This is a genomic window from Kitasatospora sp. HPM-01-4 (assembly GCF_051374625.1).
In the GTDB taxonomy this organism is placed as follows: domain Bacteria; phylum Actinomycetota; class Actinomycetes; order Streptomycetales; family Streptomycetaceae; genus Kitasatospora.
The window spans coordinates 1,265,931-1,723,546 of the sequence record NZ_JBPQGP010000005.1; the positions used below are offsets into that span (position 1 = coordinate 1,265,931).

Here is a 457,616-nt window from a genome sequence, read left to right on the forward strand (position 1 = left end):
TCGCGTCAGGCGGTTGGAACAACCTCTCGCTCCAGGACGTACTGCCCACCTACCGCTGGCTGGTGGCCTCGAACGGCAGCAGACTCAGCCCGTCGATCGACTTCACCGACGCCTACGAGGGCGGCTCCTCGCTGCGCCTGACCGGGCGGCTGGACGCGGTCAACACCATCCGCCTGTACGAGTCCCGCTTGCCGGTGACCGCCGCCACCAGGCTCTCCGTCGTCCTCAGGACCCCCGCTGCCGGGGACTCCCACCTCAGTGCGGCCGTCTCCTTCACCGACGACCCGACCAGGTTCACCACCATCCCCCTGGGCGCGACCCACGGCAGCGGCTGGGAGCGGCGGACCCTGGACCTTTCGGGGTACAAGGGGCGGACCATCGCCCAGATCGGCCTCCGGGTCGCCGCACCGAGCCCCGTCGCCTCCTACGATGTGCGGATCGGCCAGCTCGCGGTGTACGACGGACCGGTGAGCGCCACCGCCGCGCCCACCGCTCTCACCGTGCTCGGCGCCACCGACGTCTCGGCGACCCGCAAGTCGCTGCGGCTGTCCTGGAGCGCGCCGAAGGCCGGCGCCGTGCACCACTACGAGGTGTACCGCTGCGACCCGGACGGCAGCCGCACCTTCCTCGGCGGCACGCCCGATGACGCCTACTTCGTCCCCCGGCTGGACCGGTTCGGCACGGAGAGCACCACCACCATCGAGGTCCAGGCGGTCTCGACGACGTACGGACGCTCCACAGTGGCCACGGCCAGGATCAGTTGGGCGGGCGCCCCGCCAGTCGGGAGCGCTCCGGCGCCGGACCGGCCGGCCCCCGCCGCCCGCGATCTCGACGCCCGAGGCTCGTAGCAGCAGGAGCACCACCGTACGACACCCTCACCCCAGGAAGGACCACCCGTGCCGGTCGCCATCACCGCCGTGGAGAACACCGACCTGTTCGTCGGCACCGAGGAAGCCCCCCGCCAGGTACTACGCGTGACCCTGGACACGGCCGCTGACGGCCCGCCGGTCCGGGTCACCGTCACCGGTCCCGGTGTCAGCGGCGAGGCCGCCGGCACGGGCGTGCTCGAAGTCCCGCTCACCATCGCCGATCCGGTGGCCGGCGCCCGGATCCCGGTCACGGTGACGGTGACGGCCGAGGGCGCCACCGAGAACACGGCCGCCACGGCCGAGGCGACCGTCGAGGTCGCCGAGGCGGGCTGGACCATGTACCTGGTCTCGCACTTCCACTACGACCCGGTCTGGTGGAACACCCAGGCCGCCTACACCTCGCCGTGGGAGCTGCTCTCCGGCGACGCCACCACCCGGCCGCTGTGGGAGCGCAACGGCTTCGCGCTCGTCGACGCCCATCTGGACCTGGCGCTGCGCGACCCGGTGTACCGGTTCGTCCTCGCCGAAGTCGACTATCTGAAGCCGTACTTCGACCAGCACCCCGAACGCCGCGCCGATCTGCGTCGGCTGCTGGAGCGAGGCCAGGTGGAACTGGTCGGCGGCACCTACAACGAGCCGAACACCAACCTGACCGGCGCGGAGACCACCATCCGCAACATCCTCTACGGCATCGGCTACCAGCGCGAGATCCTCGGCGGTGACCCGCAGACCGCCTGGCAGCTGGACGTCTTCGGGCACGACCCGCAGTTCCCGGGATACCTGGACGCGGCGGGGCTGACCGGCAGCGCCTGGGCGCGCGGGCCGTTCCACCAGTGGGGGCCGATCCAGAAGAACTTCCGCACGGCCAAGGACGACGCCAGGGTGATGCAGTTCCCGAGCGAGTTCGAGTGGATCTCGCCCTCGGGGCGCGGGGTGCTCACCCACTTCATGCCGCACCACTACTCCGCCGGCTGGTGGATGGACTCCTCCCCCGACCTGGCCTCCGCCGAACAGGCCGTCTACGAGCTGTACCGCAAACTCAAGCCGGTCGGCGCGACGAGGAACCTGCTGCTGCCCGTCGGCACCGACTACACCCCGCCGAACAAGTGGGTCACCGAGATCCACCGCTCCTGGGCCGCCAAGTACGTCTGGCCGCGCTTCATCTGCGGCACACCGCGCGACTTCCTCACCGCCGTCCGCGCCGAACTCGCCGCCACCGGCCGGCGGCCCAGCCCGCAGACCCGCGACATGAACCCGGTCTACACCGGCAAGGACGTCTCCTACATCGACACCAAGCAGGCCCAGCGGGCCGCCGAGGTGGCCGCCGTGGACGCCGAGAAGCTCGCCACCCTGGCCGCCCTCCAGCACCTGGGCAGCTACCCGCAGGCCGCTCTCGACAAGGTCTGGCGCCAACTCGCCTACGGCGCACACCATGACGCGATCACCGGCTCCGAGTCCGACCAGGTGTACATCGACCTGCTCTCGGGCTGGCGCGAGGCGTACGACCTGGCCGCCGCGGTCCGCGACACCGCGCTGGACGCACTGCTCGGCCGGATCGACACCACGGGCGAGGGGACGGCCGTGGTCGTCACCAACACGCTGTCCTTCGACCGCTCGGCGCCGGTGGAGGTCCCGCTGCCGGAGGGCACCGACGGCGGCCGGGTACTGGACGACACCGGCGCCGAGGTGCCCTGCGCGGTGGACCGGGGCACCTTGCGCTTCCTGGCCGCGGACGTCCCCGCGCTCGGCTGGCGGACCTGGCGGCTGGTGGACGGTACGCCGGACGCCGCCTGGCAGCACGCCGAGGGCCGGACCATCGGCAACGAACGCTACCGGGTCACCGCTGACCCGTCCCGGGGCGGCGGGCTGTCCAGCGTCCACGACCTGCGCCACGGACGGGAGCTGATCCAGGAGGGCCGGGTCGGCAACGAGCTGCGGGTGTACGAGGAGTACCCGCAGCACCCGGACTTCGGCGAGGGCCCCTGGCACCTGGTCCCCAAGGGCCCGGTGGTCGGTGCCGCCGACGGGAGTGCCACCGTCCGCCGGGAGACCGGCCCGCTCGGCGAACGACTGGTGATCGGCGGCACCGTCGACGGCATCGGGTACGAGCAGACGGTGACGCTCTGGCACGGTGTCGAACGGGTCGACTGCCGGACCCGGGTACTGGACTACGCGGGTGCGGACCGGCTGCTGCGACTGCGCTTCCCGGTCGACCTGCCCGGCGCGCTGCCGGTCAGCGAGGTGGCCGACGCCGTGGTCGGGCGCGGTTTCGCGCTGCCGGACGTCGACGCGGCCGAGTCGCCGTGGACCCTGGACAACCCGGCCAACACCTGGTTCGGACTGAGCGCCACGGCCCGGGTCCAGCTCTGTGACCTGACCGGCGCGACGATCGGCGAGCGGGCACTCGGCGTCGCCGAGGTGGTGGTCCCGACCCTGGAGGCCGCCGCCTCGGCGCGCGAACTGGTCGTCGCACTGGCCCGCGTGGGCGTCACCGCGACCACCGCGAGCGCCGACTGGTCCCGCTACGGCTGGCTGGACGTCGACTCCAACCTGCCGGACTTCCGCATCGTCCTCGGCGGCCCCGAAGTCAACGACGCCACCCGCGAGTTGCTGGAGCGGGCCGGTGCCGAGTACGCCGCCGCACTCAGGACGCACGGGCGGGTGTGGGTACCGGCCGACAAGCCGCTGCACGAGATGTGGCAGCCGGGTGCCGACCTGCGCGACCTGCGCGCACTGCCCGCCCTGGTGGTGACGGATTCCGCCGCGCTCGCCGAGGACCTCGCCGACGCCCGGGTCGCTGCCGTCTGCCCCGGCACGGTGGCAGCGGGCGAGCTGCTCACCGACCACACCGTCGCCCTGCTCACCTTCGGCCTGCCCGGCTTCGCCGTGGACCCGACCGGCGCGCTGCACCTCTCGCTGATGCGCAGCTGCACCGGCTGGCCGTCCGGGGTCTGGATCGATCCGCCGCAGCGCACCCTGCCCGACGGTGCCTCCTTCCAACTCCAGCACTGGACCCATGAGTTCAGCTACTCACTGGTGTCCGGTGACGGCGACTGGCGGGCCCTGGCCCTGCCCGCGCAGGGCCAGGAGTTCAACCACCCGCTGTACGCGAGGCTCGTCCCCGACCACCCGGGCCCGCTCCCGGCCCACCGGGCCAACCTGCGGGTCCGGCCGGAGCGCGAGGTGCTGCTCGGCACCCTCAAGCCGACCGGCAACCCGATCGCCCAGGGCTCGGCGGCCGCCGCCGACCCGGCCGCCGGCGTCACGCTTCGCCTGGTGGAGTCCACCGGTCTCGGCCGCGGTGTGCGGCTGGAGGGCGCGCTGCGGTTCGCCGAGCTGCGTACGGCCGACCTGCTGGAGCGCGCCGGTGAGCCGCTCACGGGCGCCCCTGAGCTGCACGGCTCGGAGGTCGCGACCCTGGTGGGCGTACCGGAGGCCGCCGAGGCCGGACCTTGGGATGCCGTAGCGGCGGGTGCGCTCGGCCCGGTCGCCGAGGTCGCGCAGCCCGTGCACGCGCGCTACTGGCTGCACAACCGGGGTCCGGCTCCGATGGGCTACCTCCCGGTCTCCGTCGGGGTCTCGCCCGGTCTGCTGCGCACGGACGGTGAACCGGTGGAGATCTCCGTGGTACTCGCCTCGCACCTGCGCGACGCGGCGGTCGAGGGCACGGCGAGCCTGCTGGCTCCCCAGGGGTGGGAGGTGGCCCCCGGACGGCGGCCCTACCGCCTGGAGGCCGGCGGGCATCTCCGCTTCCCGGTGACGCTCCGGCCACCGGCCGGTACCGCACCCGGTCTGTACTTCGTGGCGGCCCGGGTGGAGTACGCCGGGCAGTCCGTCGAGGACGTCGCCACGATCGCAGTGGGTGATCTGCCTCAGGTGCTGCCGGTGGCGGGCGGGATCCCCGAGGACTGGGCGGCGGCTCAGGGGACCAAGGCCGCCACCGGCCGGGACACCGGGCTTTCGGTGGATGTCACCTCCTCCTCGCTGCGCCTGGTGCCCGGCGGCCGGGCCGAGTTGGGCGTGGTGCTCGCCAACCGCACGCGGGGGGAGATCCGGGGCGAGCTGCAGCTGGTCTCCCCGTGGGGCACCTGGGGAGCGATCGCCGATCCCGTGCGCGGCTTCAGCCTTCCGGCAGGTGCCGAGCGGACGGTCACCTGCGAGGTGGCCGTCCCGCGCGATGCCGAGGCCGGGGCGTACTGGGCACTGGCGAAGGTGATGTGGTTCGGCCGCTGCCAGTACGCCCCGACCGTCGAGCTGGTGATCGCCCCGTGAGCACCGCACACCGGCAGCACGACCGGGCGCACGTGGCCGACGGCGATCGCTCCGGGCACCCGGCCGAGGACGGGCTCCCGACCGGGGGCGAGCGGACGGACGGCGGCGAGCGGACGGACGGGCACGGGAACGGGCGGACGCAGGAGCAGATGCGCGAGCGCGTGCACGAACCCGCGCACGGGCATGCGCACGGGCAAGCGCAGCACGGGCACCCCGCCCCCGGGATCCTCGGCCTGCTGGACGGCCGGCCGCTGCCCCGGGGTGAGCTCGACCGCCGGCTCACCGCCCTGCGCACCGGGCCCCGGTCCTCCGCACTGCCGGTCCCCGGGAGCGCCGAGGACCGGCAACTGACCCGTTGGGTCGCCCAGGTGCTGCTCACCGAGCAGCTCTGTGCCGCCGAGGCGGCGGCGCGCGGACTGACCGCCGGGATCGAGCACTCCGGGGATACCGAGGCACCGCCGGTCCGGCTGGACCAGCGTGCCGCCGTCGAGCTGGGCTCGATCGCCGCCGCCGCGTTCGAGGGCAGCGCCGCCGTACGGGCGGTGTACCGGGCCGTGACCGCCGGTGTCACGGTCCCACCCGCCGAGGTCGCCGCGTACCGCTCCGCCGTCGAGGAGCGGCGGGACGGGTCCGACGGGGACGGGCCGCTCTGGCGGATCGCCACTCCGGACGGCGAGTTCGAGGCCCGGCCGCGGTCGCTGCCGCGCGCGCTGGCCGCCGCGCTGCGCGCGGCCGGCCCGGGGAGGACGGTCAGCGTGGACGGCTGGACGGCCGCCCTGCTCACCGAACGCGATGCTCCGGACGCTCCGGACGACCCCGCCCCCGAGCTGCTCGAAGCCGCCCGCCGGATCGCCTTCGTCCGCTGGCTGGACCACGCCCGCGCGCACCGGCTGCGCCTGGTGCCGGGTCTGGAGCACCCCGGTGATCCGGCCCAGCCGGACAACCACCACCGGCACTGACCTCCGCTCGGCGGTCCCACCCTCCGTACGATGGACGGTGGGGCCCGCTGAGGAGGCCGGTCATGGGTCGAGTACGACGGTACGCACTGACGTTCCCCGGCGAACCGGGCAGCCACCGGCCACAGGACGTGGTCGTCGTCAAGGACACGGGCGTGGACGGCCCCGGCGGCCATCCCGTCTATGCGGACGACTCCGGGATCGTCAGAGCCGAGATCAGTGATCGCGGCGAGGTCCGGATGCTGGCCAGCGGCGGACACCAGACACCACGCACCCCGATGCACGCGGAGGCGCTTCCCTGAGCCGCAGCCGGTCGGCTGCCTCGGGGGCGCCACCCGGCCGGTCCCGGTGGGGACGTCCAGAAGAGCCGGCCACCGGGCCGGTGACCGGTGGAACGGTTGACCGGGAAATTCCTTTGCGGGGTGCGCCGGACGTACCGACAATCGGCCCATGAGCGACCACTCCCGGACCGACTTCTCCGTCAAACCCACCCTCGTCGGAGAGAAGGTGGTGCTGCGCCCGTTCCGGGTGGACGAGGACATCGCCACCATCCGCGAGTTCCTCCAGGACCCGGAGATCGGCAGGCTCACCGGCAGCGGCCACGGACCGCAGGATACCGAGCCGTGGGACGACAAGACCGAGGAGCGGATCCGCAGTTGGTACGGCACCCGGCACGAGCAGACCGACCGGCTCGACCTGGCCGTGGTCGAGCGGGCGACCGGCCTCTGCGTGGGCGAGACGGTGCTGAACCGCTGGGACAGCGGCAACCGCAGCTGTAACTTCCGCATCCTGCTGGCCTCGTCGGGGCAGAACCGGGGGCTCGGCACCGAGGCGCTGCGGCTGATCGTCGGCTACGGCTTCGAGCAGCTCGGGCTGCACCGGATCTCGCTGGGGGTGCTCGCGTTCAACCCGCGTGCCCGGCGCAGCTATGAGAAGGCCGGATTCGTGCTGGAGGGCGTCCAGCGTGACGCGCTGTACTACGACGGGGAGTGGGTGGACGACATCGTGATGTCGATCCTGGCCCCCGAGTGGGAGCGCCACCGCGGGTTCCCGGAGAGCGTCTGAGCGTTCAGTCGCCCGCGGGCAGCAGGGACGGCCACACCTCGTGCTCGGCGGTGGCGGCCCAGACGACGTCACCGTGCCCGTAGCCCGGGAGCACGGAGAAGCCGACCGGGCCGCCACCGCCTTCGCGGATCAGCCGGGCCGCCAGATCGTGGTCGCCCCGCCCGAGTTCGGTGTTGATCCAGACCACCTCGGCCCGGATCGCGGCCCAGTCGATCCGGTAGACGTCGTCCCGGCCGGCCCACACCGCCGCGAGGTCACGGAGCAGCGCGGTCGGCTGCAGGCCGCTGCCGAGCCGGCCGACCGCCGCCGCCCAGACGGCGAACGGGGTGCGGTCGAGGGCGAACCGGTCCTGCCGCGGGGTGGCGCCGAAGTGGAACTCGCCGCTGCTGTGCCCTCGTTGGTAGATCCAGTTGGCCGGTCCCGGCAGCTCGCGGGTGTGCGTCAGGGCGTAGTGGGCGAGTGCCAGATTGCCGAAGCGGGTGGACGCGTCGACCGGGCGCGGTACCCCGCTGTCGCCGTCGGGGTCCTCGGCCGCGCGGGCGAACAGCGTCTTCAGGCCGGGGTCGACGGTCCGGATGCCCTGGTCCAGCAGCTGCTGGAGTGCGGCGGTCAGGTCGGCGGCGCGGGCGGTGAGTCCGGGCTCGGCGACGGGGTCGAACGGGCCGGTGGTGTCCAGCGCGATCACCCGCTGCGGCCCGCGGCCACCGCCGTGGGCCGCGGTGTCCAGCGCCAGTAGGGCTCCGGCCGAGTGGCCCAGCAGGTCGTACGGCAGGTCCACCGCCTCCCGCACCGCCGCGACGACCCGCTCGACGTCCGCGCGGTGGTGGGCCAGGCCCCAGTCGGCGCAGTCGGCGTCGGCCGTGGTGAGGGCGTCCTCGCGGGGCGAGATCCCGACCACCAGGAAGCCGTGGTCGCACAGGAACTGGGCGAGGCTGCGGCCCGGTGCGGTGAAGTAGCCGGCCCGGGCGTTGAGTCCACCGCCGGGCAGCAGGTGGACCACCCGACGTGGTGTGGCGCCGGTGGCGGCGAGTACGTCGAGGGTCAGCGGTACGGGCCGGTCCCGCAGGACCAGGCGGTGGTGCTCCCGGCCGTCACCGCTCGCCACCGGGGAGGCCGCCACGATGTCGCGGCCGAGTGTCCCGGTGAGCCGTTCCACCACTCGCATGTCGGTTCCCCCGTTCCTGTTCAGATCACCAGGATGCCCGAGGTGCTGTGCTCGGGACCGCCGGGGGGTGCCTCGGTGACTTGGGGGACTTCCCGGAAACGAAGGACCGACCGTCGGGCCCGTGGGCCCGGCGGTCGGTCGCGGTCGACGGCGGTGGTCAGGACTTCACGGTGGCCTTGTCGTCCAGCTCGGCGAAGAACGCGTCGGCGACGGCCCGCGTGTTCGGCAGGTCGGCCAGCGACTCGCCGACGACCCGGCTGGCCAGCTCGGTGGCGACGGCGATGACGTCCTCGCGCAGCTCGGCCTCGGCGATGACCCGGTCGGCGGCCAGCTGCACCGTGGCCTCCGCCACCAGCTGGTCGCGCTGCTGCTGGCCCTCGGCACGGATCGCCGCGAGCATCGCGGCACCCTCCTCGGCCGCCTCCTGGCGGAGCCGGGACGCCTCGTGGCGGGCCGCCTTCAGCTCCGCCTGGTACTCCTCGTAGATGCGCTGTGCCTCGGCGCGGGCGGTCTCCGCGCGTTCCATGCCGCCGCCGATGGCGTCCTCGCGCTCCGCGAGCGTCCTCTCGATCCGCGGCAGCAAGGCCTTGCCGAGTATGCCGAAGATGAGGAAGAACACCACGAGGCCGAGGACGAGTTCAGCCGGATCCGGTTGCAAAGGTCCCATGAGCGCATGATAGACGCGGAGTTCTCAGCCCCTGCACCCAGGGTCTCCTGACCGGTCGTCACACCGGCGCCCGAGGCCCTGTACCCAAAAACCGGGTGCCGCAGGGACGATGAGCCGCCACACCGGCCCGGTGCCGCAACTCCTCGCTCCGGATGCCCGGTTCCAGACCTCCTTCCTGGAGCTGACACGGCGGAGCTGATACGGCGGAGCGCCCCGCCCCGGCGGGGAAGCCGGGGCAGGGCGCTCTCGGGTACCGGGCGGTCAGGCCGCCTTGGTCGCGGTCGTGACCGGCTTGGCCGCCGGGCCCGAGCCGGGGGTGGAGCTTCGGCGCAGGAACAGCACCAGCGTCGGGGCCAGGTAGACCGTCCAGACCGCCACCTGAAGCACCGTCGGGTCGGGCTGGAAGTTGAATACGCCCTTGAGCAGGGTGCCGTACCAGCTGTCCTTGGGGATGGTGCCGCTGATGTCGAAGAGCTGGTCGTGCAGACCGGGGAGCCAGCCCGCCTCCTGCAGGTCGTGCACACCGTAGGCGAGCACGCCGGCCGCGACCACGACCAGCATCGCACCGGTCCAGGTGAAGAACCTGGCCAGGTTGATCTTCAGTGCGCCCCGGTAGAACAGCCAGCCGAGCACCACCGAGGTGGCAAGCCCGAGCAGCGCGCCGACCAGCGGCCTGACCCCGTCACTGGTGGCCTGCACGGCGGTCCAGATGAACAGCGCCGTCTCCAGGCCCTCGCGCCCGACCGCGAGGAAGGCGGTCACCACCAGCGCGAAGGTGCCCATGGCGAGCGCGGCGTCCAGCTTGCCGTGCAGCTCTGCCTTGAGGTGCCGGGCGGTGCGCCGCATCCAGAACACCATCCAGGTGACCAGTCCGACCGCGACGATCGAGAGCGAGCCGCCGAGCGCTTCCTGCGCCTCGAAGGTCAGCTGGGTGGAGCCGTACTGGAGGACGGCGCCGAAGGCCAGGCTGAGCAGCACGGCGGCGGCGATGCCGGCCCAGACGGGGGCGAGCCGGTCGCGGCGGCCGGTCTTCACCAGGTAGGCGATCAGGATGCAGACCACGAGGCTGGCTTCGAGGCCCTCGCGCAGGCCGATCAGGTAGTTTCCGAACACGGGAGGCTCCTGGGGTCGGTGGTGGTGGGAGTCGTCAGCCGAACAGGGCCTGGCCCCACCACTCGCCGGGCTTGCGGATCCCGGGCGGGCAGGCGAAGTGGGCGGAGCCGACGTGCTGGATGTACTCGTTGAGCGCGTCGTGGGACGCCAGTCTCCGCTGGAGCGGTATGAAGGCCTTCCGGGTGTCGCGCTGGTAGGCGAGGAAGAACAGACCGGCGTCCAGGCGGCCGAGGCCGTCCGTGCCGTCGGTGAAGGAGAAGCCGCGGCGCAGGATCATCAGACCGTCGTTGCTGTCCGGGTGGGCGAGCCGGACGTGCGAGTCCGCCGGCATGGCGTCCAGGTCCGGGGTGTCCCGTTCGTGCTGCCTGCCGTAGGGCGCGCCTTCGGCCTTGGTCCGGCCGAAGGTGTCCTCCTGGTCCTTGAGCGAGGCGCGGTCCCAGGTCTCGATGTGCATCCGGATCCGGCGGGCGACCAGGTAGGAGCCTCCGGTCATCCACTCCGGCCCCTCACCGGGGGCGACCCAGACGTGCTCGTCCAGCGCGGCCCGGTCGGTACCCGCGATGTTGTGGGTGCCGTCCTTGAACCCCAGCATGTTGCGCGGGGTCTGCGCCTCGGGGGTGGTGGAGGAGGTCTTGCCGAAGCCCAGCTGGGACCAGCGGATGCTCGCGGTGCCCATGGCGATCCGGGCCAGGTTGCGGATGGCGTGCACGGCGACCTGCGGGTCGTCGGCGCAGGCCTGGACGCAGATGTCCCCGCCACTGCGGGCCGGATCCAGGTTGTCGCCGGGGAACCTGGGCAGCTCGACCAGGGCCTCGGGCCGCCTGGCCTTCAGCCCGAAGCGGTCCACGCCGTCCTTCTCGAACAGGGTGGGCCCGAAACCGATGGTGAGGGTGAGCCGGGAGGCGGGCAGGCCGAGCGCCTCGCCGGTGTCGTCCGGCGGGGCCTCGGGCAGTGCGCCCGCGGTGCCCGTGCCGACCTCGCGGCCCCCGGTCATCGCGGCGGCCGCCTTGGTCCACTCCTTGAGCATCCGCACCAGCGCGTCGCGGTTGGCGGTGGTGACGTCGAAGGCCGCGAAGTGCAGCCGGTCCTGGACGGGGGTGGCGATCCCGGCCTGGTGATCGCCGTGGAAGGGGATGTCCACGGTGGAGTCGACCAGTTGGACCGCCTTGCTCTCGCCGCGCATCGCCGCCGCCACCGAGCCGGTGACCGCGGCGCCCAGCGCCACCCCGGCACCCGCCCAGCCGATGACGGACCTCCGGCTGGGGGCGGTGCTGTTCTTCTCGGCCTGCTGGGGCTCGTCCACTGCGTTCGGGATCCTTCCGCTACCGGTGCCGGTGCTCTCGGGGAGGCTGGGGGTCACTTGACGACGACTGCGGCGGCCAGCTTGGACAGCGGCTCGGCCAGTGCGTTCACCGCGTCCGAGAAGACCTTCCGCTCCGGCTGGCCGACCTGGTCGTACGGGGTGTAACTGCCGTCCGCCTGCCGGTACTTGGCCAGCAGCGCCTCGATCGCCGCGAACTCCTCGTCCAGCGTCTTCGCCAGCTGCGCGTCCTTCTCGGCGGCGACCGGCTTCAGCAGCTCGTACGCCTTCTTCGCGCCTTCGACGTTGCCGGCGAAGTCGGAGAGGTCGGTGTGGCTGTAACGGTCCTCCTCGCCGGTGACCTTGTTCCTGGCGACCTCGTCGAGGAGTTCCTTGGCGCCGTTGGCCATGCCGGTCGGGGTGATCTCGGCGCTGCCGACCCGCTGCCGCCAGTCCTTCAGGTCGGCGACCAGCCGGTCGGCCAGCTGCTTCTCGTCGTCACCGATCCGGTCGTCCGCCCACAGGGACTTCTCCAGGCGGTGCCAGCCGGTCCACTCCTGGCCCTGCTCCACTCCGTCCTCGCGGGCGTCGGTCTTCGGGTCGATGTCACCGAAGCTCTCGGCGACCGGCTCGGTGCGCTCCCAGCCGACCCGGGACGGGGCGAACAGCGACTTGGCCCTGTCCAGCTCGCCTGCCTTGATCGCGGCGGCGAACTGCTCGACCACCGGAATGGTCTGGTCGGCCTGCTCCTGCACGTACGCGCGGTAGGCGGCGACGGCGGCGTCCAGACGCGGGTCGCTCTTGACCGGGGTGCCGTCACCGGTCACGGTGATCTTCTGCCGGATGCCGTCCCCGACCATGCCGGGCTTGCAGGCGACCTCGTAGGAACCGGCCTTGATCTCGGCATTGATGGTCACCTTGGTGCCGGGGCCGATGTTCTCGCGCTCGGTGACGATCCGGTCGCCGGGGGCGTAGACGTACACCTCGGTGGTCTTGGAGCCCTTGTTGTGGACCGCCAGCTGCACATGGCCGCTCGGGAACGAGGTCTTCGAGAGCTCACAGGCGTCGTCGGAGGCGTTCACCTGGATCGCGTCGGCCGAGTCCGCGCCGCCCTTCTTCTCCGTGCAGCCGGTCAGTACGGCGGTGGCCGCGACGAGGCTGAACAGCGCGGCTGCGGTGGAACGGCGGGCAGGCATGAGGGCTCCACGGTGGACGGGGACGGTTCGGGGCATGACGGAGAACCGGGCCCGTGGTTCTGTGGTCCAAATCCCGGCGAGCCCAGTTAGCTAAGGCATACCTTAGCTAAACCTTTTCTTTAACGTCCACACGCCCCGTCCCCCACCCGTCAACCGCGGATTACCGGGACTTCTGAGTATTCGTCACTTATCGCCCCTGAATTGCGGTCCCGCCTCGACGGCCCGGCACCACGACCGGAATCCCGGGCGGACCGCGCTGCCCTGCCCCACATCGGGAGCACCGCCCCCGCCAGACCCCCGCTGATCACCAGCAGCGCGGCACCACCGCGCCCGACCTCACGGCGGCCTCCCCGTCCGGGCCGACGAGCCGCCTCAAGGGCAGCCGGTCGACGCCGGTCGGTCCATGAGTCGGACCGGCGGGGAGGCCACCACATATCCTCACCGTCAGTTCACGACGATGGTGGCTTTCCAGGGGATCACGACCCGTGGGCAGACGTGGCCCGGGTCGGGAACACAGCGCCGGTAGGCGGTGATGTCGCTCGTGCCCCGGCTGATCGCCTGGAATTCGGCGGAGGCGTCCCCGTCCGGCGAGGTACCGCCACCGTGTGGCCGGAGGACCTTGGGCGCACCGGCCTTCGGCACGCTCCACACCCAGGTCTCCCCCTGGTCGCGGATGTGGGTCAGCCTGACCGTGACCACGTCGTGGCGGGCCACGGTCACCGTGCGGCCGTCGTCGGCGTTGGTGAGCACGACGGCGCGGGAGAGCCTGTGGGACGGGCGGGCGGCGGCGGACGCGGTGGTGGCGGCCGAGGCCGCCGTCGCGGTCAGCGCCAGCCCCAGGGACAGCGGAACGGCCAGGTACTTGGTGGCATTCACCGGTTACCTCCAGTGTCGGACGGACTCGTTGGTGAACGTCCTACACCGCCACAATGGCCCAGCGCCGTCTCTCCTCTCCCAGTTCACCTCATTTCGCGAATCATTGGGATGTCCCGCCCGCGGCGCCGTCCCGCCCCGGGTTCCGGTCGGCCGGCGGCGGCTACTCGCCGCCCTCCCGGATGAGCATCGCCAGCTCCCGCGCGGCCTCCGCGCTCTTGCCGGTGCCGGACTCGGCGACGGTGGTGAACCACCGCTTGGCCTCCGCCAGGTCACCGTTGCCGACGTGGAACGAGGCCAGATTGAACGCCGACTCCATGTGCCCGCCCTCGGCCGCCTGCCGCAGCCAGGCGAGCGCCTCCTCCGGCTCCCCGAACTGCAGGCAGTAGCCGGCCAGCCAGGCCGCGGACTCCACGTCGCCGCCCTCGGCGGACCTCTCCCACCACTCCGCCGCCCCGTGCGGGTCGCCACTGCCGTTCAGCAGCGCGGCGAGATAGCGCATGGCCTTGGGGTCGCCGGCCTCTCCGGCCGCCTGGAACTGCCGCCGCATGTCCTCGAACAACGGCCCGGAGGACGGGACCTGGACCCGCATGTTGCCGGCCAGGACCACCTCGATCATCCCCGGCGACGGCTGCTGCTGCTCGGGGGCCTGCCGCTTCTTCCTGCGCCCGAAAATCCCCACCCGCCGCACCGTCCCCTCCGACGAACCGATCCATTCGACAACGTACTTGTGCCACGGCCACGGCGGAAGTGGTGTTCGACCGTCCGGTCCGGGGATCCGGGCGGACGCGTTTCGGCCGGATCGCGATTCCACCGGTCAGCGCGCCGGCGCGACAGGGCATGCATCTGACAGTGTGTCAGCGATCACACGGATCTCCGCCACCCCTGACCAGCGGCCCGAGCGCGATCTGCCGGTGGCACCGGCCGGCCTGGCCGACGGCGCCACACCCGTGACGCCGGGGCCGACGGCTCGCGAGCCGGTGGACCACCCCTTCGCGGGGAGCTTTCGCCATGACCGCCGACACTCGTTTGGGCAGTGTTTGAACAGCACTTGAGCAGTGCTTGGGAGGCGGTCGAACGCCAGTCGGACCCGATCTTGAGCGTTCGGTTCGGGTGTGGGAAGGTGTCCCGCCGGTCGCTTCCGACGCGGCTGGGTCCGGGCTCACGGCCAGGTCCTCTGGCCCTCTTCCGCGGTGCGGGTGAACAGTGCGAATCAAGGGTGCGGTGCGGCGGTCCGACCGGGCTGCGCGTACGGGGGAAGTGCGGTGGTTCTGATCACCGGCCGGCAGCAGCGCCGGGCCGTCGGAGGGGAGGCGCACCGGGCCAGGGCGCCGGTGAGCACCTCGGAGGCACGGGCCCACCTCAGGGACCGCCTCCGGAGGAGGGCCGGTTACTATCCCGCAGCAGGGGCTTCCATCGGCATCGCGCTGATCGGCCTGGACGTCAACGGCCCTGGCGTCAAAGGCCCGAGTGCCGACGGTCCGATCCGCGAGGGCGGCCCGGAGCCGGACGACGGGCCGAGTCGGGACGACGGGCCGAGTCGGGACGGCGGGGCAGCCGCCCGGCTGAGGGGCCACGGGCAACCGGACACGGACCTCCGGCGGCCTCTTCGAACGAAGTACGCGCCGGGCAGACGGCCCGGTCGGCACAGGAGTTGGATACAAGAACGCGATGAATCTGACCGGTACTCCCTTCTACATCCTCACGATCGTCCTCTTCCTGGCCTCCATCGGACTGGCCATGGTGCAGTGGGGAAGGGGAGGAGGCGGTAGCCGCAACAGCCGACGGGGTCGGCGGGGCGGCTCCCGGGGCCGGGCTGCGGAGGGCAGGACCGGGCCGCTGCGGTTCACCGGCTACCTGGCGACGATCCTGCTCTGCCAGGCCACCGCCGTGCTGATGGTGTTCGTGATGGTCAACAACGCGAACCTGATCTACGACAGCTGGGGAGACCTGCTGGGCACCAGCAACCACGTCCGGGCGGTTCCGGTCCCGCCGAAGGACAACGGTCTCTCGGCCGACTCCGCCGCGGGCAAGGACCGGAAGAAGGTGATCCAGTCCTTCACCGGGGTGGACGACAGCGCGGTCCCCAAGGACGTCAAGGAGACCGACCTCAAGGGCCAGCTCTCCGGGGTGGACGGCGAGGTGCTGGTGTGGACACCGCCGCAGTACGACGACCCCGCGTTCAAGGACAAGACCTTCCCCGTGGTCGAGCTGCTGGCCGGGTTCCCCGGCTCCTCCAGCACCTGGTTCGGCACCATGGACGTCTCCAAGCAGCTCTCGCCGCTGATGAAGTCCGGTCAGGTGACGCCGTTCATCCTGGTCTCGCCCCGGGTCACGCTGCTCGGCAAGAACACCGACACGGGCTGCGCGGACGTGCCCGGCAAGGTCAACGCCGAGACCTGGCTGTCGCGTGACGTACCGCAGATGGTGCTGGACAACTTCCGGGTGGACCCCTCGTCCGACCGCTGGGCGGTGGCCGGTTACTCGGCGGGCGCGCACTGCGCCACCCGGCTCGCGTTGGCGCACCCCAACCGCTACCGGGCCGCGATCAGCATGTCCGGCTACAACGACCCGATCGGAGAGGCCGATTCGCTGACCGCGAAGGACCCGCACCTGCGGGAGACGTCCAACCCGCTGTACCTGCTGACCCACGCTCCCACCCCGCCGAACGTCGCGCTCTACGAGACCGGCAACAGGGGCGACGGCCTGGAGGACGCGGTGGCGCTGCAGAAGGCGGCGAAGGCCCCGACCACGGTGACCACGTTCGAGACCCACGGGCCGCACCTGAGCGCGACCTGGAAACCGCTGGTCGACCCCGTCTTCAAGTGGCTCAGCGGGATCATCCCGGCCCAGCACTGATCCCCGGCAGGCTCCTCAGGTCTCCCCCAGGTCCCCGTCCGGTTCCTCGCCGAGCTCGCCCTCGGCCAGCTGGGCGAGCGCCTGGTCGAGCCAGTCGAGCCAGAACGTCTCCAGGCCGATGCCCGCCTGCAGCACCAGGTGCTGCAGGCGGGCTCTCTCGTCCGTCACCGGGGCGAAGTCGCGCTGCTCGATCTCCCGGTACTCGGCGAGCTGACGCCGGTGCAGCTCACGGTGGCGGCACAGCTCGTCACCGAGGCCGCTGCCGACTCCCGCCGTACCGACCACCGCGGCCGCCCGCAGCCGCAGCACCAGCGCGTCCCGGACCGGCTTGGGGTCCTGGCTCTCGCCGATCCAGGCGATCAGCGCGGCCCGCCCCTCGGGCAGGACCTCGTACTCCTTGCGCCCGCCGCGGGCCGGCTGCTGCTGGGGGAGTTCGCGGATCAGTCCGGCCTCCTCCAGCCTGCTCAGCTCCCGGTAGATCTGCTGGTGGGTGGCGGGCCAGAAGAAGCCGATCGACTTGTCGAACCGGCGCGTCAGCTCCAGCCCCGAGGACGGCTTCTCCAGCAGGGCGGTGAGGATGGCGTGCGGCAGCGACATGGTCGGTGGAGCCTCCGGCGGGTACCAACGGGTATCAGAAGGCATCCTACGGACGCGCGGGCCGGAGCACGGACCGCACCAGCCGGAGCGTGACCGCCCGGACCGGAGCACCGGCCCGCACGTCGGCACGCGACCGCGCCGCCCCGGGCACCGACCCGCCGTCGGCGCCCGACCGCGCCGACCGGAACACCGTCCCACCGGTTCGGCAGGCGACCGTGCCGGTCAGAGCGCGGCCGCGAGCCGGGTGCCCTGGTCGATGGCCCGCTTGGCGTCCAGTTCGGCGGCCACGTCCGCGCCACCGATCAGATGCGGGCGCACACCGTGGGTGAGCAGCGCGTCGTACAGCTCGCGCCGCGGTTCCTGTCCGGTGCAGACCACCACCGTGTCGACGGGGATGGTCTCCTCGCGACCGTCCACGGTGATGTGCAGTCCGGCGTCGTCGATCCTCCGGTACCCGACGCCGGAGAGCATGGTGACGCCGCGGTGACGGAGTTCGGTGCGGTGGATCCAGCCCGTGGTCTTGCCGAGTCCGGCGCCGACCTTGCCGGTGCTGCGCTGGAGCAGGTGGACGCCGCGCGGCGCGGCGGTCCGCTCCGGTCGTCCGAGGCCGCCGGGGGCCCGGTACTCGGTGTCGATGCCCCACTGCCGGTGGAAGGCCGCGCGGTCGAGTGCGGCACCGTCGCCGGGATCGGTGAGGAAGGCCGCGACGTCGAACCCGATGCCGCCGGCGCCGATGATCGCCACGCGTTCGCCGACCTCCGCCTTGTCCCGCAGCACGTCCAGGTAGCCCAGCACGCTGGGGTGGTCGATGCCGGGGATCTCCGGGGTGCGCGGAGTGACCCCGGTGGCGAGCACGATCTCGTCGTAGCCCTCGGCGGCGAGCGCTTCGGCGGTGGCCGCCGCGCCGAGCCGCAGTTCGACCTGCTCGGCCGCCAGCCGGTGGCGGAAGTAGCGCAGCGTCTCGTCGAACTCCTCCTTGCCGGGCACCTCGCGGGCGACGTTGAGCTGCCCGCCGATCTCGTCCGCCGCCTCGTACAGGGTGACGGCGTGGCCGCGCTCGGCGGCGGAGACCGCGAACGCGAGACCGGCGGGTCCCGCGCCGACCACCGCGATCCGCTTGCGGAGCCGGGTCGGGCCGAGCACCAGCTCGGTCTCGTGGCAGGCGCGGGGGTTGACCAGGCAGGAGGTGATCCTGCCGCTGAAGGTGTGGTCCAGGCAGGCCTGGTTGCAGCCGATGCAGGTGTTGATGGTCTCGGCCCGGCCGCGTCCGGCCTTGGCGACGAAGTCCGGATCGGCCAGCAGCGGACGGGCCAGCGCGACCATGTCGGCGTGGCCCTCGGCGAGCAACCGCTCGGCTGTCTCGGGGGTGTTGATGCGATTGCTGGTGACCAGCGGGATCCGGACGGCGCCCATCACCTTCTTGGTGACCCAGGCGAACGAGCCGCGCGGGACGGAGGTGGCGATGGTGGGGATGCGCGCCTCGTGCCAGCCGATGCCGGTGTTGATGATGGTCGCGCCGGCCGCCTCGACCGCCCTGGCCAGGGTGATCACCTCGTCGAGGGTGGATCCGCCGGGCACCAGGTCGAGCATGGAGAGCCGGTAGATGACGATGAAGTCGGGCCCGAGCCGCTCGCGGACACGGCGGACGATCTCGACCGGGAAGCGCATCCGGTTCTCGTACGAGCCGCCCCAGCGGTCCTCGCGCCGGTTGGTGGCGGCGGCGATGAACTCGTTGATCAGATAGCCCTCGGAGCCCATGATCTCCACGCCGTCGTACCCGGCCCGGCGGGCGAGTTCGGCGGCGCGGACGAAGTCCTCGACGGTCCGCTCGACCTCCTCGTCGGTGAGCGCTCGCGGGGTGAACGGGCTGATCGGCGCCTGCAGTGCGCTGGGCGCGACCAGATCGGGGTGGTGTGCGTAGCGGCCGAAGTGCAGGATCTGCATGGCGATCCTGCCGCCTTCGCGGTGCACGGCGGCGGTGACCACGGCGTGCTGCGCCACCTCCTGCTCACAGGTCAGCTTGGCGCCGCCGCTCCAGGGCCGGCCCTCCTCGTTCGGAGCGATCCCGCCGGTGACGATCAGCCCGACCCCGCCGCGGACCCGGGCGGCGTAGAACTCGCCCATCCGCTCGAAACCGCCGGGCGCCTCCTCCAGGCCGACGTGCATCGAACCCATCAGCACCCGGTTGGGCAGCGTGGTGAACCCGAGGTCGAGCGGGCTCATCAGGTGGGGGTACGCGGTCATCCAGCGCCTCCTCGCGTGAAGTCGTCGCCTCACGGTAGGGCGGGCGAGTCCGATTATGCAACTAGTTGCACATGCCCATTGGTTACCGTTGATCGCAGGCGCTGCCGTCGGTCGCACCTCACGCCGGTCGCGCATCGCCCCGTCCGCCTTCCGCCCCCGGCGCACACTTCTCCTTACGCGCCACCTGCGCTCCCCCGCGCTCCCCGCCGATCGGCGGGAGACTTTCCCTTCCACGGTTGGTCCGTACTGGGCGGTACATGCCGAAGACTGGAGCCATGTCCACCGACACTCTCATCAACCACCGCGCCGGGTCGACGAGTTCGGCCACCACGGGACGCCTGGTCGGCCTCGACCTGGCACGCGGCCTGGCCGTGCTCGGTATGTTCGCCGCCCACGTCGGGCCGGTGCAGGGCGAGAACGGGCCGATCGGCCTGGCCGCACAGTTCGCCCACGGGCGCGCCTCGGCACTCTTCGCACTGCTGGCAGGTGTCGCGCTGACCCTGATCTCCGGGCGCAGCCCGCGAGTCGGACGCGAGGGCCGGCAGGCCGCGGCGAGGATCGCGGTGCGGGCCCTGATCCTGCTGGCCGTCGGCAGTGTGCTGACGGCGATGAAGGCCCCGGTCGACGTGATCCTCGCCTACTACGGCCTCTACTTCCTGCTGGCCCTGCCGCTGCGGCGGCTGGCAGCCGGACCGCTGGCCGTCGCCGCGCTGATCTGGGCCCTGGTCGGCCCGCAGCTCTCCTTCGTGCTCCGGTCCGGACTCGACGCCCGCGACTGGACCGGGCAGCTCACCGCGCTCGACCCGATCGCCCACTTCACCGGTGGCGAGGGGCTGCTGGCGCTGCTGCTCACCGGCAGCTACCCGGCGCTGACCTGGATGCCGTTCGTCCTCGCGGGGATGGCCCTCGGGCGGCTCGGCCTGACCGACGCCCGGGTGCACTCCCGGCTGGCCGCCACGGGAGCCGTACTGATCTGCCTCGGGTACGGCGGCTCCTGGCTGGCCTGCCGGTTCGTGTCCGCGCCCGTGGGCACGGACTGGCTGAACGGCCCCGAGGACGGCACCGTGGACATCGCCGACCCCGCCGGGCTGTTCACCGCCGCCCCGCACAGCGGCACCACCTTCGAGATCTTCGGCGCCCTCGGCGTCGCACTGATCATCGTCGTCGGCTGCACCGCGCTGCTGGCGTGGCGCCCCTCGGCCGGTACCCGTCTGCCGGTCGCGCCGGTGGCCGCCGTGGGCGCGCTCTCACTCTCCGCGTACGTCGGGCACATCGTGCTGATGGAGGCGCTCGGCGGGGACGACCTCCCGGGCTCACCGGCGCTGCTGCTGGCGGCCTTCAGCGCACTGGCCATGGCACTCGCCTGGCTCTGGACCCGCCGCTTCCGCCGCGGCCCGCTGGAGGCGGTCCTCCACCGGGCCACCCTCCTGGCCCGCTTCGTCCGCTGAGCGACCGGTCAGGGCTCGGGGAACCGCACCTCCCGAACACCGCGCCCCGGGGCACCGCCCCGGGGCGCGGTGTTCGGGCCCGCGGCGCCTTAGAGGGTGTTCGATAGGGGATTCCCCCCAACTGTCCGGCTTTGGTTCTTGCGGCGCGGACTCGGTTCCAGGATCTCGTGGCGGCCGGGTCCGTGTCCGCGATATTGATCAACTGTGACGGAACGACGCCGGTATCCCTCGGACCTGAAGGACGATCAGTGGGAGCTCATCGAGCCCATGCTGCTGGAGTGGCGACGCACCCGCGCCGAAGGACGTGAGCCCACGACCGGGCTGCGCGAGGTGGTCAACGCGATCCTCTACGTCGCGCGGACCGGCATCGCATGGCGCTACCTTCCGCACGACTTCCCACCCCACACCACCGTCTACGGCTACTTCAAGGAATGGGAACGAGACGGCACCACCGAGCGGATCCACGACACACTCCGTGACCAGCTCCGGGCGAAGAAGGGCCGCCGCATCCTGCCCAGCGCCGCGATCATCGACGCCCAGTCCGTGAAAGCCTCACCGAACGCCCCGGCCGACAGCCAGGGCTACGACGGCGGCAAGCGGGTCAAGGGCCGCAAGCGCCACATAGCCACCGACACCCTCGGCCTGCTCCTGGTTTTGATCGTCACCGCCGCCGGCGTCCAGGACTCCGCCGGCGGCAAGCAGGTCCTGGACACCCTCGCCGCCCAGTGGCCCACCGTGACCAAAGCGTGGGTGGACGCCGGCTACAACAACGCCGTCGTCAAGCACGGCGCCGCACTCGACATCGACGTCGAGGTCGTGGCCCGGGACAAGGAGCAGAAAGGCTTCGTCGTCCAGCCGATCCGCTGGCGCGTGGAGCAGACCTTCGGGATCATGTCCCGGTACCGGCGGCTCCACCGTGACTACGAGGAACTGCCGGACCGGTCACGCTCGATGATCCAGTGGGCCATGGTGAACTCCATGACCGACCGCCTGACCGCCAGCCCGGACAGAACCGGGCAATACCTCCGTCCGAAACCGCCTGCGGCAGCCTAAATCGGTATCGAACACCCTCTTAGACCGACCGGCAATAGGGCCCGCGGCGTCGCGTGCCGATAGCTCTCTCCCTCCTTGCCCGCCATCGGGCAGGAGGGGCCCTCGAACGCACATCCCTCGTCGCGCGCAGCGCCGCTGCGCTCTCCTCACGATGCACGCCCAGACTCGGCTCTCGCCCCGCTCCTTGATCCACGCTCCCTATTGCCGGTCGGTCTTACTCGGGCCGGGGTCCGGCCACGCTCTCGGCGACCTTGACGAACTCCGGGAGCCAGTTCTCGAAGCCGCCCGCCCGCTCGGCGGCGTCGATCGCGGCCCGGGTGTCCTCGCCCACCAGCGCGTGCAGCGGCGTACCGGGGTTCTCGACGGCGTCGACGATGGCCTCCGCGACCACGCCCGGCTCGCCGCCGCCTTCGCCGATCCGGTCCAGGAACCGGGCCATCCAGGCCTCGTCCGCCGCGTACGGGTCGTCGGCGGGCGCCGGCCTCACGGCCGAGTTGGCGTGGACCTCGGTGGCGAAGCTGCCCGGCTCGATGGAGACCACCCGGATCCCGAACCGCGCCACCTCGCCGGCGAGGGCTTCGCTGATGGATCCGAGCCCGGTCTTGCTGGCCGCGTAGAACCCGCCGTAGGGCACCGCCCAGATCCGGCCCGCCAGTGAGCTGACGTTGACGACGACCCCGGCGCCACGGGCCCGCATGGCGGGGAGAGCCGCGCGGATGGTGCGCAGCGGCCCCCAGAAGTTGGTCTCCATGACCGCCCTGGCCTGCTCGATGGGTGTGGCCTCGACCGCCCCGGCGTAGCCGATGCCGGCGTTGTTCACCAGGACGTCGATCGCCCCGTGCCGCTCCTCGACGGTGCGCACCGCCGCCGCGACCGAGGCGTCGTCGGTGACGTCCAGGGCCAGTACCTCGATGTCGAGCCCCTCCGCCCGGGCCCGCTCGCGGAGCCGGTCCGCCTTGGCGAGGTTGCGCATCGAGGCGTAGGCGCGGTCCCCGCGCCTGGCGAACGCGAGCGCCGTCTCCAGACCGATGCCGCTGCTGCAACCGGTGACGAGTACCGCTGCCACACGGACCTCCCTGTCCCTGGATCCTGTGAGTGGGACCCGGCCGCGCCGGGCCGCTCGCAGGGTACGTCACGGTGCGGGCCGGTTCCATCCCCCTGACTCCCCCTACCGGAGGGCCGGCCTGGCCGGTCAGCGGCCGAAGGTGTCGATGCCGGAGATCTTCCAGGTGCCGTTCTGGTGGACCGCGTCCACCGCGAACATCGCGGGCGAGTAGGCGGTGTCGGCGCCGTTGCCGGAACCGGACTTGGCCGGGTCGGCGGTGCCGGTGTTGCGCTGGTCCGCATAGATCAGCAGGCGGGCCCGGTCGCCGTCGATCATCGACACGCCCGCGTTGGTGACGGTCGTGGTCAGCACGAGCTTCTGCTGCGGTCCCTGTCTGCGGACCTCGGCGAGCATGCTCGCGTACTGCTGCACGGCCTGGCCGGTCAGCAGCCGCTTGGCCGCGTCGTCGGTGCGCGCCGTGTCGGCGTAGTCGTACGAGAACAGGGTGTCGACCGCCTGCGACACGGTGCCCTTGACCTCGCTGGTCCCGGCCGCGTCGGCCAGCGCCGTGTTCCCGGCCGCCGAGCCGTCGCGCAGACCGGCCGCACGGGCGGCCGACCAGGCGGCGAAGGAGCCCAGCACCAGGGTGAGGCCGGCGAACACCACCGGCCAGCGCAACCGGATGCCGCGCGCCGCCGCCCTGCCCCGCACCCCGGACTCGGCCTCCGCCCCGGACTCGGCCTCCGCCCCGGGCAGGACCTCGGGCTCCGCCTCGGCCGGCGGCCGGCCGGCCGCCACCGGCTCGGCGACGGCACGGCGCCCGGGCGGCGCGGGACTGCGGGCGGGGCGTGCGGACACCGTCGCGGCGGCGGCGAGACGACGCTGACGGTTGATCAGATGGCGGGTGGTGGACATCTGCGCTGGGTTCCTCTCACATACGGCGGCGGGCGGCGCACACCGGAGCCGCCGGTCGGGCACTACTGGTCAGCAGAGCTGCCGCCCATCGGCGCCTGGCCGAGGGCGCTGAGCTTCCAGCCGTCGCCGGTGCGGGTGAGCTCGGCGAGCATCCTGGCCTCCTTGGTGGCCGGGGTGTTCTTCGGTGCCGCGACGGTGATCCGCAGCGCCACCATCACACTCGCCCTCCCCGCCCGGTCGTCCAGCTCGGTCACCGCACCGGAGAGCACCTTGGCGGTGGTCACCGTCTGCGCCTGCTGCACCTGCTTGGTGAACTCGGCCCGCCCTTGCACCAGTTGGCTGTGCAGATCACCGGTGGTCGAGCTCTCCCAGATGTCCAGACCGTGGGCGAGGTCGGCGTGGTCGAGGGTGTTCATGTTCTGGACCGCCTGCTCGCCCACCGCGAGCACCCGGTCCCGGTCGAGCGCGTAGGCGGCACTCTCGTCGTGCGCCGCCGCGTACCAGGACCACCCGGACCAGGCGGCCAGGACCGCCGCCAGCGCGGCCAGCGCGGCGGCCACCAGCGAGAGCGGACTCCTCGGCGCTCCCGGCCTGCGTACTGCCATCATTCGTCTCCCCTGCCGGAGTCAACGGGACTTGAGATCGGTGATCCGCCAGTGGCCGTCCCTGAGCCGGGCCGTCACCGCCAGTTCGGCGGCCACCACGGTGGCCTGCCGCTCCTTCCGCTGTGCGGTCTGGTCCAGGAACACCAGCAACTGCGCCTGGTCGCCGGAGAGTTGCTCCACTCCGACCCGTACCACCCGGGTGCTGAGGATCAGCTGCTGCTCGGGTGCGCGCTGCCGCACCTGTGCGAACAGCTGCTGGTACTGGGTGGCGGCCGCGCCGTCCAGCAGTGTCCGGGCCGCCTGTGCCGTGGCGTCCACGTCCCCGGTGGTGTAGGAGAAGACCTTGGCGAGCGCGCTGCTCACCGCGCTGGCCACGGCGTCGGTGGCGGCCGGGTCGGTGACCGCCCGGTTGGCGGCCGCCGGGGTGTGCCGGACCCTGAACCCCTCGTAGAGGAAGCCCGTTCCGCCCAGCAGCAGGGCGCCGACCACCACCCAGACCAGCCGGTGGTGCCTGCGTTTCGGCGGTTCCTCGCCGTCCGCCAGGGGCTCGGGGAGCAGTACTTCGGTGGTCATCTGCCGCGTCCTCCCTGGGTCAGCTCGCGCCGATGGGCACGGCGGTGAGCGAGGTGACCTTCCAGCCGTCACGGGTGCGGGCGAGGCCCGCCTCGAAGCGCTTGCGCTGGGTACCGGTGGTACCGGTCGCCGTGCCACCCGCCGGAGGAGTCAGCTCGACCTGCACCGTGGCGATCAGGCGCGCCGTCCCGGCGCGGGTGTCGAGTTCGGTGAGAGCGGCGTCCGTGACGGTGCCCCGGGCCGAGGTGCCGGCCTTGGCCACGGCGGCGGAGTCGGTGCCGCTGCCGCTGCGCAGCTGGTCGTGCAGCGCTCCGGTGGTGGCGTCCAGCCACTGCCGCAGTCCGGCGGCCGAGTCCCCGGCGTCGATGCTGTTCAGCCGGGCCAGCTCGGTGCGGCCGTCGGCCAGTGCGGCGTCCCTGGCCTCGGCCGCCAGGAGCCGGGGGTCCTGTGTGCTCTGCGCGTACCACCAGCCGGCGGCGGCGCAGAACAGTACGGCGGCGATCACGGCCGCCCACCGGATGCGCCGGCTCATCGGGCGCCGTCCTTCGGTCCGGGCACTCCGGCCTCCAGTCCGAGCAGTCCGGCGAGTCCGTTCGGCGCCCCGCCCGGCAGCCCGGGCAGGGCCAGGGCGCCGGGCAGGGCCGCGGACGGCCCGGCCGTACCGGGCTTCGCCGGTGTCGGCACGCCGCCGCGCGGGGCGTTCGCGGAGCCCCGGACGTCGATCCCGCTGTCGGGTGGACTGGCGCAGCGGGCCGCGGTGTTGAAGGCCGGAGCGGTGCCGGTGTCGAGGCCGTTGCGGTAGGTGGTGCCCTCGTACCCGGCGGTGCAGGGCAGCGGGGCGAAGAAGGTCAGCGCCATGCCGACATGGGCGCCCTGGTCGTCGACGGCGGTCGCCCCGGCGGCGGCCACCTGCGGCAGCCGGACCAGGAGTTCCTCGATGCCGTGCTGCCGGGTGACGGCGAGGTCGGAGGTGGTGAGCAGGTTGGCGAGCACCACGCTGAGGCTCGGGTCGAGGTCCTTGACCAGGGCGGTGACCTGTCCGGCGGCGAGCGGCGCCTCGGCGATGATGCGGCGCAGGTCGGTGTCGGACCTGCCGAGCTGGGCGGCGAGCTGGCTGGCCCCGTCGGCGAAGGAGCGGATCGCGTCGGCCTCGTCGGCCTGGGTGGTAAGCACGGTCCGGCCGTCGTTGATCAGGGTGGTGTTGCCGGGCAGCGCCCGGTCGGCGGCAGCCAGGAAGCTGCTGCTGTTGTCGAGCAGTGCCTGGAGGTTGGTCCCCTGCCCGGCGAAGGTCCGGCCGAGTTCGTCGACCACCGTGCGCAGCGCCTGCTGCGGGACCGAGGTGGTGAGGGCGTCCACGCTGGTCAGCAGGTTGGTGACGGGAGCGGGGGTGCTGGTGTCCCGCCGTGCCACGACCGAGCCCTCCTTCAGGTAGGGCCCGCCGTCGGTGCTCGGCCGCAGGTCGAGGTACTGCTCGCCGACGGCGGAGAGGTCGGCCACCACCGCCTGGAGCCGGTCGGGGATGCGCGGCGCGGAGTCGGAGATGCGCAGTTCGGCCTCGACGCCGTCGGCGGTGAGCCGGATCGGCCCGACCCGGCCGACCGAGACACCCCGGTAGGTGACGTTGGCGTGCTCGAACAGGCCGCCGGTCTGGGCCAGTTCGACCTTGACGGAGTAGTAGCCGCGCAGGCCGACATAGCCCCCGAGGTCGGCGTAGCGGACGGCGATGAAGCCCAGTACCAGTAGCGCGACGAGCAGGAAGGCCAGGTTCTTCAGCCGGGTGGCGAGGGTGAGCATCACTGGCCCTTTCCGACGGGTGTGCTGCCCGGGGCGAGCGGGGGCAGCGGCATGGGCAGCAGGGCCGCCTTGCCGGCCGCGGGCGGGTCGGCGTTGTCGTCGGGGTCGAGGGCGGGGATGATCTGCGTCCCGGGCGGGGCGGTCATCGAGAGGTAGACGTTGAGGTAGTCGCCCTTGACGCCGCGCAGCACCTCGTCGGTGAACGGGTAGGTGGCCAGTACCTGCAGTGAGTCGGGCAGCGCCTTTCCGGCGTCGGCGAGCCGTTGCAGGGTCGGCGCGAGCGCCTTGAGGTCGGCCACCATGTCGTCCTTGCCGCGGTTGACGGTGTCGACGGCGACACCGGAGAGGGTGTCCAGCGAGCGGAGCATGGTGACCAGCGAACCGCGCTGCTGCTCCAGCACCTTGAGGCCGGGGCTCAGGCCGGTGAGCACGGTGCCGATCTGCTGGTCGCGGCCGGCCAGGGTGGCGGAGAGCCGGTCGATGCCGTCGAGGGCGTCGGTGATGTCCTTGCGGTGGGCGTCCAGGGTGCGGGTGAGGGTGTCGAGTTGGCCGAGCATCGAGCGCAGCTGGGGTTCGTTGCCGGTCAGCGCCTTGTTCAACTCAACGTTGATGGTGTGGAGTTGCTGGACTCCGCCGCCGTTGAGGAGCATCGACAGCGCCCCGAAGACCTCCTCCACCTCGGCGTTGCGGTTGGTCCGCTCCAGCGGGATCACCGCTCCGTTCGCCAACCGCCCCTGGGCGGCCTGGCCGCTCGGTGGGGCGGAGAGCTGGATGTACTTCTCCCCCAGCAGGCTGGACTGCTCCAGCTGGGCGTAGGCGTCGGCGGGCAGCCGGACCGAGCCGTTGATCCGCATGGTGACCACGGCGCTCCAGTCGTCGGGGGAGAGTGCGATGCCGGTGACCCGGCCGACCGCGACGTCGTTGACCTTGACCGAGGCCTGCGGCACCAGACTGAGGACGTCGGCGAAGTGCGCCTTGACCTCGTACGGGTGGCTGCCGAGGCCTGCTCCGCCCGGCAGCGGCAGGTCCTGGATGCCGGCGCTGAAGCCGGTGGAGCAGCCGGTGAGGGCCGCGCCCAGGACGAGCGCGGCGGCGGTGGCGACTGCCGGTCTCATCGGCCCGCCTCCTGCGTAGTGGTCCCGGTGGCCGGGAACGGCAGCGGCGGCCCCATGCTGAGCTCGTTGAGGTCGGCCCGGCCGTCGAGGGTGCCGTGTGCCGCGTCGAAGGCGTTCATCACGTTGTCGGCGGCCAGCGGTGCGGTGTCCAGGAGTTCGGCGAGGGAGGCGCGTTGGTCGACCAGGGTCTGGGTGATCGGTGCGAGCCTGTCCACGCTCTCCTTCAGCCGGCCGCGGTTGTCCTGGATGAAGGTCTTCACCTGGCCCAGTGCGGTGGCGAGTTGTTGCAGCGCGGCACCGAGGTTCTGCTTGTCGTCGGCCAGGAAGCCGGTGACGGTGGCGAGTTGCTCGGTGGCGGAGCGGACCTTGTCGTCGTTGTTCTTCAGCATGGTGGTGAAGGACTGGAGTTCGCTGAGCATGGCGAACAGGTCGTCGCGGTGGTCGGACAGGGTCCGGGTGGCCTCGCCGAGCCGGCTGATGGCCTGCCCTATCGCCTGTCCGTTCCCGTCGAGGTTCTGTGCGCCGACGTCGAGCAGCCGCGACAGCGCGCCGTCGGCGTTGGCGCCGGTGGGGCCGAGGGCGTCGGAGAGGCTGGTGATGCTCTGGTAGAGCTGGTCGATCTCGACCGGGCTGCCGGTGCGGTCGACCGGGATCTCGGCGTGGTCGGCGATCTGCGGTCCGCTGGTCCAGGGGGGGCTGAGCTGGATGTAGCGGTCGGCGACCACGCTGGGCGCGACCACCAGTGCGTGGGCGTCGGCGGGCACGGGTACGCCCCCGTCCAGCGTCATGCTGACCCTGACCTTCGTGCCCTGCGGCTGGACGGCGTCCACCGTGCCGACCTTCACTCCGAGGATCCGCAGGTCCGATCCGGCGTAGACGCCGACGGTGTGGTCGAAGTACGCGGTGAGGTGCTTGCCGTCGCCGCCGGGCAGGGCGAGGGTCACCGCACCGACGACGAGCACGGCCGCGAAGGCGGAGACGGCGAGGCGTTGCCGTACGGTGATCACTGACTGCCCCCTTGCGGCTTGGGCGGCATGCAGCCGGTGGCGGGCTGGGATCCGGCGGGCAGGTAGTTCCTGGGGACGACGCCGCAGAGGTAGCTGTCGAACCAGTGGCCGTTGCCGACCGTGTTGCCGACCAGCCGGTAGTACGGGCCGACCAGGGCGAGCGCCTGGTCGAGGCTGGTCCGGTTGGCGAGCAGCACGGTGGTGACCCGGTCCAGCGCGTCCAGGGTGGGTGCCAGCTGCCGCTCGTTGTCGGCGACCAGTCCGCTCAGCTGGGTGCTCAGCGACTGGGTGCCGAGCAGGAGTTGGTGGATGGCGTCGCGGCGGCGCTGGAGTTCGCCGAGCAGCTGGTCCCCGTCGGCGAGGAGTTTCTCGAAGCGGCCGTTCTGGTCGGCCAGTGTGGTGGTCAGTTTCCGGCTGCCGGAGAGCAGTTCGGCGAGCCGGCTGTCCCGGCTCGCGATGGTTTCGGAGAGCGCGGAGAGTCCGTCGGCGGCGCTGCGCACCGAGGCCGGGGTGTCCTTGAAGGTGTCGGCGATGGCCTGGAAGCTCTGTGCGAGCTGCTTGGTGTCCAGGGCGCCGAGGGTCTGGCCCAGGCCGTCGAAGGCCTTGTTGACGTCGTAGGGCGAGGTGGTGCGGCTGACCGGGATCGGGGTGGCGGGGTTCTGCCTGCCGCTGCCGAGCGGGTCCACGGCCAGGTACTTGTCGCCCAGCAGGGTCTTGATGCCGATCGCGGCGGTGCTGGCGTCGCCGATCCAGGCGTCCTCCACCCGGAAGCTGACCTTGACCTTGGCGCCGTCCAGGGCGACGCCGGTGACCTTGCCGACCTTGACTCCGGCGATCCGTACCTCGTTGCCCGGGCGCAGCCCGGCGGCCTCGGTGAAGTCGGCGCTGTAGCCGGTGCCGCCGCCGATCAGCGGCAGGTCGTCGGCGTAGGTGACGCCGGCGCCGAGGAGGGCGATCAGCAGCAGGCCGGCCGCTCCGACGGTGACGGGGTTGCGGTGGCGCAGCGGGGTGAACAGCGGGCTCCTCATCCTCGGCACCTCGCCTCGGTGATGGCGATGCCGGTGGGCGGGGTACTGCCGTCCGAGGTGGTCACCCCGGAGACCTCGGCCTCGCAGAGGTAGAGGTTGAGCCAGGAGCCGTAGGAGGCGATCCGGCCGACGGTGCGCAGCTTCTCGGGGGTGTTCTTGAGGAAGGCCTCCAGCTGCGGTGTGCCGTCGGCGAGGTTGCCGGAGAGGGCGCCGAGCTGGGCGATGGAGTCCTTGAGCGGTGCGCGGCCGTCCTGGAGGAGGTCCGCGGTGCTGGTGGTGAGCTGGGCGATGGCGCTGATGGACTGGCCGATCGGCCGGCGGTCGGCGCTGAAGCCGGTGACCAGTTGCTGCAGGGTGGTCACCAGGTCGGTCAGCCCCGACTCGTGCGAGTTGACGGTCCGCAGCACGGAGTTGAGGTTGTCGATGACCTGTCCGATCACCTGGTCCTTGTCTGCCAGGGTGCCGGTCAGCTCGCCGACGCTGTGCAGCAGGCTCTGCACGGTGCCGCCCTCGCCCTGGAGCACCTGGATGATCTCTCCGGCCAGCTGGTTGACCTCGTTCGGCGACAGGCCCTGGAACAGCGGCTGGAAGCCGTTGAACAGCTGGGTGAGGTCGAGTGCCGGGGTGGTCCGCGCCAGCGGGATGGTGGCACCTGGCTTCAGCGTCCGGCCGAGCGGTCCGGCGCCCTGTTCGAGGTCGATGTAGCGCTGGCCGACCAGGTTGAGGTACTTGACCGAGGCGGTGACCGAAGCGGGCAGCGGCCGGTCGCGGCGGACCGAGAAGTGCACCTGGGCGATGCGGCGGTCGACCACTCTGACGCTGTCCACCTGGCCGACCTTGACTCCGGCGATGCGGATGCTGTCGCCGGCGAGGAGTCCGGTGGTGTCGGTGAACCTGGCGTCGTAGCCGACGGTGTCGCCGATCGCGGTGTTGGCGATGCCGAGGGCGAGCACGGTGGTGGAGAGGGCGGTGACCAGGACGAAGGCCAGTGATTTGGCGAGCGGTCCGGCCAGGCTGCGGCGCTTCACCTTAGGGTCACCTCCGCCCCGCGCAGGACCGGTCCGAGCAGCAGGCTGCTCCAGTCGGGCAGGTCCTGCGCCCGTGTGTTCATCCCGGGGGCCAGGAGTTCGTTCACCAGCTGGTTCTCCTGCGGGGAGTTGGGCAGTCCGAGGCTGTGGTCGGCCGCCTGGGTGGGGGCGACGGTGCGCCCGGTGTACGGGAGGGCGTAGCAGTGCGGTCCGCCGCCGGCCTGGTACGTGGGGGTGTCCTGGCCGGCCTGGTAGGCGCCGCGCGCGGCGACGGTGCTGACGTCGATGTGCAGTCCCGGCTGGTCGGTGCCCTTGCCGAGGGCCTTGTCCATGACGGGGACGAAGTCGGCGAGGGTCTGCAGGGTGCACGGGAAGGACGGCGCGTACTTCGCCAGCAGCTGCAGGGTGCCCTTGCTGTCGGCGGAGAGGTGGATCAGGTTGTCCTTGTTGCGCTGCAGGAAGGAGGTCAGCTCCTGGGCGGCGCCGGTGGCCTGGCCGTACAGGGTGTCGAGCTGGGCCTGCTGCTCGGCGATGGTGCCGCTGGTGCGGGTGAGGTCGGTGAGCGCCTGGACGATGTCGGGTGCGGCGTCGCCGTAGACCCGGCTGACCTTGACCAGCTGCTGGACGTCGTCGGTGAGCGCGGGCAGTTCGGGGTTGAGCTTCTTCAGGTAGGAGTCCAACTGGACGAGTGTGCTTCCCAGTTCGGCTCCCCGCCCGTCGAGTGCGGTGGAGATGGCGTTCAGCGTGGCGGCGAGTTTCTGCGGCTGGACGGCGGTGAGCACCGGCAGCAGGTGGTCGAGGACCTGCTGGAGCTCGACGGCGCTGGAGGAGCGGTCCTGCCCGATCGTGGTGCCCGCCGCCAGGGTGCCGCCGGCGCCGCCGTTCGGGACCAGGGCGACGAAGCGTTCACCGAACAGGGTGGTGGGCAGCAGCTGGGCGCTGACGCCGGCGGGGATCTGCTTCATCCTGGCGGGGTCGATGGCCAGGGTGAGCCGTGCTCCGTCGCCGTCCGTGCTGATCTTCCGGACCTGCCCGACCACCACGCCGCGCAGTTTCACGTCGGCGCCCAGGTGCATCTCGTTGCCGGTGCTGCCGGCCTCCACCACGACGGTGTCGCTGTCGGTGAAGTCCTTGTCGTAGACGGCGACGGCCAGCCAGGCCAGCAGTACGGGCGCCAGCAGGAACGCCACCCCCGCCGTCCTGCGGCGCACCACGCCCTTGCGCTCGGCGCTCATCCGGCCACCCGCACGGTGGTGGTGGCGCCCCAGATGGCCAGGCTGAGCAGGAAGTCCGTGATGCTGATGATCACGATCGCGTTCCGCACCGACCGTCCGACCGCGATGCCCACCCCGGCGGGCCCGCCCTTGGCGTGGTAGCCGTAGTAGCAGTGCGCCAGGATCACGATCACGCTGAAGATCAGCACCTTGAGGGTGGACAGCAGCACGTCGGACGGGGAGAGGAAGAGGTTGAAGTAGTGGTCGTAGGTGCCCTTCGACTGGCCGTTGACGAAGACGGTGACGAACCGCGAGGCGACGTACGAGCTGAGCAGTCCGACCCCGTACAGCGGGACGATGGCGACCACGCCGGCGATGATCCTGGTGCTGACCAGGTACGGCAGGCTGCGGATGCCCATGCCCTCCAGGGCGTCCACCTCCTCGTTGATCCGCATCGCGCCGAGCTGGGCGGTGAAGCCGGCGCCGACGGTGGCGGAGAGCGCGAGTCCGGCGACCAGCGGGGCGATCTCGCGGGTGTTGAAGTACGCGGAGATGAATCCGGTGAAGGCGGTGGTGCCGAGCTGGTTCATCGCCGCGTAGCCCTGGAGGCCGACCACGGTGCCGGTGGCGGCGGTCATCCCGATCATCACGCCCACGGTGCCGCCGATCACCCCGAGACCGCCGCTGCCGAACGCCACCTCGGCGAGCAGGCGCTGCACCTCCCGCAGGTAGCGGCGCAGGGTGCGCGGGATCCACAGCAGCGCGGCGAGGTGGAAGAGCAGGTGGTCACCGGTCTCGTCCAGCCAGGCCAGTGGCCGGCGCGCCGCAGCCGGCGCCTTCGCACGGTCGAGCAGGCTCATCAGGCCCCCTTCTGCGGGACGAGCTGCAGGTAGACGGCGGTGATGACGGTGTTCACCAGGAAGAGCAGCAGGAAGGTGATCACGACCGACTGGTTGACCGCGTCCCCGACGCCCTTCGGCCCGCCCCTGGGGTTGAGGCCGCGGTAGGCGGCGACCACGCCCGCGATGAACCCGAAGACCAGCGCCTTGAACTCGCTGACGTACAGGTCGGGCAGCTGGGCGAGGGCGGAGAAGCTGGACAGGTAGGCGCCCGGGGTGCCGTGCTGCAGGATGACGTTGAAGAAGTAGCCGCCGAGCGTGCCGACCACCGAGACCAGGCCGTTCAGCAGGACGGCGACCAGCATGGTCGCCAGCACCCTCGGTACGACCAGCCGCTGCACCGGGGAGACGCCCATCACCTCCATCGCGTCCAGCTCCTCGCGGATCTTCCGGGAGCCGAGGTCGGCGCAGATCGCCGAGCCGCCCGCGCCCGCGATCAGCAGCGCCACGATCAGCGGACTGGCCTGCTGGATCACCGCCAGTACGCTGGCGCCGCCGGTGAACGACTGGGCGCCCAACTGCTGGGCCAGCGAACCGACCTGCAGGGCGATCACGGCACCGAACGGGATCGAGACCAGCGCGGCGGGAAGGATGGTGACACTCGCGACGAACCAGAACTGCTCGATCAGCTCGCGCACCTGGAACGGGCGGCGGAAGGTGTCCCGGACGGTGGTGGCGCAGAGCGCGAACAGCCGGCCGCTCTCGCGCAGCGCCCCCGTCAGCGGGATGCCCGGGGTGCTCATACCGGCTCCCCCTGCGCCTGGACCGCGCGGCGGGCGGCCGGAGTGAGCTGGTCCCACATCGCCAGCACCCGCTCACGCCGCTGCCGCACGGCACGGCGCTCGGGAAGCCCGGGCGACGGCTGCAACTGGGCTGCCAGCGGCCGGACTTCGACCCGGTGCTCGCCACTGAGCTGCTCCAGTTCCAGGGTCGCCTGGTCCTTCTCCTCCGACATGCCGATCGGCCCGGCCCGGCGTCCGCTGAGGAACTGCCGCACCACCGGCTCCTCACTGGTCAGCAGCACCTCCCTGGGCCCGAAGGTGACCAGGTTGCGCCGGAACAGCATGCCCAGGTTGTCGGGCACGGTCGCGGCGATGTCCAGGTTGTGGGTGACGATCAGCATGGTGGCGTCGGTCTGCGCGTTCAGGTCGATCAGCAGCTGCGACAGATAGGAGGTGCGGACCGGGTCGAGACCCGAGTCCGGCTCGTCGCACAGGATGATCTGCGGGTCGAGCACCAACGCCCGGGCCAGACCGGCGCGTTTGCGCATACCGCCGGAGATCTCCCCGGGCAGTTTGCCCTCCGCGCCGACGAGACCGACCATCTCCATCCGCTCCATCACGATCCGGCGGATCTCGGACTCCTTCTTGCGGGTGTGCTCCCGCAGCGGGAAGGCGACGTTGTCGAAGAGGCTCATCGACCCGAACAGCGCACCGTCCTGGAACATCAGCCCGAACAGCTTGCGTGCCTCGTAGATGTCCCGTTCCGGGCTGCGCACCATGTCCACGCCGTTCACCAGCACCCGGCCCCGCTCGGGTTTGAGCAGGCCGATCACCGATTTCAGGAACACGGTCTTGCCGGTGCCCGAGGGGCCGAGCATCACACTGACCTCACCGGGCGGCAGGGTGAGCGTCACGTCCTGCCAGACGGTCTGTCCGCCGAAGGACTTCGTCAGGCCCTCGACGACGACTTCGATTCCCATGGCACCTCCCTGGTCACCGGTGATGGGGCAGCGACGGCATCACGACCGGCGCGCATTTGGGGTTCGCGGGATCATCGGTCAGCGGGAAGCAGAGCGGTCCCTGTTCCAGGTTGAGCGAGTTGTCGGGCCCCGAGACCGCGGCCGTGAAGAGCGGGTCGAGATCGTCGCCATGGGTGCCGCAGCCGGTGAACGGCGGGATGTACAGGTCCTTCTGGGCGAGCGGACCGCCGCCCTGGAGGGAGTAGTCGGGCTTGCCGTCACCGCCGCCGGGCAGGAAGCTGTCCTGGCGGCCGCGCAGGGTCAGCTTGACCGGTTCGGTCGTGGTGCAGTCCGGCCCCACGTCCAGCGGCGTCCCGTTGATCTTCACGTCCGAGATCCGCAGCGACTGGTAGCCGTAGATGGTGAAGTTGATCGCCTCGTTCCAGAACGCGTTCCCGACCGCCACGATGGTCAGCGGACCGCGTGGTGTGAACTCCAGCCTGGCGGTGGTCGGCATGAAGCCGTAGGTCAGGAACGTCGCCTGGGCGGGCGGGAGTTGCAGGGTGCCGACCGAGTCGACCTCCATGTAGTGCGGGTAGTCGTTCCGGTTCTGGAAGGCCATCCGGCGGCTCGCGTTGACCCGGACCATGGCCGGGGAGGCCGAGGGGTCGTTGACGATCGAGGCCTGCCCGAGCTTGGTGATGTTGGCGTACCCGACGGCATAGCCGCAGGCCGCGTTGTCGGGCATCGGCGGCATGCCCGGCTTGGGGATCACGATGTCGTGGACGGGATCGGGCAGCGGGGGGAGGAAGTCCGCGTCCAGCGGCTCCGACGGCACCGGCAGGCAGTCCTCCTTCGAAGCCAGCGGCTCCCGGCGGGCTCCGCCGGCCGGAGACTGCGTCGGGGCCGGGGTCGGCGTCACCCCCGGGCTCGGACTCGAACTCGGGCCCGGATCCGGGCTCAGACCCGGGCTCGGGACGCCCGACCCGCTCGCCGACGGCGCGGCCGGGTCGACCGGTACCGTTCCGAGCACGGCCGGCGCACCCGGCGAAGGCGTGCAGCCGACCGAAGCCCCCTCCCCGGCGGCGCCGTCGGCCAGCAGCCTCAACTGGAGGGCGCCTGCGGCGAATCCGACCGATCCCGTACCCTCCCCCGCCGTCACCGACGGCACCGCGCCGGTCAGGGTGAGCACCAGCGGCCCCTCACCGGACACCGGAACCCCGGCCGCCGTCAGCTCGCCCCAGGGCACCTCCCGGACCGAACTCCCCTGTGTGATCTGCGCGGTGAGCACTCCGGCGGCCGAAACCTCAGCCGCCCCGGCGGGCAGCATCCCCGTCACCGCCGCCCGGGGAAGGCTCACCGTGACGGTCAACTTCCCCGGCTGGAGCTGCTGTTGGCCGAATGCGGTCGCCGGGTACGCCTGGCTGAACCCGACCGTCACCTGCTGCGCCCCCGAGGGCAGTGCGCAGCTGTAAGCGGCGGACACCTGCGCGTCCTGCTCCCCCGCCGCGACCTGCGCCAGCACAAGTCCCGTCGCCAGCAGGGCCGCTGCGACCACCACGGGCCGCACGGCGCGGTGCCGGCCGGCTGGATGCCTCATTTGCCGTACTCCTCGGACAGGTTCGACGTACCGGAGCGGGAAATCGCCGCACCGCACGGCCGGGGATAAGGAATCGGGAGCGCATTCGTTCGGGAGGCCGGACACTACGTCCGGGTAACAAGCGGCGGCAAGTGATCTCACACCGGAATGTGCGGCGGATCGCCGAGCCCGCTGTTTCTTTGTCAACCGATGACAAATGCGCTGCGGAGGACTGTCCTCCGGTGAGCATTCCGACAGGACCCCGCGGCCCGGAGATCCGGACCACAGGGTCCTGCGGGTGAAGTCTCAGCCCGCGGCGGGTCGCATGCCCGGGCCTTCGGCTTCGGTCACGGCGAGCTGATGGTCTGCGCCGAGTTGAGGACGTAGTCCGCCTGGTAGGTGGCCGAGTCGCCGGTGTTCAGCAGGCCGAGGCAGCTGCCGGAGACGTTGTAGGCGGTCAGATCTCCGCCGTTGATGGACAGCGTGTTGGTGGAGTTGGTGTAGGTGGCGGTGAGGGTCGCCGGGGTGCCGGCGCCCGCCGCTCCGCCGAAGTCCGCGGTGCAGCCGGCACCGCTGATGTGGGCCAGCACACCGGTGATCGTGCCGGTGGTGACGCCGGTCGAGGCGTTGTAGCTGGCGGCGTTCAGGGACCACGGCAGGCCCTGCGCGCTCACGCTGAAGGTGATGCCGATCGGGCCGGTGCATCCCTTCCAGGAGACCGAGGTGATGGAGGATATCCCGGTACCGGAGAGGCCCGAGCCGCTCTGCAGCGTGCCGGCGGCACTGGAGGAGGAACAGTTCAGCTGAGTGCCGGTGTAGTTGTCGGTCAGCAGCGGCGAGCTCGCCGTCGCCGTCCACGCCCCGCCGGGGGAGGAGCTCCACGTCCCGGCCGCCGCGGCCGGGCCCGCCGAGAACCCGACCACCGCGACGAGCGCTCCCGCAGCCGCCAGGGTGGTCTTACCGATCTTGTGCACGGGCCGATCCTTTCTCGGGGTTGACATGTTTGAGCCGACGGCCGCGGGCCGGCGCGCCCGAGTGGATGCGCGCTCCTGCCCCGGTGATCCCGGCACCGGATTCCCTCCGGAACACCGTCCGTGGTTTATCCGGTGGATTCCGGCAGCGACCCACGGCCCGTTCTTCCGGGAACGCGGTGGCGAATCCGCCGGCCGCGTTCACTGATCCGGACGCTACGCACGGGTATCCCGACCTGCAACAGTCCCGGCGTAGATTCTCGGCCAGTTCTTACCGACCGGTATTTTCTTGTCTCCGCGGCAACAAAGAACCGGAGCGCCGTTGTCCGCAAGTGAGTACCCGTCATCCGGATGCGAACCGCCGGCACGCTAACGTCCGACTCCCCTCGGGCGCCAGCTTTCCGCGTCACGGGTACTGCGCTTCCGAGCCTTTGTGGTCTATGTTTCAACGAACCACCCCACGTCGCCGGCACGCGCCCGATCAGGTCCGCGCTCCCCACCCCGGACCGGCCGGCGCCCCGCACGTGGACCCGAGACAGTCAGGGGGACATCCATGGCCGGAGTGCGGCAGACCTCTCGGCTCACCGAGCCGCTGGGAGCGGTGCCGCGCGAGCTGGCCGCGATCATGCGCCCCGAACTCCCCAGCCTGCTCACGGAGATGTCCTCGGAGATCGTCGCCGCCATCCCGGAGTACGCGGAACTCCTCGAAGGCCCGAGCGGCAAGGTGATCCGGGTCGGCATCGAGCAGAACATCGCCACCTTCGTCGACCAGATCGCCGCCCCCACCGCCACCACCTCGCTGCGCGACGAGATATGCCGCCGCTTCGGCCGCTACGAGGCCTACGAGGGGCGCAGCCTGGACATGCTCCAGGACGCCTACCGGATCGGCTGCCAGGTCGCGCTGCGCCGGGTACGCAGCGTCGGCAGACGCTACAACCTCTCCGCCACCGTACTGATGGCCTTCGCCGACGCGCTCTTCGCCTACATGGGCGACATCGCCGAACTCTCCCGCGAGGGCTACCTGCAGGCGATGGCCGAACTCGGCGAGGAGCCGGACAACCGGCGGCGCCGGCTGCTGCGCCGGATCCTCACCGGCTCCTCGGTGGCCCGCAGCGCGCTCGCCGAACTGGCCGAGCACGCGGCCTGGCCCTTACCCGAGGACGTGACCATGGTCGCCCTCAGCCCGGGTGCCAAACCCGCCCGCGCGGCGCTCGACCGGGACATCCTGGTCGATCTCGCCGACCCCGAACCGCACCTGCTGGTCCCCGGCCCGCTGGACCAGGCGCGCCACGCCTCGCTGACCGCGGCCCTGGCCGGCTGCCGCGCGGCGGTCGGGCTGACCACCCCGCTCAGCGACGCCGCCGACTCACTGCGCTGGGCCCGCCAGACCCTCGTACTGGCCGAGACCGGTGTCATCCCGCCCCAGCCGCTCGCCCGCGGCGAGGACCATCTGCTGCCGCTCTGGCTGCTGGGTGACGCCGGCCTGGTCCGCCAGTTGGCGAAGAAGTACCTCAGCCCGCTCGCCGGGCTCACCCCCACGCAGCGCACCCGTCTGATCGACACCCTGCGCACCTGGCTCACCACCCGGGGCACCGCCGGCCAGGTGGCCGAGATCCTCGGCGTCCATCCGCAGACCGTCCGCTACCGCATGCGCCTGATCGACCGCGCCTTCGGCGACCAACTCGCCGACCCGGACGACCGCTTCGCCACCGAGGTCGCCCTCCGAGCCCTCCACCTCCACAACGGCGGGACGGCCTGACGGTCCGACCCGCCAAGGCAGGGTCCATTGGTGACCAACCGTCAGGTCCGCTGACCCGGAGGCTAGTTACCCACGCTCGTCACGCTTCCACGCGGACGGCGCGCCCCGCCCGGTCCGGCTTCCTCAGCCGGCGAGGTCCGCCAGGTCGACCATCCGGGGCTCCTTGGGGCTCACCACGGCCGCCGTGGCCTGGTGCCTCTCGTCGTCCCAGTCGAGCAGGTGCAGATCCTCGAAGCGGCTGCGCAGCGGCTCGCCGTCGGCGGCCGCGAGCGGCAGATCGGAGAGGTCGACCGTACCCATGCTGTCCAGGGTGATCCGCCCGATCTTGATCAGCGCCTCCTTGCGCACCCACTGCCGCAGGAACGCCCGCTGCGGGTCCGCGTGCTTCTCGACCCGCCGCAACTCGCCTTCGGTGAGCACCCGTTCCAGTACATCGGGGTGGGTCCCGGTGCGCTCCGCCCGCTCCACGTCCACACCGACCGCCTGATATCCGGCGGCCGCCGCGATCACGCCCTTGGTGTGCGAAAGGCTGACGTGCACCCCGGGGTGGTCCGGCAGATACGGCTTGCCGTGGTCGGTCCTCCCGCACCCGGGGCAGGTCTGGGCCAGCGTCACACTGGCGACGGTGGTGCCGATCAGCCGTGCGGCGCACAGCCGCACCAGGAGGTGCGCGGCCACGAAGTCCTGGCGGGTGGCCTCCTGCCTGAAGCGCGCCGCCCGTTCGCGTTCGCCGTCGGTGAGCAGACGCTCGTCCGCCCGGGGGTGCCGCAGCACCTCCGCGCTGGCTGCGACCACGGCCAGCGGGCCGCCTTCCCTGCGGTCCGGATCCGTGCCGTTCTGCATCCCGATGCCTCTCCCTGTCCGCTCTGCTTCCCACCAAGGGATCAAGGGACAACCTATGAGGCAGTGGAGGCACGGATCAATCCGGCCCCGCCTCAATCCTTCGGCCACTAATTCCCGGTCACCCGTCGGCGCATTAGTGGCCACCTCGGCAGAACCCGCTCGACACACCACCGCCACCCGCCCCCGACCATCAGGGGGCCGCCGGCACGGCAAATCCGCTCAGTACGACTGGAGTTCGATCAGGTTTCCGTCCGGATCGCGCAGGTGCGCGGTCCGCATGGCGGGACCCCACTCGGGCCGGTCGGCCGGCGCGGCCGCCGCCAGCCCGCCGTGCCGCAGGCAGAGTTCGAACCCGGCGTCCACGTCGGCGACGCGGCTGACCAGCATCGTCCGATCCTGGGCCGCCGCCTCGGCGGGCAGTCCGGCGGTACCGACGACCGCCGCCATCGCACCCCGGTCGAAGATGCTCAGCACACCCTCCTCCCCGACATCCCAACTCGCGTACGGGCCCTGCTCAGAGCCGCCCGTCCGCCGCGCACCGGTCAGCGGCGGCAGCACGGCGTCGTAGAAGCGGAAGCAGTCCGCGAAGCGGTTCACCAGCAGGCGTGCGTGGAGGGCGTCCATCCCGTCTCCAAACTAGTAGGTGAAGACCCATCATTGGCTTCAACCTACAATATGGTCATGAGCGACCACGAGACCCCGCCGACCCTGACCGCGCTGACCACCTACCTGCTCTCCAAGGTCGGCAAGTCCGCCCGCACCCGTCTCGCCGAGCGCCTGGCCGACCGCGACATGCGCCTGTGGCACATGGCGGTACTCGCCGCCCTCGCCGACTTCGGCCCGCACGCGCAGCGCGACCTGGCCGCCCGGCTGGGCATCGACCCGAGCGACATGGTCAAGGTCATCGACGAACTGGCCGCCGCCGGACAGGTCGAGCGCAACCGCGACCAGGCCGACCGCCGGCGCGTCCGTGTCACGCTCACCCCGGCCGGGCACACCGCGCTGGCCTCCCTCACCGCCGAGGCCACCGCGGTTCAGGACGCCGTCCTGGCCCCGCTCACCGAGCAGGAGCGTACGCAGCTGCACGCCCTGCTGACCCGCCTCTACCGGGCCCGCTGACCCCGGCGAGGTTCCGTCACCGGCGCGTCCTCGGACACCGGCGGATCCCGTCAACGACCGCGGCGCTGCCGGGCGAACTCCGTCACCAGCGCGTCCTCGAAGACCGGCAGGTCGGCCGGCCTGCGGCTGGTGATCAGGGTGTTCGGGCCGTCGGCGCAGATCCGCACCTCCTCGTCGACCCAGGTGGCCCCCGCGTTGACCAGGTCGGTCCGCAGGCTCGGCCAGGAGGTGAGGGTGCGGCCCCGGACCACGTCCGCCTCCACCAGCAGCCACGGGGCATGGCAGATCGCCGCGACCGGCTTCCCCCGGGTGAAGAAGTCCCGCACCAGGCCGACCGCCGCGGGGTCCAGGCGCAGGAAGTCCGGGTTGGCGACACCGCCCGGCAGTACCAGTCCGGCGTAGGCCTCCGCGCCGACCTCCCCGACGACGGCGTCCACCGCGAAGGTGTCGGCCTTGTCGAGGTGCCTGAACGCCTGGATCCGCCCCGGCCGGGTCGAGATGAGCCTCGGTGTGCCGCCGGCCTCCAGGACGGCCTGCCACGGACCGGTCAGCTCAAGCTGCTCCGCCCCCTGCCGGGCGACCAGGAAGGCCACGGTGAGCCCCTGCAGCGTGACCATGGCGACCCACACTCCTCTCCTGCCCCCTCTGCCTGCCGAGGGGCGTCTGTATCAAGCGTGCGCACGGACGCGCGCGGCCGGCAGCGCCAGCGCCTGCGGGCCGCCGTCCGGTTTCGAAGGCTTTCTCCCGGACATACCTTCTGCCGTGACCTCGGCGGCCACCGCCGGACCGGCCGCGCGACGCACCTCCCAGCACCCGACCGCCAGAGGAAGGACGCCCATGACCCACAGCCTGGCCCTGGACGTGGACCGGATCCGCCGAGAGGCCCAACGGACCATCGACGCCGGACCCGTGCGGAGCGCCTACGGGCCGGACATCGAGCGGGTGATCTGCGTCCTCAACAACGTGGTGGCCGCGGAGGTGGTCGGCTGGCTCCGCTGCACCCGGCAGGCGATCCTGGCGCACCGTTCCACCCCCACCCCCGCCGGCGAGTCGTTCAAGACCCAGGCCGACCGGAGGATGCGGCACGCGGTCGCACTGGCCGACCGGATCGTCCGGCTCGGCGGCCGGCCCGACTTCGACCCGGCGACCCTCGCCCAGCGCTCCAGGACCGACTACTCCACCGCCGACGACACCGAGCTGCGGGCGATACTGGAGCAGAACCTGCTGGCCTCCCGGATCGCCGTCGCCACCTACCGGCAGGTCGCCGACTGGCTCGGCGACCACGACCCCCTCAGCCGACGGCTGATCGAGTCCGTCCTCGCCGACGAGCGGCGGACCGCCGCCGAGCTCACCGCCCTGCTCGGCTCCCCGGCCGCCCCCGCGCCCCGCACCAGCCCCGAGTGACCCAGGGCCCGGGTGATCCAGGGCCCGGGTGATCCAGGGCCCGGGTGAAACGGGTGAGGGCCCGCCGGGCACGGCAGGCCCTCACACCGGCGCAGCGCTCAGTGGTGTCCGGTGAGCTCGCGATGCTCCTCCGCGGTCGGCTTGGAGATCTGGCTGTAGCCGCCGAAGTAGTACTTCGACAGCCTGGCCCGCAGCCGGGTCATCCGGCTCACCTTGAGGGCGACCCCGTTCTCGTCCACCTCGGGGGGCAGCTCGATCGGGGCGTACTGCTCGTGCGCGGTGTACGTGTACTTCTGCTCGGGCGTCAGCGGCTGGTGCACCTCGATGAACTCACCGTGCGGCTTCCGGACGATGATGCCGCTCTCCCGGCCGTGCAGGACCTTCTCCCGGTCCCGGCGCTGCAGGCCGAGGCACCAGCGCTTGGTGATGTAGAAGAGCACCACCGGAACCACGAAGAAGCCGATCCGGCAGGCCCAGGAGATCGCGTTCAGCGACATGTGGAAGTGCGTGGCGAACAGGTCGTTGCCACCACCGACCAGCAGCACCACGTACAGGCCCATCCAGGCGGCGCCGAACGCGGTCCGCACCGGTGCGTTGCGCGGCTTGTCCAGGAGGTGGTGCTCGCGCTTGTCGCCGATCACCCAGCTCTCGAAGAACGGGTACAGCCAGATGGACAGCAGCACCAGTGGGAAGACCACCAGCGGGATGAACACCCCGAGGTTCAGCGTGTGCCCCCAGGCCCTGATCTCCCACCCCGGCATCAGCCGGATCAGCCCCTCGGAGTAGCCCATGTACCAGTCGGGCTGGGCGTCGGTCGACACCTGGTCGGGCCGGTACGGCCCGTACCGCCAGATGGGGTTGACCGTGGCGATCGCGGAGATCGCCGCGACGATGCCGAACACCAGGAAGAAGAACCCGCCGGCCTTGGCCATGTAGACCGGCATCAGCGGCATGCCGACCACGTTCTTCTCGGTCCTGCCCGGGCCCGCCCACTGGGTGTGCTTGTGGTAGAAGACCAGGATCAGATGGGCCACCAGCAGCCCCAGCATGATGCCGGGGATCAGCAGCACGTGGACGGTGAACAGCCGGGGGATGATCGCGGTCCCCGGGAACTGGTTGCCGTAGATGAAGAACATCAGGTACGTGCCGACGATCGGCACCGCCAGGATCGCGCCCTCCATGAACCGCAGACCGGTACCGGAGAGCAGGTCGTCGGGCAGCGAGTAGCCCATGAAGCCGTCGAACATCCCGAGGATCAGCAGCCCCGCACCGATCAGCCAGTTGAGCTCGCGCGGCTTGCGGAACGCCCCGGTGAAGAAGATCCGCAGCATGTGGACGTACATCGACGCGACGAAGAGGATCGCCGCCCAGTGGTGGATCTGACGGATCAGCAGGCCGCCGCGGATGTCGAAGCTGATGTCCAGCGTGGAGGAGTACGCCTCCGACACCCGGATGCCGTTCAGCGGCGCGTACTTTCCGTGGTAGACCGTCTCGCCCATGCTCGGGACGAAGAACAGCGTCAGCCATACGCCCGTCAGGATGATGATGACGAAGGTGTAGAGCGCGATCTCGCCCAGCATGAAGGACCAGTGGTCCGGAAAGATCTTGCGCAGATTGGACTTGGCGAGGGAGTAGATGCCGAGCCGGCCGTCGGTCCAGTCGGCGACCGCCTCCGCCTTGTTGGCGGGACGCGCCCTCGAACCCGGCGTGTCCGCACCCGTACTCGCGGGTGAACGAGCGCCGGCCGTCGTACGCGCGCTCGTCGGGGGATCGGTGTCGGCGCTCATCCGCTGCACCCCCGAGCGGCCGGGGTTCGGGGAACGAGGCACGGGACTGGCGGAGGGATCATCGGGGCTCTCTCGGTGTTGGGCTGTCAGGTGCGCAAGGCCGACGAGAGTGAACCGACTGGCTCGGCGGCCGGATCGTGGTGGAAGGCGGCCGGCGACCACCGGACGGGGCGGGTTCGGGGTCGTCGGCGGTGCCCTCGATTTCGCATTCTCGTGGTGGACCGCGCTGCCCGCCCGTCCACCGACGCGGTCCGGGCCTCCACCTCGGAGACGGTCCGTCACGGCGACGGGCCTCCCGGACCGGCTTCGGGCACGGCACCGCTGGACCATGCTGCCGGGCGGCCGACCGGCTTGCACGTCCATCCGGCCCACGGTGACGTGTCGTTAGGCCGTTGGAGGCACCCCGGCCCCTACCCGGGCCGGCCGGGCCGCCACCCGCTCGGCGGTGCCGTCCGCGCCGCAGGCCGCCGTACGGGCGCGGGTGCGGACACCGTCGCGCGGTGGGGCCGGCCCCCTTTTGCAGCGGGTGCGGATGCCGTGCGGCCGCGGGTGCGGATGCCGTGGGACCTGCCTAGCTTGGGTCCCGTGACCAAGACCGACCGGCAAGAGGGCCCGCGGCGTCGCGTGCCGGTCGGTCCAAGCGGCGGCCCGGCGGGTCCCGGCCGGCAGCCGTCCGGCCCTGGCACCATCGAGGAGATTCGGGATCGGGGGGCTGATTCGTTCGGGGGCCGGTTCGGGACTGGGAGGTCCGGATGCCCATTGCTCGCCGACGGCTGCTCGCCGCCGTGACCTGCGGAGTGCTGGCGGGCTGCGCCCCCGCGCCGCGTACCGCCGGCCCGAGGGCGAGCCCCGGAGCACCGGTCGGGGCCGCGGTGCCCGGCCCGAGCACCCGGGCGTCCCGACCGCCCGAGCCGGTGACCCGGGCCGAGGTGGTCGCGCGGTACGCCACGGCCACCCCGACCAGCTGGGGCTTCGAGGCGCCCGGTGTGGTCGGCCGGCTGCCGACCACCGACCGCGTGGTGGCACTGACCTTCGACGCCTGCGGCGGGCCCGGCGGCAGCGGCTACGACCAGGCGCTGATCGGGTTCCTCCGGGGGCGCGCGGTACCCGCGACCCTGTTCCTCAACTCGCGCTGGATCGACGCGAACCTCGCCGCCTTCCGTGAGCTGGCCGCGGACCCGCTGTTCGAGATCGCCAACCACGGGACCAGACACCGGCCGCTGTCGGTCTCCGGACGCTCCGCCTACGGCATCCCGGGCACCCGGAACGCCGGCGAGGTCTTCGACGAGGTCGCGGGCAACCGGGACAAGCTCACCGGGCTGCTCGGCCGCCCGCCCCGCTTCTTCCGGCCCGGCACCGCCTACTGCGACGACGTCGCCGCGCGGATCGTGGCCGACCTGGGCGAACGGATCGCCGGTTTCACCGTCAACGGCGACGCCGGGGCCACGTACTCCCCGGCCCAGGTCCGCAAGGAGGTCGCCGCCGCCCCGCCGGGGTCGATCGTCATCTGCCACATGAACCACCCCGGTGGCGGTACGGCGGCCGGTGTCGCGGCCGCCGTACCCCGACTGCTGGACTCCGGGTACCGCTTCGTCCGGCTCTCCGACGTGGTGAGGTGAGTTGCCGATGACCAGCCGAGCCGCCGATCCGACGATCCGTCATACCGGCCCGTGCCCGGCCTGCCGCCGTGCCGCGGTGCAGGGGCTCGGCAGGGCCGTACCGCGGACCGGGCCGGGGCACGGCCCGGGTGCCGGCCGTCCGCCCCGCGGCCCCGCACGATGAGTCCGGACGACAGCGGCTCGCCCGGCCGGCCGCCGGACCGCCGCCGGGAGGCCGCGGCAGGGCGCGTACGGTCGCGCACGGTGCCCGGCGGCGGCGGGGGACGGCGGGCCGGGCCCGGCCGCACCCGCCCCACCCCGTACGACCATGGAGAAGGGGCCGTCTCCCCCGGGCTGCGCCGGGCCGCCGGGTACGCATGGCGGCTGCTGGTCCTCGCGGCGGCCGGCTACGCCGCGTTCACCGTGCTGGAGCGGCTGCAGCTGCCGGCCATCGCGATCTTCCTGGCCCTGGTGGTGGCCTCCGTGCTGCGGCCGGTGGCCGATCTGCTGGACCGGGTGATGCCCCGGCCACTGGCGGTCCTGGTCACGCTGCTGAGCGCCGTGCTGCTGCTGGCCGGCCTGTTCACCCTGGTCGGCGAGGTGGTGGCGAGCCAGTCGGCACACCTGGCCCAGGAGTTCCACGGCGGTATCGGGAGGATCGAGCGCTGGCTGGAGGGGTCGCCGTTCCACATCGACCCCGCGACGGTCAACGGCCTGCAGGGAAAGATCACCCACTTCATCTCCAGCCACCGGTCCACGCTGATCAGCACGGCGGTCACCGGGGCCGGCCGGCTGGTGGAGGCCGCCACGGTCGCCGCGCTCGCGCTGTTCCTCTCGGTCTTCTTCATCCATTCGGGCGACCGGATGTGGCGCTGGTGTCTGCGGCAGCTGCCCGCCGCCAGCCGCTCGACCTGCGCCCGGGCCGGACGGGTGGCCTGGCGGACCTTCGCCGGCTACACCCGGGGGATCGTCATCGTGGCGGCCAGCAACGCGGTCCTGGTCGGGCTGGCGCTGTGGGCGCTCCGGGTGCCGCTGGCCCTGCCGCTGACCCTGCTGGAGTTCTTCGCCACCCTGGTCCCGCTGGTCGGGTCCCCGATCGCGATGGCGATCGCCTCGGTGGTGGCCCTGGCCACCCGGGGACCGGTCACCGCGCTGATCGTGCTCGGCCTGATCGTGGTGATCGGTCAGATCGAGGGGCATCTGCTGCACCCGCTGGTGCTGAGCTGGGCGGTCCGGATCCACCCGGTCGCGGTGGCACTGTCGGTGACCGCGGGTGCGGTGCTCGCGGGTGTGGTCGGCGCTGTGGTGGTGGTTCCCCTGGTCTCGGTCGCCTGGGCGGTGATCGGCGAACTCCGCAACCGCGGCTGACTCCTGTCACCGGCCGGACGGAACCTGTGGGCCCCGCCCGGTCGACCGCGCGACCGGCCGGCAGGTCGCGCACGCGTCTCCCCGCGCCCCTTCGGCCCCCGGCCGTCGGTCCACGGCCGTCGGTCCGCGGCGGGCGGTCCGCGAAATCCGGTCGCGGGAGGCTCCGGACAACAGGATGATCAGCGGATGACCTGGACAGCTCCTGAAGTGACCCGCACCGGCGGCTCTCTCGTCGCCGGTGAGCGCGAGATGCTCGAAGGCTTCCTCGCCTGGCAGCGCAGCACCCTGCTGCACAAGTGCGCCGGCCTGACCGGCGAGCAGCTCGCCGGCCGCACCGTCCCCCCGTCGGACCTCTCCCTGCTGGGCCTGCTGCGTCATCTCGCCAAGGTCGAACGGATCTGGTTCCGGGAGCGGTTCGCCGGCGAGCGGGTGGAGCGGCTGTACGACACCGCCGGCTCCAAGGCCGCCGACTTCGCCGAGCCGGACCCGGACCACGCCGCCGAGGACTACGCCCGGCTGGTCGAGGAGTGCCGCCTGGCGGACGCCGCCGTCGCGGGCGCGTCCCTGGACGACACCTGTACGCACGACGGCGAGGTCCACTCGCTCCGCCTGATCTACTTTCACATGATCACCGAGTACGCCCGCCACCTCGGGCACGCCGATCTGCTGCGGGAGCGGCTCGACGGTGTCACCGGCGGCTGACCGCAGGCCGGTTGAACGGGGGACGACCGTGGATCGCTCTCCGCCGACCGGCCCCGTTCACCCTGCCCGATCGGACATATCCTCTCGACCATGAGAGTCGCCGAGACCTACCGCACCCACCGGACCGCCCGATCCACCCAGCCGCCGTGTCGCCCGTTCGCGGTGGTGCTGCCGTGAACGCCGCCCAGAAGCGGGTGTTGGCGGTCTGCCTGGCCGGCGGGCTCACCACCATGCTGGACAACTCGGTGCTCAACATCGCGGTACCGGCCCTGCGGAGCTCGCTGCACGCCGGCGCGACCCAGGTGCAGTGGCTGGTCGCCGGATACTCGCTGGCCTTCGGGCTCGCGCTGATACCCGGCGGCCGGCTGGGTGACGAGCGCGGCCGCAAGCCGTTCTTCGTCGCGGGTATCGCGGTGTTCTTCACGGCCGGCCTGCTGGCGAGCACCGTGCGAATACCCGAACTGCTGGTGCTGCTCCGGCTGTTGCAGGGCGCCGGGGCCGGACTGGTCAACTCGCAGATGATCGGGACCATCCAGGACGTCTTCACCGGCCCGGAACGCACCCGGGCACTCGGCCTCTACCAGGTGGTCTGCGCGGTGGGGATCGCTCTCGGACCGCCGATCGGCGGTGCCCTGATCGCCGTGGCCGGCCCCGACTGGGGGTGGCGGCTGGCGTTCCTGGTGAGTACGCCCTCGGGCCTGGCCACACTGGTCCTGGCGGTGCGCCACCTGCCGCCGCCGAGGCGCTCGGCGGGCCGGGCCGATCTCGACCCGGTCGGCCTGCTGCTGGTCGGCGCGATGACCCTGGCGGTGATGCTGCCCTTCATCCAACCATCCAGCGGCACCGGCAAGTTGCTGTGGGCACTGGCGGCCGTCGCACTCGCCGGGGCCTTCCTGCTCTGGCAGCGCCGGTACGCGGCGGCCGGCCACCGCCCGCTGCTGCACCCGGCGTTGGCCCGCTCGGCACCGTACGCGCTGGGGACGGTGGTGGCGATGGGCCAGTTCGGCTCCTCGCTGGCCGCTTCGCTGGTGCTGGTGATGTTCCTTCAGGACGGGCTCGGCCTCTCGCCGCTCGCGGCCGCCGCCGTCACCCTGCCCTCGGCCCTGGCGATGGCCGGGGCGTCGGCGGTGGCCTGGCGGGTGGTGCAGCGGATCGGACGGCATGTGGTGGCGGTCGGTCTCGCACTCGCCGCCCTCGCCCTGCTGCTGAGCGGACTGGCCGGGCGGTACGCCCCGGTGGGCTGGCTGCCGCTGCTGCTGGCGGCCGGTCAGCTCTGCTCGGGCGCGGCCTCCGGGCTGTCCGTGTCGCCCAACCAGGCGGCGGTGCTGCGGCACGCGCCGGCCGAGGCGGCGGGGGTCGCGGGCGGGATCCTGCAGATGTCGCAGCGGATCGCGGGCGCGGTGGCGGTCTCCGCGGTCTCCGGTGTCTACCTGCACGGCGCGGCCGGTCCGGGTGCCGACCCCCGGACCGCGTACTGGCATGCCGCGCTCGTCTGTACCGCCCTGGTCTCGCTCTCGCTCGGCCTCACCGTCCTCACCGGCCGCCGCACCCCGCCGCCGACCGGATCCGGCCTCCCGTCCGCCCGCTCCACTCCGGAGTCCGCCGTGCCCGCCGCTCCGGGGCACACCGAGGCCGCGGAGACCGGGAACCGGCCGACCCGGCTCGGGCGCGGACGGCCCGGCCTCGGCCCCACCCGGTAGCGGTCCGCCCGGGACGGCGCACGACGGAGCTTCGTCCCCCGCTCGACCGGGCCGTCCTACGGGCCGGTCGAGCGGGGTGGTCGTGTTCAGGCGGTGGAGAGCACGGCCCGCAGCGCCTCGCTCACCGTCTCGCCGCCCGAGGTGAGTTCGAGGGTGCGCCCGGCGGAGGCCGGGGTGTCCAGGAGGGCGAGCAGGACCTGGGCGACGTCGTCGCGCGGTACGGAGCCCGCGGGCAGCGGCGGTGCGGCCAGGTGGACCAGGCCGCTGCCCTGCTCGTCCGTCAGGCGGCCGGGCCGCAGGATCGTCCAGGACAGGTCACGGCGGCGCAGCTCCTCCTCGGCGAGCGCCTTGGCCCGCAGGTAGGCGGCGAACTCCGGGTGCATGCCCGGGTCGTCGGCGCGGTCCAGGCCCATGCTGCTGATCATCAGGTAGCGGCCGACCCCGGCCAGCCCCGCCGCGTCGGCCAGCAGCACCGCGGCGGCCCGGTCGACGCTCTCCTTGCGGGCGCTGCCGCTGGCGGGGCCCGCTCCCGCGGCGAAGAGCACGGCGTCGGCGCCGTGCAGGTGTCCGGCGAGCTCGGCCGCCGGGGCCCACTCCAGGTCGCAGACCACCGCCCGGGCGCCCAACGACTCCAGGTCGTGGGCCTGTTCGGGCTTCCGGATCAGCCCGATCGCGGTGTCGCCGCGCTCGGCGAGCAGGCGTTCCAGGCGACGGGCGATCTGACCGTGTCCACCGGCGATGACGACATGCATAGCGGCGACGGTACCGCCGCCCCGGGGCCGCTCCGCTGACCGACACCGGTGCCTTCGCCGACACCGGCCCACCGGGCACCGCGGGTCGCGGCGCGCGAGGCCGCACGGCGCTCCCCTCCTCAGGGAGCATCCGCCGGAGTACGCCGGGCGCCGGAGCATACGCGGCCGACCCGCGACGGCGGTGCACGGCCGGTCCCCGGCGCCCCCGGCCGCTACCGTCCGTCAGTCGACCGGCGCCTTGTCACGGAGGACCTCGACGAAGGCCCGCATCCAGCCGGGGTGGTCCGGCCAGGCCCGGGCGGAGACCACGACGCCGTCCACGACCGCGTCGCTGTCCCGGAAGTCGGCACCGCCGGCCTGCACGTCCGGCTCCAGCGCGGGGTAGGCCGCGGTGCGGCGGCCCGCCATCACACCGGTGGCGAGGGTGATCAGCGGCCCGTGGCAGATCTGCGCGACCGGCTTGTCGGTCTCGAAGAAGTGCGCCACGATCCGCTTCACCTGGGCGTCGTTGCGCAGGTACTCGGGGGCCCGGCCGCCGGGCAGCACCAGGGCGGCGTACTGCGCCGGGACGACGTCGGCGAACGCGATGTCGGCCTGCCAGGTGTAGCCGGGCTTCTCGGTGTAGGTGTCGAAGCCCTCGACGAAGTCGTGCACCACGAACTGCAGGTTCTTCCGCGTCGGCGCCGCCAGGTGGACCTCGTAGCCCTCCTCCAGCAGCCGCTGGTAGGGGTAGAGGACCTCCAGCGACTCCGCCGCGTCGCCGGTGATGATCAGGATCTTGGGTGCCATAACGGGTCGTTTCCCCTCCGTCCGCCCACCTGCTGTGGGGCCATCCAAACCCTGCCGCCTGACCGGCCGTCCGGGCAATCCGCCACCGACGTCACCACGGTCGTGCGCCCCCAGGGTGCTGCAGTGCGCCGGCGTGCCCCCCGCCCGCCTGCCGGGGGCGCCTGAGCAGACCGACCGGCCGTACTCCGCGAGCGTCCGCGTCACCGTCGGCCTACGGTGCTGAAGAGGCCGATCAGCGCCCCTCCCGGTGGCCGGCTCGATCCGCCGCCCCGCATCGCCCGGCGTCCGCGCCGGGCGGCATCCGCGTCGCGCCGACCCGAACGTCGTCCGGCGCCCAGCGTCGCCCCCATCAGATCCGTCGCGTGCCGCGAGGCCGTCGCGCACAGGAGGTTGCCATGTCGAACTCCCAGGTCGTCGAGTCCACCACCGTCGCCAACCTCCGGGATCTCGGCGGCATATCCCTGCCCGGCGGCGGCCGGGTACGCCCGGGTACCGCCTTCCGCTCCGGCCAGCTCCACCGGCTGGACCTGCGGGCGGACCATGCGGTCTCGGCGCTCGGAATCCGTACCGTGGTGGACCTCCGGACGGCTTTCGAACGCGCCTCCCGCCCCGACCGGGTCCCGGCCGGGGCGAATCTGCTGGTGGCGGACGTGATGGCGGACACCTCCGGCGCGGGCGCCGCCAACCGGCTGGGCGCCGCCATGGCCGACCCCGCCAAGGCCAACCGCACCCTCGGCGGCGGCCGGGCCAGGCAGGCCCTGGAGAAGGACTACCGCTCCTTCGTCACCAGCGCCTCCGCCCGGGCGGCGTACAAGCAGCTGCTGACCGCGCTGGCCCGGCCCGAGGGCGGTCCGGTGCTCTTCCACTGCACGGCGGGCAAGGACCGCACCGGGTGGGGCGCCAGCCTGATCCTGCTGCTGCTCGGCGCCGACGAGCCGACCGTGCGGGCGGAGTACCTGGCCGTCGGCCCGGCGGTGCGGGCGGCCTTCGCCGCGCAGGTCGCGACCTTCACCGGTGCCGGCGGCGATCCGGAGATCGCGGATGCGGTGATCGGCGTCCACCCGTCCTACCTGGCCGCGGCGATCGGGACCATGACCGAGATGTGGGGCGACGTCGAGAGCTACGCCCGCGCCGGCCTGGGGCTCAAGGACGAGACCGTGGACGCGCTGCGCACCCGGCTCACGGCCTGACGGGACTGGGCGCCCGCCGGTGTCCCGGCTCGCGCCCCGGGCCGGGAGTCGGACGGTGCCCATGGACGTTCGACCAGCGAATCTCCTTGCGAGCAAGACGGTTTGACCGGATCGGCATCCCGGGGATACCTGTCCATGACAAGCAACGCGAGGCTACCGACGGTCGTCCACCCCACTGGAGGTCCCGTGCCCCCCGGCCCGCACGCACCCCGGCTCCCCGCACAGGAGGGGCACCCGGCGGCCTCCGCGCACGCCAGATTCGGCGACCGGCTGCGCCACTGGCGCCGCCTGCGCGGACTGAGCCAGGCCGAGCTCGGCCGCCGGCTCGGTTACCACGACTCGCACATCAGCCGGGTCGAGACCACCCGTCGCTGGCCGCCCGCCGGAATGGCCGAGCGCACCGACCGACTCCTGGACACCGGCGGCGAGTTGAGCATCCTCTGGCCCGCCGTGGAGTACGAGCGGCGCGCGCAGCGCAGACGGCGGAGCGCCGGTCGCATCCCGCCGCAGGCGCTGGCGGAACTGCTCGGTACCGCCCGGCTGGCGGGCTGGGCCCCGCTCGGCGCCAACGAGGCCGCATACGAGCAAGTGATCGGCACCGTACTGGAGTTGCTGGGCGACGGCGCCCGGCCCAGGCCGAACGGGTAGATCCGGGAGTCCGGCTCACGGCCGGGCCCCGGGGCTTGGCGCCGACCACCGGGTCCCACCGGGAGGCCCGGCACCGGGCCGCGCCCCTGCCGCCCGGCCGGGGCGGCGCCCTGGGGGCCGGCGCGCTGCCGCCGGAGACCGGGGAGAGCGCACGAAGCCGGGAAAGCGCACGACGAGGGGGTGCGCCGGCCCCGGCGCGGGCGGAGGATCGGGACGTGACCACGGATGACACCGCCGGCACCCTGCGCCTGGGCACCGCGCACGGCCGGTGGGTACTGCTCGCAACGGCGCTCGGCTCCGGCATGGCGATGCTCGACGGCACGGTGGTGAACGTCGCCCTCCCCCGGATCGGCGCCGACCTCGGTGCCTCGATGGCGGCTCTCCAGTGGACGGTCAACGCCTACCTGCTCACCCTGGCCGGCCTGATCCTGCTGGGCGGCTCGCTCGGCGACCGCTACGGCCGGCGCAAGGTCTTCCTGATCGGCGTCTGCTGGTTCGCCACCGCCTCGGCCGCCTGCGCGGTCGCACCCGGCATCGAGCTACTGATCATCGCCCGCGCCCTGCAGGGCATCGGCGGCGCCCTGCTGACCCCCGGATCGCTCGCGATGCTCCAGGCCTCCTTCCGCCCGGACGACCGGTCGGGGGCGGTGGGCGTCTGGTCGGGCCTCGGCGGGGTGTCGGCCGCCGTCGGACCGTTCCTCGGCGGCTGGCTGGTGGACGGGCCGGGTTGGCGCTGGATCTTCCTGCTGAACGTGCCGCTGGCCGCGATGGTCACCTGGGTGACGGTCCGCCATGTCCCGGAGAGCCGCGACGAGCGTGCCACCGGCCGCTTCGACGTCCGGGGCGCGGTGCTCGCCGCGCTCGCCCTCGGCGGGGTGACCTACGCGCTGACCGAGGGCCTCCGGGGACTGTCCGGCCTCGCCGGTGTGGCGGGCCTGCTGTTCGCTGTGCTGTTCGTACGGACGGAGCGGCGCAATCCGCAGCCGATGCTGCCGCTGGAACTGTTCTCCTCCCGCCTGTTCACTTCGGTCAACCTGGTGACGCTCTGCGTGTACGGGGCGTTCAGCGGGATCTTCCTGCTGCTGATGGTCCAGCTGCAGACGGTGGCCGGGTTCGAACCGCTGGTGGCGGGGATCGCACTGCTGCCGACCACCCTGCTGATGCTGGCGTTCTCCGGTCGGGCCGGGAAGCTGGGCCGCCGGATCGGGCCCCGGATCCCGCTCTTCGTCGGACCGCTGCTCTGCGCGGCCGGCGTCCTGCTGATGCTGCGGATCGGCCCGCACGCCTCGTACTGGGGCGATGTGCTGCCCGCCGTGGTGGTCCTGGGCATCGGGATGACCCTGTTGGTGGCGCCGCTGACGGCGACCGTCCTGGCGGCCGTGGAGGTGCGGCGGGCCGGCATCGCCAGCGGGGTGAACAACGCGGCCGCCCGAGCCGCCGGACTGCTCGCGGTCGCCGCCCTGCCCGCCCTCTCCGGCCTGAGCGGCGAGGCGTACCGGGTGCCGAGCGAGGTGAACGGCGCGTTCCGCACCGCGATGCTGATCTGCGCCGGGCTGCTCACCGCGGGCGGCCTGCTGGCCCTGGCCACCGTGCGCGGTGACGCGCTCGCACCGGACCGCCCGACCGCCGAACCCGACTGCGAGTGGTACTGCGCCCCGACCACTCCGCCGCTCGACCCGGGCCACGAAACGCCCTGACCGGGGGTGCGGGACCCTCGTACGGCCCGGCTGTCCGACCCCGGGAGGGGTCAGCCCACGACCGCCTTCAGCTGCACCATGCCCAGCCGGGCGAAGAGCACCGACACCGGCAGCTCCTTCGCCCCGCTCGGGACGTTCAGGTGCCGCAGCACGACGTGGTACCCGTCCTGCGTCCCGAAGGTGACCGGGCTGCTCGGCACCAGGTTGACCCCCACCGGCGGCACGGTCGCGGTGCCGCCCGGCGCCTTGAGCACCGCGCTCTCCATCGCACTGGAGGAGACCATCACCAGGTGCTCGTCGATGGTGCTGTCATTGCGCACCACCATCGCCAGCTCGCCCTCCCCGTCCGCCCCCGGGTGGACGGTGGCACCGGTGATCGTGACCGCGGGCATGTCCTGGGTGCTGCCGGTCTTGACGGTCAGCTGCCCGGGGGCCGAGGACTCGCTCACCGCGCGCGCGGGCACCGGCGCGGACTTGTCGCCGTCGGAACAGCCGGTGGTGACCAGTGCGGCGACCGCCAGCAGCGCACCCGCCCGTACGACGCGCACCGGCCCTCGCCCGCTCGGCCGTGCCGTCGGCCCGTGCCACAAACGCGCTCGCTGCGCCCGCATGAAACTCTCCCTCGGTCCGGTCATGTGCATCGTAGGCGCCCTTATCCGCGGACACGGAGAGGGCCCCGCCGAAGCGGGGCCCTCTCACCGCGGGTCCGTGAGCGGACCCGTCACAGAATGTCGCCCGGCGCGTACTTCGCCGCCGCGGGGTGGGCGGCCGCGACGGCCTCCACCCGGCGGACGACCTCGGCGACCTGCGCCCCGGCCGCACCGGTGAAGGAGAGGCGGTCGGCGAGCAGCGCGTCCAGCCCGGAGCGGTCCAGCGGGATCCGGCTGTCGGCGGCGAGCCGGTCCAGCAGCGCGTTCTCGCGGGCGCCCTCGCGCATCGCCAGCGCGGAGGCGACCGCGTGCTCCTTGATGACCTCGTGCGCGGTCTCCCGGCCGACACCGGCCCGCACCGCGCCCATCAGCACCTTGGTGGTGGCCAGGAACGGCAGGTAGCGGTCCAGCTCGGCCTCGACCACGGCCGGGAAGGCACCGAACTCGTCGAGGACGGTCAGGAAGGTCTCCAGCAGGCCGTCGAAGGCGAAGAAGGCGTCCGGCAGCGCGACCCGGCGCACCACCGAGCAGGAGACGTCGCCCTCGTTCCACTGGTCGCCGCCGAGCTCGGCGGTCATCGAGGCGTAGCCGCGCAGGATCACGGCCAGACCGTTGACGCGCTCGCAGGAGCGGGTGTTCATCTTGTGCGGCATGGCCGAGGAGCCGACCTGGCCGGCCTTGAAGCCCTCGGTCACCAGCTCGTGACCGGCCATCAGGCGGATGGTCTTGGCCAGGCTGGAGGGCGCCGCGGCGAGCTGGACCAGGGCGGTGACCACCTCGAAGTCCAGCGAGCGCGGGTAGACCTGGCCGACGCTGGTGAGCACGTTGTCGAAACCGAGGTGGCCGGCGACCCGGCGCTCCAGCTCGGCGAGCTTGTCGGCGTCGCCGCCGAGCAGGTCCAGCATGTCCTGCGCGGTGCCGACCGGGCCCTTGATCCCGCGCAGCGGGTAGCGGGCGATCAGCTCCTCCAGGCGGGCGAAGGCGACCAGCAGCTCGTCCGCGACGGTCGCGAAGCGCTTGCCGAGGGTGGTGGCCTGCGCGGCGACGTTGTGCGAGCGGCCGGCCATGACCAGCTCGGCGTGCTGGGCGGCCAGGCTGCCGAGGCGGACCAGGACGGCCACGGTGCGGTCCCGCACGTGCTCCAGGGACTGCCGGATCTGCAGCTGCTCGACGTTCTCGGTGAGGTCCCGGGAGGTCATGCCCTTGTGGATCTGCTCGTGCCCGGCGAGCTCGCTGAACTCCTCGATCCGCGCCTTGACGTCGTGCCGGGTGACCCGCTCACGAGCGGCGATGGAGCCGAGGTCGACCTGGTCGATCACCCGCTCGTAGTCGGCGACGGCGTCGGCCGGCACCTCGATGCCCAGGTCCTGCTGGGCCTTCAGAACGGCGAGCCACAGGTGGCGCTCAAGGACCACCTTGTGCTCGGGGGACCACAGCTGGGCCAGGGTCGCCGAGGCGTACCGAGAGGCCAGGACATTGGGAATCTGGGGCTTCGCGCTCACGCTTCGCTAGCCTAACAGCCGAGGCCGGCCGGGTCGGCGGCGCGTGGGGCCCGGTGCCCGCCGGACAGGCCGTCCAGCACGGCGGGCAGCCGGCCGCTGTGGACCACGCCCAGCCGCTGGGTGGCCCGGGTCAGTGCGACGTAGAGGTCGCCCAGCCCCCGCGGCGCCCCGGCGACGATCTGGGCCGGCTCCACGACGAGTACGCGGTCGTACTCCAGCCCCTTGGCCTGCCTGGGGCCGAGCACCACCACCGCGCTCGCCGCCTGCGGGTCCTCGCCGATCGCCGCGGCGGGGACGGCGGCGGTCACCGCGCCGCCCAGCTCGGCCAGCCGTGCCTCGGGCACGATCACGGCCAGCCGCCGCCCATCCAGCCCGGCGGCCTCCCGGGCCGCGATCTCGCCCAGCCGCAGCGGGAGTTCGGCGTCCCGGACCTCGTACCGGCTCGGGTGGGCGCCGGTGGCGCGGACGGAGCGCGGCACCTCCAGCGCGGGGTCCAGTACGGCCAGTACGTCAGCGGCGACCGCCATGATCTCGGCTGGCGTGCGGTAGTTGAGCGAGAGCCGTTCAAGTCGCCAGCGCCCGGCGGCATACGGGTCGAGCACCCGGTGCCAGGAGGTGGTGCCGGCCGGGTCCCCGGTCTGTGCGATGTCACCGACCACCGTCATCGAGCGGGTGGGGCAGCGGCGCATGAGCAGCCGCCAGGCCATCTCGGAGAGCTCCTGCGCCTCGTCCACGATGACGTGCCCGAAGGTCCAGGTCCGGTCGGCCGCCGCACGTTCCGCCGCCGTCCGCCGGTCAACCTCCTCGTGCCGCTCGGCCAGCCGCCCGGCGTCCAGCAGGTCGAAGGCGGACAGCGTCTCCGACTCCTGGCCGTCCTCCTGGTCGGTCGAGCGGGAGCCGAGGGCGACGTCCAGCACGCCCTGGGCGTACTCGAGGCGTTCGTGCCGCCCCCGTTCGGCGAGCGCTACGGCCGCGCGGTCGTCCTCGCCGAGGAGTTCGGCGGCCTCGTCCAGCAGCGGGGCGTCCGAGGGCGCCCAGCCGCCGGCCTCCTCGCGCAGGAGCAGGCGCTGCTCGCGCGGGGTGAGTCCCGGCGCTGCGGCGGCGATGCGGTCGGCGGAGCGGAACAGGTCGGCGAGCAGCCGCTGCGGGGTCAGGACCGGCCACAGCTCGTCGATCGCGGCCCGCACCCCGGGGCTCTCCCGCAGCTCCCGGCGGAGGTCCTCGACGTCCTGCTCGTCCAGCAGGCCGGGGCCGCCGAGCACATCGGCGCCGATGCGGTCGGCCCACTGCGTGGCGAGGGCGTCGACGATTCCCCGGACCACCAGCGGACGCGCCCGGTTGTGCGGCAGGCCCGAGTCACGGGCCTGCCGCCGGACCCGGGCGCAGGTGTGCCGGTCCAGCCGCAGCACCTCGCCCTCGTGGTCGATCTCCAGCGCGTCGTCGGGAACCCACTGCCGGTCGCGTACCGCCGCCGCCACCACCTCGGCCATCGCCGACCGTCCCTTGACCTCCGCGACCCGGGGATGCTCGGTCCGCTCCGGCATCACCCCGGGGTACAGCTCGCCGACGGTGGACAGCAGCACGCTCGTCTCGCCGAGGGAGGGCAGCACCCGGCCGATGTAGCGGAGGAAGGTGGCGTTCGGGCCGACGACCAGGACGACGCGCCTCGCCAGCTGCTCGCGGTGCGCGTACAGCAGATAGGCCGCGCGGTGCAGGGCGACCGCGGTCTTCCCGGTGCCAGGACCGCCCTGGACCACGAGGACGCCCCGGTGGTCGGCGCGGATGATCCGGTCCTGCTCGCTCTGGATGGTCGCGACGATGTCCGTCATCCGGCCGGTCCGGCCGGCGTTCAGTGCGGCCAGCAGCGCCGCCTCGCCGGTCACTCCCCCGTCCCCGGCGGGCTCGGCCTGGTCCAGGTCGAGCACCTCGTCGTGGAGGCCGACCACCGTCCGGCCCGCGCTCCGGAGGTGGCGTCGGCGCCTGACACCGCACGGGGACACCGCGGTCGCCAGGTAGAACGGCCGCGCGGCGGGCGCGCGCCAGTCGATCAGCAGCGGCTCGCGGGAGTCGGCGCCGTCGAGGAGGCCGAGCCTGCCGATGTACCGGCGGTCGCCGTCCGAGAGGTCGAGTCTGCCGAAGCACAGTCCCTGCTCGGCCGCGTCCAGCTGGGCGAGCCGCTCCGCCCAGTGGCCGTGGGCCACCTCGCGCTCGACCCGCGCCTGCGCGGTTCCGCCGGCGGATGCCGCCGGTAACCCGGCCAGTCGGCTCGACGTCTCCTCCCGGAGTGCGTCGAGCCGCCGGTAGAGCCTGGTGACGTGTTCCTGCTCCCGGGCGATCTCCTTGCTTGACAAGCTGTCCTCCACTGATAGAATGTCACCGCAGGGTTTTCTGCGAGCATTTAGCCTTTCGCAGACTTTCGAGCATAGCGCCCTCCGCTTGCGCATGCCGCACTCCCCCTGCCCCTTCTCCGGCCTGACGCCGACCCAGGTACACCCGCGCCGCCGACGGGCGCTTTCTTCAGCCTGGTTCGCGAGCGATGGGCACCCGACGCCACACCCAAGGGACTTGACAACGCGTCGGCTTCTATCGCTAATGGTTTTCATCTTCGATAAGACAGGCCCGATGCTCCGAAGGGACCCGGCACAATGTCACTCAACGTCTCCCCCGCACTCCTCGCCCAGGCCGAGAACGGCACGGTCGACGAGGCCGACTTCATCGACACCGTCCGCACCTCGCTCCCCTACGCCTACCGGGTGGTCTCCGGGCTCAGCACCGAACTCGGCTCCACCACACGCGAGTTCGCCGACGACAACACCACGCCGACCGACGAGGAGCGCGCCCAGCTGCTGCGCGCCCTGGCCAGCAACGCCATCCGCGGCAGTCTGGAGCGGCACTTCGGCGTACGCCTCGCCTTCATGAACTGCCACCGCGTCGCCGCCTTCCGACCCGGCACCGAACAGGGCGACGCCTACCGCGAGTTCACCTCGCTGCGTGCCCAACTCCTCAACCAGACACCGGAGCTGCGCAGCTGCTGAACCCCGATCCACGCGCCTGACCGGCGGGTCAACCGAGCCGCGCGAGCGCCAGGTTGAGGGCGAGGACGTTCACCCGGGGCTGGCCGAGGAAGCCCAGGACCCGCCCTTGGACGTGCTCCCCGACCAGCCGGCGGACCACCGCCGGATCCAGGCCGCGCGCCCCGGCGACCCGGTCGACCTGCTGGTAGGCGTAGGCCGGGGAGATCTGCGGATCGAGCCCCGAGCCGCTCGCCGTGACCGCGTCCGGGGGGACCCGCTCGGCCGCGATGCCGTCGAAGGCGGCGACGGCCGTGCGGCGGTCCCCGATGGTCGCGGTCAGACCGGCGTCATCGGGACCGAGGTTGGAGGCGCCCGAGGCGGTCGGGTCGTACCCGCCGCTGCCCGCCGCCGAGGGCCGCGGCTGGAACCACCTGGGATCGGGCCTGGCCCGCTCCTTCGGGTCGGCGGGGTTGAGCTTGGGCAGCTCGAAGTTCTGGCCCAGCAGACCGGAGCCGACCACCCGTCCGTCCCGCCTCAGCAGCGAGCCGTTGGCCTGCCGGTCCAGGGCCAGCTGGGCGAACCCGGTGATCAGCAGCGGGTAGGCCAGCCCGCAGACGACGGTGAAGACGAGCAGCAGCCGCAGTGCGGCCAGGTGCAGCCGGATCAGCACCAGCAGCGGCGTCGGCACGGGCACTCTCCTTCCGCCCTCAGCGCAGCCCGGGGACGAACTGCACCAGCAGGTCGATCAGCTTGATCCCGACGAACGGCAGGATCAGGCCGCCCACCCCGTAGACACCGAGGTTGCGGCGCAGCAGCGCGGAGGCCGAGGAGGGCCGGTAGCGCACGCCGCGCAGGGCGAGCGGGATCAGCGCGACGATGATCAGCGCGTTGAAGACGATCGCCGAGGTGATCGCCGAGGTCGGGCTGTGCAGGGCCATGATGTTGAGGTGGTGCAGCCCCGGGTAGACCCCGGCGAACATCGCCGGGATGATCGCGAAGTACTTGGCGACGTCGTTGGCGATCGAGAAGGTGGTCAACGCCCCTCGGGTGATGAGCAGTTGCTTGCCGATCTCGACGATCTCGATCAGCTTGGTCGGGTTGGAGTCCAGGTCGACCATGTTCCCGGCCTCCTTGGCAGCCGAGGTGCCGGTGTTCATCGCGACGCCCACGTCGGCCTGGGCCAGCGCGGGCGCGTCGTTGGTGCCGTCACCGGTCATCGCCACCAGCTTCCCGCCGCCCTGCTCCTGCCGGATCAGGGCCATCTTGTGCTCCGGGGTGGCCTCGGCGAGGAAGTCGTCCACCCCGGCCTCGTCCGCGATGGCCTTGGCGGTCAGCGGGTTGTCACCCGTGATCATGACCGTGCGGATGCCCATCCGGCGCAGGTCCTCGAACCGCTCCCGGATGCCCTGCTTGACCACGTCCTTCAGGTGGATGACCCCCAGGATCCGGGCCGGTTCACCGCCCTGCCGGACGGCCACCACCAGCGGTGTGCCGCCCACCGCCGAGATGCCGTCGACGAGCGGGCCGATCTCGGTGCCGGGCCGTCCGCCGTTCTCCTCCACCCAGCGGACCACCGCGCCGGACGCCCCTTTGCGGACCTTGCGGGTGCTCCCGTTCTCGTGCAGGTCCGCGCCGCTCATCCGGGTCTGCGCGGAGAACCCGATCCAGTCGGCCTGCCCGATCTCGGCCTGGGTGCGGGCGCGCAGTCCGTACCGTTCCTTCGCCAGGACGACGATGGAGCGTCCTTCCGGCGTCTCGTCGGCGAGGCTGGAGAGCTGTGCGGCGTCGGCCAGCTGCCGCAGGTCCGTGCCGCCGACCGGGGTGAACTCGGCGGCCTGCCGGTTGCCGAAGGTGATGGTGCCGGTCTTGTCCAGCAGCAGCGTCGAGACGTCTCCGGCCGCCTCCACCGCCCGGCCCGACATGGCCAGCACATTGCGCTGCACCAGCCGGTCCATGCCGGCGATGCCGATCGCGGAGAGCAGTGCGCCGATCGTGGTCGGGATCAGCGCCACCAGCAGGGCGACCAGGACCACGATCGGCTGCTCGGCGCCCGCGTAGGTGGCCATCGGCTGCAGGGTGACGACGGCCAGCAGGAAGATGATGGTCAGCGAGGCCAGCAGGATGTCGAGGGCGATCTCGTTGGGCGTCTTCTGCCGGGCCGCGCCCTCGACCAGCGCGATCATGCGGTCGATGAAGGTCTCCCCCGGCCTGGAGGTGATCTTCACGACGATCCGGTCGGAGAGCACCGTGGTGCCGCCGGTGACGGCCGAGCGGTCCCCGCCGGACTCCCGGATGACCGGGGCCGACTCGCCGGTGATCGCCGACTCGTCCACCGAGGCCGCGCCCTCGACCACATCGCCGTCGCCCGGGATGAGCTGCCCGGCCTCGACGATCACATGGTCGCCGAGCCGCAGTTCCGCCGCGCGCACGGTCTCCTCCGGCACCGGGGCCAGCCCGGGCTGCCACGCCACGGTGATCCGCCGGGCGACCGCCTCGGTCCTGGTTCGGCGCAGGGTGTCCGCCTGGGCCTTGCCACGGCCCTCCGCCACGGCCTCGGCCAGATTGGCGAAGAGCACCGTGAGCCAGAGCCACACCGTGATCACCCAGGCGAACACGCTGGGGTGCCGGAGGGCCGAGTACGTGGTGAGCAGCGCGCCGATCTCCACCACGAACACGACCGGGTGGCGGACCATCACCCGGGGGTCGAGCTTGCGGACCGCTTCGGGGACGGAACGCACCAGCTGCTTGGGGTCCAGCACCCCCGCCGACACCCGGGGCACCTGGTGCGCGGGCGGTGTCGTCAGCATCAGCGCAGCCCTTCGGCCAGCGGCCCGAGCGCCAGGGCGGGGAAGTAGGTGAGCCCGACGACGATCAGCACCACGCCCAGGAGCATCCCCACGAAGAGGGGCCGGTGGGTCGGCAGCGTCCCGGCGGTCACGGGCACCGGGCTCTGCCCGGCCAGGGATCCGGCGAGCGCCATGACGAAGATGATCGGCAGCAGCCGGCCGAACAGCATGGCCAGGCCGAGCGCGGTGTTCCACCAGGTGCTGGTGGCGGTGAGGCCGGCGAAGGCGGAGCCGTTGTTGTTGGCCGCCGAGGTGAAGGCGTACAGCACCTCGGAGAATCCGTGCGGACCGGAGTTCAGGATGCCGGCCCGCGCCGACCCGAGGGACATCGCCGTGCCGGTGCCGATCAGCACCACCGCGGGGGTGCTCAGGATGTAGAGGGAGGAGAACTTGATCTCCCGGCCGCCCAGCTTCTTGCCCAGGTACTCGGGTGTCCGGCCGACCATCAGCCCGGCCACGAACACCGTCACGACGGCCAGGATCAGCATGCCGTAGAGCCCCGACCCCGCACCGCCGGGCGCGATCTCACCGAGCATCATGTCGAACAGCAGCACTCCGCCGCCCAGCGGTGAGTACGAGTCGTGCGCGGAGCCGGTCGCGCCGGTCGAGGTGAGCGTGGTCGCGGCGCCGAACAGCGTGGAGCCGGCGATGCCGAAGCGCACCTCCTTGCCCTCCATCGCCGCACCGGCCGCCCGCAGGGCACTCCCCTGGTGCTGCCACTCGAAGAGCGTCAGCAGACCGGAGGATCCGATCCAGATCAGCGCCATCACGGCGACGATCGCGTTGCCCTGGCGCCGGTCGCCGACCATGGTGCCGAAGGTGCGGGGCAGCGCGAAGCCGATCACCAGCAGCAGGTAGACCTCGAGCCAGTTGGTCAGCGGGTTCGGGTTCTCGAAGGGGTGCGCGGAGTTGGCGTTGTAGAAGCCGCCGCCGTTGGTACCCAGCAGCTTGATGACCTCCTGGGTGGCGACCGGGCCGCCGGTGATGGTCTGCGCGCCGCCGTTCAGTGTCCCGACGGATACCGGAGCGTGCAGGTTCTCGACCATTCCGGCCGCCACGAAGACCACGGCGAAGACCACCGACACCGGGAGCAGCAGCCGGACCGTCACCCGGACCATGTCCACCCAGAAGTTGCCCACCCGGTCGGTCCGGCTGCCGGCGAAGCCCCGGATCAGCGCCGCCGCCACGGAGACGCCCACGGCGGCGGAGAGGAAGTTCTGCACCGCGAGGCCGGCCATCTGCACCAGATGGCCCATGGTCGACTCGCCCGAGTACGACTGCCAGTTGGTGTTGGTGACGAAGGAGACCGCGGTGTTCCAGGCCGTCGCGGCGGGTACGGCGGGGAAGCCGAGCGACAGCCAGAGGCGGTTCTGCAGCCGCTGGAAGGCGTAGAGGAAGAGCACCGAGACGGCCGAGAAGGCGAGCACGCCCCGCAGATAGGCCCGCCACGTCTGCTCGAAGTCGGCGTTGACACCGATCAGCCGGTAGAGGCCGCGTTCGATCCGCAGATGCCTCCGGCTGGTGAGCAGACGGGCCATGTAGTCGCCCAGCGGCCGGTACGACAGCGCGAGCGCGCCCGCCAGTGCCAGCGCCTGCAGCAGACCCGCGAGGCCGGCGGCCACCTCAGAACCTCTCCGGGCGGATCAGCGCCAGGACCAGGTAGACCACGAGGGCGCCCGCGACGACCAGCCCCACGATGTTGTCGGCACTCATCCGGGCCTCCTCACCGGGCGGGGCCGGCGGGCGCGGCCGCCGGCGGTCCGCCCGCTCACAGCCGCTCCACGCCCTTGGCGATCAGGGCGAGGACGGCGAACGCCGCGACCGTCGCACCGACATAGGCCAGGTCCATCATGCCGACCACGCTCCGCGACTGTTCGGTCCACACTCGGTCACGCCGATTCTCCGGCTGGCGGTCCTGGCGTGGTGACCTTTCCTAGGCCGTCAGGGGTTCACCGCGCCCCGGCCGCCGCGGGTCCACCGCCGCCCCGAGCGCCGCGGGTCCACCGCGTCCCGGCCGCCGCCCGCAAAGGCCGCGTTAACGGTTCGGCTCGCCCCTTGCGCCGCGGCCACGGGCTGATACACCGGAAGCCAGGAGGTGCGTCATGCGCCGGTATGTCACCAGGGGGACGGTCTCGCTGCTGGCCGCGGTGCTCGGCCCGCTCGCGCTGTGTGCGGTGCTGTTGCCGTTCCGCGACGGGCTGGCGAACACCGACGTCGCGCTGCTGCTGGTCGTGGTGGTGGTCGCGGTGGCCGCACTGGGCCGTCGGCTGGCCGGGGCCGTCGCCGCGGTGTCCGCCGCGGTGTGGTTCGGCTTCTTCTTCACCCCGCCGTACGAGCGCTTCACGATCAGCAAGTCGTCCGACCTCACCACCGCCGTGCTGCTGCTGGCTGTCGGCCTGGCGGTCTCCCAACTGGCCGCCCATGCCCGGCGGATGCGGGTCATTGCCATCACCGACGCCGACTACCTGGCCCGGATCCACGACACGGCCGTGCTCGCCCGCTCGACCAACTCCGCGATCGCCGTGGTCGACCAGGTCAGGGAGCAGCTGATCGACCTGCTCCGGCTGCGCAACTGCCGCTTCGAGTACGGCTCGCTGATCGGCCACCCGCCGCGCCTGGAGCACGACGGCTCGGTCGTGGTCGGACGCCGGCCCTGGGACGCGGACCGGCTCGGCTTCCCCGAGCAGGACGTGGAGCTGCGGATGTTCGGCAACGGCAAGTACATCGGTCGCTTCATGCTCGAACCGACGCCCGGCGCCGTGCCCTCCCGCCAGGCCCGCCTGGTCGCGGTGACCCTGGCGGACCAGGCCGGTGCCGTCCTCGACTCGCTGCAGCACCCGGCGAACACCGCCTGAGCCGACGGGCACCGCCGTAGCCGCGGCGGGCCGCGCCGGACCGGGACTCCCGGAGGGCGTCGGCCCGCCGCGGCAGGGCCGTGCGTCCTTCGGCACGTCCGCGTCCGAGGCGAGGATCGGCCGGCCCGCCGCGGCAGGGCCGTGCTCACCCGGTCGGCAGGTAGGCGACGTTGAGGAGCCGCCTGGTCATGCCGAGGCGCTCATAGGCGGCGATGGCGGGCGCGTTGTCGGCGTGCACCATGAGTGCGGCACGCCCGTACCGGCGGACGAGATCGTGCAGGACGAAACCGCAGACCGCCCTGGCAGGGTCGCCGGGCAGGGCGACGCCCGCCCTGGCAGGGTCGCCGGGCAGGGCGACGCCCGCCCCGGCCCGAACCGGCTGCGGAGCGGGTCGGGGCGGGAGTGCCGGCGGTGCGAAGGCGCTCGTCAGGCGCGCGTCGAGGGGCACTGCTTCCAGGCGAGGTGGTAGGTGGTGTTGATGCTGCCGTCGGTCGAGTCCATGGTCATGAAGCTGGTCGTCTTGGTCGGGTCGGAGCTTCCGGCGCTCACCCGCAGTTCGGTGTTGATGTTGAAGTTGCGCTCCTCGCCGCAGGGCGCGAAGACCAGGGAGGCGATGTCCACCGAGTCGGTCGCCTGCCAGTTGTCGTCGAACGCGCCGTTGAACCGGTGGCTGTGCGAGGTGGTCCCGGGCTGTCCCTGGAAGTAGTAGCTCGCCTGCTCGATGCCGTACGCGCCCGGTTCCAGGTGGGCGTAGCCGCGGTAGTCGGTGGAGGCGATCGCGTAGGTGAAGCCCTGGGGGACATGGACGTCGAGGTTGAGCTGACAGTTCTTCCGGAAGTCGGTCGGCTTGGCCCCGACGCCCACCTGGGCGAGGTAGTCGCTGTACGTCACGGTGAAGGCGGTGTTGTCCGACGAGACCGCGACGGCGGCCGTACCGGCCGGGCAGCCGGAGCCGTTGACCGTCGCCACATCGATGACGATCTTGTCCGGCGGCGGGGTCGTCGACCAGGTGAAGCCCGACGAGGCGAGCAGCGACACGGCGACACCGCCGACGGCGAGCATGCGTGACAGCATGGCGTTCCCTTCCGATCGCCCACGGATCCCGTGGGATGCGTAAGTGTTGTGAGCGGTGGTGGCCCGGGAGGAGACTTGGCGCAATGCTTGGCGCGTCCATGTCACCAGAGCCATGTCACCACAGCCGCACGCCCGCGTACAGAGGCGCGACAGCACTCTACTGACGAACAGTCAGATCACTTGGCAGCAGCGAGAGTTGCGCGTTGGGATCACTCGTTCGGCAGCTCGGCCCGGGATGCCGCCGACAACGGCTGCCATCCTCGAACCGGTGCGGCGAGCGGGAGTTGGCGGAGCGAGGAGGGCACGTCGGCTCCCGGGTACACCCGGTCGTCGGCGACGGGCGAGGAGCTCGTGTCATGCCGAGGGGGGCGCCGTGATTCCCACGGCGCCCCCTCGCCCCTGACCGCGACGGCGGTCGCGCGGCTTACCCGAAGGCTTCCTCGATACGGGACTTGTCGACGCGGTAGGGCGTGGGGTCGTTCTCGCCCGCCATCACGCCCTGCATGTACTTGTTCTCCCGCAGGTGGTCGCCGATGACGGGAGCGTTGGCCGCGCTGTCGACGTAGTGCTGCGTCCCGCTGTGCTGCAGGTACTGGCCGGCCTCGCCTTCCAGGGAGCCCTCGATGAGGGACCCGGTGGTCTGGTCCTTCATGTCGCCCTTGACCACACCGAAGCTCGACTTCCCCATCGCACCGGCGATCTTGCCGGCGCTCAGGAGGCTGTTCACGGCGGCGCCGTGCTTGTCGTCCTTGCCGAACGTGAGGTCGTGCGGATTGACGGTGGAGACCGGGTCGTCCTTGCTGTCGCCGAGGACGTCCTGCTTGAACTCGCCCTGGGCCCAGTTGGTCACCTTGGAGTCGACGTAGTGCGCGGCCTGACGGGCTCCGTAGTCCGCGACCTTGCCGCCGACACCCTCGAGCGACTTGGCCTCCTTGGCGTCCTTGGCAATCTTCAGCAGCGAGTCACCGCCGCTCTCCATCTCACGGAGGCCCTTGAACGCCTTCCGGACCTCCTGGACCGACTTGAGGGCGGTCCGCGCGTCCTTGAGGCTCTTGACCGCCTTCATGGCGGTCCGCATCTCCTTGAGGGCCTCCAGCAGCTTCTCGAGGTTGGTGGCCAGTTCCTCGGACACCTTGGCGACACGGGCGATGAAGACCGAGACCTCGGCCGCGTCGACCATGGCGCCGACGATGGCACCGATACCGAACGTCAGAACCGCGACCACGACCTCCATGGCGAGCGAGGCGATCAGCGCCTCGATCGCCTCGCTGATGATCTGGATGACCATGGTCTCGGCCAGGGCACACATCTGAGCGGCCTGGTTGACGATCTGCGCGGTCTGGTACAGGCCCGCGGCGGTGCCGTCGAGGGACTCGACCACCTCGCCCATGTGCCGCCCGAAGGCGTCGGAGGCGGTTCCCTGCCACTGCTGCGGCAGGGAGCTGCACTCGGCCCGCAGCTGGTCGGCCACGTTCTGGACCGCGACCGCCTGGGCGTGCCACTCATCGGCGGCCTCGTTGAGCTCCTGGAGGTTGCCGGTGACCTTCTCCAGGCCGTGCATGATGCCGCAGTGGTCGAGAGCGGCCTTGACGTTGTGGTCGAGCCAGCCGCTCAGGCCGCTCCGGTCCGGGATCTGGGCCGGGGTCAGCGCGGGCATGCTCTGGCACGTGGCCCGGGTCCAGCCGTAGGCGTCGCTCGGCGGCCCCAGGACGGGCCCCCGAGGCACCATGACGGGTGCCGGAGCGCTGCCCGTGGGCTTGGCGGAGCCGCCCAGCCCGGTGACCTTGTCGATCTGGCCGTCCAGGAGGGACTGTTCCTTCTGCCTCCCCTTCTTGCGCCCCCACTCAGCCGCCGATTCCTTGACGCTCACTGACCGCCCCCGAGGCCCGCGCCGAGCTCCTGCTCGTGCTGGAGGTAGTTCTGTGCAGTGCCGTTGAGCGCATCGGAGGTCTGGTTCAGGGCCTCGATGAGGTCGGCAACGTTCTTCCGGCTGGCGTCCGCATGCTCGTTGTACTGCTGCAGCAGGTGGCCGGCGTTGGGCAGCTTCCCGAAGGCGTCGCCCGAGATGGTGATGCCCGAGATCCTCGACTGGACCTGCGAGAGCTGGCCGTCCTGCTCGGCGACCACCGACGCATATCTGCTGATCGCTTCAGGTTGTACCTGAAAACCCGTGTCCCCCATGGCACATGCCCTTCGCTAACCCGATGTTGAGCAGCTCATCCTACTGACGTGCCATCGGTCGAAACGGACGGGAGACGAGTTCGAGATGTGGTGACTGTGTGGGGAACCACCATGGATGCTTCTGGGGTCGGAGAGTGGCAGTCATGCCACAGAAGACTTTCCCACCGATACCGGAACCGTGCGGACGGGCACGGAGAGCGACAGGTAGGATGCCGGGCTGACCGGCGATCAGTTTCGAACAACGGGGTACGGGCATGTCACACGGCCATCCGCAGGGACAGGTATCCGATCCACACGGGCAACAGGCCATGTACGGGCAGCAGAATCCGTACGCCCAGCCACAGCCGGCTCCGGCTCCGGCGGGCCGGACGCTCCCGGAGGAGGCGGAGAGCCCGTTCCGCGCCATCGGTGGGTTCCTCGACTTCGTGTTCGCGGTCGTGGTCGGCTTCCTGCTGGCCCGGTCGGCGTTCCACACCCACCTGCACGCCGGAGCCAAGCTTGGGATCGCCGTCCTGGCCATTCCGCTCATCTCCTTCGCCAACCAGGCACTGCTGAGCAGGCTGACCGGCTGCAGCATCGGAAAGTTCCTGATGGCCACCCGGGTGATCGACATCCGCACCAGCCGCCGGCCGACCCTCTGGCGGCTGACGGTGCGCTGGTTCATGGGGGGCCTGATCGCCGGGGTGGTCTTCATCATCACCGTGTGGACCAACGAGGACGTCCCGACGAGCTCCCGTGACTGGCAGTCACCGGTGACCGGCGCTGAGTCGCGCGGCGGAATCCTGATCGTCCGTCGCAAGCACCTGCGGGAGTGGCTCGGCCAGGCCACGTCTCTCCGCTGATCTCGGCCGAACCCGCACTGGGCCGGGACGGTGACCGCAGTCTCCAAGGCAGGCGTGAGCATCGGGCTGTCGGCGCCGCCCCAGCGGTGACGCCCTGGGCGGGAACCGCCGGAGCGGGCCGACTGGCCGGCAGTGCTCGACCTGATCCGCGACACCCGGCGGATCGCCTTGGCCGGGCCGTGAGCGGTGGCCGCCCACCGTCAACCGGGCCGCGTCCGACTGACAGTCGGACGAGCAGCTCGTATGTGCCGTCTCCGGTGATCGGGTGATGGGTGCAGCTGGGCCGATACGCCCGGGGTGACGGCTCGTTGCACAGGACATGGCCAGTGCAGCGGGCGAGCGAAGAGGACCGACGCCGGTACTGTGGGCGTTCGTCATCCGCGAGTCCTCGCTGGGAGGGCCGCCGACCGCCGAGGCGGTCGTGGAGATCGGTTCGTCGCAGTACGGGCAGCTCCTGGAGGACGCGATGGCCAGCGGCTTCACCATCGCCATCGACGAGCCGCCGCCGACCACCACCGAGGTCCACGTACGCGACGGGTTCCTGACCGAGCTCAGCATGGTGGGCGGCCACCGCCTGTGGGAGCCGGCGCCGCCCGCCCCGGTCTCACCCGAGTGGCTGTCGGCCGCCGAGGCCCGCGACAGCGTGGTGATCATCCTCGTTCCGCCCGGCACCTGGCCCGAGACCACCCCGGGTCTCGCGCCCGACGAACTCGCCGAGGCGTTCACCGCCAATCTGCGCGACGCACGGGCGGACGGCATGGTCCAGCACGGGCTCGCCCGGCTGATCGTCCGGTGAGCCGGCGGTCCCGCTCGGCCCCGCGCACCCGTCCGACCGGTGGTCACCGCCCGCCCGCACACCCGACGGCCTCCGCCGCGCGCGGATCACGGGCGGAGGTTCAGGGGCGGAGGTTCAGGGGCGGAGCGGGGCGGCCGCACCGGTCTCCGGCTGTGTGCTGCTCACCGGCCGGCCGGTGACCGCCTCGGGCAGATCGGGCTCGTGGAGTGGCCGCAGCAGGAGCCAGCCGAGGGCGGGCAGCACGATCAGCGGCGCGAGGGCGGTCTGCAGCGAGGTCGCGTCGGCCATGGCGCCGATGAGGGGGCTCGCGACACCGCCGATGCTGACGGCCAGGCCCAGGGTGACACCGCTGGCAGTGCCCACGCGCCGGGGCAGGTAGTCCTGGCCGAGGGTGACGTGCAGGGAGAAGGGCACGTACAGCCCGGCCGAGGTGAGCACCACGAAGAGGTAGAGCAGCGGACCGGGGACGAGGACCAGGCCGGCGACGGCGGGGACGGTCAGGGCGTAGGCCCAGCGGACGACGGTGACGCGGCTGTAGCGGCTCGCGAGCCTGCCTCCGGCCACCGTGCCCACCGCGCCGCCGAGGTAGAGCACGAACAGGGCGACCGTGCCGGAGACCTCTCCACCGCCGGTGCGCTGGCGCACGTAGAGGGAGATGAACGTGCTCAGGCCGATGAAGACGATCGAGCGGCACACGATGGCCCCGGACAGCCTGCCGAAGGACGCCCAGTCGTCCCGCCCTCCGGCCCGGCCCGCGCGAGTGGCCGCCGTGGCGGCGGCCGGGGCCCTGACCGCCCGCAGCGCGGCCACGCACAGGGCCGCGCCGACCAGGGCGGGGACGGCCAGCAGCGGGGAGGCGTGCAGGCCGCCGGTGGCGATCACGGCGGAGACCACCAGGGGGGCGGCGGCGAAGCCGAGATTGCCGCCGAGGGAGAACCAGCCCATCGCGATGTGGCTGCCGCGGCTCGCACCGCGGGCCACCCGGGCGGACTCGGGGTGGTAGGCGGCGACGCCGATCCCGGACAGGGCGGCCACGGCCAGGGTGAGGGGGTAGGAGCCCATGACGCCGCTCAGGGCGACGCCGCCGCCGGCCAGGAGTGTGCTCACCGGCAGCAGCCAGGGCATCGCCCAGCGGTCGGTGAGCGCCCCGAGCAGCGGCTGCACCAGTGAGGACAGCAGAGAGGCGGCCAGGACGATGCCGGAGGCCGCGGCGTAGCCATAGGCCCGCTCGGAGACGAAGAACGGCACCAGCGCGGCCACCGCTCCCTGGTACACGTCCACGCAGGCATGTCCCAGCGACATCAGTGCGATCGGGCGGCGGTGCGAGCTGGTTCTGTTGTTCGGCATCCTCCGATCGTTGCGGTGGCACCGCATGTCGCGCTTCCGATAAATTGCCAATACATGCCGGATATCCGCCATCTTCCGAAAGCCCCGACCCGCTCCCGGTCGCTGGCCGCCGGGGAGCGCATCGACGCGCACCACCACGACGACCACCAGATCGTCTACGCGGGCTCCGGCCTCGTGGCCGTCACCACCGATGCCGGCACCTGGTTCGCGCCCGGCACCCGCGCCATCTGGGTCCCCGCCGGGACCGTGCACGCCCATCGCGCGTACGGCCACCTCGACCTGCACCTGGTCGGCCTGCCGGCCGACGACAACCCGCTCGGCCTCGACGCCCCCACCGTCCTCACCGTCAGCCCGCTGCTGCGCGAGCTGATCCTCGCCTACACCGGTGCCCCCGACGACACCAGCGCCGAACGCCGCCGCCTGCGCGCGGTCCTCCGTGACCAGCTGCGTGCCTCTCCGCAGCAGCCCGTACAGCTGCCCGCCCCGACGGACCCCCGCCTGGCGGCCGTCTGCGCGATCGTCCACGACGATCCCGCCGACGCCCGTACCCTCGCCGACCTCGCGGCCGAGACCGGCACAGGCGAACGCACCCTCAGCCGCCTGTTCCGCACCGAACTCGGTATGACCTTCCCCCAGTGGCGCACCCAGTCCCGCCTCTACCACGCCCTGCGGATGCTGGCCGACGACACCCCCGTCACCACGGTCGCCCACCGGTGCGGCTGGTCCTCCAGCAGTGCCTTCATCGACGTCTTCCGCCGCTCCTTCGGGTACACCCCCGGCGCCCACCGCCGCCGCCCCTGACCCGTCCGGCCTCCCTGGCACCACCGGGCGGCCCGGCGGGCGCGCCGCCCGGCCACACCGGTCTGGAACTGCCGATGATGCGTCAACTCACTTACTAATCAGGGAACTCAGGCGTTCCAGCCGATGAGGGTCGAGGTCAGGGCGGGCGCGTGGCGCTCGGGAAAGTCCATGACCAGGACGCCGAGCGGCGGACGCCCGTGGCTCGCGGCAAAGGAACCGAGATAGCCCTGTACGTGCGGGTTGACATAGGCGGCGCAGTCGGTCGGGAAGCAGCCCGCGCTCGAACCGCTCAGGAAGTTGACGAACAGCGGGCCGCCGGAGCCGGTGGCGGCCGCCGCCCGGTCGATCTGGCGGACGACGTCCTGGTACTTGCGCGGGCGGTCGAAGAGCGTCGGGACGGTCCAGTTGTCCTGGAGGTCCAACTGGGAGCTCCACCAGCCGACGGCCGGCAGGGTCGGGACGTCGGAGATCAGCACCACCCGGCCCCGGGCCTCGCCGAGCGAGGGCAGGGTGCCGCCCAGGTGGAACAGGCCGCGCCAACCCCGGTTGTCCAGGTAGTCGTTGAAGACCGCGAGGAAGTCCGCATCGCTCACCTGCGAGTACTCCTGCTTCACCCGCATCAGGACGGTCTCCCTGGGATGGGCGGCCAGGAAGTCGGCGCAGGCGACGAGGACGTCGCCGAACATCAGCTGCTGGTACACCGGGCCGTGGTGGATCGCGAAGGAACCGCCGATGGACCGGCACCGGATGTCGAGGAAGCGGATTCCGTACTCCAACTGCTGGGATATGGAGAGAGTCTGACACTCGGTCAGCGCTCCGCCATGGCGGGCGCCGGAGTCGTGGGTGCCGGGGATGGTCAGCCGGGACAGCGGCGTGGCGTCGCCGAGGGCGGACATCCAGTCGCCCGGCGCGAGCCCACTCGCGGCCGACGCCGGTGCGGCGGCCGGCCAGGCTACGGCGCCGGCGGCCGCCGCGAGCGATGCCCTCAGAAAACCCCTACGGCCGATCCCCATGTGCCCTCCCACCAGTCTGCGGTCAACAACCAGGGGCAGTTCTACCGGAGTTCGGTGCTCCCGCCCAGACCTGTCGCCCGCCGGATCGGTCACACGGCCCGGCGGCGGGGCCCCGGGGGAACCGGGGCGGTGTTCAAGCCGACCGCCGGGAGCCACTCCTGGACCCCTGACGTGGTCGTCCGGCCACCGGATCGCCGCGACCATCGCGCCGCCGACGTTCCGCCAGGCGATCCCGGCCTCAGTGAAGCCGGACTCCCACGGGATCGAGGTCGACGCCGACGCTCCCGGCACCCGGGAGGCGGGCGGGCAGCCGTTCGCTGATGCCACCGGCGCCGCAGGTGAGATCGAGGACGCGCGGCTCGGGTCCGCCGACGGCCTCGACCAGGTCCGGCATCACCCGGAAACGCTCCCCACTATCGGTAATAGGCATACCGCATCCGGCCAATTACAGCTCCAGCCGGAGCGAGGTAAGTATCGTTATAGCATTCTGCCCATTACATCTTGGCCGCTTTTCGCCCCTGTGCCGCGCTCTCACGTAGAGTTCGCCGGACGGCCGATACGGGCAGGACTAGCGGGAAGCAGTAAGCGGGCATGACGGGCGCGGCCAAGCAGGCGGAGCAGCGGGCGGACGAGCGGACGGCAGGGGCAGCGGGCGAGCAGGAGGAGATCGACTTCGGCCCCGGCATCGACCCCGAGCGCCTGGAGCTCTGTCTGAGCGTGCTCGCCGAGCTGGATGAGCTACACGTGGACCATCCGGATGCGATCACCGTCCGGAAGGCCGTGGGTGGCATCTTCCGCACCCTCAAGCAGCGCCGTCGCCAGGAGACGCGGGCCCGCAAGACGGCCAACGACCGGGCGGTCACCTCGCTGACCGCGACCGGTGCGCCCGGCCGGATCGACGACGAGACCCGGGGCGTGTTCGGCCTGAGCACGGCCACCACGACCGAGATCGCCGGGATACTCGAGCGTCCGCGCAGCTGCTACATCTGCAAGGGCCGCTACACCGAGGTCGACGCCTTCTACCACCAGCTCTGCCGCAAGTGCGCCGAGTTCAACCACTCCCGCCGCAACGCCCGGACCGACCTGACCGGGCGCCGGGCCCTGCTCACCGGCGGCCGGGCCAAGATCGGTATGTACATCGCGCTGATGCTGCTCCGCGACGGCGCGCACACCACCATCACCACCCGCTTCCCCAATGACGCGATCCGCCGCTTCACCGCGATGCCGGACAGCGGGGACTGGCTGCACCGGCTCAAGATCGTCGGAATCGACCTGCGCGACCCGGCCCAGGTGGTGGCGCTGGCCGACGAGGTCGCGGCCGACGGCCCGCTGGACATCCTGATCAACAACGCGGCGCAGACCGTCCGCCGCTCCCCCGACGCCTACCGCGAGCTGGTGGCGGCCGAGTCCGCGCCGCTCCCGGCCGGAGAGCTGCCGGCGTCCACGGTGATCGGCCGCTTCGGCAGCGGTGGCGTAGAGCTGCGCGCCCTGCCGGGCCAGGCCACCTCGGGCAGCGAACGGCTCACCCCGGAGGACGTCACCGGCCTGGCGCTGGTCAGCGGCTCCGCCTCGCCCGCCCGGATCGAGGCCGGTACCGCGATCGACGCGGGCGGCCTGGTGCCCGACCTCGCCCCGGTCAACAGCTGGATCCAGACGGTCAACGAGGTCGATCCGGTGGAGCTGCTGGAGGTGCAGCTCTGCAACTCCACCGCGCCGTTCATCCTGATCAGCCGGCTTCGCCCGACGATGGCCGCCGCCGAGGCCCGCCGCAAGTACGTGGTGAACGTCTCCGCCATGGAGGGCGTCTTCAGCCGCGGCTACAAGGGCGCCGGCCACCCGCACACCAACATGGCCAAGGCCGCGCTGAACATGCTCACCCGCACCAGCGCGCAGGAGATGCTGGAGGCCGACGGCATCCTGATGACCGCCGTCGACACCGGCTGGATCACCGACGAGCGCCCGCACCCCGACAAGATGCGGCTCGCCGATGCCGGCTTCCACGCCCCGCTCGACCTGGTGGACGGCGCGGCCCGGGTCTACGACCCGATCGTCCGCGGCGAACTCGGCGAGGACCTCTACGGCTGCTTCCTCAAGGACTACGTCAAGGCCGCCTGGTAGGCCGCGGGCTCAGGGCGGCTCACGACACCGGACGACCCACCACACCGGACCACTCACGGGTCAGGACGACTCCCGGGTCGGCACCACTCACGGGTCGGCACGACTCCCGGGTCGGCACCACTCACGGAACAGGGGCGGGAACGATGACAGCACCCATGCTCGGGGCCGGCGTGATCGTGCCCACCACCGACGGACGGGTGCTGCTGGGGCGGCGGATCACCGCGGGCGAGTCGCCGACCTGGAGCCTGCCCGGCGGCAAGGTGGACCAGGCCGGGGAGTCCTTCGAACAGGCCGCCGCCCGGGAGCTCGCCGAGGAGACCGGGATCGTCCTGCCGGCGGAGCAACTCCGGGTGCTGGCCGTGCTGTTGGACCACCAGCTGGGCCGCCCCCGGCTGACGGCCGCCGTCCTGGCGCCACCGACCGGCACCCCGGCGTACGTCACCGAGCCGCACACCTGCGCGGGCTGGGAGCGCTTCCCGCTGGACGCTCTGCCCGGCCCCATGTTCTACCCGTCGGCGCTGGTCCTCGGCAGTTGGCTGCCCGGATTCGCCACGCCACCCGGCGCGTTCGGCTACCCGGTCATCGGCGGCTGAACCCGACGACTGTCTGACGGGTCGTCAACTTTCCCGCCCGGCACGGCTTTTGCTGATCCCCCAAAGCCGTCGGCGGAACGCCGGGTCGTCTCGACCGCGGCGCTTCTCACCCAATCCCTGCTCCCGGACCCGCGAGTAACAGCCGAAGCGGCCCTCGCGGGGCCGTCGCGGTGTCGTTCCAAGGCCTGGTTCCGGGCTTGTATCCCGGATGGGTGCATGGAGTAGTCACCGGCGTTGCCGCGCACCGGGCCGAATGCTCAACTGGGTTCTGGCAGGGCGGATCGGACCGATCCGATCCCATCACCCCTCTTCTGGAGATCGAGGCGACTGCGACACACGCACTGTGCGCAGCAGTCACGGCAGTATCAGTAGGAGAACCTGTCACGTGAGTTCCCCGTCGGCCGAAGTGCCCTGAAAGGGCGGCCACTTGGGGGACTCACGATAAGTGCCCGCCTTCGATGGGCACGACGCCCGACGTGTGCCACACCCGTGGCGTCGAGTATCTCGGACCGGGCACCGGAACCCTCAACGCCTTCCGTATCCGAGTGCTGCCGGATCCTCCACCTGGCCTTCGGGCTTGTGCGGGACACGGCGGCATGCCGATACGCGGAAAGGAAGTCATCATGAGCATTTTCAGTAGCTTCGGCGGCCGCGGAGGCCGCGGTGGTCGAGGAGGTCGCGGCGGCCGCGGCGAGGGCGGTCGCGGCGGCCGCGGTGGGCGCGGCGGACGCCGCCGTCACCACCGTCACCACCGGCACCACCACCACCGTCGGTGAACCCGGTCTGCGGACAACGACGTTGAACAACAGCTGAGTCGCACCAGGAGGTAGTCATGAGCATTTTCAGTAGCTTCGGCGGGCGCGGAGGCCGCGGCGGACGAGGCGAGGGCGGTCGCGGCGGACGCGGCGAGGGCGGACGCGGCGGACGCGGTGGGCGCGGCGGACGCCGTCGCCACCACCGGCACCACCGGCACCACCACCGCCGGTAGTCCGCGGTACTCGTAGCCCGGGGGTCGGCGGGATTCCCGCCGACCCCCGCATCATCTTTGAAGGGTAGCCACTGCGCATGGAGACTGCGACGTTTTCGGATCCGGCGTACTCGGACCCGGCGGGTCAGGGTCCGGCGGCCGAGCCGGACCCGTTGGACGAGGAGTCCGATCCGGAGGGACCGGTCGCGGCCGCGCCCTCCGTCCGGGCACGGGAGGCGTTCCGGCGTTTCTGGCCGTGGGTCCGCCAGGACCGGCTGTGGCTGCCCGCCGTGGTCCTGCTGCTGCTCACCGGCTCGTTCGGCGAGGTGGTGTCGGTCTGGCTGTTCAAGGACCTGATCGACCAGGTGCTGGTGCCCCGGCGGTTCTCCGCCTTCTGGCTGCCGGCCGGAGTCATGGCCGCGACCACCGTGGTCTCGGCGCTGCTCATCTACGCGGGCAACTACACCCTCACCTGGGTGGCCGAGCGTTTCATCCAGCGGCTGCGCACCTCGGCCGTGGCCCATCTGCACACCCTCCCGCCGGACACCCTGGACCGCCGGCAGCGCGGCGATCTGATGGCCCGGCTCACCGGGGACGTCGCCGCCATCGAGCAACTGGTGGCCACCGGGGTGGTCGAGGCCGGCTCGGCGCTGCTGAGCCTGCTGCTGTTCGGAGCCGCCGCGCTGTATCTGAGCTGGCCGCTCGCACTGGCCGCGCTGGCCGTGGCCCCGGTCTTCTGGCTGTCCGGACGCTTCTTCGGCCGCCGCATCCTGCTCTGGGAGCGGGTGGCCAGACGCCGTGGCGGCGCGGTCACCGCGGTGTTGGAGGAGAGCCTGCGCAACGCCGCCATCGCCCGGACCTGCAACCAGGAGCAGCGCGAGGTCGAGAAGGTCCGGCAGGCGGGCCAGGCCCTGCTGGAGGCCGAGCTCTCCATCGCCCGGTACGCCGATCTCTACCCGCCGCTGCTCAACGTCCTCGAAGTGCTCGGCGGCCTGGTAGTGGTCGGGATCGGCGCGTTCGAACTCGACCGGGGTGCGCTGAGCCTCGGCGGGCTGCTCGCCTTCGCCGCCTTCCTTGCGCAGCTGTTCGAGCCGGCCCAGCGGATCTCGGAGCTGTTCCCGGTCGTCGGTGCGGCCGGTGCCGCGGGCGAGCGGGTCCTGGAGCTCATGGACACCCCGTCCCCGGTGGCCCAGCGCCCCGACGCCCATGACACCGGGCCGGTGACCGGCTGGGTGAGCTGCGAGAACGTCCGGGTCGGCTACTCGGGCCAGGATGGTCGGCCGGTCCTGGAGAACCTCAGCTTCGACATCGGCCCGGGAACGATCCTCGCGGTCATGGGCCCCAGCGGCTGCGGCAAGTCGACCCTGGCCAAGCTCCTGGTGCGGTTCCTGGACCCGGACTCGGGGACGGTGCGCCTCGACCGGCACGACCTCAGGGACCTCACCCTGGCCTCGCTGCGCCAGGCCGTCACCCTGCTCCCCCAGCAGGCGCCGCTCTTCCACGCCACGATCCGCGACAACATCGCCTACGGCAGACCCTCGGCCTCGCTGGAGGAGGTGGTGCAGGCGGCGAAGGACGCGGACGCCCACGACTTCATCATGGCCCTGCCCCGGGGCTACCGGACCGAGATCGGACGGGACGGCTTCCAGCTCTCCGGCGGCCAGACCCAGCGGATCGCCATCGCCCGGGCCTTCCTGCGGGCCACGCCGGTGCTGATCCTCGACGAGCCGACGACCGGTCTGGACCAGACGTCCGCGGCGAACGTCATCACCCCGCTGCGCCGCCTGATGGCCGGGCGGACCACCATCCTGATCACCCACGACCGGAAGCTCGCCCGGACCGCCGACACCGTCCTCAGGCTCGGCACCGCAGGAGAGCCGCAGCTGCTCAGCGTCCAGCCGGCCGGCTGAGCGTCCGCCGCGGGGAGGCCGCCGCGCCGGGTCCGGTCCTCCCCGGCGGGGCGGGGGCCCGGCCGCCGCGTCGACTCCGGACTCCCCCGGAGTCGGTGCGGCTGCCGGCGGGGCGCGGCGGTGTCCACGATGGCGCCTGCCCGGTGTTCGCTACACGCCGAGGCCCGAGGTCCTGTCCGTGCCGGAGCTCGGTGTGGCACTCGGAGCGTCACCCGAGCCGTCGCCCTGAGCCGGTCCGACCCACTCGGCCTTGTCGTACTGCACACCGCGGTAGAGCGTCAGCCGCAGCTTCTCGGACGGGGAGACCGAGTACGTGAGCCGACCCTCCGCCTGCTTGCCCGGCGCCAGCGTGCCGAGGAGCTGCTCCGGCCGGTGCTTGCTGTCGTACATGGTCTCGATCGGTTCGCCGTCGGCGTCCTCCATGAACGGCAGCATGGAGGAGATCGGGAGCGGCTTGTCACTGCCGTTGACGATCGTGATCTTGACCTCGATCGCCAGGTCACCGTCCTTGTGGCCGATGGCGTAGGGGCCGGGCTCGAACGACTCGGGCTTGGAGACGGTGATCTTGACGCCGTCCTTGTACCCCCAGGTCTCACCGAACGCTGCCGGCTCAGCGGGCTTGGGCAGCGAGGGAGCATGGGAGGCGGTGGGAGCGGCGGGCAGGACGCTGTCCCGCCGCTTCTCCTCCTCCTGGACCTTCTGCACCAGCACCACGGTGATGATCAGTCCCGCCAGCGCCATCGCCATCGCGATGCCGCCCAGGATGGTCCCGGCGAGCGCCATCCCCTTGTTGGTCGCCAGCCCCTTGCGGGCCCGGCTGTGCCCGACCAGACCGAGGATCAGGGCGAGCAGGCCCAGCACACCCGATATCCAGAACAGGAACGGGATCAGCCCGAGGAACGCGCCGAGGATACCGATGACCAACGCCGCGACGCCCAGGCCGTTCTGAGCCTGCGGCACCGGAGCGAACGGCCCCGGGAAGCCGGGCGCCGGGCCCCACTGGGGCGGGGCGGGGTACTGCCCGAGCGGCGGGGCCCACTGGGGTGCTTCCGGGGCGTTCGCGGGCGGCGGAGCCCACGGGGACGCGGCAGGGGGCTGCTCGGGCGGCGGGGCCCACGGGGACGGTTCCGGAGCTCCCTCGGGCGAGGGCGAGGCTCCCGGGGACGGGGCAGCAGGCTGCTCAGGCAGCGGCGCCGACTGGGGCGCTTCCGGGGCGTGCTCGGGCGACGACGAGGCCCCCGGGGACGGGACGGGAGGCTGCTCGGGCGGCGGTGCCGACCGGGGTGGTTCCGGAGCTCTCTCGGGCGACGACGAGGCCCCCGGGGACGAGGCGGGGGTCTGCTCAGGCGTGGTCATGCGCAGTCCTTCGAGTCGAGTGACGGCTCACCCTAGCAAGCCTTTTACCCTGCCTTTACTTCCAGGGTGGCGTACGGATCCGCCCGCCCCACGGCGGATCTGACGCAGGCCCACCACCCCACACCCCGAGGCCGCGGCGCACGTCACACGCACTGCCGGCCGGGGCGTCGATCGGACGTGAGCACCATAGTGGGCGTCACTGACAACGCAGGGAACTCCGGTGCTCCGCGCCTGCGGGCCGAGGATGCGTTTCCCTCCCCCCGACTGAAGCCGGGAATACCCACATAAGATCAACGGATGGAACCCATGGACGATGTGACGCTCGCGCAGCGGCTGCTCGCGGTCGAGTCGAAACTCGACACGATCATGACCTATCTCAACCTCACCCACCCCCTGCCGGAGACCGACCCACGCCGGATGCCCGAGGTGATGAAGCTCGTCCAGGCGGGCAAGAAGATCCAGGCCATCAAGGTCTACCGCGAGCGGACCGGCCTCGGCCTGAAGCGGGCCAAGGAGGCCATCGACAGCGCGGCCGAGCACTTCTGAGCGGCCGTGGGCCCCGGTCGGTTCCGGTGCGGACGATGCGGTGGCTCGCCGACCCGCCCGTCACCGGCCGGCCGTCGGCTGCGCCCGGTCAGACCGGGGCGGCGGCGAGGCCGAGCAGCAGCATCGCGTCGTGGTCGGGGGTGCCCGGCTCGGCCTGGTAGACGATCAGCCGCTGCCCGTCGGAGCGGGCGATGTCGTACGCCTCGTAGCTGAGACTGATCCGGCCCACGGCGGGGTGGTGCAGCAGTTTGCGGCCGAAGGAGCGCGCACGGACGTCGTAGCGCTGCCAGAGTGCGGCGAACTCCTGGCTCTTGACGGTGAGTTCACCGACCACGGCGGTGAGGTCGGCGGCGTCCGGGTAGGTACCGGCGGCCGCGCGCAGATGGGCCACCACTCCGGCGGCGACCTGCTCCCAGTTGCCGTACACCTCGCGGGCCCGGGGGTGGAGGAAGGCGTACCGGGCGGTGTTGCGCCGGGGCGCCGGCCAGTCCTCGATGCCCGGGAACAGCCGCAGGCCCGCCGGGTTGGCGGCCAGCAGGTCGCTGGAGCGGCTGAGCACGCAGGCCGGGTAGGGGCCGACGATGTCGAGCATCCGGCGGACGTCGGGGCGGAGCGCCCGTACGGGCCGGGCTTCGGGCGCCGGCATCCGGGCCGGTGGTCCGCCGAGCTCGAACAGGTGCCGGCGTTCGTCCTCGTCCAGCCGCAGGACCTGCGCGATCCGCTCCAGCACCGCCTGCCCGGGGCGGTGCTGCTTGCCCTGTTCCAGCCGCCGGTAGTACTCGCTGCTCACTCCCGCCAGCACCGCGACCTCCTCGCGGCGCAGCCCGGCCGTCCGGCGACGCCCCGCGTCGGCCGACAGTCCGGCTTCGGCCGGTGTCACCCGGGCGCGCCGGGTACGCAGGAACTCGCCCAGTTCCGTCCTGTTGCCCACCGGTCGAGTATGCCTGCCTGCCGTCCGGGTGCGGCAGGCCCTGCCAGGGCCCCCTTCGACCGGGTCTCCCTCTCCCGCGCTCCGAGTCACACGATGGTCGCCCCACCGCTTCCGACTGCGGTTCCAGCGACGATGGAACGGAGCACCGCCATGTCAGCACCGACCGAACTCCCGCCAGGCAAACGCAGGTTGGTGCTGGCGATCTGTTGCGTGAGCGTGTTCGTCGGCAATCTCGGCAACACCGTGCTCACGGTGGCGCTCCCGGCCGTGCAGCGCGACCTGCGCGTCTCGCTCGCCGACCTGCAGTGGACCGTGGACGCCTATCTCGTCGTACTGGCGGCCCTGTTGCTGCTCTCCGGTTCCGTGGCGGACCGGTTCGGCCGCCGCCGGACCTTCGTGGCCGGGCTGGCGCTGTTCACCCTCGGCTCACTGCTGTGCTCCCTCGCCCCGGGACTCGGCTGGCTGGTCGCGTTCCGCGCGCTGCAGGCGGTGGGCGGCTCGATGCTCAACCCGGTGGCGATGTCCATCATCACCAACACCTTCCCCGAACCGCGCGCCCGGGCCCGCGCCATCGGCGTGTGGGGAGCGGTGCTGGGGGTCAGCATGGCGGTCGGGCCGCCGCTGGGCGGGGTGCTGGTCCAGACGGCGGGCTGGCGCTCGGTCTTCTGGCTGAACCCGCCGATCGGCCTGGCGGCGATCTGGCTCACCGTGCGCCACGTCCCCGAGTCGCGCGCGGCCCGCCCCCGCCGGCTGGACGCCGCCGGCCAGCTGCTCGTGATGGTGCTGCTGGGCTGCCTGACGTACGCCATCATCGAGGCCCCCGGCGCTACTTGGCCGGCGCCTTCCGTCCTCGGCTGCGCGGCGGCGGTCCCGCTCGCCCTTCTCGCGCTGGTCGTGCACGGGCGCCGCCGACCCGATCCGCTGATCGAGCCGGCGATGTTCAGGAACGCCTCGTTCAGCGGAGCGAGCGTCATGGCGCTCTGCTCGTTCTTCGTCCTGGGCGGGTTCCTCTTCCTCAACACGCTCTATCTGCAGGGCGCACGCGGGATGTCGGCCCTCGCCACCGGGCTGTACCTGCTACCGCTGGCGCTCATGAACATCGCCGCCTCTCCGCTCTCCGGCCGGCTGACGGCGACCCGCGGCCCGCGCACCCCGCTGCTGCTGGCCGGTGCGGCCACCACCGCCGGTGCGCTGCTGCCGGCCGCCGGTGACGCCCTGCTCCTCCCCTCCTACCTGCTGCTCGGCCTCGGCGCCGGCCTGGCCGCCACCCCCATCACCAACGCCGCGATGGCCGGACTGCCCAGGGAACGGGCAGGCGTGGCCGCGGGGATCGTCGCCACCGGCCGCCAGCTCGGCCAGGCCCTCGGCGTCGCGGTACTCGGCGCCGTCCTCACCACCGGCCTGCGCCACCCGGGCGTGACCTACCAGCAGGCCATGCGCCCCGCGTACGGGATCATGGCGGCCTGCGGCCTGGCCATCGTGCTGCTCGCCCTGCTGACCACTCGTCCCGGGGCCACCCCTCGGCCCGCGGACCGGGCATCCGAAGCGGCCGCGGGCCGGCAGGCCGCCCGGTCCTGACCGCCCGTCGATCCGTCGCGCGCCCGGCGGGAACCGTTCGGATACGCGCTAGCCTGGCCGGATGGCACTCCACGGCTTCGCGACCACCGAGTTCCAGCTCGTGCTGCTGCGTCGGATGGCCGACTTCCACCCCGAGCTGGTCGAGGAGGCACTGCACCGGCTCGGCTCGTCGCGGGCGGCGATGCGGGAGGCCAACAAACGCTGGCAGGCGATGGTCCGCTCGCCCCGCTTCCCGCGCGGAGCGCGCCGCTACAGCGCGGTACTGGGCCCGCCGCAGGCGGTCCTCCCCCGGCGGATCGGCGACCTCGACTGCACCGCGCAGCAGTGGGCTCTCCCGCTCTGGCCCGAGCTGCGCTTCGAGATCCTGGTCGGCCCGGCCGACAGCGGCGGTGCGGTGTGGAACGAGTGGCTGGTGCGCGCGCCCGGCTCGCCGGTGCCCGGGCTGCGTACGCTCGCCGACCTGCGACCGTGGGGCTGCGTCGTCTCGGATGTCGCGGCGGCCTTCCCACCCGCCGTGCCTCGCGAGGGCAGCGCCCCGACCCGGTGGCGACTGGACTTCACCGCCCCCGACGCGGGCGGCGTACCGCGCTCCTGTACCGCCGACTTCACCTGGGGTCTGCTGCAGGAGGTACGGATCGACGCGCACGGCTGAGCGGACCTCCCCGGGCCTCGTGGAGCCCGTACGGCCGGCCGGGCTATGAGCAGCGGTGTGCCCGCCCGGCCACGGTGGCCGGACGGGCACCCGGTGCCGCATCAGCGGCGGCGTCGTACCGGAGGGTTAGAAGAAGTCGCCGTCGCCCTCGTAGTAGTTGTTGACGACCACCTCGGGCTCGTCGTCGTCCAGCGCCTCGGCGAGCAGCGCACCGCCGATGAGGCCGGCCGCGCCGGCGCCGATCATCGCGCCCGTGCCGAAACGCCGCTGCTGGTCCGGCTGGCCCTGGCCGTAGTGGGTCGGCTGGGGGTAACCCTGCTGCACCGGCTGCGGGTAACCCTGCTGTACGGGCTGGGGGTAGCCCTGCTGCACCGGCTGCGGGTAGCCGGCCTGCGGCGTGTAGAACGGCGGCGGCGTGGTCTGCACTCGCTGGGCGCAGGCGCCGCACGCCTGGATCTGGCGCGGCACGCCCCACTGGGGGGACCACAGCACGGGGGTCATGCCGGGCCCGTGGCCGGGGTCGAAGAAACACGTCACGGTGGAACTCCCTGTGGGTTGTTGCGATGCGATAGTGGCACCCGCGCCGGGCGCCGGGGCACCGGCGGCGGCGTCGGGTACCGGTGGAACGGACTGGACGGGCAGATCGGACCGGGCGGGTGGAGCGGACTGCGCGGGCACCGCGACCGGCCCCGCCCCGCTCCCCTCGGCCGGCTCGGCCTCCTGCAGCACGGACACCCCGAAGTCCCGGGCGATGCCCGCGAGTCCGGAGGCGTAGCCCTGGCCGACGGCGCGGAACTTCCAGTCCGCGCCGTTGCGGTACAGCTCGCCGAAGACCATCGCGGCCTCGGTCGAGGCGTCCTGGCCCAGGTCGTAGCGGACCAGCTCGGTACCGCTGTCCCGGTCGGCCAGGCGGATGTAGGCGTTGCGGACCTGGCCGAAGCTCTGGGCGCGTTCCCTGGCCTCGTAGATGGCGACCGGGAAGACGATCCGCTCCACCTCGGCGGGGACCGCCGCGAGGTCGACCTGGATCTGCTCCTTGTCGCCGGAGCCGTCGCCGGACGGGCTGCCGGAGTGCCGGACCGAACCGTCCGGGCTGCTCAGGTTGTTGAAGAAGACGAAGTGCCGCTCGGAGACGACCTTCCCGGACCGGTCGCAGAGCAGCGCGCTGGCGTCGAGGTCGTACTCGGCGCCCGTGGTGGCGGCCGCCTGCCAGCCGATCCCCACCAGGATGCCGGTGACCGAAGGTGCTTGCCTGCCCAGCGAGACGTTCCCGCCCTTGACCAGGGTCGCGCCCATCGAGCTTCCTCCGCTTTCGTGCTGATTCACCGTCTTCTCCGGCCTCAACGAGGTGCCGTGTCCGACGGTTCCCGTATCGCGCCACCGATCCGGACCCCGCCTGCCCGGGCGCGGGCGAGCCGGGGAAGCGGGCCACCGCGGGGCACTCGTCGGCCTGCCCGGGCGTCGTCCCCCAAGGAGGGCCCGCCCTCCGGCCACGCTCGGTACGGCGACCCGTGGGACCCCCGACGCGGACGGTCCACTCGGTCCCGCCGTCGGGCCCCGTCCGCGCGTAGCGTGCAGACAGGGCCGACGAAACAGCGGCAGCGGTCACAGCACCCGGCGGAGGAGCCCCGACATCCTCCTCCGGCTGAAGCGACGGGTCTCCCCGGAGGTACCAGATGACAGCCACCAGCGAACGCCGTCCGATCGTGCTGGGCGTCGACGCCCTGGACCGGGGCCCGCTCACGGCGGCCTGGGCGGCCGACGAGGCCGCCCGCCGGAACCTGCCGCTGCGGCTGGTCCACGTCATCGCGCCGCGGTTCCGGGACCCGCGCGGCTACGACGAGTCGTTCCACGCGGAGCTCTGGCGCAGCGGCTACCGGCTGGTCGAGAAGGCGGCCTTCCTGGCCCTGGAACGGCACCCGGACCTGGCGGTCGACACCGACGTCGTGGACGGGAACGCGGGCCATGTACTGCTCCAGGAGTCCGTCCACGCCGAGCTCGTCGTCCTCGGGTCGCGGCGGCTCTCCCGCCTGGAGGAGGTGCTCAGCGCCCACTCGGTGACCGTGCCGGTCAGCGCCCGGGCCAAGTGCCCGGTGGCCGTGGTCCGCGAACCGGAGCACACCACCCACGAGCCCCCGTACGTGGTGGTCGGGGTGGACGGCAGCCAGGCGTCCGCGGCCGCCGTGGACTGGGCCTTCGGCCTCGCCGCACGGCGCGGAGCCGGCCTGCGGGCCCTGTGGGTGTGGCACCCGCTGCCGTTCCTCCCCGTCGACGAGGAGGCCACGCTCCAGCGGCTGCACGGGATGCTCCAGGAGAGCACGGCCGAGTGGGCCGGCCGGTATCCGGACGTCGAGCTGACCCACGAGGTGGTCCGCGGACACCCCGTGGAGGAGCTGGCCAAGGCCTCCGCCCACGCCCTGGCCCTCGTGGTGGGGCGGCGCGGCCACGGCGGCTTCACCGGTATGTGGCTCGGCTCGGTCCCGCACGGGCTGCTGCACCGCGCCCACTGCCCGGTGATCACCGTGCCGGTGGCACCGCGGTGACCACGGCCGGCCCGCGCCGCCCTGCCGCACCACCGGCAGGGCGGTGGAGCCGGTCTCAGTCCCGGCGGCCGTAGCCGCCGCCACCGGGGGTCTCGACCACCAGGACGTCGTCGGCCGCCACCTCGGCCGAGTCGCAGCCGGCCAGCGGGAGCACGGTGCCGTCCGCCCGCTCCACCCGATTGGCACCCAGCGCGCCGGGAGCCCCGCCGGCCAGCCCGTAGGGCGGGATCCGGCGGTGGCCGGACACCACGCTCACCGTCATCGGCTCGCGGAACCGCAGTCTTCGCACCGCCCCGTCGCCGCCCCGCCAGCGGCCTTCGCCGCCGGTGCCCGGCCGGACGGCGAACTCCTCCAGCAGCACCGGCAGCCGCCACTCCAGCACCTCGGGGTCGGTCAGCCGGGAGTTGGTCATGTGGGTCTGCACCACCGAGGCCCCGTCGAAGCCCTTGCCCGCGCCGGAGCCGGACCCGACGGTCTCGTAGTACTGGTAGCGCTCGTTGCCGAAGCTGACGTTGTTCATCGTGCCCGAGCCCTCGGCCTGCGCGCCGAGTGCCGCGTACAGGGCGCCGACCACGGCCTGGGAGGTCTCGACGTTGCCGGCCGCCACCGCGGCCGGGGGCCTGGGGGCCAGCATCGAACCGGGCGGGACGATGATGCGCAGCGGCCGCAGACAGCCGTCGTTGAGCGGGATGTCGTCGGCCACCAGGGTGCGGAAGACGTACAGCACGGCGGCGGTGGCGACGGACGAGGGCGCGTTCAGGTTGCCGCCGAGCTGCGGCGAGCTGCCGGTGAAGTCCACGGTGGCGCGGCGTCGTCGGCGGTCCACGGTGAGCCGGACGCGGATGACCGCGCCCGAGTCGGTCTCGTAGTGGCAGGAACCGTCGTGGAGCCGGTCGATCACCCGCCGGACGGCCTCCTCGGCGTTGTCCTGGACGTGCCGCATGTACGCCTGCACCACGTCCAGGCCGAAGTGCTCGATCATCGCGCCCAGTTCCTCGACCCCCTTGCGGTTGGCGGCGATCTGGGCGCGCAGGTCGGCGAGGTTGGCGGCGGGGTTGCGCGAGGGGTACTCCGCCCCGGCCAGCAGGCTCAGTGTCTCGGCCTCGCGCAGCCGGCCGGCCTCGACCAGCGGCCAGTTGTCGAAGAGCACGCCCTCCTCCTCGATCCGGTGGCTGGCGGCGGGCATCGAGCCGGGGGTGAGTCCGCCGATCTCCGCGTGGTGGCCGCGTGAGGCGACGAAGAACAGGATGTCCGTACCCGCGGCGTCGAAGACGGGTGTCACCACGGTGATGTCGGGCAGGTGGGTGCCGCCGTGGTAGGGGTCGTTGACGGCGTAGGCGTCACCGGGCCGCATCGAGGGCCCGCGCCGACGGATGACCTCCTTGACGGTGGTGCCCATCGAACCCAGGTGGACCGGGATGTGCGGGGCGTTGGCGACCAGGTTGCCGTCCGGGTCGAACAGGGCGCAGGAGAAGTCCAGCCGTTCCTTGATGTTGACCGACTGCGCGGTGGCCTCCAGTCGCACGCCCATCTGCTGGGCGACGGACATGAAGAGGTTGTTGAAGATCTCCAGCAGCACCGGGTCGGCCTCGGCGCCGGCGGCGGGCTCCGGTGGGGCGGTGATCCGTTCCAGCAGCAGGTGGCCGAGTCCGCCCACCGTCGCCCGCCAGCCCTGGTCCACCACCGTGGTGGCCCCGTCCTCGGTGACGACGGCCGGTCCGGTCACCGCCTCGCCCGGCCGCAGCGCCTGCCTGCGGTACAGCCCGGCGTCGCGCCACGCGCCGTCCCGGTAGAGCCGTACCCTGCCCGGTGGTCCGGCCGTACCGGGGTCCTTGGCCGGCTCACCGCTGCCGTCCGCCGCGGCCTTCGGGCCGGCCGCTCCCAGCGGGGCCAGGTCGGGCTGCCGGGTGAGCCCGGTGGCCTCCACCGACAGTGCCTCGACGGTGATCTGGCGTTCCATCAGGAACGAGTACAGCTGACGGTGGCTCTCTTCGAAGGCCGCGGTCATGGTGTCCGGTTCCGCCAGGTCCACCGGTACCACGGTGTCGGTGCCGTCGTAGCGCAGCTGCGCCCTGCACACGGTCCGGATGCGGTCCGCGGGTACCGCCTCGGCCAGCAGCTCGGCGCGCGCCGCGGCCGCCAACTCCTCGGCGACCCGGTGGATCCGGTCCATCGAGGCGTCCTCCAGCGGGGCCTCCACCGACTGTTCGCGCATCACCGTGGTGTCGGCCAGCCCCATGCCGAGCGCGGAGAGCAGACCGGCCATCGGCGGCACCAGGACGGTGCGGATGCCCAGTGCGTCGGCCACCGCGCAGGCGTGCTGTCCGCCGGCGCCGCCGAAGGTGGTCAGCGCGTAGCGGGTGACGTCGTGGCCCTGCTGCACCGAGACGCGTTTCACCGCGTTGGCGATGTTGTCCACGGCGATCCGCAGGAAGCCCTCGGCCACCTGCTCTGGCGAACGGTCGTCGCCGGTTTGGTCCCTGATCTCCGCGCCCAGTGCGGCGAAGGCCCGCCGGACGGTGTCGAGGTCGAGCGGCTGGTCGCCGCTCGGCCCGAACACCTGTGGGAAGTGCGCGGGTTGGATCCGGCCGAGCATCAGGTTGGCGTCGGTCACGGTGAGCGGGCCGCCGCTCCGGTAGCAGGCCGGGCCCGGGTCCGCCCCGGCGGAGTCCGGGCCCACCCGGTAGCGACTGCCGTCGAAGCGCAGCACCGAACCGCCGCCCGCCGCCACGGTGTGGATCGCCAGCATCGGTGCCCGCAGGCGCACTCCGGCCACCTGGGTGGTGAACACCCGCTCGTAGCGGCCCGCGTAGTGGGAGACGTCGGTGGAGGTGCCGCCCATGTCGAAGCCGATCACCCGGTCGTGGCCGGCCAGCCGGGACAGCCGGGCCATGCCGACGATGCCCCCGGCCGGTCCGGACAGGATCGCGTCCTTGCCCCGGAAGTGCCCGGCCTCGGCCAGCCCGCCGTTGGACTGCATGAACATCAGCCGTACGCCCCGGAGTTCACCGGCCACCTGCTCGACGTAGCGGCGCAGCACCGGCGAGAGGTACGCGTCGACGACGGTGGTGTCCCCGCGCGGCACCAGCCGCATCAGCGGGCTGACCTCGCTGGACAGCGAGACCTGCGGGAACCCGGTGGCGCGGGCGAGTTCGCCGATCGCCCGTTCGTGTGCCGGGTGGAGGTGGCTGTGCAGGCAGGCCACCGCGATCGCCCGTACGCCCTGCCGGTACGCCTCGCGCAGGGGGCCGGCGAGCGCGTCGAGGTCGGGGGCGCGCACCACCGTGCCGTCGGCGGTGATCCGCTCGTCCACCTCGATCACCCGCTCGTACAGCAGCGAGGGGAGGACGATCTCGCGGGCGAAGATCTGCGGGCGGTTCTGGTAGCCGATCCGCAGCGCGTCCCCGAACCCGCGGGTGATCACCAGGGCCGTGCGCTCGCCGGTGCGCTCCAGCAGGGCGTTGGTGGCGACCGTGGTCCCCATCCGCACCGCCTCGATGTCCGCTCCGCTGAGCGGCTGGTCCGCCGTGAGGCCGAGCAGCGCCCGGATGCCCGCCACGGCGGGGTCGCGGTAGCGGCGGTCCTGGGAGAGCAGTTTGTGCGTCACGAGCCGGCCGTCCGGGCGCAGCGCGACGATGTCGGTGAACGTTCCGCCGCGGTCCACCCAGAACTGCCAGCCCGGTCCTGCCACAGCCGCCTCCGAGGTCGGAACCCGCGGATACCGCGGCTTCGAGTGTCCGGCCCGGCGGACCGGGGCCGCAGAAGGACGTACCCGGCGCGGGCCCGCGCGCACCCGTGGCCGGGCCGGGACGCATGGTCATGGCCCGTGGGGTCCGCGCCGGCGCCTACGGCCGCGCGGAGAACAGCGAGGCGTGCCTGGCCAGGGCGAGCGCGTGGCTCGCGCAGCGTTCGAAGTAGCCGCTCAGCAGCACGGCGTCCACCACGTCCGCCCGTTCGAGCGGGGGGTCGGCCGCGAGCAGCTGTCCGTAGAGCAGGCGCTGGCGCTGGCCGATCTCGTTGACTCCGCTGTGCAGATCGGCGACGGTCTCGGGGTCCGCCTTCTCCAGCACGTCGGCGGCCTTGGCGACCATCTGCAGGGCGAGGGCGCTCATCCCGTCGAGGGGCAGCCGCGCGAGTTCCGGCAGCGGCCCCTTGCCGCGGCGGACCCAGGCGATCTCGCCCATCCGGCGGGTGGCCTCGGCCAGTTGCTGCACCTCGCCGCCGACATGGGTGTCCGCCACGACCGACCGCACGTCCCCCGGCGCGGTCCCGTGCCCCGTCAGCAGCAGGGCGGCATCGTCCTCGATCAGCTCGTCGAGCGGCTGCAGCGCCGCCTCGGCGGCCGCCAGCTCCCGCTCGGCCTCGGCGGTTCCGGTTTCGAGCGCCACGTGCGACGCCCGGCTCAGGGCCGTCTCCGCCAGCCGGACCATCGCGGCCAGCCGCTCGACCAGTGCCTCGTAGCTGTGTGCCATCCCTACGGCTCTCCCTCCGCGGACCCTGCCGGCCGCTCCCTGGTGAACACGTCCTGGCCCACCGCGGTCGCCTCCCACACGTCGGCCGCGCTCGACGGCCGGGTCAGCAGCCAGGTGGCGAAGATCCGCTCCCGGTCCTCGAAGTACTGGCCGCTCCAGCTGGTCACGGAGTCGGGGTCCTGCTGCTGGTTGTGCCAGGCGACCGTCCAGCCGACCGCCGCTCCGCGCCCCGGCTGCCCGGACGGGTGGCAGCGCCCGGCGACCTCGTACTGCCCGGCCACATGGCCGGTGCCCGAGGTGTAGGTGCCGCTGATGCCACCTGACGGGTCCGCCGTGAGGTGCATATGAGATCCGAACTCGTTGAACCAGTCTCCGGCGATGCTCATCGGTCGCCTCCCTCGACAGGGCGCAGCTTCCCCACCCATCGTCGGTCTCTCCAGCCGGCTTCGCACTGCAGAGGCCTGGGCGCGGCGGCGGACACGGCCCGGTGGCCGCCACCACGGGCCACGGACCCGGTGCTCCGCCGGGCCGCCCACCGGTGACGTCCGCCGGGCCGCCCACCGGTGACGGACGGACCGGCGCGCTGCGGACCGGCGCGCTGCGGACGGGCCGGGCGGTGGCGGGTGTCGCGCCGCTCAGTCCCAGCCGGGAGCCGGCGGCAGCGGCCAGCCGGGCGGATCCGGCAGGGGCCGGCCGGCGGTGAGCGGGGCCTGGGTCGTGCGGCCGCTGAGCCAGCCGAGGACGGCATGGCCGGGGCCGGTGACCACGGGGCCGCTCGGGGCCAGGGTCCAGGACCGGCCGAGGTCGACGGCCTCGACCCGGGACAGCGGGAAGCCGCGGGCGGCCAGCGCGGCGAGGGTGTCGTCGAGGGCCCAGGTCACGTACGGGCCGGGCCAGTCGGCCGTCCGGTAGCCGATGTCCAGGTCGACATGGTGAGTTTCCAGTTCACGCAGGCAGCGGCGCAGGGTGTACCAGGCCGGGTGCCGCCAGCCGGCCAGTGCCGTGACCTGGGTCTCCCACCGCTCGGCGGGCATCGCCTCGGCGGCTTCGGCCAGCAGCCCGAGACGGCTGCGCACATCGGCCGCGAGCTCGGCGGCGGAGCGGCCCGCGCCCTCCCGCACCGCGCGGGCGAGTTCCTCGGCACCGGTCCGGGGCGCGGGCTCGGCACCGGTGGCGGCCACCGCGAGCAGCCACAGGTAGGCGTCGATGCTCCGGGCGACATGGGTGATGACGTGGCCCCGGGTCCAGCCGGGCAGCGCCGAGGGCGCGGTCACCTCCTCGTCGGTCAGTTCCGCGAGGCCGGCGGTGAACCGCGCTCCGGAGTGGGCGACTTCCTCGATGATGCTGCGCACGCCCGTACCGTAACACCCTTGGGTGGTACCGGGGTTGGCCACCTGACCGTCGGCGTCACCGGTCGCGCCGGACGGGGGCCGGCCGCTGCCTGCGGTAGAACGCCGCTGCCGCGATCGCCACCGCGGCGGCGACGGCGGCGGCGATGACGGGTCGGCTGCCGTCGGTCTTCGGGTGCGCGGGCGCCTGGGCGGCCTGCGACGGGGCCGGCCGGCTCGGCGCCGAGCCGCCGGGGCCCAAAGTGGGAGCGCTCACCGGTCCTGCGGTCGCCTGCCCCGTCGCCGCCGCCGTGGTGGCCGGGGCCGTGGTGGCCGGGGCCGTGGTGGCCGGGGCCGTGGTGGCCGGGGCCGCTCCCTCCGGTACGGCGGTCACGTCGACCTCCGCCTCCCCGTGGCCGATGTCGGGGAAGGCGGACTCCACGGTGACCTTCCAGTGGCCCGGGGGCAGCGCCTGGGCGGTGGTGTAGGTGGCCGGGGCCCCGGCGACCGCGACCAGCTGCCACGGGCCGACCGTGCGGCCGTCCGAGGCGACGGCGCTGAGGGTTCCCGTGACCGGCTCGTCGACCGGGTCTCCGTCGTTGTCGTAACCGGCCGTGGCGCGGGAGTGGCCGTCCACCTGGGCGGTGATCTGGAAGTGGATGCTGTCGCCGTGCGCGGCGGCCGGCAGGGCCGACCCGAGCACGGCGAGCCCGGCGAGCGCCAGGGCCGCGGGCGGAGTGGAACGGCGCATCGATGGACTCCTGACAAGAGGGGCGAGGTGGGGCGGGAGAAGACTCCCGCCCCACCTGCGAGGGGATTTCGGCCGGGACTCAGGAGGCCGGCTGGATGGTCCAGTTCTGGTAGGCCTGCCCGTTCGGCTGCTGGAGCTCCAGCAGCCAACCGCCGTAGTACCAGCGCTTGCCGACCCCCAGCACCAGGGAGGAACCCTTGGCGGTGAGGGTGTAGCCGCTGCCGCCGGCGGTCAGCTTCCAGTCCTGCGAGTCCTTGCTCCCGCACGGCTGCTGGAACACGAACTGGCCCTGCACCGGGTCGCCGCCCACCTGGAGGCACTTGCCGGACAGCACGTTCTTCACCCGGACAGTGCCGTCACCCGCGTCGTCGAACAGCCACTGCTGGTTCTGGTAGCCGGTGCGCTGGTAGGCGATCAGCACATCACCGTCGTTGCTCGAACCGCCCCACATGTCGGCCACCTGGCCGGTGAGGCTGTTGGTCATCAGGTACGGCGTGCCGGGCTTGGTCGGGCCGGTCGGGTTCGGCTTGGCCGGCGTGTGGAACGAGGCCGGGCGGCCGGGCGCGGAGGTGTGCCCGCTCTGATCCCGGACCGCGACGGCGACCTGGTAGTCCGTGTCCGGCTGCAGTGAGACCAGTCGCACCACGGTCGAGGTCACCGTGCCGATCGCGCGCCCGTTCAGCCGGATCTCGTACCCGGCGGCGGAGTCGGCCTTCGGCCAGCTGAGCACGGCGGAGTTCTGGGTTATCTGACTGACCGTCACATTAGGCGCCTTGCCGGGCGCCCTGCTCGCGGTCGGACTGGGCGTCGGGGTCGGTGACGGGTTGGGGCCCGGGTTGGGGCCGGTGCCGTTGTCGGCGATCAGGAACCGGTTGTTCGCCACGTTCCAGTGCGAGGAGAGGTAACTACCCTGCTTGGGAGAGGTGTTGAAGTAGTTGTCCTTGGTGCAGTCAAGCCGGTCCTGCTGGTTCTGGTCCGGGCAGACCGTCCGCATCTTCGGGTAGTACGGGGCGTCCGAGTAGCACATCAGGTCCCAGTCGACCGTGCAGTGCCCGGCCTTGCTGGAGTCCGGCGCGCTGTTGTTCACCGCACCGAGGTTGTGGCCCAGTTCGTGTGCGGCGACATGACCGCTCCAGCAGCCCGAGTCGCTCCGCCCGTACGAGGGGCCGAAGTTGCTCAGGTTGTCCTGCCCGGGCCGCTCGTCGCCGGCGAACGTGCCGATGCCGCAGTACACCTGGGCATCGGCGAACATCATGTACTTGCGGTCCTTGTGGTTGTAACCCTTGGCCGCCAGTGCGTCGTTGGTGGCGCCGAAAGCGGTCAGCGCCGAGTCCGGCAGCTCGACGTCGAGCACATTGGCGGTGCAGTCGGCGTCGGTGACGAAGCGGACGTGGCGGATGCCGCCGGTCTGCTGCGCACTGGCGTTGTAGATGACGTCGACGTCCGCCGCCCACTTCTTGAACGAGGCCAGGTACTGGGCGTACCGGTCCTGCCCAGGCCCGTGGACGTACAGCACCTGGACCCGGTTGCCGCTGCTGCCGTCACCGTCGCAGACCACCGGGGAGGCGCCGCCGGCCGCGGCCTGGGCGGGGCTCGCCGAGGCCGGTGCGGAGGAGGCCAGCGCGGCACCGGTCTGGGCGTTCAGGACCGGCGGCGCGTCCTTCAGCAGATCGCCCGCCGAGGGCGCCTGGGAGTCGCCGTGCAGCTCGGGGTCGGGTGCGACCGCCGCCACGGCGGGCGCCACCGTCTTGTGGATGTCCACGTCCTTGGGGGCCACGTCCGGGCCGTGGGTGCACAGCCCGGCGGCGGAGGTGCGGAACACGCCCGCGCACGGGTCGTCCTTGGCGGCGACGGTCAGCCCCGCGTACACCATGCCGCGGGCCGGGTCGCTCTTGGGCACCGAGCGCAGCGGGTTCGGCGCCTCCTTGTGCTGGGGCGCCGCCGCGGGCGAGGGCGGCGCCGCCTCGTCCCCGGAGGTCTGTGCCGCCTGCACCATGGCGGCCGTGTACGGATCCTGAGTCCCCGTCACCACGTTGATCCCGACGGCGGTGGCGATCACGCCCGCGGTCACCGCCACTGCCGTGACCACCAGCGGGCGGCGGTTCCGGCGCCGGTGTGCCGCTGTCTTCCGAGCCATGTATCCCTCCCTGTCGGCAGGAGCGGTTCGCTGCCGACACATGGGAGAGCGGGCGCGGCGACCCGGATAACGGAAAACCGGCTCGGCTTTTTCCAGGCGGCCGAATCCGCCTCGCACCCGCGGCCTGCCGCACCGGCCCACTGGACCAGCTGACCCGCCGCACCGTGCTCCGAAGGCCCGTCGGGGCCGGGCCGCCCGGGGCCGGCGGCGTCTCCCCTGCCGCCGACGGCTCATGGGCGGCCCCGCTGGCCCGTCCTACTCGGCCGTGCCGAACTCCCGGATCTCCTGGGCCTCCTGGGCGGTGAGTTCACGCGGCACGTCGCCGCGGGCGAGCTTCTCGCTCTGCACGCGGTGGCGGATGTCCTCGACGATCTCGGGATTGGCCAGGGTGCTGACGTCGCCCACGTCGGTGAAGTTGGAGATCCCGGCGATGACCCGGCGCATGATCTTGCCGGAGCGGGTCTTGGGCATGTCGGGCACGATCCACACATGGGCGGGCCGGGCGATCTTGCCGATCTCCCGCTCGATGGCCGCGGTGACCCGCTGCCCGGTCTCCGGGCCCGGGCTCAGCCCCGGCTTGAGTGCGACGTACATCTCGACCGCGCGGCCGCGCACCTCGTCGACCGCGGGGACCGCCGCCGCCTCGGCCACCTCCTCGACCGTGAGCGCGGCCGACTCCAGCTCCTTGGTGCCGAGCCGGTGGCCGGCCACGTTGATCACGTCGTCGATCCGTCCGAGGATCCTGAAGTAGCCGTCGCTCGCCTCCACGGCTCCGTCGCCGCACAGGAACGGCCAGTCGTGCCAGTCCTTGCTCCCCGGATCGCGGCAGTACCTGCCGTAGTAGATGTCCACGAAGCGCTCGGGCTGGCCCCAGATCGTCTGCAGCACACCGGGCCAGGGGTTGCGGATGCAGATGTTGCCGGCCCGCCCGCTGCCGGCCGCCACCACGGCGCCGTCCTCGTCGTAGATCACCGGGAGGATGCCCAGCGCCCCGGGACCGCAGCTGCCCGGCTTCATCGGCTGCAGGGCGGGCAGGGTGGTGCCCAGGAAGCCGCCGGTCTCGGTCATCCACCAGGTGTCCACGACGACCGCCTGCCCCTTGCCCACCTCGTCGTGGTACCAGTGCCAGACCTCGGGCTCGATCGGCTCGCCCACGGTGGTCATCAGCTTGAACCGGTAGTCGTACCCGCGCGGTTCCTCGGGCCCGACCTTACGCAGCATCCGGATGGTGGTGGGAGCGGTGTGGAAGATGTTCACCCCCAGCCGCTCCGCGATCCGCCAGCAGCGGCCCGCGTCGGGGTAGGTCGGCACGCCCTCGTACAGCACGCTGGTCGTACCGAGCGCCAACGGGCCGTAGACGATGTACGAGTGGCCGGTGATCCAGCCGATGTCGGCGGCGCACCAGTAGGTGTCCTCGGGGTGGATGTCCAGGTGGTACCTGGCGGTGCCCGCGACGTAGCTAAGGTAGCCGCCGGTGGAGTGCTGGCAGCCCTTGGGGCGGCCGGTTGTCCCGCTGGTGTACATCAGGAACAGCGGTGCCTCGGCGGGCATGGACACCGGTGGGACGCTCCGGCCGTGGTAGCCGCCCAGGAGCTCGTCCACGAAGAAGTCACGGCCCAGCACCATGGGGGTACGCGACGAGTACCGCCCCGGATGCCGCCGCCACACCAGGACCTTCTCGATCTCCCGGCCGTACCTGCGGGCGGCCTCCACCGCCTCGTCCGCCTTGGCCTTGTGGTCGACCAGCGAGCCGCCCCGGTAGTAGCCGTCCATGGTCACCAGCACCCGGCTGGCCGAGTCGGCGATCCGGTCCCCGCACGCGGCGCCGCTGAACCCCCCGAACACCTCGGAGTGGATCACGCCCAGCCTGGCGCAGGCCAGCATCGCCACCGGCAGCTCGGGGACCATCGGCAGATGGAAGGTGACCCGGTCGCCGCTCTCCAGCCCGCAGAACTCGCGCAGCAGCGCGGCGAACTCGTTGACCCGCCGGTAGAGCTCCTGGTAGGTGACCGTCTCGGTGGCCTGGTCCTCCGGCTCCGGCACCCAGATGAGGGCGGCCCTGTTGCGGCCGGTGGGCAGATGCCGGTCGACGCAGTTGTAGCAGGCGTTCAGCATGCCGCCGGTGAACCACTTCCAGAACGGCGGGTCGCCGGTGTCCAGGACCGTGTGCCAGGGGGCGTCCCAACTGAGCAGCTCCGCGTACTCGGTGAAGCAGTCGGGGAAGTTCGCCTCGCCGAACCGCTCGATGATCCCGGGGTCGGCGGCGTTCGCCTGGGCGACGAACCCGGCCGGCGGCGGATAGGTGCGCTCCTCACGCCAGTGGACCGCGATCTGCGCCTCGGAGAGCCGGGGCCCCGTCTCCCGCGCCATGGCAATCGACCTCCCGCCGCGGCTCCCCCACCGCACCAACCGGGGCGGCGGGCGGGAGGGAACGGCCGCTGTTCCAAGGGCGGCCGGGCGCCGACACAGGCGCGGCCGCGCCGTGTTCGCGAGTTTCAGGATATCGCCGGGAGGCGTCTCACCATCGACGACGAGGGTGCCGTCCCGCTCCAGCGCCGCCGCGACACCGGCCGGTGGGCCCTGCCCGGCGGAGCCCGGGACATCGGCGAGACCGCCGCCGAATGCGCCGTGCACGAGTGCCAGGAGGAGACCGGCGTCCGCGCCGAGATCACCGGCTTCGGCGTCTACACCACCCCCGACCGCATGGTCGCCTACACCGACGGCGAGATCCGCCCGCAGTACGGGAACACCTGTACCGGCCGCCCCGGCGGCGGCGAGCCCACCGTCAACGACGAGGCCGACGGCGTCCGCTTCGTCCAGCCCGCCGACCTCGACGAGTACGACATCCACCCCGACATGCGCCGGCAGATCGGCGCCCACCCCGCCGGTGCCCACCCCCATCTCGGTTGATCAACAACCTGACGCGATGTCGGTGACGCCAACTACCCTGGTGGCCATGGACTGGCTCGATCGGGTGGCGAAGCTGAGACGGTGGACGAACAACGACGTCCGTGCTCCGCACAAGCCGTTGCTCCTGCTCTACGCACTCGGCGGCTACCAGCAGGACGCCGACGGCGAACTGCGCTACAGCGTGGTCGAGGAGGAGCTCAAGCGGCTGCTCGCCGAGTACGGACCGGCGCACCCGACGACCCCCGCCTACCCCTTCCACCACCTGGTCAGTGACGGCGTGTGGGAGGTCAGGACCGACCGGGGGCAGGGGAGTCCTGGAAGCGGCGTCCGGATCCTGCGCTCCAGCGGAGCCACCGGCAGGCTCGCCCCTGGCCTGCGGGCGGCGCTCGCCAACGAGCCGTCGCTGCTGGGCCGGCTGGTCAGGGTGCTGCTCGACACCCACTTCCCGCCGTCCTTGCACGTCGACCTGTGCGAAGCCGTCGGGCTCGACCTGGAACTCGCCGGGACCGGGACCGTGAACGGCGCCGATGTCACGGCCCGTCGGCAACGTGACCGGCGGATGCGTGAACTCATACTCACGGCCTACGAGTTCCAGTGCGCCTTCTGCGGCTACGACGGGATGATCGGCGCGAGTACGGTCGGACTGGAGGCCGCGCATGTGCGCTGGTGGTCGCACGACGGCCCCGACGAGGTCGACAACGGCCTGTGCCTGTGCTCACTGCACCACAAGCTCTTCGACAAGGGCGTCCTGGGTCTTGGCGACGACCACCGCATCCTGGTCTCCCAACGATTCGTCGGCCGCAGCGAGGCCAGCCGGCAGCACGTACTCGCTCTCACCGGCCGGCCGGTCATCGGCCCCCAGGCGGGCGCCCCACCGGTCGCGCGGCAGCATCGGCAGTGGCACGCTCGACAGGTCTTCCACGGCGAACCTCGCGTACCCGCCGGCCTTCGCGTGCAAGGTTCTTGATTCCCGGCAAGCCGCACCCCGGTCACGCGCGTCATGCACGGCTCCGGTTGCGCGCTACCGCTCGTAGACCACCTCGGGGAAGCGCGGCGACGGGCCGTCCAGGAGGTGGTCGTCGTGGCCGCGCAGCCAGCGGTCGAAGAACGACGCGACGTACGACCGGGTGGCCAGCACCGCGCGGTCCGGGCGGACGTCGCCGACGCTGTCGGTCAGCTTCTCCCCGCTGATCGCGCCCTGGCGGGCGAGCTGGGGCAGCAGGGACTGCGCGTCGGTGTAGGAGCTGTGGCGGGAGCCGGTGAGGGTCACGTCGGCGTGCCAGCCGGCGCTGTGCTGCCACAGGGCGTCCCAGCCGGGCTGCCGGTGGTAGCTGCCGGAGGCGGGGTCCTGGGTGCCCATGAGCAGGAAGGGCCGGGTCAGGCCGTCCTCGGCGACGGTGGACAGGTGGACTCCGGTGCCGTCCGGGCCGGGGAAGTGCAGCTGGCCGTCGAGGTTGACGCCGGCCTTGAGGCGCGGATCGTCGTGCATGGTCTGGAGGGCCGTGGAGCCGCCCCCGGAGTGGCCGACCATACCGATCCGGTCGAGGTCGAGGGAGGCGGCGAGGCCGGCCGGCAGCTGCTTGTCGTGGCGCAGCCCGGCGAGCTGGTCCAGGACGAAGCGGGTGTCGTCGACCCGGCTCTGCAGCATCTTGCGCAGGAGGGCGCCGGGGTCGAGGCCGGGCTGGGCCCACAGCGCGGGGAGGACGGAGGTGGCGAGGTCCCCGTCGGGGAAGGCGACCTCGGAGGCGTCGTAGGTGTGGTCGACGGTGACGACGACGTAGCCGCGCGAGGCGAGGTCCTCCACCAGGCCGGTGCCCCAGGTGCGCGGGTCGCCGAAGCCCGCCGAGTACAGCACGACGGGCCGCTTGCCGCCGGGGAGGGCGGGCGCGTCGGCGCGGGCGTGGGTGCGGATGCCTGCCCAGTCGGTGCGGCCGGGCTCGAAGACGTAGTCGCTCTGGCCGGCGCTCCCGGCACTGCCGAAGTGGTCGGCGGCGGCGGGGACCATGTACGGCGCGCGGTCGCCGCCGGTGGCGGGCCGGGTGGTCGGGTACCAGAAGCTGACCATCAGCTTGCGGTGCTGCCCGGGCTTCCAGGGGTCGTCCCGGCGGTCGTCCGTGAGCTGCAGGGACGTCGTGCCGACCGGGTACGGCCCGGTGGGCTGCGGCAGCCAGGCCCTGGCCTGCTGCTCGGTGCCCCGCCCCGGCGCCGCCACCGCGCCCGGTGCGCCGACCACGCCCAACGTCGCCGTCGCCGCCAGCAGCACCGCCGCCACGGCCCGTCCTCGCCTGCTCATCGCCGTTCCCCCTCGTCCGGTTCCGTCTTCGCCTTCAACACGGGCGACGGTACGGGCGAGGAGAAGCGGAAACCGTCAAACCGGGGTGCCAAGTCCTCTGTAGTACCCCGGTATGACGGCGTTCGGCGCTACAGGTACTTCTTCAGCTTCCGCCGCGCCGGCGAGCGCTTGTGCACCTCGTCCGGCCCGGCGGCCAGGCGCGGCGTGCGTGCGGTTGCCGGCCCACAGCTGGGCGAGCGGGGTGTCCTGGCTGACGCCGGCCGCGCCGTGGACCTGGACGGCCTTGTCGAGGATCCACTCGACGCTGATCGGGGTGGCGGTCTCGATGGCCCGGATCTCGGTGTGCGCGCCGCGGTTGCCGACGGTGTCCATCAGTGGGCGCTCTTGAGCACGAGCAGCCGCAACCGCTCGATTCGGACCCGGGATTCGGCGATCCAGTCCCGCACCACGCCCTGCCCGGTGAGCGGCCGACCGAACGCCGAGCGCTCGGCGGACCGGCGGTACATCAGCTCCAGCGCGTGTCATCGGGCAGGCCGAGACCGAGCCGTACCGCTCGTTCGACCGGCGAGTAGGCTCCGTCGGCGCGGTCGAGGTCGAGGAGGCCGGCCGGTTCCAGCGGAGGCTGGGCGATGAACCTGGCCTGGGTGCCGCGGTTGGGCTGGGCGGCGTGGATCAGGAACGGGTGGCAGAGGTAGACGTCGCCGGCCCGGCCGGTGGCCAGGGCGAGCGGCCGGTCGGGGGCGTCCAGGCGGCCTTCGGCGTCCATCGCCCCGCAGAGGGCGAAGAGGTCGGCCCCGGGCTCGCCCGAGGGCTCCAGGAACCGCGGTACGTCCAGGTGCGAGCCGACCTTGATCCGGGTCGGCCCGTGGTCGGCGTCGACGTCGGAGAACAGGAACAGCATCAGCAGCGCCCGTCCGCGGGAACGCAGGTTGAGCCGGAATCCGCTCTCCCCCTCGGGAATGTAGCCCGCGTCCATGTGCCATCCGGTGTCGCCGGGGTCGGCGGGGTGCGGGAAGCGGATGGGGAAAGTGCCCAGGCCCGCACGCGGCACCCACCGTCCCGCACCGACCAGTTGGTCGAAGGCGGCGTGCAGGCGCTCCGTCGTGGCTGCCCGCCGGAACGGCTCGTCCGCGTAGCCGTCGAGCCTGACCACCGGCTCGGTCCAGGTGTCCGGGTCGTCCGGGTCGAGTCCCGTCTCGCGCCAGAGGAACGCCCGGCACTCCTCGGCCACCGAGCGGGGGAACGCCTCCGGGAGGTGGACGAAGCCGTCCGTGACGAACCGCTCGATCTGATCCGATGTCAGCACTTCCTGCATGGCGGCGATTCTCGACCGAACCCCGGGAATGGGCAACCGAATTACGGCGGCCGCTTCCGCCGTCGGTCGGGAGCGGCGAGCGGTGTCGAAAGGCTCGTGCCTCGATTCGGCGCCGGAGAACGCAGACTGGCGTCAATTACCGTGTCGAACAACGATGTTACGGTTCGGCGGCTCGCTCACCCCCGCCGAAGGAGCGTTGTCCGGCGCGCGCTGACCGTGTTACGGTTCCACCGAGCCCCGTATGGGCCTACGCATGGAGGTAGCGGCTACTCAGCCACCACAGAGACCGGCACGGTCCGTCTCTCGCAGCTCTGTCAACCCCTGACCTGGGGATTGCTGCGCCTCCTCTCAACTCATCGCGTAGGTATGCGGGGTGTTTCCGTGTCGTTTTCCTGTGGCGTCCTCGGTGCCGCCCTCCCATCCATGGAATCGACACCGAAAGGCAGCACATGGACAGGGAACAGGCCGAGACCTGGGCCGGCTTCGACGTCAACGATTTCCAGCGCCGGATCATCGCCGAATTCCGGGCGAACGACGGGAAGTTGAGCGGCATGTTCGAGGGCTGGTCGTTGGCCGTACTGACGACCACCGGCGCCAGGAGCGGACTGCGCCGGGAGAGCATCCTGGGCTATCTCGAATTCGACGGGAACGGTGTCGTCGTCGCATCCGCGAACGGTTCGGACCGGCATCCCGGGTGGTTCCACAACATCCGGAAGAACCCGGTCGTGACGGTCGAGACCGGCACCGAGACCTATCAGGCGATCGCCGCCATTCCACCGGGCCAGGAGCGGGACCGGCTCTTCGAGCGCGTGCTCGCCGAAGCCCCGGGGTACGCCGAGCACCAGGCGAGGACGGTCCGGGAGATCCCGGTCGTGGTGCTGCACCGGATCGACCCCAGGGCCGGCGAGGAGCGGGTCAAGGGTATGGGCGACTGGATCGTCGAGGTGCACGACTGGCTGCGCGGGGAGCTCCGGTCACTGCTCGCCCAGGTGGATCGGGTGATCGAGGGGAACGCCGGCACCGTCGAGCGGACGCCGCCGGATCTCGGCCGGCAACTGCGCACCCACTGCCTCGAGTTCTGCGGGGCACTGAAGAAGCACCACGGCGGGGAGGACATGGCCGTGTTCCCGATGCTGGCCGCGCGGTTCCCCGCGCTCGCCCCGGCGCTGTCGCGGCTCGGCGAGGAGCACAAGGTGGTGGCCCGGCTGCAGGAGGAGATCCGGGAACTCGTCGACGGCTTCGTCCCGGGCGAGAGCGACCCCGTCCGGCTGCGCGCCGAGCTGGAACTGCTGGTGACCCGGCTGGAGTCCCACTTCCGGTACGAGGAGCAGACGGTCGTGACCGCGCTCAACGCGACCGCCCCGGCTCCGGCGTTCGGCTGATCCCACGTGGCGGAGGGGGGCTTCCGGCACAGGAAGTCCCCTCCGTCGCCCGGTGGTTCCCGGAGCCTTCGCCGCGACGGGACGGCCGCCGGCGGCGGCTCACACCTCCGCGGGCAGCTTGCCGATCAGCCAGCGCACACTGTTGTCGCCGCCGAGGTTCGGGAAGTGCACCATCGCCTTGTCGCACAGCTCGATGAGGTGGTCCTTCTTCCCGGTGTCCGGCAGGTCGTAGTACTCGAACGTGGGGCCCGCGTTGTGCTCGCCCTTGTACGGCCCCGCCGTGATCTGAGTGGCGACCATCAGCTCCGCGATCGACACCAGGATGCCCTGCATGACCGACATGAAGGTGCGCTCGTAGTGGTAACGCGGGCTCCGCTGACCGGGCCGCACGTCCTTCCACGAGGTCAGGTAGATCACGTCCAGCATGTGCAGCACATAGCAGTACACCGCGCAGAAGAGGTCGTTGATCGCGCTGACCGCCCGGTCGGCCTCGTACTGTCCGGACCAAGGGTCGGTGGGCAGCGTCCAGACGGCGCCCAGGGGTTCGATGCCGTCGGCGATCCGCTTGAACTTGGTGTAGTGCGGCAGCTCGTCCAGGCCCGGGATGGGCTTGAGCGGGTCGATCGGCACCGAGGGCTTGTCGGGGTCGATGCCCTCGCCCTGCTCCACGATGATCTTCAGTGCGTCCTGGGCGCTCTTCAGGTCGTGGATCAGGACCGGCTCGCCGCCGCCGTCCTTGTTCCAGTACGCGGCGACGTACTGGAGCTCCGGCTTGTTCTTCGCCCACAGGCCCGGCTTCGGCGCCTCCTGGTCGAGCTTGACGAGTCCCTTGCCCACGGCCCGGTAGAACTCGCCGATGGTGGCGTACTGCCCCTTGGGCGGCTTGCCCTCGCCCTTCCCCGGCCTGGGCCGCTCGAACTCCATGAAGACGTTCCGCACCAGGTCCCGGTCGCACGGGCCGAGGTGCAGTTCGAGCTTGGGGTACCGGTGCAGCATGTCCGAGGGGTAGAAGGGCACGAAGTCCGGTTCACAGAAGGTGATCTCGTCGCCGCGCCCGAGTGCCACCAGGAGGTTGCGGACCAGGCACAGGTGGAGCATCTCCTCCACCACGACGCTGCGGATCAGCCGGAACGCGCCCATGCCCGGGTTCCACTGGGAGTAGCCGCGCGTACCGATCGAGAAGGCCGCGTAGAGGTACATGGGGATGGTGGACATCTCCAGGTACGCGGCCTGCTTGAGGTGGTTGACCAGCTCGTCCAGCGTGCCGATCTCGATCTCGGCGTTGATCGGCGCCTTGGTGAGGATGAGGGGTTGGGTCGTCTGCCGTGGGGCGGTGGTGATGGTCACACGGTCTCCTCGGGTCCGGGGTGGTGGGGAGCTTGGCAGGGCAGGAGCCAGCCGACGGCGGCCCAGGTCTTCAGCAGGCGCTCGGCCTCGGTCCGGGCCAGGTCGGCCGCCGCGGCGGCCGTCGGGACGGGGACGCCTTCGAGCAGCGCGGACAGGAAGCGGTGGGCCCCGGAGGCGAGTTCGGTGGTGGTGACGACGAAGTCCCGGCGCGACACCGCGAGCCGTACCGTTCCCGGCCGGGGGGCTTCGGCCGGCCGTCCCCTGCGGACGGAGGCGACGTAGGAGTGCACCGGTGCGCACAGTGTCAGCACCCGCAGACACGGCGCCGGCCGGACCGTCCCGTCGGCGAACGTCCTTGCCCCTTGGCCGGGTTGCAGGTGCTCGATGCCCGGGCCGTCGTACACCTCGGCGAACACCCGCTCGTAGTGGGCGAGGTCGATGAGCACGTCGATCCACGCCTCGCGCAGCCGAGGCGGCCGGTCCCGGTCGGGGCGGTGGGCGGCGAGATGGGCGGTGAACCGCCGGTTGAGCTCGGACAGTGTGTGCGAACGGGAGGGGCAGGCGTCCAGGTAGTCCAGGGCGAACTCGTCGAACAGCTCCTGGCCCAGCAGCGCCCGCAGGCCCGGGTGGAGCCCGCGCATCGCCTCCAGCAGCCGCAGCCGGTAGCCGCGGCGGTAGACCTCCAGACGCTGCGCGGCACTCAACCGGGCTGAGGCGGTGAGCAGTTCACCGGCCTCGGCCCCGGGCCCGTGCGGGGCGAGGATGGCGTGCTGGAAGCGGCGCTGCGCCTCGGCCAGGCCGGTCGCGCTAGCCACGGCCCACCGGCACGGCGGCCTCGGCGACATGGTCGCGGGCCTTGTGCAGCTCGGCGAGCAGCTCGGGGAAGGGCGGGATGCGCTCGTCCCATTCCAGGAGGGTGGGCACCGGACCGGTCAGGGCGGTGGCCAGCCGGTAGAGCTCCCAGACCGGTTCGGCCACCGGTCGGTCGTGGGTGTCCACGATGTGGGTGCCCAGGTGGGTGTGGCCGGCCAGGTGCATCTGCACGACCCGTTCGGCGGGCAGTGCCCGCAGGTACTCCTCGGGGTCGAAGTCGTGGTTCACGGCGGAGACGTAGACGTTGTTGACGTCCAGCAGCAGTCCGCAGCCGGAGTCCTCGGCCAGGCGGGAGACGAACTCCCACTCGGGCATGGCCGCGCCCGTGAACGTCGCGTAGGTGCTGGGGTTCTCCAGGACCAACTGCCGTTCCAGTACGTCCTGGACGGTGCGGACCCGGCGCACCAGGTGGGCCAGCGACTCCTCGGTGAACGGCACCGGCAGCAGGTCGTGGGTGTTGATCCCGGCCGTCCCGGTCCAGCAGACGTGGTCGGAGACCCAGCGCGCCCCGGTGGCGTCGGCCAGGCGGCGCAGCCGGTCGAGGTAGCCGAGGTCCAGCGGATCGGTGCTGCCGATCGACAGGGAGACGCCGTGCATCACGATCGGGTACCGCTCGGCGATCCGGTCGAGGGCGTGGCGCGGGTAGCCGGCGGAGTCCGTGAAGTTCTCGGAGATGATCTCGAACCACTCCACCTCCGGCCAGGACTCCAGGATGTGGGCCAGGTGCTGGAAGCGCAGTCCGAGGCCGAGGCCGAGCCCGGAGGTTCTCGGGAGCGTGCCGCGAGGTGCCGCGCCCGCGGTACGGCTCACGGTCACGAGCCGGTGCCGGGTTCGATACCGCGCGGCTTCTCGTAGGCCGGGACGAGGTCGTCGGGGTAGCCCTCGCCCGGTGCGGGGCCGAAGGGGACGCCCGCCTCGTACATGCGGTGTTCGAAGATCTTGCGGGCGCGCTTCCAGACGCTGGTGCCCCGGTAGGGGCCGGCCGCGTGCACCCGGCTCTCGTTGATCGGGCTGGCGCAGCTGCCGTTCCACCGGCAGTCCTGGTCGCCCGGCTTGGCCTGCTCCGCGTCGGATCCGGAGTAGCCGCAACCTCCCTGCGCACGGCACTCGTTGGCGCCGTGGCAGATGTGCTGGACGGTCGCGCACTCCCCCATGCCCGCCATCAGCCCCGAGCCGTCGCGGCCGTGGCCCACACAGGAGTTGAGCCCCATGCAGACATGGAGCTCGACGGCGGCCTGCAGCTCCTTCGGCTCGGTCCGGGCGGGTCCGGCCTCCTCGACCCTGTCGTGCCGCCGCCTGCCGAGGTCGCCGCCGAGGATCAGCGGCCTGAGCTCCTCCCGGTTGGCCAGTCTTCCTTCGAAGTAGCCGTCGACCTGGCCGTCTCCGTGCGGTTTGGGACTCATGGCCCGTTCTCCTCTCCGTGTTCTGCCAAAAGACTGTGCGTAGACGATCTGGTCAGGCGGGCCACGCCCCCTTGCGCCTGCCGTCCGACCGGGCGGCAGTACCCGGCCGGCGGCAGCGCGGTACAGCGCGGGTGAGCGGAATCCGCCGGGTCGAAGCGGTGCCGGCGGCGTCCGGCCGGAGGCACCGGCGGTGCGGCACTCAGCCGTTGGGGGTGCTCGCGCCCTCGGTGCACAGGACCCGGAGGGTGAGGTTCGCGGGCCTGTGCGCGCCCTTGGCACCCTCGGGCGGGCAGTCGTACTTACGCACGGAGACGATCCAGCCGGTGGCGGCGTCGTTGGGACGGCTCTCCAGCACGTCGGTCGACTGCCAGTCAAGTCTGCGGTTCTCACCGGGAGTCACGCTGAATCCGCCGCCGTAGACGTTCTCCTCGGGCGGGCACAGCAGCTCGTGGGGCTTACCGTCCGCACCACCCTGGATGACCTCACCGGTCACTACGCGTGGCGGTTGTGTGAGCTGGCGCGGAGTGGCCGCCGCGCCGCCGCTCGTGGCGGCGAGGACCACGGCGCTCGCCGCGACGGCCATGGCAATCCTGATCTTGCTGAACACGCGTCACTCCTGTCGTCGGGTGGGGGTTGCGGCCATTTCAGCACGGCGCTGATGACCCGCCAGAGCGACACGCGAAGCGGCACGCCCCGTCAACCGATCGTTCGGTTCCTGGGGTGTCTTCACACGAACGACTACGGAGAGTGCTCTACTGACTGCGAACTGCTGTCCCCCGTGCGGCCTCCTGGCCGACGGGAGCGGACGCATCGGCTCATGAGGAGTTCCATGTCACGCAGAAGACTGATGGGTACGTTGGCGGCCGGCGCCATCGCGATCACCCTGTCCACGACCACCGTCCTGACCTCACCGGCCTGCGCCAGCATGGACCGCTCTGCCGGCTTCCATTCGCCGCAGATCACCGACGAACAGGTGAGGGCCGAGGTGCGGCCCGAGGAGGCGGCCGCGTTCGGTCAGAGGACCGCCGAGACGATGGCCAGGAACCGGATCGGCCTGCGCGCCGTCGAGACCGGCTATCCGCAGACCACCCGCACGAACAGCTTCAACGCGCTGACGGCCTCACAGGCGGACGCGAACAAGAACTTCGATCCCGCGCTGTTCGGGAAGTTCACGGACTACTTCTCCTCCCCCGACTACGGGGACCACATCGCACTGCTGCCCACCGGAAAGGTCCTCGTCTTCTCCTTCGAGAGCGTCGAGGACAACCCGAACAAGGAGCCGGCGCCGACCCAGGTGATCGGCAAGCAGAACGCCGGTCGCGCCTATCTCTGGGACCCCTCCAAGGGGACCGGCCTGAACTCCTTCACGGCCGTCCCGCCGCCGGTCATCGACATGCCGGACGGCCTGGACGAGCCTCGCCCCGCGCCGTTCTTCTGCGCCGGCCACTCCTACCTGCCCAACGGCATGGTCGGCATCTTCGGCGGCAACCTCGGCGGCAACCACGGGACCGGCGCCAAGCTGGCCCTGGTCTTCGACCCGTGGACCGAGACCTGGCACCAGGAACAGGACATGTCGGTCGGCCGCTGGTACCCGTCCGTGGTCACCGGCGCCGACGGCCGGCAGACCATCATGTCCGGCCAGTCCGAGCTGGGCTGGTCCAAGACCGCGACCCCGATCGTCGAACGCTTCCCGGCCAAGGGCACCGGCGTGTTCTTCGACAAGAACAAGGCCCCCGACGGCGTCGCGCTGGACCGGTGGAAGGTGGACGCCCCGTTCCGTCCCGACTATCCGCACCTGTTCTCGCTGAACGACGGCAGGATCTACGGTCTGGGCCGGGACGCCGACCAGCAGTTCGTCTTCGATCCCGTCGCGGAGACCCGCACCTCGCTGGCGAACCGCCCCGACGAGGTCATGCGCAACTACGGCTCCGCCGTCGCCCTCCCCAACGGCACCAGCGGCCCGGATTCGGTGCTGGTGCTCGGCGGCGACCGCAACAACGAGAAGACCTACCGCTTCTCCTCCACCGACGGCACATGGCGCGAGGACACCCCGCGGCACTTCGGCCGCACCCAGGACGACACGCTCATCTTCCCCAACGGCAACCTGTTCACCGTCAACGGCGCCTACGACATCCGGGACTACGGCAACGGCGAGCTCAACCCCAACGCCGACCCGAAGTACCGCCAGACCGAACTGCGGGACGCCAACGGCAACTGGACCCTCGGCCCGGTCCAGCGGCTGCCGCGCGGATACCACTCCAACGCCGTCATCCTGCCCGACGGCCGCGTCATGGTCACCGGTGACGAGCTCCAGCAGATCGCCAACAACCCGAACATCAAGTCCGGCCTCAACGGCACCATCGAGATCTACGAGCCTCCGTACCTGCACCAGGGCAACCGCCCCAGCCTTCGCACCGCGCCGACCTCGCCGCTGAACTACGGCACGTCCTTCCGGGTCAACACCGACACCCCCGCCGACGTCACCCGCGCCGTCCTGGTCGCGCCCATCACCTCCACGCACTCGGTGGACACCAGCCAGCGCCGCCTGGAACTGAAGGTCACCAGCCGGGCGGGCAGCCAGCTGGTGCTCCAGACCCCGGCCTCGGCCAAGGACGCCCCTCCCGGCTACTACATGCTCTTCCTGCTCAACGACGCAGGTGTGCCCAGTGTGGCCAAGTGGGTCCAGCTGAACCCGAACGCCTGACCCGACCCCCAGACCCCCCGGGTGGCCGGACCGCGGGCCGACGGCCGCGCGGTTCCCACCCGGGGTTTTCCCATTCACCGGAGACGACGAACGGATCGACCGATGGCAGTTGACCTGACTCTGCGTCAGGACACCGAAATCCAGGGCGACATCATCGCCGGATTCAAGAAAGACCATGTGACCCTGCTGCTCCTCCAGTTCGGTGAAGCCCAGGCGGCCCGGACCTGGCTGGAGAAGATCACCCCCAGGATCGCCACCACCCAGCAGGTCGCCACCTTCAACGGGGCCTTCAGCGACGCCCGCAAGTCCTCGGGCGGCGACGACCCGGCGACGCTCAAGGCCACCTGGCTGAGCCTCAGCTTCACCTACCAGGGCCTGCAGTTCATCACCGGGCAGAGCGACCTGCTGAAGGCCGAGATGAAGCCGGGCGACACGCTGGAGGCGTTCGTCCAGGGGCCCTCCGACTCGGGGCGGGCGATCGCCCTCGGCGACACCGATGAGAACGACCCCAAGCACTGGGTGTTCGGCTGCAGCACCAAGCCCGTCGTCCACGCGGTGCTGACCGTCGCCTCCGACACCGCGGACGGCCTCAGGGGCGCGGTGGACGAGCAGAAGCTGGCCGCCAACCAGGCCGGCGGGGTCATCGTCTTCGAGCAGGAGGGCGCGGCCCTGCCGGGCGACAAGAAGGGCAAGGAGCACTTCGGCTTCAAGGACGGGGTCAGCGAGCCGGGCGTCGAGGGCTTCGACGAGCCGGACCCCGGCAGGACCGAGAACGCCGCGGGCCGCACGGTGCACTTCTCCAAGGACCACCCCGGCACCCGCCTCATCCCGGCCGGCGAGTTCGTCGTCGGCAAGCCGCTCGTCCCCGAGCACTCGCCCCAGACCGCCGCCAGCGACACCGTGCCCGCCTGGATGCACAACGGCTCGTTCCACGTGGTGCGCCGTCTGGAGCAGGACGTCGCCGGCTGGTGGGCCCAGGTGGACACCCAGCTGCGGCGGCTGAAGGACCTCAAGGCCGTGCCGGAGGACACCAGGCGGGACTGGTTCGCCGCCCGGCTGGTGGGCCGCTGGCGCAACGGTGCCCCGGTGTGCAAGTTCCCCGACCAGCAGCCCAGCACCCCGGGCGCCGGCTCGGACAACGACTTCAGGTACAAGGGGGACCCGGACGACCCGGACGGCCTGATCACCCCGCTCTTCTCCCACCTGCGCAAGACCAACCCCCGCGCCGGTCTCGACGCCGAGGGCGAGGTCGAGGAGCGGTTCATCGACGCCCGCCGGATCATGCGCCGCGGCGCCCCCTACGGACAGCCCTTCGACCCCACGAGCGAGGACCCCAAGAACGGCCCCGACGGCGATCGGGGTCTGCTCTTCGTCTGCTACCAGTCCGACCTGGTCGCCCAGTTCGAGTTCATCCAGGTCAACTGGATCAACGACCCCGACTTCCCGCCCGGCCGGGCCAACCACCCCGGTCCCGACCCGCTGGTCAGCGGCCAGCTCGCCACCGTCAACGACGGCCGGGTCAGCTGGGAGGGCAGGAACCCGGCCGGTGAGCGGCAGACCAGCACCCTGGACTTCAGGCCGTTCGTCCACACCCGTGGCGCGCTCTACTGCTTCACCCCCTCCATCACCACCCTGCGCAGGCTGGCCCAGAACCGCCTCACCGGCGAGTTCACGGAGACCACGCAGCCGGTCGTCACGCCGCAGCCGGTGGTGACGCAGAACCTTCCGGTGGACGCCGTCCTGCCGCTGCCCGACGTCGAGGGCGGCTACTGGACCTTCCAGCAGGGCACCATCCGCCTGATCAGCACCGGCTCCCAGCTCGGCCCGCTCACCACCGGTGAGGTGACCGACCGCACCGGGGTCGTGGTCAAGACCGTCGGGCCGTACTCCAGCTGGCCCGCGCTGAAGGGCGTCACCCAGATCGACACCATCCTGCCCGTGCCCTTCGAGCAGCGGACCGGCGGGAAGAGCAGCTACTGGGTCTTCCACACCGTGGGCGGGCAGCAGGTCTACCGCTTCATCACGCTCGCCGCCGCCGAACCGTACACCTCCCAGGTGGTCACCGAGGACCGGCCGGTGAGCAAGTGGAACTCCCTCGCCGCGGCTCCCCCGGTCACCCGGGTGGACGCCTTCCTGCCGGTCCCCGACATGCGGCCGTCCGGCGACGGCACGTACTGGTACTGGGTGTTCCACACCACCGAGGTGGGCCAGCGCTACCGCCTGATGTCCATCGGCCGCTCCGGTCAGGCCTACCCCGACCGGCTGCAGCGGGACGACCGGCAGCTCAGTCAGTGGCAGTCGCTCAAGGGCGTCACCCGGGTCGACGCCTTCCTGCCCGTCACCGGCATGGACGACCCGAGCGGCGGCATGCACTGGTACTGGGTGTTCAACCAGGACAAGTACCGGGTCATCATGGTCGACCACGGCGGCAACCACCCGGACTACCTGGTGCGGCAGGACCGCCCGACCGCCGTCTGGTGCCGCCAGCCGTAACCCGCTCCGCCCGCCCGGCCCCGCTCGGGCACCCAGCCCCGAGCGGGGCCGGGCGGGCCCTCGGCACCACCCACGCCCGGGCGGCCGCGACCGGAGGGCGTCAACGCGCGCTCCTGCGGCCCCGGTTGCCGATCACCCGATCAGGTCGGACGGGGATATCCTCTGCCCCAGGTCGGCTCGGGCAAGGGGCCCGGCCGTAGTTTGGGGGTTGGCGTGGTCGCCGGTCGTGTGGTGCGGTTCGACAGTGCGCGAGGTTACGGGTTCATCGCTCCGGGCCATGGCGGGGAGGACGTGTTCCTGCATGTGAACGACCTGCTGATCCCCGAGTCCCAGGTGCGCCCCGGGCTGGCCGTCGAGTTCGAGATCGAGGACGGTGACCGCGGGCTCAAGGCCTCGTCCGTCCGCCTCGCCGCGGGGGCCGCCCACAAGCCGTCGTCCCTCCCGGCACCCGACAGCCGGGTTCCCACGGCCCGTGCCGCCGGGCAGGCGGACGACGACTGTCTGTGCGACGTGCTCAGCGCCGACGAGTTCCACCGCGAGATCACCGAGGTCCTGCTGGAGGCGGCCGGGACGCTGACCGGGGAGCAGATCCTCCAGGTCCGCCGGGCGCTGCTGCGGTTCGCCGGGGACCACGGCTGGATCGAGAGCTGACCGAGAGCGGCGCCGGCGCGGCCGACCGGGCCGCGCCGGACTCACAGACAGCGCACCCGGTGACGGACGCTGCCCACCAGGCGACCGGCCCGCCAGGCTGCACCGTGCCACCAACTCCCGGACCGCTCCGGCGAGATGGCCTCGGGAAGGCGCCGTGCGATCCGGTACCAGGCACGAAGTGCCGACCGGGTGCTCGCGGGCGGCAGGCCGTGGGCACGGAAGTCGCGCATCAGCCGGGGGTCGGCCCTGCCGTAGCCGTAGGCCTGGCGGGCGGCCTGCCAGAGCTGTTCGCGCACGCGGTAGCGCATCACCGCGTCCGGTGCGAACACCAGGGCGTACGAGGCGAGTTGGGCCCGCCAGCAGAACTCGACGTCGTCACCGCCGCCCGCGTACCCCTCGTTGAAGCCGCCGAGGGCGCGCAGCACCTCGGTCCGCACACCGAGGGTGGCGCCCACCGCGTACGGCAGGTAGCCCATCATCTCGGGGAGCCGGTCGCGGGGCTGCGGCCTGCGCCAGGAGCAGGCCTGCCGGTTGTGGACGGCGAAGTACTCCGGGTACCCGCCGACCAGGTCGGCGGTGCGGGAGGCCTGGGCCATCGCCCGCAGCCAGCCGGGGGTCGCGGCGTCGTCCGCGTCGCAGAAGACCAGGAAGTCACCCCGGGCGGCGGCCGCTCCGACATTGCGGGCATGGTTGATGCCCTTGCGCGCGAAGGCGTCCACCACCCTCAGTTCCGGCAGCTCGGGCCTCCACTCCCGGGCCGCGTCGGCCGTACCGTCGGCGGAGCCGTTGTCCGCCACGACGACCTCCCACGCCCCCGGGTACTCCTGCCGGCTCAGCGCCTCCAGCTGGCCGGGCAGCACCAGCGCGGCATCACGGGCCGGGATCACGACGCTGACCAGCTCCGGCATGGGCCGAAGCGTCCCCTGGGCGGCGGTGCTCACCCGTTCCTCCTCAGCTGCGGCGGCGACCGCGGTCCGCGAGCGGTCCGGGCTTCCCGGAGTACCCGTCGATGCGTGGGCGCGAGCCGGGCGACCTACCGGCGGCTCTCGTGCCCCAAGTCGCCCAGTGACCGCGCACCTTGCCGTTCCGGTCGTCGACGGCGACGCGCGGCGGTCCGAGGAGCGGGCACGGCGGACGGGGGCGGGCACGGCGGACGGGCGCGGGCACGGCGGACGGGCGCGGGCACGGCGGACGGGCGCGGAGCCGGTCGGTGACCGCCGGCCGTTCGCAGACCGCCGGGTGTGCTCCGGTCTGCGTCAGCCGGCCGGGAAGTCGAAGGTGTAACCCTGCTCGACCAGCCACGGGAGCAGCTGGGACAGCGCGGCCACCGTCTCGCTGCGGTCGCCGCCGCCGTCGTGCATCAGGATGATGCCGCCCGGGTGCAGCTCGCGCTGCGCGGTGGCGACGATCTCCGCGACCCCGGGCTTCGCCCAGTCGCGGGTGTCGACCGTCCATCCGAGCGGGCGCAGACCGGCCTGCACGGCGATCTGGCGGTTCTGGGCGGTGAAGTCACCGCCGGGGGCGCGGAACCACGAGACCTCGGCGCCCGGGCCGCCGGCCTTGAGGATCATGTCCTTGGCCGCGTCGATCTCGTAGACCTGCTGGTCCTGCGGGAGGGTGTGCATCGGCTGCGGGTGGTGCACGGTGTGGTCGCACAGGCGGTGGCCCTCGGCCAGGATGCGCTGGACCGCCTTCGGGTTCGCGGTGGCCTGGGGGCCGATCTCGCAGAACGTCGCCTTGGCGTGGTAGCGCTGCAGCAGGTCGAGGATCGCGTCGGTGGCCGGGCCGGGGCCGTCGTCGAAGGTGAGCGCGACCGTCTTGCCCCCGCCGCCGGCGGTGGCGGTGTGGTAGACGATCGACGAGCCCGGGGCGTCCGGTACGGGCTGCGGCGCTGCGGGGGCGGGCGCGGCGGGTTTGGCGGCGGCCGGCGCGGGCGCGGCGGGCTTGCCGGGGGCGGCTGGCGCGGGCACGGCGGGGGCCGGCGCAGGCACGGCGGTCCCTGTGGTGGGGGCCGTGGTGGGGGCGGCGTGCTTGGTGGAGAGGGCGACGGGTGCGGCACCCGTCACAGCGGCCGGCGCGCCGTGGCCGGGTGTCTGCCCGGTGGTGGCGCCGGGGGCGGCGGGGCTCGCAGGCGCGGCTGCGGAGGCGGCGGCGCCGGGCGGCGCCGTACCGGGGGTACCGGCGCCGGGCGGTACTGCTCCGGGGGACGGCTGCGCGGGCGCCGGCGTGGTGGCGCTGACCCGCACGCTCGGGCTCCCGGCCGCGGCGGCGGCGCTACCGCTCGTAGCGGCGCCGTACGAGGTCGCGCCGCACGCGCAGGCGAGCGCGAGCGGAAGGACGGCGGCGCATCCTGCTGCGGCCCGGCGAAGAATCGTGCGGGTGGTGGCCTGCTCCGGCATGGCTGTTGCTCCTGGGGTCGTACAGAGGCCCGGCATGCCACCGGGCTTCCTTTCGACAATGGCCGCCGGTCGCACGCTTCCAAAGCGTTCGCGGCTTCTTGAGACCGTTCTCACGTCCGACGGACAGGCGGGGTGAGGGGCCAGGACAGCGCTCTCAGCGGCGGTGCCGGGCGGCTGCCGGGCGCCAGTCGCGATCCGACGCCGACGACCCGCGAGACCCGTGCGCCGCACCACCCCCGCCCCCGCGGAACGGCGGTCGTCCCGCTTCCCGCGATCACACCCATGGACACCCGATCGGCCCGAGGCCGGCTCCCGCCTCAGCGGGAGCGGATCCGCCATTCGATGATCCCGGCCGGCCGGAAGGGCTTCCGATCAACCGTCAACCGTGCTCCACCGCGGCGGAGTCGGACCTGCGTCGCCCGCGGTCGACCATGCGTCGTGGGCGACCGGAGCAGTTCATCCACCGCGGCCACGGCCGGTGCGCCTCCCGGCCGAGAACGCCTCGTACCGTGGGCTCCCTCCCCTCGAACCGGCTTGCGCGGCCCGCTTTTCGGTTTATAGTGGCTGAGGTTTTCATTGGGCACCTCGTTCGGTGAGGCGTCTTCACGGACACAGGCCACTGATCCCACCCGTCGAGAGACGCTCCGGATCAGGACAGGTCTCCCCGACCTAAGGGGTGACCCCAAGTGGCTTCCGGCCCGCGGGCCGGATTACGCCGTGGAGTGCCAAAGCTCTGACGAGTTGGGGTGAGCCGGCGGCTTCCGTGCGCGTCGGTGAGCTCCTTGCCGTGTCGTTCAGGCGCCGTCGTGCGCCTCGGCCGGGAGGAGGCGAGAGACATGGAATGCAGTAGTACGGGCCGTATCCGGCCCCGCGCCCGCCTGTCCTCGCTTCGTACCGGCACGCGCTGACACTCCTCACGGCTGACTCCGACGCCAGCGATCCGCCCGCACCCGGGTGCGGTCGCCCGGCCTGCCGTGGGTCCGCCCCCGCGTGCCCTCCAGCCTTTGCCCCTGGAGGTTGCCATGACCACCCTGATGATCGGCCGCACCGTGCACGGCCCCGCCGCCACGTCCCGGCCCACCGGTATCCACCTCGGCCGCCGGGCCGCACACCTGCTGCGAGGCCTTCGCCTCCGGAGGACCGGCGCCGCGGCCCACACCGCCCCGCTCGTGCCGATGGCTCCGGCCGACTGCCGTGCCCGCGGATACCTGCGGCTGACCCTGCAGGACGGCACGCCGCGGCTGTACCTCCTCGACCACCGCGACTTCGCGGCCACCACCTCGCCCGAGGTGGCCTATGACGCCCGGGTGCACACCGCCTACCAGCTACTCCTCCAGGGCCACCGCCCCGAGGAGATCGCCGAGCGGCTCGCTCTGCCCGCGGCGGCCGCCCAGCGGATCGCCGAGCACGCCGAGCGTTCCGGACCGAACGGCCCGGGGAACCGGCCGCCGCTCAGCTGACGGCCCGCCCCGAGATCGACCACACGTACGCCCCTCGCCCGACCGATGTCGCCCGGGATTCACCAGGCCCGGGTTGACTCGGCTCGCCGCCCCGTTCCGAAGGAGGTGCCCCGTGCACGCCCTGACCACCCTCGACTTCCTCGTCCGCCTCGCCGCCGGTGTCAGCTGCGGGGCCCTGATCGGCGTCGAACGCCAGTGGCGTGCGCGGATGGCCGGCCTGCGCACCAACGCGCTGGTCGCCGCGGGAGCCACCCTGTTCGTGCTCTACAGCGAGGCCGTCGGCGACACCGGCAGCCCGACCAGGGTCGCCTCCTACGTCGTCTCCGGCATCGGCTTCCTCGGCGGTGGCGTCATCCTCCGCGACGGCGCCGGGGTGCGCGGCCTCAACACCGCGGCCACCCTGTGGTGCTCCGCCGCCGTCGGTGTCCTCGCCGCCTCCGGCAAGCTCGACCTGGCCGTCCTCGGCGCCCTCGCGGTGCTCACCGTCCACCTCGTCCTGCGCCCGGCCGGCCGGCTGCTCGACCGCGCGCCCTCGGCCGGCACCGACCCCGACTCGACCACCCGGGCCACCGTCCACCTGGAGTGCGAACGCCAGGCGGAGACCCAGATCCGCGCGCTCCTGCTGCAGGCGCTGGCCGCCTCCGGCCTCGCGCCGACCGGCCTGCGCGCCCGCCGCGAGCAGGGCGAGACCACCAGCCTGCGCGCCACGGTCGCGGTCACCGGCGACGTCACCGCCGCCCTGGAGCAGGTGGTCACCCGGCTCTCCCTCGAACCGGGCGTCCGCGACCTGCACTGGCACCTGGAGGACGAACACGACCGCGCCGAGCACGAGGTGCTCGCCTGAGCCGACATGCTGGCCATCGGCGCGCTCGGTTGGTAGGACAGCCTCATGCAGCCTGTGCAGGGGACTCCCGGTCACTCCCGCTACGACGTCGTGATCGTCGGCGGCGGCCACAACGGGCTGGTCGCTGCGGCGTACCTGGCACGGGCCGGGCGCAGCGTCCTGGTGCTCGAACGGCTGGACCGCACCGGCGGGGCGGCGGTCTCGGCCCAGGCGTTCCCGGGCGTGCCGGCGCGGCTGTCGCGGTACTCCTACCTGGTGAGCCTGCTGCCACGGAAGATCGTCGACGAGCTGGGCCTGCGCTTCACGGTCCGCCGGCGCCGGATCTCCTCGTACACCCCTACCGTGCGCTCCGGGCGGCCGACCGGGCTGCTGGTGGACGCCGGCGATCCGGCGCGTACCGCCGCCTACTTCCGTGAACTGACCGGCTCGGAAATGGAGTTCACCGCCTGGCAGGAGTTCTGGGCGATGACCTCCCGGGTGGCAGGGCGGGTCTTCCCCTCGCTCACCGAGCCGCTGCCCACCCGCGCGGAGCTGCGCCGCCGGGTGGACGACCCGGCCGCCTGGACCGCCCTGTTCGAGCGGCCCCTCGGCGAGACCCTGGAGCGGACGTTCACCGACGACCTGGTACGCGGCGTGGTCCTGACGGATGCGCTGATCGGCACCTTCAGCCACGCCCATGATCCGTCGCTGCGCCAGAACCGCTGCTTCCTCTACCACGTGATCGGCGGCGGCACCGGACAGTGGCACGTCCCGGTGGGCGGAATGGGCTCGCTCACCGACGCGCTGGCCGACGCGGCCGGGTCCGCCGGCGCGGAACTGCGGACCGGCTGCGAGGTCACCGCCGTGGCCACCGACGGCGCGACCGCCGAAGTGACCTACCGCAGCGGCGACTTCGAGCACCGGGTCGGCGCCCGCCAGGTGCTGTGCGGCGCGGCGCCCGCCGTACTGGACCGGCTGCTCGGCCGGCCCGCCGACCGGCCGGGGCCGGAGGGCGCGCAGCTGAAGGTGAACATGCTGCTGCGCGGGCTCCCCCGGCTGCGGGACACCACCGTCGACCCTCGGGAGGCCTTCGCCGGGACCTTCCACATCGCCGAGTCGTACACCGAGCTGGACGCGGCCTACCGGGTGGCCGCGACCGGGCGTGTGCCGGCCGCCGCCCCCTCCGAGATCTACTGCCACTCGCTGACCGACCCGTCGGTCCTGGGCCCCGGGCTCGCGGCCCAGGGCTACCAGACGCTCACCCTGTTCGGCCTCCAACTGCCCGCCCGGCTCTTCACCCATGACGCCGACTCGGCCCGCGAGGCCGCGCTCAGGGCCGTCCTCGGACCGCTGGACGCCTGCCTGGCCGAGCCGCTCGCGGACTGCCTGGCCGTGGACCGGGACGGCCGTCCCTGCCTGGAGGTGAAGACCCCGGCCGACCTGGAGCGCGATCTCGGCCTGCCCGGCGGCAACATCTTCCACCGGGAGCTCGCCTTCCCGTACGGCGATCCGGCCGGGGACCGGTGGGGCGTGGCCACCGGGCATCCCAACATCCTGCTCTGCGGGGCCGGTGCGATCCGCGGCGGTGGCGTCAGTGGCATCCCCGGCCACAACGCCGCCATGGCGGCCCTCGGGCGCTGAGGGCCGCCACCCCACCGCCGCCCCGCCTTCACCCCTTCTCCCGCGGCCACACCTCCCGCCCACCACACATCGATGTCGCTGGACCATAGTGTGCGACACACACTAAGGTGTCGGTCGTGGACGACTCCGAACTCCTCGACGCCCACCGGCAGGAGCTGCGCCGCGGCTCGGTGGTACTCGCGAGCCTGCTCGCGCTGCGGACACCGGGATACGGCTACGGCCTGCTGGAGGACCTTGAGCACGCCGGCGTGCCGGTCACGGGCAACACGCTCTACCCGCTGCTGCGCCGCCTGGAGAGCCAAGGGCTGCTGACCAGCGAGTGGGACACCAGCCAGGCGCGCCCGCGCAAGGTCTACCGCACCAGCCGTGACGGTATCCGCCTCGCCCAGGCGCTGCTGCGCGAGTGGCGAGTGATCGATACCGCGCTCACCCGTCTGGACCCCGCCTCCACCCAGGAAGGACAGAACCCGTGACCGCCGCATTAACCGACCGGTACATCGCCGCCACCGTGCGCCGGGTGCCCGACAAGCAGCGACGTGAGATCGAACAGGAGCTGCGCGCCGCGATCGCCGACGATGTCGAGGCCCGCATCCGGCGCGGCGAGGCGCCGGCCGACGCCGAGTACGCCGCGCTCTGCGAGCTCGGCGACCCCGACCGCCTGGCCGCCCGCTACGCCCACCCCGCCGTCGCGCTCATCGGCCCCGACACCTACCCCGAGTACCTGCACGCGCTACGGGGCGCCTGCAAGAACGTGCTGCCGTTCGTCTACATCGTGCTCGCCCTCATCCACCGCGCCCACGGGGAGAACGCCTGGGCCGCGCTGCTGCGCCCGATCGGCTCCACCATGACCGTCGCCGTGTACCTCGCCGTCTGCGTGACCGTCGTGTTCGTGATCGCCGACCGCGCACGCGGCACCCGTCCGGAGGCCGGCCTGGCCACCGCCCTCCGGACCCCCGACTGGACCCCCGACCGGCTGCCCGCCGCCGAGCAGCCGCGCCCGGCCACCCGGAACCGCCTGGTCACAGGGATCCTCAAGGCCGCGGCCCTGGTCGCGGCGCTGTTCGCGCAGCGGGTCCTCTCTCCGGTCACCACCCCCGCGGGTGTACACGTGCCGCTCATCAACCCCTCGCTCTGGGGCTTCTGGATCCCCTATCTCATCACCGTGCTCACCCTCACCGCCCTGCTCAACGCCGCAGGTCTGCGCATGCGCCGCAGCAGTCCCGCCACCGCCGTCGCCGGCGCGGCACTCACCCTCGCGGCTACCGCCCCGCTCGCCTGGCTGTTCTGGCAGGCGCGGGTGCTCAACCCCGCGCTCGCCGACAGCGCCGGTGCGCTGGCCAGGCTGACCGCACCGGGCAACTGGATCGCCTGGCTCGCCGTCCTCACCCTCACCCTGGCCACCGCCGGCGCCCTCGCCGAGGCCTGGCGCACTCTCCACCGCGACCGGGTCGCCGTCTGAGCACCGCGATCGCCCCGGTGCCCCGTTCCGCGGTGCCGGGGAGCGTCACTGGGCGGTCGCGGACACGACGGGCAGGTGCGGGACGTACCCCGCTGAATCCCGGCCGGGGGCGCGGACGAAGATAGGTGGATGTAAAACGCAAGCGTCTGCGGCAAGAGGTCCTTCATGCCCCACATCACCATCGACTACTCGCCCTGGCTGGCCGACGGCTTCGACCGGCGGGCGTTCGTGAGGGAGCTGCACCCGGCGGTGCTCGAAGGGACCGGCTCCACCGGTGTGTGCAAGACCTTCTTCCGCCCGGCCGCCGAGACGTACGTGGGCGACCTCGACGACGTGGACGGAGGCGGGCCGGCCTTCGTCCACGTCGAGGTGGGGCTGCTGCCGGGACGTCCCGACGGTCTGAAAGCCCGGCTGTCGGAGGAGATACTGGCCCTGCTCGGTAGGCACCTGCCCCGGGGGGACGCCGACCGGGTGGTCTCCTCGGTGGAGGTCCGGGACCTCACCGACACCTACCGTCTGCGCCACCCTGACGCGTAGCCGGCGGCGGTCCGGCTCCGCGTGCCGCCGCCGGCGGTCAGCGGTCGGTGCCGAGGGCCTTGCGCAGAACCGTCACGGCCTGGTCGACGGCGGCGGTCGCGGCCTGGGTGCCGCGGACCGGGTTGAGCATCATGAAGTCGTGCAGGATCCCGTCGTAGCGCACGGTGATGACGGGGACGCCGGCCTGACGCAGCTTGGCCGCGTAGGCCTCCCCCTCGTCCCTGAGCACATCGGCCTCGTCGACGCACAGGTACGCCGGGGGAAGCCCCCTGAGCTGGTCGAGTGTGGCCCGCAGGGGTGATGCGGTGATCTCGGCGCGGCGGGCGTGGTCGGGGAGGTAGGCGTCCCAGAACCAGGCCATCGCCTTGGCGGTCAGATACGGGCCGCCTGCGAACTCCCGGTAGGAGTCGGTGTCCTGGGCCGCGTCGGTGACGGGGTAGTACAGCGACTGGTGGACGAAGGTGACGTCCCCGCGTTCCTTGGCCATCAGGGTGAGCGCCGCGGTCATGTTGCCGCCCACGGAGTCGCCCGCGACGGCCAGCCGGGAGGCGTCGAGCCCTTCGGCGGCCCCTTCACGGGTGATCCACCGGGCTGTGGCGTACGCCTGCTCGATGGCGACCGGGTACCGCGCCTCGGGCGAGCGGTCGTACTCGACGAACACCACGGCGGCGTTGACGCCGACCGCGAGTTCGCGCACCAGCCGGTCGTGGGTGCCGGCGTTGCCGAGGATCCAGCCGCCGCCGTGGACGTAGAGGACCACGGGAAGGACCCCCTGGGCGTCCACGGGTCTGACGATGCGGACCTTCACGTCACCGACGTCGGCCGGGACGACGGTCCACTTCTCCTGCACGTCGGGCTTCGCGATCGGCGCGGCCTGGATGTCGTCCAGGACCTTCCGCGCCCCCTCGGGGCCGAGCTCGTACAGGAAGGGCGGCTTGGCCGTGGCGTCCGCGATGGCCTGGGCCTCGGGCTCCAGGACGGGGCTGACGGTCATGGGGCGTCCCTCTCGTTCTCGTACCGGAATCCTGGTACCCGCAACGCTTGCCCCTTTCCCCGTTGATCGCATATCGGTGAGCGCCCCGGCCGCACCGGCCCGGGGCCGTGAGTGCCCGGAGCGGCCGCACTCGGAACGCGCGGATGCGGGCTGGACCGCGGGTACCTAGCGTGGCCCCCATGGAGCTGTTTCCTCCGATCCCGCTGTCGCGGTGGCAGGACTCCAAGGCGACGCTGCACCGGTTCGCCCAGGTCGTCGGCAAGATCCGGCTGGCGAGCAGCGTGCGGCGTAACCACTGGTGGAACGTCCCCTACCACCTCACCGGACGGGGCATCACGACCCGCCCGATGACCACGGCCGACGGGAGCGAGATCTTCACGATCGACTTCGACTTCGTCGACCACCGGCTGACCGTCTGCTCGTCGGACGGCCGCAGGGTCTCCTTCCCGCTCGCCGGGCAGTGCGTGGCGTCGTTCTACCGCCGGACGCTCGACGCTCTCGGCGCGATCGGCGTGGCGGTGACCATCCCGCACCCGCACCCGTTCGACCTGCCCGACGCCGGGCGGCCGTTCGCCGACGACACCGAGCACGCCGACTACGACCCGTTCTGGGTCAACCGCTACTGGCAGGTGCTCAGCCAGGTCAACCTGGTGCTGGAGGAGTTCGCCGCGCGCTTCTGCGGGAAGGTCAGCCCGGTGCACCACTTCTGGCACACCTTCGACATCGCGGTCACCCGCTTCTCCGACCGCGAGGTGGACCAGTCCTCGGCCGTCGACCCGGTGACCCGGGAGGCCTACTCACGTGAGGTCATCAGCTCGGGGTTCTGGTTCGGTGACGAGGCCTTCCCCCGGCCGACCTTCTACTCCTACGCGGCGCCGGAGCCCGACGGCCTGGCCGACCACCCACTGCGCCCCGCCGCCGCCCGCTGGGTCGAGCGGCAGGGCAGCCATCTGGCCGTCCTGGACTACGACGACGTCCGCGGCGGCGAGGACCCGCGCGGTGCGGTCCTCGACTTCTACGAGTCCGTCTACCAGGCCGCGGCCCACCTCGCCGGCTGGGACGTCGACCGCGAGGCCTCCCCCGGCGGTGTCACCGACCCGGTCGCCGCCAAAGCCGCCGGAGCCGCCGGAGCCGCCGGGGCCGCCGGGTGACCGCACGCTGTCCCGCCCCTCGACCGGGGTGTGGGGCAAGGAGTTCAGGACAGCTGTCTGCGTGCCATCGCCAGCGGAACGACGGTCAGGGCCATCAGTACCGCTCCCGTCCACGTGGTGCAGGCGGCGCCGAAGCGGTCCATGACGTGACCGCCGATCAGCGCTCCGAGGGAGATCGACAGATTGAACGCCATGACGAACACGGCGCCGACCGCCTCCGCCGACTTGGACGATGCCTTGAACACCCACATCTGCAGACTGACGCCCACACCGCCGTAGGCGAACCCCCAGACGGCCAGCAGCCCGACGGCGACGGCCTTGGTGCCGCCGATGACCGGCAGCAGCGCCAGCACGGCCGTCAGTGCGGCCGTGATGAGGCAGAGCACGCGAAGGACGTTGCGCGAAGCCGCCGCTCCCGCCGCGAAGTTGCCGATCACGCCGGCGATGCCGTAGGCCAGCAGAAGTGTTCCGGTGGAGTGCGGTCCGATCCGGGACACCTCCCCGAGGACCGGGCCGATGAACGTGAACACCGCGAAGTGGCCGGTCACCAGCAGGAGAGCGGCCAGAACCCCTGCCCGCACCCCGGCGTTCCCCAGAAGCCGCACCAGCCTGCCGGCGCTGACTCCGTCGTCGGCGGGAAGCGGCGGCAGGACGGTGGCCAGCGCGGCCAGGACGAGCAGTCCGAGCCCTCCGACGACGATGAACGCGGCACGCCAGCTGACGAGTTGACCGAAGTAGGTGAGGCTGGGAACTCCGATGACGGAGGCGACCGAGACCCCTCCGTAGACGAGGGCCGTGGCACGGCCTGCGGACTCCTCGGGCACCAGCCGCACCGCGCTGTTCGCGGCCACCACCCAGAAGCCGCCGATGCTCACCCCGGCGAGCAGCCGGGCGGCCAGCAGGACGGGGAAGTTCGGCGCCGCCGCGGCCAGCAGGTCGGCGGCCGACATGAGGCCGATCAGGGCGCAGAGGGTCCACCGCCGGTCCAGCCGGCCGCCGGCCACCGCCACCACGGGTGCGGCCACCGCGGCGATGACTCCCGGTAGGGAGACCGCCATTCCCGCGGTGCCGTCCGAGATGCCCAACGAACCGCCGATCGGGGTGATCAGACCGACCGGGAGCAGTTCGGTGGTGACCAGGGAGAAGATGCCGACCGCCACGGCGAGCACCGCGCACCAGGCCTTCACCTGCGACCGCTTCGACCGTCCGTCGGTAACCGGGGAGGTGGACAGGGAGGTTCGAGTCACGGAGACAGAAGGTACCCGGCCCGTCATCCCGGCCCCGCTCCGGGGTGATACCGCGTCAGTGCGGTTGACGTCCGGTGCAGTTGTGGCACGTAGACTTCGGACGTGAAGAAGGTAACGCGCGACGACGTGGCCAAACTTGCCGGAACCTCCACCGCTGTTGTCAGCTACGTCATCAATGACGGACCCCGCCCCGTAGCCGCCGAGACCCGTGAGCGTGTGCTCTCGGCCATCGACCGACTCGGCTATCGACCCGACCGGGTGGCCCAGGCGATGGCCAGCCGCCGCACCGATCTGCTCGGTCTGATAGTCCCCGATGCCCGCCAGCCCTTCTTCGGAGAGCTGGCACACGCGGTCGAGCAAGCCGCGGCCGACCGGGGGAAGATGGTCCTGGTCGGCAACTCCGACTATCACGACGCGCGGGAGGTCCACTACCTGCGTGCCTTTCTCGGCATGCGTGCGGCCGGCCTGATACTCGTCAGCCTCGGTCCCAGCGAGTCGGCGGCGGCCGAACTGGCCGCGTGGGACGCCCGCGTGGTCCTCATGCACGAACACCCCGAGACGATGGACGAGTTCGCCGTGGTGACCGACGACCTCGGCGGTGCGCGGCTCGCCACGAAGCATCTGCTCGACCACGGCCACGCCTATGTGGCGTGCCTGGGCGGCGCGGAGTACACACCGGTCATCGGTGACCCGGTCACCGACCACGTCGCGGGCTGGCGCCAGGCCATGACGGAGGCCGGGCTTTCCACGGAGGGCCGGCTGTTCCATGCCCTGTACAGCAGGTACGACGCGTACCTGCTGGCTCTGGACCTGCTCTCCCGGCCGGACAGGCCGACCGCCCTCTTCTGCTCCACCGACGACCAGGCGATCGGAGTGCTGCGCGCCGCCCGCGAACTGCGGATCGACGTCCCGCGTGAGCTCGCCGTCGCCGGCTTCGACGACATCAAGGAGGCGGCCCTGACCGACCCGCCGCTGACCACCGTCGCCTCCGACCGCGAGGCGATGGCGCACGCCGCGGTCGACCTGGCGCTCGGCGGCGGTCCGCAGGAAGCCGGCTGGCAGGGCGACCGGCTGCAGTGCTTTCCGTCCCGCCTGGTGGTGCGCGGCTCGTGCGGCTGCGCCCACACCCCCGGGGCCTGGTCCGGCTGAACGGCGGCCGCTCCTTGGACCGTTACGGGCGTGCGAGGCGGTCCCTGGCCAGGAGCAGGAGCAGGACGGTCTTCGCGTCGGTCAGCGGCTGCCGCAGGACGAGCTCCAGGGCGTCCTCCAGCGGGAGCTCCAGAAGGGCGATGTCCTCGCCCTCCTCCGCGATGCCGCCCCCGCGGCCGGTCCGGTCTCCCGGCGCGTACTCGCCGATGAACAGGTGGGTCCGGTCCGGGCCCAGCTGCGGACTCAGACAGACGGTCAGCAGGTGTTCGAGGCGGCCGACCCGGTATCCGGTCTCCTCCTCCACCTCCCGGCGTGCCGCTTCGCGGGCCGACTCGCCGCCCAGCAGCCCGCCCGGTGCCTCCACCGACGATCCCCGGGCATCGCCCGCGAGCAGCGCCGAGATCCGGAACTGCTCGGTCAGCAGCACGGTGCCTTCGGCCGGGTTGTGGAGGAGCACCGCGGCCCGGTCACCGGACTCGACACAGAGCCGATCCAGCCGTTGGAGCCGTCCGTCGCTTCTTCGGAGGTCCACCGCGTAGCGGCGCAGCCTGAACCAGTCGTCCGAGACGGTGGTCACGCCGCGCACCACGGCGCGCATCTCCTCGGCGTGTTCGGGTGGCATCAGCGGACGGTCTCCTTCCCGCCCTGCCGCTGCCCGGGATCCGTTCCGACGGCCGACACCACCTCCACGTGGTCGATGGTCGCGATCCCGGTGTCGAGGCAGCTGCCGAGTGTCGCCACCAGCTCGCGCAGGCGCTCCTCCTGGTCGATCAGGACGATGAGGAGCGGGGTGTGGTCCGCGAGGCTGAGAATGCGGTTGGTGTGGATGGGGCCCTGGCCGCTGTAGCCGGCGGAGCCCTGGAACACGCTCGCGCCGGCGATGCCGATCCTGCGGGCCGCCCGGACGATGTGGTGGTGCAGGGGCGTCAGTCCCCACATGTCATCGCTGCTGACGATGATGCTCAGTCTGCAGGCCTTCTGCGGGCTCAATCGGTGACCTTCCCTCAGGACGTTCTCAGGTCGACGGGCAGGTGGTCCTGGAGGCTGAGGTGCGCCAGCCGCCATCTGCCGTCCCGCCACTCCAGTTCGGTGACGCTCGAGTTGTAGATCTTGAAACAGACGGAGTCGGTGCCCGTCACGACCCGGAGCAGTGTCTTGATGAGGCCGCCGTGGGTGACGGCCAGAGCCGGGCCACCGCTCTGCTCCGCCTGCCGCACCAGGCCGCGGAGTGCGGTCTCGGCCTGCTTCCGGAAGAGCAGGTAGCGCTCGGACACGGCCTGCCCGGCGGGCGGCTGAAGCGGTCCCGGCGACCGGGGCAGCTCACTCGCCACGTGGAAGTCCGCCTCGGCCAGTGGCACTTGGACCTCGGCGGGCAGGCCGAGCACCTCGGACAGGTAGCCCGCGGTCTGCCTCGCCCGCAGCAGCGGGCTCGTCCCCAGGGTCGGGACGTGGAGGGCGTCCGCCTCCGCCTCCCACGGCCCCTGGAGCCGGCGCCCCAGCCATTCGCCGAGGAGCCGCGCCTGCCGGTGGCCCAGCGAACTGAGCGGGCTGTCCCAGTCCTCGCCGCGCTCCACCTGCCACTGGGACTGGCCGTGGCGTACCAGGAGGATCCTCACCGCGTACCGGGAAGGCCCAGGGCCTTCGCGGCGCGCTGGTACTTGATCTCCTTCGTCACCCTGGTGCCGAACCTCTCGCACAGGGACCGGGTCAGCTCGGTGATGAGGTCGATCACCCTGGGGTCCGCGGCCACTTCGGGGCTGATGTGCGGGTAGATGGCGAGCTCGATCTCGCTGATCCTCTTGCCCTCGCGGTCGCCCTCGGGGCGGCGCAGGTCGTAGACCGTGTAGCGGTCCCAGGGGCAGCGCAGCGCGTCCTTGCCGTCGAGCCACACGAAGAAGTTGGTCCGGTAGTCGTCGAGCAGGACCGCCGGCGTGAGCTGTTCGGGGTCGATTCCCTGTTCCCGCCGCAGCAGGGTCCCGGGGTGCTCCAGGTCCTTGCGGGCCAGCAGCCGGCGGACGATGGACACTGACTCCTCGGACGCGGGAGCGTCCTGGAGGGTGCGCTTCTCCTCGCCGTCGAAGATGTGGCGGTGGTCCCGCCGGATCCCGTGCCCGTCCTCGACCGCCTTGTACGCGCAGAAGGCGTGCGTCGTCTTGCCGCAGGAGGTCCGCAGCAGCGCGCCCGTCGGCAGGATCCGGTAGTCCTCGGTGTCGTAGTAGACCGCCGTGTTCAGCGGCGGATCGGTGCGCATGTTCTCCTTCTCGGCGATCTGCGCACCGGGCACGGCCCGATGGATGCGCTCGGTGGTCTCGTCGAGCCAGGCGAAGTACTCCTGCTCCGAGACCCCGTCCATCTCGACCTTGACGGCCAGCTGATGGAAGAGGGCGGAATTCTGCCCCTTGGTGTAGACGGCCCCCTCGGGAACCCTCAGATCGCTCTTCCCGGCCGTCATCGCGCCGCCTCCATCGCCTTGAGTACCAGATCGAGCCGGTCCACCAGCTGCTCCTCGGTGAACATGGTGTTCCGTTTCACCTTCCTTTCGTCTCGCGGATGCGTGATGTTGAAGACATTGGCGAAGGCGCGCTGCCGCGGACTGCGCAGCACCAGCGTCGCCACGGTCTCGGTCCGCGGCAGCAGTACCCGGTGGACGCTCTCGTAGGTGAGGAAGTAGGAATTCCCGGCCGGCGTGTGTGACGCCTCGGTTCCGGTGAGTCCGGTCTCGCCCACGAAATCGTAGAAGTTCGAGGTGGTGGCGAGCCCGTTCTTGTCCGGGAAGTAGCGCCATTCCTGGAACGCCGGTCCGTCGGCGGACCGCACGAAGTTCTCGGACACCAGGTTTCCGGCCAGGACGGCGGACCAGAAGCTGAACCGGTGGTCGTGGATCGTCTCGTCCTCCAGCTCGTCCTCCGTGTACGGAGGGTTCCACAGATGGAGGGTCAACCGGTATCCGAGGCTGTGGCCGGTGTCGGCGAGCACGATCTTGTCGAAGTGATTCGTGTGCCGGTAGGAGCGCGCGGCGATCTCGCCGCGCAGCGCGTCCGTCGCGCAGATCTCCCGTACCAACCGCGCGAAGTTGTCCGGATCCGCGAGATGGCCGACCAGCCCGCGGTTGTCCAGGACCACAGGACCGGCGAGGTCCGTGGGCAGTATCTCCAGCGTCCCATGAATTTCCGCGTACGAGATACGCGGCAGAGCCAGTGGCGCATGCGTGCTGTGCATCGAATCCCCCATCGAGCACGACCGGATAGAAATTGATGACTGTAGCGAAGCCACCACGGAAGCACAGCGGGATTTCTACCGAACCCGGATGATCCGATATCAGTTCTGCGGTCGTCTCGCTTTCTCCGACGAGAGGGCCGCAGTTCGAGGTCCATATCCCCAGTGATCAACATACATTCAAGGCCGCGGCCAACAGGACTTCAAGCCTGCCCGGCAGGTTCGGCTTGATCGGGGCCCACGCCGGAGCGGGACGCCGGGCCGGGGCGGGCGCCTCGCGGCCGCCGGCCGCCGGCACCGACGGATTCGCGATGTTCGTCCGGACTTCATCCCCGGAGGCGAACCATTGAACGTACGATCGAATCAGCCAAATCCCCGTGGCGTGTTGACAAGCCGCGGGATCCGCACGTGCCGAGCCCCCGCCGGATCACGGTCGGAGCCCGGGGCCGGCCGCCAACTCCCCCGCCCGCCAGGCCGCGTGGCCGGCCTCACCCCGGATCGAAGAGGCGGCCCGAGCGAGGGCGCGATGGCCGTCCTCCAGGTCGCACCGCGCCGGCCCCGGTACGCGGGCTCCGTGAGGCCGGGCCCGGCCCGTTCAGGCCGGTACCACCGTCCCCGCGTCCCGCAGTTCGCCCAGCAGTCCCGCGACCTTGACGACGGTGCGGTCGCCCAGGCGGGGGCCGATGAGCTGGACGCCGATCGGCAGCCCCTCCCGGGTGCGACCCCACGGCACGGTGGCAGACGGGAGTTGGGCGAGGCCGGCAAGGTTCAGCCAGGTGGTCTGCTCGAAGTAGCCGCGGCGCCGGCCGTCGACGGTGATGTACCGCTCGGGCATCGGCACGTCCGTCTGGTCCGGCACCGCCGCCGTCGGTGCGGCAGGGGTGACGAGGACGTCGACGCCGTCGAAGTAGGCGGCCCACCGCTCCTGGAGCCGTCGGCGTTCCTCGTTGGCGAGCAGCCAGTCGCGGTGACTCATCGTGCGGTCACGGAGGTAGCGGGCCCCGGGCGACTCGTCGCCGGGAGACAGCCTCCCGGCCGCCTCCACCTCGGCGGCGTACGCCTGCGGCGCCGCGCTCGCGGCGCTGCCGGCGAACATCAGGGAGGTGAACAGCCGGTCGGAGGAGGCCATGTCGACCGGGGGCGCCGTGTCGCTGACGCGGACCCCCGTGTCGCGCAGGGTCCGGTACAGTTCCTCCAGCAGCGCCCGGGTGGACGCGTCCACCGGGCAGAACGGGTCGTCGGCCCAGATGCCGATCCGGTAGCCGGTCAGCGCCTCGTGCGGGGCCGGCGGCAGTTCCAGCCGCCACCCGGCGGCCTCCTGCGGCGACGGCCCGGCCAGCACACCGAGCGCGAGGTCGAGATCGGCGGCGCTGCGCCCGAGCGGGCCCAGGCTGAGCATGTCCGAGGTCGTCAACCAGCCCGGCGGGCGCGGGATGTGGCCACGGCTGGACACGATGCCGTGGGTGGGGCGCAGGCTGTAGACCCCGCAGTAGTGGCCGGGCAGCCGGAGCGAGCCCGCGAGGTCGCTGCCGATGTCCAACGGGCTGAGGTGGGCGGCGACGGCCGCGGCCGCACCGCCGGAGGAGCCCCCGGCGGTGCGGTGCGGGTCGTACGGATTGGGCGTGGTGCCGAACAGCTCGTTGCTGGTCTGGATGCCCTGGCACAGCGGTGGTGTGTTGGTCTTGCCGAGGACGACCGCACCGGCCGCGCGCATCCGGGCCACGGCGTCCGCGTCCTGCCGCGGTATGTGCCCGGACAACTCCGCCGTACCGCACGTGGTGCGCAGGCCTTCGGTCTCCAGGGAGTCCTTGAGGGTGATCGGAAGCCCCAGCAGTGCTGCCGCCCGGCCGCGGGAGCGCTGCTCGTCGGCTGCCGCGGCGGCGGCCAGGGCGGCCTCGGCGTCGAGGGTGACCACCGCGTTGTACTCGGGGTGGGCGGTGATGCGCTCCAGGTGCGCGGTCGTCAGTTCGCGGCTGGAGACCTCTCCGCGGTTCAGGGCGTCCAGCTGTTCGCTCGCGGAGCGGCGGATCAGGTCCATGAAGTGGCATCCTCGCGTTCGGGTACGGCCTCGAAGTGGGCGGCGATGCGCAGCAGCGCGCGGACGTCGTCGTCCGGTGTGCGTACCTCGTCGCGGATGCCCTCATCAGCGTATGCGGTCGGGGTTCTCGGTGGTTCGTTGCGCAGGTAGGCGGTCAGCGCCCTGCGGAGCTGGTCGGCGGTGACCGCGGCGGCCAGCTCGGCGCCCTGCAGCCCGGCGGCCGTGTACCGCGCCTCGGCCGCGCGGCGCACCGATTCGTCCAGGTGGTGGCGGAGCGCCCACTGGCCGTCCCGGATCTCGACGGCGCGCCGGTACAGGTGCCAGGTGGCACCCCAGGCGGGTGGGCGGTCCGCTGCGGCGGTCCGCTGGGTCCGGAGCGCGACGGCGGGCAGGGTCTCGTGCATCATCTGCCAGAGCGGCGCCAGGCGTTGGTGGTTGCGGTAGGCGCTCGCCCAGGCCGAGGTCCTCGGGACGGTGTGGACGGCCAGCATGGGCACGAGGAACCCGGTGAGGACGAGCATGTTGCCGCCGTCGGCGCAGACCCATGCGAAGCTCTCCACGGGCGCCGGCGCACGCGCGGAGCCGAGGACCGCGGCCGCGACGCCAACCAGTCGGATCGTGCTGTAGCCGACGGTCATCAGCGCGCCGACGCCCACGACGCGCAGCCCCCGGGCGATCCACGCCGCGTGGGTGCCCCCGGCCCTTCTCCAGCAGACCACGGCGAGGACGCCCTGCCCGACGGTGTACGCACCGATGTAGACGGTCAGGTACGCCTGGTAGACGCCGTTGTGGATGTTCCTGGCCGTGAACTCCTGGGGGGAGCTCGGGCCGGAGGCGGGCAGCAGGAGGAACAGGGTCACCAGAACGGCGATCACCGCCGCCCCGGCCGCGAGGCAGAGCCGGGCCCTCCTGCGGGCTCTCTCCTGTGGCAGCACCCAGGTGGCCAGGACGACGAACTGCAGCGCCACCTGGGCCGTGACGCTGCCGAAGGCGGCCAGGATGCCGATGGACGGGTTGCCGGTCGCGGCGCCCAGCACCCTCCAGACCGGCTCGATGGAGACGAGGAAGGAGAGGGCGCACAGGCCGTACACACCGACCAGGGCGGTCAACGCCCTGTCCTGGCCCAGGTACCGCGGTGGCCAGAGCAGCACCAGGAAACCGGCGATGGCCAGGGTCAGACAGACCGGGTGGAGCAACTGCTGCATGGATCCGGGTCACCGCCTTCCGCGCAGTGACGCGTCCGCCACCGGGTCGTGGCCCTGGACGCGCGGACCGGGGCGGTGCGGTCGGCGCTGCGGGTGGCTGCCGATCACGCTGGTGAATCGCGACAGGTTCAGACCGCGTACGAAGCGCCGGCGGCCGTACTGCGTGCTGTCCCTCACGGGTGCCCGTCCGTTCCTTCGTCAGCCGGGGAGGCCGGGAGCCCTTCCTGTACGCGCAGTTGCTCGACGGTGGCGAGTACCCGCTCCATGCTCTGCGGTGACAGTCCTGCCGCCCGCATGGCGAAGCGCTGCACTCCGCTCTCGCGCAACCGCCGGACGAAGGCCAGTTCGGCCACGACCCCGTCGGCGGTGCCGTCGTCGAAGAAGTAGGCCACGGGGACGCCGAAGAACGTCGCCAGTGCCTCAAGGTGCCGCCTGGTGGGGTTGTCCCGCCGTCCGGTGCGCAGCTGCCACAGATAGACCTGGGAGACGGGGACGCCGACGCGTTCGCGCAGCATGTCGGCCACTTCGTGGTTGCTGTACGGGCCGCGGTCGGGCGGGTGGACCGTCTCGAACAGTGCGTTCAGCCGTTCCTCGAACGTCCCTCCCAGCAGAACCACCTCCCGGCCATCACGACTGACGTTGGCTGACGCACGGTGCGGACCTTGCAACTCTCGGTATGTTAACTGAGATTAATCCGTGTGCCAGCAGTCTCGCCCCATGACGCACGGTCGGCCCGCGCGGCACATCACGCGTCAGGCCGGGCAGTTGCGAGAGCGGAGGCGACCGGCGCGGAACCGGGCACAGCGCCACCCGAAACCTCATCGGGGCACCGATCATCCGGACGAGGGAATCCACAGCCGGATACGCGCTGCGTGGGGAGTTCACGAACTCGGCCTGCTCACCTCCGCCGGGCTCCACCCCCGACCGGTGCGCTGACGGCGGGCGCGCTTGGTGCCGGCCGCCTTCCCACCGCGGCCCGAGAACGACTTGAGAGTGCTCCCACCCCCGCCGCCCGTGTGCTCGAAAACGCCCTGTTCGGCCGAGGCACGCCCGGAATCGGCCCACTTGAACCTGTGATTCGAACGGCAGCATGCTCGTGGCCGACCCCCGCCGGCCAGGCCGCCAACTCGGCCTGACCGCTGAGCACTTCCGAGCTCACCCGCATCTCTCGTCCGCACCTCTCTTCTGCTCACGCGGAGGTCTCACATGCCGCATTCCAGATCGGACCGATCCTTCGTCGAGGCCGTCGACGCCCGGACAACCTGTCTGCAGGAAGCACGAGTTGAGGAGAGCCGTGAACGAAACCGCCCGCCCCGACCCCGAACTGGCACGCTATCTGGCCGAGCACGCCGCGCCGGCCGCGTGCTCCGACGCGCTGATCCGCGATCACCACGGCAACGTTCTGGTGGTCGACCCCGTCTACAAGCAGGGCTGGGACCTGCCCGGCGGCATGCTGGAGGACGAGGAACCGGCCGCCGGGCTGGTACGGGAGCTGGCGGAGGAGCTCGGACTGCACGCCGAGGTGGGCCGCCTGCTGGCCGTCGACACCGCCCCCGCCACCCGGTGGGGGCGCACCGTCGTCTCCTACCTCTACGCCGCCCACCTCGAGCGACCGGTCGACGCCGCCGACCTGGTGCTGCAGGCCGACGAGATCCGTGAGGCCCGCTTCGTCACCGAGCAGCGGGCACTCGAGCTCCTCGCTCCGGCGGTGGCCCGGCGCCTGGATGCGGCGATCGCCGCCGAGCGCGGCGCGCACACCGCCGTACTGCGCGACGGCCACCGACGGCCGATGCCGCCGCGCGACTACTACCGACAGCTGCCCGCCCCGATGATGGCGGCCACGGTGCTGCTGCGCGACACCGCCGGCCACCTCCTCGTCCTCGAACCCGCCTACAAGGACCACCTCGAACTTCCGGGTGGAATGGTGGAGGCCCACGAGACGCCGGCGCAGGCGGCGGCCCGCGAACTCGACGAGGAACTCGGCCTCGACGTGCCGGTCGGCCGGCTCCTGGTCGTGGACAGCACCCCGGCGGCCCTCTCCAAGCACGGCCGCGCCCTGACCTGCCACATCTACGACGCGGTGCCGCTGACCGCCGACCAGGCACGGGGCCTGCGCTTCGTCGACGGGGAGATCCGCGCCGCCCACTGGATGGATCCGAAGGAGGCCGAGGAGCGGCTCCCGTGGTACCTGTCCTCCCGCGTGGCCGCCGCCCGCGAAGCCCTCGCCGACGGCACCCTCGTGCACATCGAACGCTCCCCCGCCGAGGACTCTCCGCAGGCATCCGGCCGTACCTCGCCAGAGGCGCTCTCCGACCGCCGCTGACCGACCATCACCCTCACTATTCCTGACCACTCCTGACCGCCCGGTGTCACATGGCGCCGGGCGAGGAAGAAGGGACCGCATCGATGGCCGATCGTCCTGGCCGGGCCGTGTTCTCCGCCGCGGCGGCGGCGTTCATCCCCCGAGGCCGCCACGAGGTGCTCCTTGTCCACCACCGCAAGTCGGGCCACTGGGTCCTGCCCGGCGGCAAGACCGAGTGGGACGAACCGCCGCGCGACACCTGCGACCGCGAGGCGACGGAGGAGCTCGGCGGCGTACCGCTGCGGATCGGCCGGCTGCTGGTCTTCAACTGGCTCACCAAGGCCGCCGAGCTCTTCCCGGGCGCGGGGGCGGGCGAATTCGCCTACCCCTGCCACATGTTCACCTTCCACACCGTGCTCACCCCCCGGGCCGAGCAGCGCATCCGGGTGCCCGAGCGGGAGCTGCTCGGGTGGCGCTGGTGGGACGTCGACGAAGCCTGCCGACCGGGCGTGATGGAGCCCTACAACGCCCGGAACCTCCGCACCGCCGCCTCGGTCCACCACGACCGACGGTCCACCGCCTACCTCGAATCCTGACCCCCGGATGACTACTGCCTCAGCTCCCGGGTGAGGCCAGGGCCTGCACCTCGGCATAGCCCGGGATCGAGGAGGTCTGCGGGAACACACCGTTCGCGCGCAGACCGACGGCGGTGTCCACGGCCGCACCGAGGGCGAGCCGGAACAGCAGCGAGCCGAGACTGACCCGGCGCACACCGAGTTCGGTGAGGCGGGCGAGCGAAGGACCGGCCGGGGTGGCAAGGGCGTTGAGCGGCAGCGCGGTCGCGCCCACCACCGCCGCGATGGACGCCGGATCGGTCAGGCCCGGTACGAAGACGCCATCCGCGCCCGCGTCCTGGTAGACCGCCAGCCGCGACACCGTCTCCGCCTCGCGTCCCCCGCCCAGCCAGTGGGTGTCGGTGCGGGCGTTGACGAAGAGCCAGGGAACGGCCGCCTTGACCGCGGTGATCTTCGCCGCGTGCAGGCGCGGCGGGGTGAGGCCGCCGTCGGCGCGGCCGTCCTCCAGGTTGACGCCGACCGCGCCCGCCTCGGCGAGTTCCGCCGCGAGGTCGGCGACCTCGGCCGGGTCGTCACTGAAGCCGCCCTCGACGTCGACGGAGAGCAGGAAGGGCCCACCGCCGATCCGGCGCACGAGCCGCAGCGTCTCGGCACGGGTCCGGCCGGCCCCGTCCGGCAGCCCGGCCGCGGCGGCGACACCCATGCTGGTGGTGCCGACGGCGGCGAAGCCGGCCGCCGCCAGCGCGGCCGCGGAGGCGTGGTCCCAGGCGTTCGGCAGCAACAACGGCGTGCCGGGGCGGTGGTGCAGTTCGCGGAAGGCGGTGGCGGCACAGGCGCCGGCGGTGCTCATACCTGCTCCTCGGTGTCAGCAGCGGGCTCGAGGACCAGCAGCGGCTGGCCGAGCACTGCGCGGGCGTCGGCGTACACGGTGCCGCGGGACGAGCGGACGGACGGGTCGGAGATCGTCATACGGCCCACGCTAGATGCGGAACACTTCGACGCACACCGAACCGTGGCCGGGGCAGGACGGCCTCACGGCCGCGCTGGCCGGATGCCCGGAAGGCGGCGCCGCCTTCGGCCTCGGCGTGCCCGGCTTCCCCGACATCGCCGCACGCCAGGGCGCCGCCGAGTCGCAATCCCCTACCCGGACACCTCCCCGGGCCGATAGTGTCGGGGAAGATCCCGGATCACGGAGGACTTCATGAGCGTCATGGACGCCTACCTGAGCGCAGCGAGCCAGACGGCGGAACTTCTGGGACACCCGGAAGTTGACGCCGCGTGGGAGAGGCCCAGCGCACTGGCCGGGATGACGGTCGGCGGCCTGGCCGGCCACCTCGCGCATCAGATCTTCAGTGTCAGCTCGGCGCTGGAAGAGCCCGAGTCGCGGCAGGCACCGATCCCGCTGCTGGAACACTTCGCGCGAGCTGCCTGGATCGACGCCCCACTCGACGGGGAGGCCAACGCCGGCATTCGAGCGAAAGGCGAGGCCATCGCCTCCGAAGGCGCGCTGTCGTTGGCCGGGCGCGTCCGCACCGCGCTCGCCGGGCAGCGGACCGAGTCCGCCTCGCGGTCGGCCGACCAGGTCGTGTTCCTGCCGCAGACGGGATGGGCGCTGCGTCTCGACGATTTCCTGGTCACACGGATGCTGGAACTCGCCGTCCACATGGACGATCTCACCGTCAGCGTGGGAATCGCCGCACAGGAGCTCCCGGACGCCGTCTTCGACCCGGTGCTCGCGCTGCTGTCCCGGCTCGCCGCCCGACGTCACGGCCAGGCCGCGTTGCTGAGGGCGTTGACCCGCACGGAGCGAGCACCTGCGGCGGTCAACGCCATCTGACCGGCCCCGGCACACGACACTGATCACTTCGCGGTTCGGAGGGGCGATCCACGATCGGGGTCGCCTCAGGCGGCGAACCGGCTTTTCCGGTAACGGAGTTCGGTTGCGCCCTCTCCCGTAGGATCGGCGGTTATGGTTGATCTCTATCCTCCGACCGATCCCTACGACCATGGATTCCTCGACACCGGAGACGGCAACCGCATCTACTACGAACAGCTCGGCAACCCTGAAGGCAAGCCTGCCCTGAACGTCCACGGCGGCCCGGGATCGGGCGCGATGCGGCGGCCGACCAGGGCCTGGGACCCCGAGTGCTACCGCGTCATCCGCTTCGACCAGCGCAACTGCGGTCGCAGCACCCCGCACGCCAGCGACCCGGCGGCGGACATGAGCCTGAACACCACGCAGCACCTGATCGACGACATGGAGCGGCTGCGTGAACACCTCGGCATCGAACGGTGGTTGCTGAACGGCGCCTCCTGGGGCTCGACCCTCGTCCTGGCCTATGCGCAGCAACACCCCGAGCGGGTCAGCGAGATGGTCATCCCCGCGGTGACGATGACCCGCCGCTCCGAGACCGAATGGCTCTACCGGGGCGCCGGGCGGTTCCACCCCGAAGCCTGGGACCGGTTCCGTGACGGCGTCCCCGAGGACGAGCGGGACGGTGACCTGCTCGCGGCCTACGCGCGGCTGATGGAGAACCCCGACCGCGCGGTCCGGGAGAAGGCCGCTGCCGACTGGCTCGCCTGGGAGGACGCGGTCATCTCGAACGAGCCCAACGGTGTGCCCGGCATGTACAGCGATCGCGAGGTCGACGCGCAGATCGCCTTCGTACGGATCTGCGCCCACTTCTTCAGCAACGGCGCGTGGCTGGAGGAGGACCAACTGCTGCGCAACGCCCACAAGCTGGCCGGGATCCCGGCGGTGCTGGTCCACGGCCGGCACGACATGGGCAGCCCGGTCCAGACGGCGTGGGAGCTGGCGAAGGCCTGGCCGGACGCGCGGCTCCACATCATCGAGGACTCCGGGCACGCCGGAAGCGACGCGTTGGGGCAGGTGGTCCGGGACGCCATCGAGGAGTTCAAGAACCGGTAGCACTCGGCTGGAGACGTGACGGACCTCGAACCCGGTCTTCGGGCCTCCGCTCCGCGTAGTCGGCGAGCCCGGCCGCCCGCGCCCCGCCCCGGGAGTCCGACTCGGGCCGGGGCGCGGGCGGTGCGTCGTCGGAAGGGCGTCCTTGAGCCCGGCCAGGCGTTCGCCCGGACCGGCGGTCCCGGCGTCCGCCGCGGCCTGCTGTCCGACAACGGACTGCAGTGCCGGGCTAGTACCGGACGACCCAGTACCGGCCGTTCCCGAAGACGTCCTCGCACTCGTAGTCGTGATCGGGATCCTGCCCGTTGTAGCGGTCGGCGGCCGTCTGACACGGGTCCTCACTGGCGAAGCCGGACCCGGTATTGCCACCGTCCCAGAGGCATTTGCCGATCGGGCCCCCCGGGATGCAGTCCCGAGCGATGGCGGAGGCGGGCTGAGTGGTCACACCGAACAGGCCTGCGGCCAGACCGGCAGCGGCCACCGCAAGAACGAATCGCTTCATGGACAGCTCCTCTCGACTGGGGGAAGTCACTCCTCGTATCGGCGTCGGCCGAAGTCGACTTGAGCGACCGGTCCGGGAGTTGCACGGCCGTACTGCGCCAGGGAGCAGGCGGCGCCCCCGGCCACCCGCTCGCCCCGGGCTGCGCTCAGCCGCGTCGCCCTAGCCGGGACAATCACCGGACCGGACAGCCGAGTTGGACTCCGTCCGCACCCGCACGGGGGACCGCGACACCAGGGCCTCCTGGTCGCTCGATCCGGCGTGGACACCCACCGAGCTACCAAGAGGCCCTGACTTCACGCACCGTCCACTCGGCCGGCTCCCCGATCGGCGGTAAAGCGGCTTCCGGATCCGACCGCGCGGGAGACGGTCATGAGCGGTTCACCGTCAGGCGCGGGCGGTGAACACCGAAAGGTAGCCACCGGACTGGCCTGCGGCGGTGGGGTGGTAGGACTCGTAGGTCGGCAGGGTGGTGCTGTGCAGCCACTGGGAACCGCCCGAGCAGATCTCGTGTCCGGCGAAGACGCTGCGCACATCGCCGAAGCTGAAGCCGTACCGTGCGGCCTCACGGGAGATCACCGAGTCCAGGACGTCCGCGGCGCCGTCGATCGCACTGCGGCTGGTGTCGCTGATCCCGAGCAGGCAGGAGCCCGGGACCTGGTAGAGGTGGGGGTAGTCCAGGACCACGACGTGCGCGTTGGGCGCGTGCGAGCGGATCGCCGAGTAGACCGCGTCCAGCTTTGCGGCCAGCTGGGTGTTGGCGACGTTCTCCGCCGCGGAGACGGCGCTGAGGCAGTCGCTGGTACCGCTGAGCACGCAGGTCTGCATGGTCGAGGCGAATGCCACGTCGTTGCCGCCGACGGTGATGCTCACCTCGGCGGTGGAGCTGTTCAGCGCACTGATCTGGCTGCTCAGTACGGTCGAGGTGGTCGCGCCGGAGCAGGCGACGAAGCTGAAGCTGGAGGGGGCGTGGGCCTGCTGCCACAGGTAGGGGTAGGCAAGGGTGCTGCGGTAACAGGAGCCGCTGGAGGAGATGTAGCTGCCGCTGCCCACTCCGGCGGAGTAGGAGTCGCCCAGGGCGACGTAACCGCCGGTCGCGGCCTGGGCACCGGGGGCGCCGACCATTCCGCCGGTGACCAGGGCGGCTGCGGCGAGTGCGACGGAGGCGGCTCTTCTGGCGATGGATCGGCCGGCGGCAAGATTTCTGAAAACAGGCATGCTGATGAACCTCACTACAAGGTCGGTGGGGGGGACGCGATGTGATGGGGCACAGCTCTACGCGCGTCGGCATTTTCTACCAGGGAGTAATCCACCGGGGGAAGGTCTCTGTCATCGATCCGGGGGGAACAAGTTGAAAATTTCCTGTGACGGTCTGCACCTCCGAGGCGGCCGACGAGGCCTTGCGGTACGCCAGCCTGCCTTTGAGCGACGTCAGTTGGCGTCGCGATGGGCGTGGGACTGGCGGCGATGGCTCATGGGGCGGAGCGGGAGCCGCTTCGGGACGGCGTCGAACTGCGACCCGTAATGACGCCAGGGGAAAGCGGATTGGCAGACCGTCAAGCAATACTCATGTGGCGTTGACACTGTGGCACGGGCAGCTGCCATCGGACCCGCCGGCCTCGTTTCGCTGCGTGGCCCACCGGGACTGAGGTGAATCTGCCGACCCATCAGAAGCGGTCGGCACCCACATCGATCGTTGAGGCCACCGGAGGCCGAATGGGACCCGACCATCGGTATCGTGGCTTTGCCCGAGAAACAGGCGGTCTTGACCTGCCGACGCCCGTGGCGGAGAACGGCCGGGCGGCAGGTGCGGTCGGCCAGGGTCCATGACCGGCACAACGAAACAGGCCGGCTCAGGAGACGATGAGCGCTGCTGACTACTGGTCAGTTCGGTGCGGAGAGATGGTCGACTTCGTGCGGCGGGCGGTGGAGCTGCCGGAGGGCGTGGTGGCCGGCTACAGCGCCGGGAAGACGGCGAAGAACCACCGGGCGCCGGCGCGGCAGCGGGTGGGGGTGTGTACGACGCCGGGCAGGCCCGCAAGGTGGCCGAGGAGGCGATCCGGGCGGAGGCCGCGTCGAAGAACAACCCGGCCGACCTGATCAACGTCGCGCTGGAACAGCTGGTGCAGAGGGGCCTGGAGCTCCGGCGGTCTCGACCCTGGACCGGATGGCGATGCGCATCCGCGCGTCTTGCCGGCGCCGTAGTGATGCGTCACCCGGTGGGCAGCGCGGCCTTCATGACGGCCTTGGCGATCGGCGCCGCAAGGCTGCTGCCGGAGATCTCGTTGCGGTTGGCAGCGCCGTCCTCGACGATGGCGGCGACCGCGACCGTGTTGTCGGAGCCGTCCTTGGCGTACGAGGTGAACCAGGCGTAGGGCAGGCCGCTGTTGTCCACGCCATGTTGGGCGGTGCCGGTCTTGCCACCGACGGTCAGGCCCGGGATCGAGGCGTTCTTGGCGGTGCCGGAGGTGACCACGGTGCGCATGGCGTTCTGCAGGGCGCGGGCGGTGTCGGGGCTGACCACCTGCACAGGGGCGGCGGGGGCGACCTTGGCACCGGCCTCGGCGACCATGGTGGGTCGCACCAGCTTGCCGTCGTTGGCGATGGCGGCACTGACCATGGCCATCTGCAGCGGGGTAGCGGTGACGCTGAACTGGCCGATGCCGGTCAGGGCGACCTGTGATGCCTCCATCTCGGTGGGGTAGACGCTGGCCGCGGCGCGGACCGGGATGGTCAGGTCGTCGGTGTCGAAGCCGAACTTGTGGGCTTGTTCCTTCATCTTCTGCTCGCCGAGGTCGGCGGCCATCTTGGCGAACACGGTGTTGCACGAGTACTGCAGGGCGACGCGGATGGAGGCGTTGCGGCAGGGGGCGCTGGGGATGTCGTTCGGCAGCACGGTGCGAGTTCCGGGCAGCGTGTACGGGTAGGGGCTGTCGGTGGCCTGGTCGATGGAGGTGTAAAGGCCGTTCTCCAGGGCGGCGGCGGCCGTGACCAGTTTGAAGGTGGAGCCGGGCGGATACGTGGCGCGCAGCACCCGGTTGAGCAGGGGCTCGCGCGGATCGTCCAGCAACTTCTGCCACGCGGTGCGGTCGGCGGCGCCGCTCCCGGCGAAGGAGGCCGGATCGTAGGAGGGGGTGCTGACCATCGCGAGGACCCGGCCCGTTGCCGGATCGAGGGCGACAGCGGCGCCCGTGCGGCCCTGGAGCGCGTCGTAGGCGGCCTGCTGGACCTGCGGGTCGATGGTGGTGGCCACATTGCCGGGGCGGCGCGCGCCGACCATGGCCTCCAACGGGTTCAGTCGGCTCGCGTCGGTGCCGGCCAGCAGGTCACTGTAGATTCCCTCCAACTGTGTGCTGCCGTAGGCCTGGGAGGCGTAGCCGGTGACGGCGGCGTAGAGCGGGCCGTCGGTGTAGGTGCGGCGGTAGGCCAGGCGCCCGCCGGTCTCCTGGGAGCCGGTGACGGCCCGTCCGGCCACGGAGATGTCGCCCCCGGGCTGCGAGAACCGGGTGATGGCGGTGCGCGCGTTGTGCGAACTGTCGCGATGGGCGGAGGCGTTGAGGACCTGCAACCAGCTGCCCTGGGCCAGGAGGGCAAGGGTCAGGCCGGCGTAGAACACGCCGGTACGGCCGACCGCGCGGGTCATGGTGCGTTCGCGGTGCGGGGTGCTGGCGTCACGGCGTCGACGGGCGGTGGCGGGAATGCGGTGCCGGACCATCATCGGGCCCTTCCGGTTGACACGGGCGGTGGGCGGTAGGCGCGGTCGCTCAAGCGCACGAGCAGGGCCACGAGGGCCCAGTTCCCGACGAGCGCCGAACCGCCGAGGGCGAGGAAGGGCAGTGCCTTGCCGGTGAGCGGCAGCAGCCCCATGACGCCGGCGCAGATGACGAAGACCTGGAGGGCGAGTGTGCTGCCCAGGCCCACCGCCAGCAGGCGACCGAACGGGTCGGGCAGGGCGTTGGCGGTGCGCAGCGCCCTGCTGACCAGCAGCAGGTAGAGCACGAGGACGACGCTCAGACCGGCCAGGCCGAGTTCCTCGCCGATGGTGGTGAGGATGAAGTCGCTGCGGCCCGCGAAGCCGATGAGCTCGGGGTGCCCGCGGCCCAGCCCGCTGCCGGTCATCCCGCCGCTGGCGAAGCTCATCAGGGCCTGGACGGGCTGCTCGGAGATGACGCCGGCCGGGCGCTGCTCGGGCGGCAGGTAGATGGCGGTGGGGTGCAGCCAGGCCGCGACGCGGGCCTTGACGTGGGGTTCGAGGGAGCCGACGGTCACGGCGCCGGCACTGCCGAGCAGGAGGCTGGTGAGCAGCCAGCTCGTCTGCTGGGTGGCGACGTAGAGCATGGTGACGAAGACGCCGAAGAGGATCAGCGAGGTGCCCAGATCTCGCTCGAAGACCAGGACGACCAGACTGACCGCCCACACTGCCAGCAGCGGGCCCAGGTCGCGTCCTCGGGGCAGCGGCATACCGCAGAAGCGCCGTCCGGCCAGGGAGAGCACCTCACGGCGGCTGGCGAGGTAGCCGGCGAAGAAGACCACGATGACGCTCTTGGCGATCTCGCCGGGCTGGACGGACAGCCCGGCGAAGACGATCCAGCGCTTGGCGCCGTAGGTGTCACCGGGGAAGAACGCCGGGGCCATCAGCAGCACGAGCGCGCAGAGCGCCGCCAGGTGGGGGTAGCGGTGCAGGACCCGGTGGTCGCGCAGGGCGGCCAGGAGGGCCAGGAAGACCGCGAGGGCGATCACCGCCCACATGAGTTGGCTGGGCGCGGTGGCGGGGCTGCCGTAGGCCTGGGTGTAGACGATGTCGAGGCGTTGGATGAGCACCACGCCCAGCAGGGTGAAGAACCCCGCCAGCGGTAGCAGCAGCGGGTCGGCGTAAGGCGCCAGGCGCCGGATGAACAGGTGGGCCACGAGGGCGAGGGCGGCGCAACCACCGGCGAGAGCGGCGCTGTCGTGCGGTGGACTCCCGTCCCGGTTGAGACCGACGCACACGTGGGCCGCCATCGGGACGGCCACCGCCGGCACGAGCAGCCAGGCCTCGGCCCTGCGCAGGCGCCGGCGGTCGGGGTACCCGCTGTCGGCGTCCGGTCTGCGGGTGTGGGCGGACAGTGTGTCAGTCAAGGGCCGGCCCTGTCGCCGTCCCGCGAGCGCCGCGTCTCCCGTGCCCCTCAGCGCGGGCCGTCGCCCGCGGCCCGCACGGGCTTGCCCCCGTGAGCTGCTTCTGCTCTGCTTCGCCAGCGGGTGGGCACTTCACTGATGTCTCCTTCGTGTATCCCGTGTTCCGCGTCTTGTGCGGCTCTCGGCGGTGGGTGCCTTCCGGGCAACGGCTTCAACGCTCTGTAGTCGCCCGCGATGGTGGAGGCCTGCGAGAGCGGGGGCGTGGTGAAGTCGTCGGGCAGGCTGTTGAAGTCGCCGACGGCGTTCTTCGCTCCCGGGCCGAGTCCGCCGACCGCGGGCAGGACCAGCCCGGCGGACAGGACGCCGGCGCCGGCTACCGCGCTGGCACCGAGGAACCTCCCGGCCAGTCCTGCCTTACGGGCGAACGTGTTCGCGTGTGTTGAGTCCATGGATCAGAACCGATGCCCTCTCGCAGCACGGTGTCTGCCGTGGATGCGTCCACAGCAGACACCCATTTCGGGGCATCTGAGCCCATTCGTCTCTTATCGGGACGCCTCTTCGCGTGAATCCGTTCCCAACCGCCACAAGTCCGCCCGACCGCGCCGCCGATCCATCCCCATCCTCGCCGCCATCACTTTCCGTAGTCACTGGCCCGGCAGACGGCCCCACCATCAACAGTTCGCCCCTGTTCGCCTACCGGGCCGGAGTGGTCAGCACATCAACCTCACGGTCATCCCGGTGCTCTGCCGCAAGGTTGGTGTCCCGACCAGCGACGTGGTCGGCCAGATCACCGGTCACCGGGCTCGTTCGACGATCGCGACGCAGCTCTACAACGCCAAGGAGACATGGCGGCGATGCCGTTGCCGGCTGGTGGAACAGGACCCGGCGTCACAGCCTTGGCCGGGTGACCGCCCGCGACGGCGACGGAGTCCTTCTCGGCTTCGCGAACGTCGCTTGGGACGGTGGAGACCACGCCTTCCTGATCGACACGAAGACGCGGGCCTCGCATCAGCATCGCGGCATCGGCACCGCGGTCGTCCGCCTGGCGGCAACTCATGCGCGTGCGGCGGGCTATGAGTGGCTGCACGTCGATTTCAGGCCCGAGCTGCGACGCTTCTACTACGATGCCTGCGGCTTCCGCCCGACGGAGGCAGGCCTGATCCATCTGCCGTCCACGAGCAGCCCCGGGTGACCTGAGCCAGGAGTCACCGCCTGGCCCCGGCTGGGAACTACCGCTCGGCGGACGTGAATCGGTCGTAGAGGAGCGACCGCAGGCGCGCGTTCTCCTGCTCCAGCTCGGCGAGGCGACTGCGCAGCGGCTCGGTGGCCTGCTCGATCTCCTCGACGGTGTAGCGCGGGGTGATGTGCCGGGGGCAGTTCCAGCTGATGCCCTCCACCCGGATCTCCATCAGGCGCTCCACGTGCCCCTGTGCACGCACGTCATCGAGCTGCTCGGCCAGCCCGGGGTACTGCTCGAGGGACTTGACCTCCGCCTGACCGAAGATCTTCAACCGCGCCTGGCGGGCGTAGTCCATGAAGAACAGTGCGACGCGCTTGTTCGCCCGCACGTTTCCGGTGCTGATGTACTGCCGGTTCCCGCGGACGTCCGCGAAGGCCAGCGTGCGCTCGTCGAGGACGTGCACGAAGCCCCGGGGGCCGCCCCGGTACTGGATGTAGGGCCAGCCGGTCTCGCTCACGGTGCCCAGGTAGAACCCGTCCTGGGCGGCGATGAAGGCCTGCTCCATCTCCCCCAGCAGGTCGGGCGCATCGGCGGGCCCGACGAGAGCGCGGCCCGCCGCAAGCGCACTGCCCTGTTCCTCCTGCACGCGGCGCACGCTGTCGGTGTAGGCCACGTGTGCATAGCGACTCATCGGGTCCCCTCCCCTGCGGCGCCGACCCCGGCAGAAACGGTACCGATCGGTACCGTTTAGGTCGAGAGTAACGGTACCGATCGGTACCGAATGGCGTCAAGGCCAACTACACTGACCGCATGCCGACACACGCACGGGAGCGCCTCCTTCAAGGCGCAGAAGAGCTCTTCTACAAGGAAGGCATCCAGGCCGTCGGCGTCGAGCGACTGCTGGCCGTCACCGGAGTCGGGCGCGCCTCCTTCTACCGGCACTTCGCCGGCAAGGACGAACTGGTGCAGGCCGTCCTGAAGCGACGCGACGCACGCTGGCACACCTGGCTGGAGGAGACGGTGGCCGCCCACGGCGGCGGCCCGCTCGCCGTCTTCGACGCGATCGCGGAGTTCGCCGAGTCCGAGAACTTCCGCGGCTGCGCCTTCATCAACGCCATGGCCGAAGCCCCCGACCCGCACAGCGAGATCTTCCACCTGGCGAACGAGCACAAGGGCAAGGTGACGGACCTCTTCGACCGCCTGCTCGAAGAGGAAGGCCATCCCGACCACCGCGCGCTGGCCGAGCAGTTCATCCTGCTGATGGACGGCGCCACCGTCACCGCCATGCGCCAGCGCGGCGGCGGCGCGGCTCGACGAGCCCGGGCGATCGCCGAACGACTGCTGTCCCCACCGCCCCGACCCGACTCCGCGTCCCCGTCCGCGAAGTCTTCGACAGCGGCTGCGTGACCGGCGGTCTCGACACCCCCGCAGTCTCCGTCCATCGAGCCCCGGCGAAGCCGTTCGCCGGGGCTCGATCCGGGCTCGGCGCCCTGGAACCGGACGATCACCCCGGTCCGACGCCAGCATCCCGCGCCCACGCGTACTGTCCCGCCAGGGCGTAGCCCAGCGCCGAACGCCGAATGCGGCATCCGAACAGAGTGGTTGACCTATGGTCAGCTCTGTTCTCCGACGGACCGTCACTTCTGCCAATCCGGCGACCACTTCGTCCCCTCGGGTCGCCTCGAAGTCCCGTCGGCCCTATGGACGGGCAGCTCAGCGGACATCCGGGAGACCGAGGGGCACAGAAGGCTTGGCGGAACGGCGGTTGCACCGATCCGTCATGCTCCGTTCAAGCTCCCATTACCCCGCCATGGCACGGTATCCTGCGCGCCTACGCGCGTAGCACCATCCTCTGTTACCCCACAGCACGAGGAGTCTGACGCATGATCAGATCAAGGCACGCCATCCGCCCGCTCGCACTGACCGCCGCCGCCCTGGCAGCGCTCGCCGGTGCGACCGCCGCGCCCCACCGGGCCTCGGCAGCGACGACGAGGGCAGCCGCGACCACGCAGCACCGGATCCTGTTCGACAACACCAAGGCGGAGACCGCCGGCAACGCGGACTGGATCATCAGCACCAGCCAGCCGGACCCGCTCGGGCAGAACGCCAACCCGCAGTCCGAGAGCGACTGGACGGGCGCCATCTCCAGCTGGGGCGTCGCTCTCCAGAAGACCGGCCAGTACAGCCTGAAGACCCTGCCGAGCGGTTCCACCATCACGTACGGCACCGGTGGGGCGCTGGACCTCGCCAACTTCGACGAGTTCGTCCTGCCCGAGCCGAACATCCGGCTCAGCGACGCGGAGAAGACCGCGGTGATGACGTTCGTCCAGAACGGCGGCGGACTCTTCCTGATCTCCGACCACACCGGCAGCGACCGCAACAACGACGGCTGGGACTCCCCGGCGATCATCAACGACCTGATGACCACCAACTCGGTCAACAGCAACGACCCGTTCGGGCTCTCGGTCGACCTGCTCAACATCCAGACCGACAACCCGACCGCGATCAGCGACGCCACCGACCCCGTCCTGCACGGGCCCTTCGGCACCGTCACCGGCAGCATCATCCGCAACGGCACCACCTTCACCCTCAAGCCCGCCGACAACCCCTCGGTCAAGGGCATCGTCTACCGCACCGGCTACTCCGGGACCACCGGCGCCTTCTTCGCGACCAGCAGCTTCGGCAAGGGCCGGGTCGCCCTCTGGGGAGACAGCTCGGCCATCGACGACGGCACGGGCGAGGCCGGGAAGACCCTCTACAACGGCTGGAACGACCCGGCCGGCACCGATGCCGCGCTCGGCCTGAACGCCACCGCCTGGCTCGCCTCGGGCAGCGGCGGGACCACGACCGGCGGCGTCAGCCTGAGCAACCCCGGCACCCGGACGGCCACCGCCGGGACCGCCACCAGTCTCCAGCTCTCCGCCACCGACACGGCCGGGGGCAGCCTGAGCTACGCCGCGTCCGGCCTCCCCGCCGGCCTGAGCGTCAACGCCTCGACCGGGCTGATCAGCGGTACCCCGACCACCGCCGGGACCTACTCCGTGACGGCCACCGCGACCGACTCCACCGGTCCGTCGTCCTCCGCCGCCTTCACCTGGACCGTTCAGCCCTCCGGCGGCAGCGGCTGCACCGCGGCCCAGCTGCTCGCCAACCCCGGTTTCGAGGCCGGTTCGACGGCCGGCTGGACGGAGACCAGCACCAGCGGCACCAGCGCCATCAACAGCGGTTCCAGCGAGCCGCCGCACTCCGGCACGTACGACGCCTGGCTGGACGGATACGGCAGCACCAACACCGACACCCTCGCCCAGACGGTGACCCTGCCGACCGGCTGCAGCAGCTACAACTTCAGCTTCTGGCTGCACGTCGACACCGCCGAGCCCGCCACCACCGCCTACGACAAGCTGACGGTGACCGCGAACGGGACCACCCTGGCCACCTACTCCAACGTCGACGCGGCCACCGGCTACCAGCAGCACAGCTTCAACCTGGCCGCCTACGCCGGCCAGTCGGTGACCCTCAAGTTCACCGGCGCCGAGGACTACACCAAGCAGACCTCCTTCGTCCTCGACGACACCGCGGTCAACGTGTCCTGACCGAAGGCCGGTTGCCCTCCGCACAGGAGGGCAACCGGCCCGCTCTCCTCCGCCGTCCGAAGAATGGCCGGATCCTGCAGAGCCCCGTCATTGCGGCCACGGCGGCCGTCCGCGAGGGTGGAGGCATGAGCGATCTTCCCGGCCTGCCGCACCTGGTGGTGATCCCGGTCTTCCCCGGCGTCAACGCGCTGGACGTGTCCGGCCCGGCCGAGGTACTCGCCCTCGCCGGCCGGTTGCTGCCGCGGGGGCGGGCCGGGTACGAGGTGCGGCTCCGCGCGGAGCGGAGCGGCCCGGTGGCGACGTTCTCCGGGGTGCCGCTGTGCGTCGACGAGACCTTCGACGGACCGCGGATGCGGCCGGACACCGTCCTGGTGCCGGGCCGGGTGGATCTGGGGCCGCACGGTCCGACACCGTGCGTGGACGAGGCCGTGGTGGCCTGGCTGCGCGAGGTGGGGCCGCACGCGGGGCGGATCGCCTCGGTCTGCGCGGGCGCGCACGTGACCGCCGCGGCCGGTCTGCTGGACGGCCATCGCGCAACCACCCACTGGGCCACCGCCGACCGCCTCGCGGACGAGTATCCCGCCGTCACGGTCGATCCCGACCCGATCTTCATCCGCTCGGGGCGGATGTGGACCAGCGCGGGCCTCACCGCCTCGATGGACCTGACCCTCGCCCTGGTCGCCGAGGACCACGGCGACGACCTCGCGCTGGAGCTCGCGCGGATCATGGTGATGTACCTCCAACGACCGGGCGGGCAGAGCCAGTTCAGCGTCCCGCTGGCCCATCCCGTCAGCGGCCGGCAGGACCTGCGCAGCCTGCGCCGCTGGATCGGCGAGAACCTGGCCTCCGATCTCTCCGTCCCCGCCCTGGCCGCCCGGCTGGCTCTCAGCGAGCGGCACTTCGCGCGGATCTTCCGTACCGAGACCGGCACCACACCCGGCGCCTTCGTCGAGGAACTGCGCCTGGAGGCCGCCCGCCGGCTCCTGGAACGAACGGACCACCCGCTGCCCGCCGTCGCCCGCGCCTGCGGCCTCGGCTCGGTCGAGACCGTGCACCGCGTCTTCCGGGACCGTCTGCGGACCACCCCCGGCGAGTACCGGCGCCGCTTCCGTGTCACCGGCTCCTGACCACACCCGCAATCCGCCCGTATCCCTTGTCCCCTGTGGAGAAACCCATCGTGAAGCTCACCGTCACGCACATCGGCACCGCGACCGTCCTGCTGGAGATGGCCGGCCTGCGGCTGCTGACCGACCCGGTCTTCGACCCCGCACCCGCCGAGTACCGGCACGGTCCGGTCGTCCTGCGCAGCCACGGCACTCCGGCGCTCGGTGTGGAGCAACTGCCCCAGGTGGACGCGGTCCTGCTCAGCCATGACGAGCACCCCGACAACCTCGACGCGACCGGCCGCACCCTGCTCGCCGGACGCCCCGTGCTGACCACCGTCAGCGGCGCCGCCCGCCTCGGCGGCGGTGCCGTCGGCCTGGCACCCTGGGCGACGCACACCCTGACCGTCGGTGACCGGACGCTGCGCGTCACCGGCACGCCCGGCGTGCACGGCCCCGTCGGGGACGTGACCGGGTTCGTCATCGAGGTCCCTGGCGAGGACGAGGCCGTCTACATCTCGGGCGACACCGTCCACTTCCCCGAACTCGACGAGATCGGACGGCGCTTCAGGATCGGTACCGCCCTGCTCCACCTCGGGGCCGCCCGCCTCTCGGCCTTCGGCGGCGGCGAGCTGATCACCATGGACGCGGCCCAGGCCGCCGCGCTCACCCGCTCGCTCGACGCCCGGCGGGTGATCCCGGTCCACTACACGTCGTGGGAGCACTTCACCGAGGGCCGCGAGGAGACCAGCGCCCACTTCGCGGCCTCCGGCCTGGCCGACCGCCTGCACTGGCTCATCCCGGGGGTCACCGAACCCCTCGACTGACAGTGAGGGGTGTAGCCGCACCGCCCGGGCGTGCCCGGCCCCGGGTGGTGGTCACCGCCCGGGTGAGTCTGCGCCGCGATGGTGCCTGGACCAGCGCGGCGTTGCCCGGGGCCGGGCACGCCGCGCTGGTCCGCCTCAGGCGGGCGGGGGAGTTACGGCAGGGCCCACTGCTGGTTGGCGCCGCCGTTGCAGTCCCAGATCTCCAGCCGGGTGCCGTTGGCGGTGGCGGCGGCCGGGTCGTCGAGGCAGCGGCCGGACTGGGTGCTCTTCAGGGTCCCGTCGGTCTGGGGCGTCCACTGCTGGTTGGTGCCGCCGTTGCAGTCCCACAGTTCGACCGGGGTTCCGCTGACGGTGGAGGCGCCGGTGACGTCGAGGCACTTGCCGTTGTGCGTGAGGGTGCCGTTGGACCAGGTCCACACCTGTGAGCTGCCGCCGTCGCAGTCCCACAGCTGGACGGCGGTGCCGCTGGTGGCGGAGTCGCCGTTGTCGTCGAGGCACTTGCCCGGCAGGGCGGAGGTGACCGGGCCGGTGTGGGTGACGGTGACGGGGTTGCCGGGGGTGAGGCTGAAGTCGTCGAACTGGTCGGTCTGGTAGCCGGTCACGCCGAGGCCGGCCTGGCCGTTGGTGAAGCCGGCGTCGGTCGCGCTGCCCACGGTGACACCGTCGATGGTGGCGGTGAGAGTGGTGTCCTGCATGGACAGGCTGACGGTGTGCCAGCTTCCGGTGCCCAGGGTGGTGGTGGCGCCACTGGCGAGGGTGGTGAAGTTCCACTTGGTGTCGCTCTTGTCGATGGACCAGGCGCCGGTGTCGCTGACCCGCAGGTGGTAGGCGTTCAGGCCGTTGTTGTTGCGGCCCTGCTGGTTGACCCGGCCAAGGAGTTCGACGGTGCTCGCCTGTTCGAAGAGCGTGTCCGCGGTGACGGTGTAGTTGGACCAGCTGCCGTCGCCCATGATGGTGTACGGGGCGTTGTACCGCTCGTCGGTCCAGCGGATCGGTGTGGTCGGGGCCATCTGGCGCAGGCAGGTGCCGGTGCGGCCACCGCCGCAGCGGACGGTCTGGAAGGCGCCGTTCATGTCGGTGAAGTACTTCGGCGAGGTGGTGGTGGCCGGCGTCTCGAAGTCGTCCGTGTAGGGCAGCTTGAGCGGGGCGGCGGCCGGCGGGGTCGCGGTGCCCTTGCCCTGGCCGGTGGTGGTGGTCACGGTGTAGACGCGGCCGGGCTGGAGGGTCAGCGTGAAGCTTCCGTGGGCCGGGGTGATGTCCTGGGTGTGGACGAACCAGTCGTCTGGGTCGGTGGAGTTGAGGTCGGTGGACCAGACGTGGACCCTGCCGGTGGACAGGCCGCCGGTGACGGTGAACGCGGCGCTCTGCGCGGCGGTGGCGTCCATGGTCTCGATGACGGTGCTGTAGTCGCGGTTGTTCGTCGACTTCAGCGTGACGTAGCTGCCGTTGGTGCGCGCTCCGCCGAGGTAGCCGCCGGCGGAGTCGATGTAGTGCCAGCCGGGCTTGGCGAACTGGGCGGTGTGCGCGGTGACCCAGGTGGTCTTGCCGATGGTGTAGTGGCCCGACCAGGGCTGGTCGGCGATCGACATGCCGTCGGTGGAGAAGTAGAGGTTGGGGTAGAGCGCGGCGATGACCGGCCAGTTGATGAACGAGGTCATCTTCCCGTCGAGGTAGTCGCGGTTGATGGCGCGCGCCACCGCCGGGGCGCCGTCGTTGGCGTCCTCGGAGCCGTTCTCGCTCGCCCACAGCGGCTTGCCGAGTGCCTGGGCGTTCGCGGTGCTGGGGCAGTTGGTGAAGGAACCGAGGTAGCCGCAGGGGTAGTGGACGCCGACGATGTCGACGGCGTTCCTGAACGCCGGGTCCTCGGCCATGGCGTCGGCCACGTCCCAGGTGTCGTCCGCGGCGACGACCTTGGTGGCGGCGTAACCGTGCGAGACGAGCGCGGCCTTGAGGTTCTCGTACCAGGTCCTGTCGTAGCCGCGCTCGTTCCAGCCGCCGAGGTAGGAGACGGTCAGGTGGTGCCGGGCGGCGCAGCCCATCCAGTCCATCAGGTAGTCGATGGTGTCCTGGGACCAGAAGGTGCCGCCGATCCAGCCGGGTGCGCCCCAGGACAGGCCGTAGAACCTGATGTCGGGGTTGCGGGCCTTGGCCTGCTCGGCCAGCCACCACTCGTAGCCCTGGTCGCAGTCGACGGTGCCCTTGGTGTGCTCGATGCTGGGCTCGGCGCCGTCGGTGGAGTTGGTGTCGCCGCCGATCTCCAGCTTCAGCACCTGCAGTGAGGCGCCGTAGCCGGGCTTGAACAGGTAGTCCAGCAGCCGGCTGCGCTGCGGCTCCGGATAGTCGGTCAGCAGGCGGGAGTTGCCGCCGCCACCGGAGATGGCGCCGACACCGTCGAAGGCCAGGCCCGGCTTGGTGCCGTCGACGGTGATGGCCGTGGCGGCGGTGGCGGCCCGGGCGGCCGGTGGCGTGGCCAGGGTGGTCAGCGCACCGAGGAGCAGGAGGAGGACCGCACCGAGCGCGGTGCGGCAGGTCGAGGACGGGTGTTTACGGCCCATGGGCTTCTCCGGGGGGCGGGAAGGTGAGGACTGTGTTGGATCGCGCCGAGTGGTCCGGGTCGGCGGTCGGTGCGTCGAGGGAGGGTGGGTCCGGTTCGGTGTGGGGCGGGGCTCGGGTCGCGGACGGCCGGCCGACCCTCGCATGTGGCATTCCGCTGGCACAACACCCCATTAACGGCCGCCCGGCCGAAACATGACAGGACCGCCACGCTGAGGCGGCGCCCTGCTCGGCCGCCGGCTGAGCCCGCGTCGCCGGTCAGGCCACCCGCCGGGCCCCCGCCGAGGGCACGGCGGTGAAGACGACCGGCGAGGCGAAGCCCGCCGAGCGGAAGGCCGTCCGCACCGCCTCCGAGACCGTCGCCAGGCTCGCGGTTTCGACCAGGGCGATGACGGACCCGCCGAAGCCGCCGCCGGTCATCCGGGCACCCAGCGCCCCGGCGGCGACGGCCGCCTCGACCGCGGCATCCGTTTCGGGGCAGGAGACCCGGTAGTCCTCGCGCAGCGAGGCGTGTCCGGCCGTCAGGATCGGCCCCAGCGCGGTGATCTCACCGCGAGCCAGGTGGTCGACGGTCTCGATGACGCGCCGGTTCTCGGTCACCACGTGCCGCACCAGCGGCCCGAGTTCGCCGGGCAGCCGGTCCAGGGCCGCGGCGAGCTCGGTGGGCGCGAGATCGCGCAGCGCGGGCAGGCCGAGCAGGCGGGCGGCGCGCTCGCAGCCGGCCCGCAGGGCGGCGTAGGCGCCGTCGCCGAGGTCGTGCTTGACCCGGGTGTCGATCACCAGCAGCCGCAGCCCCACCGCCTCCAGGTCGAGCGGCACGTGCCGCTGCGCCATGGTCCGGGTGTCGAGGAACAGGGCGGCACCGCTGGTACAGCAGGCGGAGGCCATCTGGTCCATCGCACCGCACGGCACGCCGACGAAGGCGTTCTCGGCCCGCTGGGCGGTCAGGGCGAGTTCCGGCGCGGAAAGCCCCAGTCCGTACAGGTCGTTGAGGGCGGCGGCCGTCGCGCACTCCAGCGCGGCCGAGGAGGAGAGTCCGGCTCCGGCCGGTACGTCACTGTCGATGTACAGGTCGGCCCCGCCGACCGCGTGTCCCGCCTCGGCGAGCGCCCAGAAGACGCCGGCCGGGTAGCCGGCCCAGCTCGCGACGGCGCCGGGTGCCAGAGCGTCCAGCGGGAGATCGGTGATCGTGCCCTCGCCCTGGGCGCTGTACAGCCGCAGCCGTCCGTCCTCCCTGCGGCGGGCGGTCACCCGGGTGGTGTGCGGGAGGGCCACGGGCAGGACGAAGCCGTCGTTGTAGTCGGTGTGCTCGCCGATCAGGTTCACGCGCCCGGGTGCGGCCCATACACCGGTCGGCCTTCCACCGTGGACGGCCTCGAAGTCGGTGACGGCCTCGTCGATCATCTGCTCAGCTCCAATGCATCGGAAGGAAGGGCCGGCACACTCTCCCGGACGGCGTTCGCATCACACCACTGCGGACCGCCCCTCCGTCGGCGACTCGTCGTGCGGCATCCGCGTACTGGTTCCCGCCGAGGGGATGTCCGCCGGGAGGCCAGAGCCGATTCCGACATAATCAAACATTATCACCCTCACGGTCAACACCTGTAAGACACACGCCAGGTCGGGCCGTAGAGCCGGTGCCGGGAGTCCGGCGGCGATCGGCACACCCGTTGACAAACGGCAGTATCTGTTTGCTTATGTTGACACACCGCTTCCGCACACCGGGTTTCCTGGACAGCGCCAACCTGACCGGCTCCCGGCTTCTGACGGTCGTTCGGCAACACGCCTCACCGCCGACAGGAACTCCGGTACCGCATGGCCAGCCACCCATGGGGGCAGCCACGGGAGACGTCCCGCTGCGCCGGATCACCATCGATCAGCGGCCGATGGAACACCGTCAGCCGATCGCGCGCGCCGGACAGGCGTCGTGGGTGTTCGGCCTGTCCCGTCACCGGCACGACCGGTGCTCCGGCCACCTGGTAGCCGACCGGGAGAGCCGACGGCAGGACCGCAAGCCCGCCACCGGCCCGACGTCCGGTTCCGGTACCGACGACCGGCCGACCGGGGCAAGCGGCTCTCCGAAGTCGCGGCCCGCCGGGGAGCCTGGGAGAATCGTGACGACTTGATCACCGAGAGTCACTGAGCGCGTATCGCGCGACGATACCCGACGGAGGAATGGGGCCGCGTGTCCGGTACACCGTCATATGACGTCATCATCGTCGGCTCCGGGGCCGCCGGCGGCATGGCGGCGCACGAGCTCTGTGCGGCCGGCGCCCGTGTCCTGATGCTGGAGGCCGGCCGGGAGTACGACCCCGGCACCGAGACGCCCATGTTCAGCACCCAGGAGGCCGCCCCGTTGCGCGCGGCCTCGACACCGGACAAGCCCAACGGCTACTACGACGCCACCGTCGACGGCGGCGCCAGGATCGACGGCGAGCCCTACACCCAGGCGGATCCGAACCAGCCGTTCAGCTGGTGGCGGCCACGGATGCTGGGCGGCCGCACCAACCACTGGGGCCGAGTGGCCCTGCGCTTCGGCCCTTACGACTTCAAGCCGAAGACGCGTGACGGACTGGGCTTCGACTGGCCGATCACGTATGCCGATCTGGCGCCGTGGTACGACACGGCCGAACGACTCGTCGGAGTCACCGGCCTTCCGCACGGGATCGAGAACGCGCCCGACTCCCCGCCCGGCGTCCAGCTCCCGCCGCCTCCCCCGCGTGCCCACGAGATCGCCCTCAGCCGGGCGTTCGAGCACCTGGGCATGAAGGTGGCGGCGATCCGGGCGGCCGTACTCACCCGCCCGCTGAACGGGCGTGCGGCATGCCTGTTCGCGACGCCGTGCACCAGCGGCTGCTCCAGCCGCTCCAACTTCCAGAGCACCACCGTCCTCATCCCCCCTGCCCGCGCCACCGGCAACCTCACCATCGGCTGCAACGCCATGGTGTCCCGAATCGACGTCGACGCGACCGGGCGCGCCACCGGTGTCACCTACAACGACCGGGTGACCGGCTCCGAATGCTCGGTCACGGGGAGGGTGGTGGTGCTGGCGGCGGGAACCTGCTCGTCGGTGCGCATCCTGCTCAACTCGCGAAGCGACGCGTTCCCCAACGGAATCGGGAACGGCCACGGGCTGGTCGGCAAGTACCTGATGGACTCGGTCGAGTTCTCGCGCTCGTCACGGATCCCGATGCTCGAGAAACTCCCGGTGCTGAACGACGACGGCATCTTCACCCCGCACATCTACGTGCCGTGGTGGCTGCTGCCCGAACAGGCCGCCGGGCGGCTCGACTTCCCGCGCGGGTACCACATCGAGCCGCGCGGGGGACGCAGGATGCCGACCACCGGCATCGGAAGCCTGATCGACGAGGGCAGTGCGACCTACGGCGACGCGCTGCGGGCACAGGTGCGGCGCAGGTACGGCTCGGCCGTCACCCTCATCGGCGAAGGCGAGATGATCCCGAACGAGGACTCCTTCTGCGAACTCGACCCGACGACCAAGGACAAGTGGGGCGTTCCGGTCCTGCGCTTCCACTGGAAGTGGGGAGATCCGGAAGTCCGGCAGGTCACGCACATGCACGACACCTTCAACAAGGTCTTCAGCCTGCTCGGCGGCGCGCCGGACACCAGTCCCGTCGTCATGCCGACGGGCGGCGGAGCGGTCCACGAGGTCGGCGGCGCGCGGATGGGGACCTCGCCGCAGAACTCCGTGCTCGACCCCCACAACCGGTGCTGGGACGTGAGGAACCTGTTCGTCATCGACGGCGCCTCGTTCGCCTCGAGCCCGGACAAGAACCCCACGCTCACCATCCTGGCCCTGGCCGCACGGAGTTCGGCCCACATCCTCGAACTGCTGCGGAGCGGTGGTCCGTGACCGCACGCCGATGCCCAACCGGAAAGCAGCTCCTCCTAGGTGACTGAGCATCAGCAGCGAGAGGGAGAGATGGACCAGCACAGTGCCGCCGATACCGGTACCGCAGCGCAGGGCTACGGCACCGACCCCAACCTCGTGACGCCGCACACGTCTTGGCCGCGCACGCTCTCCGAGCCCGAGCGCGCGCTCATCGCGGCCCTCGCCGACATCGTTCTGCCGGGCGCCGCCGAGCACCCGGCGCCGAGCGCGATGGGGATCGCCGACTTCTTCGACGACTGGGTGAGCGCCCCCTACACCACGCAGCAGAACCACCGGACCGTCATCACGAACGGCCTCGCCATGGTCGACGCGGAGGCACGGCGCCGGTTCGGGGCCGGGTTCGTCGACCTGGACGGCGCCCGGCAGCGCACGATCGTCGACCAGATCGCATCGACCACCGCAACGGACCGGAGCTTCTTCCTCAGGTTCCGCTCCCTGCTGCTCGCCGGCTACTTCACCTCCGACACCGGCTTCAAGGCGATCGGCTATGTCGGGAACGTACCGCTGCTCGCCTTTCCGGGCGTCCCGCCCGAGGCGCGGCGCATCCTCGACGACGAACTCAGAAAGCTGGGGCTGTAGCGTGAACGCCACCGGTGACCACGGGCATCCCGCGATGAAGACGATCAGGGAGTACGTCGAGGCCGAAGTTCTGCCGCTGGACGACCTCAAAGGCGCACTGCAGCTCGCGATGCGACTGGAATTCGCCACGATTCCGCCCTACCTGTGCGCGCAGTGGTCGGTCAAGGACGACCCGGACCGCGCCGAGGGCGTGCTGCACAGGATCGTCAGCCAGGAGATGAACCACTTCGCGCTGGCCGGGAACCTGCTGACCGCGATCGGCGGACGGCCGTCGATCGCACACGCCGACTTCCTGCCGACCTATCCGACCGGCGAGCTGCCCGGCGGCATCCCGCAGAAGCTTCCGATCGATCTGAAGCCACTGACCGAGGAACAACTCGCGGTGTTCATGCAGATCGAGCTCCCGGAGTTCCCGCCCATCGCGCGCCTGGCGGTGCCGCCCGCGACGATCGGCGCCTTCTACGACACGATCAGCACGACCTTCCAGAAGCTCAACCCCGGGATCGACCAGGACGCGCACGCCGTGGAGCTGCCCGCGACGAAGCCGGTCAGAACCGTCACCGACGCGGTCGAGACGATCGACCGGATCAAGAGCGAGGGTGAGGGGACCCAGGGGTCACCCGATCAGCCGTCCGGCGAGCGGGCCGGTTTCGCGCACTACTACCTGTTCAAGGAGCTCTTCCTCCAGCGGAGGCTCGTGGAAACCGACGGAAAGTGGAGTTTCAGCGGCGATCCCGTCACCCTGCCCGAGGTGTACGACTTCGCGCCCTGCGACGCCCGGCCGAATCCCTCGGCCGAGTTCAACCGGACCTTGTCGCAGCTGCTGACCGACCTGGAGAGATGCTGGACCTCGGGCGCGCCGCCGAACGTGGCGGCGATGTTCCGACTTCAGAGCCTCGGACGGGACCTGATCAGACGGGGGATCCGCCCGGAGTTCCGGTGGGACGGCGGAACGGCCTGACCGGACCCCGGCGCACCGAGACCGCCCGGCGCCCCTGGCGCGCCCGGTGCCCCCGGTCTGCCCGTGCTACCGGGCGAGCCCGAACGAGGTGACGAGCAGACGGCCGACGTAGGGGGTCTCCGCGCCGACGAAGCCGGTCGGGTTCACCGAGTACCACCTTGCGGCCCAGGTCGCGGGTGGCGAACACCCCGCTGGCGCAGCCGGGCCGGGAACCGGTCTTGCCCCAGGCGACCACGCCGCCCTGCTCGACCCGCTGCAGGCCCATGCTCCGGCTCCGCACCTCGTGCGCGTAGCTGTGCCCGGTCACCCGCTCGATGATCATCCCGGCGAGGAAGGTGTTCATCCCGTTGTACTGCTGCGCGGTACCGGGCTGGAAGTTCATCGGCTGCCGCTGCAGCGTGGCGACGACCTGCTCCGGGGTCCAACCGTCCAGGACTGAGCCGACCGGCGGCTCGGCCGAGCAGACCGAGCTTGTCGTCGGGGTAGTGCAGCCCGTGCCCACAGGTGATCAGGTCATACGGCTGCCGGGCGCCCAGTCAGCGAGCGAGGCCACGATCAGCTGGACATCGGGCGCAACATGTCGCGGGCCGAGTGGGCCCTCCAGGGCGCCCGGTGAGAACCGTGACGACCGGCACCCGCACCCCGCCGGGATTCCCTCCCCCAGCCCCCGCAACCGGGCGGCGCCGGCTGCGAGGGCTCGGTGTGTCAGGGCGTGCAGACGGCGTAGGGGGTGACGGTGGTGGAGTTGGTGCTCTGGTTGTCGGCGAGGATTTGCCAGGTGTTGCCGACGGGCCGGCTGGTGACCTCGACGGGTGGGACGGCGCCGCCGCTCTGCTGGTACCCGCCGCCGGTGATCGCGCTGCCGGTGGGGCAACTGGCCGTGGACGTGACCACGACCGGGACCCTGGCCGTGGCCACGCCGAAGGGGCGGGGGCCGACGGTGACGGTGGCGGTGACGGTGGAGGTGGCGGTGGTGATCACCGACACCGTGCCGTCGAGCTCGTTGGCGACGTAGGCGCGGGTGCCGCCCGGGCTGAACGCCACCCCGTAGGGGTGGTTGCCGACGGGGATGGTCGTGGTGACGGTGTTGGTGGCCGTGCTGATCACCGACACGCTGTTCGAGTTGCGGTTGGTGACGTAGACGCTGGTGCCGTCGGGGCTGACCGCCAACGTCTGCGGGGTGGTGCCGACGGGGATGGTCGTGGTGACGGTGTTGGTGGCCGTGCTGATCACCGACACGTTGTTGGTGCTCTGGTTGGCGACGTAGACGGTGGAGCCGTCGGGGCTGACCGCCACCGCGATCGGCTGGGTGCCGACGGGGATGGTCGTGGTGACGGTGTCGGTGGCCGTGTTGATCACCGACACCGTGTTGTCGACGAGGTTGTTGACGTAGGCGGCGGTGCCGTCCGGGGTGAATGCCACGTCGAACGGCCCGGTGCCGGTGGTGATGGTGGCGGTGACGGTGTTGGTGGCCGTACTGATCACCGACACGTTCTGCGAGTTGGAGTTGGTGACGTAGACGGAGGTGCCGTCCGGACTGACCGCCGCCCCGGCCGGGTTGGTGCCGACGGTGACGGTGGCGGTGACGGTGTCGGTGGTCGTGTCGATCACCGACACGTTGTTCGAGCCGTTGTTGGTGACGTAGGCGGTGGTGCCGTCCGGGCTGACCGCCACCCAGAAGGGGCTGGTGCCTACGGGGATGGTGGCGGCGACGGTGTTGGTCACCGCGTTGATCACCGACACGTTGTTCGTGGTGAAGTTGGCGACGTACACGAAGGTCCCCGACGTCGCGGCGTGGGCCGGGACGGCCGCCGTCACCGGCAACGCGAGGCTCCCCAGCGCAACCAGCCCCGTCACCAGGGCGCGCAGCCACGCCCAGCACCAGGCCCGACCCTGGCCCGTGTCACGCGGGGCCGGGCCCCGCAGCCGTCGCTTCCCACAACTGATCATCGCCGCACCTCTCACTCGAAGAACCGGAAAGGTGGCGACGTAGCCCCAGGGCCGGAACCGCCCGCACGATGACGACAGGCACAGCCGCCACGACCACCACCCGGACACGCGGCCGAAACCGCGGGCGGGACCCGGATCGTGTGCTCTCACACCTCGTCACCGACACGCCGACGCCCTGCCGGCCGAGGCGCTTACGCCACCCCGTTGGCAGGACCTCACCGGGCCACAGGCCACCGCGCGCCAGAATAGGTGCTAATACACCAAAGATGACGATTCGACACTTTTCGTTCGCGTGATCCGAGCCCCGGGCGAACGAGTGCGGCTGCCGGCGGCGTAAGCAGGACACCCGGGAAATCATCCTTCTGGAGCGCCTGGGCACCGACCTCACCGAGGCCCTGCGCCGGATCTGACCGCGCGCACCGGCCAGACGTGGTCCAACTGCCACTGCGAGGCATCGCCCGCTCGGGCGCTGCGAAAACCCGTCGTCAGCGGGGACCGGCGGCTCCTAGGGTGGACAGATGACCGTCTTCCTCTGCCGCGCGTGCGGCCGTCCCCTCACCGGGCCGCTGCGGAGTCTCGACGAACTGCCCGAGCAGCGCTACGCGGACGAGGACGAGGGCGACCAGCCGGGTGTCACCATGGCCCGTGGCACCTACGCCGTCGATCCCGAGCCCTTCGGTGCCCCGTACGTCGTTCCAAGCGCACCCGCCCCCGACGCGCCTGCGAACATCCGCGTCCCCGGCGGCCCTTGCGGCACGTTCGTACTCCACCCCGAAGACACCACAGGCCTGCTCCCCCACCCCGACCCACGCCGCCACGTCGGCTGCTGCGGACCCGACGGCATGAGCGGCGGCAACCGCGTCTGCCCGTGTGGCGCGGAGGTCGCCACGCTGGTCGCCGACTGCTGGACCTACCAGGAGCTTCGACTCGACCCCGAGCGCGTCCGGGCCGAGCCGTGAGCCCCCGTTCCGGCGCGCGACGGCGGCTACGCGGGCCGGGTCACTGCCGCACACCCCGGGCCGTGGGCAGCCAGGCGCGGTAGCGGCGCAGTGCCTGCCGCTGCCGGCGCTGCTCGGAAAGCAGAGCGAAGGCCGGGTGGGTTCCCGGCCTCGGGTCGCTGCCGCGGGCGAGGCGGCGCAGCTGGTGGCGGACCTGGGCCATGGTGGCGGCGGAGGCGAGGGCCTTGTCGGACCAGGTGACCGGCCGCAGCCCTCGGTCGGCTTCGCGGCCGGTGCGCCAGCGGTGGGGCAGGTCGGGGGTGACGGCGAGGGCGGTGCCGATCCCGACGAGTTCCACGCCGTCGGCGAGGACCTGTTCGGCGGTGGCGCGTCGGGTGATGCCGCCGGTGAGCATGAGCGGCAGGGGGCTGGTGGTGACCAGGTCCTTGGCCAGGTCCAGGAAGTAGGCCTCGCGGGAGCGGGTGCGCGCGTCGGCGGGGCGGCCGGTCATGGCCGGGCTTTCGTAGCTGCCGCCGGAGAGTTCGACCAGGTCGACACCGAGCGGTTCGAGCATCGAGATCACCTGCCTGGCGTCGTCCGCGTCGAAGCCGCCACGCTGGAAATCGGCGGAGTTGACGACCGCCGCCATCCGGCAGTACGTCCACGACATCGTCCACGGCGTCTTCCCCGACGCCGACGCGGAGGCACTGTCGATCTCGGTGTGGGCCCTGGTCCACGGCCTGGCCTTCCTCCACCTGGACGGCAAGCTCGACACCACCACCCCCGAGGTGATCGCGAACCAGGTCCGGGCGTCCGTCCACGCCGCGCTCACCATCCGCCCGACCGCGGCGCCGACGACCACCGCACCCCACTCGGTCCAGTGAGGGCATAGCGGGCCGGGCACACCGGCACAGTCTGACGAACAGGCCGGACGGGACGGCCCGGCGACAGCACGAGCGGGTCGCGGAAGGCTCGGAGCTGACGCCGGGCCACTTCCGCGCGGAGCAGACATCCAGCGCCAGCAGAGGGGCCCGGCACGGACTGCGGAAGACCCCGCACTGGATGTCCCACCGGCCCCGCACGCGTCGGCTTTGAGCGAGACCGGGTACCTGGCTTCCAATAGACGTGCTACCCGGCATAGTTGAGGCAGGTTCTGTCCGGCGGAACATGGCCCCGTAGGCTCCAGATCATGCACAGCACCCTGACGGACCACGCCCGATGCCTATACGGAGACGAGTACCGACCCACGCCGGAATGATCCAGGCCAACCTAGCTGACCAACCGTCAGGAAAGTCAGCAAAAGGTCAGCATCGATCCGACTGGACCCTGTCACACATGCCCGAACGTGAGACCTGAGTCACTCCCACGGAGCGCCTTCAAACTGATCAACAAGACCGCCTGGCAGGCCCGCCCGCCGGGCCGCGGCGGGGTGTCCAGCCCCGACCGGCCGGCAACGCCCCGACACGCCCATCAGTCGTCGCAGGTCAGCGCGCCCGTCCGCGCGGCTTCAGCGGCACCGAGGGCAGCGTAGGAGCGGACAGCCGAGCACCCGCGTAGCCGTGCACCTCCCCGAACCGGGACCCCTTCTCCCAGTCCTCGCGGGCCTGTGCGATCTCCTCCGTCGAGCGTCCGATGAAGTTCCACCACATACCACGGGATTGGCGTTTCTTCCCAGGTCAGGAACCTGATCGACCATCCAGAGTCAGCAAAAGGTCAGCATGACTCCCGGGGGTCCGATCAGCCATGGCAACCACGAGCCTCATCCGCGGCATGGGCACCGTCTTCAAGGAGTGCGAGCACCCCGAATCACGGTGGCCCAGGTGCCCGCACGAGTACAAGATCAGGTACCGCAACGCCGCCAGAAGGCAGACCGAGGAGTCCGGGTTCACCACCCAGGACAAGGCCAAGGCCCGGCTCGCCGAGGTCTACCAGGCCAGGAAGAACGCCCCACAGAGCCAGCGCAAGGCAGAGCGCATCCAGAAGTACGGCGCGATGCAATTCGGGCAGTACGTCGCCGAGTGGAAAGCCGGCCAACGAGACCTCGGCGCGGCCTCAATGCGACACCTCGACTCCATCCTGGAACACCACCTCTGCCCCGCCTTTCACAGCCGCCGGATGGGCACGTTCGACCACAAGGTCGTAGAGGCGTTCATTCAGACGATGGAACGAAACAGCGTCGGCCTGGCCACGCAGTCCAACACCTTCGACAAGCTGAAGTCGATCCTCCTCGACGCGCACCGGCTCGGCCTCTACGACGAGAACCCGCTCGACGGGGTCAAGCCGCCCCAGTACGACCCGAAACGCGCCGTCATCCCCTCACCCGCCCAACTCCAGGAAATACGCACCGCTGGCGACGACACGTTCCTGCTCATCGCCGACCTCATGAGCGGCTGCGGCATGCGCAACGGCGAAGCAGCGGCCGTCAACATCAACAACATCGTCGCCGACGACACCTACCGCATCACCGAACAGGTCAACCAGACCACCAAGACCTACGCACCCCTCAAGCACCGCAAGGCAGATGACTACCGAGACGTCCCGCTCCCAGGGCGCGTCAAGCTCACCATCGAGTGGTACGCGGACAAGTACGGCACCGTGGACGGCTACCTGCTCCGGCACCCACTGGACCTCAGCAAGCCCTTCCCGTACCACTACCTCCAGAATCAGTGGCAGCGCATCAAGAAGGCTGGCGAAGTCGACATCCCCGAAGGGATGGTCGTCTACGGCCTCCGCCACTACTTTGCCTCGAACTGCCTCAGCCACGGCATCCCGATCACCGACGTAGCCGAGTGGATGGGCCACAAGAGCCTCGACATCACCTTCAAGATCTACCGCCACCTCATGCCCGGCTCCATCGGCCGCGCCGCCCAGGTCCTCGACCTCGGTTTGGCCGCCTGAACACGCATGGAGGGCCTGTCCCACCCGGAACAGGCCCTCCACCCCGCTTGCCACCAGCTCAGCCGGCAGGCAACCGCTGCTGCTTCACCCATGCCTGAACCTCAGACACCTTGAACTGCAGCTTCGCGTTCCGCCCGTGCCCAAACCGGTACGGAGCAAGGCCCACGCGAGGCGCCTCGCGATACACCCACGGAACGGACATGTTCAGATACTCCGCAGTCTCCTTGACGCTCATGAACAGCTGAGGCACCGGCTCTCCTCCACAACAGTTGAAGACAAGCCCAGAGGCTCACACGCGAACAGCCGCTTGGCCGAGCCGGATTCCTGTAGTAGGGCGGATGCGGTGAACGCCTTGTCATCGGGATACAGTTCGCCCAAGGTCTGAACTCCTCGGTGTCGAGGTGGAGAGCGTCGAGCAGCAGCGGCCACAGCCTTGACTGGCGGTGCTGGGCGTGGAGTCGATCCCGGAGACCAGCGGGAGCAGGGTCAACACCGCCTCGCTCGTCCGGGAAGACCATCCGCCCAGGGGGCAACGGTACGGACAGGCTGCGGCCAGCAGCCGCACTGGCCGGACGGATCCCGCTCCGAGGCCGGTGCCTGCCGTCATCCGCATCCCCGTCCCAACCGGCGGCACCGCCTCGATCGGGGCTTCACCCCGGGTGGTGGACACGGGTTTGTGTGGTCATGCGGCGAGTGTCAGGGTAGCCGACTGGCGCTGCTCGTAGGCGACGGGGCTGAGCTGGCCGTTGGCCGAGTGCCTACGCCAGGTGTTGTACCTGTTCAGCCAGCGAAAGACGGCCGCTCGGCAGGCCCGGGCTCCGGGCCAGCGGCGCGCGCCCTTGAGGAGCTCCCGTTTCAGCGAGGCGTGGAAGCTCTCGCAGGCGGCATTGTCGGCGCTGGTGCCAACCGCTCCCATCGACTGGGTCACACCCAACTTGTAGCAAAGATCGGCGAATTGACGACTCGTGTACTGGGTGGATTCAACTGGTCGTCGCAACACCTCGATTGTGGAGGTGTCGGATGGGGCGGCCTGCGGGGTGGATGACGAAGGTGACGGGGCGTCCGGCGATGCGGTCGCCGGGCCGGCCGCCGGTGCGTCGGGACGTGGAGCGCGCGTTCTGGTTGAAGATCGCCGAGGGACTCACGAGCGAGGATGCCGCGCTGGCGTGCGGCGTGTCCGGGCCGGTTGGTTCGCGGTGGTTCCGCGATCGTGGCGGGATGCCTTCGATCCAGCTCAGTCCGCTGTCAGGTCGGTATCTGTCGTTCGCCGAGCGCGAGGAGATCGCCCTGCTGAGGGCCCAGGACACCGGCGTGAGAGAGATCGCCCGCAGGCTGGGGCGCTCGCCGTCGACGATCTCTCGGGAGCTGCGGCGCAACGTGGCCACGAGGTGCGGGCGGCTCGACTACCGGGCCTCGATCGCGCAGTGGAAGGCCGAGCTGGCGGCAAGTCGGCCGAAGACTGCGAAGCTCGCGGCCGACGAGCGGCTGCGCGAGTACGTGCAGGACCGGTTGGCCGGCTTGATCCAGGCTCCCGACGGGCGGCTGGTGCCGGGTCCGGCGACGCAGGAGTGGAAGGGGCGGAACAAGCCCCGCCGTCAGGACCGGCGTTGGGCGACGGCGTGGAGTCCGGAGCAGATAGCGAAGAGGTTGCTGGTCGACTATCCGGACGACGAGTCCATGCGGATCTCGCACGAGGCGATCTACCAGGCCCTCTACGTCCAGGGCCGCGGCGCGCTCGAGCGTGAGCTGGTCACGTGTCTGCGGACCGGGCGTGCCCTTCGGGTTCCGCGCTCGCGCGCCCGCCAGAAGGCGGCCGGTCACGTCACGCCCGACGTGATGATCAGCGAGCGTCCCGCCGAGGCCGAGGACCGGGCCGTCGCGGGCCACTGGGAAGGCGATCTGATCATCGGGACGAACCGGTCCGCCATCGGCACTCTCGTGGAGCGCACGACCAGGTTCACGATCCTGGTCCACCTTCCGCGGATGGAAGGCTACGGCGTCGAGCCAAGGGGGAAGAACGGCCCCGCGCTCGCCGGCTACGGAGCCGAGGCGATGCGCAAGGCCCTCACGGCCCAAATGGCCAATATTCCACAGCAGTTGCGCAGGTCGCTGACCTGGGATCGAGGTAAGGAGCTCGCCCAGCACGCCCAGCTGAGGGCCGACACCGGCATCGCCGTCTACTTCGCCGACCCGCACAGCCCCTGGCAGCGGGGCACGAACGAGAACACGAACGGGCTGCTGCGGCAGTACTTCCCGAAGGGCACGGACCTGGCCCGCTGGACCGCCCGCGACCTCGAAGCCGTCGCCGGCGCGCTCAATACCCGGCCGCGGAAAACACTCGGCTGGAGAACTCCTGCGGAGGCCCTCGGCGATCAGCTACTCTCGCTCCAAACCAGCGGTGTTGCAACGACCCCTTGAACCCGGTCTGCGCCCCGTGGTCGGAGTGGAAGATCGTGCCGTCCAGGGTGCCGCGGGTGGCGGCGGCCATCATGAGGGCGTCGGCGACCAGGTCGGCGCGCATGTGGTCGGCGATCGACCAGCCGACGATGCGCTTGCTGAAGCAGTCCAGCACGGTCGCCAGATACAGGAACTCCCCGTCCCCGACCGGGAGATAGGTAATGTCGCCCATGTACTTGAGGTTCGGCGCGGCAGCGGAGAAGTCGCGGCCGAACAGGTCCGGCACCGGGGTCGCCGAGGGCTCGGGGACGGTGGTGCGGACCTTCTTGCGCAGGTGGGTGCCGGTGATGCCGAACTTCCGCATCACCCGGGCGACCCTCTTCTCGTTCACCGCGTGTCCGTCCTCGCGCAGGTCGGCGGTGATGCGCGGGGAGCCGTACGCCTCGTCGGACTCGGCGTGCACCCGCCTGATCTGCGCTGCCAGGGCGGCGTCGGCCCGTTCGCGCTCCGCGCGGGCCCCGGCGCCGGCGTGCCACTTGTAATAGCTGGAGCGCTGGACCTCCATCACCTGGCACAGCCGCTTGACCTCGTAGGTCTCCCTGTGGTCGTCAACGAACTTGAAGCGGCTCACCAGTTCGTCTCTGCGGCGAAATACTTCGTGGCCTTCCGCAGGATGTCACGCTCGACCGCGAGGGTCTCCCGGTCCTTGCGAAGGCCGGTGTTCTCCGTCCGCAGGGCCGCATTCTCCGCTTCCAGGCGCGCGATGCGCTCCTCGGGCGTCATCGGCGTAGCAGCCGCCCCGCGCCCGGTGCCACCCGGGAGGAGGCCGTCCGGCCCGGGCGCGGCCCCAGCGGCCCGCACCCACTGCCGCAGCGACTCCGCGTGCATGCCCAGATCCCGCGCGACCTGCGCATACGTCAACGACGGATCGGAGCAGTACAGCGCCACAGCGTCAGCACGGAACTCCGCTGAGTAGTGCTTGTGCACCATCGGTTCCATCTCTTCCTCTGAATCCACGAGATCCAGTGTCCGTGATATCCACCAATTGGGGGGAATGCCCATCTGCACCGCCACCTGTGGGACGCGCGCAGGACCAGCGAGCTGCGGATCCGGTCCGGGCCGATCGGCCGCCTACCGAAGGTGTCCCGGCGATTGCGGTGGGTCAGGCTGTGCACGGCGAAGGCAGCCCACTCGGTCTCCATAACTCCTGCTTGTGCTGATGGGATTGCTGAAGCTCCTGCACGACCTCGTAGGAGTGACGGATCCGATCGAGTTGCTCCGAACTTGGTCGTCATCGCGGGCCTCGTGCTGGCCGTCCAAGTCGGAATCTGGTCACGAAACGACTGCTGGCGACCCACAGAGCCCCTGCCGGACTCTTCGCGCCAGAATGGGACCATGCCCGTTCTGGAGACCACTTCGAAGATCCGCGCCCGGATGAGCAACCAGCGCAGCCGTGACACGGACATCGAGATCACCCTCCGCAGAACCCTGCACGCCGCCGGACTCCGCTACCGGGTTCACCGCAGACCGCTCAAGGGCGTGCGTCGCGAGGCCGACATCCTCTTCGGCCCGGCGCGCGTCGCGGTCTTCGTCGACGGTTGCTTCTGGCACGGCTGCCCCCAGCACGCGACATGGCCCAAGAACAACGCCGTGTTCTGGCGGGACAAGATCGAGAAGAACCGCGCCCGGGACAGCGACACAGATGCCCGCCTCGCCGAGGCAGGTTGGGTATCGGTCCGTGTCTGGGAGCATGAGAACGCCGTTGAGGCCGCCGAACGGATCGCTACCTTGGTTCGCGGACGACGGGCGGCGTGAGCCGGATGGAGGCCGGCCGCCGGTCTTCGACAACAGCTCGTCTCGACTGTGCCGCGGCAAGGGTGCGCATGAGAAGGGGTCTCGGGCATCATCAGTGGGGCCGAGGACCTGACCCCAGTCGTTCCCGTCGGAACGGCGAATGCGGAACGTCAACGGTCGATTGACCATGCCTTCCCGTCGCCGGTGGGCGAGGCGCTGGGCGGAACATGGCGGAAACACAGGCTGACTAGGTCACACCGACCACCGCCGGCTAAACTCTCGCCACATGACCAGCTCGGACGCAGTCGCTCCATTCCTTGAGAATCCCTATATTCTGGACCTTTTCGCCGGGCCGGGCGGTCTTGACGTAGCCGCGCACATGCTTGACGTGATCTCGCTCGGGATCGAGTGGGACAAGGACGCCTGTGAAACGCGTTACAAGGCCGGGCTTCAGACGTGGCACGCGGACGTCAGTGACGTTCGACGGAAGCGGTTCCACGAGCTGCCCGAGGAACTGAACGTGTTGGCTGGCGGCCCGCCGTGCCAGACGTACTCAGTGGCTGGCAACGGCGCGGGGCGCAAGGCCCTGGACAAGGTCGAGAAGCTCATTCACCGGCTGGTGGCCGGTGCCAGCGAGCAGGAGATCGACGAGCAGCTGGAGAAACTGGGCGGCGATCCCAGAACCGCTCTGGTCCTGGAACCGCTCCGGTACGCGATCAAGGCCCTCAGCTGCCCGAACCGGAACAGGCGACCGTTCGACGTGATCGTCTTGGAGCAGGTGCCTGCGGTCAAGGCGCTGTGGAAGGTCTACAAGAACGCCTTGGAGACAGGCCTGCCCCGCGAGGACGGGACGAGGGTGCGGTACAAGGTTGCCGAGGTCAAGACTCTGCACACCGAGGCCTACGGTGTTCCGCAGACCCGTCGCCGTACGATCCTGATCGCACGGCTCGACGAGCACGGCACTCCTCCGCTTCCCGCCCCCACCCACCACACCTACAACCCGCACAAGCCGAAGCAGGGCGGTCCCGAAGACGAGCAGGCAGTGGCGCAGGCCACTCAGACCACACTGCTGATGGGAGGAGCCGTGGCACCTCCCAGGCCGTGGGTCTCGATGGGGGAGGTGCTCGCGCCGACGACGCAGAGGCCCGAGGGCAGGGAGACCCCGTTCGAGGTCGTGTCGAACTACGGCAGTGGCGGCGATCCGAAGAAGCGCGGCGTCCGCACAGACGTACAGCCGTCGTTCACCGTTACCGGAAAGGTCTCGCGCAACGCCGTTCGGTACCAGGACGGCACCCCGCACTACCCGGACCGTCTGACCATCCCCGAGGCTGGCATTCTCCAGACCTTCCCGCCCAACTACCCGTGGTCCGGGGGCGATCGCTCGCAGCAGGTGGGCAATGCCGTGCCCCCGCTGTTCGGCGTGCACGTGCTGGCGGCGGCGCTGTCTCTGCCACTCCCGCCGGAGGAGAAGCTGCGGGAGAACTGGCCCGAGGCCGGCGACGAGGACCGCGCCACTCTCCGCAAGGTGGGTTGCGGGGCTCCGGACGATTGTGGTCCCAACTGCCCGAAGCCCGAGGATCAGTCCTCCCCCTCGGCATCCTCCGACTCATCCCGCCCCCGGACCGGCGCGTCCGCGAAGAGGTCAGTGAAGTAGTCCACCAGCGTGCTCACGGACAGCTCCGGTGCGGGCTCCTCGTCGGGGCCGGTCGGGAGTACGTTCCGTGACACCTGGCGGGCGGTCTCGGCCTCGTCGATCCAGTCGAGTAGGGGACGGGACTCGCGTTCGGTGTCCGGGGCGATCACGTCGTACATCAGCGTCGCGGCAGAGGCGTTGACGGCTCCGACCAGGGCGTTGACCTCACGGCCGGTGGTGACTGCCCCTTTCGCGACCAGCCGGACGATCGCCTGGGCAGTGGGCCGGTGGTTGATCACGGACGCGCGCAGGGCGGAGTTGAGGATGTCCTGGTTGCCACAGGCTGTGACCACGGGGTCATAGTCCGAGCCGTCGCGGAAGAGCTCGGCCGCCCACCAGAGGCGGGCGAAGGCCTGCTTGTGGTACTGCCCTCGGAAGCGGTCGGCCGCCACTTTGGCGACCTTGCCGTCCTTGGGTTCCGACAGGTGCCGCCAGACCACGTAGTCCGGGGCGACTCCGAGCGCGAGGTAGTTCCAGAAGCCGGGGTCGGCCGCCTCGCGGCGGGTGAGCCGAAGAGCCGAGTGAAGACGGGGAGCGAGCCAGGCGTCGGCCTGGGTGGCCTTGAGACCGCTGTTCCGGCAGTAGGCCATGGCGTCCTCGGCCAGGTCCCGCACGGGCAGCAGATCGCCGCGCCGGTCGATGTACGGCAGCGGTTCGGTGACCTGGTTGAGTTTTATGCTCGGCACGTCCTCGCGGCCGGTGAGCAGTCCTTCGGTGAGGAATTCCGCCGCCTCGGCGTTGGGGAGCAGCGCGAGGCGCTCCGGGAAGTAGCTGGGCCGGTCGGTCATGCGTCGTCCCCCTGCGTGAGGCGTTCCAGGTCGCGGATGGTGGTGGAAAGCGTCCGGGGGACGCCGGCGCGCCGGGAGGCGGCGAAGTGGATTCGGGGCTGGAGTTCTCCCCAGCCGGTGGCTCCGGTGCGAGCCGCGTGGACCTCTTGCAGGGCGTGCTCCGGCTCGCGCTCGGGGTACATGTCGGGGAGCATCTCCCGGAGCACTTCGCCCTGCCAGCCGTGAGGGAACACCGGGGTGCCATCCTCCTCGACCTCGAGGTCGCCGACGGCGGAGTGGAAGACGGCGGTCCAGACCTCGGAGCACATCTGGGCGAGGAGGAGTTCCCGGACGGTCTTCTCCGCGCCGGTACCGCCGTCGGCGCCGATCAGGTCGCCGAGCCCGTCGAAGTCGGTGTTGACGCGTACGACGGGGATCCGTCCGGTGGTGTCGACCAGCCAGGGGGAGTCCTTGAAGCGGTGGAGCCGGCTCGCGCCGGAGGCGAAGCCGACCATTTTGACGTCGAGTTCGCGGGCGAGCGAGGGTGCGGCCTCGATGACGTCGACGAACCACTCCACGTCGGATGTGGCGATCACCCGGCCAGGTACGCCGTCCACGGTGGCGACGACGTGCACGGCGAGGGAGGCACGGTCGAGGAGGTCGCAGCGGTGGAGGTCCAGCTTGGCGGTCCGTTCACGGCCGTCGGCGGAGACCGGGGAGAACTCCACGGTCGTGCGGGTGTTGGTGGCACGCTCCGTGAGGACGGCGACGACCTTGACGTCCTGCCAGGGCCCTGTAGGGTCCACCGCTTTGGCCGGGAGGCCGGCGGAGAGGCAAAGTCGGGCCTGGGTCCAGTCGGGACGGTCCTCGTCGGGCCCGAGGGCCACGACGCGTTCGACGGTGGAGAGGTACTTGCTCTCCACGTCCTCCCAGGGCTCGCCCTCGGCCTTGAGCTGGGCGCTTTCGACGCGCCAGGACACGTTGCCGGTGAGCCGTCGGTAGGGGTAGACCTTCACGCCTGCTCCCCCTTTCCGATGCGGAGTTCGACGACGAGTCCGGTGAGTTGAGCGCGGACCGGATGGCGGGACACGTCGGTGACGCCCCGGAAGACGGCCTTACGGTTGCCCGGCAACAGCTGCAGGGCTCCGTCGACCACCTCACAACCGCTGACGGCGACGAGGTCCTTCCAGGGTGCGGCGGGACGGGGGCCGGAGCGCACGTCAAACTTGGCCACCGGCGTGACCGGACGGTCCGTGTCCACGCCTGCCGATACCCGCAGGTCGACGGTGACGGACCAAGCTCCCGTCTCGTCGATCAGCGCGTCCACGTTGTCCAGTTCAGGCAGGGCTGTGGCCGCTGCGGGGCGCGCCTTCTTCGTACCACCGCCCACCTTGAGTCGGCCGGCGATCTTGGCCTCTCCACCACTGCGGCGCTTGGCCCGGGGCACGGCTACCAGGTCGCGCACGGCGGTATTCGCCGCGGTGGTCAGGGCGGCGATGCGCCGGTAGGCGGAGGGCGAGTAGGAAAGGCGGAGTTCTTCCGTCTGACCCCACTTGTTGTGCTCCGGCGGCTCGGAGGCGCGGAGGAACTCCTCGGCGGCCTCGGCGCCGGGGGCGTCCCGGCCCGCCGCGCGGCCGGTGAGGAGGATGGCCTGGAAGGGGTTGGTGCCGATGGGGACGTTGGTGACCGCACTGTCCTTGACGGTCATGCGGTTGCCCCGCATGGAGACCAGCCGGTTGGGGCGGCTGTCGGCGTCCTCGGCGTGGGTGACCAGGAGCACCGCCTCGTGCGGCACGCCACCGCGCGACTGACCGCCGTGGAGGGGCACGTTGAGCGGCACGATGGCTCGGGCTACCTGGCCCGGGGCGGCGAGACGGTCGACGGTGTCCCCCTCCAGGAAGGCGCGCAGGGCGCGGGTGCGGGAGGGCTGGGTGACGGCCGGATCCACGTGCTCGTCTCGGATGAGGACACCGTCGCGGTAGGTGCGGACGGACACTTCCAGGTGCGGCTTGTGGTCGCCGCCGCCGGTCATCGCGGCCCAGAAGTTGCGGCCGAGCGCGTCGACGAGTCGGGCGTGCATGCGGTGGACGGTGTCGTCGTCCTCGCTGATCTCTTCCTCATCCACGGTGCCGTTGAACGGCACCAGACTGGCGACGTCGTGGGCACCGACGATGAGGAAGGAGGTGCCGGGAGCGGCGCTCTCGCGAGTGAGGTGGAGCTTCTCGACGGTTTCCTCGTCGGCCCACCAGGAACGGACTATGTCGGCAGACTTGGTGGCCGGGTCAGGACGTCCGAACCAGGCCGGGCCGGCCAATTCCCGGCCGTCGACCTCGCGCCAGGGGAGGTCCAGCCGGCCGATGAGACGGCGCTCGGTGCGACCCTCGTGAGGTTCGGAGAGGGTGGAATTGATCAGCACGAGGCCGAGTCGGCTGGTGGCCCACAGGGTGGCCTTGCCCAGGCCGTATGAGCCTCCTGCCCCGGCATCCTTCTTGTGGCTGTCGAGCTGGCGACGGACGACGGCGGCGAAGAGCCCGTCGTCGTAGTCGCCACCGGTCAGGCCAGTGGCGTTGTAGTCGTCGACGCGGAGCAGCACCAGGCGGTCGTGCTGATACATGTCACGCAGTCCGGCCGCGATCGTGCGCGAGACCTTGCCCTGTTTGCCGTTGCCAGCGGTGAGCGCCTCGTAGTGCGGGAGCAGGTGCTCCCAGTCGATGGCCTCGCGGAACCGGGCAAGGGCCTCGCCGGTGAGTTCATGCAGCGTGTAGCGGACCCGGACGGGCTCAGCGGGGTCGAGGCGTGCGTCGAGGCTGTTCTGCGTGGCCTCGCGGGCGAGGACCTCGACATCGGCCTCGAAGGCGAACGCGGCCGCGTTGCCGTACTCACGGCCGCCGTCAGCGTGGGCTGGCCGGTGGTACCAGGAGACGGGCAGCCCCAGTTGGGCGTCGGCGCTGCGGGTGTGGATGGTCTCCAGGTCGGTCTTGAGCACCTCGGCGATAGCCCGAATGGTCTCGTCACGCGGTACGGAGCGGCCGACGATCCATGCCGAGACGGCGGCCCGGGTCATGCCCAGCTCCTCCGCCAGGTCGGTCTGACTCTTTCCTGCGTTCTTGAGCTGGCGTGCCAGCCAGGGGCCGAAGTCCTCAGCCGCCTTCACGTCCCACCTGCTTCCGCATGGCTTGTTTCACGAGGTGGGAGCCACGGTACCGCACTGCTGTTGACGAAGGAATCCACTTGTCAAAAGTTCTTTGACAAGTGGCATGTCAGACGGCGGCGGGCGTCGAACACGACCAAAAATGAAGCCTGGAAATCCTCCCGCTTTGCCCGAGTTTCCTCAAAAATCCCGACGGGATCGCATACGCGATCGGCGCCAGGGCGCCACTTGCACGCCTGCAGCAACTCATGCTTGACTGAGCGTCAGCTGCCCCGGCAACCGCCAGGGAAACCGCCCTTCACAGGGCCCAGTGCGCCTTCTTCCTTGCTCATGACACGCCACCGGGGGCAGGAAGAATCGGGCCGACCACGACCCGGGGCAATCTGCACGAAGCACCACCTTACACGTCGGGGGAATCCCTCTCGGCCCGCCTTCCGAAATCCCCATGGATTTCGTGGATTCTCGCGCGGCCTATTCCCCCTGCACCACCTCGCATCATTCCATCGTGAACGTCTCCACGAAAGCGAAAGCGAAGGTATCCCGGTGTCCCCGCAGAATTCCCCGCTCGACCGCATGCGCACCATCGTCGTGGCGTACGACCGGCTCGCCGACGACCCACAGGCCCGGGAGACCCTCCTCGGCCTGTTGGGCGGCATCGACGACGGCATGGTCGCCTCTACCGGAACGCCCTCCACGACGCCGACGTTCCGTCCCCTCGCCCGTTCCGGAACCTGGGCGGTCGCCAGCGCGTCACCGACGTCACCGTCACATTCACCGTGCAGCTCGCCTGTTGACGGCACCGGTCGTCACCCCTCGCCATCCGTTCCTTACTCCCGAACCCGAAGTGGAACCATTCGTGGCCGATCCGCAGTCCCCTGTGATCCGCACCGTCGTCGACCAGTCCCGCCGCGTCCTGGAGACCTACGGTGTCGACCCGGGCCTGATCCCCGAGCACGCCAACGGCGAGCGCCGTATCACTCAGGGCGGGTACGGCGACCGGCAGCTCTTCGAGCTGATCCAGAACGCTTCCGACGAGATGCGTGACGAGCCCGGCAGTCGCATCCACGTCGTCCTCACCGGCGCCCACCTGTACTGCGCCAACCAGGGAAACCCGGTGGAGCCCGAGGGCGCGGAGACCATCCTGCGCATGAGCATGTCCCGCAAGCGCGGCGGGCAGATCGGTCGGTTCGGCGTGGGCGTGAAATCGGTCCTGGTGGTGACCGACACACCTGAGTTCTTCAGCCGCACTGGCAGCTTCGGCTTCGATCGAGCCTGGTCGTACGAGCTGATCCGGAACGTGCCCGGCGTGCGCGAGCGACTCGGCGAGCACTTCGAGGCGCCCGTGCTGCGCATGGCCCGCGAGCTGGACATGGCGGCCGAGCGCCTCCGGGATCGGGTGCTGGACGAACTGCTGGAGTGGGCCACCACGGTGGTCCGCCTGCCGCTGCTGCCCGGCGCGGCCGACCGGCTGGGCAAGGACATGCACGGACACCAGGGCACAGCCAGCCACGAGACCCGTGAGGAGTTCCCGTCCGGTTTCCACTTGTTCTCCTCGCACGTGGGCCAGGTGGTATTGGAGGACCGGCGGCCCCGCCCGATCGCACGCCGGGCTCTTCGCGCCGATCGGGACGGCAGCCTGCGCACGATCCACGAGGAGCGCGTCGGCAAGCCGCCGGCCACCTCGCAGTGGAGGGTCTTCACCCACACCCACGAGCCGACCCAGGCCGCCCGCCGCGACGCCGGGGAGTTGCACGACCGGGTGTCCATCGACGTGGCCTGGGCGGTTCCGGCCTACCGCGCGGACGAGCGGACCGGTCTGCTCAGCGCTGCCGACGCCCGAGGGCGCGGAAAGTTCTGGTCGTTCTTCCCGACCAAGTACGAGATGACCCTCAGTGGCATCCTGAACGGGACCTGGAAGACCAACGAGGACCGGCAGAACCTGCTGGACTCCTCGCCCTTCAACGTCGAGATGATCCAGGTCGCGGCCCGCTTGGTGGTCAAGTCGCTGCCCGAGCTCGCCCCCGCCGAGGACCCCGGCGCGTACCTCCCGCTACTGCCCGGCCGCACCAAGGGCGTGGAGGTCATCAGTTGGGCTGACCGCCTGCTCACCGAGCAGATCTGGGCTGCCACCGCGGTGTGTCCGTCCCTGCCGGATCAGGACGGAGTCCTGCGTACGCCCAGCGAGCTGAACATCCACCCGGACCTGGGGCGGGACAGCACCTCGCTCAACCGTTGGCTGCGGACCTGGCACTCGTACGCCGGGCGGCCCCGCGACTGGCTGCACCCTTCGGTCGAGGCCACGGACCTGCGGGCGGGCAAGGTCCAGCACATTCTGGGCGCGGCCGGACGGCAGCGGGCCTCGGTCGTCGAGTGGCTGGAGGCGCTGGTCTCCGACGGCTCAGCGAACGCCTCGGCGACCGCGATCCGGATCGTCGCGGACATGATCGAGTCCAAGGCCTCCTGCGCCGCCGAGGCCCGGAAGGCCAAGATCGTGCTCACCGAGGAGCACGGCCTGGTCGCCCCGGTGGGCAGTGTGGTGTACCGGCGAGCCGAGGAGGACGGCCTACGGGAGTCGCTGGTCTACGTGGACCGCGCTCTGTCCGACGACCCGTCACTCTCTTTCGCCCTCACCACCCTGGGTATCCAGGAGGCCGACGTCCGAGGGCGCTTCATGAGCGTCCTCGACCAGGGCTTCGCCTCGTACGGCCCGCAGGAATGGAACCGATTCTGGGAGCTGTTCCACCGGGCTGGTGCCTCCGTGGTGGGCCACGAGGTGACCAAGCGGGTACCCGCACCGATGGATGCCCTGATGGTGCGGACGACGGACGGCAGTTTCCACACCATGCGCGAATGCATGCTGCCCGGTGTCGTCGTCACCGCGGAGAGCGACCCCGAGATCGCGGTGGACATGCGGTTCCACTCCGACGATGTGGGTTTCTTCCGCGAGTTGGGCCTGCAGGACCGTCCGACCTCCGGCCACAGGCCCGAGACGGAGCCCTGGTTCGAGGAATACAGGGCGGCCGTGCATGCGGCGTACTGCCGCACGCTCGACGACCGGGCGAGCCGGCCGGCCCTGGCCAGGACCAGGATCGAGGGTGCTCCCGTCGGTGGGCCGTTGCACCTGCTGCTCCGACTCTCGGAGCAGGCCCGCGCAAACTTCCTCCAGGCGCTGCCTGAGGACGCGCTGATCGAGAACTGGACGCTGCAGATCGGGACGCAGGCCGGCACACGTCGGACGGCACAATCCCCGATCCGATGGATGTTCACCCGACATGGTCGAATCAAGACTTCGCAGGGCCTCAAGTCCCTCAAGGAGGCCGTGGGGCCCCAGCTCGACGCGTACCGTGACGTGCTCCCGGTGGCTTCGCTCAGTGAGGAGAAGGCCCGGAAGCTGGGGCTCGCGGACAGCGTCGAGAAGGTCCGCCCGCAGCAGTGGGAACAACTCCTGGAGAAGCTGCAGGAGAGCGAGGACGACGCGTTCGTCGGGTCCACCTACGCCCTGCTGACCCGACTTGGGATCGAATTTCCCGAGGATTCGCTGACCCGCTGCCGGATCGGCAACGTCTGGGACACCCGGGAGGATGGCGAGATCGCCGTCGCCGCAAGCCCGGAGGAGTACCGCTCGCTGCAGGCCGAGCGAGTGCCGGCGCTGCTGATGCCGGACCAGGAGTCCGCCGACCTCATGGTCGAGCAGTGGGGCATGCTGCGCCACGACGATGTGGTCAGCCGCGAGACGCGGCATGAGTCGACCGTGGAGCCGGTTCCGCTGGCCGAGGAGTTTCCGACGCTACGCCAGAAGATGGGAACCTCGGTCAGCACGTACTCGCTGCTGCGCTGCTCCACGCTGGAGGAGGTCGTCCGCACCCCGCACGGTGCACGCGCGAAGTCCCTGGAGAGCGCCCGCCAGGGCAACGTGATCAAGGTTCTTGACTCGCTGGACAGGCTCAGCACGCTCCGGGCCGTGGACCGCGAGCTCGGTCTGCGGATGGGCGAGACCGGTTGCCGCGCCGTGCTGGACGCCCAGGCTCGCCAGGAACAGGACGAGAAGGTGCGGTCCGCACTGAAGGCGATCCGCGAAGCCGAGGACGTAACGGCCAAGCTGGAGCTGCTGATCGGCGCGCAGGCCCTGCGCGACCGGCTGCCCGCCGGCCTGATGGAGGCCGAGTGTCAGGAGCTGGGAGGGCAGGAGCCCACCGGGCGTCGGATCGCGCAGATGGCGTTCAACGCGCACGGCGATACCGTGCTCAAGACCCACGCCCGAGACATCCAGGAGCGCTTCCCGAGCGCCCCGTCGTCCTACACCGGCGGCTCGGCGGCGGTCTCCTTCGTCGCCGATCTCGGCCTGCCCGCGCCCTTCGCTGGCTACCGGGCCCCGACTCTCGAACAGAGCCTGACGGTGGAAGGCCCCCGCGACTTCCCGCGCCTGCACGACTACCAGGAACGACTCGCCCTCAACATCTTCGAGATGCTGGACCGACTCGCTCCCCAACGCGCCATGCTGTCGCTGCCCACCGGCGCGGGCAAGACGCGAGTCACCGCCGAGGCCGTCATCCGTTGGGTCAAGCAGACCGGCACGCTCAAGGGTCCGATCCTGTGGATCGCCCAGACCGAGGAGCTGTGTGAACAGGCCGTGCAGAGCTGGCAGTTCGTCTGGAGCAAGGCAGGCGCGCAGACCCGACTGACGATCAACCGGCTCTGGACCTCCAACGAGGCGGCCCAAGTCACCGACGGGCCACAGCTCGTCGTGGCCACCGATGCCAAACTCCACGTGTGCCTGGACACCGATCGGTACGCCTGGCTGAGGGATGCCGCATTGGTCGTGGTGGACGAAGCGCACGTGGCGACCAGCCCGCGCTACACCGAGATCCTCAGCCTGCTCGGCCTGACCCAGCACCTGACCGAACGGCACCTGCTCGGCCTCACCGCCACCCCGTTCCGCGGCCACAACGAGGAGGAGACCACGCGCCTGGTCAACCGGTTCGGCGCACGCCGGCTGGACGAGGGGGTGTTCCCCTCCGACGACGCGTACGGCCACCTCCAGGACCTGGGGGTGCTGGCGCAGGTCGAGCACCGCGAACTGACCGGCGGAACCATCGAGTTGTCTCGCCAGGAGCGGGAGAGCGCCGAGCAGTTCAGCCTGCTGTCCAAGGCCGCCGAGCAGCGGCTGGCGGACGACCACGACCGCAGCCGTCGCATCGTGTCGGAGATCGTGGCGATGCCCGAGGACTGGCCGGTGCTCGTGTTCGCCACCTCTGTGGAGCATGCCAAGTACCTGGCGGCCAGGCTCAAGGACCACGGGATCTCCGCGTCCTCGATCGACTCCACCACCCCCGACAACGATCGCCGGGCCCGAGTCCGAGAGTTCCGCAATGGCACAGTGCGGGTGCTCACCAACTACGGCGTCCTCACCCAGGGGTTCGACGCTCCCGCCACCCGCGCGGTGGTCGTCGCCCGACCCGTCTACAGCCCGAACGTGTACCAGCAGATGATCGGACGCGGTCTGCGTGGCCCCCGCAACGGCGGCAAGGACACCTGCCTCATCCTCAACGTCCGCGACAACATCCGAAACTTCGACACCGCCCTCGCCTTCACCAACTTCGAGCACCTGTGGAACAAGAAGTGATCTTCTCCTCCGAGGACGGCCCCGCCCTCACCGCCGAGCAGCAGGCCGTCGTGGACCAGCCCTGGGACACTCGCCTGCTGGTTACCGCCGGGGCGGGCACGGGCAAGACCCATACCTTGGTGCGCCGCATGGACACGCTCGTCGGCCACATCGACCCGGACGAGGCACTGGAAGCCTCCGAACTGCTGGTCCTCAGCTTCTCCCGCGCCGCCGTCCGCGAGCTGCGGGACCGGATCGCCCGGCACGGTGAACACGCCCGGCGGGTACGGGTGCAGACCTTCGACTCCTGGGCGTACTCCCTGCTGGTGCAGGCGTACCCGGACGGCGAGTGGTCGGAGCTCTCCTTCGACGAGCGCATTCGGGCAGCCACCGACGCGATCGAGAAGGGCGCGTTGGATTCCCTGGAGGCTGGCCCGCCCGCACATGTGATCGTCGACGAGGTGCAGGACCTGGTCGGCGCGCGCCGGGAGATGGTGGAGTCACTGCTCGACCGGCTCCAGGACTCCTGCGGGTTCACCCTGGTCGGTGACCCCGCCCAAGCGATCTACGACTTCCAAATCGAGGACCCGGAGGAGTACGCCGACCGTACCGACCTCTTCCTCCGCTGGGTGCGAGTCTCCTACGCCGACGACCTGATGGAGCTGCGACTGACGCGGAACTTCCGGTCCGTCACCCTCGAGGCGCGCACCGCACTCCCGCTCGGCCCCGCCGTTCAGGGCATCGGCAGCGCGCCCGAGGGCGCGGACGCGGCGGCCGAACGGCTCCACGGGGAACTGCGCGAGCTGCTGCTCGACCTCCCCGGCCTGGGCGCGCTCACCGACGCCTTCACCCAGGACTCGCTGCGGTCCTTCCCCGGTACCTGCGCGATCCTGACCCGCGACAACCGGCAGGCCCTGCTCGTCTCTGAGCTGCTGCACACCCATGGGGTACCGCACGCCGTGCGACGCTCGCTCCAGGCCCGACCTGTGCCGTACTGGGTCGCCGAAGTGCTGCGTCGCACCGAAGCCGCCACGCTCACTGAGGAACGGCTGCGCGAGCTGCTCGGCGGGATCCCGCTGCCCGAGGGCACCGACCTGGACCGAGTGTGGCGGGCCCTGCGTGTGGTGGCGCGCGGCACCGGTCGGGGCACGCTCGACGTGACGCGGCTGCGCAGACTGGTGGCGGAGCGCCGGCTCCCGGACGAGCTCGCCGACCCGGAACCGGCCCAGCTGATCGTGTCCACGGTGCACCGCGCCAAAGGCCTGGAGTTCGACCGGGTGGTCCTGCTCGCCCCCCCGACCATAGCTGAGCTGCGTCGTCGCAACGACGAACTCGACGTGCCTGCCGAGGCGCGCGCACTCTACGTGGCGATGACCCGGGTCCGGGAGGATCTGTACCGCGTCGCCGCGCCGGAGACGGTGACGCTGCTCAGGCACAAGCCGACCGGCCGCTGGTACCGGGGAGTCCCGAACCAGCGCCAGAAGTGGCGGCGCGACGGCGTCGAGGTGCGTGCCGGCGACGTGTGCGCCCTGGAACCGGCCGACGCCGTGAATGACGCCCTCGGCGCCCAGTCATACCTGCTCGAGCACGTGCGGCCGGGCGACGCGGTGACGTTCCGGCTGCGCGAGGCCCTCCCCATGGGCCCCGAGCAGAGCCCCCGGTACGCGCTGCTGCACGAGGGGCGGGAGATCGGCGACGCCTCCGAGGTCTTCAGGAGCCAGTTGTACTCCGTGCTGAAGGTCGGCACGACCTGGGACATCCGGTGGCCCGAGGAGATCTCCGGCCTGCGGATCGACTGCCTGGAGTCGGTCGCAGGCAGCCCGGCCGCCGGAGCCAACGCAGGCCTGGGCAACCACGGGGTGTGGATCGCCCCGCGTATCAGCGGAATCGGACGGTTCCGGCGTCCCGCCGGGACGGAGGAGGAGCAGGGATGACCATCCATGCAGGGCGGCACGCCGCGCACTACGAGGTCCGTGAGGACTTGGTGGCCCGGCTGCGCCGCGAGCTTCTGGGTCCCGATGTCGATGCCTCCGCCGAGGACCGCGCCGAGGTCCTGGATCAGGACGCCCCGATCACCCGCTATCCCATCGGCGTGCTCTTCCCCCGCCCGGCAGACGCCAAGGCCCGCGATTGTCTCCAGGACGACGCCGCCGAGCAAGAAGGCCTGGACGAGGAGCCCGTGACCGGGGCGGACAGCCTCGAGGAGTCCGGGCTGGCCACCGATCGCCCCAACGCCGGTGACCGGCGTCCGTCCTCCGTCGGCCTGACTTTCGCGGTCGACCTCGCCGTGTGCCGGGGGATCGTGGTCTCGGCGAGCGCCGCCGTGTACGAGCCGGAGGACGCCGAGGGCCGCAAGGTCTCGGCCCGCCGGAGCGAGGCCCGCACCACCTCCGATCAGCGGGAGCGCTGGCGTCGGGTGGAGCTGGACCTGCCGGACACCACAATCGACGTTACGTACCCGGGCCGCGGTGCCTCACGCAACCTGATTGACGGCACGGCCCGACTGGACGTGCACGTGCGCCGCCCGTCGCCGGAAACCGGTACGGTCACCGTCACGGTCACCCTGGTCAACATCCAGAAGGTGGGCGAGCGGGAACTCCAGGACGCCTTCGCCCTGTTCCAGACCGGGCTGACGGTCCGTGCTGCCAACGGGTCGAGCGCGTTCGTGGAGCGCCCCGCCGCCTTGTCCGCCGTGGACCCCGAGCTGGAGACCAGCCAGCTGCTGCACAGGCACGCCCCCACCTTCGCCGCCGGCCACGGCTGCGCGGCGGTGTGGGACTGGGCCCCACCCCCGATCGGCCTCACCGACGTGGTGCGGGCGGGCGTGGCCGAGGTGCGCACCGAGTTCCTGCCCACGCACGAGGTGCTGCTCACCGACTCCAATCCGGCGATCGACGCCAGTGCCCTCACCATGCTGGGCCTCGCCGAGGCTGGCGACACCGAGGTGATCGCCGCCCTGGAAGGGCTGGCCGCCGGCTACGAGCGGTGGATCGAACGGAAGCAGGACGAAGCCGCCGCGCTCGCCGGTACCTCGTACGAGAAGGCCGCGTCCGACCAGATCCGGTCCTGCGGTGAGGCGCTGGATCGGATCCGGACGGGCATCGCGCTGCTGCGCGATAAGCCTGACCTGATGCGGGCGTTCCGCCTGGCCAACCGGGCGATGGCGACCCAGCGGGCCCGGAGTGCCTGGGTCAAGGACGGCCGGGTCGGCGAGCCAGACCTGGCCTCGGCGAGCTGGCGTCCCTTCCAGATCGCCTTCATGCTCCTCTGCCTGGCCGGGGTGGACAACCCGGAGCACCCTGACCGGGGGGTGTCGGACCTGCTGTGGTTTCCCACCGGTGGCGGCAAGACCGAGGCGTACCTGGGCCTGATCGCGCTGACCGCCTTCCTGCGCCGGATGCGGCTCGGTACGACGGGTGGCGGTGTCACCGTCCTGATGCGGTACACGCTGCGCCTGCTCACCCTCCAGCAGTTCGAGCGTGCCGCGATCCTGATCTGTGCCATGGAACAGATGCGCCGTGAGAACCCTGCCGAGCTGGGCCACGAGGAGATCTCCCTCGGCATGTGGGTGGGGCGTTCCGCCACGCCGAACACCCTGGAGGTGGCCTCCAAGCAGCTCCGTGCGGCCCGCTCCGGCAAGGTGCTCCAGAAGGAGAACCCCGTCCAGCTGCACGCCTGCCCATGGTGCGGGACCGCCCTCGACGCCCACCACTACTCGGTCGACGAGGAGGCCGTCCGGATGGATGTGCGCTGCCCCGGAGCGGGCTGCGCGTTCTCCGGCGGACTGCCCGTGCACCTAGTCGACGAAGCCGTGTACCGGGCCCGGCCCACCCTGGTGATCGCCACCGTCGACAAGTTCGCCTCGATGCCGTGGCGTGCACAGACCGCGGCCCTCTTCAACCGGGACCGCCAGGACCCCACTCCACCCCCGGAACTGATCGTGCAGGACGAGCTGCACCTGATCTCCGGCCCACTGGGTACCTTGACCGGCCTGTACGAGACAGCCGTCGACGTGCTCGCCGACCGTCCCAAGGTGATCGCCTCGACCGCGACCATCCGCCGCGCCGCCGACCAGGGCAAGGCCCTGTTCTCCCGCGAGGTGCGACAATTCCCGCCCGCTGGCCTGGACGCCCGCGATTCCTGGTTCGCCGTGGAGACCCCCGCGAGCGAGAAGGCGTCCCGCCGCTATGTGGGCCTGCTCGCCCCCGGCACTAGCCAGTCCACTCTGCTGATCCGCACCTACGCCACCCTGCTCCACCAGGCGATGCGAGCCGACACCACCCAGAAGGTGCGCGACGCGTACTGGACGCTGGTCGGTTACTTCAACAGCCTGCGTCTGCTGTCCGCCGCCGAACTCCAAGTCCACGACGACGTCGTGGCCTATCTGGAGCACCTGGCCGACCGCGACGGCTGCGAGCCCCGCTCCGTCGGCAACTACTCCGAGCTGACCAGCCGGGTCGACGCCAGCGACATCCCGGCCCGCCTGAAGCAGATCGAGCGGAGGCTGACGGACGGCGACACGGTGGACGTACTCCTGGCCACGAACATGATCGCCGTCGGCGTCGACATCGACCGGCTCGGCCTGATGGCCGTCATGGGCCAGCCGCAGACCACCGCCGAGTACATCCAGGCCACCAGCCGCGTGGGCCGTGCCCACCCTGGTCTGGTCGCGGTGATGCTCAACGCGGGCCGCTCCCGCGACCGTTCCCACTACGAGAACTTCCAGCACTTCCACTCCGCGCTCTACCGCGAGGTCGAGTCCACCTCGGTGACCCCGTTCTCGGCCCGCGCCCGAGACCGTGGTCTGCACGCAGTGATCGTCGCCCTGGCTCGCATTCTGGTCCCCGCCGCCCGCGCCGACGACGCCGCGGGGAACATCGACCTCTTCCTGGACGAGCTGAGGGAGAAGATCCGTCCGAGGATCCTCGAACGGGTCGAGAAGGTCTCCCCGAAGGAGACCGCCGCCAAGGAGGTCTCCCACGTGGCCGCAGCCTTCGACGAGTTCGTCGACTGGTGGTACGAGGAGGCCGAAGCGCATGGCGGCCTGTATTACGAGCCGAAGCGCGGACGCCACGTCCCCTCGCTGCTCAAGCCCTACAACGACGCCCTGGAGGACATCGAGGCGTGGGAGACCCTGTGGTCCCTCCGCGACGTCGACGCCGAGTCCGCCCTGTTCATGGAGGCATCCCGATGACCCCGCCCCCTCCCCGCCGCCGGCGCGGCACCGACGGCTCCGCCACACCGGCCCGCACCCTGCCCCGCCGCGGTGCGGTCCGTCGGGCCCAGGCCATCACCACCTACGGTGTAGGGGCACTGATCGCTGTGGACCAGGAGTCCTTCATCGTCGCGGGCATCGACGCCGCGGAGGAGCAGTGGCCCCGCGACGAAGCCCCGGTGATCCACGAGCCGCGCCTCGCCCGCGTGCTGGGCGTGAGCCATTTCCGCCTCCCGCCCGCCTCCGGCGACGACAGCCGCGACGGCATCCGGGTACGCCGATTCCCGCTGTGGCACCACTGCCCCGAGTGCCACGCGCTGGACCACGTACGGAAGTTCAACTCACCGCCCGGACGCAACGAGTGCGCCGAGTGCGCCGAGGCCCTGGTGCCCTCCCGTTTCGTGGTGGCTTGCGAGGACGGGCACATCGCCGACTTCCCGTACTGGAAGTGGCTGCATCGGGGTCGACGCGGCGACGGCGAGGCCGGCTTCTGCGGCGGCCGAATGAGCCTGCACTCCTCGGGTCGCACCTCCTCCCTCCGTTCGGTGGTGCTCTCCTGCTCCTGCGGAGTGCCAGAGGTGTCCATGGAGGGCTCCTTCCGGCGTAGCGCCCTCAAGGACCTGAACATCCGTTGTGAGGGCAAACGCCCCTGGCTGAAGGACGCCCCCGACCGCCCCTGCTCCCAGCCGCCCCGGACCCTCCAGCGTGGCTCCTCGTCCGTGTGGCAGCCTGTGCTCCGCTCGGCCCTGTCCATCCCGCCGTGGAGCGACACCCGGGTGCACGCCCTGGACAAGCACTGGGACAAGCTCCGTGCCTGCTCCACCCTCGCCGAGATCGAGATCCATCTGAAGTACATCTTCGACGGGGCCCCTTCCCCAGTGAGTCCCCAGCAGGTCCTGGACATGCTCACCGCGATGGAGGCCGAGGACCACACCGGGGAAGACGGTCCCGACCTCGACCAGGAGCAGCGCTACCGGGCCCTGCGCGACCTGGAGTACGAACGACTGTGCGCAGGCAATCCGGAGGACTCCGGGCACCACACCGAGCAGTTCGTCTGCGAGCCCCCGGTTGGCGACGAGAAGCCGCTGACCGGCCTGGGCCTGATCACCCCGATGCAGGTGAAGAAGCTCCGCGAGGTTCGCGCCCTCAAGGCCTTCACACGGGTCATCGATCCTGAAACCTCTTCCGAGGGTCATGAGGCCGAGCTTTCCCTCACCCCCACCGACTGGTTGCCCGCCATGGAGGTCCACGGCGAAGGAGTATTCCTCCGGTTCGACGAGGAGAGGGTCGACGCCTGGGCCGAACTGCCCGCCGTCGCCGCCCGCGTGGCACGCATCCGACACCACCATCAGCGGATCCTCACTGAGCGGGCCTCCGACCCGACCCGAGTCCCGTCCTCTCCTGCCACCCCGCGCATGGCCCTGCTGCACACCTTCGCGCACGTGATGATCAACGAGTGGAGCCTGGACTCCGGGTACCCGGCCGCCTCGCTCCGTGAGCGGATCTACTCGGGTGACGAGATGGCCGGTGTGCTGATCTACACGGCCACCAGCGACTCGGCTGGCAGCCTCGGTGGCCTGGTCGCCCAGGGCGAAATCGACCGCCTCGCCCAGGCCGTACGTTCGGCCGTCCACCGAGCCGAGTGGTGCTCCGCCGACCCGCTCTGCGTCGAGACCGAGACCTCCGGCGCAGGCGGTACCAATCTGGCCGCCTGTCACGCCTGCGTGATGCTCCCGGAGACCAGTTGCGAGCACAACAACGGCCTGCTTGACCGGGCCCTCCTCGTCGGCACCCCGGAAGACCCGTCGATCGGCTTCTTCTCCCGCCTGCTCACCCAGTGAGCATCGGGCAGTGACACTGGGGCGGTATGGCACAACTGCCATACCGCCCCAGTGTCTCGGGATCGGAGCGGCTCAGGATCCCGGCCTGCGCTTCCGGACGGCGGATGGGATCAGGGCATTCCGTAGAGCTCTCACCAGCATGTTCATCCACCAGCGGTCCCACGGATTACCCGCTCGGCAATCAGCGCGGGATCAGTTCACCGATGGTCCTGCCTTGCGGGCGCGCAGCGCCTCAACGCGGTCCGGATCGCGAGCCCGAGGGCCCGGCCCACCGGAGGCGGCGAGGCGTGGCCGACCTGGCGGTAGCGGGCCGTCTTGCGGCCGGCGAAGGACCAGTCCTCAGGAAAGCCCTGCAGTCGTGCCACCTGCTCGACGGTCAACGCCACCATGCCCGTGACGCCGAGTGAGAGGTCCCAAGGGAACTCAGGCCCGGGGACCTCGTCGGCGACAGTGCCGCCGTTTACTCGCATACGGGCCCAGGAACGCTTCGACCCGGTCGGCCCCAGATCGGCCCCACCACGGTTCCAGGAACCCCCGACCAGGGTCGGGGCGACCCGGTCGGCCTGCGCAGCCCAGGCGGCCGCGTAGGGCCAGCCGCGTGTGGCCATGGAGGCACCCAGCGCCTTGCCCACGGTGATCGGCGGCGTGGTATCGGGCATCGGGGTGACGAAGTCGTCGATGGAGTCCCCTTTCAGAGCCACCAGGATCCCTTGCTTGCGATCCTGGGGCACGCCGTGGTCCATCGCGTTGAGAACGAACCAATGGTGCCGATAACCGAGGTGTTCGAGCTCGGTGGCAACGTACGCGCGGATCGGCTCGTATGCGGGCTTGGAGACCAGATCGGGGACGTTCTCGATGAGCAGGGCGCGTGGCTGTACGCCGTGCATGAGCATGATCGTCGCTTCGAGCGTTCGAAGCTCCTCGGTGCTGTCCTCGCGTGCCACCGCGGCACTCGCCTTCACCCGGGGCAGGCCGGCAGCCAGAAGATCCACGTCATAAGTCGCCTGGTGGTCCACCGGATCGTAGTCCAGGAGGTCGGTCTCGAGGACCTCCCAGTCGGGACGATTCCGACGCAGCGTCTCGCAGGCCACGGCGCGGTTGTCCAAGAGCAATACGGGATCGAAACCAGCCTGCTCAAGGCCGAGCGCGAGGCCGCCTGCACCGGCGCACACAGCAAGGCAGCTAAGGCGTTCGAGGCGGGACTCTTCCATAATCACCGTTCGTGCTTGTCGGGAAACGAGAACCGGCTGGGTTGGAGAGGCTACCCCGCCCACCCCCTGTGCCACTCAGTTGCCGAGGCCTCAGCGGCGGTCGGAGCCCTGAGCGTCGATGATCGCATCTCCTTCAGGGAGAAGTCGATGGCCACGAAGCGCACGGCGCCGTCCCGGGAGCTATGGGCGTCACCGGGCGCGACGTAGTCGAACGCCATCACCAGCCTCCCTGCGTGGCCCGCCCGTACTCGTCGGTCTCGCTGCCATTTTCCTTCTCGGTGATCCAGTACAGGACGAACGCCCCTCGCTGCGGCCGACGAACGATTCCGTGATGGGCCGTGCGGCGGCGCGTGGAGTTCACTTTGCTGATCGCGCCGAAACTTGGACCTCGGCGCCAGTCTGTGGCGAATCAGGAGGAGGACCTACTCGTCGGCCTGGGTGGGGCGCTCTCGGTGATCTGGCGGAGGTAGGCGAGGTCGAGGAAGTCGGAAGCCGACAGTTGGCCGATGAAGGGGGCGATCCGAGGGGTCGCCCATGTCTCGGGGAACTGGTGGGAGAGCGAGCGGGTAGACCGAAAACCCGGTCGGCGCCCGGCAGCTCAATGCTCAGGGCGAACCGGCTGATTCACGGGCAGATCACTTGCCCTGCATACGCGGGGGGATGGCAGGATCACCGACATCGCCCGCGGCGCCACGATCACCAGTGCAATCGATGTGACGGGCGCCCTGAAAGGGCGCTCCGGTGACGGAGCATCGGCTCAATCACGGCTTGATGACGGATAATCAGAGATCGCCAAGCCCGAGGAGTCGACCGATGGCGTCGGCCTCACGCTGTAGCACGATTCGGCCGTCGCCGTCGCTGTAGGCAAGCAGGCGGGCGCCGATGTCGAGGCCAGCCTCCACAAGCAGCCCCATGGGCAGGGTCACTCGGCCTTCGGAGTCGACAGTGACTTCAGCAGGTTCTCGGATCACACCCACGAGTCTTTCATCCGTGGGAGAGATGAGCGACTCGCCTCGTGTGTTGGAGGAAGCGCTGGCGCACCGATTCCGAATCAGCTGGCCGTCCAGCTCGATACGCCGCAGGCTGCCCGAGCAACTGACCAGATCGCGACGGGGCCCACGATCATCGGGATCGTGCCGCACGACGGTCCGGCTGACCGGGTGGACGGCCACGATGCGGTGACAGACCCGACAACATATCTTGGGGTACTCACGTCTCCAGAATGCTTCTCACCTCTGACAGTTGAGAACACGGCGGAGCGAGCGCGCGCCCTCGACAACACTGGCCGACGTGGCGCCGGACGCCTCATGGTCGAGGACGGAGTCCGTATAGCGGCTGACTTCTCTTACCCCAACCGGGTGAACGCTGCAGGAGGTGGGCAAACGGATCGACCTCGTGCGGTACCGGCTCTTTGACGGCGGGCTGTCGAGCCTACAGTTGGTCGAGTCCGCACCTGGTCTCCAGCGCCGACCCGGTGAGACGCTGGCCTCCCTCGCGAGACCCGGAGCCCGAGGCGGGTGGCGAGACACCCGTAGCAGGCAGGCCGAACATGATCGAGATGCCCGAAGGTCTGCGGGTGCTGTTCGACGGGCTGGGCGAGATGCCCACCGCCTCGGAAAGGGTCGAGGTCTCCGTCCTCAAGCGCTACATACCGGCGACGGGTAAATGTGGCCAGTGTCCTCTGTCGCCCGGGGAACGGGGAGATCCTGCTCTGTCTCTAAATCAACCTCAGCACCATCGAGCCGAAGGAGGGCTTTACCCGCGATGTACGCGGCATCGGCCATCGCGGCGCCGGGGACCTTGAGGTCTGGATCGCGACGGCGGCTGACTTGGCGAAAGCTGGCCCACTGATTCAGCGGGCAATCGGCGCAGCCTGACTGGACGGCGAAGGGTGGCTGGTGCATCGGCATTTGATGCGCCAGCCACCCTTTCGCGCCTGTGGTACCCAAACCCCGGGTGAGGCACTCTCGTGCTCATTCCTCCGGTCGGCCAGGACGAAGTCGTCCTGTGCCAGCCCTGCCCGCAGCCTTGCCCTTTCCCATCGCTCGCTTCGACGTGCGCCGAATCGATCGACTCGGCGGACTCCTCCACGATTGTCAACATCCAGCCTGAGCAGGGCGGATGAGGCTTTCGGCGTGGGCAACGTCATCAGGGCGCAGGGGGCAGCTCATGGCGGGCCTCTTCACAGTATGGCGGTGCTCAGTCCGCCCGAGCGCAGCGTGTGGTCGTCCGCCCGGGGCGGCATGCGGCGAACGTTATCTGCAACTTCCGGTCGCACCAAATGAACGGCCAGCCCGATCAATGATCAATTTACCGCCGTTTGGTGCGACCGGAATCCCCGCCTATTGTCTGGCCATGTCGTCAACGAGGAGCTCACGCTCCACCGATAGCGACCTGGCTCTTTCTGTGTTGTCGCGTCCAAATTTGCGCCTTCACATCCGAGTTCACCTTCTGTTTTCCGAACTACCGTGGGGATCTCCGTGTATCGCCTGAGATTACGAGTGCGGCTGGCTGCCGCGCGGAATCTGAGAGCGGGGTTCAGGAGCTACCAACTCCTCTAACCCGGGCCGCCTTCGAGGGCGGGTTCGCAACGGCGCGGTGCCGGTGGCTTTTCGACGAGGAGCTGGCACCGCGCCTCCTACGACCAGCGAGGAGCCGCTGCGATGCAGCTTTCCCTGATACACCTGCCGCCGGGTTCAACCCCTCCCACTCGCAGCGCCGTTCGCCGCGGTGTACGGCAACTGCGATGAAGAAGACCGTGGGAGCCGTCGTTGGGCTCGCCACCACGCCGCTGCTGCTCGCCGTTCCGATGGTCTTGGTGGCGGCTGGTAACGCCTCGGCTGCCTGCTCTTCCGGTGGTGTGCAGGCGGTGGATGCCGCAGCGGTCGCTACCCAAGTGAAGGCGATCCTGGATGGCGGCGACAAGACCACCACGGCCTCCGTCCCGGGTCTGGAGAACCCGGCGGAGCAGATACCGAGTGCCAAGACGATTCAGGCGACCGGTGTCGCGATGCACATCTCCGTGCGCGGGCAGATCGTGGCACTGGCGACCGCTCTGCAGGAGAGCGGTCTGCGGAACCTCACCTACGGCGATCGTGATTCGCTGGGGCTGTTCCAGCAACGCCCGTCGCAGGGCTGGGGAACTGCGGCACAGATCCTCGACCCGGTCCACGCCTCCACCGAGTTCTACTCGGCGCTTCAGCAGGTGTCAGGCTGGGAGTCTATGACGGTCACTCAGGCCGCGCAGGCGGTGCAGCGCTCGGGGTATCCGGACGCCTATGCGAAGTGGGAGCCGTTGGCGACCGCGTTGCAGAAGGCCATCGAACCGCTGCTGGCGAAAACCGGCGCTCCGCCGTCGACCGGCTCGGCCGGGGGCGACAGTCCTGGGCCGACCACGTTGGGCGGCGGATGCACGACCAGCGGCGGTGACGGCAGCGGCTTCGGGACCATCCCGGCCGGGTCGCTGCCGACCGGATACACGATCCCGGCCGATGCGCCACCGCAGGTGCGGACCGCGATCCGGTGGGCACTCGGCCAGCTGGGGACGCCGTACCAGTGGGGCGGCGCCTGCGACAACCCGCACGGCAGCGATCCGACGGGCAGGTGCGATTGCAGCAGTCTGATGCAGGCGTCCTACCGGGCGGCCGGAATGACGTTGTCGCGGACCACGTACACACAGGTCAAGGAGGGCCAGCCAGTCTCGGTGGATGCCCTCAGGCCCGGTGATCTGTTGTTCATCGAGGGTACGGCCGAAGTCCCGGAGCACGTCGGGATGTTCATCGGTTCCGGGCTGATCGTGCAGGCCCCGCACACGGGCGACGTGGTCAAGATCTCGACCCTCGCCAGTTGGAAGCCGCAGATTCTCGCGGCCCGCCGCGTCGTCTGACCGGCGTCGCCCTCTCTCTTCCTCTGGCTCACTTCAGGTCCGCTTTGCGTGCCCAAAATCGAATTGGAGTTCTCAGTGATTCTGGCCGACAAGGTTGCACAGCTCGCCTACGACCCGGGGATCTCCCCCAACGAGGGCGGCCTGCCGGGACTTGCCGTGCTCAAGCAGGTGATGGGCAGCCTCAACTTGTTCGGGATCATCGCGGTGGTCGGCGCGCTCGCGGTGAGCGCGGGCGTGTGGGCGTGGGGCCACCACTCGGGTGGTCACCAGGCCGAGGCCAACGGCAAGAAGGGCGTCCTGGTCAGCGCGGGCGCCGCCCTGCTGTTGGGCGCGGCGAACGGTGTGGTGGCGTTCTTCAGCACGCTGGGTACGCAGGTCCACTGATGTCTGTCCGTTCCGTGAACCCCGGCGGCGCACCGCGTATGCGTCGCCGGGCGCTGCTCGGCACTGCCGTTCTGGCGGTGCTCGTTGCCGTCGCCGGTCTGTTCGCCCACCTCACCCGAGATAACCGGAGCTCCGCCAAGGAGTTGGCCCGGCTTGGGGGTTCGGTATCCTCGCCCGTCTCCGTCTTGTCCTCTCCGCCGGCGTCGCCAGCCGCTGCCGGCGGCCAAGGTGTCCTGCCGGTTGTGCCAGCGACGCACGATCCGATCGCCTTCGGCAAGGCGGCGGCTGTCGCGCTGTGGTCGTACGACACCCGCGCCTACTCCCAGCCGGAGCTGCTGGCCGCGCTGCACGGGTGGCTGACCGGTGAGGAGAAGTACGCCGATGCCGCGTCGGTCGACGGCCAGGTTCCCTCGCCCGTGTTGTGGGGGCGGATGGCCGACAACGGGCAGTTCGCGACCGCTGTGGTGAATGAGGCGCACTTTCCGATCTCGTTCACCAAGGCGCTGCAGGCGGATCCCGGGGCGATCGCCGAGGCGTATATCTACGCCGTCACGGTTTCCGGGAAGCAATCGATGGCCTGGAACGGTTCGCCTGCCGGAGGTGCCGAGGATCGCTCGGCGACGCTCGCGGTCCAGTGCCGCCCCTCCCGGAACTGTGCTCTGGTCGGTGTCCTGCCGGCCGTCGCGCCGTGATCACGACTCCCTGAAAGAAGGTTGTGCCGTGGGAGTCTGTGACTACCCCCTGATGAGCAGCGTCTGTGATGCTGTCAACTTCGTGAACAATCCCGCCGGGGCCGTGACGGACGGCATCGGCGCGTGGATCGCCAAGTCGATGGGCGAGCTGGCGGCCAGCGCCGCGAACCTCGCCTCGAAAGCGGTCGACGCGACGACCGGTATTGACCTGAACGCCGGATGGTTCAGGGACAACTACCAGTTGCTGCTACCGATCGGCCTGGCGCTCACCGTCGGGACGTTCTGCCTGCAGCTGATGCTCGCCGCCTGGCGCCGGGACGAGAGGGCACTCGCCCAAGCGGCGTGGGGCACGATGACCGGCGTACTGTTCAGCTTCAGCGCGCTCAGCTTCACCGCCGTGGCGATCACCGTGGTGGACGCGCTGTCTGCAGGTCTCTTCCAAGCCGCCAACACGAGCGTGGACGACGCTATTCGGCGGATCGTGAAGGTCAGCGAGTTCGGCGCGATGTACCAGCTCGGCTGGGCCATCCCGGCTCTGGTCGCCGTCGGCTGCGCGATCGGCGCGTTCATGTACTGGGGTGTGATGGTCGCCCGCAAGGTCGGCGTCCTGGTCCTGGTCACCCTCGCGGTGTTCGCGGGGGCCGGCGGGGGCTGGGAGGTCGCCAAGCGCTGGAGGCGGGGCTGGATCGAAGCCACGGCCACCCTGGTCGTCAGCAAGCTGTTGATGACGGTGGTGTTCCTTATCGGCGTCAGCGCGATGGGCAAGTCGGACGCCAAGGACGGCATGGGAGCCCTGTCGGATGCGCTGGCGGGCATCGTGGTGATGGTCCTGGTGCTGCTGTGCCCGTACGCCACCTACAAGTTCGTTCACTGGGCGAGTGAGGGCGGCGGCCACGATGACCTGCACCGCAGCGGTGTGGCCGGCATGGCGGTCGCCGCAGGTGCCGCGAAGACCGCGGGCAGCCTGGCGATGCAGATGGGCGCTGGCGGTCCGGCGCCGCAGGGTCCGGGCCAGGTCCCGGGCATGGGCAATGACGGCGTCGCCTCCGGCATCGACCCCTCTGGTGGTGGCCGGTTCAGCAGGGAGGGCATCGACGCCGGGCCACCGCAGCCGCAGACCAGGTTCCGGTTCGGCGAGAACCCGACCGCCACCGGCGACAAGGGCCGAGCGCTGATCCAGCGCCCCGGCATCCCGCCGCTGATCACCCGGCCCGCCAAGGCCGACGCCGAGGGCGCCTCCACGCCTAGCGACGCGCCCGCCGACAGCGCCCCCGCCAGCCAATCCGCCCACGCCGCGCCAACCCTGACGACCTCGACCGCCCCCTCCGGCCACGAGGCACTCGCCTCCGCAGGCGCAGTCTCGCCCACCGGACCCGCACCCGGCGGGTCTCCGGGCAGCGGAGTGAGGCCGACATCGGCGACCAGCCATCCGACCGCCCCGACGCCTGCGGTCAACAGGCTGTCCGCGACCGGCTCGCCGACACCGGCGCGATGGGTCTTCCCGGACAAGCCACCCACCTCTGGTGCCTGACCACTCATCCCTGGGGCGGGCTGCGAACCGCACACCCGCAGCCCGCCCCCAACCCTCCGCCCCCAGAAAGGAGATGCGCCATGACGTCCAGAAGAGCGCCGCGTCGTCCGCCCCTCCTTGCCCGCTCGCACCACCTGGATCCCCGATGTCTGACACCACCGAGGCCACGGCCACGCCCACCGTCAAGTTCCCGCACCGAAGCCGACGCGGCATCCTCCTCGGCCTGACCGCCCCGCAGCTGATCACCGCTGCCCTCGCCGGGCTGCTTCTGCTCGGAGTCATCCTCGCCCGCGGCGTGGTCAGCGCCCTCGAACTCGCCCCCGCCTGGGCAGCCATCGCCCTGGTCGTCTTCGCCCGCTACCGGGGCCGCTCCCTGGCCGACTGGGCGCCAATCGTCACCCGATACGCGCTGCGCCGCCTGCGCGGCCAGCTGATCTGGCTCGCCCGCCCCTCCCGCCGGCCCGTCCGCGAGGGCCTGCTGCACCTGCCCGGCACCGCTGCCAGCCTGCGCGTGGTCACCGCGCCCGACCGCCGATACGGAGCCGTCCATGACCCACACGCCGGCACCTTGACCGCGATCGTCAAGGTCTCCAGCCGCGCCTACGCCCTGCTGGACCCCGCCAACCAAAACGCCAACGTCGCCGGTTGGGGACGCGCCCTCGCCGCACTCGCCCGCACCGGCCACATCGCCCGAATCCAGGTGGTCGAACGCACGGTGCCCGACTCCGGTGACGCGCTGCGCCGCTACTGGGCCGAGCACGGCCACCCGCAGGCGCCGCTCGCGGGCGAGATCTACAGCGAACTGATCCAGAGCGCAGGCCCCGCCGCCGCACCGCACGAGACGTACGTCGCCGTCTCACTGGACACCAGGGCCGCCAAGCGGCTGATCAACCAGGCCGGGGGTAGCCTGATGGGCAGTTTCAGCGTCCTCGTCCAGCTGACCGCGGCCTTCGACCAGGCCGCCCGGACCGCCGGGCTCAACCCGGCCAGCTGGCTGTCCGCCACCGAGATCGCCGCCGTGATCCGAACCGCCTACGACCCCAAAGCCCTTGCGGCGCTCGACCAGTGGTCGGCCACTGGCCGGCCCGAGGCCGACCCTGCCGCCGCCGGGCCGGTGGTCGTGGTCGAGAAGGCCGACCACATCGCCACCGACTCCGCGTTCCACGCCACCTACTGGGTCGAGAACTGGCCCAGGACCGAAACCTCAGCAGGCTTCCTACACCCGCTCCTGTTCACGGCCGGGGTCCGACGCACGCTCAGCCTGTCGTACGAGCCGAAGGGCCTGGACGCAGCGCTGCGCGACGTCCAGCGCAAGAAGGCGTCCGTGATCGCGGACGCGGCCGAGCGCGCCCGCCGGGGCCAGGTCGACTCCGAGGCCGACTCGATCGAGTACCAGGACATCAAGACCCGCGAACGCCAGCTGATCGCCGGGCACGCCGACGTCGCACTCACTGGCCTGCTGACCGTCTCGGCCGACTCCGAGGACGAACTGCGCACCGCCACCGCGGCCGTGGAAACCGCCGCCGTCGCCGCCCAACTCGATCTGCGCCCACTCACCTGGCAGCAGGCCCAAGCCTTCACCACCGCCGCCCTGCCTCTCGCCCTCGCCGCCTGAACCAGCCTCCAGCCCCCCTTCTCGAAAGAGCACCACCATGCCCGTCCCCTCGCAGGACTTCGTCCCGTACGCGACCGCCGCGATCGACTTCCACCGGGCGCTGAACGTCCCCGGCGGCGAACTCGTCACCAGCCGAGCCGAGTTGGACTCTCTGCACGCCCATCTCGTCACGCTGCACGGGCTGTTCGACGCCCACACGGCCCGGACCGCGCCGCTGATCGAGATCGAGGGCGACCACCTTAGGGCCGCCCGCACCCGTCTGTGGCAGGCCGCCGACCACGTCCACGCCGCCTACCACGCAGCACCCCGCCCCGGCACCGGCGACGTGCCCAGCCGGGAGGCGTGCCAGGCCGGCCTTCCCGAGGGTGCCCCGGAGCTGACGATCTGCCGACGCCACCAGCGCACAGCCCGCCTCGTGCGCCGCCGAACCACGCCGACCGACCTGCACCACCCGTTCACCGGCCTCATCCGCCACTAACACCCCTGATCGGAGAACCGTTCATGCCCACAACCCGCGCCAGCGCGACCCCGCTGTTCGTCCCCCGTAAGATCAGCCGTGCCCAGCAGCGCGCGGCCCGTGCCGAGTTCGCCGAGGCCCGCCACAAGGCACGCCTCGCCGAGACCGCGCCCAAGCACGGCAGGCAGGAGGGCTTCGATCCTCAGCTGCGTGCAACTTACCCGAGCTCCGGGCGTCCCGGTGCCGCATCCGGGCGCGGCGGCAGGCTCAGCCTGCCCAAGCACCGGATGACCACCGCCACCGCGTCCGGCGCCTACCCCTTCCTCGCGGAAGGCGGACTCGGCGCCGAGGGGATCTTCATCGGCCGGGACGTCCACGCGGAGGCCGCGTTCTGCTTCGACCCGTTCAGCCTCTACGCCAGCGGGAAGGTCGAGGGCTTCACGAACCCGAACGTGCTGCTCGCCGGGATCATCGGCATGGGCAAGTCGGCACTCGCCAAGTCCCTTGCCACCAGGGCGATCGCGCACGGGTACCGGACATACGTCCCGTGCGATCCCAAGGGAGAGTGGACGGCCGTCGCGCAGGCCCTTGGTGGCTACACGATCGCTCTCGGCCCAGGGCTCCCGGGCAGGCTTAACCCACTGGACACCCCGGCCCGGCCCGCCGCGGTGAGCGAGGACGACTGGGCAACCGAGGTCCGCAAGCGCCGCCTTCTTCTCCTGGCCGGCCTGGCGCGCACGGTGCTGAAGCGAGACCTGCAGCCGATGGAGCACACCGCGCTCGACCTCGCCCTGGACCTGGTCGTCGCCGACGCACAGGCACACGGGACGGTTCCGCTGCTCGGCGACATCGCCCACCTCCTGGGCTCTCCGGAACGTCTCGATTCCGCCCTTGGCGACCAAGGCGGCCGCATGGGGCCGGCCGCCGAGGACCTCGCTCATGCCCTGCGCCGCCTGGTGCACGGCGACCTGTCGGGAATGTTCGACGCCCCCTCCACGGTCGCCTTCGATCCCACGGCGCCGATGCTGTCGATCGACCTCTCCCGGCTCGGCGGCACGGGCGACGACACCGCACTCGTGCTGGCGATGACCTGTGCGAGCGCCTGGATGGAGTCCTCACTCGCCGACCCGGACGGCGGCAGGCGATGGGTGATCTACGACGAGGCGTGGCGGGTGATGCGCCACGTCGGCCTGCTGGAACGCATGCAGAGCCAGTGGAAGCTATCCCGAGGGCTCGGCATCGCGAACCTGATGGTGATCCACCGCCTCAGCGACCTGCTGTCCGCAGGCGACGCTGGCTCACGCGGGCGTGTCCTCGCCGAGGGCCTCCTCGCGGACTGCAGCACCCGCATCATCTACCGCCAGGAACCCGACCAACTCGCCACCGCCGCCTCCCTCCTCGGCCTGACCGGCGTCGAGACCCAGGCCGTGGCCGCCCTCACCAAGGGCAGGGGTCTGTGGAAGGTCGCCGGCCGCTCCTTCATCACCCAGCACATCCTCCACCCCACCGAACGCACGCTCTTCGACACCGACGCCCGGATGGTGCTGAAACCTCATGGGTTCACGAAAACTGAAGTTCTGTCACTTCCGGTGCAGCGTCCTGAGGTGCGGAAATGAGTCTACGTGGGGTTCTGGGTTCGCGGGGTCTGGTCGCTGGACTCGGCGTTGAGGTCGGGATGGCCGAGAGCTGCGGTGTAGCGGGTGGCGGCATCGATGCCCATGCCGAAGAAGTCGCAGATCCTGCGAACGTCACCGCCTGTAGCGAAGATCTCCTGAAGGATTCGGTCGTCTCGCAGGGCCTGGGGCTTGACGTCGAGGTTGCGCCAGGCGAAGAGCTTGCTGGTCGGGGTGGCCCTCGGTGCGGTCTTCCGGTTGATGATCAGGTGTGGGTTGAGGGTGTTGGGCCAGGTCCGCGCCCGGTGGTCGAGGTAGGCCGACAGTCGGCTGCAGACAGGCCGGGCCAGCGGAATGACCTTGTCTCCGAGCGTGAGTTGGCCGTCCACGATATCGGTGAGCTTGATCGCGCCGAGCTGCGGGCTGGTCAGGCCGTGGAAGGCGACCAGTGCGACGGCCAGCGCCGCGGTGACGTCGGGCGAGTTCAGTGCCTCCCGGACCTTCGCCGTGTCCAGTGGAACGGGGATGGTGGCCTTGGTCGACGTCACCGGCACGCCCCGGGTCGGGTTGGCGAAGACTCGCTTGCGCGATTTGAGGATGTCGAACACCGAGCGCATGCCTTGGTCGGCGAACACCCGGTTGCTTCCCGTCCCGGGCAGGGAGTCGACGAACTGCTGGCGGGTGATCTCCGCGAGGGAGTTGTGGCCGCGGTCGGCCCAGTCGCGCCAGATGGGTGCCATGCCCTGGATGTGAAGGTGGATGGTCTCCTCCTTGCGGGCGCGTCGGCGTGGGGCGGTGGTGCTTCCGTTCAGCATGACGTCGAACCAGAGCTGAAGTTGGCCGAGCATGGGCTCGGGCAGGCCGGCTGTCTGTTTGGCGAAGTACCGCTCGACGGCGGTGGTGCGGTCGTCGGTGAACAGCCCTGCGGCGTCGAGGACTTCGACGGTGGAGAGCAGTGTGCCGCCGTAGCGGATGCTGGCAGCGATGTCGCTGGCGAGGATCTTCTGCCCGTGCCACTCCTGGGCTGCTTCGAGGAGCTTGAGGGTGTGCACGACGCTGTTGGTCTGCCGGGGGCTCCACGAGTTGCGGTCGGCGTGCTCGCGCAGGACAGGCTCGCAGTGCCGCAGCAGCGGCGAGTCCTGGGTCAGGGCCCGCTGTTTGAGCGCTCCGTGTCCCGGTTGCATGCGGAAGAGCAGGAGCTGGCGCGCTTCGGTGGCCTCCACCGCTCGGTGTGCCGGCTGCTGCTCTCGCAGTTCACGTTCGCGCGCCATGCGGCGGCGGGCGGCGCCGGTCTGGTCGTACTGGAGGTTGGCCAGGAACAACTGCTGCCCGAACCGCAGAGCGGCCTCAAGGTCCGGGGCCCGGCCGACCTGCTGGTGGAAGCGGGCGTTCTCCCAGCACAGGCGGCATGCGCCTTGGCCGTTGATGCGGCTCTCCCGGCCGCAGAACTGGCACGTGGATATGTCGTAGTGCCCGCGCCACCAGCGGCAGCTCCAGCACAGCCAGCTGTGCTGGCGGTAGACGCCCCAGGCGAGGCAGCCGCGGCAGGCGCCCACGTGGAGCGGGGCGCCGGGGTGGCAGCGGGTGCACTGGCCCTGGCTGAAGTAGTCGGGCGAGCCGCAGGATCGGCAGGGCGGCGGTGCGACCGGTCCGCCGGGCAGGCAGCTGTAGCAGAAGTCCATGCGCGGGTTGGTCCAGGCGACGCGGTTGACCTGGCAGACCTGGCACTTCTTGGGCGGCTGGATGCTCATACCGGCGGCTCCGAGCGGTTGCGGCCGAAGCGCGGGGCGATGGCCGCTCCAGCTTCGGAGGCTGTTGCGGTCTTGGGCTGGGCGGGCCGCCGGGCCGCGACCTTCTCCGGTTCCCGGATCAGCAGAGCGGTCGGGTCGCAGTCGAGCACCGAGCAGATCACGTCCAAGTCGTCCAGACGGATGCTGGTCGGTGTTCCGGTCCACAGTGCGGACATCTTCCCGGCGCTGATCTCCAGGCCGGCGTCAGCGAGACGGCGGCGCATGTCGGTCGACTTCCAGATGCCGCGCTCGGCGGCCTTGAGTCGCAGGTTCCACTGCACTGGTTCACACCTCTCCGAAGCGGGCTTCGAGTCGCTGGTTGGCCGCCGTCCAGGCGCGCTCGACGTGGTCGCTGCGTACGTGGATGTAGCGGGTCGTGGTGGACAGCCATTCGTGTCCGAGGAGTTCCTGAAGTGCCTTGAGATCCATGCCACTTGCGTACAGAGAGGAGGCACAGAAGTGCCGCAGGACATGCGGGGTCAGTCGGCCTTCCCAGGCTGGCAGCCACAGCTTCGTCGCGTTCTTCAGGCCGTCCCGCAGGGGATTGGTGCCGATGCGGGTGCAGCACCCGGTCAGCTCGTCGTGCCGTTCGCTGGGCAGCAGCGGGGCGTCGGGGTTGGCCCAGTCCTCGCCGAACTGGTGACGCACATCGGTCAGCCACCAGTTGATGAGCCGGTCGGCACCGTCGATGGCGGGCACCATGCGGGGCTTCGATCCCCGGCCTCGGCTTCCCTTGCCGAAGCGGACGTGAAGCTTGCCGAACTGGCCCAGGTCGGGCCGCCAGTCGCGGATGTCGAGCATGCGCGACTCGTTGATCCGCAGTCCCAGGCGGCGCCACAGGGATGCGGCGAAGTAGTCGCGGGCGGCGGGGAGGTACTTGCGTGCCTCGGGGATCGACGCCCGCCACTGGTTGAACAGTTGGTCCACTTCGGTCTCGGACGGCGGTATGCGCACGTTGGCGAAGACCGGGCTGCTGGGGCGGTTGTACTCGTCGATGGGCTGCTGAACGACGTGGCCGGTCAGAGCATGGATGTCGCCCTGGTATCGGCTGATCATGAAGTCGTAGAACTGTGCTACCAGGCCGGCCTTGCCGGCGCGGGTGCTGTGGGCCTGCCCGTCCACCCGCAGTCCGGCGAGGAAGGTGTCGGCGTCGTTGCAGGACGCCGTCCACAGCGGCCCACTCAGACTGCCCGCGAACTCGAAGATCGCCGCACGGGAGTTACCGATGTGGCTGTCGGTGAGGTTCGCCGCGGCCATGGCCAGCGCGAACTGATCGACGATCTCCTGCTCGAAGTCCTCAACGTCACGCTGCGTAGGCAGCGCTCGGGCCGAGGTGATGTTTCGAACGACTGCCAGCGTCATGGGATGCCCAGTTCAGCGAGACAACGACTTCGTCGAGGATACCGGCAAACCTTCAGGATTCCCGACGGATCGTCAAAGTCCTATGCCCGAGGCCCATTGGCTGAACTACCTGGCCTGCTGCTCGGAAGCCACGACGCGAGCCGCAACGAACTCAGAACACTAGGGACAGCCGCCTGATCCCAGCATGCCGCGCAGTCCACCTACTTCCCCGGGAGTACAACATAACCACCACTCCTCGTCGGCCACAGATACCGGATCCCGCCGCCTCCACGGCCGCATCTCCAGATCCCGGCCCGGCAGCGACCGTTGCAGGTGCGCCCCCAGCTCCGTGCCACAGCTGGCGAACTACCACCGATTCCCGGCACCGCCGAACAGCGTTTCGTGCCGATCCTCGTCATCGCCGACCCGCTCGGCAAGCCACTGCCTGCCCATGACCGAAGGACTCCCGCCATGCCACCGTCTCCCGCTCTGCGCATCGTCAACGAACCCGGTGCCGGGGTGATCGCCGAAGGCAGTTGGGACGAGCTGTCCGGCGCGCTCCTTTCCCGGGCCGGATTCCTGCCCGTCTCCACGGTCCGGTCGTCCTGGTGGCGCGTCCCGTACGACCTCGAACCCGCGGAGCAGAACGAGATCGCCACCCACGCCTACGACATGCTCACCGCCGCCCGCTACGAAGTCTCCATCGCACCCGAGCTGCGGCACCGACTGAGCGCGGCGGCACGCGAGATCAACTCCCTGGCCACCGAGATCAGGCGCTCGGATAGCCCAGAGGCCGTCACCGACCTGCTGGCCGTGCTCTCCAACCCGGACCACGGCGTTCTGCCCGCCCTGTCTAACCTGCTCGCCGACGCCGACACCTGGGCCGGCCGCCAGTCGCCCGACGAGGTCCTGTCGTCCGCCGTCGCTCCGCTGTCCAAGGCGGCCGGTGCACTCGACCTCGCCCAAAGTGATCTCGCCAAAGCCGAACGGGACCGCTCCCTTCCCCCCGCCGCCACCCGGAAGAGTACGCCGACGGCAACCGCGAACCAGCCGTTGACCGCGGCGGCACGATCCCGCTCGACGGCCCTCGAAGGATTTACGACCGGCACCCCCGAGCCGCCGTCAGCCGCCATTCCCGTCGCCGACCGACCGACCAGCCGGTCCCGGTGACCACCATGCTCGCCGCCCGCAGAACCAGCCCGTCCGGCCCTCCTTGTCCTCCGCGCACGCACCAGGAACTCCGCCATAAACACCACCGACATCGCCGTAGGCCGCCACCCCGAGCACGGAATCGTCGCCGCCAACACCCGTGACCTGCCCGCTGGCCGCTGGATGCTCGAACGCCTCGGCTTCCAGCCCGCCCCCGGTCACCCACACCTGTACGCGCTCGCCGACCACACCGCTTTCGGTCGGGACCGAGCCGCCCAGGCCGTACGCATGCTGCGCTCCGCCGGGTACTCGGTTGCCACCGACGCCGAGTTCGAACCCGATTCACCGATACGGCCACGGCCTCTGCACTACCGTGTCGAGCCGGACGTCGCCTTCCCCGACCATCGCGCTCCCACTTCGGCGGCAACGGCACGTCACGAGGTCAGCCAGGGCTTGAACGCCCGCAGGTTCCCGATCAGCGCCGCCGCGCTCGCCGCCGGCCCGGCCACCTCCGGCCTGCCCGGCAAGGCGTCCGCCCCGCTGCCCGCTGCGCTCGGCACCGCCCCCCGGCTCGTCGCTCCCCGCATCGCGACGGTCCGCAACCGCTGACACCCAACTCGACTGAGGAGCAAGGCCCATGGCCGTGAAAAAGATCTGGACGATCGATCACTCGTGCGGGCACGAGGTCCAGCGTGACTTGTCCGAGCGCCCCGCAGATCGCCGCGCCGGATTCGCCGCGTGGCTCGCCAAACGGGACTGCACGGACTGCTGGAAGGCCGACCGGGACGGCACCGCCGAGGACAAGGCTGTCTGGCTCGCGGCCAAGCGCGCCGAGGAGCAGGCCGAATCCGACGCCTGGTCACAGCAGTACCGGATGCCACCGCTGGAGGGCACCGCCCGCGCCGTCACCTGGGGCGTGCGCTGCCGCCACCAGATCCTGTCCACCGCCTACACCGCGCTCGTCCTCGAAGGCGACATGGACGAGACCACCTGGGAGCAGGTCGAGGACGTCGCCCGGACGATCACCCGGGCCGGGTGGTGGCTCGACCAGCGCGCCTCCGAGCCCGACGACCTCGCCGAACTGCTGGAAGCCGCAACGGAGCGCGACCGGCCCACCGAGAACCCGTTCGTCTGAGACCAACCTGATTGGCGGTGGCGGCGCCCCGGCCCACAGGGCACCGCCACCGCGCACCGATCGAAGGAGCCCTGCGCCATGACCACGAGAAGAACTCCCCGCGCCTCGCCCCACCCTTCCGCTGCTTCTTTCTGGACTCTTCATGCCCGTCCCTCGCACGAGCGCGCCCTCGACCACCACCGGGAGCGACGCCCTCCTTTACCTGCTCTTCGGTGCCGTCGGCGCCGCCCTCGGCTTCGGCACGCTCGCCTGGCTGATCGGCAATACCACCAACCGCCTTGTCGGTTCCGACCGTTGGGCCTCGTTTAATCCTGTCGACGCTCTCCTCCACCCCGGCGCACTCTGGCCGCACCTGGCGCCGCTCGCCATACTTATCGGCGCGCGCATCGTCCCCGGCCTCCTCACACTCGCCACCACCACCGCCGGCCTCGCCCTCTGGCTGCGGATACGCGGCGGTTCCAAGGCCGGGCTCGCCCGCAAGCAGGACCTCGCCACTCTCCTGGAGCCGGAGATCACTACCAAGGCGAAGAGCCTGCGTCCGAGCCTGGCCGATCTCAAGCCCAAGGAGATCGCCCCTGCCGACCGGGGCATCCTCGTCGGCACGCTCCCGCCAGGCCGCACCGAGGTGCGCGGCTCCTGGGAGGACGTCTTCGTCGCGATCATGGCCCCTCGCAGCGGCAAGACCTCTGGGCTCGCCATCCCCGCGATCCTCGCGGCACCCGGCCCGGTGCTGTTGACCTCGAACAAGGCAGCAAACGACGCCTACACCGCGACGGTCGACGCCCGCGCGAAAATCGGGACAATCTGGACTCTCGACCCGCAGCAGATCGCCCACCATCCCCGCGAGATGTGGTGGGACATCCTGGCCGACGCCCGCGATCTCGCCGGCGCCAAGCGCCTGGCCGGGCACTTCGTCGCCGCCAGCGTGGACGAGTCCAACGGCTCGGACTTCTGGAGCACCGCGGCCAGCAACACACTCGGCGCGCTGTTCCTGGCCGCCGCCAGCTCCAACCGTCCGATCACGGACGTGCTGGCCTGGCTCTCCTCCCCGGCTGACCGCACCCCTGTCGATCTGCTCACCGACGCCGGCCACCACGCGGTCGCCGCCCAGCTCCAGGGCACCGTCTCCGGCGCGACCGAGACCCGGGACGGCATCTTCGAGACCGCCCGCCAGTACGCCAGCTGCCTGCTCGACCCCGAGATCGCCGCCTGGGTCACCCCGACCGACGACATCCCTCAGTTCAAGCCCGCCGACTTCGCCACCTCCCGCGACACCTTGTACCTGCTCAGCAAGGATGGCGGCGGCTCGGCTTCGGCGATCATCGCCGCCGCGGCCGACGCGGTGATGCGCGCGGCCGTCATCGTCGCCGAGCGCTCCGGCGGCCGACTCGACCCGCCGCTGCTCGCGATCCTGGACGAGGCTGCCAACGTGTGCCGCATCAGCGACCTCCCGGACCTCTACAGCCACCTCGGCAGCCGGGGCGTCATCCCCATGACGATCCTTCAGAGCTACCGGCAGGGGCAGCGTTGCTGGGGCGAGGCCGGCATGGACGCCCTCTGGTCCGCCGCCACTACCAAGATCATCGGATCGGGCATCGACGACGCCGACTTCGCCGACCGGCTCTCCCGCATGATCGGCGACCACGACGTGCAGACCACCTCCGTCTCCACCAGCGACGGCGGCAAGTCCACCTCCGTGAGCATGCGCACCGAGCGGATCCTGCCCCCGGATGCCATCCGCGCCCTGCCCAAGGGCCGAGCTCTGCTGTTCGCCACCGGACTGCGCGCAGCGATGCTCGACCTCCGCCCCTGGTACAAGGAACCCTCCGCCAAGGAGATCGGAGCGGCCTCCGCCCGAGAGACGAAGGCCATCACCGAACGCGCCATCGCCAAGTCCGCCTCCCACGACGACTTCGGACTGTCGGCGTGAGCGATCCGCGCATTGCCCAGAGCCCGGCTACGGACCGGTCAAGCGCCGGTACCACCACGTGTTACGCGTCCCCGGCGACGCATACGGATTCGGCAAGGTCCGCCGCTCAAACTCCTCATCGAGCCTGGCCACGATCTGTCGCAGCTCTCCACGCGCACCCGACGGCAGTACGTCAAGCATGGTCTGCAGATTGTCCCGACCGCCCAACACGTCGTGGCACGGGCAATCCGCCAACGGTACGTAGAGCCATCGACCGGGCTGCCGCAGGAACCGCTCGTACTGACCGAGCGCCTCACTCAGGTAGCCGGGCCAGAACCTACGAGCTTCCAGGAGCCTCACGGCAGCCTGGCCGCTCCGCCGCAAGCCTCGGATCTGACTGAACTGTCGGGACTGACCCCGACTCAACCGCGTCTGGGCACGCACGGCGCCGGGAGATCTACGCGGCATCTCCCCTTCGGATCAACGTCATGCCGTCATCGTGCCACGCCCCGAGCAGATCGGCGGCCACATTTCTCCAGAACGGACACCGCTACCAGATGAGCACTCCGCCTCCGACGCCCGCGCGCGCTCGCAAGCATCCTCGATGTTCCGCAAGCGCTCCGAGATCTGCCAGACGTACTGCGCATGCGACTTCGCAGAATCGGCGCTGGGAGCCACGAGTTCGAGGTTGATCCGGATCAGGGAACATTCCCCCAGGAGGTCCGCCACCTCGCCCGGGGCCACCTTGAGCCAGTCACCACTGGCCAGGACCGGGAAGAACCTCGCACCCAACGACCGAACGGCCTCGGAACCCCACACAGCAGTACGCCAGCGCTCGAAGCCCGCGAGATCGGAACTGTCCGCCGGGACATCCAGCACATCCATCTGGCCGTCCTCACCAGCAACGAACACATCCACAGACAAGCTCATGGCCTCAGTCGATCACGGCCGGAAGCACCGGTCCACAAGGTTTCGCGCCAGCCGCGCAACGGTCTCCGCAGGTGCCACGCACCCGCGCAGGTGAAGTGCAGAGCACCTGGCTCTGCACCGCTCAGGACCGACCACTCAAAACGAGGCACCGGCCGCCCTGGTGACCGCTCACGCGTGCTCGGGTCGCCAGGGCGACGTCCTGGACGCCGCTGCGGATGCCGAGTTGGGGCGAACCGGACGCCTGCTCGCCTGGCCCTGCCGCTCCGGCACGCCCGTCGCCGCCTGAACTCCCTTTCCTATTCATCTCTTTCAGGAGCTTCCCGATGTCTCCTCTTTCTCCACTCCCTGCTTCTGACTGCGGCCCTCTGGCCGGTTCCCCGGTCGTCCGGCGAGACGGCCAGTGGTGGCTGGTCACCGGCAGCGGGGCGATCCTGGCCACCGATCCGACGTTCACCGACGAACTGGACCGGTTCGCAGCGGCGATGGTCGCCGCGAACCAGACGGTCGCCGACCTTCGTGCCAACCGGTGCGACGCCGACCGCAAGGGGCGGGGATGAACCCGCTCCTGCAGGCCGAGCGGGCGGTGCTCGGCGGTGTCCTACTTGACCCCGGCCAGCTCGATCGCCTGTCCTGGCTCACTCCGGACGACTTCTACCGCCCCGCCCACCGAGCGCTGTTCGCGGCGATGCGCAAACTCCAGGCCGACCAGCACCCCGCGTTCGCAGCGGACGGGTGGGAGGTGCCGCTCACCTGGGTGACCGACACCGTCGCCGAGGCCGGCCGGAACATCCGGGGCCTGACCACCTCCTACGCCCATACCCTGATCGCGGCCTGCCCCCGCCCCGGCAATGCCCCGGTGTACGGGCGCATGGTGCTGGAGGGCGCGATCCACCGCACCGTGACCCAGCACACCATCCGCCTCCACCAGGCCGCCCGCGCGGACGCACTCCAAGGCGAGGTCGAGGGCGCTCTGCACCAAGCCGACGTCCTGGCCGATGTCCTCGCCGACCTCGCCCGGCGCTGGGGTACCGAACCCAGGCCAACCGCCTCCGCCACCACTCCACCACCGGTACCAACACCAGGGCCGGCCGGCGCACGCGCACCGATCGGTGCCGACCAGGTGGCGGACGAGGAGTTCCTGCTGTGCGTACTGGTGAACCAACCCGGCGCCGTCGACGAGGTCGTCGACTGGCTCCGGCCTGCCGACTTCGCCAACCACGGGCATGGCCAGCTCTACCGCTGCCTGGGCGCGCTGCACCACCGGGGTGAGCCGATCGACCAGCTGACCGCGCTCTGGGAAGCCCAGCGACGCGGGCTGCTGACGGACGGCACGCTGACCAGCGAGCGGCTTCAGCAGATCTGCGGCGGGCTCGGCGCCGGATCCGCCGAGTACCTCGGCGAACGGGTCATGCGTTCCTCGATCGCCCGCACCGCCGCCATCTCGGCCCGGGCGATCGGGGAGCTGGCCGACAACCAGTCGCTGGCACCCGGCCGCCTCATCAACCACGCGCTGCACGCCCTCGGCCCGCTCGACGAAGTCAGGGCCCGCTGGCAAAGCCTCACCGCACCACCGATCCCGGAGCCGGCCCCGGATCCACCGGCCAGGACGAAGCGCGCCGACGCCGCGCTCGCCCGCAGCCAGCCCCGGCCGCCGACTTTGTTCTCCCCTGCCTTCCCCGCCTCCACCTGGACACCCACCGCCCGACCACCGCTGAGGAGCCACTCGTGAGCACCACCACCGCACTCCGCCACAGACCATGACGGCGCCCACAGCCCTACCCACCACACCCGAGGAGCCCCCGTGACCACCCGTTGGCCCTGCATACGCTGGCCATCGACCACGACACCTACCCGCGCCAAGCACACCGTCACGATCGGACTTCTACGCCCACCTGCCGGGCCGCCAGGTCACCGATGAAGGGCGGGCGTCCAGCGACGCCGTGTTCCTGACCCACCTCAAGGCCCAACCGGTCCGCCTGCGCCAGGGCGCCGCCCGAGTCCTGACGCAGCTGCGCGAGGCTGGCCACACCCAGTCGCTGCTGTCGCTGTGCCCGCACGCGACGCTGCTGCGCGAGGTCGACGAGGCGGGCATCGGACACTCCTTCGAGCGGATCGCCGGGCGCACCGGCCCCTCTGGCGACACCAAGGTCGTCGGAGGGGCCGCTCACCTCGACGCCCTTGGTCCGGGCGCGACCCCACGGCGTGTTCTGCTGATCGGTGGCGCGATCGACGACGCAGACGCCGCGCACGCGAACGGCATTCGAACGGTCCTGCACACCGACGGCCTGCACCACCCCGACAAGCTCGCCGCCGCCGGCTACCCGCTCGCCGACAGCCCCCGACCAGGCCGTGAATCTCGGCCTGCACCTGGCCCGCGAATCGGCCCCTGCCCGATGAGAAGCGCCGCCCCGGCACCCAACACCCCTGCGCCAGAGGCCGTCTCGCCCCTGCCAGCGCCTGCGGCGAGCCGACCCCGCCGACCAATCCGCCACCTCGTGAAAGAGGCCATCCTCATGTCCGAAGCTGTCCAGGGCCCCTCCGAGAATCCGATCCGCATACCCGATGAGGACCTCAACGACCTCGCCTCCGCGCTCGCTCGGACCATCGCCGAAGTCCGCCGGCACGGTGTTGTCCTCGACCACCTCACCTCCGAGGAGGCCACCACCGCCACGATCCCGATGGCCGACGAGGCCCCGCCCACCGCCCAGCAGACCACCACCGAACCGGAGAAGCCGACCTCGGTGTTCATCCTTGCCCTGACCGGCGAGGCGTACGACGCCGAACTCGCCGCTCTGCGCTTCTGGGTCAACCACCTCCTCCTACCTGTCTACGGCCGTGAGATCAGCACCACCCGTCCCTGGTGCTACGAGTGGGAAAAGCACCTCGAAGCCGTCGCCCGCCTACACGGCCTGTGGCTGGCGTGGCAGCAGATGACCGACGCCGAGGCCGGACTCGCCGGCCCCTCCGCCTGGCATCGCGACCACCTCGCCCCGGCACTGCTCGAACTCCGCGCCCCCGATGGCCCGTTCGCCGCCTGCACCACCAACCCGGCCCGACCCAACCACCGTCTCCTGGCCTCCCCGGTATCCACCGAGTTCGGACTCGTCACGTGACGGTGCACCACGGCCCCGTCGTGCGCAGCCTCGCAGACCCGACAAACCGGCTCTCCTGTCGCTTCCGTGGGTCGCTAACCAGGGCTGATACGCAGAACACGCCGTATCCCGGCTACGTTTCGACTTGCGACAGAACGAAACGGAAGAACCTGGATACGGCGTGCGATCTGTAAGCATATGGACTCGGCTGCTCGGAGTCGAACACACGGTGATCGACTCGGTCGAGGCCGAGGAGGACGACAGCGCGCAGGCCTGTGCCGAGGACACGGTCATCGTGGCCTATGCCCGCCCGGCGAAGCGGCGGCGGCAACGCTGCGGGGTCTGCGAGCGCCGGTGCGCCAGGTTCGACAACGGCGAGGGCCGCCAGCGCTGGCGTGCCCTGGACCTGGGGGTGGTCTGGGGGTTCATCGAGGCCGACGCGCCGCTGGTGTCCTGCCCTGAGCACGGCGTGGTCGTCGCCCACGTGCCCTGGGCCCGCCACGGCACCGGGCACACCCTGGCCTTCGACGACACCGTGGCCTGGCTGGCCACGCACTGCTCGAAGACCACGGTGGTCCAGCTGCTGCGGATCGGCTGGCGCACGGTCGGCGGGATATGCGCCCGCGTGTGGGCGGATGTCGAACAGCGCGTGGACCTGCTCGTGGGGCTGACCCGGATCGGCATCGACGAGATCTCCTACAAGCGGCACCACAAGTACCTGACCGTGGTGGTCGACCACGACAGCGGCCAGCTCGTATGGGCCGCGGCCGGACGGGACAAGGAGACACTGCGGTCCTTCTTCGAGTTGCTCGGCCCTGAACGCTCCGCGAGGATCACCCACGTCAGCGCGGACGCCGCCGACTGGATCGCCACCGTCGTCGCCGAGCGCTGCCCGCAGGCGGTGCGGGTGATGGACCCGTTCCACACCGTGCAGTGGGCAACCGACGCGCTCGATGCCGTACGCCGCGAGATCTGGAACGCCGAGCGCGGCGGCAAGGGACGCGCCACCCCGGGCTCCAAGTCACTGAAGAAGGCCCGCTGGGCCCTGTGGAAGAACCCCGGTGCGCCACGAGGCGTCCTGTCGTATCCCCGGTTCAGCCGGGAGAGATTGGAGGAGGTATCTCTGGGCCTGATGACTTAGAAGGCGTTGTCTTTCCGAGAGTGACGGGTGCGTTTCTGCTGGTCAGGCATGGTGCAGGTGTCTCGGTGGCAGAGACGGGGTGTCGTTTCGTCTCTTCGGTGGAGGTGCCGGATGCCGTCGGTGATTGGGCTGTTGGAGGAGCGCGAGCGTGCTGCCCGGCAGCGGGTGGAGATCCTGCAGGCCGAACTGCGGGAAGCCGAGGCTGTGTGCGAGCGGTTGGTGATCGCACGTCAGACGGTGGCCGAAGTCCTGGCGGAACCTCGCACGAGCGAGGAGGCGCCGTCGGCCGTGGTGGTCGGCGCGGGACCGGTGCGGGTCGCCTCGGCGGTGTCCGGATCGGTGGTGCCCGCCTGGAGGGAAGGTCTCGGTCCCGACTCGCTGGCGCCGGACTACCAGCGGCTCATGGAGGCCCTGGCCGATCGGGGCGGGGAAGTGATGGACTGTCGCCAGCTCGCGGCGGCCTTGGGCCTGGAAGTGGTCGCGGCGAAGGTCGAGGGTGTGCGCTCGAAGGTGAAGCGCCTGGCCGCGCGGGGCTGGCTGGCCGAGGAACGCCCGGGGATGTTCAGTCTGCCCGCCGGGCGAGCCGGCGGCTCATGACCATGCTCATCGACCACCGGATCATCGCCTCCGAGGTGTCGGTGCGGGTCTCGTAGTCGCGGGCCAGGCGGCGTGAGTGCATCAGCCACGCGAACGTCCGTTCCACCAGCCACCTTTTCGGCAGCACCACGAAGCCTGTGGCGTCGTCGGTCCGCTTGACCACGATCAGCGCGATCCGCAGCACGTCGCGGACGAGGTCGACCAGGCGCCCGGTGTAGCCGCCGTCGCCCCACACCAGCGAGATGCGCCAGTGCCGCGTCCGCAGCCGCTCCAGCAGGGTGCGACCGGCCTCGCGGCGGTGACGCGGGCTGCGGTGACCATCACGGTCAGCAGCAGTCCGAGGGTGTCCACGACGATGTGCCTCTTGCGGCCGTTCACCTTCTTCCCGCCGTCGAACCCCCGGCTCGCCGCCGGCACGGACGCGGCCCCCTTCACCGACTGGGAGTCGATGATCCCGGCGGTCGGCTCCGCGTCGCGGCCCGCCTGCCTTCTGACCTGGTCGCGCAGCCGGTCGTGGAACTCGGCGACCAGCCCCGTGTCGCGCCAGCGCCTGAAGAAGGCGTAGACGCGGTCCCACGCAGGGAAGTCCGAGGGCACCGCTCTCCAGGCGATGCCGCCCGCGACCAGGTAGCGCACGGCGTCGACCAGCTGCCGGTGGCAGTAGCCCTCCGGCTGCCCACCGCGGCCTTCCAGCCAGGCGGGCACGGGCATCGCGTCGCGCACGACGGCCCACTCCGCGTCGCTCATGTCCGAGGGGTACCTCGGACGCCTGTACGGCCGACCCCCGGCGTTCCCGAACCGGTGAGCGAGGCAATCACACGACAGGGGAGCCGAGTTGGACGGCAACGACACGGACACGGAAGACTGCGGCACCAGGGGCCTCCTGTTGCTCGGCTGGATTCGACACCCACGAGCTGTGCGGGAGGCCCCACTTTCATGCCCTGCCGACCCGAAGATCACCCGACCGAGTCGGCAGACTCGAACTCACGCCCACGAAGTTCGATAGAGCAACGGCTACTTACCCGGATGCTGAAAGGCGAAGGGGACAAGAGCATGTCCGGCTTCCAGGCCGTCATCGAGCGTCCCGGCAGGAAATCACTGGTCGCACGGTTCGGTGGAATCCCACTGAAGAGACAGAAGGCGGCGGTCATCACCGACCGCCAACCGGCCTCGGCACCGGTCTATCCGCGCAAGGAACTGGTCACCCGGCTCCTGCGCGGTCAGTGCGAGTTGTGCGGGTGCACGGAGAACATCTCCGTGCACCACATCCGCAAGCTCGCCGACCTCGCCGAAACCGGCAGCCCACCCGCGTGGGCGGCTCTCATGGCCGACAAACGGCGCAAGGCCCTCGTAGTCTGCGCAGACTGCCACGAAGCCATCCACCCGGGAAAGCCGACTGCACCGCACGCGCGGTAGTCACCGGAGAGCCCGTTGCCGGGAAACCGGCACGGCGGGTTCGGAGGGAGGCAGCGCGGAAAAGGACCTGCTCAACAGGCACCTCGCCGCGCTGCCGACCCTACAGGACCTCACCGAACGCCAGCGCGCGCAACTGGAGTTCGTCGCGAAGGCCCACCCGGTCCTGCACCGCGCCTACCTGCTCAAGGAAGGCCTTCGCCTGGCACTGAAGTCCGGCCCCGACACCCCCGAGGCCCTGCGCGACTGGGTGTCCTGGGCCCGCCGCTCGCGACTGGAGCCCTTCGTCAAGCTGCAACGGGCCATCGTCAAGCACTGGGACGCCATCACGGCGGCGGCCGAGCACTCCATGAGCAACGGGCTCGTGGAGAGCATGAACACCAAGATTCGGCTGATCGCCCGCATGGCCTTCGGCTTCAAGGACCCCGCAGCGCTCATCGCACTCGCCATGCTCAGCCTCGGCGGCCACCGACCCCACCTACCAGGCCGTCAAGCTGCATGAACCCACCCACGGAAGCAACAGAAGAGCCCTATTTGAAGGCGGCAATGGCCACGCCAGCGGCCGCGATGAGAAGGGTCAAGGTGCCGCCCAGTGCCTTGGCCCCGTTGACCACTGCGGTCGACCAGTTGGCGCCGCCTCGGTGGGACAGGACGGCGGCGGCAACTGCGGTCAGGACGGCGATCAGGACCGTTACGGTCACGAGCAGGGTGAGTAGTACGAAGCCGACCTGCGTGGAGTTCATGCGAGGCTCCCCTCGTTTAGTCTCTTTTGCCGAGGCGACCAGCATCGTCGGTGCCGCGTTCGGCGGCGTTCGGGGTGAACGTGGTCGTGACCGCGTCGGACAGGGGAGTGGCATGGAAGCGGAGCATCAGGCCGAGGCGGCCTTAGCCGAGCTGAAGGAGCGGCTGCGGCGGCTTAGGATCGAGCGCAGGTACTCAATGGCCGGGCTTGAGCAGCGCAGCGGGTTGAAGCACACGACCGCCAGCCAGGCTCTCAACGGGCCTTCGGTGCCGAGCGAGGCCGCGGTAATCGCTCTGGCCCGTGGCCTCGGCGTCGAAGCGGGTCCGCTCCTGGCGCTTCGACGGCAGGCTGCGGCACACAAAGCGGTACACGGCCTGCGTATTCAGGCAGAACTCCAGTTCGGCGCCGGCGCCGATGAGCGCGGCGGCGAACCCCTGGGCACGCCCGTACACGTCCGACGGGGACGCGATGTGCAACTGGAGTCGGTAGCCCTTCAGATCGTGGTGGTGAACGAGAGCAGGCAGCCTGTACAGGTCACGGCGGTCGTCTTCGAAGACCTGGTGAAGGACGTGCTCAACATCCACCACATCATGCCCGAACCCCTGCCAGCCGTCGTGGAACCGCGCAGCAGTCTGGAATTGATACTTGAGAAGGAGCCCATAGACGCCGTCGATGCGATCACGTTCATCGGCGTCGTCGACGGCCTCGGCAACCGACACGCGCTGCCCGCTGAAGCCGTCCGGACCCTTGCCGCCAAGTGCTGGGATCTGCCAACGAGGGTTGCCCTGTACCGGAGACGGGACGATCCAACGCAGAAAGTGAAAGCGTATTTTGTACACTCACCACAGGCCTTCCGCCAGCGGAGGGTCCCTGCCGGGGCGGACCAGCCGCAGGTGCTCGCGACCCGATCTATGTTCGGCATTCCCACACCGGGCTTCCTTCGGCTTGAGTCCCTGTCACCATCGGTGGTTCAGGGCGCGAATGACACCCCCAGGGCGGATCTGTGACCGATTTGGTCTATCGGCAGGAAGCGAGAGCGGAGGTCGCTCTCGCGGCCGTGGTTCAGAGCTCACCGCGCCGGGCTTCGAGGTAGCCGATCCAGTCTCGTTTGGCGAGCTTCGACCAGCGCTCGGCGGTGTTGATGTGGAGGCTGAGGAGTTCAGCGAGCACTGGGGCTGGCGGGTCGTCAGCAAGCGTCGACGGGGCGGTGTTCCTGGCCGAGCGGACGTCGATGCCGTACTCGACCAGCCGCATGGAAAGCCGGTGGGCGTTGACCGGTTGACCAGGGAGGTTGCTGGGGAAGAGCCAGCGTTCGGTGCTGCTGCCGGGCTGAGTGGCCGGGTAGCGGCGAGCGGCCTCGGCCTGGGTCGTCACGAGCCGTTCAACAGCTGGAGGCATGAGTACGGGGCTGGCGCCGAGTTCGATACAGCTTCCCTCGGCGGCCTGGTGGATGTGCTCGGCCTTGAGCAGGGCGATCCGGGTAACTCGGGCGCCGTAGAGGAGCACGGCAGATGCAATTCGGCTCGTTACAGGAGGTAGGTGCCGGCGAACGAGCCGTCGAATCCCAGGGCGGTGAGGCCCTCGTCGGTGGTGGTGTAGTTGGTCCAGTGCGGGTTGTCGAGCATGGCGTCGAAGTCGACTCGGGTGATTTCGGGCTCGGGCCACTGGTTGCCGCACCGGCACCGGACGTACACGTGGCGGCCTTTGTTGATGAGAAGCCAGTCGCGGCGGGCGCGGCAGGTCGAGCAGGTGACGGGGATGCCGCCGAGGGCCAGTTCGTGGGGGTGGTTGAGGCAGCGGGCAGCGCCTGAGCTCGTTGGGGGTCGGGTCTGGAGTTCCAGTTGCAGGAGGAGGTTGCTGCCGGTGGTGGCGGCCGGTACGGGGGCCGACGACTGCGGCCGGTGGTCGGTGGTTCTGAGCACGAGCGTCATCTCCGGGGCGGGTTCTGGCTGTTCAGCTGTAGCAGTTGGTGGGACGGGCTGTCCAGGGCATCGGGTACGGGCTGGCAGGCCGGTGGTCGGCCTGCCAGGCGCTTGGTCAGCGTCGCGGAGCACCACGCTGTTCGGGGGCTGCGGGGCGGACTGCGACCGGCGGGGCGGGCCTGGTGGCGGGGTGTCCCGGCGTGGGCTTGGCTCGGACGGTGGCGATCTGCGTGGGACGGGGTGTATCGGGGTGGGTGGGGAGGTTGGCGAGGCGGCGCAGGCGCCAGACGAGGACGTCGCTGATGTCCTGGGCGGTTTCCAGTTCGCGCATGGCGATGGCTTCCTTGAGCAAGGTTTGGGGGTCGTGGCCAGCTTGCTCGGCCTGGGCGAGGGTGGCTGCGAGGGCGTCCCAGGTCGGCTCGTGGTCGGCTCGCTGGGTGGTGGTGGGCAGTGTGGCGCGGATGGTGGCGTCGTACCGTTGCCAGTCGGCTTCGGGTAGCGCGCGGCCTTGCTCACGCATGGCTTGAAGGGGTGTGGTTGCGGCTTGGCGATATGCGGTGCGCAGGTGTTCGGCGGTTTGGCGGGAGGCGGCGGCCTGCTGGGCGTGGCCTCGGGCGGAGTGCCAGCGCGCGGCGGCCAGGGTGACGAGGACGAGGGTGGACAGGAGCATGGCGGTGGCGCCGCTGTCTTCGCCTCGGCCGAGTGCTCCGCCGGCCTGGATGATGCCTCGGGCTGCCGAGCGTAGGGCTCGGTTGTCGGCTTGTTCGGCGCGGATGTGGGAGCGGGTGGCGCGTTCGAAAGTGCGGGCGGCGGCTGCCAGTTCGGCGCGGGTGGCGGCCGGTGAGGTCTGGGCGACGGCGTCGAGCAGACCTCCGACGCCGACGAGCTGCGCGGCGCCTTCGTCGCCATCCGTGGTGAGACGGATGGCGGCGTGTTCGGCGGTCTGGGCGGCGTGGCGGCGGGCCTTCGCGGGCGGCGACCAGCGTCCTGGTGTTTCGAGGGGTGCGTTCGGTTCTGTGGTGGCGGGTCCGGCGGCCAGGCGTTGGCGGATCTTGGGCAGGGAGAGGTCGGGGGCGAGGGTGGAGCCCGCGAACCAGATCGGTGCGGCGTCGCGGTTGCGGTCGCCGGGCAGTGCGACGGTGTAGCCGAGGACGTCGCCGGAGGGGGCGTGGCGCAGTTTGACGCGTAGGCCGGCTGCGCGTAGGCGGGTGAAGAACTCGGCTTCGGTGGCGGCTCCGGCGAGGGCTTGGCGGACGGTGGTGTGGAGGGTTTCGCGTGGGGTTTGGGTGCGGCCGGTGCGTTCGGCTTTGAAGCGTTCGGCGCTGGTGGGTTTCTTGGCGGCGGTGCCGTCGCCGGGGGTGAGCTGGCGCAGGCCCATCTCCTTTTCGATGCGGCGGCATTCGGCCTGGGCCTTCTTCTTGTCGTAGTTCAGGCGGGGGCGGCGTAGGTCGCCTCGGACCATGGTGGCGAGGATGTGGATGTGGTCGTCGGCGTGGCGGACGGCGACCCAGCGGCAGCCGTCCGGGTCGCCGTTGGGTGCGAGGTTGACGGCTTGAACCAGGCGGCGGGCGATGGTGGCCCAATCGGTGTCGGTGAGGAGGCGGTCGCCGGGGTCGGTGCGGACCGAGCAGTGCCAGACGTGTTCGGCCGGTGCTTGGGTGCCGGCCTGGTTGACTCGCAGGTCGAGGGCGGCGGCGAGGCGAGAGAGGGTGGCTTCGGGGTCGCGGCCGGGGTCGGGGGCGAAGCCGTCCCAGGATCCGACGAGGTGAGGGTCGGTGTGTTCGTCGCGTTTGCCGGGGCCGTAGAGGTAGGCGAGCAGTCCGCGGGTGTTGGAGCCTCGTCGGATCTTGGGGACCATCAGGTGCGTTTCTTCACGAGGGCGTCGGCCGCGTCGTCGACGCGGGCCAGGGCGTGGGTCAGGGCGGTCAGGGTGTGTTCGAGTTCGCCGCGGCGTACCTGTCCGCCGGAGTTGTGGATGTAGGCGATCTGGTTGACGTTGTTGCCGACGCGGGAGATCTGGGTGCGCAGGGCGGCCAGTTCGTCGATGGCGGCGTCGAGTTGTTCGTTGGGCTTGAGGCTGGTGGCTCCGCGGGCGGCGGCAAGGCCGGCGGCGGCGAGGTAGCCGGAGGGGTACATGCCGGCGCGTTTGGCGGCGGCGGTGATCTCGGCTTTCTCGGCAGCGGTCAGGCGGGAGGCGATGACGTCTTCGCGGTGGGTCGGCTGGTAGGTGCGGCGGCGGGGACGGCGGTTGGGGAAGGCGGGCTCGCTGGCGGGTGGCGTGTCGCGGTCGCCTGCTGCTTCTCCCCTTCGCGGCGCCCCCTGGTGCCCATGGCTGTGCTGGTCTCCGGGTGCCCTCACCCGAAGCCCAACACAGCCGTCCTCGCCGCCCTCGGTGAGGACGCTCGCATTGGATAGCCCGTTGGGATATCCAATGCGACAACTTGCTGTGCGGCGTGAGGTCGCTTGTTCGAAGTGAGGTTGATCGTGTGAAGAGGTAGTCATAGCGAGATGCCTCCGGATTTGTGTCCGAATCTGTCCCCGCGCTCACATGCGTCGCTGGCAACGGCGGGGTGTGAAGCTGAGCGTTCAAGCCCAAGGGCGCCTTGGCCATCGAGGAGCAACAGGCGAGGGGAAGGCTGGACGGGCGAACGAGAGTGAACCCTTGAGGAATCCTCGTCATGTCGGACCCGCGCTGATGGTCAGTAGTCGGCGGGCAGGACCCGGACGCTGTAAGGCGTCAGGTGGCCCCTGGATCGAGCAAGTCCAGGGAGCCGGACACCGCTGGTCCCGGGGAGAAAGGGCGCCCACCCCAGCCGCATCTTCGACATGCGGAACACGAAAACCCTGATGAGGTCCAGGAGTTCGCTCCTGGTAGGCCGACCGTAAGGAGAGCGGAATCCCTCAGCAGGAACAGGATGGCCCAAGAAGCGAACGCCGGTTGGTCGAAAGACCGGGGGAAACCGGGCAGCGGACTCTTCACCCGCTGTCCGCCATAACCCGTCGGATACGGGCTCGTGCCCGGCCTGAAAGGGAGCTGACGTGGGCCAGGTGAGCCTTTGAAGCACCGACGCGAGGAAGCCGGAACCGAAGGACAAGTTATGCAACGGAGGCACTGATGAGCGAACAGGCCATCGAGCCTGCCGCCCTCGCCGCCCCGGTGAACGGACCGGAGGGCGAGGGCCTCGACTGGCACAGCATCGACTGGGCCAAGCACGAGGCGCACGTACGGCGGCTGAGGCAGAGGATCTTCAAGGCTTCGCGGGAAGGGGACCTGAAGAAGGTCCGCAATCTCCAGAAGCTCGTGCTGCGGAGCTACAGCAACACGCTGGTGAGCGTGCGGCGGGTAACCCAGCAGAGCACCGGACGTGCAACCGCGGGCATGGACAAGGAGGTGGCCCTGACGCCACAGGCGCGGGGCCGACTGGCGACCGAGCTTCATCGGTCCCAAGTCCCTTGGCAGGCCCGGCCGGTCAAGCGCGTGTACATCCCGAAGTCGAACGGTCAGCAGCGCCCGCTCGGTATCCCGGTCATCCGTGACCGGGTGATGCAAAGCCGCGTGAAGAACGCGCTGGAGCCCGAGTGGGAGGCCAGGTTCGAGCCCAGGTCGTATGGGTTCCGGCCCGGCCGCAGCTGCCAGGACGCGATCCGGGCGGTCTTCCTCACCTCGAAGGGGAAGGGAGCCAAGCGCCTGTGGGCGCTGGACGCGGACCTGAAGGCGGCGTTCGACCGCATCAGCCACGACCACCTGACCGCCACCATCGGGCAGTTCCCCGCGAGGGACCTGATCCGGGGCTGGCTGAAGGCGGGCGTGCTGGAGCGTGGACGCTGGGCACCCACGGAAGAGGGCACCCCGCAAGGCGGGGTGATCAGCCCGCTGCTGCTGAACATCGCCCTGCACGGGATGGAAGAGGCGGCGGGCTGCCGCTACCGACGCGGAAAGGGTGACCTGATGCGCGCGGTGGCCGGCACACCCGTGCTGGTGCGGTACGCCGACGACTTCGTTGTGCTCGGTCACGACGAAGCTCAAGTACACCGCGTCAAGGAGGAACTGGCCAGATGGCTGGAGCCGAGGGGTCTGCGCTTCAACGAGGACAAGACCCAAGTGGTCCACCTCACTGAGGGGTTCGACTTCCTCGGGTTCTCCGTGCGCAGGCACGGAGACAAGCTGCTGGTCAAGCCGAGCAAGACGGCTTGCGCGAGACTCCGGAAGCGCATGCGCGACGAGGTGCGCGCCCTTCAGGGCAGCAACATCGGCGCGCTGCTGAAGAAGATGGTGCCCATCGTCCGTGGATGGAGCGCCTACTACCGGAGTGTGGTGTCCAGCGACGCGTTCCAGGCGATGGACAACCACATGTTCAAGCTCGTCTACCGGTGGGCGAGACGCGGGCACCCGAACAAGTCGGGCCTGTGGATCAAGCACCGGTACTTTGGCCGCTTCAACAGGACCAGGCAGGACATGTGGGTGCTGGGTGATCACGAAAGTGGGGCCTATCTCCCGAAGTTCTCCTGGACCAGCATCGTTCGACACGAGATCGTGTTCGGGACGGCGTCGCCAGACGATCCGTCCCTGGCCGCTTACTGGCACAAGCGCCGCCGCCGGAAGGAGCCGCCGCCGATGGACAAGACGAGTCTTGCCCTCGCCGCGACCCAGAAGGGACGGTGCCCACTGTGCAAGCAGGCGCTCATCGCCGGAGCCGAGTATGAGCCCGACAGCCCACGCGAGTGGATCGAGTGGTTCACGGCGTCGAAGAAGATGCTGAACAAGCATCACTTCGTCTACCGGCGACACGGCGGGTCGAACGAGCGAAGCAACCTCCGCCTCGTCCACGCCGACTGCCACCGTCAGCACCACGCTGGGGACGGCAGCCGGTCCAGCGGAGAAACCTGACGAAGCCCATGCGGCTTGCTTGAGCCGGATGCGGTGAAAGTCGCAAGTCCGGTTCTGAGGGGGGCGGGGCGCAGCGATGCGCTCCGTCTACCCGACCCGCCGGAGGCCGTGGGAGGTTCACACTCCGGTCCAGGGGTGGTGGCCGCGCGGTCGTTGGCGGTCACCGGCCCGTCTCCGCGTCCCGGTGGTGGATGTCGCGCAGGATCTCCTCGATCCAGTCCACGGCCAGGACCGGGTGATGCAGGGTCCAGGGGCGGCTATGGCGGTGTCGTTGAACAGTCCACGTGCCGTCCGGGACGGGTTCGGCGTGATGAAGGTGGCCGTGCTGGTGCAGGACGGCGAGCCAGGTGTCCACCTCGGCCGCGGTGGCGGGGGTCGTGCGCATGGCGGGGCCTCCCGTTTGTTGGTGAAGGTCTTGGGACGAGGTGTCCGGGGCGGGTGACCGGTCGGAAGTGTCCGGCCGGTCACCCGCCCTGATGAGGTGTCCGGTCAGCCCAGGAAGTTCTCGGATGGTTGCCGGAACTCCTCGCGCAGCTGGACCATCAGGTCGGTCAGCCGGTCGTTGGACAGCGGGATCTCCTGACCGCGGATGGCCTGGGCGACAACCTTCCGGGTCGGCTTGGTGTCCTTGGCCTTGACCGCTGTCCTGGCGATCTCCAGCAGTTCCTCGGTGCCCGGGTCACTCCGTCGATCAGCCGTCGCGCCGATGGCCTGGTTGCTGTCCGGCCGACCGGTGTCCGACCGGCTACCGGTGTCCACCGAGCGGGCATCCGGCTGTCCGCCCAGGTCAGAGCGTTCTGGCACCTGGTCCTTACGACCGCTGGCGGTGGTGTCCGAGCTGGCGGTGTCCGCCGATGTACTGTCCCGGGACGCTCTTGCGGTCACCGGAAGCGGCTTGTCCAGGGACAGCCGTGGCCGCCGAGTGTCCTGGCCCGATGCGACGGCGGGCGCAGTGTCCGGCTGTCCGGCGCTGGCCTGTCCGGCTCGTGGCGGATGTCCGGCGCGGACTGTCCGGGTGACCGCGGTCGGTTTCGGCTGACCGGACCGGCCGACCTGGTGTGGCTGTCCGGTGCGGCTTCGGTCACTGTCCCCGGCCGCCCCTCGGGCGATCAGGATGTAAAGGTGGACAGCTCCGGCCAGCGCGAGCGGGGCGAGGGTGGACAGTACGGCGACCACGGTGTCCCCAAGACGCAGGCCGGTGACCGACCTCTGCTGATTGAGCCTCACTGCGTGCAGCGCGTTGGCCCAGATGCTGGCGGTGGTGGCCGTGCCGAACAGCAGCCAGACGTACGCGCGCGCTCGCAGTGGCGCATTGTGCAAGACGAGCAGCGCACGGACTCCGTAGGCGATGAAGCCGTCAATGACCAGGGGGAAAAGGTAGGTCAGGAATCCGCGGACGTGGATAGCGACCGCCATCTGCTGGAGGGCGTCGTAGGAGAGGGCGCAGCCGGCTGCGCCGAGGGTGATGACGACGGCGCGGTCCCAGCCGGTGACGGGCGTCCTGGTCGGCGCTGCGGTGGTCATGCCGCTGTCCCGAAGTCGTTGCGGCCGAGGGTGCGCTCGTCAGCTGTCCTGGGCTCTCGGGAGGTGCTCGCGGACTGTTCCAGATGGCGGTTGCGGATTGCCCGGCGGGTCTCGCGGTAGAGGCGTTGGGCGTGCTCGTCTGTGATCTTGAGGAGCCAGGCCAGGCGTTCGACCGGGACGTCGTGGCGGTATCCGGCCTGGATGACCGCACGGCGCTCTGCCTTGGTGAGCTGGATGTCGCGTCCGGCCAGGGTGGCGTTGACCCGCGAGTAGTCGAGGCGGGAGGCGATCTCTTCGTGGAGCGGTTCGCGTTCCTCCTCGGTCATGCCGCCCCGGATGCCGTGGGTGTCGTTCTGCTCCAGGGCGGCATCCAGGCACGCCTGCCGGACTGGGCACTGGCCGCACAGGCGCTTGGCCTCAGTGATCTTGGCAGTCTCGTCGGGGTACGGGAAGAAGATGTCGGGGTCGACCGGGTTGTGCACGGTCGACTGGCAGACGGCCTTGTCTTGCCAGGTGTGGTCGCCGAGCGAGCGGTGGCGGGCAGGGCTGATCGTCGTGGTGCTCATACGGGGTAGCTCCGATCGCTCTCCGCGCGCAGGGCGGCGTCGGCGGAGAGGTGTGCAGGTTCAGAGGTATCGGGCGGCGCTCTGTGGGCGCGGCCTGTTGTGGGTCAGGCGGCGCGGAGGCGTCTGCGGTCGACGTCGTCGAACTGGACCCGGGTGGTCATCTGCGCGAGGCGGGAGGCGACGCGGTCGCCGAGGTAGTCCCGGAGGTCCTTGATCCGCAGGTTGGTGGTGATCATCGTCGGGAGCATCTGGTTGTACCGGCGATTGATCAGCCGGTACGTGATCTCCTCGACCCACTCGCTCGACTTCGCCGCGCCGAGGTCGTCCAGGATCAGCAGCGGGCACCGGCTGACAGCCGCCAGCTCCCGCTCGCTGTCCACTCCGACCCTCGGCCGCAGGTGGGCGTACAGGTCGGCGGCGGTCGTGGCGCGCCAGCGCACGCCGAGGCCGGCCTCCACCAGGTACCGGACCGCGCCGTACGCCTCGTGCGTCTTGCCGGTGCCGACCACGCCGGCCAGCAGCAGCGACGGACCGGTAGTGACCTGCGGGCGAGCGCCCAGGCTCGGGGCGACCGCCTGCTCGGCGACCTCGCGGGTCCAGGCCAGGACCTGCGGATGGGTGGCCGTCGCGTCCTGGTAGCGGGGCGGAATCGCGTTCGCCAGAGCGCTCAGGGGCGAGTACGGCTCGGGCTCGTCGGCGGAGGCGGCCACGGCGGCCGGGTCGATGTTCCGGGCGGCGAGGATCCGGGCCATCCGCTCGAGCGTGCCCTCGCCGAGGGCCTGCGGCTCGCGGGTGCGCATCACAGCTCCTCGGCGTAGGCGGTGGCAGCGTCGACCGGGTTGGTCCACGCCTGGTGAGCAGGCACGGTAGGCCGGAATCCCGGCCGCACCAAACCGGCGGAGCGTGCGTTCATGGCGTCGTTCACCAAGCTCGGCAGACGGCTCGGATGGCCCTGGATCTCCGCAAAGCGCTGGAGTCCGGCGCGGACGTGCACCGGGGCGATGCCCTCGGCCAGGAGCTGCTTGGCGACGCGACCGAGGTGGCCAAGCACGGCGCCAGGCGGGCGCTCATCGCATGCGGCGACGTACTCACCGATGAGGTCGTTCGCGGAGACGGTGGCGGCGGGCGCGGTGCGCCCCGTAGGAGAAGAAGATCCAGGATCCAAGATCCTAGATCCAGGCGCCGAACCCTCACCGAGGCTTCGGGGAACCTTCGGAGAGACCTCGGCGAATGCCGTCTGACCTGCGAATTCCTCCACGCTTCGCCCAACGGCGACAGCGGCAGAGCCCGGGACGTCCAGCTGGTCGCTCACGGCCTCGGTACGCGCGGCAGGAAGGCCCACAACCAGTTGCTCGGCCAGATCGAGGCTCCGTGGAAGGCTCGGCGAAGCCTCCACGAACCCTCGGCGAGAACTCGGCGAGGCCTCGGCGAGGTGAGTGCAGGGGCCCTTGCAAGCGCCGCACCGGTCCGCCGCGTGGTGCTGGCGGCACGAAGGCAGCCGGGACTGGCTCGGCTTGTCGATCTTCTGGTGATCGAACCACGTGACCACGTGCAGGTAGCGGCGGCCGTCGCAGCCGGTGTACCGGCAGATGAGCCCCGCGTTGGCGAGCTGCTGAAGGTCGTCCTCAACGTGCACTGCGGTGTGCTCCGAGCGCAGCGGCCACAGGAGACCCGCGATGATCGCCGCGTTGTCCCGGTGACGTCCCTGGTCGTCGGCCTGGGTGAGCAGACCGAAGAACGTTCGCTCGGCCTCGACCGTCACTTCAGCAAGCGACTCGGAGACGAAAGCCTCCGGCTTTATGCTCCTGATCCGTGCCATGTCAGCGGCCCCAGCCAGAGGCGGCAAGGTCGATCAGAGCGGGCGCGGCCGCGCGGGCGAGCCCGGCCGCGCGGCGGCGGTGATCGTCTTCCGGGCAGGCCAAGGTTCCGCTCGGCGTTGCGAGCATGCGATACTCCGTTATTCGTAGGACCGCGGTGCGATGGTTCTCGTCGAAAGCCCCACCGTCCGCGAGCTGTGAATCGGCCCCTTCGGGGTGCCAGCCCGGCGTCCAGGAGTTGGTAGCTCCAGGGCGCCGGTCGCGTTTTCACCCCGTGCCGGGCTCACGGTGGCTTCTTCACCATCTGCTCCCCCTCTTGAGTCGCGTTGCTTCGGCGGGAAGCAGCACCGCATGGGCGCCATCCCGACTTCTTTCCGTACACCAGCTAGCGCAGAACACTTTGGTGGACGTCGAACGCGATCAACGTACACCGAAGTATCGCGCCTGCGTCAACTACAGTGGGCGAGGTTGTGCTCACATGCACCCCTGCCTCACACTGAAGTGGACAAGCTGAATCGTCGAGGACATCAAGGAGGTGCGCCAGGTGACCGCAAGCCGATTCGCGGAACGTCTCGACCACCTGTTCCGCACCGTGCACCCCGCAGGCCGCGGACCGTACACCTATGCCGAGGTCGCACAAGGGATCCAGCAGGCCGCAGGCGAGGGCAAGGGCGTCTCCGCCAGCGCGATCCAGCAGCTCCGCACGGGCCTGAAGTCCAATCCGACGATGAGCACGATCGAGGCACTGGCCAAGTTCTTCGGCGTCAAGCCGTCGTACTTCTTCGACGACGACAATGCCAAGCAGACCGCGGCCGAGTTGAGCCTGCTGGCGTCGATGCGGGACAACAACGTGCGGGCCATCGCAACCCGGGCCTCAGGACTGTCCCCCGAGACGCTCAGCGTCCTCCAGGGCTTCATCGAGCGAGCGCGGGCACTCGAAGGCCTGTCGGAGACGAACCCCGCACCAGACACCGCGAACAATTGATCCATCCAGCAGGCGCCGGTGACCGACAGATCAAGATCACAACTGTCATCCGACCTCGACATCCCGCCGGAATACCCACCAATCTAATCGGCAGTCAGATAACAGTTCAATAACTACGCGCTTAAGGCGCGGCCGCCGTTCGCCTTCCAAGAACTACAGTGCGTGGCCAAAATGCCCATTTTCGGGCGCCCTCGGCAGGCGCGCTCACGTTGGGTGAACGCGACCTCGCGCGCACTCCCCTCGAGTCGATGGTCCTTGAATCTTTCTGGCATAGGGTGTGCCAGCGCCTCTCGCCCAGGCAGCGAGAAGCCGCATAACACCCTCAGCACCGTCGGGGCACCATGAGATTGCGACGCATCATTAGGGGAAAAGAGAACAATCGTGATGCGGACCGCAAGCTCCGCGAGATCGCTGCCGGCCTCGATCTGCCGAACCCGTTCTCGATAGAGCGCCTGTGTGACGCGATCTCGAAAAAGCGCGGCCGCCCTCTCTATCTGCACGCAGTCGACCGGGGCACAGCCGAGCAGGTTCCCTGCGGGGTCTGGCTCGCAACTGACATTGGCGATCACGTATTCGTCGAAGAGTCCACAAGCGAGCTCCATCGGTCGCACATCATCCTCCACGAGCTGTGCCACATGCTCCTTAAGCACAGTTTCGTTCCCGACCCCAATTCGCCGGATTCGAGGGCGATAACAGCAAACTCGTCGTTCTCCAACATTTCGATGGAGACGATCTCCAGCATGTTGGGGCGCACAAGCTACACGACACGGGACGAACAGGAGGCCGAAGCGCTGGCTGGCCTCATCGCCGGCCGGGTCCAGGCGGCCAAGGAAGACCCGGCTGCCTCGGATGATCGGCTTGTCGCCCACCTGCTTCACGCGCTGCGCGAGGCCTGACACGTGGTCAATGCATTCAACCTCGCGGCGACGGCCCTGCTCTGGCTCGTCAGCGCATGGCGTGCTCCGGCCGCCCTGCGCACACCGGGCAAGCGCCCGCTGTGGGCGGCATTCACGATCCTTGCAGCCGAGATGATCCTTTCCCACGACGCTGTGGCGCGTAGGTTCGACCTCGCCGTCGGCATAAACAGCCTCTCGGCTCTCCTCAAGCACCTCGCTGCCGTGACCGCCGCCGCTTGCGTTGTCGCGTTCCTGGCCGACGCCTCCGCCGCGGACGGCACGAAAATCCCGCACTGGGACCGCCTCCGCCTGGCGATACCGGGCGCGACCGTAGCCGCCATGGTCGCGTGTTTTGCGTTGGCCAACCGCCCAAGCGAAGCTCTCGACATTTTCACAGCCGACCCTCACGATCCCTGGGTCGTGCTGTACGGAATTACCTGGTTGAGTTACTTCGGCTGGGCGATATACGCCACCACGCGCCTGTCCTGGCAGTGGTCGAAGCATCCAGGACCTCGTCCACTGCGCATGGGTCTCACCATCATCAGCGCGGGCGCTGGAATCGGTATTCTCTACACGCTCCACAAAGCCGCGATGCTCGCTCTGAGCTTCTTCAAGATCGAGATCGTGAGTCCGAGTACGGACGAGACACTGAACGTGCTTCTCGCGATCATTCCGCTGATCATGGTGACCATCGGGAGCACCCTGCCCGCGTACGACAAGGCGCACCGGAACCTCCGAGACCAGCGCGACCTCGTCGTGCTCTACCGCCTGTGGCGCGAGCTCACTGATGCTGTACCCAGCGTTCGCCTCGGCTCCGTTCGAGGACTGGCCAGCGAGGCCTTCGACTTCCGCAACAGCCGAAACCGCCTGTACCGGCGCACCATCGAAATACGTGACGCCATTCTTACGCTGTCAGATCATGCCCCACTCCACCTTCGGGAACAGGCCGTGTTCCACGCCTCGTCGGCTGGGTTGCTCGGGGACGATCTCGACCAGGCTGCGGAGGCCTGCTGGATCCGCGCCGCGCTGCAGGCCCGCCTGGAAGACAGAGCGCCCACCGGATCGTCCGCGCCACCAGCCGCAGGCGGTGCAGACCTACGCACAGAAATCAGCGCCCTGCGAGGGATAGCCAGGTTCTACTTCTCCTCACTCGCCTCAACCTTTTCCACATCGCCCTCGAAGATCAGCGCTCAGGAGTACGCAGAATGAGCACCTTCACACCCCCTGAGCCGCCGAGCTTCAAGGTGGCCTCGCCCCAGGAGAAGACGGCGAGGATAATCACCGACGTTCTGGCACCCGCAAACCTGGTCATCGCACTGCTGCTAATAATCGGCTGGCACAGCACCGCCAGCTGGCGCGGAGTTGGCTGGGGACTCTTTGCCGCCATCTTCTGCGGCGTGATCCCCCTCGGCATCATCCTGCTGGGCGTGCGCCGGGGTGGGCTGACCGACAAGCACATCCGGATCCGCCGGCAGCGGATTGTCCCGATGGCGGCGAGCCTGCTGTCCGTCGTCACCGGAGTCACGCTCCTGCACGTGCTACACGCACCGAGCGAGATGTCTGCGCTGGTGGTCGCCATGCTCGTGGGCCTCGTAACGTCCATGGCGGTGACGGTGTGGTGGCAGATATCCATCCACAACTCGGTGGCCGGCGGCACCGTCATGATCCTCGCCCTGGCCTTCGGGCCAGTCTTGATCCTCTCGGCAGCGGTGGCCGCCGCAATCGGCTGGTCGAGGCTGATCCTCAAGGCGCACACTCTCCCCCAGGTCCTGGCGGGCACCGCTCTTGGAGGCGTGGCAGCTCTGGCCTTCGCCGCCCTGCGGTAGAAGGCTGCTGGGTATTGGCCTCATAGAGCCTCGATTGCTCACCCAACGAACGGTGGCCCGCTTCCTGTCTCTAATGAGGACTCAGCGCAATCAGCCCGGCCTCGATGAGACTGACCGCCGTGAGTGCAACCGCCTCGGGGAGCCAGTTACCTCCCGCTTCTCGCAGCGTGGTTGGGAACATGGAGTGGATGGCCGCAAGCAGAGTTACGGCCTCCGTGTTCGCGGCGAACACCCCTCCGTTGGCGGCGAAGATGATCTCGCCGCTGGCCGACGCGCTCAGGAGCTCGATGCCGCCAGGTACGAGTGAACGCAGGTGGCTGCCACCGGTCAGCTCCGGCTGCTGTGCGGCCGGGCGGATCCGGGAGCGGAGCAGCCGTCGGTATGCGGCGTCGCTCGGCGGGTGTTCGGCAACGCCGAGGTGGCTGGGGATCTGGTTGCGGGAGATCCAGTTGTGGCGGCGTAGCAGGGCGATCGACAGCAGGCCGCTGTCGTCGCCGAGCGGGATGGCCTGGTGCGGGTGCCCTTCCGGGAAGAGCAGGGAGTCGCCCTGGTGGAGGACTTCGTCGAGGACCACCTTGTTGGGTGGGCCGCCTTCCGGGGTTCCCCAGTCTCCGAGTTGGAAGCGCTTGTTGCCCCAGAGCATCAGGGCGATGACGTCTTGCCGGTCGGAGTGCCAGCCGGTGACGCTGGTGGTGCCGGCGGAGATGAAGAGCTTGGTGAAGACGTCGGCGCCGGAGACGGCGACGATGTCGTCCACGAGCTCGGCCAGCTGCGTGGACCAGCGGTCGAACTGGCGGATGCCGAGCGTTATGCCGTCGGCGAGGGCCTGCCGGACTCGGTGGATGTCCATCTGGAAGGTGTCGGAGTCCGGTTCGAGGCGGTTGCCGAATCGCTCGCCGAGGAGTTTGCCGTGGGCGTCGCGCAGTTCCATGTCGGCGTTGGCTCCGGTGCCTGTTGCGGCGATCAGTCGGGGTTCGGCGGTCAGCCACTGCTCGTAGTGCTGGCGGCCGCAGTTCAGCGAGCTCGGGCCGTCCTTGGATGTGCCAAGGGCCGGTTCGGTACAGCGCTCGGCCAGAGCGGCTGTCACACGGTCTCCCAGCTGCGCGCGCAGCCGGCCGGCGGCGTTGCTGCGGGCGCGGTTGTTGGCTTCCTCGACGGCGGAGTTGAGGGCGGTCGATACATCTCCGTGTCGGAGGGTGAGGCGGTCCAGCTCGTCCAGGCGGCGGATGCCGTGCGGTGTCATCAGGCGTGCTCCAGGGTTTTGAGCAGCGGGGCGAGGGCGGTTGCGAAGTCAGCCGTGAGCTGGGGCCAGGGTGAGGTGCCGAGGCGGCGGACGGGAATCCGCGATGCGAGGGCGTGCAGGGCACGGTGCGTGGAGGCGGGGTCGGCGCCGGCATACCGCAGGTGCTCGGTGAGCCACGCCATCGCTTCGTGCTCGCTCCTGGCTGTCTGGACCGAGCCCGGTTCAGCCGCTGGGGCGGGGGTGAGGATGACCGCCTCGGCGGGCAGCGCGGCACCAAGGTGCGTGGAGGGCCCGTGCTGCAGTGGGACGGTCTTTCGCTGTTGACCTGTGCGGACCGCCTGCGGTAGTGGGACGCCGAAGGCGACGCCCGAGTTGGTGTCCAGGAGGACCACCTCGTCGGTAGCGACTGCGGCAAGCCCGGCGTCCTGTGCCCAGCGGGCCGCGGTGGTCTTGCCCGCCTTCTGGTCCCCGCAGACGATGATGCCGCGGCCGGACGGCAGCACCAGCAGAGCCGCGTGCAGCGCGCAGAACCGGCCCAGGAACGGTGGGGAGAACAGCGGCGGGAGCGCGGGCAGCATGCCTTCGGTCGCGTTCCATGCCAGGTCTCCGGGCATGCGGTAGTGGACGCCGTGCCGCACTCCCGCGACGGAGCGGTGCAGCAGCTCGACCTGTGCCTGCTGGTCGAGGCGCACGAGGACGTCCGCGCTGCGCCGGTAGCGGAGGCAGGCGACCGTCAGGTTGTGTCGGAGGGTGTCCAGTACCGGGGCTGCCGCCTGGTAGCGCACGGTGATGCCGGCCAGTTCGAGATCGAGGAACGGTGGCAGCTCATCGGTTGTCGGGTCGGCGAGCGCGGCGGTGTCGAAGGCCTGCTGCCGATGGCGAGCCCACAGCCGGTCGTCCTGCCACAGCCGGGTGCCGAGCCGGGCGTCGACCACGTACATCGTGCTCGTCTCGTTGTCGACCACCTCCCAGGAGCCGTCGGTGCGTTCCGTCACCGTCCACAGCACGGTGGGCTGGCCGGTCACGGGTTTCCTCCTTCGTCCTGGCCCGGCTGCCTGCTCGAAGTGCCGGCTCCGCTGGCGCGGGTGGCTCCGATGCCGACCAGGTAGGCGCCGTCCAGCAAGGTGCCGCCTGTCGTAAGAGGACCGAGCAAGTCGTCGACGAGTGCCGGGCTCTGGAAGACGCCGACCGTCCCGTCCGTCGCCAGTGCCAGGGCGATGCGCTGCGCGGTACGGCCGCAGCGGATCAGCGATTCCTCCCACGCCCCAGGGCCCTCGCTGTCCTGCCGGGGTATCAGCCACGCCACCATGGAGATACCGGACGTCCAGGGCTGGCCGATGGCCGCCCGTTGGATGTCCTCAGGGCTCGGGGCATCGCCGACGCGCAACAGGGACCCGTTCTCATCCTGCCGGTAGGTTCCGGCGTCGAGGCCCCTGCACGGCAGCAGCAGGCTCAGCCGCACGTCGCAGTGTGCTTCGCGCAGGATCGGCAGCAGCCTGGCCAGGACGGTGGCCGCGACCGGCTGACAAACGAAGGCGCGGGTGGTGCGCCGCGCGGCCAGAGCGACGGGCAGGATCTGCGGTGGCAACGGCGGCGCTGTGACGGTGGTGCAGGCCGTGCGCGGCAGTGTCCGGGCGCTGGTGGCCGCGTCCGCGTGCACGAGCAGGGAGGGCAGCCAACTCGACTCGATCCACGGCCCAGCTGCCTCCCACAGTGCTTTCGCCTGTGCGGCGGGGACGAGTGCCTTCGCCCAAACCAGAGCGGCGACCTCGTCCGAAGAGGCCCCGCTGCGCTCGCTGATCTGTGAGAGGGCGGACGGCCGGTCGCCTCGCGTACTCGGGTTGGCGTAGGCGAGCGCGGTCACCGAGGCCGGCCTGAGCGGCACGAGCTCAGCCGACTCTGAATGGACCTGGGCGAACAGCCCGTTCTCGCCAGGGAGTAGAGAGAGGAACGGGTTGGTTCGGTACTCGCCGCCTGTTTCCGCAGAGCCCGTCACCTGGATGTGGCAAGCGGACACCTCGGCTGGTGCCGGTGTGGCAACGAGTAGCCCGAGGATCGGATCGGGTCCGGTGAACGACGGAAGCGGCATCCACGCCGTGTGCCATCCGGCGGCCTGCACGGCAAGGTCGAGGGTCTCGACGACGTGGCCCGCGTCGATGAGGACGGGGCGGAACGCGCGCACATCCCGGTAGCGCCACATGGCCCGCTCGACATGGCTGGAAACGACGAACGCGATTCCGGGAGAAGGGAGTTCCACTTCGATGGGGATGCCGGACTCCGCAGCGGAGAGCGCGTGCCGGTCTCCGTCGTACCACCAGGCCCCGCGCAGCTCCTGCGGCCACCCGTCCCCGATGATCACGCCAAGATCGGTGGGGTGCCGGGCGCCGCCGGACGGGCTGGTCTTGAGAACGATCGGACCGTGACGACCTTCGCGGCGGCCCGTGATCCGCGCGGCGGCCGCCAGCCAGGCCGTCAGCAGACCGATGCCCGGCGCAGCAGCCGCCTGGGCGATCACCAGCTCCGCCTCCGGAAGGCCGATCCTCCTGCCCTGGCGCGGAGTTGAGACGGGTGGTGGCCCGCTGTGCGTCGCGTAGCCGTCCATCAGTGCCCGGTCGGCCTCATGGCTGGATTCCGTGCTGTAGTCCAGGAACGGGTAGCCCAGGTTGAGGAGTCGGTAGAAGCCGAGGAAGTCCGGGGTGATGCGCTCCTGCCCGGCCTGCCACATGCCCAGGCTTCGGGCGGCAGCTGTGAACTCCTCGCTCGGTTCGCGGGAACCACCGCGGGCGATCCAGGAGAGCAGCGTGCACTCCCTGTCTTTCCCGGAGAGCGTGTACGCCTTTCGGGTCGCCGCGTCGATGGAGATCCAACGTGAATCGGCCTGGATCTGTGGCGCCATCGCCCGTGCTGGAAACACTCGTACCCTGTCCATTTCCGCCCTTCGTGACGTTGCGGTGCACCAGCGGGGACGGCCCGCGGCCGGCACTGCCGACTGCGGGCCGTCCGCCTGTTTCAGGAGCTGTTCTGGACCAGGGCGCGGCGGAAGAGCGGCACGGCCGTGTAGATGCCGGCGCTCGCGTCCGGCATCGAGAACCACACGGCGTTGTCGCCGGCGCTCTCCGCCGGGGCCTCGAACCGCTCCAGGTCGGAGCGGGTCAGCAGCCACCGGCGGTCACCGTCGGGGTCGGAGATGAGGATCGTTCCGTCGGCCGTACCACCCGGCACGACCGGGACCTGCTCGCACAGCGTCTTGGACGGCAGCACGAACACGATGTCGGCTCCCTCGCCGAGCTGCGCGTCCGACACCTCGAAGTCGGCCATCACGGCCGGATCGAGGAGGTAGGTGACGGACCTTCCGGGGTCTTGCACTGCGATCTGCACAGACACCTCCCACGGGTGGCCGCATGCCCGGCAGGTCCGGGCACTGCGGTGTGGATCTCGTGACGTGCCAGCAGCGGGCGGCGAGCCGTCCATTGCTGCTCTGGTGAAGGCGTGACGGGGAGCGAGGTGTTTCGGTGGCGCAGTCGGGAGGTCATCCCGGTGGCTGACCGAGCCGTGGTCACGGAAGGACCATGCAGCCCCACCGTTTACCTACACAGAGGTGTTCGCTCGTCACTCTGGGGTGAGACTCTAGTACGACTGGACCTACCGGGCGCAACCCCTTCGATGCCGCTTCCTTTGGCTGAACTCATGTTCCGAGAAAGTCAGTTGAGCTATCCAGCCTGGTCGACTCGGGGCCCGGATAGAACGGTGGCGCCCGCCTCGAGAATCGAGGCGGGCGCCACCGGTTGGACCGTGTCGACTACAGGGCGATCTCGTACGTGATGCCGTCGGCTTCGGCCGTCTCGAACACCACGTCCAGGATGTGTCCGGCCGACTGGACGTCAGGCAGGACCTGCCGCAGTTCCTCCAGCGCCTCGGCGGGCCCGCGGGCGATCACCTTGCCGACCTCGGCCCGCATCGACAGCTGGGCGGAGGTCTTCGCCTTGCGGACGGCCGCGATGGCGTCGGCGGCGACCTCCAGCAGTTGCTGATCGCCCTGCGGAGCCAGCACCCGCAGGGCCTCGGCTTCCGGCCACCGGGCCTGGTGCACGGAGCCGGACTGCCACCAGCTCCATGCTTCCTCGGTGGCGAAGGGCAGGAACGGCGCCAGCAGCCGCAGCAGCACCGACAGCGCGTGCGCGAGGGCCGCCCGGGCCGAGGCCGCCGCTGCCTCACCGCGCTCTCCGTAGGCCCGGTTCTTGACCAGCTCCACGTAGTTGTCGCAGAACGCCCAGAAGGAGCGCTCGACCGTCTCCAACGCGCGAGCGTAGTCGTACCCCTCCAACTGCTCAGTGGCACTCTCCACCACCTCGGCCAGCTGCGCGAGGAGAGCCCGGTCGAGCGGCTGCGTGACCGGCGAGTCGGGTTGCACCGCGCCGAGGTCCAGGCCGAGGACGAACTTCGAGGCGTTGAGGATCTTGACGGCCAGTCGGCGGCCGATCTTCATCTGGCCGACCTCGAACGCGGTGTCCGTGCCGGGCCGCGCACAGGCCGCCCAGTATCGCACCGCGTCCGAGCCGTGCTGGTCCAGAAGGTCGAGCGGGGTGACGACGTTCCCCTTCGACTTGGACATCTTCTTGCGGTCCGGGTCGAGGATCCATCCGCTGATCGCCGCGTGCCGCCACGGCAGTTCACCGTGCTCCAGGTCGGCGCGCACCACGGTGGAGAACAGCCAGGTGCGGATGATCTCGTGGGCCTGGGGGCGCAGGTCCATCGGGAACACCCTGGCGAACAGGTCGTCGTCGTAAGACCAGCCGCCGGCGATCTGCGGGGTCAGAGACGAGGTGGCCCACGTGTCCATCACGTCCGGGTCACCGGTGTAGCCGCCCGGGATGTCGCGCTGGTCCTCGGTGAAGCCGGGCGCGCTCTCGCTGCTCGGGTCCACCGGCAGCATGTCCTCGGTCGGCAGGATCAGCTCGTCGGTCGGGTTGCCGGCATCGTCCAGGCGGTACCAGACCGGCACCGGGACGCCGAAGTACCGCTGGCGGCTGATCAGCCAGTCCCCGTTGAGGCCCTCCACCCAGGACTGGTACCGGCTGCGCATGTGCTCGGGGTGCCAGCCTAGTTCCCGGCCGCGGCCGAGCAGTTGCTCCCGCAGGGCCTCGTCCCGGCCGCCGTTGCGCAGGTACCACTGGCGGCTGGTCACGATCTCCAGGGGCTTGTCGCCCTTCTCGTAGAACTTGACCATGTGGTTGAAGTGGCGCGGCTCCCCGACCACGGCGCGGGCGGCCTTGAGCAGTTCGAGCATCCGCTCGCGGGCGGTGTGCGGGGTCGCACCGGCCAGCTGCGCGTACGCCTCCTTCGCCCGCGCCGACTCCAGCGCGGCCGGCGCCTCCGCAAGGAACCGCCCGTCGCGGCCGAGCACGCAGCGGGTGGGAAGGTCGAGCTCGCGCCACCAGACCACGTCCGTGGTGTCGCCGAAGGTGCAGACCATCACCAGACCGGTGCCCTTCTCCGGATCGGCGAGCCGGTGGGCCAGGACCGGCACCTCGACGTCGAAGACCGGCGTGCGGACCGTGGACCCGAACAGCTTCTGGTACCGCTCGTCCTCGGGGTGGGCGACCAGCGCCACACAGGCCAGCAGCAGCTCCGGCCGGGTGGTCGCGATCTCCACACTCTGCCCGTCGGAGACCTGAAAGAGCAGGTGGTGGTAGGCGCTCGGCCGCTCACGATCCTCAAGTTCCGCCTGGGCGACGGCGGTCCGGAACGTGACATCCCACAGCGTGGGCGCCTCGGCCTGGTACGCCTCTCCTCGCGCGAGGTTGCGCAGGAACGCCAGCTGGGAGACGGCGCGGGAGCGACGGTCGATCGTCTGGTAGGTGTGCCTCCAGTCCACCGAGAGACCCAGGCGCCGCCACAGGCTCTCGAAGACCTTCTCGTCCTCCACCGTCAGCCGCTCGCACAGCTCGATGAAGTTCCGCCGGGACACGGGAATCTGCTGCTTGCCCGGGTTCTCTGGCGGCGTGAAATCGGGGTCGTACGCAAGCGCCGGCTCACACCGGACACCGAAGTAGTTCTGCACACGGCGCTCGGTCGGCAGACCGTTGTCGTCCCACCCCATCGGGTAGAACACCTTCTTGCCGCACATGCGCTGGAACCGGGCGATCGTGTCGGTCTGGGTGTACGAGAACACGTGCCCCACGTGCAGACTTCCGCTCACCGTCGGCGGCGGCGTGTCGATCGAATACACCTGACCGCGGGAAGCGGTGCGGTCGAACTCGTATACGCCCTGCTCGTCCCAGCTCTCGGCCCACTTGACCTCGAGGCCATCGAGGGTGGGCTTGTCCGGTGCGCCAGGGCGAGGGGATGCGGTCGTCATAGCGCTCAATGGTATCGGGCGACGGAAGTTGGAATTGCCGTCCAGGGATGGGGACTTCACGCTTCAGGGCACTACGTGCAGTGATCTAATAAGATCAGAATTGACGCTCTGTGAGCAGACGGAAGCGGAAGCCGCGACCTCTCAATCATCAGTGGGTCGTGGTACCGCGTTCTTGGCCTCCGGCAGGCCGAACAACGGAAGGCAGGGCAGGAGTCCTTCAATCCGAACCTCCGCTGCCCGGTGGCTCTCCCACTGTCGCCGGCTCAGACGGAGGCGGTGGGTGACGACGATCTGCCCTCTGACCACGCGCCGCTCAATGCCGTCGGGCAGGTAGCCCAGCTTCCTCGAAACGGCCAGCGACGCCTTGTTGTCCGCGAACGCACTGGTGGTGGCCTCCACTGCTCCAAGCCCTGCGAAGGCGAGGTGTAGTACCGCGGCTCGCATCTCGGTACCGATTCCCCGACCATGGTGCGGAAGCCCGAGCCACGACCAGGTGTTCACCTCTCGCAACACCGCGAAAGACCTGGCGGCGAGAGCCTGGACGCCAACCGGCCGGCCGTTCTCGAAGACGGCGAGGTTGAGCGACCAGTTGTCCGGACTCCAGTTGCCCATCCTCAACCAGTGGTGCTGGAGTGCCGCCCGGGCCCGGTCTGTCGGCGGCAGGGCCGTCCACTCGCTACTGAACGGCATCACGTCGGGACGGTGAATGCCCTCGGCCGCGAGGTCAGCCAGCCACGCCAGCTCTTCCGAGTGCGGCAGCCGGAGCTCCAGCCGGGGCGTTATCAGCCGCAGGCCGACCAGCGGCCAGTGGTTGACCAACACGACCCAGTGTGGGCACGGGAATCGCGCGACCGCTCGCTGGGCGAGGCCGTTCGGGTGCAACCCATGCTGGATCGAGAGATCCCCTCAACCACCTGGCCACTCATATTCCCCAAGGAATACGCCGCGAGGCGGGGTGTGTCCCACGATGGCCTGCCACGGATCCCGGCGCTTCGGCGGACACGTCCCGTGTCTGCAAGGGCAAGCGGACGGGTTCTCCGGGCTCCACATATCCCGGCCCGGCTCTTTGCAGCCTTGGTCGGAGGGAGTCCTGCACACAGGAAATTGATCGAGCTCACTCAAGCCGTCCCGCCGGGCCCCGGTGGGACAACAGAGGAAATAAGGAGCACGAGGTGGCACAGAACACGACGTCGCAACCCGTCCAGAGCGGTCTCCTGGTGGCAGTGGAGGAGCTGACCGCCGTCCAGGACCGGTACGACAGCCTCCGGTCCGACAACGCGGGAAGCTCCGGCGACGCCCCGTGGCCGGGCGGAGACGGCAACCTGCACGACAGCGAGTAGTGGCAGACGGCGAGGGCCCGCGCAGCCCGTCGCACGGGCCCTCGCCGGTCACTCGGATCACGCGATCGACTCACAAGGAGGAAGTGTTGGACCACCGACTGGTCAGCGCCATCGAGACGGCGCTCGGATGGAGCGGTGTGCAGGACCTCGGCAAGGGCTTCGTGCGCGGAAGCATGGAGGACATGGAGCTGGTCTCCCGCATCCTGAGCCCGAACCGCATGCTCGACATCGCGATGCGCAGGAGCCTGAATCGCCCGCAGTTCCGGCTCTTCCGCGAGAGCGAAGAGGTACACCCGGCCGTCTACTTCACCGACAGCATCAGCCCTCGGGGCCAGAGCATCCCGATGGTCAACATGCACAGCCTGGGTCGGCTCTTGCGCGAGGGAGCGACAGTCATCCTCGACCAGGCGAACGTCTTCGACCCGACGATGGAGGTCGCCTGCCGCGCATTGCAGTGGTGGTCACGCGAGCGAGTGCAGGTCAATGCGTACCTGACGACGAACGAAGCCTCCGGCTTTCCGCTGCACTGGGACGACCACGATGTCGTGATCGTCCAGCTCGCCGGCGAGAAGGAGTGGGAAGTACGAGGAACCTCCCGCAAGGTCCCCATGTACCGGGATGCCGACCCCAACAGCACTCCGAGCGAAGAGATCATCTGGTCCGGGGTCATGAAGACCGGCGACGTCATGCACATCCCCCGAGGGCACTGGCACCAGGCCACCCGCAACGGCCAGGGATCGGGCAAGAGCCTCCACGTCACCTTCGGGATCACCAAGCGCACAGGGGCAAGCTGGCTCGCATGGCTGGGCGACTGGTGCCGCGAAAGCGAGATCTTCCGACACGACCTGGACAGGGCCAACGGAGTGGGAGACAACGGCCTCGTGAAGGCCGCTGCCCTGCTGGCTCAGGAGCGGCCACCGGTCGACTTCCTGGACGCCTACGAGCAGGAGATGCCGTTGCCCCGGCACGTACCGTTTCTGGAGACCTTCGGGCCGCTCGACGCCGTGGTGTGCACCACCCACTTCCGTCCCCAGATCCGGGAGAACGGGGAGACGGTCGAGGTTATGGCCTCGGGGAAGAAGCTCACGTTCACGGCCAAAGCCCTGCCCGCGCTACGCCCGCTCCTGAGCGGCAAGCCCGTCCACCTGGAACAGGCCGCCGGTGTGGTTGGGACAGAGGTGGCCGAGGTGGCCAGGATTCTGGTGGAGGAAGAGGTATGCGCGCCGTTCACCCCCGAGTTGTCCTCGGGTTACACCGGTCTCGTTACGAGCGCCATCTCCTGACCAGCGCACTGGATCTCGGCATCAGCGCGATCGACACCAGCTTCAACTACCGCGGCTTCACCGCTCATTCGACCCTGGCTGACATCGGCGGCGATCTTCTACCGCACTTCACCGTGTCCACCAAGGTCGGCTACTTCCCCGGGCCCGGCCGAGCCGAGCACTCCCTCGATCCCGCCCGGCTGCGAGGTGCGCTGGAGCAGACGAACCGCGACCTCGGGCGGCCACCGGATCTCGTGTTCCTGCACAACCCGGAGCACTCCGTCCGGCATGCCTCCCGGCAGTCCAGGGATGCCCTGACGCGAGCGTGTGTGGCCCTGGCAGACGCAACGGTGAAGGGCTTGTGCGGAGCCTGGGGCATCGCGTCCTGGAGCCCACGCTCCCTGGTCGGCCTGGCAGACGGCACGACGCCAAAGCCGTCCGTCCTCATGGTCCGTGCCGGCCTACTGGTCGGGATCGACACGCTGGATGCGGCAGAGTCCTTCGCCGCGCAGTGGGACCTGGAGACAGGCTCGCTCTGGGGCATGAGCCCGTTCGGCGGCAACGCGAGCGACCCGGTGTGGAACACCTTCGACGCACGGCACTTCCTCCAGGGATCCGATGCCGCCGTATCCCGCACCCAGGCGGCGTTCAGGGCCGCGTACCACCTGCCACGGGTCGGCACCGTGGCTGTCGGCTCCGACGCCCCGGACCACCTACGCGATCTGCTCGCCGCCCTGGACGCCAAGGTCGACGAGCAGATCGTCCTGCAGTACCGGAGGCTGCTCCAGGACCGCGCGCGCCGTCAACTCGCCTGAAGCTCCTCAACGATGCGCGCTGCCTCGTACCTTGCCGGCCCCACCCGCGGGTCTTCGGGATGGGCGTCCGGACCGGCGAACTTCGAGCAGACGAACAGCGTCATCAGCTTGCCGTCCCGGCTCTCCAGATCGTGGAGCCGTTCGCGGCGTACGCGGTCGGCCAGGACCGGGACGGCAAGGGAACTACCCCACAGTGACGCCGAGTCCAGACCCCGGGGTGCGTTGCCCCAGTCCTCCCAATCGAACAGGCAGAACTTCGGGCTGGTCATGTTCGCCCAGTTCAGGTCCGCGTGAGCGGGAACCCACTGGGTGATGGTCGTGTCGAAGGTACCGGGGAAGACGGCCTGGATGGCCTCGGTGACGCCGGCCTGGGTGATGGTCTCGGTGTCCGGGGTGGCGACGCGCGTCGTTCGCTGGATGGCGAGGGCATCCAGCGACGCGTTCAGCGCCAACCACCATGCCTCGGGCAGGTTGGGGTCGATGGCAAGAACGCTCGTGCCGACCGGCGCCCCCGGGAGGCGGCTGGTCTCGTCGGCCCGCCACATCGCCGTTCCGGACTCATCCCGCCATGCCACACCCGCACACCACGAGGGCTTGCCGATCCCGACCAGGCGCGCGGCGCACTCGGTACCGTTCCACCCCTGGGTGCTGATCTTTTCGAGCGCTCGACGCTCGATCCGCACCCAGGTATCGCGATCCGTATTCGCCCCGAGGGAGCGACGTTTGCGCACCACGGTCTCCCGATCCAAACAGACCTGAAGAGACCGCTCGACGCGATCAAGGACCTCATCAACTGGTGTGACCCGCAAGTCCACGGGACGGCCGGCGGACACCGAGAGCGTCATAGCGGCGACCGTAGCAGGGAGGGGGCACTCACAAGGCCATTCCCGCCACATGCGGACGTGCACTCCGGCGCCTCCAGGACTCCGTCGGGCGTCACGAGGAGGTCAACTCGGCGATAGCTTGCAGGACGGCGCTCGGGTCCTGAAGGTCGGGCAGGACCCGGTCCGCTCCGGCATCGACAAGCGACTGGGCGGGCGTCGTGCCTGAGGCCACCGCGATCACCGAGGCGCCCCCTTCGAGCCCGGTTCGCACGTCCTCCAGCGAGTCGCCGATGATCACGGTGGTATCCCGGTGGAAGGCCCCGCCGTGCTTGGAGGCGGCGCGCTGCTGCGCCACGGCCACGAGTGCGGGCCGGTGAGAGTCGTCGGAGGCATAGCCGCCGATACTAAGGTCCACGAAGTCGGCCAACCCGAAAGCCCGGAGCTTGATCTCCGCGCTGCCCTGCAAGTTCCCGGTAACCACCGTGGGCACCAAGTCCTCCGCGCTGTGGACGGCGGCAAGAGCCTCCCGCGCACCAGGCATCATCTGGCCGGTAATCCTCAGCTCCTCGGTGCGCTCGGCGAGCAACTCCGGGAGCAGCGCGACCAGTTCCTCGGCCAAGACGTCCACCTCTTCCTGCGGGACGTCGTTCGCGCGTAGCAGCTCCCGCACAGCGAGCGGCATCGTCCGGCCCGTGCCGCGCTCAGGAAGCCGTACGGCCGGCCTGCCGACTACTCTCGCGAAGGCCATCCGGTAGACGGCCCGATCCGTCTCGCCTACGTACAGCAGCGTGCGGTCGACGTCCCACAGAACCAGCGTTGGGCTCATACTCAGTGCTCCTTCGTGATCACGAGCCTTGATCGTTCCAGCAATTCAGCCGCTCGCGCACCTGGCACGCTTCGCAACTCCCGGGCCACGGTCTCAAGATGTTCGTTCAGCCGGGTGGAGTGCACCTGCTCCGCGAGGGACAGCGCAGAGTCGGCCGCGGCGTAGCCTGCTTCCCGCTCACCAGTCATCAAGTGCGCGGAGGCCGCTCGGGAAGCGAACAGGGCTCGGGTGCGGAGATCCGCGGGATTCAGCGCCTCGTGCGCCTGCTCGAAGTAGGCTGCCGCCTCTCGGTGTTCACCGAGATCCAGATGGCAGCTGGCGGTTTGGCCCAGGATCTCGCCACGGTTGATCCAGTAGAGCCAGCCGGGGTCCTCCTCCGTCGTTCCCTGCGCCTCAAGTTCCGCAGCCCTGCCGATCGCACGAAGGCATGCGGATTTCTCGCCGAGCCTGGCGTGCCCGCGAGCTTGGCGGGTCAGCAGCATGGCCTGCAGATACGGGGAGTTGACGACCTTGACCTTCTCACGAGCAGCTTGCATGGCGGTAACCGCGTCCCGCGGGTTGCCCACCGAATAGCTGAGGATCGCGAGGTAGGACAGCGCCCCGACACCGAGTCGCGCGTCGCCTGAGGCATGAGCCGCCCTCAGCGCCGCGAGCAGTGTCCGTTGGGCCTGTCCGTGTCGTCCAGCGTCGAAGTGCATCCAGCCGAGCTGGGTTGCGGTATCCGCCGCGATGCCGGCCAGCCATCGCCCCAACCGCTCGTCGTAGCGGCCCTTCTGCAGGGTGGTGGTGACCATCGACAGGTGAACTCGGGTGATGTCGGCGAGGCCGCCGCTGCCGCCGTTAGCGTCCATGTGCCGCAGGTCGTCGATCGTGCCTTGGTAGTGCTCTACCAGCGACGGAATTACCTTTCCGCCGCTTTGGGCGCGCTCCATGGGCTCGGCTTCGGCGATACCCCAGTGGTGCATGTAGGCGGTGAGTGCTGATCCGGAGAGTACGAGAAATCGTCGGCGTTCCATGGATTCCCCTAAGACCGCGTCTTGCAGTGCAACCACCATACGACTCGCGGTCCATGGCTCGGTGACGTCCTCCAAGCCGGCTGGCGGGGACACTGGGAGAGGTAGGGGAGTAGGAACTCCGAGACCAAGACGTCGAGGCAGTCGCATCAGCTCAGAGGGCACACCGAGGCCGGTGAGGAACTCCAAGATGCGATCGACGTGCGTCAACTGAGCACGGCCGGACTCCAGTTTGGACAGGTGCCCCTGAGACAACCCGGTCAGCTCGGACATGTCCTCCTGTCGTAGCGGGACGATCTCTCGAAGGCGACGGCTCAGCGAGCCCAGATCCCAGCAGGCGAGGGCATCCCTGACCGTCGGATCGCTCCACGCCCGGGCGGGGATCGAGATCGTGGTGACGGCGTTCTTCACCCTGTCGCACGGGCCGCAGTGATCGGAGCCGTTGTACCTGCTGAGCGCGCAGCCACACCGACTGCACTGACGTACGTCCATGCCGCCCCCTTCATCGCGAACAGCAATTACCTCGAGCAAAGTTGACGGCTTCCCATGGGGTATTCCCCCCGGAATATTTCCCCTGGAATGCGCAAGTGTGCCGCCGTGCAGGCACTCTACTTCGGCTGGAAGCAGCCGGGGCGTGGACTGATCAATCGATCGGCACGAACACGTCACGGTCAGCGGCTCCGTCTGACCTGACCGACGGTTGCAACGCCCAGGCAGGGTGGCCTCGTATGTGCCGCCCCCGCCTGGACGCCAGTCCTGACGAAGCCAGCGATCATCCGTCGAACTGACAACGCACGAGGAGGAGTTCCTCACCATGGACCTGAGCTTGATCGGCGTCACGAGCGCCGACAAGACTACGGGCGGTCGGCGCCCGGCGAACTCCGAGATGCTCCGTTTCGACGTTGCCCACCCGTCCCGCCTGCAGAACTACCTCCTTGGCGGGAAGGACCACCTCCCAGCCGACCGCAGCACGGCCGAGCAGCTTCTGGTCGCCGCGCCGGGCCTCCCTACGGCCGCCCGAGCCAACCGCCGCTTCCTGGAGCGGGCAGTCGAACACCTGGCCAGTGTCGGCATAGGGCAGTTCGTGGACATCGGCTCGGGCCTTCCTGCTGCCATCAATACCCACCAGGTCGCGCGCAGGGCCAACCCGAGTGCCAGCGTGATCTACGTCGACAGCTGCCCCATGGTGGTGTCCCACGCCCGTGCCCTGAATGCAGGGCCCCACCGCGGGTTCGTCACGGCCCACCGAGCTGACCTTCCTGCATCCACCGGCCTGTTGAGCGACCTGGCCCAGCACTGCGGTCTCGACCTCGACCGGCCAGTGGCCGTCTTGTTGGTCGGCGTTCTGCACCTCATCGAGGACACCGAGGACGCAACCGCCGTGGTCAGAGGTCTCATCGATGCGCTTCCGTCCGGCAGCTACCTCGCACTGACGCACGCAACAGCCGACTTCGCTCCGGAGCAAGCGGCAAGGACCGCCGCTGCCTTCCGGCGCGTCGGTGTCTCCCTTCGGCTCCGATCCCAGACCCAAGTAGCGGCCTTGATGGACGGCTTGGAGCGCGTGGAACCCGGATTGCAGGCGATCTCTGGCTGGTGTCCTGGGAAGCCACACCAGGCGAGGCCGAACGACGCCGTTGTCTCCTGCTACGGCGCGATGGGCCGTAGGCCATGACCAGGCCTGTCCCGACGAGCCTGTCTCTTCTGTTGATCACGGTGGTCCACCTTGCCGTCGATGAGGAGGTGGATGGCCGGTGACTACCGATCTCGTCTATCACCCTGCGGGGTCGGACACCGCGCTCCGAGGCGTGCTGGAGGATCTCCAGGCCGGGCGCTGGAAGTCGATGCGGGACCTGCTTGAGGAAACTGGGACCAGTTGGCCGTTGCGCACGGCTCGAACTCAGGTCCTGGCCGCGGTTGCCGCCTCCTCGGACGTGCTCCGGGACTGGGCGCGGGAGGAGCCGGGCAGTGCGGACCTGGCGGTGATGCAGGCTCGGGTTGCCGTCCATCGGGCGCTGAAGGCGCACCGCGCCCGTCGAGCCGAGGCCGGTCTGCTTGAGGACGACGCGAGGCGGGCGTGCTCGCGAGCTGCGCAGTTCGCTCCGGCAGACCCGGTGCCGTGGATCTGCCGGCTGGCTCTGGCCGAGATGGACGAGCACCGGGTGTGGCCGGAGCACTGGGAGCCCTCCCCGGTTGATGAGTTGCTGTCCGCCGGTCCGTGGCGGTTCCTGATCGAGGCGCATCGGCGTGATTTCGGTAGTCGCGAGGCGTACCACAGGATGCTTCGTTTCTTCTTGTCCCGTCCGAGTGGTCTTCTTGCTCCGGCGTCGACGTTCGCCAGCTGGGTCGCGTCGTGGGCCCCGGCTGGTTCGCCGCTTGTGGTGTTGCCGTTGTACTGCCATGTCGAGCGGTACCGCCGTTCGGAGCGGAAGGGCAGTCAGCTGCAGAAGCAGTGGGCGCACGAACCTGTCTCTACCGACGCGGCGCGTGCCCTCGCGGGATGGTTCGACGTCGAGGCGTCGGAGCCACGGTCGGTGCCGGACCTGAGCTATCTGGCGCACGCTCTGTGGGCAGGCGGCTTCATGGAACAGGCGAGTCAGGTCTTCGACGCCCTGGTGCCTTTCGCGTCGCGGACGCCGTGGTCCTACGTGGCGCCACAGCCCGAACTCGCCGAACGGACCCTGATCTCAGCCCGGCAGCAAGCGTCGATCCGGGCGTCCGCCACCCAATGGCGTTAGCGACAACCCTCTTTCTTACTTCCCTTTCCTGACGACCTCATTGGAGGTTTCACCGATGCCGCGTACCCACCGCGCCGCGTCCGCGACCTATACGGATGACGACGCCCTCTTGAAGAGGCTCGGCTATCAGCCTGAACTTGTGCGGAGGATGGGAGAGTTCGGGAACTTCGCCGTCAGCTTCTCGGTGATCTCCGTCCTCTCCGGGTGCATGACCTTGTACGGCTTCGGCCTGGTCACCGGCGGCCCCGCCGTGATGCTGTGGGGCTGGCTGCTGGTCGGCCTGATGGTAATGACGGTTGGCTTGTCGCTGGCCGAGGTCACCTCGGCGTACCCGACCTCCGGTGCCTTGTATTTCATGGCGCACAGGCTCGGCGGGCCCCGGTGGGCCTGGTACACCGGCTGGCTCAACCTGCTGGGCCTGCTCGGCGGGATCGCTGGAATCGACTACGGCGCAAGTCAGTTCATCGGCGCCGCGGCGAACCTCCAGTGGGGCTTCACCCCGACCCCTGGCTCCACCTTCGTCATCTTCGCCGTGATCCTGGTGCTCCACGCGGCGCTGAACCTTCAGGGTGTGCGGGTAGTCAGCGTCCTGAACAGCATCTCCGTGTGGTGGCACCTGGCCGGAGTCGCGGTCATCGTCGGGGCCCTCGCTCTGATCCCTTCCCACCACCGGTCCGCCGCGTTCGTGTTCACCCACTTCGCCAACGGCACCGGATGGCACAACCCGCTGTACGTCAGCTTGATCGGCCTGCTGCTCGCGCAGTACACCTTCTCCGGCTACGACGCCTCCGCCCATCTGTCCGAGGAGACCACCAACGCCTCTGTGGCCGCGCCGCGGGGTATCGTCCGCGCCATCTGGGTCTCCTGGGCCGCCGGCCTCGCCCTGCTGGCCGGGCTCACCTTCGCCATCAAGGACTACGCCGGAACCACCGCGACGGCCACGGGAGTTCCCCCGGCGCAGATCTTCCTGGACGCCCTGGGCACGACAGGTGCCAAGCTCCTCCTGCTGATTGTCATCGCCGCGCAGTTGTTCTGCGGCAACGCCGAGGTCGCCGCCGCGTCCAGGATGGTCTTCGCCTTCAGCAGGGACGGTGCCTTGCCGGGTTCGGCTTGGTGGCGCCGGGTGTCGCGCAACGGTACGCCGCACTTCGCGGTGTGGCTGTCCGTCGCGGCCGCACTGGTGCTCGCCCTGCCGTCGCTGTGGTCTGCCGTGGCTTACGGGGCGGTCACCGCGATCAACATCGTCGGCATGACGCCGGCCTACGCGATCCCCGTCTACTTGCGCCTGCGAAGGGGCGACCGGTTCCCCCGGGGGCCATGGGCCCTGGGCCGGTGGAGCCGCCCCGTGGGCGTGATCGCGGTGGCGTGGGTGGCGCTGGTCACGGTCCTGGTGTGCCTGCCGCAGACCAGCCCCGTCACCGTCGACACCTTCAACTACGCGCCGATCGCCCTCCTCGCGGTCCTGCTGCTGGCGACCGCCTGGTGGTGGGCCGGCGGCCGCTCCTACAACGCCCCGATCACCACCAGCCCCGAGATGGCCGCCTACGCCGAGGAGGTCCTGTGACTACCCGGCCCCAGAGGCCGCTTCGGCCCGAGCACGCCTGGCTCCCGCGAGAGGAACTGATCACCGCGGTGAGCAGCGGGAGGATCGATACCGTGTGGTTGGCCGTGGTGGATGGCCTTGGCAGGCTCAAGGGCAAGCAGTACGAGGCCAGTGTCCTGCTGGACCGGCTCGCCTCGGGCGCTCTGAGGCCGGAGGTGTGTGCCTACGTGTTCGCCACGGATCTCGCGATGACCCCGGCCGACGGGTTCGCTCTGGCCTCCTGGAGTGACGGCTACGGCGATGTCCGCCTGCAGCCGGCTGCGGATGCCCGGTTGCTGCCGTGGTTGCCCCGCAACGCCGTGGTGTTCGCCGATCCGGTCGCGGCGGATGGCCGGGTGCTTCCGGTGGCCCCGGCGGCGGTTCTTCAGCAGCAGATCAACGCGCTCGGGGTGCACGACCTGGAGGCGAGGGTCGGGCTTGAGACGGAGTTCGTCCTGTACCGCGGGACGCTGGATGAGGTGGCCGCGGATGGTTTCCGTGATCTTGTGCCGGTGACGTTCGACAACCGGGACTACTCGCTCGACCAGCCGCAGAAGGTGCGGGCGTTCGCCCAGCGGCTGCAGTCGATGCTCGCTTTGGCCGAGATGCCCGTCGAGGCGGTCAAGTTGGAGGGGGCGCCCGGCCAGATCGAGGTCACCTTCCCCTACGGGTACTCCGAGGCCGCCTGCGAGCAGCACGTGCTGTTCAAGCACGCGGTGCGGGTGATCGCCGAGGACGCCGGGCTGGCGGCCACGTTCATGGCCGCGCCCTCCGATGATGTCGGTTCCGGGCTGCACCTGCACGTGTCGTTGTGGCGGGGCAACGAACCGCTGCTCGGCCACCCGGAGGATACCGATCAGCTGTCGAAGCCGGGCCGGCACGCGGTTGCCGGGCTGCTGGAGGTCCTGCCGGACCTGGCCCCGCTGTACGCGCCGTATGTGAACTCCTACAAGCGCTACCGGGAGCACTCGTTCGCGCCGACCCGCTTCTCCTGGGGCTGGGACAACCGCAGCTGCGCGGTACGGGTGGTCGGCCACGGGCCCGGCCTGCATTTGGAGGTCCGCCTTCCCGGTGCGGACGCCAACCCGTACCTGGCTCTGGCCGCGACGTTGGCCGCTGCCCGTTACGGCATCGAGAACGCGCTGGAGCTTCCGCCGCCGTGCTCCGGCAACGCCTACCAGGACGACAGCACCCGTGCGGTGCCGGCCACGCTGGAGGAAGCCGTGCGCGCCTTCGAAGCGAGCGCGGTGGCTGCTGCTCTGTTCGGTCCGGACGTGGTTGCGCACTACAGCGCCGCAGCCCGCGCCGAACTCCGGGCCCACCACCGCCGCGTCACTGATGTCGAGATCGCCCGCGGATTCGCCCAGGCCTGACAAGCCGGGTGCCGGTCGCGGTTGGGGAGCAGACCGGAAAAGGGCTGCTCGCGACCGGCACCCCCTCACCCGCAACCTCTGTTCATCAAAGAGGAGTTGACCATGCAAGATGCCAGCCGTGTCCGCGAGCTCGCGGCACCGCACTTCGTCGGCATCACCACGCCCGGCATGGCGGGACTGGCCCTGCATCTGGCCGAGCGCGGCGCCCGCGTATCCGGCTCCGCGCCTTCGGACGACCGGAAGTCGGAGACGGTCCGGCGGCTACGGAAGGCCAGCGTGGAGTTCTCGGCCAGCGTCGGTGTCGACAGGTCGGCAGTGGTCTGGTCCGGGGCCGTCCTCGGACCGCACCCCGAACTCGACCAGGCGGCGCACCTGCGCCTTCCCATCCTCGGCCGAGCGCAGGCCCTAGCCGCACTGCTTGGCAGCGTGCCGAGGACTGTGGCGGTAGCGGGCGGCCACAGCACCGCCACCGCCGCCGGGATGCTCACCGCAGCCCTCCGCCATCTCAATCCGGGCTGGGTCCTCACCGCGGCGCCGGTGGGCGAGGCGCCGGGCCACGCATCCGGCGGGGACCTGCTGATCGCCGACCTGTGCCCGGACAACCACATCCACGAGACCGCACCACCCACGGGCGTCTTCACCCCGGACGTGACGCTGATCCTCAACACGGACGCCAACCCGCCCCACTACCAGGACGCCTCCACCGCCCTGGACGCGCTGGAAGCCCAGGCTAGGGCCAGCTCCACCGTAGTCCTGGCGACCGACGACCCGGGCGTGCACCTGCTGGCACGGCGCCTGGCCAAGCGCTCCGGGCCGCGGGTGATCAGCGTCGGCGAACAGTACGACCCCGACGTGCGCGTGGTCCGGGTGACCTGGACCGGCGCGGAGAGCCACGTCACCCTGGAAGACACCGACGGCCAGTGGTACCGCGTGGTCGTGGCGATGCCGGGCATGCACAACGCCCTGGCCGCCGCCGCGGTATTCGCGGCCGGACGCGCTCTCGGCTCACCGGGCACCGACCTCGCCCACGGCATCACCACATACTTCCGAGGCATCGACCGGTCCCTGACCACACTCGGCACCCACGCGGGCATCACCATCATGGAGTCCCGGGCCCGCCATCCCGAGGAAATCACGGCCGATCTCATCGCCGCGCGCATGCTCACGGAGAACTCGGTCATCGCCGCTCTGGAACCGGACGGCCACGCCCGCAGCAGCGCCCTCGCCACCGAGATCGCACGCGCCCTCGGCCACGCCGACCAGGCCGTACTCCTGCCTGTGCGCACGACGATCACCAAAACCCGCCTGGACGACCCGCGCGGCGCCATCATCACCGCCGCGCACACCCGCGGCCTGACGGCGGAGAACCTGCATGTCTTGCCACCCGGCCCACACCAGCCCAGCACCGAGGCACTGATCGCCCGCATCGCCGAGCCCGGGGACCTGATCGTCACCATCGGCGGCGAAGGCGCAGCCCCCCTCGGCCCGCGCCTGCTCTTCCAGATCGTTTCCACCAACTCCCAGACTCCCTGGGACCTGTAGCCCCGCAACCACCCGATCCCGATCCCCCGGAGCACCCATGGCACCGAGCACCAGCCACCTGCCGGCGGCCCCCGACCTCACCCCCGACGAGACCACCCTGCTACGGCTGATCGCGGCCAACCAGCCCAACGCCGAACTCGCCCGCGCCATCGGTATCTCCCGCACCTACGTCACCCGCGAGGTGGGCCTCCTGATGGCAAAACTCGGCTGCGCCACCCGCCCCCAGGCCATCGCGCTCGCCGCCCTCCACGGCATCGTCGACCGCAGCCACATCACAGCCAGATGCCAAGCCGCAGCCGTCCGCCTGACCAAGCGCGAGCTCGATGTCCTGCGAGGCTGGGCCGGCGGCCGAAGCAACCAGGAACTCGCCGACGAACTCCACGTCAAAGTGGAATCGATGCGCGGCTACGCGCCATCCATCCTGAACAAGTTCGGTGTCTCCAGCCAAGAACAGGCATGCGGCCTCGGCGTCCTCACCGGACTCGTACGCCCCAGCGACATCGACCCCGCGCTGCCCGCGAGCCTGCCCGGCAATCGAGCACCCGACAGCCCTTCGCCCGTTCAGCAACCCTCGCTGGAGACCCAGTTCCACGAGAAGCAGAGCCGGGGATGAGACACCATCGATGATCTCCCGGCGCGACCCGTTCCTGGAGCAGGACACACGGAGTGAGTCCCGCGAACTCATCCAGCATGTCCTGAAAGCCATCTGACCCAACTTGGCCAACGCGGCGGCAGGACACGCCACATCGAACTCGCGTTTGCTCAATCGGGTGCTGCAGCGCCCGATCCCGCCCACAGCGGCGGGCTGCCTGCCACGATCGAGCGTCGGCGGCTGCCGCACCAATGGGTCTGCCACCGCACACCAACCATGAGGAGAGGTCAGATGCTCAGCCTGCGCCAGGCGGTCAGCGTGATCGTCCACGACGCCGCCCAGGACAAGGTCGCCACGGTCCACTATGCGAACGACAGTTGGGCCAAGGAACCGACCTGGATGATCCCGGGAGGCCAGGTCGAGGAAACCGACCGGACCCTCGACGAGGCGGCAGCTCGCGAACTCCGCGAGGAGACCGGGCTGGTGGTCGACCCCGCCGACTTGCGCCTCGTACACACCATCCAGGTCAGGGCGGGTTGGGACGGCCAGGGCCCATTCCTGCTCCACGTGTTCGCCACGGCCACCTGGTCCGGTGAGCCGGTCAACGCCGCGCCGGCCAAGCACCTTGCGGTGGTGTGGTCACCGGCCGGCCGGCTACCGACTCCGATGTTCCCGACCTCCCACGCCGCACTGACGGCCCACCTACGTGGCGGGCGCGGATTCTCCACCCACGGTTGGGACGGCCCCGGCGCAGACCCCCGCGCACTGGCCCGCTCCTGACGGGACTCGTCGGGCCGTAGGGGAGACTACGGTCCGTAGCCGCCAGCAGGTGAGCACTCACCGCTCCGGAACCACTGCGAGTTCTGGGGTCAGACCGTGCCCCCGCTGGTCGGCCGGGAGGCCTGACTGCTGATGGGATGGCGTGCCCGCCGGGTAATTGGGCGCGAGCCGTGCCTTCCGCAGGCTGCACACAAGGATCGTACGAGAGCGAAGGGGTGGGTGCTGGTGCTGTTCATCGGCGACGACTGGGCTGAGGACCACCACGACGTCGAGGTACAGGACGAGTCGGGCCGCCGACTGGCCACCGCGCGGCTGCCGGAGGGAGTGGAGGGCATCGCGAAGCTCTATGCCCTGGTCGCCCGGCACCGCGGTGAGGACCTGGAACCCGGGCAGGTGACGGTCGGGATCGAGACGGACCGGGGCCCGTGGGTGCAGGCGCTGATCGCGGCCGGCTACCGCGTCTATGCGGTCAACCCCCGCCAGGCGGCCAGGTTCAAGGAGCGGTATGGCACCTCCGGGGCCAAGAGCGACAAGGGCGACGCGCACGCGCTGGCGGACATGGTCCGCAGCGACGGAGCCCAGCTGCGGACCGTCGCCGGGGACAGCGACCGGGCCCAGGCCGTGCGGGTAGTGGCCCGCGCCCACCAGACCCTGATCTGGGAGCGCACCCGCACCTTCCAGCGGCTGCGCAGTACGCTGCGCGAGTACTTCCCCGGCGCGCTGACCGCCTACGCCTCCCGGGAGCTGACCAGCACCGATGCCTGGAACTCCTCATCAAGGCGCAATACCGGTGATTTAGGTTGTTTTCCGGCGGGTCGGGGCGGTCTTGGTTGGTCCGACGAGGGCGATGTCGGGCGGGGCAGGCCGCGGCGGGTCGAGGTTCGCGAGCCGTTTGAGCGCCCAGTTGGACATCTTGCGCTTGATCACACGGGGGTTGGCACGCAACCGCCGTGCGGGCAGGAGCCGTTCACCGATCTCGTGCAGGCTCTGGTTGAGTGCTCGGGCGAGTCGAGAGGGGGGAAAGCGCCGCCTGGGCGGTGACGTGGCGGCGGGCGATGCGCAGGGTGCGGACGAAGGAGATCCGGTCGGGATCGCAGTCGGTGCGGCGGGCGGCTTGGTGCATCAGGTCGCGCAGGGCGTGGTGGACCAGGAGCAACACGAAGATCTCCTGTTCCACCCCGCGTGGGTGTTGGGAGCGCAGGACGAGGTTCCTGCCGCCCTGGTGGGTCTTGATCTCGTCCAGGGTGGTCTCGATCTCCCAGCGCTGGACGTAGAGCGCGGCGAGTTCCGCGGCCGGGGCGGCCTTGGGGTCCAGGATGCTGGTGACCAGCCGGTAGACGGTGGTGTCCGTGCTGTGCGGGCCCAGGGTGTACTCGATGAGGCGGACCTGGATCGGGTCGGCGCGGCGGTTCTTGTCCCGGGCTGCGACGATCTCGGAGAGGTAGGAGCCGTCGGCGAGTTCGGCCACGACTGGGAACACGGCGTCGCTTTTGGCCCGCCACAGCAGGTCGGCGCCGGTGCCGGTGGCGGCCCGCCACAGGTCGAAGCCGCGAAAGCCCCGGTCGGCCAGCAGCAGCATCCCCTCGGTCAGGGACGGGAACAGCCGCTCGGCCAGCGCGGTCTCGTGGACCGCGAGCGGCGCGGCCTCGGCCGCGAACACGGCGTGGGTGCCGCACTCGACCAGGGCCGCCACCCGCGCCTGCGGGTAGGCGCTGCGGCCCTGCCCGCGGCAGGTGCCGGGCCGGCCGAAGAACTCCGCGTTCCTCTCCGTGTCGGGCAGGTCGAAGGTCGTGCCGTCGATCGCGACCAGCCGCCAGCCGCCAGCCCCGGAACCATGCGCTGGCCGTCTCCTTCGTGGCCACTGGGTTGCAGACCCGGGCGAACAGCGCCCGCAACGGCTCCGGGCCCAGCCGCAGACGGGCCCGGCCGATCGCCGCCGTCGTCGGCACCCGCCAGGCGCCTTGGCCACTTCCCCGCTCCAGGCCCTGAGTGAGGAGCCGGGCGACCTCCTCATAGCCCTGCCCGCAGAACAGGCACATCGCCAGGACGAAGTACACGACCACCCGCGCCGGAAGCAGGCGATGACGCTGTTCGGCCCGGCCGCACTCCGCGACCACCTCGTCGACCAACTCGGGTGGGAACGCCCGGGTCAGCACCCCAAGCGCGATCCGGTCCGAGAACCGCACATCCGCCGACGACTTCACCTGTCCGGGCCTTGGCACAACCAACCCAACGAGCAAAGCCCACCAAAGTCACCGGTATTGCATCAAGGCGCCCACGCCCGAGGCAGCGGCGAAACTGACGAAGCCACAGATCACCGCGGTCCTGGCCCGGCATCGCCGCCGCAACCGGGACCAAAGGGCCGCCGTGATCCAGGCTGGCCTTCGCGAGCCCCAGCTCGGCGTCGCCGCCCCCGTGGCCGCCGCCTACACCGTGGCGGCAGTCGCGCACGCGAAGCTGCTGATCGCGCTGAACGAGCAGATAGACGCCCTGGAAGAGCAGGTGAGCGCGCATTTTCGCGCGCACCCGGACGCTGAGATCCACCTGTCGATGCCCGACATTAGCGAGATCACCGGCGCCCGGGTGCTGGCCGAGTTCGGGGATGACCCCACCCGCTACACCTCCGCCAAGGCCCCAAGAACTACGCCGGCACCTGGCCGACCGGGAGTTCCCTGCCACCATCCGCGGCTACCAGGGCCTTCTGAAGTGGATACGTTCGCACAGCGCCCACGGCGCCGCGCTAGCTGTACTGACCACGGAGGTTGGTGACAGGGCTCACGGCGTGGTGATCTTGAAATGAGTGAGGGCCTTCTGGCTCGGTGTGGATTGCGACATCTGCACCTCAGCCAGAAAGGCCCTCATGCCACACCGTAACGCACCGCTGACCGAGACCGGACGCCTGCGCCTGGCCCGCTGCGTAGTCGACGACGGCTGGCCGTTGCGGCGGGCCGCCGAGCGCTTCCAGGTCTCGCCCACCATGGCCAAGCGCTGGGCGGACCGCTACCGCATGCTCGGCGAGGCCGGTATGAGCGACCTCTCCAGCCGCCCGCACCGCAGCCCTCGGCGGACCCCGTCGCGCACCGAGCGGCGGATCATCAAGGTCCGCGTCCTGCGCCGCTGGGGCCCGGCCCGCATCGCCTACCTGCTGAAGCTCAACCCAGCCACCGTGCACCGCGTCCTCACCCGCTACAGGCTCGCCCGCCTGGCCCACCTGGACCGCGCGACCGGCCGCGTGGTGCGGCGCTACGAGCACAGCGCGCCAGGCGAGTTGGTCCACGTCGACATCAAGAAGCTCGGCAACATCCCCGACGGCGGCGGCCACAAGATCCTGGGCCGTGAGGCCGGCCGCAAGAACCGCTCCAAAGCCGGCTACAGCTACCTGCACAACGCCGTCGACGACCACTCCCGCCTGGCCTACAGCGAGATCCTGCCCGACGAACGCAAGGAGACCGCCACCGCCTTCTGGGCCCGGGCAAGCAAGTTCTTCGCCCGGGCAGGGATCACCGTCCAGCGCGTGCTGACCGACAACGGCTCCTGCTACCGCTCCCGGACCTGGCGCGATGCCCTCGCGGCCGAAGGCATCACGCACAAGCGAACCCGGCCCTACCGGCCCCAGACCAACGGCAAGGTCGAACGCTTCAATCGCACCCTGCTCGACGAATGGGCCTACGCCAGGCCCTACCGCACCGAACAGGAACGCCGCGACGCCTACCCCGCCTGGCTCCACACCTACAATCACCACCGCGGACACACCGCACTCGCAGGCAAACCACCCGCCAGCCGCGTCCCCAACCTCACGGGTCAGAACAGCTAGCCCGGGTGCTAACCGCCGCCGGGGTCACGGTCGTCGACGTCGACAGCCCGGACCGTAAGACTCACCGTATGCGGGACAAGTCCGACCCGATCGACGCCTACGCGGCCGGGCGAACCACCGGCATCCCCAAGAGCCGTGACGGCATGGTCGAGGCCGCGCAGGTGCTGCGGATCACCCGCCGCAGCACGGTCAAGGCCCGCACCCAGGCAATGAGCCAGATCTGCGGCGTGTTCGTGTCCGCCCCGGCGGCCCTACGTGAGCAGGTCGCTGACCTGGAACGAGCCGCGCTGATACGCACGCTGGCCCGACGCGGACCTGCGGGCGCCGCTCGCCGCAACCAAGGCGGCCCTGCGCCGCCTGGCCCGTCGCCATGAGGCCCTCGACAACGAGATCACCGAACTCGATGCGGAGATCGGCCCGCTGGTCAGGCAGGCCGCCCCGGAACTGCTCGCGCTGTTCGGCGTCGGGCCCGAGACCACCGGCCAGCTCCTCGCCTCGGCCGGAGACAACCCCGAACGGATACGTTCCGAAGCGGCCTTCGCGCACCTGGCCGGGGTCGCACCGACCCCCGCTTCCTCCGGTCGCACCCATCGCCACCGCCTCAACCGCGGCACCGACCAGGCGGCCGTAGAGCGGAGCCGCGCCTACTCACCCGCCCCATGCCGATCAGGCACCGGTCAGTGGCCGACCCACCGGTACACGGCGACTCCGCCACCCTCCGCCACCTGCCGATAACCCAGCGAGGGCAGGGCATCTTTGAAGCGGGTCATCTGAGCTTCCGGAAAGGGGAAGTCGCCAGGTCGAGCCAGCGTCGCCACCCAGTAGGCGGTGGGTCGAATCCAGGGCGCCGTCTGGCCTGGGGGAGTCAGATACGGGAAAAGCGACACGGTGCACCGGTCCGTCAGCTGCGGAGCCAGGCTGTTGGCGGCAGCTACCGAGGCGCCGTCCGGTATGACAGCCAACGTCCGTTTGGCAGCTTCTGCCTGGCCCCCCGGGGGCGCGAACGACGGCACCGGCAGCATTGCCACAGCGGCCACGAGCACACCAGTCGGCACCAGCCCGAGCCCGGTATCGAGCTTTCTCCGCACAGCCGGCCTGATGCGGACCGACCGACTCTGGGTGGCCACCGCGCTTATGGGCGGCACCGCCGCAGTCTCAGCGGGTCGAGTCATCCTACGCAATCCATCGATCAGCGCCAGAAAGATCACGGGCATGAGCACCGCGTTGTAGTGCTGACCCATCCCCCAGAACGTCGGATTGAGGGACCAGAACCTGGCTGCGAGTGGCAGCGCCAGCAGCAGGCACAGTGGTGAGCGCAGCGCGAGAAGCAGCGTTGGCGCCAACAGCGCGGCCAGCGTCTGCCATTTTGCCCCTGGCAGCAGCAGTCGTGTGAAGGGGTCGCCACCGGTCCACGCCCCCGTGTCCGCGTACGTGTACTTCCCTTCCGGGTTCGCGAGCGGTATAAACACCAGGATCGCCAGCGCCATGGTCAGCAGCGCGACGACGGTCAATCCCATGCCGAGTCGGCGCTTCCCGAGCGCGGCGAAAAGGTATACGCCGATTCCGATCACCAGGAGGCCCTGATCCTCCTTGACAAGCAGCAGCGGCAGTGCCCAGCCCGCCGCCGCGCGCGCCTTCCCACTCGCCAGCGCCTCGACTGCGAAGGCGGCCAACGGAACTGCGAAGGCCACCTCGTGGAAATCGAAGGCCAGTGCATCCCAAAGCCCCCAGGACAGCCCGTACGCGAGCCCAACCGCCAGTCCACCCCACCGTCCAACCGTCGACATCGCCAGCTTGGTCACGGGTAGCGCCGAGACTGCCAGTAACGCGGCTTGGGCGAGCAACAATGTTATCGCCCCGGGGAAGACTCGGTAGACGGGTGCCAGCAGTGCGAGGACCGGGCTGAAGTGGTCGCCGAGCAGGTTGTAGTCAACCCCCTTGAGCGCCACCAGCGGTCCACCCAGCCCCGCGTAGCCCCGCACCGCCTCCTCGAAGATCCCAAGGTCGAAGCCGTCGGTCTCCATCCGCAAGTGGCGCAAGACCGAGGCAGTACCGTAGCCAGCGAACAGTAAAAGCGCCAGCGCAAGGCGGAGGCAGCAGTCAGTGGATAGCCGAGTCTTCATGGTCGCCGACGCTAGCACGGCTGTTTACGGTTTCCGCAAGCTTGCCTCATTAGGCCACATGCGCGGACGGGCATGGCCTGATCAGCGGCAAAACGCCGAATTTATCACCCTGATGGTGTGCCATAAATATGGCACACCATCAAATATCGCCAGATTTCACCAGGAAAGCCTCGTCTCCCCAGCATAGAAGGCACTTTCGCGTTTCCGCTTGTGATCCGCACACCGCCGCAGAAACGCGCAGGCTAGAGCTGGCGGACTGGGTCAGACAGCTCGGTAGTAGATCAGCTCGCCAGCTTCGCTGGGTGCGGCGCCCTCGCTAGGAAGGAATAGACTGACGAGGACGGCGTTGCGGCCGTCTGGGAGCGTAAGTGAGCTGATATGCGGGTTCGCGAAGGCGACGCTGCCGCCGGTGGTAGTGATAGTGGTGGTGTCGGCGTTAAGGGTGGCGTAGTCGTAGAGGAAAACTCGCCAGGATCGGAAGTCACCCTTGGTGTACTGCCCCTCGACGACGCCATAGGAGAAGCCCTTGTAGGTGATGGTGTCCCGGTCACCTATGTTGCCGTTGACACCCCAGTACAGCATCGCATTGTCGAACGTATGCTCCGCGGTGGCGGACCAGCGAGAGAAGTCGGTGAGAGTGGCTTTCATCTCTCGGTCGACGTCGCAATTGGAATAGTAGTGGCCCCCGATGGTGATTACTGAGTGATCGATGTCCGGAAGCAGCTGGACGTCGTATATATTGGGGGTTCCCTCGGCGCACTTGGACAGTGTCCGCTGCGAGTCGAAAGAGCGAGAGGCATTGCCCGAGAGTAGGTGAGCGCGATCCGGGTAGTACCGGACTGCAATGTGATTACTCGGATCTTGCTCCCATGCCGTCATGTAGCCTCCGTTGGAGATCTGCATGATGGTCGGCTGGGAGCTACCCGGCCCGAAGTCGTGGACAAGTGTCCAGTTCAGCAGGTCTGTGGAGGTTGCGATAGCGGCATGGAAGCGGCCATCGCCCAACATGGTGTGATAGATGGCGAGGTAGACGCCAGACGAGTCCTGAATGATCTTCGCGGAGTCCATCGAGCGGCCCTCACTGTCTTTCGCCTGATAGCGAGCGCCGGTGGCGTGGGTGACGTCCTCGATGATCTCCCGCAGTTGGTGTCGTGGGGCATCCGATGGGGGCTCTGCGGAGGCAGGCGTCGGCACGAGAAGTGCAACCAGTAGTGCCAGCGCCACGGCCAGTCCGGGCTTAGTGAGCGAGCATGTGTAGCGGTGTTTCGTGCGCAGGTCCGGCCGATTCACGCAGGGCTACTTTCTGGTCGAGAGCAGAATCGAGAGGGTAGGTGTCAGGGTGGTGAACGAAGTACCCTGGGGCCAACGCGGTATCCCGCGGGCCCCAGGGTCGAGGTTGATGTGCTGTCAGGCATGACGTGATCCGATGACGGCGAGGTCTACCCGTGCAGCTGGCCCCGTCACCGACCACGAAATGACGGTGCTAGCGGCTCATGGCGGGCGATGCCCAAGCTGCCCCGGTGCTGCGGTCGTAGAGCCACACGACACAGGACCCCTGGGAGCCTACGGCGAACGTGTATGTGTACGTGTGGCCGGGGTATGCCCGGAAGGCGCCGTTGTCACCGAAGCGCTGGGATCCGCAGACCAAGTTGAAGTCCATCCAGTCCCCACCCGCCAAGTTGGGATCCGGTCCGATCTGGACACTCGCGTTGTAACCACGCGGGTCGTAAGTGTTGCACACCCCAAGGTCGTTGTTGTAGTTGCAGTTGGGCGCCGCGGAGGCTGTACCGGTGGCGGTCAGCGTCAGGCCGGCAGTCAGTGCAACGACACCGACCGTGCCGAGGATCTTCGACTTGCGGTTCATGGAATTGCCCCTCGTTGATGTTCGCTGCGAGTGGTGCATGCGCGTCCGGAAGAGGACGGACCTCATCGGGTCACACTGGGCGAGGACCAGGAACCTCCGGCAGTCCGGTCATAGAGCCACACCGAGCAGGTCCCCTGGGAGCCCACGGCGAACGTGTACGAGTAGTTGTTGCCGGCATAGGCCCGGAAGGCACTGCTGTCGCCGAAGCGCTGGGAGCCGCAGACCAGATTGAAGTCGAGGAGGTGCCCGTCGAGATTGCTGTCCTGCACAAGCCGGATGCTCGCGTCGTACCCGCGCGGGTCGTAGTCGTTGCAAACCCACACGTTTGGGTCGTTGGCATTGCAAGGGCCGGCCGACGCTGCGGCGGGTCCGCTGGCGGTAAGCGTCAGGCCGACGGCTAATGTAGCGGCACCGGTCAGGCCGACGAGTTTCGATGCAAACCTCATGAATATCCCCCTAGTGGATGTCCCCTGCGATGGGCTTGATTGCAGATGTCCACGCAGTCACGCCCGGATGGCGCCGCGTTCCGGAAGAAGCGGGTCCACTCTTGCGTATTCCAACCTGCATGGGCCATCGGAGCATGCGTTCGATGCCTCCGAGTCGGCACACTAACGTTCGCATGATGGATCGTCAATCAACTTGAAGCACTTGCGAGTTCTGAGACCGTGCTTCCTGGTGAACTCCTGAAGCCCTCCAACTAGATGAACTCCAGGTCAAGAGGCCTTTTCTGTCATGCCATCAGTGTGATGAGGATGGCACCGTTCGAGGTGGCGGTCGATCTGTGGAATAAGTGCAGAATAAGCTGGTTTCCGATCGGTTGAGTTAGATGCCTGGCCTCTCAGCTCGGCGGCTGGAATGTCCTGTTGGTCACCTGCCGCCAGTCGGCGATCAAGGAGCCCGGCCCACGCCCGGCTCGGGATCCCGTTGAATGTGGTGCGTTAGCCTGCGCGTTTCACTTGCGGCGGTGTGCGGATCACAAGCGGAAACGCGAAAGTGCCTTCTGTGCTGGGGAGATGAGGCTTTCCTAAGGCTTCCGTCAGCCCAGCCCGGGTTCGACGTAATTCGCGGGTTCTAGAGGGTCTCCGGGGTTGAACGTGCAGGTCATCGGGCTGCGGTGGGTGCTGGCGCCCGAGAATGCCTAGAGACGCGACTTTTCTGATTCTCCTGCGTTGGCCTGCTGCTTCGGCCTATCGTCTGGAGTCGTGTACGTGAAGACGACGAAGCGGGAGAACAAGTCCGGGACGGTCCGGTACCTGCACCTAGCCCACAACGAGTGGGACCCGGTGAAGGGGCGGGCGGTGCCGAAGGTGCTGTTCACCTTCGGCCGCGAGGACGACCTGGACCGCGACGCGGTCAAGCGCCTGGTCGCGTCTCTATCGAGGCTGCTGGAGCCGGGGGACGCCCTGGCCGCGACCGCCGCCTCCGACCTGGAGTTCGTCTCCTCGGTGCCGTTCGGCGGCGCCTACGTACTCGACCACCTCTGGCGCCGACTGCGGATCGATCAGATCGTGGGCCGAGTCGGGCAGCCCAAGCGGGGTCGCCGCCGGGACATGGCCGCGACCGAGCGGGTGCTGTTCGCCCTTGTCGCCAACCGCGCGCTGGCCCCGTCCTCGAAGCTCGCAGCCGCGGACTGGATCACGAACGACGTGCACATCGACGGCCTGGCCGATGCCGGCGAACAGACCTGCTACCGGGCGATGGACTGGCTGCACGAGGTCAAGGACGACCTGGAGAAGCAGGTGTTCGACGAGGTCGCGAACCTGCTGAACCTGGAGGTGGACCTGCTGTTCTTCGACACCACCAGCACCTACTTCGAGCTGGAGGAGCCCGACGAGCCGGTCGCCCGCGACGACGCCGGCCGCAGGCTGGAGGGCGACGGCCAGGCAGGCGGCGACGCGAAGCCGGTCGGGTTCCGGACCTACGGCAAGTCGAAGGACTCCCGCGACGACCTGCCGCAGATCGTCATCGGCATGGCCGTCACCCGCGACGGCATCCCGGTGCGCTGCTGGTGCTGGCCGGGCAACGCCTCCGACCAGACCCTGATCCGGCAGGTCAAGGACGAGATGCGGGACTGGACCCTCTCCAAGATCGTGTGGGTGGCCGACCGCGGATTCTCCTCCGCCGAGAACCGCCGCTACCTGCGCAAGGGCGACCACGCCTACATCATCGGCGAGAAGCTCCGCTCCGGGAGCCCCGAGGTGCAGGCCGCCCTGTCCCGGCAGGGCCGCTACCAGGACGTCGGCGAGAACATGCGCGTCAAGGAAGTGCGGATATCCGACACCGACCGGTTCGTGATCTGCCACAACCCTGAAGCGGCCGAGCGTGACCGGCACATGCGCGAACAACTCGTCGCCCAACTTGCCGACTTGATCGCCGACACCGACAAGCTCAGCGACTTCAAGCGGGGCGAACTGCGCGGCAGGATCGCCGACAAGCCCGGCCTGAACCGCTACCTTCGCGCCACCCCGGCCGGCAAGCTCCGCATCGACCAGGCGAAGATCAAGGCTGAGGAGAACCTCGACGGGAAGTACCTCCTGCGCTGCTCGGACCCCCACCTGAGCGCCGAGGACATCGCGCTCGGCTACAAGCAACTGCTGGAAGTCGAGCGCGGCTGGCGCGACATGAAGCAGATCATCGACCTGCGGCCCGTCTACCACCGACTCGAAGAACGCATCCGAGCCCACGTCGTCCTGTGCTGGCTCGCTCTCCTGCTGATCAGGATCACCGAGACCACCACCGGCGACACCTGGCCGCACATCCGACGCGAGCTCGACCGCCTCCACCTGGGCACCTTCACCGGCCCCACCGGAACGTTCCAGCAGGTCACCGCCCTGACGAAGCCTCAGCGGGACCTGCTCGCGAAGCTGCAGATCCCCGTCCCCAAGCAGGTCGTCGCGCTTCAGCCCGCAACCCGCTGACCAGCAGAAACGCGACCGCCTAGAGAAACGCCCTCCAGGCGGCCACAAGCACGTCCGCCCAGGTCAGACCCCGGATTCGCCACTCCAGGCTGCCGAATTATGTCGAACCCGGGCCCAGCATGAAGGCACTTTCTACGTGAAGGCTGCCGGGTCACGTCCCCAGTTCGTCGTTTCCACGGACGGACGCGGGGTGGTCAACCATGCCGGATCCCGCCTGCTGGCCGATTTCGCCGACGCCACCGGCCTCGCGCATGCCTTCGGCGAGGCGCTGCAGCGGCTGCTTCGGCGTGGCATCGGCCACCACTCGGGTCGGATACTGGTCAATCTGGCGGTGATGCTCGCCGATGGTGGCGAGGCGATCGCCGACCTGGCCCTGCTGCGTGACCAGCCCGAGGTTTGCGGGGCAGTTGCCTCCAGTTAGACCGCCTGACGGCTGCTGGTCGGCATCGACGTGGCCGCAATCGGCGACCTGCGCTCAGAAGCCGTTGTCGTACCGATCATGGTGAGCATCGGTTCGATTGAGGCGCCCCGGTCGGGTGATCTCCAACTGGTGCGCGCATGAAGGCAGGGCCTCCTGTTCAGTTCGAGGTTGTCGACGCCCGAACCAGCACAGGAGGCCCTGTGTCGCAGTCTTTCGCCGTCCTGCCGGTTGAGTCCAACTCGGCTGCCCGATCGTGTGATTGTCTCGCTCACCGGTTCGGGAATGCGGGTGACCGTCCGGACCGTGTGCGCCGCTACGACTCGGACATGACGGACACGGAGTGGGCCATCGTGAGGGACGCGCTGCCCGTTCCGTCGTGGCTGGAGGGGCGGGGTGGGCAGCCGGAGGGCTACTGCCACCGGCAGATGTTGGACGCTGTCCGATACCTGGTGGACAACGGGATCAAGTGGCGGGCGATGCCGGCGGACTTCCCCGCGTGGGACCGCGTTTACGCGTTCGTGCGGCGGTGGCGCGCGCGGGGCCTGCTGGCGGAGCTGCACGACCGGTTGCGGGGCCTGGTGCGCGAGGACACCGGCCGCGACCCGGAGCCGACCGCCGCGGTGATCGACGCGCAGTCCCTGCGGGCCGGGGCCACGGTGCCGACGGCCTCACGCGGGTACGACGGGGCGAAGAAGGTGCCGGGGCGCAAGCGTCACATCGTGGTCGACTGCCTCGGGCTGCTGCTGGCCGTGCTGGTCACCGCCGCCGACGTGACGGACCGGGATGGCGCGATGCCCCTGCTGGAGCGCGTGCGGGCGCGCTACCGGAAGATCGTCCTGGTCTGGGCCGACGGTGGCTACGCGGGCCGCCTGGTCATCTGGGCGGTGGAGAAGCTGCGGCTCACCCTTGAGATCGTCAAGCGGACCGACGATGTCTCCGGCTTCGTGGTGCTGCCGAGGCGTTGGGTGGTGGAGAGGACGCTGAGCTGGCTGATGCGCTCGCGGCGCCTGGTGCGCGACTACGAGACGCTGCCCGCCGTGCATGAGCAGATGGTGCTCTGGTCGATGACGATGCTCATGACGCGGCGGCTGGCCCGGCGGCGAGCGTGAACCGGCCCGGGGACGGCTCGACGGCCCAGCCCCGGTCCGTCAGCCGCTTCATCTTCGACCGGACCCCTTCCACGCTCGCCGGGGCCGGCTCCAGCCCGAGCGCGGCGGCGATCTCCTGGCACGTCATCACCGCGTTCCGGCCGGTCCCTTGCTCGGCGAGCGTGGCGAGGATGCGCTGGTAGTCGGGAGCGAGCACGTCCACGGACAGCGCGGGACGCCACACCGGGACGATCGAGCCCGCTCGAGCAGCCCTCGGCGCGGGAACCTCGGCAGGCGCGTTCGTGGCGGGCTCCGACACGGGAGGCTCACCGGCTACAGAGCCGGCTTCACCTGCCTCCGGGGGCCGCGGCACGGACAGGACCTCGCCGACGCGCTGCCTGGCGATCAACCACTCGTGCCAGGCCGTCTCCGCTTCCGCGAGCTCGGCGAGCACCCGGTCGGCCACCTCTCGAAGCTCTTCCACGCGCTCCCGCGCGGCCAGTTCCCGCTCCTCAAGAAGACCCACGACCGACGCCATCCCGATACCTCCACCAGCGAGACAACCCAACGGCCTGAGCATGCCTCGCCCATGCCGACATCATGCCTGAGCTGCGAAAACACGCCGATCAAGTTCGGTACGACAACGGCTTCTAAAACCCCATGTGCGAAGTCCGGGGCTAGCGGCTGGCAGCCTGGCGCTGCGGCTTGCGCCGCGTGCGGCCCGTGCGCAGGGCGGCAGCCACCCCGCGGCGAAGTTCACCGCGCCCTTGGACGCAGGGGGCCTGGTAGACCGTCTCGTGGACCACGTGTATCTCCGGTCGCTCGGGAAAGGTGTCCCGTATGTCGGCGTACACGTGAACGTGGCTCTGGCAAGATTTTCGTAGGCAGAGATCATCCCGGGGCAGCGGTCGGCTGGTTTGCCATTGGGCATCCTCTGGCTGTGTTCTGTTGAACTGGCCTCCCTGTTACCGCACTTGGCCAATGTGCTGGTTGTCTCGGTCGAGGTTTCCGATGCTGTCGTGGCGGTCCACGCCCGCACACGACCCGGTGGTCCAGCGGCGTGTACGGGCTGCGGGGCGTTGAGCGAGTGGGTCCACAGCCGTTACGTACGGCACCTGGCCGACGGGACGGTCGGCGGCCGGCCGGTTCGGATCGACTTGAGTGTGCGACGTCTGTACTGCGAAAACCTGGCCTGTCCGAAGGTGACCTTCGCCGAGCAGGTACCAGGACTGACGGTGCGGTACCAGCGACGGACCCCGCTGCTGCAGCACCTGGTCGAGGCGGTCGGCGTTGTGCTGGCGGGCCGGGGCGGGGCCCGGATGCTGCGCGTCCTGGGCATCGTGCTCTCGCGGTGCACCGTGCTCTCCCAGCTGATGCGGGTACCGCTGCCCGCGCCGGTGACACCCCGGGTGCTGGGGGTGGACGACTTCGCGCTGTACGGCGACACCTACGGCACACTCCTGGTCGACGCCACCACCCGTCTGCCGGTGACGCTCTGGGAAGGCCGGGACGCCGAACAGCTGAGCCGCTGGCTCCGTGAGCATCCCGGTGTTGAGATCGCCTGCCGCGACGGCTCACTCACCTACCGGCAGGGCATCGCTGCCGGCGCCCCCGACGCTGTCCAGGTCAGCGACCGCTTCCACCTGTGGCAAGGCCTGTCCCGGCGCGTTCAGGAAGTCGCCGCTGCCCACCGCAGCTGCCTGCCCGCCGCACTGCCGGCCGCTGAACCGGCCGGGTCAGAGCCCACCGACGAAGCGGCAGCGGGTCCCGTCCCGGCGGACACTGCGGCCGGCCGTCATGCCCAGCGACTGTTCGAGGCCGTGCACGCGCTCACCGGTACCGGCCGTCCCTACAGTGCCGTGGCCCGAGAGCTCGGGCTTGACCGCCGCACGGTGCGCAAGTACGCCCGGGCCCGCACCTGGCACGAGGTAATGCGCCGGGCTCCCCGACGCCCTTCCGCCCTGGACCCATACCTCGACTACCTGCAACAACGCTGGGACGAAGGCGAGCACAGCGCGAAGACCCTGCACCAGGAACTCCTCGGCAAGGGCTACCTGGGCCACTACCAGCGCGTGAAGATGGCCCTCGCACCCCTGCGGCGCGGGCTACCGCTGGACGAGCCGCGCGAACGGCCTCCGTCCCCACGCGAAGCCGCACGCTGGATCATCACCGCACCCCACCGGCACAGCCTCCAGACCGGCCAGCGCCTGCGCCGACTGCTCGATCACTGCCCGGAACTCCACCGCACCCACGACCTGGTCCGCCAGTTCGCCGCCATGCTCGACGCCCGCGACGGCACACCCCTCCCGGGCTGGCTCGACCAGCTCACTACCAGCGGACTGCCGCCTCTCGCCGGGATGGCCATTGCCCTACGCGAAGACAAGCACGCGGTCCGCCAGGGGATCACAACGCACTACAACTCCGGCGTCAACGAAGGCCGCATCACCGACGTGAAGCTACAGAAGCGCATCATGGCAGGACGTGCCGGAGTGCCGCTCCTCCGCCACCGGGTCGTACTGATCGCCCACCTCCGCCGCCGCTACACGGCCTGAAGACCGCGTCTGAGATCTCGACGCGGGCGCGGCCACGCCCCCCGAAACCCGATTGACCTGCGGTGAATGATGGAAGCGTGATTTCCAAGGAACGCGCCGTCGAGCTTGTCGAGTCCCTGCTGGCCCGAGAGCGGCTGACGTGGGTAGGACCGCTCCGCGAGCTCGCCGTCTGCGACGTGGAGGAGCATACGGTCGGCTGGCTCGTCTTCTGGAACTCGGCGGAGTACGCCCGCACCCGTGATGTTCGCGACAGCCTCGTTGGTAGCGGCCCTTACCTGGTGGACCGGCACGACGGCAGCATCCACCACGTCCCCGCTACCACGTGGATAGCCGAGAACTGGGAGGAGCTCTACCTCCAGCAGATCAAGGGCATCCGACCGCCTGACCCACTGGCCTCGTCCGTTCGCACACTGATGCACTCCGCCGGGGTCGTGGCCGCGATGAGCCACCTGCGGAAGCAGGCCCCGCGGCTGAGTCTGCGGGATGCAAGGGCATACGTCGTGGCCCTTCGAGATGGTGACGAACCCTCGGAAGAGCTGGCAAGCCTTACCCGGACAGAGGAGAGCTGCCCGCCGCTGTCGATCGAAACGCTGGCTGGTCCGGTTCAGTAGCCGTGCGACCATCCAGGCCAGTGGAACGGCAGACCGCAACGCGGTTCGAGCACCCACCGAACCAAGACGATCTCCGGCTACGAAAATCTTGCCAGAGCCGTGAACGTCCCCAGCCACGTACGGATGAACGTGGCCGCTTCTTGATGCGTCGTGGGCTGTTGCCCGACACTCTGCTGCTTGGTCGGTGAGGAGAGTGCGGAGGGCGGCTGACGGTGGTTCTGGATCCGCATCGCTGGTTGGAACTGAGGCGTTTCCGTGGCCTGTTCGATTCCGGGTCGATGAGTCTGTCGGAGATCGCCAGGGAGACGGGGCTGGACCGGAAGACGGTCCGTAAGTACCTCTCGGCCCCGGGCCCGGCCACCCCACCACGCCGGTCGTCGAACGGACGCTCGCGGGCAAGGGTCATCGACGAGTTCGCGCCGCTGGTCGACTCGATGCTCCGGGCGGAGGTCCTGATGAAGGCCGCCGTGATCCACGAGCGCCTGGCCACCGAGTACGGGTTCACCGGGAACTACCAGCGCGTCAAGCTCTACCTCCAGGAGGCCCGCCCGCGGATCGCCGAAGAACTCGGCATCACACCGAAGGAGCTGGCGGGGATGCACCGCCGGTTCGAGGTGATCCCGGGCGCCCAGGCCCAAGTGGACTGGGGGGACGAGGGCAAGATCCTCGCCCACATGGGCATCGACAAGGTCTACTCCTTCCACATGACGCTGTCGTACTCGCGCGACCCGTTCTGCTGCTTCACCACCAGCCAGGACCTGCAGACGTTCTTCGACTGCCACCGCAGGGCGTTCGCGCACTTCGGCGGGGCACCGATGACGATCGTCTACGACCGCACCAAGACCGTCGTCCGCCGCCACGTCGCCCCGGGCGAGGCGGTCCCGCTGCACCCGGAGGCGGTCGGCTTCGCCGGCCACTACGACTTCGACCCCGACGTCCTGGCCGCCTACCGCCCCACCGGCAAAGGCCGGGTCGAACGCCAGGTCCTGATCGTCCGCGACCACGTCCTGTCCGGCCGGGCCTTCTCCTCCATCGAGGAGATGGACTCCGCGTTCGCCGCCTGGGTGCCCATCCGGCGCGCTCAGATCCACAAGACACACCGCGAAGTCATCGGCGAGCGGGCGGCCCGCGACCACGCGGCCCTCAAACCGCTGCCACCCACCCCGTATCTGGTGGCCGAGCGGCACCTGCGGCCCGTCGGCAAGGACTGCCTGGTCGCCTTCGGCGGCAACCTCTACTCGGTGCCGGCCCGCAAGGTGCGACCGCGCCAGCTGGTCGAGATCCGGGCCACGAAGTCGCAAATCATGCTGCACTCCACCGTCCCCGGCACCGACGGCGAGACACTGCTGGCCATGCACGCCAGGGCGGTCGGCCGGGGTGCCCGCGTCGTCCAGGAGACGCACTGGGACGGCCTGCCCACCGGCAAGGGACGCCGGACCACCACGGGTGATGTCCCCTCCCAGCCCCGCCACGAGCGGCCTCTCGGCCGGGAAGCCGGACCCCTGCAATCCCTGCTGAACCGGGCCGCGATCACCCGCATCGAAGTCGGCCGCCGTCCGCTGTCGGTCTACGACGAGCTGACCGGTACCCGCCCCTTCACCACCAACCGACCGACGAAGGAACCCTCTTGAGCCAGCTGACCGGCAACCGCATCCGGACCACGGCCGCCAAGCTCGGCCTGCCCCACCTGGCGGAGACCATCAACGAGTTCACCCGGCGGGCGGACGAGGCGAAGATGGGCTACCTCGACTTCCTCGACCTGGTCCTGTCCGAGGAACTCGCCGTCCGCGACGACCGGCGCTTCCGCCAGGGCCTGCGGCTGTCGAAGCTGCCCCACCACAAGACAATCGACGAGTACGACTTCTCCTTCCAGCCCGACCTCGACCCGCGCAAGGTCAAGGACCTCGCCACCCTCTCTTTCGTCGAGGCCAAGGCCAACGCCGCCCTCCTCGGGCCGCCCGGGGTGGGAAAGACACACATCGCCGTCGGGCTCGCGGTCGCGGCCTGCCGAGCTGGTTACTCCATCTACTTCACCAGCCTCGACGACATGGTCCGCAACCTCAAGGCCGCCGAGACAGCCGGTCGCCTGGCCAACAAACTCGGCACCTACCTGCGGCCCGGCGTCCTGGTGGTCGATGAGGTCGGCTACCAGCCCCTGGAGCGAGCCGAGGCGAACCTGGTCTTCCAGGTGATCTCCAAGCGCTACGAGAAGGGCTCGATCATCCTGACCTCGAACAAGACCTTCAGCGAGTGGGGACAAGTCTTCGGCGACGAGGTCCTCGCCACCGCCATCCTCGACCGGCTCCTCCACCACTGCGACGTGATCTCCATCAACGGCCCCAGTTACCGCCTGAAGAACCGCCTCAAGGCCATCGAGCGAGACGCGGAAGTGGCCTGACATCCAGCCTCGTTGGACGTCGACTGTCCGCCGAGCTTGACCGGTGTCAGTGTGCGTCAGGAGTAGAAGCCTCGGCCGTACTCTTCGCGGTTCAGCTGGAAGTCGTCCGGTCGATCACGGCGGAGCTCCTCGTAGCGCGCGACGAAGGCGTCCAACGCCTCGTGCAACGTGCAGTCCGACACCTCCCGGATTGCCTTGATCGCGAAGACGATCCGGTGATCCAGGATGTCGCGGTCTACGCTCTCCGGCAGCTGTCCCATGGGGTCGACAGCGTAGCGGAGGCCCCGCGTGCACTGGGCCTGAGCGGTTGGGACCTCCTGGCAAGCAGCCAAGATCTGGCGCCAGAGACCGCCTGATAGCTGGGGACGTTTAGGCGTACGCAGTTGGGGAGTCAAGGCCGTACGCCGACACCGTAGAGCCTGGCAGATCTGCTCCGGACTCCACTTCCCGTCCAGGCAGTCCTGGATGAAGGATCGTAGTTCTGGGTTCTGCCCGATTCTGTGGGGCGCGGCCGGCGGGCATCCGCGCGAGCCTGGGCCTCTTGGGGGTGGTAGGCGCCACTCTGCAGTTGGCTGTCGTGCTTGATCTCACAGCTGGCCGTGGATGGGCTACGGCCGAGCTCCGCGGCGATCGTACGGATGGGTGCCTTGTCATGTGAGGTCCGGGGAGATGCTTGACACTTCGGTCCTGGGACTTGCTTGATGGTGTCTCGCGTGATGCTTGACGGTTCCAGGTAATGCTTGTCGGTCAGCGGGAGTCGGCAACGTAGCGGGTGACGGGACCGCCTTTGCGCGGGTGGGTGGAGACCTCGACGTCGCCGTCGAGGACTCGGAAGCAGGTCTCCTCGATGACCACGGTGACGGTCTTGCCGGCGTGTGCGACGCCGGGACGGAGCTTCTGCCCGGCGACTGCGAAGGTGCCGTCGGCTCCGACCCGTCGGATGGCCCTCCGCGGCTGAGACGGTGGCGGCGGCAGCGGGGTCGTGGAGACCCGGGCGCCGGTAAGTTTCGCGCGCCGCTGGAGCGGGATCGGAGCTGGGAGTGTCTGGACCAGGACTCCGGCGTGGATCACATACATCATGCTGCCGTCGAATCGCAGCCTGACCTGCTTGCCGACCAGGTCGGAGCCGAGCGCGACGGGCGTTTGGCCAAGCGAGACCGCACCGTCCTTAGTCGCCTTCCGGTCGACCTCGACGACAGTCGCAGGCGCCAGCGGCTTGTCCGGGCTGATGCCGCCCTGGGGCTCCGGCCCCGCGAGTCGACCGCCCCGCAGGAGCACCCACTGCAGATCGGCGTCGGTGAAGGTCATCGAACGCGTGCGGATCAGCTGTCCGTCCAGCAGGACGTGGACGGTGCGGTGGCTGAGCCAGACAGTGACGGTCCGGCCGACCAGGGTCGGGCTCAACTTCAGGCTCTGTCCCTGGGGCAGCATCACGTGCCGGCCAGGGCCGATCACGCCCTCGAACTCCACGGCCTGGACGGGAACGTTCTCCTCCGACGAGCGAGGCGGAGGAAGGACCGGCAGTCGAACGGGCTCGGTCGGCGCCGGCGCAGGCGAGACCGCGCCAGCGGGTGCCGACACCGCGGCCGGGAGAGCGTGTGGTCGGAAGACCTGTGCCGGGGTGGCCATGTCGAGCGACTGGTGCGGTCGGGTGTGGTTGTAGGCGTGGACCCAGGCGTCGATCGCTGCCTGGGCGGCGGCTGTGTCCGCGAAGGGGCCGGAGTGGTCGAGCATCTCGCGGTGCAGGGTCTTGTGGAATCGTTCGATCTTGCCGGTCGTGGTCGGTGATCGGGGTTTGGTCAGCCGCTGATTGATGCCGTTCTCGCGGCAGACACGCTCGAACATGACCTCGACGGGCAGGGGCCTGGAGTAGCGGCCGGTGAACTGCTTGCCGTTGTCGGTGAGCACCTCCGACGGGACGCCGAAGCGGCGCATGGCCTCGATGAACGCCTGGCAGACCGCCCGGCCGGACGGTTGGACCACCACCGCGGCGATCACGATGTAGCGGGAGTGGTCGTCGATGCCGGTAACGAGCTTGCACTCGCGCCCGTCGGAGAGGAAGACGCCGCCCATCAGGTCCATCTGCCACAGCTGCATGGGCGCGTCGCGTTGCCACCGCTTGTAGACGCGGCGATGGACCTGGACCTGGTGGTTCACCAGGCCATTGCGGACCAGGATGTGGTGCACGGTCGACCGCCCCGGAGCGTCCGCGATTCCGCGTTCGGCCAGCTCATGGGCGATGCGGCGGGCGCCCCACCGCGGATAAGTCTGCCGCAGCTGGCAGACCACGACCTCGACAGGCACCCGCGACGGCGATCTGTGGAGCTGGCGCGACCGATCCTTCAGCCCGTCCCGCCCTCCCCCGCGGAACCTTCGCAGCCACGTGTGCAGCGACTGCCTTGAGGTTCCCGTACCGGCGGGCGACCTCGGCCACCGGAGCACCGTCCAGGACCTCCGCCACCGCGGCGGAACCGATGCTCGACCGTCCAGTCCTCATCGCCCGCCCCGGCAGGCACCGCTATCTCGCCCATGCCGGTTCAACGAGCCGAGCCCGTCGAGGATGTGACGGACCAGCCAAAGATCTCCCACGACCGTAAAGAAGGACCAGGGACAACCACGTCATGCAAGTCCTGGGACTGCACATGACGATGCCTTCTCACACAGCCGGCCAGCGATCCGGATCCGGTCCGCCTCGCGCAGACATCGCGACGTCCCCAGAGTCGGCAACGGCGCCAGGACCGGCGGCCTGGCTCCGTCCTTGCCCGACGCGTTGCGGCCGTTACGCCACCGCTTACCCGCCCGGGAGCTGATCCCGACGCGTCTGCCTGCTTCTTGGGCTGGTCAGACCCTGGTCCATGCGCCGGAAGTATTCCTCCCGCTCACGGCTCAGGACCCTTCGTGCCCTGAGCCACCGTCCGGTTCTTCCGAATCTCGAACATCGCTCCCCTTGAGCTGGGGTGTTGCAACGATCCCTAGAACCTAAGGCTGCGTTACGGGGCCGCGGGGGAGATGGTGCGACTTGGTGTCATAGCGGGTGAAGGTATTCCCAGGGGTATCGGGTGAAAAGTGGCTGAGGAGGTGGGGACAAGGGTGTGGCCGGGCGCGGAGGTGGCGCCGGTTGGGCGATCGTCGGGTTCGCCAGGTGTGCTGTTCGCCGGGTCGGCCGACGTCGCGGAATACGCTGGGGTGACAGTCTGAGCTGGTTGAGGACCGTGGTCGTGGGCACAGGCCGTGAGCGTGACGACGAGGAGTGCGGCTGCGATCGCCAGGACCATAGGGCGTCGGTGCATCGGGGCTCTCCTAACTCGGGCTGGCTAGTCACGACTTGGACGGCGACCGAGCCCGGCTGGTTCCGGGATACCAAGAGTGCCCTGAACATGGAGGTTCGAAGGAGCGAGGGCTATAGGCACACCGACCTGGTCTTCTGTTCCCTGCGAGGGTGCGCACGTCCTGATACAGCAGGGGCTTCCTCTGGGAACGATGACACCGGGTGCTACGCGGCTATGGCCAGCGCAATGATCTCCACTCATAGGCGATAATGTGTCGACCTCGTCCGGCACGAGCTGATCGCCACCTGGGGAACCGATGAGTGCGACCTCGCGACCGCCCAAGTCGCCGCCGCCGACCGTCTCCTCGAACAGGGCCTGTTCGGGCCGCCAGGACTGTTCTCCGACATCGACTCGACCGCCACAGCCGTTGCCGCGGCCCACTGGCTCGCTGCCGCACCCGAAGTCGCGACCGAAGCCTCCGGCAAGGTGTCCACAATGGTGGTTCCGAGGGGACGTTAAGAGGCTGCGCAGATAGGCGGCTGGTCATGGGCGGCGTCGGGGGCGGGTGTCCCAGCGGTGGGTGGTCCAGGCTCGGCGGATCAGACTGCGGACGGTGATGACGGTGTCGGCGAGGTCGAAGAAGGCTTCGATGACGCTGGTGCGGCGCTCGTAGCAGCGGGCGAGGCGGTGGAAGGCGTTCTGCCAGGCGTGGGTGCGCTCGACATGCCATCGCCGGGTGGCCTGGACCGGCGCCTTGGTCCCCTTGCGCGCGATCTGACCGCACAGCTTCCGCTCGTCGAGCACGGCACGGGACTTGTCCGAGTCGTAGCCGGCGTCGAGGTGGACGGTGATCTCGTCGGGCAACGGCCCAAGTCCCTCCAGGAGATCGAGAGTTGGCGCCAGGAGCGGCGAGTCGTGGCGGTTGGCGCCGGCCAGGACGCGGCCGAGCGGGATGCCGTAGCCACCGGTCATCCCGGACCGTTTCATGCCCTGCTTGCCCCGGTCGACGGGTGAGCGTCCGGCCGCTTCGCCGCCGCCGGGGGCCTTGGTGATGGCGCCGTCCACGGCAATCTGGTCGAGGACGAGGCCGACGACGCGGTCATAGGCCTGGAGAGCGATCTGCTTCAGGCGGGCGAACAGGCCCAGGCCGATCCACTCGTCGCGGCGGCCTCGGATCGTGGCGGCCGAGCAGGTCGAGTCCGCTATCGCCTCGTAGGAGCAACCGAACCGCAGGACTTGGAGCAGCTTGTCGAAGACGATCCGGTCGCTGATCCGGCGTCGGTGGCAGCCCAGCGGGTGGGCTGGATCGAACTGTGGCCGCTGCGGCAGCAGGGCGGCGAATTGGTCCCAGAGCGGTTCGGTCAGCCAGAATGGCAGCACAGGCACAGGTCTCCCCAATGATCACAGAGCGTCGCAACTCCATGATCAAGGAACCTGTGCCTGTCTCGTCCGCCGACTGGTCCCACCAACCGCCTATCTGCGCAGCCTCTAAGTCCCTTTTCTCTCGGTTCGGGATCGCTCGTTCGTGGCAGTGATCGTCGTACGAGCCGGATGTTCAGCATGTGCATGCTGGGATCTGGGGCATGGAGCGAGAGCCGTATCGGCACGGCACCGGACTGGGTCGACTGGGGCGAGATGGAGAAAGCCCGGCTGTTCTTCCTCCACAACAACATGCACATCTCCACCGCCCTGTCCTTCGCCGCCATGCCCGCCTGCTACGCCGTCCCGCACGTCGCCAGGCTGCTCAGCGCCGCCCACTCCCTCGAGTACCCCTCCCGGCGCATGGCCGAGACGGCCAGTTCACCGTCTACCTGATGCAACCCGACGCCTTCGAGAACGGCGGCCGGTTCGTCCCCGCCGCCCAGAAGATCCGCCTGCTGCACGCCTCCATCCGCCACCACCTGCGGCGCGCGGACCGGTGGGACACCGCAGGGCTGGGCACACCGATCTGCCAGGAGGACATGATCGGCGGGCAGATGCTGTTCTCCCTGCTCGTGCTCGACAGCCTGCACCGCCTGAACATCCACATGACCACCGACGGCGCCGAGGCCTACTTCTACGCCTGGCGCGTGGTCGGGGCCATGCTCGGCGTCGACCAGACCCACGCCCCCACCGACCTCGAGAGCGCCCGCAGCTTCCTCGACCTCTATCTGGCCCGCCACCTCGGCCCCAGCGACGAAGGCGCCCACCTCACCGGGCAGTTGATCGAGATGTACGAGCAGGTCGTCCCCGGCACCCTGCTCGACCCGCTCGTCGGCGCACTGATCCGCTACCTCATCGGCGACACCTGCGCCGACTGGCTCAAAGTCCCCCGCACCTCCTGGGACACCCTCGTCAACGCGGCCCCTGCCCTCCTCGGAGCCCTGGAGACCCTCGAAGACCGCTCCCCACTCGCGACCTGGGCCCTGGACGCCCTGGGTTCCCTGGTTACCCGCTTCGAACTCAGCTCCCTCACCCACGGCCGCGTGATGCACTACGCCATCCCCGAACACCTCAAACCCGACTGCGGCGTCTCCCACACCGTCCCGCACCCCCACCGTTGGGCCCCGCCCGCCCCCACCCTCTCCCGGCACGAGCCGGCGGCAAGCGGCCCCCAAAGCTGACCCGCCCAACGGAAGCCGGATTCTCGGCATTGCGCCCCAGAGAAAGCACTGGGAGGCGCGTGTTGGCCGTGCTGTCCTGGCCGCTGTGTAGGCGCCTACAGGACCGCAGCACGGACCTACGAGGCTGCCTGTTCTACCGTCATGAAGTCCCCCATCCATGCTCCATGGTCTGCCGATGCCGCAGGACATCTATCAAGCCGTCCTCGCGGAGGCCGAGGAGCGGCTGGCCCGGCTGCGGCTGTACCTGCGCATACCGCAGCGGTGGGAAGTGTAGCTGCGGCGCAATCTGATGGCGCGGGCGATCACCGGCTCGAACACCAACGCTGCCCAAGGAGTACTTGTCGAGGTCGGCGTCGTCATCGTCGACGGTGAGGGCTTCGCTGCGACGACCGCCCGGCGCCGAAGAGCCGCTCGATAGAACGACGGTCGAAGCGTGATCTTCTCTGTACGGGAAACCGTGGCTCGTCGGGACGCAGGTGCACGTTCTGTCACCGCCGGCGAATCTACAGGGGAGCCAACGAATTGATACGCTCCGGCGGGTCGCCGATCTGCGGTTGACGACCGAGATGACCGGCTGGGGTAGCCCGCATGGACGACAGAGCGGTGCCGGTGGTTTTCCACCGGCACCGGCCTGTGCCAGCGGCTGATGCTCGCCTCGCTCGGCTGTGGCGTGGCCTGGGCGGGAATGAGGCCCGCGGCGCAGGCGTTCGGTGAGTCCCTGGATGCTGCCGGCAGCCGGCCTCGCCGCACTTAGGGGGTGGCGCAAGCCAGCCCCTAAGCGCGGATGGCGCTCCGCCCTGACCACTCGGTTTGCCACTGGCGGCCAGCCTAGAGGACTAGACCAATAACCTGACCAACCGTCAGAAAAGTCAGCAAAAAGTCAGCATCAGTACGAGTAGACCCTGTTATACGCGCGTAAACCCGAGAATGATTCAGCTTTCAGTGGGACTGTCCGCTGACCCGTTGCGGAGCTCCATTCGCTGTCTCTGTCGGCCTGGATACCCGTTGCCCCCGCCGGTCAGGTGTCGCGCCGGCGCACCCGGCGAATGCGGCGTTTTGCCAGGTCAGCGCGCATTTCCACGGGGCTTCAGTGGTGTCGACGGTAGCGCCGGAGCGGGCAGCCGCTCCCCGTTGTACCCATGCACCTCCCCGAAGCGGACCCCCTTCTCCCAGTCCTCCCGCGCCTGTACGATCTCCTCACTGGATCGGCCGATGAAGTTCCACCACATCACGATCCGCTCCTCGAACGGCTCGCCGCCGAGCAGTAGGACCGAGCTGTCCGTCCGGGCCAGCAGCGGGAGTTCGCTGCGGCCGCAGCCGAGGTAGAGCATCGAGTTGGGCTCGATCCGGACACCGTGCACGTCCACGCTGCCGGTCACCGCGAGGACCGCGTACTCGAAGCCCGGGTCCAGCGGGAGCCGGTGACTGGCGCCGTCGCGCAGGGCGAGATCGGCGCCCACCAGGGAGGTGTAGGTACGGCCGGGCGAGGTCGCGCCGTCCAGGGAGCCGAGGATGACGGTGGCATCGAGGCCTGCCGCGGTGAGCTTCGGGAGGTCGGTGTGGTGCTCGAACGCGGGGGCGGTGTACCGGTGTTCGTCAGGGAGGGCCACCCAGAGCTGGGCGCCGTGGAGGAGACGGGCGTGCTCGCGCGGGGACTCCTCCGAGTGGGAGATGGCCCGGCCGGAGGTCATCAGGCCGAGCTCGAAGGGCCGTACCGTCTGCAGGCTGCCGAGGCTGTCGCGGTGCAGCACCTCGCCCTCGTGCAGCCAACTGACCGTCTGCAGGCCCATGTGCGGGTGCGGGGGCACCTGCATGCCGGGCTCGTCGGCGATGTCGTCCGGACCGTAGTGGTCGACGAAGCACCAGGCCCCGACCATCCGTCGGCCGAGGTTCGGCAGCAGCCGTCGTACCTGCGTGGACTCGCCCAGCTTCACCTGGCGGCCGGTCAGCAGTTCCTTCACCGGCCCGGTGTCGGCCTCTCCGCCGCACGGAGTCGGGGTGGGCTTGAGATCGAGGTTGCTCATTCGCGCTCCAGGGCTGGCGGGGCTGGCGGCGGGAACCCGGCAGTAGCGGCAGGCAGGACCGGCGCCCGCACCGACCGGCAGTGCCGATTCACACCGTACGGCTCACGAAGCGTCAGCCGTGCCCGACGGCGCCGCCCACTCCACGGATACGGCCGTGGCGGAGACTTCACCCGGCGCCGGACCGACCCCGAACGGACGGGCTGCCCGGCCGTCCCCCTGCCAACCCGAGCCCTCCCCCGCTCCACCGACTCGCCCGACTCGCCCGAATCACCCGAATCGCCCGAACCGCCGAGGCCCCGCCGACATCTGCCGACGGGGCCCGTAGGAACTGCGTAGGTCAGTGGGCGCAGGCCCACGGCGCGGTGGCGGTGGCCGCCTCCGCCTGGGCGCGCAGCGCGCGGACGGCCTCGGCCGGGTCGGCCGCGCCGTACACCGCCGAGCCGGCCACGAAGACGTCGGCGCCGGCCTCGGCGCAGCGCTCGATGGTGGTGGCGGAGACGCCGCCGTCGACCTGGAGCCAGAGGTCCAGACCGTGCTTGTCGATCAGCTCACGGGTGCGGCGGATCTTGGGGAGCATGATGTCCAGGAACGCCTGGCCGCCGAAGCCCGGCTCCACCGTCATGATCAGCACCATGTCGAGCTCGGGCAGCAGGTCCTCGTAGGGCTCGATCGGGGTGGCCGGCCTGAGGGCCATCGAGGCGCGGGCGCCCTTGGCCCGGATCTCGCGGGCGAGGCGGACGGGCGCGGCGGCGGCCTCGGCGTGGAAGGTCACCGAACCGGCGCCCGCCTCCACGTACTGGGGGGCCCAGCGGTCGGCCTGCTCGATCATCAGGTGGCAGTCGAGCGGGATGTCGGTGGCCCGGGCCAGCGACTCGACCACCGGCACGCCCAGCGTGAGGTTGGGGACGAAGTGGTTGTCCATGACGTCCACGTGGAGCCAGTCCGCACCTCGGACCGCCTCGGCCTCCTGGGCGAGACGGGCGAAGTCGGCGGACAGGATGCTGGGGTTGATCTGCGCCATTTCCGGGTACCTTCACAACTCGGTGCGGGCGGCGGGAGAGGCCACCTTGAGGTCCATCATCCCTCCTGAGGCCGGCCCGGAGCGCATCGATAACCAGGCGCGTGACCTGCATCACAACGATCCGGGTCCGGCATCTCGTACGCTGTGCCCTGCCTTCGCGGTAGCCCGTCTGCACGACCCGCCCGTAGCCCGTCTGCAAGACCTTCCCGCGGCCCGCTCGCAGCACGCGACCGTGGCCCGCTCCGAGAGAGGTGTCCCGATGTCCGAGCCGGTGCATCCCGCACGTGCTCTGTGGTGGCTCTTCGAGCCCGTGCACGCGCTCACCTACTTCTCGCCCGAGGGGCGGGCGGCGTACGAGACGGCGGGGCTGCACGGCGGTTGGCGCGGCTACTTCGCCGGACGGTCCGCCCCGCTGGGGCCCGTGGATGCCGCCCCCGTGGTCGCCGCCTTCTTCAGCTTCGCGCCGGGGATGGTCGAGCGGGCACTGCCGGACGTCTGGCGGCGCGCCACTCCCGAGGCCGCGCTGCAGGCCCGGGTGGCGGGGGCGACGGCCGCGCTGGAGCGGGTACTGGCCACCGTGAAGCCGGACCTGATCGATCGTTCGGTGCAGCTGCTGGAGCGTGCGGTGGACGGCCTGGACTGTTGTGGGCGCGTGCTGGCCGCCGCGAACGCCGCACTGCCCCGCCCCGAGGGCCGGTTGGCCCGGCTCTGGCACGCCACCACCGTGTTGCGCGAGCACCGGGGCGACGGGCATGTCGCGGCCCTGGTGACCGAGGGGCTCGACGGCTGTGAAGCACTGGTGGTGCGCTGTGCGCTGGATGTGCGCCGCGAGGTGATCCAGCCGATGCGGGGCTGGACCGACGAGGAGTGGGACGCCGCCACCGCCCGCCTGACCGGCCGCGGTTGGCTCAACCCGGACGGCACCATCTCCGCCGACGGCCGCCGGCGCCACCAGGCCCTGGAGGCCGCCACCGACCTGGCCGCCGCCCGCGTCTGGTCCGGCTTCCACCGCGCCCAGCTGGACGAACTCGCCGCCGCCCTCCGGCCCATCTCCACCGCCTGCCGCGCCGAACTCCCCCAGTTCAACCCGATCGGCCTGCCCACCGGCAGCTGACCGGGGCGGCCGATCAGGCGCTCGGGCCCGCTCGGCCGACCGCTCGCGCGTCACGGCAGCCGGCTGCGGTCAGGCGGCCGGGACCAGCGAGCCGCGGCCAGGCGGCCGAGGTCAGGCGGGCCTGGTGGGCCGCTTCCCCGGGTGCCCCTGCGGAGGCGGTGCGGTGCGGCGAGGCTCGCGCGGAGGGTGCGGCACGGTACGGTCCGCTTCGCGCACTTGGATGGCCGTACGGGGGCGTGTACCCACCGGTGCCCTCCCCGCCCGGGGGCCTGTCAGAGCCCCTCGGCCGCGAGTCCGCGCACGGTGCCGATGGTGTCCGCCTCCGCGGCCGGTTTGTCCTCCCGGTAGCGCAGGACCCGGGCGAAGCGCAGCGCGAGGCCGGCCGGGTAGCGGGGACTGCGCTGCAGACCGTCGAAGGCGATCTCCACCACGAGTTCGGGGCGGACGTACACGGTGTGGGAGTCCCGGGAGACCTCGCGGGCCAGGAACTGTCCGGTCTGCCAGGCGAGCAGCTCGTCCGTGAGGCCCTTGAAGGTCTTGCCGAGCATGACCCACGGTTCGAGACCGGCCTCGCCGTCGTTGCGGGCGGCGAGATGGAGGTTGCTGAGGTAGCCCCGGCGGCGGCCGCTTCCCCACTCGGCGGCCGTCACGACCAGGTCCAGGGTGTGCCGGGGCTTGACCTTGATCCAGCCCGCGCCGCGCCGCCCGGCCGCGTACGGCGCGGTGGGGTCCTTGACCATCACGCCCTCGTGCCCGTGCGCCAGGGCGTCGCGGAAGAACGCGGCCGCCCGCTCGCTCTCGCCGGTCACCGTGCGCGGTACCCGCAGGTACTCGGGTACCACGCGGGCGAGTTCGGCCCAGCGCTGCTCGGCCGGGCGGTCGATCAGGTCCCGGCCGTCCAGGTGCAGCAGGTCGAAGAAGAAGACCCGGAGCGGGACTTCGGCACGCAGCCGGGCCGGGTCCTGCCGGGAGGCGGTGCGGGCGGCGGTCACCTGGAACGGGCGGGGGCGATCGTCGGGGCCGAGCGCGATCGCCTCACCGTCCAGCACGGCCGAGCCGACCGCCAACGCGCCTGCCGCCTCGACCACTTCGGGGACCCGGGCGGTGATCTCGTCGAGGCTGCGGGTGAAGACCGAGATCCGCTCTCCCTCGCGGTGCACCTGGACCCTGATCCCGTCCAGCTTCCACTCCAGTGCGGCGGGGCTGATCCGCTCCAGCGCGGCGCCGACGTCCGGCGCGGAGGCGGCCAGCATCGGCCGTACCGGGCGGCCGAGTCGGAGCCCGAAGGCGTGCAGTGCGGGGGCACCGCCGGAGAGTGCGGCGGCGGCGACCGCCCGGGCGGAACCCCGGAACATCAGGGCGCGGCGCACGGCGGCCGCGGGCACCTCGGCGGCCTTGGCGACGGCGTCGCCGAGCACCGCGTCGAGCGCCCCCTGCCGCAACTCCCCCACCAGCACCGCCCGCAGGAACTCCTGCTCCTCCGCCGTCGCCCGGGCGAACAGCTCGGCCAGCAGCCGGGCCCGCCGGCCCTGGGCACCCTTGCCATGGACGGCCGCGACGGCGGTGAGCGCCTCCTCGGTCTCGCGGACGCCGAGCGTGGCGGACTCGGCCGGGGGCGGCAGGTCACGCAACCCCGCGTACCCGACGCCGATCCGCATCCGGCGGGACTCGCCGGAGAGCAGCGCGACGGCGGCCGGGATCTCCTCCGGGCCGAGTTCGCGCAGCCGGTCCGCGAGCAGTGTGATCTTGGCGTTGCGGCCGGACTCGGCGGCGGTGTCGCGCGAGGTGGCGGCGAGGCATTGGAGCAGCATGGCGGACCCTCCGGGGCACCGGTGGCGGCTGTCGGGTGTTCCCCCCTGGCCGGCGGGCCTCGTTCCGGACGGGCCGGCCGGTCCGCTGGTCCGCTGGTCCGCTGGTCCGCAGGTTCGCAGGTCCGCAGGTCCGCAGGTCCGCAGGTCCGCAGGTCCGCTGGTCCGCTGGTCCGCGGGCTTCGACTCCGGCCGGCGTCCCGCCGGACGGCCGGCCGCACTCAGCGGTCGGCGTTCCCGCCGGACGATCGCCGTTCCGGCCAGCCGGCCGGCCTGCTCACCCGGTCACCGCGAACTCGCGGTTGCGGACGGTCTGTTCGCGATAGGAATTCGGCAGGTCGGGCATCGCGAGCAGCCGGTCGCAGGCCTCCATCGAGCCTTTCCGGTCGCCGACCCAGTACGCGGTGATGGAGTACTCGAACAGCATTCCCCAGCCGTACACCCAGGGCTGGGTGAACAGCCAGTCGTCGGGCATCCGGCGGTCGACCCCGGCCCGGGCGAAGACGTGTGCGGCCTGGTAGCGGCCCATCCGGCGCAGCCGCGAGGAGAGTTCGTAGCAGGCCTCCATGCGTTCCGGCCGGGTCTCCCACGCGTGCAGGAAGGCGTCCATCGCCCCGGGCCAGTCGCCCGTGCCGGCTTTCAGCACCCCGACCTGGAGCAGCGCGTAGTAGACCTCTTCGACCCAGCCGCCCATGCCGGCCCGCCGCTGGTAGAACTCGATGGCCTCCTTGGTCCGGCCCATGTCCCGCATGGTCTGGGCGAGGTAGAAGACCGTGCGCGGATTGCCCGGGTCGCGCCGGAGGTCCTCGCTCAGCAGCCGGGCGTCCCGCTCGAACTTGTCCGAACGCGAGCCGCCGTCGGCGAAGTGCTCGATCACCAGCTCGTCGAGGTTGAGCACCCGGTCCTGCTGGTCGGTGGTCAGGTACTCGTGCGTCGCGCCCTCGTAGCGCCAGGCCATGTCACCCCTGACCAGCCGCTTGATCCGGTACTCCAGGTCGGCGGTGTGCCGCAGCATGTACGAGTCGGCGGTGAGCGCGGGCAGTGCTCCGTGCTGCCGCACCACCATGTCGGCGTCGATGAGCAGCAGGTAGTCGGCCTTGCCCCGGGCGTGTTCGATGTTCAGCGTACGGTTCCGCCCGAAGTTCACCCAGGGCTCCTGGTGCAGCTCACCGGGGATTCCTTCGAGCGCACGGCGGATCAGGTCCTGTGTGCCGTCGGTCGATCCGGTGTCGGAGATCACCCAGGTGTCGATGAGGCCGCGCACGGAGGCGAGGCAGCGCTCGATGACCTTCGCCTCATCCTTGACGATCATGCAGAGACAGAGGGTCGGCTTCGGCCTGGGGGAACTTTGCTCTACCACGGGGGTGCCTCTCGATCTGCGGTCTCCGGATTGGGGCACGGCGGGGGCTCCCGATGGTAGTTCGACGGAATTCGCTCTCCGTCGCTTAACACGTGTCGTCTCGACTCGGGGTGAATAGTCCGATGAATATTCACATTCCTATCGGACGTCAGATCGTCTGAAATACGGCGGCACTGCAGTGGCACCGGCGAACACGGCCGACGCCCGTCAGGCCGTATACGGACCGAGCACGATCCCCCGCTCCGCGTAGAAGCGTCCGAGGTCGCCCCACGGCACCCGGGCGAAGCTCTGCGAGCCGTCGGGGAATCCGGAGGGGTTGTGGATGAGCAGCTCGTCCCGGTTCGCGCCGACGGCCAGCACCAAGTGGCCGCCGGTGCGCGGCGGTTGTGGATCGAGAGTGCGGATGGACGGGTGCACGGAGATCACGGCGAGCCGCCCGGCCGCCAGCAGGGCCGGCAACTCCTCGGCGGGCAGCGGTGATCGGGCCTCGGCCGCCAGGCCCCACCGCTGGTGTACGTACGCCGCGAAGGGGGCGTGGATCAGCCCGTCGAGCCGGCCGTCCGGGTGCCGGACGTACGCGCCCGCCGCCATGCACTCCTCGGCCAGGGTGACCGGCGCGGGGCTGACGCCCCACCAGAAGTCGAGCGCCATCCGCAGGCAGGCCATCCCGCACAGCCGCCAGGACCAGTACTCGTACTCCTCCGGGGTCGCGGCGCCCGAGCGCTCCCAGAGCGGGTCGTCGGAGGCGGGCAGCGTCCCGTCCAGGATGTCGGGGACGAGGTCGGCGGACTCCCACTGGGAGTGGTACGGCACCTGGTGGATGATCGACTTCACGGACCAGATTGTGGCGCACGGACGTGCCCGCCGCCCCTCAACGGGACGGCGGGCGCGCCGGGCGGGCCCGGGCCGGGGGCCCTGCCGGTCCGGCGCGGTCCGATCCGCCTACCAGGCGTAGTCCTCGGGGGCCGTGCGGCGGCCGGGGAAGATCTCGTCCAGCCGGTCCAGGGTCTTCTGCTCCAGCGTCAGGTCCAGCGACCGGACGGAGGCGTGCAGTTGGTCCAGGGTGCGCGGGCCGACGATGGGAGCGGTGACGGCCGGGCGGGTGAGCAGCCAGGCGAGGGCGACGTCGCCCGGCTCGTGGCCGAGTTCGGCGGCGAGGTCCTCGTACGCCGCCAGCTGCTCGCGCCTGCCCTCCAACCGCTGCTCCGAGTGCTCACTGAGCCGCCGGACGCCCTCGCGCTCCTTGCGCAGGACCCCGCCGAGCAGTCCGCCGTGCAGCGGCGACCAGGGGATCAGTCCGAGTCCGTAGTGCTCGACGGCCGGGACGACCTCCAGCTCGACGGTGCGCTCCATCAGGTTGTAGATGGACTGCTCGCTGGTCAGGCCGAGGAAGTGGCGGGCCCTGGCGGCCTCCTGGGCCTGGGCGATGTGCCAGCCCGCGAAGTTGCTGGAGCCGACGTAGATGATCTTGCCCTGGGCGACCAGGACCTCCATGGCCTGCCAGATCTCGTCCCAGGGCGCGGCCCGGTCGATGTGGTGCATCTGGTAGAGGTCGATGTGGTCGGTCTGCAGCCGCCGGAGGCTGGCGTCCACCGCGCGGCGGATGTTGAGGGCCGAGAGCTTGCCCTCGTTGGGCCACTCCCCCATGTCGCCGTAGAGCTTGGTGGCGAGCACGGTCTTCTCCCGGCGGCCGCCGCCCTTGGCGAACCAGTTGCCGATGATGGTCTCGGTGCGGCCCTTGTTCTCACCCCAGCCGTAGACGTTCGCGGTGTCGAAGAAGTTGATGCCCAGCTCGTGGGCGGTGTCCATGATCGTGTGGGCTTCGGTCTCCTCGGTGTGCGGGCCGAAGTTCATGGTGCCCAGGCAGAGACGGGAGACGGTGAGGCCGGTGCGGCCGAGATGGGTGAACTTCATTCCGCAACCCTCCGCCCGTACCGGCCGGTTTGTCCAGCACCGGACAGCCCGTGCGAATGGACTCCCTTTCGTACGACGAGAGTTGACATGCCGCCAGCGGGGCGGATGCGGCCGACGGCGTCCTCCGACCGGAGCGACGGCCGACGGCCGCCCGGCGCCCTTCGACTGTGCCCCCCGGCGGCCCGGCAGGCGGCGATCACCCGGAACGGCATATGCCGAACGCGGTGCGACCGTCGGATCTCGGCCCAGTCCGCGACCCGGGCCACCCGCCCCCGCCCGAGGCCGCCGGAGACCGGAAGGATCAGGCGTCCATGCCGCGGGAAGCCCGCCTATCCGCTCTTCAGCGGTCGGATTTCACCCGACGTCGAACTTCCGTTCCCCCGGGCCGTCACAGGCCGATGTCCGAGATACCGGGACATCGGACGGAAGCTCCGGATACGCACCACCGCCTTCCCGTCCGATTCCGAAGCAACCGCGTCCACTATCCGGAGAAGCCGTCCGCGGCCTGCGCGGACGCCGTCGAGAACGGCGGGACGCCCGGCGCGGGAGCCGGTGCGCGCACGAAGGGGTGGGGCTGGAGAGCCGGATGGCCTGAACGTGACCACACGGTCACCGCAGGTCTTGTGAGGCCCGATCCCGTCACTCAGACTCCAACGAGAATATGACCGGATGTGATCACTCCGTGTCAGTCCGTGGCGATTGGATCACCTGAAGTCTGTGACGGCCGACGCGTCACCGTCGTGTGGAAGGGGGTGGATCGCTTCAGTGCCGCTGTCTCTTGAAGGTCCCGAGGTCCTCGACGCCGCCGGGCGGCAGCAGTTCGCGGAGTCGGGATACCTGGTCCTACCCGGTCTCCTGCCGGAGGCGCTCCGGCACCGGCTCGTCCCCGAGGTGGACCGCTGGGTGGACGAGGGCCTGCGCGCCCGCTCGATCGCCGCCTGCGCCGACCCGGCCACCCACGGCCCGCCACCGGTGCTGGAACTGGAGCTGCCGGCGCACGGCGAACTCCTCGCCCACCGCCCGCTGATGCGCGCGCTCGCCGAGCTCATGGGCCCCTCGTTCGTCTTCCACCACCTGCACAGCGACCGGCAGAACCCCGGCATCCCGGGCAAGCCCTGGCACCACGACTGCGAGCCCAACGACCGCGCGGATCCCTCGCTGCTGATGGTCCACGCACTGCACTACCTCGGCGGCCTCGACCGGACGGTCGGGAGTCTCGCGGTGCTGCCGGGCTCCCACCGCCGGTCCGTCGGCAAGACCGCGCTCGTCCACCTCGGTACCGCCGAACTGCCGGGCGAAGTGGTCATCGACCGGCTGCCGGCCGGCACGACCGTGCTGCTCAACTCCGCACTGTTCCACACCCGCAGGCCCGCCCCGGGCGGTCCCGGCCGTCCCCGCTACTTCGTCGACGCGTCCTACTGCCAGGTGGGAGCGCGCTGGCGTCCCGTCAAACCGTTCTGGCGTCAGATGCTCACCCGGGCACGGGAGCTCGACCTGGACGACGGTCGGTGGCCGGAGCTGTTCGCCGAGCGACACTTCACCGAGTACACCGGAACCGCGTGAGGGGCATCACTGTGGAAGTTGTCGAGCCGGTCGCGTTCACCCACGTCCGGGAGGTCTACCTGCGGGACCACCCGGTGAGCCGGACCCACGAGGCGAACAGCAACCAGGACGGCGAGGAGAACCTCCAGCGGGCCGATCGGCTGCTCGGCAGCTGGTGGCGGGTCCGGCTGTCGCGGGCGGAGGTCCTCGGCGTCGTCCTGCCCTGGCACCTCAGCGAGGGCGGCAGGCTCGAACTCGTCCCCCGGTCCGGGCTGACGGTGGCCGAGGCCGCCGAGCGCATCCGCTCGGGCGGGGCGCGGTGGGCCGAGGCCAACCCGGTCTGCGCGGCCAAACTCGAACTGCTGGAACGGTCCCCGCTCACCCCCGTCTACCTCAGCACCCGGCCGGTGCCGCACCCCGACTACTCGGACCTGCGGGTCAGGGACGGTCTCATCCACCTCGACGGCCTGCACCGCATGCTCGCCTGGGAACTGGCCGGGCGCCTGCCCCGCGAGCAGCGGCTCACCGCGTTCGTCGCCGGCGACCTCCCCGCCCCGCTCACGGCCGGAAGCGGATCGAACACCATGACACTGCACGGACGAACCGGAGACGAGCAGACGTGACGAGTGCGATGCGGTCCACCTACTCGCTGACCGATCTCCTGTTACGCGACGCCCGCCTCCACCCGCACCGGACCGCCCTGACCGACCGGGTCCGCTCGTTCGACTACCGCACCCTCGACACCGTGGCCGGCCACATCGCGGGCCGCCTGCGCGACCTCGGCATCGGCCGGGACGACCGGGTGGCCCTGCTCGGGCCCAGGGACGCCCGGATGTTCGCGCTGCTGCACGGTGTCCTGCGGTCGGGCGCCGCCGCGGTGGTGGCCGACCCGAACTGGTCCCGGCCCGATCTGCGCAGGCGGCTCGACGCCGTCGAGGTCCGCGGCGTGCTGAGCACGGAGGCGACCGCCCCGGCACCGGAGCCCTACCGCACCGAGGTGTTCGACATCGACGCACTCGCCGCGGCCGGTCTGCCCGAGCAGCCCGTCCCGGTCCTCGGCCCGGACACCGACCTGGCCTACCTCTCGTTCACCTCGGGTTCCAGCGGGGAGCCGAAGGCCGTGGCCGTCACCCACGCCAACGCGGTGCACTACGCGAGCGCCCTGCGATGGCGGCTCGGACTCACCGACGGCCAGGCCCCGTGCGTCGCCCACGTCACCACGCTGGCCGCCGACCTCGGCCACACCTCCTGGCTGCTGGCCCTCGCGACCGGGGGTTCGGTGCACGTCGTGCCGGACGACGAGGTGCGCGACCCGGCGGCCTTCTGGGCATCGCTGCGCGGCGCCGGCGTGTCGGTGCTGAAGACGACGCCCTCGCACCTGATGGCGCTGCTGGAGGGCCGCCCCGGCCACAGCCCCGCCCTGCACACCGTGCTCCTGGGCGGGGAGGCGCTGCCGCGCGCGTTCGCCGCCCGCCTGCTCGACGAGGGTGTCACGGCCCGGGTGGCCAACCACTACGGCCCGACGGAGACCACGGTCGGCGCCACCTGCTTCCTCGCCTCCGCTGCGGACGACCTGCCCGCGGACGAGGCGACCGTCCCCATCGGCACCGCGATCGGCGAGGTCGACCTCAGACTGCTGGACGGCGCCGGACGGCCGGTGGCCGACGACTCCGAGGGTGAACTCCTCATCGGCGGAAGGGGCGTGAGCGCCGGCTACTACGGCCGGCCCGCCGAGACCGCGCGCAGCTTCACCCGGTACGGGGGCGAGCTGCTGTACCGGACGGGCGATGTGTGCCGCCGCCGGCCGGACGGGAACCTCGTCTTCCTCGGCCGCTCCGACCGCCAGGTCAAGGTCAGGGGCTTCAGGGTGGATCCCGCCGAGATCGAGCGGGCCATCGAGGACTACCCCGGCATCGGCCGGTCCGCGGTGATCGTGCGGGACACCCCCGCGGGCAACCAGCTGGTGGCCGCCGTACGGCCGGCGGACGGGTACCCCGAGCGCCCGGCGGTCGACGGCCTCCGCACCCATCTGCACGACCGGCTCCCCGGGTACTCCGTCCCGCAACCGATCCTCGTCCTGCCCGAGTTCCCGATCGGCCCGAACGGGAAGCTCGACCGCGAGCGCCTGGCCTCGCTGGTGAGCGAGATCATCGAGGCCAGGGCGCAGCGGGCCGCTGATTCCGTCCGCGGCCCCGGCGACGCTGGAGCCGCGACCGGGCCCGCCGCCTTGCCGCAGGAGGGCCGTGACGCGCTGGCCCGTTCCATAGCCGAGCTCTGGGCGGGTGCGCTCGGCCTGCCCTCCGTCGGTCCGCACGCCGATGTGCTGGGCCTCGGCGGGGACTCGATCCTCGCCATGCGCACCGTCGCGCTGCTGCGCCGGGCCGGGTTCCGCGTCGCGTTCGAGGAGTTCTACCGGCATCCGACCCCGACCCTGCTGGCCGCCGTCGCCGTTCCGGTCGGGGAGGGTGCGCCACCGCGCGCCGCGTCCGGCCGGGGCCGGGGCCGACGGCTGGCACCGGCTCAGCGGTGGCTGTTCCGGCAGCCGCTCGACGATCCTCGGCACTGGAACCAGTCCGTCGTCCTGCGCTGCCGGGCGGCCGTCGACGCCACGGCTCTCTCGGCGGCCGTCGAGGACGTGCTCCGGCGCCATCCGGCCCTGCGACAGCCCGTCACCCCGGACGGTCCCGGCGACCCGCGGCCCGCGGACCGTGTGGACGCGGTGAGCTTCTCCTCGCTCCCGCGGGCGGCGGGCCCGCTGGCGGAGACCGTCAGCGGGGTCTGCACCGAACTGCACCGCAGCCTCGACCCGGTGGCGGGCCGTCTGATCCGGGTCCATCTGTTCACCGGCCCGTCCGGTGTCGACGACCGGCTGGCGGTGGTCGTGCACCACCTGGCCGTCGACGGGCTCTCCTGGCGGATCCTGCTCGACGACCTCGCCCGTGCCTACCGGGCGGCGCTGTCCGGGCAGCGGGCCGGCCTTCCGCCGACGGCCGACTTCTACCGGTGGGCCGCCGAGACGCCGCCGGCGCCCGCCGTTCCCGGGCCGCCCGCACCGCGCCTTCCCGTGGAGGAGGCGGCCGGCTCCACCGAACCCTCGGCCGTCAGCTGGGCCCTCGACGAGCGCGCGACCAGCCGGCTGGTCGCGCGGTACGGACGGGGGCAGGGCCTTGAGGCGGTCCTGCTGTCGGCGTTCGCCGACGCCGTGTCGGGCTGGAGCGGTCAGTCCCGGCTCGGGGTGGAGGTCGAGACCCACGGCCGCGACGTCGCCGGTGAGGGCGGCGACTACCTGGACACCGTCGGCTGGTTCACGGCCGTGAAGTGGGTGGCCCTCGACACCCCCGGCGGCGTCTGCCGGACGGATCGGGCCGCGGTGGCCGAACGCGTGCACGAGGTCGGGCGCCGCGTCCGCGAGGCACCCGAGCTGCCGATGGACACCGCGGGCCCTCGCCCCGAGACCGGGTTCAACTTCCTCGGCACGTTCCGGCTGCCCGACGAACCGTCGCTGGGCTGGACCGTCGCCGCCGAGCAGGCCGGAGCGGCCCGGTGCACCGGCGGCGACCCGCTCTACCTGCTCCGGCTGACCGCCCGCATCGTCGAGGACCGGCTGGTCACCGATCTGGTGTACGCGTGGCCGAGGCTGTCCCACGCCGGTGCGGACGGCATCGTCGCCGCCTTCGCCGACGCCGTGGCGGCCACGGCCGGGGCCACGGCCCCCGTACCCGTCAGGACGCCGGTGTCGACCTCCGGTCAGTTGCTGCACCCCGGAACCCGGGTGCCGCGGGGCGGCGGCCGCTGGACGGTGCTCGAACCCACCCGGGTGCTGCTCACCGGAGCCACCGGCTACCTGGGCAGGCACCTGCTCACCGAGTTCGTCAAACGGGGCGCGCGGGTCACCTGCCTGGTGCGCGGAGAGCACGACGCCGACGCCGCCCGGCGGCTCGGTTTCGAAGGCGAGGGCATCGGAGGCGAGGGCGTCGGAAGCGGCGGCATCGGAGGCGGCGGCGTCGAGGTGGTCGCCGGGGACATCGACCGGGAGGACCTCGGTCTCTCCCGGGCCGGCCTCGACCGCGCCCGCGCCGCGCACGTCGTCGTCCACGCCGCCGCGGACGTCCGTCTGGTGGCCTCGCCCGCCAAACTGGAGGAGACCAACCACGCCGCGGTCCGACGGCTGCTGGCGTGGATCGACTCCCAGTCCCCCTCGGCCCGCTTCCACCATGTCTCGACCCTCGCCGTCGCCGGCGGCGTCGACGGGCCGCCCCGCCGCTTCGGCGAGGCGGACCTGTGGATCGGCCAGAGCTTCCGCACTCCCTACGAGCGGGCGAAGTTCGGTGCCGAGGAGAGCGTCAGGGCCTGGGCGGCGTCCGGCCGCCAGTGCTACGTCCACCGCAGCGGCCACATCGCGGCGCACAGCCGTACCGGTGCCTTCCAGCGCAACATCGGGGACAACCGGATCTACCAGCTCGTCCGCGGCTACGTGCTGGCCGGCGCGGCACCGCGGCGGCCGGCGACGGCCTTCGCGTTCTCCCATGTCGACACGGTGGCCGCGGGGATCGCGGCGATCGCGACGAATCCGTACTCGGCGCCCGGCGCGTACCACGTCGAGACCCCCTACGAGGTGCCCCACGACGAGCTCGTCGGGTGGCTCGTCGGCCACGGCTACCCGATCGTGCTGACGGACGAGGACACCTTCGCCAGGGCCATGGCCCGCGCCGAACGGACCCATCCGACCGCGGCCCGGCTGGCGTCGGTCTGGTCCCAGCTGGAGGAGCGCAACATCGTCGTCGACAGCTCCTACACGACCTCCGTGCTCGACCGCTTCGGGGTGCGCTTCGCCGCGCCGACCCCGCAGTGGTGGTCCTCCGCCCTGTCGTGGGCGGCCGGCGTCGGTTTCCTCCCGTCCGCCGTGGTCGCCGGCCGGACGGCCTGACCGGGGCGGCCACCGGTCGGTCCGTCCGTCGGTCCGCCGAGGGGATCGATCCTCTCGATCGCTCGCTCAGCAAATCCGGTCGTGTAACAGAACCGCTCGCTCAGCAGAACCGCCCGATCCGCCAAACAGAGGGTAGGCCCCGTGTCCCAGCTGTCCCCGGTGCTCAAGCAAGCCACGCCAGTCGTCGCCACCCGAGGCGACGGGATCCACCTCTTCGACGCCGATGGACGGCGCTACCTCGACTTCACCTCCGGCGTGGGGGTGACCAGTACGGGCCACTGCCACCCGCGCGTGGTCGAGGCGGTCCGGCGGCAGGCCGGGCTGCTGGTCCACGGGCAGTACACGACCGTGCTGCACGAACCCCTGCTCACCCTCACCGAGCGGCTCGGCGAGGTGCTGCCGGCCGGCCTGGACTCGCTGTTCTACGTCGCCTCCGGCAGTGAGGCGGTGGAGGCCGCGGTGCGGCTCGCCCGGCACGCCACCGGCCGGCAGAACGTGATCGTTTTCGACGGTTCCTTCCACGGGCGCACCATGGGCGCGGCGGCCCTCACCACCGCGGGCACGCGGTACCGTGCCGGCGTCGGTCCGCTGATGCCCGGCGTCGCGGTGGCTCCGTTCCCGTACGCGTTCCGGCTCGGGATGAGCGAGGAGGAGGCCGTGGAGTACGCGCTGCGCGGTCTCGACCACGTGCTCGCCACGGTCAGCGCACCGGGCGAGACCGCCGCGATGTTCGTCGAACCGGTCCTGGGCGAGGGCGGCTACGTACCGGCCCCGCCGGGCTTCCTGGCCGGACTGCGCGAACGCGCGGACCGCCACGGGATCCTGCTGGTGCTCGACGAGGTCCAGACCGGGTTCGGCCGGACCGGGAGGTTCTGGGCCCACCGGCACCATGGCGAGGTCGTGCCGGACATCCTGGTCACGGCCAAGGGGCTGGCCAGCGGATTCCCGCTCTCCGCGATCGCGGCGCCGACCGCGCTGATGGAGCAGGCCTGGCCCGGCTCACAGGGCGGAACCTACGGCGGGAACGCGGTGGCGTGCGCCGCCGCACTCGCGACGCTCGACGTCATCCGCGACGAACGCCTGGTGGAGAACGCCGCCGAGCAGGGCCTGCGCCTGACCGACGGACTGCGGAAGGCGGCGGCCGCTGCCCCGGCCATCGCCGACGTGCGCGGACTGGGGCTCATGGCGGGCAGCGAGTTCTGCCGTCCGGACGGCTCCCCCGACCCGGACACCGCCCGGCGCGCCCAGCAGGCGGCCGCCGACCTCGGCCTGCTGCTGCTCACCTGCGGGACGCACCTCAACGTCGTCCGGATGATCCCGGCGCTGGTCGTCACGGCCGGGCAGATCGACGAGGCGCTGGCACTGTGGTCCGAGGCCGTGTCCGTGGCGACCGCATGAGCACGGGACCTGAGCGCCGGGACCGCGTGAGCACCGCGATCGCACGAGCAGCTGGTGCCGATGACGAAGGGAGCAGTCCACGACATGTCCGACGACACGATGACCTCCGGTGAAGCGGTGACCTCCGGTGAAACGGTGCCCTCCGGTGAAACGGCGCCCTCCGACGGCACGGTGAGCGAGATCGGCTGGAGCAGCGCGGATCTGGCGTCGCTGCACGAGCTCTGGTCGACGCCGCTCGGCGACGACGACCGCGGGCTCCTGTGGGCCGACTCGCAGTCCGGGCGGTGGGACCGGGCCGAGCGGGTACGCGAGACGCTGCGCGGCTTCGTGCTCCGCAGCATCCGGTCCGTGGGTGTCGCGCACGTCCGCAACCTGATCGACCCGTCCGCGCCCGAGCCCGAGATCGTGGCGGGACTGTCGTTCCTGCTGCGGGAGTTCGGGGAGATCGTCCCCCAGAACGCCCAGGGCGACCTCACCCAGGTACTCCGCGACCGGGACGGCGACGGGAACACCGAGCTCGGGTTCCACTGCGACACCTGCGATCTGCTGGTCCTGCTCTGTCTGCAACCCGCCGTACGGGGCGGGGGGAACACCAAGCTGGCGAGCGCGCGCCACGTCCACGACCTCATCGGGCGGGAGCGGCCGGACGTCCTCACCACGCTCGGCGGGGACTGGACCTTCGACCGGACCGGCCGGGCCGGCCGGCAGGTCATCGTCTCCCCGATCTTCTTCACCCAGCAGGACGGGACCGTGGGCTGCTACTACCAGACCCGCACCGTGCGGTCGTCCCCGGAACGCGGCGGCCCGCCGCTGACCGAACGCCAGTGGGAGGCCCTCGGTGTCCTCGACGAGGTGCTCTACCGGCCGGAGATCGCCTTCGGCCTGCCGATGGCGGCGGGTGACCTGCTGATCATCCGCAACAGCCGGGTGCTGCACGGGCGTTCGCCCTACGTCGACGAACCCGGGCCGGCCTCCCGTCGCATGCTGCGGATCTGGATGAACACGGAGGTACTTTGACCACCGACGCTCAGAGGAACGGCAGGATCGCCGTCGTCACCGGAGGAGGCGGCGGACTGGGCCGGGCCTGCACGCTCGCCCTGCTCGACGCCGGCTGGTCGGTCGCCGTGGCCGGCCGGCGCAAGGAGGCGCTGGAGGAGACCGTCGCCCTCGCCGGGGTCGACCCGGGCCGGACGGCCGCCGTCCCCACCGACATCAGGAACCCCGACGAGGTCGCGGCCCTGTTCGACCGGGTCCGCCGTCAGTTCGGCCGTGTGGACCTGCTGTTCAACAACGCCGGTGCGGCCGTCCCGCGCCGGCCGGTCGCGGACGTGCCCTTCGAGGACTGGACCCGGGTGATGGACACCACCGTCACCGGCACCTTCCTCTGCGCGCAGGAGGCCTTCCGCACGATGAGCTCGCAGTCGCCGATGGGCGGGCGCATCATCAACAACGGTGCCCCGTCGGCGCATTCGCCGCGTCCCGACTCCGTCGCCTACACCACGGCCAAGCACGCCGTGCTCGGACTGACCCGGGCGCTGTCGCTGGACGGCCGGAGGTTCGGCATCGCGTGCGGGCAGATCGACGTCGGGAACGTGGCCCCGGTGGACGGGAGTCCGCAGCCGCCCGCCATGCAGGCCGACAGGACCATGGCGGTGGAGGCGACGATCCCCGTGGAGCGGTTCACCGAGGCGGTGCTGCTGATGGCGTCGATGCCGCTGGACACCAACGTGCAGTTCCTGACCGTGCTTCCGACCACCATGCCGTTCATCGGGAGGGGCTGAGGCATGCTCGTCAGCGCCCGCTCCTTCGAGGAGTACCGCGCGATGTTCGCGCTGTCCGACCACGACCTCTCGCTGCGCGTACTGGACTGCCCGGGCGGGGCGGCGAGCTTCGTGGCGCTGGCCGGGGCCCGCGGTACCGACGCCGTCGCCGTCGACCCCCAGTACGGGCCGCCCGACCGGGACCGGCTCGCCACACTGGTCCTGCGCGAGATCGCCCACAAGCACGCGGACCTGGCACGGAACGCGTCGGACTACGTCTGGAGCTGGTTCGGCGACGCCGAGCGCTACACGCGGCTGCGCACCCGGGCCACGCGCACCTTCGCCGCCGATCTCGCGGCGCGCCCCGAGCGCTACATCGCCGGCTCACTGCCCCGACTGCCGTTCCCGAGCCGGTCCTTCGACCTCGTACTCAGCTCCCATCTGCTGTTCTCCTACGGAGCGCGGCTCGACGAGGACTTCCACCTGAGCGCCCTGCTCGACCTGGCCCGGGTGGCCCGCTGGCAGGTGCGGCTGTTCCCGGTGCTGCTGCACACCAGCGACCGGCGGTACGAGGCGCTCGACCGCCTCCGGGCGGAGCTGGCCGGCCGCGGCATCCCCAACCGGCTGGAGCGGGTCGACTACGAGTTCCAGCCCGGCGGCAACGAGACCCTCGTCCTGGACTGCGGCGGCTACCGCGCGCCGGCGCGGGCGGTCTCGCACGCCCGGCCCACCGACGGCGGCTTCGATCCGGTGCGGTGGCGGCATCTGGAGGCGGGCCGCTGACCGGACGCTCCGACCGCGATACCGCGGGGCCGTCCCGCACTGCCGCGAAGACGGCCCCTCGTCCCGAGCGGATCACGCCCGGGACGGCGGGGTATCGGACCCGTCCCCCTGGTGCCCGGGGCACCGGGGGGACGAGCGGCCCGCTCAGGCGGTGCGCCGCAGCAGCGCCAGGTACATCGCGTCGGTCCCGTGCAGATGCGGCCAGAGCTGGATGTCCGGTCCCTCCCCCAGCGCCGGAATCCCCGGCAGCAGCGGACGGGCGTCGATCCACTCGACCCCGGACTCCGCGCGCATCACGTCGTCCACCACGGCCCGCGTCTCGGCGAGGTGCGGCGAGCAGGTCACGTATCCGACCACGCCCCCGACCCGCGTGGCCCGGATCGCCGACCGCAGCAGATCCCGCTGGAGCGGCCCGAAGCCCGGGATGTCGTCCTGCCGGCGGCGCCACCGCGCCTCCGGCCGGCGGCGCAGCGCCCCGAGCCCGGAGCACGGCACGTCCACCAGCACCCGGTCGAAGGCGCCCTCCCGCCAGGCCGGACGGGTGCCGTCAGCGGTGATCACCGTGTACGGGCCGGGGTTGCCGTCCAGCGCACGGGCGACCAGCCGGGCGCGGTGCGGCTGCCGCTCCGAGGCGACCAGCGCCGCGCCGCGCTCGGCGGCGAGCGCACCGAGCAGCGCGGCCTTGCCACCGGGCCCGGCGCAGCCGTCCAGCCAGAGCCGGTCGGCGCCCTCCACCGGGGCGTTGGCCAGCGCGAGCGCGACCAGCTGGCTGCCCTCGTCCTGGACCCCGGCCCGGTTCTGCCGGACCGCCTCGACGGCGCTCGGCTCACCGCCCTCGGCGAGCCGGACCGCGTACGGGGACCAGCGTCCGGCCTGCGCCTGGGGCAGCGCCTCGCGCAGTTCGTCGACCGTGGACCGGCCCGGCCGGGCCACCAGGGTCACCTCGGGGCGCTCGTTGTCGGCCCGCAGCAGTTCCTCGATCGCGGTCCGGCCCGAGGCGCCGGGCTGCCAGCGGCCGAGCGAGTCCCACAGCGCGGAGACCACCCAGCGCGGGTGCGAGTGGACCACCGCCAGGTGGTCCTCGGCATCCTCCTCGTACGGCGGGGCCACCTGCCCCACCCAGCCGTCCAGGTCGTGGGCGCTGATCCGGCGCAGCACGGCGTTGACGAACTTGGCGCGTCCCTCACCGAGCACCGCGCGGGCCAGCTCGACGGTGGCGGAGACCGCGGCGTGGGTGGGGATCCGGGTGGTGAGCAGCTGGTGCGCGCCGAGCGAGAGGACGTCCAGGACCGGCGGGTCCACCTCGCGCAGCGGGCGGTCGATGCAGGCGGCGATGATCGCGTCATAGGTGCCCTGGAGGCGCAGCGTGCCGTAGACCAGTTCGGTCGCGAGCGCGGCGTCCCGGCGCTCCATGCCCTTCTGCTCGGCCTCGCGCAGCAGCGACGGGAGGATCAGGTTGGCGTACGCGTCGCGCTCGTCCACGGCGCGCAGGGCGCGGAACGCGACGATCCTGGCCGGGTCCTTCTTGGGGCGGCGGTGCGGGCGGGGGGCGCGCTTGGCGCTGGGGGTGCTCATGTGGTGCCTCGATCCAAAGGTGCTGCGTTGGTTATCTGGTGACAACTGCTGACATCTGCTGAACGGGAGTGTCGGTGAGCGGAAAATCCGATACCCGATGGCGCGATCGTCCGATTACCACTCGACGAATTACCAGCCTGTCACTCAGCGGACTGTCGGACTGTCATTCGACGGATTTCCGGACCATTACTCGACAGACCGACGGGTTATCGGTAAGCGGATCATCGGATCTCCACTCGGAGGATGTTCAGTCCCCGAGCCGCTCGCCGGACTCGATCCGGACCCCCCGGGCCCAGTCTGCCGCGCGCATCGGCTTCTTGCCCTGCGGCTGGACCTCGCCCAGCTCGATCTCGTGGCTGCCGGTGCCGACCCGGACGCTGTTCTTGGCGACGGCGAGCTCACCGGGAGCCAGCACGGCGGCGTCGGCGAGCGGCTTGACCGGCCCGGAGAGCTTGAGCCGCTCACCCCGGAAGGTGGTCCAGGCGCCGGGTGCGGGGGCGCAGCCGCGCACCACCCGGTCGACCCGCAGGGCGGGGTGGGACCAGTCGATCCTGGCGTCCTCGACAGTGATCTTGGGTGCGAGGGTGACGCCGTCGGCGGGCTGCGGTACGGCCTGCAGGGTGCCGTCCTCGATCCCGTCCATGGTGGCGACCAGCAGTTTGGCGCCCGCGTGTGCCAGGCGGTCCAGCAGCACACCGCTGGTGTCGGTGGGGCGGATCTCCTCGGTGAGCAGGCCGAACACCGGACCGGAGTCCAGGCCCTGCTCGATCAGGAAGGTGGAGGCGCCGGTCACCTCGTCGCCCGCCAGCACCGCGTGCTGCACGGGAGCGGCACCGCGCCAGGCGGGGAGCAGCGAGAAGTGCAGGTTGACCCAGCCGTGCCGGGGGATCTCCAGCGCGCCGGGGCGCAGCAGCGCACCGTAGGCGACCACCGGGCAGCAGTCCGGGGCGATCTCGGTGAGCCTGGCCTGGAAGTCCGGATCGCTCGGCTTGGCCGGCTTGAGGACCTCGATCCCGGCCTCCTCGGCACGCTGGGCGACCGGGCTGGCGACCAGTCGGCGGCCGCGCCCGGCGGGGGCGTCGGGGCGGGTGACCACCGCGACGACCTCGTGCCGGTCGGAGGCCAGCAGTGCGTCGAGGGCGGGAACGGCGACCTCTGGGGTGCCGGCGAAGACGAGGCGCATGGGTGCCTTTCTGGGGGACGTACGAAGGCCGCGGGACGTGCGGGGGTCAGCGGGCCGAGCCGAAGGTGCTGTGCGGGGAGATCTTGACGGTCGGCGCCGGACCGTCGCCCCAGTCCGCCTCGCGGATCGCCTTGAGCGCGGCCTTGCGCTGCTCGCGGTCCAGGCGGTCGATGAAGATGATCCCGTCCAGGTGGTCGGTCTCGTGCTGGATGCAGCGGGCCAGCAGCTGGGTGCCCTCGACGGTCACCGGGTCGCCGTACATGTTGAAGCCCTTGGCGACCACCCCGTAGGCGCGCTTGGTGTCGAAGCGCAGCCCGGGCAGCGAGAGGCAGCCCTCGGGGCCGTCCTGCTCCTCGTCGGTGAGAGCGAGGTCGGGGTTGATCAGATGGCCCACCACGCCGTCCACGTTGTAGGCGAACACCCGCAGCGAGACGCCGAGTTGAGGTGCCGCCAGGCCGGCGCCGGGAGCGTCCAGCATGGTGTCGGTGAGGTCGGAGACCAGCCCGCGCAGCTCCTTGTCGAAGGTGGTCACCGGTCGTGCGACGGTACGCAGCACGGGGTCGCCGAAGATCCGGATCGGCTGGATCGCCATGGCTGGGAGCTCCTGTCGGTACGGGTTCGGCGTGGGTCGGATGGGGGTCGGATTCGGTCGGCCGCGAAGGCCACAGGGCAGTCTATGCAATCCGGGACGCCCGTTCGGCTCAGCTTCTGGCATATCCCGTCTGGTCGGCACGCGTGACCCCGGCGCCCGTCCGGCGTTGGTCAAGTGGGATTGACCGGGGCGCGAACGCGTCCCGACCGGATTCACCGTACGGAGAGGTGGCACCGAGGCCATGGCCGAGCAGATCAACCACGACGCGCGGGCGCGGGCCAGCCTGCACCTGCTGGTGCGGGACATCGAGCGGGTGCGGCGGCAGGTGGACGCGCTGCGCACCCTCACCGCCCAGCTGGGCAACGTCTACCGGCCACGCCGGCCCAGCACCTCAGCCGGATTCGTGGTGTACGGGCGGGCCCCCGCCCCCACCGTGCGACTCGCCCAGGAGCTGCGCGAGAGCGTGGAGACGCTGGTCGCGGCGGCCGTCGAGTTCGACCGGGCGCTGGGCTTCTCCTGGGACTCGGTCGGCTCCGCGCTGGGTGTCACCAAGCAGGCGGTGCACCGGCGGTACGGCATGCGGCGCCCGAGCAGTGAGCTGCTCGCGGCCGCCGTGGCGGCACCAGGCGTACCCGGGCCCGCCCGCCCGGACCGCGGCGAGGAGCTCCCGGCCGGCGGCCAGCCGCTCGCCCGCACCGTCCCCGCCGCCCGCCAGGGCGGCCTGGAGCGCCCGAGTCTCCCGCTTCGCGGCTGAGGCCGTTCGGGCTTCGCCCGGGCAGGGCGGGCGGACAGGGGCGCGGGGACCGGCCTCACGCGGTTCCCCGCGCCCTCGGCGGCTCCGCCGCTGCGGACCGCGCCCCCTGAGGGCCGCTCCGCTCCGGTGAAGGCCTGCTCAGCCGATGTCGAGCGGGTCGATCCGCACCTTCACCGGATCCGCCGTCCGCAGCGCCACCCGGGCGATCTGGGCCGCCTTCAGGGCGCTCGCCAGCGCGGCTCCCTGCCCCGGCGCGACCCGCAGCAGCGCGCGCTCCAGCTCCTCGCCCCGTCCACCGGGCACCTCGATCGGCCCGAGCACGTCCGTCCCCTCCGGCAGCCTGACCAGCGAGAGCAGGTCGGCGACCGCGTTCGGCGCGCCCGTCACGGAGGCCATCCGGGAGACCGGCGGGAAGTGCAGCTGCGCCCGCTCCTCCAGCTCCAGCGCGGCGTGCCCGGCCGGGTCCCACCGGACCAGCGCCTGCACCGGCCGCGCGGTGGACTCGGCAACCGCCACCACCGTGCCGCCCTGCTCGGCGGGCCGTACCAGCGCGGCGGCGGCCGTCCACATCCGCAGTGCCTCCTCCCCGGCCCGCAGGTCGGAGCGGTTCAGCAGCGCCCAGCCGTCCAGCAGCAGCGCCGCCGCGTACCCGGCGCCCTCGGCCACCGGCTCCGCGCCCGGTGTGGAGATCACCAGGGCCGGCTCCGCCGGCACGGTGGTGAGCACCGCGTCGCGCCCCGAGGTGCGGACCGGCACCCGGGGGAACGCCTTGCCGAGCTCCTCCGCCGTCCGCCGCGCCCCGACCACCTGCGCCCGCAGCCGGAACGAACCGCACTCGGCGCAGTGCCACTCGGCCTCCGACTGCCCGCACCAGCCGCAGTCCAGCGGCGCCCCGGCGGATCCCGCCTCCAGCGGACCGCCGCAGTGCCGGCACCGGGCGGGCGTCCGGCACCGGCCGCAGGCCAGCCGCGGCACATAGCCCCGCCGGGGGACCTGGATCAGCACCGGGCCGTGTTTCAGCGCCTCGTGCGCGACCTCCCAGGCCAGCCAGGGCAGCCGGGCGGCCTGCGCGGCGGCGTCCCGCGCCTGGTCCTGGTCGGTGACCGTACGCACCCGGGGGGCGATGGCCCGGACCGTCTCCCGCTCGGCGGCCAGCGGACGGGCCCAGCCGGTCCGCAGCAGCTGCGCGGCCTCCACCGTCATCGACAGCCCGCCGAGCAGCACTCCCGTGTTCTCCTCGGTGGCCCGCAGCAGCGCGACCTCGCGCACGTGCGGATGCGGGGAGCGCGGATCGCTGTGGCTGCTGTCGCCGTCCGACCAGACCACCACCAGACCCAGGTTCCGGACCGGGGCGAAGACCGCGGCCCGCGTCCCGATCGCGGCCCGCACCGCGCCGCGGCTGACCGAGAGCCAGCGCCGGTAGCGCTCCTTGGGCCCGAGGTCGGCGGCCAGCACGGCGTGCCGGCCCGTGCCGAGCAGCGCGGTGAGCGCCTGGTCCACCCGGGCCACCGCCCGGCCGTCCGGCAGCACCACCAGCGCTCCCCGGCCGGCCGCCAGGGTCGCGGCGACGGCCCGGGCGATCTCCTCCGGCCAGGTCGGACCGGGCAGCGCCGTCCACACCGCACGCGGCGAACGCCCCTGGGCCAGCGCCTCCAGGTACTCCGGGCCCTGCGGATAGCGGGCCCAGCCACCGGGTTCGGGACGGGCCGGCGGCGGCAGCAGAGGTGGCGAGGGCTCGGACTCGGCCCCCGCGTGCCGGGGCGGGACCGCCAGCTGGAGCACATCGGCGAGCGAACCCGCGTACCGGTCCGCGACCGCACGGCAGAGCCGCAGCAGCGCGGGGGTGAGCACCGGCTCCGGGGAGAGCACCTGCGCGAGCGGGGCCAGCGGGCCGGCGTAGTCGGAGTCGGCCCGGCGCTCGACGATGAAGCCGCTGTGCAGCTCGCCGCCCTCACGGCGGCCGGGCCCGACGATCCTGGCCCCGAAGCGGACCCGCACCCGCACACCGGGCTGCGCCTCCTCGGCCATGGTGGCGGGGACGGCGTAGTCGAAGAACTGGTCGAGGTGGAGCAGGCCCTTGTCGACCAGGACCCGCGCCACCGGCAGGTCGTCCGCCAGCTGGGCGCCGCGCCATGTCCGGGGCTTGGCCCTGCGGACCGTCTCCCGGATGAACGCCAGCTGCTCACCGGATCCGTCTGTACTGCTCATCCGCCCTCCACACCACCCGCCACCCCGGGCCCGCCCAACATAGCCCCCACCACCGACAACCTGGCAAAACGCCCCGGGCCGAACCCCGGCGGCGGCACCTTCCGGGAGCGCGGCCGACCCCTCAGAGGGTGTTCGATACCGATTTAGGCTGCCGCAGGCGGTTTCGGACGGAGGTATTGCCCGGTTCTGTCCGGGCTGGCGGTCAGGCGGTCGGTCATGGAGTTCACCATGGCCCACTGGATCATCGAGCGTGACCGGTCCGGCAGTTCCTCGTAGTCACGGTGGAGCCGCCGGTACCGGGACATGATCCCGAAGGTCTGCTCCACGCGCCAGCGGATCGGCTGGACGACGAAGCCTTTCTGCTCCTTGTCCCGGGCCACGACCTCGACGTCGATGTCGAGTGCGGCGCCGTGCTTGACGACGGCGTTGTTGTAGCCGGCGTCCACCCACGCTTTGGTCACGGTGGGCCACTGGGCGGCGAGGGTGTCCAGGACCTGCTTGCCGCCGGCGGAGTCCTGGACGCCGGCGGCGGTGACGATCAAAACCAGGAGCAGGCCGAGGGTGTCGGTGGCTATGTGGCGCTTGCGGCCCTTGACCCGCTTGCCGCCGTCGTAGCCCTGGCTGTCGGCCGGGGCGTTCGGTGAGGCTTTCACGGACTGGGCGTCGATGATCGCGGCGCTGGGCAGGATGCGGCGGCCCTTCTTCGCCCGGAGCTGGTCACGGAGTGTGTCGTGGATCCGCTCGGTGGTGCCGTCTCGTTCCCATTCCTTGAAGTAGCCGTAGACGGTGGTGTGGGGTGGGAAGTCGTGCGGAAGGTAGCGCCATGCGATGCCGGTCCGCGCGACGTAGAGGATCGCGTTGACCACCTCGCGCAGCCCGGTCGTGGGCTCACGTCCTTCGGCGCGGGTGCGTCGCCACTCCAGCAGCATGGGCTCGATGAGCTCCCACTGATCGTCCTTCAGGTCCGAGGGATACCGGCGTCGTTCCGTCACAGTTGATCAATATCGCGGACACGGACCCGGCCGCCACGAGATCCTGGAACCGAGTCCGCGCCGCAAGAACCAAAGCCGGACAGTTGGGGGGAATCCCCTATCGAACACCCTCTCAGGGCCAAGGGTGGACCATCAGGGCGCGGGGATCCCGCGCGCGGCGGAGGGCTCGCGCCGTCGTCCGGACGCGGTGAGCCGGTTGCACCCGGACTCCTCGGAAGAGGGACGCGCCTCGCGGTCCCGAGGACCGGCACCGGCGGCAGCGGAAGGACGGGCGGGAACCGGTTCGGCGGGAGAGCCGGCGCCTTCCGCGCCGCGCGCCTGACCCGGGGGGCCGCTCCGCCCGGGAAAGACCCGGCGGCGGCCACCCCGTCGGGGGTGGCCGCCGCCTTGTGGCACGCGGTGGTGTCGGATCAGGCGCTGACGGCCTTCTTCAGCGCCTCGGCGCGGTCGGTCCGCTCCCAGGTGAACTCCGGCAGCTCCCGGCCGAAGTGGCCGTACGCCGCGGTCAGCGCGTAGATCGGCCGCAGCAGGTCCAGGTCACGGATGATCGCGGCCGGGCGCAGGTCGAAGACCTCGGTCACGGCCTCCTGGATCTTCAGCACCGGGACGGTCTCGGTGCCGAAGGTCTCCACGAACAGACCCACCGGCTCGGCCTTGCCGATCGCGTACGCGACCTGGACCTCGGCGCGGCGGGCCAGGCCGGCCGCGACGATGTTCTTGGCCACCCAGCGCATCGCGTACGCGGCCGAGCGGTCGACCTTGGACGGGTCCTTGCCGGAGAAGGCGCCGCCGCCGTGGCGGGCCATGCCGCCGTAGGTGTCGATGATGATCTTGCGGCCGGTCAGACCGGCGTCGCCCATCGGGCCGCCGATCTCGAAACGGCCGGTCGGGTTGACCAGCAGGCGGTAACCGTCGGTGACCAGCTTGATGCCCTGGTCGGCCAGCGCCTTGAGCTCCGGCTCCACCACGAACTCGCGGATGTCCGGGGTCAGCAGCGAGTCCAGGTCGATGTCGCTGGCGTGCTGGGTGGAGACCACCACGGTGTCCAGGCGGACGGCCTTCTCGCCGTCGTACTCGATGGTGACCTGGGTCTTGCCGTCCGGGCGCAGGTACGGGATGGTGCCGTTCTTGCGGACCTCGGTCAGGCGGCGCGACAGGCGGTGTGCGAGGGTGATCGGCAGCGGCATCAGCTCGGGCGTGTCGTCGCAGGCGTAGCCGAACATCAGGCCCTGGTCGCCGGCGCCCTGGCGGTCGAGCTCGTCGTCGTCGCCCTCCACGCGGTGCTCGTGCGCGGTGTCGACACCCTGAGCGATGTCCGGGGACTGCGAACCGATCGAGACCGAGACGCCGCAGGACGCGCCGTCGAAGCCCTTCTTGGAGCTGTCGTAGCCGATCTCCAGGATCTTCTCCCGGACCAGCTGCGCGATCGGCGCGTAGGCCTTGGTGGTGACCTCACCGGCGATGTGGACCAGACCGGTGGTGATCAGCGTCTCCACGGCGACCCGGGAGGTCGGGTCGTCCTTGAGAAGAGCGTCCAGGATGGTGTCGCTGATCTGGTCAGCGATCTTGTCGGGGTGACCCTCGGTCACGGACTCCGAGGTGAACAGGCGGCGAGACACAGCGCTCCCTGGGGTTGCAGCGGCTGCTGACTGAATGCCTCCGTGGTCCGGAGGCATCCGGAAAGACTTGATTCCTGGAGTGTAACGGTCAGCTACCGGATGGCGTCAGTCACCTCGGGCTCTTGAGATTCATCACTCATCTTCGCTAACTGCCCGAACAGGGTTTTCGGTCACCTGTCCGAACCGTGCCCGGGGGCCCGGCCGGGGCTCACCCGAGCCGGGCCACGACCTCGTCCCAGACCCGGTCGGCCAGCGCTTCCTTGGGCCCGTAGGGAACGGTGACCTCCGCGCCGTCCGCGCCCAGCAGCACCGCGGCGTTGGCGTCCTGCCCGAACGCCTTGCCGCCGCCCACCTCGTTGACCACCAGCAGGTCGCAGCCCTTGCGGGCCAGCTTGGCACGGCCGTTGGCGAGGACGTCGTCGGTCTCCGCGGCGAAACCGACCACCAGCTGGCCGGGCGCGGCCCGCTTGGCGGACAGCTCGGCAAGGATGTCCGGATTACGCACCAGGGCGATCGGAGGCTGGTCCACCCCGTCCACCTTCTTGATCTTGCCGGTGACGTACTCCGCCGGGCGGAAGTCGGCCACGGCGGCGGCCATCACCACCGCGTCGGCGCCTGGGACCGCCTTCAGCGCGGCCTCGCGCAGCTGGAGCGCCGTGGAGACGTGCACCACGTCCACCCCCGCGGGGTCGGGCAGGGTGGCGTTGGCCGACAGCAGGGTGACCCGGGCGCCCCGGGCGGCGGCCGTGGCGGCCAGCGCGTAGCCCTGCTTGCCGGAGGAGTGGTTGCCGAGGAAGCGGACCGGGTCGAGCGGCTCCCGGGTGCCGCCCGCCGAGATCACCACATGGCGGCCGGCCAGGTCCCGCTCCAGGCCGCCGCGGTCGAGCACCCGGCGGCAGGCCTCGAAGATCTGTCCCGGTTCGGGCAGCCGGCCCTTGCCGGTGTCCACGCCGGTGAGCCGGCCGACGGCGGGCTCCAGCACGATCACGCCCCGCCGGCGCAGCGTGGCGACGTTCTCCTGGGTGGCCTGGTTCTCCCACATCTCGGTGTGCATGGCGGGGGCCAGCACCACCGGGCAGCGGGCGGTGAGCAGGGTGTTGGTCAGCAGGTCGTCGGCCAGGCCGTGGGCGGCCTTGGCGAGCAGGTCGGCGGTGGCCGGGGCGACCACCACCAGGTCCGCCTGCTGGCCGATCCGCACGTGCGGGACCTCGTGCACCCGCTCCCACGTCTCGGTGGCGGCCGGGCGGCCGGAGAGCGCGGCCCAGGTGGCCTCGCCGACGAAGTGCAGCGCGGCCGCGGTCGGCACCACCGTCACCTGGTGCCCGGACTCGGTGAACCGCCGAAGCAGCTCGCAGGCCTTGTACGCGGCGATGCCGCCGCTGACGCCGAGGACGACGCGGGGGGCGTCGGGCTGCTCCGGGCGAGCGTTCATGACGGGATTTCTCCTCCGAGTGGGGTAACGCCCACCCTACGGCGCATCAGAAGCGGAGCGCACCGTGCGCCGGACCACAGCGGACGGGACGGCACGCGAAGGGGCCCGCCGGACGACAGTCCGACGGGCCCCTTCGACGTGCGGGCTCAGGCAGCCTCGACGGCCTCGGCCGTGAGCATGCCCGCGTTGATCTCACGCAGCGCGATCGACAGCGGCTTCTCGTGCACGTGGGTGTCCACCAGCGGGCCGACGTACTCCAGCAGGCCCTCACCCAGCTGCGAGTAGTACGCGTTGATCTGACGGGCGCGCTTGGCCGCGTAGATCACCAGGCTGTACTTGGAGTCGGTGGCCTCGAGCAGCTCGTCGATCGGCGGGTTGATGATGCCCTCGGGCGCGGTCATGGAAGAGGACACGCGAAAACCTTCCGAAACGGTGGCTAGGAAACGACAAACGCCGATCAGATCAGCGGTGCTGCCATCACGGCAGCGATCTGGTCAGGCTACACCGAGCAAGGCTAGCAGCTCGGTCGCCACCTGCTCGACGGAGGTGTTGACAAGGGTGGTGTCGAACTCGGTCTCCGCGGCCAGTTCGACCTTGGCGGCGGCCAGCCGCTCGTCGATCACGTGCTGCGGCTCGGTGCCCCGGCCGGTGAGCCGACGGACCAGTTCCTCCCAGCTCGGCGGAGCCAGGAAGACCAGCTGCGCCTCCGGCATCGACTCGCGCACCTGGCGGGCGCCCTGCAGGTCGATCTCCAGCAGCACCGGCTCACCGCGGTCGAGCTTCTCCTGGACCGCCTGGCGGGGCGTGCCGTAGCGGTTGCCGGCGAAGACGGCCCACTCGAGCAGCTCGCCGTTGGCGATCAGCTTGTCGAACTCGTCGTTGTCGACGAAGTGGTACTGGACCCCGTTCTGCTCGCCGGGCCTCGGGTGCCGGGTGGTCGCCGACACCGAGAGCCAGACCTCGGGGTGCTGTTGCCTCATATGAGCGACGACCGTGCTCTTGCCGACCCCCGAGGGGCCGGAGAGCACGGTCAGCCGCGGACGTTCACTCATGCACCGATTATCCCGGATCGCGGACGTTCCGGGGACCACGGGGGCCGCACGGCGCGGCCCGGCGACCGGAGTCAGGAGGCGGTGTTGCCGAACTCCCGCTCCAGCGAGGCGATCTGGTTCGAGCCGAGACCGCGCACCCGGCGGCTCTCGCTGATCCCGAGACGCTCCATGATCTGCTTGGCCCGCACCTTGCCGACGCCCGGGAGGCTTTCGAGCAGAGCGGAGACCTTCATCTTTCCGATGACCTCGTCGTCGGACTTGCCCGCCTTGATGACGTCGCGGAGCGAGGCATTGGAGTGCTTCAGCTTGTTCTTGACCTCAGCGCGCTGCCGGCGGGCATCGGCGGCCTTGGCGAGCGCGGCGGCGCGCTGTTCGGGGGTAAGGGGCGGAAGAGCCACGCCGTTCACCTCGGGATGTGGAAGGAAGGGATGAGCTATGACTGTTGGTGCCAAGGACACCGGCTGCAGTGGAACCTAATGGCTCTGACCTGCAAGAGCAACGCCTGGCGAAGCCCTTTGGTGACCTATCGCCGGACACTACCCAACTTGAGCCCGCGCGTCAGGAAAAGAACACGAAAAGTCCTGGTCAGCCGAGGCCGACCAGGACTATTCCGGACAAATCAACCCACTGGAAAGCAGGTTTTGCGAACAGATGTGATGCTGCTCACTTTTCCAGAACGGCGCTGATTTCCTCGACAAAGCGCGCCGAGGCGTCCCGCAGCGCGGTCACCGAGGGGCCGTGCTTGAGGATGTCGCGGCTCACACTGGGCACCACGTCGCGCACCGCACCCCCGAACACCCGGGGAAGGTCGGCGGCGGTCGCCCCCTGGGCGCCGACGCCGGGGGCCAGCAGCGGGCCGTTGATGTCCAGGTCCACCCCGGCCTCGGCCAGGGTGGCGCCGACCACGGCACCGAAGGAGCCCATCGGCTCGGCGCCCGCGTTCTCGGCCGCCAGACGTCGCAGCACGCCCTGGGCGACGCTCTCGCCGTCGGCGGCCACCGCACGCTGCACCTCGTGGCCCTCGGGGTTGGAGGTGAGCGCCAGCGCGAAGACGCCGGCGCCGTTGGCCCGGGCCAGGTCGAGCGCGGGCCGCAGCGAGCCGAAGCCGAGGTACGGGCTGACCGTGACCGCGTCCGAGAACAGCGGGCTGGCGGGCGACAGGAAGGTCTCGGCGTAGGCGGCCATGGTGGAGCCGATGTCGCCGCGCTTGGCGTCCATGAGCACCAGCGCGCCCGCCTGGCGGGCCTCGGCCACGGTGCGCTCCAGGACGGCGATGCCGCGGCTGCCGAAGCGCTCGAAGAAGGCGGCCTGCGGCTTGAGCACGGCCACCTGCTCGGCCAGTGCCTCCACCACGGTGCGGCTGAACTTCTCCAGCCCGGCGATGTCGTCGCCGAGCCCCCAGGCGGCCAGCAGGGAGGCGTGCGGGTCGATACCGACGCAGAGCTGGCCGCGGGAGTCGAGGGCGTGGCGCAGGCGGGCGCCGAAGGGGGCGAGGGTCATGGGAGCCTTTCAGCAGGGACGGGGCGGTGGGCGTATCCCACCGCGTCGGTGAACTTGGCGAAACCTCGCCGGGCCAGCTCGCCGCGCAGCTCGCCGAGGATCCGCAGGGGGGCGGTCGGGTCGTTGAACAGGGCCGTGCCGACGGCCAGTTGACTCGCCCCGGCGAGGGCGAACTCCAGGGCGTCCCGGCCGTTGCGGATGCCGCCCATGCCGATGATCGGCACCGGCGGGATCCGGCCGGACAGCATCGCGGCGTGCACCTGGTGGACGCAGCGCACCGCGATCGGGCGGATCGCCGGCCCGGACAGGCCGCCGGTGCCGGCGGCCAGAGCGGGACGCAGGGTGTCCAGGTCGATGGCCATGCCGAGGGTGCTGTTGATCATCGACAGACCGTCGGCACCTGCCTGGACGCAGGCGGCGGCGATCTCGGTGATCGAGGCGACGTCCGGCGAGAGTTTGGCATAGACCGGCAGTCCGGCCGCGGCCACCTCGCGCACCGCGCGGACGACGTCGTAGCTGGTGGCCGGGTTGGCGGCGAAGAGCAGGCCGCGGTCGGCGGTGTTGGGGCAGGAGATGTTGAGCTCCAGGCCGATCACCCCGGGCTGCCCGTTGACCTTCTCGGCGGTCTCGGCGAACTCCTCCAGCCGCTCCCCCGCGATCGAGACCAGCACCCGGGCGCCGCGCTGGGCCAGCCAGGGCAGCTCGTGCCGGAGGAAGGCGTCGATCCCCGAGCCCGGCAGCCCGATCGAGTTGAGCATCCCGGACGGGGTCTCGGCCATCCTCGGGGTGGCCAGCCCCGAGCGCGGGGCCGGCATGATCGTCTTGGTGGTGACCGAGCCGAGTCCGTCCAACGGGACGAACCTGGCCAGCTCCCGTCCGTACCCGGCGCAGCCGGCGGCGGTGGTGAGCGGGTTCGGCAGCGTCAGCGGGCCGAACCGCACCTCCAGATCGACGTCCCGAGGATCCACCGGCTCCGTCCCGCGGTCGCGGCTCACAGTGCGGCTCCCATCGCGGCGGAGCCCTCCAGGTCCGGCGGTACGGTGCCGATGTCGCCCCAGCGGACCCTGGCGCCGTCGAAGACCGGCCCCTCGGTGCAGGAGCGGACGAAGCGGCTCACGCCGTCCGCTCCGACCACCGGCAGCACGCAGGTCATACAGATGCCGACGCCGCAGGCCATCGCCTCCTCCACGGCGGTGTGGCAGCGGGCGCCGAGGCCGAGGGCGATCGTGGTGACGGCGCGCAGCATCGGCATCGGGCCGCAGGCGTAGACCACGGTGGCGTCGATCGCCTTGATCGCCTGGGCCAGCGGGTCGGTGACCCGCCCGGCCAGCCCGGCCGAGCCGTCCTCGGTGACCACCAGGACGTCCCGGGTGATCGCGCGGGCCTGCTCGACCCCGTACAGCCGGTCGGCACCGGCCGCGCCGAGGATCAGGCCGACCTGGCCCCCTTGTCGCCGGATCGCCTCGCCGAGCGGGATGATCGGCGCGCTGCCGTAGCCGCCGGCCACCAGCAGCGCGGAGACCGGGCCGTCCGGGAGCGGGAAGGGCGTGCCCAGCGGGGCGATCAGGTCCAGCCGTCCGCCGACCGGGGTCCTGGCCAACTCCCTTGTTCCCTCGCCGCGTTCGGCGATGACCAGCTCGATCGTCCCGCTCTCGGGATCGGCCCGGTGGATGGCGAGGGCCCGCCGCAGCAGCCTCCCCGAGTCGGCACAGGCCAGCGTCGCGAAGTGGCCCGGCCTGACCCTCGGCGCCGCCTCGGGGGCGCTCAGCACCAGTCGGTGGTAGCGGCCCTCGGTGGTCCGGGAGAGCACCTCGGCTCGGGTCTGAACGGGGTTGGCCATCTGTGGGTCACCTTCCAGCCGGCCTGTGCGCACGTTGACGCTCCGAACTCTCCCAAACCGCCCCACACTCTGTCACTTCGCCCGAACACTTGCGCAATCGGGCATCACGCCCGGAACGGAACGGCGGCGTGCCCCGGAGCGCGGCGAGGCACCGTCCGAGGACGCGCCGCCGGGGCGGGCCAGAGCCGCTTCCAGGGGTGCGGGGAGCCGTGGGAGGCCGCGTACGGCCCCTCGTGCGGCTCCCCGCCGCCTCTGGGTGTCCTCAGCCCGCCTTGACGGCCGCGCCCACCGCGTCCGCGATGGTCCGGTGCCCGCTGGCCCGCAGCCGGGCCGAGAGGCCCTTGTGCATCCGCCGCATCCAGAACGGCCCCTCGTAGATGAACGCGCTGTACCCCTGCACCAGGTCGGCCCCGTGCACGATCCGCTGCCAGGCGTCCTCGGCGGTCTCGATGCCGCCCACGGCGATCAGCACCAGCCGGCCCTCGGTGCGCGCCCGCAGCCGCTGCAGCACCTCCAGCGAGCGCTCCTTGAGCGGTGCTCCGGACAGGCCGCCCGCGCCGATCTCCTCGATCCGCTCGGCGGACTCCTTCAGCCCCTCCCGGCCGATGGTGGTGTTGGTGCAGATGATCCCGTCCAGGCCCAGGTGCAGGGCCATGTCGGCGATCTCGTCGATGTCCTCGTCGGCCAGGTCGGGCGCGATCTTCACCAGCAGCGGGACGTGGCGCGAGGTGACCTCGTCCGCCTTCTTCCGCACGTCCCACAGCAGCGGGCCGAGCACCTTGACGGCCTGCAGGTTCCGCAGTCCCGGCGTGTTCGGCGAACTGACGTTGACCACCAGGTAGTCGGCGTACCTGGCGAGCCGCTCGGTGCTCTTCAGGTAGTCGGCGGTGGCGTCGGCCTCGTCGACCACCTTGGTCTTGCCGATGTTGACGCCGACGACCGGGGTGGAGCTGGTGTGCGGACGGGCCGCCAGGCGGGCGGCGACCCGGGCGGAGCCCTGGTTGTTGAAGCCCATCCGGTTGATCAGGGCGCGGTCCTCGACCAGGCGGAACAGGCGCGGCTCGGGGTTGCCCGGCTGCGGCTCACCGGTGATGGTGCCGATCTCGACGAAGTCGAAGCCCAGCATGGACAGTCCGTCGATGCCGATGCCGTTCTTGTCGAAGCCGGCGCCCAGCCCGAACGGACCCGGCAGGTCGAGCCCGAGCGCGGTGGTCCGCAGCCGCGGGTCCCGGGGGGCGAGCACCAGCCTGACCAGCGAGCGCAGGCCGGGAACCGAGGCGGCCAGGCGGATCCAGAAGAAGGCCAGGTGGTGGGCCTTCTCCGGGTCCATCTTCTTGAAGACCAGGTTGAACAGGAGCTTGTACACGGCGAGTTGAGCCCTTCGGAAGCCGAGGCGGAGGAGGTGGGCATGGATGTGGGGGGCGCCGATGCCCGGGCGCCCCCCACATGGACCATCGGACTACTTACGGCCAGCGTTGATCAGCGCCGCGTGCTCCTGCAGCGACATCACACCGACCTCGCCGCGCAGCAGCGCGTCGATGCCCTGGACCGCCGCGCCCATGGCCTGGACGGTGGTCAGGCACGGCACGCCGCGCGAGACCGCGGCGGTGCGGATCTCGTACCCGTCGAGCCGGCCGCCGGTGCCGTACGGGGTGTTGATGATCAGGTCGACCTGACCCTCGTGGATCAGCTGGACGATGGTCTTCTCGCCGTTCGGGCCCTCGCCCTCGCTGTGCTTGCGCACCAGCGTGGACGGGATGCCGCCGCGCTGCAGCACCTCGGCGGTACCGGCGGTGGCCAGCACCTCGAAGCCCTGGTCGACCAGCGCGCGGGCCGGGAAGACCAGGTTGCGCTTGTCGCGGTTGGCGACCGAGACGAAGACCTTGCCCTTGGTCGGCAGCGCGCCGTAGGCGCCCGCCTGGGCCTTGGCGTAGGCGGTGCCGAAGACCTTGTCCACGCCCATGACCTCACCGGTCGAGCGCATCTCCGGGCCGAGCACGGTGTCCACACCGCGCCCGTGGATGTCGCGGAAGCGGCTCCACGGCATCACGGCCTCCTTGACGGAGATCGGGCAGTCGGCGGGCAGCGTGCCGCCGTCGCCCTCGGCCGGGAGCAGGCCCTCGGCGCGCAGCTCGGCGATGGTCGCGCCCAGCGAGATCCGGGCGGCGGCCTTGGCCAGCGGGACGGCGGTGGCCTTGGAGGTGAACGGCACGGTCCGGGAGGCGCGCGGGTTGGCCTCCAGGACGTAGAGGATGTCCCCGGCCATCGCGAACTGGATGTTGATCAGACCGCGGACGCCGACACCGCGGGCGATCGCCTCGGTGGAGGTGCGCAGCCGCTTGATGTCGTAGCCGCCGAGGGTGATCGGGGGCAGCGCGCAGGCGGAGTCGCCGGAGTGGATGCCGGCCTCCTCGATGTGCTCCATGACGCCGCCGAGGTAGAGCTCGGTGCCGTCGTAGAGGGCGTCCACGTCGATCTCGACCGCGTCGTCCAGGAAGCGGTCGATCAGCACCGGGTGCTCGGAGATCAGACCGGCGTGCCGCTCCAGGTAGGAGGCGAGCGAGGCCTCGTCGTAGACGATCTCCATGCCGCGGCCGCCGAGCACGTAGGACGGACGGGCGAGGACCGGGTAGCCGATCTCGTCCGCGATCGCCTTGGCCTCCTCGAAGGAGAAGGCGGTGCCGTGCTTGGGGGCCGGCAGGCCCGCGTCGCGCAGCACCCGGCCGAAGGCGCCGCGCTCCTCGGCCAGGTCGATGGCCTCGGGCTGGGTGCCGACGATCGGGACGCCGTTGTCCTTGAGCGCCTGGGCCAGGCCCAGCGGGGTCTGGCCGCCGAGCTGGACGATCACACCGGCGAGCGGACCGGCCTGCTGCTCGGCGTGGACGATCTCCAGCACGTCCTCCAGGGTGAGCGGCTCGAAGTAGAGCCGGTCGGAGGTGTCGTAGTCGGTGGAGACGGTCTCCGGGTTGCAGTTGACCATGACGGTCTCGTACCCGGCCTCGGCCAGCGCGAAGGAGGCGTGCACGCAGGAGTAGTCGAACTCGATGCCCTGGCCGATGCGGTTCGGGCCCGAGCCGAGGATGATCACGGCGGGCTTGGTGCGCGGCGCGACCTCAGTCTCCTCGTCGTAGGACGAGTAGAAGTACGGGGTCTTGGCGGCGAACTCGGCGGCGCAGGTGTCCACGGTCTTGAAGACCGGGCGGATGCCCAGTGCGTGGCGCAGCGCGCGGACCACACCGGTCTTCAGGCCCCGGATCTCACCGATCTGCTGGTCGGAGAAGCCGTGCCGCTTGGCGTGGCGCAGCAGCTCGGGGCCGAGCTCCTCGGCCTCGGCCAGCTCGCCGGCGATCTCGTCGAGCAGGAAGAGCTGGTCGACGAACCACGGGTCGATCCTGGTGGCCTCGAACACCTCCGCCGGGGTGGCGCCGGCCCGGATCGCCTGCATGACGGTGTTGATCCGGCCGTCGGTCGGGACGGCGGCCTTCGTGAGCAGCTCGTCCTTCTCGCCCACCGCACCGATCCAGGTGAACTGGGAGCCCTTCTTCTCCAGCGAGCGCAGCGCCTTGTTGAGCGCCTCGGGGAAGTTGCGGCCGAGCGCCATCGCCTCGCCGACCGACTTCATGGTGGTGGTCAGGGTGGCGTCCGCCGACGGGAACTTCTCGAAGGCGAAGCGCGGGACCTTGACGACCACGTAGTCGAGGGTCGGCTCGAAGGAGGCCGGGGTCTCCTCGGTGATGTCGTTGGGGATCTCGTCCAGGGTGTAGCCCACGGCCAGCTTGGCGGCGATCTTGGCGATCGGGAAGCCGGTGGCCTTGGACGCCAGCGCGGAGGAGCGGGAGACACGCGGGTTCATCTCGATGACGATGACCCTGCCGTCGACCGGGTTGACGGCGAACTGGATGTTGCAGCCGCCGGTGTCGACGCCGACCTCGCGGATGACGGCGATGCCGATGTCGCGCAGGATCTGGTACTCGCGGTCGGTGAGCGTCATCGCCGGGGCCACGGTGATCGAGTCACCGGTGTGCACGCCCATCGGGTCGAAGTTCTCGATGGAGCAGACGACCACGACGTTGTCGTTCCTGTCGCGCATCAGCTCCAGCTCGTACTCCTTCCAGCCGAGGATGGACTCCTCCAGGAGCACCTCGGTGGTCGGCGAGAGGGCCAGGCCCTGGCCGGCGATCCGGCGCAGGTCCTCCTCGTTGTGGGCGAAGCCGGAGCCGGCGCCGCCCATGGTGAAGGAGGGGCGGACGACGACCGGGTAGCCGCCGAGCGTCTCGACGCCCTCGAGGACGTCCTCCATGGAGTGGCAGATCACCGAGCGGGCGGACTCGCCGTAGCCGATCTTGGCGTTGACGGCCTCCACCACGCCCTTGAACAGGTCGCGGTCCTCGCCCTTGTTGATCGCCTCGACGTCGGCGCCGATCAGCTCGACGCCGTACTTCTCCAGCGTGCCCGCCTTGTGCAGCGAGATCGCGGCGTTGAGCGCGGTCTGGCCGCCCAGGGTCGGCAGCAGCGCGTCGGGGCGCTCCTTGGCGATGATCTTCTCGACGAACTCGGGGGTGATCGGCTCGACGTAGGTGGCGTCGGCGATCTCCGGGTCGGTCATGATCGTGGCCGGGTTGGAGTTCACCAGGACGACCCGCAGGCCCTCGGCCTTGAGGACGCGGCAGGCCTGGGTGCCGGAGTAGTCGAATTCCGCCGCCTGGCCGATGACGATCGGGCCGGACCCGATGACCAGGACGGACTTGATGTCAGTGCGCTTCGGCACGGTCAGCTCCCTGCGGTGGTACGGGTGTCTGCAGCGCCGGACACGCCGGACATGAGACTTACGAAGCGGTCGAACAGGTACGCGGCGTCGTGCGGGCCGGCGGCCGCTTCGGGGTGGTACTGCACGCTGAAGGCGGGCACGTCCAGGCACTGCAGGCCCTCGACCACGTCGTCGTTCAGGCAGACGTGGGAGACCTCGGCCCGGCCGTAGGGGGTGTCGCTCACCCGGTCCAGCGGCGCCTGCACGGCGAAGCCGTGGTTGTGCGCGGTGACCTCGACCTTGCCGGTGGTGCGGTCCTGCACGGGCTGGTTGATGCCCCGGTGGCCGTACTTGAGCTTGTAGGTGCCGAAGCCCAGGGCGCGGCCGAGGATCTGGTTGCCGAAGCAGATCCCGAAGAACGGGGTCCTGCGCTCCAGCACCCCCTGCGCCACGGCGACCTGGTGGTCGGCGGTGGCCGGGTCGCCCGGGCCGTTGGAGAAGAAGACGCCGTCCGGCTCGACGGAGTACAGCTCCTCCAGGGTGGAGCCGGCCGGGAAGACGTGCACCTCGATGCCGCGCTCGGCCATCCGGTGCGGGGTCATCCCCTTGATGCCGAGGTCCAGGGCGGCCACGGTGAACTTCTTCTCACCGATCGCCGGGACCACGTACTTCTCGGTGGTGGCGACCTCGGCGCACAGGTCGGCGCCCTTCATCTCGGGCGAGGCCTGCACCTTGGCCAGCATGGCGGCCTGGTCGGCCACCGCCGGACCGGAGAAGATGCCGACCCGCATCGCGCCGCGCTCGCGCAGGTGGCGGGTGAGCGCCCGGGTGTCGATGCCGCTGATGCCGACGACGCCCTGGGTGTTGAGCTCCTCGTCCAGCGAACGGAGCGAGCGCCAGTTGGAGGGGATCCGGGCGGGGTCGCGGACCACGTAGCCGGCGACCCAGATCCGCTTGGACTCGTCGTCCTCGTCGTTCCAGCCGGTGTTGCCGATCTGCGGGGCCGTCATCACGACCACCTGGCGGTGGTACGAGGGGTCGGTCAGGGTCTCCTGGTAGCCGGACATGCCGGTGTTGAAGACCGCCTCTCCGAAGGTCTCGCCGACCGCGCCGTAGGCCTGGCCGTGGAAGGTCCGGCCGTCCTCCAGGACGAGCACGGCAGGCACGCGCTCCCGCCTTTGGCGCTTGGTGGTGGGGGCAGCTGCGGTCATGAGGCGGCCTCTTCCGTGTTCTTCGTCTTCGTACGTGTCACAAGAGCGTCGATCGCCTGGATCCAGGCGGCGTGCTCGTCGGGGTGGTCGGCCCGGAAGCCGGAGTCCAGCGCGGTGCCCTGGTGGTCCCAGGTGACCACCAGCAGGCCGGCCGGGACGACCTTGCCCGCGATCCCGGAGTCGGTGCGGGCTCCGGTCAGCTGTGCGGCCGGGATCCACAGGTCCTCGTCGCCGGGGCGGCGGACCAGCAACCCCTGCTCGCTCAGGGCGAGTTGAGCCAGGCTGCGGGTACCGAGACCATGTGCGACCACCCGGTCCAGCCAGTTCCCGGCGGTGGTGCTGCCGTGGTAGCGACCCTCGGCCTTCAGGATCGCCGGGCCGATGTCCTCGGGTACCCCGGGCAGCGGCGGCAGGTCGGACTGGATGGTGCGGCGCCAGTTCCAGCCCTGCCGCATCAGCCAGTAGACCAGCGCGATCAGGATCAGCAGTCCGACCGTCCAGCCGATGTAGCCGGGCCAGTCGGTGACCCTGGCCTGCTGCTCGGCGAGCTCGGCGGTCATGCCAGGTCACCCTGTTCGGCCAGCTCGCCGGCCAGTACCGTGGCGACCCCGCGCAGGAAGGTCGCGTGCACCCGTCCCGGCAGCTCAAGGCCCCGGTAGGGGGTGTTGCGGCTGCGCGTGGCGAAGCTCTCGGCGTCCACGGTCCCACGGTACGCGGGATCGAAGAGCACCAGGTTGGCCGGCTCACCGACCGCGATCGGACGGCCGTGGCCGCTCAGGCGGCCGATCCGGGCCGGGCGGTGCGACATCCGGTCCGCGACGCCCTCCCAGTTCAGCAGGCCGGTGTCGACCATGGTCTGCTGGACCACCGAGAGCGCGGTCTCCAGGCCCACCATGCCCATCGCGGCGTGGGTCCAGGCGCAGTCCTTGTCGGCCGCGGGGTGCGGCGCGTGGTCGGTGGCGACCGCGTCGATAGTGCCGTCCGCGAGCGCGGCGCGCAGCGCGTGCACATCGGCCTCGGTGCGCAGCGGCGGGTTCACCTTGTACACCGGGTCGCCGGTGCGGGCCAGCTCGTCGGTGAGCAGCAGGTGGTGCGGCGTCACCTCGGCGGTGACGTCCCAGCCCTGGTCCTTGGCCCAGCGGACGATCTCCACCGAGCCGGCGGTGGACAGGTGGCAGACGTGCAGCCGGGCGCCGGTGTGTCCGGCCAGCAGCACGTCGCGGGCGATGATCGCCTCCTCGGCGACGGGCGGCCAGCCGGGCAGTCCGAGCTCGGCGGAGACGGTGCCCTCGTTCATCTGGGCACCCTCGGTGAGCCGGGGCTCCTGGGCGTGCTGGGCGACCACGCCGTCGATGGTCCTGACGTACTCCAGCGCCCGGCGCATCAGCGCGGCGTCGTCCACGCACTTGCCGTCGTCGGAGAAGACCCGGACCCCCGCGGCGGAGGCGTGCATGCCGGCCAGCTCGGCCAGCTCCTTGCCCTCCAGCCCGACGGTGACGGCACCGACCGGCTGCACGTCGCAGTAGCCGCTGGCCCTGCCCAGCTCCCAGACCTGCTCGACCACGGCGGCGGTGTCGGCGACCGGGCTGGTGTTGGCCATCGCGTGCACGGCGGTGTAGCCGCCCATCGCGGCGGCCCGGGTGCCGGTGAGGACGGTCTCGGCCTCCTCCTTGCCCGGCTGGCGCAGATGGGTGTGCAGGTCCACCAGGCCGGGCAGCAGGACCAGGCCGTGCGCGTCGATGTCGATGTCGGCCTCGGCCTCCAGGCCGGCGCCGATCTGCCGGATGACACCGTCCACGATGAGGACGTCCTGCGGGGAGCCGCCGAGGATCTTGGCGTTGCGAATGAGATAGCTGCTCACTGAGCGGCCTCCGGGGAGTTGGTGCGGGGCGGTACGGCGGCGCGGGGGGTGTGGCTGCGGGTGTCGCGCATCACCCGTTCACTCCCCGGCGAGGGCCTGGGTGGAGCGCGCGGAGTAGTCGCGGTCGCCGACCAGGACGGCGTCCCGGCCGTCCACCTCGGCCAGCCGCACCTGGACGGCCTCGCGCAGGGAGGTCGGCAGGTTCTTGCCCACGTAGTCGGCCCGGATCGGCAGCTCGCGGTGGCCCCGGTCGACCAGGACGGCGAGCTGGACGGCGCGCGGGCGGCCGATGTCGCTGAGCGCGTCGAGCGCGGCGCGGATGGTGCGGCCGGAGAAGAGCACGTCGTCGACCAGGACGACCAGCTTGCCCTCGATGCCGTCGGAGGGGATCTCGGTGTGCTCGGCGGCGCGGGCCGGCTTCAGCCGGAGGTCGTCCCGGTACATGGTGATGTCCAGGGTGCCGATCGGGATCTCGCGGCCGGTGATCTGGGTGAGCTTGGCGCCCAGGCGCCGGGCCAGGTGGACCCCTCGGGTGTGGATGCCGAGCAGGACGACATCCTCCGCGCCCTTGGCGCGCTCCACGATCTCGTGGGCGATCCGGGTGATCACCCGGGCGATGTCGGTGGCGTCCAGCACCTGGTGCGGCGGACGCGTTGCGTCAATGCGTGTGGTCATGCCGAAGCCGACCTCCTTCCCCGCCTCACGGGACGGGCTTTAAAGGACGTCTGAAAGTGCCCCGGGCGCACCCAGAGCTTCCAGCCATCCTAACAGTCCGTTCCCGCCCGCCCGACGCACGGCGGCCCGCGCCCCGCCGCCCGCGGCCCGACACGGTCGGACGCATACGGTTGACATCGGGCATCCGCACTATTCGCACGACTGCCCCATTCGGCTTGACGCAACTACCTCACTCTACGTAACCTCACAGTGAGTTACGAGACGATCGACGCCCCCACCGGTGGAATGGTCGGGTGAGCGGTCACCCACCCGCGATCCTCCTCGTGGCTCACCACTCAACGCGAAAACTCGTCCGGGGAGACCAATGTCCAGCGACTACGCGAAGCAGCTCGGAGCCAAGCTCCGGGCGATCCGCACACAGCAGGGGCTCTCCCTGCACGGCGTCGAGGAGAAGTCCCAGGGGCGCTGGAAGGCGGTCGTGGTCGGCTCCTACGAGCGCGGCGACCGTGCGGTGACGGTGCAGCGCCTCGCCGAGCTGGCCGAGTTCTACGGCGTCCCGGTGCAGGAGCTGCTCCCCGGCGGCACCCCGGGTGGCGCCGCCGAGCCGCCGCCGCGCCTGGTGCTCGACCTGGAGAGACTGACCCAGGTGCCCTCCGAGAAGGCCGGTCCGCTGCAGCGCTACGCCGCCACCATCCAGAGCCAGCGCGGCGACTACAACGGCAAGGTGCTCTCGATCCGCCAGGACGACCTGCGCACCCTGGCCGTGATCTACGACCAGTCGCCGTCCATCCTCACCGAGCAGCTGATCAGCTGGGGCGTGCTCAACCCGGACGCGCGGCGCGCGGTCCGCGAGGACGACGCCAGCTGAGCCGGTCCTGCAGAAACGTCACGGCGGTGTCGGCCCGGTCAGCTGATCGGGCCGACACCGCCGTGGTGTTTCAACCGCCGTGGTGTTTCAACCGCCGTGGTGTTCCAACCACCGTGGGGTGTTTCAGCAGACCGACCCGAGGCTGAAACCGGGCCGCGCCGTGATCTCCCCGAGGTTCAGGCTCGCCGGCGCCCAGCCGAACCCCGTGCTCTGCCAGGCCCATGCCACCTGCCGGTACTCACCGCAGCCGGCCGCACCGCCCTGCGAGCCGTGCAGCACCGCCACGCCCGGCAGTTCGAGCGCCAGCCCGGCGCAGAACACCGCGCAGACCAGCTCGAGGTCCTCGTCGTTGAGCCGGACCGCCCCGTCCTCCCAGTGCAGGATCCGGGCGTCCGCCGTGAGCCGCCCCTCGGGCGCCTCCACCACGCAGCGGAACTCGTACGCGCCGCAGCCCGCCCCGACCAGCATCCGCCGGAACAGCTCACCGCCCTGCCGGAAGGCCGACCGCACCCTCGGGTCCGCGCTCTCCTGCTCGTTCCCGGGGCCGCCGGCCACAGTGCCGGAGAGGTTCCGGTCCAGCAGCAGCCCGATGTGGCGCAGCGTCAGGCCGTTGTCCCTGGCCCGGACCAGTCGCGGGAGGAAGTCACCGGTCAGCTCCTCACCCTGGTACGGCAGCAGCTGGGCACGGAGCGAGGGGTTGCGCAGATACCGGTCGCGGGCGGCGGGGTCGGCCGGGTCGAGGCGGTGCAGCAGGCAGAAGTCGGCGTAGTCGCCGGGATGGAACATCCTGGCCCGCACCCGGCCGAAGGCCTGCCGGGCCTCGCGCAGCAGCACGGCGGTGTCCAGCAGGTAGCCGTCGAAGTCGGCGGCCCCGGTCAGCCCCCAGGGGCGGGCGCGCTCGAAGTCGGCCTGGCTGGTGAGGATGCCGGCGACGAAGTCCTGCCCGCCGCGGCGGCGGGACTGCGCCTGAGTCCTGTCCCGGCCCTGCGCACCGACCGTGCAGCGGAAGGTCCGGGGGGTGTGGCTGTTCCGCGACATCTGGTGCTCCTGTGGCCGGGGAGTGGCGGCGGGCTGCCGCCCGGTCCTCTTCCTCCCCATCCCCGTGAGCCACACACGTACGCCGTGTCACAGCTCAGTAACCACCCGTGAGTCATCCGCGAAACCACTCGATCGGTCGGGAAATGCCCAGGGCTCCGGGTCCTCGGGAGCGGCCGGGCGCGGGCTGCGAGCGGCCGGGCGCGGTCACGGTCGCGGGCGGCCCCCACGGCGTGCACGGCTCGCGCCCCGCTCCCCGGGACGGCGCGGGCACCCGGTGGCCGGGGTTGCCCGCGCCCCTGGGCGCTATCGCGGTACGCGGGCGAGCTGCCGGGACTGGGCGACCAGCCGGCCGGACTCGTCCCAGACCTCGGCATCCTCCTCGAAGTAGCCGCCGGCCAGGTTGCGGGTGGCGTGGACGACCCGCAGCCAGCCCGGGACCGGCCTGGCCCGCAGATGGACCGTCAGCTCGATGGTCGGCGCCCAGCCCGGCATGCCGAGGTCGAAGGTGACCGGGGGGAGGGCGTCGGCGACCAGCAGCAGCATCAGCGGGTCGGGCTCGCGGCCGTCGGCCAGCTTGAACCAGCCCTGGATGCGGCCGTTTCCGGACGGCTGCCCGACCGCCCAGCCGACCGTCGCCGGGTCGAGCCGCAGGTCGAACCGCTCCAGCAGGGCGGCCTGCGCGATCATCTCCTTGGGCGCGTCCGCGACGCTGACGCACTGCTCGGGCGGCGGCAGCTGCGGCGGGGTGGCGCTGGTGCGGACCTCGTCCTCGCCGGCCGACAGGTCGCCGTGGCTGGCGAGGACTCTCAGCCGCTCCTGGCCGTTCTGGCTGAGCGAGGCGGTGCCGGTGGAGAGGCTGCGGCCGCGGCGGACCAGCTCGGTGCGGACGTCGACCGGTCCGGGGGTCGCGGCGGAGAGGTAGTAGCCGCTGATCGAGATCGGGTCGGCGTGCGAGCCGTCCTCGCCGTGGAGCAGCGAGAGCGCGTGCCCGGCGACCGCCAGCTGCAGACCGCCGTTGATGCCGCCGCCGATCTGCCAGCCCCGGTCGAACTCGCCGTCGTAGTGGCCCGGCTCCCCCGGACGCGGGGTCAGCGCGATGCCCCGGTCGAACTCGCTGCGGATCGCGGTGGTCATGGGTGGTACGCCCTTCGCTGGTGCAAAGTTACCGGTCGGTAGCCAACATACGCCACCACCCCCGGGCATGCGAAGGCCCGCCGGACACGGAATCCGGCGGGCCTTCGGGCGCGATGATCGGGTCAGCTGCGACGGATCGTCGGCTTGAGCTCCATGAAGCGGGCGAGCAGACCGTTGACGAACGCCGGGGACTCGTCCGTGGAGAACTCCTTGGCGATCTCGACCGCCTCGTCCAGGACGACCGCGTCCGGGACGCCGTCCTCCCAGATCAGCTCGTACGCGCCGAGCCGCAGCACATTGCGGTCCACGATCGGCATCCGGTCGAGCGTCCAGCCCACCGCGTACTGCGAGATCAGCTCGTCGATCCGGCGGGCGTGCCGGACGTACCCCTCGATGAGCTCCATGGTGTACTCGCCGACCTGCGGGGTGCCTTCGTCAGGCTTCGGCTCGCGGGCGCGGCCGACCCAGTCGGCGAGCACCTGCTGCGGGTCGACACCGCGGTGGTCCGCCTCGAAAAGGATCTGGAACGCCCTGGTACGGGCCTTGGTGCGGGCAGATGACACGATTACTTGACCCGACCGAGGTAGCTGCCGTCGCGGGTGTCGACCTTGACCTTCTCACCGGTGGTGACGAAGAGCGGGACCTGGATCTCGGCACCGGTCTCCAGGGTGGCCGGCTTGGTGCCACCGGTGGAGCGGTCGCCCTGGACGCCCGGCTCGGTCTCGGCGATGACCAGCTCGACGGCGGCGGGGAGCTCGACGTACAGCGGCTTGCCCTCGTGCTGCGCGACCAGGGCGTCGAAGCCCTCGAGCAGGTACTTGGCGGAGTCGCCGACCACGCCCGGCTCGATCGGGAGCTGGTCGTAGGTGTCCATGTCCATGAACACGAAGTTCTCGCCGTCCTTGTACGAGAACTGCATGGTGCGCTTGTCGACGTTGGCGGTCTCGACCTTGACGCCGGCGTTGAAGGTCTTGTCGACGACCTTGCCGGTCAGGACCTCCTTGAGCTTGGTACGCACGAAGGCCGGGCCCTTGCCGGGCTTCACGTGCTGGAACTCGACGACGGACCACAGCTTGCCGTCCAGGTTGAGGACCATGCCGTTCTTGAGATCGTTCGTGGAAGCCACGGGCGCACTTACTCCTGATATAGCTGTCAAGGAACCAAGGTGGGCGCGCGTCCCGCGGTCAGGGCGGCTAAGCCGTGGCCTACAGGGCGAGGAGCTCCTTGGTTGTGATGGTGAGCAGCTCGGGCCCGCCCTCTTCGAGGGGGCGTACGACGAGCGTGTCCTCGATCCGGACCCCGCCCTTGCCCGGGATGTGAACCCCTGGGCCGACGGTTACCGGTACGCGGTTGTCCAGTTTACCCATGTCGGTGGGACCGAGACGCGGTGCCTCCCGGATCTCCAGGCCGATGCCGTGTCCGACCGGACGCGGAGAGCGTTCGGTGTGGCCGGCCGCCTGCAGGAGCTCGCGCGCCGCCTGGTCGGGCACGTGCTGCGCGACTCCCGGGCCGAGCGCCTCCCGGCCGGCCCGCTGGGCCCGGAAGACCAGCCGGTGCAGCTCCACCTGCCAGGGCGCGGGGGCGGCGCCGATCACGAAGGTGCGGGCGGTGGAGACCCCGTACCCCCGGTACTGGGCGCCGAGGACGACGGTGAGGAAGTCGCCCTCCTCGACCCGGCGGTCGGTGGGCTGGTGGGCCTCCATGCCGGAGTGGGTGCCGGTGCCGACGGAGACCGGGAAGGCGGCCCGGTCGGCGCCGTGGTCGATCATGCGGCGTTCCAGTTCCATCGCCAGGTGCCGTTCGGTGCGGCCGACCAGGATGGACTCCAGCAGTTCGCCCAGCGCCTGGTCGGCGATCTCGGCGGCGATCCGGAGGTCGGCGATCTCGCGCTCGTCCTTGACCACCCGCAGCCGCTCGACGGCCCGGCCGAGGTCGGTCAGCCGGGCGTCGGCCAGCAGCTCGGTGACGCTGTGGTGGCGACTGACCGTGAGGTCGTGCTCCTCCACCCCGACGTCCCGCACCCGCAGCCGGCCCGCCGCCTCGGCGGCGGCCAGCACGGTGTCGGTCTCCCTCGGGACGGTCAGCCGGGGGATGTCCTCGCCGAACGGGTGCTCACCGGTGTCGTCCGGCGGCAGGTCGTCGGGCACCGCGAGCAGCACACGCTCGCGGGTGAGCAGCAGGCTCGCGCCACAGGGCGGACAGCCCGTGAGGTAGCGGACGTTCGCGGAGCGGGTGACCAGCGCCGCGTCGACCCCCGAGGCGCTGCAGTGCTCCCTCAGCCGCTCCCGCCGGGCCGCGTACGCATCAGACATGAACCGAGCCTACGGAGCCGGACCGGCGGCCGCCCGTTCAGCGGGCCGACGGGCGGACGGCGTGACCGGATCGGGTGGCGGCCCGGGCCCGGCGCGGCATCGCCGCGATGACGGGGAGGAGAAGGTCGCAGCGGCCCAGGGGGGAACGCACTGGCGGCGGACTTCCCCATCAGCCGCAGCTCTCACTTTATGCCCGATATGTACCTTGTATCCTTCTGTTGTCGGCTGACAACGGAATCCCCGCACCGCAGCGAGGGAGGCGACGATGGCAGCAGTGGCACCCGACCGGCGCAGTCCGGAGAGGCGGGGACGGCTGTCCCGCCCCCTGGTGCTCTCCGCGGCCGTCGCGCTGGTGGACCAGGAGGGGCTGACCGCGCTCACCATGCGCCGGCTGGCCGCCGACCTGGGGGTGGAGTCGATGGCCATCTACCGCTACACCCCGGGCAAGGAAGCCCTGCTGGACGGCTTGGTCGAGGCGTTCTTCGTCGAGGTGAACACCCGGCTGCGGAGCTCGGCCGAGGCCACCGGCGGGGACGGGCCCGAGCGGGCCTGGCGCGCCGAGCTGCGCCGGATCGCCGCCGCCGTCGCCTCGGTGGCACATGCCCACCCGGCGATCCTGCCGCTGGTGGCCACCCGCCCGCTGAGCATCCCGATGGCCCGCCGCCCCGCACCGGTGCTCCAGCTCACCGAGCACCTCCTCGCCGTACTCGAACGGGCCGGCTTCGACCACGCCACCTCGCTGGTGATCTACCGGATGTTCGTGGCCTGGAGCCTCGGCTGCCTGCTGGTCGACAAGCGCCAGGTGATCGACAACCCCGACGAGCCGGACCCGGTGCTGCGCCTGGGCCTGCACCGGCTGCCCGCCGACCAGTACCCGAGACTGCGCGCCATGGTTCCGCTGCTGGCGGAGTACGACGACCAGGAGGAGCTGCTGACCGGGCTGGACAGCCTGCTGAGCCGGATGCCCGATGCTCCCCTTGACTCGTTCTACGGCGGAAGAGCACGCTGAAAATACGACGTAAACATAGGAGTTATCCCCCACGCGCGGCGTCGTCGGCCTCCGAGGAGGGCACCGCGACGGCGCCCCGGAAGAGGTCGCCATGTCCGATCGCGACACGATACTCCGGGTCCGCGTGACCGCCACGGACCCCGCGACCCTGCACACCCTCCTCCGCGAGAAGCGGCCCGACGTCGGCGGACGTCCGCACCGCGGCGCCGACCAGAGCATCAGCATCGAGGCGTACGTCTCCCCGGAAGAGGCCGAGGCCCTCGAGCGCGACGGTGTGACGGTCCGGGTGCTCGAAGACGCCACCGCCACCGGACGCGCCCGCCAGGCGGAGGTCGGGCAGGGCAACCGGTACGCCGCCAGGGGTCAGGTCCCCCGCGGGCTGGGCCTGAAGCTGCAGGACTGACCCCCCAGGAGGCCGAGATGTCGTACCTGAACACCACCGAGGTCGACGCCGCGGTGGTCAACCTCTCCACCGCCTACCCATCGCTCTGCCAACTCGTCACCCTCCCCGAGCCGTCGGTCGAGGGGATCACCTGCCACGCCCTGCGCATCGGCTCCGCCCCGGCCGGCACCCGGGACTGCGCCGTCCTCATCGGCGGTGTGCACGCCCGCGAATGGGGCAGCTGCGAGATCCTGGTCCACCTCGCCGCCGACCTGCTGGAGGCCTACCAGAGCGGTACGGGCCTCGGCTACGGCGCCGCGAGCTTCGGCTCCGCGCAGGTGCGGACCGTCGTGGACGGCATGGACCTGGTCGTCTTCCCGCTGGTCAACCCGGACGGGCGCCACTACAGCCAGACCGTCGACGCGATGTGGCGCAAGAACCGCAACCCCGCCTACTCGGGCGGCAGTTCAGCCTGCGTCGGGGTCGACATCAACCGCAACTACGACTTCCTCTTCGACTTCACCACCGCGTTCGCCCCGGGCTCGGGCGTCCAGGTCTCCGCCGACCCGTGCGACTACCAGGTGTTCCACGGGCCCGCGGCCTTCTCCGAACCCGAGACCCGCAACGTCCGCCGCCTGCTGGACTCCTGTCCGAGCACCCGGTGGTTCGTCGATGTGCACAGTTACTCCGAGGACATGCTCTACGTCTGGGGCGACGACCAGGACCAGTCCACCGACCAGGCCATGACCTTCCAGAACCCCGCCTTCGACGGGCAGCGCGGGATCGCGGGCGACGCCTACGGCGAGTTCATCGCCAAGGACGACTTCGACACCTCGGTCCTGCTCGCCCAGCAGTTCTGCCAGGGCGTGCAGGGCGTCCGCGGCACCGTGTACACCCCCAAGGCCGGCTACGACCTCTACCCGACCAGCGGCACCAGCGACGACTACGCCTTCTCCCGGCACCTGGTCACCCCCTCGCAGGGCAAGATCTACGCCTACACCGTCGAGTGGGGCACCGAGTTCCAACCGACCTGGACCGAGATGGCGGAGATCATCAAGGACGTCGACGCCGGGCTGCTTCAGTTCTGCCTGGCGGCCCTGAAGCGGTGACGGCCCCAACCCGCCGGGCGGCGGCCCCGGTTGACCGCGGAGGTCTCCCGGGCCGCCGCCCCGCCGGGCCGGCGGTGGCTCAGCCGCCGTTCACCGGCCAGCCGTCGTGGGTGGTGACGGTGCGCGCGTACCGGCCGTCGGGGCCGGTGGCCTGGTAGCTCTCGGTGGAGTCCGCGGTCCGGACGGTGGCGTCGCCGCTGTGGCGGTGGGCGCTCGGGGCCAGCGTGTGGTCCACACTCGCGCGGGCGGTGACATGGGCGCCGGTGGCGGTGGTGTCGGTGCGGTGGTAGCCGAGCTCCATGGCGACGCGCTGGTCGGAGTTGCCGGCGGAGTCCGAGGTGCTGCGGTAGGTCACGTCCAGCGGCTCGCCCTCGTGGACGGTGCGCACGCGGTGCGGGCCGCCGCCCCAGCTGGAGGTGGTCCGGGTCAGGTCGGCGTCGTTGTGCAGCACCAGGTCGTTGCCCTGCTCGCCCAGCTGCTGCCCGGACCGGAAGCCGAGGTCGTCGCGGACCTCGGTGGTGATCCGGCCGTGCGAGGTCTGCACCCACCCCCGGGCGAGGTCGTGGCGGCTCGCGGTGACCTGCCAGGCGCCGCTGCCGCCGCCCTGGTCGTCCAGGGTGGTGGTGACGGCGGCCTCGGGGGCGACCCGGTACTCGGTCAGCGCACCGCTGGTACGGGCGCTGCCGTGGTCCACCGTGGCGAACAGGTTGACCTGCCCGGTCCAGGCGTCGTTGCTCTGCTTCTCGGACTGGTTCACCGTGATCGAGACCGAGTGCGGGCGGCCGTCGAGCAGCAGGCCGACGTACGGGGTGAGGTCCACCTGGTAGGCGGGCAGGTCGAAGGCGAAGATGCCGGGGATCGGCCGCCAGAGCAGCGGTTCCCAGCCGCCGGTGTAGATCACCGGGTACGGCCAGACCGTCCCGGCGACCCGGCCGTCCACGGCGAGCCTCAGCTCACGGAACGGGCCCTTGCCGCAGTAGCCGAGTCCGGGGTTCTTGGCCACGAAGTCGTCCGGCGCGGCGGCATAGGCGAACTCCTCGCAGGCGCCGCCTCCCCTGGCGTACACCTCGGCGGTGAGACGCTCCAGGTTGGCCGGGAAGACCAGGTTCCCGGCGGCGGTCGGTGCGGCCTGGGTGAGGCTGAAGCCGCCGGTGGTGAGCACCCGGTCGGCCTGCTCCGGGGCGGGCCAGGCGGTGTCAGCGGTGTAGTAGGTGACGGTGGCCGAAATGGTGAAGACGCCGGTGTAGGTGGCGTCGACGACGTTGGCCAGGTCGAACTCGAAGGGCTGCGGGGTGGTCAGCAGCGGTGCGTAGCGGGTGAGGTCGTGCTCGACCCGCCACTGGATGCCGTCCGGTGAGGGCTCGGGGGTCGAGGACATCATCACCTCGACGCCGCCCACCCGGACGGTGAAGAGCCGGTCGAACTGGCGGCCGGCCACCTGCCCGTGCAGGTCGAGCACCACCTTCGACCAGGGGCCGGCGCAGTCGGCGGGCGGGGTGAGCTGTCCGACGTACGGGGTGTCCGGCGGGTTGCCGTACCCGTTCCGGAACTGCCGCTCGTGCATCACCTCGACCGCGCAGGACTTGGTGGTGGGCCGCTTCAGCGGCTGGGTGACGGTGAACGGGTCGTGGTAGCCGCTGCCGAAGTCGGCGTGCGCCGGGGCACCGGCCACCAGGGTGCCGACCAGGGAGAGCAGCGCGGCGAGCAGCAGCCGGGCGGCTCGACGGGGTATTCGGAGTGCGGAGTGCGCTGACAATGCCCTCGACCTCGCTTCTCACCGCCGGGGCAGCCGACGGGTGCTGAGGGCCCGTCACCGTGAGCGGGCCACCGGGCATCCTTCAGCCGGTGAGTTGGACCTGTCAAGGGTTCGGTGGAGCCCCGCGCGCGACACTCTGCCGCGCGCCCCCGCCTTGCAACGGTTCACCGTTCATTGGGGCCTCCAACATCTAATTCCGTGGGGAAGTCCAACGTTTCAACGATAGGATTCGGCGCATGAACGACCCCGCGCTCAGACGCCTGCACACCCTGCCGAGCTGGCTGCTCGGCCGCGCCGCCGCCCTCGGCCACCGACTGATGGCGGACCGCCTCGCCGAGGCCGAACTGCGGTGGCCGCACCATGCGGTGCTGTGCGCGGTGGCCGAGTACCAGCCGGTGGCTCAGGCCGAACTGGCCCGGACCGTGAAGATAGACCCCAAGGACATGGTCACCGTCCTCAACGAGCTGCAGGGGCGCCGACTCGTCACCCGTACCCGGGACCCCAAGGACGCCCGGCGGAACCTGATCACCCTCTCCCCCGCCGGACGCGAAGTGCTCCACCGCACGGAGGCCCTCGGCGAGCAGGCCAACGCCGAACTCGTCGCTCCGCTCAGCCAGGCCGAGCGCGAACAGCTCAACGCCCTGCTCCTGCGCGTCATCTGCGACCGCTGACGCCGTCGAAGCCCCGCGGCCCCGGCCGGTCAACCGGCTGCGTGGCCACCTCTCCGGCTCCGTGACGGCCCCCATCGGACCGCACCCGCTCCCCCGGCCCGGCCGGGTTGCGATCGAAGGCCGGGCAGCTCACTTCCGCCCGCCCGCGGTCAGCGCTGCTGGCAGGAGGGGCACCAGAAGAGGTTGCGGGCGGCGTGCGTCTCGGTGCGGACCTCGGTGCCGCAGACCAGGCAGGGCATCGCGGCCCTGCGGTAGACGTAGACCTCACCGCCGTGGTCGTCCACCCTGGGCGGGCGCCCCATCGCCTCGGGCGTGTGCTCCGGCCGGACGGTGTCGATCCGGCCCGCGCCGACGCCCTCCCGCATCAGGGCGACCAGGTCGGCCCAGATGGCGTCCCACTCGCCGCGGGCGAGCTCACGCCCGGGCCGGTGCGGAGCGATTCCGAGCCGGAACAGCACCTCGGCGCGGTAGACGTTGCCGACGCCCGCGAGCACCTTCTGGTCCATCAGCAGCGCGGCTATCGTCGTACCGCTGCGGGAGATCCGGTCCCAGGCGGCGTCCGGGTCGGCGTCCTGGCGCAGCGGGTCGGGACCGAGGCGCCGGTGGACGGCGGCCTTCTCGGCCGGGGTGCGCAGTTCGCAGGTGTTGGGGCCGCGCAGGTCGGCATACGCGTCGTCGTTCTCCAGCCGCAGCCGGACCAGGCCGACGGGGGCCGGCGCCGGACCGGTGCCGAAGGTGAAACCGCCGTACAGACCGAGGTGGATGTGCAGCCAGGCGCCCTCCTCGAAGCCGAGGAACAGGTGCTTGCCGTGTGCCTCCGCCGCCGCCAGGATCTGCCCGTCGATCAGCTTCGCGCCGTCGGCGAACCGGCCCTGCGGACTGGACACCCTGGCCGGACGCCGCCCGAACGCCCTGGCGTTCTCACTGGCGAGGCGGTGGATGATGTGGCCTTCTGGCACGGGCGGCAGCTCCCCCGGTCGGTCCGTTGCAACCCTCCAATCATCGCAGTCGGCACCGACAACCCGATCGCCCCGGCCCGGCAGCGTCCCGGGGAGGAACCGCGCGGCCGGTCACGCACCGGCCTCCGCCGTCGCCGGGTACGGGGACCGCCGGCTCAGCGCGGGTTGAGGTGGTTGACGACCACCCGGTCCAGCGCGGCGGCCGTTTCGGAGACGTCCAGTTGGGAGTTGTCGATGATCGGCAGGCCGGAGTTGTACCAGCCGGCCATCCGGCCGTGGATCCTGGCCACCTCGTCGTCGCTCAGCCGCCGGTTGCCGCTGCGCCGGGCGTTGCGCGCCAGCACGGAGTCGAGCCCGGGCAGCAGCACGACCGGGATCATCCCCGGCCCGATGTGCCGCCGCCAGCCGCCCAGGCCGATGGCCGGCCGGTCGGGGAAGACGGCGTCGTCGATGATGCAGGAGATGCCGTTGGCCAGGTAGTTGCGGCAGGCGAACCCGCAGGTGCGGCGGGCCAGCCGGTACTGGGCCTCGGAGGCGTTGTTCCAGCCGGACTGCGGGTTGGCGAAGCCGGACTGCACCCACTCCCGCACGTCGTCCAGGCTGATGTGCGCGGTCGGGGTCGGCCGCCGCTCCGCCCACTGCCTGGCCACGGTGGTCTTGCCCGCGCCGGCGGGACCGATCAGCAGCACGGCGATCGGCCCGGTGGCGGCGTGCAGCGGCGGGGGCGACGGCAGCTGCACGGGGGCGCCGTGCGGCAGGGTGAAGTGCCCGGTGGCCCCGCCCGGTGACACCGCGGTCAGCGGCACCGTCGAACGCGGGACGTACGGCTGCGCCGGGGGCTGGGCCTGCGGCGGCGGGTAGGGCTGCGGGTAGGCGGGAGGCTGCTGGGGGGGAGCGGCGGGCGGGTACGGCTGACGCCCGCCCGTCGGCTCGTTCGGGTGGACGTTGGGCGGTGCCGACGGTCGCGGCGGCACCGGTCCTCCCCCTGCGTACTGCGTCACTGACACCTCCCAAGCGGCGACACTACACGTCGGCCCGGCGGCGGGCACAGTCCGCCGCCGGGCCGGTGAGCTGGTGATCAGCCGCAGGTCAGCCGCCGATCGGCAGCGTGTGAGCCGCCGTTGACCGGGTGTCAGCGGGTGGTGAGCTGCTCGGCGATGGCGCGCAGCGCCAGCTCGTACGAGCCGAGGCCGAAGCCCGCGATGGTGCCGGAGGCGACCGCGGCGATCACCGAGGTGTGCCGGAACTCCTCGCGCGCGTACGGGTTGGAGATGTGCACCTCGATCAGCGGGGCGGTCCGCTGGGCGGCGGCGTCCCGCATCGCGTACGAATAGTGCGTGAACGCACCGGGGTTGATCACCACGGGCGTGCCCTCGTCCGCGGCCTGGTGCAGCCATTCGACCATCACCTGCTCGGAGTTGGTCTCCCGCACCTCGACCTCGAAGCCGAACTCCTTGCCGAGCGCGGTGCAGCGCTCGACCAGTCCGGAGTACGAGGTGGCGCCGTACACGTCCGGCTCGCGGCTGCCCAACCGCCCCAGGTTGGGGCCGTTCAGCACGATCACCCGGGTCACTTCGACACCTCTCCGTAGGCGGCGACCAGCAGGGACGGGTCCGGGCCCTCCAGGATGGAGGTCCTGCCGAGACCGTCCAGGACGACGAAGCGCAGCAGGTCGCCGCGCGACTTCTTGTCGATCTTCATGGCGTCCAGCAGCTTCGGCCAGGCGTCGGCCCGGTAGGTCAGCGGCAGGCCGACCGAGGCCAGCACCGTGCGGTGGCGGTCGGCCGTGGCGTCGTCCAACCGCCCGGCCAGGCGGCCGAGTTCGGCGGCGAAGACCATACCGATGGAGATCGCCGCGCCGTGCCGCCACTTGTAGCGCTCGTTGCGCTCGATGGCGTGGCCCAGCGTGTGGCCGTAGTTGAGGATCTCCCGGCGGCCGGCCTCCTTGAGATCGCCGGAGACCACGTCGGCCTTGACCTGGATGGCCCGCCGGATCAGCTCCAGGGTGTGCGGCCCGTCGGGGGTGGTGGCGCCCTGCGGGTCGGCCTCGATCAGGTCCAGGATGACCGGGTCGGCGATGAAACCGGCCTTGATCACCTCGGCCAGGCCGGAGACGTAGTCGTGCCTGGGCACGGTCTCCAGGGTCGCCAGGTCGGCCAGCACTCCGACCGGCGGGTGGAAGGCGCCGACCATGTTCTTGCCCTCGGCGATGTTGATGCCGGTCTTGCCGCCGACCGCCGCGTCCACCATGCCGAGCAGCGTGGTGGGCATGGAGATCCAGCGCACCCCGCGCAGCCAGGTGGCCGCGACGAAGCCCGCCAGGTCCGTGGTGGCGCCGCCGCCGAGGCCGATGATCACGTCGCTGCGGGTGAACCCGGTCTGCCCGAGTACCGACCAGCAGTACGCGGCGACCTCGGCGCTCTTGGCGTCCTCGGCGTTGGGCACCTGGAGGACGATGGCCTCGTAGCCCTCGCCGAGCAGGTCCTCGCGGATCACGTCGGCGGTCGCGGTCAGCGCCTCCGGGTGGATGACCGCCACCCGCTTCGCCTGCTTTCCGATCAGCCTGCCGAGCTCACCGAGCAGTTGACGGCCGATCAGCACATCGTACGGATCGTGGCCTGCGCTGCCACCGACATGAATGGTGACGGTGTCCGTCATGAGTTCTTCAGCTCCAGTGCTTCGATTACGGCGTCGGCGACCTGCTCCGGGGTGCGCCCCTCGGTGTCCACCACGGCGGTGGCCACCTCCAGGTACAGCGGGCGGCGGGCCTCCATCAGCTCGCGCCAGCGGGCGCGCGGGTTGACGGCGAGCAGCGGGCGCGGCGCGTCCAGGCCGACCCGCTTCACGGCGTCGCCGAGGGCGACCTCCAGGAAGACCACCGGCAGCGCAGCCAGCAGCGCCCGGGTGGCCTCGGCCATCACCGCGCCGCCGCCGAGTGCCAGCACGCCGTCGTGGGTCTCGGTGGCCGCACGGACGGCCCGCACCTCCAGTTCGCGGAAGTGCGGCTCGCCCTCGTCGACGAAGATGTCCGGGATCGGCTTGCCCGCCACCCGCTCGATGTCGGCGTCGGTGTCACGGAAGGCGACCCCGAGCCGCTCGGCGAGCAGGCGGCCCACCGTGCTCTTGCCGGACCCGGGCGGCCCGACCAGCACGACCACGGGCGAACCGCTCCCGGCCGCGGCCTCGACCGGCCGGTGGCTCCGCCCGGCGTCCCGCTGACCGATTCCCTCGCTCATCAGCGGATGATCAGGTGGTCGAGGTAGCCCTGCACGTTGCGGCGGGTCTCGGTGACGTTGTCCCCGCCGAACTTCTCGTTCACCGCGTCGGCGAGCACCAGCGCGACCATCGCCTCGGCGACGATGCCGGCGGCCGGGACCGCGCAGACGTCCGAGCGCTGGTGGTGCGCCTTGGCGGGCTCCCCGGTGCGGACGTCCAGGGTCTGCAGGGCGCGCGGGACGGTGGCGATGGGCTTCATCGCGGCACGCACCCGCAGCAGCTCGCCGGTGGACAGACCGCCCTCGGTGCCGCCGGAGCGGCCGGAGGTGCGCCGGACGCCCTCGGCGGTCGAGACGATCTCGTCGTGCGCCTTGGAGCCGGGGATCCGGGCCAGCTCGAAGCCGTCGCCGACCTCGACACCCTTGATCGCCTGGATGCCCATCAGCGCGGCCGCCAGCCGGGCGTCCAGTCGGCGGTCCCAGTGCACGTGCGAGCCCAGTCCCACCGGCACGCCGTACGCCAGCACCTCGACCACGCCGCCCAGGGTGTCGCCGTCCTTGTGCGCCTGGTCGATCTCGGCGACCATCGCGGCGGAGGCCTCCGGGTCCAGGCAGCGCACCGGGTCGGCGTCCAGCCTGGCCTCGTCCGAGGGCTTGGGGAGCAGCCCGGCCGGAGCCTTGGCGGCGGCCAGCTCGACCACGTGCGAGACGATCTCGATACCGCAGGTCTCCCTGAGGTAGGAGCGGGCGACGGCACCGAGGGCGACCCGGGCGGCCGTCTCCCGGGCGGAGGCGCGCTCCAGGATCGGACGGGCCTCGTCGATCGAGTACTTCTGCATCCCGGCCAGGTCGGCGTGGCCGGGACGGGGCCGGGTGAGCGCCTCGTTGCGGGCCAGGCCGTCCAGCACCTCGGGGTCGACCGGGTCGGCCGACATCACCTGCTCCCACTTGGGCCACTCGGTGTTGCCCACCATGACCGCCACCGGGCTGCCCATGGTGAGGCCGTGCCGGACGCCACCGAGGAAGGTGACCTCGTCCTGCTCGAACTTCATCCGGGCCCCACGGCCATAGCCGAGCCGCCGACGGGCCAGTGCGTCGGCCACCATCCCGGTGGTCACCGGCACACCGGCCGGCAGGCCCTCCAGCGTCGCGACCAGTGCGGGGCCGTGCGACTCCCCCGCCGTCAGCCAGCGCAACGTACCCAACGGAGCTCCTTCGTCAGCGGCCCGGCCCGCAGTTCGCGGCTACGGCCCGGCCGGGCGTTCCATCCGGCGGACCGAACCCGGCCCGCGCTACAGGACTGATCCTTTCACGTCGGCACCGTCCATCGGGACCCAGTCCGCACAGCGGACAGCTTTCTGGGCACAGCGGCCCCGGCGGGGAACGGTCGGATCGCCCACGAACCCGTTCCTGTGCCCCACCCGGCCCGAGCTCCGGCCGGCTCCCGGCTCAGCTGCTGTTTCACTCGCCGGCCAGCGCCGCCTCGCCCGCCGCGCGCATCGCCGCCAGCGGACCGGCCGCCACCCCGGTGAACCGCTCGAACTGGAGAACCGCCTGGTGCACCAGCAGATCCAGCCCGCCCAGCACCGTCGCGCCCCGCTCCGCGCAGGCCGCGACCAGCTTGGTCGGCCACGGGTGGTAGAGCACGTCGAACAGGGCGCCCGGCCGCTCGGGGATCCCCGCGGCGAACGGGTCACTCGCCCCGGCGGGGGTCGTGGAGACGGTCAGCGGCGCCGCCAGCGCCTCCGCCCCGCGCTCCCAGTCGGCGGTCCGGACGCTCAGCCCGAGCCGCTCACCGAGCGAACGCATCTGGGCGGCCCGTTCGGCACTCCGCACATACACTGTCACCTCGCCGGCGCACACCTGGGCCAGCGCAGCCAGCGCGGAGGACGCGGTGGCGCCCGCACCGAGCACCGAAGCGCTCTCCACCCGCTCGATACCGCGCTCGCGCAGCGCGTTCACCAGACCCGGCACATCGGTGTTGTCCCCGCTGCGCCGCCCGTCCGGGTGGAACACCACGGTGTTCACCGCGTCCACGGACAGCGCCGTCTCGCTCACCTCGTCCAGCAGCGGAATGACCGCCCGCTTCAGCGGCATGGTCAGCGACAGCCCGGCCCACTCCGGCCCCAGCCCCTCGACGAAGGCGGCCAGAGCGTCCTCACCCACCTCGAACCGGTCGTACCGCCAGTCGTCCAGCCCCAGCGCCGCGTACCCCGCCCGGTGCAGCACCGGCGACAGCGAGTGCGCGATCGGCGAGCCGAGCACGGCTGCCCGGTGGTACGTCGTCACGTGGGTTCCCCATTCCGTGCCTGATCCGGCCAACTCCGACGGAGAACCGGACAATCCCCAGGTTTAGGTAAAGACAGCAGGTGGAGAGGGATGCCAGGCTCCGGGCGGCACCTACGCCACACCCGTACCGGCACCCTCACGAGGAGCAACTATGTCACGCTTCATCCGCGCCACCGTCGCGGCAGCCATGACCACGACCGCCCTGTGGATCGGTGCGGCACCGTCGCACGCGGCCTCGCTGCCGACGTGCGATGGGCGCATCACCAACACCACCATGCCCGCGATCGGCGGCGACAGTGCCGACTGCCGCCTCGCCTACGGTGACCAGGGCGACGGAGTCAAGGCTCTGCAGGAGAGCTTCAACTACTGCAACGGTGAGTCCCTGACGGTCGACGGCGTCTTCGGCAGTGCCACGAAGGCGGCCGTGCTGCGTGTGCAGAGCCGGGGCGGCATCACGGCCGACGGCATCTACGGCCCCAACACCCGTAGCCACATGTCCTTCCTGCTCATGTCGAGCAGGCCGAACTGCACCGTGCCCAGCGCCTGAGTCGGCTGTCAGCAGGTGCGGCCGACACTGATCCGGCCGCGAGCGAGCCCCGGCCGGTCATGATGACCGGCCGGGGCTCGTTTCAGCTCTTGCAGGTGACACGGACCGGGTCGAAGCCCTGGCCGCGGGCCGTGCAGTAGTCCTTGACGTTGCTCGCGTGCTCGGCAGGGGTGGAGGCGAAGCGGGTCTCGCTCGGCGACATGGCGATCCAGTACACCCAGTTCCCCGGCGTCGGGTTCAGCACCGCCTTGATGGCGTCGTCGCCCGGGTTGCCGATCGGGCCGGGAGGCAGGCCGGGGTTGAGATAGGTGTTGTACGCCAGCGACTTGTCGTCGATCTCCTTCTGCTCCATCCTGGTCCGGCCGAGCTGGTACTGGAGCGTGGTGTCCAAGCCGAGCTTGTGGCCGGTGGCGTTGGTGTTCAGGCGGTTGTAGATGGCTCGCGCCATCTTTGCGAAGTCAGCGGAGTTGTTGCCCTCGGCCTGCAGGATGCTGGCCTCGGTGATGACGTCGTAACCGCTCTTGAGACCGATCTTCTGGGCCCCGGTGTCCAGGTCCAGCGCCTTGTAGTGCTCGACGGCCGTGGAGACCATCTGCTTCAGCAGGTCCTCGGGCTTCATGCCGTCGGTGATCGAGTACTTCGTCGGGTACAGGAAGCCCTCGATGTTGCCGTGGGCGTAGTCGGGCAGGCCGAGCTCGTTGACCTTGTCCTTGGCGATGTTGGCCGTGGTGCCGTTCGGGAGCTTCAGCTTGGCGTCGATCTTGGCGTAGATGTCGACGGACTTCTTGCCCTCGGGGATGGTGAGCGCGTTGCCACCGTTGGAGTCCACCATCTTGGCCACCGCGGCCGCGGCCGACATCTGGTGGGCCAGGGTGTAGGTACCGGGCTGGATCGTGGCGCCCTTGGGGTTCTTGTTGACCGCGCTGACGAAGGCGCCGACGCTCTTGACCACGTCGGCGTCCTTGAGCGCCTGGCCCATCGCCGAACCGGAGTCGCCGGTCTTGATCTCCACGTTCACCGAGCCGTTGCCGTCGCCCGCGTAGTCCGGCGGCGGGCCGAAGTGCGTCTGGTAGAAGCCGTAGCCCCACCAGCCCGCGCCGGCGGTTGCGCCGAGCAGGCAGACCGCGACGATCAGGCAGGCGCCGCGGTTGCGGCGGCCCTCCTGCTTGCCCTTCTCCTTGCGCTTGCGCTCGGAGTCCCGGGTCTCCGGCTCCTCCTCGCCACCGAAGAGGGAAGGACGGTCCGGCTCGACGGCGTGCCCGGCGTCCTCGGCATGCCCGTCGTGGTGCTCCTCCTCGACCCACTCCTCGACGGCCGGTTCGGCCGCCGCCGGGGTGTCGAGCGCGGCGGCCTCGGCCTCCCAGTCGATCCCGTCCGGCCCCGGGCCCGCGGGCTGCGGTACGCGCGGAGCCTTGGGCGCCTGCGGCTGCTGGGGGGCGGGCTGCGCCATCCGCGGCATCTGCTGCTGCGGGATCTGCTGCCCGGGCTGTCCCGGCATCTGCTGCTGCGGGAACTGCTGCCCCGGCATCTGCTGCTGCGGGAACTGCTGCCCCGGCTGCCCCGGCTGCCCCTGCGGCACGAACTGCTGCGGGATCGTCTGCTGTTGGACCTGCTGCTGCACCTGCTGCTGCGGATAGCCGAACTGGTCGTACTGCCCGCCGCCCTGCGCGAACTGGCCCTGCTGCTGCGCCTGTTGCAGCACCTGCTGCTGGGCGTCGAACTGCTGGCCGCCGTACGTCTGGTCGTTGAACTGCGGCTGCGCCTGCTGGACCTGCGGCTGCTGCGCGTACTGGTCCTGCGGCACGAACTGCTGCTGCGGATAGCCCTGCTGGACGTACTGGGCCTGGCCGAACTGCTGGCCCTGCTGCTGTTGCGGGATCTGCTGCCAGGCCCCGGTCTGCTGGTGCTGCTCCGGCATCGGCTGCTGCTCCTGGCCGCCGTATCCGGGGTCGCCTGGGTGCCACGGCTGCGCGCCCTGGGGCTGGTAGCCCCCGCCCAGATCAGTCATCGAACCCCTTATGCCAACCGACAGGACAGAGCCGACCGCACCCACTGGCCGGCCGCCCGGGAGTTGATCCCGGTGACTCCTCGAACCGGCGTGCTAGCGCAACGCCTGAAAGAGGACGTTACCGTACCGCAGCAAACGATCCGTCCGGGCCGACCTCGGGTCAGTGGCCGGCGGAGCTCGGCGAGGAACTTCTCTTGGCCTGGTTGGCGTTGAACTCGGCGACGTTCTTCTGCTGCTGGTCGAGACTGTCGGTGAAACGGGTGTCACCCGGTTTCACGGTCACGAAGTAGAGCCAGTCACCGTCGGCGGGGTGGGCGGCCGAGCGCAGTGCCTGTTGCCCGGGGTTGGCGATCGGGGTGGGCGGCAGACCGGGGTGCAGATAGGTGTTGAACGGGGAGTCCAGCTTGGTGTCCGCGCCGGTGGTGGTGATCGTGGAGCGGCCCAGCGCGTAGTTGATGGTCGAGTCCAGCTGCAGCGGCATGTGCTTCGCCAGGCGGTTGTAGATGACCCTGGCGACCTTCGACATGTCCTCGGAGTTGTCCGCCTCACCCTCCAGCAGACTGGCGATGGTCACCAACCCGTACGGGGACTGGCCGTTGGCCGTCGCCGCCGTCTCCAGGCCCTCCTCCTGGTGCACCCGTGCGCTCTGCTCCACCATCTGCTTGAGCAGGTCGGCCGCGCTGGTGTCGTCGGTGACGGGGTAGGTGGCGGGGAACAGGAAGCCCTCGATCTTCCCTCCGGTGATCTGCGGCAGTTCCAGGTCGCCGAGCTGCTGCTGGGCGGTCTTCTGGGTGGTGCCGGACGCCAGCTTCAGCTTCTGGTCGATCGCGGCGTAGATCTGGGTGGCCCGCCAGCCCTCGGGGATGGTGAGCGCGTTGGCGTTGGCCGGGTCGAGCAGCACGCCCAGCGCGACGGCGGCGGACATCTTCCGCTTCAGCGTGTACGTGCCGGGCTGGATCCTGGTCCCGGCCGGGGTGTTGGCCGCCGCGTCCGTGAACGCCTTGACACTGGCCACCACGTCAGCCTTCACAAGACTCTTACCGATCTGGGTGAGACTGGCGCCCCTCGGGACCGACACCGTCACCGATCCTGTGCCGTTCCCCACATAATCGGCCGCCCTCTGCTGCCCCTTCGGCCAGAGCAGCACCCCGCCGATCACCACCGCGCCCGCCACCGCCAGCAGCGCGAGAACGCTCAGGCAGCACGCCACGGCGGTACGCAGCCGCCTGGGGTCCGGTGGCTCGTACCCGTACGGCTGGCCCGGGGGCAGGCCCTCAGGCTCGGTCACGGGCGCACCGAGGTGTCCGGGGGTCAGGCCGGGAGTGGAGTCCGGGTCGGTCATGGCGGCCTCTTGGTCGGTGGACGACACGACGAGGGGGTCCGTGCGGACGCGTCCGCACGGACCCCCTCAGGGAAGCTAGACCAGACCGGTCAGTTCATCGGTTCGACGCACTCGCCGGGGGCGCGGCCACTCACCCGTTCGGTCTCGAGGGCGCTCTGCAGGATCACCACGGCCGCGGCCTGGTCGATCACCGAACGGCCCTTCTTGGAGCTCCGCCCGGAGGCCCGCAGGCCCTGGGCGGCGGTGACCGTGGTCATCCGCTCGTCCACCAGACGGACCGCCACCGGTGCGATCAGCGCGGCCAGCCGCCCGGCGTACGCCCTGACCTTGGCCGCGGCCGGGCCCTCCTTGCCGCTCAGCGACCGGGGCAGCCCGACCACGACCTCGATCGCGTCGTACTCCTCGACGATCTCCTTGAGCCGTGCCTGGGAGCGTCCCCCGGCGGGGACCGTCTCCACGGGCGTGGCGAGCAGCCCGTCGGGGTCGCAGGACGCGACCCCGATCCGGGCGTCGCCCACGTCCACGGCGATCCGGCGGCCCCGGCGGAAGACCTTCTCCTGCTGCTCTTCCATCAGCTGGCGCGCTCCGCGACCAGGGCGCGGACGGCGGCGATCGCCTCGTCCACGGCGGCCGGGTTGGAGCCGCCGCCCTGGGCCACGTCGTCCTTGCCGCCACCGCCGCCGCCGAGGGTCTTGGCGGCGGTGCGGACCAGCTCACCGGCCTTGATGCCGCGCGAGCGGGCGTCCTCGTTGGTGGCGATCACGGTCAGCGGGCGGTCGTTGGCCACGGTGAAGGCGGCGACCACGGCCGGGCGCGAGCCCAGGCGGTTACGGACGTCCAGCACCAGCTTGCGCAGCTCGTCCGCGCCCGTGCCGTCGGCGACCTGGGCCGCGACCACGGCGATGCCCCGGATGTCCTCGGCCGAGTCGGCCAGACCGGCGGCGGCCGCCAGGACCTTCTCGGCGCGGAAGCGCTCGATCTCCTTCTCGGCGTCCTTGAGCTTGGCGAGCATGCCCGAGATCTTCTCCGGCAGCTCCTCCGGGCGGCCCTTGACCAGATCGGTGAGCTGGGAGACCACGGTGTGCTCGCGGGCCAGGAACCGGTACGCGTCCACCCCGACCAGCGCCTCGACGCGGCGCACGCCGGAACCGATCGAGGACTCGCCGAGCAGCTTCACCAGGCCCAGCTGGGCGGTGTTGCCGACGTGCGTACCACCGCACAGCTCCTTGGAGAAGTCGCCGATGGTGACCACGCGGACCTCGTCGCCGTACTTCTCGCCGAACATCGCGATGGCGCCGGCCTTGCGGGCCTCGTCCATCGTCATGACCTCGGCGGTGACCTCGAGTTCGCGGGTCAGCACGTCGTTGATCTTCTGCTCGACGTCGGTCAGCACGCTGCCGGGAACGGCGGACGGCGAGCCGAAGTCGAAGCGGAAGCGGCCCGGGGCGTTCTCCGAACCGGCCTGGGCGGCCGTCGGGCCCAGCGCGTCGCGCAGCGCCTGGTGGGTCAGGTGGGTCGCGGAGTGGGCACGGGCGATCGCCCGGCGGCGCTCGGTGTCGATGGTGGCGTACGCGGACGCGCCGAGCACCACCTCGCCGAACAGCACGCCGCCGGAGTGCACCAGCACCCCTGGCACCGGCTGCTGCACGTCGCGGATCTCCACCACCGCGCCGGAGTCCAGCCGGATCCGGCCCTGGTCGGCCAGCTGGCCACCGCCCTCGGCGTAGAACGGGGTGCGGTCGAGGATGATCTCGACCTCGTCGCCCTCACTGGCGGCCGGCGCCGGGACGCCGTCCACCAGCAGGCCGACCACGGTGGCCTCGCCCTCGGTGGCGGTGTAGCCGGTGAAGACGGACGCTCCGGAGCGGTCGGCGACCTCGCGGTAGGCGGCGACGTCGGCGTGGCCCATCTTCTTGGCCTTGGCGTCCGCCTTGGCGCGATCCCGCTGCTCCTGCATCAGGCGGCGGAAGCCGGCCTCGTCCACCTGGAGGCCCTGCTCCTCGGCCATCTCCAGGGTGAGGTCGATCGGGAAGCCGTAGGTGTCGTGCAGCTTGAAGGCCTGCTCACCGGAGAGCACCGCGCCGCCGGCCTGCCTGGTCTCGGTGACAGCGGCGTCCAGCAGGTTGGTGCCGGCGCGCAGGGTCTGCAGGAAGGCGGTCTCCTCGGCGGTGACCACCGTCTCGATCCGCTTGCGCTCGCTCTCCAGCTCCGGGTACTGCGGGGCCATCGCCTTGATGGTGATGTCGGTGAGCTCCTTGGCCACCGGCTCGGTGGCGCCCAGCAGACGCATGTTGCGGATGGCCCGGCGCAGGATGCGGCGCAGCACGTAGCCGCGGCCCTCGTTGCCCGGGGTGACGCCGTCGCCGACCAGCATGATCGCGGTGCGGATGTGGTCGGTGACCACGCGCAGGCTGATGTCGGCCTTGTGGTCGTCGCCGTAGCGGTGACCGGTGAGCTCGGCGGCCCGGTCCAGGATCATCCGGCTGGTGTCGATCTCGAAGAGGTTGTCGACGTCCTGCAGGATCGCGGCCAGGCGCTCCAGGCCGAGACCGGTGTCGATGTTCTTGCTCGGCAGGTCGCCGAGGATCTCGAAGCCGTCCTTGCCGTCACCGTGGCCGCGCTCGTACTGCATGAAGACCAGGTTCCAGATCTCCAGGTAGCGCTCGCCGTTGACCGCCGGGCCGCCCTCCTCGCCGTACGCGGGGCCGCGGTCGTAGTTGATCTCCGAGCACGGGCCGCACGGGCCGGGGACGCCCATCGACCAGAAGTTGTCCTTCATGCCCAGGCGCTGGATGCGCTCGGACGGGACGCCGATGACCTCGCGCCAGATCTGCTCGGCCTCGTCGTCGTCCTGGTAGACCGTGATCCAGAGCTTCTCCTTCTCCAGGCCGTAGCCGCCGTCCGCGACGGGAGTGGTGAGCAGCTCCCAGGCGAACTTGATGGCGCCTTCCTTGAAGTAGTCGCCGAAGGAGAAGTTGCCGCACATCTGGAAGAAGGACCCGTGCCGGGTGGTCTTGCCGACCTCCTCGATGTCCAGGGTGCGGACGCACTTCTGCACGCTGGTGGCACGGGTGAAGCTGGGCTTGACCTCGCCCAGGAAGTACGGCTTGAACGGCACCATGCCGGCGTTGACCAGCAGCAGGGTGGGGTCGTCGGCGACCAGGGACGCCGACGGAACGACAGTGTGCCCGCGCTCCTCGAAGAATCGCAGCCAGCGGCGGCGGATCTCTGCCGACTCCATCAGTGGTCCTTCCGGTTGGGTGTGCTGCCCGGCAGCTCCTCGAGCTGTCGGGGCGTTGCAGCTATGGCTTGGGGGGTGGTGCCTTGGGGGGTGGTGCGAAGACCGTGCGACGCGGGCAGGGCGGCGGCCGGGGAGCCCGGCGCCGCCGAGATAGCTCGGTACTGGGGCTCGGCGCGCAGCGCTCGGCCGCCCGCGAGACGGCGGCGCTGCGGCTCGACCACGGCGGTGCCGTCCAGGCCCAGGTCGGCCTTGAGCTGTTCCTCGCGCTCGGTCATCCCGGCGCGGACGTCGGCGGCGAAGCGCTTGGCCAGGTCGCCCACGTGCAGGGCGCCTCGGGCCGCGGTGCCGGAGAGGCTGTCCGGGGTCAGCCGGTGGACGGCCTCGTCGGCCTTCTTCATGGCCCAGACGGTGGCACCGGCGCCGACGGCCATCCAGAAGATTCGTCGGACCATGGTCAGCCCCTCACGGCTCGCCGGACACGGGAGAACAGGCCGGTGCGCGGTGCGGTGGCCGCCCGGACCTCGGCCCGGATCATCCGGGCCAGTTCCTCGCGCTCGCCCGGCTGCTGCGGGACCGCCACGGTGGCCTGCTGGCGGTTGACCGCCTTGCGCACGCCGTAGCTGAACGCGGCGACCTTGACCAGCGGGCCGCCGATGGTGGCGGCGACGGTCGAGGAGAGCGCGTTCGCGTTGGCGGCGGCGTCCTGCACGTTGGCGGTGATCTCGTCCACCCGCTCCAGCTGCTCGTTGGCGCTGCGGACGGCCGTGCCCGCGTCCACCAGCAGCGGTACGGCCTGCTCGGTCACCGCGGAGACCAGGACGGTGGCCTCCTTCAGCACCCGCGAGAGCCGGACCAGCACCACCGCGAGCAGGGTGACCAGGACCGCCCAGAACACGGCCACCAGTAGGCCGGCCAGCTCTCCCACGGACACCTTGCGCGCTCCCTCGCCTTGCAACTTCCTCAGAGGGGAACCCTACCGTGACCACGTGTACTTTCCCGACCGGATTCCCCTCCGCAGCCGATCTTGCGCTCACGGGTGCGTCTCCCCGGCCCTCGGCCCGGGGTGTGGGACTGCGTGGGATCGAGCGTGCCTGAGGTCGGTTGTCGGCCGCGGCACCGAACTCGCCGCTCCGGCCCGCCTCCTGTAGCCCTCCCCGGTCCCCAGCCGCCGACACCGGAGGGCCCCGGAAAGGCAGCCCCGGGGGACACGGCCCCGGAAAGGGGTGAACCCCCGCAGCCCGAAGGCCGCGGGGGTTCGATGCCGCAAGGGCACTGCTCGCGGGTCAGCGCGAGTAGTACTCGACGACCAGCTGCTCGTCGCAGACGACCGGGACCTCGCGACGCTGCGGCGCGCGGTCCAGGCGGAAGGCCAGGGCCTTCAGGTTGACCTCGAGGTACTTCGGGGTCTGACCCTCACCCGCGTTGCCACCCTCACGGGCGATCTCGAACGGGGTCTTGGCCTTGCTGCGCTCGCGCACGGTGACGACGTAGCCCGGCTTCATCTGGAACGACGGCTTGTTGACCTTGCCGCCGTTGACCTCGATGTGGCCGTGCACGACCATCTGACGGGCCTGGTAGATGGTGCGGGCGATGCCCGAACGCAGAACCAGGGCGTCGAGACGGGTCTCGAGCTCGGCGATCAGGGCCTCACCGGTCTTGCCCTGGACCTTCTTGGCACGCTCGAAGGCGCGGGCCAGCTGCTTCTCGCTGAGGTCGTACTGCGCGCGCAGACGCTGCTTCTCGGTCAGACGGACCTTGTAGTCAGAGTTCTGCTTGCGGCCACGGCCGTGCTGGCCGGGCGGGTACGGGCGGGCCTCGAAGTACTTGACGGACTTCGGGGTCAGCGGGACGCCCAGCGCACGGGCAATCTTGACCTTGGGGCGCTTCTGGTTCGCCATGAACCATTACCTCTCTTGCTTTTCGAATACGGCTTCACCAGGTGTTGACGGAGGTTGCCTCTCGCGACCCGGAGAAAACCATCCGGGGATGGTCAGCCGCTCTCCGCAGCCGGGCACGTCTGTGCTTGTACACGTACGGCCCACCGCCCCTGGGGTGGTGGGCTGCCCGCGACACCGGAACCGGTGCGCAACGCTCCATGTCACGACCCCCGAGGGGGTCGTCGGCCGGTGCCCCGCTGGTGCGGCCGGTCGGCCGGGTGCACACCCCACCGCCGTGCCCGGGACATGGCACTCGGACCGAGTATACCGTCGATCATCCGCCCCCTCGGCCACGGCCGGATTCACTCGCCTTCACTCGCCCCGGAGCCTGCTCCTGGTCCACTCGACGACGTCCGCGTACCGGGTCTCCCCGCCGTGCCTGGTCGGGTGGTAGTACGCCTTGCCGTGGACGGCGTCCGGCGCGTACTGCTGTGCGGCGATCCCGCCGGGCAGGTCGTGCGGGTACTGGTAGCCCTGCCCGTGGCCGAGCTTGCCCGCGCCGCCGTAGTGCGCGTCCCGCAGGTGCGCCGGTACGGCGCCCGCCAGCCCCTGCCGGACGTCGGCCAGCGCGGCGTCGATCGCCAGGTACGCGGCGTTGGACTTGGGCGCCAGCGCGAGCGCGATGGCGGCCTGGGAGAGGATGATCCGCGCCTCGGGGAAGCCGATCAGCGCGACCGCCTGGGCGGCGGCGACGGCGGTGGGCAGCGCGGTCGGGTCGGCCAGGCCGATGTCCTCGCTGGCGGAGATCATCAGGCGGCGGGCGATGAAGCGCGGATCCTCGCCCGCCTCGATCATCCGGGCCAGGTAGTGCAGGGTGGCGTCCACATCGCTGCCCCGGATCGACTTGATCAGGGCACTGGCGACGTCGTAGTGCTGGTCGCCGTCCTTGTCGTAGCGGACGGCGGCCTGGTTGACGGCCGTCTCGGTGGTGGCGAGGGTGAGGACCGGCTCGCCCTTCTCCAGCGCCGCGCCGGCCGCGGCCTCCAGCGTGGTCAGCGCCCGGCGGGCGTCTCCCCCCGCCAGGCGGACCAGGTGGTCCTCGGCCTCACCGCTCAGCTCCACGCTGCCGGCCAGCCCGCGCTCGTCCGCCACCGCGCGGCGCAGCAGGGCGCGGATGTCCTCGTCGGTGAGCGACTCCAGGGTGAGCAGCAGGGAGCGGGAGAGCAGCGGGGAGATCACCGAGAAGTACGGGTTCTCGGTGGTGGCGGCGATCAGGGTGACCCAGCGGTTCTCCACGGCGGGCAGCAGCGAGTCCTGCTGGGCCTTGGAGAAGCGGTGGATCTCGTCCAGGAAGAGCACCGTCTCCCGGCCGGTCATGCCGACGGCCCGGCGCGCGCCGTCGATCACCGCGCGGACCTCCTTGACCCCGGCGGTGATCGCGGAGAGTTCGACGAACCTGCCCTCGACGGCCTGGCTGATGACATGGGCGAGGGTGGTCTTGCCGGTGCCGGGCGGGCCCCAGAGGATCACCGAGCTGGTGGCCGCCGGGCCCTTGGCGCCGGAGACCAGGCGGCGCAGCGGTGATCCGGGCTTCAGCAGCTGCCGCTGGCCCGCGACCTCGTCGAGGGTGCGCGGGCGCATCCGTACGGCGAGCGGGGCCCGGCCGGGCTCCTTGGTCTGGCGTTCCTCGGCGGCTGCGGTGAAGAGGTCCGGTTCGTCCACGCGTGAAGCCTATGCCAGGGTGCCGACAGCACCGGCCGACCGCAGTAGTTCGAATTTGAACCTCATCAGGCGTAGGCTGGCCGCGTCGGCCACAGCCGGCCGATCGGCCGGGCGCGCCACCGGCACACCGGACGCACGCGCCGCCGTCCGCACCCACCCACCGGGAGCCCCACCATGCCCGTCCGCCGCCTCAACCACGCGGTGCTCTGGATCCGCGACGTCGACCGCTCGGTCGAGTTCTACACCGACGTCTTCGGCTTCCGGCTCGACCACCTGATCCCCGGCCGGGCCGCCTTCCTCAGCGCACCGGGCAGCCTCAACGACCACGACCTGGGCCTGTTCGCGATCGGCGCCGACGCCCCCGGCCCCGAGCAGGGCAGAGTGGGCCTCTACCACCTGGCCTGGGAGGTCGGCACGCTCGGCGAACTGGCCGAGCTGGGCGCCCGGCTCAACGAACTCGGTGCGCTGGTCGGCGCGACCGACCACCTGGTCTCCAAGTCCTTCTACGCCAAGGACCCGGACGGCAACGAGTTCGAGCTGATGTGGCGGGTCCCCCGCGAGGACTGGCCGAGCGAGGGCGCCGGTCTGCGCCCGGGCCCGCTCGACCTTGAGCGGTCGCTGGAGCGCTGGGGTCCCGACCTGGCCACCGGTGCGGCGGCCGGCCAGCCCACCTGACGGTCGGTCTTACTCCTCCGCCAGGCCCCCGGGCCGGTCCTCGTCCTGATCGGCCCCTTCCAGGAGCGCCGCGTGGTCGGGCACGTACTTCTGCAGATCACGCGGCGGGCGCTGGTACCCCGTGGACGGCGGCCTGACCGGCAGCTCGACCCGGGGCCGCCCGACCTCCTGGTACGGGACGGTGGAGAGCAGGTGGGCGATCATGTTGATCCTGGCCCGCCGCTTGTCGTCGCTCTCCACCACGTACCACGGCGAGGTGGGGAGGTCGGTGTGGACGAACATCACGTCCTTGGCCCGTGAGTACTCCTCCCAGCGGGTGATCGACTCGGTGTCCATCGGCGAGAGCTTCCACTGCCGCATCGGGTCCTCGAGCCGGGAGCGGAACCGCCGCTCCTGCTCCTCGAGGCCGACCGAGAACCAGTACTTGCGCAGCAGGATGCCGGACTCGATCAGCATCCGCTCGAAGAGCGGGCACTGGTGCAGGAACTGCCAGTACTCCTCGTCGGTGCAGAAGCCCATCACCCGCTCCACCCCGGCCCGGTTGTACCAGCTGCGGTCGAACAGCACGATCTCGCCGGCCGCGGGCAGCTGCTCGACGTAGCGCTGGAAGTACCACTGGCCGCGCTGGCGCTCGGTCGGCACCGGGAGGGCCGCGATCCTGGCGATGCGAGGGTTCAGGAACTCCGTCACCCGCTTGATGGCGCTGCCCTTGCCGGCCGCGTCCCGGCCCTCGAAGATCACCACCAGCCGGGCGCCCTCGGCCCGCACCCACTCCTGGAGCTTCACCAACTCGCCCTGCAGCCGCAGGAGTTCCTTCTCGTACGGCTTCCTGGGAAGCCGACCGGGTGCCGCCGCCACTGTGCCCTCCGCTCGCCGGATGCCGATGACACCTCACGCTACGGGCGATCCCCGGCCCCCGCAGGTCATGACCCGGGGCCGGGCTTCACGCGTCGAACGGCGTCGGATAGCGGCACAGGCCGCGCGGCCGCCCGTCGTAGGCGCTGAGCGGCAGCGCCTGGAAGTAGTCGTCGCGGACCGGGAACGGCCCGGTGATCTCGTGCCGGGAGGCCGGGGTGAAGCCGAAGCGGCCGTAGTAGTCGGGGTCCCCGAGCACCACCACCAGGCGCTCCCCCGCCGCGTCCGCCGCGTCCAGCGCGGCCTGGACCACCAGCCGGCCGATGCCCTTGCGCTGCCACTCGGGCGCGACCGCCACCGGGGCGAGCGCCAGCCCCTCGTCCTGGCCGATCCTGAGCCGGGTCAACAGCGCGTGGGCGACGACCAGTTCGCGCTCCGCCAGGTCGGTGACGGCGACCACGGAGAGCCGGTCCAGCCAGGACGGGTCCCGGCGCAGTGCGTCCACCAGGTCGGCCTCGTCCGGCCCGGGAAAGGCCGCCATGTGTACGAGTCTGGTCGCCGCGGCGTCCGAGGGCTGCTCAACTCTGGTACGTACGGTCATGGTTCGTCCTCCGCGAGTCGCACACCGTTGTGGGACGTAGTGAACCGGCCCCGGCCCGGTGTCGTCGACACCGGGCCGGGGCCGCGTGAAGGTGATGCTACTGATCAGGCCTGCGTGATCGTCAGCCCTCGACGGAAGTCGCCGGCTTGGCCTCTTCCTTGGCCTTCGCCTCTCCCGCGGCCTTGGGCTGGGCGTCCACACCCGCCTCGCGGCGCTGGGCCGGGGTGATCGGGGTCGGCGCGCCGGTCAGCGGGTCGCCACCGGTCGAGGTCTTCGGGAAGGCGATCACGTCCCGGATGGTGTCGTACCCGCCGAGCAGGGTGACGATCCGGTCCAGGCCGAAGGCGACGCCACCGTGCGGCGGCGGGCCGTAGTTGAAGGCGTCCAGCAGGAAGCCGAACTGCGAGACGGCCTCCTCCTCGGAGAGGCCGATCGCGTCGAAGGCCCGCTTCTGCACGTCGCGCTGGTGGATACGGATCGAACCGCCGCCCAGCTCCGAGCCGTTGAGTACCAGGTCGTACGCGTTGGACAGGGCGCTGCCCGGGTCGGTGTCGAAGGTGGCCAGCGACTCGGCGGTCGGCGCGGTGAACGGGTGGTGCACCGCGTGCCAGCCCTGGAACTCGCCCTTGTCGTCCTCGATCGGCTCGAACATCGGGAAGTCGACCACCCAGAGGAAGGCCCACTTGGACTCGTCGATCAGGTCGCAGCGGCGGCCGATCTCCAGCCGGGCCGCGCCGAGCAGCTCCTGCGAGGCGGTCTTCTTGCCGGCCGCGAAGAAGATCGCGTCGCCCGGCTTGGCACCGGCTGCGGCGGCGAGGCCCGCCAGGTGCTCCTCGGAGAGGTTCTTGGCCACCGGACCGCGCAGCTCGCCGGTCTCGGCGTCGACCAGCACGTACGCCAGACCGCGCGCGCCGCGCGCCTTGGCCCAGTCCTGCCAGGCGTCCAGCTGCTTGCGCGGCTGCGAGGCACCGCCGGGCATGACCACCGCACCGACGTACGGCGCCTGGAAGACCCGGAACGAGGTGCCCTCGAAGTACCCGGTGAGGTCGGTGAGTTCCTGGCCGAAGCGGACGTCCGGCTTGTCGGAGCCGTAGCGGGCCATCGCGTCCCGGTAGCTCATCCGGGGCAGCGGGTTCGGGATCTCGTAGCCGTGCACCTCGCGCCAGATGGCACCGATGATCTTCTCACCGAGGGCCAGGATGTCCTCCTGGTCCACGAAGGAGGCCTCGATGTCCAGCTGGGTGAACTCCGGCTGCCGGTCGGCGCGGAAGTCCTCGTCGCGGAAGCAGCGGGCGATCTGGTAGTAGCGCTCCATGCCGGCCACCATCAGCAGCTGCTTGAACAGCTGGGGCGACTGCGGCAGCGCGTACCAGGAGCCGGGCTGCAGGCGGACCGGGACCAGGAAGTCGCGGGCGCCCTCGGGGGTGGAGCGGGTGAGGTACGGGGTCTCGATGTCGAGGAAGTCGTTCTCCTCCATCACCCGGCGGATGATGTTGTTGACCTTGGAGCGCAGCCGCAGGCCCTTGGCCGGGCCCTCCCGGCGCAGGTCCAGGTAGCGGTAGCGCAGCCGGACCTCCTCGTTGACCGTGCCCGGCTCGTACTCGGCGACCGGGAACGGCAGCGGGGCGGCCTCGGAGAGCACCTCGATCTCGCTGACCACGACCTCGACCTGGCCGGTCGGGATCTCCGGGTTCTCGTTGCCCTCCGGGCGGACCCGGACCTCGCCGACCACCTTGACGCAGTACTCGGCACGCAGCCCGTGTACCGACTCCAGATCGCGGACCACGATCTGCACGGTGCCGGAGGCGTCGCGCAGGTCGATGAACGCGACACCGCCGTGGTCACGGCGGCGGGCGACCCAGCCGGCCAGGGTGATGGTCGCTCCGGCGTGCTCCGCGCGGAGCGTGCCCGCGTCGTGCGTGCGGATCACAGCTGCTTCTCCTTCAGGGTGGATACGAGTGCTTCGAGGGTGACGGGGACCTGCTCGCCGGTGGTCATGTCCTTGAGCTGGACGACACCCTCGGCGAGGTCGCGGTCCCCGGCCACCAGCGCGAAGCGGGCGCCGGAACGGTCGGCGGACTTCATGGCGTTCTTGATGCCCCTGACGCCGAAGGCGAGGTCGGTGGCGACGCCGGCCCGGCGCAGCTCGACCACCTTGGCGAAGAGGACGTTCTTGGCCTCCTCGCCGAGCGCCACGGCGTAGACCGAGGTGGCGGCGGGCAGGTCGAGGGTGATCCCCTCGGCCTCCATGGCGAGGTAGGTGCGGTCCACCCCGAGCGCCCAGCCGACGGACGGCAGCGCGGGGCCGCCGATCATCTCGGACAGGCCGTCGTAGCGGCCGCCGCCGCCGATCGCGGACTGGGCGCCGAGACCGTTGTGCGCGAACTCGAAGGTGGTGCGGGTGTAGTAGTCCAGGCCGCGGACCAGCTTGGGGTCGTCCTTGAAGGCCACGCCGTTGGCGGTGAGCAGCGCGCGGACCTGCTCGTCGTACGCCTTGCAGTCCTCGCACAGGTAGTCGCGCAGCATCGGCGCGCCGCCCAGCTGGGCCTGCACGGACTCGCGCTTGTCGTCCAGCACCCGCAGCGGGTTGATCTCGCAGCGGCGGCGGGTGTCCTCGTCCAGGTCCAGGCCGCGCAGGAACTCCTGAAGCGCGGCGCGGTAGACCGGACGGCACTGCTTGTCGCCGAGGCTGTTGATCAGCAGGGTGTAGTCGCTCAGGCCCAGCGAGCGGAAGGCGTCGTCGGCCAGGATGATCAGCTCGGCGTCCAGCGCCGGGTCCTCGGCCCCGATCGCCTCGGCGCCGACCTGGGCGAACTGGCGGTAGCGGCCGGCCTGGGGGCGCTCGTAGCGGTAGTAGGAGCCGGAGTACCAGAGCTTGACCGGCAGGTTGCCGAGCTTGTGCAGGTTGGCCTGGAGGGCGGCGCGCAGCACCGAGGCGGTGCCCTCGGGGCGCAGCGCGAGGTCCTCCTTGCCGCGCTTGGTGAGGGAGAACATCTCCTTGGTGACGATGTCGGTGGACTCGCCGACACCGCGCGAGAAGAGCTTGACGTCCTCGAAGACCGGCGTCTCGATGTAGCCGTACCCGGCCCGGCGCGCCGGCGCGGACAGGCGCTCGCGGATCGCCAGGAAGGTCGCGGAGCTGGGCGGCAGCAGGTCGTAGGTGCCCTTGGGGGCGGTGAAGGTACTCAACTTCTCTTCCGTCACATTCCTCGTCGCGGGACGGCTGTGGTCCCGCCGGTGTCCGCGCTCCCTGCCACCTGCAGGAGGTAGGGGTTGGTGGCGCGTTCGCGGCCGATGGTCGTCTGGGAACCGTGGCCGGAGAGGACCACGGTGGCGTCGTCGAGGGGCAGGCAGACCCGGGCCAGCGACCGCATGATCGCCGCGGTGTCACCACCCGGGAGGTCCGTGCGCCCGATGGAGCCGGCGAACAGCAGATCGCCCGAGAACAGCACCGGAGGAACCTCTCCGTGTGCGGGCGTCCTGAAGGTCACCGACCCCTCGGTATGGCCGGGCGCATGGTCGACGGTGAGCTTGAGGCCCGCCAGTTCCAGGACGCCGCCGTCCTCCAACTCCCGTACCTCGTCCGGCTCCCCGACCGTGATGGAGCCCATCAGCTGCTGCCCGAGCGAGCGGCCCAGCGCCCGCTCCGGGTCGGCCATCATGTAGCGGTCCGCGGGGTGGATCCAGGCCGGTACGTTCCGTGCGCCGCAGACCGGCACCACCGAGGCGATGTGGTCGATGTGCCCGTGGGTGAGCAGGACGGCCACCGGCTTCAGCCGGTGCTCGCGGATCAAGTCCTCGACGCCCCGCGCCGCTTCGTGGCCGGGATCGACGATCACGCACTCCTCACCGGCGGCCGGGGCGACCAGGTAGCAGTTGGTGCCCCAGGCTCCGGCTGGAAATCCGGCGACGAACACGCGATGTCCTCAGCTCTCGGGTGGCGGTGCCTTCCCTCATTCGTCACCGCTGGTCACACCGCAGCCTACCGGCGGTACGGCACCGGTTGCGAACCAGATGCCGGTGAGTTGGCCGCCGCGCCCCCGCCGGCCCCGGACCCACCGGAACTCCCGGCTGATCTCGTACTTACGGACGAGGTCTTTACACTGGGCCGCCAGCGGGTGCGATGATCCCGCACAACAGCAGGCACGACTTCAGGAGACACGGCCGGTGGTCAGCAGCGAACAGCGTCGGCGGCAGCTCGCCCGCGAGAAGTACGAGCGGCAGATGGAGCGCCGGGTCGAGACCCAGCGCAAGGCCAGGCGCCGCAACGCCGTCGTCAGCGCCGCGGTGGCGGCCGTGGTGGTGATCGCCGGCGCCGGCGCCTGGGCGGGCGGTGTGTTCGACAGCAAGTCCAAGGACGCCGCCCCGCAGGCCGCGCCGACCCCGACCGCCGCCGCCACCCCGGTCAAGGGCTGCACCGAGCCGGCACCCGGCAAGCCGAACGGCAAGCAGTGGAAGGCCGAGCCGGCCATGTCGGTCGACAGCGGCGCCAAGTACACGGCCACCCTGGAGACCAGCTGCGGCAAGGTGACCATGGAGCTGGACGCCGCGAAGGCGCCGCACACGGTCAACTCCTTCGTCTTCCTGGCCGGCGAGCAGTACTTCGACCACACCAAGTGCCACCGCCTCACCACCTCCGGCATCTACGTGCTGCAGTGCGGCGACCCGACCGGAACCGGATCCGGCGGCCCCGGCTACAAGTTCGCGGACGAGAACCTGACCGGCGCCACCTACCCGGCGGGCACCGTGGCGATGGCCAACGCCGGTCCGGGCACCAACGGCAGCCAGTTCTTCCTGGTCTACAAGGACACCCAGCTGCCCCCGAACTACACCCCGTTCGGCAAGATCACCGGCGGTCTCGACGTACTGAACAACATCGCCGGCGGCGGCGAGAACGACGCCAACGGCCCCGGCGACGGCGCTCCCAACGCCAACGTGGTGCTCAACTCGGTCACCGCCGCCAAGAGTTGACCGACCGCGGCGCCGCCTCGCCGACCCGCGCCAGCGGTTCGCGGGGCAGCGCCGCCGGAAATCGTCCGGCCCGGATGCGGACAGCACCGGCGCTGGTCGCCTATGTTGCTGTTGTATAGGGTGCCCTGACCGTCGGCCGTCACCCGCGGCGCACCAACCCGACGGCTCGGACGGCGGACTCCATCGGTCCGCCGCACATCAACTGTGGACGACGTACGCGCACCACACCCAGGTGGGCGCGACGTCATGTGGAGGAGGCGCTGTGAGCAGCGACCCGTGGGGCCGTGTCGACGAGCAGGGGAACGTCTACGTCAGGACGGCCGAGGGCGAACGCCTCGTCGGCTCCTGGCAGGCGGGCTCACCTGACGAGGCCCTCGCCTACTTCGAGCGCAAGTACCAGGGCCTGGAGGCCGAGATCGGCCTCCTGGAGCACCGCGTCCGCAAGACCGATCTGGGCGCCAAGGATGCCCAGACCGCCCTGGAGCACCTGCGCGCGCAGGTCACCGAGGCGCACGCGGTCGGCGACCTGGCCTCGCTCGCCGAGCGCCTGGAGACGCTGAGCGGCGAGATCGAGTCCCGGCAGGCGGAGCGCAAGGCGGCCCGCGCCAAGGCGCAGGACGACGCCCGTACGGCCAAGGAGAAGCTGGTCGCCGAGGCCGAGCAGCTCGCCGAGTCCACCCAGTGGCGGGAGGCCGGCGACCGGCTGCGCGCCCTGGTGGACATCTGGAAGGGCCTGCCCCGCCTGGACCGCAAGAGCGACGACGAGCTGTGGCACCGCTTCTCGCACGCCCGCTCGGTGTTCTCCAAGCACCGCAAGGCGCACTTCGCGACCCTGGACGCCGAGCGCGAGTCGGCCCGGACGGCCAAGGAGAAGCTGGTCGCCGAGGCCGAGGCGCTGTCCGGCTCGGTGGAGTGGGGCGACACGGCCTCCGCCTACCGCGACCTCATGGCGCGCTGGAAGGCCGCCGGGCGGGCCCAGCGGGACGCCGAGGAAGAGCTGTGGGCCCGGTTCCGGGGCGCGCAGGACGTCTTCTTCCAGGCCCGCGCCGCCGCCTTCAGCGAGCGGGACGCCGAGCAGGGCGAGAACCAGAAGCTGAAGGAGGCCCTGCTGGTCGAGGCCGAGGCGATCCTGCCGATCACCGACCTCAAGGCCGCCAAGGCCGCGCTGCGCGACATCAGCGAGCGCTGGGAGGCGATCGGCCACGTGCCGCGCGACGCCCGGCCGAAGCTGGACGGCCGTCTGAACACGGTCGAGCGGGCCATCCGCGAGGCCGAGGACGCCGAGTGGAAGCGCTCCAACCCGGAGGCCAAGGCCCGTGCGGCCGGTATGACCGGTCTGCTCCAGGCCGCCGTGGACAAGCTCCAGGCCGACCTGGACAAGGCCCGCGCCGCCGGCAACGCGGGCAAGGTCGCCAAGCTGGAGGCCGAACTGGCGGGCCGTCAGGCCCTGCTGGACCAGGCCCAGAAGAGCCTCCAGGAGTTCAGCGGCTGAGATCCGCACCGACAGGGGGCGCGGGAGAGATCCGAACGACCAGGCACCTTGGTGCGGAGCTGGTCGCGCGGTCTCCCGCGCCCCTTGGTGCTGCCCGGCGCCGGTCGGCTCCGCCTGACCCTCCGCATGGCCGGTCACGCGCGCGGACCGGGGCGCTCGGGAGCCCTGGCGGGCAGCCGGCAGCGGGATCAGGTGGTCGCCGCCGGGGACTGGCTCGAGCCGAAGATCTGCGTGAGCTGGTTGAGGTCGATGCTCTGGGACGGCGCCGGGGTGGCGGTCTTCACCGGCACGGAGAAGTCCCTGAAGCCGAGCGTCTCGCTGCCGACGCCGCCGGTCCGGTGGAAGTCGAGCGGGTAGGGGCGGCCCTGGGTGGCGACCCAGAGCGTGCCGTGCTCCGCGCCCTTGGTCCCAAGTACGGACACCGCTGGGACACCGTTGCTGACGCCCTGGGCGCCCGTGGTCAGGTTGACTCCGGTGGGCGACATCGAGTCCGCCAGCGCGTTCAGGTCGCAGATCGAGGCGAGCTCCAGGAACTGCACGTTGTCGGCCGTGGTCTTCAGGTAGCGGTTGCCCACCAGCTGGGCCACCGCCTGCCCGCCGTGTTTCTGCCAGAACGCCTGGTCCGGCTTGACCCAGAGGTCGTTGCCCGCCTTGGCGACCTGGAAGTTGCCGAGGAAGCTCTCGCTCACGGAGCCGTTGCAGTTGCCGCCGACGTCCATCGACAGGTCGAAGGTGACCAGGTTGACGCCGTCGTCTATCCGGCCGTTGACATGGGCCGAGCGGCCGTCCTTGAGGGCCTTCATCGCCGCCAGTACGACGTTCGGCCCGGACAGCTTCTCGACGCCGTTGGACGCGGGAGCAGGGGACGCCGAGGGCGTGCCGGCCGCCAGGGCCGTACCGCCGCCTCCCAGCACGCCTGCCGTCAGGGCGGCACAGGCAAGTGCGGCCACAGTCGTCAGCTTGAGGTTCATGGGGCCTCCCACTTCTGGGTTCGACTCTTCCCAGCCTGTACCGGCAGGAGGCCCCGCGCACATCAGAACGGCCCTGAGGCCCCGATCACTTCCGTCCGGAGGTGACCCGATACACGTCGTACACGCCCTCGACCCCCCGGACCGCCTTGAGGACGTGACCGAGGTGCTTGGGGTCGCCCATCTCGAAGGTGAAGCGGCTCATCGCCACCCGGTCGCGGGAGGTCTGCACCGCCGCCGACAGGATGTTGACGTGCTGGTCGGAGAGGACCCGGGTGACGTCGGAGAGCAGCCGCGCCCGGTCCAGCGCCTCGACCTGGATGGCCACCAGGAAGACCGAGGACTGGGTGGCCGCCCACTCGACCTCGATCATCCGCTCCGGCTGCTGGGCCAGCGCCTCGACGTTGACGCAGTCCGAGCGGTGCACCGAGACCCCGTTGCCCCGGGTGACGAACCCGACGATCGGGTCGCCCGGCACCGGGGTGCAGCAGCGGGAGAGCTTGACCCAGACGTCCTCGACGCCCTTGACGATCACTCCAGGGTCGCCCTTGGCCCGGCGCCGCTGGGCGCGGCCCTGGCGGGTCGGGGTGGTGGTCTCGGCCAGGTCGTCGGTGGCCTCCTCCTCGCCGCCGAGCGCCTGCACCAGCTTCTGCACGATGTTCTGGGCCGTGACATGGCCCTCGCCGATCGCCGCGTAGAGCGAGGAGATGTCGGGGTAGCGCATCTCGTGCGCCAGGGTGACCAGCGAGTCGCCGGTGAGGATGCGCTGGATCGGCAGGCCCTGCTTGCGCATCGCCCGGGCGATGGCGTCCTTGCCCTGCTCGATGGCCTCCTCGCGGCGCTCCTTGGAGAACCAGGCCTTGATCTTGTTCCGGGCGCGCGGCGACTTGACGAAGCTCAGCCAGTCCCGGGAGGGGCCCGCGTTCTCCGCCTTGGAGGTGAACACCTCGACGGTGTCACCGTTCTCCAGGGTGGACTCCAGCGGCACCAGGCGGCCGTTGACCCGCGCCCCTATGCAGCGGAAGCCGACCTCGGTGTGCACCGCGAAGGCGAAGTCCACCGGGGTGGCGCCCGCTGGCAGCGCTATGACATCACCCTTCGGGGTGAAGACGAAGACCTCGTTGTTGGAGAGGTCGAAGCGCAGCGACTCCAGGAACTCGCTCGGGTCCTCGGTCTCCTTCTGCCAGTCCAGCAGCTGCCGCAGCCAGGCCATCTCGTTGACCGCCCCGGCCTTGTCGTCCTTGCGGACCTGGGTCGGCGTGTCGGTACGGACCTTGGAGGCCCCGGCCACCGCGCGCTGCTTGTACTTCCAGTGCGCGGCGATGCCGTACTCGGCCCGGCGGTGCATGTCGAAGGTGCGGATCTGAAGCTCGACCGGCTTGCCGCCAGGACCGATCACCGTGGTGTGCAGCGACTGGTACATGTTGAACTTCGGCATCGCGATGTAGTCCTTGAACCGCCCCGGCACCGGGTTCCACCGCGCGTGGATGGTGCCCAGCGCCGCGTAGCAGTCGCGGACGGTGTCGACCAGGACCCGGATGCCGACCAGGTCGTAGATCTCGGCGAAGTCGCGGCCGCGCACGATCATCTTCTGGTAGACCGAGTAGTAGTGCTTCGGCCGGCCGGTCACCTGGGCGGTGATCCGGGCGCCCTTCAGATCGCCCTGCACCTGGTCGATCACCGTGGCCAGGTACTCGTCCCGCTTGGGCGCGCGCTCGGCCACCAGCCGCACGATCTCGTCGTACATCTTGGGGTAGAGGATCGCGAAGGCGAGGTCCTCCAGCTCCCACTTGATGGTGTTCATACCCAGCCGGTGCGCCAGCGGGGCGTAGATCTCCAGCGTCTCGCGGGCCTTCTTCTCCTGCTTCTCCCGCTTGAGGTAGCGCATGGTGCGCATGTTGTGCAGGCGGTCGGCCAGCTTGATCACCAGGACCCGCGGGTCCTTGGCCATCGCGACGACCATCTTGCGCACCGTCTCGGCCTGCGCGGCCTCGCCGAACTTGACCCGGTCCAGCTTGGTGACGCCGTCCACCAGCAGCGCGACCGAGTCGCCGAAGTCGCGGCGCAGGGTCTCCAGGCCGTAGTCGGTGTCCTCGACGGTGTCGTGCAGCAGCCCGGCCATCAGGGTCGGGGCGTCCATGCCCAGCTCGGCCAGGATGGTGGCGACGGCGAGCGGATGGGTGATGTACGGGTCGCCGCTCTTGCGCTTCTGACCGCGGTGCCACTTCTCCGCGACCACGTACGCGCGCTCGATGTCGCGCAGCAGGGCCGGGTCCGCCTTGGGGTCGTTGGCCCTGATGGTGCGGAACAGCGGCTCCAGCACCGGGTTGAGCACACTGCTGCGCTGGCCGCCGAGGCGGGCCAGCCGGGCGCGCATTCCACCGGAGGAGGAGAGGCGCGACAGCGCGTGCGGCGTCGGGCGCACCGGGGTGGCCCCAGAGGGCGTGGGCCGGTTCTCAGGGGCGGCGGCCTCGGCCGTGGGCTGGGCCTCGTCGGGCAAGGACACTCCTCGGGGCGCGGTGCCTTCCCCTTCGCACGACCGGGAAGGGGTGAATCTTCATGGTACCGAGCCCAGGAGTTCGACGTTCGACCGGTCGGTCGCCGATCCCCGGCCGGATGGCTCCCCGGAGAAAGCCGAGGGGCGGCGACCGCACGGAAAGTGTGCGGTCGCCGCCCCTGCGGAACCTGCTCAGACCAGGACCAGCGTCTCCAGCGGAGCCCCGCCCAGGTGCTCGGCGAGCCGCGCACGGCCGGGCAGCGAGCCCAGCTCCATCAGCACGACCACACCGACCAGCTCGGCGCCGGCCCGGCGCACCAGGTCCAGCGAGGCGCCCAGCGTGCCGCCGGTGGCCAGCACGTCGTCCACCAGCAGCACCTTCTCACCGGGGCCGAAGGCGTCGCACTGGACCTCGACGGTCGCGGTGCCGTACTCCAGCTCGTAGGACTGCCCGTACACCTCGCCGGGCAGCTTGCCCTTCTTGCGGATCGGCACGAAACCGAGCCCGGCCGAGTACGCGGCCGGTGCCGCGAGGACGAACCCCCGTGCCTCCAGGCCGACCACCTTGGTGGCGCCCAGCGCCTTCGCCCGGCTCGCCAGCGCGTCGGTGAGGGCCGCGAAGGCCTCGGCGTCGGCGAGCAGCGGGGCGATGTCCTTGAACAGGACGCCCGGCTTCGGGTAGTCGGGGACGTCCCGGATCCTGCTGTTCAGCAGCTCGGCAAGGACGGGATCGGCAACAGTCACGGGGATTCCTCTACGGCGTGGGATCAGTGCTTGCCGGACGGGCGGTCCTTGGCGTTGGGCCCGCTCGCCGACTGGCTGCGCTGTCCGACCATACCTGCCGTGATCTCGTCCTCGACAGCCTCCCCGGCGTCGTCCGCGGCGGCCTCGGCCTTGGCGTCGGCGGCGCGGCGGGCGAGGACCTTCTTGGTGAGCGCCCGCATCTGCGGGGTCTGCTCCTTGAGCTGCGCGTACAGCGGGGTGGCCACGCAGATCGAGGAGTAGGCACCGGCCGCGAGGCCGATGAACAGGGCGAGCGAGATGTCGTTCAGGGTGCCGGCGCCGAGCAGGCCGCCGCCGATGAACAGCAGTGCGGAGACCGGCAGCAGGGCGACCACGGTGGTGTTGATGGACCGCACCAGGGTCTGGTTGAGGCCGTGGTTGGCGGCCTCGCTGAAGGTCTGCTTGTTCTGCTTGGTGATGCCGCGGGTGTTCTCCTTCACGGTGTCGAAGACGACGACCGTGTCGTAGAGCGAGTACCCGAGGATGGTCAGGAAGCCGATCACGGTGCCCGGGGTGACCTCGAAGCCCACCAGGGCGTAGACGCCGATGGTGATCAGGAGGTCGTGGATCAGCGCGACCAGGGCTGCCACGGCCATCCGCCACTCGAAGGCGACGGCCAGGTAGACGGTCACCAGCACCATGAAGATCACCAGGCCCAGCAGGGCCTTCTGGGAGATCTCGTGGCCCCAGCTCGGGCCGATCACCTGGGCGTCGATGTCCTTGGTCTGGACGTTCAGGTCCTTGGAGAGGCCCTCGATGAAGGTGCTCGCGGGCACCTTCTCCTCGGAGCTGACCTGGATCCTGACCTGGCCGTTGCCGGTCTGCTGGACCAGCGCGGTCGAGTCATGGGTGATCTTGTTGGCGGAGTCCTGCGCCTGGGAGACCGTCAGTCCCGGCTTGGTGACCGTGTAGACCGACCCGCCCTTGAACTCGATGCCCAGGTGCAGGCCCATCGCCAGACCGACCGCCGCGAGCAGCACGATCACACCGGAGATGCTGTACCAGAGCTTGCGCCGGCCGACGAAGTCGAAGCTGACCTCGCCCTGGTAGAGACGGTGGCCGAGATTGCCGAAGCGTGACATCGCGTCAGGCCTCCTTCGCGGCAGCGGTGGCGGCGGGGCGGCGGCGGCCGCCCCGGATCGGCGGGCGGGCGCCCAGCCGCTTCGGGTCCAGGCCGGACCACGGGTGGCCGTCCGCGAAGAACTTGCGGCGGGCCAGGATGGTGATCAGCGGCTTGGTGAAGAGGAAGATCACCACGACGTCGAGCAGGGTGGTCAGACCGAGGGTGAAGGCGAAGCCCTGCACCTTGCCGACCGAGACGAAGTAGAGCACCGCGGCACAGAGGAAGGACACGAAGTCCGAGACCAGGATGGTGCGGCGGGCGCGCGGCCAGGCGCGCTGGACGGCCGGGCGCAGCGGGGCGCCCTCGCGGACCTCGTCGCGGATGCGCTCGAAGTACACGATGAACGAGTCCGCGGTGATACCGATCGCGACGATGGCGCCGCAGACCGCGGGCAGGTTCAGCGCGAAGCCGATGCCGGCGCCGAGCAGCGACATGATCGAGTAGGTGAGCACCGCCGAGACGACCAGACCGGCGATCGAGATCAGGCCGAGGCCGCGGTAGTAGACCAGCGAGTAGAGGACCACCAGCGCCATACCGATCGCACCGGCGATCAGGCCGGCCTGCAGCTGGTCGCCGCCGAGCTGCGGCGAGACGGTGGTGACGTCGCTCTTGTCGAAGGTGAGCGGCAGGGCGCCGTAGCTCAGCACGTTGGCCAGGCTCTTGGCCTGGTCCTGGGTGAAGCTGCCGGAGATCACCGCGTTGCCGGTGATCGACTGGCTGACGTACGGGTGGGAGACGACCTTGCCGTCCAGCACGATGGCGAACTGGTTGGCCGGGGAGGGCTGGGTGGCCAGCTTGCCGGTGGTCGAGGCGAAGGCGCTGGAGCCCTTGTCGTTGAAGGCCAGCTGGACCTGCCAGCCGGCGCCCTGCTGGGTGTCGAAGGTCGCGGCCGCCTTGGAGACGTCCTGGCCGTTCACCGCCACCGGGCCGAGCGCGAACTTGTTCCAGACGCCCTGCTCCTTGTCGAAGCTGCAGGCGACCGCGGACTTGGTCGGGTCGGTCTGGTAGTCCTTCTGCTGGCTCGGGTCGGAGCAGTCCAGCGCGGTGAACTGCTGCTGCAGCTCCGCCGGCACGGTGCCCTGGGTGAGCGCGGCGGCCATGTCGGCCGGGGACGGGGTGCTCGGGGCGGCGGACGGGGTGGCGCCGGTGCTCGCACTGGCGGAGCCGGAGGGGGTGGCACCGGCCGACGGGCCGGCCTTCAGCGCGTCGGTGACGGCCCGCCCGGCCTTGCTGGCGCTCGCGGACGGCGAGGCGGAGCCGCCACTCGAGGCGGCCGCGGAGGGCGAGGAGGACGGCGCGGGGCTGCCGCTCGCGCTCGGGCTGGACGAGGGGGCCGGGGCCTTCACACCGGTGGGCGCGTAGGCCAGCACCGGGCGGAAGTAGAGCTTGGCCGTGGTGCCCACCTGGTCGATCGCGGCCTGGCGGTCACCACCGTTGGGGATGTTCACGATGATCGTGTCACTGCCCTGGGTCTGCACCTCCGCTTCGGAGACGCCCATGCCGTTGACACGCTTGTTGATGATCGTGACCGCGGTGTCCATGTTGGCCTTGTTGATCGCGGCCTTGTCGTCGGACTTGGCGGTCAGCGTGATGCTGGTGCCACCCGCGAGGTCGATCCCCAGACGCGGGGTCTTGTGACCCGTCCAGAACATGACGGCGACCAGTCCGACGGCGATCGCCAGGATCAGAGCCAGAGCCCGTCCTGGGTAACCGTCGCGCGGGCGCGACTTTGGTGTTGCCACCTTGCTCGTTTCTCCCTGTCCATGCCGCCGCCCCCACCGCTTCGGTCCGGCTCGTGACGGGACCTGGACGGGGAGGCGGCGGCCCTGAGGTCCTCTGTGGGCTCGCGGCTCGTGCCGCTACGACCGGGGGTGTCGCCCGGCCGTCTTACTTGGCTGCGGGAGCCTCGCCCTCGGCGCTGCCCTTGTCCTTGGCGCCTTCGGTGACGTCCTTGTCAAGGCTGAGCGGCTTGGCGTCGGCGTCCTCCTCGGCGGCGGGCTCGTCCGTCGGCTCGTCCTCGGCGGGGCGACCGTTGATGATCGCGTCGTACTCCTGCGGGTCGAGGACGGCGGCGATGGCGCTCTTGGTGTAGTGGGTGACCACACCGGGGGCGATCTCCAGCTCGACGGTCTCGTCGTTGACCGCCTTCACCAGGGCGTACATACCACCGATGGTGCGGACTCCCGAGCCGGGCTCCATCGCCGACCGCATCTGCGCGGCCTGGTCCTGCCGCTTCTTGTTCGAGCGGAAGAGCATGAACAGCACGGCGAGCATGACGAGGGGAAGAAGGAGGTTAAACACAGCAGCCAGAGTCCTTTACGGGCCGCCCGCCTGGGCGGCCAGTGGTGGTCGTCGGCCCGTCAGGTGAGAGGGGCGGTCCGGCGGAGTCTAGGCGACCCGCACTGATCGGACAACGCCAAGCATCGCAGAGTGCCGCCGAAAGTGGCGACCCTCCGCTCTGCCGGTCTCATCACGCGTCGTTCGTGCTCCGGAGGGTTCACCTGGACGGTTCACCCTGCGTGCACCGCTGCGGTCACTCCCCCTGCGGGTACTCCGGCTCACGCTCTCGTCCGCACTCCCTGCCGCCGTCGGTCACCCCGCGTCGTTCGCTCCCGGGAACAGCTCGCCCTGTGCGGGCACCGCACCGCGCGGCTGCTGCTGCGGCGGGGTGAGCCCGAGGTGCGCCCAGGCGGCGGCGGTGGCGATCCGGCCGCGCGGGGTGCGCGCCAGCAGGCCCTCGCGGACCAGGAAGGGCTCGGCGACCTCCTCGACCGTCTCGGCCTCCTCCCCCACCGCGACCGCCAGGGTGGACAGGCCGACCGGCCCCCCGCCGAACAGGCGCAGCAGGGCGTCCAGCACCGCGCGGTCCAGCCGGTCCAGACCACGGGCGTCGACCTCGTACACCTGCAGGGCCTGGGCGGCGATCTCCTGCGTCACCACACCGTCGTGCTTGACCTGGGCGTAGTCGCGGACCCGGCGCAGCAGCCGGTTGGCGATGCGCGGCGTGCCCCGGGAGCGGCCGGCGATCTCGGCCGCACCGGCCGGGTCTATCTCCACGTCCAGCAGGGTGGCGGAGCGGTGCACCACGCGCTGCAGCTCGGCGGGGGCGTAGAACTCCATGTGGCCGGTGAAGCCGAAGCGGTCGCGCAGCGGCGGCGGCAGCAGTCCGGCCCGGGTGGTGGCGCCGACCAGGGTGAAGGGCGGCAGCTCCAGCGGGATGGCGGTGGCGCCGGGGCCCTTGCCGACGATGACGTCGACCCGGAAGTCCTCCATCGCCATGTACAGCATCTCCTCGGCGGGCCGGGACATCCGGTGGATCTCGTCGAGGAAGAGCACCTCGCCCTCGGTGAGCGAGGAGAGGATGGCCGCCAGGTCGCCGGCGTGCTGGATGGCCGGGCCCGAGGTGATCCGGATCGGGGCGTTCAGCTCGGCCGCGATGATCATGGACAGGGTGGTCTTGCCGAGCCCGGGCGGGCCGCTCAGCAGCACGTGGTCAGGCGCGGTGCCGCGCTTGCGGGCGGCCTGCAGGACCAGCGAGAGCTGCTCGCGCACCCGCTCCTGCCCGATGAACTCGTCCAGCTGCCGGGGACGCAGTGCCGCCTCGACCGCCTGGTCCTCGCCGTCGGCGGCCGACCCGACCAGCCGATCGGCCGGGTGGTCGACGTGGTCGAAGTCGTACGGGCTCATCGCGGCGGACTCCTGCCGGCTCGTCGGGTGGTGGTTCATCGGGTGCGGTTGAGGGTGCGCAGCGCGGCCCTGAGCAGGGCGCCGACATCGGTGGTGGACTGTGCCTCGGCCTCGGGGGTGACCGCCGCGACGGCCTCGTCGGCCTCGCGCGGGGCGTAGCCGAGGCCGACCAGGGCGGCGTGCAGCTGCTCGCTCCACGGGGCGGGCCCGGTGGCGACCGGCTTCTGCGCGGGGACGCTGCCGTGCGGGGCGCCCAGCTTGTCCTTGTACTCCAGCAGCAGCTTGGCGGCCTTGGCCTTGCCGATGCCGGGGACGGCGATCAGGGCCTTCGCGTCGCCGCCGGCCACCGCGAGGCGCAGCGCGTCGGGGCTGTGCACGCCGAGCATGGCCTGGGCCAGGCGCGGCCCGACGCCGGGGGCGGCCTGCAGGATCTCGAAGGTGGCGCGCTCGTCGTCGTCCGCGAAGCCGTAGAGGGTGAGGGAGTCCTCCCGGACGACCAGCGAGGTGGCGAGTCTGGCGTGCTCGCCCGGGCGCAGACCGGCCAGGGTGGCGGGGGTGCACTGGACGGCCATGCCGACGCCGCCGACCTCGACGACGGCGGTGCCGGCCGCGATGGCGGCGACCTGGCCCTGGACGAAGGCGATCATCGAAGGTGCTCCCTACGGGCGGTCGGTGCTTTGGCGAGGGCGGCGGCGATCCGGTCGACGGCGCCGCCGCGCCAGATGTGGCAGATGGCGAGGGCCAGCGCGTCGGCGGCGTCGGCGGGCCTGGGCGGGGCGTCGAGCCGGAGCAGACGGGTGACCATGGCGGTGACCTGGGCCTTGTCGGCCCGGCCCGAACCGGTGACGGCGGCCTTGACCTCGCTGGGGGTGTGCAGGGTGACGGGTATGCCACGCCTGGTCGCGCAGAGCATCGCGACGGCGCTGGCCTGGGCGGTGCCCATCACGGTGCGGACGTTGTGCTGGGCGAAGACCCGCTCGACGGCGACCAGGTCGGGACGGTGTTCGTCCAGCCAGTGCTCCAGTCCCTGCTCTATCTGCAGCAGCCGCTGCCCGATGTCCGCCTCGGCGGGTGTCCGCACCACACCGACCCCGAGCATCCGCAGCGGGCGGCCCGGCGCGCCGTCCACCACGCCGACACCGCACCTGGTCAGCCCAGGGTCCACACCCAGTACCTTCACCGCCGAGCCCCACCTTTCGTCCGACCTGCGAAGGCTACCGGTCACCTGTGACAACGTCGCCGCGCACACACGGGCCTTCGGAACGCTCCCGCCCCGGGTCCGAACACACCGCCGCCCGGCAGCCGCTGGGGCTGCCGGGCGGAGCGGACGGATCCGGGATCAGGCGTCGACCTCGGCCATGACCTCGTCGGAGACGTCGAAGTTGGCGAAGACGTTCTGCACGTCGTCGCTGTCCTCGAGCGCGTCGATCAGCTTGAAGATCTTGCGGGCGCCGTCGGCGTCCAGCTGGACCTGCACGCTGGGGACGAAGTTGGCCTCGGCCGAGTCGTAGTCGATGCCCGCGTCGACCAGTGCGGTGCGGACGGCGACCATGTTGGACGCCTCGGAGATGATCTCGAAGGCCTCGCCGAGGTCGTTGATCTCCTCCGGGTCCTGGTCCAGGACGACCTCGAAGAGCTTGTCCTCGTCCACGCCGTCGGCCTTGGGCACGATCACGACGCCCTTGCGGGTGAACATGTAGGAGACCGAGCCCGGGTCGGCCATCGAGCCGCCGTTGCGGGTCATGGCCACGCGCACGTCCGAGGCGGCGCGGTTGCGGTTGTCGGTGAGGCACTCGATGAGCACCGCGACGCCGTTCGGGCCGTAGCCCTCGTACATGATCGTCGAGTAGTCGGCCCCGCCGGCCTCGGCGCCCGAGCCGCGCTTGACGGCACGGTTGATGTTGTCGATCGGGACCGAGCTCTTCTTCGCCTTCTGGATGGCGTCGTACAGCGTCGGGTTGCCCGCCGGGTCGCCGCCGCCGGTACGCGCCGCCACCTCGATGTTCTTGATCATCTTGGCGAAGAGCTTGCCGCGCTTGGCGTCGATCACGGCCTTCTTGTGCTTGGTGGTAGCCCACTTAGAGTGGCCGGACATCGCCAGCTCCTTTACGTCGCCAAAGGGAAATGAACACAGGAGATCTTACCGGTGTCCGGGCCGACACCTGGCATCGCATCAGCCTCACCCGCAAGCCGGAGGGCGCGTCGGTGCCGGCGGTACCGGCCGGCGGCTCCGCCGCGGGGAGGGACGGCGGGCGGGGTTACGCGGCCGCCTCGACCATGCGCACGAAGTACTCGTGCACCCGGTGGTCGCCGGTGAGCTCGGGGTGGAAGGAGGTGGCGAGCAGGTTGCCCTGGCGGACCGCCACGATGCGGCTCTCGGGGCCGTCGGCGGCCGGCAGCTCGGCCAGCACCTCGACACCCGCGCCGACCGCCTCGACCCAGGGGGCGCGGATGAAGACGCCGTGCACCGGGCCGCCCTCCAGGCCGTCGAAGTCGATCCCGGACTCGAAGGACTCGTTCTGCCGCCCGAAGGCGTTGCGGCGCACGGTCATGTCGATCCCGCCGACGGTCTCCTGGTCCTCCCGGCCGTCCAGGATCTTGTCCGCGAGCATGATCATGCCCGCGCAGGTGCCGTAGACCGGCATGCCGGCCGCCACCCGCTCACGCAGCGGGACCATGACGTCGAACTGCACGGCCAGCTTGGACATGGTGGTGGACTCGCCGCCGGGGATCACCAGCGCGTCCACCTCGGCCAGTTCCTCGGCACGCCGCACCGGGCGGGCTATCGCGTCGGCGGCGGCCAGCGCCACCAGGTGCTCACGGACATCGCCCTGCAGCGCGAGAACGCCGATGACGGGAGTGCTGGACACGGTAACTACCTCTTGCCTCATGCTCGGTGCGGACTGAGCCGCCGCTGAAGTCTGTACTGCGGGTACGCGCGTCGGCCCGCCGCGCACGGACTGCTGCGCGGCGGGCCCGAGGGCTCATGCCAGGGCGCGTACGGGATTACCAGCCGCGGTTGGCGTAGCGCTCGCTCTCCGGCAGGGTGTCGCAGTTGATGCCGACCATGGCCTCGCCCAGGTTGCGGGAGGCGTCCGCGATGATCTTCGGGTCGTCGAAGAAGGTGGTGGCCTTGACGATCGCGGCGGCGCGCTTGGCCGGGTCGCCCGACTTGAAGATGCCCGAGCCGACGAAGACGCCCTCGGCACCCAGCTGGCGCATCAGCGCGGCGTCGGCCGGGGTGGCCACGCCACCGGCGGAGAACAGCACGACCGGCAGCTTGCCGAGCTCGGCGACCTCCTTGACCAGCTCGTACGGGGCGCGCAGCTCCTTGGCGGCGGCGTACAGCTCGTTGTTGTCGTAGCCGCGCAGCTTGGCGATCTCGTTCTTGATCTGGCGCAGGTGGCGGACGGCCTCGACCACGTTGCCGGTGCCGGCCTCGCCCTTGGAGCGGATCATGGCCGCGCCCTCGGCGATGCGGCGCAGGGCCTCACCGAGGTTGGTGGCGCCGCAGACGAAGGGGGTGGTGAAGGCCCACTTGTCGGAGTGGTTGATCTCGTCGGCCGGGGTCAGCACCTCGGACTCGTCGATGTAGTCGACACCGAGCGACTGCAGGACCTGGGCCTCGACGAAGTGGCCGATCCGGGACTTGGCCATGACCGGGATGGAGACCGCGTTGATGATCTCCTCGATCATGTTCGGGTCGGACATCCGGGCCACACCGCCGTCCTTGCGGATGTCGGCCGGAACCCGCTCCAGGGCCATGACGGCGACCGCACCGGCGTCCTCGGCGATCTTCGCCTGCTCGGCGTTGACCACATCCATGATCACACCGCCCTTGAGCTGCTCGGCCATGCCGCGCTTAACCCGGGCGGTGCCGATCTGCGGCTGGTCTGCGGTGATGGGGGTGGTGGACACGTGAGACCTCACTCGAAGATGAACCAGTGATATCGCCCTATCGTAGGCCCGAATCCCCGCTTTCCCATGCGCCACCTAGTCCAGCGCGGAAGCCCGGATACGACAAACAGGCCGTAACGCACTTACGCGGGAGCGCCCTGAGGTGTGAGCGCCACGGGGGGCTCGTCGTCCATTTCGAAGGCGAGCGGGAATGGCGCACGCCCGGCCAGCCGGAAATAGCGCACTAGACGGTGCTCCCGCACCGCTCGCGCCGCCCGGACCGCGTCATTGTGGAACCGCCGCGCCATCGGCACCCGGCGCACCGCCGCTGTGAGATCCCTCACGACCTCCTCGCCTCCCGGCACCGCCAGCAGCGCAGCCACCTGCTCCGGATCGGCGAACACCGCGCGCAGCGCCAGGCTCAGCTCGCTCTCAGCCACCTCCCGCTGCTCGTCCTCGGCCTGCCGGGCGGCGTGCGAGGCCTCGTACAACAGGATGGAGGCGGCCGGGTCGAGCAGCGAGGAGGTGGCCAGCTCCAGCGCGACGGAGGCCCGCCGGACGAGCTGCGCGTCCAGCGAGGCCCGGGCCGCGTCGATCCGGGCATGCAGCCGGTCGAGTCGGCCCGCCGTCCAGCTCAGGTAGACGGCGAACAGCACGAGAGCCGCGGCGGCCCAGATCCAGTCAGTCACGGAGCAGAACGCTACATTGCGGTCTTCCGGTAGAAGTCCCGGTCCAGCTCCACCACGTTCACGGCAAGGTGCGCCCGCACCCCCGGCTCCGGCCGGACGAAGCGTTCCAGCAGCCTCAGCGTCTCCTCGGCCAGCCTGGTCCGCAGCTCGCGGCTGCGGCCCTCGAGGAGCCTGATCTCCAGGTACACCGTCGCGGCCCGCGGCAGCCCGCCGTGCCCGACGTGGAACTCCTCCGCCTTGCGGAAGACCGTCTTGCAGTCGTCCACGGGCGACGAGATCAGCGCGGCGACCCGCGAGTGCAGCTCGCGGACGAACGCGGGCTGGTCGAAGGCGACGCCCTCGGAGTAGTCGATGGACAGCTGCGGCATCTCAAGACCCCCAGGATGGTTGACGGATCGTCAAAGTCACCCTAGCCAGCCCGTCAATCCGTTCGACCGGCCCGCGAGCGAAGAAGGGAGCGCGCGAGCAGGGGGCACCTCCCAGCCGCCGGGCTGGGGGAGAACGTCGGCGCCGACTCCACCGATCGGCGGCTCCGCCGCGGGGAGCGCCCGGCGGCAAGCGGGCGACCACGCCCCGAGCCTAGGGGGTACCCCCGGCCGGAGGCTGGGCGCGGCGCGCCGGTGCCGCAGTACCGATATGCGGCTCCGCCGCGTGGGAGGAGAGAGGAAGCGACCGAGGAACGAGGGAGCGCGGGAACAGGGGGCACCTCCCAGCCGCCGGGCTGGGGGAGAACGTCGGCGCCGGATCAGAGCGCCCGGCGGCGAGCGGGCGACCCCGCCCCGAGCCTAGGGGGTACCCCCGGCCGGAGGCTGGGCGCGGCGCGCCGGTGCCGCAGTACCGATATGCGGCTCCGCCGCGTGGGAGGAGAGAGGAAGCGACCGAGGAACGAGGGAGCGCGGGAACAGGGGGCACCTCCCAGCCGCCGGGCTGGGGGAGAACGTCGGCGCCGGATCAGAGCGCCCGGCGGCGAGCGGGCGAACAGCCAGTCAGTCCCTGGTCAGCCTCAGCCGCCCGCGCCAGCCGGCCCGCTCGTCCTCGGCGACCGGCGGCATGCCGTCGGTGACCGTCTCGTACACCGAGAGGATGTCCGCGCCGACGGTCGACCAGTCGAACCGCCGCACGTGCCGGGAGGCCGCCCGGCGCAGCTCGGTCAGCCGGTCCGGGTTGCCGAGCAGCCGCAGCGCGGCGTCGGCGAGGGCCGCCGAGTCCTCGACCGGGAAAAGCTCGCCGGCGTCGCCGCCGTCCAGCACCTGCCGGAACGCGTCCAGGTCGCTGGCCAGCACCGGGGCGCCGGCCGACATCGCCTCGACCAGGATGATGCCGAAGCTCTCCCCACCGGTGTTCGGCGCCACGTACAGGTCCACGCTGCGCAGCAGCCGAGCCTTCTCCCGGTCGCTCACCATGCCGAGGAACTCCACCTGCCGCCGCACCTCGGGCGCCAGGCCGGCCACGGCCTCCTCCTCGTCGCCCTTGCCGGCCACCAGCAGCCGGACGCCCGGGCGCTCGGCGAGGATCCTGGGCAGGGCGGCGAGCAGGCTGGGCAGGCCCTTGCGCGGCTCGTTGATCCGCCCGATGAAGCCGATCGTGCCGGGCTCACCGTCCGCCGCGCCGCCCTGCCAGCGCGGGTCGGGCTCGGCCTCGGCGAAGAACCGTACGTCGACGCCGTTGGGGATCACCACGGCGTCGCCGCCGAGGTGCTCGACCAGGGTGCGCCGGGCGTACTCGCTGACCGCGATCCGGGCGCTCATCTTCTCCAGGCCCGGCTGGAGGATCGGCGAGGCCGCGATCATGGCGCGCGAGCGCGGGTTGGAGGTGTGGAAGGTGCCCACCATCGGCCCGGAGGCGGACCAGGCGGCCAGCATCGAGAGACTGGGCGAGGAGGGCTCGTGGACGTGCAGGATGTCGAAGCGGCCCTCGTTCAGCCAGCGCCGCACCCGGGCCGCGGAGAGGATGCCGAAGCTGAGCCGGGCCACCGAGCCGTTGTAGGGCACCGCGACGGCCCTGCCGGCCGACACCACGTACGGCGGCAGCGCCGACTCGTCCTCGGCCGGTGCCAGCACGGAGACCTGGTGGCCGAGGCCGATCAGGTGCTCGGCCAGATCGCGGATGTGGAACTGCACCCCGCCCGGGACGTCCCAGTCGTACGGGCAGACGATTCCGATCTTCATCGCGCCCCCCTCAGGCGGTGTGGCGCCGGCCGAGGTCGGCCAGCCAGAACTTCTGCAGCATGTGCCAGTCCACCGAGTGCTCGCGGATCCCGTCCGCCCACACGTCGGCCAGTGCCTGGGTCATCGCCAGGGTCTTCGCCTGGCGGTCGCCCTCCTCGGGCGGCCGGAGCTCGGGGTGGACCTCGACCCGCATCACCGGGCCGTCGTACCAGAGGGTGGCCGGCACCAGCGCGGCACCGGTGCGCAGCGCCAGCGCGGCCGGGCCCGCCGGGACCTTGGTCTGCTCGCCGAAGAAGTCCACCGGCACCCCGGCGTCCGACAGGTCGCGGTCCCCCACCAGGCAGACCAGCTTCCCGGCCCGCAGCCGGCGCGCCAGGGTGCCGACCACCGAGACCCCGCTGCCGGTCAGCGGCAGCACCTCCATGCCCAGGCTCTCGCGGTACGCGACGAACCGGTCGAACAGCGACTCCGGCTTGAGCCGCTCGGCGACCGTGGTGAAGGGATGGCCCTGGCAGACGATCCAGGCCCCGGCCAGATCCCAGTTGCCCATGTGCGGAAGCGCCGCCACCACGCCCCGCCCGGCCTCCAGCGGACCGGTCAGGTTCTCCATCCCCTTGAGCTGCACGGCCTCCGAGATCCGCGCCCGGCTCCAGGCCGGCAGCCGGAAGGACTCCATCCAGTACCGCAGGTACGAGCGCATCCCCGCCCGGGACAGCTCGCGCAGCCGCTGCTCGCTCACGCCCGGGTGCACCCGGGCGAGGTTGCGCTCCAGCTGGCGCACGCCCTTGCCGCGCCGGCGCCAGGTGTAGTCCGCGAGCTGGTCGAACAGAGCGCGCGCGACCGGCTCCGGCAGGTGCTTCAGCGCCGACCAGCCCAGCGCGTACCCGCCGTCGACCATCCGCTCCCTGAGCGTCGCGGCACTCGGCACACCGGCGTTCACAGCGCCTCCCCGGATTCGGCTGCCTCCAGCGCCTCCCGGCGCACGGTGAGCATCCGCTGCAGCACCGTCACCAGGCTGCCCGCCGCGACCAGCCACAGCGCCAGCGGCAGCAGCGGCTCCACGTACGGCACCCCGAAGGCGTGCAGGCCGGTGACACCCGCCGCGACCAGGCTGATCACCAGCCGCTCGGCCCGCTCCACCAGCCCGGACACGTTGCAGGGCAGCCCCAGGCTCTCCGCCCGCGCCTTGGTGTACGAGACCACCTGGCCGCTCGCCAGGCAGAGCACCGAGATCGCGCAGAGCAGGTCGTTGTCGCCCTTGCCCGCGTACCAGAGCGCCAGTCCGCCGAAGATCGCCGCATCGGCGACCCGGTCCAGCGTGGAGTCCAGGAACGCGCCCCACTTGCTCGACCTGCCCGCCTGGCGGGCCATGTTGCCGTCCACCAGGTCGGAGAAGATGAACAGGGTGATCGTGATGGTGCCCCAGAAGAACTCGCCCCGGGGGAAGAACACCAGCGCACCGGCGACCGAACCGGCCGTACCGATCAGCGTGACCGCGTCCGGGCTCACCCCCCAGCGCAGCAGCAGCGCGGCGAACGGCGTCAGGACACGTGTGAAGAAGGCACGTGCGTACTTGTTGAGCATGGCCTTCCGGACCGCCCCGATCTCACCTAAACCGCCCTCGGCCCCAGTGGTCGACCGGCGGCCGAGCGGAACGACCCGCCCGGCCCGACAATGGTATCCAGGCCGCTCGCACCGCTCGGCCGCCCCACACCCGCGAGCCGGTCCCGGCCCAAACCGGCCACCACTCAGGGCACTTCCCCGCATACGGGACGTAACTGCCGCCCCCGCGAAGGAGGCACGCCATGGCGGACCGAGGAACCCCGCACCCGCCCGCACCCGCCGTCGAGCGGACCGCGCAGCTGCGCAACGTGGCCCTGATCGGCCCCAGCGGCGCCGGGAAGACCACTCTCGCCGAATCCCTCGCCCTCGCCGCCGGTGCCATCACCCGGGCGGGCAGCGTCCCCGACGGCACCACCGTCGCCGACTACGAGGAGATCGAGCACCAGCAGCAGCGCTCGGTGCAGCTCGCACTGCTGCCGCTCAGCTGGCGCGACACCAAGATCAACCTGCTGGACACCCCCGGCTACGCCGACTTCACCGGCGACCAGCGGGCCGGACTGCAGGCCGCCGAAGCCGCCGTCCTGGTCCTCTCCGCCGCCGAACCGGTCCCGCTGCCCGCCCTCGCCCTCTGGCGCGAGTGCCGCGCCGCCGGGCTGCCCACCGTGATCGTTCTCACTCACCTCACCGCCGGCCGGGGCAGCTTCGAGGAGGCCCTGGCCGCCTGCCAGGAGGCCTTCGGCGACGGCCACCCCGAGACCGTCCTGCCCATCCACCTGCCGATCCTGCGCGAGGGCCACCCGTACGGCTCACTCGACCTGCTCACCGGCCGCCAGTACGGCGAGGGCGGCCGTCCCCCCGGCGCCGACGAAGCCCGCGGCCGCCTGGTCGAGGCCATCGCCGGCGAGGACGACACCCTGCTGGAGCGCTATGTCGCAGGCGAGGACCTCGACCCGGCCTCGCTCACCGAGGCGCTGCGCCGCGAGGTCCTCCAGGGCGCCCTGCACCCGGTGCTCGCCGCCGCTCCCCCGCTCGACCCCGCGGGCCCCGCCGTCGGCGCCGCCGAACTGCTCGACCTGATCACCGAGATCCTCCCCACCCCCGGGGAACGCCGGGACGACATGCCGCCCTGCGACCCCGACGCCCCCGTCACCGCCCAGGTCGTCCACACCGGCGAGGACCCGTACGTCGGCCGCCTCAGCCTGGTCCGGGTCTACTCCGGCACCCTGCGCCCGGACACCGCCCTGCACCTGGCCGACCACCCCGACGAACGCGTCACCGCCCTCACCTCCCCCTTCGGCAAGCAGCAGCGACCGGTGCCCTGTGCCCTCCCCGGCGACCTCGTCTGCCTCGCCAAGCTCGCCGCGGCCCGCACCGGCGACACCCTCTCCGCCGGCCAACTCGTCCTCGAACGCTGGCCGTTGCCCGAACCGCTACTCCCCATCGCCGTCCAGGCGCACAGCAAGGGCGACGAGGACCGGCTCGCCCAGAGCCTCGCCCGCCTCACCGCCCAGGACCCGGCCCTGCGGGTCGAGCAGAACGCCGACACCCACCAGCTCGTCCTCTGGTGCACCGGCGAGGCCCACCAGGCCGTCGTCCTGGACCGGTTGCGCACCCGCTACGGCGTCAACCTGGACACCGTCGAGTACCAGGTCGCCCTGCGCGAGACCTTCGCCTCCACCGCCAGCGGGCACGGACGGCACGTCAAACAGTCCGGCGGCCACGGCCAGTTCGCCATCTGCGACCTCACCGTCGAACCCATGGAGCCCGGCAGCGGCTTCGAGTTCGTCGACAAGGTCGTCGGCGGCGCCGTGCCGCGCAACTTCATCCCCTCGGTGGAGAAGGGCGTCCGCGCCCAACTCGCCCACGGCGTCAAGGCCGGCTACCCCATGGTCGACGTCCGGGTCACCCTCACCGACGGAAAGGCGCACTCGGTCGACTCCTCCGACGCCGCCTTCCAGACCGCCGGCGCCCTAGCCCTGCGCGAGGCCGCCTCCCACACCACCGTCCGACTGCTCGAACCGGTCGACGAGATCCGGGTCCTGCTCCCCGACGAGTACCAGGGCGCGGTCCTCACCGACCTCTCCGCCCGCCGCGGCCACGTGCTGGGCACCGAACCCGGCGGCCCCGGCCTCAGCCTGGTCCGCGCCGAAGTCCCCGAACTCGAACTCGCCCGCTACCCCGTCGAGTTGCGCTCCCTCTCGCACGGCACCGGCCAGTTCTCCCGCACCTACGTCCGGCACGCCCCGATGCCCGCCGCGATCGCCGCCCACTACGAGAACGGCTCCTGAGACACCCGGGAGCCGGTGGCCGCCCGTGGTGCCGCGGGCGGCTACCGGCTCCGCACGAGCGCGCAGGCCGGCGTCCCACCCGGCATCCGGTGCCGGTTCCTCGCGACCAGCCGGTAGACCGCCGCCGCCAGCGGACGGACCGGCGGCAGCGCCAGCACCCCGCCCAGGTACGCCCACGCCCCGCCCGACCGCATCAGCAGCCGCGCGGCCGCCTGCGCCCCGCCGTAGACCCGCCCGTCGGGCGTGACCCAGAGGAGCTCCCGCTCGGCCCGCTCCAGGGTCACCAGCCCCCGGCCGCCGGCCCGCGCGTCCAGCGCCGCCAGATCGGCGAACTGGAACGGCACCGCCTCCCACCCGCCGGAGGCCAGAGTCGCCCGCAGATAACGCTCGGCGGCGTCCTTGCACGTCGTACAGAAGGCACAGTCCCCGTCGAAGACGAGCACCGGATCCACCGCCACCATCCCAACCTCGGCCATACCCCGATCCTCCCACCGCCGAGGACCGACGGGACCAGTGGGGTCGAAGCGCCCCGGAAGTGGGCACCATAGTGGGCAGTACCACGCCTGGCGAGATGTGACAGCGGTTCAGACGATCATCCACGCGGCGGGGCGGCGGCACGGTACCCTGCCGCTGACAAGGGGAGGAGGGGCACCACCGTGACCAAGCTGGACATGACCCCGGGCGCGCAGATACCTCGCACCGACGTCGGACCGCAGACCGCAGTCACCCAGCTGCTCTCCTCGGCGGCCTACCGCGACGGCGACTTCCGCGACCTGAAGAGCAAGCTCGGTGTGACCGTCAAGGAGGGGAAGTTCGACCTCTTCCGGCCAAGTCTCGGCGAGGCCTTCAGCCGCGCCCTGATCGACCGGACGCTGGCCGCCAAGCGCAACCCGCTGGTCCCCTCCTTCGGCACCGACACCCGCATGGTGGTCGAGCACTGCCTGGCCGCCGAGGAGCTCCGCAACGCCAGGGACCGCAAGCTCACCCTGATCACCCTGGTCAGCGGGCTGCTCTTCCTGCCGGGCGCGCTGCTCTGGCTGCTCGCCTTCCAGGGCCGGGCCTGGCTGAAGACCAAGAACCCGGCCCGCGAGGGCTTCTTCGGCACCATCGTGCTGGTGGTCGCCGCCGCCATCGCCGCGCTCTTCGTGTGGCGCCCGCCGATGACCGGGCTGCTCGCCCTGTACTTCCGGGTGATGATGGTGGCGCCCGTCCTCGGCTGGTTCGTCGCCAAGCGGATCGTCCTGCGCACCACCGAGGACCTGCGCTCCCGCTGGGGCGACCTGGTCGAGGGCAACGCGATAGCCGCGACCGTCCCCAAGGCCGTCCCACGCGACGACATGGACAAGAAGGCCAGCACGCTCCGCGCCCAACTGGAGCGCCTGACCGCCGAACAGGACACCAACATCCAGCACTACGCCGGCTCCAAGGGCATCCTCGGCGCCGGAATGCGCTGGGGCGTCTGGGAGATGGTCGAGGACCTGCGCCCCGCCGAGGGCCACGTCGACTTCCGCACCTTCCACCCATGGGACCTCACCCGTCGCATCACCGACCGCCTCGGCGGCCTCGGGCGCAGTGAGATCTCCGACGGCGGGATGAAGCACGTCGCCGTCCAGCAGTGGGTCGTGGTGGACATCTCGGAAGGCGCCGACGAGATCGGCCGCCCAGGCGGACCCGAGATGGACGGCTACCGGATGCGCGACTTCGGCATCCAGACCATCGCCAACCGGCAGACCCTCGGTACCGACACCCGGCACCGGCTGGCGACCCAGATCGTGCTGCACAAAGGCCAGTTGGTGACCACCAATGTGATCGGCGTCACGGTGCTCAGCAACACCCTGCGGGTCTCGGTGGCCGGCTACGCCCTCGGTCCGCTCAACGGGCTCTTCGGCGCCAAGCCCAAGCCCAAGGAGATGTCGGTCGCCAAGACGGGCAAGTTCTGGGAGGAGAAGACGGTCGTCCTGCCCCTCGTGGACAACGACGAGGTGGTCCGGCAGGCCGTCCGGGCGCCGCTCATGAAGCTCCCCACCCTGCTCACCTGGCTGGGCGGGAAGATCTCCCTGCCGGAGCCGTTCTCACTGCGCGCCGCCTGGGCCGAGCGGACCTGGACCAGCCGCTTCAAGTCCGACGACGTCATCTACGGTGCCACCCCCGTGGTCAACGCGGTGCTCGCCGCCACCATCGACTTCCTGGAGGAGCACGACATCAACGTGGACCGCTTCAGCAACCGGACGAGCATCGTCAAGTCCGAGATGCAGGGCACCCGCCCGTTCAAGGCCGACGTCTACGACGCCGGCTGAGCACCGCCGCACGCCGAAGGGCTCGTACCGGAAATCTCCCGGTACGAGCCCTTCCGCTTGCCCTGTCCGCTCCGCTCAGCCCTGCGGCCAGACCTCGGCGAGCATCTTGCGGGTGTCCGCCAGCAGCTGCGGCAGCACCTTGGTGTGCCCCACCACGGGCATGAAGTTGGTGTCCCCGCCCCAGCGCGGCACCACGTGCTGGTGCAGGTGCGCGGCGATCCCCGCACCGGCGGCGGCACCCTGGTTCATCCCGATGTTGAAACCGTGCGCCCCGGAGGCGGCGCGCAGCGCGGTCATCGCCCGCTTGGTGAAGTCGGCGAGTTCGGCCGTCTCCGCCTCGTCCAGGTCGGTGTAGTCGGCCACGTGCCGGTACGGGACGACCATCAGGTGCCCGCCGTTGTACGGGTAGAGGTTGAGCACCGCGAACACGGCACTGCCCCGGGCGATGATCAGCCCGTCCTCGTCACTCAGCGACGGGATCGAGCAGAACGGGCAACCGTCGCCGGGCGCCGGTCCGCTGGGCTTGTTCTCGCCCTGGATGTACGCCATCCGATGGGGGGTCCACAGGCGCCGGAAACCGTCCGGTTCGCCGACGCCCTGCTGCAGTTCCGGCTCACTCGTCATGCTGATCAGCATATTCGCCCCGGCAACCCCGCAGAGCCGTACGGGGCGGACTCATGGGAGTCCGCCCCGCACTCACCCCCCGCTCACGCGGGGACCACGTCACACCTGGATGCGGCGCTCCACGGCATCGACGATCTCGGCAACAGCCTGCTCGATCGGGACGCCGTTCTTCTGCTCACCGTTGCGGTAGCGGAAGGAGACGGCACCGGCCTCGACGTCGTCGTTGCCCGCGATCAGCATGAACGGGATCTTGCTGCGCTGAGCGTTGCGGATCTTCTTCTGCATGCGGTCGTCCGAGGCGTCGACCTCGATCCGGATACCGTGCTTCTTCAGCTCGGCCGCGACCTTACGCAGGTACGGCACGTGCTCGTCGGTGATCGGGATACCGACCACGGTGACCGGGGCCAGCCACGGCGGCATGGCGCCCGCGTAGTGCTCCAGCAGCACCGCGAAGAACCGCTCGATCGAGCCGAACAGCGCACGGTGGATCATGACCGGACGCTGGCGGTTGCCGTCCGCGCCCTGGAACTCCAGGTCGAAGCGCTGCGGCAGCTGGAAGTCGACCTGGATGGTCGACATCTGCCAGGTACGGCCGATCGCGTCCTTCGCCTGGACCGAGATCTTCGGGCCGTAGAAGGCCGCACCGGCCGGGTCGAGGACCAGCTCGAGGCCCTGCTTCTCGGCGGCGGCCCGCAGGGTCTCGGTCGCGATCTCCCAGTCCTCGAGGGAGCCGATGTACTTCTCCGGGTCGCGAGTCGACAGCTCCAGGTAGAAGTCGGTCAGACCGTAGTCCCGCAGCAGGTCCAGCACGAAGGTGAGCAGCGAGTCCAGCTCGTCGTGCATCTGCTCGTGGGTGCAGTAGATGTGGGCGTCGTCCTGGGTGAAGCCCCGGGCACGGGTCAGACCGTGCACCACACCCGACTTCTCGTACCGGTAGACCGTGCCGAACTCGAAGAGCCGCAGCGGCAGTTCGCGGTACGACCGACCGCGCGAGCGGTAGATCAGGTTGTGCATCGGGCAGTTCATCGGCTTGAGGTAGTAGTCGTTCTCGCCGTCGAGCTGCATGGGCGGGTACATGCCGTCGGCGTACCAGTCCAGGTGGCCGGAGAGCTCGAAGAGGGTGCCCTTGGTGGCGTGCGGGGTGTAGACGAACTCGTAGCCCGCCTCCTCGTGCCGCTTGCGCGAGTAGTCCTCCATGACCCGGCGCATGATGCCGCCCTTGGGGTGGAAGACGGCGAGGCCGGAGCCGATCTCCTCGGGGATGGAGAACAGGTCGAGCTCGGTGCCGAGCTTGCGGTGGTCGCGCTTGGCGGCCTCCTCCAGGAAGTCCAGGTGGGCCTTCAGCTCGTCCTTGGTCGGCCAGGCGGTGCCGTAGATGCGCTGCAGCTGCGGGTTCTTCTCGCTGCCGCGCCAGTACGCGGCGGCCGAGCGCATCAGCTTGAACGCCGGGATGTTCCGGGTGGTGGGCAGGTGCGGGCCACGGCAGAGGTCGCCCCAGCACTGCTCACCGGTCTTGGCGTCCAGGTTGTCGTAGATGGTCAGCTCGCCGGCGCCGACCTCGACGCTGGCGCCCTCACCGGCGGTGGCGGCGGAGCCCTTGAGGCCGATCAGCTCCAGCTTGTACGGCTCACCGGCCAGCTCCTCGCGGGCGGCCTCGTCGGTGACCACCCGGCGGGAGAACTTCTGCCCGCGCTTGATGATCTCCTGCATCTTCTTCTCGATGACCTTGAGGTCATCGGGGTGGAACGGCTTCTCGACATCGAAGTCGTAGTAGAAGCCGTCCTTGATCGGCGGGCCGATGCCCAGCTTGGCCTCGGGGAAGATCTCCTGCACGGCCTGCGCCATCACGTGCGCGGTCGAGTGCCGCAGGATGTCCAGACCGTCCTTGCTGGAGATCGCCACCGGCTCGACCTCGTCGCCGTCCTGGACGGCGTACCCGAGGTCCTTGAGCTGGCCCCCGACCCGGGCGGCGATGATCGAGCGGTCGTCGGCGAACAGATCGGCGGCCGTAGTGCCCGTGGTCACCACGCGCTCTTCCCGATCGGGTTCGCGGTTGATGATTACCCGGACTTCCGTCACCGGTCTCTCCTGACATCCCTGTGCCGCAGCACTCTGCTGCGCGTGTCGATGGTACCGAGCCCGGCCACCCATCCGCGTACCCATCCACCCATCGCCGATCACCACGCTCCGTACCCGAGCGGACACATATCCGCAGGAACCTTCCCTCAGCCCCGGCCGCGGACGGTTGAGGGCGCGTCAACTGCGGTATCACCAGGGCGGAAACGCCGCCCGCCCGGCGCGCCACTGGTCCTCGGTGGCGCGCCGGGCCGCGCCCAGTGGCACCTGAGGGGCAGTCATGCAGCATTCTCAGCGCTGGTACGAGGGACCACTCGCCTCTTTCGACACCGAGACCACCGGCGTGGACGTCGAGACCGACCGCATCGTCTCGGCCGCCCTGGTGCTCCAGACCTCCCCCCACACCGCCGCCCAGGCCGTGACCTGGCTCACCGACCCGGGCATACCGATTCCCGACGGCGCTCGCGCGGTGCACGGGATAACCGACGAGCAGGTCCGCACCCACGGACGCCCACCCCGTACAGTCGTCGCCGAGATCGCCCGCGCGCTCGGCGAACAGGCCAGAGCCGGCATCCCGCTGGTGGTGATGAACGCCCCGTACGACCTGACCCTGCTCGACCGCGAACTGCGCCGCCACCGCGCCCTCTCGCTGGCCGAGTCGCTGGGCGGCGCCGAACTGGTGGTGCTCGACCCCCGGGTCCTGGACAGATACGTGGACCGCTACCGCAAGGGCCGCCGCACTCTCACCGATCTCTGCGCCCACTACGGCGTCATCCTGACCGGTGCCCACGACGCCACCGCCGACGCCACCGCCGCCCTCGGTCTCGTCCGCGCCCTCGGCACCCGGTACGCCAGCCCGCTGGGCACGCTCTCCCCCGCCGAACTCCATCTGCGCCAGCAGACCTGGCACGCCGCGCAGGCCCGCGGACTGCAGAACTGGTTCGACCGCTCGGGCATCGCCGAACGCGTGGACTTCCACTGGCCGCTCCGCCCGGCCCGCTGCGGCTGCGGCCGCCGCCTCTCCCCGGACCACCGCTGCGAGGCCGCCGCCTGAGCACCCCGGAGACGACTCAGGCCCTGACCGAACTGCCGGTCAGGGCCTGAGTGTTGACGGTGGGCGATACTGGGATCGAACCAGTGACCCCTTCGGTGTGAACGAAGTGCTCTCCCGCTGAGCTAATCGCCCGTTGCAACGAGAAGAACTCTAGCACTACTTGGCTTCAACCGCACAATCCCGCTCTCACAGCCGTCACCGACGGCCCCACAGTTCCCCGCGAACACATGGGTGCTGATTGCGAATCAGCCACGCTCGCCAAGAAGCGGACCGGGGCAAATGCAAAAAAAGATGTCGGGCCCCGACCATTTCCTGGTCGGGGCCCGACATCTGCGGTGCATTCCGGTGGGCGATACTGGGATCGAACCAGTGACCCCTTCGGTGTGAACGAAGTGCTCTCCCGCTGAGCTAATCGCCCGGGTGCAGAAAGAACATTACCGCATCCGAGCGGGTGCTCCGAACCACCCCCTCCCCCGCACCCACCTGGTCAGCCCGTCGAGGCGTCCCGGCCCACGCCGGCCCGGGCACCGGCAGGTCACCGCGACGAGCCGACCGGCCCCACTCCCCGCTCCCGGGTCACCGGCACGGAACCCGGTCCGGCCGACCCGTCGAGCGGCGCAGTCGGCCGGCCCCGGATTGTCGCTTCGCACAACCATGCGGCGCCCCTCCGGCGAAAACCGCCCGGCGCCGCCGGAGCACCCGAGCCCGGCGGGTCAGCCACGGCGATTCTGCAATGCGCCGGAAGGGGTACGACGCGCACCTGAATCGGGACAGACGGGTTTACACCGGGCTTTCAGGTGGGATGGTCCGTTCGCCGACGTGCGATTCCCCGAGCGCACACTGAGCGAAAGGCCCTGGCGCTTATGAACACCACGGTCAGCTGCGAGCTGCACCTGCGCCTCATCGTGTCGAGCGAGTCGTCACTGCCCGTCCCCGCGGGCCTGCGCTACGACACTGCCGACCCCTATGCCGTGCATGCGACCTTCCACACCGGTGCCGACGAGACCGTGGAGTGGGTGTTCGCCCGTGATCTTCTCGCGGAGGGGCTCCATCGACCCACCGGGACCGGCGATGTCCGGGTGTGGCCCTCGCGCAGCCATGGACAGGGTGTGGTCTGCATCGCCCTGAGTTCTCCGGAGGGAGAGGCCCTGCTGGAGGCCCCGGCCCGGGCGCTTGAGTCCTTCCTCAAGCGGACCGACGCCGCCGTGCCACCCGGTACCGAACACCGCCATTTCGATCTCGATCGAGAGCTGTCCCACATCCTCGCCGAGAGCTGACCGCCTCGACGGTGGGGCCGTTACCTGACAGCGTCCGTCCTACTCGGGGGCACGGTCGCACAGTCCGCCGCGCACCAAGCGGCCTCGGGGCTCGTCCCGGTCACTCCCCCCCGGAGCGGCCGGCCCGACCTGCATCGGCGACGACGGAGGCGCCCGGCCACCGGTGCCGGTCATCCACGCACGGATGGCCGGTCACCGGGCCGGGCGCCTCCGTCATGCCCCCTCCACTCCGTGCACGATCCGTTGCGGCCGCTCCGCCGGGCCCCGGATACCGGCCGTCCCGGCGCCGCAAGGGCGGCGGGAGCCCAGCCCGGCCACGGCGCCCCGACGGCCGCGAACGTCCGCCGCTCGGACGGCCCGTCCCGGTAGAGTCGCGGGTGATGACCGACGCGGGAGGCCGGGGCCGCCCGCCGCGCGAGGAGTCCTCACGTGCTGATCACCCATGACACCGAGTGCTCGCTGAGCGCGCTGGTGGAGCTACTCAACACCTCGTCCGACGCGTGCGGCAGCGAGCAGCTCCCTGATGTCGCCGCTCTCAGCGCCTTCGTGGTGCGCCAGGACATCAGCGAGGTCGACTCCCTGTCCCCCGCCGACCTGGCGGCCGTGCACCGGCTGCGGTCGCAGCTGCGGGAGGTCTTCTCCGCGGGCTCCACCGAGGAGGCGGCCGAGCTGGTGAACGCGGTGGTGGCCGCCGCCGGGACCACTCCCCGGCTCACCAACCACGACCAGCACGACTGGCACATCCACTACTTCGCCCCGCACGCCGCGATCGGTGACCACCTGGCGGCCGAGCTCGGCATGGCGCTGGCCTTCATCGTGATGGCCGGGGAGCGCGAGCGGCTGCGCCGTTGCGAGGCGCCCGACTGCGCCCGGGTCTTCGTGGACCTCTCGCGCAACCGCTCCCGCCGTTACTGCGACAGCCGTACCTGCGGCAACCGGCTGCATGTGGCCGCGTACCGGGCGCGGCAGCGCTCGGCGGAGGCCGTGCCGGCCAGCTGAGGGGCGCACCGGTCGGCCGGGCGCCGGTCGGCCGTCAGCGGCCGGGCGGGCGGGTGGCCGCCCGGATGACAGACTGGGGGAATGACCGAAGGTTCTCTCCCCCGTCTCGAGTTCTGGTGCGAGCTCCAGTGCCCGGACTGCCGCACCGCCCTGGACGACGTACAGGCGCTGCGTGACCGGTACGGCGACGCGCTGCCCATCGAGCTGCGGCACTTCCCGCTGGAGAAGCACAAGCACGCTTACGCGGCGGCTCAGGCGGCCGAGGAGGCGTTCGCCCAGGGCAAGGGCTGGCAGTACGTGACGGCGCTGCTGGCCCGGGTCGAGGAGCTGGACAAGGGCGGGGAGAAGCTGCTGGTGCAGGTCGCCGCCGAGGCCGGCCTGGACGCGGAGGAGGTCGACACCGCCCTGGTCGACGGCCGGCACACGCTGATCGTGGACGCCGACCAGGCGGAGGGCAAGGCGATCGGCGTCACCGGCACGCCGACGTACGTGATCGCCGGGCAGCGCCTGGACGGCGGGAAGAGCCAGGACGGGCTGCGCGAGCGGATCGTCGCCATCATCGAGGAGCAGCGCGGCCGGTCCTGAGGTCCGCTGTTTCCCGCCGTTCTTCCGGGCCCGGTCACATGGTGACCGGGCCCGACGCGTCTCAGAGCAGGGACTTGCCGAGGACCCGGTGGGTCACCCGGTAGCCGAGCGACTCGTACAGACCGGTCGCGACGGTGTTGCCGCTGAAGACGTTGAGCCCCAGGTCGCGGACCCCGGCTGCCAGGCATTCGCGCTCGGCGAGCAGCATCAGGGCCCGGCCGTAGCCCTGGCCGCGCCGGTCCCGGTCCACCTCGACGGTCATCACCCAGGCCTGCGGGGAGCCGTCCGGGAGCACGCTCTGGCGCAGGGCGACCCAGAGGCTGCCGAGCGGGGTGCCCTCGGGGCCGTACAGGCGGCGCAGGGCGACGTCGGGGGTGGCCGGCCCCTGGGGCAGCAGGTGCCGGTGGTCGGTGTCCGACTTGTCCCGGGCCTGCTGTCCGGTGAGGCCCGAGGTGCCGAGGGCGTGCAGATAGCCGGCCCTGGCCTGGGCGAACCACTGCCCGAAGTCGGCTTCGCCGATCGGACGGACCGTCAGGCCCGCGGGCAGGTCGGGGGCCTGGCCCAGGTGCTTGGCCATGTTGCGCATCCGCTCGGTGTAGCCGAGCGCGGCGGCGAGGCGGAGTGCGGCGCTCGCCTCGGCCGGGATCCTCACGTCCACCCTGGTGCAGTCCCAGGCGCGCAGCACCTCTTCGGCGGCCAGGACGCCGACGGTGCCCCGGCCTCGCCTGCGCCCCTCGGCCACCTCCAGCTCGGAGATCTCGCCCCACCACTGGGTGCCCTGGGGCAGGGCCGTGGTGCGGAGGCCGCCGACCGGGCGGCCGTTGACGCAGATCTGCCAGCGGCGGCTGCGGCCGCCTCCCGGTACGGGCTCCTCGGGGCGCTCGGGGCGCAGCGTGGTGGTCATGAGGGCTCCCTTCCCCGTCGCCGTCGCTCTCTACCCGTCGGCCGGGCGGCCCTCGGTCCCATGGTCGCCACGCGGCACCCCCGGGGCGCGCGACCGCCCGGCCGTGCAGTCGGCGGGCTTCCGAGGCGGCTTCCCGCGCCCCTGAGGGATCACGGGTCGAGGTCGTCGCCGCTGCGCTCCGCGAACTGGCTCATGGCCTTGAGGGTGACCGGGCCGGGGGTGGGGGCGAGGTGGCGGGCGTCGACGCGGGTGACGGCCTGGACGTCGCGGGTGGTGGAGGTCAGGAAGATCTCCTCGGCCTGCTGGAGGACCTCGAAGGGGAGGTCGGCCTCCTCGGCGCCGGTCCAGTCGATGACCAGTCGGCGGGTGATCCCGGCGAGGCAGCCGGAGCTCAGGGTGGGGGTGAGCAGGCGGCCGTCGAGGACGACGAAGACGTTGGAACCGGTGCCCTCGCAGAGGTTTCCGGCGGTGTTGGCGAAGAGGGCCTCGGAGGCCTCGGCCCGGTGGGCGGCGGCGAGGGCGACCACGTTCTCGGCGTACGAGGTGGTCTTCAGGCCCGCGACGGCGCTGTGCTCGTTCCGGCGCCACGGGACGGTCTGGACGGCCGTGGTGTCGGGCCGCCGGGTGATGCCGCCGTGGGCCACGACCAGGCTGGTGGGCTCGGTGCCGCGTTCGGAGCCGAGCGGGGAGATCCCGCCGGTGTAGGTGATGCGGAGCCGGCCGAGCGGCATGGGGTCCCCCCGCAGGACCTGCTCGACCGCCTCGCGGACCTGGTCGTGGTCGGGGTCCGGCAGACCGAGGCCGCGGGCGGAGCGGGTGAGCCGTTCCAGATGGCGGGTGAGTGCGAAGGGACGGCCGTCCACCGTCTTGACCGTCTCGAACACGCCGTCGCCCACGGTGAGCCCGTGGTCGAGCACGGAGATCACGGCGTCGTCGTTCTCGGTCAGGAAGCCGTTCACCCAGATTCTGGTCGGACTGGACATGACGGGCAGCTCCTCGGGACTTGCGAGTGGGGCGGCATCGGTCAGGTGCCGATACCCGACGCTATCGCGACAAGGCGGGCGGCCTTGAGTTCCGTTTCGTCCCATTCCCGCTCCGGGTCGGAGCCCCAGGTGATCCCGGCGCCCGTGCCGAATCTGAGGACGGGGTGTCCGCCGCTCCGGTCGATCCAGAACGTCCGGATGCCGACGGCGAGTTCGGCCTCACCGCGGTCGGCGTCGACCCAGCCGACCGCGCCGCAGTACGGACCGCGCGGGGCGGTCTCCAGGGCATCGATGATCCGTAGCGCGCTGGACTTCGGCGCGCCGGTGACCGAGCCGGGCGGGAAGGTGGCGTCGAAGAGCTCGGGCCAGCCGGCGTCCTCGCGGAGGGTGCCCTCGACGGTGGAGACCAGGTGCACCAGGCCCGGGTGCTTCTCGACCACGCAGAGGTCGGGGACGGTCACGGTGCCGGTGGCGCAGACCCGGCCGAGGTCGTTTCGGACCAGGTCCACGATCATCACGTTCTCCGCGTGGTCCTTGTCCAGCAGGTCGTGCTCGGTCCGGCCGGTGCCCTTGATCGGTCCGGAGGAGACCGTGCGGCCGGCGCGCCGCAGATAGAGCTCGGGTGAGGCGGTGGCGATCTCGACCCCGTGCTCGGGGAGCCGGATCGTCCCCGCGTACGGGGCGGGGTTGCCGTGGGCGAGCAGCCCGGTGAGGGCGTCCACGTCGCTTCGGGCCGGGTCGGGCAGCGGCGCGGACAGTACGCGGCAGAGGTTGGCCTGGTAGACCTCGCCGGCCGCGATGTACTCGCGGATGCGGCGGACCCCGGCCGTGTAGGCGTCCCGGTCGAGGGAGCTGTGCCAGCCGTCGGCCCGCGGGCCGAGCCAGCCCTCGGTGCGCGGCGGGGCCGGGTCGGGGCGGACGTCGTCGAAGCGGGCGCAGGTGAGCCGGCCCTCGAAGTCGTAGGCGACGGCCCAGAAGCCGGCGGAGTCGAGCGCGGCCGGATCCGAGGTGACCTCGCGCAGTCCCGTTGCCAGGCGGCCGCCGAAGCGGGCCATCGGAGCGGCGTGGTCGAGGGCGGTGGTGCGGCCGGGCACGGTTCTCCTGCGCGGGTTCGGTGCTGTTCCGCGCGGGTGCACACGCGCGGTCGAGGGATCGGGTCGGTGGCTGAAGTGTAGGTCGCCGGGGGCGGCCGGTGTGGTCCGCGGGATGCCCGGTGGGCCACCGGGTCCGGTTCCGCCGCAGGTCATCCGTGGGGCGGTGGGTGAGTGCGGGACGGATGGTCCTGCAGGGGCCTCGGCGGGCTGACGGGACACCACCTCCCGGGCTCCCCGGCGGCGCGGTGCGAGGACGGAATTTGAGCTGGCCGAGGTTTCCGCTAAAGTTCAACACGTCGCCGGGACACGGAGCCGCAGGAAAGCGGTGAAGGGCCCGGGAGACAGGCGGACGTGGCTCAGTTGGTAGAGCATCACCTTGCCAAGGTGAGGGTCGCGAGTTCGAATCTCGTCGTCCGCTCGACGGAGAACAGGTAAGATCGTTCTCGTCAGTTGCCTGGTGGAGTGGCCGAGAGGCGAGGCAACGGCCTGCAAAGCCGTGTACACGGGTTCAAATCCCGTCTCCACCTCCAAGAGGTTCCCCCGGTTCGCCGGGGGACCTCCCCGCGCGATTAGCTCAGCGGGAGAGCACCACCTTGACACGGTGGGGGTCACTGGTTCAATCCCAGTATCGCGCACCTTCGGCATCCCTTTTCAGGGCCTGGCGTAGCATCGCCTCACCAGGCGCGATTAGCTCAGCGGGAGAGCACCACCTTGACACGGTGGGGGTCACTGGTTCAATCCCAGTATCGCGCACTCGGATCCTTCGGGGTCTGACGCAGTACCGCCTCACCAGGCGCGATTAGCTCAGCGGGAGAGCACCACCTTGACACGGTGGGGGTCACTGGTTCAATCCCAGTATCGCGCACTCGGGCCCTTCGGGGTCTGACGCAGTACCGCCTTAGCAGGCGCGATTAGCTCAGCGGGAGAGCACCACCTTGACACGGTGGGGGTCACTGGTTCAATCCCAGTATCGCGCACTCGGGCCCTTCGGGGTCTGACGCAGTACCGCCTCACCAGGCGCGATTAGCTCAGCGGGAGAGCACCACCTTGACACGGTGGGGGTCACTGGTTCAATCCCAGTATCGCGCACAGCAAGATCGAAGGCCGTGATCCGGATCGGATCACGGCCTTCGGCGTTCTCCGACTGCTGTTCAGGACCTGAAGACCGGGCCGGTCGGGACCCGACCGCCGACGGCGGGGCGGGACGAGCCCGGAGAAGAAGGTGCCGGGTACGGACGGCCCTCACCGACCTCCGTACCCGGCACCCGGTCTGCCGAGAAGCGGTACGCACCGCCTCCGCCCGTCCGCGTCTGTCCCGGCGGTGCGTTGTGCTCTCGGCAGGCGCATGACCCTTCCCCAAGGGTCAGCGCCCGATCAGATCGGCGACCGCCTTCGTCTGCGTCGCCAGTTGCTCCCAGCCGCCGAAGAGCAGCAGCAGCAGGATGGCGCAGGGCAGGGCCATGGCTATCGCCACTGCCGGATGCCTGGTTCTTCCGGGCTCCGGCGACCGCCCGAAGCGGAACTGCCTGGCCATGGTCGTGCTCCTCCCCGTGCCTGCTGCCGATCCGGGCCACTGGGTGGTGGGCCCGACTACGCGGTGAGCGGATTGCCTCGGGGGACGAGTCGGCCGCTCACCGCTGACATCAAAGGTATTCACCGGAGCCGGCCCGGTCGTCATGCCCGCGTACCGTTCTACGGGCCTTCCGAAGGATGACGTGTGGCGGGTGGAACTACTACCGCAGGGGGAGAAGAGTTCGATCGGATCCCCGAGGGAACCCCGAGACCGACCCCGAGGGGCTGCTCCGCCGCAGGTCAGTGGGGGTGAATTCGGATGCTCTCCGGAAGGGTCTTATGGCCTGGTCGGACAATCCGACCAGCACTACAGGTGTTGCGTATCAGCACACCACAGCACGCAGTCCGTAAGCTGTGCCAGAAGGATTTCTGACGGTGCCCCACTCGACGGGGGGTCACCCCACAGGCTGAACGGGAAGCACGGATATGGCGATGACGCGGCTGCGGCGTGAGGACCCCCGCCTCGTCGGTCCGTACCGGCTGCACCGGCGGCTCGGGGCCGGCGGGATGGGCGTGGTCTACCTCGGCTCCGACCGCAGAGGGCAGCGGGTCGCGCTCAAGCTGATCCGCGCCGAGCTGGCCGGGGACGCCGAGTTCCGTACCCGCTTCGCGCGCGAGGTCGCCGCCGCCTCGCGGATCCGGGGCGGCTGCACCGCCCGGGTGGTGGGCTCGGACATCGAGGCCGAGCGGCCGTGGCTGGCCACCGCCTACGTCCCGGGGCCCTCGCTGTACAAGCAGGTCAGCGACGAGGGCCCGCTGTCGTGGGCGGAGGCGGCCAGGATCGGGGCGGCGCTGGCCGACGGGCTGGTCAAGGTGCACGAGGCCGGTGTGGTGCACCGGGATCTCAAGCCGTCCAACATCCTGCTCTCCCCCAAGGGCCCGCGGATCATCGACTTCGGCATCGCCTGGTCGCGCGGGGCGAGCACGCTCACCCACGTCGGCACGGCGGTCGGCTCGCCCGGTTTCCTCGCGCCCGAGCAGGTGCGAGGAGCCTCGGTCACCCCCGCCACGGATGTCTTCGCCTTCGGCGCGACGCTGGCGTACGCGCTGACCGGGGAGTCGCCCTTCGGGTCCGGTGCCTCCTCCGAGGTCCTGCTGTACCGGGTGGTCCACGAGGAGCCGGACCTGTCCGCGGTACCGCCGCCGCTGGCCCCGCTGATCCGGGCCTGCCTGGCCAAGGAGCCGATGGAGCGGCCGGGGGCGGCCGCGCTGCACGAGCGGCTGACGGAGCTCGCCGCCCGCGGTACGGCACTCGGGCACCACGGCGTGTCCCGGGGCGGAGTGGCGGACGTCGCGGCCGGCCCCTCCCCCGACGGTTCGGACGCCGCGTCCACCGGGCCGGCCGCCGGCCCCGCGGACGACGGGCGGGGCCGCGCCGGGGCCGCCACCGAGCAGCGCGGCGGACGGTGGGCGGCGGGCCGGCCCCAGCAGGCGGCACAGCGGGCCGGTGGGCCGCAGGGCGGTCCGCCGGGGGTCCAGCGGAGACCGGCGGCACAGCCCGAGGCGCAGGCGGCGACCGCGCCGATGCCTCGTCCCGAGCTGGGGCAGGACGCCGCTCCGGGCGAGACCCGGGAGCGGCGGCCCAGACGGGAGCAGCAGCAGCCGGGGCGGGACCGCCGGACGCCGGTGCCCGGGCGCCCGGCACGGCCGAGGGACCGTCAGCACACCCCGGCGCCCGGACGGCCCTCCGAGGCCCGGCGGCGGCTGCTGCGGCAGCGGGTGGTGGTCTTCGTGACCGTCACCGTCGGCGTCGCGCTGGCGATCGCGGCGGCGCAGGGATGCGAGAATCACAGCAACCAGGGGCAGGGACGTCCGGACGGGGCCCTGGTGTCGCCGTCCGCGCCGGGGGCCGGGAGCGGCGCCGGCCTTTCGGCGGACGGTGCGGCGCAGTCGCCGACGGCGTTCGCCGCGGTCGCGCACGGCACGGGCGACACCACGCTCGGGCCGGCGACGGGCGCGGTGCCCAACGTCGACTGGCCGAACCGCAGTTACTCCGACCCGTCGGGTGGTCCGGCGATCCGCTTGCGGGACGGGCACTCCACGGCGGGCGCGCAGGTCGCCCTGAGCACCGTCCTGCCCGCGCGCTACCGGGAGGCGCCGGCGGCGCTCGTGGTGCTGCGGCGGGCCGAGGGCTCGGTGCCGGCGGATCTGGTCGAGCTGTTCTCGTTCAACGGCGACACGCCCGTACTGCTGGCCTCCCGGGCCTCGGTGGCGGACCCGCAGGCGGCGACGGCCTGGCGGATCGAGAGCGGCGCGCTGGTGCGCGAGGAACGCGCGCAGACCGGCGGCGGCTCGACCACCCGCTACGCCGTGCGTGGCGACGGCGGTCTCGACGAGTCCTGGCCCGGCGCCGGGGTCGGCGGCGGGACGGGGGCCGGCGCGGCTGGCAGCACTGTTCCGAGCACCGGGTCGAAGACTCCGGGTACGGGGTCGAGCGGCGCTTCCGGTTGAGTCGCGGGTTCTTCCTGCCGAGCCGAGGGAGCTTCCGGCCTGGTTGAGGTGGGCGGCGGACCGCGTCGGCGCACACGGCGGGCCTGGCCGGCCCGGTCGGGTGGGCAGGGCGGCCAGGCTGACGGGCGGTCGGGGCCTCCGAAGGCCGGGCGGCGGTGCGGGCCGACGCCGACCGGCGGGGGTCGGGTGCGTGCCGTAACGCCGGGGTTCAGGCCGTGGCGTTGACCGCGTAGAAGGCGACGGCCGCGGCCGCACCGACGTTGAGCGAGTCGACCCCGTGGGACATCGGGATGCGGACCCAGCGGTCGGCGGTGTCCAGGGCACGGCGGGTGAGGCCGTCGCCCTCGGCGCCGAGCATCAGGGCCGCCTTCGGCATCCGGTGCGGCGCGGCCTCGGCGAGGTCGACCGCGGACTCGGCCGGGGTGAGGGCGAGCAGCTGGAACCCGGCGGCGCGGACGCCGTCGAGGGCGTCGGGCCAGGGGTCCAGCCGCGCGTACGGGACGGCGAAGACCGCGCCCATCGAGACCTTGACGGCCCGGCGGTACAGCGGGTCGGCGCAGTCCGGCGAGAGCAGGACCGCGTCCATGCCGAGGGCCGCGGCGCTGCGGAAGATCGCGCCGAGGTTGGTGTGGTCGACCAGGCCCTCCAGGACGGCGACCCGGCGGGCGCCCGCGAGGAGTTCCGCCGCCTCGGGCAGTGGCTTGCGCTCCATCGAGGCGAGCGCGCCCCGGTGTACGTGGTAGCCGGTGACGGCCTCGGCGAGGCCGGGCTCGACCACGTGGACGGGGGCGTCCGTGTCGGCGATCACGTCCGACATGACCTCCAGCCACTTGGGGGTCAGCAGCATCGACCGCATCCGGTAGCCGGCGTCGACGGCTCGCCTGATGACCTTCTCGCCCTCGGCGATGAACAGGCCCTCGGCGGGTTCGCGGCGGCGGCGCAGCTCGACATCGGTGAGGCCGGTGTAGTCGGCCAGGCGCGGGTCTGCGGGGTCGGTGATGGTGCGGGGTTCGGACACGAGCCCGATCTTGCCTGTTCGGGTGGCCCGGGGCCAAACCCGGGCGCTCGCGCTCAAGACCCGGGCGCTCGCGCTCGAGGCGCCGAGGGTCGCACCGCCAGGGCGCGGACTCCGGCTGTCCACCTGCGCGCGGGACGGGAGATCCCGATACTGCGGTGGTACCGGAGCGCGGGCGGCACCCCGCCGCGTGGAAGCGGCGGGGTGCCGGTTGCCGTGGCCGGGTCCGGTCGGGGTCCGGCCCTTCCGTCCCGCACGCGGACGGGCGGACTCCCGACGCCGGCCCGGCGGCGCGGACCGTTGCGCTCCCACGCGGACGGGCGGACTCCCGCACTCCTGGTGGACGGACCGTTCCTACCGGGCGAGGACGTTGACCACGTCGCCGATCACGATGACGGCGGGCGGGCGGATGCCCTCGGCGGTGACCGTCTCGGCGACGGTGGCCAGGGTGGCGTCGATGCGGCGCTGGGCGGCGGTGGTGCCCTCCTGGACGACGGCGACCGGGGTGTCGGCCGGGCGGCCGCACTCGACGAGCTTGGCGGCGATCTGGCCGATCTTGTCGACGGCCATCAGCAGGACCAGGGTGCCGCTCATCTTCGCGGCGGCCTCCCAGTTGACCAGCGAGCGGGAGTCGTCCGGGCCGACGTGGCCGGAGATGACGGTGAACTCGTGGGTCATGCCCCGATGGGTGACCGGGATGCCGACCGCCGCCGGGACGCTGATCGAGCTGGAGATGCCGGGGACCACGGTGACCGGGAGGCCGGCCTCGGCGCAGGCCAGCAGCTCCTCGCCACCCCGGCCGAAGACGTACGGGTCACCGCCCTTGAGCCGGACCACGAACTTGCCCGCGCTGGCGTGCTCGATCAGGGTCCGGTTGATCGCCTCCTGGGCCATGAAACGCCCGTACGGGATCTTGGAGGCGTCGATCACCTCGACGTGCGGCGGCAGTTCGGCGAGCAGTTCGCGCGGGGCGAGGCGGTCGGTGACCACCACGTCGGCGTCGGCGAGCAGGCGGCGGCCGCGCACGGTGATCAGGTCGGGATCACCCGGGCCACCGCCGACCAGGGCCACGCCCGCGCCGTGCGAGCGGTACTGGCGGACGGCGAGCGAGCCGTCCCGCAGGCCGTTCACGATCGAGTCGCGCAGTGCGGCGGAGTGGCGCGGGTCGCCGGTGAGGACGGCGACGGTCGCACCGGCGTCGTGACCGCTGGCCGGAGTCCAGGCGGTGGCGGCGGAGGCGTCGTCGCTACGGGCGCAGAAGACCCGCAGGCGCTCGGCCTCGGCGCTGACGGCGGTGTTGACGTCCCGGTCGTCGGTGGCGACCAGGACGTACCAGCTGTCGGCGAGGTCGCCGTCCTGGTAGCCGCGCTGGTGCCAGGTCAGCTCACCCGCGTCGGCCATGGCCTGGACGGCGGGGGTGGTGCCGGGCGATATCAGGTGGATGTCCGCCCCGGCCGCGATCAGCGCGGGCAGCCTCCGCTGGGCGACCTGGCCGCCGCCGATCACGACGACGCGCCGGCCGGTGAGCAGCAGTCCGACCGGGTAAGGGGTGAGGCCCTCGGTGCTGGGGTGCGGGCTGGGCGCGCTCATGGGCGTGGCTCCTGGATCGAGCGGACGGTTTCGTACGGGTGTGCCGGTCGCCGCGTACCGGCGCGCCCTCGGGCCGGACGGGGGCGAGGGCCGGCGGAGCCCGGATCAGGTCCGGCCGTGGCGTTCGTGGCCGGGCCGTCCTCGTGCACTGCGGTACGCGGACGGTTCGGCCGTACCGCGCCGACCCTGGCCGGGGTCGGTGCGGTACGGCCGGCAGGGAGGCCCTTAGGCCTTCTCGGTAACCCCGGCGGAGTCGAAGGTGGCTACATCGTGCATCGCGCGGGCGGCACTCTGCACCAGCGGGAGGGCCAGCAGCGCCCCCGTCCCCTCGCCGAGCCGCAGATCGAGGTCGATCAGCGGGCGCAGGCCCAGCTTGGTCAGCGCGGCCTCGTGGCCGGGCTCGGCCGAGCGGTGACCCGCGATGCAGGCGGCGAGCACCTCGGGCGCGATGGCCTTGGCGGCCAGCGCGGCCGAACCCGCGATCACGCCGTCCAGGATGACCGGGGTGCGCAGGCTTGCCGCACCGAGCAGGAAGCCCGCGATGGCGGCGTGCTCCAGGCCGCCGACGGCGGAGAGCACACCGATCGGGTCGGCCGGGTCGGGCTGGTGCAGGGCGAGCGCCTGCCGGACGACCTCGACCTTGCGCTGGTGGGTCGCGTCGTCGATACCGGTGCCGCGACCGGTCACCTCGGCCGGGTCGAGCCCGGTGAAGACCGAGATCAGCGCGGCGGAGGCGGTGGTGTTGGCGATGCCCATGTCACCGGTGATCAGCACCTTGTTGCCGGCCGCGACCAGGTCACGGGCGGTCTCGATACCGACCTCGATCGCCTTGAGCGCCTCCTCCCGGCTCATCGCCGGGCCCTGGGTCATGTCATCGGTGCCCGGCTTGACCTTGCGCGGCAGCAGACCGGTGGTGCGGCCCTGCTGGACGGCGTCCGGCAGCTCGGCCTTGACGCCGACGTCCACCACGCAGACCTCGGCCCCGACCTGGGCGGCGAAGGCGTTGACCACCGCTCCCCCGGCCAGGAAGTTCGACACCATCTGCGCGGTGACCTCCTGCGGCCACGGGGTGACGCCCTGGGCGTGCACTCCGTGGTCACCCGCGAAGATCGCCACACAGCCCGGCTCCGGGATCGGCGGCGGGCACTTGCGGCTCAGACCGCTCAGCTGCGCCGCGATGATCTCCAGCAGGCCGAGCGAACCGGCCGGCTTGGTCATCCGCTTCTGCCGGTCCCAGGCCTCGCCGAGCGCCTTGGCGTCCAGCGGGCGGATGCCGCGCAGGGTCTCGGAGAGCACGTTGTGCGGGTCCTCACCGGGCAGCGCGCGGTTGCCGTACTGCTCCTCGTGCACCACCCAGGCCAGCGGGCGCTTCTTCGCCCAGCCCTGCTGCTGCAGCTCGGGTTCGTCCGGGAAGGAGTCGACATACCCGACGCACAGGTACGCGACCACATCCAGGTGCTCGGGCAGGCCGAGCTCCCGGATCATCTCCTCCTCGTCGAAGAAGCTCACCCAGCCGACGCCCAGACCCTCGGCGCGGGCGGCCAACCAGAGGTTCTCGACGGCGAGCGCGGCCGAGTACGGCGCCATCTGCGGCTGGGTGTGGCGGCCCAGGGTGTGCCGGCCGCCACGGGTGCGGTCGGCGGTGACCACGATGTTCACCGGGGTCTCGAGGATGGCCTCGATCTTGATTTCCTTGAACTGCTTCGCCCGGCCCTTGGGCAGCGACTCCGCGTACGCGTCCCGCTGGCGCTCCGCCAGGGCGTGCATCTTCTGCCTGGTCTTCGCGGAACGGATCACCACGAAGTCCCACGGCTGGGAGTAGCCGACGCTGGGCGCGGTGTGGGCCGCCTCCAGGACTCGGATCAGCACCTCGTGCGGGATCGGGTCCGGACGGAAACCGTTGCGGATGTCCCGGCGCTCACGGATCACCTGGTGGACGGCGTCGCGGCCGACCTCGTCGTAACCGGGTGCGGCGGGACCGCGGTCGACCTGCTCGGCGGGCTCGGGAGTGTCGGTGGCCTCGGGGGTGTCGGTGGCCTCGGGGGTGTCGGCGGTTTCGGGGGTGTCGGTGGTCGCGACGGCGTCGGTGGCCACGGCGGGCTCGGCGTCGGCGGGCTCGGCGTCGGCGGTCACGGCGTCGGCGGTCACGGCGTCGGCAGCGGTCACGGTGGCCTCGGTGCCGGCGGTGGCTTCGGTGTTCACGGTGGCTTCGGCGCTAGCGGTGGTCTCAGTGCTCACGGTGGCTTCGGCATCGGCGGCGGCTTCAGTGCTCGCAGCCGGCTCGGCAGCGGGGGCTGCGTCGGCGGCGGGCTCGGCCTCGGCCGGGACCTCGGTCTCCGAGGCGGGCGCGGCCTGGGGCTCCGGCTGGGCCGGGGCCTCGACGGCCTGGGCGGACGGGACGTCACCGGTACCCGCGACGGTCTCGGGGGTCGGCTCGGCGGCCGCGACCGACTCGGCTGCGACCGGCTCCGCCTCGTCGGGCTGCCCGGGCGCCTGCTCGGGTGCGGTGGCGGCTGCCTCCGCCGTCACGGTCGCCTCGGCAGTCGCGGCGGCCGGCACGGCCTCGACCGTCGGCAGGCCGTGCGGCGCCGGGTCGGCGAGGAACGCGGCGATCCGGCGGGGAGGCTGGGCCGGCGCCTGGGCCGGCACGGCCGCCGGGGGGGCCTCGACCGGCGCGCTCTCGGCTGCGGGTGCGTCAGCCGTCGGTGCGTCGGTACGCGGCGCGTCAGTACTCAGCGCGTCAGTACTCAGCGCGTCAGTACTCGGCGCGTCGGTGCTCGCCGTGTCGGCAGCCGGAGTGTCGGCGGGCGAGGCTTCGGCCGCCGGTGCGTCGGCAGGAACGGCGTCGGCGATGGGGGCCTCCGGGGTCGGCAGTTCGGCGGCCGGTGCCTCGGCGGGCACGGCCGACTCGGCGTCAGCGGTCTCGGTGGCTGCGGCCTCGGTGGCTGCGGTCTCGGCTGCGGCTTCCTCAGCGGGTGCGGTCTCAGCCGGTGCGTCAACGGCCGGCGTCTCGACGGCAGCCGCCTCAACCACGACGGGTGCGGCCGGCGCAGCCTCACCGGTGGCGGCCTCGGCAGCCGGCGCCTCCGTGGCGGGGGCCGCCTCGGCGTTCTCCGCAGGCTGCGCCTCGACCGTTGCGGGCGCCTCAGGTGCCTCGGCCTGGGGCTCCACGGCCGCGACCTCCGCCGCGGGTGCCTCAGCGGACTGGGCCTCGGCGGGCTGCGCGTCATCCGACTGGGCCTCGGCGGCAGGGGCCTCGGCGGCCGGTGCCTCGGTTACCGCTGCGTCAGGGGCGGGGGCCTCCACGCTCGGGGTCTCGCTGGCGGGCGCTTCCGGGGCGGGAGCGGCCTCGGCGGCCGGGGCTTCCGCGGACTCCGCGCCGGCCACGACGCCCTCGGCGGGGGACGCCTCGGCGTCCGCCGCCGGCTGGGCCTGCACGGCGGCGCTCTCCGCAGCGGCGGCGTCCCCGCCGTCGGTGGCCACCGGTCCGGCCTCGGCCGGGACGGCGTCCGTGGTGACGGCCTCAGCCTGGGCGGCCGGTGCCGGCGTCTCGGCGGCGGGAGCGGTCTCCCCCGCCTCCGCCGGCGCGGTGACGGCGGCTTCGACCGCCGCCGGTGCCTCGGCCGTGGACGCCTCGGCGACCTGCTCGACCACCGTCGGCTGCTCCTGCGCCGGGGCCTCGGCCTGTTCCTGGACCTGGGCCGGGACCTCGGCCTGCTCCGGCGCCGCTGCCTGGGCCGGGATCTGTACCGGGGTGGCGGGAGCCACCGGGGCGGCCGGCTGCTCGGCCGCGACCGGCGGTACGACGACCGGGACGCCGTGCGCGGGCGTACCGCCCTGCGGCACCGGACGGCCCGCGAAGGCCTGCGGGTCGACCTGCTCGGACGGGCCCCGGTCGGCCAGCGAACGCACCGGCACCTGGCCGGTCATCAGCGAAGGGTCCGGGATCGGCGGCCCGGCGTGCAGCGGACGCCGCTGCGGCTGGGGAGGCGTCACGGGTGCGGCGGCGGTCGCCTGCGGTACGGCCTGCTGCCCGGGCACGACCGGCGCGCCCGGGACGCCCTGGCCGGGTACCTCTCCCCCGGTCGGCGGTGCGAGCGGGGGCCAGGACGGCTCGACCGGCGTACCGGCGTTCTGCGCGGGCAGCGACGGCAGGGCGTTCTCGTCCACCGTGCGCAGCGTCATGGTGTCGGCCAGCGCGGCCGGCGGGACGACGGGCATGCCCTGGTCGGCGACCATCACCGTCTCGACCGGGCCGTGTACGACCGACTCGCCCCAGGACGCCTGCGGACCGGGCATCAGCAGTACGTCGTCCTCGTCCTCCAGGTGGTCCGGCTGGTCGAGGAAGGTGTACGCGGGACGGTGCTCGACCGCCCAGCCCTCGCCGCCCTGCGCGGGCACGGTCATCCCGGGCATCGGCATGCCCTCCATACCCGGCATCGGCATGCCCGGAATGCCGGTCATCGGCGCACCCGGCATCCCCGCCTCGGCGGACGGAACTCCGGGCATGGCTGTACCTGGCACGGCGACACCCGGTACGGCGACGCCCTCCGGCCGGCCCAGGGGGTCGGGCCCGCCGAGCAGGTGCTCCGGCAGTCCCTCGTTCGGGACGTGGCCGCCATCGGTCATGTCAAAGCTCCTTCCAGGCCGCTTCCGCGCCCTTGGCGAGGCGGTCCGCCGACCGCAGCGCCCAACTCCGCTCGGGGCGAGCCGCGCTTCGGCCCGCCCGTCCACCACCTACTGGCGTCCGCCGCATCGGCGCACGGCGGCGGACTCGCCGACGCGCTGCGCGCCACCCCGGGCCTGTGCGCCGCCCCGCCCGGGGTAGCGCACCATCAGAAACAACGACCACCAGAGGCATGCGGCACGACCGCACCGGACCCTAGGGCATTCTTCCGGCCCGGCACGGGCCACGTCGAATGTCCGCACTCCATACCGATGTGGCTTGCACCACGTCAAAAAGGTGACAAACGTACCGGATAAGGGCACGACCCACCGATCATCGGGCACAGCCAGGACGCCACCCTACCGGCCACGACTGACAGGCTCTCGAATCCATGACCGGATGCGATCGGAATCACCGCGTACGAAGCGGAGAACGGCCGGACACTGGCCGGAAAGCAGCCGTGGCGCGAACAAACCGTGTGGGGAGGGTGTGGAGAGCACGAAGGGTCAGGAACCCTGCTCTCCCCAGAGCATCAGGCCCTGCTCCCCCGCGCCGATGGACAGGCCGGCCGCCGCCCCGCGTCCGGCGGCGAGCGGTGCGGACTGCAGGAGCGCGCCGTCCACCCGGTAGCCCGCGCCGGAGAGGACCTCGTGGATCTCCTCGGCCTCCGCGAGTGTGTGGGCCACCGCGACCAGGCGTCCCGGACGACGGGCGACCACGGCGCGTACGGCTTCGGCGCCGCCGGCCTCGACCACCGCGGCGTCCGGCTCGGGCAGCCGGCCGAGCACCTCGTGGCCGACGCCGTGGACGGCCTCCACCTCGACCCCGTACCGGCGGGCGTTGACCGCGATCTGGGCGCAGGCCGAGCGGTCCGCCTCGACGGCGACCACGGCCGCGCCGAACCTGGCGATCTCCACCGCCAGCGCACCGCTCCCGGCCCCGACCGCCCAGACCAGGTCGCCCGGGACCGGGCCCAACCGCGCCACCGCCAGCGCACGGAGGTGCGGGGGCAGCGCGCGCCCGCCGGCGTCCAGTGCGGATGCGCCGCGCTCCACGCCCGCGTACGCGTCGGCGGGCAGCGCCCAGCCGCGCGCCGAGCCGGGGAATCCGATGGGTCGTCCGGCCAGCCAGCCGGCCGCCTCGTCCACGGTCTGGATCTGGCCTCCGCCGCCGATCACCAGCACCACGGAGGGGTCGCGCCACACATGGTCGGGTACCCGCTCGGAGGTCAGCACGGTGACGTCCTCGTCCGGGGTGCCGAGCGCCTCGCAGACCACGAAGGTGCGGTGCACGCCACGGAGCATCAGGGCCAGTTCGCTCGGGCCCGCGTCGGAGGTGGTGAGCACCGCGACCTTGGGGTGGGCCCGGCAGACGTTGGCCGCGCGGCGCAGCCGCCCGCCGTGGGTGGAGACCACCTGGGCGTCCTCCCAGGGCATCCCGGCCCTGGCGAAGGCGGCGGCCACCGAGGAGACGGCGGGCAGCACCTCCAGCTCCAGGCCGAACTCGGGGTTGCGCAGGGCCCGTACCACGCCGAAGTACCCGGGGTCGCCCTCGGCGACCACCACGGCGGTACCGCGGTGCTCGGCGATCTTCCGGGCGGCCGCCGCGATGCTGCCGAGCACGATCCGCTCGGCGTCCGCCGGTACCGGCAGCGCTGCCAGTTGGTAGGGCGCACCGGCGACCAGGGTCGCTCCCGCCAGTGCCGAGGCGGCCGCCTCCGTCAGCGGCGTACCGTCCCACCCGATGACCGTGATCCGGTCAGCCATCTGCGGCTTTTCTCCCTCGCCTGATCCGCCCCGAGGCGCTGTCCGCCCCACGCACACTGCTCCGTCGCAGGTACGGACCATTCGTGGTCCGTCCCGGTGCAGAGGCTACCGGGTGTACTCCGTCCGGTGCCGCCAACCCGCACAGCTGTGCGCGCCCCGGCCGGGATCCGGGGTCAGTCGCGGAGCACGTACCGCTGCCGGGCCCAGCTGTCGTCCTGGGCGCTCTCCAGGTCCTCGGGCAGCAGGCTCCACAGGATCAGGTCGCTGCGGCTCTCGCCCTCGGAGCCCACAGAGCCCACGGAACCCTCGGAGCCCACAGAATCCTCGGGGGTCCCGGGGCCCGCCGAGCCGGGGCCGGGACCGGCGCCGGCCGGTGTACGGGTCGGGGCGGTCCAGTCGCCGCCCCGCACTATCCAGGCGCTGCGCAGTACGCCCTCGCTGATGCAGCCGATCTTCTGGGCCACCTGCTGGGCGGCGGTGTTGCCGGCGGCGGTGCGCAGTTCCAGGCGGAGGAAGCCGCGGTCCTCGAAGAGCCACTGGGCGACACCGAGCAGGGCCTCGGGGGCGTAGCCCTCGCCGCGGGCCCAGGCGGCGGTGATGCAGCTGGCTTCCGTGGAGCGCAGCCGCCAGTCGGTGCCGCGCAGTTCGACCACCCCGACCAGGCGCTGGGTCAGGTGCTCGGTGACGGCGAAGGCTATTCCGCGCCCTTCGGCCCGGCGGGCGGGGGCCAGGGTTCGGATCCAGTCCGTGGCGTGGGCCCGGGTGAAGGGCTGCGGGATGGCGGTCCAGGTGTGTACCGGCTCGTCGTCCATCATCGCGACCAGGCCAGGGGCGTCTTCGTCCGCAAGAGGGCGCAACAGCAGCCTCTCGGTGCTGATCGCGGTCTCGGGGAAGCTCGCTGCCATGCCGTCTCTCCTCGCCGGGTCGTGGACACACCGTACGCCCCAGCCGTGCTCGGCCAGGTCAGCGTACCGGCAAATCCGGCGACGGCACGTCAGTTCACCAAGCCCTGCGGCCGTCCCACCTGCATACTGCCCGACCGGGCTCCCGCGGCTCACGTGCGGGGGCCCGAACGCCCCGCTCACCCAAGGGCGAGCGGGGCGGACCACTGCGGCCGGGCAGCCGGTACGAACCGTCAGAAGGCGGCGATGACGGATCCCTTGAAGGTGTCGTCGATGTACTTCTTGACCTCGTCGGAGTGCAGCAGCTGAGCCAGCTTCACCACGCGGGGGTCGTTCTCGTGGCCCTTCTTGACCGCGAGGATGTTCGCGTACGGGTTGCCCTGGGCCTTCTCCAGCAGGATGGCGTCCTTGGCGGGGGTCAGCCCGGAGTCGATCGCGTAGTTGCCGTTGATGACCGCGGCGTCCAGGTCGCCGAGGGAGCGGGGCAGCTGGGCGGCGTCCAGCTCCTTCCACTTCAGGTTCTTCGGGTTCTCGGCGACGTCGGCCGGGGTGGCGGAGGTGCCCGCGCCGTCCTTCAGCTTGATGACGTTGTCGTCGGCGAGCAGCTTGAGCGCCCGGCCCTCGTTGGTGGCGTCGTTGGGCAGGCCGACGGTGGCGCCGCTGGGCAGGTCGGCGGGGGACTTGACCTTCTTGGAGTAGAGGCCGAGCGGCTCCAGGTGGACCGCCTCGACGGAGACGACGTCCGTGCCGTGCTTCTTGTTGAAGTCCTCCAGGTACGGGACGTGCTGGAAGAAGTTGGCGTCGGCCGAGCCGTCCTGGACGGCCGTGTTCGGGGTCACGTAGTCGGTGACCACCTTGACGTCCAGCTTCAGCCCGGCCTTGTCGGCCAGGTTCTTCTTCACGTAGTCCAGGATCTGGGCGTGCGGGGTGGGGCTGGCGATCACCGTGAGCGGCTGGTCCGGCGAGGAGCCGGCCGAGGAGGAGCCGCTGCTGCAGGCGGTCAGCGTGAGGGCGAGGCCCGCGGTGGCGACGATGGCGGTGGACTTCAGGACGTTACGCACGAAAAGTGCCTTTCTCCATGGAGCGGACGGCCCACCGGGGGATGGCCCGGTGGCCTGGGTGCGCTGCCTGCCTCGGGTCGGAGGCGGACGGCGGGGTCAGTGGGACAGGGCGAGCTCTTCCTCTTCCTCGGTGAGCTCGGTGCGGCGAGGGCGCAGCAGGCGGGTGGTGCCGCCGAAGCTGCCGCGGTCGGCCAGGCGCCGGACGATGAGGTCGCTGACCAGCTGGATCGCCATCACGATCACCACCAGCTCGGCGACGATGACCCACATGAAGGCGGTCTCGAAGCGCTGGTAGCCGTAGTTGACGGCGAGGGTGCCCAGGCCTCCGCCGCCGACCGTGCCGGCCATCGCGGAGAAGCCGATCAGCGCGATGATCGTGGTGGTGGCGGAGGAGACCAGCGCGGGCAGCGACTCGGGGAGCAGCACCTTGCGGATGGCGGTCCAGGTGCCGCCGCCCATCGCGTGGACGGCCTCCAGCAGGCCCCGGTCGACCTCGCGGACGGCGGTCTCGACCAGTCGGGCGAAGAACGGGATGGCGCCGATGGTCAGCGGCACGGAGGCGGCCTGCCAGCCGATGGTGGTGCCGGTCAGCGTCTTGGTGAAGGGCTGTACGGCGACCATCAGGATGATGAACGGCAGCGAGCGGCCGACGTTGACGACGGCGCCGATCACCCGGTTGACCGCGGCGTTCTGCAGCGCTCCGCCCTTGTCGGTGAGCACCAGCAGCAGGCCCAGCGGCAGGCCGAGCAGGATGGTGGCGAGGGTGGCGACACCGACCATCTGGAAGGTCTCGTTGGTGGCGGGCCACATCAGTTCCCGCATCTGGTCCCAGGTCATGCGACCGCTCCCTTCGCCTCGTTCACGATGTCCACCTGCAGGCCCTGCTCGCGCAGGAAGCCGATCGGCACCACGTTCTCCTCGTGGCCGCCGGGCAGTTCGACCCGCATCCGGCCGACCATCCGGCCGCCGATCTGCTCCACGGCCGCGCCGAGGATGTTGATGTCGATCTGGTAGGTGCGGGCCAGCTGGGAGATGAAGGGCTGGGCGGAGGTGTCGCCCTGGAAGGTGATCTCCACCACGCTGTTGCCGGGCCTGCCGTGGCCGAACTCGCCGAGCGGGAAGAGCTCACGGGCCAGTTCGGAGTTCTCGGCGGCGAGCAGGTCGGTGAGCTCGCCGGACTCGATCACCTTGCCGCCGCGCATCAGGGCGGCGGAGTCGCAGACGGACTTGATGACGTCCATCTCGTGGGTGATCAGCAGCACGGTGAGGCCGAGCTGCCGGTTGAGGTCGCGCAGCAGCGCCAGGATGGAGCGGGTGGTCTCCGGGTCGAGCGCGGAGGTGGCCTCGTCGGAGAGCAGCACCTTGGGGTCGCCGGCCAGTGCGCGGGCGATGCCGACCCGCTGCTTCTGGCCGCCGGAGAGCTGGCCGGGGAAGCTGCGGGCCTTGTCGGCGAGGCCGACCAGGTCGAGCAGTTCGGCGGCCTTGCGGCGGCGCTCGGTGCGGTCCAGCCCGATGATCTCCAGCGGGAGCTCGATGTTCTGCTGGACGGTCCGCGAGGACAGCAGGTTGAAGTGCTGGAACACCATGCCGATCCGGCGGCGGGCCTCGCACAGCTCGCGGCCGGCCCGGTGCTCCTGGCCGGGCAGCGCGGTGAGTTCGATGCCGTCCACGGTGACGCTGCCGGAGGTGGGGCGCTCCAGCATGTTCACGCAGCGGATGAGGGTGCTCTTGCCCGCGCCGCTGGTGCCGATGACGCCGTAGACCTCGCCCTCCCTCACATGCAGGTCGACCCCGTCGAGGGCGGTGACCTCGCGGCCCCTGGAACGGTAGACCTTCGTCAGGTCCTTGGTGGTGATCACAGCTGCTTCCGTTGGTCGGGGGCGGACGGCCGATGGCCGGCGCACCGGTGGCGGTCAGCGGCATGCCGCAGGCACGCCTGGAAGGGGGTGGGGTCCCGCCGCCTCACCTCGACCGTGGCCGCTGGGGGGCGGGGACGCGCATGGGCGTGGCCCGTACGGGTCCGGGATCAGGGAGGTGTGCGGCAACGCCGACGTCAGGGCGTGCGGCGCCGCTTCAGCGGGGCTCGCTTCGGGGCGCGAGCAGGGGCGGTGGCCCTCAGCAGTGACACATTCGACAGCACATGCAACGCTCACCTGCCGGCGTGGCGCCGGTGGGGGTGCAGGTCGTTGTCGCGGTCATGGGTGCAAGTAAATCAGACGGATGCGTCGGGTCCCAATCATCAGGATCAGGTGTCCGCATTGCGGACACGATCCGGTAGTGGCGGGACGAAGGATCCCGGCGGCACAAGGCGAAGCGCCCGGTCGACGGGGACCGGGCGCTTCGGCGGACCGTCTCGGAGGATCCGCTCGGGCGGTCGCGGCGGACTCGGTGAGCCGGGTGCGTTCAGGCGGTCGCGGCGAACTCGGGGTGCGCAGGCTTCTCCAGGGCCACCATGCTCAGCCGGCGGCTCACCTCGGTGACCTCCCGCTGCCGGTAGCCGTGCCGCGCGTAGAGGCGGAGGTTGCCGAGACTGCGGTGGCCGGTGAACAGGACGAAGGAGCGCACCGGGTGCCCCTCCAGCAGCTGCCGCTCGACGGCATCCAGCAGCCGGCCGCCCAGGCCGTGGCGCTGCATCCGGGGGTGGACCACCAGGCGGGCGACCCGGGCGACCCCGTTCTCGTCCACCCGGCCGCGGACGGTGCCGACGACCTCGTCCCCCAGCCTGGCCACCAGGACGTACCGCTCGGCCAGTTCGGCCCGCAGGCTCTCCAGCGTCTGCGTCAGCGGCTCGATGCCCCAGTCGCCGTACAGCTCCGCCTCGCTCTGGTAGCCGAGGTACTGGAGCTTGAGGATCTGCTCCGCGTCGTCCTCGGTCGCCACCGAAATGATCACGCTCTTGCCCATGTGCGGGGCCTCCCCATCGTTGGTCCCGGGCGCCGCACTCCGGCGGTCTCCGGAGCCCGACCCTCGCTCACGCTCAGTATCCGTCCGCCTCGGTCAAGGAGGGCGTTAGCCACCGCTCTACCCAGCCGTCCCCCGATCTCAACCTCGCGGATGCCCGACGTGGTGATTGTCACTCACCCGTCAGATCCCGGCATCCGAAGGCCGTTCCGGCCGGTGGCTGTACAGCAGGGCCCGCAGACACCCCAGGCAGCGCGACCGGGTGGGACCGATGCTGCCCCTGGGCAGTCCCAGGCGTTCCGCCAACTGCCGGTAGGTCAGTTCGGGTGACTCCGACAGCGCGGCGAGCAGCTCGGGGCACCGGCCGGGCAGCCGGGCCAGCGCCCGCCGTACGGCGCGGTGGCGGTAGGCGGTCAGCAGCTGCTCCTCGGCGGAGGGCACCGGCCGGGCGCTCCGGTGGGGCTGCGGCGGACGGGCGGTGTGCTGGGCGGTCAGCTGGACGGTGAGGGCCCGGACCCAGGAGACGCGGTCGCGGGGCAGGGTGCCGTCGGCGGCCCGTTCCAGCACCCGCAGCCAGACCTCCTGTTCCAGGTCCTGCGCGTCGAGACGGTAGCGGTGCGCCAGCACGGCGGCCAGCGGGGCGAAGGCGGGGCGCAGCTCGGCGACGGGGATCACACTCCGTATGACCGCCGGCCGGCCCGGCTGGTGACGGCCGGTCACCCGGTCAGGAGCTGGGCGGGATGTTCTGGTTGACGCGGAACAGGTTGCCCGGGTCCCAGACGTCCTTGAGTGCGGTGAGCTGCCGGTACTTCACCGGCCCGTACGCCTCCAGGACCCGTCCGGGGCCCTCCTGGCCGAGGAAGTTGACGTAGGCGCCGCCGGACGAGAAGGCCCGCATGGCGCTCCACAGCCCTCTGGTCCAGGCGGTGTGCCCGGTGTCCTCCTCGGGATGCTCCCAGCGGGAGTTGACGCTGAGCAGGTAGGGGGCGGAGCGGTGGGTGTAGGCGGTGTCGTCGGGACCGACCCGGGCGATGGCGCCGCCGAGGAAGGCGAGCTGGATCTCCGAGAGCGGTGAGGTGATCCTCGCGAAGTGCTCGGCGAGGGTGGCCGTGGCCCGGTCGTCCAGGGTGGACAGGTACTCGGCCTTCCAGTAGTTGCGGGCGCCCGGGCCGCGGCCGGCGTCGAGCGTCCGCTGCCACACGGTGTAGGGGCGCAGCTGGACCGTGTCGGCTAGTACCCCGGGCAGGGCGCGCAGCGGTGCCATCGCGCCCCGCGCGCGTTCGGGCCGTCCGACGTGGCACAGCCCGACCCGGACGACCCGGGTGCCGGGCAGCTCGGCGGGCAGGTTCGGTTCGTCGGGGGCGGTGCCGAGGAGGCAGACGGCGAACAGCTGGTCGGGGGCGCCGCGCAGATGGCCGCGGACGGCGCGGATCACCTGCGGGGCCTGGTCGGCCGCGAAGTACAGCTCGCCGCAGAGCACCTGCGGGCCGACCGGGTGCAGTCGGTAGGAGAGGGAGGTGACGACGCCGAAGTTGCCGCCGCCGCCCCGGATGCCGCGGAACAGTTCCGGGTGCTGGGCCGCGCTCGCCGTGACCACCCGTCCGTCGGCCGTCACCAGCTCGGCCTCCAGCAGGTTGTCGCAGGTCAGTCCGTACGCGCGGCTGAGCCAGCCGAAGCCTCCGCCGAGCGTGGTGCCGGCGATCCCGGTGGTGGACACCAGCCCGCCCGGGGTCGCCAGGGCGTGGCGCTGGGTTTCCCGGTCGAACTCGGCCCAGGTGGCGCCCGGACGCGCGTGGGCGATCCGGCGGGCGGGATCCACCTGGACGCTGCGCATCTGCGAGAGGTCGATCAGCAGGCCGCCGTCGCACACCGCGAGCCCGGCGACGCTGTGGCCGCCGCCCCGGACGGTGGGCGGCAGTCCGTACTCGCGGGCCACCTCGACGGCCAGCAGGACGTCCGGGGTGCCGGTGCAGCGGGCGATCAGGGCCGGGCGGCGGTCGATCGCGCCGTTCCACACGGCTCGGGCCGCGTCGTACTCCGGGTCGCCCGGGGTGATCAGCTGGCCTCGGAACCCTCTGCGGAGTGCTGCGGCGGCTCTGGCGCCCATGGGCCCAGTATCGGATGACCGTAAACACTCGGCCGCCTGGGAATCCCCATTAGGGGCACAGGGAGCTGCGCGAGCCGGGAGGCCTCCGCCTCGCACGATTCCTGCGACGAGCGGCGCACACCGCCCCTGCGGGAGGGGCGGGGTGCGGGCCGGTCCCCGAGGCCGGGTGCGGGCGGGGGCCCTCCGGCTCGCGCAGTCCCCTGTGTCCCGGGGTCAGCCCTTGAGCCAGGCGTGCTGGGCGGCGAGGTCGGTCCTGAGGTCGGCGAGCTGGGTGGCCACGGCGGAGGGGGAGGTACCGCCGCGCGCGTTGCGGGAGGCGATAGCGCCGTGGACGGTGAGGACCGAGCGGACCTCGGGGGTGAGGTGTGGGGAGATCCCGGCGAACTGCTCGTCCGTCAGGTCGGCGAGCTCGATGCCCTGGGATTCGCAGACCCGGACGCAGGCCCCGGCCACCTCGTGCGCGACCCTGAACGGCACGCCCTGCCTGACCAGCCACTCGGCGATGTCGGTGGCCAGCGAGAACCCGGCCGGGGCCAGCTCCTCCAGGCGTTCGGTGTGCACGGTGAGGGTGGCCATCATGCCGGTGAAGGCCGGCAGCAGGACCTCAAGGGTGTCGCAGGAGTCGAAGACCGGCTCCTTGTCCTCCTGCAGGTCCCGGTTGTAGGCCAGCGGCAGCGCCTTCAGCGTGGCCATCAGCCCGGTCAGGTTGCCGATCAGGCGGCCGGACTTGCCCCGGGCCAGCTCGGCGATGTCCGGGTTCTTCTTCTGCGGCATGATCGAGGAACCGGTGGAGAAGGCGTCGTGCAGGGTGATGAAGCCGAACTCCCTGGTGTTCCAGATGATCACCTCCTCGGCGATCCGGGAGAGGTTGACCCCGATCATGGCGGTGATGAAGGCGAACTCGGCGACGAAGTCGCGCGAGGCGGTCCCGTCGATCGAGTTGGCCACCGAACCGCCCTCGAAGCCGAGGTCGGCGGCGACCGCCTGCGGGTCGAGCCCGAGCGAGGAGCCGGCGAGCGCACCGGAGCCGTACGGGGAGACGGCGGTGCGGGCGTCCCACTGGCGCAGCCGCTCGGCGTCCCGGGCGAGGGCCTGCGCGTGCGCGAGGACGTGGTGGGCGAAGAGGACCGGCTGGGCGTGCTGGAGGTGGGTACGGCCCGGCATCGCGGTGTCGGGGTGCGCCTCGGCGAGTCCGACCAGGGCGTACTGGAGGTCCAGGATCAGCTCGCCGATGATCTTCGCGTGGTCCCGCAGGTACATCCGGAACAGGGTGGCGATCTGGTCGTTGCGCGAGCGGCCCGCCCGCAGCTTGCCGCCGAGGTCCGGGCCGAGCCGCTCCAGCAGGCCGCGCTCCAGGGCGGTGTGCACGTCCTCGTCGGCGACCGTGCCGGTGAACGCGCCGGAGGTGACGTCGGCGAGCAGCCGGTCGAGCCCCGCCAGCATGGCGGTCAGCTCGTCCTCGCTCAGCAGGCCGGCCTTGTGCAGCACCCGGGCGTGCGCCTTGGAGCCCGCGATGTCGTACGGCGCGAGCCGCCAGTCGAAGTGGACGGAGGCGGAGAGCCTGGCCAGCGCCTCGGAGGGGCCGTCAGCGAAGCGCGCGCCCCAGAGACGGACATCTGCATGCTGGTCGGACGACATCGCGGAGGGCTCCTTCTGCGGGGTAGTGGCGGCCCCGGCTGCGTGGGGGTGCAGCCGGGACCGGTGGGAGGGGAGGATCAGGCCAGGTCGCGGCGGGCGGCGATCTTCGAGGACATCCCGAAGATCTCGATGAAGCCCTTGGACATCGACTGGTCGAAGGTGTCGCCGGTGTCGTAGGTGGCGAGGTTGAAGTCGTACAGCGACTGGTCGGACTTCCGGCCGTTGACCACCGCGCGGCCGCCGTGCAGCACCATCCGGATCTCGCCGGACACGTGCTGGTTGGCCTCGTTGACGAAGCCGTCCAGGGCGCGCTTCAGCGGGGAGAACCACAGGCCGTCGTAGACGAGTTCGGCCCAGCGCTGCTCCACCTGCCGCTTGTAGCGGGCGAGTTCACGCTCGACGGTGACGTTCTCCAGCGCCTGGTGGGCGGTGATCAGGGCGATCGCGCCGGGGGCCTCGTAGATCTCCCGGGACTTGATGCCGACCAGCCGGTCCTCGACCATGTCCAGCCGGCCGATGCCCTGGGCGCCGGCCCGCTTGTTGAGCTCCTCGATGGCCTGGAGGACGCTGACCTTCCGGCCGTCGACGGCGACCGGGACGCCGGCCTCGAAGGTGATGACGACCTCGTCGGCCTCGCGCGGGGTGGCCGGGTTCTCGGTGTACTCGTACACGTCCTCGATCGGGGCGTTCCAGATGTCCTCCAGGAAGCCGGTCTCGACGGCCCGCCCGAAGACGTTCTGGTCGATCGAGTACGGGGACTTCTTGGTGGTCGCGATCGGCAGCCCCTTGGACTCGGCGAAGGCGATCGCCTTGTCCCGGGTCATCGCGTAGTCGCGCACCGGGGCGATGCACTTCAGGCCGGGGGCGAGGGAGTTGATGCCGACCTCGAAGCGGACCTGGTCGTTGCCCTTGCCGGTGCAGCCGTGGGCGACGGTGGTGGCGCCGTGCTTCTGAGCGGCGGCGACCAGGTGCTTGACGATCACCGGCCGGGAGAGCGCGGAGACCAGCGGGTACTGGCCCTGGTAGAGGGCGTTGGCCTTCAGCGCGGGCAGGCAGTACTCGTCGGCGAACTCCTCCCGGGCGTCCGCGACCTCGGCCTCGACCGCGCCGCAGTCCAGCGCGCGCTGGCGGATGACGTCCAGGTCCTCGCCGCCCTGGCCGACGTCGACGGCGACGGCGATGACCTCCGCGCCCGTCTCCTCGGCGATCCAGCCGATGCAGACGGACGTGTCCAGACCGCCCGAGTAGGCGAGTACGACGCGCTCGGTCACGGCTTTCTCCTTCACAACAGTGCGAACGGGTGGGTCAGCGGTATGCGTGTCCCATACGGCGATGGGTATAAGTATGCATGCTCTCGTATGGAAATCAAAACCGTCCGGCAGTCCGTCCGAGTGGTGGACCGAAAGCACGAACCGCCCAGGGGCGCAGGGCTCCTGGGCGGTTCGGGGTTTCTGGAGGGCGGGGGTGCTGCTGGGACCGACCGGCAATAGGGAACGCGGGCCGCGAAGGGGGCCACGCCCGATGGCGGTCAAAAAGGGGCCCTCGCCCGATGGCGGTCAAGAAGGGGCCCTCGCCCGATGGCGGTCAAGAAGCGGGGCCCCCGCCCTGCGGCGGGCAAGGGGGAAGAGAGCACGCGGCATCGCGGGCCCTATTGCCGGCCGGTCTAGGCCTTGGACTGGGCCAGCTGCATCAGGTGGTCGGCCAGGGCCTGGCCGCCGGAGGGGTCGCGGCTGATCAGCAGTACGGTGTCGTCGCCCGCGATGGTGCCGATGATCTCGAACACCTCCGCCTGGTCGATCGCCGAGGCCAGGAACTGCGCCGCTCCCGGCGGGGTGCGCAGCACCACCAGGTTGCCGGAGGCGGTCGCGGACACCATCAGTTCCCCGGCCAGCCGGGCCATCCGGCCCTCGCTGGCGGACTCCCCCATCGGCGCGCGCGGCGTACGGTCGCCGCCCTCGGCCGGGACGGCGTAGATGAGCGCGCCGTCCCGGTTGCGGATCTTCACCGCTCCCAGCTCGTCCAGGTCCCGGGAGAGGGTGGCCTGGGTGACCACGAGTCCGTCGTCGGCCAGGAGTTTGGCCAGCTGGCTCTGCGAGCGGACGGGCTGACGGGTCAACAGGTCCACGATCCGCCGGTGCCTGGCCGTGCGGGTCTGCGGGACCTGCGGCGTCGGACCGGCGGCGGGCTGGTCGGGTCGGGATACGGTCATACCGGTAATTCTCCCGGACTACGCGCCGTGCTTCGCGTCGGGGGCCGCGCCTCGTACGGTGCGCAGGATCCCCGGCAGTGCGGCGAGGAAGGCGTCCGCCTCCTGCTCGGTCAGCACCAGCGGCGGAACCAGCCGTACGGCGTCGGCCACCGCGGCGTTCACCAGGAACCCGGCCTGCTGCGCCGCCGCCTGCACCTGCGCCGCGACCGGCTCGGTCAGCACGATGCCCAGCAGCAGCCCGGCGCCCCGGACATGGGAGACCAGGGGGTCGCCGATCGCCTCGACACCGCCGCGCAGCCGCTCGCCGATCTTCTGGACGTGCTCCAGCAGGCCCTCGGCCTCGATGGTGTCCAGCACCGCGAGGCCCGCTGCCGCCGCCACCGGGTTCCCACCGAAGGTGGTGCCGTGCTGGCCCGGCTGGAGCAGTTCGGCGGCGGCGCCGAAGGCGACGGTCGCACCGAGCGGCAGTCCGCCGCCGAGGCCCTTGGCGAGGGTGACGATGTCCGGGTCGACGCCCGGCTCGGCCTGGTGGGCGAACCAGTGTCCGGTGCGGCCGACACCGGTCTGCACCTCGTCCAGCACCAGCAGGGTCCCGGTGGCCCGGGTGATCTCGCGGGCCGCCTTCAGATAGCCGGGCGGCAGCGGGATCGCGCCGTTCTCGCCCTGGATCGGCTCCAGGAAGACGGCGGCGGTGTCGGTGGTGACGGCCGCCCGCAGCGCCTCGACGTCGCCGAAGGGCACGTGGGTGACGTCCCCGGGCAGCGGACGGAACGGGTCCTGCTTGGCGCTCTGGGCCGTGAGTGCCAGGGCGCCCATGGTGCGGCCGTGGAAGCCGCCCTGGGCCGAGACCAGGTGGGTGCGGCCGGTGAGCCGGCTGATCTTGAAGGCGGCCTCGTTGGCCTCGGCGCCCGAGTTGCAGAAGAACACCCGGCCCGCGCGCCCGAACAGCCCGAGCAGCCGCTCGGCCAGCCGCACGGTCGGCTCGGCCAGGAACAGGTTGGAGATGTGGCCGAGCTGCCCGATCTGCCGGGTGACCGCCTCGACCACGGCGGGGTGGCCGGTGCCGAGCGCGTTCACCGCGATCCCGCCGACCAGGTCCAGGTACTCCTTGCCGTCGGCGTCCCAGAGCCTGGCGCCGGCGCCGCGCACCAGCGGGATCCTGGGAGTGCCGTAGTTGTTCATCAGCGCGTGCCGCCAGCGCTCGGTGAGTTCGGCGTTGCCCGTCATGCCAGCCCCCCGGGGACGGCCGCCTCGTTGTCCGGGACGACCATGGTGCCGATGCCTTCGTCGGTGAAGATCTCCAGGAGCAGCGAGTGCTGCACCCGGCCGTCCAGGACGCGCGCGGTGCCCACGCCCGAGCGCACGGCCCGCAGGCAGCCCTCCATCTTGGGGAGCATGCCGCTGGCCAGGCCGGGAAGCATCTTCTCCAGCTCGCTCGCGCTGAGCTGGCTGATCACGTCGTCCGAGTCCGGCCAGTTGGCGTACAGCCCCTCGACGTCGGTGAGGACCACCAGCATCTCCGCGCCCAGCGCGGCCGCGAGGGCGGAGGCGGCGGTGTCGGCGTTGATGTTGTAGACATGGCCGTCGGCGCCGCGCGCGATGCTGGAGATGACCGGGATCCGGCCGTCCGCGATCAGCGCCTTCACCGCACCGGCCTCGATGTTGACGATGTCGCCGACCAGGCCGATGTCCACCGGCTCCCCGTCGACCACCGCGTAGCGCTTGACGGCGGTCATGGTGTGCGCGTCCTCGCCGGTCAGGCCGACCGCGAACGGGCCGTGCTCGTTCAGCAGGCCGACCAGCTCGCGCTGCACCTGGCCCGCCAGCACCATCCGGACCACGTCCATGGTCTCCGGTGTGGTGACCCGCAGTCCGTTGGTGAAGGAGGACTCCAGGCCCAGCTTCTCCAGCTGCGCGCTGATCTGCGGGCCGCCGCCGTGCACCACGACCGGGTGCAGCCCGGCGTAGCGGAGGAAGACGACGTCCTGGGCGAAGGCCGCCTTGAGCCCCTCGTCCACCATGGCGTTGCCGCCGAACTTGATCACCACGGTCTTGCCGTGGAAGCGCTCCAGCCAGGGCAGCGCCTCGATCAGCGTCATCGCCTTGGGCAGTGCGGTGTTGTTGCGGGCCTGTTCGCCCTTGGGTGCGATCTGCACGGTGGTGTCCCCCGGCTCAGGTTGAGTAGGCGCTGTTCTCGTGCACGTAGTCGGCGGTGAGGTCGTTGGTCCACACGGTGGCGGCGGCCTGACCGGCGTTCAGGTCGGCGGTGATGACCACCTCGCGGTCCTTCATGCCGACCAGGTCGCGGTCCTCGCCGACGCTGCCGTTCCGGCAGACCCAGACGCCGTTGATGGCCACGTCCAGCCGGTCGGGTTCGAAGGCGGCGGAGGTGGTGCCGATCGCGGCCAGCACCCGGCCCCAGTTCGGGTCCTCGCCGTGGATGGCGCACTTGAGCAGGTTGTTGCGGGCGATGGTCCGGGCGACGTCCACCGCCTCCTGCTCGGTGGCGGCGTTCACCACGTCGATCCGGATGTCCTTGCTGGCACCCTCGGCGTCGCCGATCAGCTGCCTGGCCAGGTCGTCGCAGACGGTGCGGACCGCCTCGGCGAACTCGCCCTTGTCCGGGGCGACTCGGGAGGCGCCGGAGGCCAGCAGCAGCACGGTGTCGTTGGTGGACATGCAGCCGTCGGAGTCCACCCGGTCGAAGGTGGTCCGGGTCGCGGCGCGCAGCGCCTCGTCGAGGCCCTCGCTGTCCACGGCGGCGTCGGTGGTGAGCACCACCAGCATGGTGGCCAGCCCGGGTGCGAGCATGCCCGCGCCCTTGGCCATACCGCCCACCGTCCAGCCGTCCCCGCTCGCCTGGGCCGTCTTGTGCACGGTGTCGGTGGTCTTGATGGCGATCGCGGCGGCCTCGCCGCCGTCCTCGCCGAGCGCCCGGGCGGCGAGCTCGACACCGGGCAGCAGGATGTCCATCGGCAGCCGTACGCCGATCAGGCCGGTCGAGGCGACCGCGACCTCACCGGCGTTGAGCTTCAGCTCCTCGGCCACCTTCTCCGCTGTCGCATGGGTGTCCTGGAACCCGAGCGGGCCGGTACAGGCGTTGGCGCCACCGGAGTTGAGGATGACGGCGGAGACCCGGCCACCCTTGAGGACCTGCTCGGACCAGAGGACGGGGGCCGCCTTGACCCGGTTGGAGGTGAAGACGCCGGCCGCGGCGAGCAGCGGGCCGTCGTTGACCACCAGGGCCAGGTCCGGGGTGCCGGACGCCTTGATCCCCGCGGTGACGCCGGCGGCGCGGAAGCCCTTGGCCGCGGTCACCCCCGCACTGCCGCCTGCGGTCTTCGGACTGCTTGTCACGGTGCGACTCCATTCACGGGCAGGCCCAGCTCTTCCGGCAGGCCGAGGGCGATGTTCATGCTCTGCACCGCGCCGCCGGCGGTGCCCTTCACCAGGTTGTCGATCGCGCTGATCGCGATGACCCGCCCGGCGTGCTCGTCCAGGGCGACCTGGATCAGCGCGGCGTTGGAGCCGTAGACCGCGCTGGTCCGCGGCCACTGCCCCTCGGGCAGCAGACGGACGAAGGGCTCGCCCGCGAAGGCCGCCGCGTACGCCTCGCGCAGCTTCTTCTCCGTGGTGCCCGGCCTGGCCTTGGCCGAGCAGGTGGCCAGGATGCCGCGCGGCATCGGGGCCAGGGTCGGCGTGAACGAGACGGTGACCGGCTCCCCCGCGACCGGGCTGAGGTTCTGCGCCATCTCGGGCGTGTGCCGGTGCACCCCGCCGACGCCGTACGGGCTCATCGAGCCCATCACCTCGCTGCCGAGCAGGTGCGGCTTGACCGCCTTGCCCGCGCCGGACGTGCCCGAGGCCGCCACGACCACCGCCTCCGGCTCCACCAGCCCGGCGGCGTAGGCGGGGAACATCGCCAGCGAGACCGCCGTCGGGTAGCAGCCCGGAACGGCGATCCGCTTGGTGCCCTTGAGCGCGGCCCGGTGCCCCGGCAGCTCGGGCAGCCCGTACGGCCAGGTGCCCGCGTGCTGGGATCCGTAGAACTTCTCCCAGGTCGAGGCGGACTTCAGCCGGAAGTCCGCGCCGCAGTCCACCACCAGCACGTCCTCGCCGAGCGCTTCGGCGACCGCTGCGGACTGCCCGTGCGGCAGCCCCAGGAACACCACGTCGTGCCCGGCCAGCACCTCGGGCGTGGTCGGCTCCAGCACCCGGTCGGCCAGCGGCAGCAGATGCGGCTGCAGCTCCCCGAACCGCGCCCCGGCGTTCGACCCGCCGGTCAGCGCACCGATCTCCACCTCCGGATGCCCGAGCAGGAGGCGCAGCACCTCACCACCCGCGTACCCGCTGGCGCCTGCGACGGCGACGCGCAAAGCCATGACGTTCCTCCTCAGCGACTTGGCATGAATATACGCAGCGCGGAACATTCATGCAAGGCAGGTCCGGCTGTGGACCCCCGCTCCGATGAGACCGTGCGGCCGAGTCCGCCCATGGGTGTCAGGGGCTGGCCCGCCTGCGTGTTGAAGTCGGCCCAGGCCGATGCGGGCCGATGCGGTCGCCCGCCCGCCAGTGCTGTCCGGGGATCCAGTGCTATCCGGGGATGCCGCAGGGGTCGATGCCGGTCAGGTCGTAGCTGATGCTCCACAGTTCCGCCGCGGTGGTGGTATCGGCGAGGTGACTCCACACCGGTTCGGGCCGGGGCCTGCCGCGCAGGCCGAAGACGCGCGGTCCCCACATCTGGCCGCCGCGCACGGCCGGGTCGAGCACCGCTCGCACGGCGGGCCAGGCGCCGGCGTGTTTGCCCTGGAGGAGGACGCCGGCGGGAGCCCCGCGCAGCCGGGCGGCGAGGGTCCGTGCGTGCACAGGTGGGCGTGAGGGCGTGAGGGCGTCCAGGGCACCACCGGGGTGGGCGACTACGCTCGCCACCGTACTACCGGCGGCGCTCAGACGGCGGTCCAGCTCGAGGGCGAAGTGCATCTGTGCCAGCTTGGACCGTCCATAGGTGCGCTTGGGGCGGTAGTCCCGCCGGGACTGCGGATCACCCAGGTCCAAGCGCTCGGTCTTCGCCGCGAAGCTGCCCACGGTCACGACGCGGGCCGCCGGTGCGGCCGACAGGAGCGGCATCAGCCACCCGGTCAGGGCGAAGTGCCCGAGGTGGTTGGTGCCGAACATGAGCTCGTGACCGTCCCGGGTCTCCCGGCGCGGCGGATCGTCGAGCGCGACCCCGGCGTTGTGGACCACCGCGTCGAGGCGTGCTGATCCCAGTGCGTCCACCGCGGTGCGCAGCGACGGGAGGTCGGCGAGGTCCAGCCGCAGGGTACGCACCCGAGCGCCGGGGACGCGCTCGCGGATCGCGGCCCGGGCGGCTTCGGCCTTCATCGGACTCCGGCTGCCGAGCACGACGACGGCCCCGGTCGCGGACAGCTGCTCCGCGATGAAGTAGCCGATCCCGGCGTTGCCGCCGGTGACCAGGAAGACGCGGTCATCGGCGCGTGGCAGCCGGTGCACGTCCCAGGGCGGGGTCGAAGGCACGGACGACATGGCGGAAGCCCCTCTGCGGGTGGAGGATCGGAAGCCGGGCGCTCACGGTGAGCGCCTCCCTCCGAGGATTCCGGCGGCCGCTGACATATCGCCTGCAGATCACCGACACCCCGGTGATCCGGCCGGCGTTCTGCCGCGTGACCAGGCGATCCCGCTCCCGACGGCGTGCCACGGGGCACCGAGGGCGCCTGGACGCGGCGCCGCCTCGGCGGACGGAGGGGATATAACGGCGCCGACGGCCTCGGCCGACGGGCGCCACGGGGCCACGGGGTCTTCCGGCGTCCACTCGACCGGACCGGCCGGGCAGACGGGAACGCCCGGTCACCGTAGGGGTGACCGGGCGTTCTGGTCGGGCCGGCCGAGCGCGGCGGGCCCTTGAGGATGATTCCGGCGGTACGAGCCGGGAGACCTGGCCGACCCGAGGACACTCGGGACCGGGCCGGGCGCCTCGCTACGCGCTCTTCTCCTGCTTCTTCTCCTTGATGCGGACCGCTTCCTTCCGCACCTCGGCCTGAGTGGCGCGCTCCTTCTGCAGCCACTCGGGGCAGTCACGCTTCAGCGCGTCGATCTGCTCGGTGGTGAGGGCCTCGGTGACCCCGCCGCGCGCGAGACCCGAGATGGAGACGCCCAGCTTCGCCGCGACCACCGGACGGGGGTGCGGACCGTTGCTGCGCAGCTCCCGCAGCCACTGGGGCGGGTCGGCCTGCAGCGCGTTGAGCTCGTCGCGCGAGACGACACCCTCCTGGAACTCGGCGGGGGTGGCCTGAAGGTACACACCCAGCTTCTTGGCCGCGGTCGCGGGCTTCATGGTCTGGGTGCTCTGGTGCGACGTCATGGTGTCAAGGATATCGATCGTGTGCACCGGCTCCGACCACGCCCGGTAACCTGGCCGGATGACAGGCTCGGAAGTACCCCGTTCGTTCCGGCTCGCATACGTCCCGGGCGTGACCCCCACCAAGTGGGTGCGGATCTGGACCGAGCGACTGCCCGGCATCCCGCTGGACCTCGTCTCGGTGTCCGCCGCCGAGGCACCCGGCATGCTGCGCCGCCGCGAGGCCGACGCGGGTCTGGTCCGGCTGCCGATCGACCGGACGGACCTCAGCGCGATCCCGCTCTACACCGAGACGACGGTGGTCGTGGTCCCGAAGGACCACGTCGTGACGGCGGCCGACGAGGTGACCACCGAGGACCTGGCCGACGACGTGGTGTTCCACCCGCTCGACGACACCCTCGGCTGGGAGCGTCCCCCGGGGCGGCCCGCGATCGAGCGGCCCGCCACGACGGCGGACGCCATCGAACTGGTGGCGGCGGGGGTGGGACTGCTCGTCGTCCCGCAGTCGCTCGCCCGCCTGCACCACCGCAGGGACCTCACCTACCGGACGATCACGGACGTTCCGCAGTCGCGGGTCGCGCTGTCCTGGCCCGAGGCGGAGACCACCGACCTGGTGGAGGAGTTCATCGGGATCGTCCGCGGGCGGACCGTCAACAGCTCTCGGGGGCTCGCCCAGACCAAGCCCCAGGCCCAGGCCCAGGCCCAGCCGAAGGCCAAGCGCCAGGACGGACGCGGCGCACCGCGCAAGCCGGCCGCCGGTAAGGCGTCCGCCGGCAAGGCGACCGGCAGGGCACCGCAGCGCGGTTCCGGCGCCCCCAAGGGCGGTGCTCCCAAGGGCGGCAAGCGCGGCAAGCCCCGCCGCCACTCGTAGCACCCCGGCCACTCGTAGCACCGCCGCCACTCGTAGCACCCGGGCCGCTCGTACTCCCGCCGCCACTCGCCGCCCCCGGGTGCCGGGACTCGCCCGCGTACGCCGGACGTGCTGTCGGGCGTCCCGGCGAGAAGGGCGTCCGCACCCGCTGGACGGGCGCGGTTCGCCGTCGTCGCCCTCTGCTCGCGCTCAGCGGTGTTCGGGGGCACAGCGAGGGGCGAGCGCGCGGTGGGTGAGGACCGCGCCGAGAGCGGACAGCGCCGCGAGGAGCAGCCCGAGGGTGTGGAGGGCGCCGGTGAAGCCCGCGGCCAGCGCGGCGTGCTGTGCTTCGGCCACCCGGCCCTGGACCGCCTGCCCGGCGAGTCGGGCCGCCGCGTCGGCGGACAGACCGCCGTCACGCAGCCGCGCGGCGGTGAGCGTGGTGAGCAGGGCGGCCGCCCCGGCGACGGCGACGGACTCACCGGTGATGCGCATGGTGTTGAAGATGCCCGCAGCCGCCCCGGCGTTCTCGACCGGGACGGTGCCGACGGCGGCGTTGTCCATGACCCCGAAGGCAAGGCCCACGCCGGCGCCGAAGGGCAGCAGCGGGACTGCCAGGGCCGGCCATGATCCGTCGCTGCGCAGCGTCACCAGCAGCAGGGCGCCGACCGCGATCAGCGCGGAGGCACCGGTGAGCACCGTCCGTACCGAGGTGCGGGCGGCCAGCCGGCCAGCGACCAGGGGCAGCAGCAGGACCGGGGCGGTCATCGGCAGCAGGAGCAGACCGCTGGCCAGGGTGGTGCGGCCGCCGACACCCTGGAGATAGCCGGGCAGGTAGACCAGCAGGATGACGAAGCCGAGGGTGACGGTGAAGGGCTGGCAGATCACGGCGAGGAACTCCGGCCTGCCGAAGAGACGGACGTCGAACATCGCCCGGTCGCCTTGGCGGAGCTCCGCCAGGGCGAACAGCGCGATCAGCAGCACGGCGGCGGCGAGCAGGAGCACGGTGCCCGGGGCGGTCCAGCCGGCGGTGGCGGCCTGGACGAAGGCGAAGGACAGACAGGCCAGTCCGGCGGTGAAGGCGGCGAGTCCGGCCAGGTCGAGGGAGGGCCGGGCGGGGTTGCGGGATTCGGGGGCCCGGGTCGCGCACAGCCATGCGGGCAGCGAAACGGCCGCGACCAGGAGGAACACCGCCCGCCAGCCGGCCGCTTCGACCAGCGCGCCGGCGGCCGGCGGTCCGATCGCCAGCCCCGTACCGAAAGAGGTGCCGAGGACCCCGAAGGCCAGCTGCCGGCGCCGCCCGGACGTGGAGTCGGCCAGCACCGCCGCCCCCGACGCCAGGACGCCCGCGGCCCCGCACCCCTGGATCGCCCGGGCCGCGTCGACGACGGCCATCGAGGGCGCCAGCGCGACCAGCAGGGACATCACACCGACCACTGCGATGCCGGACAGCAGCACCCGGCGCCGGCCGGTCCGGTCCGCGAGGCCGCCGGCCGCGAGCGGCAGCGCGGCGAAGGCGATGTTGAAGGCGTTCAGCATCCACTGGGCGGTGCCGACCGAGGAGCCGAGCTGTGCCGCCATGTTCGGCAGTGCCACCGCGGCCCCGGTGACGGAGAACGGCAGCATCACACTGGCGGCGGCGACCGCGACCACCGTCGGCCAGTAGCCGCGCCCGGCGCCGTCCGCCGGAGCCGGTCCCCGGCACGGGGCGGCGCCGGTGCCGGTCTCGGCACGGGCGCGGTCCTGGGCTGGTCGGCGCAGGCTGTCGGAAGGGAAGGAAGTGGACATGCCCCCGATGGTCGGCGGGCACCGTCGGGTGGATGAAGGGACCGCGGTTCCCTGGGTACGGCAGGGCCACCCTCCGGCCACCGCGGCCCCGGTGCGGCCTCCATACTGAGGCGTATGGCCGACCCGAGCATGATCGCCAACAGCCTCGGCGACTACCTCCGTACCCGCCGGGCCCAGGTGTCACCCGCTGACGTGGGCCTGCCGCCGACCGACCGCCGCCGCGTCCCCGGCCTGCGCCGCGAGGAGGTCGCCGAGCTGGTCGGGCTCAGCACCGACTACTACATACGCCTGGAACAGGGCCGCGCCGACCGCCCCTCCGACGAGGTCCTCGACGCGCTCGGCAGGGCGCTGCTTCTCGGGGCCGCCGAACGCGCCCACCTGTTCGACCTGGCCCGGCCGCCCCGCCGTACCACCGCGCCCAGCACCGGCACCGGCCGGGAGCGGGCCCTGCGCCCGGCGCTGCGCCAGGTCGTCGAGGCCATCACGACGGGCCCGGCCATGATCATGAACGACCGCAGCGACGTCCTGGCCTGGAACCGGCTCGCGGCCGCCCTGATCGCCGACTTCCCCGGCCTCCCCCGGCCCGATCGCAACATGGCCCGCCAGATCTTCCTCGCTCCGGACGCCCGGCGGATCCATCCCGACTGGGACGAGGCGGCCCGCACCACCGTCGGCATCCTGCGCATGGCCGCCGGCCGCCGGCCCCACGACCCCGAACTGGTGCGCCTGGTCGGTGAACTCTCGCTGGGCAGCGCTGCCTTCCGCACCCTGTGGGCCGGCCACCACGTCCACGAGAAGAGCCACGGTTCCAAGCGCTTCCGGCACCCCGAGGTCGGGGAGGTGGCCCTGGGCTACGAGACCTTCCGGGCCCCGGGAGCCGCCCACCACCTGCTCGTGGTCTACACGGCGCCTCCCGGAAGCCCCGCCGAGGAGGCGCTCGGCCTACTCGACGGCCTCACTACCACCGGTACGGCCACCCGCGTCCGTCCCGATGCCTCACGCTGAGCGGCGGAGCGGGAGTTCGGGACAGGGCACGGCGGAAGCCCTCGGCCACCGCCCTGCCGGCGGGACGGCGGTGACAACTGCCGCCAGGGGATGCCCGCTTCCGTGCGGCGTGGCGGAACTACCGCCGAGGACCGCCGACTTGACGAGCAGCGCGGCCCGAGGCCCCGGGCCCGCGGTCAGTTCTTGACCGAGCGCAGGATGACGAACTTGGGGTCGCTGGTGACGACCTGGCAGTTGCCGAACAGCCGACGGAGCTTGACGTGGTACCCGAGGTGGCGGTTGCCGATGACCCAGAGTTCGCCGCCGGGGCGGAGCGCGCGGCGGGATCCGGTGAACATCCGCCAGGCGGTGGCGTCGGTCATCGCCTGGTGCGAGTGGAAGGGCGGGTTGTTCAGGACCAGGTCGACCGTGCCCGCCGGAACCGCGGAGAGGGCGTCGCCGGCCAGGAACTCGGCCTTGGTGTCCCCCCGGACGTTCGCCCGGAAGGTGGCCTCGGCCGAGGCCACGGCCTGGAACGACTCGTCGATGAAGGTCACCTCGGCCTGCGGATTGGCCAGCGCGGCCGCCGTGCCGACTACGCCGTTGCCGCAGCCGAGGTCCACGACGTGCTCCCGGCCGTGGCGCTGCGGCAGGTTGCGCAGGAAGAACCTGGTGCCGATGTCGAGGCGTTCAGCGCAGAAGATACCCGCGTGGTTGGTGACGGTCAGACCGGAGGCCGCGCCGAGGTCGCCGGGCAGCGCGTAACCGGTCGGCCAGGGGCTGGCGGAGGGGGTGAGCCCGGGATCCGGGGTGCAGAAGATCAGGCGCGCCTTCTTCACCGCGAGCGAGGTACGGGTCGGGCCGATGATCCGCTCGAACAGCTGGAGCGTGGAGGTGTGGATCTCGGTCACCATGCCGGTACCCACCACGACCGTGCCCGGGTGGATGCCCGGCGCCAGGCGGTGCAGCTGGTCCTCCAGGAGCGCGAGGCTCTTGGGGACGCGGATCAGCAGCACGTCGATCCGGTCCGGCGGGGTGTCCCTGGTCGACAGCAGGCGTACGGCGCCGGCGTCGACCCCGTTGCGGGCGAGGTTGGCCCGGGTCGCCTGCTGGCCGAGGTAGGAGTCGGTGATCTGCACCGGCCGGTGCTCGGCGAGCGCCGTGACCAGCGCACCCCAGCGGTCGCCGACCACGACGACCGTGCCGGTCGGCTCGACGGGTTCGCCATCGATCCCCTTGAGGTGCCGCAGCAGGTACTCGTCGGCGGCGTCCCAGGCACGGAGCTGGTCGCGGGGGTCCTCGGGGAAGCGGGTGAGCTCGAACTCACCCCATGGCGTTGTGAAGCAGTTCATCGTGCCCTCAGGCTATCCGAGTCCCCCGCGCGCCCGGCAATCGCGACCGGTGACGGCGACGCCCCGAGGGGCCCGATCCCCCGCCTCGGGCGCGCACCCCGAGCGCTCCGGCCCCTACCCCTCCGCGACGGCCTCGGCCAGCAGCCCGGAAGCCGTGGCCAGCCGGCCCTCGGTGAGTCCCGCGTAGCCGAGGGCGAGCGCGGGCCCGCCCGGCCGCACCCGCATCCCGGCCACCGGCTCCACTCGCACGCCGCGCGCGGCCGCGCCCGCGACCACCGCGTCCTCCGCGACGCCGGCCGGCAGGTCCAGGTAGAGGTGGAGCCCGGCCGCGACCCCGCGTACCTCGGCCGCGGGGAGCTCCCGGCGCAAAAAATGCGGCCCGGTGGCGGCCGCGCTGTCGGGTGCGGCGCTGGGGACCGGCTCCCTGCGCGCGGGCGAGCTGACCGGAGCCGCTCTGGTCGGCCTCGGCGTCTGCCTCGGGGTGTCCCTCCCGCACCGCCGCAGAGATCAGACGGACCGTCAGAGCCCTTCGCCCGCACGGCGGTAGGGATTTCCCCACCCCGCACCGGCCTGCTGCCCGGATGTGCCGGCGCGGCCCGCTGGAGAAGACTTCACGGCATGCCGATCATCAATCGAACGGCGGCCGCGCTGGCCGCCGCCGCAGCCGTCCTGTCGCTCACCGCGCCGGCCTCGCAGGCCGTCGGCGGCCCCGTCTCCTGGGGCAGCTGCCCGGGCACCGGCCTGGATCCGCACCAGCAGTGCACCACCGTCCAGGTGCCGCTCGACTACGGCCGCCCGCACGGCGAGCAGATCACCGTCGCGGTCTCCCGCATTCCGAGCGAACGTCCCGAACTGCGCCGAGGCGTCCTGCTGTTGATCCCGGGCGGGCCCGGCGGCTCCGGTCTGAACAGTCCGTCGAGCGCCGTGAAGCGGCTGCCGCAGGCGGTCCGGGACGCGTACGACATCGTCAGCTTCGACCCGCGCGGGGTGGGCCGCTCCACCCCGGTCAGCTGCCGGCTGGCGCACGAGGACCTGGCGATGGCCAACCTCCGCCCCTGGCCCGACCCGGACGGCGGTGTCACCCGCAACCTGGAGACCGCCCGCCGGATCGCCACCGCCTGCGCGGACAACGGCGGTCCCGTGCTGCGCAGCATCAGCACCCGCAACGAGGCCCGGGACATCGACCGGATCCGCCAGGCCCTCGGCGAGCGGAAGCTGTCCGCCTGGGGCACTTCGTACGGGACCTACCCGGGTGCGGTGTACGCGACGATGTTCCCGCAGCGCACCGACCGGGTGGTGCTGGACAGCAACGATGACCCCGACCCGAGCCGGGTCGAGCGCGGCTGGATGGCGAACTTCGCGGTCGGCGCCCAGGACCGCTTCCCCGACTTCGCGCGCTTCGCCTCCGCACCGGGCGGTGACCACCGGATCGCGGGCACACCGCAGGAGGTCCGGCAGGTCTTCCTCGACCTCGCGGACCGCCTCGACCGCGAGCCGATCCCCTGGCCGCAGGCCAACCCGCCCCAGCTGACCGGCAATGTGCTGCGCGAGACGATGCTGGAGAGCCTCTACTCCGACGCCGCCTTCCCCAGACTCGCCGCACTGATGCTGGCCGCGCTGCACGGCACCGAGCTGCCCGCGCCGAACAACCCGCCGGACGAGGTGCAGCAGAACACCGTGGCGGCCTCCGTGGGGACGTTCTGCAACGACGTCGCCTGGCCGGGACCGACCGCCGACTACCGGGGTGCGGCCGCCGCCGACCGGGCCGCGCACCCGCTCACCGCAGGGATGCCGGTCAATGTGATGCCCTGCGCGTTCTGGCCCGTCCGGCCGGCCGAGGCACCGACGCGGGTCACTCCCGACGGCCCGTCGAACGTCCTCCTGGTGCAGAACCTCCGCGACCCCGCCACCCCCTACAGCGGCGCCCTCAAGCTGCGCCGGGACTTCGGCTCACGGGCCCGGATGGTGTCCGTGGACTCCGGCGGCCACGACGCCTACCTGGCCAACGGCAACGCCTGCGGCGATGCGCTGGTCACCGGCTTCCTGGTCAGCGGAGACCGGCCGGGCCGGGACGTGCTCTGCCGCTGAGCACCGGCACGGACCGCGCGAACCCTTCGCGGACGCCGCCGTCCCAGGCCGGCCCGTGGCCGACGCGCCGTCAGCGGACGGGTCGCCAACCCGCGGCCGACGCACTGTCAGTGGACCGGTCTAGGGTAGCCGCATGCTGAACCGCACGGTGATCGACCAGTACCTGCGCCGTCTCGGCCTGCCCGAGCCCGGCGCGCCGTCGGTGGCGGCGCTCTTCGCTCTGCACCGCGCCCATGTCGAGCAAGTGCCGTACGAGACACTGGACATCCACCTGGGCCGCCCGACCACGATCGATCCGGCGGATTCGACGGCCCGGGTGCTCCGGGGCCGCGGCGGGTACTGCTTCCATCTGAACGGCGCCTTCGGCACGCTGCTGGCGGCGCTCGGCTTCCAGGTGGAGTGGCACATCGGCGGGGTGCAGGACCGCGACCCCGGTGCCGGGGCCGGGGCGAGCGGGGACCACCTGGTGCTCACGGTGGACTGCGAGGGCGAGCGCTGGCTGGTGGACGTCGGCCTCGGCGACGGCCTGTACGAGCCGCTGCCGCTGCGCGAGGGGGACTACCGGCAGGGCCCGTTCAGGTACCGGCTGGCCGCCTCGAAGGCCGAGGTCGGCGACTGGCGCTTCGATCACGATCCGCAGGGCTCGCTGCTCGGGATGGACTTCCTCTCCGGGCCCGCCCGGCAGGCCGACTTCGAGGCCAAGCACCGGTGGCTCTCGACCTCGCCCGAGTCCCCGTTCGCCCGTGCGGTCTGCGCCATCCGCCGGGATGCCGAGGGTGTGGACGCGCTGCGGGGCTGCATGCTGGTCCGCCTCGACGCCGGCGGGCGGCACCGCCACGAGATAACCGACCCGGGCGAGTGGTACGCCACCCTGGCCGACCGCTTCGGTCTGGCCCTGGCCGAGGTGGGCCCCGCCGAGCGCGAGGCGCTCTGGCAGCGGGTGTACACGGTCCACCAGGAATGGAAGGAGAAGGTGGCCGAGCATGCGTAGTGCCGCTGTCACCGCCGGCGGAGACCTGATCCGCTGGGTCGAACTCCCCGGCGCCGAACCGGCCAGGGTGTACGTCCACGGGCTGGGAGCGAGCTCGCTCCCGTACTTCACCGAGGCCGCGCTGCACCCGTTGCTGGCCGGCCGCCGCTCGCTCCTCGTCGACCTGCTCGGCTTCGGGATCAGCGACCGTCCGACCGACTTCGACTACACCCTCGAGTCGCACGCCGACGCCCTGGCGGCGGCGATCGAGGCGGCCGGGGTCGAGCAGGCGCAGCTGGTCGCGCACAGCATGGGCGGCTCGGTGGCGATCGTGCTGGCCACCCGCCATCCGCACCTGGTCCGCGGCCTGGTCCTGCTGGACGCCAATCTGGATCCGGTGACCCCCGGCCCGAAGTGGCTGGGCAGCGGGCGGATCGCCTGGTACTCCGAGGAGGAGTTCCTGGCCTCCGGCTGGGCGGAGACCGAGCGGGTGGCCGGCTCGCACTGGTGGTCGACCATGCGGCTGGCCGGGCGGGAGGCGCTGCACCGCAGCTCGGTGCACCTGTGCCGGGGCAGCGAGCCGGTGATGCGCCGGCAGCTGCTCGATCTGAGCATCCCCCGTACCTTCCTGTACCCGGCCGACGACGGGCCGCTGCCCGGCGCTGCCGAGCTCGCCGAGGCCGGGGTCTCGGTCGTCGCCGTGCCCGGCAGCGGCCACAACATCATGCTCGACGACCCGGACGCCCTCGCCCGGGCCGTCGCCGCCATGGAGCCGTGACCGGGGTGCGGGGAGCCGTCCGCACGGCGGCGCCGTCCGGGCGGCTCCCCGCACCCCCGGGGGTCAGAGCCAGCTGTTGAAGCGCCGGATGTACCAGCCCTTCACCACCTGGGTGAGCAGGCAGTACCCCAGCAAGGTCCCGGCCAGCCACGGGAAGTACGCCACCGGCAGCGGTTCCATGCCGAGTCCCGCAGCCAAGGGCGTGAACGGCAGTACCAGGCCGAAGCCCATCACCAGTACGGTCATCACGATCACCGGCAGCGAGGCCCGCGACTGGATGAACGGGATCTTCCGGGTGCGCAGCATGTGCACCACCAGGGTCTGGGTGAGCAGCCCCTCCACGAACCAGCCGCTCTGGAACAGCGACTGGCCGGCGTCGGTGTTCGCCGCGAAGACGTGCCACATCAGCAGGAAGGTGGTGATGTCGAAGACCGAGCTGACCGGGCCCATCACCAGCATGAACCGCCCGATCCCGCGCGGGTCCCAGCGCCGTGGCCGGCGCAGGTACTCGCGGTCCATCCGGTCCCACGGGGTGGCCAGCTGGGACACGTCGTACGCGAGGTTCTGCACCAGCAGCTGACCGGCGAGCATCGGCTGGAACGGGATGAACGCGCTGGCCACCAGGACCGAGAAGACGTTGCCGAAGTTCGAACTGGCCGTCATCTTGATGTACTTGATGGTGTTGCCGAAGGTGGTCCGGCCCTGCAGCACACCCTGCTCGAGCACCGTGAGGTCCTTCTCCAGCAGGATGATGTCGGCCGACTCCTTGGCGATGTCCACCGCCGTGTCCACCGAGATGCCGACGTCGGACTCGCGCAGCGCGGCGGCGTCGTTGATGCCGTCGCCGAGGAAGCCGACGGTGTGGCCGTCCGCCTGCAGCGCGCGGACGATCCGGGCCTTCTGCACCGGGTTGGCCTTGGCGAAGACCGTGGTGCGGGCGGCGAGTTCACGCAGTTCGGCGTCGTCCAGGGCGTCGATGCGGGCGCCGGTGACCACCTCGCCGACGTCCAGGCCCACCTCCGCGCAGACCCGGGCGGCGACCAGTTCGTTGTCGCCGGTGACGACCTTGACCGTGACACCGTGGTCGGCGAGTGCGCGCAGGGCCTCGGCGGCATCGGCCTTCGGCGGGTCGAGGAAGGCCAGGAACCCGACCAGGGTGAGCCCGTCCTCGTCCGCGACCGAGTAGGTGTCACGGACCGGCGGCAGGCTGCGGACGGCGACGGCCAGCACCCGCAGGCCCTCGCGGTTGTTGTCCTCGGCGGTCCGGGTGGCGCGGGCGCGCAGTTGCGGGTCGAGCGGCCGGCGCTCACCCCGGTCCATCAGGTGGCTGCACAGACCGAGGACCTCCTCGACCGCGCCCTTGGTGATCAGGATGTGCTCGGCGCTTTCGGCATCCTCCAGCAGGTCGTTGCGGGAGAGTACGACGGACATCCGGCGGCGGGCGAAGTCGAAGGGGATCTCGTCGATCATCGTGAAACGGGCATCGACGACAACCTCCTCGGCCTCGTCCACCCGGTCGATGACGGCCTGGTCCAGCAGGTTGCGCAGGCCGGTCTGGAAGTGGCTGTTGAGGTAGGCGTACTGGAGCACCTCGTCATCCGCGCCGCCGTGCACGTCGAGGTAGCGGTCGAGGACGATCCGGTCCTCGGTGAGCGTGCCGGTCTTGTCGGTGCAGAGCACGTCCATCGCGCCCAGGTTCTGGATCGCGTTCAGCCGCTTGACCACGACCTTGCGCCGGGACATCGAGACGGCACCCTTGGCGAGGTTGGTGGTGACCACCATCGGCAGCATCTCGGGGGTGAGCCCGACCGCGACCGCGACCGCGAACAGGAAGGCCTCGCCCCAGTCCCCCTTGGTCAGGCCGTTGAGGGCGAACACCACCGGGACCATCACCAGCATGAAGCGGATCAGCAGGAAGCTGACCCTGCGCACGCCGGTGTCGAAGCCGGTCTCGGGGCGCGCGCCGGTGAGCGAGCTGGCCATCGAGCCGAAGTAGGTGTCCGACCCGGTGGCGACCACCACCCCGCTCGCCGTGCCGGAGGTCACCGAGGTGCCCATCAGCGCCAGGTTGTCGGCCTCGACGGGGTCGCCGGTCCCCTGCTGCCCGAGGTCGGCGGTACGGGTGTCGGCCTTGGCGACCGGCAGCGACTCACCGGAGAGCGCCGCCTGGCTGATCATCAGATCCTTGGCCGCCAGCAGCCGCAGATCGGCCGGGACCAGGTCGCCGGCGGCCAGCCGGACGATGTCGCCGGGCACCACCCGCTCCATCGGCACCTCCTGCACCGACGGCCCGCCGGAGCGCCCGGCCCGGCGCTGGACCGCGGTCGTGGTGGTGACCAGTGCCCGCAGCGCGGCGGCGGCCCGGCTGGAGCGGAACTCCTGGACGAACCGGAGCAGCACGCTGATCAGCACCATGCTGGAGATGATCACGGCTCCGGTGTGGTCCCCGGTCAGGTACATCACCAGGTCGAGCCCGGTCAGCACCAGGATGAACGGGTTGGCGAAGGCCTTGGCCAGCTGGACGGCCCAGTGCGGCGCGCGCTCCTGGGCGACGGTGTTGGGACCGTGCTCCGCCAGCCGCCGGGCGGCCTCCTGGAAGCGCAGGCCGTGCCGGGAGGCTTCCAGCTCGGCCAGCACCTCGGCGGCCGGGCGGGCGCTCAGCGCGGCCAGCCGCTCGCCGACCGCCCGGGTACGGGCCTGCAGCTCGGCGGCCTTGCGCTCGCGACGGGTACGGGACTTGGTGGGTGCGGAGCCCGGCGGAGCCAGGCGCTGAGGGGTCATCAGATCGGTCATGGCAAACCTCCGTCCGCGCGCCAGGGCATGACGGCATCGCCGGCTGGCGGCAGGAAGCCGGACCGTGCGCGCGGAAGAATCGGAAAGCTGGCGGGGCAGCGGACAGTGCCCCGCTCGGACAGGGGGGCGCGCGGCCGGAAAAAGGACCTCGCCGCTGCCCGGAACCCGCCGCACCCCGGAACCCGGTGGTCCCAGGGGGCATGGCAGTCTCAGGAGGACGGTGGTCTCAAGAGCTCGGAGGTCTCCGGCGCTCGGAAGGCCGAAACGGCCCCGACCGGCGGAACGGAGCTCGACAGGAAGGGCTCGGCCGCGCGTCTGCAGCGCTCGGGGGCCGTCAGCAGCCGATCAGGTCGGGATCAGGCGGCCGTGCGCTGCGTGCAAGGACTTCCTTCGGGACTCATCCCGAATCACCTCCTGGCTCGCGCGGTCGGACGGACGGGCCCACCTGCTCGGCAGGGCGGGCCCCGGTACCTTCGCGTTCGACCGTGCCACAGAGCCCCATTCGAAGTCAACCAAGCCGGACAACTCCCCATTCCGAAGGCCGACCTGGTCAACTTCCGCAGCCGGGAATCCACCCGGCCCCCTCAGCGCGTCCGAGTCGCAGAGCCATTCGGAGCTGCTTAGGCTGACCCGCGATGACTGTCGACCGCCGCACTGTGCTGCGTTCCACGGCCGGGCTGGCCGCTCTCACCGCCGCCACCGGGGTCACCGCCGCCTGTGGCGACGGCGGTGGCGCGTCGGCGCGGAACCAACCGGGTACCGGTCCTTCGGCCACGGGCTCCGCACCCGCCGCGCCCGCCACCACTCCCGCCCCGGCGAGCCCGAGCCCGCCGCAGTTACCGCCGCTCTCCCCCGACACCCCCGTCGAGGTGGTCAACGGCCCGCGCGACCGGCCGCAGGTCGCGCTCACCTTCCACGGCCAGGGCGACCCGGCCCTCGCACTGGCGCTGCTCACCGCCGCCGAGCAGCACGGCGCCCGGCTCACCGTGCTGGTCGTCGGAAGCTGGCTGGACCAGCAGCCGCAGATGGCCCGCCGGATCCTGGACGGCGGCCACGAGCTCGGCAACCACACGCAGAACCACCGGGACATCTCCCGGATGCCGGTCGCCCAGGCCAGGGCCGAGGTGCAGCAGTGCGCCGACCGGCTGCTGCGGCTCACCGGCTCGATCGGCCGCTGGTTCCGGCCCTCCGCCGCCCAGTACGCCACCCCGATGGTCCGCGAACAGGCCAGGCTGGCCGGGTACGAGCACTGCCTCTCCTACGACGTGGACCCTCGCGACTACACCGACCCGGGCGCCGAGGTGGTGCAGCGCCGGGTGCTCAAGGCCGCCATCTCAGGCTCGGTGGTCGCCCTGCACATGGGCCACCGGGGCACCGTGGAGGCCATGCCCAGGATCCTCGACGGCCTCGCCGAAGCCGGTCTGAGCGCCGTGACCGCAAGTCAGCTCTGCGCGTAACCCGCAGGCTCTCCGCGCGTAGCACCTGTGCCCAACTGGGCATCTGTGCTTGGCTGCTGGCCATGCGCTACATCATCATCGGCGCCGGGGCCATCGGTGGCACGATCGGCGGACGACTGTACGAGGGCGGGTTCGAGGTGGTGCTGGTCGCGCGTGGTGCGCACGGCGCCGCACTGCGCACGGGCGGGCTGCGGTTCTCCACCCCGGAGGGCGTACGGGCGCTGCCCATCCCCACGGTCCCGGGCCCGGCCGAGATCGAGCTGCGGTCCGACGACGTCCTGGTCCTGGCCGTGAAGACCCAGCACACCGAGGGGGCCCTGACCGAGTGGGCGCCCCTCCCGGTCATCGGCGGTGCGGACAGCGGCCGCACGGCGGGTGAGATGCTGCCCCTCGTCTGCGCCCAGAACGGCGTGGAGAACGAACGGCTCGCCCTGCGCCGCTTCCGCCGGGTGTACGGGATGTGCGTCGTGGTGCCCGCCACCCACCTGGAGCCGGGCCGGGTCTCCGCCTCCGGCGCACCGCTCAGCGGCATCCTGCGCCTCGGCCGCTACCCCTCCGGCAGCGACGACACCGCCCGGCGGATCTCGGCCGACCTGGAGAAGTCGGTCTTCGCCGCTCCCGTCAGCGAGGACGTGATGCGCTGGAAGTACGGCAAGCTCCTCGGCAACGTGGCCAACGCGCTGGAGGCGGTCGCCGGTCCGATCACCGACGACCTGCGGCTGAAGGTGTACCGACGGGTTCAGCAGGAGTACGAGGCGGTGCTGCACGCCGCCGGGATCCCTTACACGACCGTCGAGGAGCTGCTGGCGGACCGCGGCGACCGGGTCCAGCTGCAGCCTCTGGAGGGCGAGGAGCGGGTCGGCAGCTCGTCCACCCAGAGCCTGATCCGGGGCACCGGCACCATCGAGACGGACTACCTGAACGGCGAGGTGGTGCTCCTCGGCCGCCTGCACGGGGTCCCGACCCCGGTCAACGAGGCCCTGCAACGCCTCGCCACGGAGTTCGCCCGCACCGGGCGCCCGCCCGGCAGCCTCTCCCTGGAGGAACTCGCCGCGCTCGCCTGAATTCCGGGGGCGCGGAGCCTCGCGGGAAGCCGACCGCCTTCGCGGTGAGCCGGACCGCCTTCGCGGCGGGCCGCCCGCGCACTCGGCTGACCGATCAGAGCCCCGCGCCCCGGCGGCCACCGCGTGCGCGGCCCCGCCCCACCCTGCCGGGCGGCTTCCCACTCCTGACACGGCCTCAGGCCATCGGATCCCCCGGCCCGTACGGGCGCAGCCGCAGCGTACGGGCGTCCGCCTCGCGGATCGCCTCGGCCTGGGAGAGCAGTTCCTCCAGGTTGTCCCGTCCCGCGTGGATGAACCGGCCGTGCAGCGAGTCGAAGCGCCCCCGGGCGACGTCCACCGCGATGGCGACCATGTACGGAATGCTGCCCCACTCGGTCTTGTCGGCGAACATCGGCATCCCCGCGGTCATGTCGGTGGCCACCGCACCGGGGCTGATGTCGAGCACCACGACCTGGTGGGCGGCGAGCGAGTCGGCGATGTTGTCGGAGAGCTGGAGCAGGGCGCCCTTGGAGGTGGCGTAGGCGGTGTAGCGGCCGTCCGGGCGCAGCGCGAAGCCGGAGTTGAGGTTGAGCACCCGGCCGCTGCCGCGCTCCACCATGGTGGGCAGCACGCAGCGCATCAGGTTGAACGGGCCGCGCAGGTTGGTCTCCACCACCTGCCACCACTGGTTGGCGTCCGCCTCCCACAGCGGCACCTCGGCCGGGTCCACCTGACCGGCGTTGTTGACCAGGAAGTCGACCGGTCCGAGGTCCCGTTCCACCGCCCGGACGGCTTCGCGGACCGCGCCCGGGCGGCACACGTCGGCGGTCACCGCGATGCCGCGCGCACCGTGGTCCGCGCACTCCTTGAGCGTGTCGGTCAGGGTCTCGTGGGTGCGGCCGACCAGCCCGACGGCCATGCCCTCGGCGGCCAGGCCGATCGCGATCTCCCGGCCGATCCCGCGCCCCGCCCCGGTGATCAGGCCGACCTGTCCTGTGAGCGATCCTGTCGGCATCCCTGCTCCCCGCTCTCGCCTCGGCTGGTTCGACCTCTGGATTCTGGCGGGCGGGCGACGGCCAGGCGACTCGGCCCGGCGGCGGAGCACCGGCGAACGCGGCGCATCTCATCCGGTCGGTCTAAGCACGGCTCAACGCCGACCGGACGCGAACGAGCGTTAGCACAAGTAGTACCGTCGTCGAGGCGATGTGGACGGCTCACCAGGCTGGACGCGCCGCCGGCTGAACCACAGCACCGCGCTGGGCCAACCCCAGCATCACCATGAAGGGCAACTGCGTGAGTGACATCGTGCGCGTCGGAGTGATCGGCTGCGGCCTCATGGGGTCGGGCATCGCCGAGGTCTTCGCCCGCTCGGGCCTGGAGGTCCTGGTCTCCGAGGCCAACGGCGAAGCCCTCGAACTGGGCCGTACCAGGCTGACCAACTCCCTGGAGACCGCCGTCCGGCGTGGCAAGCTGACCGAGGAGCAGCGCGAGGAGACGCTCGCCCGGCTCACCTTCACCACCGACCTCGCCGAGTTCGCCGACCGCGACCTGGTGGTCGAGGCGGTCGCCGAACGCGAGGACATCAAGGTCCAGATCTTCCAGACCCTGGACCGGGTCGTCGAGCGCCGGGACGCCATCCTGGCCTCCAACACCTCCTCGATCCCGATCGTCAAGCTCGCCGCCGCGACCTCCCGCCCGGAGCAGGTGATCGGCCTGCACTTCTTCAACCCGGCCCCGGTGCAGAAGCTGGTGGAGGTCATCCCGACCCTCACCACCTCGGCCGAGACCACCACCCGGGTCGAGGCCTTCGCCGTGCAGGCGCTCGGCAAGGAGCCGATCCGGGCCCGCGACCGGGCCGGCTTCGTGGTCAACGCACTGCTGGTCCCGTACCTGCTCTCGGCGGTCCGGATGTTCGAGTCGGGGGTGGCCACCGCCTCCGACATCGACAAGGGCATGGAGGCCGGCTGCGCCCACCCGATGGGCCCGCTGCGCCTGTGCGACCTGATCGGCCTGGACACCATCGTCTCCATCGCCGAGTCGATGTACGACGAGTACAAGGAGCCGCTGTACGCCGCTCCCCCGCTGCTGTCCCGGATGGTGGACGCGGGCCTGCTCGGCCGCAAGTCCGGCCGCGGCTTCTACGACTACACCGCGAGCGTCTGACCGACCGGTTCGCCGGTCGGCCGGTCCGACAACGGGCCGACCGGCGAACCGGGGCAGAGCTGACGCACTGTCACACCGCCCGGCACTTGGATACCTTCGGGGAGAACCCGGGGAGCATCGGCTCCGTTCCGCGCCGAGCCACTCGTCCACCGCGATTCGACCTCTCGCGACAGCCGGCCCCATATGGCGGCTCAACAGGTCGCCGATCGACGTGAAGTCACCCGCGACGCCCAGCGCACACTCAGCCAGGCCCGCATCCACGAGAGCAGCATCTCCCAACTTGCCACATACGGCCGGGAGTTATGCAGTCGCGACGCCAAGCAGCAGGGCCCCACTTCACTCAATCCGCCCACCGCGGTCACCCATCCCACTTATCATGTACGTGACGTGACGAGTCGTCACCGCAACTCATGCGGGCGCAGAGCCCGTTCGCCGAGCGAAGGAGCACCCCGTGACCTCCCTCAAGCGCGCCATCGTCACCGCAACAGCCGCACTGGCTCTCCTCACGGGCGCCAGCGCCGCAACCGCGACCGCAGCCACCCCGAAGGACTCGATGACCTTCACCGGCTACGGACCCACCCCGGCCGCCGCACACAACTCCGCCATGAGCATGGCGGCTTCCTGGGGCTACATCTGGCAGCAGTGCACCGACTTCTACCACCTGGACATTCACAGCAACCTGCTGAGGGACGACCTGTACTGCCTGCGCTGATCCGCCGGACAGACCGCAGTCACGCAAGATCAGCAGTTGTCACGCCGCTGTCAGCACCTCACGTGCACCGTCATCACCAAGGGCCCCGACCCCGGGGATCAATCGAACCGTGGTCGGCACTGAGATCGATCTTGGACGTCCAGCACAGCTCCGGGATGCGGCGTCAGGTTTCTCCGGAAGCCCGGTGGGCGCGGATGGCTACCGTCCACCGGGTGCCGGTGCCGGTGCCGCTGCCGGTGCCGGTGCCGCGCCTCCACCCCCGTCGACGGCGGCCTGCGCCCGCTGCGCGACCCGGGCGCCGGCGGTCTCGACGAGGACGACGAGGGCGAAGAATGACCGCCCGAGGCCCCGCCGTGGCGGAGCGGACCCACGCACGTGTCCTCACGGGCGGACCATGAGGCCGTCCAGGGTGAGGTCGAGCAGGCGCTCCGCCTGCTGTCGCTGTGCAGCACCCGCCGAGGTGAGGGCGATGCCTTCCAGGGCAGCACCGATGTCGGTGGGCTGGATGTCAGTGCGGATCGTTCCGGCGGCCGTGCAAGCGTCCATGAGTGAGGTGATGGCGGCCTGGATCATTTCCCGGCTGTGACCATAAGGATTGCTTCCCGTCGCGGCGATGGCACGCAGGGCGTCGATCATGCCGTACTTGGCGGTGACGTAGTCCAGGAACAGGCGTGTCCACGCGCGCAGGGCCTCGTCAGGCGACTTCTGTGCGAGCAGAGCGGGGGCGGCGTCGCACAGGTGGGCCACCTCGTTGCGGTAGACCGCTTCGACCAGGGCTTCCCGGGTGGGGAAGTTGCGGTACAGGGTGGCGCTGCCCACGCCCGCTTCCTTGGCGATGCGCTCCATCTGCGCGTCCAGCCCCTCCGTCGTGAACACGCGCGCAGCAGCCGTGAGGATCTTCTCCCTGTTGCGCCGTGCGTCAGCGCGCAACGGACGGTGCGCTTCGTCGGCCATCAGTCTCGCCATCCCTTCTCAGAGGCGTCTCGGATTGCTAAACGGGGGCGTCCCCACTTAATCTCTCCAGTAAGTGGGGGCGACCCCGTTTCAACTGTAGGTCAACGCGCTGACCGGCGCACGCCCCTCGGAAGGAACCTGATCATGTCGAGAATCCAGGGCAAGGTCATTGCGATCACAGGTGCCAGCAGCGGCATCGGCGAAGCGACCGCGACCCACCTCGCCGAAAAGGGTGCCCGGCTCGTGCTCGGAGCCCGGCGCGAGGACCAGCTGAGCGCTGTCGTGGACGGCATCACGGCAAAGGGCGGAACCGCCGTCGGCGTCATCGTCGACGTCACGCGCCGCGAAGACCTCCGGCGCCTGACGGACACGGCCCTCGACCGGTTCGGCCGGCTCGACGTCCTCATCTCCAACGCGGGCACGATGGCCGTCTCCCCGTTCGACGACCTGTGCCAGGACGACTGGGACGCCATGGTCTCCACCCACATCACCGGCCTGCTCAACGGCATCGGGGCAGCTCTTCCCGTCTTCCGCCGACAGCGCTCCGGCCATTTCATCAACGTCGGCTCCACCGCGGCCTACGTCGTCAAAACCCCCCAGGCCGTGTACGCGGCCACCAAGACGGCAGTGAAGGTGCTCACCGAGGGCCTGCGCCAGGAATCGGGACCCGACCTGCGAGTCACCCTCGTCTCCCCCGGCTTCACCAACACCGAAGGCATCGGCAAGGGAGCCAGCCCCGAGATCGCGGCCGCGATGACCCGGCAGCGCGACGAGATCGGCATGCCGCCCTCGGCCATCGCCTCCGCCATCGGCTACGCGATCGAGCAGCCCGACGGCGTCGACGTCAGCGAGATCGTCGTCCGGCCCACCGTGCAAGCCTGACGAGGAGGCGCCGCCACGTGCGTCCGGTTGGCCAGAACACATCTTTCCCGCCCCTGGCAGAGGGAAGAAACTCAGAGAAATTCTCGGCCAAGGGAGCTCGACATGCGGCTACGGTTCATCGGAAGCAACAGCGGTGGTGGTGGCGGCTGCCCGGCGGTCTATGAGACCGACCGGGACACCGTCGTCATCCAAGGCTGGAAGATCCGCCCTGAAGACCAGGCGTACGGTGACGTATGAGACCTGGCCGACGATGAGGACATCCTCGAAGTGCCACGCGAGCTGTTGGAGCGCTTCATCCCGAGGACGCCCTCAGCCTCGTCCGGTCTCGTCACCGGTGCCGAGTTCGACGCGCTGTTCGCCGACTTCGCCCACACCGCCCGTCGGCTGGAGACCCGCACGCACTACGACATCGAGAACGAGCGCGAGTCGTTCGACCAGTTCGTCAGCGGCGACGATGTCGATCTCGACTGGTTCGAGCCGTGGCTCAGCACCATGCGGCAGCAGACGGGGGCCGGGAAGACCGTCGCGCGGGTCCGTGTGGTGCCACCGGAACTGACCGACTACCTGCGGTACGAGCTCCACCTTGCCGAGAGCAACACGGCCGCTGGCGAAGACATCCGCTATCTCGACCGCGCTACGGCAGACAGCCTGTGTCTGCCGGACCGCGACTACTGGCTGTTCGACTCCCACACACTCGCTATCCTGCAGTTCACCGATGAGGGTCAACTGCTCGGAGCAGAGATCGTCACGGATCCGGCCGTGGTTGTCGAGCATGCGCGCTGGCTGGATGCCGCATTCCACCACGCCCGGCCGTACCGGGAGTTCGTCAAGGAGCATCCGCCGCGTTGAGCACCGCACGTCAGGGCGTCCACGAAGCCCGCGAAGAGCTCGGCGGCCGCCTCCGCTCCATCCGGGTGGCCGCCGAACTCGACGGCCGCACCCTGGCGCAGCGTCTGGGCTGGCCACCGAGCAAGGTCTCCAAGATCCAGCTTGGCCGCCAGGCCCCCACCGCCGGCGACATCCGGGACTGGGTGGCCGCCTGCGGCGCCCCGGAGGCCGCCGGCGAACTACTGGTGCTGTTGCGGGATTTGGACGGCAGATACGCGGAGTGGCGTCGTCAGCTCCGCGAAGGTCATGCCGTCGTGCAGCGATCGTGGGCCGAGACCGAGGCGGCCGCCGACACCCTCCGAGTGTTCGAAACCTGCTGGGTGCCGGGCCTGCTGCAGACAGCCGATTACGCCGCAGCCCGCTTCCGCGAACATGCTCGACTGAACGACAGCCCGCAGGACACCGACGCGGCCGTAGCGGCCCGGCTGGCCCGGCAGGAGGCCCTGTACTCGCCAGGGCGGAAGCGCTGGCACATCTTGCTGACGGAGGCCGCCCTGCTGTACGGCGTCGCCTCAGCCCAGGTCATGCGTGCCCAGATTGACCGACTGGTCTCTGCGACGACGCTTCCGGCCGTCCGGCTCGGTGTCATCCCGTTCCGGAAGCGGCTGCCGGTTTCACCCGCGCACGGGTTCTGGATCTTCGATGACAAGCAGGTCATCGTCGAGGTCGTCAGCGCTGAACTACGGCTCGGCCTTCCCGAGGAAGTCGCCCAGTACCGGAAGGTCTTCGACCTCCTCGCGTCGAGCGCACTGTACGACGCCGACGCCCGCAGAGCGCTCACCGCCGCAGCAGAGAGCTGGATCTGAGAAATCTTCAGAAATTTCATCGCTGCTTCCCCGGCATCACGCCAATGTGGTCACACAGAAGACCCGCTCCACCACGGAGCGTGGGTCTCCGATCGGCGAAATCCAGCCACCGACCGGAAGGCGAAGCTGTGGATGAAACACCGGCAGAGACGCAGCAGGGCGGCCCTTCGTGCCGCACCTGTGGAACCACCGACGTGCCGCTGCACTTCGACTCCGTGGCGCCGCCCGAGCGCATCGGCGAGCTGGTGGTGCGCGACCGGGGCCGCTGCATCGACTGCGTGGTGCACGGCCGGTGAGAACCCAGAGGACGTACGAGGAGTACAGAGCCGAGCGACGCCGCCGGGTGCTCGCGCCGGAGGGCTGGCAGCCCCTGGACGACTACGACCCGGCAGCCGCGGACAGGCTGCTCACTCGGCGCGGCGTCCCGAAGGGGTTCCCGTTCTGCGAGTGCGGATCCCCCAACTGCCCGGACAGGAAAGCGTGATGACCGGATACGAGCTCGTCCGGCTCCCACCGGATGACCGGGGCCGGCAGCTCTGGGCGGTCAGGAACACCGCCACCGGGACCTTCGTCGAGAACAACGGCGAGCGCGAAACCTTCGCGATCCGTGACACGGCCAGAGGCTGGATCCAGCGCCAGCGGTACATCGAGGGCCACATCGGGGCCTGATCGCACGGACGCCCCGCAGGCCGGGTCCCGCGAGAAAGATGCGCTCCCAGCGGCTGGTGTGGCCCGACTCCCCGGCCGACGGGGGCCAGGTCGCGGAGACCACCACCACCGTGACGCTCCCACCGCACGGGCGGTTCGACCCGTTCCCGTTCGCGATCGGCCTGCGCCTGCCCGAGGTCACGCACGCCCTTCAGGAGCACGACGACGGCAGCCGAACACTGTGGCTGTACAGCCTCGGCGACCCTGCGTGGGCATCGGTCACGTTCCGCGACGGCGAGCAGGTCCACCGGGTCCGCCGGTACGGCGCCCGGCAGCTGTGGGACGAGTTCGCGGCGGCGTACGCCTGGCGGCTCCTCAACGGCCGCCCCGGCATCGACCGGTTCGGCCTGACCGTCACCGCCGGCGGCCAGCGCGTCTGGCTGGACGAACCCGGCAACACCGTCCGCCACCTGCCATAGACCGGCAGGCGCGCCTCCGACAGCCGGCCGACCGCGCACGCCACCCTGCCCTGGCGCCCGAGCCAGGTCCGACCGGGGCTTCTACGCCTGCACCACGAGCCCCAGACCCCTCCCCACCACCGCCCGGCCCGGTTCTCCGGTCCGGGCGCCGGTGCTTTCGGTATCGGTGGGCCCGTGAGGGCCGGATGAAGATCATGTACCGCAGGTGATCTGACGGGTCGGCAGTTCACGCGCCGCGCCATCGGGGGATTTGTTCGAATTTGAATCATCGGGTACGGTCGAACCTCCCCCTCGGTTCAAATTTGAATCAATCCCCGAGCGCTGGAGACACGCATGCCGAACCTGACTGCCCTCGCTTCCGCCGCCCGCACCGAACGGGAGACCGACTGGAGGTCGTCGACCTCCCCGCACGCACACGACATCGGACTACTGCTGATCCGCCTCGCCCTGGGCCTGACCATGGCGGCCCACGGCAGCCAGAAGCTGTTCGGCTGGTTCGGCGGCGGGGGCATCGACGGCACCGGCGCCTTCTTCACCATGAGCGGCTACCCGGCCGGCAAGGCGATGGCCGTGGTGGCGGGCCTCACCGAGACCCTCGGCGGACTCGGCCTGGCCGTGGGCCTGCTCACCCCGCTCGCCGGCGCGGCACTGGTCGGCACGATGGTCAACGCGCTCGCGGTCGTCTGGGGCGGCGGCTTCTTCGCCCCGAAGGGCGTCGAGTACGAGCTGCTGCTGACGGCCGGCGCCGCCGGTATAGCCCTGACCGGCCCCGGCCGGATCGCCCTCGACCGCTTCCTGCCGGTACTGCGCTCGCACCGACTGGCCTACGGCGCCGCCGCCGTGGTGCTCGGCCTGGTGACCTCGGCGGTCATCCTGCTGCTGCGCAAGTGACCCGGCGAGTCACCGCAGCGTTTCAGTACAACCGCCAGGAACCACAGACACCGTGACGGGCAGTCGGGATGATTTCCCGACTGCCCGTCACGGGCTTTGGGAACCGATGGACCAGGCGGCACACAAGGGTCGCGCGCTAAAGAAATCGCCAAAATCAGGAACCTGTCGCGCCGTCAGAAATTAACCTTCTGCATCTACCCGCGTAAACTCCGGCAGCCCCACCATGGCTGAGCACCATCAAAAGGCCCACCCCCCACTGTCAGGGGTCCATCCCCCTTTCCCGGAGCCGGAGTTCAGCATGTCCAGATTCACCCTCGCCCGTCGCTCCTGCGCCGCCGCCGGTACCGCGCTGCTGTCCGCGATCGCCCTGCTCGCGGGCGCCGGCCAGGCGCCCGCGGCGACCGGCGGCTACTCGCTGCTCACCTTCCCGGACCAGGACCACAGCGCGGTCTACAACTTCATCAACTCGGCCACCACCTCGGTCGATGTGACCATGTACGAGCTGCGCGACACCACCGCGGTGGCCGCACTGGTGAACCGGGAGAAGGCCGGGGTGAACGTCCGGGTGATCCTGGACGCCAAGCACACCTCGGTGAACGGCTCGGCCTACTCCGCGCTCAAGGCGGCGGGCGTCGGCGTGACGTACTCCTCCTCGGCGTACGTCTACACGCACCAGAAGACCATCACGGTCGACGGCTCCAAGTCCCTGATCCTGACCGGGAACCTGGACTCCACGTACTACTCCTCCAGCCGTGACTACGGCGTCTTCGACAACGACCAGGCCGATGTCGCGGCGATCGAGCAGGTCTTCAACGCGGACTACGCCAAGACCTCCGTCACCCCGGCCGACGGCGACAACCTGGTCTGGTCCCCCACCGACTCGCAGAGCCAGCTGCTCAACCTGATCAACAACGCCCAGCACTCCCTGGACGTCGAGGAGCTGGAGTTCAGCGACACCGCCCTGGTGAACGCCATCGTGGCGGCCGAGCAGCGCGGGGTGACCGTGCGGGTGGTCGGCATGGACCCGAGCAGCTACGGGGACAACTTCGACCAGGTGACCGCGGCCGGCGGCTCGGTGGTCACCTACTCCTCCACCACCGGCCTGTACATCCACGCCAAGGCCATCGTCGCGGACTACGGCACCGCCACCGCCGAGGTCTTCGCGGGTTCGGAGAACTTCTCCGACAACTCGCTCAACAACAACCGCGAGCTGGGCCTGATCATCAACGACCAGGGCGTGCTCAACGGCGTCGAGAACACCTTCGCGACCGACTTCGCGAACGGCACTGCGTACTGAGCCGGTTGCCCCGGAACCGGGGCTGATCCGGGACCGACCGGCCCGGGAACAGCCGACCGGACACCCCAGGCCCGGGATCGACCGAGCAGGCCGCGGGGCGCCGTCCGCTTCGGACGGCGCCCCGCGGGCGGCACCTCACCCGGCCGTGATCAGCTGTTGATGGTGTACGGGTCGCCGTAGACCTTCCACTTCAGCGGCGGGTTGAGGTCGAAGTTCCCGGCCTTCAGGAAGACCCGCTGCTCGGTGTCGACCCTGCTGGTGTCGCTGTGCGCCTCCTCCTTCTTCATGACGGCCTTGCGGACGTCCAGGAAGGCGTTGAGGTAGGCGGCCTCGTCGCCGCCCTGGGCGGGCGTCCTGGCCTTCTTCATGGCGGCGGCGCGGATTCCGCCGAAGCTGTCCGAGTCGTCGCCCGGGCCGTGCATCACGATGGCGTCGTAGTAGATGAACTGGCCGAGCGCGCGCAGCCCGTCCGACTTGGCCTGTCCCACCGCCGGGTTGAAGTAGACCCGGTCGCGCTCGTCGTTCTGCGCCTGCTGGAAGACGGTGTCCTTGGCGGCGGTGGCCCAGTCCTTGGTGAACGGCGTGCCGAGGCCGGCGTGCGAGTCCGAGCCGTTGACCTTCTTCAGCGCCGGCAGGTACTTGGCGAGGATGTTGCCGGGCTTCAGGTCGGTGTAGTGCTGGACGAGTTCGAGCATGTCACCGGTGCCGGAGGTGAATCCGATGATCCCGCCGGTGTAGCCACGGCCGTCGCCGATGTCCTCGATGTACTTGTACTGGGCCTTCCAGTCCAGCGAGGAGTTCTCGGCGCTGGACACCAGCTGCATGGCGATGTCCTTCTTGTGCGGGTCGTCCAGGCCGGCCCCGGCCTTCACGGCCACGGCGGCGGGAGCGGCCGCATGTCCGATCCCTGCGGTGGCGAGCGTTGCGGGAAGTACGGCAAGCGCGACTGCGATGGCGATACGGCCGGCCCGGTGCTGCGAGTGCATATGACGCTCCGTCCTCTGTCGCCGGGCACAGGGGTGCCCGCGGCATGGTGGCCGTTAGGAAACTTTCCTAACCGTCCCTTGACGAAACGATTAACGCAGACCGGCATGCCCACCGCAAGGGTTCCGGAGCGCCGGATCCGAACCCGCCTCGGCCGTCGCCCCGGCCCAACAGCCGTGACAGCGGGGCGACTTCCCGGGTCGCAGCGGCCCCGTCGGGACCGGCCGGCTTCACTCGAAAACACCGAAGGGCCCCCGGAGCCGAAAGCTCCGGGGGCCCTTGGGGTACCGTCAGCGCATCACGCGCCGCGCAGCACCGCGCCCGTACGGGCCGAGGCGGCCGCCACGGCGGACTCGCGCGCGGCCGAGGCCTCGTCCGCCGTCAGCGTACGGTCGGCGGCACGGAAGCGCAGCGAGTACGCCAGCGACTTCTTGCCCTCGCCCGCCTGCGCGCCGGTGAAGACGTCGAACAGCCGGATGGACTCCAGCAGTTCGCCCGCGCCCTCGCGCAGCGCGGTCTCCACCTCGGCGGCCGGGACGGCGGAGTCCACGATCAGGGCGACGTCCTGGGTGGCCACGGGGTACGAGGACACCGCCGGACCGTCCACCCGCCGTGCGCCGTCGGCGAACAGCAGGTCCAGGTCGAGCTCCATCACGCTGGTGCGCTCGGGCAGGTTCAGCGCCTTGATGACGCGCGGGTGCAGCTCACCCGCGTAGCCCACCACCCGGTCGCCGACGGCCAGTTCGGCGCAGCGGCCCGGGTGCCAGGGGGCGAGCTTGGCCTGACGGACCGTCAGCTCGACGTTGGCCGCACCGGCCACCGTACGGGCCGCCTCGATCGCGTCCGCCCAGCTGGAGGCACCGCCCTTGCCCCACCAGCCGGACGGCAGCCGCTCACCCGCGAGCGCCACCGCGATCCGGCGCGGCTGGTTCGGCAGCGCCGCGTCCAGGGCGGCGAGCTCCTCCGCGACCGGACGGCGGTCGACCGGCAGCCGCGGCGCGACCTTCAGCTCCGCCTTCGGCAGGAAGACCGTGCCCGTCTCGAACAGCGCCAGATCGGTGTTGCCCCGGCCGACGTTGCGGCGCAGCGCGCCGAGCAGGCCCGGCAGCAGCGAGGTCCGCAGCGACGGCTCCTCGTCGTTCAGCGGGTTGACCAGCCGGACCGTGCGGCGGCGCTCGTCGTCCTTCTCCAGGCCGAGCGCGTCCAGCACGCTCTCGCCGATGAACGGGTAGTTCAGCACCTCGACGTAGCCGGCCCCGGCCAGCGCCACGCCCGCGCGGCGGTCGAAGCGCTGGGCCTCGCTCAGCCCGCGGCCCGGCGGGACGGTGGGCATCCGGGCGGGCACGTTGTCGTAGCCCTCCAGGCGGATGACCTCCTCCGCGAGGTCGTACGGGTCGGTGAGGTCGGGGCGCCAGGTCGGCGGGGTGACCTCCAGGACGTCCGCGCCGATCACGGTGCAGCCGATCTCCTGCAGGCGCCGGGTGACGGTCTCGCGGCCGTACTCGGTGCCCGCGACCCGGTCCGGCAGGTCGGCGGCGATCTGGATGGTGCGCAGCGGGTGCGGGGCGGCGATGTCGGTGACACCGGCCTCGGCGGTGCCGCCGGCGATCAGGACCAGCAGGTCCACCGCGCGCTGGGCGGCGGCGCGGGCTGCCTCCGGGTCGACGCCGCGCTCGAAGCGCTTGGACGCCTCGGAGGGCAGCTTGTGCCGCTTGGCGGTACGGGCGACCGAGACCGGGTCGAAGTGCGCGGCCTCGACGATCACCTCGGTGGTGCCCGGGCCCGCGGCCGGGTCGAGGATCTCGGTGGAGGCCCCGCCCATGACCCCGGCCAGGCCGATCGGCCCGGAGCTGTCGCAGATCAGCAGGTCCTCGGGGGACAGCTTGCGCTCGACGCCGTCCAGGGTGGTGAGCTTCTCGCCCTGCTCCGCGCGGCGGACCAGGATCGGGCCGTCCACCCGCTGGCGGTCGTAGGCGTGCAGCGGCTGGCCGACCTCCAGCATCACGTAGTTGGTGATGTCGACGGTCAGCGAGATCGGGCGGATGCCCGACTTCTGCAGCCGGCGCTGCAGCCAGATCGGCGACTGCGCGGTCGGGTCGACACCGGTGACGGTACGGGCGACGAAGCGGTCGCAGCCGGCCGGGTCGGCGACCTTGACCGGGTAGCCGTCGGCGTTGGCCGGGGGCACGTCCAGCAGCGCCGGGTCGGCCAGCGGCAGCCCGTACGCGGCGGCGGCCTCGCGGGCCACACCGCGCATGGACAGGCAGTAGCCGCGGTCCGGGGTGACGGCGATGTCCAGGACCTCGTCGACCAGCTGGAGCAGCTCGATGGCGTCGGTGCCCACCTCGTGGTGCGGCTCCAGCACCAGGATGCCGTCGTGGTCGTCGCCCATGCCCAGCTCGCGGGTGGAGCAGATCATGCCGGCCGAGGTGTGGCCGTAGGTCTGCCGCGCGGCGATCGGGAACGGGCCGGGCAGCACGGCGCCCGGGAGGACGACCACGACCTTGTCGCCGACGGCGAAGTTGCGCGCACCGCAGACGATCTCCTGCGGCTCGCCGGTGCCGTTGGCGTCGCCGACGTTGACGAAGCAGTGCCGGATCGGCTTCTTGAAGCCGGTCAGCTCCTCGATCGAGAGCACCTCGCCGACCACGATCGGGCCCTTGAGGTCGCCGCCGAGCTGCTCGACGGTCTCGACCTCGAGGCCCGCGCGGACCAGGCGGGCCGCGACGTCGCGGCCGGTCTCACCCGCCGGAAGGTCGACGTACTCGCGCAGCCAGGAAAGCGGGACGCGCATCAGATCTCCATCCCGAACGGGAGGGTGAAGCGCACGTCACCCTCGACCATGTCGCGCATGTCGGCGACGTTGTGACGATTCATCAGGATCCGCTCCAGGCCCAGGCCGAAGGCGAAGCCGCTGTAGCGGGCCGGGTCGACACCGCAGGCGACCAGCACGCGCGGGTTGACCACGCCGCAGCCGCCGAGCTCGATCCAGCCCTCCGAGGAGCAGGTCCGGCAGGGCTGGTCCGGGTTGCCGACGCTGGCTCCCCGGCAGACGAAGCACTGCAGGTCCACCTCGGCGCTCGGCTCGGTGAACGGGAAGTACGAGGGCCGCCAGCGCAGTTCGAGGTGGCCGCCGATCAGCTTCTCGACCAGGTGCTCGATGGTGCCCTTGAGGTCGGCGAAGGTGATGCCCTCGTCCACCGCGATGCCCTCGACCTGGCGGAAGACCGGGGTGTGGGTGGCGTCCAGCTCGTCGGTCCGGTAGACCCGGCCGGGGCTGACCGCGTACAGCGGGGGCTGGCGGTCGAGCATGGTGCGGATCTGCACCGGCGAGGTCTGGGTGCGCAGCACCACACCGGAGTCGGGCGAACCGTCCGGGGCCTGGACGAAGAAGGTGTCCTGCATGGACCGGGCCGGGTGGTCCGGGTGCAGGTTGAGGGCGTCGAAGTTGAGCCACTCGGCCTCGACCTCGGGCCCGGAGGCGACCTCGTAGCCCATGGCCACGAAGGTGTCCTCGATCCGCTCGGCGAGGGTGGTCAGCGGGTGGCGGGCGCCGCGCGGGGTGCGGTCGTACGGCAGGGTGACGTCCACCGCCTCCTCGACCAGCACCCGGGCGTCGCGCTCCGCCTCGAGCTCGGCCTGGCGCTTGGCCAGGGCCTTGTTGACGGCGCCACGGGCCTGGCCGATCAGCTTGCCCGCGGCGGCCTTGGCCTGCGGGGGCAGCGCGCCGATCTCGCGGTTGGCGAGCGCGAGCGGCGAGCGGTCGCCGGTGTGCGCGACCTTCGCCTCCTTCAGCTGCGCCAGGTCGCCGGCCGCCGCGAACGCGGCGATCGCCCCGTCCCTGGCCTGCTCCACCACCTCGGGCTTCAATGCCTCGACCTCTACCGGGTCGTACGACTTATTGGGTGCCGACATCGCTATCTTTCCCGTGCTCCTGCTCGTGAAGTGAAGGGGTCCGTCTCGCCCTTGCGCTACGCCCGGCGTGGCCGTGGCACGGGCAGCCGCTCCCGCACCGGTCAGGAAGGGTGTCCGCGGCGCGGCCGCGCAGGGCGTCCCACAACGCCAAAGGTCGAGTGTAGTCGCAGCGCGTACACGCCCTGGCGGGCGTCCGCGCCGCAGCGCCCGCCGGGCGGCGTCCTCGGCGGGGTCAACCGCGCGTCGGACGCCGCACGGCCCCTCGCGGCCCCGGGGTGCTGCTCGTCGCCTCCGGGGCACCGCGTGGCGGGGCGGTGCCGCTGTGGCCCGCCGGTGGGACTTCAGAGCATGAAGTCCGGCACACCGGCGGGCAGGATAAATCGGAACCGGGCGCCGCCGCCGGGCGCGCGGCTGATCCTGATGGTGCCGCCGTGGGCCTCGACGATGCCCTTGACGATGTAAAGGCCGAGGCCGGTACCGCCGCGCTTGGAGCCGCGCCAGAAGCGGGTGAAGACGCGTGGCATCGACTCCTCGGGGATGCCGGTGCCTTCGTCGCTCACGGTGACCGCGGTCCCTTCGATGACTCGGCCCTCCTGGGCCCTGGGCGGGGTGCCGGGACGCTCCCAGCCGGCCGCCTCCACCAGTTCCTTGGCGGGCGCCACCTCGATCGTGACAGTTCCCTCGCCGTGCCGCACCGCATTTTCCAGCAGGTTGGCCAGCACCTGGTCGATCTTGTCGGGGTCGGCCCAGAGCTCGGTGAGCGGCTCGGTGACCCTGATGTCGAAGCGCTCGGCCGGGATCCCGGCGGCGACCTTGCCGTCCACGTGCCGCCGCACCGCCGCCGCCAGGTCCACCACCTGCTTGTGGATCTCCAGCCGGCCGGCGTCGATCCGGGAGATGTCCAGGAGTTCGGCGATCAGGCGGGTGACCCGGTCCGCGTCGGCGTCGACGGTCTCCAGCATCACCCGCTTCTGCCCGTCGGTGAACCGCTCCCACTTGGCCAGCAGGGTGGCGGTGAAGCCCTTGACGCTGGTGAGCGGCGAGCGCAGCTCGTGCGCGACGGTGGCGATCAGCTCGGCGTGGCTGCGCTCGGTGCGGCGGCGCGCCTCGGTGCCCCGCAGCGCGACCACCACCCGCTGGACGGGGCCGCAGGGCCGCTCGCGCACGTAGCGGGCGGAGACCAGCACCTCGCGGCCGCCGGGCAGCAGCAGGTTCCGCTCGGGCTGGCCGGTGCGGATCGCCAGCCCCCCGTACGGGTCGGTCAGCTGCCACCAGCGGCGGCCGTCCAGGTCCTCCAGCGGGAGCGCCTGCTCCAGCGGGGTGCCGAGGGCCGTCCGGATCCCGGTGAGCCTGGCGGCGGCACGGTTGAAGCAGACCACCTCGCCCGCCGCGTCGGCGATCACCAGTCCGTCCGGCAGGTCGTCCGGGTTCACCTGGGACCCGCTGCCGACCATGGGCGTCCTCCCCGCTCAGAGCCTCCGGCACCGGAGGCTGCCACCGCGTACCCGGCCCGTGCCCCGAGGCCCGGTCCACCGCGCGTTGGTATCGGTGGCACTACCCACCGTGTCCGTTCCCCCACGGCCCGACCCTAGCGCCACTACCCCCGTGCGCGACACCCTCCGGGCGAGCGCTGCGCACGAGCGGAGGCATAGAGGCACACGGCGGCGGCCGTGGCGAGGTTGAGGCTCTCGGCGTGCCCGTGAATGGGGACGCGCACCACCTCGTCGGCGAGTGCGCGGGTCTCCTCCGGCAGACCCCAGGCCTCGTTGCCGAACACCCAGGCACCGGGCGCACCCAGGGTGCCCTCGTCCAGCTCCTGGTCGAGGTCGCGCTCCCCCGCGCCGTCGGCGGCCAGCACCCGTACGCCCGCCCGGCGCAGGCGGTCGACCGCCTCCTCGATCGGGACGCCGGTGGCCACCGGCAGGTGGAACAGGCTGCCCACCGAGGCCCGGACGGCCTTCGGGTTGTACGGGTCCACCGAGGCGTCGGTGAGGATCACCGCGTCGGCCCCGGCGGCGTCGGCGGTGCGCAGCACGGTGCCCGCGTTCCCGGGGTCGCGCACGTGCGCCAGCACGGCGACCAGCTGCGGGCGGGCCTTCAGCACCTCCTCGAAGGGGGTGTCGATGAAGCGGCACAGCGCGACGATGCCCTGCGGGGTCACGGTGTCGCAGATCTCGGCGATCACCTCGTCGGTGGCGGTGAGCACCGGCAGGTCCTGCGCCCCGGCCGCGGCCACGATGTCGGCATGCCGGTCCAGTGCCTGCGGCGTCAGGTAGATCTCGACCACGGCGTGCTCGTCCGAGCCCGCCAGCCGCCCGTACGCGACGGCCTCCCGGACCGCCTGCGGACCCTCGGCCAGGAAGCGGCGCTCCTTGCTGCGCTGGTTGCGGCGGGCCAGCTTGCGGGCGGCGACGACGCGCGGGGAGCGCACGGAGGTGAGCAGGGGGGTGTCGGTGCTCTGCATGCTCTCGTTCTCTGTGGGCAGCCGCGGGCTGCTGTGGACAGCCGGGTGCGGCTCTGCGGGAACCCTCGGGAAGCACTCAGACCCGCAGGCGGCGGGCCTGCGGGTCTGAGCGGATCAGCTACGGTGCCGAAGCTCCGGCCTTGATCAGGCGGCGACCTTGGGGGCGTTGACGTCCTCCGGCAGCGCCTTCTGGGCGACCTCGACCAGCGCGGCGAACGCGACCTGGTCGTTGACGGCCAGCTCGGCCAGCATCTTGCGGTCGATCTCGACGCCGGCGGCCTTCAGACCCTGAACGAAGCGGTTGTAGGTGATGCCGTTGGCACGGGCCGCAGCGTTGATGCGCTGGATCCACAGCTGACGGAAGTCGCCCTTGCGCTTCTTACGGTCGTTGAAGTTGTAGACCAGCGAGTGGGTGACCTGCTCCTTGGCCTTGCGGTACAGGCGCGAGCGCTGGCCGCGGTAGCCGCTGGCGCGCTCCAGGATGACCCGGCGCTTCTTGTGGGCGTTGACTGCCCGCTTGACGCGTGCCACTTCGTTACTCCTTGGGTTGGACCACGGATTACTTCACGTGGTCCGTCATTCGAATGGGTCGGGAAGGATCAGCTGCCCCACCGGTCCGCGGTAGCGGCCCTGGCGGGAGGGCGATCACTTGCCCAGAAGCTTCTTGATCTTCTTGGCGTCGGCCGGGGCCATCTCGACCGTGCCGGCCAGCTTGCGGGTCAGCGTCGAGGGCTTGTGCTCGAGCAGGTGGCGACGGCCGGCACGCTCGCGCAGCACCTTGCCGGAGCCGCTGATCTTGAAGCGCTTGCTGGCGCCGCTGTGGGTCTTTTGCTTCGGCATGTCGCCGTATCTCCTCGTCGGTCCGCCCACCGCCCGCGCTCCGGGGAACGCGGGCGGTGAACTGGATGGATCACTGGCACGCAGGGCAGGCTGCCCCGGTACCTCGGTGGCCGGTCCGCCCGGACCGCCGTCAAGCCCTGGAGGGGCTCAGGCGTCCTTGGCGGCCTCGGCCGGCTGCTCGACCTCAGCGGTGACGTCCTCGGTCTCGACCGCAACGTCGTCAGCCGCCACGGCGGCGTCCTCGGCCTCGACCGCAACGTCGTCAGCCGCCACGGCGGCGTCGTCGTCCGGACCGGCGCTCCGGCCCAGACGCTCGGCCTTGCGGGCGTCCGCTGCGGCGCGGGCCTCGGCCATCGCCTCGGTCTTCTTCTTGTGCGGGCCAAGAACCATGATCATGTTACGGCCGTCCTGCTTGGCCGAGGACTCGACGAATCCCAGGTCCTGGACGTCGTTCGCGAGCCGCTGCAGCAGTCGGAAGCCCAGCTCGGGGCGGGACTGCTCACGACCGCGGAACATGATCGTGATCTTGACCTTGTCGCCCTGCTTGAGGAACCGGACGACGTGACCCTTCTTGGTGTCATAGTCGTGCGGGTCGATCTTCGGCCGGAGCTTCATCTCCTTGATGACCGTGTGCGCCTGGTTCTTGCGCGCCTCACGGGCCTTCATGGCCGACTCGTACTTGAACTTGCCATAGTCCATGAGCTTGCACACCGGCGGCCGAGCGGTCGCCGCGACCTCGACCAGGTCAAGGTCGTACTCCTGCGCAAGCTCCAGCGCCTTGGCAAGCGGCACGATGCCGACCTGCTCGCCGCTGGGACCGACGAGTCGCACCTCGGGGACGCGAATCCGGTCGTTGATGCGGGGCTCGGTGCTGATGGGGCCTCCTCGGTTGCACCTTCTGCGATGCGGCCGTCGGACGGCGGTCGCACGTAGTGGACTCGACCACTGGGCGGGGCTTCATTCGTGCTGCGCTGCTCTGTGGTGCAGGCACCGCGGCACGAAAAAAGCCCCGCTCGGTACACAGGCGGGGCTCCACACGACCGGGGGCGGCGTCCGTCTTCTGGACGGGCGCTGCGGCAATCACCGGACCTTGCGGCCGATGTCGCGGACCGGACCCTCCGACCCTTGAGCCGGACAGGTGGGAGACTTTCGCGGTTGCCCTCTCGGGCCTCCTGAAGTGGAGCCTCCACTTGCTGGCCGGGCAGTCCGTACGGCTGCCTGGCCGGTCAGTCTCGAAGCATACCAGCGTTTGGACCCCGACAGGTATTCCGCCCGCGGCCGGGGGTCGAGTCCATTGCGCTGGTCAGCGCCGCCGCGGCCCCTTGTACGCTCCCTGTGTACCCCTGAGTACCCCGACCGGTTACCGCAAGACCTTTTCCACGACGGAGTGAGCCCCCTTGAGCAGCCAGCCCCACGAGCACGACGAGGCCCTCGGCTTCGACGACCTCACCCGCGACATCGCCGAGGTCCCGGCCGTCGAGGTGATCACCACCGTCGCGGTGCACCTGATGAGCGCGGCCGCCGTCAAGTGCGGACTCGCCGAGGGCGGCGAGAAGGACAAGGACCTGGACGAGGCCCGCAAGCTGATCACCGCGCTGGCCGGTCTGGTCACCGCCGGGGCTCCCGAGATCAGCAACTTCCACGCCGCCCCGCTGCGCGACGGCCTGCGCTCGCTGCAGCTGGCCTTCCGCGAGGCGTCCCTGGTCCCGGACGCCCCGGGCTCGGGCCCGGGCGAGAAGTTCACCGGGCCCGTCTACAGCTGACGGCACCCGCCCGCGCCGGACGACACCCCGGGGGCGCGGGGGACCGCACGGCCAGGCGCCTTACACGGCTGCCGGGTCACGCGGTTCCCCGCGCCCCTGAGTGCTTCACGGGACCGATCGGCGGCCGCGTCACCCGCGGACGTACAGCGGCTCTCCGCCGGGTGCCTCCGCGGGCGGGAGGAGGGCCAGGTCGAGCCCCTGGTTGAGCCGGACCCGGAGCAGTGCGTCCCCGGCCAGCGCGGCGGCCAGCCGCTGCGCCGTCTCCTGCACCGGAGCGCCGGGGTCGAGGGCGAGCGCCAGCACCGCGTCGGTCCCGGCGGAGGGAGCCGAAGCGCGCAGCTCGGCACGGAGCACGGCGGGCTCGGCGGCGAGCAGCGCCCGGAGCGCCTCCCGGACCTCCGGGTCCTGGACGGGCGGCAGATACGGGCGGTTCTCCGCGACGGCCCGCAGCCGGGCACCGCCGAGCGGATAGCTGACCGGCCCTGCGGGGTCGATCAGCAGGGTGTCGGCACGCTCGGAGAAGGCGACCATGGCGGCCTGCGGGGCGGCGACCGGAGCCGGGCGGGCATCGGCCCGCCAGCGGGCCATGGTCTCCAGCGAGGTGAAGGCCGGCAGGGCGCGACGGCCGTCGGCGGCCTCGATCACCGGTACGGCCATGTCACTGGTCTTCTCGTGCTTGAGCCCGTTGGCGTCGGTCTCCACCTCGCCGAGCAGTGCGACGATCGGGACCATCAGCCGACTGGGCGTCAGGGCTTCGAGCAGTTCGGGCTCGGCGGCCCGGTCCTCGGCCCACGCGGCCAGCGCGGCGGTGAGGCGGGGATCGGCGGTGCCGTCGTCGTCGGCGAATCCGGGGTTCGGGATGTTCTTGCGGTCCACCCGCCGAGCCTATGCCACCTTACGGACCGGCCCCGCCGGACCACACCCGCCCGGCCAAAGGCGGCCCCCTGGGTCGTCCGCCCGACGACCTGGGCCGATCAGGCTTCCGGTACGGGACTCCAGTCGGGAAGCCTCCGACCCCTACCCAGTGGTAGGGGCGGTGTGGGACGCTGCCGCGCATGGTCCACCTCCTCGCCGCCGGGGCGGCCTCAGACCGGGCCCGCTACGACCGGGCCACCGCGCACCTCGACACGCCCTTGGCCATCGTCGATCTGGCCGCCTTCGACGCCAACGCCGCCGATCTGGTGCGCCGCGCGGGCGGGAAGCCGATCCGGGTGGCGAGCAAGTCGGTCCGCTGCCGGGCGCTGCTGGAGCGGGTGCTGGCGATGGAGGGCTTCGCCGGGATCATGAGCTTCACGCTGGCCGAGTCCCTCTGGCTGGCCCGGTCCGGGTTCGAGGACGTCCTGCTCGCCTACCCGTCGGCCGACCGCGCCAACTTCGCCCTGCTGACCAGTGATCCCGAACTGGCGGCCGCCGTGACGGTGGTCGTCGACGACCCCGCGCAGCTGGATCTGGTGGACGCCGCCCGTGCGGGCGGCGAGGAGGTCCGGGTCTGCCTGGAGCTGGACACCTCGCTGCACCTGCTGGGCGGCCGGATCCGGGTCGGCGCCCGGCGTTCGCCCCTGCGCACTCCTCAGGCGCTGGGTGCCTTCGCCGAACTGGTCCAGCGCCGGCCGGGTTTCCGGGTGGTGGGGCTGATGGCCTACGAGGGCCATGTCGCGGGCGTCGGCGACCGGATCCCGGGCCGGCCGATCCGTTCCGGGGCCGTTCGGCTGATGCAGGCGAAGGCGCGGACCGAGCTGGCCGAGCGCCGCGCCGCGACGGTGCGACGGCTGCGTCAGGTCGCGGAGCTCGAGTTCGTGAACGGCGGTGGCACCGGCAGCGTCGAGTCCACGGCGGCGGAGCGGGCAGTGACCGAGGTGGCCGCCGGTTCGGGCCTGTACCTGCCCCGGCTCTTCGACAACTACCGTTCCTTCCAAGGCCGTCCGGCCGCGCTCTTCGCCCAGCCGGTGGTCCGGCGGCCCGGGGTCGGGGTGGTGACGGTGCTCGGCGGCGGCTACCCGGCCTCCGGCGCGGCGGGGCCCGACCGCTCCCCCGTCCCGTACCTGCCCGAAGGGCTGGCCTACGACCCGCAGGAGGGCGCGGGCGAGGTACAGACCCCGCTGCTCGGCCCGGCGGCGGACGACCTGCTGATCGGTGACCGGGTCTGGTTCCGGCACGCCAAGGCGGGCGAACTGTGCGAGCGGTTCGACCGGTTGCACCTGGTGGAGGGCGACCGGGTGGTGCGCACCGTCCCGACGTACCGGGGCGAGGGGCAGACCTTCCTCTGAGCGGCGGGCCCGCGCGGGGGGATTCGGCCGGTGTTCCCCTGACAGCCCTCGACGGCTTGTCCTAGGCTGACGAGCACTCTGGGAGCGAGGGGGTGGCCGATGGAGACCGAGATCGCGGCGCTGGCGACGTCGGCGGGCACGACACTGGTCGGGCTGATGGCGACCGAGGCGTGGACTCAGGTCCGCGACCGCGTCGCGGCCCTGTTCGGGCGGGACCGTGCGGCGGAGGTCGCCGAGGAGCTGGACGAGGTCCGCGAGGACGTGCGGTCCACCGGGAACGGTACGGCCGCCGCCTCGGAGTGGGCGCGGCAACTGCGCCGGGCGCTCGCCGCCGACCCTGCGGCGGCCGACGAACTCCGCAGGCTGCTGGCCGAGTTCGGCCCGGCGGCGGAGTCCGGGTCGGTCCGGAACGTGATCACCGGCGGCACCTTCCACGGCCCCGTGGTGCAGACCGGCAACATCGACGGCCCGCTCGGCCCGAAGCTCTGAGCCGCCGGGCGGCTCACCGAGCCGGCCGAAGGGCGAGGTACGGCGGGCGAGGTGGGCACCGCGCCAGGCCCGGCATGGGCCGGCCACGCGTCCGCCGGAGCCGTCGGCCGCTCCCGGCGGGGCCGGGGAGCCCGGACGGCCGCGAAGCCGCCCGTCTCCCCCCCTGGAGGCGCCGCCCGACTACCGGGGCCGGCTCAGGTGCTGGTTCCGGTCGCCGGGCCGCTGCCGCCGGAGCCGCCGCTGAAGGCGGTGATACTGCTGACGATGGAGTCCATCTGGTCCACGGACGGGGCGTTGACGGCGATGTCGAAGCCGAGGTGGACCGAGACCAGGGACTTCCCGTTGCCACCGTTGCCGCCGGGGAAGACCACGGTCTCGACGTAGCCGTCGTTGCCCTGAGGGGCGGAGACCTTCCAGCGGACCAGGTAGCCGCTCTGCCCGTTCACCGTGACGGCCTCGGACTTCAGCTCCTGGTGCCCCTTGATCGTGCCGTAGGAGTCCTTGGCCGCGGCCGCGATGTCCTGCTGGGCGGCCGCCTTGGGGTCGGTACCGTCCACGCTGCCGGTGGTCACACCGCCGAGAGAGCAGGAGTTCTGGCCGTCCGCGCAGGCGTACGAGCCGGTGGTGAGCCCGGCGAAACCGTCGGAGGTGGTGCCACCGGTCCAGCCGGACGGGACCGGGATGCTGATCCCGTTGACCATGTCCACGGCGGTCTTGCTGGTCGACCCACCGCCGAGACCGCCGCCGAGACCACCGCCACCACCGAGGCCGCCGCCACCGCCAAGGCCTCCGCCACCGCCGCCACCGAGGCCGTTGCCGCCACCGTTGGAACCGCCGTTGGAGCCACCGCCGTTGCCCCCGGGCCCGCCGAATCCCGGACCGCCGTTCCCGCCGAAGCCGCCGCCGTGGTTGGCCCGGCCGGAGTAGGGTGCCGCGGTCGCGTGCGACCCGTGGTCCATGGCGAGGTAGGTGACGCCCGAGCCGACGGCCAGACCGGCGAGCGCGGCCACGGACGCGGCGATCACCACGGCCTTCGGCGGCTTCCTGCGGGTGCGCGGCGCACCGGTGCCGTACCCGGCCACGGCATCGGCCAGTGGCAGATCGGGGTAACGGACCGTCGGCTCACCGGACAGCACCTCGCCGACCAGCACCTGCTGCTCCGCCGAACCCGACGCGGAGGCGGCCTGCGGTCCCGTCGGGGTGGCGGGCGCCGGACGGGTGGCTGCCGTCCAGCCCATCCCGTCCCACCAGCGCTCGGGCCGGGGCTCACTGGCGGTGTCCTGCGGGTCCGGGTACCACCCGGCGGGAATCTGCTCGCTCACGCTGAAGAATCTAAACGGTTCCGGATAAGTGCGATATCAGCAGAGCGCCGATTCCGGGCTTTCCCGATGAGATTCCGATGAGAAATCGACGGACCGCCACGAACGGCATATCGGAGACCCTACCTCCAGGCACGCTCGGACAGCCGCGTATTGACTGCAGGTCAGCATCCGAAACGGGAGAATCCGGATATGACGACCAGACCCGTGATCGGAATCAGCACCCATCTCACCGAGGCGACCTGGGACAGCTGGGACCGGCAGCGCGCCGTCCTGCTGTCCGCCCGCTACCCCGCGATCGTCCAGGCCGCCGGTGGAATCGCTTTCCTACTCCCTCCCGACGCACCCCAGCGCGCCCCCGAGGCACTGACCCGCCTGGACGCACTGGTGGTCTCCGGCGGCCCCGACCTCCACCCCGCCTACTACGACGCCGAGCCGCACCCGAGGACCCGCGCGGTCACCCCCGAGCGCGACGCCTGGGAGCTCGCCCTGCTGCGCGCCGCCCTGGCCACCGGGCTGCCCCTGCTGGGCATCTGCCGGGGCATGCAGCTGCTGAACGTGGCCCTCGGCGGCACACTGATCCAGCATCTGGAACAGGGCGAGGCGCACCTGGGCAGCTCGAAGGGGTACGGGCGGCACGCCGTACGGCCGGTCGCGGGGACGCTGCTGGCCGGGCTGCTTCCGGAGCCCGAGGTGTCCGTCCCGACCTACCACCACCAGGCGGTGGACCGGCTCGGCGCCGGGCTGACCGTCTCCGCGTACGCCGAGGACGGCACCGTCGAGGCCGTCGAGGGCGGCGGGTTCACCCTCGGGGTGCAGTGGCACCCCGAGCAGGGCGAGGACCTGCGGGTGCTGCAGGCACTGGTGGGCGCCGCGGTGGTGGCCCGGGCCCAGGAGCGCTCCGCCGACCTGCTGCCGGTCCTGGAGTGACTTCGCCCACCACCCTCATCGACATCGCTGACCTGCGGAAACGCCGGCGCCAACGGGAACGACAACGGTCACCAGTGCAGCCTTTGGATCTTCCAACGATCTGGGGTTCACTTCGGGTGCGGGCCGACCGGCGGCCCATGGCTCATGAGCGTTCGGGAGAGGACATCGATGGCCGCGCACGATCACGACCACGACCACGCGCACGACCATGGCCACTCTCATGGCGGTCACGGCCACTCGCACGGCGTCGCCGCGGACGCCGACCGCCGCTGGCTGGTCAGCGCACTGACGCTGATCGTCGTCTTCATGGCGGCCGAGGTCGCGGTCGGCTTCGCCGCCAGGTCGCTGGCGCTGCTCTCGGACGCCGCCCACATGCTGACCGACGCCGCCTCGATCGTGCTGGCCCTGGTCGCCATGCGGCTCGCCGCCCGCCCGGCCCGGGGCGGATTCACCTACGGGCTCAAGCGCGCCGAAATCCTCTCGGCCCAGGCCAACGGCATCACCCTGCTGGTGCTCTCGGCCTGGCTGGGGTACGAGGCGATCAGGCGGCTGATCGCACCGCCCGAGGTGGCCGGTTCGCTGGTGCTGGCCACCGCGCTGGTCGGGATCGTGGTCAACATCGCGGCCGCCTGGTGCATGTCCAAGGCCAACCGCTCCTCGCTGAACGTCGAGGGCGCCTTCCAGCACGTGCTGACCGACCTGTACGCGTTCATCGCCACCGCGATCTCCGGTGCGGTGGTCCTGACCACCGGCTTCCGGCAGGCGGACGCCATCGCCTCGCTGATCGTGGTCGCGCTGATGCTGAAGGCGGGTGTCGGCCTGGTCCGCGACTCCGGCCGGATCTTCCTGGAGGCCGCGCCCGCCGGGATCGACCCGGACGCGATCGCCGACCAGCTGGTGGCCTCCCCCCAGGTCGAGGAGATCCACGACCTGCACATCTGGGAGATCACCTCCGGGCAGCCCGCCCTCTCCGCGCACATCCTGGTCACCCCGGGCGGCGACTGCCACGCGGTGCGCCGGGAACTCCAGCGCCGGCTGCGCGAGGACTACCGGATCACCCACGCCACCCTGCAGGTGGACCACGTCGGCGAGGACGCCTCGCAGGAACTGCTGCAGATCTCCCACGCCCCCGGCGCCGACCCGGCCGACCACTGCGCCGACTCGCACGGCCCGGTCCACCGCAGCGGCCCGCACGAGCACTGACCGGCCGCCCGGCGGCTCCGCCGCGGGGAGCGCCCGGAGGCGAGCGGGCGACCCCGCCCCGAGCCAAGGGGGTACCCCCGGCCGGAGGCTGGGGGCGGCGCGCCGGTGCCGCAGTACCGATATGCGGCTCCGCCGCGTGGGAGGAGAGAGGAAGCGACCGAGGAACGAGGGAGCGCGGGAACAGGGGGCACCTCCCAGCCGCCGGGCTGGGGGAGAACGTCGGCGCCGACCCCACCGTCGGCGGCTCCGCCGCGGGGAGCGCCCGGAGGCGAGCGGGCGACCCCGCCCCGAGCCAAGGGGGTACCCCCGGCCGGAGGCTGGGGGCGGCGCGCCGGTGCTGTAAGGGAGGAGAGAGGAAGCGACCGAGGAACGAGGGAGCGCGGGAACAGGGGGCACCTCCCAGCCGCCGGGCTGGGGGAGACTGTCGGCGCCGACCCCACCGATCGGCGGCTCTGCCGCGGGGAGCGCCCGGAGGCGAGCGGGCGACCAACACAGTGCGGCATCATCTGGAAGGTGACCGCACCGCGACTGATGCTGCTCGACACGGCGAGCCTCTATTTCCGTGCCTACTTCGGCGTACCCGAGTCGGTGAAGTCCCCGGACGGGCAGCCCGTGAACGCCGTCCGCGGGCTGCTCGACTTCATCGCCCGCCTGGTCCAGGACCACCACCCCGACCAGCTGGTCGCCTGCATGGACGCCGACTGGCGGCCGCAGTGGCGGGTGGACCTCATCCCCTCCTACAAGACCCACCGGGTGGCCGAGGCCGCCACCGAGGGCGAGGAGGAGATCCCGGACACCCTCGCACCGCAGGTGCCGGTGATCGAGCAGGTGCTGGACGCGCTCGGCATCGCCAGGATCGGCGTCCCCGGCTACGAGGCCGACGACGTGATCGGCACCCTCACCGCGCGCGCCACCGGCCCGGTGGAGATCGTCACCGGAGACCGCGACCTCTTCCAACTGGTGGACGACGCACGGGAGATCACCGTCCTCTACCCCGTGAAGGGGGTCGGCTCCGCACAGCGCACGGACGACGCGGTGCTGCTGGAGAAGTACGGCGTCACCGGCGCCTCGTACGCCGACCTCGCCGCGCTGCGGGGGGACCCGAGCGACGGGCTGCCGGGGGTGAAGGGGGTCGGCGAGAAGACGGCTTCCCAACTGCTGCGGGAGTACGGCGACTTGGCCGCCGTCCGGGCGGCGGCGCTGGACCCGTCCTCGCGGCTCACCCCGGCCCGGCGGAAGAACCTGCTGGAGGGTTCGGCCTACCTCGACGTCGCGCCGAAGGTGGTCCGGGTGGCGGCCGACGTACCGGTGCCGGACGTGGACGCCGCGCTGCCGCGCGAGCCGCTGGACCCGATGACGCTGGAGGAGCTCTCGGCCCGCTGGGGGCTGGGCGGCTCGCTGGAGCGGCTGCTCGGAGTACTGGCCGGCGCATGAGCCGGACCGGTGTGGTCGGGCGGCCCCCGGGGTAAGCCCGACCGCACCGCCGGGTGGCGGAAGTTGGTCATACACGTTTCCGCCACAGAATGATCCGTTGGCGTTCCCCCGGAGGTACTGAAACAGGTACGGCCGGATGGCTAGGGTCTGCCCCTGTCACACCCGCGGTCGCAACAGGCGTTCGCGGGCCCGGGGTTGTCCCACCCTCAGGAGAACGCATGATCTCGCGTCGTTCGGCCGCCGCCCTCACCTGTGTCGCCGCGGCGGCCACGCTGCTCGGCGGCACCGCCACCGCCCCGTCGGCGGCCGCCGCCACCGGCACCACCCTGTCGGTCTTCGCCTGGAACGTCGACCTCGGCACCGCGATCGTCGACAGCACGCAGAACGAGCAGGCGGCCAAGAGGACTCCTGTGATCGAGTCGATCATCCGCCAGCACAACGCCGACGTGGTGATCCTGGACGAGAACTTCAACAACTCCTCGACCGCCGACATCAACAGCAAGCTGGCCGACCTCTACCCGTACCGCACCCCGGTGGTCGGCCAGACCTGCTCGGGCGGCGGCTGGACCGGGATCAGCGGGAACTGCTCCGACTCCCTGTTCGTGATCAACGGCGGGACGATGATCCTCTCCAAGTACCCGATCACCGCCCAGTACGCGCACGTCTTCAGCAACTCCACCTACGGCACCTGGGACTACCACTCCAACAAGGGCGCGGCGCTGGTCCAGGTCGACAAGGGCGGGGTCAGGAGCTGGGTGGTCGGCACCCACCTGCAGGCGGACGAGTCGGACGTGTCCACCGACACCACCCAGTCCACCCGGCTCGGCCAGCTCGCCGAGATCCGCGCCTGGGTGGACGGCATCGTGGGCGGCTCGGCGCCCGTGCTGATCGGCGGGGACCTCAACGTCGAGTACTTCCACGGCCAGTCGCGCGGGGACTTCACCAACTCCCAGAACGCGGTGAACGGCGTCCTGGGCACCCCGGCCACCGACCCGAACCAGACCCTGACCACCATGGACTGCTCGGCCTCCGCCTGGTGCCAGTACATGGCGGGTGTGGAAACCTTCCCCAAGGACTACCGGGACGACCTGGACTACCTCGGCTACCTGAACGCGCCCGGCCGCCCGACCCCGGTCGCCCTGCCGAACATCAAGGTCGACTTCGACCCGCAGGCCGGCTGGAGCACCGGCCTGCTGGACACCAACGCGCCGAGCGACCACTACCCGGTCGAGGCCGCCTTCCAGCTGAACTGACACTCGGTCAGCCCGGGAACAGCTCGCCCGGGCCGGGGCGCGGGACTCCGCCCGATCGGCGGCGGAGCCCCGCGCCCCTTCGGCTAACCCACCGACGAGTACGCGATGATGCCGCGCCGCAGCGCGTCCACCGCCTTGCGGGCGGTGGCCCGCAGCTGGACGTCCTCGCCCGCCGCGTCCTGGATCTGGCTCAGCACGTCGATCAGCTGCTTGGTCCAGCGGACGAAGTCACCGGCCGGCATGTCGGCGTCGCGCAGCACCGAGTCCAGGTTGTGGCCGAGCGCCCAGCGGTAGGCGACCCAGGCGAAGCCGAAGTCCGGCTCGCGCTGGCCGACTCCCTCGGCGGTGCTGATCCGGTGCTGCTCCTCCAGGGCGTCCAGGTGGCCCCAGATGCGGACCATCCGGCCGAGCGCCTCCTTGGTGCCGCCCTCGGGCACCCGGGGGGCCATGGCGTCGTCGGACTGCCGGGCCTCGTAGACCAACGCCGAGGCGCAGGCGGCGAGTTCGGCGGCGCCGAGGTCCTTCCAGACACCCTCGCGGATGCACTCGGAGGCGAGCAGGTCGAGCTCTCCGTAGAGCCGGCCGAGGCGCTTGCCGTCCTCGGTGACGGTGTCGCCCTGGAGGTAGCCGAGGTCGGTGAGCAGACCGCAGACCCGGTCGAAGGTGCGGGCGATGGTGTGGGTACGGGAGCGCATCTTGCGCTCCAGGACCTCGGTGTCGCGGTGCAGGCGGTGGTAGCGCTCGGACCAGCGGGCGTGGTCCTCGCGCTCGTCGCAGCCGTGGCAGGGGTGCTGGCGCAGCGCCGCG

Annotated in this window: 393 protein-coding genes, 9 tRNA genes, 20 pseudogenes and 1 riboswitch (2 of these 423 cut by a window edge); of the genes and pseudogenes, 172 read left to right on the forward strand and 250 right to left on the reverse strand. The window is 71.1% G+C overall.

From position 1 onward, the window contains the following. From ACSMTC_RS05325 to ACSMTC_RS05345, 5 genes are all read left to right on the forward strand, one after another. On the forward strand, positions 1-848 hold the 3' portion of the coding sequence (locus ACSMTC_RS05325; protein ID WP_436558475.1) for an endo-beta-N-acetylglucosaminidase. 1,282 nt of this gene lie to the left of the window's left edge; 848 of the gene's 2,130 nt are visible here — the last part of the coding sequence; the start codon falls outside the window, past its left edge; its stop codon occupies positions 846-848. A 48-nt stretch (positions 849-896) separates the two neighbouring features. After that, a complete protein-coding gene (locus ACSMTC_RS05330; protein ID WP_436558476.1) occupies positions 897-5,141 on the forward strand; it encodes a glycoside hydrolase family 38 N-terminal domain-containing protein in 4,245 nt (1,414 codons plus the stop codon). Next, on the forward strand, positions 5,138-6,100 hold the full coding sequence (locus ACSMTC_RS05335) for a DUF7158 domain-containing protein (protein WP_436558477.1): 963 nt from the start codon (positions 5,138-5,140) through the stop codon (positions 6,098-6,100). Before ACSMTC_RS05330 ends, ACSMTC_RS05335 begins: the two co-directional genes overlap by 4 nt. A gap of 62 nt (positions 6,101-6,162) precedes the next feature. Beyond that, complete coding sequence (locus ACSMTC_RS05340) at positions 6,163-6,399, forward strand: DUF6296 family protein (RefSeq protein WP_436558478.1); 237 nt, start codon at positions 6,163-6,165, stop codon at positions 6,397-6,399. A gap of 148 nt (positions 6,400-6,547) precedes the next feature. Next, on the forward strand, positions 6,548-7,162 hold the full coding sequence (locus ACSMTC_RS05345) for a GNAT family N-acetyltransferase (protein WP_436558479.1): 615 nt from the start codon (positions 6,548-6,550) through the stop codon (positions 7,160-7,162). Between the two features lie 4 nt (positions 7,163-7,166). Here the strand turns inward: ACSMTC_RS05345 and ACSMTC_RS05350 are convergent, their stop codons facing one another. The 7 genes from ACSMTC_RS05350 to ACSMTC_RS05380 all read right to left on the reverse strand — a co-directional run bounded on the left by ACSMTC_RS05350 (position 7,167) and on the right by ACSMTC_RS05380 (position 14,158). Continuing rightward, the gene (locus tag ACSMTC_RS05350; protein WP_436558480.1) at positions 7,167-8,327 is read right to left on the reverse strand and encodes an alpha/beta hydrolase; all 1,161 of its coding nucleotides are present in this window, start codon (positions 8,325-8,327) and stop codon (positions 7,167-7,169) included. Positions 8,328-8,484: 157 nt separating this feature from the next. Then, complete coding sequence (gene atpF, locus ACSMTC_RS05355; RefSeq protein ID WP_436558481.1) at positions 8,485-8,994, reverse strand: F0F1 ATP synthase subunit B; 510 nt, start codon at positions 8,992-8,994, stop codon at positions 8,485-8,487. A 261-nt stretch (positions 8,995-9,255) separates the two neighbouring features. After that, complete coding sequence (efeU, locus tag ACSMTC_RS05360; RefSeq protein WP_436558482.1) at positions 9,256-10,107, reverse strand: iron uptake transporter permease EfeU; 852 nt, start codon at positions 10,105-10,107, stop codon at positions 9,256-9,258. A gap of 34 nt (positions 10,108-10,141) precedes the next feature. Further along, positions 10,142-11,410 (reverse strand): iron uptake transporter deferrochelatase/peroxidase subunit, encoded by a 1,269-nt coding sequence (gene efeB / locus ACSMTC_RS05365; protein WP_436558483.1) that lies wholly within the window; start codon positions 11,408-11,410, stop codon positions 10,142-10,144. Between the two features lie 53 nt (positions 11,411-11,463). Continuing rightward, a complete protein-coding gene (gene efeO / locus ACSMTC_RS05370) occupies positions 11,464-12,603 on the reverse strand; it encodes an iron uptake system protein EfeO (protein WP_436558484.1) in 1,140 nt (379 codons plus the stop codon). Between the two features lie 444 nt (positions 12,604-13,047). Beyond that, a complete protein-coding gene (locus ACSMTC_RS05375) occupies positions 13,048-13,479 on the reverse strand; it encodes a hypothetical protein (RefSeq protein ID WP_436558485.1) in 432 nt (143 codons plus the stop codon). 160 nt (positions 13,480-13,639) lie between these two features. Beyond that, positions 13,640-14,158, reverse strand: coding sequence for a tetratricopeptide repeat protein (locus ACSMTC_RS05380; RefSeq protein WP_436558486.1), 519 nt, complete (start codon positions 14,156-14,158; stop codon positions 13,640-13,642). Positions 14,159-15,147: 989 nt separating this feature from the next. Here ACSMTC_RS05380 and ACSMTC_RS05385 point away from each other — a divergent pair. Beyond that, entirely contained in the window at positions 15,148-16,335 is a 1,188-nt protein-coding gene (locus ACSMTC_RS05385; protein WP_436558487.1) for an alpha/beta hydrolase, read from the forward strand. A gap of 15 nt (positions 16,336-16,350) precedes the next feature. Here ACSMTC_RS05385 and ACSMTC_RS05390 read toward each other — a convergent pair whose 3' ends face one another. After that, positions 16,351-16,932, reverse strand: a complete 582-nt coding sequence (locus ACSMTC_RS05390) for a PadR family transcriptional regulator (protein ID WP_436558488.1) — start codon at positions 16,930-16,932, stop codon at positions 16,351-16,353. 222 nt (positions 16,933-17,154) lie between these two features. Further along, positions 17,155-19,176: an oxidoreductase gene (locus tag ACSMTC_RS05395; RefSeq protein WP_436558489.1), complete on the reverse strand. Its 2,022-nt coding sequence runs from the start codon at positions 19,174-19,176 to the stop codon at positions 17,155-17,157. A gap of 275 nt (positions 19,177-19,451) precedes the next feature. Here ACSMTC_RS05395 and ACSMTC_RS05400 point away from each other — a divergent pair, with 275 nt between their 5' ends. Then, positions 19,452-20,624 (forward strand): DUF418 domain-containing protein, encoded by a 1,173-nt coding sequence (locus tag ACSMTC_RS05400; RefSeq protein WP_436558490.1) that lies wholly within the window; start codon positions 19,452-19,454, stop codon positions 20,622-20,624. Positions 20,625-20,828: 204 nt separating this feature from the next. Beyond that, complete coding sequence (locus ACSMTC_RS05405) at positions 20,829-21,677, forward strand: IS5 family transposase (RefSeq protein ID WP_436557617.1); 849 nt, start codon at positions 20,829-20,831, stop codon at positions 21,675-21,677. A 214-nt stretch (positions 21,678-21,891) separates the two neighbouring features. Here ACSMTC_RS05405 and ACSMTC_RS05410 read toward each other — a convergent pair whose 3' ends face one another. From ACSMTC_RS05410 to ACSMTC_RS05485, 16 genes are all read right to left on the reverse strand, one after another. Beyond that, a complete protein-coding gene (locus ACSMTC_RS05410; protein ID WP_436558491.1) occupies positions 21,892-22,743 on the reverse strand; it encodes an SDR family oxidoreductase in 852 nt (283 codons plus the stop codon). Between the two features lie 126 nt (positions 22,744-22,869). Next, positions 22,870-23,637, reverse strand: a complete 768-nt coding sequence (locus ACSMTC_RS05415; RefSeq protein ID WP_436558492.1) for a hypothetical protein — start codon at positions 23,635-23,637, stop codon at positions 22,870-22,872. Positions 23,638-23,699: 62 nt separating this feature from the next. Continuing rightward, the gene (locus ACSMTC_RS05420; RefSeq protein ID WP_436558493.1) at positions 23,700-24,242 is read right to left on the reverse strand and encodes a nuclear transport factor 2 family protein; all 543 of its coding nucleotides are present in this window, start codon (positions 24,240-24,242) and stop codon (positions 23,700-23,702) included. Positions 24,243-24,263: 21 nt separating this feature from the next. After that, positions 24,264-24,815: a hypothetical protein gene (locus tag ACSMTC_RS05425; protein ID WP_436558494.1), complete on the reverse strand. Its 552-nt coding sequence runs from the start codon at positions 24,813-24,815 to the stop codon at positions 24,264-24,266. Positions 24,816-24,834: 19 nt separating this feature from the next. Next, positions 24,835-25,347 (reverse strand): hypothetical protein, encoded by a 513-nt coding sequence (locus tag ACSMTC_RS05430; protein WP_436558495.1) that lies wholly within the window; start codon positions 25,345-25,347, stop codon positions 24,835-24,837. After that, positions 25,344-26,609 carry an MCE family protein gene (locus ACSMTC_RS05435; protein WP_436558496.1) on the reverse strand — a complete coding sequence of 422 codons (1,266 nt, stop codon included), beginning with the start codon at positions 26,607-26,609 and terminating at the stop codon, positions 25,344-25,346. Before ACSMTC_RS05435 ends, ACSMTC_RS05430 begins: the two co-directional genes overlap by 4 nt. Further along, complete coding sequence (locus ACSMTC_RS05440) at positions 26,609-27,724, reverse strand: MCE family protein (protein WP_436558497.1); 1,116 nt, start codon at positions 27,722-27,724, stop codon at positions 26,609-26,611. The genes ACSMTC_RS05435 and ACSMTC_RS05440 overlap by 1 nt, the downstream gene beginning before the upstream one ends. After that, positions 27,721-28,731, reverse strand: coding sequence for an MCE family protein (locus tag ACSMTC_RS05445; RefSeq protein WP_436558498.1), 1,011 nt, complete (start codon positions 28,729-28,731; stop codon positions 27,721-27,723). Before ACSMTC_RS05445 ends, ACSMTC_RS05440 begins: the two co-directional genes overlap by 4 nt. Then, positions 28,728-29,759: an MCE family protein gene (locus ACSMTC_RS05450; protein WP_436558499.1), complete on the reverse strand. Its 1,032-nt coding sequence runs from the start codon at positions 29,757-29,759 to the stop codon at positions 28,728-28,730. Before ACSMTC_RS05450 ends, ACSMTC_RS05445 begins: the two co-directional genes overlap by 4 nt. Beyond that, positions 29,756-30,787, reverse strand: coding sequence for an MCE family protein (locus ACSMTC_RS05455; protein ID WP_436558500.1), 1,032 nt, complete (start codon positions 30,785-30,787; stop codon positions 29,756-29,758). The genes ACSMTC_RS05450 and ACSMTC_RS05455 overlap by 4 nt, the downstream gene beginning before the upstream one ends. Further along, positions 30,784-32,022, reverse strand: coding sequence for an MCE family protein (locus tag ACSMTC_RS05460; RefSeq protein WP_436558501.1), 1,239 nt, complete (start codon positions 32,020-32,022; stop codon positions 30,784-30,786). The genes ACSMTC_RS05455 and ACSMTC_RS05460 overlap by 4 nt, the downstream gene beginning before the upstream one ends. Next, positions 32,019-32,861: an MlaE family ABC transporter permease gene (locus tag ACSMTC_RS05465; protein WP_436558502.1), complete on the reverse strand. Its 843-nt coding sequence runs from the start codon at positions 32,859-32,861 to the stop codon at positions 32,019-32,021. The genes ACSMTC_RS05460 and ACSMTC_RS05465 overlap by 4 nt, the downstream gene beginning before the upstream one ends. Continuing rightward, a complete protein-coding gene (locus tag ACSMTC_RS05470; protein WP_436558503.1) occupies positions 32,861-33,643 on the reverse strand; it encodes an MlaE family ABC transporter permease in 783 nt (260 codons plus the stop codon). Before ACSMTC_RS05470 ends, ACSMTC_RS05465 begins: the two co-directional genes overlap by 1 nt. Next, a complete protein-coding gene (locus ACSMTC_RS05475) occupies positions 33,640-34,602 on the reverse strand; it encodes an ABC transporter ATP-binding protein (protein WP_436558504.1) in 963 nt (320 codons plus the stop codon). Before ACSMTC_RS05475 ends, ACSMTC_RS05470 begins: the two co-directional genes overlap by 4 nt. Positions 34,603-34,615: 13 nt before the next feature. Continuing rightward, positions 34,616-36,181, reverse strand: a complete 1,566-nt coding sequence (locus ACSMTC_RS05480; RefSeq protein WP_436558505.1) for a DUF6801 domain-containing protein — start codon at positions 36,179-36,181, stop codon at positions 34,616-34,618. 326 nt (positions 36,182-36,507) lie between these two features. Continuing rightward, the gene (locus ACSMTC_RS05485; RefSeq protein WP_436558506.1) at positions 36,508-37,134 is read right to left on the reverse strand and encodes a hypothetical protein; all 627 of its coding nucleotides are present in this window, start codon (positions 37,132-37,134) and stop codon (positions 36,508-36,510) included. A 550-nt stretch (positions 37,135-37,684) separates the two neighbouring features. Here ACSMTC_RS05485 and ACSMTC_RS05490 point away from each other — a divergent pair. Beyond that, positions 37,685-38,890 (forward strand): PucR-like N-terminal domain-containing protein, encoded by a 1,206-nt coding sequence (locus ACSMTC_RS05490; RefSeq protein WP_436558507.1) that lies wholly within the window; start codon positions 37,685-37,687, stop codon positions 38,888-38,890. Between the two features lie 123 nt (positions 38,891-39,013). Here the strand turns inward: ACSMTC_RS05490 and ACSMTC_RS05495 are convergent, their stop codons facing one another. Beyond that, positions 39,014-39,733 carry a 4'-phosphopantetheinyl transferase family protein gene (locus tag ACSMTC_RS05495; RefSeq protein ID WP_436558508.1) on the reverse strand — a complete coding sequence of 240 codons (720 nt, stop codon included), beginning with the start codon at positions 39,731-39,733 and terminating at the stop codon, positions 39,014-39,016. Between the two features lie 219 nt (positions 39,734-39,952). After that, complete coding sequence (locus ACSMTC_RS05500; protein WP_436558509.1) at positions 39,953-40,357, reverse strand: VOC family protein; 405 nt, start codon at positions 40,355-40,357, stop codon at positions 39,953-39,955. 57 nt (positions 40,358-40,414) lie between these two features. On the opposite strand from ACSMTC_RS05500, the gene ACSMTC_RS05505 reads away from it, so the two are divergent. Next, positions 40,415-40,852 (forward strand): MarR family winged helix-turn-helix transcriptional regulator, encoded by a 438-nt coding sequence (locus ACSMTC_RS05505; protein WP_436558510.1) that lies wholly within the window; start codon positions 40,415-40,417, stop codon positions 40,850-40,852. Positions 40,853-40,902: 50 nt separating this feature from the next. On the opposite strand, the gene ACSMTC_RS05510 is transcribed toward ACSMTC_RS05505, so the two are convergent. Beyond that, complete coding sequence (locus ACSMTC_RS05510) at positions 40,903-41,469, reverse strand: type 1 glutamine amidotransferase domain-containing protein (protein ID WP_436558511.1); 567 nt, start codon at positions 41,467-41,469, stop codon at positions 40,903-40,905. Positions 41,470-41,689: 220 nt separating this feature from the next. Between ACSMTC_RS05510 and ACSMTC_RS05515 the strand changes: the two genes are divergently transcribed. Further along, on the forward strand, positions 41,690-42,256 hold the full coding sequence (locus tag ACSMTC_RS05515; protein WP_436558512.1) for a ferritin-like domain-containing protein: 567 nt from the start codon (positions 41,690-41,692) through the stop codon (positions 42,254-42,256). Between the two features lie 98 nt (positions 42,257-42,354). Here the strand turns inward: ACSMTC_RS05515 and qcrB are convergent, their stop codons facing one another. Further along, positions 42,355-44,043, reverse strand: coding sequence for a cytochrome bc1 complex cytochrome b subunit (gene qcrB / locus ACSMTC_RS05520; RefSeq protein WP_436558513.1), 1,689 nt, complete (start codon positions 44,041-44,043; stop codon positions 42,355-42,357). Positions 44,044-44,795: 752 nt separating this feature from the next. Here qcrB and ACSMTC_RS05525 point away from each other — a divergent pair. The 4 genes from ACSMTC_RS05525 (at position 44,796) to ACSMTC_RS05540 (ending at position 49,411) form a co-directional block, all read left to right on the forward strand. Continuing rightward, positions 44,796-45,662, forward strand: a complete 867-nt coding sequence (locus ACSMTC_RS05525) for a polysaccharide deacetylase family protein (protein WP_436558514.1) — start codon at positions 44,796-44,798, stop codon at positions 45,660-45,662. A gap of 243 nt (positions 45,663-45,905) precedes the next feature. Further along, positions 45,906-47,009, forward strand: a complete 1,104-nt coding sequence (locus ACSMTC_RS05530) for an AI-2E family transporter (protein WP_436558515.1) — start codon at positions 45,906-45,908, stop codon at positions 47,007-47,009. Between the two features lie 186 nt (positions 47,010-47,195). Further along, complete coding sequence (locus ACSMTC_RS05535) at positions 47,196-47,711, forward strand: DinB family protein (protein ID WP_436558516.1); 516 nt, start codon at positions 47,196-47,198, stop codon at positions 47,709-47,711. 173 nt (positions 47,712-47,884) lie between these two features. Further along, positions 47,885-49,411, forward strand: coding sequence for an MFS transporter (locus ACSMTC_RS05540; RefSeq protein WP_436558517.1), 1,527 nt, complete (start codon positions 47,885-47,887; stop codon positions 49,409-49,411). An 86-nt stretch (positions 49,412-49,497) separates the two neighbouring features. On the opposite strand, the gene ACSMTC_RS05545 is transcribed toward ACSMTC_RS05540, so the two are convergent. Continuing rightward, on the reverse strand, positions 49,498-50,163 hold the full coding sequence (locus ACSMTC_RS05545; RefSeq protein WP_436558518.1) for an SDR family oxidoreductase: 666 nt from the start codon (positions 50,161-50,163) through the stop codon (positions 49,498-49,500). Between the two features lie 222 nt (positions 50,164-50,385). Continuing rightward, entirely contained in the window at positions 50,386-50,952 is a 567-nt protein-coding gene (locus tag ACSMTC_RS05550; protein ID WP_436558519.1) for a DJ-1/PfpI family protein, read from the reverse strand. Positions 50,953-51,347: 395 nt separating this feature from the next. On the opposite strand from ACSMTC_RS05550, the gene ACSMTC_RS05555 reads away from it, so the two are divergent. The 3 genes from ACSMTC_RS05555 to ACSMTC_RS05565 all read left to right on the forward strand — a co-directional run bounded on the left by ACSMTC_RS05555 (position 51,348) and on the right by ACSMTC_RS05565 (position 54,487). Continuing rightward, a complete protein-coding gene (locus ACSMTC_RS05555) occupies positions 51,348-52,142 on the forward strand; it encodes a tyrosine-protein phosphatase (protein ID WP_436558520.1) in 795 nt (264 codons plus the stop codon). A 186-nt stretch (positions 52,143-52,328) separates the two neighbouring features. Continuing rightward, positions 52,329-52,790, forward strand: coding sequence for a helix-turn-helix domain-containing protein (locus tag ACSMTC_RS05560; protein ID WP_436558521.1), 462 nt, complete (start codon positions 52,329-52,331; stop codon positions 52,788-52,790). A gap of 215 nt (positions 52,791-53,005) precedes the next feature. After that, positions 53,006-54,487, forward strand: coding sequence for an MFS transporter (locus tag ACSMTC_RS05565; protein ID WP_436558522.1), 1,482 nt, complete (start codon positions 53,006-53,008; stop codon positions 54,485-54,487). Positions 54,488-54,537: 50 nt separating this feature from the next. Here the strand turns inward: ACSMTC_RS05565 and ACSMTC_RS05570 are convergent, their stop codons facing one another. The 3 genes from ACSMTC_RS05570 to ACSMTC_RS05580 form a co-directional block, all read right to left on the reverse strand. Next, complete coding sequence (locus tag ACSMTC_RS05570) at positions 54,538-55,035, reverse strand: hypothetical protein (protein WP_436558523.1); 498 nt, start codon at positions 55,033-55,035, stop codon at positions 54,538-54,540. A gap of 173 nt (positions 55,036-55,208) precedes the next feature. Continuing rightward, the gene (gene purB / locus ACSMTC_RS05575) at positions 55,209-56,639 is read right to left on the reverse strand and encodes an adenylosuccinate lyase (protein WP_436558524.1); all 1,431 of its coding nucleotides are present in this window, start codon (positions 56,637-56,639) and stop codon (positions 55,209-55,211) included. A gap of 11 nt (positions 56,640-56,650) precedes the next feature. Next, positions 56,651-58,990 carry a HelD family protein gene (locus ACSMTC_RS05580; protein WP_436558525.1) on the reverse strand — a complete coding sequence of 780 codons (2,340 nt, stop codon included), beginning with the start codon at positions 58,988-58,990 and terminating at the stop codon, positions 56,651-56,653. 294 nt (positions 58,991-59,284) lie between these two features. On the opposite strand from ACSMTC_RS05580, the gene ACSMTC_RS05585 reads away from it, so the two are divergent. Beyond that, the gene (locus tag ACSMTC_RS05585) at positions 59,285-59,674 is read left to right on the forward strand and encodes an SCO5389 family protein (RefSeq protein WP_436558526.1); all 390 of its coding nucleotides are present in this window, start codon (positions 59,285-59,287) and stop codon (positions 59,672-59,674) included. A gap of 28 nt (positions 59,675-59,702) precedes the next feature. Here the strand turns inward: ACSMTC_RS05585 and kdpC are convergent, their stop codons facing one another. The 4 genes from kdpC to kdpF are packed head-to-tail and all read right to left on the reverse strand — an operon-like array spanning position 59,703 to position 64,212. After that, positions 59,703-60,341 carry a potassium-transporting ATPase subunit KdpC gene (gene kdpC, locus ACSMTC_RS05590; RefSeq protein WP_436558527.1) on the reverse strand — a complete coding sequence of 213 codons (639 nt, stop codon included), beginning with the start codon at positions 60,339-60,341 and terminating at the stop codon, positions 59,703-59,705. 19 nt (positions 60,342-60,360) lie between these two features. Further along, positions 60,361-62,460: a potassium-transporting ATPase subunit KdpB gene (gene kdpB, locus ACSMTC_RS05595; protein WP_436558528.1), complete on the reverse strand. Its 2,100-nt coding sequence runs from the start codon at positions 62,458-62,460 to the stop codon at positions 60,361-60,363. Then, complete coding sequence (kdpA, locus tag ACSMTC_RS05600) at positions 62,460-64,121, reverse strand: potassium-transporting ATPase subunit KdpA (protein ID WP_436558529.1); 1,662 nt, start codon at positions 64,119-64,121, stop codon at positions 62,460-62,462. Before kdpA ends, kdpB begins: the two co-directional genes overlap by 1 nt. A 1-nt stretch (position 64,122) precedes the next feature. Next, complete coding sequence (kdpF, locus tag ACSMTC_RS05605) at positions 64,123-64,212, reverse strand: K(+)-transporting ATPase subunit F (protein WP_436558530.1); 90 nt, start codon at positions 64,210-64,212, stop codon at positions 64,123-64,125. A gap of 389 nt (positions 64,213-64,601) precedes the next feature. On the opposite strand from kdpF, the gene ACSMTC_RS05610 reads away from it, so the two are divergent. Further along, complete coding sequence (locus tag ACSMTC_RS05610; protein ID WP_436558531.1) at positions 64,602-65,354, forward strand: DUF4118 domain-containing protein; 753 nt, start codon at positions 64,602-64,604, stop codon at positions 65,352-65,354. A gap of 145 nt (positions 65,355-65,499) precedes the next feature. Here the strand turns inward: ACSMTC_RS05610 and ACSMTC_RS05615 are convergent, their stop codons facing one another. The 4 genes from ACSMTC_RS05615 to ACSMTC_RS05630 all read right to left on the reverse strand — a co-directional run bounded on the left by ACSMTC_RS05615 (position 65,500) and on the right by ACSMTC_RS05630 (position 68,555). Next, on the reverse strand, positions 65,500-65,802 hold the full coding sequence (locus ACSMTC_RS05615; protein ID WP_436558532.1) for a GNAT family N-acetyltransferase: 303 nt from the start codon (positions 65,800-65,802) through the stop codon (positions 65,500-65,502). After that, positions 65,781-66,425, reverse strand: a complete 645-nt coding sequence (locus ACSMTC_RS05620) for a DUF4360 domain-containing protein (RefSeq protein WP_436564602.1) — start codon at positions 66,423-66,425, stop codon at positions 65,781-65,783. Before ACSMTC_RS05620 ends, ACSMTC_RS05615 begins: the two co-directional genes overlap by 22 nt. Before the next feature lie 427 nt (positions 66,426-66,852). Next, a complete protein-coding gene (locus ACSMTC_RS05625; protein WP_436558533.1) occupies positions 66,853-68,298 on the reverse strand; it encodes a WXG100 family type VII secretion target in 1,446 nt (481 codons plus the stop codon). Further along, complete coding sequence (locus ACSMTC_RS05630) at positions 68,295-68,555, reverse strand: hypothetical protein (RefSeq protein WP_436558534.1); 261 nt, start codon at positions 68,553-68,555, stop codon at positions 68,295-68,297. Before ACSMTC_RS05630 ends, ACSMTC_RS05625 begins: the two co-directional genes overlap by 4 nt. Before the next feature lie 362 nt (positions 68,556-68,917). On the opposite strand from ACSMTC_RS05630, the gene ACSMTC_RS05635 reads away from it, so the two are divergent. Beyond that, entirely contained in the window at positions 68,918-69,451 is a 534-nt protein-coding gene (locus ACSMTC_RS05635; RefSeq protein WP_436558535.1) for an RDD family protein, read from the forward strand. A 319-nt stretch (positions 69,452-69,770) separates the two neighbouring features. Then, the gene (locus ACSMTC_RS05640) at positions 69,771-70,247 is read left to right on the forward strand and encodes a hypothetical protein (protein WP_436558536.1); all 477 of its coding nucleotides are present in this window, start codon (positions 69,771-69,773) and stop codon (positions 70,245-70,247) included. A 114-nt stretch (positions 70,248-70,361) separates the two neighbouring features. On the opposite strand, the gene ACSMTC_RS05645 is transcribed toward ACSMTC_RS05640, so the two are convergent. Next, the gene (locus tag ACSMTC_RS05645) at positions 70,362-71,594 is read right to left on the reverse strand and encodes an MFS transporter (RefSeq protein ID WP_436558537.1); all 1,233 of its coding nucleotides are present in this window, start codon (positions 71,592-71,594) and stop codon (positions 70,362-70,364) included. 54 nt (positions 71,595-71,648) lie between these two features. On the opposite strand from ACSMTC_RS05645, the gene ACSMTC_RS05650 reads away from it, so the two are divergent. Then, positions 71,649-72,395, forward strand: coding sequence for an AraC family transcriptional regulator (locus ACSMTC_RS05650; RefSeq protein ID WP_436558538.1), 747 nt, complete (start codon positions 71,649-71,651; stop codon positions 72,393-72,395). Positions 72,396-72,502: 107 nt separating this feature from the next. On the opposite strand, the gene ACSMTC_RS05655 is transcribed toward ACSMTC_RS05650, so the two are convergent. Both ACSMTC_RS05655 and ACSMTC_RS05660 read right to left on the reverse strand, forming a co-directional pair. After that, positions 72,503-73,291 (reverse strand): phosphatidylinositol-specific phospholipase C, encoded by a 789-nt coding sequence (locus tag ACSMTC_RS05655; protein WP_436558539.1) that lies wholly within the window; start codon positions 73,289-73,291, stop codon positions 72,503-72,505. Positions 73,292-73,667: 376 nt separating this feature from the next. Continuing rightward, positions 73,668-73,826 (reverse strand): annotated as a pseudogene (locus tag ACSMTC_RS05660) (SAM-dependent methyltransferase); the annotation flags it as partial. Positions 73,827-73,999: 173 nt separating this feature from the next. Between ACSMTC_RS05660 and ACSMTC_RS05665 the strand changes: the two are divergent. From ACSMTC_RS05665 to ACSMTC_RS05680, 4 genes are all read left to right on the forward strand, one after another. Then, positions 74,000-75,526, forward strand: a complete 1,527-nt coding sequence (locus tag ACSMTC_RS05665; RefSeq protein WP_436558540.1) for an SDR family NAD(P)-dependent oxidoreductase — start codon at positions 74,000-74,002, stop codon at positions 75,524-75,526. A gap of 143 nt (positions 75,527-75,669) precedes the next feature. Further along, positions 75,670-76,119, forward strand: a complete 450-nt coding sequence (locus ACSMTC_RS05670; RefSeq protein WP_436558541.1) for a nucleotide triphosphate diphosphatase NUDT15 — start codon at positions 75,670-75,672, stop codon at positions 76,117-76,119. 663 nt (positions 76,120-76,782) lie between these two features. After that, a complete protein-coding gene (locus ACSMTC_RS05675) occupies positions 76,783-76,932 on the forward strand; it encodes a hypothetical protein (RefSeq protein WP_436558542.1) in 150 nt (49 codons plus the stop codon). 252 nt (positions 76,933-77,184) lie between these two features. Next, positions 77,185-78,996, forward strand: coding sequence for an ABC transporter ATP-binding protein (locus tag ACSMTC_RS05680; RefSeq protein WP_436558543.1), 1,812 nt, complete (start codon positions 77,185-77,187; stop codon positions 78,994-78,996). A gap of 150 nt (positions 78,997-79,146) precedes the next feature. Here ACSMTC_RS05680 and ACSMTC_RS05685 read toward each other — a convergent pair whose 3' ends face one another. After that, positions 79,147-79,956 (reverse strand): DUF4190 domain-containing protein, encoded by an 810-nt coding sequence (locus ACSMTC_RS05685; RefSeq protein WP_436558544.1) that lies wholly within the window; start codon positions 79,954-79,956, stop codon positions 79,147-79,149. 693 nt (positions 79,957-80,649) lie between these two features. Between ACSMTC_RS05685 and ACSMTC_RS05690 the strand changes: the two genes are divergently transcribed. Then, the gene (locus ACSMTC_RS05690; RefSeq protein WP_436558545.1) at positions 80,650-80,898 is read left to right on the forward strand and encodes a ribosomal protein L7/L12; all 249 of its coding nucleotides are present in this window, start codon (positions 80,650-80,652) and stop codon (positions 80,896-80,898) included. Positions 80,899-80,986: 88 nt separating this feature from the next. Here the strand turns inward: ACSMTC_RS05690 and ACSMTC_RS05695 are convergent, their stop codons facing one another. Beyond that, on the reverse strand, positions 80,987-81,829 hold the full coding sequence (locus ACSMTC_RS05695; RefSeq protein WP_436558546.1) for a helix-turn-helix transcriptional regulator: 843 nt from the start codon (positions 81,827-81,829) through the stop codon (positions 80,987-80,989). Between the two features lie 150 nt (positions 81,830-81,979). Between ACSMTC_RS05695 and ACSMTC_RS05700 the strand changes: the two genes are divergently transcribed. Together ACSMTC_RS05700 and ACSMTC_RS05705 are read left to right on the forward strand one after the other, a co-directional pair. Beyond that, entirely contained in the window at positions 81,980-83,407 is a 1,428-nt protein-coding gene (locus ACSMTC_RS05700) for an MFS transporter (protein ID WP_436558547.1), read from the forward strand. Positions 83,408-83,468: 61 nt separating this feature from the next. Further along, entirely contained in the window at positions 83,469-84,059 is a 591-nt protein-coding gene (locus tag ACSMTC_RS05705; RefSeq protein ID WP_436558548.1) for a hypothetical protein, read from the forward strand. A gap of 726 nt (positions 84,060-84,785) precedes the next feature. On the opposite strand, the pseudogene ACSMTC_RS05710 reads toward ACSMTC_RS05705, so the two are convergent. Next, positions 84,786-85,355: pseudogene (locus tag ACSMTC_RS05710) on the reverse strand (TerD family protein); the annotation flags it as partial. Positions 85,356-85,735: 380 nt separating this feature from the next. Here ACSMTC_RS05710 and ACSMTC_RS05715 point away from each other — a divergent pair. Next, positions 85,736-86,602 (forward strand): universal stress protein, encoded by an 867-nt coding sequence (locus tag ACSMTC_RS05715; protein WP_436558549.1) that lies wholly within the window; start codon positions 85,736-85,738, stop codon positions 86,600-86,602. A 55-nt stretch (positions 86,603-86,657) separates the two neighbouring features. On the opposite strand, the gene ACSMTC_RS05720 is transcribed toward ACSMTC_RS05715, so the two are convergent. From ACSMTC_RS05720 to acs, 7 genes are all read right to left on the reverse strand, one after another. Further along, complete coding sequence (locus ACSMTC_RS05720) at positions 86,658-90,293, reverse strand: hydantoinase B/oxoprolinase family protein (protein ID WP_436558550.1); 3,636 nt, start codon at positions 90,291-90,293, stop codon at positions 86,658-86,660. Between the two features lie 154 nt (positions 90,294-90,447). After that, entirely contained in the window at positions 90,448-91,074 is a 627-nt protein-coding gene (locus ACSMTC_RS05725) for a PhoU domain-containing protein (protein WP_436558551.1), read from the reverse strand. Between the two features lie 2 nt (positions 91,075-91,076). Further along, positions 91,077-91,460 (reverse strand): avidin/streptavidin family protein, encoded by a 384-nt coding sequence (locus tag ACSMTC_RS05730; RefSeq protein WP_436558552.1) that lies wholly within the window; start codon positions 91,458-91,460, stop codon positions 91,077-91,079. A gap of 249 nt (positions 91,461-91,709) precedes the next feature. Then, positions 91,710-92,426, reverse strand: coding sequence for a maleylpyruvate isomerase family mycothiol-dependent enzyme (locus tag ACSMTC_RS05735; protein WP_436558553.1), 717 nt, complete (start codon positions 92,424-92,426; stop codon positions 91,710-91,712). Positions 92,427-92,481: 55 nt separating this feature from the next. Then, positions 92,482-93,153, reverse strand: coding sequence for a hypothetical protein (locus ACSMTC_RS05740; protein ID WP_436558554.1), 672 nt, complete (start codon positions 93,151-93,153; stop codon positions 92,482-92,484). A 79-nt stretch (positions 93,154-93,232) separates the two neighbouring features. Next, positions 93,233-95,290 (reverse strand): RICIN domain-containing protein, encoded by a 2,058-nt coding sequence (locus ACSMTC_RS05745; RefSeq protein WP_436558555.1) that lies wholly within the window; start codon positions 95,288-95,290, stop codon positions 93,233-93,235. 255 nt (positions 95,291-95,545) lie between these two features. After that, a complete protein-coding gene (gene acs / locus ACSMTC_RS05750; RefSeq protein WP_436558556.1) occupies positions 95,546-97,660 on the reverse strand; it encodes an acetate--CoA ligase in 2,115 nt (704 codons plus the stop codon). A 156-nt stretch (positions 97,661-97,816) separates the two neighbouring features. Here acs and ACSMTC_RS05755 point away from each other — a divergent pair. Both ACSMTC_RS05755 and ACSMTC_RS05760 read left to right on the forward strand, forming a co-directional pair. Then, a pseudogene (locus ACSMTC_RS05755) lies at positions 97,817-98,200 on the forward strand (NUDIX hydrolase); the annotation flags it as partial. Between the two features lie 46 nt (positions 98,201-98,246). After that, positions 98,247-99,167: a phosphorothioated DNA-binding restriction endonuclease gene (locus tag ACSMTC_RS05760; RefSeq protein WP_436558557.1), complete on the forward strand. Its 921-nt coding sequence runs from the start codon at positions 98,247-98,249 to the stop codon at positions 99,165-99,167. Positions 99,168-99,221: 54 nt separating this feature from the next. On the opposite strand, the gene ACSMTC_RS05765 is transcribed toward ACSMTC_RS05760, so the two are convergent. The 3 genes and pseudogenes from ACSMTC_RS05765 to ACSMTC_RS05775 form a co-directional block, all read right to left on the reverse strand. Next, entirely contained in the window at positions 99,222-100,493 is a 1,272-nt protein-coding gene (locus ACSMTC_RS05765) for an alpha/beta hydrolase family protein (protein WP_436558558.1), read from the reverse strand. 128 nt (positions 100,494-100,621) lie between these two features. Continuing rightward, positions 100,622-101,011 (reverse strand): annotated as a pseudogene (locus ACSMTC_RS05770) (acyl-CoA dehydrogenase family protein); the annotation flags it as partial. After that, positions 100,999-101,808 carry a phytanoyl-CoA dioxygenase family protein gene (locus tag ACSMTC_RS05775; protein ID WP_436558559.1) on the reverse strand — a complete coding sequence of 270 codons (810 nt, stop codon included), beginning with the start codon at positions 101,806-101,808 and terminating at the stop codon, positions 100,999-101,001. The gene ACSMTC_RS05775 and the pseudogene ACSMTC_RS05770, both read right to left, overlap by 13 nt. Before the next feature lie 449 nt (positions 101,809-102,257). On the opposite strand from ACSMTC_RS05775, the gene ACSMTC_RS05780 reads away from it, so the two are divergent. Next, entirely contained in the window at positions 102,258-103,190 is a 933-nt protein-coding gene (locus ACSMTC_RS05780; protein WP_436558560.1) for a nitroreductase/quinone reductase family protein, read from the forward strand. A 99-nt stretch (positions 103,191-103,289) separates the two neighbouring features. Here the strand turns inward: ACSMTC_RS05780 and ACSMTC_RS05785 are convergent, their stop codons facing one another. From ACSMTC_RS05785 to ACSMTC_RS05805, 5 genes are all read right to left on the reverse strand, one after another. Then, positions 103,290-104,537, reverse strand: coding sequence for a ferritin-like domain-containing protein (locus tag ACSMTC_RS05785; protein ID WP_436558561.1), 1,248 nt, complete (start codon positions 104,535-104,537; stop codon positions 103,290-103,292). Further along, on the reverse strand, positions 104,534-105,352 hold the full coding sequence (locus ACSMTC_RS05790) for an HvfC/BufC family peptide modification chaperone (RefSeq protein WP_436558562.1): 819 nt from the start codon (positions 105,350-105,352) through the stop codon (positions 104,534-104,536). Before ACSMTC_RS05790 ends, ACSMTC_RS05785 begins: the two co-directional genes overlap by 4 nt. Then, positions 105,345-106,220 carry an MNIO family bufferin maturase gene (gene bufB / locus ACSMTC_RS05795; protein ID WP_436558563.1) on the reverse strand — a complete coding sequence of 292 codons (876 nt, stop codon included), beginning with the start codon at positions 106,218-106,220 and terminating at the stop codon, positions 105,345-105,347. Before bufB ends, ACSMTC_RS05790 begins: the two co-directional genes overlap by 8 nt. A 2-nt stretch (positions 106,221-106,222) precedes the next feature. Further along, positions 106,223-106,813 (reverse strand): hypothetical protein, encoded by a 591-nt coding sequence (locus ACSMTC_RS05800; RefSeq protein ID WP_436558564.1) that lies wholly within the window; start codon positions 106,811-106,813, stop codon positions 106,223-106,225. Positions 106,814-107,012: 199 nt separating this feature from the next. Beyond that, positions 107,013-107,420: a hypothetical protein gene (locus ACSMTC_RS05805; protein WP_436558565.1), complete on the reverse strand. Its 408-nt coding sequence runs from the start codon at positions 107,418-107,420 to the stop codon at positions 107,013-107,015. Between the two features lie 222 nt (positions 107,421-107,642). Between ACSMTC_RS05805 and ACSMTC_RS05810 the strand changes: the two genes are divergently transcribed. From ACSMTC_RS05810 to ACSMTC_RS05820, 3 genes are all read left to right on the forward strand, one after another. Then, the gene (locus ACSMTC_RS05810) at positions 107,643-109,517 is read left to right on the forward strand and encodes a galactose oxidase early set domain-containing protein (protein WP_436558566.1); all 1,875 of its coding nucleotides are present in this window, start codon (positions 107,643-107,645) and stop codon (positions 109,515-109,517) included. 102 nt (positions 109,518-109,619) lie between these two features. Next, positions 109,620-112,010, forward strand: a complete 2,391-nt coding sequence (locus ACSMTC_RS05815) for a Dyp-type peroxidase (RefSeq protein ID WP_436558567.1) — start codon at positions 109,620-109,622, stop codon at positions 112,008-112,010. 213 nt (positions 112,011-112,223) lie between these two features. Further along, positions 112,224-112,661 (forward strand): cold-shock protein, encoded by a 438-nt coding sequence (locus tag ACSMTC_RS05820; protein WP_436558568.1) that lies wholly within the window; start codon positions 112,224-112,226, stop codon positions 112,659-112,661. Between the two features lie 41 nt (positions 112,662-112,702). On the opposite strand, the gene ACSMTC_RS05825 is transcribed toward ACSMTC_RS05820, so the two are convergent. Together ACSMTC_RS05825 and ACSMTC_RS05830 are read right to left on the reverse strand one after the other, a co-directional pair. Beyond that, a complete protein-coding gene (locus tag ACSMTC_RS05825) occupies positions 112,703-113,602 on the reverse strand; it encodes a glycosyltransferase family 2 protein (RefSeq protein ID WP_436558569.1) in 900 nt (299 codons plus the stop codon). A gap of 315 nt (positions 113,603-113,917) precedes the next feature. Next, positions 113,918-115,060 carry a polysaccharide deacetylase family protein gene (locus tag ACSMTC_RS05830; protein ID WP_436558570.1) on the reverse strand — a complete coding sequence of 381 codons (1,143 nt, stop codon included), beginning with the start codon at positions 115,058-115,060 and terminating at the stop codon, positions 113,918-113,920. A 577-nt stretch (positions 115,061-115,637) separates the two neighbouring features. Beyond that, positions 115,638-115,813, forward strand: a riboswitch (M-box (ykoK) riboswitch). A 269-nt stretch (positions 115,814-116,082) separates the two neighbouring features. On the opposite strand from ACSMTC_RS05830, the gene ACSMTC_RS05835 reads away from it, so the two are divergent. From ACSMTC_RS05835 to ACSMTC_RS05860, 6 genes are all read left to right on the forward strand, one after another. After that, positions 116,083-116,520 (forward strand): hypothetical protein, encoded by a 438-nt coding sequence (locus tag ACSMTC_RS05835; RefSeq protein WP_436558571.1) that lies wholly within the window; start codon positions 116,083-116,085, stop codon positions 116,518-116,520. A 112-nt stretch (positions 116,521-116,632) separates the two neighbouring features. Further along, a complete protein-coding gene (locus ACSMTC_RS05840) occupies positions 116,633-117,364 on the forward strand; it encodes an MgtC/SapB family protein (protein ID WP_436558572.1) in 732 nt (243 codons plus the stop codon). Positions 117,365-117,409: 45 nt separating this feature from the next. Continuing rightward, positions 117,410-118,984, forward strand: coding sequence for a phytoene desaturase family protein (locus ACSMTC_RS05845; protein WP_436558573.1), 1,575 nt, complete (start codon positions 117,410-117,412; stop codon positions 118,982-118,984). Positions 118,985-119,100: 116 nt separating this feature from the next. Then, complete coding sequence (locus ACSMTC_RS05850) at positions 119,101-119,457, forward strand: PadR family transcriptional regulator (protein WP_436558574.1); 357 nt, start codon at positions 119,101-119,103, stop codon at positions 119,455-119,457. After that, complete coding sequence (locus tag ACSMTC_RS05855) at positions 119,454-120,443, forward strand: permease prefix domain 1-containing protein (protein ID WP_436558575.1); 990 nt, start codon at positions 119,454-119,456, stop codon at positions 120,441-120,443. Before ACSMTC_RS05850 ends, ACSMTC_RS05855 begins: the two co-directional genes overlap by 4 nt. Positions 120,444-120,608: 165 nt before the next feature. Continuing rightward, on the forward strand, positions 120,609-120,980 hold the full coding sequence (locus tag ACSMTC_RS05860) for a 5-carboxymethyl-2-hydroxymuconate Delta-isomerase (RefSeq protein ID WP_436558576.1): 372 nt from the start codon (positions 120,609-120,611) through the stop codon (positions 120,978-120,980). A 37-nt stretch (positions 120,981-121,017) separates the two neighbouring features. On the opposite strand, the gene ACSMTC_RS05865 is transcribed toward ACSMTC_RS05860, so the two are convergent. Next, complete coding sequence (locus ACSMTC_RS05865; RefSeq protein ID WP_436558577.1) at positions 121,018-121,974, reverse strand: alpha/beta hydrolase; 957 nt, start codon at positions 121,972-121,974, stop codon at positions 121,018-121,020. Between the two features lie 179 nt (positions 121,975-122,153). On the opposite strand from ACSMTC_RS05865, the gene ACSMTC_RS05870 reads away from it, so the two are divergent. Continuing rightward, positions 122,154-123,125 carry a DUF5996 family protein gene (locus tag ACSMTC_RS05870; protein ID WP_436558578.1) on the forward strand — a complete coding sequence of 324 codons (972 nt, stop codon included), beginning with the start codon at positions 122,154-122,156 and terminating at the stop codon, positions 123,123-123,125. 44 nt (positions 123,126-123,169) lie between these two features. Here ACSMTC_RS05870 and ACSMTC_RS05875 read toward each other — a convergent pair whose 3' ends face one another. Further along, on the reverse strand, positions 123,170-124,372 hold the full coding sequence (locus ACSMTC_RS05875) for an MFS transporter (RefSeq protein ID WP_436558579.1): 1,203 nt from the start codon (positions 124,370-124,372) through the stop codon (positions 123,170-123,172). Positions 124,373-124,474: 102 nt separating this feature from the next. Here ACSMTC_RS05875 and ACSMTC_RS05880 point away from each other — a divergent pair, with 102 nt between their 5' ends. Then, complete coding sequence (locus tag ACSMTC_RS05880; protein ID WP_436558580.1) at positions 124,475-125,521, forward strand: LacI family DNA-binding transcriptional regulator; 1,047 nt, start codon at positions 124,475-124,477, stop codon at positions 125,519-125,521. A gap of 22 nt (positions 125,522-125,543) precedes the next feature. On the opposite strand, the gene ACSMTC_RS05885 is transcribed toward ACSMTC_RS05880, so the two are convergent. The 9 genes from ACSMTC_RS05885 to ACSMTC_RS05925 all read right to left on the reverse strand — a co-directional run bounded on the left by ACSMTC_RS05885 (position 125,544) and on the right by ACSMTC_RS05925 (position 132,597). Continuing rightward, the gene (locus tag ACSMTC_RS05885; RefSeq protein ID WP_436558581.1) at positions 125,544-126,143 is read right to left on the reverse strand and encodes an NUDIX domain-containing protein; all 600 of its coding nucleotides are present in this window, start codon (positions 126,141-126,143) and stop codon (positions 125,544-125,546) included. Then, positions 126,143-126,511 (reverse strand): DUF190 domain-containing protein, encoded by a 369-nt coding sequence (locus tag ACSMTC_RS05890; RefSeq protein ID WP_436558582.1) that lies wholly within the window; start codon positions 126,509-126,511, stop codon positions 126,143-126,145. The genes ACSMTC_RS05885 and ACSMTC_RS05890 overlap by 1 nt, the downstream gene beginning before the upstream one ends. A 14-nt stretch (positions 126,512-126,525) precedes the next feature. After that, positions 126,526-127,137, reverse strand: coding sequence for a histidine phosphatase family protein (locus tag ACSMTC_RS05895; RefSeq protein ID WP_436558583.1), 612 nt, complete (start codon positions 127,135-127,137; stop codon positions 126,526-126,528). Then, positions 127,134-127,973: a hypothetical protein gene (locus ACSMTC_RS05900; protein ID WP_436558584.1), complete on the reverse strand. Its 840-nt coding sequence runs from the start codon at positions 127,971-127,973 to the stop codon at positions 127,134-127,136. The genes ACSMTC_RS05895 and ACSMTC_RS05900 overlap by 4 nt, the downstream gene beginning before the upstream one ends. Beyond that, positions 127,970-128,740, reverse strand: a complete 771-nt coding sequence (locus ACSMTC_RS05905) for a hypothetical protein (protein WP_436558585.1) — start codon at positions 128,738-128,740, stop codon at positions 127,970-127,972. The genes ACSMTC_RS05900 and ACSMTC_RS05905 overlap by 4 nt, the downstream gene beginning before the upstream one ends. Before the next feature lie 592 nt (positions 128,741-129,332). Beyond that, positions 129,333-130,775: an amidase gene (locus ACSMTC_RS05910; protein ID WP_436558586.1), complete on the reverse strand. Its 1,443-nt coding sequence runs from the start codon at positions 130,773-130,775 to the stop codon at positions 129,333-129,335. Then, complete coding sequence (locus ACSMTC_RS05915; RefSeq protein ID WP_436558587.1) at positions 130,766-131,980, reverse strand: MAB_1171c family putative transporter; 1,215 nt, start codon at positions 131,978-131,980, stop codon at positions 130,766-130,768. Before ACSMTC_RS05915 ends, ACSMTC_RS05910 begins: the two co-directional genes overlap by 10 nt. Before the next feature lie 9 nt (positions 131,981-131,989). Continuing rightward, complete coding sequence (locus tag ACSMTC_RS05920; protein ID WP_436558588.1) at positions 131,990-132,157, reverse strand: hypothetical protein; 168 nt, start codon at positions 132,155-132,157, stop codon at positions 131,990-131,992. Continuing rightward, positions 132,154-132,597 (reverse strand): helix-turn-helix domain-containing protein, encoded by a 444-nt coding sequence (locus ACSMTC_RS05925; RefSeq protein ID WP_436558589.1) that lies wholly within the window; start codon positions 132,595-132,597, stop codon positions 132,154-132,156. The genes ACSMTC_RS05920 and ACSMTC_RS05925 overlap by 4 nt, the downstream gene beginning before the upstream one ends. A gap of 677 nt (positions 132,598-133,274) precedes the next feature. Here ACSMTC_RS05925 and ACSMTC_RS05930 point away from each other — a divergent pair. Both ACSMTC_RS05930 and ACSMTC_RS05935 read left to right on the forward strand, forming a co-directional pair. Next, the gene (locus tag ACSMTC_RS05930; protein ID WP_436558590.1) at positions 133,275-134,303 is read left to right on the forward strand and encodes an NUDIX domain-containing protein; all 1,029 of its coding nucleotides are present in this window, start codon (positions 133,275-133,277) and stop codon (positions 134,301-134,303) included. A gap of 83 nt (positions 134,304-134,386) precedes the next feature. Continuing rightward, positions 134,387-134,878: an NUDIX domain-containing protein gene (locus ACSMTC_RS05935; RefSeq protein ID WP_436558591.1), complete on the forward strand. Its 492-nt coding sequence runs from the start codon at positions 134,387-134,389 to the stop codon at positions 134,876-134,878. A 19-nt stretch (positions 134,879-134,897) separates the two neighbouring features. On the opposite strand, the gene ACSMTC_RS05940 is transcribed toward ACSMTC_RS05935, so the two are convergent. Both ACSMTC_RS05940 and ACSMTC_RS05945 read right to left on the reverse strand, forming a co-directional pair. Further along, positions 134,898-135,707 (reverse strand): isocitrate lyase/PEP mutase family protein, encoded by an 810-nt coding sequence (locus ACSMTC_RS05940; RefSeq protein WP_436558592.1) that lies wholly within the window; start codon positions 135,705-135,707, stop codon positions 134,898-134,900. Next, a complete protein-coding gene (locus ACSMTC_RS05945) occupies positions 135,704-135,826 on the reverse strand; it encodes a hypothetical protein (protein WP_436558593.1) in 123 nt (40 codons plus the stop codon). The genes ACSMTC_RS05940 and ACSMTC_RS05945 overlap by 4 nt, the downstream gene beginning before the upstream one ends. 232 nt (positions 135,827-136,058) lie before the next feature. Between ACSMTC_RS05945 and ACSMTC_RS05950 the strand changes: the two genes are divergently transcribed. Both ACSMTC_RS05950 and pip read left to right on the forward strand, forming a co-directional pair. Further along, the gene (locus ACSMTC_RS05950) at positions 136,059-136,694 is read left to right on the forward strand and encodes a maleylpyruvate isomerase N-terminal domain-containing protein (RefSeq protein WP_436558594.1); all 636 of its coding nucleotides are present in this window, start codon (positions 136,059-136,061) and stop codon (positions 136,692-136,694) included. A 132-nt stretch (positions 136,695-136,826) separates the two neighbouring features. After that, positions 136,827-137,786 carry a prolyl aminopeptidase gene (gene pip, locus ACSMTC_RS05955; RefSeq protein ID WP_436558595.1) on the forward strand — a complete coding sequence of 320 codons (960 nt, stop codon included), beginning with the start codon at positions 136,827-136,829 and terminating at the stop codon, positions 137,784-137,786. A 226-nt stretch (positions 137,787-138,012) separates the two neighbouring features. Here pip and ACSMTC_RS05960 read toward each other — a convergent pair whose 3' ends face one another. The 5 genes from ACSMTC_RS05960 to ACSMTC_RS05980 all read right to left on the reverse strand — a co-directional run bounded on the left by ACSMTC_RS05960 (position 138,013) and on the right by ACSMTC_RS05980 (position 143,846). Then, positions 138,013-138,285, reverse strand: coding sequence for a hypothetical protein (locus tag ACSMTC_RS05960; protein ID WP_436558596.1), 273 nt, complete (start codon positions 138,283-138,285; stop codon positions 138,013-138,015). Positions 138,286-138,669: 384 nt separating this feature from the next. Further along, a complete protein-coding gene (locus ACSMTC_RS05965) occupies positions 138,670-139,500 on the reverse strand; it encodes an SGNH/GDSL hydrolase family protein (protein ID WP_436558597.1) in 831 nt (276 codons plus the stop codon). A gap of 994 nt (positions 139,501-140,494) precedes the next feature. After that, positions 140,495-141,925: a peptidoglycan D,D-transpeptidase FtsI family protein gene (locus tag ACSMTC_RS05970; protein WP_436564603.1), complete on the reverse strand. Its 1,431-nt coding sequence runs from the start codon at positions 141,923-141,925 to the stop codon at positions 140,495-140,497. Between the two features lie 71 nt (positions 141,926-141,996). Further along, positions 141,997-143,283: an FtsW/RodA/SpoVE family cell cycle protein gene (locus ACSMTC_RS05975; RefSeq protein WP_436564604.1), complete on the reverse strand. Its 1,287-nt coding sequence runs from the start codon at positions 143,281-143,283 to the stop codon at positions 141,997-141,999. Positions 143,284-143,447: 164 nt separating this feature from the next. Beyond that, on the reverse strand, positions 143,448-143,846 hold the full coding sequence (locus ACSMTC_RS05980; RefSeq protein WP_436558598.1) for a hypothetical protein: 399 nt from the start codon (positions 143,844-143,846) through the stop codon (positions 143,448-143,450). A gap of 308 nt (positions 143,847-144,154) precedes the next feature. On the opposite strand from ACSMTC_RS05980, the gene ACSMTC_RS05985 reads away from it, so the two are divergent. Continuing rightward, a complete protein-coding gene (locus tag ACSMTC_RS05985; protein ID WP_436558599.1) occupies positions 144,155-144,589 on the forward strand; it encodes a GNAT family N-acetyltransferase in 435 nt (144 codons plus the stop codon). A 37-nt stretch (positions 144,590-144,626) separates the two neighbouring features. Here the strand turns inward: ACSMTC_RS05985 and ACSMTC_RS05990 are convergent, their stop codons facing one another. Beyond that, positions 144,627-145,268 carry a pyridoxamine 5'-phosphate oxidase family protein gene (locus ACSMTC_RS05990; protein ID WP_436558600.1) on the reverse strand — a complete coding sequence of 214 codons (642 nt, stop codon included), beginning with the start codon at positions 145,266-145,268 and terminating at the stop codon, positions 144,627-144,629. A 119-nt stretch (positions 145,269-145,387) separates the two neighbouring features. Between ACSMTC_RS05990 and ACSMTC_RS05995 the strand changes: the two genes are divergently transcribed. From ACSMTC_RS05995 to ACSMTC_RS06010, 4 genes are all read left to right on the forward strand, one after another. Continuing rightward, positions 145,388-145,984: a TetR/AcrR family transcriptional regulator gene (locus ACSMTC_RS05995; RefSeq protein WP_436558601.1), complete on the forward strand. Its 597-nt coding sequence runs from the start codon at positions 145,388-145,390 to the stop codon at positions 145,982-145,984. Positions 145,985-146,460: 476 nt separating this feature from the next. After that, on the forward strand, positions 146,461-148,170 hold the full coding sequence (locus ACSMTC_RS06000) for an Ig domain-containing protein (RefSeq protein WP_436558602.1): 1,710 nt from the start codon (positions 146,461-146,463) through the stop codon (positions 148,168-148,170). Positions 148,171-148,295: 125 nt separating this feature from the next. After that, complete coding sequence (locus ACSMTC_RS06005) at positions 148,296-149,297, forward strand: GlxA family transcriptional regulator (protein ID WP_436558603.1); 1,002 nt, start codon at positions 148,296-148,298, stop codon at positions 149,295-149,297. Positions 149,298-149,347: 50 nt separating this feature from the next. Then, the gene (locus ACSMTC_RS06010; RefSeq protein ID WP_436558604.1) at positions 149,348-150,100 is read left to right on the forward strand and encodes an MBL fold metallo-hydrolase; all 753 of its coding nucleotides are present in this window, start codon (positions 149,348-149,350) and stop codon (positions 150,098-150,100) included. Positions 150,101-150,252: 152 nt separating this feature from the next. On the opposite strand, the gene ACSMTC_RS06015 is transcribed toward ACSMTC_RS06010, so the two are convergent. Next, positions 150,253-152,655 carry a ricin-type beta-trefoil lectin domain protein gene (locus tag ACSMTC_RS06015; protein ID WP_436558605.1) on the reverse strand — a complete coding sequence of 801 codons (2,403 nt, stop codon included), beginning with the start codon at positions 152,653-152,655 and terminating at the stop codon, positions 150,253-150,255. A 256-nt stretch (positions 152,656-152,911) separates the two neighbouring features. After that, positions 152,912-154,057: a galactokinase gene (galK, locus tag ACSMTC_RS06020; protein WP_436558606.1), complete on the reverse strand. Its 1,146-nt coding sequence runs from the start codon at positions 154,055-154,057 to the stop codon at positions 152,912-152,914. Between the two features lie 781 nt (positions 154,058-154,838). Between galK and ACSMTC_RS06025 the strand changes: the two genes are divergently transcribed. The 3 genes from ACSMTC_RS06025 (at position 154,839) to ACSMTC_RS06035 (ending at position 158,106) form a co-directional block, all read left to right on the forward strand. Beyond that, positions 154,839-156,527, forward strand: a complete 1,689-nt coding sequence (locus ACSMTC_RS06025; protein WP_436558607.1) for a GMC oxidoreductase — start codon at positions 154,839-154,841, stop codon at positions 156,525-156,527. A gap of 69 nt (positions 156,528-156,596) precedes the next feature. Further along, positions 156,597-157,145 carry a gluconate 2-dehydrogenase subunit 3 family protein gene (locus ACSMTC_RS06030; RefSeq protein WP_436558608.1) on the forward strand — a complete coding sequence of 183 codons (549 nt, stop codon included), beginning with the start codon at positions 156,597-156,599 and terminating at the stop codon, positions 157,143-157,145. A 1-nt stretch (position 157,146) separates the two neighbouring features. Continuing rightward, positions 157,147-158,106, forward strand: a complete 960-nt coding sequence (locus ACSMTC_RS06035; RefSeq protein WP_436558609.1) for a ferritin-like domain-containing protein — start codon at positions 157,147-157,149, stop codon at positions 158,104-158,106. Here ACSMTC_RS06035 and ACSMTC_RS06040 read toward each other — a convergent pair. Both ACSMTC_RS06040 and ACSMTC_RS06045 read right to left on the reverse strand, forming a co-directional pair. After that, positions 158,057-158,488 (reverse strand): serine hydrolase domain-containing protein, encoded by a 432-nt coding sequence (locus ACSMTC_RS06040; RefSeq protein ID WP_436558610.1) that lies wholly within the window; start codon positions 158,486-158,488, stop codon positions 158,057-158,059. The two genes, ACSMTC_RS06035 and ACSMTC_RS06040, sit on opposite strands and share 50 nt — an antisense overlap. 323 nt (positions 158,489-158,811) lie before the next feature. After that, a complete protein-coding gene (locus ACSMTC_RS06045; protein WP_436558611.1) occupies positions 158,812-160,056 on the reverse strand; it encodes a beta-propeller fold lactonase family protein in 1,245 nt (414 codons plus the stop codon). Positions 160,057-160,574: 518 nt separating this feature from the next. Between ACSMTC_RS06045 and ACSMTC_RS06050 the strand changes: the two genes are divergently transcribed. Further along, positions 160,575-161,015, forward strand: coding sequence for a hypothetical protein (locus ACSMTC_RS06050; RefSeq protein ID WP_436558612.1), 441 nt, complete (start codon positions 160,575-160,577; stop codon positions 161,013-161,015). Positions 161,016-161,055: 40 nt separating this feature from the next. Here ACSMTC_RS06050 and ACSMTC_RS06055 read toward each other — a convergent pair whose 3' ends face one another. Beyond that, positions 161,056-161,643, reverse strand: coding sequence for a beta/alpha barrel domain-containing protein (locus ACSMTC_RS06055; protein WP_436558613.1), 588 nt, complete (start codon positions 161,641-161,643; stop codon positions 161,056-161,058). Between ACSMTC_RS06055 and ACSMTC_RS06060 the strand changes: the two are divergent. Continuing rightward, positions 161,633-161,878: pseudogene (locus ACSMTC_RS06060) on the forward strand (TetR family transcriptional regulator); the annotation flags it as partial. The gene ACSMTC_RS06055 and the pseudogene ACSMTC_RS06060 overlap by 11 nt on opposite strands. Before the next feature lie 600 nt (positions 161,879-162,478). On the opposite strand, the pseudogene ACSMTC_RS06065 reads toward ACSMTC_RS06060, so the two are convergent. After that, positions 162,479-162,643 (reverse strand): annotated as a pseudogene (locus ACSMTC_RS06065) (pirin family protein); the annotation flags it as partial. Positions 162,644-162,737: 94 nt separating this feature from the next. Between ACSMTC_RS06065 and ACSMTC_RS06070 the strand changes: the two are divergent. After that, positions 162,738-163,892, forward strand: a complete 1,155-nt coding sequence (locus tag ACSMTC_RS06070) for a tyrosine-type recombinase/integrase (RefSeq protein ID WP_436558614.1) — start codon at positions 162,738-162,740, stop codon at positions 163,890-163,892. Between the two features lie 58 nt (positions 163,893-163,950). Here ACSMTC_RS06070 and ACSMTC_RS06075 read toward each other — a convergent pair whose 3' ends face one another. Together ACSMTC_RS06075 and ACSMTC_RS06080 are read right to left on the reverse strand one after the other, a co-directional pair. Continuing rightward, a complete protein-coding gene (locus ACSMTC_RS06075) occupies positions 163,951-164,142 on the reverse strand; it encodes a helix-turn-helix domain-containing protein (protein WP_436558615.1) in 192 nt (63 codons plus the stop codon). 432 nt (positions 164,143-164,574) lie between these two features. After that, a pseudogene (locus ACSMTC_RS06080) lies at positions 164,575-164,865 on the reverse strand (transposase); the annotation flags it as partial. Between the two features lie 68 nt (positions 164,866-164,933). On the opposite strand from ACSMTC_RS06080, the gene ACSMTC_RS06085 reads away from it, so the two are divergent. After that, positions 164,934-166,310, forward strand: a complete 1,377-nt coding sequence (locus tag ACSMTC_RS06085; RefSeq protein ID WP_436558616.1) for an IS30 family transposase — start codon at positions 164,934-164,936, stop codon at positions 166,308-166,310. A gap of 7 nt (positions 166,311-166,317) precedes the next feature. On the opposite strand, the pseudogene ACSMTC_RS06090 reads toward ACSMTC_RS06085, so the two are convergent. Together ACSMTC_RS06090 and ACSMTC_RS06095 are read right to left on the reverse strand one after the other, a co-directional pair. Beyond that, positions 166,318-166,982, reverse strand: a pseudogene (locus ACSMTC_RS06090) (IS3 family transposase); the annotation flags it as partial. A 96-nt stretch (positions 166,983-167,078) separates the two neighbouring features. Then, positions 167,079-167,279 (reverse strand): annotated as a pseudogene (locus tag ACSMTC_RS06095) (transposase); the annotation flags it as partial. Positions 167,280-167,684: 405 nt separating this feature from the next. On the opposite strand from ACSMTC_RS06095, the gene ACSMTC_RS06100 reads away from it, so the two are divergent. Continuing rightward, positions 167,685-168,104, forward strand: coding sequence for a very short patch repair endonuclease (locus tag ACSMTC_RS06100; RefSeq protein ID WP_436558617.1), 420 nt, complete (start codon positions 167,685-167,687; stop codon positions 168,102-168,104). Positions 168,105-168,369: 265 nt separating this feature from the next. Continuing rightward, positions 168,370-169,737, forward strand: coding sequence for a DNA cytosine methyltransferase (locus ACSMTC_RS06105; RefSeq protein WP_436558618.1), 1,368 nt, complete (start codon positions 168,370-168,372; stop codon positions 169,735-169,737). Here the strand turns inward: ACSMTC_RS06105 and ACSMTC_RS06110 are convergent. The 3 genes from ACSMTC_RS06110 to ACSMTC_RS06120 are packed head-to-tail and all read right to left on the reverse strand — an operon-like array spanning position 169,662 to position 173,697. Further along, positions 169,662-170,564: a DUF6339 family protein gene (locus ACSMTC_RS06110; protein ID WP_436558619.1), complete on the reverse strand. Its 903-nt coding sequence runs from the start codon at positions 170,562-170,564 to the stop codon at positions 169,662-169,664. The genes ACSMTC_RS06105 and ACSMTC_RS06110 overlap by 76 nt on opposite strands. Further along, positions 170,561-171,559: a hypothetical protein gene (locus ACSMTC_RS06115; RefSeq protein ID WP_436558620.1), complete on the reverse strand. Its 999-nt coding sequence runs from the start codon at positions 171,557-171,559 to the stop codon at positions 170,561-170,563. Before ACSMTC_RS06115 ends, ACSMTC_RS06110 begins: the two co-directional genes overlap by 4 nt. Next, complete coding sequence (locus ACSMTC_RS06120; RefSeq protein WP_436558621.1) at positions 171,556-173,697, reverse strand: helix-turn-helix domain-containing protein; 2,142 nt, start codon at positions 173,695-173,697, stop codon at positions 171,556-171,558. The genes ACSMTC_RS06115 and ACSMTC_RS06120 overlap by 4 nt, the downstream gene beginning before the upstream one ends. A gap of 853 nt (positions 173,698-174,550) precedes the next feature. Between ACSMTC_RS06120 and ACSMTC_RS06125 the strand changes: the two genes are divergently transcribed. From ACSMTC_RS06125 to drmB, 4 genes are read left to right on the forward strand one after another with little or no spacing between them, the layout of a single operon-like run. Further along, positions 174,551-179,317 (forward strand): DEAD/DEAH box helicase, encoded by a 4,767-nt coding sequence (locus ACSMTC_RS06125; RefSeq protein WP_436558622.1) that lies wholly within the window; start codon positions 174,551-174,553, stop codon positions 179,315-179,317. Then, positions 179,314-181,230, forward strand: coding sequence for a UvrD-helicase domain-containing protein (locus ACSMTC_RS06130; RefSeq protein WP_436558623.1), 1,917 nt, complete (start codon positions 179,314-179,316; stop codon positions 181,228-181,230). The genes ACSMTC_RS06125 and ACSMTC_RS06130 overlap by 4 nt, the downstream gene beginning before the upstream one ends. Further along, a complete protein-coding gene (locus tag ACSMTC_RS06135) occupies positions 181,227-184,490 on the forward strand; it encodes a helicase-related protein (RefSeq protein ID WP_436558624.1) in 3,264 nt (1,087 codons plus the stop codon). Before ACSMTC_RS06130 ends, ACSMTC_RS06135 begins: the two co-directional genes overlap by 4 nt. Further along, complete coding sequence (drmB, locus tag ACSMTC_RS06140; protein ID WP_436558625.1) at positions 184,487-186,352, forward strand: DrmB family protein; 1,866 nt, start codon at positions 184,487-184,489, stop codon at positions 186,350-186,352. Before ACSMTC_RS06135 ends, drmB begins: the two co-directional genes overlap by 4 nt. A gap of 197 nt (positions 186,353-186,549) precedes the next feature. Here the strand turns inward: drmB and ACSMTC_RS06145 are convergent, their stop codons facing one another. After that, positions 186,550-187,563, reverse strand: a complete 1,014-nt coding sequence (locus ACSMTC_RS06145) for a DNA cytosine methyltransferase (protein WP_436558626.1) — start codon at positions 187,561-187,563, stop codon at positions 186,550-186,552. Positions 187,564-188,345: 782 nt separating this feature from the next. Then, complete coding sequence (locus ACSMTC_RS06150) at positions 188,346-188,735, reverse strand: AbrB/MazE/SpoVT family DNA-binding domain-containing protein (protein WP_436558627.1); 390 nt, start codon at positions 188,733-188,735, stop codon at positions 188,346-188,348. A gap of 1,574 nt (positions 188,736-190,309) precedes the next feature. Between ACSMTC_RS06150 and ACSMTC_RS06155 the strand changes: the two genes are divergently transcribed. The 7 genes from ACSMTC_RS06155 (at position 190,310) to ACSMTC_RS06185 (ending at position 197,744) form a co-directional block, all read left to right on the forward strand. Then, complete coding sequence (locus tag ACSMTC_RS06155; protein ID WP_436558628.1) at positions 190,310-191,449, forward strand: C40 family peptidase; 1,140 nt, start codon at positions 190,310-190,312, stop codon at positions 191,447-191,449. Between the two features lie 75 nt (positions 191,450-191,524). Beyond that, positions 191,525-191,833, forward strand: a complete 309-nt coding sequence (locus ACSMTC_RS06160; protein WP_436558629.1) for a DUF6112 family protein — start codon at positions 191,525-191,527, stop codon at positions 191,831-191,833. Beyond that, positions 191,833-192,525 (forward strand): hypothetical protein, encoded by a 693-nt coding sequence (locus tag ACSMTC_RS06165; protein WP_436558630.1) that lies wholly within the window; start codon positions 191,833-191,835, stop codon positions 192,523-192,525. Before ACSMTC_RS06160 ends, ACSMTC_RS06165 begins: the two co-directional genes overlap by 1 nt. A gap of 28 nt (positions 192,526-192,553) precedes the next feature. Beyond that, positions 192,554-194,056: an SCO6881 family protein gene (locus ACSMTC_RS06170; RefSeq protein ID WP_436558631.1), complete on the forward strand. Its 1,503-nt coding sequence runs from the start codon at positions 192,554-192,556 to the stop codon at positions 194,054-194,056. A 145-nt stretch (positions 194,057-194,201) separates the two neighbouring features. Next, positions 194,202-195,671: an SCO6880 family protein gene (locus ACSMTC_RS06175; RefSeq protein WP_436558632.1), complete on the forward strand. Its 1,470-nt coding sequence runs from the start codon at positions 194,202-194,204 to the stop codon at positions 195,669-195,671. A 37-nt stretch (positions 195,672-195,708) separates the two neighbouring features. After that, positions 195,709-196,149, forward strand: a complete 441-nt coding sequence (locus ACSMTC_RS06180) for a DUF6238 family protein (RefSeq protein WP_436558633.1) — start codon at positions 195,709-195,711, stop codon at positions 196,147-196,149. Positions 196,150-196,172: 23 nt separating this feature from the next. Then, positions 196,173-197,744 carry an ATP-binding protein gene (locus ACSMTC_RS06185; RefSeq protein WP_436558634.1) on the forward strand — a complete coding sequence of 524 codons (1,572 nt, stop codon included), beginning with the start codon at positions 196,173-196,175 and terminating at the stop codon, positions 197,742-197,744. A gap of 2 nt (positions 197,745-197,746) precedes the next feature. Here the strand turns inward: ACSMTC_RS06185 and ACSMTC_RS06190 are convergent, their stop codons facing one another. The 3 genes from ACSMTC_RS06190 to ACSMTC_RS06200 are packed head-to-tail and all read right to left on the reverse strand — an operon-like array spanning position 197,747 to position 200,893. Further along, complete coding sequence (locus ACSMTC_RS06190) at positions 197,747-199,492, reverse strand: hypothetical protein (protein ID WP_436558635.1); 1,746 nt, start codon at positions 199,490-199,492, stop codon at positions 197,747-197,749. Then, positions 199,489-199,812, reverse strand: coding sequence for a helix-turn-helix domain-containing protein (locus ACSMTC_RS06195; protein WP_436558636.1), 324 nt, complete (start codon positions 199,810-199,812; stop codon positions 199,489-199,491). Before ACSMTC_RS06195 ends, ACSMTC_RS06190 begins: the two co-directional genes overlap by 4 nt. A 4-nt stretch (positions 199,813-199,816) precedes the next feature. Continuing rightward, on the reverse strand, positions 199,817-200,893 hold the full coding sequence (locus tag ACSMTC_RS06200; protein ID WP_436558637.1) for a tyrosine-type recombinase/integrase: 1,077 nt from the start codon (positions 200,891-200,893) through the stop codon (positions 199,817-199,819). A 450-nt stretch (positions 200,894-201,343) separates the two neighbouring features. Between ACSMTC_RS06200 and ACSMTC_RS06205 the strand changes: the two genes are divergently transcribed. The 4 genes from ACSMTC_RS06205 to ACSMTC_RS06220 all read left to right on the forward strand — a co-directional run bounded on the left by ACSMTC_RS06205 (position 201,344) and on the right by ACSMTC_RS06220 (position 205,086). Then, complete coding sequence (locus tag ACSMTC_RS06205; protein ID WP_436558638.1) at positions 201,344-202,042, forward strand: hypothetical protein; 699 nt, start codon at positions 201,344-201,346, stop codon at positions 202,040-202,042. 162 nt (positions 202,043-202,204) lie between these two features. After that, on the forward strand, positions 202,205-202,630 hold the full coding sequence (locus ACSMTC_RS06210) for a hypothetical protein (protein WP_436558639.1): 426 nt from the start codon (positions 202,205-202,207) through the stop codon (positions 202,628-202,630). A 28-nt stretch (positions 202,631-202,658) separates the two neighbouring features. Beyond that, positions 202,659-203,156 (forward strand): hypothetical protein, encoded by a 498-nt coding sequence (locus ACSMTC_RS06215; protein WP_436558640.1) that lies wholly within the window; start codon positions 202,659-202,661, stop codon positions 203,154-203,156. 142 nt (positions 203,157-203,298) lie between these two features. Beyond that, positions 203,299-205,086 (forward strand): type IV secretory system conjugative DNA transfer family protein, encoded by a 1,788-nt coding sequence (locus ACSMTC_RS06220; protein ID WP_436558641.1) that lies wholly within the window; start codon positions 203,299-203,301, stop codon positions 205,084-205,086. 465 nt (positions 205,087-205,551) lie between these two features. Here the strand turns inward: ACSMTC_RS06220 and ACSMTC_RS06225 are convergent, their stop codons facing one another. Continuing rightward, positions 205,552-205,995: a hypothetical protein gene (locus ACSMTC_RS06225; RefSeq protein ID WP_436558642.1), complete on the reverse strand. Its 444-nt coding sequence runs from the start codon at positions 205,993-205,995 to the stop codon at positions 205,552-205,554. 323 nt (positions 205,996-206,318) lie between these two features. On the opposite strand from ACSMTC_RS06225, the gene ACSMTC_RS06230 reads away from it, so the two are divergent. The 6 genes and pseudogenes from ACSMTC_RS06230 (at position 206,319) to ACSMTC_RS06255 (ending at position 210,825) form a co-directional block, all read left to right on the forward strand. Continuing rightward, positions 206,319-206,552 carry a hypothetical protein gene (locus ACSMTC_RS06230; RefSeq protein WP_436558643.1) on the forward strand — a complete coding sequence of 78 codons (234 nt, stop codon included), beginning with the start codon at positions 206,319-206,321 and terminating at the stop codon, positions 206,550-206,552. Then, a complete protein-coding gene (locus ACSMTC_RS06235; RefSeq protein ID WP_436558644.1) occupies positions 206,549-207,724 on the forward strand; it encodes a DnaB-like helicase N-terminal domain-containing protein in 1,176 nt (391 codons plus the stop codon). Before ACSMTC_RS06230 ends, ACSMTC_RS06235 begins: the two co-directional genes overlap by 4 nt. Before the next feature lie 211 nt (positions 207,725-207,935). After that, a pseudogene (locus ACSMTC_RS06240) lies at positions 207,936-208,250 on the forward strand (HAD family hydrolase); the annotation flags it as partial. Positions 208,251-208,508: 258 nt separating this feature from the next. After that, entirely contained in the window at positions 208,509-209,108 is a 600-nt protein-coding gene (locus ACSMTC_RS06245; protein ID WP_436564605.1) for a DUF4913 domain-containing protein, read from the forward strand. Between the two features lie 160 nt (positions 209,109-209,268). After that, positions 209,269-210,147: pseudogene (locus ACSMTC_RS06250) on the forward strand (transposase); the annotation flags it as partial. Positions 210,148-210,339: 192 nt separating this feature from the next. Then, positions 210,340-210,825 carry a hypothetical protein gene (locus tag ACSMTC_RS06255; RefSeq protein WP_436558645.1) on the forward strand — a complete coding sequence of 162 codons (486 nt, stop codon included), beginning with the start codon at positions 210,340-210,342 and terminating at the stop codon, positions 210,823-210,825. Here the strand turns inward: ACSMTC_RS06255 and ACSMTC_RS06260 are convergent. Beyond that, positions 210,791-211,572: pseudogene (locus tag ACSMTC_RS06260) on the reverse strand (IS5 family transposase). The gene ACSMTC_RS06255 and the pseudogene ACSMTC_RS06260 overlap by 35 nt on opposite strands. A gap of 306 nt (positions 211,573-211,878) precedes the next feature. Here ACSMTC_RS06260 and ACSMTC_RS06265 point away from each other — a divergent pair. Next, positions 211,879-212,241, forward strand: a complete 363-nt coding sequence (locus ACSMTC_RS06265) for an HNH endonuclease (protein ID WP_436558646.1) — start codon at positions 211,879-211,881, stop codon at positions 212,239-212,241. Next, positions 212,222-212,740 (forward strand): ISL3 family transposase, encoded by a 519-nt coding sequence (locus ACSMTC_RS06270; protein ID WP_436564606.1) that lies wholly within the window; start codon positions 212,222-212,224, stop codon positions 212,738-212,740. The genes ACSMTC_RS06265 and ACSMTC_RS06270 overlap by 20 nt, the downstream gene beginning before the upstream one ends. Positions 212,741-212,768: 28 nt before the next feature. Here ACSMTC_RS06270 and ACSMTC_RS06275 read toward each other — a convergent pair whose 3' ends face one another. After that, entirely contained in the window at positions 212,769-212,981 is a 213-nt protein-coding gene (locus ACSMTC_RS06275) for a hypothetical protein (protein ID WP_436558647.1), read from the reverse strand. 112 nt (positions 212,982-213,093) lie between these two features. On the opposite strand from ACSMTC_RS06275, the gene ACSMTC_RS06280 reads away from it, so the two are divergent. Continuing rightward, a complete protein-coding gene (locus ACSMTC_RS06280) occupies positions 213,094-213,987 on the forward strand; it encodes a helix-turn-helix domain-containing protein (RefSeq protein ID WP_436558648.1) in 894 nt (297 codons plus the stop codon). Between the two features lie 55 nt (positions 213,988-214,042). Here ACSMTC_RS06280 and ACSMTC_RS06285 read toward each other — a convergent pair whose 3' ends face one another. The 4 genes from ACSMTC_RS06285 to ACSMTC_RS06300 all read right to left on the reverse strand — a co-directional run bounded on the left by ACSMTC_RS06285 (position 214,043) and on the right by ACSMTC_RS06300 (position 217,260). Beyond that, positions 214,043-214,486 carry a hypothetical protein gene (locus ACSMTC_RS06285; protein WP_436558649.1) on the reverse strand — a complete coding sequence of 148 codons (444 nt, stop codon included), beginning with the start codon at positions 214,484-214,486 and terminating at the stop codon, positions 214,043-214,045. A 20-nt stretch (positions 214,487-214,506) separates the two neighbouring features. Next, positions 214,507-214,911: a hypothetical protein gene (locus ACSMTC_RS06290; RefSeq protein WP_436558650.1), complete on the reverse strand. Its 405-nt coding sequence runs from the start codon at positions 214,909-214,911 to the stop codon at positions 214,507-214,509. A 106-nt stretch (positions 214,912-215,017) separates the two neighbouring features. Further along, a complete protein-coding gene (locus ACSMTC_RS06295) occupies positions 215,018-216,760 on the reverse strand; it encodes a relaxase/mobilization nuclease domain-containing protein (protein WP_436558651.1) in 1,743 nt (580 codons plus the stop codon). Beyond that, positions 216,760-217,260: a plasmid mobilization protein gene (locus ACSMTC_RS06300; RefSeq protein ID WP_436558652.1), complete on the reverse strand. Its 501-nt coding sequence runs from the start codon at positions 217,258-217,260 to the stop codon at positions 216,760-216,762. The genes ACSMTC_RS06295 and ACSMTC_RS06300 overlap by 1 nt, the downstream gene beginning before the upstream one ends. 757 nt (positions 217,261-218,017) lie before the next feature. Here ACSMTC_RS06300 and ltrA point away from each other — a divergent pair. Further along, on the forward strand, positions 218,018-219,790 hold the full coding sequence (gene ltrA / locus ACSMTC_RS06305; protein ID WP_436558653.1) for a group II intron reverse transcriptase/maturase: 1,773 nt from the start codon (positions 218,018-218,020) through the stop codon (positions 219,788-219,790). A 160-nt stretch (positions 219,791-219,950) separates the two neighbouring features. On the opposite strand, the gene ACSMTC_RS06310 is transcribed toward ltrA, so the two are convergent. From ACSMTC_RS06310 to ACSMTC_RS06335, 6 genes are all read right to left on the reverse strand, one after another. Then, complete coding sequence (locus tag ACSMTC_RS06310; protein WP_436558654.1) at positions 219,951-220,175, reverse strand: hypothetical protein; 225 nt, start codon at positions 220,173-220,175, stop codon at positions 219,951-219,953. Positions 220,176-220,279: 104 nt separating this feature from the next. Then, complete coding sequence (locus tag ACSMTC_RS06315) at positions 220,280-221,314, reverse strand: DUF2637 domain-containing protein (protein WP_436558655.1); 1,035 nt, start codon at positions 221,312-221,314, stop codon at positions 220,280-220,282. Further along, positions 221,311-221,880 (reverse strand): WhiB family transcriptional regulator, encoded by a 570-nt coding sequence (locus ACSMTC_RS06320; protein ID WP_436558656.1) that lies wholly within the window; start codon positions 221,878-221,880, stop codon positions 221,311-221,313. The genes ACSMTC_RS06315 and ACSMTC_RS06320 overlap by 4 nt, the downstream gene beginning before the upstream one ends. A gap of 104 nt (positions 221,881-221,984) precedes the next feature. After that, the gene (locus tag ACSMTC_RS06325) at positions 221,985-222,680 is read right to left on the reverse strand and encodes an ATP-binding protein (protein ID WP_436558657.1); all 696 of its coding nucleotides are present in this window, start codon (positions 222,678-222,680) and stop codon (positions 221,985-221,987) included. Beyond that, positions 222,680-223,699: a hypothetical protein gene (locus ACSMTC_RS06330; protein ID WP_436558658.1), complete on the reverse strand. Its 1,020-nt coding sequence runs from the start codon at positions 223,697-223,699 to the stop codon at positions 222,680-222,682. Before ACSMTC_RS06330 ends, ACSMTC_RS06325 begins: the two co-directional genes overlap by 1 nt. 1 nt (position 223,700) lies before the next feature. After that, a complete protein-coding gene (locus ACSMTC_RS06335) occupies positions 223,701-223,826 on the reverse strand; it encodes a hypothetical protein (protein ID WP_436558659.1) in 126 nt (41 codons plus the stop codon). 415 nt (positions 223,827-224,241) lie between these two features. On the opposite strand from ACSMTC_RS06335, the gene ACSMTC_RS06340 reads away from it, so the two are divergent. From ACSMTC_RS06340 to ACSMTC_RS06355, 4 genes are all read left to right on the forward strand, one after another. Beyond that, the gene (locus ACSMTC_RS06340) at positions 224,242-224,682 is read left to right on the forward strand and encodes a helix-turn-helix domain-containing protein (RefSeq protein ID WP_436558660.1); all 441 of its coding nucleotides are present in this window, start codon (positions 224,242-224,244) and stop codon (positions 224,680-224,682) included. Positions 224,683-225,023: 341 nt separating this feature from the next. Further along, positions 225,024-225,578, forward strand: a complete 555-nt coding sequence (locus ACSMTC_RS06345; RefSeq protein ID WP_436558661.1) for a hypothetical protein — start codon at positions 225,024-225,026, stop codon at positions 225,576-225,578. A gap of 3 nt (positions 225,579-225,581) precedes the next feature. Next, complete coding sequence (locus ACSMTC_RS06350) at positions 225,582-226,787, forward strand: MAB_1171c family putative transporter (RefSeq protein WP_436558662.1); 1,206 nt, start codon at positions 225,582-225,584, stop codon at positions 226,785-226,787. Further along, complete coding sequence (locus tag ACSMTC_RS06355) at positions 226,784-227,404, forward strand: hypothetical protein (protein WP_436558663.1); 621 nt, start codon at positions 226,784-226,786, stop codon at positions 227,402-227,404. The genes ACSMTC_RS06350 and ACSMTC_RS06355 overlap by 4 nt, the downstream gene beginning before the upstream one ends. 70 nt (positions 227,405-227,474) lie before the next feature. Here the strand turns inward: ACSMTC_RS06355 and ACSMTC_RS06360 are convergent, their stop codons facing one another. The 6 genes from ACSMTC_RS06360 to ACSMTC_RS06385 form a co-directional block, all read right to left on the reverse strand. After that, a complete protein-coding gene (locus ACSMTC_RS06360; protein WP_436558664.1) occupies positions 227,475-228,647 on the reverse strand; it encodes a cupin domain-containing protein in 1,173 nt (390 codons plus the stop codon). Further along, complete coding sequence (locus ACSMTC_RS06365; protein ID WP_436558665.1) at positions 228,647-229,672, reverse strand: hypothetical protein; 1,026 nt, start codon at positions 229,670-229,672, stop codon at positions 228,647-228,649. Before ACSMTC_RS06365 ends, ACSMTC_RS06360 begins: the two co-directional genes overlap by 1 nt. Then, a complete protein-coding gene (locus tag ACSMTC_RS06370; protein ID WP_436564926.1) occupies positions 229,669-231,543 on the reverse strand; it encodes a nitroreductase family protein in 1,875 nt (624 codons plus the stop codon). The genes ACSMTC_RS06365 and ACSMTC_RS06370 overlap by 4 nt, the downstream gene beginning before the upstream one ends. Positions 231,544-231,656: 113 nt before the next feature. Continuing rightward, on the reverse strand, positions 231,657-232,025 hold the full coding sequence (locus tag ACSMTC_RS06375) for a hypothetical protein (protein ID WP_436558666.1): 369 nt from the start codon (positions 232,023-232,025) through the stop codon (positions 231,657-231,659). A gap of 421 nt (positions 232,026-232,446) precedes the next feature. Continuing rightward, positions 232,447-235,005 (reverse strand): valine--tRNA ligase, encoded by a 2,559-nt coding sequence (gene valS / locus ACSMTC_RS06380; RefSeq protein WP_436558667.1) that lies wholly within the window; start codon positions 235,003-235,005, stop codon positions 232,447-232,449. A 141-nt stretch (positions 235,006-235,146) separates the two neighbouring features. Beyond that, the gene (locus ACSMTC_RS06385) at positions 235,147-235,827 is read right to left on the reverse strand and encodes a GNAT family N-acetyltransferase (protein WP_436558668.1); all 681 of its coding nucleotides are present in this window, start codon (positions 235,825-235,827) and stop codon (positions 235,147-235,149) included. A 350-nt stretch (positions 235,828-236,177) separates the two neighbouring features. On the opposite strand from ACSMTC_RS06385, the gene ACSMTC_RS06390 reads away from it, so the two are divergent. The 3 genes from ACSMTC_RS06390 (at position 236,178) to ACSMTC_RS06400 (ending at position 238,422) form a co-directional block, all read left to right on the forward strand. Further along, positions 236,178-236,345 (forward strand): hypothetical protein, encoded by a 168-nt coding sequence (locus ACSMTC_RS06390; RefSeq protein ID WP_436558669.1) that lies wholly within the window; start codon positions 236,178-236,180, stop codon positions 236,343-236,345. 86 nt (positions 236,346-236,431) lie between these two features. Next, the gene (locus ACSMTC_RS06395) at positions 236,432-237,628 is read left to right on the forward strand and encodes a JmjC domain-containing protein (RefSeq protein WP_436558670.1); all 1,197 of its coding nucleotides are present in this window, start codon (positions 236,432-236,434) and stop codon (positions 237,626-237,628) included. Then, entirely contained in the window at positions 237,562-238,422 is an 861-nt protein-coding gene (locus ACSMTC_RS06400) for an aldo/keto reductase (protein WP_436558671.1), read from the forward strand. Before ACSMTC_RS06395 ends, ACSMTC_RS06400 begins: the two co-directional genes overlap by 67 nt. Here the strand turns inward: ACSMTC_RS06400 and ACSMTC_RS06405 are convergent. The 3 genes from ACSMTC_RS06405 to ACSMTC_RS06415 all read right to left on the reverse strand — a co-directional run bounded on the left by ACSMTC_RS06405 (position 238,410) and on the right by ACSMTC_RS06415 (position 241,901). Next, the gene (locus ACSMTC_RS06405; protein ID WP_436558672.1) at positions 238,410-239,267 is read right to left on the reverse strand and encodes a hypothetical protein; all 858 of its coding nucleotides are present in this window, start codon (positions 239,265-239,267) and stop codon (positions 238,410-238,412) included. The two genes, ACSMTC_RS06400 and ACSMTC_RS06405, sit on opposite strands and share 13 nt — an antisense overlap. A gap of 91 nt (positions 239,268-239,358) precedes the next feature. Next, positions 239,359-240,072, reverse strand: coding sequence for an HAD family hydrolase (locus ACSMTC_RS06410; RefSeq protein ID WP_436558673.1), 714 nt, complete (start codon positions 240,070-240,072; stop codon positions 239,359-239,361). A 2-nt stretch (positions 240,073-240,074) separates the two neighbouring features. Continuing rightward, on the reverse strand, positions 240,075-241,901 hold the full coding sequence (locus ACSMTC_RS06415) for a helix-turn-helix domain-containing protein (RefSeq protein ID WP_436558674.1): 1,827 nt from the start codon (positions 241,899-241,901) through the stop codon (positions 240,075-240,077). On the opposite strand from ACSMTC_RS06415, the gene ACSMTC_RS06420 reads away from it, so the two are divergent. The 8 genes and pseudogenes from ACSMTC_RS06420 to ACSMTC_RS06455 all read left to right on the forward strand — a co-directional run. Beyond that, positions 241,900-242,757 (forward strand): SAM-dependent methyltransferase, encoded by an 858-nt coding sequence (locus tag ACSMTC_RS06420; RefSeq protein ID WP_436558675.1) that lies wholly within the window; start codon positions 241,900-241,902, stop codon positions 242,755-242,757. The genes ACSMTC_RS06415 and ACSMTC_RS06420 overlap by 2 nt on opposite strands. A 79-nt stretch (positions 242,758-242,836) precedes the next feature. Next, positions 242,837-243,820 (forward strand): hypothetical protein, encoded by a 984-nt coding sequence (locus ACSMTC_RS06425; RefSeq protein WP_436558676.1) that lies wholly within the window; start codon positions 242,837-242,839, stop codon positions 243,818-243,820. A 55-nt stretch (positions 243,821-243,875) separates the two neighbouring features. Continuing rightward, complete coding sequence (locus ACSMTC_RS06430) at positions 243,876-245,384, forward strand: amino acid permease (RefSeq protein WP_436558677.1); 1,509 nt, start codon at positions 243,876-243,878, stop codon at positions 245,382-245,384. Between the two features lie 104 nt (positions 245,385-245,488). Then, positions 245,489-246,775, forward strand: a complete 1,287-nt coding sequence (locus ACSMTC_RS06435) for a glutamine synthetase family protein (protein ID WP_436558678.1) — start codon at positions 245,489-245,491, stop codon at positions 246,773-246,775. A gap of 102 nt (positions 246,776-246,877) precedes the next feature. Beyond that, positions 246,878-248,317, forward strand: coding sequence for a Mur ligase domain-containing protein (locus ACSMTC_RS06440; RefSeq protein WP_436558679.1), 1,440 nt, complete (start codon positions 246,878-246,880; stop codon positions 248,315-248,317). A gap of 37 nt (positions 248,318-248,354) precedes the next feature. After that, on the forward strand, positions 248,355-248,930 hold the full coding sequence (locus ACSMTC_RS06445; RefSeq protein ID WP_436558680.1) for a response regulator transcription factor: 576 nt from the start codon (positions 248,355-248,357) through the stop codon (positions 248,928-248,930). Positions 248,931-249,200: 270 nt separating this feature from the next. Then, positions 249,201-249,689: an NUDIX domain-containing protein gene (locus tag ACSMTC_RS06450; RefSeq protein ID WP_436558681.1), complete on the forward strand. Its 489-nt coding sequence runs from the start codon at positions 249,201-249,203 to the stop codon at positions 249,687-249,689. A gap of 225 nt (positions 249,690-249,914) precedes the next feature. Beyond that, positions 249,915-250,421: pseudogene (locus ACSMTC_RS06455) on the forward strand (IS110 family transposase); the annotation flags it as partial. A gap of 235 nt (positions 250,422-250,656) precedes the next feature. On the opposite strand, the pseudogene ACSMTC_RS06460 reads toward ACSMTC_RS06455, so the two are convergent. Next, positions 250,657-251,911, reverse strand: a pseudogene (locus tag ACSMTC_RS06460) (IS4 family transposase). A 145-nt stretch (positions 251,912-252,056) separates the two neighbouring features. On the opposite strand from ACSMTC_RS06460, the gene ACSMTC_RS06465 reads away from it, so the two are divergent. The 4 genes from ACSMTC_RS06465 (at position 252,057) to ACSMTC_RS06480 (ending at position 254,238) form a co-directional block, all read left to right on the forward strand. Beyond that, a complete protein-coding gene (locus tag ACSMTC_RS06465; protein ID WP_436558682.1) occupies positions 252,057-252,458 on the forward strand; it encodes a hypothetical protein in 402 nt (133 codons plus the stop codon). Between the two features lie 91 nt (positions 252,459-252,549). After that, entirely contained in the window at positions 252,550-253,503 is a 954-nt protein-coding gene (locus tag ACSMTC_RS06470; protein WP_436558683.1) for an IS481 family transposase, read from the forward strand. Positions 253,504-253,571: 68 nt separating this feature from the next. Further along, positions 253,572-253,877, forward strand: a complete 306-nt coding sequence (locus tag ACSMTC_RS06475) for a hypothetical protein (protein ID WP_436558684.1) — start codon at positions 253,572-253,574, stop codon at positions 253,875-253,877. Positions 253,878-253,956: 79 nt separating this feature from the next. Next, the gene (locus tag ACSMTC_RS06480; protein WP_436564607.1) at positions 253,957-254,238 is read left to right on the forward strand and encodes a transposase; all 282 of its coding nucleotides are present in this window, start codon (positions 253,957-253,959) and stop codon (positions 254,236-254,238) included. Here the strand turns inward: ACSMTC_RS06480 and ACSMTC_RS06485 are convergent. The 4 genes from ACSMTC_RS06485 to ACSMTC_RS06500 form a co-directional block, all read right to left on the reverse strand. Then, entirely contained in the window at positions 254,181-255,527 is a 1,347-nt protein-coding gene (locus tag ACSMTC_RS06485; RefSeq protein WP_436558685.1) for a DUF2079 domain-containing protein, read from the reverse strand. The genes ACSMTC_RS06480 and ACSMTC_RS06485 overlap by 58 nt on opposite strands. 360 nt (positions 255,528-255,887) lie before the next feature. Then, positions 255,888-256,916 carry a hypothetical protein gene (locus tag ACSMTC_RS06490; RefSeq protein WP_436558686.1) on the reverse strand — a complete coding sequence of 343 codons (1,029 nt, stop codon included), beginning with the start codon at positions 256,914-256,916 and terminating at the stop codon, positions 255,888-255,890. Positions 256,917-257,109: 193 nt separating this feature from the next. Beyond that, a complete protein-coding gene (locus tag ACSMTC_RS06495; protein ID WP_436558687.1) occupies positions 257,110-257,490 on the reverse strand; it encodes a hypothetical protein in 381 nt (126 codons plus the stop codon). A gap of 62 nt (positions 257,491-257,552) precedes the next feature. After that, on the reverse strand, positions 257,553-257,813 hold the full coding sequence (locus ACSMTC_RS06500; protein WP_436558688.1) for a hypothetical protein: 261 nt from the start codon (positions 257,811-257,813) through the stop codon (positions 257,553-257,555). An 879-nt stretch (positions 257,814-258,692) separates the two neighbouring features. On the opposite strand from ACSMTC_RS06500, the gene ACSMTC_RS06505 reads away from it, so the two are divergent. The 3 genes and pseudogenes from ACSMTC_RS06505 to ACSMTC_RS06515 all read left to right on the forward strand — a co-directional run bounded on the left by ACSMTC_RS06505 (position 258,693) and on the right by ACSMTC_RS06515 (position 261,938). Next, positions 258,693-260,408, forward strand: coding sequence for an IS1634 family transposase (locus ACSMTC_RS06505; RefSeq protein WP_436558689.1), 1,716 nt, complete (start codon positions 258,693-258,695; stop codon positions 260,406-260,408). 136 nt (positions 260,409-260,544) lie between these two features. After that, positions 260,545-260,823: pseudogene (locus ACSMTC_RS06510) on the forward strand (IS1380 family transposase); the annotation flags it as partial. 332 nt (positions 260,824-261,155) lie between these two features. After that, entirely contained in the window at positions 261,156-261,938 is a 783-nt protein-coding gene (locus ACSMTC_RS06515) for an IS5 family transposase (RefSeq protein WP_436558690.1), read from the forward strand. Here the strand turns inward: ACSMTC_RS06515 and ACSMTC_RS06520 are convergent. Further along, positions 261,904-262,455 (reverse strand): winged helix-turn-helix domain-containing protein, encoded by a 552-nt coding sequence (locus ACSMTC_RS06520; protein ID WP_436558691.1) that lies wholly within the window; start codon positions 262,453-262,455, stop codon positions 261,904-261,906. The genes ACSMTC_RS06515 and ACSMTC_RS06520 overlap by 35 nt on opposite strands. A 142-nt stretch (positions 262,456-262,597) precedes the next feature. Further along, positions 262,598-262,759 (reverse strand): annotated as a pseudogene (locus tag ACSMTC_RS06525) (IS30 family transposase); the annotation flags it as partial. Positions 262,760-262,900: 141 nt separating this feature from the next. Between ACSMTC_RS06525 and ACSMTC_RS06530 the strand changes: the two are divergent. From ACSMTC_RS06530 to istB, 4 genes are all read left to right on the forward strand, one after another. Continuing rightward, complete coding sequence (locus ACSMTC_RS06530) at positions 262,901-264,469, forward strand: ISL3 family transposase (RefSeq protein WP_436564608.1); 1,569 nt, start codon at positions 262,901-262,903, stop codon at positions 264,467-264,469. 77 nt (positions 264,470-264,546) lie between these two features. After that, a complete protein-coding gene (locus ACSMTC_RS06535) occupies positions 264,547-265,080 on the forward strand; it encodes a YrhB domain-containing protein (protein ID WP_436557573.1) in 534 nt (177 codons plus the stop codon). 278 nt (positions 265,081-265,358) lie between these two features. Further along, a complete protein-coding gene (istA, locus tag ACSMTC_RS06540; protein WP_436557614.1) occupies positions 265,359-266,711 on the forward strand; it encodes an IS21 family transposase in 1,353 nt (450 codons plus the stop codon). Continuing rightward, on the forward strand, positions 266,708-267,478 hold the full coding sequence (gene istB / locus ACSMTC_RS06545) for an IS21-like element helper ATPase IstB (protein ID WP_436557615.1): 771 nt from the start codon (positions 266,708-266,710) through the stop codon (positions 267,476-267,478). Before istA ends, istB begins: the two co-directional genes overlap by 4 nt. Positions 267,479-267,534: 56 nt before the next feature. Here the strand turns inward: istB and ACSMTC_RS06550 are convergent, their stop codons facing one another. The 5 genes and pseudogenes from ACSMTC_RS06550 to ACSMTC_RS06570 all read right to left on the reverse strand — a co-directional run bounded on the left by ACSMTC_RS06550 (position 267,535) and on the right by ACSMTC_RS06570 (position 272,133). After that, positions 267,535-267,738 carry a hypothetical protein gene (locus ACSMTC_RS06550; RefSeq protein ID WP_436557616.1) on the reverse strand — a complete coding sequence of 68 codons (204 nt, stop codon included), beginning with the start codon at positions 267,736-267,738 and terminating at the stop codon, positions 267,535-267,537. 144 nt (positions 267,739-267,882) lie between these two features. Next, a pseudogene (locus ACSMTC_RS06555) lies at positions 267,883-268,130 on the reverse strand (IS30 family transposase); the annotation flags it as partial. Between the two features lie 95 nt (positions 268,131-268,225). After that, positions 268,226-270,009: pseudogene (locus ACSMTC_RS06560) on the reverse strand (IS481 family transposase). 103 nt (positions 270,010-270,112) lie between these two features. Further along, a pseudogene (locus tag ACSMTC_RS06565) lies at positions 270,113-270,417 on the reverse strand (IS30 family transposase); the annotation flags it as partial. Positions 270,418-271,290: 873 nt separating this feature from the next. Beyond that, positions 271,291-272,133 (reverse strand): IS5 family transposase, encoded by an 843-nt coding sequence (locus tag ACSMTC_RS06570; protein ID WP_436557618.1) that lies wholly within the window; start codon positions 272,131-272,133, stop codon positions 271,291-271,293. A 225-nt stretch (positions 272,134-272,358) separates the two neighbouring features. Here ACSMTC_RS06570 and ACSMTC_RS06575 point away from each other — a divergent pair. Then, positions 272,359-273,350, forward strand: a pseudogene (locus ACSMTC_RS06575) (oxygenase MpaB family protein); the annotation flags it as partial. Positions 273,351-274,414: 1,064 nt separating this feature from the next. On the opposite strand, the gene ACSMTC_RS06580 reads toward ACSMTC_RS06575, so the two are convergent. Beyond that, on the reverse strand, positions 274,415-275,374 hold the full coding sequence (locus ACSMTC_RS06580) for a pirin family protein (RefSeq protein ID WP_436558692.1): 960 nt from the start codon (positions 275,372-275,374) through the stop codon (positions 274,415-274,417). A gap of 337 nt (positions 275,375-275,711) precedes the next feature. Then, positions 275,712-276,395: a ribulose-phosphate 3-epimerase gene (rpe, locus tag ACSMTC_RS06585; protein ID WP_436558693.1), complete on the reverse strand. Its 684-nt coding sequence runs from the start codon at positions 276,393-276,395 to the stop codon at positions 275,712-275,714. Positions 276,396-276,654: 259 nt separating this feature from the next. Here rpe and ACSMTC_RS06590 point away from each other — a divergent pair, with 259 nt between their 5' ends. Beyond that, a complete protein-coding gene (locus ACSMTC_RS06590) occupies positions 276,655-277,509 on the forward strand; it encodes an SCO6745 family protein (protein ID WP_436558694.1) in 855 nt (284 codons plus the stop codon). A gap of 272 nt (positions 277,510-277,781) precedes the next feature. On the opposite strand, the gene ACSMTC_RS06595 is transcribed toward ACSMTC_RS06590, so the two are convergent. From ACSMTC_RS06595 to ACSMTC_RS06610, 4 genes are all read right to left on the reverse strand, one after another. Beyond that, positions 277,782-279,320, reverse strand: a complete 1,539-nt coding sequence (locus ACSMTC_RS06595; protein ID WP_436558695.1) for an ATP-dependent DNA ligase — start codon at positions 279,318-279,320, stop codon at positions 277,782-277,784. Positions 279,321-279,594: 274 nt separating this feature from the next. Then, entirely contained in the window at positions 279,595-280,629 is a 1,035-nt protein-coding gene (locus ACSMTC_RS06600; protein WP_436558696.1) for a glycosyltransferase, read from the reverse strand. Positions 280,630-280,884: 255 nt separating this feature from the next. Then, complete coding sequence (locus ACSMTC_RS06605; protein WP_436558697.1) at positions 280,885-281,511, reverse strand: C39 family peptidase; 627 nt, start codon at positions 281,509-281,511, stop codon at positions 280,885-280,887. Positions 281,512-281,619: 108 nt separating this feature from the next. Next, complete coding sequence (locus tag ACSMTC_RS06610; protein ID WP_436558698.1) at positions 281,620-282,591, reverse strand: aldo/keto reductase; 972 nt, start codon at positions 282,589-282,591, stop codon at positions 281,620-281,622. Between the two features lie 765 nt (positions 282,592-283,356). Between ACSMTC_RS06610 and ACSMTC_RS06615 the strand changes: the two genes are divergently transcribed. From ACSMTC_RS06615 to ACSMTC_RS06645, 7 genes are all read left to right on the forward strand, one after another. After that, the gene (locus tag ACSMTC_RS06615) at positions 283,357-284,154 is read left to right on the forward strand and encodes a phytanoyl-CoA dioxygenase family protein (protein ID WP_436558699.1); all 798 of its coding nucleotides are present in this window, start codon (positions 283,357-283,359) and stop codon (positions 284,152-284,154) included. A gap of 11 nt (positions 284,155-284,165) precedes the next feature. Further along, positions 284,166-284,756, forward strand: coding sequence for a DUF6309 family protein (locus tag ACSMTC_RS06620; RefSeq protein WP_436558700.1), 591 nt, complete (start codon positions 284,166-284,168; stop codon positions 284,754-284,756). Further along, the gene (locus tag ACSMTC_RS06625; protein WP_436558701.1) at positions 284,753-289,060 is read left to right on the forward strand and encodes an SDR family oxidoreductase; all 4,308 of its coding nucleotides are present in this window, start codon (positions 284,753-284,755) and stop codon (positions 289,058-289,060) included. The genes ACSMTC_RS06620 and ACSMTC_RS06625 overlap by 4 nt, the downstream gene beginning before the upstream one ends. A gap of 141 nt (positions 289,061-289,201) precedes the next feature. Next, on the forward strand, positions 289,202-290,458 hold the full coding sequence (locus tag ACSMTC_RS06630; protein WP_436558702.1) for an aspartate aminotransferase family protein: 1,257 nt from the start codon (positions 289,202-289,204) through the stop codon (positions 290,456-290,458). An 84-nt stretch (positions 290,459-290,542) separates the two neighbouring features. Beyond that, on the forward strand, positions 290,543-291,475 hold the full coding sequence (locus ACSMTC_RS06635) for a TauD/TfdA family dioxygenase (RefSeq protein WP_436558703.1): 933 nt from the start codon (positions 290,543-290,545) through the stop codon (positions 291,473-291,475). Beyond that, entirely contained in the window at positions 291,472-292,239 is a 768-nt protein-coding gene (locus ACSMTC_RS06640) for an SDR family oxidoreductase (RefSeq protein ID WP_436558704.1), read from the forward strand. The genes ACSMTC_RS06635 and ACSMTC_RS06640 overlap by 4 nt, the downstream gene beginning before the upstream one ends. 3 nt (positions 292,240-292,242) lie before the next feature. Next, entirely contained in the window at positions 292,243-293,001 is a 759-nt protein-coding gene (locus tag ACSMTC_RS06645; RefSeq protein WP_436558705.1) for a hypothetical protein, read from the forward strand. Positions 293,002-293,145: 144 nt separating this feature from the next. Here the strand turns inward: ACSMTC_RS06645 and ACSMTC_RS06650 are convergent, their stop codons facing one another. From ACSMTC_RS06650 to def, 3 genes are all read right to left on the reverse strand, one after another. After that, positions 293,146-294,576, reverse strand: coding sequence for an RsmB/NOP family class I SAM-dependent RNA methyltransferase (locus tag ACSMTC_RS06650; RefSeq protein WP_436558706.1), 1,431 nt, complete (start codon positions 294,574-294,576; stop codon positions 293,146-293,148). A gap of 247 nt (positions 294,577-294,823) precedes the next feature. Continuing rightward, entirely contained in the window at positions 294,824-295,759 is a 936-nt protein-coding gene (fmt, locus tag ACSMTC_RS06655) for a methionyl-tRNA formyltransferase (RefSeq protein WP_436558707.1), read from the reverse strand. Between the two features lie 46 nt (positions 295,760-295,805). Continuing rightward, positions 295,806-296,351, reverse strand: a complete 546-nt coding sequence (def, locus tag ACSMTC_RS06660) for a peptide deformylase (protein ID WP_436558708.1) — start codon at positions 296,349-296,351, stop codon at positions 295,806-295,808. Between the two features lie 241 nt (positions 296,352-296,592). On the opposite strand from def, the gene ACSMTC_RS06665 reads away from it, so the two are divergent. After that, positions 296,593-297,105, forward strand: a complete 513-nt coding sequence (locus ACSMTC_RS06665; protein WP_436558709.1) for a hypothetical protein — start codon at positions 296,593-296,595, stop codon at positions 297,103-297,105. 138 nt (positions 297,106-297,243) lie between these two features. On the opposite strand, the gene ACSMTC_RS06670 is transcribed toward ACSMTC_RS06665, so the two are convergent. From ACSMTC_RS06670 to pyrR, 16 genes are all read right to left on the reverse strand, one after another. Further along, a complete protein-coding gene (locus ACSMTC_RS06670; protein WP_436558710.1) occupies positions 297,244-299,313 on the reverse strand; it encodes a primosomal protein N' in 2,070 nt (689 codons plus the stop codon). A gap of 143 nt (positions 299,314-299,456) precedes the next feature. Then, on the reverse strand, positions 299,457-300,305 hold the full coding sequence (locus ACSMTC_RS06675; RefSeq protein WP_436557617.1) for an IS5 family transposase: 849 nt from the start codon (positions 300,303-300,305) through the stop codon (positions 299,457-299,459). Between the two features lie 410 nt (positions 300,306-300,715). After that, positions 300,716-301,924 (reverse strand): methionine adenosyltransferase, encoded by a 1,209-nt coding sequence (gene metK / locus ACSMTC_RS06680; protein WP_436558711.1) that lies wholly within the window; start codon positions 301,922-301,924, stop codon positions 300,716-300,718. Between the two features lie 208 nt (positions 301,925-302,132). Then, entirely contained in the window at positions 302,133-303,356 is a 1,224-nt protein-coding gene (gene coaBC / locus ACSMTC_RS06685) for a bifunctional phosphopantothenoylcysteine decarboxylase/phosphopantothenate--cysteine ligase CoaBC (RefSeq protein WP_436558712.1), read from the reverse strand. A gap of 146 nt (positions 303,357-303,502) precedes the next feature. After that, positions 303,503-303,769, reverse strand: coding sequence for a DNA-directed RNA polymerase subunit omega (gene rpoZ / locus ACSMTC_RS06690; protein WP_030056185.1), 267 nt, complete (start codon positions 303,767-303,769; stop codon positions 303,503-303,505). A gap of 81 nt (positions 303,770-303,850) precedes the next feature. Continuing rightward, entirely contained in the window at positions 303,851-304,408 is a 558-nt protein-coding gene (gene gmk / locus ACSMTC_RS06695) for a guanylate kinase (protein WP_436558713.1), read from the reverse strand. Between the two features lie 71 nt (positions 304,409-304,479). Continuing rightward, positions 304,480-304,806, reverse strand: coding sequence for an integration host factor, actinobacterial type (gene mihF, locus ACSMTC_RS06700; RefSeq protein ID WP_375942293.1), 327 nt, complete (start codon positions 304,804-304,806; stop codon positions 304,480-304,482). A gap of 265 nt (positions 304,807-305,071) precedes the next feature. Continuing rightward, positions 305,072-305,908, reverse strand: a complete 837-nt coding sequence (gene pyrF / locus ACSMTC_RS06705) for an orotidine-5'-phosphate decarboxylase (RefSeq protein WP_436558714.1) — start codon at positions 305,906-305,908, stop codon at positions 305,072-305,074. Beyond that, entirely contained in the window at positions 305,905-306,903 is a 999-nt protein-coding gene (locus ACSMTC_RS06710) for a dihydroorotate dehydrogenase (RefSeq protein WP_436558715.1), read from the reverse strand. Before ACSMTC_RS06710 ends, pyrF begins: the two co-directional genes overlap by 4 nt. Beyond that, positions 306,900-307,748 carry a dihydroorotate dehydrogenase electron transfer subunit gene (locus ACSMTC_RS06715; protein ID WP_436558716.1) on the reverse strand — a complete coding sequence of 283 codons (849 nt, stop codon included), beginning with the start codon at positions 307,746-307,748 and terminating at the stop codon, positions 306,900-306,902. The genes ACSMTC_RS06710 and ACSMTC_RS06715 overlap by 4 nt, the downstream gene beginning before the upstream one ends. A gap of 262 nt (positions 307,749-308,010) precedes the next feature. Next, entirely contained in the window at positions 308,011-309,114 is a 1,104-nt protein-coding gene (locus ACSMTC_RS06720) for a quinone-dependent dihydroorotate dehydrogenase (protein WP_436558717.1), read from the reverse strand. Positions 309,115-309,207: 93 nt separating this feature from the next. Next, on the reverse strand, positions 309,208-312,516 hold the full coding sequence (gene carB, locus ACSMTC_RS06725; protein ID WP_436558718.1) for a carbamoyl-phosphate synthase large subunit: 3,309 nt from the start codon (positions 312,514-312,516) through the stop codon (positions 309,208-309,210). Between the two features lie 2 nt (positions 312,517-312,518). After that, positions 312,519-313,706: a glutamine-hydrolyzing carbamoyl-phosphate synthase small subunit gene (carA, locus tag ACSMTC_RS06730; RefSeq protein ID WP_436558719.1), complete on the reverse strand. Its 1,188-nt coding sequence runs from the start codon at positions 313,704-313,706 to the stop codon at positions 312,519-312,521. After that, positions 313,703-314,266 (reverse strand): PH-like domain-containing protein, encoded by a 564-nt coding sequence (locus ACSMTC_RS06735; RefSeq protein ID WP_436558720.1) that lies wholly within the window; start codon positions 314,264-314,266, stop codon positions 313,703-313,705. The genes carA and ACSMTC_RS06735 overlap by 4 nt, the downstream gene beginning before the upstream one ends. After that, the gene (locus ACSMTC_RS06740; RefSeq protein ID WP_436558721.1) at positions 314,263-315,567 is read right to left on the reverse strand and encodes a dihydroorotase; all 1,305 of its coding nucleotides are present in this window, start codon (positions 315,565-315,567) and stop codon (positions 314,263-314,265) included. Before ACSMTC_RS06740 ends, ACSMTC_RS06735 begins: the two co-directional genes overlap by 4 nt. 78 nt (positions 315,568-315,645) lie before the next feature. Next, the gene (gene pyrR, locus ACSMTC_RS06745) at positions 315,646-316,242 is read right to left on the reverse strand and encodes a bifunctional pyr operon transcriptional regulator/uracil phosphoribosyltransferase PyrR (protein WP_436558722.1); all 597 of its coding nucleotides are present in this window, start codon (positions 316,240-316,242) and stop codon (positions 315,646-315,648) included. Positions 316,243-316,606: 364 nt separating this feature from the next. Here pyrR and bldD point away from each other — a divergent pair, with 364 nt between their 5' ends. Further along, positions 316,607-317,110, forward strand: coding sequence for a transcriptional regulator BldD (bldD, locus tag ACSMTC_RS06750; protein ID WP_436558723.1), 504 nt, complete (start codon positions 316,607-316,609; stop codon positions 317,108-317,110). 123 nt (positions 317,111-317,233) lie between these two features. Here bldD and ACSMTC_RS06755 read toward each other — a convergent pair whose 3' ends face one another. The 5 genes from ACSMTC_RS06755 to ACSMTC_RS06775 form a co-directional block, all read right to left on the reverse strand. Continuing rightward, positions 317,234-318,148 carry a hypothetical protein gene (locus ACSMTC_RS06755; protein WP_436558724.1) on the reverse strand — a complete coding sequence of 305 codons (915 nt, stop codon included), beginning with the start codon at positions 318,146-318,148 and terminating at the stop codon, positions 317,234-317,236. Between the two features lie 303 nt (positions 318,149-318,451). Continuing rightward, positions 318,452-319,282, reverse strand: coding sequence for a thioesterase family protein (locus ACSMTC_RS06760; protein ID WP_436558725.1), 831 nt, complete (start codon positions 319,280-319,282; stop codon positions 318,452-318,454). A gap of 122 nt (positions 319,283-319,404) precedes the next feature. Then, on the reverse strand, positions 319,405-319,845 hold the full coding sequence (nusB, locus tag ACSMTC_RS06765) for a transcription antitermination factor NusB (RefSeq protein WP_436558726.1): 441 nt from the start codon (positions 319,843-319,845) through the stop codon (positions 319,405-319,407). A gap of 2 nt (positions 319,846-319,847) precedes the next feature. Next, positions 319,848-320,408: an elongation factor P gene (efp, locus tag ACSMTC_RS06770; RefSeq protein ID WP_436558727.1), complete on the reverse strand. Its 561-nt coding sequence runs from the start codon at positions 320,406-320,408 to the stop codon at positions 319,848-319,850. A gap of 79 nt (positions 320,409-320,487) precedes the next feature. Then, entirely contained in the window at positions 320,488-321,594 is a 1,107-nt protein-coding gene (locus tag ACSMTC_RS06775; protein WP_436558728.1) for a M24 family metallopeptidase, read from the reverse strand. A 265-nt stretch (positions 321,595-321,859) separates the two neighbouring features. On the opposite strand from ACSMTC_RS06775, the gene ACSMTC_RS06780 reads away from it, so the two are divergent. The 3 genes from ACSMTC_RS06780 to ACSMTC_RS06790 all read left to right on the forward strand — a co-directional run bounded on the left by ACSMTC_RS06780 (position 321,860) and on the right by ACSMTC_RS06790 (position 324,094). Next, positions 321,860-322,603: a TetR/AcrR family transcriptional regulator gene (locus ACSMTC_RS06780; RefSeq protein WP_436558729.1), complete on the forward strand. Its 744-nt coding sequence runs from the start codon at positions 321,860-321,862 to the stop codon at positions 322,601-322,603. Between the two features lie 124 nt (positions 322,604-322,727). Further along, positions 322,728-323,006 carry a hypothetical protein gene (locus ACSMTC_RS06785; protein WP_436558730.1) on the forward strand — a complete coding sequence of 93 codons (279 nt, stop codon included), beginning with the start codon at positions 322,728-322,730 and terminating at the stop codon, positions 323,004-323,006. Positions 323,007-323,023: 17 nt separating this feature from the next. Further along, positions 323,024-324,094: a M14 family metallopeptidase gene (locus ACSMTC_RS06790; protein ID WP_436558731.1), complete on the forward strand. Its 1,071-nt coding sequence runs from the start codon at positions 323,024-323,026 to the stop codon at positions 324,092-324,094. Positions 324,095-324,173: 79 nt separating this feature from the next. Here the strand turns inward: ACSMTC_RS06790 and ACSMTC_RS06795 are convergent, their stop codons facing one another. Next, positions 324,174-325,850 (reverse strand): peptide-N4-asparagine amidase, encoded by a 1,677-nt coding sequence (locus ACSMTC_RS06795; protein ID WP_436558732.1) that lies wholly within the window; start codon positions 325,848-325,850, stop codon positions 324,174-324,176. Positions 325,851-326,086: 236 nt separating this feature from the next. On the opposite strand from ACSMTC_RS06795, the gene ACSMTC_RS06800 reads away from it, so the two are divergent. Next, the gene (locus ACSMTC_RS06800; protein WP_436558733.1) at positions 326,087-326,521 is read left to right on the forward strand and encodes a MarR family winged helix-turn-helix transcriptional regulator; all 435 of its coding nucleotides are present in this window, start codon (positions 326,087-326,089) and stop codon (positions 326,519-326,521) included. A 149-nt stretch (positions 326,522-326,670) separates the two neighbouring features. Here the strand turns inward: ACSMTC_RS06800 and ACSMTC_RS06805 are convergent, their stop codons facing one another. From ACSMTC_RS06805 to ACSMTC_RS06835, 7 genes are all read right to left on the reverse strand, one after another. Beyond that, the gene (locus ACSMTC_RS06805; RefSeq protein WP_436558734.1) at positions 326,671-327,480 is read right to left on the reverse strand and encodes an Fpg/Nei family DNA glycosylase; all 810 of its coding nucleotides are present in this window, start codon (positions 327,478-327,480) and stop codon (positions 326,671-326,673) included. A 155-nt stretch (positions 327,481-327,635) separates the two neighbouring features. Next, positions 327,636-328,454, reverse strand: coding sequence for an AAA family ATPase (locus tag ACSMTC_RS06810; protein ID WP_436558735.1), 819 nt, complete (start codon positions 328,452-328,454; stop codon positions 327,636-327,638). A 158-nt stretch (positions 328,455-328,612) separates the two neighbouring features. Continuing rightward, positions 328,613-329,053, reverse strand: a complete 441-nt coding sequence (gene aroQ / locus ACSMTC_RS06815; protein ID WP_436558736.1) for a type II 3-dehydroquinate dehydratase — start codon at positions 329,051-329,053, stop codon at positions 328,613-328,615. Beyond that, positions 329,050-330,138 (reverse strand): 3-dehydroquinate synthase, encoded by a 1,089-nt coding sequence (aroB, locus tag ACSMTC_RS06820; protein WP_436558737.1) that lies wholly within the window; start codon positions 330,136-330,138, stop codon positions 329,050-329,052. The genes aroQ and aroB overlap by 4 nt, the downstream gene beginning before the upstream one ends. Continuing rightward, positions 330,135-330,716 (reverse strand): shikimate kinase, encoded by a 582-nt coding sequence (locus ACSMTC_RS06825; RefSeq protein ID WP_436558738.1) that lies wholly within the window; start codon positions 330,714-330,716, stop codon positions 330,135-330,137. The genes aroB and ACSMTC_RS06825 overlap by 4 nt, the downstream gene beginning before the upstream one ends. After that, the gene (aroC, locus tag ACSMTC_RS06830) at positions 330,716-331,900 is read right to left on the reverse strand and encodes a chorismate synthase (protein WP_436558739.1); all 1,185 of its coding nucleotides are present in this window, start codon (positions 331,898-331,900) and stop codon (positions 330,716-330,718) included. Before aroC ends, ACSMTC_RS06825 begins: the two co-directional genes overlap by 1 nt. Before the next feature lie 256 nt (positions 331,901-332,156). Next, positions 332,157-332,984, reverse strand: coding sequence for a shikimate dehydrogenase (locus ACSMTC_RS06835; protein WP_436558740.1), 828 nt, complete (start codon positions 332,982-332,984; stop codon positions 332,157-332,159). 151 nt (positions 332,985-333,135) lie between these two features. Here ACSMTC_RS06835 and ACSMTC_RS06840 point away from each other — a divergent pair, with 151 nt between their 5' ends. Next, complete coding sequence (locus tag ACSMTC_RS06840; protein ID WP_436558741.1) at positions 333,136-333,531, forward strand: peptidoglycan-binding domain-containing protein; 396 nt, start codon at positions 333,136-333,138, stop codon at positions 333,529-333,531. 82 nt (positions 333,532-333,613) lie between these two features. On the opposite strand, the gene mltG (ACSMTC_RS06845) is transcribed toward ACSMTC_RS06840, so the two are convergent. From mltG (ACSMTC_RS06845) to ACSMTC_RS06880, 8 genes are all read right to left on the reverse strand, one after another. After that, complete coding sequence (gene mltG, locus ACSMTC_RS06845; protein WP_436558742.1) at positions 333,614-335,539, reverse strand: endolytic transglycosylase MltG; 1,926 nt, start codon at positions 335,537-335,539, stop codon at positions 333,614-333,616. A gap of 160 nt (positions 335,540-335,699) precedes the next feature. Further along, positions 335,700-336,881 carry an endolytic transglycosylase MltG gene (gene mltG / locus ACSMTC_RS06850; protein ID WP_436558743.1) on the reverse strand — a complete coding sequence of 394 codons (1,182 nt, stop codon included), beginning with the start codon at positions 336,879-336,881 and terminating at the stop codon, positions 335,700-335,702. 89 nt (positions 336,882-336,970) lie between these two features. Then, the gene (ruvX, locus tag ACSMTC_RS06855) at positions 336,971-337,453 is read right to left on the reverse strand and encodes a Holliday junction resolvase RuvX (protein ID WP_436558744.1); all 483 of its coding nucleotides are present in this window, start codon (positions 337,451-337,453) and stop codon (positions 336,971-336,973) included. After that, a complete protein-coding gene (gene alaS, locus ACSMTC_RS06860; RefSeq protein WP_436558745.1) occupies positions 337,453-340,122 on the reverse strand; it encodes an alanine--tRNA ligase in 2,670 nt (889 codons plus the stop codon). The genes ruvX and alaS overlap by 1 nt, the downstream gene beginning before the upstream one ends. Then, a complete protein-coding gene (locus ACSMTC_RS06865) occupies positions 340,122-340,574 on the reverse strand; it encodes a DUF6167 family protein (RefSeq protein ID WP_436558746.1) in 453 nt (150 codons plus the stop codon). Before ACSMTC_RS06865 ends, alaS begins: the two co-directional genes overlap by 1 nt. A 2-nt stretch (positions 340,575-340,576) precedes the next feature. Beyond that, a complete protein-coding gene (locus ACSMTC_RS06870; protein WP_436558747.1) occupies positions 340,577-341,053 on the reverse strand; it encodes a DUF948 domain-containing protein in 477 nt (158 codons plus the stop codon). A gap of 352 nt (positions 341,054-341,405) precedes the next feature. Continuing rightward, a complete protein-coding gene (rpsD, locus tag ACSMTC_RS06875) occupies positions 341,406-342,020 on the reverse strand; it encodes a 30S ribosomal protein S4 (RefSeq protein ID WP_436558748.1) in 615 nt (204 codons plus the stop codon). A gap of 351 nt (positions 342,021-342,371) precedes the next feature. Further along, the gene (locus ACSMTC_RS06880; protein ID WP_436558749.1) at positions 342,372-343,721 is read right to left on the reverse strand and encodes a replication-associated recombination protein A; all 1,350 of its coding nucleotides are present in this window, start codon (positions 343,719-343,721) and stop codon (positions 342,372-342,374) included. A gap of 174 nt (positions 343,722-343,895) precedes the next feature. On the opposite strand from ACSMTC_RS06880, the gene ACSMTC_RS06885 reads away from it, so the two are divergent. After that, the gene (locus tag ACSMTC_RS06885) at positions 343,896-344,396 is read left to right on the forward strand and encodes a VOC family protein (RefSeq protein ID WP_436558750.1); all 501 of its coding nucleotides are present in this window, start codon (positions 343,896-343,898) and stop codon (positions 344,394-344,396) included. Positions 344,397-344,405: 9 nt separating this feature from the next. Here the strand turns inward: ACSMTC_RS06885 and ppk2 are convergent, their stop codons facing one another. From ppk2 to ACSMTC_RS06910, 5 genes are all read right to left on the reverse strand, one after another. Continuing rightward, positions 344,406-345,254: a polyphosphate kinase 2 gene (ppk2, locus tag ACSMTC_RS06890; protein WP_436558751.1), complete on the reverse strand. Its 849-nt coding sequence runs from the start codon at positions 345,252-345,254 to the stop codon at positions 344,406-344,408. An 85-nt stretch (positions 345,255-345,339) separates the two neighbouring features. Next, positions 345,340-345,852, reverse strand: a complete 513-nt coding sequence (locus ACSMTC_RS06895) for a GNAT family N-acetyltransferase (protein WP_436558752.1) — start codon at positions 345,850-345,852, stop codon at positions 345,340-345,342. Between the two features lie 121 nt (positions 345,853-345,973). Then, the gene (gene aspS, locus ACSMTC_RS06900; protein ID WP_436558753.1) at positions 345,974-347,782 is read right to left on the reverse strand and encodes an aspartate--tRNA ligase; all 1,809 of its coding nucleotides are present in this window, start codon (positions 347,780-347,782) and stop codon (positions 345,974-345,976) included. Beyond that, a complete protein-coding gene (gene hisS, locus ACSMTC_RS06905; RefSeq protein WP_436558754.1) occupies positions 347,779-349,041 on the reverse strand; it encodes a histidine--tRNA ligase in 1,263 nt (420 codons plus the stop codon). The genes aspS and hisS overlap by 4 nt, the downstream gene beginning before the upstream one ends. A gap of 11 nt (positions 349,042-349,052) precedes the next feature. Then, positions 349,053-349,769 carry an MBL fold metallo-hydrolase gene (locus tag ACSMTC_RS06910; protein WP_436558755.1) on the reverse strand — a complete coding sequence of 239 codons (717 nt, stop codon included), beginning with the start codon at positions 349,767-349,769 and terminating at the stop codon, positions 349,053-349,055. Positions 349,770-350,019: 250 nt separating this feature from the next. On the opposite strand from ACSMTC_RS06910, the gene ACSMTC_RS06915 reads away from it, so the two are divergent. Continuing rightward, positions 350,020-350,823: a peptidylprolyl isomerase gene (locus tag ACSMTC_RS06915; protein WP_436558756.1), complete on the forward strand. Its 804-nt coding sequence runs from the start codon at positions 350,020-350,022 to the stop codon at positions 350,821-350,823. A 262-nt stretch (positions 350,824-351,085) separates the two neighbouring features. Then, the gene (locus ACSMTC_RS06920; protein ID WP_436558757.1) at positions 351,086-352,315 is read left to right on the forward strand and encodes a DUF349 domain-containing protein; all 1,230 of its coding nucleotides are present in this window, start codon (positions 351,086-351,088) and stop codon (positions 352,313-352,315) included. 188 nt (positions 352,316-352,503) lie between these two features. Here ACSMTC_RS06920 and ACSMTC_RS06925 read toward each other — a convergent pair whose 3' ends face one another. The 17 genes from ACSMTC_RS06925 to pgsA all read right to left on the reverse strand — a co-directional run bounded on the left by ACSMTC_RS06925 (position 352,504) and on the right by pgsA (position 369,711). Beyond that, on the reverse strand, positions 352,504-353,286 hold the full coding sequence (locus tag ACSMTC_RS06925; protein ID WP_436558758.1) for a hypothetical protein: 783 nt from the start codon (positions 353,284-353,286) through the stop codon (positions 352,504-352,506). Between the two features lie 85 nt (positions 353,287-353,371). Then, on the reverse strand, positions 353,372-355,783 hold the full coding sequence (locus ACSMTC_RS06930) for a RelA/SpoT family protein (protein WP_436558759.1): 2,412 nt from the start codon (positions 355,781-355,783) through the stop codon (positions 353,372-353,374). A 189-nt stretch (positions 355,784-355,972) separates the two neighbouring features. Next, entirely contained in the window at positions 355,973-356,530 is a 558-nt protein-coding gene (locus tag ACSMTC_RS06935; RefSeq protein WP_436564609.1) for an adenine phosphoribosyltransferase, read from the reverse strand. Between the two features lie 17 nt (positions 356,531-356,547). Further along, entirely contained in the window at positions 356,548-357,645 is a 1,098-nt protein-coding gene (secF, locus tag ACSMTC_RS06940) for a protein translocase subunit SecF (RefSeq protein WP_436558760.1), read from the reverse strand. A gap of 4 nt (positions 357,646-357,649) precedes the next feature. Then, positions 357,650-359,428: a protein translocase subunit SecD gene (secD, locus tag ACSMTC_RS06945; RefSeq protein ID WP_436558761.1), complete on the reverse strand. Its 1,779-nt coding sequence runs from the start codon at positions 359,426-359,428 to the stop codon at positions 357,650-357,652. A 145-nt stretch (positions 359,429-359,573) separates the two neighbouring features. Continuing rightward, positions 359,574-359,987: a preprotein translocase subunit YajC gene (gene yajC / locus ACSMTC_RS06950; protein ID WP_436558762.1), complete on the reverse strand. Its 414-nt coding sequence runs from the start codon at positions 359,985-359,987 to the stop codon at positions 359,574-359,576. 291 nt (positions 359,988-360,278) lie between these two features. Then, on the reverse strand, positions 360,279-361,373 hold the full coding sequence (ruvB, locus tag ACSMTC_RS06955) for a Holliday junction branch migration DNA helicase RuvB (protein ID WP_436558763.1): 1,095 nt from the start codon (positions 361,371-361,373) through the stop codon (positions 360,279-360,281). A gap of 35 nt (positions 361,374-361,408) precedes the next feature. Next, positions 361,409-362,020, reverse strand: coding sequence for a Holliday junction branch migration protein RuvA (ruvA, locus tag ACSMTC_RS06960; protein WP_436558764.1), 612 nt, complete (start codon positions 362,018-362,020; stop codon positions 361,409-361,411). Further along, a complete protein-coding gene (gene ruvC, locus ACSMTC_RS06965; RefSeq protein ID WP_436558765.1) occupies positions 362,017-362,553 on the reverse strand; it encodes a crossover junction endodeoxyribonuclease RuvC in 537 nt (178 codons plus the stop codon). Before ruvC ends, ruvA begins: the two co-directional genes overlap by 4 nt. 159 nt (positions 362,554-362,712) lie before the next feature. Beyond that, positions 362,713-363,468 (reverse strand): YebC/PmpR family DNA-binding transcriptional regulator, encoded by a 756-nt coding sequence (locus ACSMTC_RS06970; RefSeq protein ID WP_436558766.1) that lies wholly within the window; start codon positions 363,466-363,468, stop codon positions 362,713-362,715. Between the two features lie 163 nt (positions 363,469-363,631). Further along, positions 363,632-364,243, reverse strand: a complete 612-nt coding sequence (gene pdxT, locus ACSMTC_RS06975; protein ID WP_436558767.1) for a pyridoxal 5'-phosphate synthase glutaminase subunit PdxT — start codon at positions 364,241-364,243, stop codon at positions 363,632-363,634. A 136-nt stretch (positions 364,244-364,379) separates the two neighbouring features. After that, complete coding sequence (pdxS, locus tag ACSMTC_RS06980; protein ID WP_436558768.1) at positions 364,380-365,291, reverse strand: pyridoxal 5'-phosphate synthase lyase subunit PdxS; 912 nt, start codon at positions 365,289-365,291, stop codon at positions 364,380-364,382. 122 nt (positions 365,292-365,413) lie between these two features. Continuing rightward, the gene (locus tag ACSMTC_RS06985; protein WP_436558769.1) at positions 365,414-365,959 is read right to left on the reverse strand and encodes a hypothetical protein; all 546 of its coding nucleotides are present in this window, start codon (positions 365,957-365,959) and stop codon (positions 365,414-365,416) included. Positions 365,960-365,970: 11 nt separating this feature from the next. Beyond that, positions 365,971-366,327 (reverse strand): 5-carboxymethyl-2-hydroxymuconate Delta-isomerase, encoded by a 357-nt coding sequence (locus ACSMTC_RS06990; protein WP_436558770.1) that lies wholly within the window; start codon positions 366,325-366,327, stop codon positions 365,971-365,973. 618 nt (positions 366,328-366,945) lie between these two features. Then, positions 366,946-368,127: a glycosyltransferase family 4 protein gene (locus ACSMTC_RS06995; protein WP_436558771.1), complete on the reverse strand. Its 1,182-nt coding sequence runs from the start codon at positions 368,125-368,127 to the stop codon at positions 366,946-366,948. Between the two features lie 10 nt (positions 368,128-368,137). Further along, positions 368,138-369,067, reverse strand: a complete 930-nt coding sequence (locus ACSMTC_RS07000; RefSeq protein WP_436558772.1) for a phosphatidylinositol mannoside acyltransferase — start codon at positions 369,065-369,067, stop codon at positions 368,138-368,140. Continuing rightward, entirely contained in the window at positions 369,064-369,711 is a 648-nt protein-coding gene (pgsA, locus tag ACSMTC_RS07005) for a phosphatidylinositol phosphate synthase (RefSeq protein ID WP_436558773.1), read from the reverse strand. The genes ACSMTC_RS07000 and pgsA overlap by 4 nt, the downstream gene beginning before the upstream one ends. Before the next feature lie 221 nt (positions 369,712-369,932). On the opposite strand from pgsA, the gene ACSMTC_RS07010 reads away from it, so the two are divergent. Continuing rightward, entirely contained in the window at positions 369,933-371,978 is a 2,046-nt protein-coding gene (locus tag ACSMTC_RS07010; protein ID WP_436558774.1) for an elongation factor G-like protein EF-G2, read from the forward strand. A 41-nt stretch (positions 371,979-372,019) separates the two neighbouring features. Here ACSMTC_RS07010 and ACSMTC_RS07015 read toward each other — a convergent pair whose 3' ends face one another. Continuing rightward, positions 372,020-372,454 carry a thiol-disulfide oxidoreductase DCC family protein gene (locus ACSMTC_RS07015; protein ID WP_436558775.1) on the reverse strand — a complete coding sequence of 145 codons (435 nt, stop codon included), beginning with the start codon at positions 372,452-372,454 and terminating at the stop codon, positions 372,020-372,022. A gap of 180 nt (positions 372,455-372,634) precedes the next feature. Between ACSMTC_RS07015 and ACSMTC_RS07020 the strand changes: the two genes are divergently transcribed. Further along, on the forward strand, positions 372,635-374,275 hold the full coding sequence (locus ACSMTC_RS07020) for a hypothetical protein (RefSeq protein ID WP_436558776.1): 1,641 nt from the start codon (positions 372,635-372,637) through the stop codon (positions 374,273-374,275). Positions 374,276-374,350: 75 nt separating this feature from the next. Here the strand turns inward: ACSMTC_RS07020 and ACSMTC_RS07025 are convergent, their stop codons facing one another. Both ACSMTC_RS07025 and thrS read right to left on the reverse strand, forming a co-directional pair. Then, a complete protein-coding gene (locus tag ACSMTC_RS07025) occupies positions 374,351-374,911 on the reverse strand; it encodes an HIT family protein (RefSeq protein ID WP_436558777.1) in 561 nt (186 codons plus the stop codon). Between the two features lie 87 nt (positions 374,912-374,998). Next, positions 374,999-376,978 (reverse strand): threonine--tRNA ligase, encoded by a 1,980-nt coding sequence (gene thrS, locus ACSMTC_RS07030; RefSeq protein ID WP_436558778.1) that lies wholly within the window; start codon positions 376,976-376,978, stop codon positions 374,999-375,001. A gap of 277 nt (positions 376,979-377,255) precedes the next feature. On the opposite strand from thrS, the gene ACSMTC_RS07035 reads away from it, so the two are divergent. Beyond that, on the forward strand, positions 377,256-378,029 hold the full coding sequence (locus ACSMTC_RS07035) for an exonuclease domain-containing protein (RefSeq protein ID WP_436558779.1): 774 nt from the start codon (positions 377,256-377,258) through the stop codon (positions 378,027-378,029). A gap of 60 nt (positions 378,030-378,089) precedes the next feature. Here ACSMTC_RS07035 and ACSMTC_RS07040 read toward each other — a convergent pair. Together ACSMTC_RS07040 and ACSMTC_RS07045 are read right to left on the reverse strand one after the other, a co-directional pair. Then, positions 378,090-378,161 (reverse strand) — tRNA-Val (locus tag ACSMTC_RS07040). 214 nt (positions 378,162-378,375) lie between these two features. Then, a tRNA-Val gene (locus ACSMTC_RS07045) sits at positions 378,376-378,447 on the reverse strand. A gap of 445 nt (positions 378,448-378,892) precedes the next feature. On the opposite strand from ACSMTC_RS07045, the gene ACSMTC_RS07050 reads away from it, so the two are divergent. From ACSMTC_RS07050 to ACSMTC_RS07060, 3 genes are all read left to right on the forward strand, one after another. Then, positions 378,893-379,306, forward strand: coding sequence for an SsgA family sporulation/cell division regulator (locus ACSMTC_RS07050; protein WP_030056266.1), 414 nt, complete (start codon positions 378,893-378,895; stop codon positions 379,304-379,306). A 429-nt stretch (positions 379,307-379,735) separates the two neighbouring features. Continuing rightward, positions 379,736-380,305, forward strand: a complete 570-nt coding sequence (locus ACSMTC_RS07055) for a CGNR zinc finger domain-containing protein (RefSeq protein ID WP_436558780.1) — start codon at positions 379,736-379,738, stop codon at positions 380,303-380,305. Between the two features lie 81 nt (positions 380,306-380,386). Continuing rightward, positions 380,387-380,890, forward strand: coding sequence for a DsbA family protein (locus tag ACSMTC_RS07060; RefSeq protein WP_436558781.1), 504 nt, complete (start codon positions 380,387-380,389; stop codon positions 380,888-380,890). Positions 380,891-380,951: 61 nt separating this feature from the next. Here the strand turns inward: ACSMTC_RS07060 and ACSMTC_RS07065 are convergent, their stop codons facing one another. The 3 genes from ACSMTC_RS07065 to ACSMTC_RS07075 all read right to left on the reverse strand — a co-directional run bounded on the left by ACSMTC_RS07065 (position 380,952) and on the right by ACSMTC_RS07075 (position 383,832). Next, complete coding sequence (locus ACSMTC_RS07065) at positions 380,952-381,794, reverse strand: GNAT family N-acetyltransferase (protein WP_436558782.1); 843 nt, start codon at positions 381,792-381,794, stop codon at positions 380,952-380,954. Between the two features lie 149 nt (positions 381,795-381,943). Next, a complete protein-coding gene (locus tag ACSMTC_RS07070) occupies positions 381,944-382,777 on the reverse strand; it encodes an aminotransferase class IV (protein WP_436558783.1) in 834 nt (277 codons plus the stop codon). 41 nt (positions 382,778-382,818) lie between these two features. Continuing rightward, positions 382,819-383,832: a chorismate-binding protein gene (locus ACSMTC_RS07075; protein ID WP_436564610.1), complete on the reverse strand. Its 1,014-nt coding sequence runs from the start codon at positions 383,830-383,832 to the stop codon at positions 382,819-382,821. Positions 383,833-384,216: 384 nt separating this feature from the next. Between ACSMTC_RS07075 and ACSMTC_RS07080 the strand changes: the two genes are divergently transcribed. The 7 genes from ACSMTC_RS07080 (at position 384,217) to ACSMTC_RS07110 (ending at position 384,960) form a co-directional block, all read left to right on the forward strand. Beyond that, positions 384,217-384,289 (forward strand) — tRNA-Gly (locus ACSMTC_RS07080). A gap of 38 nt (positions 384,290-384,327) precedes the next feature. Beyond that, positions 384,328-384,401: transfer RNA gene (locus ACSMTC_RS07085), tRNA-Cys, on the forward strand. Positions 384,402-384,434: 33 nt separating this feature from the next. Continuing rightward, positions 384,435-384,506 (forward strand) — tRNA-Val (locus ACSMTC_RS07090). 46 nt (positions 384,507-384,552) lie between these two features. After that, positions 384,553-384,624 (forward strand) — tRNA-Val (locus tag ACSMTC_RS07095). Positions 384,625-384,664: 40 nt separating this feature from the next. Next, positions 384,665-384,736, forward strand: a tRNA-Val gene (locus tag ACSMTC_RS07100). 40 nt (positions 384,737-384,776) lie between these two features. After that, positions 384,777-384,848, forward strand: a tRNA-Val gene (locus ACSMTC_RS07105). 40 nt (positions 384,849-384,888) lie between these two features. Next, positions 384,889-384,960: transfer RNA gene (locus tag ACSMTC_RS07110), tRNA-Val, on the forward strand. A gap of 274 nt (positions 384,961-385,234) precedes the next feature. On the opposite strand, the gene ACSMTC_RS07115 is transcribed toward ACSMTC_RS07110, so the two are convergent. Beyond that, on the reverse strand, positions 385,235-385,405 hold the full coding sequence (locus ACSMTC_RS07115; RefSeq protein ID WP_436558784.1) for a hypothetical protein: 171 nt from the start codon (positions 385,403-385,405) through the stop codon (positions 385,235-385,237). 470 nt (positions 385,406-385,875) lie between these two features. Here ACSMTC_RS07115 and ACSMTC_RS07120 point away from each other — a divergent pair, with 470 nt between their 5' ends. After that, positions 385,876-387,894 (forward strand): serine/threonine-protein kinase, encoded by a 2,019-nt coding sequence (locus ACSMTC_RS07120; RefSeq protein ID WP_436558785.1) that lies wholly within the window; start codon positions 385,876-385,878, stop codon positions 387,892-387,894. 208 nt (positions 387,895-388,102) lie between these two features. Here the strand turns inward: ACSMTC_RS07120 and ACSMTC_RS07125 are convergent, their stop codons facing one another. From ACSMTC_RS07125 to ACSMTC_RS07220, 20 genes are all read right to left on the reverse strand, one after another. Further along, positions 388,103-388,912 (reverse strand): TrmH family RNA methyltransferase, encoded by an 810-nt coding sequence (locus ACSMTC_RS07125; RefSeq protein WP_436558786.1) that lies wholly within the window; start codon positions 388,910-388,912, stop codon positions 388,103-388,105. Between the two features lie 351 nt (positions 388,913-389,263). After that, the gene (gene cobA, locus ACSMTC_RS07130; protein WP_436558787.1) at positions 389,264-390,499 is read right to left on the reverse strand and encodes a uroporphyrinogen-III C-methyltransferase; all 1,236 of its coding nucleotides are present in this window, start codon (positions 390,497-390,499) and stop codon (positions 389,264-389,266) included. Between the two features lie 225 nt (positions 390,500-390,724). Next, positions 390,725-395,128 (reverse strand): nicotinate-nucleotide--dimethylbenzimidazole phosphoribosyltransferase, encoded by a 4,404-nt coding sequence (cobT, locus tag ACSMTC_RS07135; protein WP_436558788.1) that lies wholly within the window; start codon positions 395,126-395,128, stop codon positions 390,725-390,727. Between the two features lie 543 nt (positions 395,129-395,671). Then, positions 395,672-396,931, reverse strand: coding sequence for a precorrin-6y C5,15-methyltransferase (decarboxylating) subunit CbiE (cbiE, locus tag ACSMTC_RS07140; RefSeq protein WP_436558789.1), 1,260 nt, complete (start codon positions 396,929-396,931; stop codon positions 395,672-395,674). Between the two features lie 173 nt (positions 396,932-397,104). Further along, positions 397,105-397,836, reverse strand: coding sequence for a GNAT family N-acetyltransferase (locus ACSMTC_RS07145; protein ID WP_436558790.1), 732 nt, complete (start codon positions 397,834-397,836; stop codon positions 397,105-397,107). A 230-nt stretch (positions 397,837-398,066) separates the two neighbouring features. Continuing rightward, the gene (locus ACSMTC_RS07150) at positions 398,067-398,894 is read right to left on the reverse strand and encodes a MetQ/NlpA family ABC transporter substrate-binding protein (RefSeq protein WP_436558791.1); all 828 of its coding nucleotides are present in this window, start codon (positions 398,892-398,894) and stop codon (positions 398,067-398,069) included. A 96-nt stretch (positions 398,895-398,990) separates the two neighbouring features. After that, the gene (locus tag ACSMTC_RS07155) at positions 398,991-399,731 is read right to left on the reverse strand and encodes a methionine ABC transporter permease (RefSeq protein WP_436558792.1); all 741 of its coding nucleotides are present in this window, start codon (positions 399,729-399,731) and stop codon (positions 398,991-398,993) included. Then, positions 399,728-400,753, reverse strand: coding sequence for a methionine ABC transporter ATP-binding protein (locus ACSMTC_RS07160; protein ID WP_436558793.1), 1,026 nt, complete (start codon positions 400,751-400,753; stop codon positions 399,728-399,730). The genes ACSMTC_RS07155 and ACSMTC_RS07160 overlap by 4 nt, the downstream gene beginning before the upstream one ends. Before the next feature lie 544 nt (positions 400,754-401,297). Further along, a complete protein-coding gene (locus ACSMTC_RS07165) occupies positions 401,298-401,798 on the reverse strand; it encodes a GNAT family N-acetyltransferase (protein ID WP_436558794.1) in 501 nt (166 codons plus the stop codon). A 180-nt stretch (positions 401,799-401,978) separates the two neighbouring features. Beyond that, entirely contained in the window at positions 401,979-402,470 is a 492-nt protein-coding gene (locus tag ACSMTC_RS07170; protein ID WP_436558795.1) for an RNA polymerase sigma factor, read from the reverse strand. A gap of 49 nt (positions 402,471-402,519) precedes the next feature. Continuing rightward, positions 402,520-403,902, reverse strand: coding sequence for an FAD-binding oxidoreductase (locus tag ACSMTC_RS07175; RefSeq protein WP_436558796.1), 1,383 nt, complete (start codon positions 403,900-403,902; stop codon positions 402,520-402,522). Between the two features lie 213 nt (positions 403,903-404,115). Then, on the reverse strand, positions 404,116-405,540 hold the full coding sequence (gene argH / locus ACSMTC_RS07180) for an argininosuccinate lyase (RefSeq protein ID WP_436558797.1): 1,425 nt from the start codon (positions 405,538-405,540) through the stop codon (positions 404,116-404,118). A gap of 77 nt (positions 405,541-405,617) precedes the next feature. Beyond that, the gene (locus tag ACSMTC_RS07185; RefSeq protein WP_436558798.1) at positions 405,618-406,811 is read right to left on the reverse strand and encodes an argininosuccinate synthase; all 1,194 of its coding nucleotides are present in this window, start codon (positions 406,809-406,811) and stop codon (positions 405,618-405,620) included. A 392-nt stretch (positions 406,812-407,203) separates the two neighbouring features. Further along, entirely contained in the window at positions 407,204-407,749 is a 546-nt protein-coding gene (locus ACSMTC_RS07190) for an arginine repressor (RefSeq protein WP_436558799.1), read from the reverse strand. 18 nt (positions 407,750-407,767) lie between these two features. Continuing rightward, a complete protein-coding gene (locus ACSMTC_RS07195; RefSeq protein WP_436558800.1) occupies positions 407,768-408,976 on the reverse strand; it encodes an acetylornithine transaminase in 1,209 nt (402 codons plus the stop codon). Next, complete coding sequence (gene argB, locus ACSMTC_RS07200) at positions 408,973-409,848, reverse strand: acetylglutamate kinase (protein WP_436564611.1); 876 nt, start codon at positions 409,846-409,848, stop codon at positions 408,973-408,975. Before argB ends, ACSMTC_RS07195 begins: the two co-directional genes overlap by 4 nt. Positions 409,849-409,921: 73 nt before the next feature. Continuing rightward, a complete protein-coding gene (gene argJ / locus ACSMTC_RS07205; protein ID WP_436564612.1) occupies positions 409,922-411,067 on the reverse strand; it encodes a bifunctional glutamate N-acetyltransferase/amino-acid acetyltransferase ArgJ in 1,146 nt (381 codons plus the stop codon). A gap of 35 nt (positions 411,068-411,102) precedes the next feature. Next, positions 411,103-412,131 (reverse strand): N-acetyl-gamma-glutamyl-phosphate reductase, encoded by a 1,029-nt coding sequence (gene argC, locus ACSMTC_RS07210; protein WP_436558801.1) that lies wholly within the window; start codon positions 412,129-412,131, stop codon positions 411,103-411,105. Between the two features lie 211 nt (positions 412,132-412,342). After that, positions 412,343-413,293 (reverse strand): SDR family NAD(P)-dependent oxidoreductase, encoded by a 951-nt coding sequence (locus ACSMTC_RS07215; RefSeq protein WP_436558802.1) that lies wholly within the window; start codon positions 413,291-413,293, stop codon positions 412,343-412,345. Between the two features lie 451 nt (positions 413,294-413,744). After that, positions 413,745-414,128: a DUF5997 family protein gene (locus tag ACSMTC_RS07220; RefSeq protein WP_436558803.1), complete on the reverse strand. Its 384-nt coding sequence runs from the start codon at positions 414,126-414,128 to the stop codon at positions 413,745-413,747. Between the two features lie 58 nt (positions 414,129-414,186). Here ACSMTC_RS07220 and ACSMTC_RS07225 point away from each other — a divergent pair, with 58 nt between their 5' ends. After that, positions 414,187-414,996, forward strand: coding sequence for a LysR substrate-binding domain-containing protein (locus ACSMTC_RS07225; RefSeq protein WP_436558804.1), 810 nt, complete (start codon positions 414,187-414,189; stop codon positions 414,994-414,996). A gap of 189 nt (positions 414,997-415,185) precedes the next feature. Here the strand turns inward: ACSMTC_RS07225 and ACSMTC_RS07230 are convergent, their stop codons facing one another. After that, on the reverse strand, positions 415,186-416,763 hold the full coding sequence (locus ACSMTC_RS07230; RefSeq protein ID WP_436558805.1) for an MFS transporter: 1,578 nt from the start codon (positions 416,761-416,763) through the stop codon (positions 415,186-415,188). Positions 416,764-416,877: 114 nt separating this feature from the next. Here ACSMTC_RS07230 and ACSMTC_RS07235 point away from each other — a divergent pair, with 114 nt between their 5' ends. Continuing rightward, positions 416,878-417,768 (forward strand): helix-turn-helix transcriptional regulator, encoded by an 891-nt coding sequence (locus tag ACSMTC_RS07235; RefSeq protein WP_436558806.1) that lies wholly within the window; start codon positions 416,878-416,880, stop codon positions 417,766-417,768. 176 nt (positions 417,769-417,944) lie between these two features. Here the strand turns inward: ACSMTC_RS07235 and ACSMTC_RS07240 are convergent, their stop codons facing one another. Then, a complete protein-coding gene (locus ACSMTC_RS07240; RefSeq protein ID WP_436558807.1) occupies positions 417,945-419,099 on the reverse strand; it encodes a methyltransferase in 1,155 nt (384 codons plus the stop codon). A 114-nt stretch (positions 419,100-419,213) separates the two neighbouring features. Then, a complete protein-coding gene (locus ACSMTC_RS07245; protein WP_436558808.1) occupies positions 419,214-419,468 on the reverse strand; it encodes a hypothetical protein in 255 nt (84 codons plus the stop codon). 249 nt (positions 419,469-419,717) lie between these two features. Between ACSMTC_RS07245 and ACSMTC_RS07250 the strand changes: the two genes are divergently transcribed. The 3 genes from ACSMTC_RS07250 to ACSMTC_RS07260 all read left to right on the forward strand — a co-directional run bounded on the left by ACSMTC_RS07250 (position 419,718) and on the right by ACSMTC_RS07260 (position 422,935). Then, entirely contained in the window at positions 419,718-421,187 is a 1,470-nt protein-coding gene (locus tag ACSMTC_RS07250) for an alpha/beta hydrolase (protein ID WP_436558809.1), read from the forward strand. Between the two features lie 133 nt (positions 421,188-421,320). After that, positions 421,321-422,178: an arylamine N-acetyltransferase family protein gene (locus ACSMTC_RS07255; protein ID WP_436558810.1), complete on the forward strand. Its 858-nt coding sequence runs from the start codon at positions 421,321-421,323 to the stop codon at positions 422,176-422,178. After that, complete coding sequence (locus ACSMTC_RS07260; RefSeq protein WP_436558811.1) at positions 422,171-422,935, forward strand: alpha/beta fold hydrolase; 765 nt, start codon at positions 422,171-422,173, stop codon at positions 422,933-422,935. The genes ACSMTC_RS07255 and ACSMTC_RS07260 overlap by 8 nt, the downstream gene beginning before the upstream one ends. Before the next feature lie 63 nt (positions 422,936-422,998). Here ACSMTC_RS07260 and mgtA read toward each other — a convergent pair whose 3' ends face one another. Beyond that, positions 422,999-425,728, reverse strand: a complete 2,730-nt coding sequence (gene mgtA, locus ACSMTC_RS07265) for a magnesium-translocating P-type ATPase (protein ID WP_436558812.1) — start codon at positions 425,726-425,728, stop codon at positions 422,999-423,001. 635 nt (positions 425,729-426,363) lie between these two features. Between mgtA and ACSMTC_RS07270 the strand changes: the two genes are divergently transcribed. Both ACSMTC_RS07270 and ACSMTC_RS07275 read left to right on the forward strand, forming a co-directional pair. Continuing rightward, positions 426,364-427,185 carry a polysaccharide deacetylase family protein gene (locus ACSMTC_RS07270; RefSeq protein ID WP_436558813.1) on the forward strand — a complete coding sequence of 274 codons (822 nt, stop codon included), beginning with the start codon at positions 426,364-426,366 and terminating at the stop codon, positions 427,183-427,185. Positions 427,186-427,247: 62 nt separating this feature from the next. Continuing rightward, positions 427,248-428,249, forward strand: a complete 1,002-nt coding sequence (locus ACSMTC_RS07275; protein WP_436558814.1) for a ketopantoate reductase family protein — start codon at positions 427,248-427,250, stop codon at positions 428,247-428,249. A gap of 175 nt (positions 428,250-428,424) precedes the next feature. Here ACSMTC_RS07275 and ACSMTC_RS07280 read toward each other — a convergent pair whose 3' ends face one another. After that, the gene (locus ACSMTC_RS07280; protein ID WP_436558815.1) at positions 428,425-429,243 is read right to left on the reverse strand and encodes an SDR family NAD(P)-dependent oxidoreductase; all 819 of its coding nucleotides are present in this window, start codon (positions 429,241-429,243) and stop codon (positions 428,425-428,427) included. A gap of 278 nt (positions 429,244-429,521) precedes the next feature. On the opposite strand from ACSMTC_RS07280, the gene ACSMTC_RS07285 reads away from it, so the two are divergent. Both ACSMTC_RS07285 and ACSMTC_RS07290 read left to right on the forward strand, forming a co-directional pair. Beyond that, positions 429,522-430,391, forward strand: coding sequence for a 3-hydroxybutyryl-CoA dehydrogenase (locus tag ACSMTC_RS07285; RefSeq protein ID WP_436558816.1), 870 nt, complete (start codon positions 429,522-429,524; stop codon positions 430,389-430,391). 451 nt (positions 430,392-430,842) lie between these two features. Further along, positions 430,843-431,103: a hypothetical protein gene (locus ACSMTC_RS07290; RefSeq protein WP_436558817.1), complete on the forward strand. Its 261-nt coding sequence runs from the start codon at positions 430,843-430,845 to the stop codon at positions 431,101-431,103. A 381-nt stretch (positions 431,104-431,484) separates the two neighbouring features. Here the strand turns inward: ACSMTC_RS07290 and ACSMTC_RS07295 are convergent, their stop codons facing one another. Further along, positions 431,485-432,057, reverse strand: a complete 573-nt coding sequence (locus ACSMTC_RS07295) for a TetR/AcrR family transcriptional regulator (protein ID WP_436558818.1) — start codon at positions 432,055-432,057, stop codon at positions 431,485-431,487. A gap of 144 nt (positions 432,058-432,201) precedes the next feature. Between ACSMTC_RS07295 and ACSMTC_RS07300 the strand changes: the two genes are divergently transcribed. From ACSMTC_RS07300 to ACSMTC_RS07340, 9 genes are all read left to right on the forward strand, one after another. Further along, positions 432,202-432,939 (forward strand): SDR family oxidoreductase, encoded by a 738-nt coding sequence (locus ACSMTC_RS07300; RefSeq protein WP_436558819.1) that lies wholly within the window; start codon positions 432,202-432,204, stop codon positions 432,937-432,939. A 102-nt stretch (positions 432,940-433,041) separates the two neighbouring features. Continuing rightward, on the forward strand, positions 433,042-433,176 hold the full coding sequence (locus ACSMTC_RS07305) for a hypothetical protein (RefSeq protein ID WP_436558820.1): 135 nt from the start codon (positions 433,042-433,044) through the stop codon (positions 433,174-433,176). Between the two features lie 30 nt (positions 433,177-433,206). Further along, complete coding sequence (locus tag ACSMTC_RS07310; RefSeq protein ID WP_436558821.1) at positions 433,207-433,788, forward strand: DUF6879 family protein; 582 nt, start codon at positions 433,207-433,209, stop codon at positions 433,786-433,788. Further along, positions 433,785-434,633, forward strand: a complete 849-nt coding sequence (locus ACSMTC_RS07315) for a helix-turn-helix domain-containing protein (RefSeq protein WP_436558822.1) — start codon at positions 433,785-433,787, stop codon at positions 434,631-434,633. The genes ACSMTC_RS07310 and ACSMTC_RS07315 overlap by 4 nt, the downstream gene beginning before the upstream one ends. A gap of 292 nt (positions 434,634-434,925) precedes the next feature. Next, a complete protein-coding gene (locus tag ACSMTC_RS07320) occupies positions 434,926-435,117 on the forward strand; it encodes a hypothetical protein (protein WP_436558823.1) in 192 nt (63 codons plus the stop codon). Next, positions 435,117-435,302 (forward strand): hypothetical protein, encoded by a 186-nt coding sequence (locus ACSMTC_RS07325; RefSeq protein ID WP_436558824.1) that lies wholly within the window; start codon positions 435,117-435,119, stop codon positions 435,300-435,302. Before ACSMTC_RS07320 ends, ACSMTC_RS07325 begins: the two co-directional genes overlap by 1 nt. A 38-nt stretch (positions 435,303-435,340) precedes the next feature. Next, positions 435,341-435,760 (forward strand): hypothetical protein, encoded by a 420-nt coding sequence (locus ACSMTC_RS07330; protein WP_436558825.1) that lies wholly within the window; start codon positions 435,341-435,343, stop codon positions 435,758-435,760. A 333-nt stretch (positions 435,761-436,093) separates the two neighbouring features. After that, positions 436,094-436,651: a DoxX family protein gene (locus tag ACSMTC_RS07335; RefSeq protein ID WP_436558826.1), complete on the forward strand. Its 558-nt coding sequence runs from the start codon at positions 436,094-436,096 to the stop codon at positions 436,649-436,651. A gap of 298 nt (positions 436,652-436,949) precedes the next feature. After that, positions 436,950-437,948, forward strand: coding sequence for a phospholipase D-like domain-containing protein (locus tag ACSMTC_RS07340; protein ID WP_436558827.1), 999 nt, complete (start codon positions 436,950-436,952; stop codon positions 437,946-437,948). Positions 437,949-438,097: 149 nt separating this feature from the next. On the opposite strand, the gene ACSMTC_RS07345 is transcribed toward ACSMTC_RS07340, so the two are convergent. From ACSMTC_RS07345 to infC, 8 genes are all read right to left on the reverse strand, one after another. Beyond that, positions 438,098-438,934 (reverse strand): chitosanase, encoded by an 837-nt coding sequence (locus tag ACSMTC_RS07345; protein WP_436558828.1) that lies wholly within the window; start codon positions 438,932-438,934, stop codon positions 438,098-438,100. Positions 438,935-439,230: 296 nt separating this feature from the next. Next, positions 439,231-441,726, reverse strand: a complete 2,496-nt coding sequence (gene pheT / locus ACSMTC_RS07350; protein WP_436558829.1) for a phenylalanine--tRNA ligase subunit beta — start codon at positions 441,724-441,726, stop codon at positions 439,231-439,233. Further along, positions 441,726-442,847 carry a phenylalanine--tRNA ligase subunit alpha gene (gene pheS, locus ACSMTC_RS07355; RefSeq protein WP_436558830.1) on the reverse strand — a complete coding sequence of 374 codons (1,122 nt, stop codon included), beginning with the start codon at positions 442,845-442,847 and terminating at the stop codon, positions 441,726-441,728. The genes pheT and pheS overlap by 1 nt, the downstream gene beginning before the upstream one ends. Positions 442,848-443,188: 341 nt before the next feature. Further along, positions 443,189-444,301 carry a sensor histidine kinase gene (locus tag ACSMTC_RS07360; RefSeq protein ID WP_436558831.1) on the reverse strand — a complete coding sequence of 371 codons (1,113 nt, stop codon included), beginning with the start codon at positions 444,299-444,301 and terminating at the stop codon, positions 443,189-443,191. Between the two features lie 143 nt (positions 444,302-444,444). Next, the gene (locus ACSMTC_RS07365) at positions 444,445-445,311 is read right to left on the reverse strand and encodes a TrmH family RNA methyltransferase (RefSeq protein ID WP_436558832.1); all 867 of its coding nucleotides are present in this window, start codon (positions 445,309-445,311) and stop codon (positions 444,445-444,447) included. A gap of 144 nt (positions 445,312-445,455) precedes the next feature. After that, complete coding sequence (gene rplT, locus ACSMTC_RS07370) at positions 445,456-445,842, reverse strand: 50S ribosomal protein L20 (RefSeq protein ID WP_436558833.1); 387 nt, start codon at positions 445,840-445,842, stop codon at positions 445,456-445,458. A 114-nt stretch (positions 445,843-445,956) separates the two neighbouring features. Beyond that, the gene (gene rpmI / locus ACSMTC_RS07375) at positions 445,957-446,151 is read right to left on the reverse strand and encodes a 50S ribosomal protein L35 (protein ID WP_030286227.1); all 195 of its coding nucleotides are present in this window, start codon (positions 446,149-446,151) and stop codon (positions 445,957-445,959) included. Between the two features lie 147 nt (positions 446,152-446,298). Next, positions 446,299-447,027, reverse strand: a complete 729-nt coding sequence (infC, locus tag ACSMTC_RS07380) for a translation initiation factor IF-3 (protein ID WP_436564613.1) — start codon at positions 447,025-447,027, stop codon at positions 446,299-446,301. Between the two features lie 521 nt (positions 447,028-447,548). Between infC and ACSMTC_RS07385 the strand changes: the two genes are divergently transcribed. Then, positions 447,549-447,914, forward strand: coding sequence for a DUF1844 domain-containing protein (locus ACSMTC_RS07385; RefSeq protein ID WP_436558834.1), 366 nt, complete (start codon positions 447,549-447,551; stop codon positions 447,912-447,914). Positions 447,915-448,043: 129 nt separating this feature from the next. On the opposite strand, the gene ACSMTC_RS07390 is transcribed toward ACSMTC_RS07385, so the two are convergent. Then, on the reverse strand, positions 448,044-448,790 hold the full coding sequence (locus ACSMTC_RS07390; protein WP_436558835.1) for an SseB family protein: 747 nt from the start codon (positions 448,788-448,790) through the stop codon (positions 448,044-448,046). A 179-nt stretch (positions 448,791-448,969) separates the two neighbouring features. Here ACSMTC_RS07390 and ACSMTC_RS07395 point away from each other — a divergent pair, with 179 nt between their 5' ends. Next, positions 448,970-450,181, forward strand: coding sequence for an amino acid deaminase/aldolase (locus ACSMTC_RS07395; protein WP_436558836.1), 1,212 nt, complete (start codon positions 448,970-448,972; stop codon positions 450,179-450,181). A gap of 99 nt (positions 450,182-450,280) precedes the next feature. After that, a complete protein-coding gene (locus ACSMTC_RS07400; RefSeq protein WP_436558837.1) occupies positions 450,281-450,670 on the forward strand; it encodes a hypothetical protein in 390 nt (129 codons plus the stop codon). A gap of 194 nt (positions 450,671-450,864) precedes the next feature. On the opposite strand, the gene ACSMTC_RS07405 is transcribed toward ACSMTC_RS07400, so the two are convergent. Further along, positions 450,865-451,992, reverse strand: coding sequence for a DUF2510 domain-containing protein (locus tag ACSMTC_RS07405; protein WP_436558838.1), 1,128 nt, complete (start codon positions 451,990-451,992; stop codon positions 450,865-450,867). A gap of 189 nt (positions 451,993-452,181) precedes the next feature. On the opposite strand from ACSMTC_RS07405, the gene ACSMTC_RS07410 reads away from it, so the two are divergent. The 4 genes from ACSMTC_RS07410 (at position 452,182) to ACSMTC_RS07425 (ending at position 456,809) form a co-directional block, all read left to right on the forward strand. After that, positions 452,182-452,919, forward strand: coding sequence for a gamma-glutamyl-gamma-aminobutyrate hydrolase family protein (locus tag ACSMTC_RS07410; protein WP_436558839.1), 738 nt, complete (start codon positions 452,182-452,184; stop codon positions 452,917-452,919). A gap of 168 nt (positions 452,920-453,087) precedes the next feature. Next, positions 453,088-454,122 (forward strand): cation diffusion facilitator family transporter, encoded by a 1,035-nt coding sequence (locus ACSMTC_RS07415; protein ID WP_436558840.1) that lies wholly within the window; start codon positions 453,088-453,090, stop codon positions 454,120-454,122. 531 nt (positions 454,123-454,653) lie between these two features. Next, entirely contained in the window at positions 454,654-455,556 is a 903-nt protein-coding gene (locus ACSMTC_RS07420) for a 5'-3' exonuclease (RefSeq protein ID WP_436564614.1), read from the forward strand. Positions 455,557-455,774: 218 nt separating this feature from the next. Continuing rightward, positions 455,775-456,809 (forward strand): sphingomyelin phosphodiesterase, encoded by a 1,035-nt coding sequence (locus ACSMTC_RS07425; protein WP_436558841.1) that lies wholly within the window; start codon positions 455,775-455,777, stop codon positions 456,807-456,809. Between the two features lie 83 nt (positions 456,810-456,892). Here ACSMTC_RS07425 and ACSMTC_RS07430 read toward each other — a convergent pair whose 3' ends face one another. Further along, positions 456,893-457,616, reverse strand: partial view of a DEAD/DEAH box helicase gene (locus ACSMTC_RS07430; protein ID WP_436558842.1) — the end only. It continues 2,144 nt past the right edge of the window; 724 of the gene's 2,868 nt are visible here — the last part of the coding sequence; its start codon lies beyond the right edge, outside the window; the stop codon is at positions 456,893-456,895.

What these genes read in the sequence shown, in the direction of transcription:
- ACSMTC_RS05340 (WP_436558478.1), top strand. Translation starts at nt 6,163, where the DNA reads ATGGGTCGAGTACGACGGTACGCACTGACGTTCCCCGGCGAACCGGGC.
- ACSMTC_RS05345 (WP_436558479.1), top strand. Translation starts at nt 6,548, where the DNA reads ATGAGCGACCACTCCCGGACCGACTTCTCCGTCAAACCCACCCTCGTC.
- ACSMTC_RS05350 (WP_436558480.1), bottom strand. Translation starts at nt 8,327, where the DNA reads ATGCGAGTGGTGGAACGGCTCACCGGGACACTCGGCCGCGACATCGTG.
- atpF (WP_436558481.1), bottom strand. Translation starts at nt 8,994, where the DNA reads ATGGGACCTTTGCAACCGGATCCGGCTGAACTCGTCCTCGGCCTCGTG.
- efeO (WP_436558484.1), bottom strand. Translation starts at nt 12,603, where the DNA reads ATGCCTGCCCGCCGTTCCACCGCAGCCGCGCTGTTCAGCCTCGTCGCG.
- ACSMTC_RS05385 (WP_436558487.1), top strand. Translation starts at nt 15,148, where the DNA reads ATGAATCTGACCGGTACTCCCTTCTACATCCTCACGATCGTCCTCTTC.
- ACSMTC_RS05390 (WP_436558488.1), bottom strand. Translation starts at nt 16,932, where the DNA reads ATGTCGCTGCCGCACGCCATCCTCACCGCCCTGCTGGAGAAGCCGTCC.
- ACSMTC_RS05395 (WP_436558489.1), bottom strand. Translation starts at nt 19,176, where the DNA reads ATGACCGCGTACCCCCACCTGATGAGCCCGCTCGACCTCGGGTTCACC.
- ACSMTC_RS05400 (WP_436558490.1), top strand. Translation starts at nt 19,452, where the DNA reads ATGTCCACCGACACTCTCATCAACCACCGCGCCGGGTCGACGAGTTCG.
- ACSMTC_RS05415 (WP_436558492.1), bottom strand. Translation starts at nt 23,637, where the DNA reads ATGTCCACCACCCGCCATCTGATCAACCGTCAGCGTCGTCTCGCCGCC.
- ACSMTC_RS05420 (WP_436558493.1), bottom strand. Translation starts at nt 24,242, where the DNA reads ATGGCAGTACGCAGGCCGGGAGCGCCGAGGAGTCCGCTCTCGCTGGTG.
- ACSMTC_RS05425 (WP_436558494.1), bottom strand. Translation starts at nt 24,815, where the DNA reads ATGACCACCGAAGTACTGCTCCCCGAGCCCCTGGCGGACGGCGAGGAA.
- ACSMTC_RS05430 (WP_436558495.1), bottom strand. Translation starts at nt 25,347, where the DNA reads ATGAGCCGGCGCATCCGGTGGGCGGCCGTGATCGCCGCCGTACTGTTC.
- ACSMTC_RS05435 (WP_436558496.1), bottom strand. Translation starts at nt 26,609, where the DNA reads ATGCTCACCCTCGCCACCCGGCTGAAGAACCTGGCCTTCCTGCTCGTC.
- ACSMTC_RS05440 (WP_436558497.1), bottom strand. Translation starts at nt 27,724, where the DNA reads ATGAGACCGGCAGTCGCCACCGCCGCCGCGCTCGTCCTGGGCGCGGCC.
- ACSMTC_RS05450 (WP_436558499.1), bottom strand. Translation starts at nt 29,759, where the DNA reads ATGAGGAGCCCGCTGTTCACCCCGCTGCGCCACCGCAACCCCGTCACC.
- ACSMTC_RS05460 (WP_436558501.1), bottom strand. Translation starts at nt 32,022, where the DNA reads ATGAGCGCCGAGCGCAAGGGCGTGGTGCGCCGCAGGACGGCGGGGGTG.
- ACSMTC_RS05465 (WP_436558502.1), bottom strand. Translation starts at nt 32,861, where the DNA reads ATGAGCCTGCTCGACCGTGCGAAGGCGCCGGCTGCGGCGCGCCGGCCA.
- ACSMTC_RS05470 (WP_436558503.1), bottom strand. Translation starts at nt 33,643, where the DNA reads ATGAGCACCCCGGGCATCCCGCTGACGGGGGCGCTGCGCGAGAGCGGC.
- ACSMTC_RS05475 (WP_436558504.1), bottom strand. Translation starts at nt 34,602, where the DNA reads ATGGGAATCGAAGTCGTCGTCGAGGGCCTGACGAAGTCCTTCGGCGGA.
- ACSMTC_RS05480 (WP_436558505.1), bottom strand. Translation starts at nt 36,181, where the DNA reads ATGAGGCATCCAGCCGGCCGGCACCGCGCCGTGCGGCCCGTGGTGGTC.
- ACSMTC_RS05490 (WP_436558507.1), top strand. Translation starts at nt 37,685, where the DNA reads ATGGCCGGAGTGCGGCAGACCTCTCGGCTCACCGAGCCGCTGGGAGCG.
- ACSMTC_RS05495 (WP_436558508.1), bottom strand. Translation starts at nt 39,733, where the DNA reads ATGCAGAACGGCACGGATCCGGACCGCAGGGAAGGCGGCCCGCTGGCC.
- ACSMTC_RS05500 (WP_436558509.1), bottom strand. Translation starts at nt 40,357, where the DNA reads ATGGACGCCCTCCACGCACGCCTGCTGGTGAACCGCTTCGCGGACTGC.
- ACSMTC_RS05505 (WP_436558510.1), top strand. Translation starts at nt 40,415, where the DNA reads ATGAGCGACCACGAGACCCCGCCGACCCTGACCGCGCTGACCACCTAC.
- ACSMTC_RS05510 (WP_436558511.1), bottom strand. Translation starts at nt 41,469, where the DNA reads ATGGTCACGCTGCAGGGGCTCACCGTGGCCTTCCTGGTCGCCCGGCAG.
- ACSMTC_RS05515 (WP_436558512.1), top strand. Translation starts at nt 41,690, where the DNA reads ATGACCCACAGCCTGGCCCTGGACGTGGACCGGATCCGCCGAGAGGCC.
- qcrB (WP_436558513.1), bottom strand. Translation starts at nt 44,043, where the DNA reads ATGAGCGCCGACACCGATCCCCCGACGAGCGCGCGTACGACGGCCGGC.
- ACSMTC_RS05525 (WP_436558514.1), top strand. Translation starts at nt 44,796, where the DNA reads ATGCCCATTGCTCGCCGACGGCTGCTCGCCGCCGTGACCTGCGGAGTG.
- ACSMTC_RS05535 (WP_436558516.1), top strand. Translation starts at nt 47,196, where the DNA reads ATGACCTGGACAGCTCCTGAAGTGACCCGCACCGGCGGCTCTCTCGTC.
- ACSMTC_RS05545 (WP_436558518.1), bottom strand. Translation starts at nt 50,163, where the DNA reads ATGCATGTCGTCATCGCCGGTGGACACGGTCAGATCGCCCGTCGCCTG.
- ACSMTC_RS05550 (WP_436558519.1), bottom strand. Translation starts at nt 50,952, where the DNA reads ATGGCACCCAAGATCCTGATCATCACCGGCGACGCGGCGGAGTCGCTG.
- ACSMTC_RS05555 (WP_436558520.1), top strand. Translation starts at nt 51,348, where the DNA reads ATGTCGAACTCCCAGGTCGTCGAGTCCACCACCGTCGCCAACCTCCGG.
- ACSMTC_RS05585 (WP_436558526.1), top strand. Translation starts at nt 59,285, where the DNA reads ATGTCACTCAACGTCTCCCCCGCACTCCTCGCCCAGGCCGAGAACGGC.
- kdpB (WP_436558528.1), bottom strand. Translation starts at nt 62,460, where the DNA reads ATGCTGACGACACCGCCCGCGCACCAGGTGCCCCGGGTGTCGGCGGGG.
- kdpF (WP_436558530.1), bottom strand. Translation starts at nt 64,212, where the DNA reads ATGAGTGCCGACAACATCGTGGGGCTGGTCGTCGCGGGCGCCCTCGTG.
- ACSMTC_RS05610 (WP_436558531.1), top strand. Translation starts at nt 64,602, where the DNA reads ATGCGCCGGTATGTCACCAGGGGGACGGTCTCGCTGCTGGCCGCGGTG.
- ACSMTC_RS05635 (WP_436558535.1), top strand. Translation starts at nt 68,918, where the DNA reads ATGTACGGGCAGCAGAATCCGTACGCCCAGCCACAGCCGGCTCCGGCT.
- ACSMTC_RS05640 (WP_436558536.1), top strand. Translation starts at nt 69,771, where the DNA reads ATGGCCAGTGCAGCGGGCGAGCGAAGAGGACCGACGCCGGTACTGTGG.
- ACSMTC_RS05645 (WP_436558537.1), bottom strand. Translation starts at nt 71,594, where the DNA reads ATGCCGAACAACAGAACCAGCTCGCACCGCCGCCCGATCGCACTGATG.
- ACSMTC_RS05650 (WP_436558538.1), top strand. Translation starts at nt 71,649, where the DNA reads ATGCCGGATATCCGCCATCTTCCGAAAGCCCCGACCCGCTCCCGGTCG.
- ACSMTC_RS05655 (WP_436558539.1), bottom strand. Translation starts at nt 73,291, where the DNA reads ATGTCCGCCCTCGGCGACGCCACGCCGCTGTCCCGGCTGACCATCCCC.
- ACSMTC_RS05665 (WP_436558540.1), top strand. Translation starts at nt 74,000, where the DNA reads ATGACGGGCGCGGCCAAGCAGGCGGAGCAGCGGGCGGACGAGCGGACG.
- ACSMTC_RS05670 (WP_436558541.1), top strand. Translation starts at nt 75,670, where the DNA reads ATGACAGCACCCATGCTCGGGGCCGGCGTGATCGTGCCCACCACCGAC.
- ACSMTC_RS05680 (WP_436558543.1), top strand. Translation starts at nt 77,185, where the DNA reads ATGGAGACTGCGACGTTTTCGGATCCGGCGTACTCGGACCCGGCGGGT.
- ACSMTC_RS05690 (WP_436558545.1), top strand. Translation starts at nt 80,650, where the DNA reads ATGGAACCCATGGACGATGTGACGCTCGCGCAGCGGCTGCTCGCGGTC.
- ACSMTC_RS05700 (WP_436558547.1), top strand. Translation starts at nt 81,980, where the DNA reads ATGTCAGCACCGACCGAACTCCCGCCAGGCAAACGCAGGTTGGTGCTG.
- ACSMTC_RS05705 (WP_436558548.1), top strand. Translation starts at nt 83,469, where the DNA reads ATGGCACTCCACGGCTTCGCGACCACCGAGTTCCAGCTCGTGCTGCTG.
- ACSMTC_RS05715 (WP_436558549.1), top strand. Translation starts at nt 85,736, where the DNA reads ATGACAGCCACCAGCGAACGCCGTCCGATCGTGCTGGGCGTCGACGCC.
- ACSMTC_RS05725 (WP_436558551.1), bottom strand. Translation starts at nt 91,074, where the DNA reads ATGGCACACAGCTACGAGGCACTGGTCGAGCGGCTGGCCGCGATGGTC.
- ACSMTC_RS05730 (WP_436558552.1), bottom strand. Translation starts at nt 91,460, where the DNA reads ATGAGCATCGCCGGAGACTGGTTCAACGAGTTCGGATCTCATATGCAC.
- ACSMTC_RS05740 (WP_436558554.1), bottom strand. Translation starts at nt 93,153, where the DNA reads ATGCGCCGTTCCACTCCGCCCGCGGCCCTGGCGCTCGCCGGGCTCGCC.
- ACSMTC_RS05745 (WP_436558555.1), bottom strand. Translation starts at nt 95,290, where the DNA reads ATGGCTCGGAAGACAGCGGCACACCGGCGCCGGAACCGCCGCCCGCTG.
- acs (WP_436558556.1), bottom strand. Translation starts at nt 97,660, where the DNA reads ATGGCGCGGGAGACGGGGCCCCGGCTCTCCGAGGCGCAGATCGCGGTC.
- ACSMTC_RS05760 (WP_436558557.1), top strand. Translation starts at nt 98,247, where the DNA reads ATGGACTGGCTCGATCGGGTGGCGAAGCTGAGACGGTGGACGAACAAC.
- ACSMTC_RS05765 (WP_436558558.1), bottom strand. Translation starts at nt 100,493, where the DNA reads ATGAGCAGGCGAGGACGGGCCGTGGCGGCGGTGCTGCTGGCGGCGACG.
- ACSMTC_RS05775 (WP_436558559.1), bottom strand. Translation starts at nt 101,808, where the DNA reads ATGCAGGAAGTGCTGACATCGGATCAGATCGAGCGGTTCGTCACGGAC.
- ACSMTC_RS05780 (WP_436558560.1), top strand. Translation starts at nt 102,258, where the DNA reads ATGGACAGGGAACAGGCCGAGACCTGGGCCGGCTTCGACGTCAACGAT.
- ACSMTC_RS05800 (WP_436558564.1), bottom strand. Translation starts at nt 106,813, where the DNA reads ATGAGTCCCAAACCGCACGGAGACGGCCAGGTCGACGGCTACTTCGAA.
- ACSMTC_RS05810 (WP_436558566.1), top strand. Translation starts at nt 107,643, where the DNA reads ATGTCACGCAGAAGACTGATGGGTACGTTGGCGGCCGGCGCCATCGCG.
- ACSMTC_RS05815 (WP_436558567.1), top strand. Translation starts at nt 109,620, where the DNA reads ATGGCAGTTGACCTGACTCTGCGTCAGGACACCGAAATCCAGGGCGAC.
- ACSMTC_RS05830 (WP_436558570.1), bottom strand. Translation starts at nt 115,060, where the DNA reads ATGCCGGAGCAGGCCACCACCCGCACGATTCTTCGCCGGGCCGCAGCA.
- ACSMTC_RS05835 (WP_436558571.1), top strand. Translation starts at nt 116,083, where the DNA reads ATGACCACCCTGATGATCGGCCGCACCGTGCACGGCCCCGCCGCCACG.
- ACSMTC_RS05845 (WP_436558573.1), top strand. Translation starts at nt 117,410, where the DNA reads ATGCAGCCTGTGCAGGGGACTCCCGGTCACTCCCGCTACGACGTCGTG.
- ACSMTC_RS05860 (WP_436558576.1), top strand. Translation starts at nt 120,609, where the DNA reads ATGCCCCACATCACCATCGACTACTCGCCCTGGCTGGCCGACGGCTTC.
- ACSMTC_RS05865 (WP_436558577.1), bottom strand. Translation starts at nt 121,974, where the DNA reads ATGACCGTCAGCCCCGTCCTGGAGCCCGAGGCCCAGGCCATCGCGGAC.
- ACSMTC_RS05870 (WP_436558578.1), top strand. Translation starts at nt 122,154, where the DNA reads ATGGAGCTGTTTCCTCCGATCCCGCTGTCGCGGTGGCAGGACTCCAAG.
- ACSMTC_RS05885 (WP_436558581.1), bottom strand. Translation starts at nt 126,143, where the DNA reads ATGCCACCCGAACACGCCGAGGAGATGCGCGCCGTGGTGCGCGGCGTG.
- ACSMTC_RS05900 (WP_436558584.1), bottom strand. Translation starts at nt 127,973, where the DNA reads ATGACGGCCGGGAAGAGCGATCTGAGGGTTCCCGAGGGGGCCGTCTAC.
- ACSMTC_RS05905 (WP_436558585.1), bottom strand. Translation starts at nt 128,740, where the DNA reads ATGCACAGCACGCATGCGCCACTGGCTCTGCCGCGTATCTCGTACGCG.
- ACSMTC_RS05910 (WP_436558586.1), bottom strand. Translation starts at nt 130,775, where the DNA reads ATGGACCTGATCCGCCGCTCCGCGAGCGAACAGCTGGACGCCCTGAAC.
- ACSMTC_RS05915 (WP_436558587.1), bottom strand. Translation starts at nt 131,980, where the DNA reads ATGCAGCAGTTGCTCCACCCGGTCTGTCTGACCCTGGCCATCGCCGGT.
- ACSMTC_RS05935 (WP_436558591.1), top strand. Translation starts at nt 134,387, where the DNA reads ATGGCCGATCGTCCTGGCCGGGCCGTGTTCTCCGCCGCGGCGGCGGCG.
- ACSMTC_RS05940 (WP_436558592.1), bottom strand. Translation starts at nt 135,707, where the DNA reads ATGAGCACCGCCGGCGCCTGTGCCGCCACCGCCTTCCGCGAACTGCAC.
- ACSMTC_RS05945 (WP_436558593.1), bottom strand. Translation starts at nt 135,826, where the DNA reads ATGACGATCTCCGACCCGTCCGTCCGCTCGTCCCGCGGCACCGTGTAC.
- ACSMTC_RS05950 (WP_436558594.1), top strand. Translation starts at nt 136,059, where the DNA reads ATGAGCGTCATGGACGCCTACCTGAGCGCAGCGAGCCAGACGGCGGAA.
- pip (WP_436558595.1), top strand. Translation starts at nt 136,827, where the DNA reads ATGGTTGATCTCTATCCTCCGACCGATCCCTACGACCATGGATTCCTC.
- ACSMTC_RS05960 (WP_436558596.1), bottom strand. Translation starts at nt 138,285, where the DNA reads ATGAAGCGATTCGTTCTTGCGGTGGCCGCTGCCGGTCTGGCCGCAGGC.
- ACSMTC_RS05965 (WP_436558597.1), bottom strand. Translation starts at nt 139,500, where the DNA reads ATGCCTGTTTTCAGAAATCTTGCCGCCGGCCGATCCATCGCCAGAAGA.
- ACSMTC_RS05970 (WP_436564603.1), bottom strand. Translation starts at nt 141,925, where the DNA reads ATGACCCGCGCGGTCGGCCGTACCGGCGTGTTCTACGCCGGCCTGACC.
- ACSMTC_RS05975 (WP_436564604.1), bottom strand. Translation starts at nt 143,283, where the DNA reads ATGGCGGCCCACGTGTGCGTCGGTCTCAACCGGGACGGGAGTCCACCG.
- ACSMTC_RS05980 (WP_436558598.1), bottom strand. Translation starts at nt 143,846, where the DNA reads ATGGACTCAACACACGCGAACACGTTCGCCCGTAAGGCAGGACTGGCC.
- ACSMTC_RS05990 (WP_436558600.1), bottom strand. Translation starts at nt 145,268, where the DNA reads ATGAGTCGCTATGCACACGTGGCCTACACCGACAGCGTGCGCCGCGTG.
- ACSMTC_RS05995 (WP_436558601.1), top strand. Translation starts at nt 145,388, where the DNA reads ATGCCGACACACGCACGGGAGCGCCTCCTTCAAGGCGCAGAAGAGCTC.
- ACSMTC_RS06000 (WP_436558602.1), top strand. Translation starts at nt 146,461, where the DNA reads ATGATCAGATCAAGGCACGCCATCCGCCCGCTCGCACTGACCGCCGCC.
- ACSMTC_RS06005 (WP_436558603.1), top strand. Translation starts at nt 148,296, where the DNA reads ATGAGCGATCTTCCCGGCCTGCCGCACCTGGTGGTGATCCCGGTCTTC.
- ACSMTC_RS06015 (WP_436558605.1), bottom strand. Translation starts at nt 152,655, where the DNA reads ATGGGCCGTAAACACCCGTCCTCGACCTGCCGCACCGCGCTCGGTGCG.
- galK (WP_436558606.1), bottom strand. Translation starts at nt 154,057, where the DNA reads ATGATCGACGAGGCCGTCACCGACTTCGAGGCCGTCCACGGTGGAAGG.
- ACSMTC_RS06030 (WP_436558608.1), top strand. Translation starts at nt 156,597, where the DNA reads ATGGACCAGCACAGTGCCGCCGATACCGGTACCGCAGCGCAGGGCTAC.
- ACSMTC_RS06040 (WP_436558610.1), bottom strand. Translation starts at nt 158,488, where the DNA reads ATGAACTTCCAGCCCGGTACCGCGCAGCAGTACAACGGGATGAACACC.
- ACSMTC_RS06045 (WP_436558611.1), bottom strand. Translation starts at nt 160,056, where the DNA reads ATGATCAGTTGTGGGAAGCGACGGCTGCGGGGCCCGGCCCCGCGTGAC.
- ACSMTC_RS06050 (WP_436558612.1), top strand. Translation starts at nt 160,575, where the DNA reads ATGACCGTCTTCCTCTGCCGCGCGTGCGGCCGTCCCCTCACCGGGCCG.
- ACSMTC_RS06055 (WP_436558613.1), bottom strand. Translation starts at nt 161,643, where the DNA reads ATGGCGGCGGTCGTCAACTCCGCCGATTTCCAGCGTGGCGGCTTCGAC.
- ACSMTC_RS06070 (WP_436558614.1), top strand. Translation starts at nt 162,738, where the DNA reads ATGGCAACCACGAGCCTCATCCGCGGCATGGGCACCGTCTTCAAGGAG.
- ACSMTC_RS06085 (WP_436558616.1), top strand. Translation starts at nt 164,934, where the DNA reads ATGACGAAGGTGACGGGGCGTCCGGCGATGCGGTCGCCGGGCCGGCCG.
- ACSMTC_RS06100 (WP_436558617.1), top strand. Translation starts at nt 167,685, where the DNA reads ATGCCCGTTCTGGAGACCACTTCGAAGATCCGCGCCCGGATGAGCAAC.
- ACSMTC_RS06105 (WP_436558618.1), top strand. Translation starts at nt 168,370, where the DNA reads ATGACCAGCTCGGACGCAGTCGCTCCATTCCTTGAGAATCCCTATATT.
- ACSMTC_RS06110 (WP_436558619.1), bottom strand. Translation starts at nt 170,564, where the DNA reads ATGACCGACCGGCCCAGCTACTTCCCGGAGCGCCTCGCGCTGCTCCCC.
- ACSMTC_RS06135 (WP_436558624.1), top strand. Translation starts at nt 181,227, where the DNA reads ATGACCATCCATGCAGGGCGGCACGCCGCGCACTACGAGGTCCGTGAG.
- drmB (WP_436558625.1), top strand. Translation starts at nt 184,487, where the DNA reads ATGACCCCGCCCCCTCCCCGCCGCCGGCGCGGCACCGACGGCTCCGCC.
- ACSMTC_RS06145 (WP_436558626.1), bottom strand. Translation starts at nt 187,563, where the DNA reads ATGGAAGAGTCCCGCCTCGAACGCCTTAGCTGCCTTGCTGTGTGCGCC.
- ACSMTC_RS06155 (WP_436558628.1), top strand. Translation starts at nt 190,310, where the DNA reads ATGAAGAAGACCGTGGGAGCCGTCGTTGGGCTCGCCACCACGCCGCTG.
- ACSMTC_RS06165 (WP_436558630.1), top strand. Translation starts at nt 191,833, where the DNA reads ATGTCTGTCCGTTCCGTGAACCCCGGCGGCGCACCGCGTATGCGTCGC.
- ACSMTC_RS06175 (WP_436558632.1), top strand. Translation starts at nt 194,202, where the DNA reads ATGTCTGACACCACCGAGGCCACGGCCACGCCCACCGTCAAGTTCCCG.
- ACSMTC_RS06180 (WP_436558633.1), top strand. Translation starts at nt 195,709, where the DNA reads ATGCCCGTCCCCTCGCAGGACTTCGTCCCGTACGCGACCGCCGCGATC.
- ACSMTC_RS06185 (WP_436558634.1), top strand. Translation starts at nt 196,173, where the DNA reads ATGCCCACAACCCGCGCCAGCGCGACCCCGCTGTTCGTCCCCCGTAAG.
- ACSMTC_RS06190 (WP_436558635.1), bottom strand. Translation starts at nt 199,492, where the DNA reads ATGAGCATCCAGCCGCCCAAGAAGTGCCAGGTCTGCCAGGTCAACCGC.
- ACSMTC_RS06200 (WP_436558637.1), bottom strand. Translation starts at nt 200,893, where the DNA reads ATGACGCTGGCAGTCGTTCGAAACATCACCTCGGCCCGAGCGCTGCCT.
- ACSMTC_RS06205 (WP_436558638.1), top strand. Translation starts at nt 201,344, where the DNA reads ATGCCACCGTCTCCCGCTCTGCGCATCGTCAACGAACCCGGTGCCGGG.
- ACSMTC_RS06210 (WP_436558639.1), top strand. Translation starts at nt 202,205, where the DNA reads ATGCTCGAACGCCTCGGCTTCCAGCCCGCCCCCGGTCACCCACACCTG.
- ACSMTC_RS06215 (WP_436558640.1), top strand. Translation starts at nt 202,659, where the DNA reads ATGGCCGTGAAAAAGATCTGGACGATCGATCACTCGTGCGGGCACGAG.
- ACSMTC_RS06220 (WP_436558641.1), top strand. Translation starts at nt 203,299, where the DNA reads ATGCCCGTCCCTCGCACGAGCGCGCCCTCGACCACCACCGGGAGCGAC.
- ACSMTC_RS06225 (WP_436558642.1), bottom strand. Translation starts at nt 205,995, where the DNA reads ATGAGCTTGTCTGTGGATGTGTTCGTTGCTGGTGAGGACGGCCAGATG.
- ACSMTC_RS06230 (WP_436558643.1), top strand. Translation starts at nt 206,319, where the DNA reads ATGTCTCCTCTTTCTCCACTCCCTGCTTCTGACTGCGGCCCTCTGGCC.
- ACSMTC_RS06235 (WP_436558644.1), top strand. Translation starts at nt 206,549, where the DNA reads ATGAACCCGCTCCTGCAGGCCGAGCGGGCGGTGCTCGGCGGTGTCCTA.
- ACSMTC_RS06245 (WP_436564605.1), top strand. Translation starts at nt 208,509, where the DNA reads ATGTCCGAAGCTGTCCAGGGCCCCTCCGAGAATCCGATCCGCATACCC.
- ACSMTC_RS06255 (WP_436558645.1), top strand. Translation starts at nt 210,340, where the DNA reads ATGCCGTCGGTGATTGGGCTGTTGGAGGAGCGCGAGCGTGCTGCCCGG.
- ACSMTC_RS06265 (WP_436558646.1), top strand. Translation starts at nt 211,879, where the DNA reads ATGTCCGGCTTCCAGGCCGTCATCGAGCGTCCCGGCAGGAAATCACTG.
- ACSMTC_RS06275 (WP_436558647.1), bottom strand. Translation starts at nt 212,981, where the DNA reads ATGAACTCCACGCAGGTCGGCTTCGTACTACTCACCCTGCTCGTGACC.
- ACSMTC_RS06280 (WP_436558648.1), top strand. Translation starts at nt 213,094, where the DNA reads ATGGAAGCGGAGCATCAGGCCGAGGCGGCCTTAGCCGAGCTGAAGGAG.
- ACSMTC_RS06290 (WP_436558650.1), bottom strand. Translation starts at nt 214,911, where the DNA reads ATGACGCTCGTGCTCAGAACCACCGACCACCGGCCGCAGTCGTCGGCC.
- ACSMTC_RS06295 (WP_436558651.1), bottom strand. Translation starts at nt 216,760, where the DNA reads ATGGTCCCCAAGATCCGACGAGGCTCCAACACCCGCGGACTGCTCGCC.
- ltrA (WP_436558653.1), top strand. Translation starts at nt 218,018, where the DNA reads ATGAGCGAACAGGCCATCGAGCCTGCCGCCCTCGCCGCCCCGGTGAAC.
- ACSMTC_RS06310 (WP_436558654.1), bottom strand. Translation starts at nt 220,175, where the DNA reads ATGCGCACGACCCCCGCCACCGCGGCCGAGGTGGACACCTGGCTCGCC.
- ACSMTC_RS06315 (WP_436558655.1), bottom strand. Translation starts at nt 221,314, where the DNA reads ATGACCACCGCAGCGCCGACCAGGACGCCCGTCACCGGCTGGGACCGC.
- ACSMTC_RS06320 (WP_436558656.1), bottom strand. Translation starts at nt 221,880, where the DNA reads ATGAGCACCACGACGATCAGCCCTGCCCGCCACCGCTCGCTCGGCGAC.
- ACSMTC_RS06325 (WP_436558657.1), bottom strand. Translation starts at nt 222,680, where the DNA reads ATGCGCACCCGCGAGCCGCAGGCCCTCGGCGAGGGCACGCTCGAGCGG.
- ACSMTC_RS06330 (WP_436558658.1), bottom strand. Translation starts at nt 223,699, where the DNA reads ATGGCACGGATCAGGAGCATAAAGCCGGAGGCTTTCGTCTCCGAGTCG.
- ACSMTC_RS06335 (WP_436558659.1), bottom strand. Translation starts at nt 223,826, where the DNA reads ATGCTCGCAACGCCGAGCGGAACCTTGGCCTGCCCGGAAGACGATCAC.
- ACSMTC_RS06345 (WP_436558661.1), top strand. Translation starts at nt 225,024, where the DNA reads ATGAGATTGCGACGCATCATTAGGGGAAAAGAGAACAATCGTGATGCG.
- ACSMTC_RS06355 (WP_436558663.1), top strand. Translation starts at nt 226,784, where the DNA reads ATGAGCACCTTCACACCCCCTGAGCCGCCGAGCTTCAAGGTGGCCTCG.
- ACSMTC_RS06360 (WP_436558664.1), bottom strand. Translation starts at nt 228,647, where the DNA reads ATGACACCGCACGGCATCCGCCGCCTGGACGAGCTGGACCGCCTCACC.
- ACSMTC_RS06370 (WP_436564926.1), bottom strand. Translation starts at nt 231,543, where the DNA reads ATGGCGCCACAGATCCAGGCCGATTCACGTTGGATCTCCATCGACGCG.
- valS (WP_436558667.1), bottom strand. Translation starts at nt 235,005, where the DNA reads ATGACGACCGCATCCCCTCGCCCTGGCGCACCGGACAAGCCCACCCTC.
- ACSMTC_RS06400 (WP_436558671.1), top strand. Translation starts at nt 237,562, where the DNA reads ATGCGCGCCGTTCACCCCCGAGTTGTCCTCGGGTTACACCGGTCTCGT.
- ACSMTC_RS06405 (WP_436558672.1), bottom strand. Translation starts at nt 239,267, where the DNA reads ATGACGCTCTCGGTGTCCGCCGGCCGTCCCGTGGACTTGCGGGTCACA.
- ACSMTC_RS06410 (WP_436558673.1), bottom strand. Translation starts at nt 240,072, where the DNA reads ATGAGCCCAACGCTGGTTCTGTGGGACGTCGACCGCACGCTGCTGTAC.
- ACSMTC_RS06420 (WP_436558675.1), top strand. Translation starts at nt 241,900, where the DNA reads ATGGACCTGAGCTTGATCGGCGTCACGAGCGCCGACAAGACTACGGGC.
- ACSMTC_RS06415 (WP_436558674.1), bottom strand. Translation starts at nt 241,901, where the DNA reads ATGGTGAGGAACTCCTCCTCGTGCGTTGTCAGTTCGACGGATGATCGC.
- ACSMTC_RS06430 (WP_436558677.1), top strand. Translation starts at nt 243,876, where the DNA reads ATGCCGCGTACCCACCGCGCCGCGTCCGCGACCTATACGGATGACGAC.
- ACSMTC_RS06440 (WP_436558679.1), top strand. Translation starts at nt 246,878, where the DNA reads ATGCAAGATGCCAGCCGTGTCCGCGAGCTCGCGGCACCGCACTTCGTC.
- ACSMTC_RS06445 (WP_436558680.1), top strand. Translation starts at nt 248,355, where the DNA reads ATGGCACCGAGCACCAGCCACCTGCCGGCGGCCCCCGACCTCACCCCC.
- ACSMTC_RS06450 (WP_436558681.1), top strand. Translation starts at nt 249,201, where the DNA reads ATGCTCAGCCTGCGCCAGGCGGTCAGCGTGATCGTCCACGACGCCGCC.
- ACSMTC_RS06470 (WP_436558683.1), top strand. Translation starts at nt 252,550, where the DNA reads ATGCCACACCGTAACGCACCGCTGACCGAGACCGGACGCCTGCGCCTG.
- ACSMTC_RS06475 (WP_436558684.1), top strand. Translation starts at nt 253,572, where the DNA reads ATGCGGGACAAGTCCGACCCGATCGACGCCTACGCGGCCGGGCGAACC.
- ACSMTC_RS06485 (WP_436558685.1), bottom strand. Translation starts at nt 255,527, where the DNA reads ATGGAGACCGACGGCTTCGACCTTGGGATCTTCGAGGAGGCGGTGCGG.
- ACSMTC_RS06495 (WP_436558687.1), bottom strand. Translation starts at nt 257,490, where the DNA reads ATGAACCGCAAGTCGAAGATCCTCGGCACGGTCGGTGTCGTTGCACTG.
- ACSMTC_RS06515 (WP_436558690.1), top strand. Translation starts at nt 261,156, where the DNA reads ATGACGGACACGGAGTGGGCCATCGTGAGGGACGCGCTGCCCGTTCCG.
- ACSMTC_RS06520 (WP_436558691.1), bottom strand. Translation starts at nt 262,455, where the DNA reads ATGGCGTCGGTCGTGGGTCTTCTTGAGGAGCGGGAACTGGCCGCGCGG.
- istA (WP_436557614.1), top strand. Translation starts at nt 265,359, where the DNA reads ATGAGTCTGTCGGAGATCGCCAGGGAGACGGGGCTGGACCGGAAGACG.
- ACSMTC_RS06550 (WP_436557616.1), bottom strand. Translation starts at nt 267,738, where the DNA reads ATGGGACAGCTGCCGGAGAGCGTAGACCGCGACATCCTGGATCACCGG.
- ACSMTC_RS06580 (WP_436558692.1), bottom strand. Translation starts at nt 275,374, where the DNA reads ATGAGCAACCTCGATCTCAAGCCCACCCCGACTCCGTGCGGCGGAGAG.
- rpe (WP_436558693.1), bottom strand. Translation starts at nt 276,395, where the DNA reads ATGGCGCAGATCAACCCCAGCATCCTGTCCGCCGACTTCGCCCGTCTC.
- ACSMTC_RS06590 (WP_436558694.1), top strand. Translation starts at nt 276,655, where the DNA reads ATGTCCGAGCCGGTGCATCCCGCACGTGCTCTGTGGTGGCTCTTCGAG.
- ACSMTC_RS06595 (WP_436558695.1), bottom strand. Translation starts at nt 279,320, where the DNA reads ATGCTGCTCCAATGCCTCGCCGCCACCTCGCGCGACACCGCCGCCGAG.
- ACSMTC_RS06600 (WP_436558696.1), bottom strand. Translation starts at nt 280,629, where the DNA reads ATGATCGTCAAGGATGAGGCGAAGGTCATCGAGCGCTGCCTCGCCTCC.
- ACSMTC_RS06610 (WP_436558698.1), bottom strand. Translation starts at nt 282,591, where the DNA reads ATGAAGTTCACCCATCTCGGCCGCACCGGCCTCACCGTCTCCCGTCTC.
- ACSMTC_RS06635 (WP_436558703.1), top strand. Translation starts at nt 290,543, where the DNA reads ATGTCCGACGACACGATGACCTCCGGTGAAGCGGTGACCTCCGGTGAA.
- ACSMTC_RS06645 (WP_436558705.1), top strand. Translation starts at nt 292,243, where the DNA reads ATGCTCGTCAGCGCCCGCTCCTTCGAGGAGTACCGCGCGATGTTCGCG.
- ACSMTC_RS06650 (WP_436558706.1), bottom strand. Translation starts at nt 294,576, where the DNA reads ATGAGCACCCCCAGCGCCAAGCGCGCCCCCCGCCCGCACCGCCGCCCC.
- fmt (WP_436558707.1), bottom strand. Translation starts at nt 295,759, where the DNA reads ATGCGCCTCGTCTTCGCCGGCACCCCAGAGGTCGCCGTTCCCGCCCTC.
- def (WP_436558708.1), bottom strand. Translation starts at nt 296,351, where the DNA reads ATGGCGATCCAGCCGATCCGGATCTTCGGCGACCCCGTGCTGCGTACC.
- ACSMTC_RS06665 (WP_436558709.1), top strand. Translation starts at nt 296,593, where the DNA reads ATGGCCGAGCAGATCAACCACGACGCGCGGGCGCGGGCCAGCCTGCAC.
- ACSMTC_RS06670 (WP_436558710.1), bottom strand. Translation starts at nt 299,313, where the DNA reads ATGAGCAGTACAGACGGATCCGGTGAGCAGCTGGCGTTCATCCGGGAG.
- coaBC (WP_436558712.1), bottom strand. Translation starts at nt 303,356, where the DNA reads ATGAACGCTCGCCCGGAGCAGCCCGACGCCCCCCGCGTCGTCCTCGGC.
- gmk (WP_436558713.1), bottom strand. Translation starts at nt 304,408, where the DNA reads ATGAGTGAACGTCCGCGGCTGACCGTGCTCTCCGGCCCCTCGGGGGTC.
- pyrF (WP_436558714.1), bottom strand. Translation starts at nt 305,908, where the DNA reads ATGACCCTCGCCCCCTTCGGCGCCCGCCTGCGCCACGCCCTCGACTCC.
- ACSMTC_RS06715 (WP_436558716.1), bottom strand. Translation starts at nt 307,748, where the DNA reads ATGGCCAACCCCGTTCAGACCCGAGCCGAGGTGCTCTCCCGGACCACC.
- carA (WP_436558719.1), bottom strand. Translation starts at nt 313,706, where the DNA reads ATGACCGCAGCTGCCCCCACCACCAAGCGCCAAAGGCGGGAGCGCGTG.
- ACSMTC_RS06735 (WP_436558720.1), bottom strand. Translation starts at nt 314,266, where the DNA reads ATGACCGCCGAGCTCGCCGAGCAGCAGGCCAGGGTCACCGACTGGCCC.
- pyrR (WP_436558722.1), bottom strand. Translation starts at nt 316,242, where the DNA reads ATGACCACACGCATTGACGCAACGCGTCCGCCGCACCAGGTGCTGGAC.
- bldD (WP_436558723.1), top strand. Translation starts at nt 316,607, where the DNA reads ATGTCCAGCGACTACGCGAAGCAGCTCGGAGCCAAGCTCCGGGCGATC.
- ACSMTC_RS06755 (WP_436558724.1), bottom strand. Translation starts at nt 318,148, where the DNA reads ATGTCGCGGAACAGCCACACCCCCCGGACCTTCCGCTGCACGGTCGGT.
- ACSMTC_RS06760 (WP_436558725.1), bottom strand. Translation starts at nt 319,282, where the DNA reads ATGACCACCGCGATCCGCAGCGAGTTCGACCGGGGCATCGCGCTGACC.
- ACSMTC_RS06775 (WP_436558728.1), bottom strand. Translation starts at nt 321,594, where the DNA reads ATGTCTGATGCGTACGCGGCCCGGCGGGAGCGGCTGAGGGAGCACTGC.
- ACSMTC_RS06780 (WP_436558729.1), top strand. Translation starts at nt 321,860, where the DNA reads ATGGCAGCAGTGGCACCCGACCGGCGCAGTCCGGAGAGGCGGGGACGG.
- ACSMTC_RS06790 (WP_436558731.1), top strand. Translation starts at nt 323,024, where the DNA reads ATGTCGTACCTGAACACCACCGAGGTCGACGCCGCGGTGGTCAACCTC.
- ACSMTC_RS06800 (WP_436558733.1), top strand. Translation starts at nt 326,087, where the DNA reads ATGAACGACCCCGCGCTCAGACGCCTGCACACCCTGCCGAGCTGGCTG.
- aroB (WP_436558737.1), bottom strand. Translation starts at nt 330,138, where the DNA reads ATGACGGACACCGTCACCATTCATGTCGGTGGCAGCGCAGGCCACGAT.
- ACSMTC_RS06825 (WP_436558738.1), bottom strand. Translation starts at nt 330,716, where the DNA reads ATGAGCGAGGGAATCGGTCAGCGGGACGCCGGGCGGAGCCACCGGCCG.
- ACSMTC_RS06840 (WP_436558741.1), top strand. Translation starts at nt 333,136, where the DNA reads ATGTCACGCTTCATCCGCGCCACCGTCGCGGCAGCCATGACCACGACC.
- mltG (WP_436558742.1), bottom strand. Translation starts at nt 335,539, where the DNA reads ATGACTGATCTGGGCGGGGGCTACCAGCCCCAGGGCGCGCAGCCGTGG.
- mltG (WP_436558743.1), bottom strand. Translation starts at nt 336,881, where the DNA reads ATGACCGACCCGGACTCCACTCCCGGCCTGACCCCCGGACACCTCGGT.
- ruvX (WP_436558744.1), bottom strand. Translation starts at nt 337,453, where the DNA reads ATGGAAGAGCAGCAGGAGAAGGTCTTCCGCCGGGGCCGCCGGATCGCC.
- alaS (WP_436558745.1), bottom strand. Translation starts at nt 340,122, where the DNA reads ATGGAGTCGGCAGAGATCCGCCGCCGCTGGCTGCGATTCTTCGAGGAG.
- ACSMTC_RS06865 (WP_436558746.1), bottom strand. Translation starts at nt 340,574, where the DNA reads ATGGTCCGACGAATCTTCTGGATGGCCGTCGGCGCCGGTGCCACCGTC.
- rpsD (WP_436558748.1), bottom strand. Translation starts at nt 342,020, where the DNA reads ATGGCGAACCAGAAGCGCCCCAAGGTCAAGATTGCCCGTGCGCTGGGC.
- ACSMTC_RS06885 (WP_436558750.1), top strand. Translation starts at nt 343,896, where the DNA reads ATGCCCGTCCGCCGCCTCAACCACGCGGTGCTCTGGATCCGCGACGTC.
- ACSMTC_RS06895 (WP_436558752.1), bottom strand. Translation starts at nt 345,852, where the DNA reads ATGACCGTACGTACCAGAGTTGAGCAGCCCTCGGACGCCGCGGCGACC.
- ACSMTC_RS06925 (WP_436558758.1), bottom strand. Translation starts at nt 353,286, where the DNA reads ATGAACCTCAAGCTGACGACTGTGGCCGCACTTGCCTGTGCCGCCCTG.
- secF (WP_436558760.1), bottom strand. Translation starts at nt 357,645, where the DNA reads ATGTCACGCTTCGGCAATCTCGGCCACCGTCTCTACCAGGGCGAGGTC.
- ruvB (WP_436558763.1), bottom strand. Translation starts at nt 361,373, where the DNA reads ATGAGCCCGTACGACTTCGACCACGTCGACCACCCGGCCGATCGGCTG.
- ruvA (WP_436558764.1), bottom strand. Translation starts at nt 362,020, where the DNA reads ATGATCGCCTTCGTCCAGGGCCAGGTCGCCGCCATCGCGGCCGGCACC.
- ACSMTC_RS06970 (WP_436558766.1), bottom strand. Translation starts at nt 363,468, where the DNA reads ATGTCCGGCCACTCTAAGTGGGCTACCACCAAGCACAAGAAGGCCGTG.
- ACSMTC_RS06990 (WP_436558770.1), bottom strand. Translation starts at nt 366,327, where the DNA reads ATGCCGCAGCTGTCCATCGACTACTCCGAGGGCGTCGCCTTCGACCAG.
- ACSMTC_RS06995 (WP_436558771.1), bottom strand. Translation starts at nt 368,127, where the DNA reads ATGAAGATCGGAATCGTCTGCCCGTACGACTGGGACGTCCCGGGCGGG.
- pgsA (WP_436558773.1), bottom strand. Translation starts at nt 369,711, where the DNA reads ATGCTCAACAAGTACGCACGTGCCTTCTTCACACGTGTCCTGACGCCG.
- ACSMTC_RS07010 (WP_436558774.1), top strand. Translation starts at nt 369,933, where the DNA reads ATGGCGGACCGAGGAACCCCGCACCCGCCCGCACCCGCCGTCGAGCGG.
- ACSMTC_RS07015 (WP_436558775.1), bottom strand. Translation starts at nt 372,454, where the DNA reads ATGGCCGAGGTTGGGATGGTGGCGGTGGATCCGGTGCTCGTCTTCGAC.
- ACSMTC_RS07025 (WP_436558777.1), bottom strand. Translation starts at nt 374,911, where the DNA reads ATGCTGATCAGCATGACGAGTGAGCCGGAACTGCAGCAGGGCGTCGGC.
- ACSMTC_RS07035 (WP_436558779.1), top strand. Translation starts at nt 377,256, where the DNA reads ATGCAGCATTCTCAGCGCTGGTACGAGGGACCACTCGCCTCTTTCGAC.
- ACSMTC_RS07050 (WP_030056266.1), top strand. Translation starts at nt 378,893, where the DNA reads ATGAACACCACGGTCAGCTGCGAGCTGCACCTGCGCCTCATCGTGTCG.
- ACSMTC_RS07060 (WP_436558781.1), top strand. Translation starts at nt 380,387, where the DNA reads ATGACCGAAGGTTCTCTCCCCCGTCTCGAGTTCTGGTGCGAGCTCCAG.
- ACSMTC_RS07065 (WP_436558782.1), bottom strand. Translation starts at nt 381,794, where the DNA reads ATGACCACCACGCTGCGCCCCGAGCGCCCCGAGGAGCCCGTACCGGGA.
- ACSMTC_RS07070 (WP_436558783.1), bottom strand. Translation starts at nt 382,777, where the DNA reads ATGTCCAGTCCGACCAGAATCTGGGTGAACGGCTTCCTGACCGAGAAC.
- ACSMTC_RS07075 (WP_436564610.1), bottom strand. Translation starts at nt 383,832, where the DNA reads ATGGCCCGCTTCGGCGGCCGCCTGGCAACGGGACTGCGCGAGGTCACC.
- ACSMTC_RS07115 (WP_436558784.1), bottom strand. Translation starts at nt 385,405, where the DNA reads ATGGCCAGGCAGTTCCGCTTCGGGCGGTCGCCGGAGCCCGGAAGAACC.
- ACSMTC_RS07120 (WP_436558785.1), top strand. Translation starts at nt 385,876, where the DNA reads ATGACGCGGCTGCGGCGTGAGGACCCCCGCCTCGTCGGTCCGTACCGG.
- cobA (WP_436558787.1), bottom strand. Translation starts at nt 390,499, where the DNA reads ATGAGCGCGCCCAGCCCGCACCCCAGCACCGAGGGCCTCACCCCTTAC.
- cobT (WP_436558788.1), bottom strand. Translation starts at nt 395,128, where the DNA reads ATGACCGATGGCGGCCACGTCCCGAACGAGGGACTGCCGGAGCACCTG.
- cbiE (WP_436558789.1), bottom strand. Translation starts at nt 396,931, where the DNA reads ATGGCTGACCGGATCACGGTCATCGGGTGGGACGGTACGCCGCTGACG.
- ACSMTC_RS07145 (WP_436558790.1), bottom strand. Translation starts at nt 397,836, where the DNA reads ATGGCAGCGAGCTTCCCCGAGACCGCGATCAGCACCGAGAGGCTGCTG.
- ACSMTC_RS07155 (WP_436558792.1), bottom strand. Translation starts at nt 399,731, where the DNA reads ATGACCTGGGACCAGATGCGGGAACTGATGTGGCCCGCCACCAACGAG.
- ACSMTC_RS07165 (WP_436558794.1), bottom strand. Translation starts at nt 401,798, where the DNA reads ATGGGCAAGAGCGTGATCATTTCGGTGGCGACCGAGGACGACGCGGAG.
- ACSMTC_RS07175 (WP_436558796.1), bottom strand. Translation starts at nt 403,902, where the DNA reads ATGGGCGCCAGAGCCGCCGCAGCACTCCGCAGAGGGTTCCGAGGCCAG.
- argH (WP_436558797.1), bottom strand. Translation starts at nt 405,540, where the DNA reads ATGTCGTCCGACCAGCATGCAGATGTCCGTCTCTGGGGCGCGCGCTTC.
- ACSMTC_RS07190 (WP_436558799.1), bottom strand. Translation starts at nt 407,749, where the DNA reads ATGACCGTATCCCGACCCGACCAGCCCGCCGCCGGTCCGACGCCGCAG.
- ACSMTC_RS07195 (WP_436558800.1), bottom strand. Translation starts at nt 408,976, where the DNA reads ATGACGGGCAACGCCGAACTCACCGAGCGCTGGCGGCACGCGCTGATG.
- argB (WP_436564611.1), bottom strand. Translation starts at nt 409,848, where the DNA reads ATGACGCTGATCGAGGCGCTGCCCTGGCTGGAGCGCTTCCACGGCAAG.
- argC (WP_436558801.1), bottom strand. Translation starts at nt 412,131, where the DNA reads ATGGCTTTGCGCGTCGCCGTCGCAGGCGCCAGCGGGTACGCGGGTGGT.
- ACSMTC_RS07215 (WP_436558802.1), bottom strand. Translation starts at nt 413,293, where the DNA reads ATGTCGTCCGTGCCTTCGACCCCGCCCTGGGACGTGCACCGGCTGCCA.
- ACSMTC_RS07220 (WP_436558803.1), bottom strand. Translation starts at nt 414,128, where the DNA reads ATGACGTCGCACCAGAGCACCCAGACCATGAAGCCCGCGACCGCGGCC.
- ACSMTC_RS07225 (WP_436558804.1), top strand. Translation starts at nt 414,187, where the DNA reads ATGACAGGCTCGGAAGTACCCCGTTCGTTCCGGCTCGCATACGTCCCG.
- ACSMTC_RS07230 (WP_436558805.1), bottom strand. Translation starts at nt 416,763, where the DNA reads ATGTCCACTTCCTTCCCTTCCGACAGCCTGCGCCGACCAGCCCAGGAC.
- ACSMTC_RS07235 (WP_436558806.1), top strand. Translation starts at nt 416,878, where the DNA reads ATGGCCGACCCGAGCATGATCGCCAACAGCCTCGGCGACTACCTCCGT.
- ACSMTC_RS07240 (WP_436558807.1), bottom strand. Translation starts at nt 419,099, where the DNA reads ATGAACTGCTTCACAACGCCATGGGGTGAGTTCGAGCTCACCCGCTTC.
- ACSMTC_RS07250 (WP_436558809.1), top strand. Translation starts at nt 419,718, where the DNA reads ATGCCGATCATCAATCGAACGGCGGCCGCGCTGGCCGCCGCCGCAGCC.
- ACSMTC_RS07255 (WP_436558810.1), top strand. Translation starts at nt 421,321, where the DNA reads ATGCTGAACCGCACGGTGATCGACCAGTACCTGCGCCGTCTCGGCCTG.
- ACSMTC_RS07260 (WP_436558811.1), top strand. Translation starts at nt 422,171, where the DNA reads ATGCGTAGTGCCGCTGTCACCGCCGGCGGAGACCTGATCCGCTGGGTC.
- mgtA (WP_436558812.1), bottom strand. Translation starts at nt 425,728, where the DNA reads ATGACCGATCTGATGACCCCTCAGCGCCTGGCTCCGCCGGGCTCCGCA.
- ACSMTC_RS07270 (WP_436558813.1), top strand. Translation starts at nt 426,364, where the DNA reads ATGACTGTCGACCGCCGCACTGTGCTGCGTTCCACGGCCGGGCTGGCC.
- ACSMTC_RS07275 (WP_436558814.1), top strand. Translation starts at nt 427,248, where the DNA reads ATGCGCTACATCATCATCGGCGCCGGGGCCATCGGTGGCACGATCGGC.
- ACSMTC_RS07280 (WP_436558815.1), bottom strand. Translation starts at nt 429,243, where the DNA reads ATGCCGACAGGATCGCTCACAGGACAGGTCGGCCTGATCACCGGGGCG.
- ACSMTC_RS07295 (WP_436558818.1), bottom strand. Translation starts at nt 432,057, where the DNA reads ATGGCCGACGAAGCGCACCGTCCGTTGCGCGCTGACGCACGGCGCAAC.
- ACSMTC_RS07300 (WP_436558819.1), top strand. Translation starts at nt 432,202, where the DNA reads ATGTCGAGAATCCAGGGCAAGGTCATTGCGATCACAGGTGCCAGCAGC.
- ACSMTC_RS07305 (WP_436558820.1), top strand. Translation starts at nt 433,042, where the DNA reads ATGCGGCTACGGTTCATCGGAAGCAACAGCGGTGGTGGTGGCGGCTGC.
- ACSMTC_RS07325 (WP_436558824.1), top strand. Translation starts at nt 435,117, where the DNA reads ATGACCGGATACGAGCTCGTCCGGCTCCCACCGGATGACCGGGGCCGG.
- ACSMTC_RS07330 (WP_436558825.1), top strand. Translation starts at nt 435,341, where the DNA reads ATGCGCTCCCAGCGGCTGGTGTGGCCCGACTCCCCGGCCGACGGGGGC.
- ACSMTC_RS07335 (WP_436558826.1), top strand. Translation starts at nt 436,094, where the DNA reads ATGCCGAACCTGACTGCCCTCGCTTCCGCCGCCCGCACCGAACGGGAG.
- ACSMTC_RS07340 (WP_436558827.1), top strand. Translation starts at nt 436,950, where the DNA reads ATGTCCAGATTCACCCTCGCCCGTCGCTCCTGCGCCGCCGCCGGTACC.
- ACSMTC_RS07345 (WP_436558828.1), bottom strand. Translation starts at nt 438,934, where the DNA reads ATGCACTCGCAGCACCGGGCCGGCCGTATCGCCATCGCAGTCGCGCTT.
- pheT (WP_436558829.1), bottom strand. Translation starts at nt 441,726, where the DNA reads ATGCGCGTCCCGCTTTCCTGGCTGCGCGAGTACGTCGACCTTCCGGCG.
- pheS (WP_436558830.1), bottom strand. Translation starts at nt 442,847, where the DNA reads ATGTCGGCACCCAATAAGTCGTACGACCCGGTAGAGGTCGAGGCATTG.
- ACSMTC_RS07360 (WP_436558831.1), bottom strand. Translation starts at nt 444,301, where the DNA reads ATGGTCGGCAGCGGGTCCCAGGTGAACCCGGACGACCTGCCGGACGGA.
- ACSMTC_RS07365 (WP_436558832.1), bottom strand. Translation starts at nt 445,311, where the DNA reads ATGCAGAGCACCGACACCCCCCTGCTCACCTCCGTGCGCTCCCCGCGC.
- rpmI (WP_030286227.1), bottom strand. Translation starts at nt 446,151, where the DNA reads ATGCCGAAGCAAAAGACCCACAGCGGCGCCAGCAAGCGCTTCAAGATC.
- ACSMTC_RS07395 (WP_436558836.1), top strand. Translation starts at nt 448,970, where the DNA reads ATGGTCCACCTCCTCGCCGCCGGGGCGGCCTCAGACCGGGCCCGCTAC.
- ACSMTC_RS07400 (WP_436558837.1), top strand. Translation starts at nt 450,281, where the DNA reads ATGGAGACCGAGATCGCGGCGCTGGCGACGTCGGCGGGCACGACACTG.
- ACSMTC_RS07410 (WP_436558839.1), top strand. Translation starts at nt 452,182, where the DNA reads ATGACGACCAGACCCGTGATCGGAATCAGCACCCATCTCACCGAGGCG.
- ACSMTC_RS07415 (WP_436558840.1), top strand. Translation starts at nt 453,088, where the DNA reads ATGGCCGCGCACGATCACGACCACGACCACGCGCACGACCATGGCCAC.
- ACSMTC_RS07420 (WP_436564614.1), top strand. Translation starts at nt 454,654, where the DNA reads ATGCTGCTCGACACGGCGAGCCTCTATTTCCGTGCCTACTTCGGCGTA.
- ACSMTC_RS07425 (WP_436558841.1), top strand. Translation starts at nt 455,775, where the DNA reads ATGATCTCGCGTCGTTCGGCCGCCGCCCTCACCTGTGTCGCCGCGGCG.